This is a genomic window from Opitutaceae bacterium (genome assembly GCA_041395105.1).
In the GTDB taxonomy this organism is placed as follows: Bacteria; Verrucomicrobiota; Verrucomicrobiia; order Opitutales; family Opitutaceae; genus B12-G4.
Genome location: JAWLBB010000002.1, coordinates 230,687 through 692,059, shown reverse-complemented (window position 1 = coordinate 692,059; position 461,373 = coordinate 230,687). Strand labels below are relative to the sequence as shown.

386 protein-coding genes and 4 tRNA genes (2 of these 390 only partly in view) are annotated in these 461,373 nt (G+C 61.4%); 189 read left to right on the top strand and 201 right to left on the bottom strand.

What is annotated here, in order from left to right:
* From R3F07_09720 to R3F07_09695, 6 genes are all read right to left on the bottom strand, one after another.
* On the bottom strand, nt 1–196 hold the start of the coding sequence (locus tag R3F07_09720; protein ID MEZ5276646.1) for a GNAT family N-acetyltransferase. 1,691 nt of this gene lie to the left of the window's left edge; only the first 196 of its 1,887 coding nucleotides appear in the window; the start codon lies at nt 194–196; its stop codon lies beyond the left edge, outside the window.
* A 207-nt stretch (nt 197–403) separates the two neighbouring features.
* Entirely contained in the window at nt 404–637 is a 234-nt protein-coding gene (locus tag R3F07_09715; GenBank protein ID MEZ5276645.1) for a hypothetical protein, read from the bottom strand.
* A complete protein-coding gene (locus R3F07_09710) occupies nt 634–1,638 on the bottom strand; it encodes a hypothetical protein (GenBank protein ID MEZ5276644.1) in 1,005 nt (334 codons plus the stop codon). Before R3F07_09710 ends, R3F07_09715 begins: the two co-directional genes overlap by 4 nt.
* On the bottom strand, nt 1,635–3,581 hold the full coding sequence (locus R3F07_09705; GenBank protein MEZ5276643.1) for a hypothetical protein: 1,947 nt from the start codon (nt 3,579–3,581) through the stop codon (nt 1,635–1,637). Before R3F07_09705 ends, R3F07_09710 begins: the two co-directional genes overlap by 4 nt.
* Nucleotides 3,582–3,678: 97 nt before the next feature.
* A complete protein-coding gene (locus R3F07_09700) occupies nt 3,679–5,202 on the bottom strand; it encodes a sulfatase-like hydrolase/transferase (protein MEZ5276642.1) in 1,524 nt (507 codons plus the stop codon).
* A gap of 67 nt (nt 5,203–5,269) precedes the next feature.
* Complete coding sequence (locus R3F07_09695) at nt 5,270–5,779, bottom strand: hypothetical protein (GenBank protein ID MEZ5276641.1); 510 nt, start codon at nt 5,777–5,779, stop codon at nt 5,270–5,272.
* Nucleotides 5,780–6,031: 252 nt separating this feature from the next.
* Here R3F07_09695 and R3F07_09690 point away from each other — a divergent pair, with 252 nt between their 5' ends.
* Nucleotides 6,032–6,778, top strand: coding sequence for a TIGR00730 family Rossman fold protein (locus R3F07_09690; GenBank protein MEZ5276640.1), 747 nt, complete (start codon nt 6,032–6,034; stop codon nt 6,776–6,778).
* Nucleotides 6,775–8,169: an MBL fold metallo-hydrolase gene (locus tag R3F07_09685; protein ID MEZ5276639.1), complete on the top strand. Its 1,395-nt coding sequence runs from the start codon at nt 6,775–6,777 to the stop codon at nt 8,167–8,169. The genes R3F07_09690 and R3F07_09685 overlap by 4 nt, the downstream gene beginning before the upstream one ends.
* A gap of 224 nt (nt 8,170–8,393) precedes the next feature.
* On the opposite strand, the gene R3F07_09680 is transcribed toward R3F07_09685, so the two are convergent.
* The 7 genes from R3F07_09680 to R3F07_09650 form a co-directional block, all read right to left on the bottom strand.
* Nucleotides 8,394–10,100, bottom strand: coding sequence for an NAD-binding protein (locus tag R3F07_09680; protein ID MEZ5276638.1), 1,707 nt, complete (start codon nt 10,098–10,100; stop codon nt 8,394–8,396).
* Between the two features lie 9 nt (nt 10,101–10,109).
* The gene (locus R3F07_09675; protein ID MEZ5276637.1) at nt 10,110–10,517 is read right to left on the bottom strand and encodes an MOSC domain-containing protein; all 408 of its coding nucleotides are present in this window, start codon (nt 10,515–10,517) and stop codon (nt 10,110–10,112) included.
* Nucleotides 10,518–10,665: 148 nt separating this feature from the next.
* Nucleotides 10,666–11,661 (bottom strand): hypothetical protein, encoded by a 996-nt coding sequence (locus R3F07_09670; GenBank protein MEZ5276636.1) that lies wholly within the window; start codon nt 11,659–11,661, stop codon nt 10,666–10,668.
* 5 nt (nt 11,662–11,666) lie between these two features.
* On the bottom strand, nt 11,667–11,870 hold the full coding sequence (locus R3F07_09665; GenBank protein MEZ5276635.1) for a DUF5989 family protein: 204 nt from the start codon (nt 11,868–11,870) through the stop codon (nt 11,667–11,669).
* A gap of 16 nt (nt 11,871–11,886) precedes the next feature.
* On the bottom strand, nt 11,887–12,324 hold the full coding sequence (locus R3F07_09660; protein MEZ5276634.1) for a hypothetical protein: 438 nt from the start codon (nt 12,322–12,324) through the stop codon (nt 11,887–11,889).
* A gap of 180 nt (nt 12,325–12,504) precedes the next feature.
* Nucleotides 12,505–14,349 (bottom strand): carbamoyltransferase, encoded by a 1,845-nt coding sequence (locus tag R3F07_09655; protein ID MEZ5276633.1) that lies wholly within the window; start codon nt 14,347–14,349, stop codon nt 12,505–12,507.
* Between the two features lie 165 nt (nt 14,350–14,514).
* A complete protein-coding gene (locus R3F07_09650; protein ID MEZ5276632.1) occupies nt 14,515–16,131 on the bottom strand; it encodes a fumarate hydratase in 1,617 nt (538 codons plus the stop codon).
* A gap of 250 nt (nt 16,132–16,381) precedes the next feature.
* Here R3F07_09650 and R3F07_09645 point away from each other — a divergent pair, with 250 nt between their 5' ends.
* The gene (locus R3F07_09645) at nt 16,382–16,999 is read left to right on the top strand and encodes a hypothetical protein (GenBank protein MEZ5276631.1); all 618 of its coding nucleotides are present in this window, start codon (nt 16,382–16,384) and stop codon (nt 16,997–16,999) included.
* A gap of 45 nt (nt 17,000–17,044) precedes the next feature.
* On the top strand, nt 17,045–18,262 hold the full coding sequence (locus R3F07_09640; GenBank protein ID MEZ5276630.1) for a trypsin-like peptidase domain-containing protein: 1,218 nt from the start codon (nt 17,045–17,047) through the stop codon (nt 18,260–18,262).
* Nucleotides 18,263–18,268: 6 nt separating this feature from the next.
* On the opposite strand, the gene R3F07_09635 is transcribed toward R3F07_09640, so the two are convergent.
* Nucleotides 18,269–18,505, bottom strand: coding sequence for a hypothetical protein (locus tag R3F07_09635; GenBank protein ID MEZ5276629.1), 237 nt, complete (start codon nt 18,503–18,505; stop codon nt 18,269–18,271).
* Between the two features lie 256 nt (nt 18,506–18,761).
* Here R3F07_09635 and R3F07_09630 point away from each other — a divergent pair, with 256 nt between their 5' ends.
* From R3F07_09630 to R3F07_09590, 9 genes are all read left to right on the top strand, one after another.
* Nucleotides 18,762–19,634 carry an HDOD domain-containing protein gene (locus tag R3F07_09630; protein MEZ5276628.1) on the top strand — a complete coding sequence of 291 codons (873 nt, stop codon included), beginning with the start codon at nt 18,762–18,764 and terminating at the stop codon, nt 19,632–19,634.
* 88 nt (nt 19,635–19,722) lie between these two features.
* Nucleotides 19,723–23,046 (top strand): ABC transporter substrate-binding protein, encoded by a 3,324-nt coding sequence (locus R3F07_09625; protein MEZ5276627.1) that lies wholly within the window; start codon nt 19,723–19,725, stop codon nt 23,044–23,046.
* Nucleotides 23,043–24,200: an ABC transporter permease gene (locus R3F07_09620; GenBank protein ID MEZ5276626.1), complete on the top strand. Its 1,158-nt coding sequence runs from the start codon at nt 23,043–23,045 to the stop codon at nt 24,198–24,200. Before R3F07_09625 ends, R3F07_09620 begins: the two co-directional genes overlap by 4 nt.
* 70 nt (nt 24,201–24,270) lie before the next feature.
* The gene (locus R3F07_09615; protein MEZ5276625.1) at nt 24,271–25,110 is read left to right on the top strand and encodes an HDOD domain-containing protein; all 840 of its coding nucleotides are present in this window, start codon (nt 24,271–24,273) and stop codon (nt 25,108–25,110) included.
* A gap of 193 nt (nt 25,111–25,303) precedes the next feature.
* Nucleotides 25,304–26,311, top strand: coding sequence for an AraD1 family protein (gene araD1 / locus R3F07_09610; protein MEZ5276624.1), 1,008 nt, complete (start codon nt 25,304–25,306; stop codon nt 26,309–26,311).
* A gap of 450 nt (nt 26,312–26,761) precedes the next feature.
* Nucleotides 26,762–29,134 (top strand): ATP cone domain-containing protein, encoded by a 2,373-nt coding sequence (locus R3F07_09605; protein MEZ5276623.1) that lies wholly within the window; start codon nt 26,762–26,764, stop codon nt 29,132–29,134.
* 243 nt (nt 29,135–29,377) lie between these two features.
* Complete coding sequence (locus R3F07_09600; GenBank protein MEZ5276622.1) at nt 29,378–29,905, top strand: thioredoxin family protein; 528 nt, start codon at nt 29,378–29,380, stop codon at nt 29,903–29,905.
* A gap of 57 nt (nt 29,906–29,962) precedes the next feature.
* Nucleotides 29,963–30,331, top strand: a complete 369-nt coding sequence (locus R3F07_09595; GenBank protein MEZ5276621.1) for a VOC family protein — start codon at nt 29,963–29,965, stop codon at nt 30,329–30,331.
* Between the two features lie 76 nt (nt 30,332–30,407).
* Nucleotides 30,408–31,991 carry an NAD(P)/FAD-dependent oxidoreductase gene (locus R3F07_09590; protein ID MEZ5276620.1) on the top strand — a complete coding sequence of 528 codons (1,584 nt, stop codon included), beginning with the start codon at nt 30,408–30,410 and terminating at the stop codon, nt 31,989–31,991.
* A 60-nt stretch (nt 31,992–32,051) separates the two neighbouring features.
* Here the strand turns inward: R3F07_09590 and R3F07_09585 are convergent, their stop codons facing one another.
* A complete protein-coding gene (locus R3F07_09585; protein MEZ5276619.1) occupies nt 32,052–32,600 on the bottom strand; it encodes a YceI family protein in 549 nt (182 codons plus the stop codon).
* Nucleotides 32,601–32,762: 162 nt separating this feature from the next.
* Here R3F07_09585 and aroB point away from each other — a divergent pair, with 162 nt between their 5' ends.
* The 12 genes from aroB to R3F07_09525 all read left to right on the top strand — a co-directional run bounded on the left by aroB (nt 32,763) and on the right by R3F07_09525 (nt 42,294).
* The gene (aroB, locus tag R3F07_09580) at nt 32,763–33,833 is read left to right on the top strand and encodes a 3-dehydroquinate synthase (protein ID MEZ5276618.1); all 1,071 of its coding nucleotides are present in this window, start codon (nt 32,763–32,765) and stop codon (nt 33,831–33,833) included.
* A gap of 1 nt (nt 33,834) precedes the next feature.
* Nucleotides 33,835–34,461 carry a hypothetical protein gene (locus R3F07_09575; protein MEZ5276617.1) on the top strand — a complete coding sequence of 209 codons (627 nt, stop codon included), beginning with the start codon at nt 33,835–33,837 and terminating at the stop codon, nt 34,459–34,461.
* Nucleotides 34,462–34,466: 5 nt separating this feature from the next.
* Nucleotides 34,467–35,288: an acyl-ACP--UDP-N-acetylglucosamine O-acyltransferase gene (gene lpxA, locus R3F07_09570; GenBank protein MEZ5276616.1), complete on the top strand. Its 822-nt coding sequence runs from the start codon at nt 34,467–34,469 to the stop codon at nt 35,286–35,288.
* Complete coding sequence (gene pdxA / locus R3F07_09565) at nt 35,285–36,277, top strand: 4-hydroxythreonine-4-phosphate dehydrogenase PdxA (GenBank protein ID MEZ5276615.1); 993 nt, start codon at nt 35,285–35,287, stop codon at nt 36,275–36,277. Before lpxA (R3F07_09570) ends, pdxA begins: the two co-directional genes overlap by 4 nt.
* A gap of 19 nt (nt 36,278–36,296) precedes the next feature.
* Nucleotides 36,297–36,671: a metallopeptidase family protein gene (locus R3F07_09560; GenBank protein MEZ5276614.1), complete on the top strand. Its 375-nt coding sequence runs from the start codon at nt 36,297–36,299 to the stop codon at nt 36,669–36,671.
* Nucleotides 36,672–36,913: 242 nt separating this feature from the next.
* The gene (locus R3F07_09555; protein MEZ5276613.1) at nt 36,914–37,285 is read left to right on the top strand and encodes an iron-sulfur cluster assembly accessory protein; all 372 of its coding nucleotides are present in this window, start codon (nt 36,914–36,916) and stop codon (nt 37,283–37,285) included.
* A 237-nt stretch (nt 37,286–37,522) separates the two neighbouring features.
* A complete protein-coding gene (infC, locus tag R3F07_09550) occupies nt 37,523–38,200 on the top strand; it encodes a translation initiation factor IF-3 (GenBank protein ID MEZ5276612.1) in 678 nt (225 codons plus the stop codon).
* Nucleotides 38,201–38,259: 59 nt separating this feature from the next.
* Nucleotides 38,260–39,282 (top strand): N-acetylmuramoyl-L-alanine amidase, encoded by a 1,023-nt coding sequence (locus R3F07_09545; protein MEZ5276611.1) that lies wholly within the window; start codon nt 38,260–38,262, stop codon nt 39,280–39,282.
* A 43-nt stretch (nt 39,283–39,325) separates the two neighbouring features.
* The gene (gene crcB, locus R3F07_09540; GenBank protein ID MEZ5276610.1) at nt 39,326–39,697 is read left to right on the top strand and encodes a fluoride efflux transporter CrcB; all 372 of its coding nucleotides are present in this window, start codon (nt 39,326–39,328) and stop codon (nt 39,695–39,697) included.
* Between the two features lie 17 nt (nt 39,698–39,714).
* Complete coding sequence (locus tag R3F07_09535) at nt 39,715–40,053, top strand: DUF190 domain-containing protein (GenBank protein MEZ5276609.1); 339 nt, start codon at nt 39,715–39,717, stop codon at nt 40,051–40,053.
* Between the two features lie 142 nt (nt 40,054–40,195).
* Entirely contained in the window at nt 40,196–40,552 is a 357-nt protein-coding gene (locus R3F07_09530; protein ID MEZ5276608.1) for a DUF190 domain-containing protein, read from the top strand.
* Nucleotides 40,553–40,740: 188 nt separating this feature from the next.
* A complete protein-coding gene (locus R3F07_09525; GenBank protein ID MEZ5276607.1) occupies nt 40,741–42,294 on the top strand; it encodes a TIGR03790 family protein in 1,554 nt (517 codons plus the stop codon).
* Between the two features lie 84 nt (nt 42,295–42,378).
* On the opposite strand, the gene R3F07_09520 is transcribed toward R3F07_09525, so the two are convergent.
* The 8 genes from R3F07_09520 to trxB form a co-directional block, all read right to left on the bottom strand.
* Complete coding sequence (locus tag R3F07_09520; protein ID MEZ5276606.1) at nt 42,379–43,041, bottom strand: DUF1573 domain-containing protein; 663 nt, start codon at nt 43,039–43,041, stop codon at nt 42,379–42,381.
* Between the two features lie 67 nt (nt 43,042–43,108).
* The gene (locus tag R3F07_09515) at nt 43,109–43,750 is read right to left on the bottom strand and encodes an ATP-dependent Clp protease proteolytic subunit (GenBank protein ID MEZ5276605.1); all 642 of its coding nucleotides are present in this window, start codon (nt 43,748–43,750) and stop codon (nt 43,109–43,111) included.
* Between the two features lie 239 nt (nt 43,751–43,989).
* Complete coding sequence (locus tag R3F07_09510) at nt 43,990–44,556, bottom strand: iron-sulfur cluster assembly protein (GenBank protein ID MEZ5276604.1); 567 nt, start codon at nt 44,554–44,556, stop codon at nt 43,990–43,992.
* A gap of 16 nt (nt 44,557–44,572) precedes the next feature.
* Nucleotides 44,573–45,949, bottom strand: a complete 1,377-nt coding sequence (gene sufD, locus R3F07_09505; GenBank protein MEZ5276603.1) for a Fe-S cluster assembly protein SufD — start codon at nt 45,947–45,949, stop codon at nt 44,573–44,575.
* Between the two features lie 50 nt (nt 45,950–45,999).
* The gene (sufB, locus tag R3F07_09500; protein MEZ5276602.1) at nt 46,000–47,415 is read right to left on the bottom strand and encodes a Fe-S cluster assembly protein SufB; all 1,416 of its coding nucleotides are present in this window, start codon (nt 47,413–47,415) and stop codon (nt 46,000–46,002) included.
* 35 nt (nt 47,416–47,450) lie between these two features.
* Entirely contained in the window at nt 47,451–48,209 is a 759-nt protein-coding gene (gene sufC, locus R3F07_09495) for a Fe-S cluster assembly ATPase SufC (protein MEZ5276601.1), read from the bottom strand.
* Nucleotides 48,210–48,243: 34 nt separating this feature from the next.
* Nucleotides 48,244–48,675 (bottom strand): transcriptional repressor, encoded by a 432-nt coding sequence (locus R3F07_09490; protein ID MEZ5276600.1) that lies wholly within the window; start codon nt 48,673–48,675, stop codon nt 48,244–48,246.
* A gap of 237 nt (nt 48,676–48,912) precedes the next feature.
* A complete protein-coding gene (gene trxB / locus R3F07_09485) occupies nt 48,913–49,857 on the bottom strand; it encodes a thioredoxin-disulfide reductase (GenBank protein MEZ5276599.1) in 945 nt (314 codons plus the stop codon).
* A gap of 132 nt (nt 49,858–49,989) precedes the next feature.
* On the opposite strand from trxB, the gene R3F07_09480 reads away from it, so the two are divergent.
* Nucleotides 49,990–50,787: a TatD family hydrolase gene (locus R3F07_09480; GenBank protein MEZ5276598.1), complete on the top strand. Its 798-nt coding sequence runs from the start codon at nt 49,990–49,992 to the stop codon at nt 50,785–50,787.
* 579 nt (nt 50,788–51,366) lie between these two features.
* Here the strand turns inward: R3F07_09480 and R3F07_09475 are convergent.
* Together R3F07_09475 and carA are read right to left on the bottom strand one after the other, a co-directional pair.
* The gene (locus tag R3F07_09475; protein MEZ5276597.1) at nt 51,367–51,666 is read right to left on the bottom strand and encodes an HPr family phosphocarrier protein; all 300 of its coding nucleotides are present in this window, start codon (nt 51,664–51,666) and stop codon (nt 51,367–51,369) included.
* Nucleotides 51,667–51,887: 221 nt separating this feature from the next.
* Nucleotides 51,888–53,054 (bottom strand): glutamine-hydrolyzing carbamoyl-phosphate synthase small subunit, encoded by a 1,167-nt coding sequence (carA, locus tag R3F07_09470; GenBank protein ID MEZ5276596.1) that lies wholly within the window; start codon nt 53,052–53,054, stop codon nt 51,888–51,890.
* Nucleotides 53,055–53,164: 110 nt separating this feature from the next.
* Here carA and R3F07_09465 point away from each other — a divergent pair, with 110 nt between their 5' ends.
* Complete coding sequence (locus R3F07_09465) at nt 53,165–54,343, top strand: KamA family radical SAM protein (protein ID MEZ5276595.1); 1,179 nt, start codon at nt 53,165–53,167, stop codon at nt 54,341–54,343.
* Between the two features lie 34 nt (nt 54,344–54,377).
* On the opposite strand, the gene R3F07_09460 is transcribed toward R3F07_09465, so the two are convergent.
* Nucleotides 54,378–56,582, bottom strand: a complete 2,205-nt coding sequence (locus R3F07_09460) for a hypothetical protein (protein ID MEZ5276594.1) — start codon at nt 56,580–56,582, stop codon at nt 54,378–54,380.
* Nucleotides 56,583–56,715: 133 nt separating this feature from the next.
* Here R3F07_09460 and R3F07_09455 point away from each other — a divergent pair, with 133 nt between their 5' ends.
* Together R3F07_09455 and R3F07_09450 are read left to right on the top strand one after the other, a co-directional pair.
* Nucleotides 56,716–57,102, top strand: coding sequence for a transcriptional repressor (locus R3F07_09455; protein ID MEZ5276593.1), 387 nt, complete (start codon nt 56,716–56,718; stop codon nt 57,100–57,102).
* Nucleotides 57,103–57,108: 6 nt separating this feature from the next.
* A complete protein-coding gene (locus tag R3F07_09450; GenBank protein MEZ5276592.1) occupies nt 57,109–58,002 on the top strand; it encodes a cation diffusion facilitator family transporter in 894 nt (297 codons plus the stop codon).
* A gap of 27 nt (nt 58,003–58,029) precedes the next feature.
* Here R3F07_09450 and R3F07_09445 read toward each other — a convergent pair whose 3' ends face one another.
* Together R3F07_09445 and R3F07_09440 are read right to left on the bottom strand one after the other, a co-directional pair.
* Nucleotides 58,030–58,644: a gamma carbonic anhydrase family protein gene (locus R3F07_09445; protein MEZ5276591.1), complete on the bottom strand. Its 615-nt coding sequence runs from the start codon at nt 58,642–58,644 to the stop codon at nt 58,030–58,032.
* Nucleotides 58,645–58,777: 133 nt separating this feature from the next.
* Entirely contained in the window at nt 58,778–59,563 is a 786-nt protein-coding gene (locus tag R3F07_09440; GenBank protein ID MEZ5276590.1) for a nitrilase-related carbon-nitrogen hydrolase, read from the bottom strand.
* A gap of 133 nt (nt 59,564–59,696) precedes the next feature.
* On the opposite strand from R3F07_09440, the gene R3F07_09435 reads away from it, so the two are divergent.
* Entirely contained in the window at nt 59,697–61,211 is a 1,515-nt protein-coding gene (locus tag R3F07_09435) for a pyruvate carboxylase subunit B (protein MEZ5276589.1), read from the top strand.
* A 10-nt stretch (nt 61,212–61,221) separates the two neighbouring features.
* Nucleotides 61,222–61,764: a cob(I)yrinic acid a,c-diamide adenosyltransferase gene (locus R3F07_09430; GenBank protein ID MEZ5276588.1), complete on the top strand. Its 543-nt coding sequence runs from the start codon at nt 61,222–61,224 to the stop codon at nt 61,762–61,764.
* Between the two features lie 34 nt (nt 61,765–61,798).
* Here R3F07_09430 and R3F07_09425 read toward each other — a convergent pair whose 3' ends face one another.
* From R3F07_09425 to R3F07_09410, 4 genes are all read right to left on the bottom strand, one after another.
* Nucleotides 61,799–64,948, bottom strand: coding sequence for an efflux RND transporter permease subunit (locus R3F07_09425; protein ID MEZ5276587.1), 3,150 nt, complete (start codon nt 64,946–64,948; stop codon nt 61,799–61,801).
* A 5-nt stretch (nt 64,949–64,953) separates the two neighbouring features.
* Nucleotides 64,954–68,808 carry an efflux RND transporter permease subunit gene (locus R3F07_09420; protein MEZ5276586.1) on the bottom strand — a complete coding sequence of 1,285 codons (3,855 nt, stop codon included), beginning with the start codon at nt 68,806–68,808 and terminating at the stop codon, nt 64,954–64,956.
* Nucleotides 68,808–69,971 carry an efflux RND transporter periplasmic adaptor subunit gene (locus R3F07_09415; protein MEZ5276585.1) on the bottom strand — a complete coding sequence of 388 codons (1,164 nt, stop codon included), beginning with the start codon at nt 69,969–69,971 and terminating at the stop codon, nt 68,808–68,810. The genes R3F07_09420 and R3F07_09415 overlap by 1 nt, the downstream gene beginning before the upstream one ends.
* A gap of 283 nt (nt 69,972–70,254) precedes the next feature.
* Nucleotides 70,255–70,902, bottom strand: coding sequence for a hypothetical protein (locus R3F07_09410; GenBank protein MEZ5276584.1), 648 nt, complete (start codon nt 70,900–70,902; stop codon nt 70,255–70,257).
* A 121-nt stretch (nt 70,903–71,023) separates the two neighbouring features.
* Between R3F07_09410 and R3F07_09405 the strand changes: the two genes are divergently transcribed.
* Together R3F07_09405 and R3F07_09400 are read left to right on the top strand one after the other, a co-directional pair.
* Nucleotides 71,024–71,512, top strand: a complete 489-nt coding sequence (locus R3F07_09405) for an asparaginase domain-containing protein (GenBank protein MEZ5276583.1) — start codon at nt 71,024–71,026, stop codon at nt 71,510–71,512.
* Nucleotides 71,513–71,606: 94 nt separating this feature from the next.
* Nucleotides 71,607–72,581, top strand: a complete 975-nt coding sequence (locus tag R3F07_09400) for a hypothetical protein (GenBank protein MEZ5276582.1) — start codon at nt 71,607–71,609, stop codon at nt 72,579–72,581.
* A gap of 347 nt (nt 72,582–72,928) precedes the next feature.
* Here R3F07_09400 and ilvN read toward each other — a convergent pair whose 3' ends face one another.
* Both ilvN and ilvB read right to left on the bottom strand, forming a co-directional pair.
* The gene (gene ilvN / locus R3F07_09395) at nt 72,929–73,237 is read right to left on the bottom strand and encodes an acetolactate synthase small subunit (GenBank protein MEZ5276581.1); all 309 of its coding nucleotides are present in this window, start codon (nt 73,235–73,237) and stop codon (nt 72,929–72,931) included.
* Nucleotides 73,218–74,909 (bottom strand): acetolactate synthase large subunit, encoded by a 1,692-nt coding sequence (ilvB, locus tag R3F07_09390; protein ID MEZ5276580.1) that lies wholly within the window; start codon nt 74,907–74,909, stop codon nt 73,218–73,220. Before ilvB ends, ilvN begins: the two co-directional genes overlap by 20 nt.
* Nucleotides 74,910–75,320: 411 nt before the next feature.
* Between ilvB and R3F07_09385 the strand changes: the two genes are divergently transcribed.
* The 5 genes from R3F07_09385 to R3F07_09365 are packed head-to-tail and all read left to right on the top strand — an operon-like array spanning nt 75,321 to nt 81,519.
* Nucleotides 75,321–76,304 carry a glycoside hydrolase family 130 protein gene (locus R3F07_09385; protein MEZ5276579.1) on the top strand — a complete coding sequence of 328 codons (984 nt, stop codon included), beginning with the start codon at nt 75,321–75,323 and terminating at the stop codon, nt 76,302–76,304.
* 29 nt (nt 76,305–76,333) lie between these two features.
* Nucleotides 76,334–76,525 carry a hypothetical protein gene (locus R3F07_09380; protein ID MEZ5276578.1) on the top strand — a complete coding sequence of 64 codons (192 nt, stop codon included), beginning with the start codon at nt 76,334–76,336 and terminating at the stop codon, nt 76,523–76,525.
* A gap of 18 nt (nt 76,526–76,543) precedes the next feature.
* Nucleotides 76,544–77,704, top strand: coding sequence for a DNA-binding transcriptional regulator (locus R3F07_09375; GenBank protein ID MEZ5276577.1), 1,161 nt, complete (start codon nt 76,544–76,546; stop codon nt 77,702–77,704).
* A gap of 9 nt (nt 77,705–77,713) precedes the next feature.
* Nucleotides 77,714–79,408 (top strand): metallophosphoesterase, encoded by a 1,695-nt coding sequence (locus R3F07_09370; protein ID MEZ5276576.1) that lies wholly within the window; start codon nt 77,714–77,716, stop codon nt 79,406–79,408.
* Nucleotides 79,405–81,519: a glycosyl hydrolase gene (locus R3F07_09365; protein MEZ5276575.1), complete on the top strand. Its 2,115-nt coding sequence runs from the start codon at nt 79,405–79,407 to the stop codon at nt 81,517–81,519. Before R3F07_09370 ends, R3F07_09365 begins: the two co-directional genes overlap by 4 nt.
* A gap of 28 nt (nt 81,520–81,547) precedes the next feature.
* Here R3F07_09365 and R3F07_09360 read toward each other — a convergent pair whose 3' ends face one another.
* Entirely contained in the window at nt 81,548–82,915 is a 1,368-nt protein-coding gene (locus R3F07_09360; GenBank protein ID MEZ5276574.1) for an acetylxylan esterase, read from the bottom strand.
* 195 nt (nt 82,916–83,110) lie between these two features.
* Between R3F07_09360 and R3F07_09355 the strand changes: the two genes are divergently transcribed.
* The 3 genes from R3F07_09355 (at nt 83,111) to R3F07_09345 (ending at nt 90,259) form a co-directional block, all read left to right on the top strand.
* On the top strand, nt 83,111–84,418 hold the full coding sequence (locus tag R3F07_09355) for a VCBS repeat-containing protein (GenBank protein ID MEZ5276573.1): 1,308 nt from the start codon (nt 83,111–83,113) through the stop codon (nt 84,416–84,418).
* On the top strand, nt 84,415–85,857 hold the full coding sequence (locus R3F07_09350) for a tetratricopeptide repeat protein (protein MEZ5276572.1): 1,443 nt from the start codon (nt 84,415–84,417) through the stop codon (nt 85,855–85,857). Before R3F07_09355 ends, R3F07_09350 begins: the two co-directional genes overlap by 4 nt.
* A gap of 913 nt (nt 85,858–86,770) precedes the next feature.
* Nucleotides 86,771–90,259: a TonB-dependent receptor plug domain-containing protein gene (locus R3F07_09345; protein MEZ5276571.1), complete on the top strand. Its 3,489-nt coding sequence runs from the start codon at nt 86,771–86,773 to the stop codon at nt 90,257–90,259.
* 286 nt (nt 90,260–90,545) lie between these two features.
* Here R3F07_09345 and R3F07_09340 read toward each other — a convergent pair whose 3' ends face one another.
* The gene (locus tag R3F07_09340; protein ID MEZ5276570.1) at nt 90,546–93,059 is read right to left on the bottom strand and encodes a hypothetical protein; all 2,514 of its coding nucleotides are present in this window, start codon (nt 93,057–93,059) and stop codon (nt 90,546–90,548) included.
* Between the two features lie 55 nt (nt 93,060–93,114).
* The gene (locus R3F07_09335) at nt 93,115–96,741 is read right to left on the bottom strand and encodes an FG-GAP-like repeat-containing protein (protein ID MEZ5276569.1); all 3,627 of its coding nucleotides are present in this window, start codon (nt 96,739–96,741) and stop codon (nt 93,115–93,117) included.
* 394 nt (nt 96,742–97,135) lie between these two features.
* Here R3F07_09335 and R3F07_09330 point away from each other — a divergent pair, with 394 nt between their 5' ends.
* Entirely contained in the window at nt 97,136–100,714 is a 3,579-nt protein-coding gene (locus R3F07_09330; GenBank protein ID MEZ5276568.1) for an FG-GAP-like repeat-containing protein, read from the top strand.
* A gap of 103 nt (nt 100,715–100,817) precedes the next feature.
* Here R3F07_09330 and meaB read toward each other — a convergent pair whose 3' ends face one another.
* From meaB to R3F07_09315, 3 genes are all read right to left on the bottom strand, one after another.
* The gene (meaB, locus tag R3F07_09325) at nt 100,818–101,918 is read right to left on the bottom strand and encodes a methylmalonyl Co-A mutase-associated GTPase MeaB (GenBank protein ID MEZ5276567.1); all 1,101 of its coding nucleotides are present in this window, start codon (nt 101,916–101,918) and stop codon (nt 100,818–100,820) included.
* A gap of 175 nt (nt 101,919–102,093) precedes the next feature.
* On the bottom strand, nt 102,094–104,274 hold the full coding sequence (gene scpA / locus R3F07_09320) for a methylmalonyl-CoA mutase (GenBank protein MEZ5276566.1): 2,181 nt from the start codon (nt 104,272–104,274) through the stop codon (nt 102,094–102,096).
* Nucleotides 104,271–106,439 (bottom strand): methylmalonyl-CoA mutase family protein, encoded by a 2,169-nt coding sequence (locus R3F07_09315; GenBank protein ID MEZ5276565.1) that lies wholly within the window; start codon nt 106,437–106,439, stop codon nt 104,271–104,273. The genes scpA and R3F07_09315 overlap by 4 nt, the downstream gene beginning before the upstream one ends.
* A gap of 177 nt (nt 106,440–106,616) precedes the next feature.
* On the opposite strand from R3F07_09315, the gene mce reads away from it, so the two are divergent.
* The 7 genes from mce (at nt 106,617) to R3F07_09280 (ending at nt 112,955) form a co-directional block, all read left to right on the top strand.
* Nucleotides 106,617–107,099, top strand: a complete 483-nt coding sequence (mce, locus tag R3F07_09310; protein MEZ5276564.1) for a methylmalonyl-CoA epimerase — start codon at nt 106,617–106,619, stop codon at nt 107,097–107,099.
* 12 nt (nt 107,100–107,111) lie between these two features.
* On the top strand, nt 107,112–108,665 hold the full coding sequence (locus R3F07_09305; GenBank protein MEZ5276563.1) for an acyl-CoA carboxylase subunit beta: 1,554 nt from the start codon (nt 107,112–107,114) through the stop codon (nt 108,663–108,665).
* 14 nt (nt 108,666–108,679) lie between these two features.
* Entirely contained in the window at nt 108,680–109,033 is a 354-nt protein-coding gene (locus R3F07_09300) for an OadG family protein (GenBank protein MEZ5276562.1), read from the top strand.
* A gap of 15 nt (nt 109,034–109,048) precedes the next feature.
* On the top strand, nt 109,049–109,438 hold the full coding sequence (locus R3F07_09295; GenBank protein ID MEZ5276561.1) for a biotin/lipoyl-containing protein: 390 nt from the start codon (nt 109,049–109,051) through the stop codon (nt 109,436–109,438).
* A 21-nt stretch (nt 109,439–109,459) separates the two neighbouring features.
* Nucleotides 109,460–110,707 carry a sodium ion-translocating decarboxylase subunit beta gene (locus tag R3F07_09290; GenBank protein MEZ5276560.1) on the top strand — a complete coding sequence of 416 codons (1,248 nt, stop codon included), beginning with the start codon at nt 109,460–109,462 and terminating at the stop codon, nt 110,705–110,707.
* Nucleotides 110,708–110,882: 175 nt separating this feature from the next.
* On the top strand, nt 110,883–112,391 hold the full coding sequence (locus R3F07_09285) for a succinate CoA transferase (protein ID MEZ5276559.1): 1,509 nt from the start codon (nt 110,883–110,885) through the stop codon (nt 112,389–112,391).
* Between the two features lie 60 nt (nt 112,392–112,451).
* A complete protein-coding gene (locus tag R3F07_09280; GenBank protein ID MEZ5276558.1) occupies nt 112,452–112,955 on the top strand; it encodes a hypothetical protein in 504 nt (167 codons plus the stop codon).
* Here the strand turns inward: R3F07_09280 and R3F07_09275 are convergent.
* From R3F07_09275 to R3F07_09255, 5 genes are all read right to left on the bottom strand, one after another.
* A complete protein-coding gene (locus R3F07_09275) occupies nt 112,945–113,739 on the bottom strand; it encodes an SDR family oxidoreductase (protein MEZ5276557.1) in 795 nt (264 codons plus the stop codon). The genes R3F07_09280 and R3F07_09275 overlap by 11 nt on opposite strands.
* A 67-nt stretch (nt 113,740–113,806) precedes the next feature.
* Entirely contained in the window at nt 113,807–114,952 is a 1,146-nt protein-coding gene (locus R3F07_09270) for an ArsA family ATPase (protein ID MEZ5276556.1), read from the bottom strand.
* 24 nt (nt 114,953–114,976) lie between these two features.
* The gene (locus R3F07_09265) at nt 114,977–115,234 is read right to left on the bottom strand and encodes a hypothetical protein (GenBank protein ID MEZ5276555.1); all 258 of its coding nucleotides are present in this window, start codon (nt 115,232–115,234) and stop codon (nt 114,977–114,979) included.
* Nucleotides 115,235–115,267: 33 nt separating this feature from the next.
* Complete coding sequence (locus R3F07_09260) at nt 115,268–116,017, bottom strand: beta-ketoacyl-ACP reductase (protein MEZ5276554.1); 750 nt, start codon at nt 116,015–116,017, stop codon at nt 115,268–115,270.
* Between the two features lie 102 nt (nt 116,018–116,119).
* Nucleotides 116,120–116,935, bottom strand: a complete 816-nt coding sequence (locus R3F07_09255; GenBank protein ID MEZ5276553.1) for an SDR family NAD(P)-dependent oxidoreductase — start codon at nt 116,933–116,935, stop codon at nt 116,120–116,122.
* A 192-nt stretch (nt 116,936–117,127) separates the two neighbouring features.
* On the opposite strand from R3F07_09255, the gene R3F07_09250 reads away from it, so the two are divergent.
* From R3F07_09250 to R3F07_09215, 8 genes are all read left to right on the top strand, one after another.
* Nucleotides 117,128–117,718, top strand: coding sequence for a polyhydroxyalkanoate synthesis regulator DNA-binding domain-containing protein (locus R3F07_09250; GenBank protein ID MEZ5276552.1), 591 nt, complete (start codon nt 117,128–117,130; stop codon nt 117,716–117,718).
* A 216-nt stretch (nt 117,719–117,934) separates the two neighbouring features.
* Nucleotides 117,935–118,378 carry a hypothetical protein gene (locus R3F07_09245; protein MEZ5276551.1) on the top strand — a complete coding sequence of 148 codons (444 nt, stop codon included), beginning with the start codon at nt 117,935–117,937 and terminating at the stop codon, nt 118,376–118,378.
* Between the two features lie 42 nt (nt 118,379–118,420).
* Entirely contained in the window at nt 118,421–119,599 is a 1,179-nt protein-coding gene (locus R3F07_09240) for a thiolase family protein (protein MEZ5276550.1), read from the top strand.
* A gap of 64 nt (nt 119,600–119,663) precedes the next feature.
* Nucleotides 119,664–120,215, top strand: a complete 552-nt coding sequence (locus R3F07_09235; GenBank protein MEZ5276549.1) for a hypothetical protein — start codon at nt 119,664–119,666, stop codon at nt 120,213–120,215.
* 27 nt (nt 120,216–120,242) lie between these two features.
* On the top strand, nt 120,243–120,836 hold the full coding sequence (locus R3F07_09230; GenBank protein ID MEZ5276548.1) for an alpha/beta fold hydrolase: 594 nt from the start codon (nt 120,243–120,245) through the stop codon (nt 120,834–120,836).
* Between the two features lie 38 nt (nt 120,837–120,874).
* Nucleotides 120,875–121,102, top strand: a complete 228-nt coding sequence (locus tag R3F07_09225) for a hypothetical protein (GenBank protein MEZ5276547.1) — start codon at nt 120,875–120,877, stop codon at nt 121,100–121,102.
* Nucleotides 121,051–121,338: a hypothetical protein gene (locus tag R3F07_09220; protein ID MEZ5276546.1), complete on the top strand. Its 288-nt coding sequence runs from the start codon at nt 121,051–121,053 to the stop codon at nt 121,336–121,338. The genes R3F07_09225 and R3F07_09220 overlap by 52 nt, the downstream gene beginning before the upstream one ends.
* Before the next feature lie 81 nt (nt 121,339–121,419).
* Entirely contained in the window at nt 121,420–122,586 is a 1,167-nt protein-coding gene (locus R3F07_09215; protein ID MEZ5276545.1) for a hypothetical protein, read from the top strand.
* A gap of 182 nt (nt 122,587–122,768) precedes the next feature.
* Here R3F07_09215 and R3F07_09210 read toward each other — a convergent pair whose 3' ends face one another.
* The 13 genes from R3F07_09210 to R3F07_09150 all read right to left on the bottom strand — a co-directional run bounded on the left by R3F07_09210 (nt 122,769) and on the right by R3F07_09150 (nt 137,110).
* Nucleotides 122,769–123,287, bottom strand: coding sequence for a hypothetical protein (locus R3F07_09210; GenBank protein ID MEZ5276544.1), 519 nt, complete (start codon nt 123,285–123,287; stop codon nt 122,769–122,771).
* 106 nt (nt 123,288–123,393) lie between these two features.
* Nucleotides 123,394–123,891 (bottom strand): biotin/lipoyl-containing protein, encoded by a 498-nt coding sequence (locus R3F07_09205; GenBank protein MEZ5276543.1) that lies wholly within the window; start codon nt 123,889–123,891, stop codon nt 123,394–123,396.
* Between the two features lie 187 nt (nt 123,892–124,078).
* On the bottom strand, nt 124,079–125,587 hold the full coding sequence (locus R3F07_09200; GenBank protein ID MEZ5276542.1) for an acetyl-CoA carboxylase biotin carboxylase subunit: 1,509 nt from the start codon (nt 125,585–125,587) through the stop codon (nt 124,079–124,081).
* Nucleotides 125,588–125,860: 273 nt separating this feature from the next.
* Nucleotides 125,861–127,396 carry an acyl-CoA carboxylase subunit beta gene (locus R3F07_09195; protein ID MEZ5276541.1) on the bottom strand — a complete coding sequence of 512 codons (1,536 nt, stop codon included), beginning with the start codon at nt 127,394–127,396 and terminating at the stop codon, nt 125,861–125,863.
* 317 nt (nt 127,397–127,713) lie between these two features.
* Nucleotides 127,714–129,465 (bottom strand): ABC transporter ATP-binding protein, encoded by a 1,752-nt coding sequence (locus R3F07_09190; protein ID MEZ5276540.1) that lies wholly within the window; start codon nt 129,463–129,465, stop codon nt 127,714–127,716.
* Between the two features lie 240 nt (nt 129,466–129,705).
* Nucleotides 129,706–131,130, bottom strand: a complete 1,425-nt coding sequence (locus R3F07_09185) for an NAD(P)(+) transhydrogenase (Re/Si-specific) subunit beta (GenBank protein ID MEZ5276539.1) — start codon at nt 131,128–131,130, stop codon at nt 129,706–129,708.
* A gap of 3 nt (nt 131,131–131,133) precedes the next feature.
* Nucleotides 131,134–131,427 carry an NAD(P) transhydrogenase subunit alpha gene (locus R3F07_09180; GenBank protein ID MEZ5276538.1) on the bottom strand — a complete coding sequence of 98 codons (294 nt, stop codon included), beginning with the start codon at nt 131,425–131,427 and terminating at the stop codon, nt 131,134–131,136.
* Nucleotides 131,428–131,471: 44 nt separating this feature from the next.
* A complete protein-coding gene (locus R3F07_09175; GenBank protein ID MEZ5276537.1) occupies nt 131,472–132,653 on the bottom strand; it encodes an NAD(P) transhydrogenase subunit alpha in 1,182 nt (393 codons plus the stop codon).
* Between the two features lie 189 nt (nt 132,654–132,842).
* Nucleotides 132,843–133,484, bottom strand: a complete 642-nt coding sequence (locus tag R3F07_09170) for an NAD(P)H-dependent oxidoreductase (protein ID MEZ5276536.1) — start codon at nt 133,482–133,484, stop codon at nt 132,843–132,845.
* Between the two features lie 161 nt (nt 133,485–133,645).
* Nucleotides 133,646–134,569: a sugar phosphate isomerase/epimerase family protein gene (locus tag R3F07_09165; protein ID MEZ5276535.1), complete on the bottom strand. Its 924-nt coding sequence runs from the start codon at nt 134,567–134,569 to the stop codon at nt 133,646–133,648.
* A gap of 15 nt (nt 134,570–134,584) precedes the next feature.
* Nucleotides 134,585–135,154, bottom strand: a complete 570-nt coding sequence (locus R3F07_09160; GenBank protein MEZ5276534.1) for an SIS domain-containing protein — start codon at nt 135,152–135,154, stop codon at nt 134,585–134,587.
* A 1-nt stretch (nt 135,155) separates the two neighbouring features.
* Nucleotides 135,156–136,100: an ROK family protein gene (locus R3F07_09155; protein MEZ5276533.1), complete on the bottom strand. Its 945-nt coding sequence runs from the start codon at nt 136,098–136,100 to the stop codon at nt 135,156–135,158.
* The gene (locus R3F07_09150) at nt 136,097–137,110 is read right to left on the bottom strand and encodes a D-alanine--D-alanine ligase (GenBank protein MEZ5276532.1); all 1,014 of its coding nucleotides are present in this window, start codon (nt 137,108–137,110) and stop codon (nt 136,097–136,099) included. The genes R3F07_09155 and R3F07_09150 overlap by 4 nt, the downstream gene beginning before the upstream one ends.
* A 215-nt stretch (nt 137,111–137,325) precedes the next feature.
* Between R3F07_09150 and chrA the strand changes: the two genes are divergently transcribed.
* Nucleotides 137,326–138,495: a chromate efflux transporter gene (chrA, locus tag R3F07_09145; GenBank protein MEZ5276531.1), complete on the top strand. Its 1,170-nt coding sequence runs from the start codon at nt 137,326–137,328 to the stop codon at nt 138,493–138,495.
* An 85-nt stretch (nt 138,496–138,580) separates the two neighbouring features.
* On the opposite strand, the gene R3F07_09140 is transcribed toward chrA, so the two are convergent.
* The 5 genes from R3F07_09140 to R3F07_09120 all read right to left on the bottom strand — a co-directional run bounded on the left by R3F07_09140 (nt 138,581) and on the right by R3F07_09120 (nt 143,997).
* The gene (locus R3F07_09140) at nt 138,581–139,948 is read right to left on the bottom strand and encodes an NAD-dependent succinate-semialdehyde dehydrogenase (GenBank protein ID MEZ5276530.1); all 1,368 of its coding nucleotides are present in this window, start codon (nt 139,946–139,948) and stop codon (nt 138,581–138,583) included.
* A 34-nt stretch (nt 139,949–139,982) separates the two neighbouring features.
* Nucleotides 139,983–141,626, bottom strand: a complete 1,644-nt coding sequence (locus R3F07_09135) for an FAD-dependent oxidoreductase (GenBank protein ID MEZ5276529.1) — start codon at nt 141,624–141,626, stop codon at nt 139,983–139,985.
* Between the two features lie 39 nt (nt 141,627–141,665).
* Nucleotides 141,666–142,343, bottom strand: a complete 678-nt coding sequence (locus tag R3F07_09130; GenBank protein ID MEZ5276528.1) for a phytanoyl-CoA dioxygenase family protein — start codon at nt 142,341–142,343, stop codon at nt 141,666–141,668.
* 111 nt (nt 142,344–142,454) lie between these two features.
* A complete protein-coding gene (locus tag R3F07_09125; GenBank protein MEZ5276527.1) occupies nt 142,455–143,213 on the bottom strand; it encodes a glucose 1-dehydrogenase in 759 nt (252 codons plus the stop codon).
* 70 nt (nt 143,214–143,283) lie between these two features.
* On the bottom strand, nt 143,284–143,997 hold the full coding sequence (locus tag R3F07_09120) for an outer membrane beta-barrel protein (protein ID MEZ5276526.1): 714 nt from the start codon (nt 143,995–143,997) through the stop codon (nt 143,284–143,286).
* Nucleotides 143,998–144,107: 110 nt separating this feature from the next.
* Here R3F07_09120 and R3F07_09115 point away from each other — a divergent pair, with 110 nt between their 5' ends.
* The 4 genes from R3F07_09115 to R3F07_09100 all read left to right on the top strand — a co-directional run bounded on the left by R3F07_09115 (nt 144,108) and on the right by R3F07_09100 (nt 150,965).
* Nucleotides 144,108–145,916: a sialidase family protein gene (locus R3F07_09115; protein ID MEZ5276525.1), complete on the top strand. Its 1,809-nt coding sequence runs from the start codon at nt 144,108–144,110 to the stop codon at nt 145,914–145,916.
* 159 nt (nt 145,917–146,075) lie between these two features.
* Nucleotides 146,076–146,285, top strand: a complete 210-nt coding sequence (locus tag R3F07_09110; GenBank protein MEZ5276524.1) for a hypothetical protein — start codon at nt 146,076–146,078, stop codon at nt 146,283–146,285.
* A 386-nt stretch (nt 146,286–146,671) separates the two neighbouring features.
* Nucleotides 146,672–147,802, top strand: a complete 1,131-nt coding sequence (locus R3F07_09105) for an efflux RND transporter periplasmic adaptor subunit (GenBank protein MEZ5276523.1) — start codon at nt 146,672–146,674, stop codon at nt 147,800–147,802.
* Nucleotides 147,803–147,842: 40 nt separating this feature from the next.
* Complete coding sequence (locus R3F07_09100; GenBank protein ID MEZ5276522.1) at nt 147,843–150,965, top strand: efflux RND transporter permease subunit; 3,123 nt, start codon at nt 147,843–147,845, stop codon at nt 150,963–150,965.
* 494 nt (nt 150,966–151,459) lie between these two features.
* On the opposite strand, the gene R3F07_09095 is transcribed toward R3F07_09100, so the two are convergent.
* Entirely contained in the window at nt 151,460–153,421 is a 1,962-nt protein-coding gene (locus tag R3F07_09095; protein MEZ5276521.1) for a heparinase II/III family protein, read from the bottom strand.
* Between the two features lie 12 nt (nt 153,422–153,433).
* Nucleotides 153,434–154,204, bottom strand: coding sequence for a phytanoyl-CoA dioxygenase family protein (locus R3F07_09090; GenBank protein MEZ5276520.1), 771 nt, complete (start codon nt 154,202–154,204; stop codon nt 153,434–153,436).
* Between the two features lie 270 nt (nt 154,205–154,474).
* Between R3F07_09090 and R3F07_09085 the strand changes: the two genes are divergently transcribed.
* Genes R3F07_09085 through R3F07_09075 form a run of 3 tightly spaced genes read left to right on the top strand, consistent with a single transcriptional unit; the run spans nt 154,475 to nt 157,661 of the window.
* Nucleotides 154,475–156,427 (top strand): heparinase II/III family protein, encoded by a 1,953-nt coding sequence (locus tag R3F07_09085; protein MEZ5276519.1) that lies wholly within the window; start codon nt 154,475–154,477, stop codon nt 156,425–156,427.
* A gap of 56 nt (nt 156,428–156,483) precedes the next feature.
* Complete coding sequence (locus R3F07_09080; GenBank protein MEZ5276518.1) at nt 156,484–157,227, top strand: phytanoyl-CoA dioxygenase family protein; 744 nt, start codon at nt 156,484–156,486, stop codon at nt 157,225–157,227.
* On the top strand, nt 157,224–157,661 hold the full coding sequence (locus R3F07_09075; GenBank protein MEZ5276517.1) for a DUF2141 domain-containing protein: 438 nt from the start codon (nt 157,224–157,226) through the stop codon (nt 157,659–157,661). The genes R3F07_09080 and R3F07_09075 overlap by 4 nt, the downstream gene beginning before the upstream one ends.
* Nucleotides 157,662–157,676: 15 nt before the next feature.
* On the opposite strand, the gene R3F07_09070 is transcribed toward R3F07_09075, so the two are convergent.
* The 8 genes from R3F07_09070 to R3F07_09035 form a co-directional block, all read right to left on the bottom strand.
* On the bottom strand, nt 157,677–159,875 hold the full coding sequence (locus R3F07_09070) for a heparinase II/III family protein (protein MEZ5276516.1): 2,199 nt from the start codon (nt 159,873–159,875) through the stop codon (nt 157,677–157,679).
* Complete coding sequence (locus R3F07_09065; GenBank protein MEZ5276515.1) at nt 159,872–161,272, bottom strand: hypothetical protein; 1,401 nt, start codon at nt 161,270–161,272, stop codon at nt 159,872–159,874. Before R3F07_09065 ends, R3F07_09070 begins: the two co-directional genes overlap by 4 nt.
* Entirely contained in the window at nt 161,269–162,663 is a 1,395-nt protein-coding gene (locus R3F07_09060) for an extracellular solute-binding protein (GenBank protein ID MEZ5276514.1), read from the bottom strand. Before R3F07_09060 ends, R3F07_09065 begins: the two co-directional genes overlap by 4 nt.
* On the bottom strand, nt 162,660–163,568 hold the full coding sequence (locus R3F07_09055; GenBank protein MEZ5276513.1) for a carbohydrate ABC transporter permease: 909 nt from the start codon (nt 163,566–163,568) through the stop codon (nt 162,660–162,662). The genes R3F07_09060 and R3F07_09055 overlap by 4 nt, the downstream gene beginning before the upstream one ends.
* Entirely contained in the window at nt 163,565–164,458 is an 894-nt protein-coding gene (locus tag R3F07_09050) for a sugar ABC transporter permease (GenBank protein ID MEZ5276512.1), read from the bottom strand. Before R3F07_09050 ends, R3F07_09055 begins: the two co-directional genes overlap by 4 nt.
* Nucleotides 164,455–166,359: a hypothetical protein gene (locus R3F07_09045; protein MEZ5276511.1), complete on the bottom strand. Its 1,905-nt coding sequence runs from the start codon at nt 166,357–166,359 to the stop codon at nt 164,455–164,457. The genes R3F07_09050 and R3F07_09045 overlap by 4 nt, the downstream gene beginning before the upstream one ends.
* Complete coding sequence (locus tag R3F07_09040) at nt 166,356–167,369, bottom strand: Gfo/Idh/MocA family oxidoreductase (GenBank protein MEZ5276510.1); 1,014 nt, start codon at nt 167,367–167,369, stop codon at nt 166,356–166,358. Before R3F07_09040 ends, R3F07_09045 begins: the two co-directional genes overlap by 4 nt.
* Before the next feature lie 107 nt (nt 167,370–167,476).
* Nucleotides 167,477–168,376, bottom strand: coding sequence for a sugar phosphate isomerase/epimerase family protein (locus tag R3F07_09035; GenBank protein ID MEZ5276509.1), 900 nt, complete (start codon nt 168,374–168,376; stop codon nt 167,477–167,479).
* 329 nt (nt 168,377–168,705) lie between these two features.
* Here R3F07_09035 and R3F07_09030 point away from each other — a divergent pair, with 329 nt between their 5' ends.
* Complete coding sequence (locus R3F07_09030; protein ID MEZ5276508.1) at nt 168,706–169,380, top strand: UDP-N-acetylglucosamine diphosphorylase; 675 nt, start codon at nt 168,706–168,708, stop codon at nt 169,378–169,380.
* 64 nt (nt 169,381–169,444) lie between these two features.
* Nucleotides 169,445–170,410, top strand: coding sequence for a tryptophan--tRNA ligase (gene trpS / locus R3F07_09025; GenBank protein MEZ5276507.1), 966 nt, complete (start codon nt 169,445–169,447; stop codon nt 170,408–170,410).
* 404 nt (nt 170,411–170,814) lie between these two features.
* Here the strand turns inward: trpS and R3F07_09020 are convergent, their stop codons facing one another.
* From R3F07_09020 to R3F07_08980, 9 genes are all read right to left on the bottom strand, one after another.
* Nucleotides 170,815–172,182: an IS66 family transposase gene (locus R3F07_09020; GenBank protein ID MEZ5276506.1), complete on the bottom strand. Its 1,368-nt coding sequence runs from the start codon at nt 172,180–172,182 to the stop codon at nt 170,815–170,817.
* A 42-nt stretch (nt 172,183–172,224) separates the two neighbouring features.
* Nucleotides 172,225–172,569 carry an IS66 family insertion sequence element accessory protein TnpB gene (gene tnpB / locus R3F07_09015; GenBank protein ID MEZ5276505.1) on the bottom strand — a complete coding sequence of 115 codons (345 nt, stop codon included), beginning with the start codon at nt 172,567–172,569 and terminating at the stop codon, nt 172,225–172,227.
* 4 nt (nt 172,570–172,573) lie between these two features.
* Nucleotides 172,574–172,927 (bottom strand): hypothetical protein, encoded by a 354-nt coding sequence (locus R3F07_09010; protein ID MEZ5276504.1) that lies wholly within the window; start codon nt 172,925–172,927, stop codon nt 172,574–172,576.
* 191 nt (nt 172,928–173,118) lie between these two features.
* On the bottom strand, nt 173,119–173,577 hold the full coding sequence (locus tag R3F07_09005; GenBank protein MEZ5276503.1) for a hypothetical protein: 459 nt from the start codon (nt 173,575–173,577) through the stop codon (nt 173,119–173,121).
* Nucleotides 173,574–179,618 carry an RHS repeat-associated core domain-containing protein gene (locus R3F07_09000; GenBank protein ID MEZ5276502.1) on the bottom strand — a complete coding sequence of 2,015 codons (6,045 nt, stop codon included), beginning with the start codon at nt 179,616–179,618 and terminating at the stop codon, nt 173,574–173,576. The genes R3F07_09005 and R3F07_09000 overlap by 4 nt, the downstream gene beginning before the upstream one ends.
* Nucleotides 179,615–180,208 (bottom strand): hypothetical protein, encoded by a 594-nt coding sequence (locus tag R3F07_08995; GenBank protein MEZ5276501.1) that lies wholly within the window; start codon nt 180,206–180,208, stop codon nt 179,615–179,617. Before R3F07_08995 ends, R3F07_09000 begins: the two co-directional genes overlap by 4 nt.
* A gap of 415 nt (nt 180,209–180,623) precedes the next feature.
* The gene (gene cmk, locus R3F07_08990; protein ID MEZ5276500.1) at nt 180,624–181,328 is read right to left on the bottom strand and encodes a (d)CMP kinase; all 705 of its coding nucleotides are present in this window, start codon (nt 181,326–181,328) and stop codon (nt 180,624–180,626) included.
* A gap of 9 nt (nt 181,329–181,337) precedes the next feature.
* Nucleotides 181,338–182,702, bottom strand: coding sequence for a 3-phosphoshikimate 1-carboxyvinyltransferase (gene aroA, locus R3F07_08985; protein MEZ5276499.1), 1,365 nt, complete (start codon nt 182,700–182,702; stop codon nt 181,338–181,340).
* Entirely contained in the window at nt 182,683–183,534 is an 852-nt protein-coding gene (locus tag R3F07_08980; protein MEZ5276498.1) for a prephenate dehydrogenase/arogenate dehydrogenase family protein, read from the bottom strand. Before R3F07_08980 ends, aroA begins: the two co-directional genes overlap by 20 nt.
* Nucleotides 183,535–183,655: 121 nt before the next feature.
* Here R3F07_08980 and R3F07_08975 point away from each other — a divergent pair, with 121 nt between their 5' ends.
* A complete protein-coding gene (locus tag R3F07_08975; GenBank protein ID MEZ5276497.1) occupies nt 183,656–184,114 on the top strand; it encodes a hypothetical protein in 459 nt (152 codons plus the stop codon).
* A 185-nt stretch (nt 184,115–184,299) separates the two neighbouring features.
* On the opposite strand, the gene R3F07_08970 is transcribed toward R3F07_08975, so the two are convergent.
* On the bottom strand, nt 184,300–184,704 hold the full coding sequence (locus tag R3F07_08970; GenBank protein ID MEZ5276496.1) for an EVE domain-containing protein: 405 nt from the start codon (nt 184,702–184,704) through the stop codon (nt 184,300–184,302).
* A gap of 352 nt (nt 184,705–185,056) precedes the next feature.
* Between R3F07_08970 and R3F07_08965 the strand changes: the two genes are divergently transcribed.
* Nucleotides 185,057–186,082 carry a TRAM domain-containing protein gene (locus R3F07_08965; protein ID MEZ5276495.1) on the top strand — a complete coding sequence of 342 codons (1,026 nt, stop codon included), beginning with the start codon at nt 185,057–185,059 and terminating at the stop codon, nt 186,080–186,082.
* A 14-nt stretch (nt 186,083–186,096) separates the two neighbouring features.
* On the opposite strand, the gene thrS is transcribed toward R3F07_08965, so the two are convergent.
* Together thrS and cysS are read right to left on the bottom strand one after the other, a co-directional pair.
* Nucleotides 186,097–187,932 (bottom strand): threonine--tRNA ligase, encoded by a 1,836-nt coding sequence (gene thrS / locus R3F07_08960; GenBank protein MEZ5276494.1) that lies wholly within the window; start codon nt 187,930–187,932, stop codon nt 186,097–186,099.
* A 21-nt stretch (nt 187,933–187,953) separates the two neighbouring features.
* Nucleotides 187,954–189,384, bottom strand: a complete 1,431-nt coding sequence (gene cysS, locus R3F07_08955; GenBank protein MEZ5276493.1) for a cysteine--tRNA ligase — start codon at nt 189,382–189,384, stop codon at nt 187,954–187,956.
* Nucleotides 189,385–189,593: 209 nt separating this feature from the next.
* On the opposite strand from cysS, the gene hemB reads away from it, so the two are divergent.
* Nucleotides 189,594–190,607, top strand: a complete 1,014-nt coding sequence (hemB, locus tag R3F07_08950; protein ID MEZ5276492.1) for a porphobilinogen synthase — start codon at nt 189,594–189,596, stop codon at nt 190,605–190,607.
* Between the two features lie 12 nt (nt 190,608–190,619).
* On the opposite strand, the gene R3F07_08945 is transcribed toward hemB, so the two are convergent.
* Nucleotides 190,620–191,411, bottom strand: coding sequence for a hypothetical protein (locus R3F07_08945; GenBank protein ID MEZ5276491.1), 792 nt, complete (start codon nt 191,409–191,411; stop codon nt 190,620–190,622).
* 189 nt (nt 191,412–191,600) lie between these two features.
* On the opposite strand from R3F07_08945, the gene R3F07_08940 reads away from it, so the two are divergent.
* Complete coding sequence (locus R3F07_08940) at nt 191,601–192,653, top strand: quinone-dependent dihydroorotate dehydrogenase (GenBank protein MEZ5276490.1); 1,053 nt, start codon at nt 191,601–191,603, stop codon at nt 192,651–192,653.
* Nucleotides 192,654–192,841: 188 nt separating this feature from the next.
* Here R3F07_08940 and dapF read toward each other — a convergent pair whose 3' ends face one another.
* From dapF to R3F07_08905, 7 genes are all read right to left on the bottom strand, one after another.
* Complete coding sequence (gene dapF / locus R3F07_08935) at nt 192,842–193,654, bottom strand: diaminopimelate epimerase (GenBank protein ID MEZ5276489.1); 813 nt, start codon at nt 193,652–193,654, stop codon at nt 192,842–192,844.
* Between the two features lie 61 nt (nt 193,655–193,715).
* A complete protein-coding gene (epsC, locus tag R3F07_08930) occupies nt 193,716–194,642 on the bottom strand; it encodes a serine O-acetyltransferase EpsC (GenBank protein ID MEZ5276488.1) in 927 nt (308 codons plus the stop codon).
* Between the two features lie 165 nt (nt 194,643–194,807).
* Nucleotides 194,808–196,712, bottom strand: a complete 1,905-nt coding sequence (locus R3F07_08925) for a family 20 glycosylhydrolase (protein MEZ5276487.1) — start codon at nt 196,710–196,712, stop codon at nt 194,808–194,810.
* Nucleotides 196,713–196,823: 111 nt separating this feature from the next.
* Entirely contained in the window at nt 196,824–197,813 is a 990-nt protein-coding gene (locus tag R3F07_08920) for an aldo/keto reductase (protein ID MEZ5276486.1), read from the bottom strand.
* A 373-nt stretch (nt 197,814–198,186) separates the two neighbouring features.
* On the bottom strand, nt 198,187–199,188 hold the full coding sequence (locus R3F07_08915) for a hypothetical protein (GenBank protein MEZ5276485.1): 1,002 nt from the start codon (nt 199,186–199,188) through the stop codon (nt 198,187–198,189).
* A 117-nt stretch (nt 199,189–199,305) separates the two neighbouring features.
* On the bottom strand, nt 199,306–200,607 hold the full coding sequence (locus tag R3F07_08910; protein MEZ5276484.1) for an Hsp70 family protein: 1,302 nt from the start codon (nt 200,605–200,607) through the stop codon (nt 199,306–199,308).
* A gap of 284 nt (nt 200,608–200,891) precedes the next feature.
* Nucleotides 200,892–200,976, bottom strand: a tRNA-Leu gene (locus R3F07_08905).
* A 232-nt stretch (nt 200,977–201,208) separates the two neighbouring features.
* On the opposite strand from R3F07_08905, the gene R3F07_08900 reads away from it, so the two are divergent.
* Complete coding sequence (locus tag R3F07_08900; protein MEZ5276483.1) at nt 201,209–203,095, top strand: hypothetical protein; 1,887 nt, start codon at nt 201,209–201,211, stop codon at nt 203,093–203,095.
* 145 nt (nt 203,096–203,240) lie between these two features.
* On the opposite strand, the gene tsaE is transcribed toward R3F07_08900, so the two are convergent.
* Genes tsaE through rpoN form a run of 4 tightly spaced genes read right to left on the bottom strand, consistent with a single transcriptional unit; the run spans nt 203,241 to nt 206,956 of the window.
* A complete protein-coding gene (gene tsaE, locus R3F07_08895) occupies nt 203,241–203,675 on the bottom strand; it encodes a tRNA (adenosine(37)-N6)-threonylcarbamoyltransferase complex ATPase subunit type 1 TsaE (GenBank protein MEZ5276482.1) in 435 nt (144 codons plus the stop codon).
* Entirely contained in the window at nt 203,659–204,624 is a 966-nt protein-coding gene (locus tag R3F07_08890) for a thiamine-phosphate kinase (protein ID MEZ5276481.1), read from the bottom strand. Before R3F07_08890 ends, tsaE begins: the two co-directional genes overlap by 17 nt.
* Nucleotides 204,625–204,639: 15 nt before the next feature.
* Nucleotides 204,640–205,464 carry a CPBP family intramembrane glutamic endopeptidase gene (locus R3F07_08885; GenBank protein ID MEZ5276480.1) on the bottom strand — a complete coding sequence of 275 codons (825 nt, stop codon included), beginning with the start codon at nt 205,462–205,464 and terminating at the stop codon, nt 204,640–204,642.
* Nucleotides 205,465–205,504: 40 nt separating this feature from the next.
* Complete coding sequence (rpoN, locus tag R3F07_08880) at nt 205,505–206,956, bottom strand: RNA polymerase factor sigma-54 (protein MEZ5276479.1); 1,452 nt, start codon at nt 206,954–206,956, stop codon at nt 205,505–205,507.
* Between the two features lie 223 nt (nt 206,957–207,179).
* Between rpoN and erpA the strand changes: the two genes are divergently transcribed.
* Nucleotides 207,180–207,497 (top strand): iron-sulfur cluster insertion protein ErpA, encoded by a 318-nt coding sequence (erpA, locus tag R3F07_08875; GenBank protein ID MEZ5276478.1) that lies wholly within the window; start codon nt 207,180–207,182, stop codon nt 207,495–207,497.
* Here the strand turns inward: erpA and R3F07_08870 are convergent.
* The 7 genes from R3F07_08870 to R3F07_08840 form a co-directional block, all read right to left on the bottom strand.
* Nucleotides 207,490–208,692: an acyltransferase family protein gene (locus R3F07_08870; GenBank protein MEZ5276477.1), complete on the bottom strand. Its 1,203-nt coding sequence runs from the start codon at nt 208,690–208,692 to the stop codon at nt 207,490–207,492. The two genes, erpA and R3F07_08870, sit on opposite strands and share 8 nt — an antisense overlap.
* A complete protein-coding gene (locus R3F07_08865; GenBank protein MEZ5276476.1) occupies nt 208,685–209,209 on the bottom strand; it encodes an ankyrin repeat domain-containing protein in 525 nt (174 codons plus the stop codon). The genes R3F07_08870 and R3F07_08865 overlap by 8 nt, the downstream gene beginning before the upstream one ends.
* A gap of 36 nt (nt 209,210–209,245) precedes the next feature.
* A complete protein-coding gene (locus R3F07_08860) occupies nt 209,246–209,737 on the bottom strand; it encodes a hypothetical protein (protein MEZ5276475.1) in 492 nt (163 codons plus the stop codon).
* Nucleotides 209,738–209,903: 166 nt separating this feature from the next.
* Complete coding sequence (mgrA, locus tag R3F07_08855; GenBank protein MEZ5276474.1) at nt 209,904–210,899, bottom strand: L-glyceraldehyde 3-phosphate reductase; 996 nt, start codon at nt 210,897–210,899, stop codon at nt 209,904–209,906.
* Nucleotides 210,900–210,984: 85 nt separating this feature from the next.
* Complete coding sequence (locus tag R3F07_08850) at nt 210,985–211,920, bottom strand: alpha-L-fucosidase (protein MEZ5276473.1); 936 nt, start codon at nt 211,918–211,920, stop codon at nt 210,985–210,987.
* 15 nt (nt 211,921–211,935) lie between these two features.
* On the bottom strand, nt 211,936–212,634 hold the full coding sequence (ubiE, locus tag R3F07_08845; protein MEZ5276472.1) for a bifunctional demethylmenaquinone methyltransferase/2-methoxy-6-polyprenyl-1,4-benzoquinol methylase UbiE: 699 nt from the start codon (nt 212,632–212,634) through the stop codon (nt 211,936–211,938).
* Complete coding sequence (locus tag R3F07_08840; GenBank protein MEZ5276471.1) at nt 212,627–214,450, bottom strand: AAA family ATPase; 1,824 nt, start codon at nt 214,448–214,450, stop codon at nt 212,627–212,629. Before R3F07_08840 ends, ubiE begins: the two co-directional genes overlap by 8 nt.
* A 102-nt stretch (nt 214,451–214,552) precedes the next feature.
* Here R3F07_08840 and R3F07_08835 point away from each other — a divergent pair, with 102 nt between their 5' ends.
* From R3F07_08835 to cimA, 8 genes are all read left to right on the top strand, one after another.
* Nucleotides 214,553–214,894, top strand: coding sequence for an HU family DNA-binding protein (locus tag R3F07_08835; protein MEZ5276470.1), 342 nt, complete (start codon nt 214,553–214,555; stop codon nt 214,892–214,894).
* A 33-nt stretch (nt 214,895–214,927) separates the two neighbouring features.
* Nucleotides 214,928–216,247: a histidine--tRNA ligase gene (gene hisS, locus R3F07_08830; protein ID MEZ5276469.1), complete on the top strand. Its 1,320-nt coding sequence runs from the start codon at nt 214,928–214,930 to the stop codon at nt 216,245–216,247.
* Between the two features lie 248 nt (nt 216,248–216,495).
* On the top strand, nt 216,496–218,088 hold the full coding sequence (gene serA, locus R3F07_08825) for a phosphoglycerate dehydrogenase (GenBank protein MEZ5276468.1): 1,593 nt from the start codon (nt 216,496–216,498) through the stop codon (nt 218,086–218,088).
* Between the two features lie 31 nt (nt 218,089–218,119).
* On the top strand, nt 218,120–218,749 hold the full coding sequence (gene plsY, locus R3F07_08820) for a glycerol-3-phosphate 1-O-acyltransferase PlsY (protein MEZ5276467.1): 630 nt from the start codon (nt 218,120–218,122) through the stop codon (nt 218,747–218,749).
* Nucleotides 218,746–220,089, top strand: a complete 1,344-nt coding sequence (locus R3F07_08815; GenBank protein ID MEZ5276466.1) for a homoserine dehydrogenase — start codon at nt 218,746–218,748, stop codon at nt 220,087–220,089. Before plsY ends, R3F07_08815 begins: the two co-directional genes overlap by 4 nt.
* Nucleotides 220,090–220,377: 288 nt before the next feature.
* The gene (locus R3F07_08810; GenBank protein ID MEZ5276465.1) at nt 220,378–221,595 is read left to right on the top strand and encodes an aspartate kinase; all 1,218 of its coding nucleotides are present in this window, start codon (nt 220,378–220,380) and stop codon (nt 221,593–221,595) included.
* A gap of 23 nt (nt 221,596–221,618) precedes the next feature.
* Complete coding sequence (gene thrC / locus R3F07_08805; GenBank protein MEZ5276464.1) at nt 221,619–222,986, top strand: threonine synthase; 1,368 nt, start codon at nt 221,619–221,621, stop codon at nt 222,984–222,986.
* Nucleotides 222,987–223,102: 116 nt separating this feature from the next.
* Complete coding sequence (gene cimA / locus R3F07_08800) at nt 223,103–224,695, top strand: citramalate synthase (protein ID MEZ5276463.1); 1,593 nt, start codon at nt 223,103–223,105, stop codon at nt 224,693–224,695.
* A 33-nt stretch (nt 224,696–224,728) separates the two neighbouring features.
* Here cimA and R3F07_08795 read toward each other — a convergent pair whose 3' ends face one another.
* From R3F07_08795 to R3F07_08765, 7 genes are all read right to left on the bottom strand, one after another.
* Nucleotides 224,729–225,172: a response regulator gene (locus R3F07_08795; protein MEZ5276462.1), complete on the bottom strand. Its 444-nt coding sequence runs from the start codon at nt 225,170–225,172 to the stop codon at nt 224,729–224,731.
* Between the two features lie 35 nt (nt 225,173–225,207).
* Nucleotides 225,208–225,894, bottom strand: a complete 687-nt coding sequence (locus R3F07_08790; GenBank protein MEZ5276461.1) for a response regulator transcription factor — start codon at nt 225,892–225,894, stop codon at nt 225,208–225,210.
* A gap of 246 nt (nt 225,895–226,140) precedes the next feature.
* Nucleotides 226,141–226,827, bottom strand: coding sequence for a response regulator transcription factor (locus R3F07_08785; GenBank protein MEZ5276460.1), 687 nt, complete (start codon nt 226,825–226,827; stop codon nt 226,141–226,143).
* Between the two features lie 391 nt (nt 226,828–227,218).
* Nucleotides 227,219–227,854, bottom strand: a complete 636-nt coding sequence (locus tag R3F07_08780; GenBank protein ID MEZ5276459.1) for a polysaccharide biosynthesis/export family protein — start codon at nt 227,852–227,854, stop codon at nt 227,219–227,221.
* 40 nt (nt 227,855–227,894) lie between these two features.
* The gene (locus tag R3F07_08775) at nt 227,895–229,067 is read right to left on the bottom strand and encodes an outer membrane beta-barrel protein (protein ID MEZ5276458.1); all 1,173 of its coding nucleotides are present in this window, start codon (nt 229,065–229,067) and stop codon (nt 227,895–227,897) included.
* Between the two features lie 196 nt (nt 229,068–229,263).
* Complete coding sequence (locus tag R3F07_08770; GenBank protein MEZ5276457.1) at nt 229,264–229,476, bottom strand: hypothetical protein; 213 nt, start codon at nt 229,474–229,476, stop codon at nt 229,264–229,266.
* Nucleotides 229,473–229,820 (bottom strand): hypothetical protein, encoded by a 348-nt coding sequence (locus R3F07_08765; GenBank protein ID MEZ5276456.1) that lies wholly within the window; start codon nt 229,818–229,820, stop codon nt 229,473–229,475. The genes R3F07_08770 and R3F07_08765 overlap by 4 nt, the downstream gene beginning before the upstream one ends.
* Nucleotides 229,821–230,019: 199 nt before the next feature.
* On the opposite strand from R3F07_08765, the gene R3F07_08760 reads away from it, so the two are divergent.
* The 3 genes from R3F07_08760 (at nt 230,020) to R3F07_08750 (ending at nt 232,409) form a co-directional block, all read left to right on the top strand.
* The gene (locus tag R3F07_08760) at nt 230,020–230,400 is read left to right on the top strand and encodes a S4 domain-containing protein (GenBank protein ID MEZ5276455.1); all 381 of its coding nucleotides are present in this window, start codon (nt 230,020–230,022) and stop codon (nt 230,398–230,400) included.
* 425 nt (nt 230,401–230,825) lie between these two features.
* Nucleotides 230,826–231,032 (top strand): hypothetical protein, encoded by a 207-nt coding sequence (locus R3F07_08755; GenBank protein ID MEZ5276454.1) that lies wholly within the window; start codon nt 230,826–230,828, stop codon nt 231,030–231,032.
* A 306-nt stretch (nt 231,033–231,338) separates the two neighbouring features.
* Nucleotides 231,339–232,409, top strand: a complete 1,071-nt coding sequence (locus R3F07_08750; GenBank protein ID MEZ5276453.1) for a hypothetical protein — start codon at nt 231,339–231,341, stop codon at nt 232,407–232,409.
* A gap of 22 nt (nt 232,410–232,431) precedes the next feature.
* Here R3F07_08750 and R3F07_08745 read toward each other — a convergent pair whose 3' ends face one another.
* The 3 genes from R3F07_08745 to R3F07_08735 form a co-directional block, all read right to left on the bottom strand.
* The gene (locus tag R3F07_08745) at nt 232,432–233,298 is read right to left on the bottom strand and encodes an HDOD domain-containing protein (protein ID MEZ5276452.1); all 867 of its coding nucleotides are present in this window, start codon (nt 233,296–233,298) and stop codon (nt 232,432–232,434) included.
* Between the two features lie 125 nt (nt 233,299–233,423).
* The gene (locus tag R3F07_08740) at nt 233,424–234,164 is read right to left on the bottom strand and encodes a hypothetical protein (protein MEZ5276451.1); all 741 of its coding nucleotides are present in this window, start codon (nt 234,162–234,164) and stop codon (nt 233,424–233,426) included.
* Nucleotides 234,165–234,290: 126 nt separating this feature from the next.
* Nucleotides 234,291–234,482, bottom strand: a complete 192-nt coding sequence (locus tag R3F07_08735; protein MEZ5276450.1) for a hypothetical protein — start codon at nt 234,480–234,482, stop codon at nt 234,291–234,293.
* Between the two features lie 163 nt (nt 234,483–234,645).
* Here R3F07_08735 and R3F07_08730 point away from each other — a divergent pair, with 163 nt between their 5' ends.
* Entirely contained in the window at nt 234,646–236,148 is a 1,503-nt protein-coding gene (locus R3F07_08730; GenBank protein ID MEZ5276449.1) for a hypothetical protein, read from the top strand.
* 84 nt (nt 236,149–236,232) lie between these two features.
* Here the strand turns inward: R3F07_08730 and R3F07_08725 are convergent, their stop codons facing one another.
* Both R3F07_08725 and mgtE read right to left on the bottom strand, forming a co-directional pair.
* On the bottom strand, nt 236,233–237,228 hold the full coding sequence (locus tag R3F07_08725; protein ID MEZ5276448.1) for a tetratricopeptide repeat protein: 996 nt from the start codon (nt 237,226–237,228) through the stop codon (nt 236,233–236,235).
* Nucleotides 237,229–237,909: 681 nt separating this feature from the next.
* Entirely contained in the window at nt 237,910–239,343 is a 1,434-nt protein-coding gene (gene mgtE, locus R3F07_08720; GenBank protein ID MEZ5276447.1) for a magnesium transporter, read from the bottom strand.
* 56 nt (nt 239,344–239,399) lie between these two features.
* Here mgtE and R3F07_08715 point away from each other — a divergent pair, with 56 nt between their 5' ends.
* Complete coding sequence (locus tag R3F07_08715; GenBank protein MEZ5276446.1) at nt 239,400–240,140, top strand: 4'-phosphopantetheinyl transferase superfamily protein; 741 nt, start codon at nt 239,400–239,402, stop codon at nt 240,138–240,140.
* Nucleotides 240,141–240,293: 153 nt separating this feature from the next.
* Here the strand turns inward: R3F07_08715 and R3F07_08710 are convergent.
* A tRNA-Tyr gene (locus R3F07_08710) sits at nt 240,294–240,379 on the bottom strand.
* Nucleotides 240,380–240,449: 70 nt separating this feature from the next.
* Nucleotides 240,450–241,172, bottom strand: a complete 723-nt coding sequence (gene radC, locus R3F07_08705) for a DNA repair protein RadC (protein ID MEZ5276445.1) — start codon at nt 241,170–241,172, stop codon at nt 240,450–240,452.
* A gap of 80 nt (nt 241,173–241,252) precedes the next feature.
* On the opposite strand from radC, the gene R3F07_08700 reads away from it, so the two are divergent.
* Nucleotides 241,253–242,005, top strand: a complete 753-nt coding sequence (locus tag R3F07_08700) for a ThuA domain-containing protein (protein MEZ5276444.1) — start codon at nt 241,253–241,255, stop codon at nt 242,003–242,005.
* Between the two features lie 172 nt (nt 242,006–242,177).
* On the opposite strand, the gene R3F07_08695 is transcribed toward R3F07_08700, so the two are convergent.
* The 3 genes from R3F07_08695 to rnc are packed head-to-tail and all read right to left on the bottom strand — an operon-like array spanning nt 242,178 to nt 247,304.
* On the bottom strand, nt 242,178–243,176 hold the full coding sequence (locus R3F07_08695; protein MEZ5276443.1) for a peptidylprolyl isomerase: 999 nt from the start codon (nt 243,174–243,176) through the stop codon (nt 242,178–242,180).
* A gap of 4 nt (nt 243,177–243,180) precedes the next feature.
* Nucleotides 243,181–246,594, bottom strand: coding sequence for a transcription-repair coupling factor (gene mfd / locus R3F07_08690; protein MEZ5276442.1), 3,414 nt, complete (start codon nt 246,592–246,594; stop codon nt 243,181–243,183).
* Complete coding sequence (rnc, locus tag R3F07_08685; GenBank protein MEZ5276441.1) at nt 246,591–247,304, bottom strand: ribonuclease III; 714 nt, start codon at nt 247,302–247,304, stop codon at nt 246,591–246,593. Before rnc ends, mfd begins: the two co-directional genes overlap by 4 nt.
* 372 nt (nt 247,305–247,676) lie before the next feature.
* On the opposite strand from rnc, the gene trpA reads away from it, so the two are divergent.
* Entirely contained in the window at nt 247,677–248,483 is an 807-nt protein-coding gene (gene trpA / locus R3F07_08680) for a tryptophan synthase subunit alpha (protein ID MEZ5276440.1), read from the top strand.
* Between the two features lie 7 nt (nt 248,484–248,490).
* Here trpA and R3F07_08675 read toward each other — a convergent pair whose 3' ends face one another.
* Complete coding sequence (locus R3F07_08675; protein MEZ5276439.1) at nt 248,491–249,312, bottom strand: UDP-2,3-diacylglucosamine diphosphatase; 822 nt, start codon at nt 249,310–249,312, stop codon at nt 248,491–248,493.
* Nucleotides 249,313–249,433: 121 nt separating this feature from the next.
* Between R3F07_08675 and miaA the strand changes: the two genes are divergently transcribed.
* Nucleotides 249,434–250,414 carry a tRNA (adenosine(37)-N6)-dimethylallyltransferase MiaA gene (miaA, locus tag R3F07_08670; GenBank protein ID MEZ5276438.1) on the top strand — a complete coding sequence of 327 codons (981 nt, stop codon included), beginning with the start codon at nt 249,434–249,436 and terminating at the stop codon, nt 250,412–250,414.
* On the opposite strand, the gene R3F07_08665 is transcribed toward miaA, so the two are convergent.
* The 6 genes from R3F07_08665 to argS form a co-directional block, all read right to left on the bottom strand.
* Nucleotides 250,336–251,895 (bottom strand): TolC family protein, encoded by a 1,560-nt coding sequence (locus R3F07_08665; protein ID MEZ5276437.1) that lies wholly within the window; start codon nt 251,893–251,895, stop codon nt 250,336–250,338. The genes miaA and R3F07_08665 overlap by 79 nt on opposite strands.
* 125 nt (nt 251,896–252,020) lie before the next feature.
* Nucleotides 252,021–252,269 carry a zinc ribbon domain-containing protein gene (locus tag R3F07_08660; GenBank protein ID MEZ5276436.1) on the bottom strand — a complete coding sequence of 83 codons (249 nt, stop codon included), beginning with the start codon at nt 252,267–252,269 and terminating at the stop codon, nt 252,021–252,023.
* A gap of 25 nt (nt 252,270–252,294) precedes the next feature.
* Nucleotides 252,295–253,956 (bottom strand): peptidyl-prolyl cis-trans isomerase, encoded by a 1,662-nt coding sequence (locus R3F07_08655; GenBank protein MEZ5276435.1) that lies wholly within the window; start codon nt 253,954–253,956, stop codon nt 252,295–252,297.
* Nucleotides 253,957–254,020: 64 nt separating this feature from the next.
* Nucleotides 254,021–255,499 (bottom strand): YihY/virulence factor BrkB family protein, encoded by a 1,479-nt coding sequence (locus R3F07_08650; protein MEZ5276434.1) that lies wholly within the window; start codon nt 255,497–255,499, stop codon nt 254,021–254,023.
* 75 nt (nt 255,500–255,574) lie between these two features.
* The gene (locus R3F07_08645) at nt 255,575–256,339 is read right to left on the bottom strand and encodes a GYF domain-containing protein (GenBank protein ID MEZ5276433.1); all 765 of its coding nucleotides are present in this window, start codon (nt 256,337–256,339) and stop codon (nt 255,575–255,577) included.
* Between the two features lie 147 nt (nt 256,340–256,486).
* Nucleotides 256,487–258,241: an arginine--tRNA ligase gene (gene argS, locus R3F07_08640; GenBank protein ID MEZ5276432.1), complete on the bottom strand. Its 1,755-nt coding sequence runs from the start codon at nt 258,239–258,241 to the stop codon at nt 256,487–256,489.
* Between the two features lie 166 nt (nt 258,242–258,407).
* On the opposite strand from argS, the gene R3F07_08635 reads away from it, so the two are divergent.
* Nucleotides 258,408–259,751, top strand: a complete 1,344-nt coding sequence (locus R3F07_08635) for a thymidine phosphorylase (protein MEZ5276431.1) — start codon at nt 258,408–258,410, stop codon at nt 259,749–259,751.
* A gap of 81 nt (nt 259,752–259,832) precedes the next feature.
* On the opposite strand, the gene efp is transcribed toward R3F07_08635, so the two are convergent.
* On the bottom strand, nt 259,833–260,396 hold the full coding sequence (gene efp / locus R3F07_08630) for an elongation factor P (protein ID MEZ5276430.1): 564 nt from the start codon (nt 260,394–260,396) through the stop codon (nt 259,833–259,835).
* Nucleotides 260,397–260,475: 79 nt separating this feature from the next.
* Nucleotides 260,476–260,703 carry a hypothetical protein gene (locus R3F07_08625; protein MEZ5276429.1) on the bottom strand — a complete coding sequence of 76 codons (228 nt, stop codon included), beginning with the start codon at nt 260,701–260,703 and terminating at the stop codon, nt 260,476–260,478.
* Nucleotides 260,704–261,007: 304 nt separating this feature from the next.
* Here R3F07_08625 and R3F07_08620 point away from each other — a divergent pair, with 304 nt between their 5' ends.
* Nucleotides 261,008–262,336 carry a bifunctional UDP-3-O-[3-hydroxymyristoyl] N-acetylglucosamine deacetylase/3-hydroxyacyl-ACP dehydratase gene (locus R3F07_08620; protein MEZ5276428.1) on the top strand — a complete coding sequence of 443 codons (1,329 nt, stop codon included), beginning with the start codon at nt 261,008–261,010 and terminating at the stop codon, nt 262,334–262,336.
* A gap of 19 nt (nt 262,337–262,355) precedes the next feature.
* Nucleotides 262,356–263,144, top strand: a complete 789-nt coding sequence (gene lpxA / locus R3F07_08615) for an acyl-ACP--UDP-N-acetylglucosamine O-acyltransferase (GenBank protein MEZ5276427.1) — start codon at nt 262,356–262,358, stop codon at nt 263,142–263,144.
* A 44-nt stretch (nt 263,145–263,188) separates the two neighbouring features.
* Here the strand turns inward: lpxA (R3F07_08615) and hisI are convergent, their stop codons facing one another.
* From hisI to R3F07_08600, 3 genes are read right to left on the bottom strand one after another with little or no spacing between them, the layout of a single operon-like run.
* Entirely contained in the window at nt 263,189–263,629 is a 441-nt protein-coding gene (gene hisI, locus R3F07_08610) for a phosphoribosyl-AMP cyclohydrolase (protein ID MEZ5276426.1), read from the bottom strand.
* Complete coding sequence (locus tag R3F07_08605; GenBank protein ID MEZ5276425.1) at nt 263,626–264,357, bottom strand: HAD-IA family hydrolase; 732 nt, start codon at nt 264,355–264,357, stop codon at nt 263,626–263,628. Before R3F07_08605 ends, hisI begins: the two co-directional genes overlap by 4 nt.
* The gene (locus R3F07_08600; protein ID MEZ5276424.1) at nt 264,354–264,665 is read right to left on the bottom strand and encodes a gamma-butyrobetaine hydroxylase-like domain-containing protein; all 312 of its coding nucleotides are present in this window, start codon (nt 264,663–264,665) and stop codon (nt 264,354–264,356) included. Before R3F07_08600 ends, R3F07_08605 begins: the two co-directional genes overlap by 4 nt.
* Before the next feature lie 250 nt (nt 264,666–264,915).
* On the opposite strand from R3F07_08600, the gene R3F07_08595 reads away from it, so the two are divergent.
* The 20 genes from R3F07_08595 (at nt 264,916) to R3F07_08500 (ending at nt 291,507) form a co-directional block, all read left to right on the top strand.
* The gene (locus R3F07_08595) at nt 264,916–265,368 is read left to right on the top strand and encodes a mraZ (GenBank protein ID MEZ5276423.1); all 453 of its coding nucleotides are present in this window, start codon (nt 264,916–264,918) and stop codon (nt 265,366–265,368) included.
* Nucleotides 265,365–265,751: a hypothetical protein gene (locus R3F07_08590; GenBank protein ID MEZ5276422.1), complete on the top strand. Its 387-nt coding sequence runs from the start codon at nt 265,365–265,367 to the stop codon at nt 265,749–265,751. Before R3F07_08595 ends, R3F07_08590 begins: the two co-directional genes overlap by 4 nt.
* Nucleotides 265,732–266,694, top strand: coding sequence for a 16S rRNA (cytosine(1402)-N(4))-methyltransferase RsmH (rsmH, locus tag R3F07_08585; protein ID MEZ5276421.1), 963 nt, complete (start codon nt 265,732–265,734; stop codon nt 266,692–266,694). The genes R3F07_08590 and rsmH overlap by 20 nt, the downstream gene beginning before the upstream one ends.
* On the top strand, nt 266,691–267,074 hold the full coding sequence (locus R3F07_08580; GenBank protein MEZ5276420.1) for a hypothetical protein: 384 nt from the start codon (nt 266,691–266,693) through the stop codon (nt 267,072–267,074). The genes rsmH and R3F07_08580 overlap by 4 nt, the downstream gene beginning before the upstream one ends.
* Before the next feature lie 5 nt (nt 267,075–267,079).
* Complete coding sequence (locus R3F07_08575; GenBank protein MEZ5276419.1) at nt 267,080–268,852, top strand: penicillin-binding protein 2; 1,773 nt, start codon at nt 267,080–267,082, stop codon at nt 268,850–268,852.
* 121 nt (nt 268,853–268,973) lie between these two features.
* Nucleotides 268,974–270,467: a UDP-N-acetylmuramoyl-L-alanyl-D-glutamate--2,6-diaminopimelate ligase gene (locus R3F07_08570; GenBank protein ID MEZ5276418.1), complete on the top strand. Its 1,494-nt coding sequence runs from the start codon at nt 268,974–268,976 to the stop codon at nt 270,465–270,467.
* A complete protein-coding gene (locus R3F07_08565; protein MEZ5276417.1) occupies nt 270,467–271,882 on the top strand; it encodes a Mur ligase family protein in 1,416 nt (471 codons plus the stop codon). Before R3F07_08570 ends, R3F07_08565 begins: the two co-directional genes overlap by 1 nt.
* The gene (gene mraY, locus R3F07_08560; protein MEZ5276416.1) at nt 271,876–272,976 is read left to right on the top strand and encodes a phospho-N-acetylmuramoyl-pentapeptide-transferase; all 1,101 of its coding nucleotides are present in this window, start codon (nt 271,876–271,878) and stop codon (nt 272,974–272,976) included. The genes R3F07_08565 and mraY overlap by 7 nt, the downstream gene beginning before the upstream one ends.
* Complete coding sequence (murD, locus tag R3F07_08555) at nt 272,973–274,271, top strand: UDP-N-acetylmuramoyl-L-alanine--D-glutamate ligase (protein MEZ5276415.1); 1,299 nt, start codon at nt 272,973–272,975, stop codon at nt 274,269–274,271. Before mraY ends, murD begins: the two co-directional genes overlap by 4 nt.
* A 30-nt stretch (nt 274,272–274,301) precedes the next feature.
* On the top strand, nt 274,302–275,465 hold the full coding sequence (locus R3F07_08550; GenBank protein MEZ5276414.1) for a LysM peptidoglycan-binding domain-containing protein: 1,164 nt from the start codon (nt 274,302–274,304) through the stop codon (nt 275,463–275,465).
* Nucleotides 275,466–275,479: 14 nt separating this feature from the next.
* On the top strand, nt 275,480–276,643 hold the full coding sequence (gene ftsW, locus R3F07_08545; GenBank protein MEZ5276413.1) for a putative lipid II flippase FtsW: 1,164 nt from the start codon (nt 275,480–275,482) through the stop codon (nt 276,641–276,643).
* Entirely contained in the window at nt 276,640–277,773 is a 1,134-nt protein-coding gene (locus R3F07_08540; protein MEZ5276412.1) for a UDP-N-acetylglucosamine--N-acetylmuramyl-(pentapeptide) pyrophosphoryl-undecaprenol N-acetylglucosamine transferase, read from the top strand. The genes ftsW and R3F07_08540 overlap by 4 nt, the downstream gene beginning before the upstream one ends.
* Nucleotides 277,770–280,166, top strand: coding sequence for a UDP-N-acetylmuramate dehydrogenase (murB, locus tag R3F07_08535; GenBank protein ID MEZ5276411.1), 2,397 nt, complete (start codon nt 277,770–277,772; stop codon nt 280,164–280,166). The genes R3F07_08540 and murB overlap by 4 nt, the downstream gene beginning before the upstream one ends.
* Nucleotides 280,163–281,095, top strand: a complete 933-nt coding sequence (locus R3F07_08530) for an FtsQ-type POTRA domain-containing protein (GenBank protein MEZ5276410.1) — start codon at nt 280,163–280,165, stop codon at nt 281,093–281,095. Before murB ends, R3F07_08530 begins: the two co-directional genes overlap by 4 nt.
* Before the next feature lie 2 nt (nt 281,096–281,097).
* On the top strand, nt 281,098–282,315 hold the full coding sequence (gene ftsA, locus R3F07_08525) for a cell division protein FtsA (GenBank protein MEZ5276409.1): 1,218 nt from the start codon (nt 281,098–281,100) through the stop codon (nt 282,313–282,315).
* Nucleotides 282,316–282,329: 14 nt separating this feature from the next.
* Entirely contained in the window at nt 282,330–283,610 is a 1,281-nt protein-coding gene (ftsZ, locus tag R3F07_08520) for a cell division protein FtsZ (GenBank protein MEZ5276408.1), read from the top strand.
* A gap of 310 nt (nt 283,611–283,920) precedes the next feature.
* On the top strand, nt 283,921–288,108 hold the full coding sequence (locus R3F07_08515; GenBank protein MEZ5276407.1) for a S8 family serine peptidase: 4,188 nt from the start codon (nt 283,921–283,923) through the stop codon (nt 288,106–288,108).
* Between the two features lie 125 nt (nt 288,109–288,233).
* Nucleotides 288,234–289,235, top strand: coding sequence for a GTPase ObgE (gene obgE / locus R3F07_08510; protein MEZ5276406.1), 1,002 nt, complete (start codon nt 288,234–288,236; stop codon nt 289,233–289,235).
* 70 nt (nt 289,236–289,305) lie between these two features.
* Nucleotides 289,306–289,794, top strand: coding sequence for a hypothetical protein (locus tag R3F07_08505; GenBank protein MEZ5276405.1), 489 nt, complete (start codon nt 289,306–289,308; stop codon nt 289,792–289,794).
* Nucleotides 289,795–289,797: 3 nt separating this feature from the next.
* Entirely contained in the window at nt 289,798–291,507 is a 1,710-nt protein-coding gene (locus R3F07_08500) for a GspE/PulE family protein (GenBank protein MEZ5276404.1), read from the top strand.
* A 458-nt stretch (nt 291,508–291,965) separates the two neighbouring features.
* Here R3F07_08500 and mnmA read toward each other — a convergent pair whose 3' ends face one another.
* Nucleotides 291,966–293,039: a tRNA 2-thiouridine(34) synthase MnmA gene (mnmA, locus tag R3F07_08495; GenBank protein MEZ5276403.1), complete on the bottom strand. Its 1,074-nt coding sequence runs from the start codon at nt 293,037–293,039 to the stop codon at nt 291,966–291,968.
* Between the two features lie 183 nt (nt 293,040–293,222).
* Between mnmA and R3F07_08490 the strand changes: the two genes are divergently transcribed.
* From R3F07_08490 to tpiA, 5 genes are all read left to right on the top strand, one after another.
* Entirely contained in the window at nt 293,223–295,664 is a 2,442-nt protein-coding gene (locus R3F07_08490; GenBank protein MEZ5276402.1) for a glycoside hydrolase family 1, read from the top strand.
* Between the two features lie 86 nt (nt 295,665–295,750).
* Nucleotides 295,751–296,032, top strand: coding sequence for a hypothetical protein (locus R3F07_08485; GenBank protein ID MEZ5276401.1), 282 nt, complete (start codon nt 295,751–295,753; stop codon nt 296,030–296,032).
* Between the two features lie 341 nt (nt 296,033–296,373).
* Nucleotides 296,374–297,417, top strand: coding sequence for a type I glyceraldehyde-3-phosphate dehydrogenase (gene gap / locus R3F07_08480; protein ID MEZ5276400.1), 1,044 nt, complete (start codon nt 296,374–296,376; stop codon nt 297,415–297,417).
* Between the two features lie 85 nt (nt 297,418–297,502).
* Complete coding sequence (locus R3F07_08475; GenBank protein MEZ5276399.1) at nt 297,503–298,705, top strand: phosphoglycerate kinase; 1,203 nt, start codon at nt 297,503–297,505, stop codon at nt 298,703–298,705.
* Nucleotides 298,706–298,728: 23 nt separating this feature from the next.
* Nucleotides 298,729–299,502: a triose-phosphate isomerase gene (gene tpiA / locus R3F07_08470; GenBank protein ID MEZ5276398.1), complete on the top strand. Its 774-nt coding sequence runs from the start codon at nt 298,729–298,731 to the stop codon at nt 299,500–299,502.
* A gap of 26 nt (nt 299,503–299,528) precedes the next feature.
* Here tpiA and R3F07_08465 read toward each other — a convergent pair whose 3' ends face one another.
* Nucleotides 299,529–300,434, bottom strand: coding sequence for a polyprenyl synthetase family protein (locus tag R3F07_08465; protein ID MEZ5276397.1), 906 nt, complete (start codon nt 300,432–300,434; stop codon nt 299,529–299,531).
* Between the two features lie 72 nt (nt 300,435–300,506).
* On the opposite strand from R3F07_08465, the gene R3F07_08460 reads away from it, so the two are divergent.
* From R3F07_08460 to R3F07_08450, 3 genes are read left to right on the top strand one after another with little or no spacing between them, the layout of a single operon-like run.
* A complete protein-coding gene (locus R3F07_08460) occupies nt 300,507–301,118 on the top strand; it encodes a DUF4013 domain-containing protein (protein MEZ5276396.1) in 612 nt (203 codons plus the stop codon).
* Between the two features lie 42 nt (nt 301,119–301,160).
* The gene (locus R3F07_08455; protein ID MEZ5276395.1) at nt 301,161–301,475 is read left to right on the top strand and encodes a zinc ribbon domain-containing protein; all 315 of its coding nucleotides are present in this window, start codon (nt 301,161–301,163) and stop codon (nt 301,473–301,475) included.
* A 9-nt stretch (nt 301,476–301,484) separates the two neighbouring features.
* Nucleotides 301,485–302,162: a hypothetical protein gene (locus tag R3F07_08450; protein MEZ5276394.1), complete on the top strand. Its 678-nt coding sequence runs from the start codon at nt 301,485–301,487 to the stop codon at nt 302,160–302,162.
* A 70-nt stretch (nt 302,163–302,232) separates the two neighbouring features.
* On the opposite strand, the gene R3F07_08445 is transcribed toward R3F07_08450, so the two are convergent.
* Together R3F07_08445 and R3F07_08440 are read right to left on the bottom strand one after the other, a co-directional pair.
* Nucleotides 302,233–303,432: an AAA family ATPase gene (locus R3F07_08445; GenBank protein MEZ5276393.1), complete on the bottom strand. Its 1,200-nt coding sequence runs from the start codon at nt 303,430–303,432 to the stop codon at nt 302,233–302,235.
* A gap of 22 nt (nt 303,433–303,454) precedes the next feature.
* Nucleotides 303,455–304,483 (bottom strand): phosphate acetyltransferase, encoded by a 1,029-nt coding sequence (locus tag R3F07_08440; GenBank protein MEZ5276392.1) that lies wholly within the window; start codon nt 304,481–304,483, stop codon nt 303,455–303,457.
* A 124-nt stretch (nt 304,484–304,607) separates the two neighbouring features.
* Between R3F07_08440 and murJ the strand changes: the two genes are divergently transcribed.
* The 3 genes from murJ (at nt 304,608) to R3F07_08425 (ending at nt 308,752) form a co-directional block, all read left to right on the top strand.
* A complete protein-coding gene (gene murJ, locus R3F07_08435) occupies nt 304,608–306,209 on the top strand; it encodes a murein biosynthesis integral membrane protein MurJ (GenBank protein MEZ5276391.1) in 1,602 nt (533 codons plus the stop codon).
* Nucleotides 306,210–306,227: 18 nt separating this feature from the next.
* Nucleotides 306,228–307,205 (top strand): bile acid:sodium symporter family protein, encoded by a 978-nt coding sequence (locus R3F07_08430; GenBank protein MEZ5276390.1) that lies wholly within the window; start codon nt 306,228–306,230, stop codon nt 307,203–307,205.
* 92 nt (nt 307,206–307,297) lie between these two features.
* A complete protein-coding gene (locus tag R3F07_08425) occupies nt 307,298–308,752 on the top strand; it encodes an FAD-linked oxidase C-terminal domain-containing protein (GenBank protein MEZ5276389.1) in 1,455 nt (484 codons plus the stop codon).
* A gap of 7 nt (nt 308,753–308,759) precedes the next feature.
* Here R3F07_08425 and rmuC read toward each other — a convergent pair whose 3' ends face one another.
* The 3 genes from rmuC to R3F07_08410 all read right to left on the bottom strand — a co-directional run bounded on the left by rmuC (nt 308,760) and on the right by R3F07_08410 (nt 313,726).
* Entirely contained in the window at nt 308,760–310,226 is a 1,467-nt protein-coding gene (gene rmuC / locus R3F07_08420; protein ID MEZ5276388.1) for a DNA recombination protein RmuC, read from the bottom strand.
* Nucleotides 310,227–310,242: 16 nt separating this feature from the next.
* Nucleotides 310,243–311,520, bottom strand: coding sequence for a response regulator (locus R3F07_08415; GenBank protein ID MEZ5276387.1), 1,278 nt, complete (start codon nt 311,518–311,520; stop codon nt 310,243–310,245).
* 211 nt (nt 311,521–311,731) lie between these two features.
* Nucleotides 311,732–313,726 (bottom strand): ATP-binding protein, encoded by a 1,995-nt coding sequence (locus R3F07_08410; GenBank protein ID MEZ5276386.1) that lies wholly within the window; start codon nt 313,724–313,726, stop codon nt 311,732–311,734.
* 265 nt (nt 313,727–313,991) lie between these two features.
* On the opposite strand from R3F07_08410, the gene R3F07_08405 reads away from it, so the two are divergent.
* Genes R3F07_08405 through R3F07_08395 form a run of 3 tightly spaced genes read left to right on the top strand, consistent with a single transcriptional unit; the run spans nt 313,992 to nt 319,233 of the window.
* The gene (locus R3F07_08405; protein ID MEZ5276385.1) at nt 313,992–315,683 is read left to right on the top strand and encodes a methyltransferase domain-containing protein; all 1,692 of its coding nucleotides are present in this window, start codon (nt 313,992–313,994) and stop codon (nt 315,681–315,683) included.
* Complete coding sequence (locus tag R3F07_08400) at nt 315,680–317,791, top strand: ATP-binding protein (GenBank protein MEZ5276384.1); 2,112 nt, start codon at nt 315,680–315,682, stop codon at nt 317,789–317,791. The genes R3F07_08405 and R3F07_08400 overlap by 4 nt, the downstream gene beginning before the upstream one ends.
* Nucleotides 317,788–319,233 (top strand): hypothetical protein, encoded by a 1,446-nt coding sequence (locus R3F07_08395; GenBank protein ID MEZ5276383.1) that lies wholly within the window; start codon nt 317,788–317,790, stop codon nt 319,231–319,233. The genes R3F07_08400 and R3F07_08395 overlap by 4 nt, the downstream gene beginning before the upstream one ends.
* A gap of 155 nt (nt 319,234–319,388) precedes the next feature.
* Here the strand turns inward: R3F07_08395 and R3F07_08390 are convergent, their stop codons facing one another.
* The 5 genes from R3F07_08390 to R3F07_08370 form a co-directional block, all read right to left on the bottom strand.
* Nucleotides 319,389–320,378 (bottom strand): ABC transporter ATP-binding protein, encoded by a 990-nt coding sequence (locus R3F07_08390; GenBank protein ID MEZ5276382.1) that lies wholly within the window; start codon nt 320,376–320,378, stop codon nt 319,389–319,391.
* Nucleotides 320,379–320,483: 105 nt separating this feature from the next.
* Nucleotides 320,484–321,380, bottom strand: a complete 897-nt coding sequence (locus R3F07_08385; protein MEZ5276381.1) for a S1 RNA-binding domain-containing protein — start codon at nt 321,378–321,380, stop codon at nt 320,484–320,486.
* Nucleotides 321,347–322,699 (bottom strand): hypothetical protein, encoded by a 1,353-nt coding sequence (locus R3F07_08380; GenBank protein MEZ5276380.1) that lies wholly within the window; start codon nt 322,697–322,699, stop codon nt 321,347–321,349. The genes R3F07_08385 and R3F07_08380 overlap by 34 nt, the downstream gene beginning before the upstream one ends.
* Before the next feature lie 315 nt (nt 322,700–323,014).
* Nucleotides 323,015–323,281, bottom strand: a complete 267-nt coding sequence (gene rpsO / locus R3F07_08375; protein ID MEZ5276379.1) for a 30S ribosomal protein S15 — start codon at nt 323,279–323,281, stop codon at nt 323,015–323,017.
* Nucleotides 323,282–323,522: 241 nt separating this feature from the next.
* A complete protein-coding gene (locus R3F07_08370) occupies nt 323,523–323,915 on the bottom strand; it encodes a DUF721 domain-containing protein (GenBank protein MEZ5276378.1) in 393 nt (130 codons plus the stop codon).
* Between the two features lie 147 nt (nt 323,916–324,062).
* Here R3F07_08370 and R3F07_08365 point away from each other — a divergent pair, with 147 nt between their 5' ends.
* The 4 genes from R3F07_08365 (at nt 324,063) to R3F07_08350 (ending at nt 332,055) form a co-directional block, all read left to right on the top strand.
* A complete protein-coding gene (locus R3F07_08365) occupies nt 324,063–327,722 on the top strand; it encodes a translocation/assembly module TamB domain-containing protein (GenBank protein ID MEZ5276377.1) in 3,660 nt (1,219 codons plus the stop codon).
* Entirely contained in the window at nt 327,719–329,866 is a 2,148-nt protein-coding gene (locus R3F07_08360) for a BamA/TamA family outer membrane protein (GenBank protein ID MEZ5276376.1), read from the top strand. Before R3F07_08365 ends, R3F07_08360 begins: the two co-directional genes overlap by 4 nt.
* A gap of 81 nt (nt 329,867–329,947) precedes the next feature.
* Nucleotides 329,948–330,403 carry a cupin domain-containing protein gene (locus tag R3F07_08355; GenBank protein MEZ5276375.1) on the top strand — a complete coding sequence of 152 codons (456 nt, stop codon included), beginning with the start codon at nt 329,948–329,950 and terminating at the stop codon, nt 330,401–330,403.
* Nucleotides 330,400–332,055 (top strand): peptide ABC transporter substrate-binding protein, encoded by a 1,656-nt coding sequence (locus R3F07_08350; protein MEZ5276374.1) that lies wholly within the window; start codon nt 330,400–330,402, stop codon nt 332,053–332,055. Before R3F07_08355 ends, R3F07_08350 begins: the two co-directional genes overlap by 4 nt.
* 292 nt (nt 332,056–332,347) lie before the next feature.
* Here R3F07_08350 and R3F07_08345 read toward each other — a convergent pair whose 3' ends face one another.
* Complete coding sequence (locus tag R3F07_08345) at nt 332,348–333,157, bottom strand: AraC family transcriptional regulator (GenBank protein ID MEZ5276373.1); 810 nt, start codon at nt 333,155–333,157, stop codon at nt 332,348–332,350.
* Between the two features lie 143 nt (nt 333,158–333,300).
* Here R3F07_08345 and R3F07_08340 point away from each other — a divergent pair, with 143 nt between their 5' ends.
* The 4 genes from R3F07_08340 to R3F07_08325 all read left to right on the top strand — a co-directional run bounded on the left by R3F07_08340 (nt 333,301) and on the right by R3F07_08325 (nt 337,592).
* Nucleotides 333,301–334,449, top strand: coding sequence for a Gfo/Idh/MocA family oxidoreductase (locus R3F07_08340; GenBank protein ID MEZ5276372.1), 1,149 nt, complete (start codon nt 333,301–333,303; stop codon nt 334,447–334,449).
* A 253-nt stretch (nt 334,450–334,702) separates the two neighbouring features.
* The gene (locus R3F07_08335) at nt 334,703–335,377 is read left to right on the top strand and encodes a zinc metallopeptidase (GenBank protein MEZ5276371.1); all 675 of its coding nucleotides are present in this window, start codon (nt 334,703–334,705) and stop codon (nt 335,375–335,377) included.
* A 275-nt stretch (nt 335,378–335,652) separates the two neighbouring features.
* The gene (locus tag R3F07_08330) at nt 335,653–336,894 is read left to right on the top strand and encodes a Gfo/Idh/MocA family oxidoreductase (protein ID MEZ5276370.1); all 1,242 of its coding nucleotides are present in this window, start codon (nt 335,653–335,655) and stop codon (nt 336,892–336,894) included.
* A gap of 140 nt (nt 336,895–337,034) precedes the next feature.
* A complete protein-coding gene (locus tag R3F07_08325) occupies nt 337,035–337,592 on the top strand; it encodes a murein L,D-transpeptidase catalytic domain family protein (GenBank protein MEZ5276369.1) in 558 nt (185 codons plus the stop codon).
* A gap of 315 nt (nt 337,593–337,907) precedes the next feature.
* Here R3F07_08325 and R3F07_08320 read toward each other — a convergent pair whose 3' ends face one another.
* From R3F07_08320 to mscL, 6 genes are all read right to left on the bottom strand, one after another.
* Entirely contained in the window at nt 337,908–338,861 is a 954-nt protein-coding gene (locus R3F07_08320) for a permease (GenBank protein ID MEZ5276368.1), read from the bottom strand.
* Nucleotides 338,852–339,025: a hypothetical protein gene (locus R3F07_08315; GenBank protein ID MEZ5276367.1), complete on the bottom strand. Its 174-nt coding sequence runs from the start codon at nt 339,023–339,025 to the stop codon at nt 338,852–338,854. Before R3F07_08315 ends, R3F07_08320 begins: the two co-directional genes overlap by 10 nt.
* A gap of 43 nt (nt 339,026–339,068) precedes the next feature.
* Nucleotides 339,069–339,443 carry a metalloregulator ArsR/SmtB family transcription factor gene (locus R3F07_08310; GenBank protein MEZ5276366.1) on the bottom strand — a complete coding sequence of 125 codons (375 nt, stop codon included), beginning with the start codon at nt 339,441–339,443 and terminating at the stop codon, nt 339,069–339,071.
* A gap of 325 nt (nt 339,444–339,768) precedes the next feature.
* Nucleotides 339,769–339,856, bottom strand: a tRNA-Ser gene (locus tag R3F07_08305).
* A gap of 488 nt (nt 339,857–340,344) precedes the next feature.
* Nucleotides 340,345–341,877 carry an ankyrin repeat domain-containing protein gene (locus tag R3F07_08300; GenBank protein MEZ5276365.1) on the bottom strand — a complete coding sequence of 511 codons (1,533 nt, stop codon included), beginning with the start codon at nt 341,875–341,877 and terminating at the stop codon, nt 340,345–340,347.
* Between the two features lie 228 nt (nt 341,878–342,105).
* Entirely contained in the window at nt 342,106–342,552 is a 447-nt protein-coding gene (mscL, locus tag R3F07_08295) for a large conductance mechanosensitive channel protein MscL (protein MEZ5276364.1), read from the bottom strand.
* Between the two features lie 425 nt (nt 342,553–342,977).
* Here mscL and R3F07_08290 point away from each other — a divergent pair, with 425 nt between their 5' ends.
* Both R3F07_08290 and R3F07_08285 read left to right on the top strand, forming a co-directional pair.
* Nucleotides 342,978–344,072 carry a TIGR02597 family protein gene (locus R3F07_08290; protein MEZ5276363.1) on the top strand — a complete coding sequence of 365 codons (1,095 nt, stop codon included), beginning with the start codon at nt 342,978–342,980 and terminating at the stop codon, nt 344,070–344,072.
* A 16-nt stretch (nt 344,073–344,088) separates the two neighbouring features.
* The gene (locus tag R3F07_08285) at nt 344,089–345,789 is read left to right on the top strand and encodes a fibronectin type III domain-containing protein (protein ID MEZ5276362.1); all 1,701 of its coding nucleotides are present in this window, start codon (nt 344,089–344,091) and stop codon (nt 345,787–345,789) included.
* 51 nt (nt 345,790–345,840) lie between these two features.
* On the opposite strand, the gene R3F07_08280 is transcribed toward R3F07_08285, so the two are convergent.
* Both R3F07_08280 and R3F07_08275 read right to left on the bottom strand, forming a co-directional pair.
* Nucleotides 345,841–346,089 carry a hypothetical protein gene (locus R3F07_08280; protein ID MEZ5276361.1) on the bottom strand — a complete coding sequence of 83 codons (249 nt, stop codon included), beginning with the start codon at nt 346,087–346,089 and terminating at the stop codon, nt 345,841–345,843.
* A gap of 30 nt (nt 346,090–346,119) precedes the next feature.
* A complete protein-coding gene (locus R3F07_08275) occupies nt 346,120–346,935 on the bottom strand; it encodes a prohibitin family protein (protein ID MEZ5276360.1) in 816 nt (271 codons plus the stop codon).
* Nucleotides 346,936–347,074: 139 nt separating this feature from the next.
* Here R3F07_08275 and R3F07_08270 point away from each other — a divergent pair, with 139 nt between their 5' ends.
* The 10 genes from R3F07_08270 to R3F07_08225 all read left to right on the top strand — a co-directional run bounded on the left by R3F07_08270 (nt 347,075) and on the right by R3F07_08225 (nt 357,440).
* Nucleotides 347,075–347,551 (top strand): NYN domain-containing protein, encoded by a 477-nt coding sequence (locus R3F07_08270; GenBank protein ID MEZ5276359.1) that lies wholly within the window; start codon nt 347,075–347,077, stop codon nt 347,549–347,551.
* On the top strand, nt 347,548–348,786 hold the full coding sequence (locus tag R3F07_08265; protein ID MEZ5276358.1) for a DUF2851 family protein: 1,239 nt from the start codon (nt 347,548–347,550) through the stop codon (nt 348,784–348,786). Before R3F07_08270 ends, R3F07_08265 begins: the two co-directional genes overlap by 4 nt.
* Nucleotides 348,787–348,924: 138 nt before the next feature.
* Nucleotides 348,925–350,184, top strand: a complete 1,260-nt coding sequence (gene nusA / locus R3F07_08260) for a transcription termination factor NusA (protein MEZ5276357.1) — start codon at nt 348,925–348,927, stop codon at nt 350,182–350,184.
* A gap of 61 nt (nt 350,185–350,245) precedes the next feature.
* Entirely contained in the window at nt 350,246–352,618 is a 2,373-nt protein-coding gene (gene infB, locus R3F07_08255) for a translation initiation factor IF-2 (GenBank protein MEZ5276356.1), read from the top strand.
* Nucleotides 352,619–352,697: 79 nt separating this feature from the next.
* A complete protein-coding gene (rbfA, locus tag R3F07_08250; protein MEZ5276355.1) occupies nt 352,698–353,039 on the top strand; it encodes a 30S ribosome-binding factor RbfA in 342 nt (113 codons plus the stop codon).
* Nucleotides 353,036–354,058, top strand: a complete 1,023-nt coding sequence (locus tag R3F07_08245; protein ID MEZ5276354.1) for a bifunctional oligoribonuclease/PAP phosphatase NrnA — start codon at nt 353,036–353,038, stop codon at nt 354,056–354,058. Before rbfA ends, R3F07_08245 begins: the two co-directional genes overlap by 4 nt.
* Nucleotides 354,055–354,777 carry a tRNA pseudouridine(55) synthase TruB gene (truB, locus tag R3F07_08240; protein MEZ5276353.1) on the top strand — a complete coding sequence of 241 codons (723 nt, stop codon included), beginning with the start codon at nt 354,055–354,057 and terminating at the stop codon, nt 354,775–354,777. Before R3F07_08245 ends, truB begins: the two co-directional genes overlap by 4 nt.
* Nucleotides 354,778–354,799: 22 nt before the next feature.
* Nucleotides 354,800–355,768: a riboflavin biosynthesis protein RibF gene (gene ribF / locus R3F07_08235; protein MEZ5276352.1), complete on the top strand. Its 969-nt coding sequence runs from the start codon at nt 354,800–354,802 to the stop codon at nt 355,766–355,768.
* A 7-nt stretch (nt 355,769–355,775) separates the two neighbouring features.
* On the top strand, nt 355,776–356,546 hold the full coding sequence (locus R3F07_08230) for a TlyA family RNA methyltransferase (GenBank protein MEZ5276351.1): 771 nt from the start codon (nt 355,776–355,778) through the stop codon (nt 356,544–356,546).
* 42 nt (nt 356,547–356,588) lie between these two features.
* Entirely contained in the window at nt 356,589–357,440 is an 852-nt protein-coding gene (locus R3F07_08225; GenBank protein ID MEZ5276350.1) for an NAD(+)/NADH kinase, read from the top strand.
* Between the two features lie 13 nt (nt 357,441–357,453).
* Here R3F07_08225 and R3F07_08220 read toward each other — a convergent pair whose 3' ends face one another.
* Genes R3F07_08220 through R3F07_08210 form a run of 3 tightly spaced genes read right to left on the bottom strand, consistent with a single transcriptional unit; the run spans nt 357,454 to nt 361,340 of the window.
* On the bottom strand, nt 357,454–358,512 hold the full coding sequence (locus R3F07_08220; GenBank protein ID MEZ5276349.1) for a hypothetical protein: 1,059 nt from the start codon (nt 358,510–358,512) through the stop codon (nt 357,454–357,456).
* 7 nt (nt 358,513–358,519) lie between these two features.
* A complete protein-coding gene (locus tag R3F07_08215) occupies nt 358,520–359,467 on the bottom strand; it encodes a thiamine pyrophosphate-dependent enzyme (protein MEZ5276348.1) in 948 nt (315 codons plus the stop codon).
* A gap of 25 nt (nt 359,468–359,492) precedes the next feature.
* The gene (locus tag R3F07_08210) at nt 359,493–361,340 is read right to left on the bottom strand and encodes a 2-oxoacid:acceptor oxidoreductase subunit alpha (GenBank protein MEZ5276347.1); all 1,848 of its coding nucleotides are present in this window, start codon (nt 361,338–361,340) and stop codon (nt 359,493–359,495) included.
* Between the two features lie 186 nt (nt 361,341–361,526).
* Between R3F07_08210 and R3F07_08205 the strand changes: the two genes are divergently transcribed.
* Both R3F07_08205 and R3F07_08200 read left to right on the top strand, forming a co-directional pair.
* Entirely contained in the window at nt 361,527–364,037 is a 2,511-nt protein-coding gene (locus R3F07_08205; protein MEZ5276346.1) for a PAS domain S-box protein, read from the top strand.
* Nucleotides 364,038–364,246: 209 nt separating this feature from the next.
* Nucleotides 364,247–364,441, top strand: a complete 195-nt coding sequence (locus R3F07_08200) for a hypothetical protein (protein ID MEZ5276345.1) — start codon at nt 364,247–364,249, stop codon at nt 364,439–364,441.
* 41 nt (nt 364,442–364,482) lie between these two features.
* Here the strand turns inward: R3F07_08200 and R3F07_08195 are convergent, their stop codons facing one another.
* The 8 genes from R3F07_08195 to R3F07_08160 all read right to left on the bottom strand — a co-directional run bounded on the left by R3F07_08195 (nt 364,483) and on the right by R3F07_08160 (nt 375,564).
* The gene (locus tag R3F07_08195) at nt 364,483–365,619 is read right to left on the bottom strand and encodes a VanZ family protein (GenBank protein MEZ5276344.1); all 1,137 of its coding nucleotides are present in this window, start codon (nt 365,617–365,619) and stop codon (nt 364,483–364,485) included.
* A gap of 372 nt (nt 365,620–365,991) precedes the next feature.
* A complete protein-coding gene (locus R3F07_08190; protein MEZ5276343.1) occupies nt 365,992–367,539 on the bottom strand; it encodes a mechanosensitive ion channel family protein in 1,548 nt (515 codons plus the stop codon).
* Between the two features lie 7 nt (nt 367,540–367,546).
* Nucleotides 367,547–368,347, bottom strand: a complete 801-nt coding sequence (locus tag R3F07_08185) for a M48 family metalloprotease (GenBank protein ID MEZ5276342.1) — start codon at nt 368,345–368,347, stop codon at nt 367,547–367,549.
* Between the two features lie 95 nt (nt 368,348–368,442).
* Nucleotides 368,443–368,946 carry a hypothetical protein gene (locus R3F07_08180; GenBank protein ID MEZ5276341.1) on the bottom strand — a complete coding sequence of 168 codons (504 nt, stop codon included), beginning with the start codon at nt 368,944–368,946 and terminating at the stop codon, nt 368,443–368,445.
* A complete protein-coding gene (locus R3F07_08175) occupies nt 368,943–371,021 on the bottom strand; it encodes an adenylate/guanylate cyclase domain-containing protein (GenBank protein ID MEZ5276340.1) in 2,079 nt (692 codons plus the stop codon). The genes R3F07_08180 and R3F07_08175 overlap by 4 nt, the downstream gene beginning before the upstream one ends.
* Nucleotides 371,022–371,336: 315 nt before the next feature.
* Nucleotides 371,337–372,497, bottom strand: coding sequence for a radical SAM protein (locus R3F07_08170; protein MEZ5276339.1), 1,161 nt, complete (start codon nt 372,495–372,497; stop codon nt 371,337–371,339).
* Nucleotides 372,498–372,806: 309 nt separating this feature from the next.
* Nucleotides 372,807–372,882, bottom strand: a tRNA-Phe gene (locus tag R3F07_08165).
* 183 nt (nt 372,883–373,065) lie between these two features.
* Nucleotides 373,066–375,564, bottom strand: coding sequence for an SNF2-related protein (locus R3F07_08160; GenBank protein ID MEZ5276338.1), 2,499 nt, complete (start codon nt 375,562–375,564; stop codon nt 373,066–373,068).
* A 138-nt stretch (nt 375,565–375,702) separates the two neighbouring features.
* On the opposite strand from R3F07_08160, the gene R3F07_08155 reads away from it, so the two are divergent.
* Genes R3F07_08155 through R3F07_08135 form a run of 5 tightly spaced genes read left to right on the top strand, consistent with a single transcriptional unit; the run spans nt 375,703 to nt 380,462 of the window.
* Nucleotides 375,703–376,227 (top strand): hypothetical protein, encoded by a 525-nt coding sequence (locus R3F07_08155; protein MEZ5276337.1) that lies wholly within the window; start codon nt 375,703–375,705, stop codon nt 376,225–376,227.
* Nucleotides 376,215–376,940, top strand: coding sequence for an NRDE family protein (locus R3F07_08150; protein ID MEZ5276336.1), 726 nt, complete (start codon nt 376,215–376,217; stop codon nt 376,938–376,940). The genes R3F07_08155 and R3F07_08150 overlap by 13 nt, the downstream gene beginning before the upstream one ends.
* Nucleotides 376,941–376,961: 21 nt before the next feature.
* Entirely contained in the window at nt 376,962–378,878 is a 1,917-nt protein-coding gene (locus tag R3F07_08145) for a VTT domain-containing protein (protein MEZ5276335.1), read from the top strand.
* 16 nt (nt 378,879–378,894) lie between these two features.
* The gene (locus tag R3F07_08140) at nt 378,895–379,647 is read left to right on the top strand and encodes a GNAT family N-acyltransferase (protein MEZ5276334.1); all 753 of its coding nucleotides are present in this window, start codon (nt 378,895–378,897) and stop codon (nt 379,645–379,647) included.
* Nucleotides 379,644–380,462 (top strand): lysophospholipid acyltransferase family protein, encoded by an 819-nt coding sequence (locus tag R3F07_08135; protein ID MEZ5276333.1) that lies wholly within the window; start codon nt 379,644–379,646, stop codon nt 380,460–380,462. Before R3F07_08140 ends, R3F07_08135 begins: the two co-directional genes overlap by 4 nt.
* 106 nt (nt 380,463–380,568) lie before the next feature.
* Here the strand turns inward: R3F07_08135 and R3F07_08130 are convergent, their stop codons facing one another.
* Both R3F07_08130 and R3F07_08125 read right to left on the bottom strand, forming a co-directional pair.
* Nucleotides 380,569–381,294, bottom strand: coding sequence for a hypothetical protein (locus tag R3F07_08130; protein MEZ5276332.1), 726 nt, complete (start codon nt 381,292–381,294; stop codon nt 380,569–380,571).
* A gap of 103 nt (nt 381,295–381,397) precedes the next feature.
* Nucleotides 381,398–382,018 carry a hypothetical protein gene (locus tag R3F07_08125; protein ID MEZ5276331.1) on the bottom strand — a complete coding sequence of 207 codons (621 nt, stop codon included), beginning with the start codon at nt 382,016–382,018 and terminating at the stop codon, nt 381,398–381,400.
* A gap of 213 nt (nt 382,019–382,231) precedes the next feature.
* Here R3F07_08125 and R3F07_08120 point away from each other — a divergent pair, with 213 nt between their 5' ends.
* From R3F07_08120 to R3F07_08105, 4 genes are read left to right on the top strand one after another with little or no spacing between them, the layout of a single operon-like run.
* Nucleotides 382,232–383,092 (top strand): MotA/TolQ/ExbB proton channel family protein, encoded by an 861-nt coding sequence (locus R3F07_08120; GenBank protein MEZ5276330.1) that lies wholly within the window; start codon nt 382,232–382,234, stop codon nt 383,090–383,092.
* A gap of 28 nt (nt 383,093–383,120) precedes the next feature.
* Nucleotides 383,121–384,626, top strand: coding sequence for a hypothetical protein (locus R3F07_08115; GenBank protein MEZ5276329.1), 1,506 nt, complete (start codon nt 383,121–383,123; stop codon nt 384,624–384,626).
* 15 nt (nt 384,627–384,641) lie between these two features.
* Nucleotides 384,642–385,709 carry a hypothetical protein gene (locus R3F07_08110; protein MEZ5276328.1) on the top strand — a complete coding sequence of 356 codons (1,068 nt, stop codon included), beginning with the start codon at nt 384,642–384,644 and terminating at the stop codon, nt 385,707–385,709.
* Between the two features lies 1 nt (nt 385,710).
* Nucleotides 385,711–386,700: a hypothetical protein gene (locus tag R3F07_08105; protein ID MEZ5276327.1), complete on the top strand. Its 990-nt coding sequence runs from the start codon at nt 385,711–385,713 to the stop codon at nt 386,698–386,700.
* A 315-nt stretch (nt 386,701–387,015) separates the two neighbouring features.
* Here R3F07_08105 and R3F07_08100 read toward each other — a convergent pair whose 3' ends face one another.
* Genes R3F07_08100 through R3F07_08090 form a run of 3 tightly spaced genes read right to left on the bottom strand, consistent with a single transcriptional unit; the run spans nt 387,016 to nt 390,578 of the window.
* Nucleotides 387,016–388,101, bottom strand: coding sequence for a hypothetical protein (locus R3F07_08100; GenBank protein ID MEZ5276326.1), 1,086 nt, complete (start codon nt 388,099–388,101; stop codon nt 387,016–387,018).
* 28 nt (nt 388,102–388,129) lie between these two features.
* Nucleotides 388,130–388,843 (bottom strand): hypothetical protein, encoded by a 714-nt coding sequence (locus tag R3F07_08095; protein ID MEZ5276325.1) that lies wholly within the window; start codon nt 388,841–388,843, stop codon nt 388,130–388,132.
* A gap of 16 nt (nt 388,844–388,859) precedes the next feature.
* On the bottom strand, nt 388,860–390,578 hold the full coding sequence (locus R3F07_08090; GenBank protein ID MEZ5276324.1) for a hypothetical protein: 1,719 nt from the start codon (nt 390,576–390,578) through the stop codon (nt 388,860–388,862).
* A gap of 243 nt (nt 390,579–390,821) precedes the next feature.
* On the opposite strand from R3F07_08090, the gene R3F07_08085 reads away from it, so the two are divergent.
* Nucleotides 390,822–391,631: a M48 family metallopeptidase gene (locus R3F07_08085; protein MEZ5276323.1), complete on the top strand. Its 810-nt coding sequence runs from the start codon at nt 390,822–390,824 to the stop codon at nt 391,629–391,631.
* A gap of 166 nt (nt 391,632–391,797) precedes the next feature.
* Nucleotides 391,798–392,496 carry a phosphopantothenoylcysteine decarboxylase gene (locus tag R3F07_08080; GenBank protein ID MEZ5276322.1) on the top strand — a complete coding sequence of 233 codons (699 nt, stop codon included), beginning with the start codon at nt 391,798–391,800 and terminating at the stop codon, nt 392,494–392,496.
* A gap of 3 nt (nt 392,497–392,499) precedes the next feature.
* Here R3F07_08080 and R3F07_08075 read toward each other — a convergent pair whose 3' ends face one another.
* From R3F07_08075 to R3F07_08055, 5 genes are all read right to left on the bottom strand, one after another.
* A complete protein-coding gene (locus R3F07_08075; GenBank protein MEZ5276321.1) occupies nt 392,500–393,603 on the bottom strand; it encodes a DUF4340 domain-containing protein in 1,104 nt (367 codons plus the stop codon).
* A 4-nt stretch (nt 393,604–393,607) separates the two neighbouring features.
* Nucleotides 393,608–395,494: a GldG family protein gene (locus R3F07_08070; protein ID MEZ5276320.1), complete on the bottom strand. Its 1,887-nt coding sequence runs from the start codon at nt 395,492–395,494 to the stop codon at nt 393,608–393,610.
* A 33-nt stretch (nt 395,495–395,527) separates the two neighbouring features.
* A complete protein-coding gene (locus R3F07_08065) occupies nt 395,528–396,250 on the bottom strand; it encodes a heme exporter protein CcmB (protein MEZ5276319.1) in 723 nt (240 codons plus the stop codon).
* 33 nt (nt 396,251–396,283) lie between these two features.
* Nucleotides 396,284–396,994 (bottom strand): ABC transporter ATP-binding protein, encoded by a 711-nt coding sequence (locus R3F07_08060; GenBank protein MEZ5276318.1) that lies wholly within the window; start codon nt 396,992–396,994, stop codon nt 396,284–396,286.
* A gap of 460 nt (nt 396,995–397,454) precedes the next feature.
* Entirely contained in the window at nt 397,455–398,480 is a 1,026-nt protein-coding gene (locus tag R3F07_08055) for a haloacid dehalogenase-like hydrolase (protein MEZ5276317.1), read from the bottom strand.
* A 139-nt stretch (nt 398,481–398,619) separates the two neighbouring features.
* Here R3F07_08055 and prfA point away from each other — a divergent pair, with 139 nt between their 5' ends.
* Together prfA and prmC are read left to right on the top strand one after the other, a co-directional pair.
* Nucleotides 398,620–399,720 carry a peptide chain release factor 1 gene (prfA, locus tag R3F07_08050; GenBank protein ID MEZ5276316.1) on the top strand — a complete coding sequence of 367 codons (1,101 nt, stop codon included), beginning with the start codon at nt 398,620–398,622 and terminating at the stop codon, nt 399,718–399,720.
* Nucleotides 399,720–400,571, top strand: coding sequence for a peptide chain release factor N(5)-glutamine methyltransferase (gene prmC / locus R3F07_08045; GenBank protein MEZ5276315.1), 852 nt, complete (start codon nt 399,720–399,722; stop codon nt 400,569–400,571). The genes prfA and prmC overlap by 1 nt, the downstream gene beginning before the upstream one ends.
* Nucleotides 400,572–400,614: 43 nt before the next feature.
* Here the strand turns inward: prmC and R3F07_08040 are convergent, their stop codons facing one another.
* The 7 genes from R3F07_08040 to uppS form a co-directional block, all read right to left on the bottom strand.
* Nucleotides 400,615–402,918 carry a carboxy terminal-processing peptidase gene (locus tag R3F07_08040; GenBank protein ID MEZ5276314.1) on the bottom strand — a complete coding sequence of 768 codons (2,304 nt, stop codon included), beginning with the start codon at nt 402,916–402,918 and terminating at the stop codon, nt 400,615–400,617.
* 41 nt (nt 402,919–402,959) lie between these two features.
* Entirely contained in the window at nt 402,960–403,829 is an 870-nt protein-coding gene (locus tag R3F07_08035; protein ID MEZ5276313.1) for a rhomboid family intramembrane serine protease, read from the bottom strand.
* A 197-nt stretch (nt 403,830–404,026) separates the two neighbouring features.
* Nucleotides 404,027–406,078 carry a (E)-4-hydroxy-3-methylbut-2-enyl-diphosphate synthase gene (ispG, locus tag R3F07_08030; protein MEZ5276312.1) on the bottom strand — a complete coding sequence of 684 codons (2,052 nt, stop codon included), beginning with the start codon at nt 406,076–406,078 and terminating at the stop codon, nt 404,027–404,029.
* Between the two features lie 2 nt (nt 406,079–406,080).
* The gene (rseP, locus tag R3F07_08025; protein ID MEZ5276311.1) at nt 406,081–407,556 is read right to left on the bottom strand and encodes an RIP metalloprotease RseP; all 1,476 of its coding nucleotides are present in this window, start codon (nt 407,554–407,556) and stop codon (nt 406,081–406,083) included.
* Nucleotides 407,549–408,739 carry a 1-deoxy-D-xylulose-5-phosphate reductoisomerase gene (locus R3F07_08020; protein MEZ5276310.1) on the bottom strand — a complete coding sequence of 397 codons (1,191 nt, stop codon included), beginning with the start codon at nt 408,737–408,739 and terminating at the stop codon, nt 407,549–407,551. Before R3F07_08020 ends, rseP begins: the two co-directional genes overlap by 8 nt.
* A gap of 4 nt (nt 408,740–408,743) precedes the next feature.
* The gene (locus R3F07_08015; GenBank protein MEZ5276309.1) at nt 408,744–409,583 is read right to left on the bottom strand and encodes a phosphatidate cytidylyltransferase; all 840 of its coding nucleotides are present in this window, start codon (nt 409,581–409,583) and stop codon (nt 408,744–408,746) included.
* A 10-nt stretch (nt 409,584–409,593) separates the two neighbouring features.
* A complete protein-coding gene (uppS, locus tag R3F07_08010; protein MEZ5276308.1) occupies nt 409,594–410,352 on the bottom strand; it encodes a polyprenyl diphosphate synthase in 759 nt (252 codons plus the stop codon).
* 95 nt (nt 410,353–410,447) lie between these two features.
* Here uppS and R3F07_08005 point away from each other — a divergent pair, with 95 nt between their 5' ends.
* A complete protein-coding gene (locus R3F07_08005) occupies nt 410,448–410,741 on the top strand; it encodes a 4a-hydroxytetrahydrobiopterin dehydratase (GenBank protein MEZ5276307.1) in 294 nt (97 codons plus the stop codon).
* A gap of 100 nt (nt 410,742–410,841) precedes the next feature.
* Entirely contained in the window at nt 410,842–411,795 is a 954-nt protein-coding gene (locus R3F07_08000; protein ID MEZ5276306.1) for a hypothetical protein, read from the top strand.
* A 29-nt stretch (nt 411,796–411,824) separates the two neighbouring features.
* On the opposite strand, the gene R3F07_07995 is transcribed toward R3F07_08000, so the two are convergent.
* The gene (locus tag R3F07_07995; GenBank protein MEZ5276305.1) at nt 411,825–412,118 is read right to left on the bottom strand and encodes an HPr family phosphocarrier protein; all 294 of its coding nucleotides are present in this window, start codon (nt 412,116–412,118) and stop codon (nt 411,825–411,827) included.
* A 202-nt stretch (nt 412,119–412,320) separates the two neighbouring features.
* Here R3F07_07995 and R3F07_07990 point away from each other — a divergent pair, with 202 nt between their 5' ends.
* Nucleotides 412,321–413,061 carry a DUF1638 domain-containing protein gene (locus R3F07_07990; protein MEZ5276304.1) on the top strand — a complete coding sequence of 247 codons (741 nt, stop codon included), beginning with the start codon at nt 412,321–412,323 and terminating at the stop codon, nt 413,059–413,061.
* Here R3F07_07990 and R3F07_07985 read toward each other — a convergent pair.
* The 3 genes from R3F07_07985 to pyrR form a co-directional block, all read right to left on the bottom strand.
* The gene (locus tag R3F07_07985) at nt 413,042–414,358 is read right to left on the bottom strand and encodes a dihydroorotase (GenBank protein ID MEZ5276303.1); all 1,317 of its coding nucleotides are present in this window, start codon (nt 414,356–414,358) and stop codon (nt 413,042–413,044) included. The genes R3F07_07990 and R3F07_07985 overlap by 20 nt on opposite strands.
* A 174-nt stretch (nt 414,359–414,532) precedes the next feature.
* Nucleotides 414,533–415,486 carry an aspartate carbamoyltransferase catalytic subunit gene (locus R3F07_07980; GenBank protein MEZ5276302.1) on the bottom strand — a complete coding sequence of 318 codons (954 nt, stop codon included), beginning with the start codon at nt 415,484–415,486 and terminating at the stop codon, nt 414,533–414,535.
* 25 nt (nt 415,487–415,511) lie between these two features.
* Entirely contained in the window at nt 415,512–416,087 is a 576-nt protein-coding gene (gene pyrR, locus R3F07_07975; protein MEZ5276301.1) for a bifunctional pyr operon transcriptional regulator/uracil phosphoribosyltransferase PyrR, read from the bottom strand.
* A gap of 248 nt (nt 416,088–416,335) precedes the next feature.
* Between pyrR and R3F07_07970 the strand changes: the two genes are divergently transcribed.
* Genes R3F07_07970 through R3F07_07960 form a run of 3 tightly spaced genes read left to right on the top strand, consistent with a single transcriptional unit; the run spans nt 416,336 to nt 419,410 of the window.
* Complete coding sequence (locus R3F07_07970) at nt 416,336–417,643, top strand: sugar ABC transporter substrate-binding protein (protein MEZ5276300.1); 1,308 nt, start codon at nt 416,336–416,338, stop codon at nt 417,641–417,643.
* Nucleotides 417,640–418,536: a sugar ABC transporter permease gene (locus R3F07_07965; GenBank protein ID MEZ5276299.1), complete on the top strand. Its 897-nt coding sequence runs from the start codon at nt 417,640–417,642 to the stop codon at nt 418,534–418,536. Before R3F07_07970 ends, R3F07_07965 begins: the two co-directional genes overlap by 4 nt.
* 7 nt (nt 418,537–418,543) lie before the next feature.
* Nucleotides 418,544–419,410 (top strand): carbohydrate ABC transporter permease, encoded by an 867-nt coding sequence (locus R3F07_07960; protein ID MEZ5276298.1) that lies wholly within the window; start codon nt 418,544–418,546, stop codon nt 419,408–419,410.
* A gap of 64 nt (nt 419,411–419,474) precedes the next feature.
* On the opposite strand, the gene R3F07_07955 is transcribed toward R3F07_07960, so the two are convergent.
* From R3F07_07955 to R3F07_07945, 3 genes are all read right to left on the bottom strand, one after another.
* Nucleotides 419,475–421,820, bottom strand: coding sequence for a helicase C-terminal domain-containing protein (locus R3F07_07955; protein ID MEZ5276297.1), 2,346 nt, complete (start codon nt 421,818–421,820; stop codon nt 419,475–419,477).
* Between the two features lie 78 nt (nt 421,821–421,898).
* Nucleotides 421,899–422,519: a hypothetical protein gene (locus R3F07_07950; protein MEZ5276296.1), complete on the bottom strand. Its 621-nt coding sequence runs from the start codon at nt 422,517–422,519 to the stop codon at nt 421,899–421,901.
* Nucleotides 422,503–423,231, bottom strand: a complete 729-nt coding sequence (locus R3F07_07945) for a DUF502 domain-containing protein (GenBank protein MEZ5276295.1) — start codon at nt 423,229–423,231, stop codon at nt 422,503–422,505. Before R3F07_07945 ends, R3F07_07950 begins: the two co-directional genes overlap by 17 nt.
* Nucleotides 423,232–423,399: 168 nt before the next feature.
* On the opposite strand from R3F07_07945, the gene R3F07_07940 reads away from it, so the two are divergent.
* The 7 genes from R3F07_07940 (at nt 423,400) to R3F07_07910 (ending at nt 433,858) form a co-directional block, all read left to right on the top strand.
* Nucleotides 423,400–425,919, top strand: a complete 2,520-nt coding sequence (locus R3F07_07940; GenBank protein MEZ5276294.1) for a DEAD/DEAH box helicase — start codon at nt 423,400–423,402, stop codon at nt 425,917–425,919.
* 120 nt (nt 425,920–426,039) lie between these two features.
* Entirely contained in the window at nt 426,040–427,014 is a 975-nt protein-coding gene (locus R3F07_07935) for a phosphate ABC transporter substrate-binding protein (GenBank protein MEZ5276293.1), read from the top strand.
* A 34-nt stretch (nt 427,015–427,048) separates the two neighbouring features.
* Nucleotides 427,049–429,352 carry an ABC transporter permease subunit gene (locus R3F07_07930; protein MEZ5276292.1) on the top strand — a complete coding sequence of 768 codons (2,304 nt, stop codon included), beginning with the start codon at nt 427,049–427,051 and terminating at the stop codon, nt 429,350–429,352.
* 9 nt (nt 429,353–429,361) lie between these two features.
* Nucleotides 429,362–431,041, top strand: a complete 1,680-nt coding sequence (gene pstA, locus R3F07_07925) for a phosphate ABC transporter permease PstA (protein MEZ5276291.1) — start codon at nt 429,362–429,364, stop codon at nt 431,039–431,041.
* Nucleotides 431,042–431,268: 227 nt separating this feature from the next.
* Nucleotides 431,269–432,114 (top strand): phosphate ABC transporter ATP-binding protein PstB, encoded by an 846-nt coding sequence (gene pstB, locus R3F07_07920; GenBank protein ID MEZ5276290.1) that lies wholly within the window; start codon nt 431,269–431,271, stop codon nt 432,112–432,114.
* 82 nt (nt 432,115–432,196) lie between these two features.
* Entirely contained in the window at nt 432,197–432,889 is a 693-nt protein-coding gene (phoU, locus tag R3F07_07915; GenBank protein ID MEZ5276289.1) for a phosphate signaling complex protein PhoU, read from the top strand.
* A 72-nt stretch (nt 432,890–432,961) separates the two neighbouring features.
* Entirely contained in the window at nt 432,962–433,858 is an 897-nt protein-coding gene (locus tag R3F07_07910) for an amidohydrolase family protein (GenBank protein ID MEZ5276288.1), read from the top strand.
* 77 nt (nt 433,859–433,935) lie between these two features.
* Here the strand turns inward: R3F07_07910 and R3F07_07905 are convergent, their stop codons facing one another.
* From R3F07_07905 to R3F07_07885, 5 genes are all read right to left on the bottom strand, one after another.
* The gene (locus R3F07_07905; protein MEZ5276287.1) at nt 433,936–435,333 is read right to left on the bottom strand and encodes a tetratricopeptide repeat protein; all 1,398 of its coding nucleotides are present in this window, start codon (nt 435,331–435,333) and stop codon (nt 433,936–433,938) included.
* Nucleotides 435,334–435,526: 193 nt separating this feature from the next.
* Nucleotides 435,527–435,931 (bottom strand): biopolymer transporter ExbD, encoded by a 405-nt coding sequence (locus R3F07_07900; GenBank protein MEZ5276286.1) that lies wholly within the window; start codon nt 435,929–435,931, stop codon nt 435,527–435,529.
* A gap of 33 nt (nt 435,932–435,964) precedes the next feature.
* Complete coding sequence (locus tag R3F07_07895) at nt 435,965–436,363, bottom strand: biopolymer transporter ExbD (protein ID MEZ5276285.1); 399 nt, start codon at nt 436,361–436,363, stop codon at nt 435,965–435,967.
* A gap of 191 nt (nt 436,364–436,554) precedes the next feature.
* Nucleotides 436,555–437,949 carry a MotA/TolQ/ExbB proton channel family protein gene (locus R3F07_07890; GenBank protein ID MEZ5276284.1) on the bottom strand — a complete coding sequence of 465 codons (1,395 nt, stop codon included), beginning with the start codon at nt 437,947–437,949 and terminating at the stop codon, nt 436,555–436,557.
* Nucleotides 437,950–437,975: 26 nt separating this feature from the next.
* Entirely contained in the window at nt 437,976–438,749 is a 774-nt protein-coding gene (locus R3F07_07885) for a DUF3450 family protein (protein ID MEZ5276283.1), read from the bottom strand.
* Between the two features lie 554 nt (nt 438,750–439,303).
* On the opposite strand from R3F07_07885, the gene R3F07_07880 reads away from it, so the two are divergent.
* From R3F07_07880 to R3F07_07870, 3 genes are read left to right on the top strand one after another with little or no spacing between them, the layout of a single operon-like run.
* Nucleotides 439,304–440,065, top strand: coding sequence for an ABC transporter ATP-binding protein (locus R3F07_07880; protein ID MEZ5276282.1), 762 nt, complete (start codon nt 439,304–439,306; stop codon nt 440,063–440,065).
* Nucleotides 440,062–440,862 (top strand): ABC transporter permease, encoded by an 801-nt coding sequence (locus tag R3F07_07875; protein ID MEZ5276281.1) that lies wholly within the window; start codon nt 440,062–440,064, stop codon nt 440,860–440,862. Before R3F07_07880 ends, R3F07_07875 begins: the two co-directional genes overlap by 4 nt.
* Complete coding sequence (locus R3F07_07870; GenBank protein MEZ5276280.1) at nt 440,849–441,937, top strand: ABC transporter substrate-binding protein; 1,089 nt, start codon at nt 440,849–440,851, stop codon at nt 441,935–441,937. The genes R3F07_07875 and R3F07_07870 overlap by 14 nt, the downstream gene beginning before the upstream one ends.
* Here the strand turns inward: R3F07_07870 and R3F07_07865 are convergent.
* The 4 genes from R3F07_07865 to lipA form a co-directional block, all read right to left on the bottom strand.
* Nucleotides 441,896–442,357, bottom strand: coding sequence for a RidA family protein (locus tag R3F07_07865; GenBank protein MEZ5276279.1), 462 nt, complete (start codon nt 442,355–442,357; stop codon nt 441,896–441,898). The two genes, R3F07_07870 and R3F07_07865, sit on opposite strands and share 42 nt — an antisense overlap.
* 69 nt (nt 442,358–442,426) lie before the next feature.
* The gene (locus R3F07_07860; protein MEZ5276278.1) at nt 442,427–443,242 is read right to left on the bottom strand and encodes an AMP nucleosidase; all 816 of its coding nucleotides are present in this window, start codon (nt 443,240–443,242) and stop codon (nt 442,427–442,429) included.
* On the bottom strand, nt 443,191–444,597 hold the full coding sequence (locus tag R3F07_07855; GenBank protein ID MEZ5276277.1) for an alkaline phosphatase D family protein: 1,407 nt from the start codon (nt 444,595–444,597) through the stop codon (nt 443,191–443,193). The genes R3F07_07860 and R3F07_07855 overlap by 52 nt, the downstream gene beginning before the upstream one ends.
* A gap of 14 nt (nt 444,598–444,611) precedes the next feature.
* The gene (gene lipA / locus R3F07_07850) at nt 444,612–445,502 is read right to left on the bottom strand and encodes a lipoyl synthase (GenBank protein MEZ5276276.1); all 891 of its coding nucleotides are present in this window, start codon (nt 445,500–445,502) and stop codon (nt 444,612–444,614) included.
* A 95-nt stretch (nt 445,503–445,597) separates the two neighbouring features.
* On the opposite strand from lipA, the gene lysS reads away from it, so the two are divergent.
* The 10 genes from lysS to R3F07_07800 all read left to right on the top strand — a co-directional run bounded on the left by lysS (nt 445,598) and on the right by R3F07_07800 (nt 456,643).
* The gene (gene lysS / locus R3F07_07845; protein MEZ5276275.1) at nt 445,598–447,061 is read left to right on the top strand and encodes a lysine--tRNA ligase; all 1,464 of its coding nucleotides are present in this window, start codon (nt 445,598–445,600) and stop codon (nt 447,059–447,061) included.
* A 23-nt stretch (nt 447,062–447,084) separates the two neighbouring features.
* Nucleotides 447,085–448,314, top strand: coding sequence for an FtsX-like permease family protein (locus tag R3F07_07840; protein MEZ5276274.1), 1,230 nt, complete (start codon nt 447,085–447,087; stop codon nt 448,312–448,314).
* A complete protein-coding gene (locus R3F07_07835) occupies nt 448,311–449,009 on the top strand; it encodes an ABC transporter ATP-binding protein (GenBank protein MEZ5276273.1) in 699 nt (232 codons plus the stop codon). Before R3F07_07840 ends, R3F07_07835 begins: the two co-directional genes overlap by 4 nt.
* Complete coding sequence (locus tag R3F07_07830) at nt 449,006–449,938, top strand: Gfo/Idh/MocA family oxidoreductase (GenBank protein MEZ5276272.1); 933 nt, start codon at nt 449,006–449,008, stop codon at nt 449,936–449,938. Before R3F07_07835 ends, R3F07_07830 begins: the two co-directional genes overlap by 4 nt.
* A gap of 15 nt (nt 449,939–449,953) precedes the next feature.
* Nucleotides 449,954–450,949 carry an FAD:protein FMN transferase gene (locus R3F07_07825; protein MEZ5276271.1) on the top strand — a complete coding sequence of 332 codons (996 nt, stop codon included), beginning with the start codon at nt 449,954–449,956 and terminating at the stop codon, nt 450,947–450,949.
* Nucleotides 450,950–451,404: 455 nt separating this feature from the next.
* Nucleotides 451,405–452,589, top strand: coding sequence for a DUF3570 domain-containing protein (locus R3F07_07820; protein ID MEZ5276270.1), 1,185 nt, complete (start codon nt 451,405–451,407; stop codon nt 452,587–452,589).
* Between the two features lie 22 nt (nt 452,590–452,611).
* Nucleotides 452,612–453,133 carry a TlpA disulfide reductase family protein gene (locus R3F07_07815; GenBank protein ID MEZ5276269.1) on the top strand — a complete coding sequence of 174 codons (522 nt, stop codon included), beginning with the start codon at nt 452,612–452,614 and terminating at the stop codon, nt 453,131–453,133.
* Nucleotides 453,130–453,354 carry a DUF4266 domain-containing protein gene (locus R3F07_07810; GenBank protein MEZ5276268.1) on the top strand — a complete coding sequence of 75 codons (225 nt, stop codon included), beginning with the start codon at nt 453,130–453,132 and terminating at the stop codon, nt 453,352–453,354. Before R3F07_07815 ends, R3F07_07810 begins: the two co-directional genes overlap by 4 nt.
* Nucleotides 453,355–453,383: 29 nt before the next feature.
* Entirely contained in the window at nt 453,384–455,393 is a 2,010-nt protein-coding gene (locus R3F07_07805) for an immunoglobulin domain-containing protein (GenBank protein MEZ5276267.1), read from the top strand.
* Nucleotides 455,394–455,479: 86 nt separating this feature from the next.
* Entirely contained in the window at nt 455,480–456,643 is a 1,164-nt protein-coding gene (locus R3F07_07800; protein ID MEZ5276266.1) for a lipid-A-disaccharide synthase, read from the top strand.
* On the opposite strand, the gene hemA is transcribed toward R3F07_07800, so the two are convergent.
* The 3 genes from hemA to R3F07_07785 form a co-directional block, all read right to left on the bottom strand.
* Entirely contained in the window at nt 456,621–457,700 is a 1,080-nt protein-coding gene (gene hemA, locus R3F07_07795; protein ID MEZ5276265.1) for a glutamyl-tRNA reductase, read from the bottom strand. The two genes, R3F07_07800 and hemA, sit on opposite strands and share 23 nt — an antisense overlap.
* Complete coding sequence (gene ccsA / locus R3F07_07790) at nt 457,697–458,512, bottom strand: cytochrome c biogenesis protein CcsA (protein MEZ5276264.1); 816 nt, start codon at nt 458,510–458,512, stop codon at nt 457,697–457,699. The genes hemA and ccsA overlap by 4 nt, the downstream gene beginning before the upstream one ends.
* A gap of 435 nt (nt 458,513–458,947) precedes the next feature.
* Nucleotides 458,948–460,216 (bottom strand): tagaturonate epimerase family protein, encoded by a 1,269-nt coding sequence (locus R3F07_07785; GenBank protein MEZ5276263.1) that lies wholly within the window; start codon nt 460,214–460,216, stop codon nt 458,948–458,950.
* 23 nt (nt 460,217–460,239) lie between these two features.
* Here R3F07_07785 and R3F07_07780 point away from each other — a divergent pair, with 23 nt between their 5' ends.
* On the top strand, nt 460,240–461,301 hold the full coding sequence (locus R3F07_07780; GenBank protein MEZ5276262.1) for a LacI family DNA-binding transcriptional regulator: 1,062 nt from the start codon (nt 460,240–460,242) through the stop codon (nt 461,299–461,301).
* Between the two features lie 46 nt (nt 461,302–461,347).
* On the top strand, nt 461,348–461,373 hold the 5' portion of the coding sequence (locus tag R3F07_07775) for an SDR family oxidoreductase (protein MEZ5276261.1). 757 nt of this gene lie beyond the right edge of the window; the window shows 26 of its 783 coding nt (coding positions 1–26); it begins with the start codon at nt 461,348–461,350; its stop codon lies off the right edge, out of view.

The following is a 461,373-nucleotide window of genomic DNA, read 5'->3' as shown; positions in this document are numbered from 1 at the left end:
CGTCGGCCAGCTCGCCGGCGTAGTCGGTCAGGGCCCGGACGAGATCGAGGGGTGCGGCGCAGCCGGTGCCGATGAAGACCCGTTGTCCGGCCTTGATATGGGTGACCGCCTCGCCGGCGGTCATTATCTTGGTGGCATACCGCTTGCGCCAGTCCTTGTCGGCCTTTGTTTTCTTTGTGGCTGTCCGCTTCTTCATCTCTCGAATCCGTCCTGGATTGAATGAGGCACGAGAATCAATGCCTCGCCGACGGTCGGTTCTTCCTTCCGGAAGAAGGGGGAATCCGGGTCCCAATGGCGGCAGGTTTTGACCATGGCGGTCAGCATGATCTCGTATCCGGCCGAAATCGAGAGGTTTTGGAGTCGGATCCGGGCTATTCGGCAGGTATTAGAAAAGAGGGACGGCTCAATAATTGAAGAGGTCCTCCAGCGTGAAGGCCTGGCCCGAAGCCGCATTCAGGGCATCAAGGACCTTCAGTTGGACCCGGCGGCTCAAGCGTCGCCCCTTGCAGGCCCGAGCGACCATCTTGTGGGTGATCGCCTCTGTGGATGCCGCCACGACCTGATGATGGGTCAATTGGCGTTTCGCCAGGATCGTGGCGATGGGTTGCGGGCCAAGGTCCCGTTCGATTGTCTTCACGGGTCGAGATTGATGAACCCGCTGTCGTTGACCAGCGCGCCCTCGAGACCTCCGTCGTTCCAGGTCTTTCCGAAGTCATCAGAGTAGAAGGTGCCTTCCTCGAAGGTGGAGGACCACAGGCGATTGGGCCTGGTCGGATCAAATGTCAGGGAGAACACGTTTGGAGTGGGCAAACCAGCCGTCCGGTCGATCCAGGTGGATCCTCCGTCGGTGGAAACCCAGGTGCCAACGCCCCAACCGGCTACTGCGAGATGGAGAGAGTCCGTCGGATCGACGGCGGCCCCATAGAGGTTGGCCTCGGCGAGGGACGAAGCGGTGGAGGCCCAGGTCGCTCCGTCATCGTGGGAGATCCAGGCGCCATGCCCTTCGGTCACTGCCAGCCAGACCTTGGGATCGGCCACTCCCCGGCGGAGCCGAAGGATGTGGGTGGGCGGCACATCCGTGATTCGGGTCCAGGTTTCGGCGCGATCGTTCGAGACATAGAGGCCGCCCGCCGTTCCGGCGAGCAGCCTCTCAGGTTGAATGGCATCGAGGACGAGGGTTTTCGAAAAGGTCTCGGTCAGGCCATTGTCCGCCGGGTTCCAGGTGTCGCCGCCGTCGTCGGATTTCCAGAGGCCCCAACCGGTCGAGGCGTAGACCCGATTGCCATCGATCGGATCGATGACGATGGCGGTGACATCGCTGACCTTCCAACCGGTCACGAGACGCCAGGAAACGCCCCCATCGCGGGACCGGATGATACCGTTGCCGCAGGCCAGGAAAATGATTTGCGGGTTCGAAGGGTCGACTGTCGCGCTGCTGACTGCCTGAATCTTGGGGCCGAAGGCGACCCATTCTCCATCGTCGGTCCGGAGAAACACACCGGAGTCGGTCGGGATGGACGAGTTCTTCTGAGCCTTGGTCATGGCGGCGGCTGCGAAGAGATGGGGACTCGGGGCGGTCCGCCCGGCCTGGGTGACAAGGGTGAGGGCGGTGAGGACAAGGAAGCAGAGTGTTTTCATCGGGTGGCAGGGCTGACAGTGGATTCCACGGCTCCGGTGACGAAGTCCAGTTTGAGCGTTTCCGGGCCGTGACGGATGAGGATTTTCCGGCTTTCCCGTTCGGACTGGGCGAAGGGCCCGTCGAAGAGCTTCCAACTGGAAAAGTCGACGGGAATGCCGTTGAGGACGGGCGCCATGCCATAACGGGCTTCGATCCGGTCGCCGTCGAGAGAGATGAAGTCCGCCGCAAGGGAGCCCTCGATGGAGAAGGAGACCGGGAGGTCGCGAACTGCGTCCTTGAAGGACTCGAAGCTGTCGAAGCTCGAGGCCGAAGCCACCTGGACAATATACCCATTCTTCGGGCTTTCGCTGACCAGGCATTGGTGGCCTTCACCCCATTCGTCGAATCCGGAGCTGATCCAGGCACCGGCACCTCCGGCGAGCAGGCCGGTCCAGGCGGCGGGTTTCCATTCTCCGGACGCAAAGGGACGGTAAGCGATGAAGCAAGGTCCGCCACGGGCGAAGATCCATCCGGATTCATCCTCATCAACCTCGGTCAGGTCGCGTGAGAAAAAGGTGGTGATGAAGGGGAAATCGGTTCCGATCGGAATGTCGTAAAGGGCGATGAGCGCCGATTTGTGCTGGAAGACCTGTTCGTAGGGTGACCCGCCCTTGAGCTTGTCCGGAGAGTTGTAGTCGACCTTGGAGCGGGCGATCAGATCGGTCACCGTGTCCCAGTCGGCTCCGAAGTACATGGTGCCTTCGAGCGGTGAATGGTAGGGATGGAGGGCGAAGAACGTATTGGAGACTCCAAGGTGTTCCTTCTCGGACCAGAGAAGACTCCAGGTCTGCTGCTGGATGGGTTGGAGCAGGCCGCCCTGGCTCGATCCAAGCAGATAATCGCTCGTCACATAACTGTATTTGTAGACCGGGACCGTCTTGTTCAGGCCGACGGTAAAGGCGTCGGGACCGGCGTGACGCATCCGCCAGCGGGTGCGCTTGAGTTCCCGGTGCTCATAGGGAACGGAACGATCGTGGGCGATCCGGTAGAGGATGCCGGGCGGCTCATAGCCGATGAGCGCCATGAGCAGAATGCCGCCACCTCGCTGGTATTCACCCTGGTTGAAGAGCAGCCAGCCGATCTGGCTGGCTGGAGCGAGCGACGGCTGCATGACATGCTTCGGGTAGACCCGGCTGTGGGCTCCGCCATAGAGTCCGTCGAGGTCTTCGACCGCGTAATCCAGGATGACATAGTCGAGCATCATGGCGGCGCGCTGACGCAGGTCGGCGTCGCGGGCATAGGCGGCAAGCAGGCCCATCGGTGCCACGTAGGTGTCGATGTAATTGGGTGAATCGTATTCGCCTTGCCCATACGAGGTGGTGATGTCCATCCAGTTGAGGATGTATTCCTTGGCCTCATCGCGGTTTTCCGCCGATGATTTCCCGTTGTACCATTCCTCGCCGGGAAGATCGGGCCAGGTCTCCGCCGCGAGAAACAGGCTCGAGTAGTACATCAGCCAATGATTCTCGGTATCGCCGCGGTAGGGGAAGTAGGTCTTCCAGGCCTGGCGGATTCCGGCCCAGTCCTCCTCATTCAGGTTGGCCGCGCCCGCCTTCATGGTCAGGACCATCGGGTACATCCAGAACATGGCGCCACTGGGAGACTCGTTCAGCCGCTTGAGACGTTGGCGGGCCCATTCGACCTTCTGCCCGGCAGCCAGACAGGCGGCGATCTGGTGAAGGCTGCCCTTGTCCAGGTCCCCGGCATCGGTCAACTCGAGGAAATCGTCGATGACGCGGGCCTGTCGCTCATGGAGGGCCAGCTGGCGTTCCCGCGAATTGAGGGTGAGCGCAGTGGGCTCGGGCGGTTGGGAGAGGTCGATCTGGCTGGAGGCGTAGACCGGGCCGGCGGCAAGAAGAGCCGTGCAGGTCAGAAACCGGAGGGATGTCACGGATAAGAACATGGTGATCGGGGTCGGAGTTGAAGGAACTCAACGGAGGGCATCCGATCCGGACGCCTTTGGCAACCCGACGGATTTCGAATACGTCCGCGCTCCGGGTTCAAGCGTGCCAGATCCGGGGCATCCAGAGAGGTTCTTTCCCCATCTCGGCGAAAAGGAGCTTGCGGGTCAGCTCGGCCTTGAGTTCGCGGGATTCGGGTTCGTCCCAGAGGTTGTGGATCTCGCCGGGGTCGTTTTGCAGGTCGAAGAGTTCGCCGTAATCCCGATTGTAGTAGACGGTGAGTTTATGGCGGGCGTCGATGTAGGTTTTGACGTGGATGGTCGTGGGCTGGTGGCGGTTTTCCACGATGGCGTGGTCACGGACCGATTCGGTCTGTCCCAGCCAGACCGGAGATTGGTCGAGCCCCACCATGGTCCGGGGTTTTTCAATTCCGGCCAGGGCGAGAAAGGAGGTCGGCAGATCGACGAGGCTCTGGAGGGCATCCGATTCACGGCCTGCGGGCACATGACCGGGCCAGGAAACAAGGAAGGGAACCCGGACGAGATCCTCATAATGAAAGGCGCCCTTGGCATTGAGTCCGTGGTGGCCGAAGAAGTGGCCATGGTCTGAGGTGAAGACGATCAGAGTGTTGTCGGCCTGTCCGTTGGCTTCGAGTGCCTCGAGTATCCGCCCGACCCCTTTGTCCATCAGGCTGATCATCCCGTAGTAGGTGGCGATGTCCTTAGCGAGGGAATCGCGATCCTGAAGGTGGGAGCCGAATCCATGCATGGCCCTGCCTTCCGGTTCCTCCCAGGCCGAGAAATCGGGCGAAGGCTCCTGGGTCATCTGGAAGTGCGGTGGGTTCTTCGCGTGTTCCCCCGGGGTGACCCGGGGGACAGTCACCCTGGAGGGGTCATACATCCGGTCCCAGGGTTCGGGAGCGATATAGGGCGGATGCGGGTCGAAGTAACTGGCCCAGAGCAGAAACGGTTGGTCGCCGCCCGCGTATCCCTTGAGCCGCTCGATCGTCCGCTCGGTGATCCAGGTATTGTAGTGGAGTTCCTCCGGTATGTTCCAGTGGTGGCGTTGTGCGGGGGTGGTTCCGGTAGGAGGCTGATAGTATTTCCTCCAGTCTGTGCAGCCTTTGGATTCCATCCAGAGGGCGTAATGTTGGCCGACATGGGCTTCGTCGGCGTGATTGCGGGCCAGCTCAACATGATCAAAACCGTAGAACGGGCCGTGGAATCCCCGCCAGAAATCGAGGTCCTGGAGGACGGGATAGGCCTCGAGCGAAGGGTAGTCCTCGGTGGATCTGAGCGGTTGAAAGTGGGCCTTGCCGATCAGGGCGGTTTCGTAGCCGGCGTCGGACAGGATCCGGCCGACGGTGACAGCGGTTTCGGGCAGTTTGGTCCCGAGCGACCAGGCCCCGTGCTGACTGGGATATTGGCCGGTGATGATGGACGAACGGGTGGGGGTGCAGGTCGGGTTCGGGCAGTAGGCCCGCTTGAAGAGTGTACCGCGGGCGGCGAGTCGGTCGAGGTGGGGTGTCTGGATCTCGGGGTTGCGGCACCCGAGGGTATTCCAGTGCTGCTGATCGCTGGTGATGAACAGGATGTTGGGACGGCCGGTCTGGTCGGACTTCATGTGTCCCGATAACCTTGATTACGGGACGGGTAAGGTGAACCAAAATCGCGATCCGGACCGCCACGGGTCAGAGTCGTATTCCGGGAACGGTAGCCGGCTGGGGACCGGGAACCGCGCCGGCCGGGCGCCACGGTCGACCGCTCGCGGGGTCGGGCACGACGTGACGGGCAGGGAAGAGCCAGAACCACGACCAGGATTCTCCAGCGTCAGGCTCCGTCGCCCGGATGGCCGGGGGCACCCAGACCCCCGCCATGCCCTGAATGCGGTCCCGCTCGTAGTTGAGCCGGATGGCGGCCAGATGGAGACGGAGGGCGTGCGCGACTGACGGATCGATCGAGAATCTGCCGATGACGGTGCCGTCGAAGTCCCGAAACTGAACCTGAAGACGGTCCAGGTCGACATCGCCGGCTCTCAGATGAGCGGCCGATTCCGGCGACAGTCTACCGGTATGCATAAGGCGCTGCCTGAGCTCCGCCGCGCCCCGCTGGATGGCCCGGATCGAGCCCTGGCGACCCGAGTGGTAAGGCGCCGCCCGTTCGTCCACTGACCTGCCAGGCTCTGGGATGGATGCAGCCATATGGTAAACATATGTTCACTTGATGGATCTGGCAAGTGCGATCTCTGCTTTCTCTCAATCGATTGTGGGAATCAGGTGTCTCGTCTTCAGCTCGGGTGATCTCTTGACGATGACTGGAGAGTGGTTTCGGACAGGCGCCCCGGCTGATCCGGTTTTTCGATCGCCGGACGCATGATCGTTCCGCAACCTTCCGCAGTTGACACTCGCGGGAACCGCCATCCCCGGCGGATGTCCCCCATATCCCCTCCATCCATGAAGAAACGAAAAGTGAATGCCGCGAGCGCGACTCCGGCTCTCCTGGCGCGAATTGGTGATGTCGAGAAGAGTTTCCTTTCAGGCAAGCGCGATCGGGCGGCCGACCTGGACAGCGCGGTCCGTGTCTTCCTCGAATACCTCCACGGCGTCGAGACCTTGAATTTCGTCACCCCTTGCGTGACCGTCTTCGGATCGGCCCGGTTTAGGCCGACATCGCCCCAGTACAAGATGGCCCGACAGGTGGGTCGTCGCCTGGCTGAGACGGGTTTCACCGTGATGACCGGAGGCGGACCCGGTATCATGGAAGCGGCCAATCGGGGTGCGCGGGATGGACGCGGACCGAGTGTCGGCTGCAATATCAAGCTTCCGCATGAACAGAGTCCGAATCCCTATCTCGACGAGTTCATCGAGTTCGATCACTTCTTCGTCCGCAAGGTCATGTTGGTCAAATACTCGGTCGCCTTTGTGGTGCTGCCCGGAGGGTTTGGCACCCTGGACGAGATCTTTGAGACGCTCACCCTGATGCAGACAGGGAAGATCCAGCATTTTCCGGTCGTCCTGATGGGCCGGCGATTCTGGGCGCCCATGATGGATTTCATCGACAAATCCCTCATTCGCAACGGGACGATCAGTCCGGAGGACCGCGATCTCTTCATCGTGACGGATTCGGCTGATCGCGCCGTCCGTCACATCAAGGAGTTCGTTCTTCCGACCAATCACCGCGAAAAGAACGGGATAAAATGAGGATATCCATCCATGGAGCGGCCGGCGACGTGACCGGATCCGCTTACCTGGTCCGCTCCGACCAAGCATCGGTCCTTGTCGACTTCGGCATGTTTCAGGGCGGGCGCGAAGATGACCGGCTCAACCGACTTCCGGCGCGCATCCTCAATCGACCGCTCGATGCGGTGGTCCTGACTCACGGGCACCTCGATCATGTCGGTCGCCTGCCCCTCCTGGCCCGCCATGGCTTCAAGGGGCACATCTTTGCGACCGAAGCGACGATCGAGATGGCCGGACTCATCCTGCGGGATTCGGCCCGGATCCAGTCCGGCGATCTCGAGCGGACGAACCGGAAGCGGAAACGGGCGGGTCTCGAGCCGCTTGATCCTCTCTACACGGCCGAGGATGCCGAGGCGACGCTTCGCTTGATGCGGCCCTTGCCCTATGACAAGGAAACTCAGGTGGCACCCGGTGTCCTGGTGACCGGTCAGGAAGCCGGGCACATGCTGGGATCCGTGAGTCTCCGGCTGAGGGTCGCGGAGCGCAAAGGGACCAGGGTCGTTGTCTTTTCCGGCGATATCGGACCGAAGGGTGCTGCGCTGCTCAAGGATGCGGAGCCGTTCCGGCAGGCGGACCTGGTCTTTCTGGAGTCGACCTACGGGGATCGGGAGCACAAGGCGCTCGATGCCACTCTGGAGGAGGCGCGGACGATCATCGTTCAGGCCGTGGCCGGTGGGGGGAAGATCCTGGTGCCGGCCTTTGCGGTCGGCCGGGTTCAGCAGCTGCTTTACTACCTCGCCATCCTCTTCAAATCGGGTGAGATCAAACCCTTCCCGGTGATTGTGGACAGCCCGATGGCGACGGAGGCGACGCGGATCTATCGAGACCACGCGGAGCTTTTCGATGAAGAAACCATGGCCTTGCGCGATGAAGGCGTTCTTCGGGAATTCTTTGACCGGCATGTGCAATTCACGGTATCCGCCGATGAATCACGCGCCGTCAACAAGATGAAGGGCCCCCTCCTGATCCTGGCCGGGTCGGGGATGTGCACGGCCGGCCGGATTCTTCACCATCTGAAACAGAATCTGTGGCGACCGGAAACCTCCGTCGTCATCGTGGGTTACCAGGCCCGACGAACCCTCGGAAGGCAGCTGGTCGACGGCTCGAGCAAGGTTCGGATTTTCGGTGAAGACATCGCGGTCAAAGCTTCCGTTCACACCCTCAACGGTTTCAGTGCGCATGCGGGACAGACCGAGCTGGTCGAGTGGTTTGGGGCCCTGGCGGGATCAAATCCGAAACTGGTCCTGACCCACGGAGAAGAAGACCCGAGGCACGCTCTCGCCGCGAAGATCAAGGAGCGTTACGGGATCGATGCGGTCCTGCCGAAGCTGAACGACTCGATCGCGATTTAGGGAAAGGAGTCGCCTGAATCCGGAAACTGAGAACTGAACGTTGACCCCTTTGGGGTCCGTGACAAACCAAACAAAACGTAGCATCCTACGTTTTGTTTTCAGCAGGAAAACAAACCCGTCCATGCTACGGTTTGTTTTGGCGCCCGATCAACTGTTGTCCCCGGGACTGTTTCATCGGGTTGCGCATCCGCTCCGGCGGCCGGATTGATCGGCCCGGTTGCCTGCTATTTCTCAAACGCCTCGAGGAACCGGCTGCGTTGGGCGTTGGTGCCGAGCATCACGAGGCGGGCGTCCTTTTCCAGTCGGGTGGCCGGGTGGGGATTGGTCAGGGTCTGGGAATCCGTTTCGATCGCGATGACGATCAATCCGGTCTGGGCGCCGATCTGACTGTCCGCCAGGCTCGAACCGACGAGACGGGGTGGGACATCGACTGAAAAGAAATCGGCGCCTTCCCCGACCATGATCGGTTCACGATTGAGAAGCAGGGCCATGATGAACTCCCGACCGAGAGAGGCATAGCTCTGCACGAAGTCCGCCCCGGCGCGGTAGATCGCCTCGACGTTGCGCTCCTTCGTCACCCGGGTGACGATGTTCAGGTCGGGTTGCAGGCGCCGGCAGTAGACGGTGAGGTGGATGTTGACCGCATCGCTGTTGGTGGTGAGGGCGACCGCCCCGACGTCGTGGATACCGGCTTTCTCGAGGATCTGAAGATCGGCGGCGTCCCCAAAGACGACATGATCGAACTGACCTTCAAGTTGACGACGGAGACGTTCGTCCTTTTCGACCAGGTGCACGCGGATCCCGAGTTTCTTGAGGGCGTGGGCGGTTGATATTCCCACTTTGCCCATCCCGATCACCATGACGGGTTTCTGAGGTCGATTGGGTGCCGATCCCAGCAATTGGTTGAGGCGCTCGACCTGGTCGTGGGTCCCGACAGCGACCGGCACCATGGTGTTCTCCAGCTTCAGATCAGGACCGACGGGCATCAGCTGGCCCTGTTGCCAGACCGCCACCACATTGATCCCGGTTTCCTGCCGGAGGCGGGTTTCTTTGAGGGTCTTTCCGGCCAGCGGAGTGTGGTGGACAAGGAACTCAACGATCTTGAGATCCTTGAATGAGCCGACGACATGCGCGGTGCCGATTCCGACACTGAGCCGTGAGGCGAGCTGCTCACCGAGTCGCCTCTTCAGCGGCAGCGTTTCATTGGCACCGCTGAGTTCAAAGATGTCGATGGAGGCCTCCTCCTCGGCCAGGGCGAGGATGGGAGCCTGCTGGCTGACGCTGCGGACGGTCAGCGTGATGTTGGTGTTGGTCGTGTCCTCGGCATTGGCAAAGACGAGGCGGGCGGAGTCAACCCGCAGGTTCTCGTAGGTGTCCCGGTGGTCGATCTCTCCGGTAACCACCCGGAAGTCGGGAGAGTTCAGGCGGGCGGCTACGGTAGGGTCGGGCTCGAGGACGACGAAGGGAATCCGGTTGAAGGTGAGTCTTCGGGTCAGCCCGGGCGTGATCGAATCGCGCTGGCAGATGATGACATGGTCCCTGAAGTCCGCGGGTACCTTTCGTGGAGCCTGGGCGTGGAGTTGGGCCTCGAGCCACGGGGCATAGAAGTAGCGGATGAAGGCAAACGGCAGCATGATGAGAAGCAGGATGATGCCGGAAAGCAGGACAAGGAGGCTGAACAACCGACCGAGATCACTGTGAAAGGTGATATCGCCGAAACCGAGGGTGCTCATCACGGTCAGGGTCCAGTAGAGCCCGGTCAACCACGAGTGCTCCTGCCCCTCCGCGTAGTGCATGATGAAGTGAAACAGGACGGAGAAAACGAAGATGACCCCCAGCATGAAGAAGAGGTAGGTCCGCAGGGCCCTGAGGTTGCGCTGGGCATCCTTGTCCGCGAGGAAGTAGGAAAACTGGGAGACGAAGAATTTCATGCCGGTGGCTCAGGCTCGGGGATCGCCATCGCGCAGCGAAACAGGATCTCCCACGCTGATCCGCCCTGCTTCGAGCACCCGGCAACAGACACCGCCCCTCCAATCGGGGGTGAGGGCTTCCCGCAGGCCCGCATGGGCCTCGGTCATCCGTTCGCAGGGATCGGTTTCGCCGGTGATCTCGAGTCGGGCGTCTCCGATCTGAAGAATCGTTCCCACCGAATCGGCACCGAAGGAGAGTCCCTCCACCAGGAGATTGGCCCGCCGGGTCGTCCAGGGGAGACCGGTGCCGAGCTCGGCGCAGGCGGCCTGCCAGGCTTCCTGGCTGAGGACGGTGACCTGACGACGACCGGGTCGGCCGCGGAAATCGCTGCTGACGCCTTCCTGAAGAGTGACCCGGGCCGATTCTGTTTCAGCCATGGGGGCGCGTGAGGCCGTTCGAATTGCAATGCCTTTCAGTTGAGCCATGAGAGGAGGAAAACTGAGTCCGGGACGGAGTCGACGGGAAAAGGTCGAGCGGGAGGGGAGCGTCGGGTTGTCGCGCCCTGCGATGTTGGAATCGGTTGGTTCAGTCGGTCTGTTCGATGAGGAATCCGGCCAGCAGTCCGGCAAACCGGTCGGTTCCGGGCTCGCTGAAGTGGCAGACATCGCCGAAATCGAGTGGATTGCTTCCGAATATAGCCGACGCGTCGAGCAGAGGAACGTCAAGATCGGCCGCGACTTCCCGTGTGATTGCGTTGTGCCGTCTGACACCCTCCAGGACAGTGTCCTTCGGCCCCCATTCTTCAATAGCCCGGGGGTCGTGTCGTTCGGGATTGTTGTAGGAAACCTCTCCGGCGAGAAACCGGTCGAGGGTGTAGTCGGTCGGAACACAGGTCGCGAAGGTGACGAGCAGGGGAATGCTGCCGTGTTCGATAGCGGTGCGGACGAGGATCTCCAGATTGGCCCGGAAGGTTTCGGCGGACCGGAACGCGCTTTCCCCTTCCCGGCGCGCCGGCTTGCGGTAGAGCCGGGAGTTGTAGAGATCACGGGCGAGGATGCTGTTCTCGAGGATCCAGTTTCGCCGGTACCAGGCATCGAGGTGGCTGTAATCGCTCCGGAAATCATCCGGGGCCACATTGTTGGCCCAGGTGTCGTTGATCGCGTGGTAGATCAGGATGAAGTCGAACGGGTATCTCTTCGTCAGGAATGCCGCCTTGATGACACTGCTGCGTGTCGTATGTCCGCGGTAGGCGGCTCCGACGACTTCGAAGGTCCGGGTTGATTGCTCCTGGAGGGATGTCTTCAGCCGTTCGGTGAAACGCCGGTTGAAAATCGCGGATCCTCCGAGAGTCAGCACGCGGATGGTTCCGACGGGTCTGACTGGCTCGGGAACATCACCGGTCAATCCGATCGAATTGAGCGTGGTGTCATCGATTTGGGTATCGGGATAGCCGACCCATCCCATCAGATAGAACTCGCGGGGCAGATGGCGGGCGTGCGGCAGATAAATGAACTCGATGAAGGTGATCGAAAGGGCGATCAGAACGAAAAGGAAAGACGCGAAGGGCAGGTGCTTGCGCATCGGGGTCAGAACAACGGGTAGATGAACGGGGCGATGCTGCTTCCGGCGACGAGGATGAGCAGGCCGACGAGGAGCAGAAGAAGAATGAGCGGCGCCATCCAGTATTTGCGATTGTGTCGGAGGAAGCCCGCGAGTTCCCGCAGCAATCCGCGGCGCCGGGGCGGTCCGTCCGCCTCGAAGTCACTTTCACGTCTTTCCGGTTGGGACATTTCTTGGAGAATTCGATCAGAACTGGCGGTGGTATCGGCGCAAGTCTGCGACTTTTTCCGCCGGCTGCCAGTAGGTTTTCCGGCCGGGGTCCGCCCGATGGATCAGGGGGCGCCGGCCGGCAAGGCGCAGCAGGAGTCCCGTCGGGGTGAAGACGAGGTAAAAGACCAGAATCAGGGCCAGGCTGACGATGACCCAGTCGAGTGCGGCGATCAAAGCGTGCCAACCCACATGGAGGGGACGGGCAAGGTTGGGGAAGGCCGCACAGGCCAATCCAATGATCAGGCCGAAGGTCAGGATGACGGCCGGCAGGTGCCAGAGCCAGTTCCCGGTGCTCAGGCGGAGGATGCCGAACCAGGCCAGCGCAGCCAGAGGGGCGAACGCGATGGTGCGCAGGCCGAAACGGTGGATTTCCGGTGGCGACGGGTGACGATCGAGTTTGTCGAAGATGTCCATGGGTCAGTCGAGGAGAGGCTTAATCAAGCCGAGCTGACGAGGATCGAGCCTGTTCCAGACTGGGTTTTCTGTAGTCGCCCAGTCTCTTGGGGCGCATCGGCGTGGATGACACAGCAAGAGACTGCAGTGGCTACACCTTCAGGAGGCTTCCGGGTCTCGTGATTCATGCGCGTAATGATTTCAGTCGAGGGCGAAGGCCTCCTTGTGACTGACGTGGTCCTGCACGAGGTTTTCGGGTTGATCGGTCTTCCGGAGGATGTGATCGCCGATCACGAGCAGGTCCATCCCGGTGGCGAGAAAGCAGCGGATGGCGTCGGCCGGCGTGCAGACAGGGGGTTCGCCCCGGACATTGAAGCTCGTATTCACCAGGATGGGACAACCGGTCCGGGCTTCGAATCGAGTCAGGAGTTGTTGAAAGCGCGGGTTGGCCTGACCGTCGACGGTCTGGATGCGGGCGGAGCCATCAACGTGGGTCACGGCGGGAATGGTTGATCGGCGGGTGGCGAGGCGTTCGAGAAAGCCGCCTTCGGCCGGAGGCGCTCCGGCATGAATGACCCGGTGCCGGGCGGAGACGCCGGCGACAAGAAGCATGTAGGGCGAAGGCGGATCGAGGTCGAACCAGGCGGCGGCCTTGTCGGCGAGGACGGCCGGGGCGAACGGACGGAAGGATTCGCGGAACTTGATCTGGAGATTCATCTTCCTTTGCATCTGCGGGTTTCGAGGGTCGCCGAGGATGCTGCGGGCCCCGAGAGCCCGGGGGCCGAACTCCATGCGGCCCTGGAACCATCCGACGACCTGGCCGGCCTCTAGGGCGTCGACGGTCTGTTCAAGCACCTTGCTTTCATCCATTCGGGTGCCCCGTGCGCCCAGGTTGTCGATGGCGGACTGGATCTCGGCTCCATTGAAAGATGGGCCGAGCAATGACCCTCGCATGGTGTCGCCGGCTGGCTGCGTCCGTTCGTTCCGGAGCACGCGGAAGTGAATGAGGAGCGCCGCGCCGAGGGCGCCGCCGGCGTCACCGGCGGCGGGTTGGATCCAGATGTCGTCGAAGCGACCCGAGCGGAGAAGCTTGCCATTGGCCACGCAGTTGAGGGCGACCCCGCCGGCCAGGCAGAGATTCCTCTGGCCGGTCAGGTTACGGGCGGTCCGGGCCATGCGCAGGACGACGTCCTCGATGACGACCTGGACGGAGGCGGCCAGGTCGGCTTCCCGCTGGGTGATCGGAGATTCCGGTTGCCGGGGCGGGCCGTCGAACAGCCGGTCGAAGCGACGGTTGGTCATGGTCAGTCCCTGGCAGTAATTGAAGTATTGAAGATCCAGGGCGAAGGATCCGTCTTCACGCAGGTCGATCAGGTGGTCCCGGATCGTCTTCTCGTATCGAGGTTCTCCATACGGAGCGAGGCCCATCAGTTTGTATTCGCCGGAATTGACCCGGAAACCGCATTGGTAGGTGAAGGCACTGTAGAGCAATCCGGGCGAAGCGGGGAAGGGCAGGGTCTGGAGGAGCTCAATATCGTTGCCCCGGCCGATTCCAATGGTGGCGGTGTCCCATTCGCCCACGCCGTCGAGGGTGAGGATGGCCGCCTCGCCGAAGGGGCTGGGAAAGAAGGCGCTGGCCGCATGGGATTCATGATGACCGCAGAACAGGAGCCCGCGCTTTCCGGAAGCGCCGAGCGCTTTGCGGATCTCGCGCGGCAGGTGCAGCTTGGTCTTCAACCATTCCGGCATGGCGGCCCGGAATGATCGGAAGCCGACCGGGGCAAAGGCAAGGTAGGTCTCGAGCAATCGATCGAACTTGCGGAGGGGTTTTTCGTAGAAGGCGACGTAGTCGATTTCCCCGATGGTCAGGCCGGCTTCACGGAGGCAGTAGGCGACTGCGTGTCTGGGGAAACCGGGGTCATGTTTTTTCCGGGTGAACCTTTCCTCCTGGGCGGCGGCCACGATCCGGCCGTCGGCGATGAGGGCGGCGGCACTGTCGTGGTAATAGCCGGAAAGGCCCAGAATGGTGCGGGAGGTGGTGGGCATGGTGCCGGCCGCAGTAAGACGAAAGAAACCACGGCTGAGAAGGCAGAAATGGGTGGGGCGGCGAAGGGGGCGAAGCTCGGACGGCTCGAAGACCGGAACCGGTATCGATATTGCTATCGATTTCGATCCCGATTCCGATCCCGGTATCGCTATCGATTCCGATGACTAGAGCATCTGGAAGAAATCGTTGCCCTTGTCGTCGACGAGAATGAAAGCCGGGAAGTTTTCGACCTCGATCCTCCAGACCGCCTCCATGCCCAGTTCCGGGTATTCGAGGACCTCGACCTTGCGGATATTATCCTGGGCGAGGATGGCGGCGGGACCGCCGATGGAGCCCAGGTAAAAGCCTCCGTGCGTCTTGCAGGCTTCGGTGACCTGGGGACTGCGGTTTCCCTTGGCCAGCATGATCATGGAGCCGCCGTTTTCCTGGAAGAGATTGACGTAGGAATCCATCCGCCCGGCCGTAGTGGGGCCGAAGGATCCCGAAGGTTTCCCGGTTGGCGTCTTGGCCGGACCGGCGTAATAGACCGGGTGGTTCTTCAGGTAGTCCGGCATGCCCTCACCACGGTCAAGGCGTTCCTTGATCTTGGCGTGGGCGATGTCCCGTGCCACGACCATGGGTCCGGTCAGGGAGAGGCGGGTCTTGACCGGGTATTTGGAGAGCGTCACCAGGATCTCCGACATGGGTTGGTTGAGGTCGATCGCGACCGCGTCGCCTGCGCTGGCCGTGCGGTAACGCTCGGGAATGAAGCGCCCGGGATCGTGCTCGAGTTTCTCCACCCAGAGGCCGTCGCGGTTGATTCTGGCCTTGATATTGCGGTCGGCCGAGCAGGAAACCCCGATGCCGACCGGGCAGGACGCTCCGTGGCGGGGGAGTCGGATGATGCGGACATCGAGGGCGAAATGCATTCCGCCGAACTGGGCGCCGATGCCGGTTTCACGGGCCCGGGTGAGGATGCGTTTTTCAAGTTCGATGTCCCGGAAGGCCCGACCATGCTCGTTTCCGGTGGTGGGCAGGGTATCGAGGTACTTGGCCGAGGCCAGTTTGACCGTCTTGAGGCAGGTCTCGGCCGAGGTGCCGCCGATAACGAAGACCAGGTGGTAGGGTGGGCAGCCGGCAGTGCCGAGTGACTTCATCTTCTCGATCATGAACTTCTCGAGGCTGGCCGGGTTGAGCAGTGCCTTCGTTTCCTGGTAAAGGAATGTCTTGTTGGCGGAGCCACCCCCCTTGGCCACGAAGAGAAACTCGTAGCTTTCGCCTTCCGTCGCGTAGATGTCGATCTGGGCCGGCAGGTTGGTCCGCGTATTGACCTCCTCATACATGGTGAGGGGGGCGGTCTGGGAGTAGCGGAGATTCTCCCGGGTGTAGGTTTCGTAGACGCCCTTGGAAATGAATTCCTCGTCATTGGCGCCGGTCCAGACCTGTTGACCCTTCTTGGCCACGATGGTGGCGGTTCCCGTGTCCTGACAGAAAGGGAGAACGCCTTCTGATGCGATCCGGGCGTTGCGGAGCAGGGTGAGGGCGACGAAACGGTCGTTTTCGCGGGCCTCGGGATCGTCGAGGATGGCGGCGACCTGCTGAAGATGGGTCGAGCGGAGGAGAAAGGAGACATCGCGGAAAGCCTCGCGGGTCAACCGGGTCAGAGCCTCGGGTTCCACCTTGAGCACTTCCCGGCCATCAAAGGTGCCGACGCTGACATGGTCAGAGGTGATCAACCGGTACTCGGTTTCATCGGGGCCGATGGGGAGCGGTTTCTGATAAACAAAGGGAGGATTGGCCATGATAATGCGTGCTTCTTGAAGCCAGGTTGATGCGTCGATAGACTGATGGGAGGGAGTGGCGCTCGCCCCCGGGCAGGAGTGAGGGGTGCCGGCTCACGGATCTTGATCGTCTCAAGAGAAGCGGATGCCCGGGGAGCCTGCAAGGATTTGGATGGATCGAAACCCGATTTGCTGCGTCCCCGGTGCCCGGTTGACCCGGGTTGATCTTTTCCGGCTTCCGATCGGGCTGAAAATCGGCAATCCTGAAGACATGAAACGCTTGGGATGGATTCTCTTTGTTGCCGGTCTGGTTGGAGTTTCACCGCTTCAGGCGGAACGATTCTCGGATTCGCTCAGCGCAGAACTCATGAGATCGGCTGGTCTGGATCGTCTGACCGTCGAGGAGCGGAAGGAATTGGATCGCCTGGTGGACCTGTACCAACAGGATCGTCTGGATCAGGCGGCTGCCGACCGGGATCGTGAGATTGAAGCCGCCCGGTTGGTGGCGGCGGAAGCGGCGACCCGGGAGCTGGAGATCCAGGTGGCGGCGGCCCGCGAGGAGGCATCACGGCAGACGGCGGTTGAAATGGCCGCCCAGATCGACCAGGTGAAGGAGGAGGCCAAAGTCGAAGCGGTCAGGGAAGTGGAGGCGCGTCAGGCTGCGGAGAAGCGATTTGTCGCCACGATCGACGGTCGCTTCCGCGGATGGTCGGGGCGTACCCGGTTCGCCCTCGACAATGGTCAGGTCTGGATACAGAAAGGCGATGCGGTCTACACGGCATCGCCGGATGACGAGGCAGTGGTGGTCATTGAGAAAGTCAGCTACGATCAGTACCGTCTGATATACACGGAATCGGGTGCCCACGTCCCGGTCACGCGGATCAAATGAACCTCAACCCAATTCCAGGGGCCTGTCCGGGCCGTTGACAGTGTCATGTTCCTGTTGAAGGGCAGAGACCCGCCTAACTGGGTTCTGGTCAGTCTGCTTGCCTGGCTTCTGGGTGGATGCGCGGCGGCGCCGATCGACCTGGCGGATCGGCATTTTGAGCCGGAGCCCGCACTGAACCTGCCGCTCAAGGGTCGAGCCGAGGTCCTGCTTCCGCTGGGAGTCGCGGATCGTCGGATCGTCGTCGGCGAGAAATACCCCGTGGTCACCCTGGAGGATGGGGCGGCACTGACCCGGGCGGCAATCGGGGTGTTTTCGAAAGTCTTCTCGCAGGTGGCCGTCCGGGGAGACGTCGAGGATCCGCAGTTTGTCCTCAAGATCAAGGGCCGGGCCGAGGTTCAACGGGTCTGGGCCGTCTATCGGGCCGAAGTGGAGGTGCGCCTGGAGACGGGCGCGGATTTGGTCGTCGGCACCTGGATTGGAGAGGGATCGGACCGTTCGGGGGTGGTCAATGATCAGACCGCCCTGGAGAACGCCTACCGGGAGGCCTTTCTCGATGCTGCTTCGGCTCTGGTCAATGATCGGCGCTTTGTCGGACTGGTCTGGGATGGTGTCCCTGAAGGACTGGAGCGAGCGACCTCGAGCGTGCCGGCCCGCCGCCGACCGGAGTTTGAAGCCATCATGCGCTCGGTGGTCACGGTCCGGGTGATCACGACGCGAGCGGCGGGGGAAGGGGAGCCGCCCGTGGTCGACGAGTTGTCCCACGGCTCGGGGTTTTTCGTGAACGGCAGCGGGTTGGTTCTGACGAACCATCATGTCATCGGGAATTCGGGGAGCATAACGGTTGTCTGCGATGCCAGGAATTACCCGGCGGAAATCATTGCCTCGGATGAATGGGCGGATCTGGCCCTCCTGCAGATTTCAGAGAAGGAGTCGCCCTTCCTGAAGGTGGCGCCCGAGCGGGATGCCGCAGCGGTGGGCGACGAGGTCCTGGTCGTGGGTTCGCCGGTCAAGAGTGAACTGGACTACTCCGTTTCCCGAGGGATCGTCAGTTCCTACCGCATGATGGACGGGTATTCCTTCCTGCAGACCGATGCCGCCATCAACCAGGGCAGCAGCGGCGGTCCCGTCGTCAGCCTGAAGACCGGCGAAGTCGTCGGCGTGGTGGCGATGCGCTATTACGGCGAAGGCCTGGGCTTTGCCCTGACCAGCGACGTGGTCACCGATTTCCTCCGGCGCAACGGCGTCTCGCTCGAAAAGCACTGACCCGGGTCACATGCTTTCGTAGGCGTGGATTTCGTGGGCGTGATCGGCCCAGCAGGGCAGGGAGTGTTTCCGGCAAGAGATGACGTCGGCGACTTCCTCGCGGACTCGATCCATCTCAGTGTCTTTCATGATCCGGTTCAGACCGGCCAATACGATGTCCTCCGGGCGGACGTGGAACTGATGGGCCAGACGGATCACCGGTTCGTAGGCTTCGGGTTCGAGGTGTATCTTAATAGTACGCATGGCAACCTCCTCACTTCGGCACGCGGACCCCAAGGGATGTTCAGCCTGTGCCTGTAATTTGGAAGGTATCAGAATGGCCGCAGTATCGCAAGCCGGCAATTAGCGGTCCGGTTCTTTCTGACCCCTCAATTCGCTCAAGCCGGTGGTCGATCAGGCCGTAATTCATGTCTTTGATGTTCCGCTTTTTCCAGAGACCGTGTCCATTGAGTCGGGCGCCGCTGGCGCCTGTGATGAGCCGGCGCCGCTTTCCTGAGTCGTGACGATTGAGATCGAACAGATTCTGAAGGATCTCAGGGCCCTTCCGGTTGCCCCTCAGGTCCTTCCCCGTCTGCAGACCCTGCTGGGCAACCTGAACACCGACACGGGTGATCTGGTGGATCTGATCAAGCTTGATTCGGGCCTGGCCTCCAAAGTCCTCAGATTGAGCAACAGCGCCTTCTTTTCCCGCGGCAGGGAAGTCACTGCGATTGATGAGGCCATTGGATTGATCGGTTACCAGGAAACCTTCCGGGTGGTGGCGCATTCGTCGTACTCAACCTTCATGAACCGGCCGCTTCTGGTCTATGGTCTGAAGCCCGGCGCACTCTGGGATGACGCGGTGGTCTGTGCGTTTGCCATGGAGGAGCTCAGCCGTCGGATCGGCGAAGATGTCAATGACGGGTATTCGATCGGCTTGCTGCACGGGATCGGAATGGTGGCCGTCAACGATTTCCTGGAAAGGAACCGCAAAGAGGGAGAGCCGCTTCCCGATTTTTCCCGGACGACGAATCCATCAAGGCGGGAAATTGCCTTGATCGGAATGGATCACGGCGAAATCGGGGCGGCGCTGCTGCGCCGGTGGGGCTTCCCCGAGTCGATCACAGAACCGATCAGCCACCGCTTTTCGCCGATGTTGTGTCTGGACCGGCAGAAGACGGCCTACGCCCTGAATCTTGCCTGCGAGCTCACCCTTGCCATCCGGGCGGTGGCGGAAGCGCCTCCGGCTGGAGATGAGCAGGCGGCGGTCCATCAGGAATGGAACCCCCATCCCGAGCAGCTGGAGTTTGTCGAGCTGGACCGGGAGGCGATAGCCGAGACGATGGAAACAGTATCGGCCAAGTGGGCGGATGCGCGAGCCTTTCTGAATTGACCGGGTCTGAGCCGGACCTGATTTCGAGGTTGCGCTTCGGGTCGTTGGATGGACCCTTCCCGGAAGTCCCCATTCTCCGTTACCCCGCATGCGGTCTCTTTACCAAACCCTGATCCGTCTGGTCGTTGGTCTGTCTGCCGCAACCGGTCTGCTCTGGGCCCTCATCCTCCTCTGGGCATGGATCTTCCGTCCGCCGCTGATGCTCGACCTTCCGGCATTTGAACCGGAAGCGGTGGCTGAGGCTGAGGAACTTCGGGCGGTGGCCATTGACCTCGAGAACCCACCGGTCGTCTGGCAGGATGTCGACTATTCCAGGGGTGAGTCGGCGGACTGGTTTCCGAAAGGGGAGGCTCCGATCCTCGCCGACCTGGTGTCCGAGGGCAGGCTCCCGCCGGTCGCGGAGCGGGTCGGTCCCGAGCCGGTTGTCCTGAAGGGGGTCGAGGGCATCGGGCGTTATGGGGGCACCTGGTTGATGAACATCGGGGCCAACTTCGACACCCTGAGGATCGAAGACATCTATTCCGGAGCGGGTCTGGTCCGTTGGTCGCCCTTTGGCGAGCCCATCGTCCCCCACGTGGCCCGGGCGTTCGAGGTGTCGGAGGACAAACGTGTCTTCACCTTTCATCTGCGTCGCGGGATGCGGTGGTCGGACGGTGAGCCGTTTGATGCGAGGGACATCCTCTATTACTGGAATCATGAGGCGCTGGATCCGGAAGCCGGAGTGCATGGTGAGCCGCCGAATTTCATGGTCACCCGGGGCGTGGTCGGGACGGCCGAGATGCCGGATCTCTACACGGTTCGTTTCCGCTTTGCCCACCCCAACGGCATTTTCCTCGACCGGCTGGCCACCTACGACGGGCAGCGTTTCACCATGGCGCCCGAACACTACCGCCGGCAGTATCACCCGGTTGTCGGAGATCCGGAGCTGATCAGGCGGACCATGCAGGCGCTGCAGCTGGCGACGCCCCGCAGCGTCTACACCCGCATCCGCAACAACAACAACCCGGAGCATCCCCGGCTCTGGCCATGGGTCTACCGCTCCTACAAGGCGAATCCACCCTATGGATACGTGAGGAATCCCTATTATTTCGCGGTTGATCCGCAGGGCAACCAGCTGCCCTATTTCGATCGGCTGGTCTGGGACCTGAAGACCCCCGACATGATCCCGATGGCGGCGGCCAGCGGGGAGTCGACCGTGCAGTTCGAATACCTCGGCTTCGACAATTACACGCTGTTCATGGATCAGCGCATTGCGAACGATTACCAGGTCTACCACTGGTATACGGTCAATGCCTCCGGATTGCTGATCAACGTCAATGTGAACCGGCGGGTGGTGCCGGGCGGTCCCGAGTCCGCGAACAAGCGCGCCCTGCTCAACGACAGGACTTTTCGCCAGGCCCTGTCCCTGGCGATCAACCGGGAGGCGATCATCGAGAGCACCCAGAGCGGGGTCGGGGTGCCTTCGCAGGCGGCCCCGGGTCCGGAATCCCCCTATTATTTTCCGGAATTGAGCCGTGCGTTCGTCCAATATGATCCGGCGCGGGCCGACCTGATGCTCGACTCGATCGGGTTGACCCGGAGGGATGCCGAAGGTTTCCGCACCTTTGCGGACGGGAGTCGCATGCAGTTCTACATCTCCATGTCACGCGGGTTCAAGGCGGAGACCGTCCAGCTGATTGTCGAAGACTGGGCGCAGGTCGGGGTCCGGGCCGTGGTGAAGGAACGGGCCAGGCAACTCTTCTACGAGGAACTCGAGGGGATGCAGCACGACTTCGCGATCTGGGGTAGCAATGACGAGTTCAACCCAGTCGTCCTGCCGCGTCTGTTCGTGCCTTCGGCCTGGGATTCGGACTATGCCCGGGCCTGGGCGAAGTGGTACATGCGCGGCGGCCTCTACGGAAGTGCGCGGGCGGCGGAATTGAAAACACCGCCCCCTCCGGAGACGCATCCCCTCTACCAGTCGATGCTCATCTACGAGGAGACCAAGGAGGCGACTTCACTGGAGGCGCGCCTGGAGGCATTTCGCGGTGCCCTGGAAATCGCGGCGGAGAACCTCTGGACGATCAGCATCGCCACCCCGACGCCGAGTTTCTTCCTCGTCAAGAACGGTGTCCGGAACATCCCGAAGGTGGCGGTGGCCGGGTGGAACTACCTCTCACCTTCCCATACGGGGGTGGAAACCTATTTTCTGGAAAATCCCGTGGACTCGCCCGGCGCGATCGCCGGCATGAAGAAGGAAATTCTCGAGGTGACCCCCTGGCCGAACGCCCTGAAGGCGGAAGGTGAACCGGTCGGGACGGCGGGCCGCCTGCTCGCTTCGTTCCTCCGCCTCCTCATCTACGGTTCCCTTCTGCTGGGGCTGCTGCTGGTCGCCCTGCGGCACCCGTTCATCGCGCGCCGCCTGATGCTGATGGTGCCGACCCTGACCATCATTTCGGTCCTTTCCTTCCTCATCATTCAGATGCCGCCGGGCGACTACCTTTCCTCAAAGATCATCCGATTGCAGGAGGCGGGCGGGGAGGTCGCCGAGTCGGAGATCGAGGAATTGCGCGAGCTGTTTTTCCTCAATGAATCCGGACTTGAGCGCTTCACCCGGTGGATCGGCCTTCATTGGTTCACCACCTTTGATTCGAAGGACCGGGGTTTGCTCCAGGGCTACCTCGGACGGTCGATGGACACCCTGGAATCCGTCAACGTGGTGATGGGCGACCGACTCTCCCTGACGGTGGTCCTGTCGGTCTTCACCATTCTTCTGACCTGGCTGCTGGCCATCCCGATCGGCATCTTCTCGGCGGTTCGTCAGTATTCAAAAGCCGACTACGTATTCACCATGGTCGGCTTCGTCGGCATGAGCATCCCGAGCTTCCTTCTGGCCATCGTCATCATGTACCTGAGCGCGAAATTACTCGGAGTGAACGTGACCGGGCTCTTTTCCGCTTCCTACGCGGCCCAGCCGGAATGGACGGCCGGCAAGGTCTGGGACCTGATGAAACACATCTGGGTGCCGGTGGTCATCCTCGCGGTGGGAGGCACGGCGGGCATGATCCGCATCATGCGGGGAAACCTGCTGGATGAATTGCGCAAGCCCTATGTGAGAACCGCCATGGCCAAGGGGGTCCGGCCGATCAGGCTCTTGCTCAAGTACCCGGTGCGCCTGGCGCTCAATCCCTTCATCTCCGGAATCGGAGGGCTCTTTCCGGAGCTGATCTCGGGAGGGGCCATTGTCTCCCTCGTCCTGAGTCTGCCGACGATCGGCCCTCTGCTGCTCGACGCCCTCATGATGGAGGACCTCTACATGGCGGGTTCGATGATCATGATCCTGAGCTTTCTCGGGGTGATGGGGACCCTGGTCAGCGACCTGCTGCTGCTGGTGCTCGACCCCCGGATCCGGATGTCTGGAGGTGAGAAGTGACCGAGGAGGGGATTGCCGACCGTCTCGATCGGAGCACGGGTCTGGACGTATCGGTCCTGACCCAATGGCAATTGATCCGGCTGCGCTTCTCCCGTCACCGGCTGGCGGTCGGTGCACTCCATCTTCTCCTGGTGCTTTATCTGATGGCGCTGTTCGCCGGTTTCTGGGCGCCCTACGATCAGAGCTGGCGCGAGATGCGCTATGCCAATTGCTACCCGCAATTGCCGATGTTCGATTTCGAGTCCGGCCTGCATTTCGACACGGTCAGCATCCAGCGGGATCCCGTCACCCTGAAGACCTATTACCTGACCGATCCCCACCGGCCGGTCCCCCTCGGTTTCTTTGTCGCGGGCACTCCCTACCGGCTCTTCGGGCTGATCGAGATGGATACGCATTTCGTCGGAGTCGATCTCGAGAGATTTCGCGAGTGGTACCCGGAGGAAAGCGGGACACCGCCGCCCTTTCTGTTGCTGGGTTCGGACAAGTACGGGCACGATATCCTAAGCCGGATCATCTACGGTTCGCGGATCAGCCTTTCGATCGGACTGGTGGCCATTGCCATCACTTTCGTCCTGGGAGTGACCATCGGGGGCATCTCCGGCTACGTCGGCGGAGGCATCGACACCTTCATCCAGCGGGCGATCGAGGTTCTGGCCTCCTTTCCCCAATTGCCCCTCTGGCTGGCTTTCGGCGCCTTCATGCCGAAGGACTGGTCGGCCCTGAAGACCTATTTTGCCATCACGATCGTACTCAGTCTTCTGGGTTGGACGGGGCTGGCCCGGGTGGTCCGCGGGAAGATTCTCTCCCTGCGGGAGGAGGACTACGCGGTGGCGGCCCGCCTGATCGGCGCCGGTCACGGGCGGGTTCTGCTCCGGCACCTTCTGCCCGGATTCACCAGTCACATCATTGTCAGCCTGACCTTGAGTGTTCCCGGGATGATCCTGGCGGAGACCGCGCTCAGCTTTCTTGGGTTGGGACTGCGACCCCCCATCGTCAGCTGGGGGGTGATGCTGCAGGACTGCATGAACCTGGAAGTGGTCGCCAACTACCCCTGGCTGCTCATGCCGGTGCTATTCATCGTGGTCACTGTCCTGGCCTTCAATTTCCTCGGTGACGGTCTTCGAGACGCGGCAGACCCCTATTCGGTGACTTGACGGCTGTGTTGACGCGGAGGGCGATTTAGGGATTGTCGTCCGGGCGAGGGATGGGTGATCTGTTTGCTCCATGGGTTACGAAGTCTCGGAATTGCTCAAGGGGATGCGCTCCCTTCCGGTGGCGCCCCAGATCGTGCCTCGTCTGCAAGCCCTGCTTTCCAACCTCGACTCCGACAACAATGAATTGGCGGCGACCATCCGGCTCGATGCGGGACTTGCGGCGCGGGTTCTCAAGGCGAGCAACAGTGCGTTTCACGCGCGGGGCTCGGCTGTCGCCAGCATCGAAGACGCCCTCCAGACCCTGGGGTATCAGGAAACCTTTCGCATCGTGGCCCAATCCTCATTCGGCCCGTTTTTCAATCGTCCCTTGGAGATCTACCATCTGGAGTCCGGTCTGCTCTGGGACGTCTCCCTGATAACGGCTTCCGCCCTCGAGCAGCTCTGCCGGTCGAGCACGACGGATCCGAATACGGGATATGTGGTCGGTTTGTTGCACGCGGTCGGCCGCGTGCCGATCAATGATTTTGTCCTCCAGATGGATTTCCGGCCGATGCCCGACCTGTCGAACCCGGCCAACAGCGTACGCCTGGAGATCGCCCTTTTGGGTCATAATTTCGGTGAAGTGGGTTCCGCCCTGCTGCGTTCCTGGGGTTTCCCGGCGGTCATTACCGAGGTGATCGCTCATCAATGCACTCCGGCGCTGGCGGGGGATCATGCGGATCTCACAAGCCGGCTTCACCTGGCCTCTTCCTGGGTGGAAGAATTGTATGCGCGGTCCGCTGGAGTCTCGATCCCCAGACAGGCGGTGGATGCGGCCGGGCTCCATGATTTGGGGCTCAAGGAAGACCAGGTGCGGGAGATTAAGAATACCGCTTACCAGTCCTGGCAGGCCGCGCGGAAAGGGATCTGAAGAACAGGGTCCGAGGGATCGGCGTTTCCGGACAGCCGGTGGCAGGGACAAGCCGGGAACGACCCCTCCGGTTGTGGCGGGTCCGCCGGTCGTCTCCGGGTCGGTAGGCTTTTTTGCGGTATTGCCCCACGGGGACGGATGCGCGACAGTCTGGGAGTCCAAACTTGACGCGACCCCCAACCTTGGAAATGCCATGAGAACAGTCCAGATCAGTCATCCCGAGCGCGGCCGTCATCTGGCCGTCGTGAACGGCCACGAGCTCAAGTTGCTTGTTGGAGTGGATTCGCTCTATCAGTTGGCGATGAAGGCAGCGCGGGAGGGTCTTGAAATCGGCTCCCTGGCCAGCCAACTCCCGGTCGGAGAGGTCGTCGATTACGACCCGGTTTACCAGGGCCAGTCGTCCTGGACCCTCCTGCCCGCTTTCGATCATCCGGGGGACCCCGCCCATTGTCTTGTCACGGGGACCGGATTGACCCATGTGGCCTCGGTCCGCAACCGCGACGCGATGCACGGAGGGAAGCCCGCGGACGCGCCGCTGACCGATAGCATGAAGGTTTTTCAGTGGGGGGTTGAAGGGGGGAGGCCCGGTCCGGGCGAATTGGGCGTTCAGCCTGAGTGGTTTTTCAAGGGTGATGCGTCCATCCTGCGGGCTCACGGTGATGCCCTGACCCGACCCGGCTACGGCGAGGATGGGGGCGAGGAACCGGAGATCGCCGGACTCTACATCGTCGATGAAACGGGACTTCCGTGGTGTGTCGGCTATGCCGGCGGCAACGAGTTTTCCGACCATGCGATGGAGAAGCGCAATTACCTTTATCTGGCTCCCTCCAAGCTTCGGGAATGTGCGCTCGGGCCGGAAGCGGTCATTGGTGAAGCACTACCGGACTCGATCGGCGGCCGGGTGGCGATTGTGCGGGGCGGGGAGGAAGTCTGGTCCGCCACGATTGCCACGGGTGAGGCCAATATGTGCCATTCCATCGCCAACCTCGCGCACCACCACTTCAAATATCCGCGGCATCGGCGACCCGGAGACGCCCATATTCACTTCTTCGGAGCGGATGCTTTCAGTTTTGGCGCCGGAATCGGATTGGTCGACGGAGACGAAATGGTTGTCTCCTGGGTTGGCTTCGGGAGAGCCCTGATCAATCCCTATCGCAGCGAGCAACCACTTGTCCGTCCGATCGAAGTGCAGAGCCTGTGAATGGATGGGAAGTGGCCCGCGCAGATCCGTCGCCGGCGTCGCCGGGTGGGTGAGGACGCCGGCTGCCGGCCCCGTCCGAAGCGCCGGCCTCCGGGCCCGGGATGCCCCGGCAGGCTCAAGGGTGGCTCGGAAACAGGGGTGAGGATCTTCCGGAGTTTTTTCTGCCACCGAACTGCTTCACTGGCAGCACCTCATCGCACTTTCCTCACATTCTTCTTTCTTCCGAATTGACCACAAGGGGTAGTGGTGCAGGATTCTATCTTCCACCATATCTTGTTGTGAGATCTGAATTCTGATGTGCGTCAATTGGCGGACTTGAAGCAGATTTTGGCGGATTCTTGACTCTTGTCCGTTCTGGATCGGTTTGGAATCCACCTCCCGCTTTCCAGTTCGTTTTCGCGGCGCCGAGCGCGTGCTCTCTGCTTCCCCTTTCCAATCCTGATTCCTCCCATGTCCGAGTCCCTCTCATCCAATCGTGTCGTCATCAAGCGCGACGGCGCCACGACACCATTTGACGTCCAGCGCATCGTCCGGTCCATTGCCCTGGCCCTTTTCGCCGCCCGGCAGGGAGATATCGAAAACGTCAGCCGCAACGATGCGTCGAGGGGCTACGGTCTCGGGGAGGATGATTTCTCCAAAGCCAAGTCGATCGGCCAGTCGGTGGAGTGGGCGAGTGAGCTGTTCTTTCAAAAAGGTGTCACCCCGACGGCTGACGAGATCCAGGATCTGACCGAGAAGCTTCTCGCCGCCGAGGGGGAGTTCGGGGCGGCCAAGGCGTATATCCTTTATCGGGCCAAGAAGAACGAGGCCCGGCTGAATCATTACCCGACGACCGGCATGCAGGATTATATCTTTGTGTCGCGTTACGCCCGATACAACGAGAAGGCCCGGCGCCGGGAGACCTGGGATGAGGCGGTCGACCGGGTTGAGAACATGCACCTCCGACGCTTTGGCGACATGGACGACGGTTCGCTTGAGCACCTCATCCGCGAGGCCTTCACGGCCGTCCGTCGCCGTGAGGTTCTCCCGTCGATGCGGGCCCTGCAGTTTGCCGGCCCGGCAATCGAAGCGCATGAGGCGCGCATCTTCAATTGCTCCTTCACGCACATCAATCGTCTGCGGGCCTTTCCGGAGACACTTTACCTCCTGCTCTGCGGCTGCGGGGTCGGCTTCTCGGTTCAGAAGATCCATGTCGACCAGTTGCCTCCGCTGGCTGCGCGGGGTTTGGATGACGAACTGGATATTGTCCACCACACGATTGAGGACACGATCGAGGGTTGGTCCAATGCGCTGGAAGCGTTGCTCCGCGCCTATGTGGAAGGACACGCGATCGAGTTCAACTACTCCCAGCTCCGCTCCCGCGGACAACCTCTGCGGACCTCCGGCGGAAAAGCGCCCGGGCATTTTCCGCTCAAGCGCGCCCTTACGGCGGTGGAGGCGATTCTGCGCGGGGCTTCAGGTCGCCGACTCGAGCCGATCGAGGCCTACGACATCGTCATGCACATGGCCTCGGCCGTGCTGGCCGGCGGCGTGCGCCGTTCAGCCACCATCGCGCTTTTCTCGGCTGATGACGAAAAGATGATGCAGGCGAAGACGGGGGATTGGTTCCGCACCAATCCGCAACGCTCCGCTTCCAACAACTCGGCTGTCCTGTTGCGGGGCCGCACCTCACGCGAGCTCTTCACCAAGCTTTTCGAGAGCCAGAAGGAATTCGGCGAACCCGGCTTCTTCTTTTCCGACAACGAGGAATACGGGGCCAATCCCTGTGTCGAGATTGGCCTGCATCCCGTTTTCCAGGTGGTCAGCCGGGCGGAAATCGAATCGCTCAAATCGCTCGGGGTCGACCATGATGATTCCGGCAGGCCCCTGCGGATCGGATCCCGGCTGCACGGATTCCAGATGTGCAATCTGACCACGATCAATGGCGCCCTGATCAAGACCCCGGAAGACTTTCATCGTGCGGCCCGCAATGCCGCCATCGTCGGCACCCTCCAGGCGGCTTACACCGATATTCCCTACCTTGGTCCGGTCACGCGCCTGATCAACGAGCGGGAAGCTCTTCTTGGGGTTTCCATCTGCGGGATCATGGACAACCCCAAGGTGCTCCTTGATCCGGAGGTGCTGCAGAAGGGCGCCAACGTGGTCCGCTCGGCCAATGAGGAACTTGCGGCCAAATTGGGCATCGCTCCGGCGGCCCGGACCACCTGCGTGAAGCCCGAGGGGACGACTTCACTCCTGCTCGGCACCGGCTCTGGAATTCACTTCCGGCATGCCCGTCGCTACTTCCGTCGGATCCAGGCCAACCGTCTTGATCCCGTCTACCGATTCTTCAAGGAGCACAATCCGCACCTCTGCGAGCCGTCGGCTTACGGCAAGACCGACGACGTCATCACTTTTCCGGTCGAGGCACCGCCGACGGCGGTCGAGCGCGACAATATCGGGGCGGTCAGGTTTCTCGAAATGGTCCGTCTCGTCCAGGAAAACTGGGTCATTCCCGGAACGAGCCACGCCCTCTACTCGCCGGGTCTCTACCACAACGTTTCGAATACGGTCACGGTGAAGAACGATGAGTGGGATCAGGTCGTCGATTTCATCTGGGAAAACCGGTCTCGGTTCACCGGAATCGCCCTGCTCCAGGCGATGGGCGACAAGGCTTACGTCCAGGCGCCGATGGAGGCTGTTACCACCTCGGCCGACATCCAGCGCTGGAACCAGCTCGAACCGCAGATTGTCCCGTGGGCCTCGATGCATGAGGCCACGGACGAAACCAAGGTCAAGGAAACGGTCGCCTGTGCCGGCGGCCAATGTGAGTTGAATGTGTAGCTGGTCTTGAGGAAAGTGCCCTCCGGTGACCGCCCTTGAGGACAATATCCAACGCTGCGCATCGTTGTTCGCCGCCATCGAGTCCGCCCATACGGGGAAGATTGTTGACCTCCGGCATTTCCTCCGGACGAATCTCAGAGCGGTCGAAGAGGATTGTGTGAGTGAAGCGCCACCGCCCGTGGGATCGGTCGACGTCCGACTGCGACCCGCAAAATGACCCGACCCGACTGGACACCTGATCCGATGAAAACGCGTTCGCTCTCCCACCTCCTGCCATTGGTGCTGCTTGCGGCCTTCATTTGTCCGGGTCGGGCGTGGTCCGCCGGTCAGTCCGGTGAAACGACCGAGCCGATCTACGACGAATCCCGGGATGGATCCGAGCAGATCGCCGGGGCACTGGAGATTGCGGCGAGGGATCACAAGCGTGTCCTCCTGCAGTTTGGTGCGAACTGGTGCGTCTGGTGCCACCGCCTTTACGATCTCTATTTGAGTGACCCCGAGATCAGTGCGACGCTCAAGGCCGGTTTTGTGTTGGTCCTGATCGATGTGAACGGCGGAAACAACGGGGAAGTCGATCAGAAGTACGGCAATCCGACCCGGTTGGGTCTGCCCGTGATTGTCGTCCTCAAATCCGACGGCAGGCTGATTGCCACCAAGAACACCGCGGAGCTGGAGAAGGGGCAGGGGCACGATCCGGCCAAGGTCCTGGCCTTCCTGCAGTCGTGGTCGCCGAAAGCGCGAGATACCTGTGCCGTTGAGCCGGGCACCTGAGTCCACGCGGCTGAATTTGTTCGCCGGGGTCAACCATTGAACCTAGGGTCGGGTATCATGAAGATCACCGAAATCGCTTTCTCCACCTACCCAGTGCTCGATGTTTCCAAGGCCCGCACCTTCTACGAAGGCGTTCTCGGTCTGACCTGCTCCGTGGAGGTTGATTTGGGTGGCGAGGGTCGATGGGTTGATTACGATATCGGTGGCGGCACCCTGGCCATCGGCTGTGCTCCGGGCTGGAAGCCGTCGGCGGACGGTTGCTCAGTCGCTCTTGAGGTTTCCGATTTTGATGAAGCTGTCGCCGCCATCAGGGCGGCAGACACGCCGATCCGGATGGGGCCGTTCGAGACCCCGGTCTGCCACATGATCATGGTCTCCGATCCCGATGGCAACACGGTGATCCTGCACAAGAGGAAATCAGCCTAGAATTGAACGTCCCGGCGAGGATGGGTCGAGGTTGCGCCGGATACCGCGGGCAATTCCGGTCCCGTTCGTTGACTCGATGAGGTCAGGAATCAAACCACGCTATGATGCCGTCATCATCGGTGCCGGTCACAATGGACTGGTGGCCGCCGCCTACCTAGGGCGGGCCGGTCTGTCCGTCCTCGTGCTTGAGCGCAACCCGTGCATCGGAGGGGCCACCCAGTCGTCCCGTCCGTTCTGCGGCGTCGATGCCAACCTCTCCGTCTATTCCTATCTGGTGAGTCTCTTTCCCCGCAAGATCGTCGACGACCTGGGTCTGGATCTTCGGCTGAAGTCACGGAATATCGCCTCCTACACGCCGTTGCTCGATGGCGGGGAACTCACAGAATTGCTGGTCAGCAACACCTCGACCACGAGAACCCGCGAATCCTTTCTGAGTCTGCCGGGCGGTGCCGCGGATTATGACGGTTACCTGAAGTTGCAGGAATTGCAGTCGTCGCTGGCCAAAGTGCTCTGGCCGACCCTGCTCGAACCCCTCCGGCTCAAGACCGACCTCGTGGCGGGCCTCAATCGGAAGGAACGTTTGGCCTGGGATGCCTGTATTGAGCATCCGATCGGGAGGGTGATTGAGAAACACATCTCGAACGATCTGGTCAGGGGCGTTCTCTTTACCGATGCCAAAATCGGCGTCTCCACCCACCCGCACGATCCTTCCCTGATTCAGAACCTGACCTATCTCTACCATATCATCGGAAGGGGAACCGGGGAATGGTGTGTTCCGGTCGGGGGCTTGGGTGCCCTGACCCGATCGCTCGAAGCGGTCGCCCGCGAACACGGTGTCGAGATTGCGTCCTCGGCAAGGGTGGACCGGGTCCATGTCGATGACCGGAATCCGGTTGTCGCATTCGAGACCGGGAAGGGGAGTCGTTTGGTCGAGGCGAGGTATGTCTTGTGCAATGCGGCGCCGACGGTCCTGGACCGACTGCTCGGGAAAGCACCGGCACCCCTGCGCGCGATCGATGAAGGTTCGGTGGTCAAGATCAACATGCTGCTGAAGCGGCTGCCTCGACTGCGGTCGCGCACCGTCAGCGCGGTGGATGCTTTTGGCGGGACCTTCCATATCGACGAAGGCTACGACCGGATGACGGAGAATTACCGCAAGGCCGCCGCCGGCCGGCTGGCTGAAAGGCCCGCAGGTGAAATGTATTGTCACAGCATCACCGACAACTCGATCCTTTCGGATTGGCTGAACGAGCACGGGTATCACGCATTGACCCTGTTCGGCCTGGATATGCCCTACTCCGTTTTCGAAAAGGACAATGCCAGGCTCCGCTCGGAAGTGCTGGATAGGTATCTGTCCGGCATCAATCAATACATGGATGAACCGATCCAGGATTGCATGGCGGAGGACGCTGATGGCGATCCCTGTATCGAGATCAAGAGTCCGCTGGATCTGGAGCGGGAAATCCATCTGCCAAGAGGGAATATTTTCCACAACGCGTTGACCTGGCCGTTTGCCGAGGATGCGGATGAGGCGGGAACCTGGGGCGTGGAAACCGGATTCGGGAAGGTGTTCCTGTGTGGATCAGGGGCCCGAAGGGGCGGTGCCGTCAGCGGGATTCCCGGTCACAATGCGGCCATGAAGGTCCTCGGCCCGATCTGAAGAGCCTGCGGGGGACGACTCTCCTCCCGGGTTCCCTCCGCTCGGCCGCCCGTCGCCGGTTCACTCCAGACGCCCGACGAGAGTGAAGGTGATTGCGACGTCCTCGGAAACGGTCATGACCAGAGCACGACGAAACTGGCTCAGCCGGAAACTGCGGGTGTTGACCTCGGTTTCACCGGTCAGGGTGATGACGGGTCCGACTGAGCTGAGGGTGACCGGAATATCGATGCTGCGGGTGACGCCGTGAAAGGTGAGGGAACCGTGGGCGACCCGGGTTGAGCCACGCCCCTCGAGGGCGTCCATCTTGAAGATCACGTTCGGGTATTTGTCCACTTCCAGCCATTTGTACATCTCGGCATCGCGTTCCTCGTGCTCGGTGGTCAGCTGGCGGGCGGCGAAGCGCAGGGTGGCGGATCGGGGAAAATCCTGACCGGAGTCGAGGTCGATCTCGGCCTGAAACGAAATGACGTGACCCTCCACATGGTGCCCGGTTGCGGCGACAGCGAATCGAATGTAACTGCGGTCTTCGTCGATGATCAGTTCGCGTCCGGGCAGGACCCGAGCGACGGTCAGGGCGAGGAAGAGAGCGAGCAGCGTCCGGGTCTTCATGGGGGTGACGGGAAATCGGCGGCGGGAAGGTGATCCCTTGACGGGAAGCATGGGACAAATCCCGGCGATGTCGATCCATGACGATCGATCGTCTCACCCCGGCATTGACCGCCGCGCCGCGGGCGGCTGAAATGGGGTGTGCAGACAGCTGAATCCTTGCAGGTGGAACTTGGCGATCGGAGTTATTCGATCGAGATTGTCCCGGATGCCGGACCATCCCTGCGGCGCATGGTGGACTTGATCCGTGGCGAACAGCGCCGGTTGGCTCTGGTGACCGATGTGAATGTCGCAGTGAGCCAGGCCGCGCTGTTGGATTCACTCGGGGCCGACCTGCCCCGGATTGCGGTGCCCTCGGGGGAGAACTCAAAGTCGCTGGAGATTTACGGGAAGGTGCTGGATTTCCTGGCCGAGAACCGGCTGGACCGTGGAGGCAGGGTGATTGCCGTCGGTGGCGGAGTGGTGGGGGATCTGGCGGGCTTTGCCGCCGCCACTTTTCTCCGCGGGATCGAGTTCATCCAGGTACCGACGACCTTGCTGGCCATGGTGGACAGTTCGGTCGGGGGGAAGACGGGGATCAACCTGGGTGCCGGCAAGAACCTGGTGGGCGCCTTTCATCAACCGCTCCATGTCTTTATCGGAATGAACACCCTGGGCACCCTGCCCGCCCGTGAGTTTTCCGCCGGGATGGCCGAGGTGATCAAGTACGGGATGCTTGGGGACGAGGCGCTGCTGGAGGAACTGGAAGGAGGCGCCGCGCTTGCGGCGGTTTCTCCGACACTCGGGGACATCATCCGGCGTTGCTGTGCGGCCAAGGCCCGGATCGTCAAGGAGGATGAACGGGAATTGGCGGCGAGCGGGGGAAGGGCGTTGCTCAACCTCGGTCACACCTTCGGTCACGCCATTGAGCGCACCGCGGGTTACGGCAGCTACCTGCACGGGGAGGCCATCGCCGTGGGTCTGGTGGCGGCGACTCTCCTTTCGGTCAAACTCGGGCTGATCCCCGCCGACCAGGTGGCCCGGGTGGAGGCGGTTCTGGAGAAACACCACCTGCCCATCCGGCTGCGGAAACCTCTCGGCTCCGGCGAACTGATACACGCCATGCAGCGGGACAAGAAGGTGAGGTCGGGTCTGCCCCGTTTTGTGGTGCTCGAGGCGATGGGAGCGGCAGTGACCCGCGATGGGGTTGGCGTTGACCTTGTCGCGGAAACATGGAGACAATTGGGAGCGATCTGAAATGTCTGCCATCGACGAAGAGATAGTCCGCGAGTATTTCGAACAGAATGGATTCCTGGTCCGGCAGGTCCGCAAGTACCAGGTGCAGTCCCGGAAGAAGACGAGCGACGAGGAGATCGACCTGATCGTCTACAATCCGACCTACGTGAAAAGCGGCCGGAAGCCTGATTTCTTCCTGTTCCCCAGCGAGCTGCCCTATATCCATCGCGGCATGGTTGCGGTCAAAGGCTGGCATACGGGCCGTTTCAACCCGGCGACCATTCGGAGCAGCCCGGAGATATTCCGATTCCTCGAGGAACAGGTTCAGAAGGAGGCCAATCGATTGTTCGCGGTCGAGACGCTCGATGCCGATCCCGACGACGAGATGCTGAAGATCCTGGTCACCCCCGGCCTGCCGACCCAGGAGCCTTACCGCGGGCAGAGCGTGGCCCTGCTCCAGGACCGTGGGGTGGACGGGATCATTTCCTTCCGTTCGATGTTGCTGGACTTGCTGGATCGCATCGAGATCAATCGCAGCTATGGCAAATCCGACACCCTCCAGGTGATGCGAATTCTGAAAAACTATGACCTGCTGAAGGACACCCAGTTGGATCTCTTTTCAACGAAGGAAGACGCGCGCCGCCGTTGACTTTGATGGAAAACGGGGGCGAAAACGCAGAATCGAAGATACATCCGTCGGCGGTGGTTGCGGCCGGCGTGCGGATCGGTGCCGGCGCGGTGATCGGTCCGGGTGCGGTGGTTGAGGCAGACGTGACGATCGGCGCGGGGTGCCGGCTCTCCGCCCATGCCATTCTGCGTTCGGGGACCATCCTTGGTGATCGGGTGGAGGTGGACAGCTTTTCGGTGATCGGCGGGCTGCCCCAGGATCTCCATTTCGATCGAACCCTGTCTTCCGGGGTCCGGATCGGTGGCGGCACGGTCATCCGTGAGTCAGTCACCATCAGCCGGGCGACCCGGGCGGGTGGTTACACGGAGATCGGCAGCGAGTGTCTTTTCATGGCCGGGTCGCACGCCGGTCACGACTGCCGGATCGGCGACAAGGCCATCCTGGCAAACGGCGTTCTTCTTGGCGGTCACGTCTCCGTAGGTGCCCATACCTTCATCGGCGGTGCGGCGGCGGTTCATCAATTCTGCCGGATCGGGGAATCCGTCATGCTGGCCGGGCATGCCTCGATCACAATGGATCTGCCCTCGTTTCTCATTGTGGTGGATCGCAATGACGTGGTCGGTCTCAATCTGGTCGGGCTGCGGCGGCGGGGGGTCTCGAGGGAGGCAATCATCGAGCTGAAGGAAGCCCTTCGCCATGTCTATGCCGAAGGGAAACCGGCGGACCGGGCGGGCCAGGCCATGGCAGAGAACCGGTTCAGGACGGAAGAGGCCGGACGTTTTCTCTCCTTCTTTGGGGAAGGAAAGCGTGGCTTTGCCCGGCCTCGTCGGGAACGGGTGGGCGAATGAAGGCGGCTGGAGAAGCCGGGCCGGAGGAGCAGCCGACGATGGAGGCATGGCCTGTTATCGGAGTAACTTCGGGGGATCCGGCCGGTATCGGGCCGGAGGTGGTGGAGAGCTGGCTGGCGTCGTCGCCTGACTTTCCGGGGCGGTTGAGGCTGTTTGGTCCGACTGAGTGGACGCGACGGGTTGAGGAGATGCACGGTCATCCCGGGCATGGAATCGGACCGGTTGATTACCATCCGATTTCCGGACACCCGGATCCCCAGGGCGCCTCAATTGCCTGGGAGGCGCTTCGGGCGGCAGCCGAGGCCTGCCGAAGGGGAACGATTGACGCGGTGGTGACCGGGCCGATTTCGAAGGCTGCCCTTGCGCAGGTGGGGTTCAAGCATCCCGGGCAGACCGAATTCTTCGCCTCGTCCTGGGGAGGGGAGCCGGTGATGGCCTTCACGGGCGGTCGCCTGCGGGTGGCTCTCGCAACCTGGCATCTTCCTTTGAGTGAGGTGCCGAAGGCGCTGAACCCGGAGAAGCTGGAGCGGACCGTCCGGGCAGTTCATGATCTGGCGAGAGCGGATGGGGTCGACCGGCCCAGACTGGTGGTCTGTGGACTGAATCCGCACGCCGGTGAAGGCGGTCTGCTCGGGGGTGAGGAAAGGGATTGGATCAATCCATTGCTGGAGAGGATCGCAGCTGACGGGCTGCTGGTTGGCCCGGCCCAGCCCGGGGATACGGTGTTTGCCCGGATGCTGGCCGGGGAGTATGATGCGATCGTGGCGCTCTATCATGACCAGGGGCTGGCCCCGCTCAAGGCGGTCGATTTTGATAGCTCGGTCAACGTGACCCTCGGGCTTCCGTATGTCCGGACCAGCCCGGATCATGGCACTGCGTTCGGGATCGCAGGCAAAGGTCTCGCCCGCTTCGAGAGTATGGCCAATGCCGTCCGGGTGGCGAAACGCCTGGTCGGCTATCGGCGGCAGTCCCGGGCTCCCGGGTGCTGAGCGAAGGCTTGTGACAGTCATGAATCCGAAACTCCGGCAACGGATCGAGGGTCTGGCCCGGCGGGAGACGGCGGCGGTCCTGCGGCGCCTTCCCGGCGCTTTGCGCGGTCCGGCTTCGGCCCTGCCCGTCAGCTATGAGTCGCGCCCGTCGAGCGCGTTGGCGGAGGAGTTGGGTGGCGACGATCTGCTCGGACTCTTTGTCGGGATGCCCTACGGAATGTCCGAGGTGAGCGATCCGCTTCCCGCCCAGATACTGCTTTTTCTCGAGAATATCTGGGATTACGCAGGCGAAGATGAGTCTGTCTACTGCGAGGAGGTGGCCCTGACCTTTCTCCATGAACTGGGCCACTACCTCGGCCTGGATGAAGAAGATGTGGAAGAACGCGGACTCTAGTGTGGTGGATGGGGGATTGGGAATAGGGATCCGCGGGCTCCGGAATGTCGATTCGCCCTTGGAGAGGCGCGGCCCCTCCTGGCCTGCCGACGCCGAGGCAAGCAAGTCACGTCCCCGCCTCCATTTCACTCGCAACGGGGACCGGGCAGGGCTTCCGGACACGCGCCCAACCGACTCCGGGAATCCTGCTAATCGGGATCCGGGCTTGAAATGACCGCGTTCAGGCCGATAGTCCGGAAACAATGTCTGCGCTGATCGAGTTGCCGGAAGGTGTCCGGCTTGGTGATTCCCGTCTGATCCGGTTGACGGACGCCGCTGTCCACAAAGTGGCGGCTCTGCGGGCGCGTGAGGAAAACGGAGAGTACCTAAGGGTCGGCATCAGTGGTGGAGGTTGTAACGGATTGTCCTACAAAATGCGGTTTGTCGACAGTCCCCGCCAAGGCGATATCGCGGTTGGTTTTGAAGGAGTCACGGTCCTGGTTGACTCCAAGAGTGCCCTTTACCTCAAGGGAACGGTTCTCGACTATTCCGATGCCCTGGTGGCCGGCGGATTCAAGTTTTCCAACCCGAATGCAAAAGCCAGTTGTTCGTGTGGGGAGAGTTTCAGCCTTTGACCAGGTTTGGGGGCGTTTCGAATTGCAGCCACGCCGCTTTGCCGCCGTGTTGGCCGCGGTTGGGCACCTCGACACAGCGAGGTGGCTGCACAAATGCGGAAGATCGGAATTGTGGTTTTTCTTGGCGCCGTCCCCTCTTGACTCCTTTTTTTGCTCCGCGAAAAGGATTGAAACGCCTTCGGCTTCGATGCAGAACGGTGGTCGGACCTTATCAAACGAAATCCCAAAATAGACTGAATGGCTAGATCACCCTCGGGCCGAGGCTCGTATTTTCGCAACAGAAACCGCGATCCGTTTTTCAATATCCGGCGCAATCAGCGGATTCGGGCATCCGAGGTCCGGGTCATCGGACCGGATGGAGGCCAGCTCGGCCTGATGTCGTCGGCCGAGGCCTACCAACTGGCGCAGCGTGCGGGTCTCGACCTGGTCGAGGTGGCCGCGCAGGCCCGGCCGCCGGTCTGCCGGATCATGGACTTCGGCAAGTATGTCTACGAGCAGCAGAAGAAGTCGAAGGAAAGCAAGTCGACCGGCTCGAAGGTCAAGGAGGTCAAGTTCCGGGTCCGGATCGAGCAGCACGACTTTCTGACCAAGCTCCGCCATGCCGAGGAGTTCCTCGACAAGGGCAACAAGGTCAAATTGACCCTCTTCTTCCGTGGGCGGGAAATGGCGCATCAGGATCTTGGATACGACACGATCCGCCGTGCGATCAAGGACCTGGCCCATATCGGATCGGCGGACAACGAGCCGCGTCTGATGGGGCGGAACATCATTGTGATGATGTCCCCCCTGCCGGTGAACAAGCGGAAGCTGATCTATAATGTCTCGGACAAGGGCGAGAGACTGCCGCCACCCCCTCCGGACGTCGATGACGAGGACTCCTCGGATGAGGATTCCTCTGCCGACGGGAATTCCTGAGCTCGCGGGCCGGTCGAGACCCGATCTGGTGATCTCCGATGGTCCGGGTGGATGGGAGGATGGGTTTCGTACGATGCCTTCAATGGGGGCTCGGATTGATTCTGACTGGACTGGGCGGCTGCACCACCGCGAGGCAGGCGATGCCCCTGCCTCCGGCTGCGCCGCCGCCGGCTCAGGTCGGGAACGAGGCAGGGCAGCGGATCCGCAGCGACGCCGTGGCCGCCCGAATGGGCCTGACCGAGAGCTGGGTTATTGCGGAGTCCCGGCTGGCGATGAACGGACCGGCGGGTTCCCTGGAGGCGGAGGTCGGACGCCGTGAATGCATCATCAATGGGCTCAGGGTTTTTCTGGGCGAGCCGCCACTTGCGGAAGGCGGCCATCTGACCTTCGCCCGCAGTGATGTCGAGCGTCAGCTTCTGCCGATCCTCGGAGGAGGCGGAATCGAAGTTCCGGGACCGATCCGCACGATAGCGGTGGACGCCGGGCACGGCGGGACGGACAGTGGAACGAAGAATGCCGCGCTCGGCCTGCAGGAAAAAGACCTGACTCTCGATGTCGCCCGCCGGTTGGAAGCGGCCCTGCGTCACCGGGGTTTTGCCGTGATCATGACACGGACCGATGACTCCTATGTGCCCCTGAAGGAGAGGCCGCAACGGGCGAACGGGGCGGATCTCTTCCTCAGTATCCATTTCAACGCGACCGGCAACGCCGCCGTGTCGGGAACCGAAACCTACGTTCTCTCGAAGGCGGGCCAGGCCTCCACCGGGAGCGAATTGCCCTACGACGGTGACGAGCCGGCCCAGCCGGGCAATCGCTGGGATGGGGCGAACGCCGCCTTCGGGTTTGAAGTACAGCGCCGGTTGGTTCGGGCGTTCGGGACGGTTGATCGCGGGCTCAAGCAGGCTCGATTCGTTGTGCTCCGCGACCTGTCCTGCCCGGGAATACTGGTCGAGTCGGCCTTTCTCACCCATCCTGGGGAAGCCTCCCGGGTTTCCTCCCCGGAATTCCGGGCGGAGCTGGCCCAGATGCTGGCTGAGTCGGTCGTCGCCCAGGCCGCGCGATTGAACCCGGAGCGTTCATGATTGTTTTTGATCCCGGTCCGATCGGCTGTTCTTCTGGTTGGCCATGAGACTCGCGTTGTGGATCGGATTGGGAAGCGGCCTGGGGGGGATGCTGCGCTATCTGATCTCCGGATGGATTGCCTCCCGCGTGGGGCAGACCTTCCCTTGGGGCACCATCACAGTCAACGTGGTCGGCTCGTTCCTGATTGGACTCCTGGCGGCCCTTTCGGATTCACAACGGTGGATCGGGAGCCCGGAGATGCGCCAGTTCCTCATGCTGGGGTTTTTGGGAGGATTCACCACCTTTTCGTCGTTCAGCCTGCAGACTCTCCGGCTTGTTCAGGATGGCGAGTGGTGGCCGGCGGCGGGGAATGTCGTCGGGACGACGGCGCTCTGCTTGCTCTTCGTCCTGATCGGCTATAAGGTGGGGCAGTAGAGAGAGACAGGTGGACTATGGAACTCAGGGACCGGGCCAAACGATTGCGCATCCTGATCGGCGAGAGCGACCAGCTCCACGGGCGGCCTTTTTATGAAGCGATCGTCCTGAAAGCCCGCGAACTGGGACTGGCCGGTGCGACGGTCACCCGGGGAATGATGGGATTCGGAGCGAGCAGCCACCTTCACACGGCCAAGATTCTCAGGCTGTCCAGCGATCAGCCGGTGGTGATTGAGATCAACGACACGGAGGAGCGGATGGAACGCATCCTCCCCTTCATTGAAGAAAACCTGAGTGGTGGGCTCGCCACGATCGAAGATGTGCAGGTGATCCATTATCACGGTCGGGTGCCCTGAGTCGTCCTATCACCTCACTCAATAGTCGGCGTTCTCTCGCCTTATATCCGTGATGGAGGTCGTAGATTCGGTTGCTTTCCAGAAGTTTATGTATAAGTTTATCTATATCTGGGAAACCTCAAACATAACAAACGCTAATATTATGGAGTTACCCGAACAGGCGAAGCGTCTCCGGATTGTGGTCGGCGAACATGATCATCATGGACCGATCCCGCTTTATGAGTGGATCGTAGTCAAGGCGCGGGAGTTTGGCTTGGCCGGTGCCACCGTGACCAAAGGGGTCATGGGCTACGGAGGTAGCGGTCGGCTTCACCGCAACGAGATCTACCGGGTGTCAACGGACGATCCGGTGGTGATTGAGATCACGGATACGGAGGAGAAGATCCGGCGGATGTTGCCCCTGATCGAAGAGTCGGTTCAGGGAGGATTGGCCACGATTGAGGATGTATTGATCGTCCACCACAGCTCCCCGACACCGGAACTCGAGACGGCGCACTGAATCCTGGAAGTCTTTCGTCAAACGCGGCAGAGCGGCGCCGCGTGGCGGTGCGCAGGCGTGGAGCTCGCTGCGCGTGAGCAGCGGCTGAGGGTCAATACGGGATTGCCGGGAACCTTGCCGGCGGGTTAGGTTTCGCCATTCGCACCTGGCCCAAAGACAAGAAGCGATCGCCTTGGCGCTATCCCGGAGTGGTCCATTCGATTTCCCTTGCCATTCTCCTCGCCGGGCTCACATCGGCGGGATGGGCGGCGGATGCTCCCGATGCGGAGAATGTCGTGGTTCTCGCGAACAGTCTGGATGGGGAATCGATCGCTTTGGCCCGTTATTATGCGGAAAAGAGGGGTATCCCTGAGGCGAATCTGATTGCGGTGCCCCTGCCGGCAGAATCGACGATCAGCTGGACACAATTCGTCGCAGAGCTCTTCAATCCACTGCGGGAGCGACTGATGGAGGAAGGCTGGATCGGTGCCGATGATCCCGGTGGTTTCGACCAGGCCGGCCGGGGCCTGATTGAACTGAAGGGGCACCGGATCGCCTATCTGGTGACCTGTCGCGGTGTCCCGCTCCGGATTGACAACGATCCGGAACTGCTCAAGGCGGAGGGGGCGGATCTGCCGCCCCGCTACCTGACCAACCGGGCCGCGGTCGATTCCGAGTTGTCGCTCCTCACCCGGTCATCTCCGCCGACCACCGGGGTGATCACCAATCCGCTCTACCGGCAGAAAGAGCCAACAGCCTCGCGAATGGCATCCGTCATCCGGGTGGCGCGGCTGGATGGTCCGGACCCGGCCTCAGTCCGGCGGATGATCGACAGTGCACTTGCCGGCGAGGCACATGGATTGATCGGCCGGACCTACATCGACATGGGGGGACCCCACAGGCAAGGGGATCTCTGGATGGCTTCGATCGCGGACCGGATCGACGCACTGGGATTCGACCTCGACCGGGAAACCACGAAAGAGGTGATGGGGCTGACCGACCGGATGGATGCGGCCTGTCTCTATTTCGGATGGCACAACAGCAGGGTGACCGGTCCCTTTCTCAATCGGGGGTTTTCCTTCGCTCCGGGTGCGGTGGCGGTCCATATCTACAGCTTTTCCGCAGGCAGCTTGAGGCATGGGTGGGTTTCATCGCTGGTCCGCTCAGGGGTGGCCGTTACGGTCGGCAATGTCTATGAACCTTACCTGCAGTTGACCCACAACCTGGGGCTCTTTTTCGAAAAACTTGAATCGGGCGGAACCGCCGGGGAAGCGGCGTGGTATGCTCTCCCGGGGCAGAGCTGGCAGGCCATTCTGGTGGGCGATCCGCTCTACCGACCATTTCTCCGGCGTTTTGACGACCAGTGGGCAAAGAGGGATGCCGCCACAGTGGGGGCCCAGTATCTTGTGTTGCGGCAGGCGAATCTTCTGGAGAAGGACGGAAACAGACGGGAGGCGGATCGTTTGCTCGATGGGGCCGCATCGGAAAGGGGAACGCTCGGTCTGGCCCTGGCCTACCGGCGGGTCCTGGAAAGGGAGGATTCCCCGGATGACTCCCGAATTGAGGATCTGGTCGTCTCAGCCTCAGGTGAGCTTCGCCCGGATGAGTGGGGACTGGGACTCGAGATCCTGGATTGGCTGAATCGCAACGGTCGGCGACTTGAGGCCATCACGGTCGGGGAGAACCTCCGCCGGGCGACGGTGGATCAGGACGGTTGGCAACAGGTGCTTGACGAGCGATTGGGGCCCGTCGGCGTAGAATGAGGGATCCTCCTTGAGAAAGTGGATTCCCGGAAAAGCGGGATCAGGCCCTTCGGTCCACCGATCCCGCTCTTCTCCCGCTCGCGGTCAGCGAATTCCGGCGTAGACGCGGATGACCCGCGGGTTGTTCGGCGGGTAATTCGTCTTGATCAGGAAATGGGTATTCCCGGCCGTCTCGGTGGAGAGGGGGGTGATGGCCAATTGGAAGACGGCGGGGTCGTCCGTGGGTCGCAACTCGGTGGCAAAGGACTCGGAGGGAGATTCCACGGAAACCGGGGCGATCAGGGTGGGATCGGAAACCCTCACCTCGATTGTCTTGGCCTCGATCGGGGAGTCGCCTTTTCGCCAGAAGACGAAGAAGGGATTGACCTCGATCAGGGATGGAATCGAGACCTCAAGCACCAGATCGACGCGCTCCGCTCCCTGCTCGTCGGTCATCACGGCGATCGTCTTTCGCTGGGGCCCGGTCCTGGTTCCGAAGGTGAAGACGGCCTTGATTTCGCCGCTCTCGCCCGGCGCGTACTCGTGCTTGGTCAATGCGGGAACGGTGCAGCCGCAACTCGACCGGACCGAGTCGATGGTCACGGTCTTGTCACCTGTGTTGGTGAAAGCGAAGACTCCCTCGAACGATTCCTGCTCGGGAGCAGCTTCAACCGAAATCCGGGTCGTGGCCCATTCAAGGGCGGACGCGCTGAGCGATCCGAGTGCTGAAACGGCCAGCGTTAATATCCAGAGGCGTAAGGGTCCCATTGCGCTATCAGGAAATCATGGACGGCCCAATTGGCAATCCGGGAGAACGGATCTTCCGGATTGACGCCTAAAGCTTCTCAACAATCCTGTCTGCCAGTCCGTAGTCGATCGCTTCCTGCGCGGTCAGGTAGAAATCGCGGTCGGTATCCTTGATGATCTTCTCGAGGGACTGCCCGGACGCTTCGGACAGGATGCGGTTGAGTTCCTGACGCAGCCGCTCCATCTCGAGTGCCTGGATGTTGATGTCGACCGCCGGGGCAACCATGCGGCCGCTGATCAGGGGCTGATGGATGAGAACCCGGGAGTGGGGGAAAACAAGACGACTGCCCTTGGGAGACGCGCAGAGAAGGATCGAGCCCATACTGGCGGCCATTCCGGTGACGACGGCGGTGACCGGGGAACTGATCAGCTTGATGGTATCGTAGATGGCCATGCCGTCGGTGATGGAACCACCCGGCGTATCAATGTAGAACGTGATCGGTTTGCCGGGATCGACGGCTTCCAGGTAGAGGAACTTTTCGACAAGATCCTGGGCGGACTCGGTGTTGACTTCGCCCCAGATGAAGACTTTCCGCTGTTCGAGAAACTTCCTCTGGACCATTGCGGAAACGCTGAAAGCGCCGGGCGTCTTCGCCGGGGAATCGTCGTCTTCGTCAAATCTGGGAGCGGTTGCCGTCATGGCGGGTGACTTGAGATTGGTGAAATGCACGGTTTAGACGTTGGAGAAAGTGAGGCTGAGCGCAAGTCAGCAGGAGAATGAATTCGGCACTGTCATACATTTGCAGGTGGATTTTTCCAGATGTGACAACCTTCCAAGGCGTTCGACGGGAAGTCATGGAGCAACGCCGCTTTGTCGGCGTTCCGGAAGCAGGGTAACACTTCGACCCAGCGAAGTGGCTACACCGGACCGGCAATAACTTGCGAAAGCGCGACAGGCATCAGACAGCCCTAGACCAGGCCGAGTATCATGCGACCTTCTTCGCTGATCATGCCCTGGTTCCAGGCGGGTTCCCAGACCAGGTCGACGGCGGCGCCGTCGACGCCGGGTGCCTGCATCAGCTTGCTCTGGGCGTCAGCCGCGATGGCCGGACCCATCCCGCAGCCGGGAGCGGTCAGGGTCATCTTGACCTGGACAAAATAGCCATCGTCGGTCGGCTTCACGTCCAGCGAATAGACCAGACCCAGGTCCACGATGTTGACCGGGATTTCCGGATCATAGACGTTGCGCAGCTGGGCCCAGAGAGTCTCCTCATCGGGAGGTCCGTGGGGCGAGCCTTCGGGAGAGGGGACCTTCGCCGGATCGGCCCCGGAGTCGGTGGGAGCCTCCAGGCCGAGGGCGTCGGCGTACCGGCCGTCGATCCGGGCGAGCCCGAAATCGCACATCACGGTGTAGCTGCCGCCGAGGGTTTGCGTCAGGAAGACCCGGGCTCCCTCCTCCAGGTGGATCGGATTGCCGCTGGGAATCTGGACGGCGGGACAATCCCGCGAAAGAATTCGTTCGGTCGCGCTGGACATGGTCGGATTTCCGGTCTCAGCCGGCGGTCTGGACCGCCATGTCTTCCCGGAATTTCTTCTGGATGAGTTCGCGGATATTGGCGGCGAGCTCCTCGTTTTCAATCTTGGCAATGACCTCCTCGAAGAAGCCGAAGACAAGAAGCTCCCGGGCCAGAGCGGGACGGATCCCCCGGGTCAGCATGTAGAAGAGCTCGCTCTCGTCGAGCTGTCCGGTTGTTGAACCATGGGTACAACGGACATCGTTGGCCTGGATCTCGAGGCCCGGGAGGGAGTTCGCCTCGGCGGTCGGGCTGATCAGGAGATTGCGGTTCGACTGGTAGGCGTCGGTCTTCTGGGCGTCTTCCGCGACCTTGATCAATCCTGAGAAAATGGTCCGGGAGTGATCGATGAGGGCGTTCTTGTAGAGAAGATTCGAGGTGGTGTGCGGGGCGAGATGCGACTGCAGGGTCCGCTGGTCGACCTGTTGCTCGCGGTCGGTCACGCTGAGGGAGAACATCTGAACGTCACTGCCTTCGCCCTTGATCAGGCTCTGGTTTTCCGATCGATAGTGCGAACCGCCGATATTGACGGCAAGGGACCGGACGGAGGCTGACCGCCCGGTGATCATGCTGTTGATCTGGAAACCGAGGGTCTGGCGGCTCCAGTTCTGAAGAACAAGGTAGTCGATCCGGGCGCCTTCGCCGGCGAAGAGGTGATTGAAGCCGCAGGCGAAGTGGCTGTCGTCGGCGCCGACCGAGTCGAAGGCGTCGACCAGGGTGACGCGGGAATTCTCCTCGGCAATGACCAGGGTGTGCGGGAAGACGGCGGATCCCTCGCGGACCGACCAGTGACGGGCGATCAGCGGGAGTTCGATCGTGACCCCCTTGGGCACGTAAAGGAGGCAGCCGGAGCTGACAAAGGCGGAATGGAGGGCGGCGAACTTCTCGGATCCGAGGTGCGGATCCTGGGTCATGAAGTAGTCCTTGATGATCTCCGGGTGTCGGTGGAGGGCGACCTCGAGCGGTTCCCAGATGACTCCCCTGGCCGCCAGGTCGGACGGAACGGGTTCGTGGTCGACCAGGTGGTTGTCGGCAAAGACCATTCGTCCGGCACGTTTCTCGACCAGGATGGAACTCCGGATGATCCTGTCCCGCAGTTCCTCAGCCGGTGCCGGCGTGAAGTCGTAGGTGTCGAGATTGAGCCCGAGAAGATCGGCAAATCGCCACTGCTCGGACTTGCGGGTCGGCATGGGCAGGTTCTGGAATTCGATCATCGCCCGATTCTTGGCGGCGATCCACCAGTCGGGGCGATCGGATTGGGACTCGAGGTGACGGTTGAAGGCACCCAGGACCGGGTCTTCTCCCTCGGTGCGGGAGGGCCGGGAAGGAGTCGGAAGTGTTTCGGCGGAAGGCATGTCGGATTGGGAATGCATTGATGTGGGCGTTTGGGGAGGCCGGAGTGGACTCAGCCGACGGAACCTTCCATCTCCAGGTCGATCAGGCGCTTGAGCTCGACGCTGTATTCCATCGGGAACTGACGGGTCAGGTCGTTGACGAATCCATTGACACTGAGCGACATCGCTTCGGCCTCGGTCAGTCCACGCTGCTGCATGTAGAAGATCTGCTCTTCGCTGACTTTGGAGACAGAGGCTTCATGCTGGACGGAATTCCGGTTTCCGCGGACGGTGATCGCGGGATAGGTGTCGGTCCGGGAATTGTTGTTGATGAGAAGGGCGTCGCACTCGGTGTTGTTCCTGCATCCGGTCAGGTGCTTGGGGATATGGACCATGCCGCGGTAGGTCGAACGCCCTTCGCCGACCGAGATCGACTTGGAAATGATATTGCTGGTGGTGTCGTCCGCCAGGTGGATCATCTTGGCCCCGGTATCCTGGTGCTGTCCGTCATTGGCCAGGGCGATGGAGAGGACCTCCCCGCGCGCGCGCCGGCCCTTCAGGACCACCCCCGGGTATTTCATGGTCAGGCGCGAGCCGATGTTGCAGTCGATCCACTTGACGGTGGCATCCTCCTCCGCGATGGCCCGCTTGGTCACCAGGTTGAAGACGTTGGATGACCAGTTCTGAACGGTGATGTATTCGATCTTGGCGCCTTTCAGGGCGACCAGTTCAACCACCGCGCTGTGGAGGGTGGCGGTATTGAATTTCGGGGCGGTGCACCCCTCCATATAGGTGACCTCCGCACCCTCGTCGGCGATGATCAGGGTGCGTTCGAATTGGCCGAAGTTCTCTGCGTTGATGCGGAAGTAGGCCTGGAGAGGGTGGCTGACCTTGACTCCGGGAGGCACGTAGATGAAGGAACCTCCGGAGAAGACGGCGGAATTCAGGGCGGAGTACTTGTTGTCGCCGGTCGGAATGACCTTGCCGAACCATTTGCGGAAGATTTCCGGGTGTTCCATCAGGGCCTCGGTGCTGCCCATGAAGATGACCCCCTGCTTGCCGACGGCTTCCTTGATGTTGGAGTAGGCGGCTTCGCTGTCGAATTGGGCTTCAACCCCGGCGAGGAATTTGCGCTCGTTCTCCGGGATGCCGAGCCGCTCGAAGGTTTCCTTGATGTCCGCGGGAACCTCGTCCCAGGTCCGTTTCGGCTTCTGGCCGGACGCGAGGTAGTAGCGGATCTTGTCGAAATCGATGGTTTCGAGATCCTTGGTCGCCCAGTTGGTCGGGAGGGGTTTGCTCTCGAAGACCTTGAGCGCCTTGAGGCGGAACTGACGGATCCAGTCGTCCTCCCCTTTGACGTCGGCGATGTAGTTGACGACCTTTTCGTTCAGGCCGACGCCGGCATCGAAGGCGTAATTCTCCGGATAGACGAAATTGCCCTTGTCCCGATCGATGTTGATGGCGGGCGTGGGTGTCGCGGTGGTCATGGGTGCTCCTGGTTTGAGTGTTTTCCGGTTGGGGATCAGACCGTGGCCGGGGTCAGTTCCTTGACCCAATCGTAACCCTTTTCCTCGAGTTCGAGGGCGAGTTCCTTGCCTCCGCTCTTGACGATCTGTCCGTCCCAGAGGACGTGCACATGGTCGGGAACAATGTAGTCGAGAAGGCGCTGGTAGTGGGTGATGAGAAGAACGCCAAGGTTGGCGCTGCGCAGCGAATTGACGCCCTCGGAGACGACCCGCAGCGCATCGATATCCAGGCCGGAATCTGTTTCGTCGAGGACGGCGTAGGAGGGCTCCAGCATGGCCATCTGGAGAATCTCGCAGCGCTTCTTTTCACCTCCGGAAAACCCCTCATTGACGGCACGGGCAGTGAACTTCCGGTCGATCTTGAGCAGATCCATCTTTTCGTAGAGTCTCTTGTAGTAGGCGGTCGCCTGCAGTTCATCTCCCTCTCCGAGGCGCGACTGGACGGCGGCCCGGATGAAGTTGGCGATGGTCACCCCGGGTATTTCGCTCGGGTATTGGAAGGCCATGAAGAGCCCCTTGCGGGCCCGCTCGTCCGGTTCGAGTCCGAGAATGGATTCTCCGTCGAGCAGAACCTCTCCCGAGATCACTTCGTAATCAGGATGGCCGGCCAGGGTCTTGGCCAGAGTGCTCTTGCCGGTGCCGTTCGGGCCCATGATGGCATGGACTTCGCCCTTTGGAACGGTCAGGGAGAAATTCTTGAGGATCGGCTTGTCGCCGATTTTGACGGTCAGGTCTTTGATTTCGAGTGTGTTCATTTCTGGTGAAGTCTGGTCAGGGATGGGGACGGTTTCAGCTGGAAGTCTGCAGGGTCCGCCCGCGGAAATTGATCTCGATCTGGGCCGCTTCGAAGCCTTCCGGCAGCTTCCGGCGAAGGCCTTCCACGGTCTCCTTGTCGATCTCCACGTCGACGATCTGCCCGGTCCGGGTGTCGTGAAAGTGGGCGTGCTCCTTCAGATTGGGGCAGTAACGGGTCGGTTCACGCTCGAAGTTGACCTGCTTGACCAGGTTGCACTGAACGAGGGTTTCAAGCGTATTGTAGACGGTCGCGAGCGAAATGCCGGCCATCTCGGCCCGCACCCTCGCATAAACTTCGTCGGCGGTGGGATGATCCCGTTTCGCGAGGAGGGCACCGTAGACAACCTCCCTCTGACGGGTGAAGCGCATTCCTTCCTCCGCGAGTTTGCGGGTCAGAACATCGTGGGGGCTCGTGGCGGGTGTCATACCCCATTACTTAAATGGAATAATTCCGGATATCAACTGAAACTTAGACTTATTCCATTTAATTTCCGGGCGATCTCAGCGTTTCCATTGTCTCGGAGGGGGGATCACTCGAGCCGCCACACCGCCTGCCCCGGCACCTTCCGATGTCGCGGGGAGAGTCTGGCAATTCGACGTTCGCGGCGGCTCCGCCCTACGGACAAGGGGACAGTCAGGGACGGGGCTCTTCAAGCCGCGATGTCAGTCGGTCTGTTCGGCCAGCCAGCGTTCAGCTTCAATAGCGGCCTGGCAGCCCATGCCTGCGGCGGTGATGGCCTGACGGTAGACGTGATCGGCGCAATCGCCCGCCGTGTAGATCCCTGGCACACGGGTCCGCACCTGACTTCCGGGGGCGGGGAGGAAATAGCCGTTCTCGTCGAGGTCGATCTGTGAGGCAAACGGGCCGGTATTGGGCCGGTGCCCGATGGCCACGAAGACTCCCTTGCAGTCGAGGGTGCTTTCGACCCCGGTCTTGACGTTACGGACCCTGACCCCGGAGACGGCTTTTTCCGCGACGCCGATGACCTCGGTCACGACGGTATCCCAACAGGTTTCGATCTTGGGGTGGTTCTTGACCCTGTCGGCCATGATCGGGGAGGCCCGCAATTCATCGCGGCGATGGATCAGGGTGACCTTGGAGCAGAATCGGGTCAGGAAGAGGGCTTCCTCGGCAGCGGAATCGCCTCCGCCGACCACGACCACGTCCATATTGCGGTAAAAGGCGCCGTCGCAGGTGGCGCAGGTGGTGACGCCGCCACCGCCGAAGAGTTCCTTCTCCCCGGGGACCCCGATCATCCGCGGAGAGGCACCGGTGGCTATGATAACGGCCCGTGCCTTGTAGTCCCGTTCGGCGGTCTTGAGGACACGGACCGGCTGGGAGAAATCGACGGAGGTGATGTACGCCTGCTCAAACCGGGTTCCGAAGCGGGTCGCCTGTTTGCGAAGGTTGTCCATCAGGACGAAGCCGTCGATTCCTTCGGGAAACCCCGGAAAGTTCTCCACTTCGGAAGTGGTGGTCAACTGCCCGCCCGGTTGGTTGCCTTCGAGGACAAGCGGATTGAGATTGGCCCGGGCGGCATAGATGGCAGCGGTCAGACCGGCGCATCCGGTTCCGACGATGATGATATTTTCAACTTCCTGGCTCATAAGCGTTCAAAATCCAACTCGTGCAGGGGAACCGCAACAGGATACCGGTAAGGGTCGATCAACAAGCCAAAACATGTAACAGTTTTGAAGGTTGTTTGTGTGGTCCGGGTGCGCTTGATTGGGGCTCAATTGATGAAACTGATCGATTCCCACACCCATCTGGTGAGTTTTCTTCGACGGGGCACGGTGAGAGCGGCGATCGCCGGTGCCGCTGCGGCCGGAGTGGAACGGATGATCACAATCGGCACCGAAGCCGGGGATTGGGAGGATAACCGAGCCCTGGCGGCCGCGCATCCCGGTGTGGTGGACTACACCGTCGGGCTGCACCCGACTTCGGTTGACGAAGGCTGGGAGACCTGTCTGCCGAGTCTGGAGGCGGCCCTGGGATGGGACCCGGCTCCTGTCGGATTGGGAGAGATGGGTCTTGATCGCTTTCATCTGCCGAAAGAATCCCGCGAAGCGGAGAAGGTATTTGAGCGCCAACGCAGGGCCTTCGCCGCGCAGCTCGAACTGGCGACCCGGTCGGATCTGCCGGTCATCATCCATTCCCGAGGCGCGGTGCCCGAGTGTGTCGAGATGATCGACGCTTCCGGGCTGTCCTGGGCCCGGGTGGTCTTCCATTGCTTTACGGATGGTCCGGAATTCCTCATGCCAATCCTGTCCCGGGGAGGTAGGGCGTCCTTTACCGGGATCGTCACCTATAAGAGCGCGGAAAACGTCCGGGAGGCCCTCAAGGTCCAGCCGCTCGATCGATTGATGGTGGAAACGGATGCGCCGTATCTGGCGCCGGTTCCCAAGCGGGGCCAACCGAACGAGCCGGCCTTTGTCCGCTACACGGCGGAGGCCTGTGGGGAGATCCTGGGGCTGGGTTCTGAAGAGATCGCCTCCCTTACCCACGCCAATACGATGGCGTTCTTCCGGTTAGGTTGAAGACCGAAAGGCAGAGAGTGGCTCTCACAGAGACACAGAGGCAGGGAGGTTGAAGAATGGAATCACCCGAACCACCAATGGGGATCTTAGATGATTGGCTCTGTGCCTCTGTGCCTCCGTGAGAGATAAAATCCGACTGAGAGTGGCTCTCACAGAGGCACGGGGGCACGGAGGTTGAAGAATGGAATCACCCGAACCACCAATGGGGATCCAGATGATTGGCTCTGTGCCTCTGTGCCTCCGTGAGAGATAAAATCCGACTGAGAGTGGGTCTCACAGAGGCACGGGGGCACAGAGACTGAAGAATGGAATCATCCGAACCACCAATGGGGATCCAGATGATTGGCTCTGTGCCTCTGTGCCTCCGTGAGAGATAAAATCCGACTGAGAGTGGGTCTCACAGAGGCACGGGGGCACGGAGACTGAAGAATGGAATCATCCGAACCACCAATAGGGATCCAGATGATTGGCTCTGTGCCTCCGTGCCTCCGTGAGAGAAAGAAGACCAAACAAGAGGTGCTTCTAGAGAGGGGAGGTTCCTGGCACGAACCGTCCTGCCCATCACTTATCCGCGGCGATTCAGCCTTCGTCGAATTTGCGTTCGAAGAGCTCCTCGAGGTCCTTGAGCAGGTCTCCGGCGTCTTCGCCCGTGGCGGTCACCCTGATCTTGGAGCCGCGGCCGGCGGCCAGCATCATCAGGCCCATGATGCTCTTCCCATTGACCTGCTCCTCGTCCTTTTCGAAATAGACCTCCGATTTGAACCGGTTGGTGATCCGGACAATCATGGCGGCGGGACGGGCGTGGATGCCCATCTTGTTCTGGACGGTGAGGGTCTTTTCCGCCGCGTTGGATGGCGGGTTGGTCTCACTGGTTTCCATGTATTCGTCGGAGAGCGGTCATTGCCCCGGAAAGCGAGTTCGAAGATTCCGGAGGGAGCTTCTTTTTTCGGTTTAGCGGGGGCCTTGCAATCCAAAAAGCGGTTGCCGCAGGCAGGAGGGAGCCGGACGCCTCACAATCGGACGGGAAACCATGGGTTTCCGGCACCTTGGGTCAACCGGGCCACGGCAGGTCCTGGTCCGGCCAATCGCGCGACAGACTCTCAGATTTTTCCGTCCGCCCGTGATTCCACCAGGTTGTAGAAATCGGTGAAGAGCGGGTCGGCATCGTTCGGCCCCGGGGCGGCCTCCGGGTGGTATTGGACGGAAAAGACCGGCAACTCCCGATGGCGGAGCCCTTCAACGGTGCCGTCATTGAGGTTGATCTCAGTGACGACTCCGCCTCCGGCCTCGACGCCGGCCGGATCGGTGGCGAAGCCATGATTCTGGCTGGTGATGGAGACCCGTCCAGTCTCGAGATTCTTGACCGGCTGATTGCCACCCCGATGCCCGAACTTGAGCTTGAAGGTGGCCGCGCCGAGTGCGTGGGTGATCATCTGGTGGCCGAGACAGATCCCGAAAGTCGGCAGGTCACGCATCAGTCGTTTGACCGTTCCGTGGACATAATCAAGGGCGGCAGGGTCTCCGGGTCCATTGGAGAGGAAGAGGCAGTCGGGCTTCATTTCGAACACCGCTTCGGCCGGGGTGTTGGCCGGGAGAACCGTCACGTCGAACCCGTGCCGCACCAATTTCCGGAAAATGGAGTATTTGGCACCCAGGTCGAAAGCGGCGACCCGGAACCGTCGGCTTACCTTGATTTCCGGGTAAAGCGAGGTGCCGACCGGCTCGTAGGGCACATTGCCGGGTTCGCCGGCGTCCCAGGTATAGGCTTCCTGGGCGGTCACTTCCTTCACGTAATCGCTCCCGACCAATCCCTCCCATTCGCGGGCTCTGCGGATGGCTTCTTCATCTCCGATGCCCTCGGTGCTCAGACAGGCTTTCATGGCACCGGAGACCCGGAGTTTCTTGGTGATCGTCCGGGTGTCGACTCTCTCGATGCCGGGAATCCCGTTGCGCTCAAGGTAGTCGCCAAGGGAACTGCGGCCCCGCCAGTTGCTCATGGTCGGACTGAGTTCGCGGACGACAAAGCCGAAGACCTTGGGTCCGGAAGACTCCTCGTCCGCATCATTGACCCCGTAATTGCCGATCTGGGGGGCGGTCATGGTCACAATCTGGCCGTAGTAGGAGGGGTCCGTCAGGATTTCCTGATAACCGGTCATGCTGGTATTGAAGACCGCCTCTCCCGTCACGGTGGCGCAACCGCCCCAGGCGGGACCACGGAAAATGCTGCCGTCTTCGAGAGCAAGAACACCGGAGTTGGATTGGTTCATCGGGCCTGCAGGTAAAATGATCGAAAGCGCCGTGCCAAACGAATTCGCGAGGTTTTCCGGAAGATGAAACCACCCGCCGGTTTGACAGGCGGGAATGGACACGGATAGTCGTGTCTTTACCAAACGACATGGATTATCAGGAGAACCGCGGTGAATGGTTTGACGGGCAGGGCCTTTGGGAGCACGTGCCGAAGGAAACCTGGAATGATTGGGGATGGCAGCTGAAGAATCGGCTGACCCGGGTCGAACAGCTCGAGGCCGTCATGACGCTGACTCCGGAAGAGAGGGAAGGTTGCCTCTTTGCCAACCGAAAGCTGGCCCTCGCGATCACTCCTTATTTCTTCAATCTGATCGACCGCGAGGACCCGGACTGTCCGGTCCGGCGTCAGGTCATCCCACGGGTCAACGAGATGACCACCGCGCCGGAGGAACTGCTCGATCCGGTCGGGGAGGATGGCCACTCACCGGTCCCGGGGATTGTCCACCGCTATCCGGACCGGGTGCTTTTTCTGGTGACCGACCGATGCGCCGCCTACTGCCGCTACTGCACCCGGAGCCGGCTGGTCAGCAACGCGCAGGACTACAATTTCCATCCGGAATACGAGCAGGGCCTGCGCTATATCGAGAGCCATCCCGAGGTCCGCGACGTTCTTCTGAGCGGAGGAGACCCCTTGCTGCTGGCCGATCGGAAGCTGGACCACCTGCTCGGACGCCTCCGGGCCATTCCGCATGTCGAGTTCATCCGGATCGGCTCGCGCATTCCGGTCTTTCTTCCGCAGCGCATCACGCCGGAGCTTTGCGAGATCTTCCGCAAACACGGTCCGGTCTGGATGAGCATCCACGTCAACCATCCGAAGGAATGCACCCGTGCCCTGATGGAAGCCTGCGAGCGCCTCTCCTTCGCGGGGGTGCCCCTCGGAAACCAGTCGGTGCTGCTCAAAGGGATCAATGACAGTCTGTCGACGATGAAGGCACTCGTTCATCGCCTGTTGCGCATGCGGGTTCGTCCCTACTATATCTACCAGTGCGACCTCATTACGGGAAGTGCCCACCTTCGGGCCGATGTCCGAAAGGGTCTCGAGATCATCCGCGGCCTGCGTGGGCACACCACCGGCTACGCGGTGCCGCAATTCGTCATCGATGCTCCTGGCGGGGGCGGCAAAGTGCCGATCAATCCCGATTACGTGGAATCGATCAGTGATGAGGAGATCGTCTTCCGCAACTATGAGGGCCACCTTTACCGCTACCCGGTGACAGCCGGAGTGGCGGTTCCGGAGTTGCGGGAGTAGCGCTTCCGGGGTGCCTCCCCGGAGGTTTGAACTGTTATTCCCGGGATTTCCTCGCGTCCTCGATCGGATCGTCGGGGTGAAGGTCGTGCCAATTCTTGGCGAGAATGATGTCGCCCTTGAGGGCCGCGACAAGGGGCTTGAGCGGACCGAGGGGATCGGTGTCTTCCGGATTCTCCAGGGCCAGGCCGATGAAGCACAGGGCCGAATTGGCCGAGGCCCGGGCGATCATTTCAAGAGCGGGGCCATCGCCGACCACGATATCGACTTCGGCGTCGAAACGGGTCTCTTTGATCATGCGGGTCAATCCGGCGGTGGCGTCTTCCTTGCCGGCCAGACCCGCGATAATCCGGCGGACCCGGATCCGGCAATTGCGCCAGCGACCGGGGGCACCTTCGCGAAGCAGATGAGCCAGCGTCAGCATGAATCCTCCGTTGATCCGGGCGCGCCACCAGATGTCGATGACCGGCTCGAGTTCATCGAAGGGCAGTTCCGCTTCCGCGAAAATGAGCAGGCTTCGCTGGAGCTCCAATATCCGACGCACGGCCCGGATGAACTGATCCTGGTTGAGGGCGTCCTCGCTCCACCCCATCAGGACAGTGTTGGGCTCGAGCGCGCCGACGCCGGCCACCTGGAGCAGGGTGGAGACGCCGTGCTCGAAATCCTCCGCCATGATCGTCTTGCCGACGGCCGATAGCCGGTTGTCGCGGATGAACTCCTCGAGGCTCTTCTGGAGGGGAGCCTGTCTTGGAACCAGGGTCTGCCAGTCGCCGGTGATGATCTGGGAGAGGAAAAGCAGTCCGCGACGTGCCTCGAGGCGATTGGCCAGTTCGACCATGGGGAGTCGCGATTTGGGGTTGCCGACAAGGACGAGGAGGATCGGGCGCCAGTTGCGGACATGCTGGCGGGAAGCAGCCAGTTTCAGAAGGCCGAGCCGGGTGACGGCGAACCAGAGGCCGCTGCGTTCGTCGCCCCAGGCCGTCTTGTACTGCTTGCGCTTGAGAAAACTGTAGAGGCCGAAAATCAGGAGGACCGCAACGACCGTGGCCACGGCGTTGAGCAGAAACATGGCGAAAAGACACCCGGCCGCCCCCAGCAGGCTGAAGAGCCAGTGGGCCCGAAAGGTCGGTCGATAGCTGGGATTGGCCACCAGGGCGCTTAAGCCCGAAACCAGGTTGACCGTTCCGTAGGTGGTCAGGAAGAACATCGAAATGATCGGGGCGATCAGGTCGAGTTGGCCGGCGAGAATGCAGAGTCCCGCCACCACGGTGGTCAGAATCAGGGCCAGTTTGGGCTCCTTGCGTGGCCCGGACCCACGACCGATCCACAACGGGACCACCCGGTCGCGGGCGAGGGCCTGGAGGGTCCGAGGGGCGGCCAGGAGGCTGGCGAGGGCGGAAGAAAGGGTGGCGGCCCAGAGCCCCACGAAAATGAGCGACGGCACCAGGGCGATGCGCTGCATGACCAGTTTGTCGTTGATCAGTTCCGACCGGCTGGCGTTGAGCGAGAGCCAACCCATCTGGATGGCGTAGATGATGAACGTGATGATGACGGCGAGAATCGTCCCCCGGGGAATGCTTCGGGAGGGATCCTTGAGGTCGCCGGACATGCTCAGGCCCGACATCACTCCGGTGACAGCGGGGAAGAAAATGGCAAAGACGAGCCAGAAATTCTGTCCGGATTCGTAGGCCGGCTGCAGGTTGTTTCGCCAGTCGGTCTGTGGAGACCATCCGATGAAGAAGGACAGAAGGGAAACGACCAGAGCGGCGAGAATGAGGTACTGGGTCTTGACCGCCAGGTCCGCTCCGATCCAGGCGACCACGAAAATGACTCCGAGGACCCCGAGGCTGACCAGCCGGGTATTGATCTCGGGGAGGAGAAACTGAAGCGACTCGGTGAATCCGATCAGATAAAAGGCGACCGAGACGGCCTGGGCCATGAAGAGCGGCAGCCCGATGCTTCCCCCGATCTCCAATCCGAGGCTGCGGGAGATCAGGAAATAGGCGCCGCCGCCACCGACCCGAAGGTTGGTGGCGATGGAGGAGAGCGACAGGCTGGTTAGCAGGGTGATCGAATTGGCGATCAGGAGGATGATGAGGGCGCCCTTCAACCCGGCCTGCCCGACCACCCAGCCGGTTCGCAGGAACAGGATCACTCCGAGAATGGTCAGGAGGTTGGGTACGAAGACGCCGCCAAAGGTCCCGAACTTGCCGTCGCCAGCCTGCTTGTCGTGTGCGCTCATCAGAGAGGTGGAGCCGCGGATATTGGGATGGCCGGAAATCGGAAACGAGCGAATTCTTCAGAGGGGATGACCGCGCATCCAGTCTTGATCGCTTCCTGGGGATGGAACACGCTCGGCATGAATCCGCTCAACCATGCGTCGACGAAGGACCAGGCAGATGGAAGTGATTGAGTCGGTCCTTCGGGGCGCCGGCCGGCCCCTGGCCATCCCCGAACTCCATGCCGCCGCCGTGGTCGAACTGCCGCGCCTGGGGATTGCCACGGTCTACCGTGCAGTCCGTGAACTGGCCGCCGCCGGGAGTATCGTGAGTGTCACCTACGCGGGACAGCCCTCACGGTTCGAATGGGCGGTATCCCGCCATCATTCCCACTTCATCTGTCATGACTGTGCCCGGGTTTTTGACATCGATGCGCCGGCCGAGGTCCCCCTTCCGGATAAGCGTCCCGCCGGCTTTCTCTTTCAGGGTGACGAGGTCATCTATTACGGGCTCTGCCGCGAGTGCCGGAAGCACCAAGGATAACAGCCGATGGAAGGCTTTCAAAAAGGTGTCCGCTTCTCGGTCCTCTCGATCGGGGTCAACCTGGTCCTGGCCGTGACCAAGATCGTCTCGGGAGTCATCGGCACATCCTACGCTCTTGTGGCCGACGGGATTGAGTCCTCAGCCGATATCGTCAGCTCATTCATCGTCTGGCGCGGGTTGCGCATCTCGGTCCTGCCGGCGGACGACAAGCACCCCTATGGCCATGGGAAGGCGGAATCGCTGGCCGGATTCTTCGTCGCCCTGGCCCTGCTCGGTGCGGTCATCCTGATTGCGGTGCAAAGTATCCGGGAGATCATTACGCCGCACCATGCCCCGGCGCCTTTCACCCTCTTGGTCCTGCTGGCGGTGGTCGGCATCAAGGAGGTGATGTTCCGCCTGGTCAGCCGGGCCGGTCAGTCGGTTGACAGCCTGGCCCTGCGGGGTGATGCCTGGCATCATCGGTCCGACGCCCTGACCTCACTGGCGGCCTTTGTCGGCATCTCGATTGCCCTGATCGGGGGTCCCGGTTATGAAAGTGCCGATGACTGGGCGGCCCTGGCGGCCTGCCTGGTCATTGCCTGGAACGGGTTCAATCTGCTCCGGCCGGCTCTTGATGAGATGATGGATGCGGCGGTCCCGGAATCGACCGAAAGGGAGATCCGCCGGATCGCCCTCGAGGTCGACGATGTCCGGTCGATCGACAAGTGCCGGGGGCGAAAAAGCGGACTTGGGCTCCTCATGGACATTCATGTCATGGTCGACGGCGGGCTCTCCGTCCGTCGGGGCCACGAGATCGCTCACCAGGTGACCGACCGCCTGCGCGAATCCCATCTCCCCATCCACGATGTCGTCGTCCACGTGGAACCGGCGAGGGAGGAAGATTTGGAATCTCGGGTTTGAAATCGGAAGTGAGGATCCGGCTCCACTTCAACAGGCCTCGTTTTCACTTTGCTTCTTCCGGTGGGCCGCCGAAACGACGACATACTTTTCGGCCCATTTGCGGAGGCCGGCCTGTTGGGCGACACTGAGGGTCTTGACCACCTTGGCGGGGGCACCAAGGGCCATGGAGCCGGGGGGAACATGCGTACCTTGGGTGACGAGGGCATTGGCGCCGATGATGGAATGATGTCCGATGACCGCGCCGTCGAGAATGGTGGCTCCCATCCCGATCAGACATTCGTCCTCGATCACACAGGCGTGAATGATGGCCGCGTGGCCGATGGTGACATGCCGGCCGATGATGACCGGAAAGTCATCGGCCAGGTGGACAATGGTTCCGTCCTGGACATTGGAACCTTCGCCGATCTCGATATAGTTGATATCGCCGCGGGCGACCGCACTCGGCCAGATGCTGGACCGCGGGCCCATCCGGACGTCTCCGATCACCGTGGCCCCGGGTGCGACATAGGCCGTGGGGTCGATGCTCGGATCTTTGCCAAGAAAGGTGTCGAGGCGTTCCTCAGGTGTCATGTCCGGAAGATAGGCTACAATCGGCGGGCAGGCGAGTTTGGAATGCAGGGCAGGGCCCGGGCACGATGTCATCTCAGGGGAGTCGATGAGCTGAAGCCGCGGCACCGGCGTCGGGCCGGCCGGACCAGACCCTTGCCGCCGGCTCGCATGGGAACGCCCCGGGAGACTGGGCGGCCACACACGGTGATCGGCTTCCTGGCTTCGATCAGGAGGAGTAGCAATCCGGTTGCCGGTCGCGGAGCAGGGGAACGCGTCGGCGAAACCGGGCGACAGCGGCCGGATCGATATCGGCGATGACCAATTGTTCGGCCCCGGGATCTCCCCGGCCGATGACGGTGCCGTGGGGATCGACGATCAGGCTTGAGCCGAGGAATGATTCACCCTGAAGGGCGGAAGCGGCCACATAGATGCCGTTGTCCATGGCCCGCGACCGAACGGCCAGTTCCCATTCGTCAACCGGGCCGAGCCATGCGGTGGGCAGAAGCATGAGCTGGGCACCGGCCAGGGCGAGGCTTCGGGCGCCTTCGGGAAAGCGGACGTCGTAGCAGATATTGGCGCCGAGGTGGAGGTCGCCCAGGAGATGAACGGGAAATCCATCACCGCCCCGAGCCCATGACTTTTCGGTGTCCCATAGGTGGACTTTGCGGTAGTGCAGGAGAGCTCGTCCTTCAGCGTCGACCAGGAATAGCGTGTTGAAACAGGCGTCACCGGACCCGGATCTCTCCGGCAGACCGACGGCCAGGGCAATCCGGTGGTGGGTGGCCATCCGCGTGATTTCGCCCGAAACCGGACCGGGAATCCGCTCGGCCAATGGGGCCACCACCTCCGGGGAGGCATAGCCGGTGGTCATCAGCTCAGGAAACACCACCAAGGCAGCTCCGGCCGCCGATGCCTCTCCCGCGAGCCGGTCGATCTGCCGGAGGTTGGCGGGAACATCGCCCGGAAAACAGCCGGTCTGGGTGCAGGCGACGCGCATGTATGGTATCTTCACCCCGGTTGGGGGTGACGTCGAGCGCCCTTTTGGATCGAACTCGTCCATCAGCTCGCCCGAACGTTGCTTATTAGCATTTCTAGGGTTGTTGTTCTATCCAGAATTAGCCAAGCTTCCGCCGTTCTCCATTCCAATGACTCAAAATCCCGTAATCTTCAACAATACGGTATTGCGTGACGGGCATCAGTCCCTCGCCGCAACCCGTATGCGAACGGAGCAGATGCTTCCGGTCCTGGCCGCCCTTGATGCCATCGGATTCGGAGCTCTTGAGACCTGGGGGGGCGCGACGATCGACGCGGGCCTGAGATTTCTGGGCGAGTTCCCGTTTGACCGTCTCGACGCCCTCAAGCGGGGTGCGCCCAAGACCCCTCATATGATGCTCCTGAGAGGGCAGAATATCGTTCAGTACGCCAATTTCCCCGACGATGTGGTGGAGGCGTTTGTCCTGATGTCGGCCAAGCACGGGATGGACATCTTCCGGATATTCGACGCCCTCAACGACACCCGCAACATGCGGACCGCGGTGACCGCCGCCAAGAAGGCCGGCAAACACGCGCAGGGAACCATCTGCTACACCTCGAGTCCGGTCCACACGGTGGAGAAATTCCTCGAGATGGGGCGGGAGATCGAGGCGATGGGATGCGATTCGGTCTGCGTCAAGGACATGGCGGGATTGATCCCCCCTTATGTGGCCGGCCAGATCATCGGCGGCCTCAAGCGGGAACTCGGCATCCCGGTCGTCCTCCACACCCATGAGACGGCCGGGCTGGGTGCGGCCACCTACCTGGCCGGGATCGAAGCGGGGGTCGATTCGATCGACACGTCGATCGTCCCCTTCGCCAACGGAACCGGCCAGCCCGACACCATGCGGATGCTTTCCCTGCTCGAGGACCATCCGCGCTGCCCGTCCTACGACCGGGACGCGCTCAAGCGGCTGCAGGATCATTTCCAGGTGGTTTACGATGCCTTGTCCGACTTCACCAGTTTTCGTAATGAACGAGTGGATACGGACGCCCTGATCTACCAGGTGCCCGGCGGGATGCTCAGCAATTTCCGCAATCAGCTCAAGGAACAGAAGATGGAGGACCGCTTCGACGAGGTCTTCGCGGAGATTCCCGTCGTGCGCCAGGCGCTGGGCTGGATCCCGCTGGTCACTCCGACTTCCCAGATCGTCGGGGTCCAGGCCATGCTCAACGTCAAGTTCGGGCGCTGGAAGAATTTCTCTCCCCAGGCCATGCAGATCGCCCTCGGCTATTACGGGCAGACGCCGGCCCCGGTCGACCCGGAGGTCCGGGAGCTGGCGGCGAAGAACACCGGGCAGGAACCGATCGAGTGCCGTCCGGCCGATCTGCTCTCGCCGAACATGGAGAACCTGCGCAAGGAACTGGCGAACAAGGGATACCCGACGGATGACGAGCATTGCGTCATCCATGCCATGTTTCCGCAGGAGCTCGACAAGTACCTTCAGGCGAAGAAGGCGGCCGCGTCGGCACCCCCGCCGCCGGCGCCTGCGCCCGCCGAGCCGGTAGCGGTGGCCCCGCCGGCCCGTCCCGCGGTGAAGGCCGTTACCGGGCCGCAGCCGGGACGCCACTTTGCGGTGACGGTCAATGGCCGGCGCCAGGAGGTCCTGGTCGAGGACATCGGCTGACTCCTGAGTCATGTCCATCGCCACCCGGACCGGAGATCTCGGCACGACCGCGCTCATGTACGGGCGGCGGGTTCCCAAGAGCCACCCGCGGGTCGAGGCCTACGGGACGGTGGATGAGCTGAACGCCGCTCTCGGTTTCGTCCGGGCCACCGCCGATGACCCCTGGGTCCGGGAACTGATCGAGGCGACCCAGCATGAGCTGATCGGCCTGATGGGCGAACTGGCGGTGGCGGACGAGGATCGTCAGCGGTATGAGGATTCCAAATACGAGAGGACGCGTCCGGGTCATCTTGATCGGCTGGATGCGCTGGTCGTCCGGCTGGAGGGTGAGAATATCCGCTTTGAGGGTTGGGCCACTCCTGGCGCCAGCCTGCACGCGGCCGCCCTTGATCTGGCCCGGACCACCTGCCGGCGGTCCGAACGGCGGATCTGGGGGCTCGAGGAATCCGGCAGCCCGGTCAATCCGCTCGCCCTGAAGTACCTCAACCGACTGTCCGATGTCCTCTGGCTGCTGGCCCGGCGGGATGAGAGCCGGGGCAAAGGCGCTTCGTAGGAGCGCCTTTGCCATGGGCGATCTCGGGTTGTCCTCAGCGCCCGGCGGCTTCCGGGGTCCCTTCGGGTTGCTTCTGCCGGGCTGACGAGATCATCCTGAAGAAGAGGTTCCGCAGGTCGTCGAGGCAACTGTAGAAGAGGGGGACGATGACGAGGGTGAGGAAGGTGGCGCAGAGCAGGCCGCCGATCATGGTCCGGCCGAGGGGCGAATAGGGCATGCCAATCATTTTGGAGTTGCCCAGCGCCATCGGAATCAGGCCGCAGACCGTGGTGAAGGTGGTCATGAGGATCGGGCGGAAGCGGTGGCGCCCCGCTTCCATGAGCGCCTGGGTGCGTTCCATGCCTTCGTGGCGGTGCCGGTTGGTCAGGTCGACCAGTACGATGGCGTTGTTGACCACCACGCCGATCAGGATGACCGTGCCGATCATCGACATGATGTCGAGCGGCGTGCCGGTAAGGAAGAGAGTCCAGTAGACGCCGAGGAAGGAGAAGGGGATGGCGATGATGACGGCCAGAGGCAGAATGAACGATTCGAAGAGCACGCCCATCAGCAGAAAGACGAAGCAGATCGACATGATCATCGCGAATTTCTGGGACTTGTCGGAATCCTCCATGCGAACATAGCGGGATCCCTTGTCCCATCGATAGCCGCGGGGCATCTCGAACCCCTGCATGGCCTGGTCGACTTTGGCGAAGAGGCTCTTGGCGTCGGATTTGGACGCCTTGGCCACCACATTGAGGGCGGTCTCCCGGTTTTCCCTCCGGATGCCGCCGAGCGACGGTTGGACAAAGAGCGAAGCCAGCGACTCGAGAGGGACGGGGGTCCCGTCCCGGGAGGTGAAGGTCAGGTTCTTCAGGTCGTCCATATTCTGGTTCCTGGCGTCCTTGAGTTGGACCTGAATATCCACCTCGCGGCCGGTGGGGGTGTAGTATTTGCTGATCTCGAAACCCCGCAGGGTGTAGGCGATGGTTCCGGAGATGGCCCGGGTGTCGACGCCGAGACGGCCGGCCTGGTCGCGGTCGAGGCGGACCTGGAGTTCCGTCGTGCCGGTGTCCATATCGGTCTCGACGGAGTTGAGACCTTCGATGGTGTTCAGGCGACGCTCCACCTCCCGGGCGAGGTGCTCTAGTGTCTCCGTATCCTCGCCGTAGAGGGTGATGGAGACGGAGGCGTCGTCACTGCGGTCCCTCCAGTTGGTCCTCAGGGTGTAACCGGGCGGGACGTCGGCGTGTTCCTTGATGTGTTCTTCAACTTCCTCCTTGGTCATGACGGGCTCCCGCAGGCCGAGCTTCTCGAGCAGCGAGGTCCAGGCATAAGCGTACCATTCGGTATTGGAATCCTCTTTCAGGACGACCTGCATCCGGCCGAAATTGGATCTGAATCGCGTCTCCACACTCTTGATATGATAGAGGTCGGAGTATTCCAGGATGGAGTTTTCGACCCGGGTGAAGAAAGCGTCCGCCCGCTCAAGGGTCTGTCCGGAAGGCATGTCGAAGAAGAGCCAGACATTATTGTTGTCGCCGCCGCCGTTGTTGTCGGTCTTCTTCAGGTTCTTGGCCGGAATGACAATGGTGGCCATGGTCAGGAGGACGAGGAGGGTGGCCTCGACCCGATGGTGGAGGGCCCACTGGAGGACCCTCAGGTAGCGCTTCCGGAGCCAGCCCAGGAGGACGGGTTCGGTATGGTGTTTGCCGCTGGAGAGGCGGAGGGCGGCCAGGGGAACAAAGACCAGGGCGATGAAGAGCGAGGCCAGCAGGGCGACGATAACAGGGGTCCCGATCCGGAGCATCCAGAACGAGAATTCCTCCTCATCGCTCATCAGGATGAGGGGCAGAAAGACGACCACGGTGGTCAGGGTGGCGGTGGTCACGGCCAGTCCGACTTCGCCGGCTCCGCGGATCGAGGCCTGCCGGCCCGGCAATCCCGCCTGTCGGTAGCGGTAGATATTCTCGACGATGACGATCGAGTTGTCGATGACCAGGCCGATGCAAAGCAGCAGACCCATCATGGTGGCCATGTTGAGGGACCAGCCGATGAAGTACATGACAACCACGGTGGTGAGGATCGAGAGTGGAATGGCCAGGGTCAGAATCACCGTCATGCGGATGGCCCGCATGAAGAGAAAGAGGACGATCGAAGCGAAGAGACCGCCCCAGAGCCCCGAGGAGGTCAGGTTGTGAATCGACTCCTTGACGTGGGTGCCCTGGTCCCAGAAAACCTCGAACTCGACTCCTTTCAATTGGGGAAGTTCGGTGATGGTATCGAGGACCTGGCGAACGCCGTCTGAAATCTGGGCGATATTGCCGTTGGCGGCCCGGACGATCTCGATGCCCAGGGCCGGGGTCTGGTCGATCCGGTAAACCCATTCCCGTTCGGGTCGCTTCAGGTTGACGTCTGCAATATCGCCTAGGGTCAGGTTGTGTTCGGCGTCGATCACATAGCCCCGGATGGCTTCGATCGTCTCAAAGCGCGCGAGTGACCGGACATAGATCTTTTTGCCGGACTCGTAGACATACCCTCCGGGCAGGTTGAAATTTTCCCGCCTCAGGCGATTGGTCAGTTCGTAAACATCGATCCCGTGACTCTGGACCCGCTCCTGGTCCAGTTCGATCATAACGTCGTTGCCCTCAAGTCCGAAGATCTCCACATTGCCGACGCCCTCGATGCGCTGGAGCGCGGGTCTCAGGAACTGGTCCGCCGGGTAGTAGGGGTCGCCGAAGGCTTCATCGAACTTGGCGACGAGGAACATGATGGGGATGTCGTTCTCGTCCCAGCGGCGTACCCAGACCCGTTCGACATCATCGGGCAATTCAGGCATGACCCGGTCCATCCGGTCGCGGAGGTCGGCATAGGCGGTGGCCAGGTCGGTCTGGGGCTGGAAACTGATCCGGGCAAACATGACGCCGGGGTAGCACCGGGTGCTGATCTTCCTGACGTTGCTGATCGTGCCGATGATTTCCTCAACCGGCTGGGCGATCTTCTCCTCAATGTCCTTCGGGGTGGCGTTCGGATAGGGAATATAAACCCCGAGGGAGTTCTCTTCGTAGCCTTCGGGGAAGAGCGCGATCGGGATCCGCTGGTAGGCGATCAACCCCACGACCAGGAGGGCCAGAAGGATCATGATCACGGTGACCGGCCGGTCCACCGAGAAGCGGGGAAGCGGGTAGGACGGTTCAGGTTTCATGGTTGTCAGGTGGCCGGGGCGATTGTCTTGCGGCGGTCGACGATGAGGTAGACCGTGGGAATGACGACGAGGGTCAGGATGGTCGAGCTGAGCAGGCCCGCGATGACCGTGATGGCCATCGGGGTGCGGATTTCGGCTCCTTCCCCGAGGCCCATGGCCATCGGGATGAGGCCGAGGACGGTGGTGGCGGTCGTCATGAGGATCGGCCGAAGACGGACGGTGCCGGCCTGGATGATGGCCTCGGTCTTCTCCATCCCGGTCTTGCGCAGGTGATTGATGTAGTCGACCAGGACGATGGCGTTGTTGACCACGATGCCGGCGAGCATGATCAGCCCGATGAATACGGTGATGGAGAGGGAGAGGCCGAGCAGCCAGAGGGCGATCCCGCTGCCGATCAGGGCGAGCGGGACCGTGAACATGATGACCAGGGGGTGGACCAGCGATTCAAACTGGCTCGCCATCACGATATAAACAAGGAAGAGGGCCAGGCACATCGCCAGGATGAGGCTGTTGGTCGAGGTCTGCATTTCGGCGTTCTGACCGCTGATCAGGTAGCCGAAGCCTTCGGGGAACTCCATCGATCCAAGAATGAGGGCGATCCCCGAGGAAACCGAAGCGAGGTCAACCCCGCTGACGTTGGCGGTGAGCAGGGCGGCCCGCTCCTGGTCGATCCGCCGGATCTCGCTCGGCCCTTCGTTGATCCGGATGTCGGCGACTGAGGAAAGCGGGATGGGAATCGGTTCGCCCGGATTGATGATCAGTCGCTCGATTTCATCGACGCCGAGGCGATCCTTTTCGTTGAGCCGGACGAGGATATCAATTTGCCGTTCTTCCCTGCGGAACTCCGTGGCCACCTGACCCTGGACCTTGTTGCGGACGAGTTCGGCGACCTGGCGAAGTTCGAGCCCATACTCGGCCAGGCGATCGCGTTTGTACGATATCTGGAGCTCGGGATTGCCCCGCTGGAACGACGATTTGACGTCGACGAGACCCGCAACGTTCGCGAGTTCGATCTCCGCCTGGCGGCTGACCGTGCGGAGTTGCTCGAGATCCCATCCCCTGATCTCGACTTCGATCGGGCTCTTGAAGCTGAAGAGAGCGGGGTAGGACACTTCGATATTGGTCTCTGGAAGGTCGCGAAGGTTGTTCCGGATGCGGCTGATCAATGCATCTTCCTCCCGGGCACCGAGACCGTCCTTCATCCGGACCATGACGGCACCGGTATGTTCGCCTTCCTCGGACGAACTGGTGGCGGTGTTTTCCGAACCGACCTCGGTGGCGATCCGTTCGACCTCCTTATGGCGCAGGACTTCGTCCTCCACCTGCATGGCGACTTCGGCGGTCCGTTCCAGGGGCGTTCCGACGGGCAGGGTGATGTCGAGGTTGAATTCCCCCTGATGGACCTGTGGGATCAACTCCCGGCCGAGACGGGGCAGGATGCCGCCGATGACCGCGATGAAAAGCAGCACGCAGATCCCCAGGACCGCCGTGGGATTCTTCAGCGACCACCCGAGAACACGAGGGTAGAGGTCCTGAAGGAAATTGAACCCTTTTTCAAACCCGGTGAGGACGGGCGCGAGCAGGGGCGCGCCGACGCAATTGGCGGTCGTCCAGATGGCGATGGCGGTCAGGATGAGGCTGACCAGGACGAGGTGCAGCAACGACCCGATGGTCCGGAGGATGAGTCCAAAATAGAACGTGAGGAGCACGAGCGGCAGCACGAGCAGGGCGGCAAATGTGCGGGCGACCCTCCTGAAAAGAGAGGGTCCGGCGGTCACCCACCCGGAGAACCGGCGGATGTGGTCAAGCAGCCGGCGGGCTGCTTCATTCCGGATGATTCCCGGCCAGACCTGGTCGTATTCCGCCCAGGCCAACCCGGGAATGACCACCGGGAAGCGCGCCAGAAGTGCGGGGAAGCGGGGGCTTCGGCGGCGGACGATCGCCTCGAACAGACCGGCGAGCACCGCGGCCAGAGGAAACAGGACCAGCCCGATTGCACGTATCACCAGAATGACGACGGCTGAAACCAGGAGGAGCAGGCGGACACCCCAGACCGGGGGGATGAACAGGGCGGACCGGAAGCGCGCCCAAGCGTCCATTCCCTCGGTATTGGCGGAAAACCTGAAGAAGCGGGAGGCGACCGGACTGGCGGATCCGACCTGGGCGGCGTCGGTGATTCTGCGCGAAGCCAGCATCGGGATGAAGAAGAGGGCCACGGCCAGCGAAGCCAGAAGCGAGAAGACGACCGTCAGGGCCATGTCGCCGAAAACCTGTCCGGCCACGCCTTCAACAAAGACGATGGGAAAGAACACGGCAACCGTGGTCAGGGTCGAGGCGATGACGGCGCTGCCGACCTCAGTCACGCCACGGACGGTGGCGTTGCCGACGGAGTCTCCTTCCTCCCGGCACCGGAAGATGCTCTCGAGAACGACGATGGAGTTGTCGACGAGGATGCCCACCCCGAGGGCAAGACCGCCGAGCGAGATGATGTTGAGCGACACATCAAAGATGTACATCGGGGCAAAGGTGGCCACGATGGAGACGGGTATGGTGATGCCGACGATCAGGGTGTGGACAAAGTTGCGCAGGAAGACAAAGAGCACGATGACTGCCATGAGGCCGCCGAGAATGGCGTTGCTCTTCACCTCCCGAATCGAATTGCGGATGAAAATCGACTGATCGGAGAGCACCTCGATGCCGGATTTTTCGGGAAGGCGGTACTCGATGAAATCGGTCATGCGGAGCCGGTTCATCGTCTCCATGGCGGCCTGGCGCTTTTTGGCCTCGAGATTGCCCTTGCCGTCACCGGGCTTGCCCTTGCCGTCGCCCTTGGCTGCCTTGTCCTCTTCTTTCTTGGGAGGTTCGGGCTTTTTCTCCGCCTCGGCTTTCATTTTCTCCACAAAGGCCCGTTGCTCCGGCCTGCCCTTGAGGCGGTCTTTGACCTGCTGCGCCACCGCGACCACGTTGGCGTCGGCTTCCTTGTAGATCTCGATCTCGATGCTTTCCTGTCCCTTGACCCGGGTTATGATTTCACGGTCCTTGTGGGAGCGGTAGACCTCCCCGATGTCCTTGATGCGGACGTCCACGCCGCCCTGGCGCGCGACGATCAGGTCGGCGATCTCGTCGATCGATTGAAACTCATTGAGAGTACGGATCAGGTATTCGGTCTGTCCCTCGCGCAGGTTGCCTCCGGGGATGTTGACATTGTTCTGGGCCAACCGGTTGTTCACCTGATTGATATCGAGGCCCATCAGGGATATCTTCTCCTCATCGAGCGAGACGTGATACTGCTCCTCGAGACCGCCCTTCACCTTGACGGCGGCGACCCCGGGCAGGGACTCCAGTTCCCGCTTGATCTCGTTCTCGGCGAGATAGCGCAATTCGTAGAGAGACTGTGGGCCGTAGAGCCCCATCCGCATGATCGGGTCGAGCGAGGGATCGTAATGCAGGAGAAGGGGACGGCGGGCCTCGTCGGGCAGGCGGACCCGGTCGACCTTCTCGCGGATCTCCTGGGAGATGCCCTTCATGTCGGTATCCCAGGCGAACTCGAGGATCACATCGGACTGACCGGCTTTGGAAATGGAGCTGATGCTGACCAGGTTGGGGATGATGCCGAGTTCCTGTTCCAGCCGGCGCGAGATCAGGTTTTCCACTTCCTCCGGTGCGGTGCCCGGGTATTCCGTCCTGACCGTCAGCGCCGGGTAACTGATGTCGGGCATCAGCGTGAGGGCCAGCCTCTTGTAGGAGACCATGCCGAAGACACAAACGGCCATCACCACCATGAGGATGGCAACCGGTCTCTCGGTCGTGATCGAGAAACGGGATTGAAATGGAACGCCGCTCTTCTTGTCCGGATTCATCAGGCGTCACCCGGCTCTTGCTGGGGTGATTCGATCCCGGTCACGGCTGAAGTCTTTGGCATGACCACGCGGACCGGGGTCCCGTCCTTCAGGCCATTCTGGCCAAGGACGATGATCTGGGTGCCTTTCTCGATCCCGGCCACGGCTTCGACCGAAGTGGTATTGTCGTAACCGCCCTCGAGCTTCTGTTTTTGGGCGATGCCTTCCTTGACGGAGAAAACGAAACGTTCACCGCCCTCGTAAACGACGGCTTCTTTGGGCACCAGGACCGCGTCGAGGTGGGTGTCTGTGATGATCTTGACGGCGACAAAAAGGCCGGGCGGGGCCTGGTCGGCGAGGGCCTTCACTCCGATGGTCACCTTGAAGGTTCCACTTCGGGGATCAACGACCGGGCTTATCCGCTTGATCCAGCCTTCAAATTTCACATCGGGCAGGAAGTCCGACGAAAGCTCGGCTGTCTGGCCGACCTGGACCGAAGTGAGGTGGCGTCCGGGAACGTAGACCCGGGCGATCATCTCGTCGAGCCGCATCATGCCGAAGAGCATCGTCGCCGGGGCCACCCGCGCCCCGATCTGGACGGCCCGTTCGGTGATCACGCCGGCGACCGGTGCGCGGATGATCGTCTGGTCGAGACGCAATTGGGCGGACTCGAGGCGGAGCCGGGCCTGGGCCAGGTCGAAACGGGCGGATTCAAAATCCTGTTCATTGATCATCCCGCGCTCCGAGAGATCCTGGGTCCGCTTGAAGGTGGACTCGAGACGCTCGAGAGTGACCTCCGCTTCCTTGGCCGCCACCCGGAGTTCGTCGTCGTCGAGCCGCAGAAGAACATCACCAGCGTCCACCCGGTCGCCTTCCTCGACCAGGAGCTCCCGGATGAGGCCGGAGATCTGCGGATAAATCTCGACCGCGCCCTCGGTTTCAAGGGTTGAGTTGTAGAGGAGATAGGAAGAGATGTCTCCGATCCGGGCTTCGGCGACTTCAACCGGGACCGCCTCCTTTTTCTCGTCGGTCTTTTCTCCGTTCCCGGGACCGTCACCCTCCTTGCCCTCGGCGGGCTTCCCTTCGGTCTTGGCGGTGGCATCTGTTGCACTGTCGGCCTTGCGGCAGCCGGTCGCGCCAACGAGAAGCAGGACCAGGAGAAAAGTGATGATGCGTGCGGTCATGGAGTGGAATGTGTGTGGTCGGGAAGACAGGCGGACCTCAATCGTGAGGCAGGTGCTCCCGGACGGAGCGTCATTGGCGGAAAGCAGACTCAATCAAGCGTGGACGGGCGACTCAAGGAAAGACCGACAAGGTCAGGTTGTGAAGAGGATGCGTGAACGGGTAAAGGTGGAATCTGGCATGCCACAGGATGATCCGCAAACGGTCGGCAGTGGTTTGACTTTCAGGAATACTCCCGGCCGCAGTCAAAAGTTGCGGGAATCGTTCAGTCAGATGCCGTTTCGTCTATCCGGCCGGGCCCGGATTTGCATCGGCCGCAAGATTGAGGGCATGCCGAATGCAGATTACGGCGGCCCGCCTCAGAACCGGTGCAGGGAGTCCGCCTTCGGTCTCATAGTGAGGAAGGTGGACAAACCCGGCGGTAAAGGAGGCCCCCATCCGTGCGCGGGCCTGCATCAGGGTGTAGAAGACCTTGTTGCAGAGAAACCCTCCGGCATCCTTCGACTCCACCGCGGGCAGACCGTCCTCCCGCAGGGAGGCGACCAATCGCGGGTAGTCAAATCCGGTGAACCAGGCGGGCACACCGGCTTCGTCGAGGAGATCGGAGTCGGCCAGGTTTCCTTTGGCGTCGGGCAGGGACCGGTCGGCGAGGTTGACCGCGAGACGTTCGGGCCGGATCCGGTCGCCCCCGCACATGCCGAAGCAGACCACGGCGCCGATGGAGGCGTCGAGCCGGTCAAGGAGGATCCGGGGCCCACGGTCCCATTCCACGGGCAGGCATTCCCGGAGGACAGTCCAGCCGGCCGGCAACTCCGGTGTCAGGTCCCGGATTGTCTCCCAGGATGTATTGTAGCGTTCCTCACCCCAGAGACCGAATCCGGTCAGTAGAAGAGTCTGACGCGTCATCTCAGGAGGGCGTTTGTCGGTTGGCATCGGTGGGTGGTGGCGCCGGGGCTTTCATGGACCCGACAGTTCCCTGTTTTCCGGATTCTTCCATTCCTAAATCGCCGAATTTGCTTTCGGATGACTCCGCAGCCCCCAATCCTCTCCCAGCATGCATATCTCCGTCCTCACCACCGGTGGAACCATCGACAAGATCTATTTCGACGCCCTGAGTGAGTTTCAGGTGGGCGACCCGCAGATCGCCGAGGTGCTCAAGCACATCCATGCGGGATTCACCTACGACGTCCGCGTGGTGCTCAGGAAAGACAGTCTGGAGTTCAGCGAAGGGGACCGGAAGACCATCCGGATGGCCGCCGAGGAAGCGGCCTCCGAACATATTCTCGTCACCCACGGTACCGACACGATGTGTGAAACGGGCCGGGTTCTCCAGGGGATTGACGGGAAGACGATCGTTCTGACCGGCGCGCTGACTCCGGCCCGGTTTCGGGAGACCGACGCGGTCTTCAATATCGGGTTTGCGCTGGCCTGTGTGCAGATCCTGCCCCCCGGGGTCTATATCGCCATGAATGGCCGGATTTTCGACCCGGCGACCACCCGGAAGAACCGGGAAAAGAACCTCTTTGAGGCGATCACCGATTGAGAGGGCGCGTCAGGGAAATCCCGATCCACTTATCGTGTCGGTTCTTCGCTTGCCTGTCCGGTGCAAGTTGCTAGACATGAGAATCTTCTCGACCATGAAATGTCTCCCCTTGTTTCCGGTCGGATCGCTTGTTCTGGGTCTGCTCTTGTCGCAGGCCCATGCCCAGGACGACCGGACCGCTCAAACGGTCAGCCGTCCTCCGGCGACCGCCTTGGAAGAAGGCGGTGCGCCCGTCGCCGCGGAGACCGCCGAACCGGTCGAATCCGAGGAGACACTTTTTGCGCAGGCCGACCTCAACCTGGACGGGTGGCTCTCGGGAATCGAAGTGGGACCTTACCGGGGTTACGATGCCGACCGGGATGGCGAGATCACCGAACTGGAATTCATGGCGGGACGAGCCCGCGACCGCCTGCGGATCGAGGAGGGGCACCTGACCCAGGCCGATATTGAGCTCTTTGCCGGGTACGATTCGACCTTCTCCGGGTATCTTTCCGGGACCGACATCAGCCGGGCCGGCGCGGGTGCCTACGATCTCGATTTTGACGGACGGGTGACCCGTGATGAGTTTTTCGCCGGCCGGGAGCGGGACCGGCGGGAGGCCGCCGAACGCGAGGCGCGCCTGGCGGAAGAACGCAGGCGGGAGAATGATCGCCGACGTGCGGCGGGAGAAGCGATCGAGGCTCCGACCTGGGGGAAGCCACTGGTGCCGCGCAAGGGATTCATGATTGGCTGGGTCACTTCGGCGGACGGTGAGCCGTTGCCGGAATTCACGATTGAAGTGCTGGCCTACGATGTCGGCACCGAATCGCTGGTGGTCAAGCTGGAGGGCGAACCCCAGATGGTCGGTCGCTTCAAAGCCAAGGACGGCTACTATGAAGTGAGATTGCCCGACGGAAGTTTCGGCTTTGTCGCCAGTGTCATCCTCGACGGGCCGCAGGGACCGATGAAATACCCGCTCCGGGCGGAGGGGCCGGTCGAGAGCCAGCTCGATTACGTGGAAATCAACCGCTCAAGCGAAGGGGTGGTCAAGAACCTGGTCTGGGACCACTCGCTCGACGACCTGCCCTGAGAGGTGCGGGAGCCGCGCGCTGAAACAAAACGTAGTGGACTAGAATGGCGCCTAGTTAGCGAAAGAGTCGGATCGGCCAACGAGGTGTTGACTGCTCTTCGACGGCGGGTCCGGAGGCCCTCGCCCTACCAACCGAAATCAGAGCATCCGTGGTAGGGCTGGACGTCCCCGGCCAGCCGCAACGGTTGTTCGAGACAAAACAACGACAAGCACCCTTAACTAAGCGCCATTCTAGTGGACTACGGTTTGTTTTTTGGGTCAAAACACTACGTAGTAGGCTACGTTTTGTCTGCACGCGGCCTGCCCCCCCATGACCCCGTTTCGTCCGGGTTGCAGGGACCATCCGTTTACGGTCGGATCCGGAAAAAGTCCTCGAGGCGCACGAAGACGTCGTGGCCGGCCTCGTGCTCGCGGACGCTGAGGACATCGACCAGCTTTTCGATCTGCCGCATGATCTGATCGAGGCGTTCGTCTTCCTGGAGGCGCAACCAGATACGGCTGGTTGCGCGGTCGGGATCGGGCAGGCAGAGAATGCCGTCGACATTGTAGGCCCGGCGGGCGAAGAGCCCGCAGACATGGGACATGACGCCGGGATGGTTCTTGACCGTGATCTCGAGGATCCGGGCCGGAGTGATCTCAGTTGTGGGCGAGGGCATGGCTTTCGTTCTCAATGGTGTCCTTGTTGGCGCCGCCTGGAGGAACCATCGGGAAGACGCGGTTCTCAATATTCATCGGCACGTGGATCAGGCAGGGACCCGGAGTCAGGAATTCCTCCGCAATCCGGTCCCACGGATCGGGGGTTGTGGCCAGATCGAGGGCCCGGACTCCGAAGGCCCGGGCGAGGGCGGGAAAGTCGACTCTGTTCTGGAAAAGGGAGGCCTGGAAGCGGCGTCCGTAGAAGAGGTGTTGCTGCTGGTGGACAAGCCCGAGTCCCTGGTTGTTGAAAAGGACGATTTTGACCGGGAGATTCCACTCGGCCGCGGTGGCGAGTTCCTGGTTGTTCATGAGAAAGCTGCCGTCTCCGCTGAAGCAGATGACGGGGCGCCCGGGCTCGGCCAGGGCGGCCCCGATGGCCGCAGGCAACCCGAAGCCCATCGTTCCGAGCCCGCCCGAGGTCAGCCAGCGGCGCGGCTGGCGGAAGGGATAGGCCTGCGCCACCCACATCTGGTGCTGACCCACATCGGTCGTGACAACCGTTTCATCATCGGTCAGGGCCGCGACGGAGCGGATCAAGGCATAGGGCGACCCGGGGTCGAGATCGTCGAATTGCCAGGCCGGGGGACTCGATGCCTTCATCCCGGCGATCGACTGTCGCCAGTCCGGACGGGTCGTGACCGGAAGGAGGTCGGCAATCGCTTCGAGGACAAGGCCGACATCGCCCTCGATCGCCACTTCGGCTCGGCGGAGTTTGTGGATCTCGCTCGGGTCGATGTCGATGTGGATGACCTTGGCTCGGGGGCAAAAGGTGGCCAGGCGACCAGTCGCCCGGTCATCGAAGCGGGCTCCAGCCGCGATCAGGAGATCGCATTCCTCGAGGGCGAGGTGGGTGAAGCGGGCCGCATGCATGCCGAGCATGCCGAGCGAAAGCGGGTGATCGTGGGGGAAGGCACCGAGAGCCATCAGGGTCTGGGTCACCGGCAGGTCTGCCTTTTCGGCCAGGCGTCGGGCCGCGCCGGCCGCGTTCGAATGGATGATGCCGCCGCCCAGGTAGAGAATGGGGGTTCGGGATTCGGCGATCAGCCGGGCGGCCTCAATGATCGCATCGGTTGTCGGCGCCCCGGGCGATACCCTCTGCCCGGGTTCGGGCCACGCGGACACTTCGATCGACTCGAGCTGAACATCCTTGGGCACGTCGATCAGGACCGGACCCGGACGGCCTGAGGCAGCCAGTCGAAACGCTTCGGGAATGACCTCTAGCAATTCCCGGGCGGAGCGAACGAGGTAGTTGTGCTTGGTGGCCGGGAGGCTCATCCCATAGGTGTCGATTTCCTGGAAGGCGTCCGTGCCGATCAGAGACGTGGGCACCTGGCCGGTGATGCAGACGATTGGAATGGAATCGAGTTTGGCATCCGCCAGGGCGGTCATGATATTGGTCGCACCCGGCCCGGAGGTGGCGAAACAGACGGCGGTCTCGCCGCTGGCCCGCGCCATGCCCTGGGCGATAAAGCCGGCCCCCTGTTCATGGCGGGCGAGCACATGGCGGATCTGCCCGCTCCGTCCGAGGGCGTCGTAGAGAGGCAGATTCGCTCCCCCGGGAAGGCCCGCGATGGTGTGAATCCCTTGTCTCTCGAGAAGGGTGATGACGATTTCTGCTCCGGTCGTTTTCATAAAAAGAAAAAACCCCCGTCGGTCTGGCCGACGGGGGTTTGGAAAATTGGTTCGTGGAATAACCTCTTTACACCCGCGGCGGCTCCCTGAGCCCGACGACGACGACGACGGCTACGACCACCACGAGAAGGTCGGATAGCGTGCGGGCGCGGGTGTGATTGAAAGTCATCGGGAGAATCGGCGGTGGGTTTCTGACCGGGTTTAAATCGGCAGGGCAGGGTGGAAGTCAAGCGGGAAAGTTCTGAAGGGTCTCGGGATTCTTTCTCGCTCCACCGGAGATTCTTCGATCTGTCCTCCTCTGTGGCAAAATAGCTTAATTCCAAAACGAAGAGTCACCTCGACCCGGGTCGGGAAGTCCGTCATGATCGCACGGTGGTCGTCCAGCAAATCCCTCCCCAATCAAGGTTGTCCATGAAACTCAAAATCGAAGGCCCCGCCATCCGCAATATGCCTTGGGAGGACCGCCCTTCCGGCAACGAAGACCTGCTCTGGCGTTACAGCGCCAATCCTGTCGTCGGCCGCCGTCCCCTCCCGCGCGTGACCGGCATCTACAACAGTGCGGTCGTCACATTTGAGGGTGCCTTCGCCGGCGTTTTCCGGACGGAGGGGATGGACCGGATGCCGCATCTGCACGCCGGGCGCAGCCCGGACGGGTTGAAATGGACCTTCGAGCCCAAGCCGATTGATTTCCAATGTGCCGACCCCGAGGTGAAGCGTCACGAGTATGGGTATGATCCGCGGGTCACCCTGATCGAGGATTGGTACTATGTGACCTGGTGCAACGGCTACCACGGGCCGACCATCGGCATGGCCCGGACCCGGGACTTCGTGACCTTCGAGCAATTGGAGAATGCCTTCCTTCCCTACAATCGGAACGGGGTTCTCTTCCCACGGAAGATCGGGGGAAAATACCTCATGATGAGCCGGCCCAGCGATACCGGTCACACCCCGTTCGGTGATATCTTCGTCAGCGAGAGTCCCGACATGGTCTACTGGGGTCGGCACCGGCACATGATGAGCCGGGGTCCCCGCTGGTGGGATTCGACCAAGATCGGGGCGGGCCCGTCGCCGGTTGAAACGAGCGAAGGCTGGCTCCTCTTTTACCATGGAGTCACCGGCACCTGCAACGGATTCAGCTATTCGATCGGCGCAGCCCTGCTCGACCTGGAGCAACCCTGGAAGGTGCGGGCCCGTCTCAACCAGGCGCTGCTCACCCCTGAGGCCGCCTATGAACTGCAGGGTTTCGTGGCCAGTGTGTGTTTCCCGGTCGGTTGTCTCTGTGACGCCCCGAGCGGACGGATCGCCATCTACTACGGGGCCGCGGACACCTTCACCGCTCTCTGCTTCGGGAAGGCGGACGAATTGGTTGACTTCATTCTGGCCCATCCGGTCTGAGCCCGATCGGCAGATTCGGCCTGAATTCCATGTGTGACACTCGAGATCCGGTTGGAGCGGCCACAGCCGCCCCGGCCCACGGCGGCGACGGGCCGGCGCTGTTCCCCAGTCCGATCATGGGGATCCCAATTGCCTTCATCCTCGTCAGGCGATACCCGTTGGCCCATGGTCGCATGGTGGAAATACGCGGGCAGCCTGAGGGCATCCGCGGAAAGGTCTGAGGGGGGAAGGGAGATGCCATGATTCGCCCCCGGATTCTCTGTGTTTTCATGACCCGGTTCGAGGAATGCGGCCCGATGCTGGACGGCGTATCCAAGTATTCCCGATCGCATGTGCATTGGGATATCTTCCTCGATGACCAGGGTCGGGCCGAATCGGACATGGACTGGCTCAAGGATCAGCCTTGGGACGGCGTGATCAGCCGGCACACCACTTCGAAGCTGGCTGGAGCCTGCCGGGACCTCGGCCTTCCTCTGGTGGATCTCAACGATATCCCCCGGTTCCCGGGCGTGCCGAAGATCCGGCCCGACAATCGGACCATCGGCCACCTGGGAGGAGAGCATTTTCTCGAACGGGGCTACCAGCGAATGGGATTCTGCGGATTTGGCAACGAAGGGTGGTCCTGCGAGCGGCGGGACGGTTTTGTCGAGGCCGTCCGGCTCGGCGGACTGGAGCCGCTTGACTTTGAGACCGATTGGCCGGGGCAGACGACACCGGCCTGGGATCACGGAGAGAATCTTCGCCTGGTTGAATGGTTGCGGGGGATTCGTCACCCACTGGCAGTCATGGCCTGCAACGATCTGCGCGCCCAGCAGGTCGTGAACGCGGTGCAGGCAGCGGATCTGCTCATTCCAGAGGAGGTGGCCGTTCTCGGGGCCAACAACGAGACCCACCGGTGCGAATTGCCTTATCCGCCCCTTTCCAGCGTGGCCACCCACCCCTTCCACTCGGGTTATCGGGCGGCGGAAGTGATGGCTGCGATTCTTTCAGGTGCGGATCTGACTGATCTCGACGAGCGGATCGAGCCGGTCGGCATCGTGACGAGGCAATCGACGGACGTGCTGGCCATCGACGACCGCAATGTGGCCAAGGCGCTCAGCTACATCCGCGAGCGCGCCTGCCTCGGCCTGAGCGTCGACGAGGTGGTGGCGCATGCGGCGGCTTCGCGGAGCCAGCTCGAGAAGCGCTTCCGGCGTTATATCGGGCGTTCCCCCCAGGCGGAAATCCGCCGGGTCCAGGTGGCGCGGATGAAGCAGCTTCTGTTCGAGACGGATTTCCCGCTGAAGCGGATTGCCGACCTGACCGGCTTCGAGCACATCGAGTACATGTCGGTTGTCTTCAAGCGCCTGGTCGGCGTATCGCCGGGCGCCTACCGAATCCGGATGAAATCGGGAGATTGAATGACGATCATGATGCGTCCGACTATCCTTTTTTCGACTCTGGTTGCGGTTTGGGGCTCGGCGTTCGCCGCCGTTCCGGTCACCGGTCAACCGCCCGATGATGACGAGGGAACGTTCCGCTTCGCCATCCTCGCTGATCGAAACGGCGGAATGCGGCCGGGCGTTTTCGAAGATGCCGTCGATAAGGTGAACTGCCTGCAACCGGACTTTGTTCTGTCGGTCGGTGATCTCATCGACGGCTATACCCAGGAGCCGGGGGTCTGGAACGAGCAATGGGAGGAATTCGAAGCCATCGTGAACCGGCTCGGGATGCCTTTCTATTTTGTTCCGGGAAATCACGATATCAGCAATGGAGAGCTTCTTTCTGCCTGGAAGGAGAGGCGCGGCGATCCCTACTACTGTTTTGTCCACGAGAACGTCCTTTTTCTCATCCTCCATACCGAGGATCTTTCCGGCGGCGGAATCGGGCCCGAACAGATCCGGTTTGCCGTTGAGGCCCTGGCCGCCCATCCCGATGTGCGGTGGACACTTCTCTTCTTCCACCGTCCTCTCTGGCTCTATGAGGATCAAGCTGGCTACGGACCGATCGAAGAGGCATTGGCTGGGCGTTCCTACACCGTTTTCACCGGTCACCACCACAATTACCTCAAGGCGGAGCGCCATGGGATGACGCATTATGTTCTCGCGACGACCGGAGGAGGCAGCGCCTTGAGGGGACCGGAGTTCGGGGAATTCGACCATGTCACCTGGGTCACGATGAAACCGGATGGTCCGGTCGTGACCCTTCTGGCGCTCGATGGAATTCTTTCGGATGGAATTGTGGACGAAACAACCCGTGGACCGGTCGATTCGCTGCGGGAGGGCCTTTGGATGCGGGTCGACCCGGTCCTTCATGAAGACGAAGCTTTCGATCGTCTTCCTCTGGTCATCCATCTGAGCAATCCGCAGGCTTATCCCCTGGAGGTTTCGGGACATCTGGCCGCCCCTTCGGGCCTGCGCTTTGAGCCCGAAGATGTGGCAATCCAGGTTCCGCCCGCCGGTTGGCTCGATTTCAAAGTGGATCTTCTGGCGGTGCCGGCCATCCCGATTCATGATCTGAACGAAGCGGGTTTGGAACTGGAGCTGACGGGAGCCTACGCCATCGGTGAACGCCGTTTGACGCTTCCCGCACGCAAGAGGGTCCTTCTCGATTGGGTCGGTTCGGTCGAGATGATCACCGGTGCGATCCGAATCGACGGCGATCTCTCCGACTGGAAGGGTCAGGACTTTACCGAGGTCAGTCATCCCTCTTTCATTTATGAGGATTGGGATTGGCATGGACCCGAGGACGGTCGATTTCGCTTTGCGGTCGCTCGGGACGCAGATCGACTCTTGATCGCGGTGCAGACTTTCGATGATCGCGTCCTTGTTTCGGCCCGACGCGGTGTCCTTCAGGATCGGCTCTATCTGGATATCGAGACCGCCTCGGGTCGGATCAGGATCGAGGGTGTGGCCGGAACGGAGGAGGCCGATATCGCGGTTCGTGCGACAGCCGGGGGTCTGGTCGGGGAATTCGCTTTTCCTTTGCCGGTGGGCGAGGAGATGATCCGCCTCAATGTCGGTTGGATGGATCACGATCGACCGGAAAACACCAAACCGTCCGTTCTCTGGTGGAGGGATCTTTCGGTGCCGGGATTCGGATCATTGAGAGTCGATCAGAAATGAACGGACCCCTGCGCTTTTGCCTCCATTGGGCACTCCTTTGGGTGTGCCTGTCGCAGGCCAAGGCCCTTGATGCGCCGGTCTCACCGGATGCGATACCCGAAGTGGGCGCGCTCCTCGATTTCCTCGAGTCCGTCCGGGGGAAATACGTTCTTTCCGGCCAGCAGGAAACGGTCGACTGGTTCGGGACGGGCAACAATCCGGAGTTCCCCTACATTCTGGACAAGACCGGCCAGGTCCCGGCCGTTCGCGGGTTCGACTTCATGTTCATGAGCGACGATCGCAACACCACCCAGCGGGTGGGCGAACGTGCCATCGAGTGGTCGGAGGCCGGCGGGATCGTCACCATCTGCTTTCACTGGTTTGCCGGCCGTCCCCGGGAGGCATTTTATACGAACAGCACGGATTTCAATCTGATCGAGGCGCTCAAGGCGGGTACTCGCGACAATGAGGAATTCATCCGGGAGATGGACGAAGTCGCCGAGGAACTGAAGAAGCTCAGGGACGCGGGAGTGCCGGTCCTCTGGCGTCCCTTTCACGAGTGCAACGGCGGCTGGTTCTGGTGGGGGGCCAAAGGGCCCGAGGCATTCAAGCAGGCCTGGGTCTTCATGTTTGATCGGTTCGTAGAGGTGCACGGGTTGACCAATCTGGTCTGGTGCTACAACCCGACCGCCCAGAGCGGAGCGCTCGAGGCATGGTATCCGGGCGATGATTACGTCGATATCATCAGTCTGGATACCTACCCGCCGACCGGGACCCACGCGCCCTTCGCCGCGGAGTATCAGCGGTTTCGTGACTTTCGGGATGGCCGCAAGATCGTGGGCATGTCGGAGAACGGCTCGATTCCGGATCCCGACGAGATGTTCCGGACGGGTGCGTACTGGGCCTGGTTCTGCACCTGGAACGGCGATTTCACGACGGACGGTATTGTCAATCCCGTGGATTTTCTTTCCCGAGTCTACCATCACCCGCGGGTCCTGACGCGTGATGAGTTGCAAACGATCCGCCCGCGCCTGGACCTGCCGCCGTCCATCGTGATGCCGCCGGTTGCGGCGGCGGTCTCCCCCGGGGATGCGGTCAGCTTTGGAGTGGTCGCTTCCGGATCGCCGCCGCTGGCCTACCAATGGTTTCGGGACGGAGTCGAAATGTTCGGTCAATCCGCGCCGAACCTGTCATTGGGTCCGGCCTCGGTCGAGGACGCAGTCACCTATCGGGTCAGGGTATCGAACGCGAACGGCAGCATGATGAGTGATGCGGTTGCCCTGAGCGTGGGTGGCGAGCCCCTTCCGGAATCAAGACTGGTCAATCTCTCGACCCGCGCCTTTGCCGGCACCCGGGGTGACGCGATGATCGCCGGCCTGGTGGTCGGGGGCGCCGGGGCCAAGCAATTGCTCATCCGGGCGGTGGGACCGGGATTGCCTTTCAGTGTAGCCGGAGTGGTCGAGGATCCCGTGCTTCGCCTGACCACCCCCGGGGGAACCCTGCTGGCCTCAAACGATGACTGGTCGAGCGATCCCGACGAAACGGTCCGGTTGCAGGAGGCCTTTGCCGAATCGGGCGCTTTTCCGCTGGAACTTGGAAGCCGGGATGCGGCGGTCCTCACCCAGGTGCCGCCGGGCCCCTACACGATCATCGTCCGGGGCGTGGCCGAAACCGTGGGAAAAGTCCTGATCGAGGTTTACGACATGGAGACCGGCTCGGGCGCCCGGTTGGTCAACCTGTCGACCCGTGCCCGGGTCGGATCAGGCGAAGGTGTGGTCATCCTGGGCTATGTGGTCCAGGGCGGGACGGCGACTGATGTTCTCATCCGTGCGGTGGGACCGACTCTGGGGGAGCCGCCCTTTGCACTGGCCGGCACCCTGGCGGATCCCCTTCTGAGACTCAGGAGGCTGGATGGGACAATTCTGGCCTCCAATGCGCCGTGGGATGACGATCCTGTCGCGGCTGATCGTGTCAACGAAGCCGGTGCCCAGGTGAGTGCGTTTCCCCTGCTCCCGGGAAAGGAGGACGCGGCGCTCGTCTTCCCGAACGCCTCCGGTGTCCTGACCGCAGTTGCCAACAGTCCCGGTGACGGTACGGGCATCACATTGGTCGAGGTCTACGAAGTGCCTTGAAACGCCAACGCCGTTTACGGACTCTGATTCACGAACCGGTTTCGGCCAATCCGAGGTGGCGGCGAATCCAGGCCTCACTGACCGCCGCCTGTTCCGGGGTGTATTCGTGACCGAGTTCGAGGGTCAGTCCGAGTTCCTTTTGCGCGGTGATCTGGTTGTAGGCGGCGTAACAGGTGGTCGGCGGGCAGGTCACATCGTTGTATCCCCAGGAGTAGTACCCGGGAACCTTTATCCGGCGGGCGAAGTTGACCGTGTCGTAGTAGGCGGTGGTGGCGATTTTCTCCGGTGTGGCCTGGTCGGACGGCACGCCGGGAGTCCACTGGCGGAACATGAAGGGGAACCCGTCGGCCCGGCCATGGAGGGCCCCGGTCACATCGCAATAGGCCGGATGGATGGAGGACAGGCCGGTCACCCGCGGGTCGAGCGCGGCCGTGACGATGGCGAGTTGACCGCCCTGGCTGCCGCCCGCCACCACGAGATGCTCACCGTCCCAGTTGTCCCTGCCGGTCAGGAAATCATTGGCTCGGAGGCAGCTCAGGAAGACCCGCCGGTAGTAATAGCGGTCGCGGTTGTCCAGGTTCGCGGTGGCATAGCCGTTGAGGGCTCCGCTTCCAAGCGCATCGTAGACTTCCTGGGGCAGATTGACCGGAAGCCCATGGATGCCAATGGTCAGGGTAAGGGCTCCGGCCGCGGCGGTGGCGGTATCGCCGCCATAGGGCCGGACTCCGGCCCCGGGAACCCGGAGGACGGCCGGGTAGAGACCGGGTTTCTTCGGCTCGCAATAGATGCCGAAGACGTAGGCCGGCGGCCCCCAGCCTGGGTCGATCGTCCGGATGCGGACATGGAAGACGTTGACGTTGTCGGTGCACGCCTCCGGCAGCAGGGTCAGGCGCGGCTCGATCGGCGCCTTCGCGAGGGCGGCCTTCCCCGCTTCCCAGAAGGCGTCGAAATCTTCCGGCTCGGTCTGGGTCGGCTCGATCAGTTCGGGAGAGAACGCGGCCGTGGCCAGGCCTTTGTAGGTCCGGCCGGCCACTTCAGTCGACACTTCGCAGCGAAGGAATCCGGGCTCTCCCATCGTGCCCGCTTCGACGGTGAGTCCTTCAATCGGGAGATCGACGGTTTCCTCAAGGGTTGGGGCCATGATCTCGGGTCCGATCTTGTAGTGAACGACAACGTTGTCGATCGGGGTCCCGTCGGCCACCACTGAGATTGAGAACCGGACCGGTTCGCCGACCCGGTAGGTCCAATCGCGATGGTCGGGAACCACCCGGACATCCACCGTGGCGATGCGAACGGTGGCCTGGGGCGGAAGCGGGGAAATCGGCGCGGCGCCGTCGTTACCGGCGAGAACGGATCCGGTGATGAGGAGAAACGGAAGAAGGGTGTTGGGTTTCATGGACATGAGGTTTTGGGTCAGCTCGTCCATCTATGATGAAACCTGAGAACTTCATCCAGCTTTCATGCATGAACATTGACGATCTGTCAGCGCTCCCTGGGCTTCTTGAGGGCAGGGCAGGGCGAGAGCCCTTACTGGATTCCATCCGTATTCGATTGAAGCAGAAGCGCATCTCTGTCAGTTCAAAGGACTCTCATGCGAAGTCCCAAACTGGTCATCCAATCCGCAGTCCTTCTCCCGGGCCTGTTCGGGTTCCTCCTCTTTTCCACATCCGGATGCCGGAAAGCGCCTCCAACTCCCGAAGTCACGGTTTCCGCCCGGGTGAAGGCGGCGGAAAGGCTGGACTATCTGACCCGGGAGGCGGTCGGTCAGCCGATTGGGGAACCACCCTGGATCGCCCATGTCAACGCGGTCGATCTCGACCAGGACGGGCGGATGGATATCCTCGCCTGTGAGGCCCGCGAGAACACGGTTGTCTGGCTTCGTCAGACTGAGACCGGCGGCTTTGTGGAGAGCGTTGTCGGTACGGATATGAGTGCTCCGGTCCATGTCGAGGCTTCCGATCTCGATAAGGATGGAGACCTTGATCTCATCGTATCGAGCATGGGTTTTGTTTTTCCCAACAACGACCGGATCGGAACCCTCTTCGTTCTCGAGAACGACGGCTCGGAACAGTTCACGCCGCACAAGCTGCTGGAGAACGTGGCACGGGTGACCGATGCGCGGGCCGCGGATTTCAACGGCGATGGGCAGCTTGACCTGGTGGTCGGTCAGTTCGGTTACGACCAGGGGGAGATCCGCTGGATGGAACGGATCGGCCCATGGGAGTTCGTCAGCCATGGCCTGCTCGATCTCTCGGGAACGATCAACGTCTGCCCGGCCGATTTCAACGCTGACGGCCGGCCCGATATCGTGGCGCTGGTATCCCAACAGTGGGAGGAGATCTACTATTTTGAAAACCTGGGGGGAGGTCAGTTCGGTCGCAAGGTCATCTTCGGATCGACCAACCAGGACTATGGGAGCAGCGGGATCAGCCTCTCGGATCTCGACCGGGACGGGGATATGGATGTGGTCTACAGCAACGGTGACGGATTCGGCCCGGCTGCCCTGCCCGGACCGCGGCCCTGGCATGGGGTCCAGTGGCTGGAAAATGAAGGAAGAGGGCAATTCCGCTATCACCGGATTGGGTATCTTCCGGGCGCCTACAGTCCGGTGGGGACCGATCTGGACGGCGACGGCGATGTGGACGTGGTCGCGACCAGCGCCTATTCCGACTGGAACAAGAAGGATCCCAAGGTTGTTTCACTGATGTGGTTCCGCAACGACGGCCGGATGGCCTTCGAGCCCCAGATCCTCGCCTATGCGCCCAAGGATCTGATCTCGGCGGTGGCCGCGGACTTTGATGGATCCGGCCGACCGTCCCTTGTGACGGGCGGCTTTCCGGTTTATGCGCCCTTTGAGCGGATGGGACGAATCACCCTCTGGCATCCGTCGGAACCATGAGTATGGCGAAGCGTTTTGGATGGGTGGCGGGGTTCGGGGCAGTCCTTCTGCTGGTGTTGTCCGGCTGGTGGTGGTGGCGCGGCATTGCTGAGGAGAACGGGGTGATTGCGGCGAGCATCCCCGAGCAGCCGGATCTGGCGGCGTGGCCATCGCTGTTTGTGAAACGCCTCAGCACGAGTGAGGAGCGGGCGCGCAGCGGGCCGGACCGGCTTCGGGGACTGGCCGAGCTGAGTCGGCTCTATCATGCCAACGGGTTCTATGAGGAAGCGGTCGCCTGCTATACGGGATTGCTCCGGGTCGATCCCGGCAATGCGGTCTGGCCGCATCGGCTGGCCTTCCTCCTTGCGGAATCCGGACGGCTGGAGGAGGCGCTCGCACTCTGGCGGATGACGGTGGCGATCGCCCCGGATTTCCCGCCGGCCCGGATTCGGCTGGGTGATGCCTTGCTGAAGATGAACCGATGGGCCGAAGCGGCCGAGGTCTATCAGGCAGCCCTGGATCGGGACGAGACTCAGGCCCACGCGCAGCTCGGTCTGGCCCGGGTGGATTTTGAGCATGGGGATTGGGAGGCAGCGAGGATACGGCTGGAAGAGGCTGGACGTTTGAGCGGGCAGCGGATTGGCCGCGACCTTTTGCCCACGGTTCTTGAGGCCTTGGGGGACGAGGATGAGGCGGCGGCGATCCGTGGTGAAGCCAAGGCGTTCGGAGCCTACAGTGATATCCGTGATCCGTGGCTGGAGGAACTCTTTGAGGACTGTTACGACACGTATCGTCTGGCCGTGGCGGCCGGCGATGCCGGGCATGCCGGCGATAATCCAATGGCCATCCACCGGTTGGAGCGCGCGTTGCGGCTCGATCCCGAGAATTACCAGCTCCAGTATCAGCTGGGCATGCTTTATGTGGCGATGGGAGACCTCAACCGGGCCCGGGGACTCTTTGAGAGCTGCACGGTCATCGCGCCGGAATTCCCCGACGGATGGGCGCAGCTGGAAGTTCTGCAGCGCAAGGCGGGGCAGAATGCCGCAGCGGACCTGACGTTGACCCGCGGATTGCAGCATTGCCCGGATTCTCCGGGTCTGCATCTGGCGAACGGTCGGCGCCTGGTCGAACTCGGTCGCAAGGATGAGGCCATCGGCGAGTTGCAGGAGTCGATCCGACTCCGACCCCAGGAAGCCAACGCCTATTTCGACCTGGCCCGAATCCATTTTGAACGTGAGGAGGTTGAAGCGGGGATGGAGCTGATCCGGGCGGCGCTGGTGGCCGAGCCGGATTTCCCGGTGGGCCTGGTCCTGATGGTCAACTACAGCATCAATAACGGGGACGAGGCGGCGGCGCGGGATTGGCTGGCGAGGGCTCGCCACCAATCGAGGATCACTCCGGAGGAACTGGAGGGCATGCGGTCGGCCTACGCGACCCGATTCGGCCGTCAGCCCTGGTAGGAAGATCCGAGGAGATCGAGAAGACCCTGAGATCATGCGGACTCTTCGTTTCTGGTGGCGGCTTTGCTTCCAGTGGGCGTTGGTGTCGGGTGCCGGAATCGACCCGGAGAACCCGGTTCCCCTCCGCTGCGACGAAGTTCCTTGCGTCTTGGTCGGGAATCCAGGCCTGATCGAAAGGAGCTTTCCGGATCGGTCGATCGTGACGATGGATGGCCCCGGTCCGGGGAACTTCCGGGTCGGACGCTTTGAGGTCGGGGCGGGCCGGGGGCGCTGCGGGTCCGGATCGATGAAGCGGTGGTCAAGGATCTTAATTGGCCCGCCATCACCAGTTTCCGGAATCGCCTTTCCGGCCCACGAGATTTGAGATCGATGTCAAACCCGGGGAATCAATTTCGTAGAATGAAATGTCAGCGTTCGGGAACGAATCGCTCAATGAGAATTGACACGGGTGTCAGAATTCGGGCGGCGGCCGGAGCAGGAAAGTGATCTCCCGACCTCCTGGCGCTCAACCCTGGGGCATCCCACGCCGGTTCATCCGCGATCCTTCCCCGTAAGGCATACTGATCGATGATGTTCCGGGCGGTTCAAATGCGGGTTGTCCCGAGGTAACCGGAGGGTGGGGGGGCTGGAGCGGGACGGGGTGAGTCATCCCGGGGGCCCTATCCGACCATCGTCTCCGGACGTCACCCGACATGCTGCGGTCATTCTGAGGAGAGATCCCTTTCCCTGAAGCGGGACGAGGGTGCCGCGCCGTCTGTTTCTGCAGTCCGGGTGTGATCAAATCAGCCGCAAAGAACCTTAAGGAGTGAACAATCCTTCTCATGGTAAGGGGAACGGATTGTGCCTATTCTCGACGCGTTCCGGTCTTGGGTACCCCCCGCCGGAAGCCCCTGAACTGTTAGACTGAACTCCTATGAAAAAATCCCTATTGCAGAAGAGTATTCCAGCGATGACTTTCCTCGCTGTTTTTGCCCTTGCGCTTCCAGCAAGGATGGCCGCCCAGGCGGTGGCGACTCCACCACCGGCTGCCGCGACCGAAGACGATGAAGAAATTGTCGAGTTGTCGCCCTTTGTCATCGATGCCGACGAAGACGCCGACAGCTATGCGGCCACGGCCTCGCTTGCCGGAACCCGCCTTCGAACCGATCTGAAGGACGTGGGATCCGCCATCCAGGTGGTGACCCAGAAATTCCTCACGGACACCAATTCGAAGAATTCCGCCGACCTCCTCGTGTATACAACCAACACGGAAGTGGCCGGGCAGGGTGGTAATTTCTCCGGCCTGGGTGACGGCGCGGTCCTGGCAGACGGCGGATATGTCGAGCCGGTTCCGAACACACGCATCCGCGGATTGGCTGCGGCGGACAATGTCCGTGACTTCTTCCTCACCGATATTCCCTGGGATGCCTACAATGTCGGACGCGTTGATCTGCAGCGCGGTCCGAACTCGATTCTTTTCGGTATCGGTTCACCGGCCGGCATCATCAACAGCAGCATCAATACGGCCAGCTTCAAGGATCTGAACAAGGTCGAGCTCCAGATCGGCAGTTTTGGATCCTACCGGGGTTCGTTTGACGTGGACAAGGTCTTCCTCGAGGACGAACTGGCGGTTCGCGTGGCGGGATTGTGGGATGCGACCCAGTACAAGCAGGACCCGGCCTATAAGGACGATCACCGGCTCTACGGTGCCGTGCGCTGGGAGCCGAAGGCCCTGGCCAAGAACGGCATGAAGACCTCCTTGCGCGCCAATTATGAGAACGGATCGATTGAGGGGATCAGCCCTCGCCTGACTCCGCCGCAGGATGCGATCAGCCCCTGGTTCCAGGGAATGGGCAAGGCGACCTATCCTTGGCAGGACGCCAATCAGCTGACCGATCGGGCCAACGCCCGCTACTCCCCGTATGTCGGCGCGGCCGGACAGCGTATCTGGGACGGCCAGGTCGTGGCTTTTGAAGCCGACAGTACGTCGCAGAGCCTGATGTTTGCGGCCAGTGCCTACAATTGGCCGACTCAGCCAACGACCGAGTTCGACAATACAACCAACGGCTCCTACAAGGGGATTCAGACCTACAATCAGATCGGGACGAATCTCCGGAAGCCGGGCTGGACGATCAGTCCCTACAAGTCCAAATCGATCACGGATCCCGAGATCTTCGATTTCTACAACAACCTGATCGATGGTGAGAACAGGGGCAATTGGAACGATTTTGACGCCTACAACATCAATCTCAGTCAGACGTTCATGGACAACAAGATCGGCATTGAGCTGGCTTACGATCATCAGGATTCCGACTGGGGCTACAAGAACTTCCTCGCCTGGGATGCGGCGGCCATCACCGTCGACATCATGGAGACGCTGATCGACGGTTCTCCCAATCCGAATGTCGGTCGACCGATGGTGATCGCGGGCGGTGGTTCGGCCGGAAGCGGCAAGACCAACCGCGTGCGGGATTCCTACCGCGGGACGGCCTTTGCCGAGGTGAACTTCCAGGATATCATGAATTCGGATACGGGCATGGCCAAACTCCTGGGTCGACACATCTTCACGGCGAGTCTTGCCCAGCAGGCCAACGAGACGGTCTCCACCAACTGGAACAACTGGTTTGTTGGAACGGGGTATGGACCGACCGCCAATTCTTCTGTCGGCCAGGCCTCCCGGGATGCCGTCACGGTCTCCTATCTGGGCGACAGAATCCCATCGAATGCCGCCAGCGCGAGCGGTCTCCATCTGCCGCGGATCACCGCGATTCAGGAGCCGGTCAGCGCGAATATCATGCAGTGGAATACGGATGCTGCGGATTTCATCAGCTACAGTGTACCGATTGTAAATCCCAACGACCCGAGCTACAACGACGACACCCGTCCCTACACCCAGGCCCGCAAGTACAAGGATGAGATCGATTCCACCACCCTGGTCTGGCAGGGTTGGTTCTTTGACGGATCGATCGTCCCGATGGTGGGCTGGCGCAAGGACAAGGCCAAGAGTTACGATGCCGGCTCGCCGAACAAGGTGGGTGGACTGGTGACGAATTTCGCCGACCCGAGCTTCCAGATTCCGAGTGAACCGAACAATACGGTGGAGGGTGACACGACGACCTGGAGCGTGGTGGGCCGTTTGCCCCGCGCGATGGTCGCCGATCTGCCCTACGGGCTCGACTTCAGTGTCTTCTACAGCGAGTCGTCGAACTTCCAGCCGGATGCGTCCCGCAAGGACATTGTCGGTCAGCCGGTTCCCTCGCCCAGTGGTGAGACTCAGGACTACGGTTTCACGGTTTCCGCCCTGCAGAACAGGGTTTCCCTCAAGGTCAACTGGTACAAGACCTCGGTGACCAATGCCACCCTTTCGGGTGAGCTGGGGAATTCCTACCTGATCGGTGCGGGTGAGGCCTGGAGCAACGTTCATGCGCAGCGCATCAACCGTGATATCAACGGACAAGGCTACGATTCGTGGGAGAACTTCGGCACCACGACGGATGGCAAGATCCTGCGCTGGGAGCCGGCCAACGCCGACCGGGTCGACCCGAGCCGGGGCTTTAATGGCGATCCCAACTCCCCGGACTATAATCCCTACACTCAGGCGGCAATCGACGCTCAGTACGCGGTGATGGTGGCTTCGGTAAAAGACTTCCTTGCCAAGGCCCCGTCTGCCGATTTCAAGCAGGCCTGGGGCATGACGGACTGGGATACAGGCGGTGGCAGCTGGAGCATGAATACGGTCGCCGTGACCGGTGACACCGTGTCCGAGGGCGTGGAATTCGAACTCACCGCCCAGCCGGTCAATGGCCTTCAGATCTCCATCAATGCCTCCAAGACCGATGCCAAGCGGGTGAAGATCGGCAAGGCCTATTCGGACTGGATCGAGCAGCGCTATCAGGACTACCAGGGTCCGATGGGCGACATGCGAATGTGGGGTGGTGGCAACTGGGCCCTCGACGTGGGTTCGGGCGGCACGCTCCTCGACAAGTTCAACAATGAGACCTATCCGGCCTACAAGCTGGCTCTGGCTCTGAACGACAGCAGTGTTCCGGAACTGCGGCCGTGGCGTTTCAACCTGGTCACCAACTACGGCTTCCAGGAAGGGCCTCTCAAGGGTGCCAATATCGGTCTCGGCTACCGCTGGGTGGATAAGAATGTCACCGGCTTCCCGCTCAATTCGACGGACGACGGGTATGATGTGAACAATCCCTATTACGGAAGTCCGGAAGACGCGTTCGATCTCTGGGCCGGTTATGGGTTCAACATCTTCTCCGACAAGGTGAAGATGAGGGTTCAGTTCAATGTCCGCAATGTGACCGGGGACGACAGTCTCGTTCCGGTGACGGTCCAGCCCGATGGGAGTCCGGCCGCCTACCGGATTGCCGAACCGCGGACCTTTACGCTGAACACCACGTTCGAGTTCTAGGGGAGATTCAGGAAACAGCCCGGGAGTGGTTACCCCGGGCGACAATCAATCCCTAAAGTTCAAGCCCGACGGCCGAAAGGTCGTCGGGCTTTCTTTGTGAGTGACGTGTGGATACGAATGAAGGGATGCTTGTCTGGCGGCGCTCCATCCGTAGAGGCTCTACGCCTCGATCAACAGCAGGATCGAGGCGTAAAGCCTCTCCTACAGGTTGCGAGAAACAGGTTTCTCTGGGTCCTCCTGCTGGTAGAGCCTACCCTGCATGGCGACTCGGTTGCCGGCCCCCCTGCTACAACCTCTCCCGCAGGTCCGGCGGGACCATGGACCGAGCCTTCGCGCCCAGATCCGGGTCGGGGATTTCCAGGTTGAACATCCTGCAGAGCAGAAGAAAGCGGAAGAGTGAACTCGGAGTGAGTGAGCGCAGATTGGCCTCGGTTGTCCGCTTCAGGCAGGCCTCGACCTGCTCCCGTGCCAGTTCCCGCTGCTTTCCCTGGGTCAGGACGATGGCCAGGCTTACCCGTCGGTCCCACGGCATGGAACGGGCGGCCCCGCCTTCGGTGTAGGGAACGGCCAGGTCCATGACGGATGAAAACGCGGCGGTGTCGCCCTTTGCCATGGCGATTTGGCCAAGGGCGGCGATGGCCCCGAGGCTGGCCGGGAAATTGCCGAGCTCAGTGCGGTAAGCGGTGGCCCGTTCGATCTCCCCCATCTCGATGAAATACTCGGCGAGCCGGCTGAGCGCATCGGCCGGATCCTGCTCCTCGACCACCTCGAAAACGGTGACGGCCTGGCCTTCCCATCCCGGAATGCGTGGCATCGGATACACCACGGGGCGTATGGTGGGTGGCAGTTCCCATCGATTGAGAAGGGCGACAAAGGTGCCGCTGGGCACCCCTGACCCGATCCGCGCATAATCGGTCAGGCCCGAATCCCAGGACGGGATGATGACGTGGGTCACGCCACGCTTCTCCAGGAGTGCCTGTGATTCCATGTTGGAGGTCGAACTGGCGATGCGAATCGCTGCGGCCACCCCGTCGTTGTTTTCCGGATGGAGGGTTCCCAAGCCTCTGAGGCTTCCGTAGTAGGCAAGTGACGCAGTGAGCTGGGGCGCCGCCAGCACGGTGACGCCCTCCGGTCCGGCTCGTCGTGCCAACCAGTGGGCGAGATTGCGTTCGACCACGAATTCCGCCTCGGTCTGATTCAATTCCTTGGGATTTGCGTAGCCTGTGCGGACATGAAGGAGAAGCAGACCCGGGGCGAACAGCAGCGCCGCGAGAAACGACATTGAGATCGACCATTTTCCCGTCGGAATCCTGTCCCGACCTCGTGCGGGCGTGACGACCACGATCAGGACGACGAGAAGCATGGCGTCCACTGCATTCCACACTCGCAGCTGGAGGCTGGCCAGGGCGATCAACAGGACCAACGGCCCCATGAGCAGCACCAGGACGAGGCGCCGATTGTCCGAGGATCGATCCCGCGGGATTATCCAGAGAGCGGGAATGAGGATGAGGAGAGGAACCAGGGTCGCCCGCAGCATCGCAGAGAAGCCGTTGCGATGAAGCCAGCTTTGAAAGCTGTCGGCAACTGGACTGCCCGGAAGCGACGTCATCCGCCAGGAAGAAAGACCGCCCACAAACGGTTCGATTCCCGGCCGATAAGCCAGCAGAAGGAGGGTTCCGGCAAGGATTGCCGCAGCTGCCGTGGTCAACCCGATACCGCGCGGCTCCCGGGGCCATTGTCCAGCCCGACCCCAGTCGTCCGCCCGCTTGAGAAGCTCTCCCAGTGCGAGCCAACCCAGGGCGTGGATCCAATGGACTCCGTCCGTCGGCAGCCAGCTCAACTCTCCCGGATAGCGTTCGAGCAGATAGGCCGCGCAGGTGGCGATGGCCCCGCCCACGGCCCAGGCTCTCCACGGGATGACGAGAGCTTCATCGAAGGGTGAACCCTCGGCGCGTCGATGCCGGCGCCAGGCGGCCAGGATGCCTCCGATTCCGAGGCCGGCCAATACGAGTGACTGTCCGGGAAGATCGATCCAGAGGCCGAGTCCCCCGAAGATCCCTGCGGCGAAGAAAGACTTCCGGGTTATCCGATTTCGGGACGCAATCCGGCCTGCGTTCGGACCGTCGATGGATTCGGGCTTCGGAGCCTGAAGGGTGTGGAGGCCGGAGGTGATGGGAAGTACACTCCAGAGCAGGCAGGCGAGGGCGATTCCGAGATCGGCCGGAATTCCCGGCTGGAAGGATCCGGCCAGGGGGAAGAACCCAACCAGGGCGACGGCCGCGACGGCCGCAGGGAGGGGTCCGTAGCGCGATGCGATCAGCACCGACAGGCTGACGAGGAGGAGCAGGTGAAGAACCGGGTCGGCATAGAGAGCCGCTCGTTCGACTGATTCTCCGAAAGTGCTGCCGGAAAGAAGATGATCCAGCCAGGCCAGCCCCGCGAGCCACCAGCGGTAGGCCGACTGGGTGCGCACGGCGCGGCCGTCGGGTGCATTGTCGAGGTCGAGGTGACGCAGACGCCAATTGCCCTGATGGACCATCTCCTGCGTTTCAATGATCCAACGGGAACTCTCAATGACCCGCTCTGGAGGGACCATCCTGCGCAGACCGTCGGCGTACCCGGTGGGAGTGGACGGATCGGCCACGAGCACTTCCCGGGAGATATCGCTGATCACCTCGATGTGCCGGATCCGGACAACCGTTGTCCAGATCAGCCATCCGGCTGCGAGGGCCGGAACCAGTATCCAGAAATGGGAGATCCATCGGGGAAGGTTGGTTCTCGAATCAATAACAGGCGGCACGGGGACGACCCTAGACGTCATCGGGAGACTGGCAACATCCGGATGTCACCGCTGTTCAGAAGTCGTAGACCACCCGTGCTTTCCCGGGCTCGAACGAAGGTCGGGTTTCTTCCCCATCGGGCCAGCGGATTCGGATTTCTCGCGGCGGGTTACCCTCGGCGAAACCGAAAAAGACCCCCGCAGTCGACTGACTGACCAGACCCGATCCGGCATGGATTTCGCCGCACTGGAGAGTGCCGTCGGCGAGAATCACCGTGATGCGGGCCCCGATGCCGGTCGGATTTCCCGGAGGCCCCTTCAGTCTGACTTGGAATGCGTGGTGCCCGGGAGTTCCTCGGTTCCGGAAGGCCAGGGTTGTCCCGTTGTTTCGGGTGACGAGGAAATCGGGCCATCCGTTGTCGTCGAAATCCGCAACGACAAGGGCCTTGGCATCGCCGGGTACGATCAGCCGGCTCTTGACCGGGGCGACTGGGCTGAAAGTCCCGTTTCCATCTCCTTTGAGAAGCTGGCTGATACCACCATCAAACCGACCGATCGAAAGATCGGGTGCGTAGGAGTTCTGAAGCGCGTAGATATCGGCATGACCGTCGCCGTCGACGTCGCCGGCCGCGATGCCCTGAAGGGGGGCGATCTGAGCGATGCGCGGGAGTGGGCTGAAGAGGTGGGTTCCGTCGGCCTGACTGAGGAATACACCACTGCGGGCCTCGGTGGCGGCGAAGCGCTCCGCCGTTGCCAGATCGTCTGCGCCGAAGATCTCATCGAGGGTGGCGGCGGCGAAGGTGTCGTTGCGCGGAAATCTTTTGAGAATCGGCCGGATTCGTCGTCCGAGTTCGGCCCGGGTCCTCCTGGGATAGAGCTTGTCCACTTCGAAATAGCCCTCGACGATCTCGTCGGTTCCGTTTCCGGAAAAATCGCCGAAGTAGAGAAGGGAAGGGTGGTCTGGCGTCGGTTGATGAAGCGTATTCAATCCGAGATTACCGGCCACATAATCGGTCCTCCCGTCGCCGTTGAAGTCGGCCGCGGTCAGGGAGGTCCACCAGCCCGACCCGGAGGCGGAAAACCCGGATTCGGTTGAGACGTCTGCGAAGCCCGCCCCGTCACGGTTTTTCCAGAAGGAGACGCCGCCCCATTCCACTGCGATGAGCAGGTCGATCCATCCGTCATCATCGACATCGCTCCAGAGGGCGGCAGTGACCATCCCGATCTGGCGCAGGCCGGGGGCGAGGGTGTCGGTTGCATCTTCGAATCGTCCACCTCGGTTCAGCAGAAGCGCGCTCCGCGGGGCGAGGGGGTAGAGTCCCGGCAGCACCCGTGCGCCGATGAAGAGATCGAGCTTTCCGTCCCGGTTGAAGTCGGCGGACACCACCGTGCCGACGCTCATGGTCAGCCTCGGGAGGGCATCCTTGGGGGCGGGAGCGAGGCCCTGCCCGGTATTCAGGAAAAGCCTGGGTTGGTAGGCGGGGGCCCCGGCGGGCAAATTGGCGCCGCCTCGGGTTATCAGAAGATCATTCCGCCCGTCTCCGTTGGCGTCGAAAACCAGGATGGGGCCGTCATTCAGCGGAGAGGTCTCCACGAATCCGGGCGGATTGACCGGGGTGAACCGGCCGGCGGTCCCGGTCACCAGGATACGGGCGGGATCGGTCGGGGTTCCTCCCAGGACGAGGTCATCCATGCCGTCTCCGGTCAGGTCGCCGACGGCCAATGCCGGTCCCCGGCGGTGGAGCCGAACGGGCAGCAGGGGTTGGGGCATGGTGCCATCGACGGCAGCCTCCCGCGACTGCAGGGAGAATCCGATGGCTTCGCCGACCTCCGTGAATTGCCTGACTTCCACGGCAGGGTCATCCGTCGTCGAATGGACGGGTTCATCCGGTTCGGTGATGGTCAGGCGTTGGTCGGCGGCGAGATCACTGAATTCCTGCCGATGACCACTTGGCCAATCAATGATCAGTTGATCGATGGTTTCCTCATCGCCCAGACCGAAATGGACAATGGGTTCGCTGCTGGAAAGATAACCGCGGGCCGAGGTGAGCTGGCGCACCTGTGTTCCCGAACGGGTTTTGATCCTGACGCGGGCGCCGAGCCCGAATCGGTTGGAGCGGGTGCCGCGCAGCTCGATGATCACGCGATGGCCCGAGGGGGATTCATTACGCAGAACGGTGGCGCCCTCCTGGTAGTTGGTATGGACGAGATCGAGGTCGCCATCCCCGTCGAGATCTCCGAAAGCCGCTCCGAAACTCACGCCTGACTTGCCCAGACCCCAACGGGTCCCGGTCTCCTCAAAGACAAGGTTTCCGTGATTGCGAAAGACCAGGTTTCGCTCCGCCAGGATCGGGCTTTCCCGCATCAGGCGGATTCGCTCCGTCGGACTTTCCGCAGTCATCATGCTCATGAGCAGATCCGCGTTATGCTGCTCCCGGTTCATGCCGTTGGTCACGTGGATATCGATCCAGCCGTCGTTGTCGAGGTCCTCCCAGCGGATGGACCAGGTCCAGTCCGTGGCCCCGAGACCGGCCAGGGTGGCGGCCTCGAGACAACGCCCGGTCCCGGTATTCAGGTAAAGGGCGTTCCGAAGAAACTGGGGGGCGGTCGCGGAGCCGTCGTCGGGGGTGGAGAGGGCACTGCGGACCCGCGAATCGGCCATCCCGCGCTGGTCGGCTTCGTGGGTGCTCGCCGACATGTCCGCCACCATCAGGTCCATCCAGCCATCATTATTGATATCCCCGAGGTCCGACCCCATCGAAGAATAGGGCGTATGGGGGACGACCCGGTCGATGACATCGGTGAAGGTGCCGTCCCGGTTGTTCCGGTAGAGACGGTCGGGAGGGGCGAAATCGTTGGCGACATAGAGGTCGGGCCAACCGTCGTCGTCATAGTCCCACCAGATGGCGGAGTGTCCCTGGCTCCGGCCCGAAATGCCGGCCGGCAAGCCGACTTCCTCAAAGGACCCGTCTCCCCGATTGTGAAAGAGGCGATCGGGCTGGCCCTCGGGCTCTTTCGTCACGTCGAGCAGATTGGTCTGCAGGTAGAGGTCGAGCCATCCGTCCCGGTCGTAATCGGCGAAGGCGGCCATCCCGCTGGCGTCGGCCACCGCGAGACCCCGTTGGGCGGCTTCCTCGGTGAAGGAGCCGTCGCCCTGATTCATGTAGAGGCGGTTGGGTGCGCCGAACCGGCAGAGGTAAAGGTCGAGTCGACCGTCGTTGTCGATGTCGACAAACACCGCACCCTGCTTCCAGACGGCCGCGTCCTTATCCTGGTCGGCTACACCGGCGGCCTCGGTCACGTCCTCGAACTTCCATTTGCCGAGATTGCGGAAAAGACGACAGCTCTCCGTCTTGCTGACGATGAAGAGGTCGGGCCGTCCATCGTGGTCGTAGTCGCCGATGGCCACCCCGGTGCCCATCGCTCCGACCGAAAACTCCTGGTAGAGCTCCCACCACATCCTTGGGTCGGCGTAGTTGTTTTCCGTGACAACTCCGGTTTCGGCCGCAGAGAGTTCGGAAAACAGGGTTGGGGCCTCTGATGCGGGTTGAAGGGAAAGGGGGGCTTTGACGAGTCCGTTGGGGTCCCCCGCCCGGAGGGTGGAGGGGACGGTCGAGGTGACGACGGTGAGCGCGATGGCGATCACCTGTCCGAAGGTCCTTGCGGAGCGGGCAGCCGGGGAGTCGCGGGCGGTGACGGACATGGCGACAGACTATTGGCGGATCGGGGGTCCGGGTCAAAGCACAACAAGCAGAGTGAGGGGGGAGGTTGCATAGATGCAGATGTCGCATCGGTGCGTCGGCACGTTTGCGGGCGTGCAGCCCCGGCAGAGCGCGACTGCTACATCAAACTGCTCCGATCCAGTGTAGCCCCGGCACCTGTGGTGAGCCTGTCGAACCCAGTCTCTTGCCGGGTTTACCGTGGCGAGTCGAAACGCCCCAAGAGACCCGGCTTCGCCGACACTACGCCGCGACAAGCCGGGGCGGCTGCACCCGGCGGCCGAACGTCCTACAGAGTCGGAATAACTCTGTCGCTTCGCAGATTACGGTTGGATCTCTCCGTGAAATTGCTGAGAATAGCGGATTCCACCTACCCTCATGAAGACCGTATCCCAACGTTCAGCTCTGGCCTTCTGTGCCGGAATCCTCATTGCCCAGCATACTCTGTTCGCCGGAGCCAGCGCGAATCTGGAATCCACGCCCTTTGCAGCCCGAAGCGGTCCGGGGGAGGGCATGGGCTTTTCCCTGATCCCGCCTGAGGTATCCGGCCTCCGGAATGAAAATCCCTATGATGATCCGCGGATGTGGGGTGCGCTCTACACTGAGTTCTCCGCCGGGGCGATCGGAACCGGCGTGGCCGTAGCCGATGTGGACAGGGACGGTTGGGTGGATCTCTATATTGTCAACAAGTGTCGCCCGAATCAGCTCTTCCGACAGGTGGCACCATTCAGGTTCGAGGATGTGACGGCGGAGGCGGGCGTGGCCGGACCGGTCGACGACGCCTGGAAGACCGGGGCGACCTTTGCCGATGTCAACAACGACGGATTTCCCGACCTCTACGTCTGCCGTTTCAATGCGCCCAATCTTCTTTTCCTCAACGACGGGAATGGAGTCTTCACCGAGGCCGCCGCGGAGGCGGGGCTCGATCTGGTATCGGGCAGCGTGGTCGGCGCCTTCGAGGATTACGACCGGGACGGGTGGCTCGATGTCTTTGTCGCGGCCAACGTCCTTAACGCCACGGCTTCCCCGGACGGGGAGGTCTCGCATCTCTACAGAAACCGTGGCGACGGCACTTTTGAGGACGTCTCCGTTCCCGCGGGTATCTCCCGAGACCCCGCCCACACCCATTCGGCGAACTGGTTCGACGCTAACGGCGACGGCTGGGCCGACCTCTACATCGCCAATGATTTCTCCGCACCCGATTTCCTGTATCGGAATAACGGGGATGGAACATTCACCGAGGTGACGGCATCGGCGCTCGCCCACATCCCATGGTTTTCCATGGGCTCGGATGCAGCCGACATCAACAATGACGGGCTCTTCGATTTCATCGTGGCCGACATGGCCGGCACCACCCATTTCAAGTCAAAGGTCACCATGGGCGACATGGGCGGGCTGGTCGATTACATGGACATGCTGGTCACCCCGCAGTATATGAAGAACGCGGTCTTCGTTAACTCCGGAACCGACCGGTTCTGGGAAGTGGCCAAAATGACCGGGATGAGCAGCACCGACTGGACCTGGTCCCTGAGGTTTGAGGACCTGGACAACGACGGCTGGGTCGATCTCCACGTGACCAACGGGATGGTTCGCAGCTTCACCAATTCCGACCTTCTCAACGTGATGAAGACTCTGGGCAGTCAGGAAGAGCGGGCCGCGGTCATGAAGGCCAGTCCGCCGTTGAACGAGACCAACCTGACCTTCCGCAATCTCGGCGACCTGCGATTCCAGAAGGTGCAGAAGGAATGGGGGCTCGATCATACCGGGGTCAGCTATGGTTCGGCCCTGGCGGACTTCGACCGGGACGGCGATCTCGACCTGGTCTACACCAACGTGGATGCTCCGGTCAGCCTTTACCGGAATGACGGAGCGAAAGGACACTCGATCACCATCCGGCTCAAGGGAACATCCGACAATCGATTCGGAATGGGCGCGCAGGCTGTCATCCATACGGCCAACGGCGTACAGACGCGCCGCCTCACGGTGGCCCGCGGCGCGCTCTCCTCCTCGGAGCCCATCATGCATTTCGGCCTCGGTGACGAAGGGGTGGTGACGCAGCTCGAGATCCACTGGCCGAATGGGCAGATCCAGACATTCCACGACCTTCCGGCCGGTCATCAATACGTGATCACGGAGCCGAACGATCGTCCAGTTGAGCCGGCGCCTGCGGTGGAGAGCCGTCCGGTGACTGGCGGACTCTTTGCCGACCAGGCCAAGGCGATCGGTATCGACTTTGTGAACACGGAACGCGTCTTCAACGATATGGTCCGGCAGTCACTTCTGCCCCATCGGATGAACACGCTGGGCGGAGGCATGGCCTGGGGTGATGCCGACGGCGACGGGTCGGCCGATCTGTTCCTGGCAGGGGCGGCGGGTGTGGCGGGCGCACTCTTCCTCAACGACGGGAACGGACACTTTGCCCGATCGCCTCATGCCCAACCCTGGGACGCATCGACCGAACTGGAGGAAATGGCGGCTGTCTGGGTCGATCTCAACGTGGATGGCGCTCTCGATCTGGTCGTCAGTTCCGGAAGCGTTGAAGCGGAGCCGGGAAGTGATCTCTACCGTAGCCGGGTCTATCTCAATGACGGTCAGGGGCGGTTTTCGGAAGTTCCGGCGGGCGGTCTGAAGATGCCCTCTTTCAGTGCCGGGGTTGTCACGGCGGCCGACTACGACCTGGATGGCGATCTCGATCTGTTCATTGGCGGACGGGTTGTTCCGGGTGAATACCCGACGGCGCCTGTCTCCGTCCTTCTGGAAAACCGGGACGGAAACCTGGTTGACGTGACTTCGGCCATCTGTCCGCAGTTGGAGCGGATTGGCATGGTCACAGCCGCGCTCTGGACGGATGTGGACCGGGATGGCCGCCCGGATCTGCTTCTTGCCGGTGAGTGGATGTCGCTCCGACTCTTCCTGAACCAGGAGCCCTTTCTGGAAGCGACTGCCGAAGCGGGCCTCGATCAGGTCACAGGTTGGTGGAATTCCCTCGCGGCTGCCGACCTCAATCGGGATGGGGCCATCGACTATATCGCCGGAAACGTCGGACTGAACACCAAGTACCACGCTTCGGCTGAGCACCCGGCGCAGATCTACTACGTCGATTTCGAAGGCACCGGCCGCCCACAAATCATCGAAGGGAAATTTGAAGGGGAGAATCTCTATCCCGTCCGTGGGCGCAGCTGCAGCTCGCTCGCGATGCCGAGTCTGAAGGAGAAGTTTCCGACCTTCAATGAGTTCGCCAGCGCCCTGCTGCCTGAAATCTACACTCCGGAAAAGCTTGATGGTTCGCTTCACCTGAGCGCGAACGAACTGGCCTCAGGCGTTTTCCTCAACGACGGTTCGGGCCATTTTGCCTTTAGGCCCCTTCCGCGGATGGCCCAGACCGCACCGGTCTTTGGCGTGGTGGCGGCGGACTTCACCGGGGATGGGCAGACCGATTTGTTTCTGGCCCAGAACTTCAATGGGCCGCAGGTCGAGACCGGTCGCTATGACGGAGGGCTCAGCCTGATTCTGGTCGGCGACGGGACCGGCGGATTCGTCCCGATGACGCCGGCGCAAAGTGGAATAGCCATAAGCGGCGAGGGCAGGGCGGCCACCCTTGGCGATTGGAATCTTGACGGGTGGCCTGATCTGATGGTCACCCGGACCAATGAACCGGTACTCGCCCTGACTCACCGGGGGTCGGTGGCGGCTGGTTCTTTTTCCGTCGCCCTGAAGGGTTCGACGGGCAACCCGTCCGCAGTGGGGGCGCGAATCACCGCGCACTTCGAGGATGGTTCGGTGGAGTCCGCTGAGATCAACTCGGGATCCGGCTATCTGTCTCAATCCGAACCGGTCGTTTTCTTTGGCTATGCGCTGGCCAATCCACCGGTCTCGATAGACGTGAACTGGCCTGATGGTTCGGAAAGCACCCATCCGTTTGTTCGAGGGGTCCCGCGGATGGTTTTGTCGCGTTAAGCAGGATCCGGTTTGGTGCCACCTGAAATGGAGCACCCGGCTAAGCACGTTGGAGCGGGTGCGACGTGCAACTCACGCGCCAGTTTTCGGGGCGTGATGCAGCCTACCGGGGCCAGGCGGCGTCAAGCAGTCTCTCGACCGCGGTCGCGACGGGAAGGGTGCCGGCGGCCACTTCCTTCTCCAGGGACTCCCGGATGGCGGCAACGGAAGGGTGATGGAGGAAGCGCGACTGCAGTTCGTCCGTGACCAGCGTCCGCATCCATTCGAGGAGCTGGTGCCGTCTTCGCTTTTCAAATACACCGGACCGGAGTCCCCGTTCCCGGAATTCCCCGATCATCGTCCAGACCTCGGCGATGCCTTCGCCGGTCAACGATGAACAGGTCGTCGCCCGGGTCGTCCAGCCGTCGGTGGCCGGATGGAGGTAGTGGAGGGCGTTGGCGTACTCGCGCCGGGTGTTGGCCGCCTTCTGCTTGTTGTCGCCGTCCGCCTTGTTGATGACGATGGCATCGGCCAGTTCGATGACCCCTTTCTTGATGCCCTGCAGTTCGTCGCCCGCTCCGGTCAGGGCGAGGAGGAGGAAGAAGTCCACCATGGAGCGGACGGTGACTTCGCTCTGGCCGACCCCGACCGTTTCGATCAGGATGACGTCGAAGCCGGCGGCCTCACAGAGAAGGAGGGTTTCCCGGCTCTTGCGAGTGACTCCGCCGAGATGACCGCTGGACGGCGATGGTCGGATGAAGCAATCCGGTTCGCGCGAAAGAAATTCCATGCGCGTCTTGTCTCCGAGAATGCTCCCGCGGGTGAGGGAACTGCTGGGATCGATCGCCAGGACGGCCACCCGATGGCCGGAGCGGCAGAGATGAAGACCGAATGCCTCGATGAAGGTACTCTTGCCGACACCGGGGACTCCGGTGATGCCGATGCGGACAGCCCGGCCGGTACGGGGCATGATGGCGGTGAGAACCTCCTGGGCCTGATGGAAATGACCCGGGGCATCGCTCTCGACCAGGGTGATCGCACGGGCGAGGATGGTGCGGTCGCCCGACTCGATCCCGCGGATATAGTCGGCAGTGGCGAGCTTGCGGCGCCTGGTTCTCACTCCACTGGCCGATCCGGAGGGTCCGGAAGGGGGCACGATGCGGACCGCGAACTCCGGACCAGCGTCCGGCGGGGACCAGTCGGGACGGGTCGGATCAGGCTTCATGGTCAATTCGGAGGAACTTCAGTATCGTATTCGTCATCGTGGAGCGCGGCGGACCTGAACCCGGGCAAGCGCGGCATCGCCGCTGTGTCGGCCTTCATGCAGGTCGCATGGACACTTCGACACAGCGAAGTGGCTACATCAACCGGATTTCAGAACAATCTCCCGAAGAATCGTCCTAATCTTCCAGGCGCTTCTCCAGTTCCTCAAGGATCTTGCGGGCCGCGGTCGGGATGACGGTGCCCGGGCCGAAGATAGCGGCGGCACCGTTTTCGAGGAGGAAGTCATAATCCTGGGAGGGGATGACTCCGCCGACGATGACCATGATATCCTCGCGGCCGAGCTTCTTCAGTTCGGCGATCAATTGGGGAAGGAGGGTCTTGTGACCGGCGGCGAGGGAACTCATCCCGATGACATGGGCGTCGTTTTCAACCGCCTGCCGGGCGGTCTCTTCCGGTGTCTGGAAGAGGGGTCCGATATCGACATCGAATCCGAGATCGGCGTAGGCGGTCGCGACCACCTTGGCGCCCCGGTCGTGGCCATCCTGGCCCATCTTGGCGATGAGAATGCGGGGACGCCGGCCTTCACGGGCGGCGAACGCATCGGTCATTTGCTGTATGTCCTTGATCTGGCCCTCCTCTCCGAATTCTCGGCTATAGACGCCGGTGATGGATCGAATAGTGGCTTTGTGCCGTCCGTAGACTTTTTCCAGTGCGTCGGAGATCTCTCCGAGTGAAGCACGATTCCTGGCTGCTTCGATCGCCAGGGCGAGCAGATTCCCTTTCCCGGTGCGGGCGGCGTCGGTCAGGGCGTCGAGGTTCCGGCGGACGGCCGCATTGTCGCGTTCGTTGCGCAATCTGGCCAGGCGCTTGACCTGGGATTCCCGGACGGCGGAGTTGTCGACCTCGAGGATTTCGATGGGATCCTCCTGTTCGAGACGGAATTTATTGACGCCGACGATGGTTTCCCGGCCGCTGTCGATTCGGGCCTGCCGGCGGGCGGCGGCTTCTTCGATGCGCATCTTGGGCAGACCGGTCTCAATGGCCTTGGCCATCCCGCCAAGCTTCTCGACTTCCCGAATATGGGCCCACCCTTTCTCGATGAGGGCCCGGGTCAGGGCTTCGACATAATAGCTTCCGCCCCACGGATCAATCACCTTGCAGATGCCGGTCTCGTTCTGGAGGTAGAGCTGGGTGTTGCGGGCGATCCGGGCGGAAAAGTCAGTCGGCAGGGCGATTGCTTCATCGAGGGCGTTGGTATGGAGGGATTGGGTGTGTCCGAGAGCCGCGGCCATCGCCTCGATGCAGGTCCGGGCCACATTGTTGTAGGGATCCTGTTCGGTCAGGCTCCAGCCCGAAGTCTGGGAGTGGGTGCGCAGGGCGAGCGACTTGGCGTTCTTCGGATTGAACTGCTTGATGAGCTTGGCCCAGAGCACGCGGGCGGCCCGCATCTTGGCCACTTCCATGAAGTAATTCTTGCCCTGGGCCCAGAAGAAGGAGAGGCGGGGTGCGAAGGCGTCGATGTCAATCCCGGCGGCAAGTCCGGCTCGGGCGTATTCGAGTCCGTCGGCCAGGGTGTAGGCCATCTCGAGGTCGGCGGTGGCTCCCGCCTCCTGCATATGGTAACCGGAAATGGAGATGGAATTGAACTTCGGCATCTCCTTCGAAGTGAAGGCGAAAATGTCCGCAATGATCCGCATCGAAGGGAGGGGCGGATAGATGTAGGTGTTGCGGACCATGTATTCCTTCAGGATATCGTTCTGGATGGTGCCGGCCAGCTGGTCCAGGGAGGCGCCCTGCTCGAGAGCGGCCACGATATAGAAGGCGAGGATGGGAAGAACCGCCCCGTTCATCGTCATGGACACGGAGACCCGATCGAGCGGGATCCGGTCGAAGAGGATCTCCATGTCGAGAATGGAGTCGATGGCCACACCGGCCTTGCCCACGTCTCCCACGACCCGGGGGTGATCGGAATCATAACCGCGGTGGGTGGCCAGGTCGAAGGCCACGGAAAGCCCCTTCTGGCCGGCCGCGAGGTTGCGGCGGTAGAAGGCATTCGACTCCTCGGCGGTGGAGAATCCGGCATATTGGCGGACCGTCCACGGCCGGGTCACATACATGGTGGCGTAGGGGCCGCGCAGATACGGAGGAATGCCCGCGGTGTAACCGATGTGCTCGGCCTCGCTGATGTCGTCGGCCGTATAGAGGTTCTTCACCTCGATCTGCTCCATCGTCTGCCAGACGGCGTCCTCCGGTGAACGACCGACTTCGGACTCGAACTTGGCGCGCCATTCATCGTAGGTCGGCTGCTGGACCGCGCCCCGGTAGTCGATCCGGGTGAAATCGGGCAGGGGTTTCATGCCAGCACCCCCAGTTTGATCAGAAGTTGTTCGAGCATGGCCTGGTTGTTCACTTTCACGTTGATATAGTCGTCCACTCCGATCGTGGCCCAGCGTTCGCCGTTTTCCCCGGGGCTGCCGGCGACCAGGACGGTGGCCCGGTCGATCGCCCGCTTGATGGAGGGCACGAGAACCGGCACGGTTTCCGCATAAGTGTCGTCGACCGAAGTGATGACGACGATGCGGGCTCCGGACTCGACCGCGGCCCGGGTTGCCTCCTCGGGCGTGGTGAAGTCGCGATCGGCGATGACCTCGAATCCGCCGCTCTGGAAGAAACCGGTCGTCCAGTCGGCCCGGGCGCGATAGGTCCGGGAGGGGCCGATATTGGCCTGGAAAACCTTCGGGGCATGTCCGTGCTTTTCCCGGTGAGTGGCGCAGACGTCGCGGAGTCGCTCATAGCCCTGGGCGAGCCGGTGCATGCGGACTCTTGGGGCGGAAGGATGGTCCTCGTCGCCCGCCCGGATGGTCCGGGAAATCTCGCCCGCAGTCGCTCCGTTGAGGACGGCGTCGATCGCGGCATTGAGCGCGTGGCTTGGTTTGCTCTCCAGCAGGATGTTCAACCGGGAGAGAACCGAGGTGTGGTTGTTGGCGCTGCCCGAGGTCCGGTAGTTTTCCACCTCGCGGCTGCGGCGACGGTGAATGGCGGCGTAGTCGGGAAGCTTCAGATCGAGGGGCCGGGCCTGGGCATCGGGATAGAGGTTGGTTCCGACCAGGACGTCGCGACGGCGGGCGACGGCCTCGGCCCGGGCGGCCGCCGTCCTGGCGATGGCTTTCTGGGGAATGCCCTCGCGAAGGGCCCGGGCCATGCCGCCGACGCGCTCGATCTCCTGGAATTCGGACCAGGCTTTCCGGGCCACCTGATCGGTCAGCCATTCCACATACCAGGAACCACCGGCCGGATCGGTCACCTTGGAGAGGTCGCATTCCTCCGCGAGGATGACCTGGATATTGCGGGCCAGGCGGCGGGAGAAGTGATCGGGAACACGGAACGTTTCGTCGAAGGCGCCCACATGCATCCCATCCGTCCCGCCGATCACGGCGGAGAAGGCCTCCGTCGTCGTCCGCAACAGATTCACGAAGGGATCGTGAAGGGTCTTGTTGTGGATCGAGGTGCGGCAGTGGATATGGAGGCGGGCGTCCTGGGGGGAGCCCCCGAAGGACTCGATCACCTGTGACCAGAGAAGGCGGACTGCCCTCAACTTGGCCACCTCCATGAAGAATTGGGAGCCGACCGAGAGGCTGAATCGCATCCGGGCCCCGATCGACTCGATGGTGAGACCCCGTTTGAGCATCTCGCGGATGTATTCCGCCCCGGTGGCAATGACGCAGGCCAGTTCCTGAACCGCACTGCCACCTCCATCGTGGTAGGGGTGCCCCTGGACCGTGATGGTCTGGAGGCCCCGGGCACGTTCTTCCGCGAAACGGGTCACTGCCACCATATCACGATAGGCCAGATTGAGGGAAACGGGCAGATTGCCTCTCCAGGCCAGGGTGCCGAGCGGATCGATTTCAATGCATCCGCGGATGGCGGCGTAATCGATGCCCCGTCTCCTTGCATAGGCGAGGAAAAGGGCAGTCATCGGCAGGGCGAAGGCTCCGGTGCGCAGGTAGATGGAGATCATCGGCAGGTTGATGCCGGAAAAGGCCGTTTCCATGTCGGCCAGGGTGGCGAGGGAGACCCCGCAGCCGCCCACTTCTCCGATGTGCGCATCGTCGGGGTCTCGTCCGTTCTGGGTGGCCAGATCAACGAGGACGTTCAGTTCCGACTGTCCCCGCTCCAGCTCGCCGAGGGCGGTCTGATTGAACTCCTCGGGTGTGCTGCAGGGAAGTTCCTGGGATATCTCCCATGGGTGATCCAGGTAGCCACGGGCGCGGTAGCCCCGGGAATAACCGCTGAATCCGGGCATTTCTCCGAGATGGGGCAGGTCCCGGGTATCCTCCGGGTTGAAGATCGGGCGCAGCTCAATGCCCTCGTAGGTCCGGCTGTGAAGAACCTTTTCGAAAGGAGCGCCTTTGAGGAGGGACTCCGCCGCCCGGCGCCATTCCTCGTAGGAATTCGGGGGAAAGTCCGCGCGCAACTCGGGGCTCTCGGCGACGGTCGTGTCTGGATCTGGATCGAATTTCATGGTCTTGTTGCGTCCGGAGTTTACCATAGCGGAGCTACGCATGAAGTAATCATCATAGGACAAGATGTGCGCAGACGAAGAGGCCTCCGATCGCATATAACATGCCCGCCATGACCACTGATTCGTCGCATTCCTGCAGCCAAAGCAACTTTCCCCGGTTGTCGATGGCCAATTCGGATGGAAATGCCTTTGACGGTCGGGCAATTAGCAACGCTAATAGCTGACTCTGGACTGAATTTCTGCATGATAACGAAAATCGACCATCTTGGAATCGCTGTCCGCTCAATCGAGGCGACATCGAAGTATTATGAATCCGCGCTTGGATTGACCTGCGAGCGGATTGAGGAAGTGCCGTCGCAAAAGGTGAAAACGGCGTTCTTTTCGGTTGGGGAGACTCATATCGAGCTGCTCGAACCCACCTCGGAGGACAGCCCGGTGGCGAAGTTTCTGGAGAAGAGCGGCGAAGGGATCCATCACGTGGCCTTTGCGGTGGAAGATGTGCCGGGCCAGTTGCGTCAGGCGGCCGGGGCCGGCGTCCGCCTGATTCACGAGGTGCCAATTGAAGGTGCCGGCGGAAAGCTGGTTGCGTTTCTTCATCCGAAATCCACTTTTGGAGTGCTGACCGAGTTTTGTGCGCCGGTCTCCGGCGCGCACGCCTGAAGGGTTCACGTTATGCCGATTTCGGAGAAATTGCTGAAGGAGTTCCGCGACCGTCGCCAGAAAGCGTTGGCTTCGGGGGGGGAGAAGAAGCTCAAAGCCCGTCATGAGAAGGGGCAGATGGGTGCGCGGGAAAGACTGCTGTCGTTTTTCCAGGAAGGGACCTTCCTGGAGAGCGGGCTGCTGGCGGGGCATGATTGCCACAATTTCGGAATGGGGGACAAGGATTTGCCCTCCGATGGCGTCGTAACCGGGGTTGGCTATATCCACGGAAATCCCGTGGCGGCCTACAGCCAGGATTTCATGGTCGGCGGTGGTGCTCTCGGGAAAATCCATTCCAAGAAGATCTGTGCACTGATGGAGTATGCCATGGAGGCGGGCATGCCCCTGGTTGGGATCCATGATTCGGGCGGGGCCCGGATTCAGGAGGGGGGCTTTTCGCTTTCCGGTTACGGCCAGGTCTTTTTCCGCAATGTCCAGCTGTCGGGGGTGATCCCGCAGATTTCCATCATTGCGGGTCCTTGTGCCGGAGGCGCGGCCTATTCGCCCGCCCTGACCGATTTCATCATCATGACGCGCTCCAACGCGAGCATGTTCATCTGCGGTCCGGAGGTGATCCGGGCGTCGACCGGACAGATCACGACGATGGACGAGATCGGCAGCGCGGCGGCTCATGCCACCATCAGCGGAAACGTTCACTTTGTGGCGGAGGATGACCGGCATGCCCTCGCGCTGGCGGCCAAGCTGCTCTCGTTTCTGCCCGCCAACAATCTGGGGGATCCCCCGCACCGCCTGCCTTCGCAAATCGACATGAGTCCGGATCCCGGACTCAACGAGCTGGTCCCGGAGGATCCGAAGGCGCCGATGGATGTGATCGAGATCATCGCGCGTCTGGTCGACGACGCCGATTTCTTCGAAGTGCACCGCGATTTTGCCCGCAATATCGTCGTCGGATTCGCCCGGATCCAGGGAATCGTGATTGGAATCATTGCCAACCAGCCCAAGGTAAAGGCCGGGACGATCGACATCGACGCCTCGGACAAGGCGTCCCGCTTCATCCGTTTCTGCAATGCCTTCAATATTCCGCTGCTCACCCTGGTGGACGTGCCCGGCTTTCTCCCGGGCGTGGCCCAGGAACGGGGCGGAATCATCCGGCATGGAGCCAAGATGCTCTTCGCCTACGCGGCGGCCACTGTGCCCAAGATCACCGTGATCATGCGCAAGGCCTACGGCGGCGCCTATCTCGCCATGTGCAGCAGCGATATGGGCGCGGATCAGGTTTTCGCCTGGCCGACGGCCGAAATCGCGGTGATGGGCGCGGAGGGGGCGGTCCGGATTCTCTACAAGCGCGAACTCGATGCGGCCGAAGATCGTGAAACCCTCGAAAAGTCCCTGGCGGATGAATACCGCGACAAATTCGCCTCGCCTTACGAGGCGGCCCGTTCGGTTATGATCAATGATGTCATCGAACCCTCCCGGACCCGTGGGGTGGTCGCCTTTGCCCTTCGCAACACCCTGTCCAAGAGAATCACCCGTCCTCCAAAAAAACACGGAAACATCCCGCTATGAACTTCGCTTCCCCTATGATCCTTGCATCCATCGAGACCAGTTTCTGGGAGGACGTGAACTTCCAGTTGGTCGGTTTCATGATCGTCATGATCACCCTGGCGGGTCTCTGGATCGCCCTCGAGCTCATCGGCATGTTCTTCAAATCGGCGGCGAGCCGCCAGGCTCAGGCCGCGGTTCCCGCGACTGCCTCGGTGGAGGAAGAAACGGATCCGGAATTGTATGCCGTCGTTGCTGCGGCCATCGATACGGTTGTCAGCCAACCTCATCAGATCGTCTCGATCAGTCCTCACAGCAGTTCCGGCGGAGGCCAATCGGCCTGGTCAACCGAGGGCCGCAAGGACATCTATCGCTCCCATACCATTCGCTAATCTTCTGAAAAAGCTATGATCCGAAAACTGCGTATTACCGTGGCCGGCAAGGCCTACGACGTCATGGTCGAAGCCCTCGATGATGAGGGTCATCCGGCTTCCTCCGGATCCGGAGCGGGAGCCCGAATTGCCAGTGCGCCCGTCTCGGCGCCGGTATCGACGCCGCCCGCCCGCCCGGCCGTCTCCGCGGCGGCCGGAGCGGTTGTCAGCCCGCTGGCCGGAAAGGTTGTCTCGATCTCGGTAAAGGCTGGCGACGTAGTCAAGGAGGGCGACACGGTTGTCGTCCTCGAAGCAATGAAGATGAACACCTTGGTCACCGCGCTGGGCGCGGGCAGGGTCTCCGAGATCCTGGTCAAGCCGGGAGATGCCGTTGAGGAGGGGCAGGCGTTGGTCAACATCAGTTGAAGATCAATCCCACTACATGTCATGATTGAAGGCCTGCTCAGTTTCTTCAGGGATTCCGGCTTCGGCCTGGTGACCTGGCAAATGCTCGTCATGTGGGTCGTCGTCGGCGTCCTGCTCTATCTGGCCATTGCCAAAGGATTCGAGCCACTCCTCCTGGTGCCGATCGCCTTTGGGGCACTCCTGGCAAACCTGCCGACCCGCGGGCTCATCAGTGTGGAAACCAATGAACAGGGGGTGACGGAAACCTCCTGGTTCAATGTGGAGTCGCAGGTGCTTCATCAGGAATCCGTCATCGTCGACGGAGGTGACGCAGTCGCTCAACACACCAAGGTCAAGCGGATCGAGGGAGGTTTGTTCGACTTCATTTCCCAGGGAATCAAGGTCGAGATTTTCCCACCCCTCATTTTCATGGGGGTCGGTGCATTGACCGACTTCGGTCCCCTGATCGCCAATCCGAGAACGCTTCTGCTGGGCGGGGCCGCGCAGTTCGGCGTTCTCTTCACCTTCATCGGGTCGATCCTCTTCGGTTTCACCGCAAATCAGGCGGCGAGCATCGGGATCATCGGGGGCGCTGACGGCCCGACCGCGATTTTCCTCAGCAACAAGCTTGCACCCGAGCTCCTCGGAGCGATCGCCGTGGCGGCCTACAGTTACATGGCGCTGGTCCCGATGATCCAGCCCCCGATCATGCGATTGCTGACCACGAAGAAGGAACGGAAGATACGCATGAAGAAGCTGCGACCGGTAGGGAAGATGGAGAAACTCGTCTTTGCCCTTCTGGTCACGATTGTCTGCATCCTCCTGGTGCCGGATGCCTCGCCCCTGATCGCCATGCTCATGCTGGGCAATTTCCTGCGCGAGTGCGGAGTCACCCAGCGCCTCCTTTCGGCCGCACAGAACGAGATCATCAACGTGGTGACGATCTTCCTGGGGACGAGTGTCGGTTTGACCATGCAGGGCAGCCGTTTCCTTCAATTTGAGACGATCAAGATCATCCTGCTCGGCGTCATTGCCTTTTCCGTTTCGACCGCGGCCGGAGTGATCGCCGCCAAGATCATGAATCTGTTCAGCCGGAAGAATCCCATCAATCCGCTGATCGGTTCGGCAGGGGTTTCCGCGGTGCCGATGGCGGCGCGGGTGTCTCAGATCGAAGGCCAGCGCGCGGATCCCAACAACTTCCTGCTCATGCACGCCATGGGGCCGAATGTGGCAGGGGTTATCGGCACAGCGGTCATTGCCGGTTATTTCATATCGACGTTGGGGTCCTGACCGGACCCCGCCGTGATGCAGCTGTCCAGGTCGATCAACCGGAGGTCGATTAGGGTGCGCGGGCCGGCTGATTGCAGGCGGGCCGCACCGGAGTTCCCTCTTTCAGCTTTTTCCGATCGGTGCGCCGGGGGTCTGCCTATTGAGGCCGCAACGGCGTCGCTTTCCCATATTTCCCATGAAAGGTAAGATTTCCAGAATAACGGCTGACGAAGCGGCGGCCTATATCAACGACGGCGACACCGTCGGGTTCAGCGGGTTTACCCCCGCCGGTTCGGCCAAGATCGTCCCCGCGGCAATTGCCAGGCGGGCCACCGCCGAGCACGAGGCGGGGCGACGGTTTCAGATCGGTGTCATGACCGGGGCCTCGACCGGTCCGTCACTTGATGGTGTTCTCGCCAAGGCCGACGCCATTTCGTGGCGGACACCTTACCAATCCGACAAGGACTTGCGGCGCGGCATCAACGAGGGGCGGGTGCGGTTCTTCGACATGCATCTCTCGGCGTTGCCCCAGCAGGTTCGTTACGGGTTCCTCGGACCGGTCGACTGCGCCGTGGTCGAGGCCGCCGAAGTGACGGAGTCCGGGGAAATCATTCTGACCTCGTCCGTCGGGGCGACCCCGACTTTCTGTCGCGAGGCCAAGAAGATCATCGTCGAACTCAATGCGAAGTACCCGGCTGAGCTGCGGGGGTTGCACGACATCTACGAGCCGCTCGATCCCCCTCACCGGCGGGAGATCCCCATCTACTCTCCGTCGGATCGAATCGGGGAACCCTTCATCAAGGTTGATCCGGCCAAGATCGTCGGAATCGTTGAGACGAATGTCCTCGATGAGAGTTCCGTCTTCACTCCGCTCAACGAGACAACCGCCCAGATCGGTCGCAATGTCGCTGATTTTCTGGCCAGCGAGCTCACGTCGGGTCGCATGCCCAGGGAGTTTCTCCCGATTCAATCGGGTGTGGGCAATGTGGCCAACGCGGTTCTGGGCGCCCTGGGGGAGCATCCGGACAGTCCCCCGTTCCAGATGTACACCGAGGTGGTGCAGGACGCAGTCATCGCCCTGATGCGCAAGGGCCGGGTCCGTTTCGCCAGCACGACCGCCCTGACGTTGCGGACGGAACTGATCGACACGATCTACAACCACCTGCCCTTCTTCAAGAAGCGGCTGCTCCTGCGTCCCCAGGAAATCACCAACAACCCCGAGATTGTCCGGCGCCTCGGTATCATCTCCATCAATACAGCGCTTGAGGTTGACCTCTTCGGCAACGTCAATTCCACCCATGTCATGGGGCGGAGCCTGATGAACGGGATCGGCGGTTCGGGCGACTATACCCGCAATGCCTTTGTCTCCATCTTCATCTGTCCGTCGACGGCGAAGAACAACCTGATCAGCACGATCGTTCCGATGGTCTCGCATATGGACCACAGCGAGCACTCGGTCCAGGTGATCATCACGGAAAACGGGGTGGCCGATCTCCGTGGAAAATCGCCGGCCGAACGGGCCTGGTTGATCGCCGACCGCTGTGCCGATCGGGATTATCGAAACGAATTGCTGGGGTATTTTTACCATATTCGGGATGGACACACTCCGCAGACCCTGGCCGCCGCCTATGCCATGCATCAGCAGTTCATGCAGTCCGGCTCGATGAAGGGCGTGGTCTGGGACGACTATTTCGGGGTGGCCTGAGCGGAGCTTTTTGAATAAGCGGTTTGAATAATCGATCGATCGGTCGATTAGAGAATCTCCATGTCTTCGAATGGCCTCATTTCACGCGGGACTGCGGGACGGTATTACCCGCACCCCGGCTCGGTTTCGGCTCCGGAAGCCACCCCATTCTTTGCGGTGGGGCAATCGACTTGCGCCGCGGATGACGGCGGACGGGGAGATCTGGAGGCGATTGCCTCCTTGAGGGGAATCAACGGCCACGACCTGGGATTGGCCGTTGCCTCCGAGGTCATGGCATGGCGCCTGGCGCCCGGTGGTTTCGGAGAGGTCTGGGTCGATGCCGAAGGCGAATTGACCGGCTACTACAACGGTCGACCATTCAGTCCTTATCGTGATCGAAATGCCCTCTCCGCGGTTTGGGACCGGATTGCGCGGCTGAACCTCACCGATGTCTACCTCCGGTTTCTATCCCGATTGATCGAGGATCGGCAGGACGAAGGGATGGTGGATCCGTGGGCCATGCACTGCTGTGATCCGGACCTGGCCTGTCGGGCAGCTCTCCTGGCGGTGCGGATCACATCGTGAGACCGCCGTTCACGGCGATGACCTGACCCGTGATGTAGGAGGCGCCCGGACTGGCGAGGAAGAGGACGGCATCGGCGACCTCACCGGGTCGGCCGGGCCGGGACATCGGGGTGGAATGAATGATGAGGTCGTGAATCGGATCCGTATCGTCCGGCGCCGTTCCGCTGTCGATATAGCCCGGGGAAACCGCGTTGACCGTGATTCCGTGCCTGGCGAGTTGAAGGGCCAGATTGATCGTCATGGAGGCAAGTGGACCTCGTGCCGAGTGCAGATGCGGAAGTCCGTACTCCTTGCGCTGCGTCGGTTCACATCCCAGATGGATGATTCGACCCCAGGATCTCTCCTTCATTGTCGGCACAACTTCCATCGTCAGGCGCAACTGGCCGGCAAAATGACCGCCGGTGAGTTCGTCCCATGTCTGCTGGAGGAGACTGGGCTGCTTGCGGTCGGTTCCGGATTCCTCTTGATTGATGAGGACGTCGACCGGGCCGAATTCCTCACTGATTGTGGCCAGACACAAGTGGATTTCGTCTGGATGATCGAGACTGCAGGCCCGGTGCTGACGCGCAGAGTCCCTGGCGTGAGGATCCCGGCAGAAGGCTTCGGCCTCCGTGTCCGGCCCCCCGGTCAGAAGGGTGACCCGGGCACCGGACCGAAGGGCAGCCAATGTGATGGCACGCGCGATCTGGCGGAAGGGGCCGTAGATGAGGACGTGTTTGCCGTCCAGTCCATCAGGTGAGCCAACCCTGGGTTGGCGGTCGTCGACATTTTCTTTTGTGGCCATGGCTTCGGGTTCTCCGAAAAGGCGGCCTGGGCACTTGAACCCGGCGGGCGGTCGGACGGGCCGCCGCTCAACCGGTCGGAATGCTCCGGTCGAATTCGATGTGAAGTCTACCGCTCTCCACCTTCGCATGCAAGATCTGTGTTCTCAATAGTTCCCGTGGGAGAGGGATATGCCGTTTGAAACTGCCGATTCTGACGATCAGGTGTTCGCCTTCACGGTGAAGGGTCAGGTCGCTCTTTCTGGTGAACGGGATGGAGACCGATAGAACGGGTCTTCCACCATCGGTTTCCAATTGGAAGGAGGGACGTGACGGCCCGGGCTCGCCCGGATCTCCCGTGCCGTAGAGGTCGGTCGCCATTCGCGCCAGGGAAGCCTGGCCGATCACCTCGTCGTGATAGAAAGGCACCCGGCTCACCGGGACCGGGGCGAAGAGATCCTCCATTTCGGCCAGGAGGGTCTTCTGCGAGCGGTTCCGTGCCGCCATGGCGGTGGATCGGGGAAAAACGCGGTTGGCCACGACCCGGTCGGTGACCAGACCGTAGAGACTGAAATACATGAACGCGCGTTGGGTTTCCCTGAGAACAACGCGTTCAGGGGTCGTCACAAGCCGGACGCTGGTCCGGGTGGAGTCCTGGAGGAGGGCATCGACACCGGCCAGGCCACGATAGAGTTCCATCAACCCTCGGCCCGACGCGTCGGCGGAGCCGGGCTTCGGATCGCCACCGGGCGTCATGCCGAAACGTTTGCGGACATACCATTCAAGGGTCTTGGGCATGCTGATGAATCGCAGGGAATCTCCGGTCGGAGGGCAATCGATGACGATGAGGTCGTAGCGGCTGTCCCGGGCGTGCTGATTGAGGTAGAGGAGGGTGATGAGGTCCTCCATCCCCGGCATGAGCACAAGGTCTTCAGCCAGAGCGTCATGGATGCCAGTCGAAGCAAGCAGCAGCGAGAAGACGTTTCCGGCATCATGCCAGCGATCCTCGACCTCCTGTTGGACGTCGATTTCCTGGATCTCCAGGTTGTCTGCGACCGGCGTGGGCCGACCCTTGCCCTGATCAAAGAGAGACCGATCGAGTCCGAACGCATCGGAGAGGCTGTGGGCCAGATCGAGGGAAAGGACGAGGACGCGCGACCCCCTCCGGGCTGAAGCCAACCCGGTGGCGGCGGCGACGGTGGTCTTGCCGACACCACCTTTGCCGGAGAATAGCAGGATGCGTGGAATGGGATAAGGCCGCTAGCTGATATCGATCGACTCTGCCCGTGGTGGCGAACTGAGAAAGGCGGCTTCCATGGCGGCACGCCGGAATTGTTCCATCGTGCCCAGCGTACTGGCCTGAACGGTGTTGAGGTGATTTTGGATCAGATCGCGGCAGGTCCCGGCCAGGCTCACCCAGCGGGAGGCCACCAACTCCGCCCGCAACTGGAGTTCATCCAGGCTGGCGGGCGGGCTGAGCATATAGGTCAGGGCGAGGGTGTCGTCTTTCTTGGTCATGAGGTGTTCATCTGGTGGTTGATCGGCGGTGAGTCACATGTACATGCCGCCGTTGACGGAGATTACCTGCCCGGTGATGTAGCTTGAGCGGTTACCGGAGAGGAAGGTGACGGCGTGGGCGATTTCTTCAGGTTCGCCCATGCGCCCCATGGGGATCATCTGCCTGACCTGCTCCCGGACCGCATCGGGCATGCCCTTGGTCATGTCGGTCTCGGTGTAGCCCGGGGAGACGGCGTTGACCGTGACACCTTTTCGTGCGACCTCGCGGGCCAGGGTCATGGTGAAGGCGATGAGTCCGCCCTTGGTCACCGTATAATTGGCCTGCCCGAAATTGCCGGTCTGCCCGCCCATCGAGGCGATGTTGATGATCCGACCCCAGCCCTGCTCAATCATGCCCGGGAGGAGGGCGTTGGTCACGTTGAACGGGCCGTTCAGATTGACGCCGAGAACCTCGTCCCACATGGCGCGGGTCATCCGGATGAAGGACTTGTCCCGATTGATTCCCGCGTTGTTGACGAGGATGCTGATCGGGCCGAAGGCGGCCGTCACCCGGGTGACCATCTCCTTGACGGCATCCTCGTCCGCGATGTTGACCTTGTAGGCTTCGGCTTTGACCTTGAGCTTGGTTGTGAGGTGGTCCACGAGGGACTTGGCCTGCTCGTCCGACGTGTTGTAGTTGAATCCGATGTTGGCGCCCGCTTCGGCGAGGGCCACGCAGATGGCGCGGCCGATGCCTCGGGTGCCCCCGGTGACAAATGCGGTCTTACCGCTCAGTTCTTTCATGGGTAGTATCTCCTGGTGGTTGATGGCTCGTTCAGATCGTCGTTTGCAGAATGACCGGGGCGCCCCGAGGCGCCCCGGCGGGTTTTGGGAAAGGGAAGGGGTTCAGACCGCCGGACGCCAACCGGCGTCGGCCCAGAGCTGACCGGATACGGCCGAATTGCCAATCATGAAGCAGATGGCGTCGGCGATCTCCTCAGGTTTGATCAGGCGGCCGAGCTGGGTCTGGGGGAGGACTTTGGTCCGTATGTATTCCTCGCCGAGCGCCCGGACCATCGGGGTGTCGGTAAAGCCCGGGTGGAGAACGCCGCAGCGGACACCGTGGTAGATGGCTTCCATGGTCAGGGTGGCGGCCGCGCCTTCCAGCCCGGCCTTGGCCGACGAGTAGGAGATCTGCCCCTTGTTGCCACTTGAGGCGATCGAACCGATCAGGATGATGGTTCCCTGCATCTCCTCATCCGGCGTCCAGCGTTTGAGTCCGGCGGCGGACCGGTCTTCGGCGATGCCTGCCACGGTCTCCAGCGCCCAGTAGATCGGGGCTATGAAGTTGACCTCGGTCACTTTGCGGAACAACTCGATCGGGTAGATGGCCGCCTTGTGGGTTTCCTTGTGGACCCGGACGGCGAGGTCGTCGCGGGTGATGGCGGCGGCGGGGACGCAGATGGTTGGGTGTTTGTAATGCGTGCGGAGATCGGCAAAGACCTGTTTGCGGAAGGCCTCATCGGTGGTGTCGCCGACGTAGGCCTTGGCCGCTTTCTTTCCGTTCTTCCTGTTGAGTGCATCGGCCACCTCAAGGGCGGCCGGGCTGGCATCGACCACACCGATGGCGAGGGCGCCCCGGTTGATCAATTCCTGGGAAAGGGCACGGCCGATGCCTCCGGCCGCTCCTGTGATGACAGCAACTTGGTCTTTGATATTCATGATGGATTTCCGGGATGGAACCTCCCGGATCGGGATTGGGATTTCGAGAAGAACGACTTATGAAAGCGCCATTCTCTGATAACCTTGACTGATTTTGTATGCAAGTGCAAAATCACGCAATTCGGTGGCCGTGTCCATCCCACCCCATCATCTCCGGTTGACACTTTCACCGTCGGATCATGCAATTGCGAAATGGGTGATTCCAAAACGAAAGACAAAAGCGGCGAGGGGCCGGTCGAGATCCGCAAGTACCCCAACCGCCGTTACTACAACACACGGGAGAGCCGGCACATCACCCTTCAGGAGATCTGCGACCTGGTCCGCGACGGCCACGATATCCGGGTGACCGACAGCAAGTCCGGAGAGGATATCACCGGGGCGGTGCTCACCCAGATTCTCCTGGAACTGGAATCGCCCAAACTGGCCTTTTTTCCTGTCAGTCTGCTCCAGCATCTCATTCGCATCAACACGGGGTTTCTCGATCATTTCACCGAATCCTATTTCCGCCAGGCCTTCGCCTCATTCGGTCTTGGAGGCAAGGGATGGCCCGGCGGATTCGGAGTGGGTGCCAAACCGCCCGCCATGCCGGGGACGGCGGCCTGGGCGGATCTCTTCGGTGGCTTTTTCCCGGGTGCCAGGCCCGAATCCGAGCCGGCGCCGGTGCCGGATGAACTCCGGGTGGACGATCCTGCGGGCGATTCGGTTGCGGATTTGCGAGATGAAATCGAGGCACTTCACCGGAAGCTGGAAAAACTCGAAAAACGGGGAAATCGCGCCAAATAATTGTGCAAATGCAAAATTGGGGATTGACCTTCGTGGGTTTCCGCCGTTGATTCTGCTTATTGGCAGGTGAATGCGACTGTCCAAAGCCCCGGATATGACGAAGGAGTCGCCCGATTGATCGAGCGAATGCGCGCCCTCCGGAGGCCGCGGTGGCCGTTTTCACCGGCAACTGTTCGTCAATCATGGGGCGTTGCCCCGAATCAACCGGAGAAAGCTATGACCACCAAGACCAAGACAGCGACCGATCTGTTCGACGAAGCTTACAAGAGCTTCGACCAGGCCCTGAAGGCAGGGATCCAGGTTCAGGAAGACACCGTAAAGATGTGGAAGGACCTGTTGAGCAAGACCTCTTCGCCGACCGAGTTCCAGGCGAAGGTTACCGAGATGGTTGAGGGCGTTTTCCCCGCTGCGAAGAAGCGGATGGATGAGGCGCTCAAGGCGATTGAGGAGAACTACAAGACAAGCACGGATCTCCTTCAGCAGGCGATGAAGGTCTGGCAGCCCGGTTCCATTGCCGAGACCCAGAACCGGATCCAGGGACTCTGGGAATCCTCCCTGTCTGCGGCCCGCTCCAATGTGCAGAACATGGTGAAGACGAATCAGCAGATTCTGGATACCTGGATGCATCTGGCCCCGAACGGCAAGCCCGCGGCCAAATAGGCATCCCCGTGCCCTTCATCTGAACCCCTGACGACGAACATCATGATAAAGGATACCTATCTCGCCGGGTGCGTCCGCACACCGGTGGGAAGCTTTGGTGGGGCCCTCGAGTCGGTTTCGGCCGTCGACCTGGGCGTCGCCTCTGTCCAGGCAACCCTCAAACGGACTGGAGTGGACCCGGGCCAGGTCGAGTCGGTTCTCTACGGCAATGTAGTGGGTGCCTCTCTCGGTCCCAATCCGGCCCGTCAGGTCGGAATCAAGGCCGGCTTCGACCCGTCGGTCGGCGCCGTCACCGTCAACAAGCTCTGCGGCTCGGGCATGATGTCGATCATCATGGCCTCCCAGGCGATCCAGTGCGGCGATGCCGGAGTCCTCATGGCCGGCGGGACCGAAAGCATGTCCCGTGCGCCTTATCTCCTGGAGAAGGCTCGGACCGGCTACCGGCTGGGCAATGGTGAGATCTACGACTCGCTCCTGCGTGACGCCCTCATCGATGCCTACGACGGCTGCCATATGGGCGTCTGTGCGGAGAACCTGGCCGACAGATACAAGTTCTCCCGTGAGGAGCAGGACGACTACGCGATCGAGAGCTACAGGCGGGCTTTGGCCGCGGCTGCCAGCGGCGAAGTCAAGGACGAGATGGTTCCGGTCGAAGTCCAATCCCGCAAGGGCACGGTCACGGTCGAACAGGACGAGGAGCCGGCCCGCTTCAACGAGGCCAAGTTCCGGACCCTGCGGGGTGCTTTCCGCAAGGAAGGCACGGTCACGGCCGGCAATGCCTCAAGTATCAACGACGGGGCGGGCTCGACCCTGGTCCTCTCGAAGGACAAGCTGGATCAGCTCGGCGTAAAGGCCGATGCGAGGATCCTCGGCTACTCGGTCCATTCCCTTGAGCCGGCCTGGTTCACTCTGGGTCCGATCGGGGCGGTCCAGAAGCTGATGAAGCAGCTCAACCTGACCGTCGACCAGGTGGACGTCTTCGAGGTCAACGAGGCGTTTTCGGTTGTTCCGCTCGCCGCGATGCGCGATGTGGGCATCCCGCACGACAAACTCAACCTCTTTGGCGGCGCCGTCGCGATCGGGCATCCGATCGGGGCCAGCGGTGTCCGGGTGCTGGCCACCCTGATCAACGTCATGCGCAAGCGTGGCGGCAAGATCGGGATCGCCTCCCTCTGCATCGGTGGCGGTGAAGGCATCGCCATGGCCATCGAACTCTGCTGAACCCTATAGGCGGCGGCCTCCGCCGCCGCCTCCCCTTTCTTATTCCTTCAAACCGAACGACAGCATGGACGACAATGTGAATCAGGTGTTTCAACAGGCTTCGGTCTTTCAGAAGATGTGGACGGATGCCTTCACTGACATGGCCCAGGTCTGGACCCGCTACAGCCCCTCCCAGCCCCCTCCGGATGCGTTGAGGGACATGCGTTCGGGCATGCTCAAGGTCATGACCCAAACCTGGGAGGATTTTGTCCGTTCGCCCCAGTTTCTTGAATACATGAAGCACGGGATGGACGGCGCCATGGATTTCAAGAAGATATCCTCGGACTTCATGACCCGGGCCCATCACGGCGCGGAGGTCCCGGCCCGGGAGGATATCGATGGGATCCTCCTTGCCATCCGGCACATGGAGCGCCGTCTCCTCGACCGGGTCGAGGAGGTCGACACCACGATCGCTGCGATCGACAGCCGACTTGCAAGAATCGAGGCCAACGGCAAGGCCGCCCCTCCACCGGCCGCGCCGCCCGCTGCGGAAAAGAAACCGGTCGCAGCGAAGAAACCCGCACCGGCCAAGCCGGCCCGCAAGGCGGTGCCCCGGAAGCGGAGCCCCGGATCCTGAGAGCGTGTCCCTTGAACTTCCATTGCCATGACTGAAACAAAATCACCCGAAGAAACCGCCTCGGAATGGCAGGATTCCGTGATCGAGGAGGGTTTCGCCAATCTGCGGCGCCTGGCCGCCATGCCCTTTGTCTTTGAGAAGGCCCGCAAGGTCCGCAAAGGCGTGACGCCCTGCGAGGTCGTCTACGAGGAGGACAAAGCCAAGCTCTTCCATTACATCGGAAGCGATAAGCCGAAGTACAAGACACCGCTGCTCTTTGTCTTCGCGCTGGTCAATCGGCCGTACATTTTCGATTTGAAGGAAGGCCGCAGCGTCATCGCCCAGTTCGTCAATGCCGGCTTCGATGTCTATCTGCTCGACTGGGGTGTGCCCAATCAGGCCGAGCGCTACCTGACGCCGGACGACTATATCAACGGGTATCTGCTCAACGCGGTCGATTACCTGCGGGAACGCTGCGATTGCGCCAAGACCAGCCTGCTCGGCTATTGCATGGGCGGAACGATCGCGACCATGTTCACCGCCATGCACCAGGGGCTGGTCAAGAACCTGCTCACCCTTGCTGCCGGGATCGATTTCTCAACCCGCGAAGGGTTGATCAATCTCTGGACGGATCCGGAGTAGCTTCGATGTCGACAAGTTCGTGGATTCGGTCGGCAAGCATGCCGGCCGAGTTCCTGCAGAACGCGTTTCTCATGCTCAAACCCGTCCAGAACCTCATCGAGAAGCCGATCGGGTTCTGGGAGAATTCCCACAAGGAGGGCTTCCTTGAGGATTTCCTGACCATGGAGACCTGGCTCAACGACAATGTGCCGGTTCCCGGTGAGATACCCCGGCAATGGGCCAGAAATGCCTTTTCCAGCAGAACCTGCTTGTCCAGAACCGGATGACGGTCGGCAAGCACATCGTGGATTTGCGGAAGATCACCTGTCCGCTGATGAACCTGATGGCGGAGAAGGATGACCTGGTGCCGCCGGCGCAGAGCAGCCCGCTCAACGACCTCGTCTCGTCCAGGGACAAGGAGATGATTGTGGTCCCGGCCGGGCATATCGGCCTCTCCATTGGTGGCTATGCCCAGAAAAAGGTTTGGCCGAAAGTTTGTGAATGGCTGGGCGAAAGAAGTTGAACCCCGCCGTTTCGGCCATTGATTGAAGGAAAGCGCGCCCCCGGACCGCGGTCGGCCCGGGGGTCAGCGCGTTTTCTGATCATGGCCACCACGCGCAAACGACGGGATGTTGACTCACGGCTGCCCGACCTGACGACGGCGGCGTTCGAGAAATGGGCGGGCCAGCCGGTCATCAGCCGGAAGAAGCCGTCCTATCCGATCATCCCGGCTCTGCGGGAATACCTTTCCTCCTCCAATCGGGAGATCGATCTGCCGCTGACCTACAACCGGCTCCTCCGTTTTCATGAGGCCGCGCCGCTCTACGATGAGGAGTACCGGGACACCTTCTGGGTCACCGTCGTGTATGAACCCGCCCAGCGCAAGCGGCTCAACGAGCATCTGCTTCAGGTCTACGGCCTGCTCAAGTCGGTCGGCGCCGATGTCGACCAGGATCACCTCTTCGTCGACCGGATCGATTTCTGCGAGTTCGGCAATTCCCAGCCCTTTCGGATCCGCATAGTCAACGAACAGAATGGCAACCAGGACTTCTTCTACATCAAGAAGGCCGATGCCTCCCGGGTCTACGGACTGGAACTGGAATACCTGCTCAGTCCGAACCGGGTGCACTTCCTGACCTGCGGGGACACCCTGATCGAGGAACATGTCGTCGGGATTCCCGGCGATGTCTTCATCCGCGACTGGCTGCACAGCGGACGGCTGAAGAAGATCCGCATCGCCAAGGAGTTTGTGAAATTCAACGAGCGATGCTTTGTCCGGCTGCTCGGCGATATGCGTTCCTACAATTTCGTGGTCGAGATGACCCCGGACATCGAGGAGATCCAGGTCCGCTTCCGGGCCATGGATTTTGACCAGGAGTGTTATATCGGGAGAAAGAATTTCTACCTGACCCAGTACTTCGTGGAGAACCGGGACCTGACCCTCTTCTGTATCCGCGAGCTGACTCATGAATCCTATCTCCAGTACCAGCTGGAGGAACGCGCCCAGATTTACCGTCGGATGCGGATCGCCCGGATCCGGCTCAACCGCTTTCTCGACGTGATGGAACAGGACACCATTTCGACCCCGGAGTCCGTCGTGCAATTGCGGAGGGAACTGGCCGAGCATTACGAGCGACCCACCTTCGAGAGATGCGCCAGCATGGGCGCGATCGTCCGTGAAAGCCTCGAAGCTCTTCGCGAAACAGTCGAGCCGCTCGACCTCGGCGGCAAGGAGAAGAAACCGACGCGACCCGACTACACCCCGATCTGACGGAAGAGGACGGTCCTGTGAAGCATCCGTCCGTAGGTTCGCGCCTCGGTCCGCCCTTTCGAAGGGATGCCCGCTCCGCTCTCCGTCTTGTCGGATTTCAAATGAGGATGAACTGACGAAGATCATTCGGAAGGGGACGGGCTTTGTGCCCCCTTTCCGATTTTTCCCTGATGCGTCCGGCCCTACGAGGTGCCGGGTTTGGGCAATCTGGGTGGGATCGCGTATTTTTCCCGCAGGCTCTCGAGGACCGCCTTGGCTTCATGAGAGTTCGCGACGTCCGGCTTGGCGTGAAAGCAACGAATTTCAAAGAAGAACTGGGGAATGAACCTGTCTTGGGTCGTTTGTGAGCCGGTGAGGCCGTCGACTCCACCGCTCCAGCCCGAGCTGACTTGAGGTCGTGCCACCCCGCTGAAGGTCGTCCCCTCCAGAATATGGGCACTTTCGTTGATCTCTTCGGTGACAATGAACCAATCGTAGCCGGCTTCCTCGGCAAGATCCGCGCAGGTTAGGAAAGCCAGTTCACGAACCGTGCTGCCCGCCAGGTATTGATTCCCGGTGAAGCGGACCTGCCAGGTATCTTTACCTACGTGCAGAGCGGAATATCCTCCTTCGGGATCGAGCGGGTGATACGGGACCTTGTCTGGAATGGCGCTGCAGCCGGCCAGGGCGCTGATGAGAAGCACAAAAAGGTTTCTCTTCATCGATAATCGGTTGGTCTGGACGAAGGAATGATTGAATGGATAAATCCGAGGTTCGCCGCCTTGGCCTGCAGGCTGTCCCAGGATGGTCAAGGAGGCACTGTTCATGTCAGTGCAGAGTCAGCATGACGGCGTTCTTGTCGACTTTGTCGCCCTTTTTCACCCGGAGAGCGTGGATGGTCCCGTCCTTGGGCGCTTTGAACTCGTTGTGCATCTTCATCGACTCGAGGACGACGAGGGTCTGGCCTTTGGTCACGGTGTCGCCGGCCGCCACGGACGTTTCGACGATCACCCCGGGCATGGGCGCCTTGATCACGACCTCACCGGCTTGTCCGCCGAGGGCGCTCTTCACCCCGGCCAGGCGGTGGGTGCGCTCGTCCTCGACCACGACTTCATAGATCTCGCCGCCGATCTGCACCCGGTAGCAGTCTTCATTGGCCTGGAGGCGGACGGCATGGGAGCGCCCGTTGATGAGGAGGCTGTGCAGGGTGCCGTCGGTCGAGGCCTGCATGTCGATCGGGACGGCCCGATCATCGATCTTCACGGTATCCTGACCATCGATACTGATGGTATAGGCATTCTCGCCGATGGTGGCTATGTATTTCATGGCGTCGAGGAGGGTTTTGTTGCCCACGAATCTTCACGAATCAACACGAATAAAATCGCCTGAGACGGGCGGAAACTCGGTCTTGGAAGATGCGTTTGAGCATAGGAGAAATCACTTGCCGATGGGTGAAGATTCGGGAAGTTACGTGAAGTTTCGTGAAGATTCGTGGGCAAGACTCTCATCCCCGTCAAAGCCTCCTCGCCATCTGGGCGTGGCGAGCCCGGTCTTTCCAGGTGGATGAGGGGCGTTTGTTTTCCTGGACAATGGCCCGCCGCGTCCGTTGGTGGGCGAGGAGGGCGGCGGCCAGGGCGGCGACCTCCATCAGCTCCGGCGTCTGCTTCTCCTTGGTCAGGAACTCGGTTTCGAGGAACTTGGTGTGGATCCTGCCCTCCTTGAACTCCGGCGTATTCATCATCTGGATGAAGAAAGGAATGGCGGTGGGGATGCCGGTAATGTGGAACTCCTCGAGGGCGCGCCTTGTCCGGATGATGGCTTCCTCCCGGCTCTCATCCCAGACGACCAGCTTGGCCAGAAGGGAGTCGTAGTAGGGGGAGACTTCGGACCCGAAGGCGATCCCGGTGTCCACCCGGATGCCCGGCCCGGTCGGGGTTTCCAGGCCGACGATCTTCCCGGTGCAGGGAATGAAGCCGTTCAGGGGGTCCTCGGCCACGATCCGGCACTCGATGCAATGGCCCTTCAGGCGGACGTCTGATTGCCGGTGTCGGAGTTTTTCGCCGGCGGCGATCCGGAGCATTTCCTTGACGATGTCGATCCCGGTGACTCGCTCGGTCACGGTGTGCTCGACCTGAAGACGTGTGTTCATCTCGAGGAAGAAGAATTCCCGGGTATCGTTGTCGAGGACGAACTCCACCGTTCCGGCACTGGTGTAGTTGACGGCCTGGGCGGCACGGACGGCTGCCATGCCCATCTTCTGCCGCAGAGCCTCATCCATGATCGGGGAGGGGGATTCCTCGATCAGTTTCTGGTGCCGGCGTTGGATCGAACAGTCGCGTTCGCCCAGATGAATGATGTTGCCGTGCTGGTCGCCGAGGAGCTGGATCTCGATATGGCGGGCGTTGCGGATGAGGCGCTCGACGTAGACCCGGTCGTCGCCGAAGGCGGCGGACGCCTCCCGCCGGGCCACCCGGATGGCCTCGCCCAATTCGCCGGTCGACTCGACCACGCGCATGCCCTTGCCTCCGCCTCCGGCGGCCGCCTTGACCAGGAGGGGGTAGCCGATGCTTTCACCCGCTTCCAGCAACTCCTCATCCGACATCCGTCCGGCCTTGCCCACCCCGGGGACCAGTGGCATGCCGGTCGCCTCGACGGTGGCACGAGCGGTCAGTTTGTCCCCCATGAGATCAATGGCTTCAGGAGAGGGGCCGATCCAGATGATCCCGGCCTTGATCATGGCGCGGGCGGCCTCGGCGTTTTCGGCCAGGAAACCGTAACCGGGGTGGATCGAATCGCAGCCCGCCCGCTTGGCGACCTCGATGAGTCTGTCGATCCTCAGGTAGCTTTCAACGGCGGGCGGTGGGCCGATCAGATAGGCTTCGTCCGCCATCCGGACGTGCGGGGCCATCCGGTCCGCTTCGGAATAGACAGCGACGGGCACGCAGCCGACTTCACGGCAGGCGCGGATGATGCGGACGGCGATCTCCCCGCGGTTGGCGATAAGGACTTTTTTCAGTGGCACGGTGGATTCCTCGTCAATCGTTGTGGCGACAGGGTCTGGAGGGGAACTCTGCTGATCCGAACCCCTGGTTAAGATCTTCTGCGCGATCGGATCTGATGTAGTCGCCCCAGTCTCGTGGGGCGTATCGACGGGCGGCAGGGCAAGAGACTGCCGTGGCTACACATGCAAGTGGTTGTAGCAACGCCGCTGTGTCGGCGTTCCATTGGGTCGCGCGTGCACTTCGACACAGCGAAGTGGCTACACCGGGCGGCAGATCAGGTTCTCCGGTTCGCATCAGAGCGGGATATTGCCGTGCTTCTTCGGCGGGTTTTCGTCGCGCTTGTTCTGAAGCATCTCCAAGGCGTTGATCAGTCGTGGTCGGCTCTGGCTGGGCTCGATGACGTCGTCGACGAATCCGTAGCTGGCGGCCACATAGGGGTTGGCGTGGGCCTCCCGGTATTCGTTGACCAGGCGGGTGCGCAGGGCGTCCGGGTTGTCGTCGGCTGCCAGCTCCTTGCGTTTGAGCACGTTGATGGCGCCTTCGGGGCCCATCACGGCAATCTCGGCCGACGGCCAGGCCAGATTGATGTCGCCGCGGATATGCTTGCTGCTCATCACGTCGTAGGCGCCGCCGTAGGCTTTCCGGGTGATCACGGTGACCTTGGGGACGGTGGCCTCGGCGAAGGCATAGAGTAGTTTGGCCCCGTGCTTGATGATCCCGTTGTGTTCCTGGCCGACCCCCGGGAGGAAGCCGGGAACATCGACGAAGGTGATGATCGGGATATTAAAGCAATCGCAAAAACGAACAAAGCGGGCCGCCTTGACCGAGGCATTGATGTCGAGAACGCCGGCCAGGACCTGGGGTTGGTTGGCCACGATCCCGACGCTGCGGCCGTTCAACCGCGAGAAGCCGATCAGGATGTTCTGGGCGTAGTGCTCGTGCACTTCGATGAACTCCCCCCGATCCACGATATGCTGGATGATTTCGTGCATGTCATAGGGCTTGTTCGGATTGTCCGGGATGAACGTATCAAGGATCTCCTCGGTCCGGAGCGGGTCGTCGTCACATTCGCGCTTCGGGGGTTCCTCCAGGTTGTTGGAGGGGATGAACCCGAGGAGGGTTCGGACGAGGAAAAGGGCGTGTTCCTCACTGTCGGCCGCAAAGTGGGCGACCCCGCTGGTCTCATTGTGCGTGACGGCGCCGCCCAGTTCCTCGGCGGTGACTTCCTCGTGGGTGACGGACCTGACCACTTCGGGGCCAGTCACGAACATATAACTGGTCTTCTTCGTCATCACGATGAAGTCCGTGATGGCCGGCGAGTAGACGGCCCCGCCGGCGCAGGGGCCGAGAATGCAGGAAATCTGGGGGATGACCCCGCTGCTCAACACGTTGCGGAGGAAAATGTCGGCGTAACCGGCGAGGCTGACCACTCCCTCCTGGATGCGGGCCCCGCCGGAATCGTTCAGGCCGATGATGGGTGCTCCGTTCTTGATCGCGAGGTCCTGGAGTTTGACCACCTTGCTCGCATGTCCGAGCCCGAGACTCCCCCCGAAAACGGTGAAATCCTGGGAGTAGACATAGACGAGACGCTGGTCAATCGTTCCGTAGCCGGTCACGACCCCGTCGCCCATCAACTGGGAATCTCCCCGGCGGACGAAGGCGTCGAGTTCGCGGAACGAGCCCTCGTCGAGGAGCAGATCGATGCGTTCGTGAGCGGTCAGTTTACCCTTGGCTTTCTGGGCCTCGATCCGGTCCGGGCCACCGCCGAGACGGGCTTCGGCTTTGAGGGTTCGAAGGTGCTTGATCTGGGGATTCCGTGGGTCACTCATCTTGATGAACGGGGACGGGTTGCGCTCGCCTCGGTCCGGTTGGGCCGGACGGCCGTCCCTGATCAAGCAGTCTAGTTCGGAGCCCGGTCCCCTGACAATGCAAATCATGCTGCAATTGCACAAATGGGTCGTCGCGATGGGTGAGGCGGTGGTTCCCAGGCGTCTGTCCAGATGTAACGAATTGCCAGGGGCCTGGACGAGAAAACCTTTAGCCAGGCCGCTGTGTGGCGTGTCCGTCGGTCGGACTAAACGTCGCACAGCGACGTTGCTCTACACCGGAGAAGGAATGATTTGCGAAAATGCAACCGACACACCACTCAGCTGAATTCCGGAATCAGGTCGGTCTGGGCGCGCCAGAGGTCTGCGTAGTGACCACCTCTTTCGATCAGGTCCCGGTGAGAGCCGGATTCGAGGATGCGGCCCTGTTCGAGAACGACGATCTGGTCGGCGCGGCGGACGGTGGAGAGGCGATGGGCGATCACCAGGGTGGTTCGTCGCTGGACGAGGTTGTCTATCGCGGTCTGGATTCGGGCCTCGGTCAGGGTGTCGACGCTGGAGGTGGCCTCGTCGAGGATGACGAGGGGAGGATTCTTCAGGATGACCCGGGCAATGGTCAGACGTTGTTTTTCGCCCATGGAGAGGCGGATGCCGCGTTCGCCGATCATGGTGTTGATCCCGTCCGGAAGATTCTGGACGAAATCCCAGGAGCAGGCGGCATCGAGCGCGGCGATCATATCGTCCATGGTCGCGTCCTCGCGGGCCAGGCGCAGGTTGTCGGCCACGGAGCCGTCGAAGAGGAAGGGATCCTGGGCGACGAACCCGATATTCTGTCGGAGGGAATCCAGGTCGATTTGTCGGACGTCCGTCCCGTTGATCGTGACCGAACCGGCGGTCACGTCATAGTAGCGCAGGAGGAGATTGGCGATGGTCGATTTTCCGGCGCCGGTATGCCCGACGATGGCGGTGACTTTGCCTGGTGGCATCTCGAGGGTGAAATCCTCGAGCACCTCGGATCGGTCCGGATAGCAGAACGACACTCCCGTGTAATGCACCCGGATGAGGCCATCGGGGAAGGGAAGCGGGTCCGGTGCGTTCTCAATCCCGATCGGATGGTCGAGAATCTCAAAAACCCGTTCGGCCGAGGCCTTGCCCGCGGCGAAGAGGTGGTTGATCGAATTGAGGGTGCTGATCGGCTGGTAGAGCAGGGCGCAGTAGGCGAAGAAAGCCACGAAATCGCCGAAAGTGAAGGTGCCCGGGGCATTGCCTCCCTGGATCAGGAGGTAGCCGCCGAATCCGACCACGGCGACACTGCCCAGGCTGGTGATGAAATTGGTCCCTGGGCCGTGGAGGGACCAGCGGTACATGGCGTGGAGGGTCCGGTTCTTCAGTTCGACCGCGATCCCGATGAAGCGGTTGGTTTCCCGGTCCTTCAGGGCGAAGGAACTGATCAACCGGTTGCCCTGGATATCCTCGACCAGGAGGGAATTGAGTTCGCCCGCACTCTGCCGCACCTTTCTCCAGTTCCGTCGGGTGGCCCGAAAATGGAGGATGGAGAGCCAGAAGACGACGGGCAGGGGGAGGATGACGAAAAGCGCCAGGAGGGGCTGTTGGGTGAAAAGGATGGCCGAAATGCCGATCACGGTCAGCAGGGCGACCGTGCCCTGCTCGGATCCGTCGAGGATGACCCGCTCCACGTTCTGGACGTCCTCGATCACCCGCGAGGCGATCTCGCCCGACTTGCGTTTGTCGTAGTAGCCGATCGGCAGGTCGAGAAGCTTGCGGTGGAGGTCGCGCCGGAGGTCGATCAGGACGTTCTGCTCCAGTGTATTGTTGATTCGGATACGAAGGCAGTTCAGCAGGTCCCGTCCGAAATAGCAGATGGTGATGGCCCCGATGCCCCAGCCGAGCAGGTCGGTTCGTCCGGGGGCGATGATCCGGTCGAAGATCTGCTTGATGATCTGGGGGATGGCGATGAGGAAGAGCGTGCTTCCCAGGGCAAGCAGGAGAGTCAGCCCGAAAAGACCGCGGTATTTGAAGAGATAGCCGGAGACGCGCCAGATGGTAGCCATGAAGAATCAGGATTCTGGAAAGGAAGCCGGCGGAAGTAAACCCACGAACAGTGGAAGTGCGAACTCAGCGGCGAGGATCTGAGGGCCTGTCCTCCGGTAGGAGAGGGTTTGTCCCTCGATTCGACGTGGGATGAAGACATGCCGCCATTCGTCACGAGAACCGGTTGATTCCCGATCGCCTCCTCCACGGGGGTGGCATCGAGGCATAAAGCCTCTCCTGCAGTCCCTCGGTTCTCCGGCCTACGCGTTCTTGAACTCGGAGACCAGACCCTGGATGGAGGATTTGGCGTCGCCGTAAAGCATGCGGGTCTGCGGGAGGAGGAAGAGCTGGTTTTCCAGGCCGGAGAATCCGGTGCCCTTGCCGCGCTTCAGGCAGATGACGGTCTTGGCCTCGTGAGCATTGATGATCGGCATGCCGTAGATGGGGGATGCCTTGTCGTTGGTGGCGGCCGGATTGACCACATCGTTGGCGCCGATGACGATGGCGACGTCGACCGACGGCATGGTCGGGTTGATGTTGTCCATCTCGACCAGCTGCTCGTAGGGCACGTCGGCCTCGGCGAGGAGGACGTTCATGTGGCCAGGCATGCGTCCCGCCACCGGATGGATGGCGAAGCGGACCTCGGTCCCGTTCGACTCAAGGAGATCCCCGAGTTCCTTGACCACGTGCTGGGCCTGGGCCACGGCCATCCCGTAGCCGGGAACGATGACCACGCTCTGGGCCGCTTCGAGAACATAGTAGGTATCGGCCGCGGAGATGGGCTTGAGTTCTCCTTCCATGGCGGTCCCGCCGGATCCGGCATCCGAGGCGCCGAAGCCCGAAAAGAGGACGTTGCCGATGGTGCGGTTCATCGCCTTGCACATGATGATGCTCAGGATGACGCCGCTGGCGCCGACCAGACACCCGGCCACGATGAGCACGTTGTTGGCGATGACGAAGCCGGCCGCGGCTGCGGCCAGACCGGAGAGGCTGTTCAAGATTGCAATGACGACCGGCATGTCGCCGCCGCCGATCGGCATGACGGCGAGGAGTCCGAGCAGCAGCGAAAGCACCACCAGACCGACGAATTCCGGATAAACGTTGTGTCCTTCGCCCCGGATCACAAACAGGAATCCGACAGCGACGATGAGGACGGCGACGGACAGGTTGAGCAGTTTCTGCCCGCCGAAGACCTTGGCTCGTCCGCTGACCCGGCCGGACAGCTTGAGGTAGGCGTAGACCGAACCGGTGAAGGTGATCCCGCCGATCAGGACGGCCAGGACAATGACGGTCGAAGTGAAAAAGACAGTGGCGGTGGGGTTGCGGAAGAGGTAAGCGGCCCAACCCTCGGAGACGATCTTCTGGTATTCGGCCCAGCCGACCAGAAGGCTGGCGAGTCCGCCGAATCCGTTGAAAAGCGCGACCATCTCAGGCATGGCGGTCATCTTGACCAGCTTGGCGGCGGGTGCCCCGATGACGGTGCCGACGATGAGGCCGATGGCGATCCACTTGAAGTCGAGGACCTGGCGGTCAAGGAGGGTGACGACAACCGCGATGAGCATGCCGATGGCGGAAATCAGGTTGCCGCGCCGGGCCGTCTGGGCATTCCCCAGCATCTTCAACCCGAAGATGAAGAGGATGGAAGCGACGATATAGCTGAGATTGATCAGGATGAGGGAATGCATGGCTTACTTCTTCCCCCCTTCCTTCTTCTTGAACATGGCCAGCATCCGGTCGGTGACGAGGTAGCCGCCGACCACATTGATAGTGGCGAGGACAACCGCGAGGGTTCCGATGACGATGTTCACCGTGTTGTGCTCGGCCGAGCCGACCGCGATGAGCGCTCCGACGATGGTGATGCCGGAGATGGCATTGGACCCGGACATCAGCGGCGTATGCAGTTGGGAGGGCACCTTCGAGATGAGCTCGAAGCCGAGGAAGGCCGCGAGGACGAAGATGAAGACCAGTAGGATGAGTTCCATGGGTTTGAGAAAAAGAGGGGGGAGGTCGGGGCGTGGAGTGGGGATCAGTTCAGGTTCTGGAATCGCTCATGGACGACTTTGCCGCCGTGGGTGATCAGGCAGCCTTTCATGATTTCGTCTTCCAGGTTGAGGTTGAAGGTCTTGGCTTCGGCATCCCAGAAATGCTCAATGAATGCGGCCAGGTTGCTGGAGAAGACCTGGCTGGCATGAGTGGACACTGCGCCCTCAAGACAACCGTCTCCGATGATGATCACCCCATTCTCGGTGATGACTTCCTCGTTCAGCTTCGATCCCTCGACGTTGCCGCCACCCTCCACCGCGAGGTCCACGATGACCGAGCCGGCCTGCATGCCCGCGACCATTTCGCGTGTCACGACGATGGGGGCCCTGCGTCCGAAAAGCTTGGCCGTGGTCACCACGATATCCGAAGTGGCGCAGACCTTGGCCATGCCGTCGCGCTGCATCTGGAGTTGCTCTGGGGTCAGTTCCTTGGCGTAGCCCTGGGCGGTCTGGCCGGTCTCGCCGAGGTCGATCTTGACGAATTTGGCTCCTAGAGAACGGACCTGTTCCTCGACCACCGGACGGGTGTCGAACGCCTCGACGCGCGCACCGAGTCGCTTGGCCGTGGCGATGGCCTGGAGTCCGGCCACGCCGACGCCGATAATGAAGACCCGGCAGGGATTGATTGTCCCGGCCGGTGTCATCATCATGGGAAGGATCTTCTGGATCCGGGCGGCGGCCTGGACGACGGCCGAGTAGCCGGCGAGATTGGCCTGGGAGCTGAGCACGTCCATCTTCTGGGCGAGGGTGGTCCGGGGGATCATTTCCAGGCTGATCGCACTGATCCCGGCCTTGGCCAGCGCCTTGACCAGGTCCGGTTCATTGAACGGGTCGAGGTGGCTCATCAGGATGGTGCCCGGTTTCATGGCGGCAATGGCCTCCGGGTTTGGCTTGCGTACGCCGAGAACAAGACCGGCCTGTCCAAGGGCGGCAGCATGGTCGGATATCAGCTTCACTCCCGATTTCGCATAGGCCTCGTCGAGATAACCGCTCATGGTGCCGAGACCTCGCTCGGCCGAGACCTCGAGGCCGAGTTTGACCAGTATGTTTCCGGTGGAAGGGGTCAGCGCGGTTCGCTTCTCTCCCGGTGATCGTTCCTTGGCTGCGTAGCAATGCATGCGGATATGGGTGAAGGGGATGGACAGGTTGGCGATCAGTGTGCCCAAGGAGGGATCCCCCTCAACCGAAAAAGCGCCCGACCACGCGGTTTCGAACGGCCAAGGCGACTCTCTGGTGGCACGTGCGCGCATGCCTTGGGATTGACTGCGCGGATCGTGACTGAGCCGGAATCCGGCCCTGGGGCCGGCCTACCGGTGGGTCGAGGCGTAAAGGCTCTCCTGAAGATTCTGCCGGGATCAGATATGCTTCACGACCATGTCGCCCGGGAAGCGCACCTTCGGGGTGGTCGCATACTTGTCCGACGCCGAGCGGTAGCCGGCGGCGCAACCGCAGACAGTCGCATAATCGGTGCCGGTCAATCCCAGGATCTCGTCGTACTTGGCCGGGTCGATACCCTCCATCGGACAGGTGTCGATGGCGAGAACGGCAGCCGAAGTCATGAACTGACCGAGGGCGATATAGACCTGACGGGCGGCCCAGGCATCAAGCGTGCCCGCTTCGCGCAGTCTTTCGACAAAACCGACGACAACGTTCTTGTAGCCATCAAGGGACTCGACCGGAATACCGCGGGTTGCGGCGGCATCCTCGATATAGCGCTGGATATGAACGTCATCCAGATTCTTCCGGATGGTGAAAACGACATAGTGGGAGGCGTCGACGGGCTGCGTCTGACCCCAGGAAGCGGCCGAGAGCTGCGTCCGGACTTCCGGATCGTCAATGACGAGGAACTGCCAGGGCTGCACCCCGAACGACGACGGCGCGAGGACAAGGGCCCGCTCGAGCACTTCCCAGGCGTCCCCAGGAATTTTACGGGTGGCATCGAATTGCTTGGTGGCGTAACGCCAATTGAGGGCGGAGAGGAGGTTGGATGGTGTCATCAGTCGAGCGGTTGGAAAGAGCCGAAAGTGCACACACCTCGGGGAATGTCGAATCGGGAAGGAAGATCGCAGGTTCGATCGCAATCTGACCGAAAGCCTGAGATTACGGACGGACCGCAGAGGCCGTCCTCAGAGGCCGTCCGAGGAAGAATAACCCGCTCTCAGGCCCCTGCCGTCCAGGCGTCGCGGGTGCGGATCAGAAGTCGCTTGGTGGCCAGGATGCCTTCGTCCGGAGAGAGCACGCTGCCTTCATACTCGATCCCGATATGCCCCCGGTAGCCGGACCGCAGCACGATCGGAATCATCCGGAAGTAATCGGTCCCGGTTTCGTTGCCGTCTTCGTCGAAATCATGACTCTTGGCGCTGACTCCCCTGGCGTAGGGCATGAGGCGCTGGACGCTGGAGTAGCGGTCGTGTTCCTGGAAATTGCCGAAATCGGGAAGGACCCCGCAATTGGGCAGGGCGACTTTCCTGATGACCGCTTCCAGCCACTCCGCGTTGGAGGAGAGCCCGCCGTGGTTCTCGACGATGACATTCAGGTCGGACGCCTGAGCCAGAGCCGAAAGACGCTGCAGACCGTCGGCCGCAAGCTCGAGCTGTTCGGAGTAGGTGCCTTCGGAATGGGCATTGACCCGGATCGAGTGGCAGCCGAGTTCCGCAGCGGCGTCGAGCCATTTTTCGTGGTTTCGGACTGCCTGGAGACGGGCACCCTTGTCCGGATCCCCGAGGTGCCCTTCACCGTCGCACATGATGAGCAGACTCTTGACGCCCTGGTCTTCACAACGCTGACGCAACTCGTTCACGAAATCGCCGAGGGTTCCGTCCTTCGGGAAGAAGGTATTGACGTATTCGACGGCATCGATCCCGAACTTTTGCCGGGTGTAGACCGGGAATTCGACGGCGGGGACGATCCCATCGTTGTGCATCTGCCGGACCGACCATTGAGCGAGGGAGATCCTGAAGGGAGGCTCCTTGGAGGGGGAGGCCTTCAGGGTCGGAATAACGGCGGTCCCGGCGGCGATGCGACCGAGGGTGCGCAGCAGGAACTGGCGGCGGGAGAGGGATGAGATGGGTCGGGCGGACATGTTTGGAAAGTGCGCTTACTGATCAACCTTCTCCATATAGGAATAGCAGAGGAGATGGCAAATCAACATGTGGGCGTCTTCGACCCGACCGTAATGCGTATCGTCGATCCGGATGACGGATCGGGCCCTTTCGGCAACGATCCCGCCCTTTCCTCCGACCAGTCCGATGGTGGTGAGTCCGTGGGCATTGGCCCAGTCGACGGCCTTGACCAGGTTGGGGGAGTTGCCGCTCACCGTCATGACCATGAGCAGATCGCCGGCCTCGGCGAGATTCTCCAGCTGGCGGACGAAAACATCCTCGTAGGCATAGTCGTTGCCGATTGCCGTGATCCAGGGGACGTTGTCGTTCAGGCTCTGGCAGCGGAAACGGCGGCCGATCGCATCCGAGGCCCCTTTGCCAAGGTCGGTCACGAAGTGGGAAGCGTTGGCGGCACTGCCGCCGTTGCCACAGACAAAGATCCGTCGGTCTGCGGCCAGCGCGCGATCGAAGTGGCTGCGGAGGTTGGCCATCGCGTCGGCCTGGACCGTGGCCATCGTCCGGCAATGCTTGTCGAGGTAGTCGGTTGTCCAGCTCTTGATATTCATTTCAGTGGGTCTGCGCCGCGGCATCGGCCGCGAGAAGAATGGCACCCGTCGGGACGACTTCTTCGCCGAGGGTGGCGGTTCGGATATCGGGTGCGGGAAGCATGGCTTCCATGATATTGGATGCGAGGGCGATCTTGAGCGGGGCGACAAAGACGTCGCCCAGATGGGAAAGCCCGCCTCCGATCACGATGATTTCTGGGGAGACCAGGTGGACGACGTGGGAGAGGGCGAAGCCAAACGCCTCAACCGTTTCGTCAAGGGCCTGACGCGCATGCACGTCGCCGCCAGCGAGGGCCTCGGGCAGGACGCGGGATTCTCCGGAGGTCATGTCACAGAGCATTCGGGCCAGGGTGGAATCGGCGTGTTCGGCCGCGAGTGCGCGCAGGCGTTGGTCGAGCGCCCAGCCCGAGCAGACCGATTCCACGATCGGTCCGCCGGGGGAAAGGCGGAGATGGCCGATCTCGGCTTCACCGGGAGGACGACCGTGGGTGATTCTTCCATTATGGACCAGGCCACCTCCGACCCCACTGCCGAGATTGGTGTAGAAAACGGGGTTGTGGCCAGAACCGGCGCCGAGGCGCGCTTCAGCGAGTGCCGCCGTATTGGAGTCGTTTTCAACCGCGGTGGGCAGGTCGAGGGTGCCCTCGAGCCAGGACCGGAGCGAGAACCCGTCCCATCCCTCGACTTGATGCGATCGGGCAATGGTTCCTGTTCGAATATCGACCGGCCCGCCGAAGCCTGCGCCCACTCCCGAAACAGCGTGATTTGCAATCAACTGCCGGCAGAGATCGAGGATGATGGCGCGGATCTCGCCTCCTCCAGCGCCCTTGGGCACGTTGGCGCGGGCAGTTTCGATGAGGGTGCCCATTGCGGTCCCGACAGACACCTGGAGCTTGGTGCCGCCGATTTCGATCCCGAGGAATCTCTGATCCGAGGATGACATCATTTGACGGAAGGTGCCCTTTCAACTGCGAGATGAACGATTCTTTCGCAAAGCGACTCGAAATCGATACCGGCTGCCCGGGCGGCCTGCGGGAGAAGGCTGGTCGCCGTCATCCCGGGGAGCGTATTGACCTCGAGGCACCAGAAGGCCCCGGCTTCGTCGAGCCGGAAATCCACCCGGCTGTAAGCGCCCAGCTTGAGAGCTCGGTGGGCCTTCAGGGCGAGGCTCTGGATTTCCGTTTCCTGGTCGGGTGTCAGGTTGGCCGGGAAAATCTCCTCCGCCCCGCCGGGCTGATACTTGCTTTGGTAGTCGAAGTGTTCGCTGCGCCGGGGGATGATCTCGCCGGGCGGAAGCGCGATTCCCTCAAGAATTCCGACTGTCAGTTCGCGACCGGGTATGAAGCGTTCGATCATGACTTCGGGATCAAACCGTTTCGCTTCATCGATGGCTGCGGCAAGATCCTCGGCTCTCCGCACGATGGACAGTCCGATGGAGGATCCCTGGCGGTTGGCTTTGACCACGGTCGGCAGGCCGATCTGCGCAACGATGGCCGCATGGTCGGCCGGGGCGATCAGCCAGTCGGGCGTGGGCACGCCGGCAGCTCGGAAGAGTTGTTTGGAGACATCCTTGTCCATGGCCATGGCGCTGGCCGCGTGGCCGCTGCCGGTGTAGGGCACACCGGCCAGATCGAGGACCGCTTGGATCGTGCCGTCCTCGCCGGTCCCGCCGTGGAGAGCGAGGAAGACCACGTCGGCCTGACCCAGCAGGCCCTCCTTCGAGAGGGCGGGGGCGGATCCCTTGAGCACGGCAAGAGCCTCGGTTTCCGGGGGGATCTGCCCAACGGATCCGGTCAGGAGCCGTTCCTCTTCCGTCGGCAGGAGGGCGCCGCGGGCGGTATCGACTGCCACGACCTCGTGTCCGTTCTTCCGGAGGGCCCTTGCCACCTGGAGGCCGGAGGCAATCGAGACATCACGCTCTGCGCTGGTACCGCCAAATAGGACGACGACTTTCATGGGAGGACCCGAGACAACACCGCCCGGGCCACCGCAGGCAAGAACGTAAAGCGCGGGTGAGTGGACTCGGTTTCTCCGGTTTCGACAATTTGCCCGGGAAGACCGACCTGGAGTCTGAAGAACGTTCCGTCAGGGTCCTCGGGGATCAGGAGAAACCCGGGCGACCTCCGGCACTTTGCGTTTGCGCCGCTTGGACGATGCCCAGACAAAGACCTGTGAATCGAAACTGGCGGGAAGTGCTCCTGGTCTGTCTTCGCCTTGGTTGCGCATCGTTCGGCGGTCCAGTGGCTCATCTGGGTTATTTTCATGAGGAATTCGTCAGGCGCCGCAAGTGGCTGGATGAATCGACCTTCGCCGATCTGGTGGCCCTCTGCCAGTTCCTTCCGGGTCCGGCCAGCAGTCAGGTGGTTTATTCCATCGGGTTGCGACAGGCCGGATGGTTGGGAGGTGCGGCCGCCTGGATCGGGTTCACACTGCCCTCAGCCGCCCTCATGCTGGCCTTTGCCTACGGGTTGGGTTTTTCGGATGGATGGGAACTGGGCGGGTGGATCGGCGGACTGAAAATCGCGGCGGTGGCGGTCGTGGCCAACGCGCTCTGGACGATGGCGGCGAAGCTCTGCCCGGACGCGAAGCGGGCGGTCATCGCCATACTCGCGGCCAGCGTCATGATCCTCTTCCCAATGGCCTGGATGCAGGTGGCCGTGATTGTGGCCGGAGCCCTGGCCGGCCGGGTGTTCCTGGTGCCGGATGCGTCGGCGGCCACACCGGCCGGGCAGGGGACGAACACGGGTTGGCCCTGGCTTCTTGCCTTTGCGTCCCTGCTGGTCGGCCTTCCGATCCTCGTCTGGGCCACGGGTGCGCCGCTCGCCTTCCTGATCGAATCCTTTTATCGCTCGGGATCGCTGGTTTTCGGCGGGGGGCATGTCGTCCTTCCGCTGCTGGAGGAGGCCACGGTGGGACGTGGATGGCTGGATCGGGACACCTTTCTCGCGGGCTATGGTTTCGTCCAGGCAATGCCGGGACCGCTCTTCACCTTCGCCGCCTACCTGGGATCCGTCATCAATGTGGGGCCGGGTGGGGTTGGGGGCGGCCTGCTCGCCCTGGTCGCGATCTATCTGCCCTCCTGGTTGCTGCTCCCGGGAGCCATGCCTTATTGGAACAGACTGCGGGCCCTGCCTTCTGCTCGTAGTTCAATGATGGGTACGAATGCGGCCGTGGTCGGACTTCTCGGGGCGGCCTTTTACAGCCCGGTCCTGATCTCCGGCGTGGCCGGCGGTCCGCAGGTGGTTTTCGCATTGCTGGCCTTCGGTGCCCTGCGTTTTCTCAAGCTTCCGCCCTGGCTGCTCGTCATTCTCTGTGCGGTGGCCGGCGGCATCGTTCTGTAGGCTTCCCGTCGGCTGCGGACTTCGTTGAGGGGACCGAGGCGCCCGGACCGGCGCGGCGGACCAGCGAACCCTCGGCGGAACCATTTCAAGAGACGGATATCGTCTGCATATTGGTGAAGGCGCGGATACCGGGACGGCCAAGCTCACGACCGAATCCGGAGTCCTTGACGCCGCCGAAGGGCAGCGCCGGGTGCGACTTCACAAAATCATTGATGAAGACGGCTCCGGTCTCAATCCGACGGGCCAGGGCGACCGCTTTGTCGCGGTCTTCCGAAAAGATGCCACCTCCCAATCCGAATCGGGAATCGTTGGCGATCCGGACCCCGTCCTCCGCGTCCCCGGCCTCGATGATCGAGGCGACGGGGCCAAACAGTTCCTCCTCGTAGGCAACCATCCCCGGGCGGACGTCGCCGAGAACGGTCGCCGGGTAGTACCATCCGGGACCGGTCGGGACGGTGCCCCCGAGGAGGAGGCGTGCCCCCTGCTTCCGGGATGTGATGACCTGGGCATGAAGTTCATCCCGCAGGTCCTGCCGGGCGAGGGGACCGAGAGAAAAGGACTCGTCAAGCGGATCTCCCATCCGAACGCCTTCCGTCGCCTCGATGTACCTCTTCCGGAATTCGGGGAGGATGGGGGCCTCGACGATCAGGCGTTTGACGGCAATGCAGGACTGGCCGTTGTTGTTCAGGCGACCCTGCACGGTGAGGGCGACGGCCCTGTCGAGGTCGGCGTCCTTGAGAATCAGATACGGATCGGATCCGCCCAGTTCCAGCACGCATGTCTTCAGCGCGCGGCCGGCAACTTCACCGATCCGGCGGCCCACCTCGGTGCTTCCGGTCAGGGTGACGCCCCGGATGCGTGGGTCCCGGATCAAGGGGCCGACCCGACTGGAACCGATTCGGAGGGTCTGGAAGACACCGTCGGGAAACCCGGCCGCGGAGAAGATCCGTTCAATTTCGAGGGCGCACCCGGTCACATTGGAGGCGTGCTTCAGCACCATGACGTTGCCCGCCATGAGGGCGGGGGCGGCCGCCCGGAAGACCTGCCAGAACGGGTAGTTCCAGGGCATGACCGCAAGCACCAGCCCGATCGGTTGGTAGGCCACGATAGCCCTGCCGCCGCCTGCACCGACCGGAACCTCATCCGCGAGAAAGGCCTCACCGTGCGTGGCGTAGTAGTCGAGGACGGACGAGCATTTCTCGACCTCGGCCCTGGCCTGGAGAATGGGTTTCCCCATTTCCGTGGTGATCAGCCGGGCATGGGCGGCGAGATCTTCGTGCAGCAGTCCGGCCACTCTGCGGAGGCAGTCGGCCCGTTCCGGGAATGACCTTTGTCGCCATTCACGAAAGGCCGACTGGCTCTTGCCTAGCGCCTCTTCCAAATCGTGGTCCGTGGTTTCTTCGTACACGGCGATGGTCATTCCGGTCGCCGGATTGATGCTGGTCAGCGCCATGATGATCCGAGTCTGCGGGAAGGTGTCGAGTGTATCAAGAGGGGACGATGGGGTGCCGCGCGTGGGCGTGTGGGTCGCCTTCCTCAAGGTTGAGTGATTGCGGCCAGCTCAACTCGACGCCGCGCTTCTTGAGACGGCATTGGAAGGCCCGGCGCCGGGCCGGATCGCGGTAGACTGTGCGGGGCGTTGTCTGCAGGTCGAGGCAGTGAGCGGCCAGGTTCCCGGCCGCTTCGCCGATGGTCCATTCCACGGGATGGAGGCGGTAGCAGCCGTTGGTGATGTGGGTGGTGCCGATATTCTTCGCGCCGGGCAGAAGATTCTCCATGCGAACCGGTATGAGTGCGCCGAGCGGGACCTGGAAGGGCAGGCTGCCGACGTCGAGGTAGTTGTCCCCGCCGGTTGTCGGGTGAAGGTCGATCCGGTAATAACCGATCCCGACAGAGTCGTCAAAGGGTTCGGCCAGGAGCTCGCCCGGGCGATCGGTTTCGGCGACGTGGGATTGGCGGACCGTAAACTCCGCCCGGATGCGGCGGCTTTCCCGGATATAGGGCATTTTCGCGAGTCCGTCGGCGCTGCCGGTTATATCTCCTCGCATGCGCAGACCCGGCCACCCGAAACCTCCATCCGGGCGGGGCGCTTCGGTTTGGAGCCAGTGAAAGAAAGACAGGCTTTGGCGACGGGCGGCGCTGATGTGGCTTTCACGATCGGCAGAGTCACCGGTCAGGAGGTGTCCGCCGACATAGTCGATCATCGGCCAGTTGACCAGACAGAGATCGCTGGGATAGGCGCCGTCGACAAAGAGGCGCCGGTCGATGATGCGGCGGAAACTCCACAAGCCGCTGAAGGGTCCCGGGGGCTCTCCGGTCGGGTCGAAATGATAGTCGAAAGGCTCCATCGTGCGGGGATGGAGGCCTTTCCAACCCAGCCAGGGTCCCGGCCAGGGCGGGTGAAGCGGTGGCACGAAATCCCGCCAATAGGCATAGTCCGCAGGCTCTGCGCCGACATGGTTGCCTTGAGGGTCATGGTCGACGACGAAGCAGACGGAGAACGCCTGGACATTGTCGGGTTCCGGCTCGCTCCCGGCGTCGGCTTCCCCGGTCTCGGTCTTGGCTTCCGCTCCGGTCACGAACTCGGTTCCCGAGAGCGGCAGCAGATCGCCGTTTTCCGTGGCGTCGATGACATAGCGGGCGCGGACACGCCTTTCGGAGTTGTCATCCAAGCGGCGGAAGGTCACGGCAGCGATGACATCCTCGCCGTCCGTATCGACGGCGATGGGAATCGTATTCCGATGGATGGTCAGTCTGCCGGCCGCCACGGCTGGAGCGAGCATCCCCTCGAGGACGGAAAGAGCGACGCGCGGTTCGTGGCAGAGGGGGGAGACCCAGCCATTGCCCGGGTTGAGAAACGGAGTGTCCCGGAACTCAGGCTTGAGCGCAGGGTTTGATCGGTATCGGACGCGGATCTGATGGCGCAAGGATCGGTAAGTCGCGGTGGAACCGAAGTGCTCGATCCAGCCGTGTTCATCCGGTGGAACGGCTTGGGAAGTAAACTGCCCGCCGATCCAGTCGCATTCCTCGGTCATGATGACCGAGTGACCGGCCGAAGCTGCTGCGAGGGCGGCGGCACACCCTCCGACCCCGCCTCCCACGACCAGAATGTCGGTCTGTTCACTTTCCATTTCAGCCTGTCCGGGAAAAAGCCTCCCGCCGGGTGACACTCACCATTTGGCGTTGAAGGCGACGCGCGGCCGGGAAGTGATATTCGAACTGCCGGCGTGGGCACAGAGGTGCTGGTAGAAGAGAATGTCTCCCTGCCTGGGTTGAAGCTCGACAGGGTTCGCCAGCGCCAGACGGTGGAGATCCAGATTGAGGGCCCACATGGTGGCGTAACGTTCCCGGTCGCTCAGGGCGAGGGCTTCAATCTTCTTGTGGGATCCGGGCCAGACAATGGTGCCGCCGCCATGGGGCGCGACTTCATTGAGGAAAAGCATGGAGGCGACGCGGAAGGGGCGAGGAAAGGTCCTGTGGCCTTCTTCCTTGATCGCGTGATCGATGTGCGGCTGGGGCCACGTCCACTCGGGAGGGTCAACCGGAGGAAAGCCCACGATCGATGTGACCGCTCTCGGGGCGGGAAAGGCGGAGAGGTCCTCCCCGGCCAGTTGGGCAACCGCTTCAAGCAGGGTCGGGGTGTAGCAGGCCAGCAGATCGGGATGGGTCTGACGCCTGAACTGTGCGCCCACAGGCCAGCCTGTTCTCTCGCCCGGATCGAGCCCGAGGCTGGACCAGAGAGTTGACTCGGCTTTCCGGACGATGGGGGAGGGAATCAGACCGGAGATGAGAATGAATCCGTCGCGTTCATAGGCCGCCAACTGAGAAAGGCTGAGCGGGGCTGTCATGGGAAATGATCATCCCTGTGTTTGGCCGCCTGAGCAAGCTGGTATTGGCACGGGGAATCCCCATGGTTGTTGCGCCTGCCGGTTCATTTGGGCCCGGTGGCACCATGCGGGTCACCGCAGGTTCATGACTCCACCGTCGATGTCGATGGCGGAACCGGTGATGAAGGCGGCTTCATCGCTGCAGACGAACGCGGCGAGGGCGGCGACCTCGGCGGGCTCACCCATCCGGCCGACCGGCTGGTAGGCGGACAGGCGCGTGAACATTTCGTCCCGGTTATCCGGATAGTGCTGCTTGAGGTAGGCGTCGACGAAAGGGGTGTGAATCCGGGCCGGGCAGAGACAATTGCAGCGGATGCCCGCGCTCACGTAGTCCTTGGCCGCGGAGAGCGTCATGGCGAGAACCGCCCCTTTGCTCATGGAGTAGGCAAATCGGTCCTGGATTCCAAGTCGGCTGGCGATGGACGCCATATTGAGGATGACCCCTTTGCCCCGTGCCCGCATGGAGGGCAGGATGGCGTGCAAGCAGTGGTAGACCCCCTTGACATTGACCGAGAAGATCCGGTCGAAGTCCTCTGGCGTGGTCGATTCGGCGGTGCCGATATGCGCGATCCCGGCATTGTTGACCAGGATGTCGATCGTGCCCGCCTGGCGGGTTGCATTCTGAACGGACTCAAGCCTGGAAACGTCGCAAGCGACGGCCTCGGCCACACCGCCGGCTTGGCAGATGGATTGAACGACCGACTCGGCGCCTTGTGGATTCAACTCCCAGATCAGCACCTTCGCCCCTTCGCCGGCCAGTCGCTCGGCGATGGCCGCGCCGATGCCCGACCCGCCGCCCGTAACGACTGCGGTCCTGCCCTCGAAGCGCATGGGTCTGGGGTTCAAGTGAGAGGAAGGGGAGAGGCGCGGGCTTTCAGGTGCTGCGCATTTCCACAGGAGACTAGAATTTGCCGCCGATGGTCAGGCTGAAGACATCCTGACGGGGGGAGGAGGACAATCCGGATACGTTGATCCAATTCGATTCGTAGGAGAGTCGCACCACGGTGCGGTCGTTGACATCCCAGCGGAGGCCGGCGCCTGCGTAGTAGGTGAAGAACCAATCCGAATAGACCGGGTAGGCCCAGTAACACCACCATTGCCAGTAGCCGGGAACACAGATCAACTCGGCGTCGCCGCCGGGAACGTCGGTCTCCATATACGTGAAGCCGAGACCGGCGGAAACGTAAGGTGTAACCGGGCCGGTCAGAAGGTTGTATTCCCCGCCGATCAGGATGGCCCATTGCTTCAGCCTCTGGGTGAGTCGCGACTCCTCACCGGTATCGGGATCATAACCAGTCCCGGTGAAGCTGGTATTGGCGAAGTTCATCTCCCCGCCAATGTACAGGTTGTCGTTCAGGTTGTAGCCGCCGCCGACGAGGAAATTCCAATCGTCGTCGAAATCCAGGGTGACCGGATCCTGCTTGAGTATGTTGGTCCCGCCGCCGACGAAGGATCCTCCAAGGTAGAACTCGCTGGTGCCCCAGCGGTTGGCACTCGCTTTGGTCGCCTGTGAGCCCTGGGCCTGGCCCAGGGTGGCGGCACCGAGCAACACGAGAACCGCGGTCAATACACGATGACGAGGGTTGGAGCGAAATCCAGCTGAAGAATCAGGCATAGGGAGGGTGTTGATAGGCGGAAACCGGCGGCCGTCAACAGGGATTGATCCGGGTGAATTGAATCGGCGTTGACCCGGTTACCGCCTTCGATAGGGCTTGGTTACGCCCAATGAGCACTGGATTCGCCAAGAACAGCCCCTTCCATCCGGTTCCGGACCCGCGTCATGTCAGTCGCGGTCTGACCCTCCCGACCGAGGGGTACAGTGACCAGCCCTATCTGATCCGAACCGATGACGGCGCCTGGCTCTGCGTCTTCACGACGGGATCCGGGACCGAAGGTCAACTCGGCCAGCACGTGGTCACCTGCCGGAGCATGGATCGGGGAAAGACCTGGGAGCCCTGCGTGGACGTGGAACCGGCCGACGGTCCGGAAGCATCCTATGCGGTCCTCTTCAAGGCCGCATCCGGACGGGTCTATTGCTTTTACAACCACAACACGGACAATCTTCGCGAATTGATCGCAGACGATCCCCCTTATCCCGGAGGCGTCTGCCGGAGAGTTGATTCGCAGGGCTATTTTGTCTTCAAATTCAGCGACGATCATGGCCGGAGTTGGTCGGTCCGGCGTTTCCCGATTCCGGTCCGGGAAACAGAGATTGATCGAAAGAATGCCTATGGCGGCCGGATCCGCTTTTTCTGGAATGTCGGGAAGCCGTTTCTGCATGACGGGAATGTCTATGTGTCCATCCACAAGGTTGGGGGATTCGGTGAGGGTTTCTTCACCAGTTCCGAGGGATGGTTGCTTTGTAGCCCAAATCTGAATACGGAAAGCGATCCGGAGAAGTTTCTCTGGGAGACGCTTCCCGAGGGCGAGGTCGGCCTGCGGACGCCTCCGGGAGGCGGACCGATCGCCGAGGAACAGAGCTACTCGGTCATGAGCGACGGTTCCTTCTTCTGTGTCTACCGCTCGGTCGACGGGCATCCCGTCTGCGCAACCAGTCGGGATCGGGGGCGAACCTGGTCGGAGCCGGCCTACATGGCCTACCCGGACGGTCGCCTGATGAGACATCCCCGGGCGGCCAATTTCGCCTGGAAGTGTGCGAACGGGAAATACCTGTATTGGTTCCACAACCATGGTGGGCGTTGGTATGATGATCGCAATCCGGTCTGGCTTTGCGGCGGGGTCGAACGGCAGACGTCGGACGGGTTGGTCATCGACTGGAGTCAGCCGGAGATTGTGCTCTATGATGACGATCCCTATGTGCGGATGAGCTACCCGGACCTGCTGGAGGAGGACGGGCGCTTTTATCTCTCGGAAACGCAGAAGCATCTTCCGCGAATTCATGAGGTCAGCCGCGAATTGGTGGAAGGGCTCTGGGGGCAGTTCGAGGCGCCGGCGGACTGTGCCCGGGGGCGGGTTCTTGATCTCTCCCTGGACGGCGGTCGTGAGCACGAGGTGGCATTGCCGGAACTGCCGGATTTCCTCGGCCGGGATGTCAGCCGTCCCGATCACGGAACCGGCGATTTTCGCAGGGGGGTCAGCATTGGTTTTCAGATCCGTCGGCCGGCGGCCGACGGAACCCTCGTTCTCCTCGATTCGCGGGCGCCGGATTGGCGGGGAATCATACTGAGGGTCGATCCGAAGGGGGGATTCGGCATGCTGCTTTCGGATGGTCGCACCCATGCGTCCTGGAAGACCGAGGATGGTGTTCTCGGCCAGGATGTGGTTCACAACGTGACCATCATTCTCGATGGAGGTCCCAAGATCATCAGCATCCTTGTTGATGGTCAGTTGCTCGACGGCGGTCGTGAGCGCCAGTTCGGGTGGAGCCGTTTCAGTCCCCATTTCCGCGGGGTCAACGGGATGCCGATGGCCCGGGTGGGACCGGCCATCCAGCGTTTGTGGATCTACGACCGGGCCATCCGCACCTCGGAGGCGATCGGACGGCATCGCTGGCTGGCGGCGAACGCGCAGTGAGGGATATGCACAGCAGGTAATCCTTCGGCGGGCCCAGGGGCGGCGCAGGGGGCGGGAGTCTGTTGTCCTCCGCAGGTTTGAGCCCGACCGATCAGAATATGCGCAGGGCAGGACAAGGGGCGCGAAGCGTCCTTCGTCGGATTCGACTATTCTGGGGTCATGACTGCGAAGCTCTTCAAACTGGGGGGACTCAGTCGGGCGCACCGTCTTTTTCTGGAGATCGCCTGGGCGGTCATCCTGATCAAATGCGTGGTGGTGGCCTGGGCGATTCCTCATTGGAACGTGCCGATCAACGCGCTCTGGGTGATCCTGCCGACCCTGACCCTGGCGGCGGTAGCGACGGCCCTGACGCTGCGGTCCCGCGAGTGACGGCGGAAAAAGCCCGGGGGCAGGTTGGAATGGTCCGAAGTCGGGCGGATTCCACGGGCCAGGACTGGCGGCTCTTGCTCGTTCGTTTGTCCAAGTGTAGCCGCGGCAGTCGCTTGCCGCACATGGACACCGATTCGCGGCAAGAGACTGCCGCGGCTACAGCTGCTGGTCCCTTCTGAACGCCCGTTCCGTTCTACAGGACGACTGAAATACTTCAGTCCGACGTTTGACCTTGGGCCGCGCCTGATTCACTGGTGATCTGGTGGAGCCGTTTTCGGTTCTCACGTTCCAGCGGGTCTGGAGGGTTTCCCTCCGAAAGCCGGACTCGGAAGGGGAGGGTGCCGCAGGAAATCCAATCGTCAGAAACAGCCGTTAGGTTTTCAGTCATGTTCAAGAGATTTGCCATTGCCGGCTTCGGACTTCTCGTCGTTGTCGGGATTCTTGGGGGAATCAAGGGATTGCAGATTGCCGCCCTGATTGCTGCGGGCGAAAATGCGACCCAGCCACCGGAGTCGGTTTCCACCGCCGTTGCGGAGGAGTCGCTCTGGCAGCCGCGCTTGCGGGCCGTCGGATCCGTGGTGGCCGTTCAGGGAGTGACGACCAGTTCGGAGGTTGGCGGTATTGTTACGGAACTCCATTTTGAATCCGGCGCGGAAGTGGAGGCGGGCGATGTCCTCGTCCGGCTTGACGGCTCGATTGAGGAAGCCCAACTGGCCGCGGCCGAGGCCCAGTTGGAACTGGCCAACCTGAGTCTGAAGCGTGCCCGGGAACTCCGGGAAACGCGCTCGAATTCCCAGGCGGATCTGGATGCCGCCCTCGCCACGCAGAAAGGGGCGGAGGCCCAGGTTCGGAACATCAGTGCCGCCCTCGCCAAAAAGACGATTCGGGCGCCGTTTTCCGGACGTCTCGGCATTCGTCAGGTGAATCTCGGCCAGTTTCTGGGAAGCGGGTCGCCGATCGTCTCGATTCAAACGCCCCGGCCCATCTACGTGGATTTCTGGATGCCCCAACAGAACCTGGCACGATTGTCGGTGGGGCAGGTCGTCGAGGTGACCGCGGACACGGCGCCGGATTCGGTCGAAACGGGCGAAATCACCACGATCAGCCCGGAGGTGGACGCGACCACCCGGAACGTCCGTTGTCGGGCCACTTTTCCGAACACTCACGAGCTCCTGCGCCCCGGCATGTTTGTCGAGGCGGAGATCGTCTTGCCGGATGAAGAATGGGTGCTCAGCGTTCCGGCGACCTCCGTGGTCTATGCGCCCTACGGCAATTCGATATTTGTGGTCGAGGCGCAGACAGATCCGGAGACCGGCGGCAAGTCCCTGACGGCCAATCAGCGCTTCGTTCGCCTGGGCGAACGGCGGGGCGATTTTGTCGCGGTTGTTTCAGGTCTGAAGCCGGGTGATGAAGTGGTGACCAGCGGAGCCTTCAAGCTGAGAAACGGGGCCAGGGTCGCCGTCAACAACGAGCTCGCCCCGAAGGCCGAGCTGACCCCGAGGCCGCAGGACTCCTGACCGGAGCTTTCCCCCTGCAACTTCCGACCGGAATCAGCCGATGAAGTTTACCGATCTCTTCGTACGCCGTCCCGTCCTTGCGGTGGTCATCAATCTGGTGATCATTGTGGCGGGTCTTCAGGCCATCCGTTCCCTCAACGTCCGCCAGTATCCGCGCAGCGAGAACGCCTCGATCACGGTGACGACGATTTATGTGGGAGCCAACGCCGATCTGGTCCGGGGCTTTATCACCACGCCGCTGGAGCGGGCCATCGCGGCGGCGGACGGGATTGATTTCATCCAGTCGCAGAGCTCCCTCAGCGTCTCGACCATCACGGCCCGCCTGAAGCTCAATTACGACTCGAACAAGGCATTGTCGGAGATCAGCTCTAAGGTGGATCAGGTCCGGGGTGACCTGCCGCCGGAAGCGGAGGTCCCGATCATCAATATCGAGTCTGCCGACAGCCAGTTTGCCTCCGCATACCTGAGCTTCGCGTCCGACGTCCTCGAGCAGAATGAAATCACGGATTACCTGGTCCGGGCCATTCAACCCCGTCTGTCGGCGGTCGAGGGCGTCCAGCGGGCGGATATTCTGGGCGCCCGGACCTTCGCCATGCGCGTCTGGCTCAAACCCGAGCGGATGGCGGCCTACAATGTCAGCCCGGTTCAGGTGCGCCAGGCCATCGCCCAGAACAATTATCTTTCGGCCATCGGTCAGACCAAGGGTTCGCTTATCCAGGTCAATCTTACGGCCAATACCGACCTGCGTTCGGTGGAGGAGTTCAAGAAACTGGTCGTCCGGGAAAACGCCGGGGCCATCGTCCGGCTTGAAGATATCGCCGATGTGGTTCTCGGGGCCGAGAGTTACGATGCCGAAGTGAGGTTCTCCGGTCAGAAGGCGGTCTTCATCGGGATCTGGTCGCTTCCCAATGCGAATTCCCTCGACGTGATCAAGCGGATCACAGCCGAGATGGAGGAGATCAGGAAGGACCTGCCTCCGGGGATCGTGGGCACCGTGGCCTACGATGCGACGGCCTATATCCAGGATGCGATCGATGAAGTCATCAAGACCCTCGCCGAAACCCTGTTGATTGTCGTCATTGTCATCTATCTCTTCCTTGGTTCCCTGCGCTCGGTCCTCGTGCCGCTGGTCGCCATCCCGGTGTCCCTGATCGGAGCGGTCTTCCTCATGCAGATGTTCGGGTTCACCCTGAATCTGCTGACCCTGCTGGCGGTGGTGCTTTCGGTCGGATTGGTGGTGGACGATGCCATCGTGGTGGTGGAGAACGTCGAACGCCACCTGCGGGAGGGGCAGAAACCGTTTGACGCCGCCATCCTGGGGGCCCGGGAGTTGCTCGGGCCGATCATCGCGATGACGGTCACCCTGGCGGCGGTGTATGCACCGATTGGATTGCAGGGAGGGCTGACCGGATCGCTCTTTCGGGAGTTCGCCCTGACACTGGCCGGTGCGGTCATGATTTCGGGTGTGGTTGCCCTGACCGTTTCGCCGGTCATGTCCTCCAAGCTGCTTCGAGCGGAACGCGAGCATCAGGGTTTTACCGGGATGATCAACCGGCATTTCGAGAGGCTGAAACAGTTCTACGGCCAGCTCGTCGGAGGAACGTTGAGGATGCGACCGGTCATCTATACTGTCTGGCTTGTCCTGAGCGCCCTCGCGGTTCTTCTTTTCATGCAGTCGCCCAAGGAACTGGCGCCCACCGAGGACCAGGGAGTCGTTTTCGGCATTGTGAACACTCCATCGAATTCGACTCTTGACCAGATGGTTCCCTTCACGGAGGCCGCCCAGAGTGCGTTCGAATCGCTGCGGGAATACGACTCTTCCTTTCAGATAACCTTCCCCTCCGGCGGCTTCGGCGGGTTGGTGGTTGCGCCGTGGGGCAAGCGGGACCGGACGGTCTTTGAGATCCTCCCGGAGTTGCAGGGAAAGCTCGCGGCCATCCCTGGAATCCAGATGTTTCCGGTTCTTCCGCCCGCTCTGCCGGGAGGGGGGCAGTTTCCGGTCGAGTTCATCCTCGCTTCGACCGCGGAGACAGATGAAATCCTGGAGTTCGCCCGTCAGCTCCAGATGAAGGCGATGCAGAGCGGTCTGTTTGCCTTTCCCCCGCTCATCGACGTAAAGATCGATCAACCCCAGACCGAGGTTCGGATCGATCGCGACCGGGTGGCGGAGCTCGGGCTCAACCTCCAGCAGGTCGGAGGAGACCTCTCGGCCGCGGTCGGGGGCAACTTCGTCAACCGCTTCAATATCGACGGACGCAGCTACAAGGTGATCCCCCAGATCAAGCGGATCGAACGGCTCAATCCGGACCAGATTTCCGACATCTACGTGACCGGTCCGGAGGGGAAACTCATACCGCTGAGCACCATTGCGACCCTTGACGACAGTGTTCAGCCGCGATCCCTCAACCGCTTCCAGCAGCTCAATGCCGTCACGATCAGCGGCGTGGCCATCGCCCCGCTCGACCAGGCCCTGGTTTTTCTGGAGGATGCTGCGGCCGAGATTCTTCCGCGCGGTTACGTGATCGACTATACCGGCGAGTCGCGGCAGCTGCGGGTCGAGGGCAACACCTTCCTGCCGGCCTTCGGCCTGGCCATCATCCTGATCTTCCTTGTGCTGGCAGCCCAGTTCAACAGCTTCCGTGATCCGTTTGTCATTCTGGTGGGCTCGGTCCCCCTGGCCATGTTCGGCGCGCTGGTTTTCACCTTCCTCAAGATGCCCAACCCGAACCTGGCCTTCTGGACGGACGGTTGGACGACCACCCTGAATATCTACTCCCAGGTCGGGCTCGTCACCCTGATCGGCCTGGTCTCCAAGAACGGGATCCTCATGGTGGAATTTGCCAACCAGCTGCAGCTTCGGGGCAAATCCAAACTGGAGGCGATCCAGGAGGCCTCCATGACCCGCCTGCGGCCGATCCTGATGACCAGTGCGGCCACCATCTTCGGCCACTTTCCCCTGGTTCTGGTCACCGGGGCCGGTGCGGAGGCCCGCAACAGCATCGGTCTGGTCATCGTGGCCGGCATGTCCATCGGAACGTTTTTCACCCTCTTTGTGGTGCCGTCGCTCTATGTTCTCTTCGCCAAGGAGCATGCCAAGGACCGGACGGCGACCGAAGGGTCGTCGATCGGAGCGGCGGATCCGGCGGCCGGATCCGTTTTGTAGTGACAGATAAGATACAATCAAACAAAACGTGCTACGTTTGGTTTCGGGACAAAAAACAAACCCGTTTATGCTAGAATGGCGCTTAGTTGGCGAAAGAGTCGGATCAGCCAACGAGGTGTTGACTGCTCTTCGACGGCGGGTCCGGAGGCCCTCGCCCTACCAACCGAAATCAGAGCATCCGTGGTAGGGCTGGACGTCCCCGGCCAGACGCAACGGTTGTCCGAGACAAAACAACGACAAGCACCCTTGACTAGGCGCAATTCGTCCATGCTACGGTTTGTTTGGTTGCGGGCTGTGCATCGAAGGACGCCCCGTTCCTGGCCGGGGCAGTTCGACCGATCGGTGGGCGCTGGTCGCGAATGCGCGGGCACTTGAAAGGAGATCAGACATTTCTCCGGCTCAGCCTGAACAGCACGCCGATTCGTGCAAGTCCGGGATGATTTGACGGCCGGGGGACGGTCGGGCTGGTCGGAGGAGGGGAACCCCTCCCGTTGTCATCCCGGGTCCGGGAACTGGACGACGCATCCAGTGTCCAGATTTGCAACCCGGAGCTGTCCCGAAGCCCATCCTGCCCGGACGACGCCGTCTCCGGTTGGGATCGAAGCCGAATCCCGCCCTTCGGGCATCCAGGCGGACGGCGTCGCATCGGGTCCGAAGATTGCAAAGAGACTGAGCAGCCTCACCGTCTGGTCGGTTGATTCCGTTTCGATGAAACTCTCGTTCTTCTGGACCTGAAGCTCGCCCAATCGGTTGCGGTCGTAGGGCGCTTTGTAGGCGTGTTCACCCCGGCGGATCCGGATTTCCCGCCGATTGAGGTTGATGACCCTTCCCGCCAGTCGGGCGATTTCGCCCTTTACCAGAAAGGCCCCGTCCGGATCCGGACTGCAGCGATCGACCGTATGCCATCGCAAGACGACCTTCTCCGGCCGCTTCAGTTCGACAAGATCGAGAACGGCCACGATACCCGGAAAGAGATGGACAACCGTGCGGGTGACCGAGCGGACATCCTCGTAGGCTGCGGTGGAATCAATCGTCCACGAGGCACCTGTCTTGCGATTGAAGCTGGCGTCGAGGATGCGCCCCTGGGCATCGGGCGTCATCCGCAATTCACGGTCTCCGATCATCGGGATGTTGTGACCAAAACCGGAGAAATTGTAGAACCGGTGTCTTTCATCCCAGAGCTCGGCACTGGGGTAGAGGCAGGATCCCAGATCGACGATGAGGGGCTCACCGTGGCCGTCGATCACGACCTGGCCGACATCGTTATGGGCATGATTGTGCTCGCGTCCGGCTTTGCCGGCGACGACACAGGCGGTCGTGTGGGGGTTCCAATCGGTGCGGCTGCTGATACACTGGCCATAGGCGTGGTAGGCTCGTCCGAGAGGGAACTCGGGGCCCGGAGGTTCCGGCTCAAGGGTGTCATCGAAGAGGAGAAAGCCGCGACAGTCGTGACGGAGAACCTGCTCGGCCTGATAGTGGGTGGCAAAGAACCACTGGAGGACGCGGTCGCGGGTCGCCGCAGCCACCGCCGCGAATGACTGTGCGGCCACCGGCATCCGGAGGTGGGCATCGCCAAAGGGCAGGTAGTGCCCGGGCGGGTTGGTGAAACGCATGACCCAGTGGCAGGCTTGCGGGAAGGGGGCCTGGCCAAGGCGATTGTCCCGATCCCCGGTCTGGTAACGGCGGGCCAGGTAGTAGTTGACGAGGAGTTGGATGGCTCCGGCATAGCCGACGCTTTCGTTGAATTCGCCCTCCGGTCCATAGGCCTCCAGGCATTTCGCCATGATGGGTTCCGCGATGGCGACCAGGCGTTGCGAATCCGGGTGGTCATCGCCGAGAGCCATGCCGGCGATGCCGAGTCCGCCGACGATGCAGGTCGTCCAGTTGTGGGTTTCGTTGAGCCAGAACGGATTTCCCGGCAGGCGGGCCAGATAGGGTTGGATGCCTCTGCGATCGATGCCTTCGATGATGAAACGGCGCTCGGAATCGGTCAGGGATGGATGGAGCCAGTCGTAGGCCAGGGCGAGATCGTGGCACAGCATGCCGGTTCGCAGATCGACCGGCGGGGAGCCCTGATGCAAATGAGCCTGGTCGCACCACATCGGCCAGTCTTCCGGGTCAAAAAGAGAGGCGATCTGCCGGAGGGACAGATCGCGAAAGCGGACGTCGCCGGTCACGAGGTGAACGAGGGCTCCCCGCAGGACACGCTGACCGGCGGCAAAGCAGGCGGTCCAATCCGCATTCCCATGCCGGGCGTGGATGAGCTCGCGCTCCGGGAATTCGGACCAGGGAGTGATGGGGGGGCGGTTGAGATCGGCCTCGGCCCGACTGAGGATGCCCTGCCAGAGGTCGCGCCCGGTGCCCTCCCGGGTCGCCTCGCGCACTTCATCGACCGAGCGCAGGGAACCGGTTTTCTCTGCGGTGAGGGCGATGTGGGGGCGTTTGATCCGGGGCACGGGGAACAGGGATCAGATCTTGCCCGCTTTTTCGAGTTCTTCCGCCAGCTTTTTCTGGTAGGCCGCACTCGCCTCCGCGTCGACCTTTGCCCGATCGGAGAAATAGACGAGACCCATGGCCTTTCGAGTCCGGGAGGCCGAGGTATTGGCGTCGGCCCAGTGGACGGTCCTGGCGTCGTGGACAAGGAGATCACCTGGCCGGGCGCGGGTGACCACTTCGCTGGCCCGATCATCGGCGTTGGGAAAATCGCTGATGCCCTGGGAGAAGCCGAGAGTTTGTGTGCGGGAGTGCGGACGCATGCCGCGAAGATGGGAGCCTCTGGCGTAGCGGACACAGCCGTTCTCTTCGTCGACCTCTTCAAGTGCCAGCCACATGGTCAGTCCTTCGCAGGGATCGATCATCCAGTAATAGCCGTCCTGATGGGGTGGAGTGGCCAGCCCGATCCGTGGCGGCTTGTTGAAATACTGCATGTTGCGTGACGCCGTTTTTCGCCCGAGCAGGAGTTCGGCCAGCCGGGTGAAGTCACTGTCATCCATCATCCGCCCGAACCAGCCGTCGTGTTGATTGATGCGGATCAGCTGCTTGAGGGTGGTGGACTGACTCTTGTCCTCGTAGAAGACATCGGTCTTGGGCAGGCCCGGCACGACTTCACGGACGAAGCGGTCCAGGTTGGCGAGAAGCTCGCGGACTTCATCGGCATTGAGAAAACCGGGCAGGTGGATGTAGCCGTCGCGATCGTAGTCCTTTTTGATTTGAGCGGCGGCGTTGTTGGGGATCAGCATCGTAGTTGGGGTGGCAGGGAGGTTTGAGACCCGCGTCGGTCTCGGTCTTCAGGGCGGTTTTCATCTTGATCGGGGTGGAACCGGGATTCGAGGAAAAAGCGACGGCGCGGACAGGACGAGTCGGCAATCTATCCCGCAGCTTTTTGCCGGAGTCTTTTTGGCCTTGCCGATTCCAGCCCGAGAGTAACTGATTGGTTACCAGGTGCGGACCATCGATGGGCAACCGATTCTGCCCCGTCTGCTTCCTTTCCGCCGCCATTGACCTTGAACATGATGCAGTCTCCCTACCCTGAGATCGGGCTCATCCGCAGGAACTTCGAGCACCCGGCGCTGGCGTCGGTTCGGTCGGCGCTGGAGAACAGAGTCCTTGGGGAGGACTACCGGTTGATCGAAGAGGCAGAGACCAACGATCAGACGCAGGCCATCACCTATCTGGCCGGTCTGATTGAGGAGATGGTTCTGTATCATGCGGCTTCCGGGCGTTCGGAGCCTGCGGATCTCGCTTTGGCGGCGGTCGAGAAGGTGATGGAGTTCCCACGGTGGGATTATTTCCTCGAGGCGGGCAGGATTCCGATGGCGATCCAGCGTGCATCGCGGGCGGTGACGGCGGTCAGCTATGCGATCGAGTTCCTGGGCGACCGGGTGAGCAGGGCGACCCGCGATCGCTGGCTCGATGCCATGATCACGCGGGGAATCGAGCCGAATTTCGTTTGTCTGGAGGGGTTGCGGCATCCCGAGCAGGTCGTCGGTTGGGGATTTGACCCGGGGTGCAAGCATCTCGAGCGCTACCCCGAACAAATCCATCAGGATTTCAGCCGGTGGCCCTGGATTCTCTACCCGACCAATCTGCGAGCGGCGTCGATGAACGGCATGTTGACCGGCGCAGTCTGTGTCCTGCGCTCCCGCGGACGATCGGCTGACACGGACCGCTGGATCGAAATGGCGGAGCATCACTTCGAGACCTTCGGCGATCTCTTCTGCGCGGATGGGTCGAATGATGAGGGTGTTTCCTATTCTGGATATACGGCCCTTCAGGTCCTCGAGGTGGCTGTTCACCTCCAGGCCATTGACGGAAGGGATCGGTCCGGTGTCGTCAACTGGCCCGGCTACATCCGGTTCCTGGTCGGGATGCATTGCCCGGTCGCCGGAAACCTGTCGCACGTGGTGAACTTTGGCGACTGCCTGACACCGGCCAGCAGCGAAGTGGTCCTGTGGATCGCCGCCCTTTATCAGAGTCCAATCGCCCAATGGGTTGCACTCAATTTGTCCCAGGCACTCGACGCGCATGCTCTGCTCCGCCATGATCCCGACCTTGAGGCGGAGGCGCCGGATGAGGGCCCCAGTCTTTGGAAATCCGACCTCGACTGGATCGTGGGTCGGACCGGCCACTCGTCCGACGATCTCGTGGTGGCCCTGCGAAGCGGCGGGCCGTTCAACCATGAACACGCCGACCGCAACTCGGTTATTGTGAAATTCGGCGGTGAGGTTCTCGTCGTCGATCCACATCGGCCGCCCTATATGCGCACGGATCCGGCCTGGGTGATGCGGACGACTCTCGGCCACAGCGCGGTGTTGATCGACGGAAGAGGACATCAGTATCACGACGGGAGCATGGGGACGAACCCTTCGGACGCGGTGGCGCGAATAACGAATTGGAACCGCGAGGGATCGATCATGACCTGGTCGAGCGATGCCACCCAGGCCTATCACCTGGTCAACGCCGACGTGGTGTCGGCGATCCGTTCCGTGCTGGTCATCACGGAACTGCCCCTTGTTCTGATTGCCGACCGGGTGGCGAAGAAGTCGGTCGCTTCGAAAATCCAGGCCCGTTTCTTTGTCGACAACAAGGATGGAAATGGACGAATCGAGGCGGCGGATGGTCGATTCAAGGTGAACCGGCCCGGGGCCTTCCTTCTCGGGATGTCGGCCTGCGATCCGGCTCCAGTCATCAGATCGGCCAGAGTGGAGTCCGGCCCCGAGATGACCGACGCCTATCCCTATGTGGAGTTCGAGTCGGTTGAATCGATGACTCCGTTCCTGCTCACCGTGCTGGTCCCGGTGAAGACCGGATCCGACGCCCCCGTCATGGCAATCGATCCGGTCGGTGATCGACCCGGGCAGATCACCGTCGAGGGTGCGGGACGGAAGTTCACTGTGATCGTGGATCCAGCAGGGAACGGGCCGGTCTTCCGGGTGTCGTCAGAGGGACCTGGTAACGATTGAAAGGATCGCACCGCGGGTTTTTTAGCTTGAATCCACCAGCAGCAGGACACTTGACCATGAGTACGCCATCGATGAGCGAATTGAGGAAATCCTATCAGGAAAACGGGTGGGTTATGGTGGAGGGAGTGTTCTCTGCGGAGGAAATCGAATCCGTCTGCCGGGAAGCCATGGAAATCAGCGCCAAGGAGCTGAAGGATTCCGAGGCGGGCTATGGTGCCGACATCGCTGAAGACGGAACGCTGGCTCCACGCAAGATCGACCATCCGTTCAGAAAGAGCGCGATCTTCAGGCAGGCCGCACTGAATCGGAAGCTGGGCGGGATCCTCGAGCACCTTCTCGAACGCAAGCCCCTGCTGGCCCGCGACCAGATCTTCATGAAGCCCCCCAGGTTTGGCTCCGCGAAACCCTATCATCAGGACAACGCCTATTTCCTCTGTGAGCCGGCCGATGATGTCATCACGGCCTGGATCGCAATGGACGACGTTGACGAAGAGAACGGATGCCTGCGATATATCGACGGGTCCCACAAGCTCGGCCTCGTCCCCCACGAACCGATTCCAGGTGAACCCCACAACAAGGCGCCTCGAGCCGACCTGGTTGATCTGAGCCGGGAAAAACTGGGTTGTGTCCGAAAGGGAGGCGTGCTCATTCATCACGGCTATACACTTCATACGTCGCATCGAAACCATTCGGAACGGTGGCGCCGCGCCTATGCCACCCATTGGGTAACGGACCGCGCTGTCAGTTCGATCGGAATTCTCGATGACGCCATTTTCCTAAGTGAACTCTATCCGAAATGATCCGTAAACTGGGGCTGAATCTCTTTTGGTTGGTCGCGTTCTCGACCCAGGTCCTCGCGTCCGGAATGACCGGGCCTGATATCGTGGTGGTGGTGGAGGGGGCGAAGACCACGACGGGCCACATCATGGTGGCGATCTACGGGTCCGAGGATTCATGGCTGAAGGAGCCGTTGCTGGCCCGCAAGGCGAGGCCTGGGCCGGACGGGCGGACCGAGATCGTCTTCAAGCGCGAAGAGCTACCCGAAGAGTTCGCGATCAGCCTGTACCACGATGTCAACGACAATGGCGCGATGGAGACCGGCTTCATGCGGATACCAAAGGAACCCTATGGGTTCTCCAACAATCCCGGATTCCGGATGGGTCCGCCCCTCTATGCGCCGTCGATCGTCAAGCGGGATGAAGTCGAGCGCGAGGTCGTCATTCACCTGAGATAGGCGGAGTCGAAGTACTCAGAGCCAGTCCAGTTGCCAGTTGAAGACCGTTTGCGCGGCGTATCGTCTGACGGTGATTTCGCGTCCGCGCCGCCCGTCATGAGGGTAGGCCGGGACGAAGTCCTCCGGCCGATTGGAAAGGACGGTGCCGGTCGAACGGCGGAAGACGATCCGAGCTAGTGAGCCCAGAGTGAATTCCGGTTTGTCCCGTTTGCGGATGATCCGGACCGGGCACCAGCTATGGAAGTGCCAGCCAATCCGGCGGGCACGCCGCAGCTTCACTTCGTCTCTCCCGACGATGGTCATCCGGTCATCGATGTGCAGGGTCCGGATATGGCGGATCACGCCGAGATGGCGCAGGTAGGTCGGCGTCAGATCCATCCGGATGGTGATCTTGTCTTTCCCTGTGACGACCTCGGGATTTTCCGGGATGAACTCCGGGGGAAGGAAATCGGGCGCCCAGACCCCTCCGTCCCCGGCCTGTCCCCGACCGTCGATGGTGATGGCATTGTGCATCGCGGTATCCCTCCGATAGACCGGCCCCGGTCCGCTGGCGACGAAGTGTTCGTCGCTCCAGAGCAGAAAGGCACCCTGGCAGGGGTCGCTGTGGCCGTAACCACCCCATTCACCTCCGGATCGCCGTTGCCGGCCGAGGAGGGGACCGGAGCGCAGGGTCAGCAATCGACCGGATCGGCGCAGAAAGACCTGCCCGGTGTCACGGAAAACGTGGAGGCCGTCGGCGAGCTTTGCTGCCTTCTGCTTCGGCTCATGCCAAAGATATTCATAAACCCGCCGGCGTGGAGGGATGTGACGGTGATCAATCCCGGCGTGGGGGTTGTCTATGAGTTGATTCCCGAGTGCCTGAGCGGCGGTCGAACCGGTCCGCGCGGCGATCAGGAAATGACACCAGCTGTCGCCCGATACCCGGAACTGCGGGTCGCCAAAGGTTATCCCGTGGAGGTTGTCGGCAGAAGTGGTCGCAGCCCGGAAGCGTGAGGCCCGGGCAAAGTGCGGGTTGACCGACCAGAGGTTTTCTCCCGTGCAGTGACGGATCACTTCCAGCCACCGGAGGATGAAACCGTACTCGTAGATCCAGAGATTGATTCCGTGCGGGTAGGCGCCGTCGGGTGGAAGCATGTCGAGAACACGGTCGAAGGCGCCCCGCAACTCCGCAGCCCAGGCGGCTGCCTCGGGATCGGTTTCCCACATGAGAAAAGCATAGGTGAGCAGCCCGAGGCCGCATCCGAGGTAGTGGGCCTGCCCGTAATCCCGTCTTTCGGGTCCTAGGTGATGACGGCAGATTTCGGCCATCTTGCGCAGGGCCCGCCGGGCGGCCCGTTGCTCGGTCTCCGGAAGGTTGTTGTGGAGCCAGTCGAAGGCCAGGCAGGCAATGAAGAGCGATTCCCCGCTCTGGGTGTCGATTCCCATCGGCGGATAATCGGGCCGACTGGCCATTCGGAGGTGCTGCCGCAGGGTCTTGCGGGCGGTCTTCAACGTGTTCTCTGCCGGGTCGACCAAGGCCATCAAAGCGTGGATGAGAAGGTGGTCTTCCGGCGATAGCCTCTCCGGACCGGGAAGCGCCTTGGATTCCGGGGTGACTTCGAACGGACGGTCGGCGTCTGCCAGCAGGTCGACCAGATGCTGGAAATGAAATCCGTGCCCGAGCCTCCGCCGGCGGATTGAGTCGAGGTCGTCCCGACCCAAAAGGAGCCTTGGATGTTGCCCGATCAGTTCTGGTCGGAGCGCGACGGGATGGTGGGAGGCCCGCGAGGTCCCGCCCGGAAACCAACGGATGGCTTCGGGGAGGATCCGATCATCGTCAACCACGAGAATGGTCGCATCGCCCAGGGCTGCTTCGAGGGTGAAGATCGCTCGAAGCACGCCGGTCGCTTCCTCATCGCCGAGAAAGAAGAAACTGCCGGGGACGAGGATGCCGCCGGATTTCAGTCGGATTCCGGGAAGATTCGGGATTCCGCGCCACCCCGGCCACGGCCCGACCCTCCGGCCCGGTGGCCCGGGGTTGAAGCGGAAGTGGGGAAAAGTGAACGGCGTGGACGGGTCGGTCCGGCATGCGTATCGGAAAAATGGATTCAAGTAACAGGAGGGAATCCCGAAGGTCACCTCGATCCGCATGACGGTGTCCGGAGGTGACCGGAAGGTGAGCCCGAACCGGCCGGGGGCGAGACGGTGAAAGGCGGAGGAATCGCGGGGACTCATGACGGGTGGCTTGCCGGCGGCAGGCGGCTCAATTCGACATTGTCGAACCAGACCGAGCCCCGGCCTTTGAACTGCAGCAGCAGGTGAACCCGGTCCGGAGCGGGCTGAATCGGAGGGGTTTTGATCTCAAGTCTCACCCATCCCTCGGGGGCTTGGCCGAGGTGCGGACTCTCAAAGATCTCGTAGTCATCAGGTGAATGGACCGATCCCCGCCCCGTCCGGTGCAATCGGATGGCGATCCAGGCGGTACCCGCGAGGGCATCCGTTCGGACCATTGCGGTCAGCCTGAGACAGCCGCCCCGGGTGAAGGCCGGTTCGCCGAAGGCCGGACCGAGCGTGGTCGCCTCCCATCGGCTGAGCGCCGCCGCCCCGTGATCGATCCTCAGGGAATAAGGGTCCCCGTAGCCGAGTGTCGTCTCGCGGGCCAAGCAGATCCCATCAGGGCGCCCTTCAACGACTGTGGACTGCCAGGGCCACAGATCGGGATTGGACAGCGCAGCCCCGCGAAAGGACTCCTGAAAGGTATGAAGACCTCCATGATAGACCGGTGTGTCCCTGTTGGCTCCAACCCGCCTGGTCCGGCTCTCGCGCAACCACCGGGCGGCGGTTCGCCGGGATAGGGCGGCTATTTGAAAAGAGACCGAACGTTCGAACGGCCCCTCAAGATCAACGGGCTCGGCTCCCCGGCAGAACCTGAGTCCGAAATGGGCGTCCCACATATAGGCACACAGTCCCGCCTCCACCGCGCCGCCGTCGAGCAGCGTGAGGCAGGGGTTCTCGTCTTCGACCCCCCAGGCAAATCTATCACCCGGTTTCAGTCGGAGGTTGTCCTTGTCTCCGCCTTCGAGATGATTGTGGGGAATGCGCCGTGATCGGCCGGTTTTGGGCTTGAGCAGGCAGGAGTCGAAGCGCTTTGCGGCGGTCCCGTCCGGTGAAAAGGCCCCCGCAGGCCAGAAGGTGCAGAAGGTCACTTCGCCGTGGTGAGGATTCGGCGTGACCCGCCAGGTCCGGCCGGCGGGAACAGTCAGACGGGCGGCCACCCGGACCTCAATTGCGTCATCCGCGCGCCGCAGGTGAAAGGAGACTCGGAAATCGCTCTCCATGTCGCCCGACCGGGTCGATGAGCGGATCCGCAGTTGAAGGCGGGTTCCGCTCTGCCCAAGGACCTGAATCTCCCCGCGATAACGGGCGCTTCGCTCAGGATCCCCATGTTCGGCGTATTGCCTCCAATAAAGAGGCATGCCTGCTCTCTCATCGAGGATGCTCTTCCCGGTCGGCTTGAGTTTCAGGTCGCGGAGCTCGAGGCGGCGGATCGTGGCGATCACCTGCCCGCGGAGACGAATCCTACCCCCGGTCCGGGTTCGTCGTTCGAAGGTCAGTTGGGCGGACGGGCTCATGGCGGAATCAGGTTGGATGACGCGGCGTCCGCCTCCACGAGCGCCGCCTCAATAGCGTCCCGGAATCCCGGAAGCAGTGAGCGCGAACGCAACTGCCGGTCCAGCTCACGTCGTACCTCGAGGTTGATCCCGGGCACGGCAGCTTCGAGATCGGCCGGACCGATCGCACCGGACCAGAGTTGGTCGAGGAGAGGCTGGAAGCGGGTGAGGATCGCATTGGTGGTCCACGAGGAAAAGCGGACGAAGTAACGGGGATCGCCAGCGGCGTAACGCAAACTCAGATCCCAGACCTCGCGGAAACCGGTCCCTTCCGCCCGGGGGTGTCGGGCGACCCATTCGTCGGCGAATTCGGTTCCGTCGAGAATCGGGTTGGGCTGATAGGCCGGGGCTTCGGCGACGAGCCAGATGAGCGACCTCCAGGCGGCTTCCGGGAACCTGGTGGCACTGCTGATCGAAAGGCCCCCGCTGTCGGACTTGAAGTAGCGGGGTTCGAGGTCTCCGAATCGGGGAAGGGGCGCCAGTCCCCAATCGATGGTCAACGTATCGACAATTCCAGGATGAGGGACTCCTTCGACCAGCATGGCGACACGGCCGGATTGGAGCATCTGGGCGGCCTGCATGCCGAGGGCCTGGACCCGTCGGATGTCCGGCATGACCCCGTCCCGGATCAGGGCAAGGTAGTCCTCATGAACCTGGCGGGCCTGGGGTGAGATTTCGAGGAAGAGAGTGTTTCGGTGGATCGGCGCGTGGTTCATCTGCTCCAGCATCTCGATGAAGTGGGCGGGGATGAAGATCCCGTAGCGATCGATTCGGCCGTCGGCCTCCGGCTCTGCGGTCAGGCGGATCGCGGCGGCACGCATCTCGTCCCAGGTCCAGTCGGTTCGGGGCGGTTCGAGACCGGCCTCCGCGAAGGCGGCCCGGTTGTAGTAGACACCGCAGGTGTGGGTGTAGTTGGGGATGGAGTAGAGGCCTCCGTCAACCGAGCGGGCGGCATCGATGACTCCAGCCGGGAAGGCGGAGAGAACAGGGTCACCCGCGATGAAGGGGCTCAGGTCGAGGAGACGGCCCTCGGCGGCCAGCCGGTCCCGGACGGCGCTGTTGGTATAAAAGATATCCGGAGCCTGCCGGGCCGCCATCATAGCGTAGAGTTTCTCCTCGCCGCTGAAGGGGTTGAGTTTCACTTCGATTCCGGAGGATTCGAGAAAGACGGGGAGATCCTCCCGGAGTTCCGCGATCTCCTGGGCATTGGCCGGGCAATTGAAAGTGACGACGGGCCGACCGGCTGTTTCCGACCGTCGGCAGCCCGGCAGAACTCCGACGATTGCGACGGCTATGAGGAACCGGGCGAGTGGGGTGAGCCATCGGTTTTCGGGCAGGTTGAATGATCTCATGTTTTTCCGCCCCCCATTGTGATGCCTTGGACAAATTGGCGCTGGGCGAGGGCAAAGATGATGATGTTGGGGAGGAGAACGAGCAGCGATGCGGCCATGAGAGTGTTCCACTCGACAACGCCCGAACCCAGGATCTGTGTCTTCATCAGATTGAGGCCGAGGGTCAGGGTGGCTTTCTCCGGGCTGTTCAGATAGACCAGTGGTCCGAAGAAGTCGTTCCAGGTTCCGATGAAACTGAAGATGAGGACGGTGGCCAGGGCCGGACGGGCCTGCGGCAGAATGATGCTCCACCAGATCCGCAAGCGGCCGGCCCCGTCAATGAAGGCGGCCTCTTCCGAGTCAACCGGAATGGTGAGGAAGAACTGGCGAAGGAGAAAGATATAGAACGGAGATCCGAAGAGACTGGGCACGATGAGGGGCAGATAAGTGTCGATCCAGCCAAGATGGGCGAAAACAATGTAGAGCGGGATCATCGTGACCTGGCCGGGGAGCATCATGGTGGCGAGGCAGACAGCGAAGAGAAGGTCGCGGCCGGGAAACCGGAACCGGGCAAAGCCGTAGGCGACCAGGGCCGACGAGACCAACGTCGCCCCCATGACCGGAGCGGTGATCATGACGGTGTTGAGGAGAAACCGGGGAAATGGCAGGATGCTGACCGCCCGTCGGTAGTTCTCCCAATGGACCGGATCCGGCAACCACTTGAACGGTTGGCTGAACACCCCGTTCAGACTGTGCAATGAGGTGCTGACCATCCAGATGATGGGGATACTGAAGAGTCCCCCAAGCAGGATGAGGACAAGATAGGTGACGATGATCCGCACGACGACCGCGGCGCCGCGGCCGGGAGAGGTTCCGGGCTCGAGCCGGGTCGGCTGAAGGACGGACTGGAGCACACCCCTCTTCATCGTCCGGAATAATGGACCCGGTCGCGGGAGAGGCGCCAAGCCAGGGCTGTGAGGGTGATCACGATGACGAAGAGGCCCCAGGACATGGCCGACGCGTACCCCATGTCGAACTCCTGAAACGCCTTCTTGTAGATATAGAGGACGACGAAAAGGGTGGAGTTGTTGGGACCGCCTTCACTGCCCGGTTGAACTCCGCCTGTCATGACAAAGGCCTGGGTGAAGACCTGAAGGGCGCCGATCAGGCCCATGATCAGATTGAAGAGAATCGCCGGAGAGATCATCGGCAGGGTCACCGCGAAAAACCGACGGCGACGGCCGGCACCATCCAGTGCCGCCGCCTCAAGCATCTCGGAAGGAACCCCCTGGAGGGCGGCAAGGAAAATGATCATCTGTCCCCCGACCGTCCAGAGTGACATGAGGATCAGGGCGGGTTTGGCCCAGGCATCGCTCTGCATCCAGTAGGGTCCGTCGATCCCGATGACGCGCAGGCCCGAATTGAGCAGGCCGAATTCGGGATTGAAGATCCAGGTCCAGAGGACCGCCACCGCCACCATGTTGGTGACCGAGGGCAGGAAGAACAGCGTCCTGAAAAAACCGATACCGCGGACCGGTGCGTTCAGGATGAGGGCAAGGGCGATGGAAAGGATGAGGCCGAGTGGAACACTCAAGCCGGCATAGAATCCGGTGTTGAACAGACTGCGGTAGAAAAGAGGATCCTCGACAAGCATCCTCCGGTAGTTTTCCAATCCGATCCACTCCGGCGGCGAGAGGAGGTTGGAGGCGGTGAAACTGAGATAGAGTGAATAGGCCATCGGTCCCGCCGTCAGGAGAACGAATCCGAGCAGCCAGGGCAGGATGAATGCGTAGCCTTTGAGCGCTTCTCTATTCATCTTTCCGCGACCGGGGGCGGCGTCCAGGCGTCCCAGGCCTCCGCACCATAAAGGGTTCCTTCCGGGATGAGGGCATGTCCGTCGTTCAGCGAGGTCGCTTCGAAATGCCGGATCCGATTGTCACGGCCATTCACGGTCTGGTCGAGAATGTGTTCCGAGCGTGGATCGTGGACCAGTCGAAGATGATCCCTGCCGGAATGAACGTCGACGCGTCGTTCTCCGGATGGGGCCACGGATTCCGTTATCCGAACCGAGGCGGCGTATTCTTCAAACCGGCTGAATGCCTCGAAATTGCCGACCTGCCAGAACTCGCAGTAGAATCCGTTGCACCAACGCAGGAGTTCCCTTTCAGTTCTTTCCATGGACGTGCCCTCGTGATTGACGATGGAGACAAGCAGGCATCCGTTCACCCGGTGGATCCGGATCGGGCACGGGCCGGCCGAAGGCGCCGGGCTCAGCGGGATGATCAGGCCGCAGGTCTGAAAATCCTGAAAGGTTATCCGGGATCCCGTCTCGAGCTGGACGGGAAGACCGGCGATCGGTTTCCCATCTGCCAGGAATCGGTCGAATGGAAGGTCGGGGCTGATCATCAGATCGACCCGGAAGCCGGTGAACGGACCCCGGGGCAAGGCCTTCGGGTTGTAGAGGACAAGGGCCTTGTTCCGGTGCTGAAGGGTCGCGGTACGGCCTTCTTCGTAGAGGTAGGTCGCGTCCGTCTTTCCCCCGGTCACGTGGACGGGGTTGGGCTGGCCCGGAAGGGAATCGTTGAAGACACCGCGGCAGACGATGGAGCGGAAGTCGGTGGCTGCCAGGATGGTCTTGTTGCGACGGATCCGAACGACGAAGGCGTCCGCATGGCCCGCATTGACGTAGGGGCGAGTCGCTGTCCCGAGGGCGAATTCGAGGTCCTGGTAGCTGGTCAGACCGCTCCATCCCCCCGGGTAGACAGTGTCGTCAAAGCCCGCCGTGGCGTGGTTCTCGTGATAGCTTTCGCCGTAGGTGTTGAGACGGACGAGGGATGGGAACGGCTTGTGAAAGGCGAGGGTGCGTGCCTTCTCCGGGAGGTGAAAAGGCAGGATGGCGACGAGTCCGTTCTGGACAAGGGCCGAGGCGTGATTGATCGTCCGGGTCATCGTCGGGTCGAGGGGCAGCTCCCTGTCGAGGGCGACGGCCAGGGTGCAATGGAGCCCCGAATACCCTCCGAACGAATCCTCAAGATAGGCCCGCGAGTGCGGACCGGAGAATTGACCGCTGGGGGCGTGGAAATGAAGCGCGACATCCATCCACAGTCGCTCTTCCAGAAACCGGGCAATGGACCGGGGTTCTTCCCGTTGGGAAAATTCCGCAATCAGGGCAAGGAACCAGAGATCGAGAGCGGTATAGGTCGGGCTGTTGTATTCAGAAAATGCGGACTGTCGGTGAAAGGCATGACGCCGGTCGCCGAGGGTCCGGCGCAGGCGATGGAGCCGCTGGGTTCCAAGGGCGACCGCGAGATCGTCTCCGGTCCGCTCACCGCCGAGGATGAGCGCGGACCAGGCGGCGAGCGGGTGATTGACGTTGCCGTCGTGCCAGTCGTTCCCGGCCGCGGCCGGCAGGGAAAGGGCGACCTGCCTCTCGAGATGAGCTGCGGTTTCCGGGGTCAGCCGGTCGGAGAGAATATGGAGGACGGCGAGCAGGGTGGCCGGCGTATGGGTGGAATCGGCGAGGGGGGCGGCGCCGAGAATCGATTGACCGAGGTTGCTTTCAGTCTGGTCGTCGGAGAGGAGAAGCGCGATGGCGAACCAGAGGTTGTCGCGGGGCCCGACACTTTCCCTCTTTTCAGGGTCCCAGTATTCCCATCCGTAACGGCGGGTCGAGGAAAGGAGGGAGCGCCGAATCGGGCTGTTGGCGAAATCGATCATTCCGGATGCCTCATGACATCGACGAACGGAGGCCGGGTCAGATCAATCGGGGTGCGTCGATTCATGGATTCGAAGGCGGCCAGAACCAGGGCGGTCGCCCGCAGGCCGTCTCTCGCGGTGCAGGACGGGGTGGTCCCATGGATGAGAGCGTCGAGGAAGGCCGCATCGATGGCCTCGATTCCGACCTCCCCGGGATCGTGATGGGAGGCATTGCCTTCCGGACCACGCATTTCCAGCGCGGTCAGGCGATGATGCAGGTTCAGGCTGCGGCGGCCGTCACTCATCTGGATGCCGAACTTCGAGGTGAGGGGAGGCTGGCCGGATTCCCCGATGGCAACGGCGGCGATCGCTCCTTCCGGGAAGGTCAGGGTGATGACTGCGTGGTCGGGGTTGAAGGCCTTTGTGTGCATGAGCCGCCCCCCCTCGGCGTAGAGGCGGACCGGTGGTCCGCGATGAAGGTGAGACACGAGGTCGAGGATATGGACTCCCTCGGAAAGGACGTTTCCTCCGCCCCGGGTTGGGTCATTCGCCCAATGACCCTCCGGCCATTCGTCGTCGACCACGTGGGCCAGGGTCATGAGCGGTTTCGGCATGAAGGAGCGCGCCAGGATGACCGCGGGATAATGGCGGAACTTGAAGCCCGTGGTGGCCCTGACCCCGGCCGTTTCGACCGCCTCCACGATGGCAGTGGCATCCTCAATGGTCAGGGCGAGTGGCTTCTCGATAAAGACGTCTTTCCCGGCCTCGGCGGCCCGGATGGCTAGGGAACGATGGCTGTCGTGATGGGTGCAGATCCACACCGCGTCGACCTCGGGGTCCCTGAAGATGTCTTCCGGGTCTGTCGTTGCGGATGTTCCGGTTGCTTCTGCGAGTTGCCTGACCGCGTCGGCAGAGACGTCGGCGACCCATTTGAGAGTGGATCGACTGGTCTGGGCGAGGAACTGCGCGTGCTGCGTGCCGATATGTCCGCAGCCGATGACGGCAGCACGAATGGGCTTGGTGGAACTCACAATCCGTTTAGGGGGTATCGATGGTTGAGGATGTCCGCTATGGGTCCCGAGTCGAGTCGGATCCCGGTCGATCGAACCGATTCGACTCGCGGGCCGGGAACCAGGCTTCAGCCGACCCCGAACGCCTTCATTTTCGATCTCAGGAACTGCGCGGATTCCGCCAGGTGCTCCATCCCGACCGAGGGGTCGTCGCCGTCCTCGATACTGATCCAGCCGTGGAAGTCGATTTCACGCAGGATCCCGAAGACGGCGTCGTAGTCGATGGCCCCCCGGCCGATGACGCCATGCTTGAGGATGGCGGCGTAGCCAAGGCCGGACGCGGCGTCGATCTTGCGCAGGTCCTCGAGGGTGCCACCTTCCAAGTGCCGGTCGCTTGCATGCATGGTCTTGAGGCGATGCTTGACCGCCTGGAGCATCGCGATGGGATCGTCACCGGCGATGAGCGCGTTGGAGGGATCGTAGTTTACACCGAAGAACGGGTGTTCGGGGATGGCGTCGAGTAGCTCGAGAAAGACGTCCATTTTCTGGGCGAATTCCGGGAACTGCCAATAGCCATCCTTGTAGTGGTTTTCGAGGATGAGGCAGACCCCCTGCTCCTCGGCGAATGGGAGAAGCTCGCCGATGCAGTCGGCCACCATCCGGATGCCGTCGCTGCGGGAAACCTCCGGGTTCCTCTGCCCGCTGAGGACCCGGCAAAAGCCGGCACCGATCCGGGCGGATCCCCGGATCGCCTCCTTCTGCTTCCCGATCTCCGCCTGCCGCCTGGTGGGGTCCGTCGAGATGAAGTCCGGCGAATAGCACATCATGGGTGCGGAAAGCCCTCGGGCTGCCACCCGGGTCCGCAGAGCCTCCTGCCCTGCGGTATCGGCGGGAATCGTCGGCCAGTAGAATTCCAGGCCGTCAATGTCGAGCTGATCGGCGGCGAGGTCGATCCAGTCTTCATTGGTCATCGTTTTCTCGACGACGAGGGCATTGAGGAAGCACTTGGGAAAGGCAGCCAATGGCATGATGGGTGAGTATGGCAGAGGCGAAGGGTAGAGGAAAGAGGTAAGATCAGACTTGATTGCCCCCGAGTCAGTTGCCGATCACGAGGAATCAGGAAGTGTAGTGGCGGCAGTCTCTTGCCGCAGATCCACATCGGACCGCCCCAGGAGATCCGGCTTCTCCATGCTCAGCGGGATACGCCGCGACACGCTGGGGCGGTTGCACCTGGGCAAATGTCCGAACGGGAGAAGCCAAGCCTGAGCCGAAGGATCGGCAAGACTTGGTGTCAATCGAAGAGGGCCCCTTTCCCGCGGCATTGACGTGGACAAGGGGAGGTGAGATCAACGGGTCCGTGAAAGCTGCCGATTTCTTCGATTTACCGGACTCCCTGCCTTTTGCAGATTTCTTCAGTCCGGAGGCGACTCCCTGGGCCTGGGTGACCGGGATCAAGGCCGCGTTGAGTCAGCTTGAACGCAGCCTGCCGCCGGATCTGCCGCCGGGTGTGCACATCACAGGGGCGGTTCACATCGACCCATCCGTGCGGCTTCCCAACCATTGCACCATTGTCGGCCCGGCCTGGATCGGTTCCGATACGGAGATCCGTCCGGGTGCCTATATCCGCGGCCATGTCATCGTGGGGCGGGGGTGTGTTCTGGGCAATGCCTGCGAGTTCAAGAACGCCCTGCTTCTCGACGGGGTCAAGGTGCCTCATTTCAGTTATGTCGGAGACAGCGTGCTCGGGAATCGCAGCCACCTCGGGGCGGGCGTGATCTGCTCGAATATCCGGCTGGATGAACAACCCATCGCCCTTCACCTTCCCTCCGGGACGGTGGAGACCGGTCTGCGCAAGCTGGGGGCGATGCTCGGTGACGGGGCGGAGATCGGCTGCAACGCGGTCCTGCAGCCGGGCACGCTGATCGGCCGGCGGTCTCTGGTCTTTCCGTTGACTCCGTTCAGCGGCTTTCTCGATCATGGGCAGATGGCGGGCAGTCGCGCGGATATCCGACGCGTTCCGAGGCGGGGCTGAACTGGAAGCCCTGGTTTTTTGATCGCCAGAAAAGCAGGTCTCCGTTCCTTTCGTTCTTTTCGTCATGCGGATACTCTCAGGAATCCAGTCGTCCGGCGTCCTTCACGTCGGCAATTACTTCGGGATGATGAAACCGGCCGTCGAGCTGCAGGACACCGGCGACGCCTACTACTTCATTGCCGATTACCATTCGATGACCTCGGTCTTCGATCCGGAGCTGCGGCGACATTATACCCGGGAAGCGGCCCTGGACTTCCTGGCGTGCGGGCTTGATCCGCAGAAATCGGTCTTCTTCCGTCAATCCGATGTTCCGGAAGTCACGGAACTGACCTGGCTGCTCTCGACGCTGACCCCGATGGGTTTGCTCGAGCGGTGTCACAGCTACAAGGACAAGGTCGCCAAAGGGGTGAGCCCCAACCACGGGCTCTTCGCCTATCCGGTGCTGATGGCGGCGGATATCCTGATCTACGATTCAAACGTGGTTCCGGTCGGGCGTGACCAGAAGCAGCATGTCGAAGTGACCCGGGATATCGGGATCAAGTTCAATCAGACCTACGGCGAGGTCTTCGTCATTCCCGAACCCAGGATCCGCGAGGAGACCGCGGTGGTTCCCGGGGTTGATGGTCAGAAGATGAGCAAGAGCTACGGGAATACGATCGACATCTTTGCCGGGGAGAAGCCGACCCGGAAGCGGATCATGAGCATGGTCATGGACAGCCGGACCCCCGATGAACCCAAGCCGGACGCGGAGCAGAATACGGCCATCCAATTGCTCAAGCTAGTCGCGGAGCAGGGCGTCTACCTCGAGACTCTGGAACGCCTGCGGGCGGGGGGGCTCGGTTACGGCGACCTGAAGAAGCAGCTTTTCGGGTGCCTCTGGGAGCATTTCGCAGACGCCCGTCAGCGCCGGACTGAACTCCAGGCCGACCCCGGCTACGTGGAATCCGTCCTCCAGGCCGGAGCCGAGAAGGCCCGCAGTGTGGCCGACGTCGTCCTCAAGCGGGCACGCCGGGCCTGCGGCCTGGATTGAGGTTACGAAGGTGTCGACACCGCGCATGCCGCGGGCGGTGCCGGTGGAAGGACCGATTGGAAGGGAGGTACGAAGGAGTATGAACCGGAGAGCGCTCAATGAAAAGCGACCCGTCCGAGCCAGGGTCACAAACTTCAGTCTCTCGTCCATCGGTTCTGCTTCTTTCCAGGGCATAACGCCCTATTCGTAAGCGTCCGACCTTCTGCCTCACGCCGAAGCATTGATGGTGACGGATAATGGGTCTTACTGGTCACCAATGATGCACATCAATGGTGACGGATTGTAATGCAGATAGGACGAATCAAGCCGGTTGCCAGTTGGCCGGCAGCAGCGAGGTGAAGTCATCCTGGTTGGTCATCGAGGGGATGCGCCGCAGGACATCGGCGAGGTAAGCCTGGGGATCTTTACCATGGCGTTGACACGAGACAACCAGCGAGTAGATCACCGCGGAGCGCTCCCGGCATCGGGATGTCCGATGAACAGCCAGTTTTTTTGCCAATGGCCGAGGGGCGGATGGCCTGCTCGATCAGGTTGTTGTCCAGCCGGGTTCGCCCGTAACGAAGATGGGCAGTCAGAGGCTTCCACTGATTGAGCAGGTAACCGCAGGCCTTGCCCAGAAGCTGGTTGGGCAAACAGCGTTGCTGCAAGGCCAGAGCGAGTTGGTGGAGCCACTTGAGGGTCCGGGCGAAGTGTTTCTCCCTGAGCCGGGAACGTTCGATGGCGTCGATCCCTTGCTCATCCCACTGGCACTCCAGCTGGTAGAGTCGGCCGATGAGCCGCAGGGCGACTCTGGTGGCCTTGGGGTTCTCGGATTGAGCCTCGAAGAAGCCGCGCCTGGCATGGGCCCAGCAGCCAACCCAGACGACCTGATCATGGGCGCCGGCATAGGACTCATAGGCCGCATAGCCGTCGGATTGCATCAGCCCCTCAAAGTCTTCACCCAGCAGCCGGTTGACCTCGCCATACTGGCGCGAAGGTGCCCAGACGAAGTAGACATCGGATTCGGGCCGTCCCATCACCCAAAAGTAACCCTGGAATGTTTTCCCACGTTTGAGGTCGGGGTCCCGACAACGCACCGGTGTTTCATCAATCTGCACGTATCCCCCGGCGAGCAACTGCTGGCGGATCAAATGGTAGAGAGGCATAAGCCACATTGCGACCGCCTCAATCCAGTCGGACATGCTCTGTCGGGAGATCGGAGCCGACCATCGCTCAAACATGCGTTGCTGGCGATAAAGAGGCAGATGGTCCACGTATTTACTCACTGCCACATGGGCGATCAGGCCGGCCGAGGCGAACCCGCCCTCGATGGCCCGCTTGGGCGCCGGGGCCACTACCGGGGGACGCGAACGATCCATGCGATGCCGATACTTGGGCCGGATAATCTCCCGCTTGAACAACTGCGGGGGCACGATGTCCACCTCGAAGGTGCGTTCCTCGCCGATCTGCTCAAAGGCAGCCGGATCGGCCTCCACCTCTTCGGGCTCAATGACCACGGTTTCCTTCACCGGCAGGTGGGCGAACTTATCAGCCGGGGTGGGAACTTTTTCGCGCGGCGTTCGTCGCTCGTAACTGACCTTCTGGATCGCCTCTACCTCGCCGGTGAGTTTTTGAAGCTCTCCAAGCTTGAGCTGAAGCTGTGCGGGATCGAGCTTCTCGCTCTTGCCACCGCCAAACATCTGGCGCTTGAGCCACTCAATCTGCGCCTGAAGTTCCAAGAGCCGTTGCTTGAGCTGCAGGTTTTCGGCATAGAGTTCTTCGGCGGGAGGCATTCCAAGTATCCATATATAGGATACTTGCAATAACAAGCCTTTTTATCGTTCATACCACGCTTTTTGCATGCCTTTTTTAAGGTCGATTCCGGCGATGAGCATGGTCAAGGCTTCCGGACTCATCGCAAGCTTGCCTCCCGTGCGATCCCTGGGCCAACTGAACCGTCCAGCCTCCAACCTCTTGGCCAGAACCCAGACACCGGTTCCATCCCAGTAGAGCAGCTTGAGCCGGTCGCGCTTCTTGTTGGTGAAGGCAAAGACCGCTCCGCTCTTGGGATCCTCCCGGAGTTTTTCACTGGCCACCGCCCAGAGCCCGTTGAACTGCTTGCGCATATCCACCGCTTCCAACGCCAGGAAGATCCGAAGCCCCGCCGGGAACGCCAGCATCGCTTCAGCTCTCCAGCAGGCGGATCAACCGTGCCAGCGATTCGACCTCGTCTCCCCGAACCACCATCCCGCAGACCAGCGTCACCTCCAGGCGAATGGCCGGGGCCGTCGGCAGCCTCGCTTCAAGAAAGCGCGGCCCGGGTTGCGCTTTTCGGCCAGCCCGCCGGTGGCGCCCAAGCTGGGCCACGAAAGTATGATACTTCACTCCTTCATGACGGGCGAACTGGACCTGGGTCATCCCACTGGACTCATAGCGCTCGATCAACTCGCTCCACGCACTGGAATGCAGGATCTGGCGGCCGCGGGTATCACGCTTGGGTTCCCCGTCAGTTATCTCGGTCAAAATCGTCTCAGACATCCAGCCAGACTATCCCAATCCGCCGCACTTGACTACGAGGTCTCAGAGCGGACACTTACCCCTATTCGGAGTGTTACCGATGTCTTTGGACTATCTGTTACCGCTCGCTCCGGTTCATACCCTGCTCCCGAAATCAAGGAAACTTGCTGACCCCATTTGATTTCCGACCCCATTGGATTTCCCTTTTGCCCCTATTTGCACGGCGCATTCAATATCTCTGGATCCTGATTCAAGAACGCTAGAATTAGCATCTCATTTTCTGTCGCTAGAGGAGGTGAGATAATATACATAAACCGAGGACAATCGAGCGAACACCTGTCAAGAATCATTAGGAAGTGGATGCTTGCCTCCCAATCGGGTTTTGGAGGAATTTGCATAATTCGCAATAGGACGAAATGGGGAGTCGCAAGCATCCTAACCTCCGCAGGATCAAAGTAAATCGACGGATGGTCGCCAACGTAAAGTGAGAATCCGGAGTCTGCATACGAGATTTCGTATATGTCAGATTCGTCATTTTTTATATGCTCATTCAATGTCAACCCTTCGGGCAAGGTAAACATGTACTTTCCGGCATAGATTATTCTGTCTTCATCGGCTTTAGTACATGCTATTGTGATAAAAATGAAAGCCACGGTAAGGATTGTCTTCATGGGTGGTTTCTTTCAATTATCGAAGTTATATCCCTCTCCCAAACACTACCGGAGACGGATTTCATCAGATTGCCATCACTCTTGTAATACAATTGGGGATACAGATGCATGGCCTCTTCGGTATATAGATCTGGAAGACCAAGCCAGTGCCCGGCCTCGTGCGCAGCAGCCCACGCACTTGTGGAATCTTGGAAGTTGGTACTCTCCGCTCCGAATCTTCCATAGCCATCGAGTCGTGCCCAGACCCAAACATTGAGGGCCGGTCCGGATTTGCCCGTCATATTGATTACCTCAGTCGATACGTCGTAGCGCCCGAAGATGCCTGTCCAAGTCGACTCAATTCCGTTTATCCATCGGTCAATCGTATTTTCCATGCGATAACGACCACCAAATTGGTTCTTGAACCTCACTCGAAGTGTAATATCGACGAGATAATCTCCGTCGTCGGAATTTCCACCTGCGACGACAGAGACATCGCGGCCATTGTCACGATGTGAAAGCCTGGGAGTGGCCGGGAGGTTCCCGGGAACACTGCCACCTCGGTTTCCCATTTCCGGAGAGGTGTTATGGGTTTGAAGGATGAAGTTCGTCCCGATTTGGAACGAGCCTGAGACAGACAACAGAGATCCATTTGCATCGATGAAGCCATTTCCCCAGACGTTGGCTGCGCCCACGATCTTCCCGGTGACATTGTCGACGAAAACCGTGTGAACGTGATTGTTCAGAAATCCCAGATGATCGCTCATCAGCTGCCCGGCCCCCTGCTGATAGCTAAAATAGTATTCAAAACCGGGCTCCATCATGGTGTCACGGTTTTGCGAAAAGGTATCCCAGAGGAAGATGTCCTGTTCTCTGGCCAGACGGTCCTGTTCGTCAGGATCGATCATCCCGAGCAGATCCCACCGGTTGACCGGATCGTTCCAGGTGTGGGCGTAGAGGTTTTCGCCTCCGGCCTCCCCGATGGGGTCGCGGTGGATGAAGCGTCCGTGCTTGGGCTGGTAGAGCCTCATCCCGAAATCCACCAGTCCCGACTCTATATCGGTAAAATTCCCGGCAAATCCGATGAAGTCCATGGACTGGACCCCGGCATTCAAAACATAACCGACGGTATTGCCGAAGGCGTCAAACTGGTAGGCACGGTAGATGTTGCCGCTGCTGTCGAGCATGCCGGTCACGTTGCCGCGCGCATCCATCATGGGAAAAGACAGGCCGTTGGAGACATTGCGCACCATGAGCAACCCGCCGACCCCGCCGGCCCCGTGCAGGGTGCCGGTCTTATCCGGGCCCCAGGTGTAGCTGCCCATGCGCGCATCGTTGCGGTAGATGGCGATCGCATTGAAGCCGTCGTAGACGTACTCGTAGGTGCCCGGATAGGCGCCGCCGGAGGCCACCTTGCGCACCCGGCGCCCCAGGTAGTCGTAGGTGAAACTCAGGGTGATCCCGGACTTGGACATGCCGATGACCCGGTCTTCCAGGTCGTAGGTGTAGCTCCAGGTGCCGTCGTCGGTCAGGTTGCCGTCGTCATCGTGATTGAAATTGTATTGGTGCTCGTCTTCCTCATACCAGTTGTACTGGTTGAGACTGTTGGCCGAGTAGGTGCGGTCCTGCTGGTCATCGACGTGGTCCTCGAAGGTGCGGTTGGAGACATCGTCCCAGTTCCAGTCGCGTTCCCAGGAGCTGACCCACGATCCGGTCGGCTGGCCGGAACCGTCCAGCAGCCGAGTCTTGGTCAGGTCGATTTCCCCCCGGCCGGTGTAGCTCCAGCTCATCTGGAAGCCGTGGGTCCAGCCGGCATCCCACTTGGTCGTGATCGGCCCGGTCACGTTTTCGGCCAAGCGGCGGCCCTCCAGGTCGTAGCCGTAGAGGTAACTTGCCCGCAGAGAGCCGTTCCAGGTCGTTTCCACCGCGTCCTCCAGCCTGCGGAACGACTGCCAGTATGTCGAGCGTTCATAGTAGCCGCTGCTGACCGAATCCACCAGGTCGGTTCCCGGCAGGTAGCTGTAGGTGAAGGTTCGCGGGCCTCCGGAATAATGGGCGGCGATGGTGCTGAGCCGCCCGGTCGAGGCGTGGTAGGCGTAGACGTCCTTCAGATCACGGTCGGTGTCGGTGGAGGGACCGACCTCGAGGGAAGTGCGGCGATGGGCGCCGGAAGACTCGTAAGCATGGTTGATCTGCAGGTTGCCCAGGAAACCGTTCGGAAGGACCTCTTTGGTCAACCGCAGGGCGGCATTGTAGGTGAAGCTGCGCGTGCCCAGCGCATCAAGGACGGTGGCAGTCTGTCCGGCCCGGTTGTAGGTGTATTCGACGTCCGGGGTGATGGTTCCGGAGTAATCGACCTTCTTCAATTCCCCCGTCAGGGTCGGGGTCGTGTCAAAGTAGGTGTGGGTGGCGGTTCCGCCCCGGGCCAGGGTCCTGACGCTGAGCTGGCCCCGCGGGTTGTAGGTGTAGGTCACCGACTCGGCCGCGGCATCGGTCTTGGCCGACATCAGGCCGGTCCAGGAGTCGTAGGCCCAGGTGGTAGGGTCGCCCTTGGCACTGTTGGAAAAGTCCGACGGCAAGACCGCCTCGCCGTCTTCATCATCCTGATCGAGTTCCCACATGGTTGCACCGGAGCGATAAGTGCGCAGCTCGGTCTTCTGCCCGTAGGTATCGAAGACCGTCTTGGTCGGATGGGTCTTGGTGCCCCACTGGTAGACGGTGGTTGGATCATTGGCGGTGCGAATGACATAGGCGGTCCTGGTGATCTTGCCATAGGCGTCCTGCCGGCGCTTCACCCGGTTCATGTTGTCGTAGATCAGGGCTTCCTGGGTATAGTAGTCATTGGTGCCGAAGCCGTAGTAGGTGCGGACACTGCTGACCAGATCGGTGCCGGAATGGTAAATGTAGCCGGTCTTGGGAACGTCGTAACCTCCCGTTGCGCTCGCCTGGAAGTCCTCAAAGCTCAATCGCCACCAGGCATCGTAGAGGTAGTCCGTGAAGACCCCGGACGGGGTTTCGTCCTCGATGAGAAGGCCGTTCTGGTGGGTCCTGCGGCCGGGATTGCCGACACCTGAAACGGCGGTCTCAATCTCGACCAGGGCATTGGCTTGATCGACCAGCTTCCTGGTCGTGGTGGTGGTCCCGGCCGCATCGGTCACCCGTTCTTCCGAGGCGAGGGTCGCGCTCAATCCGCTGACCCGGCGGCTGCGGGTAGACTCGAGGGTGCGGGTGGCGCTGTTGGCCGTGGCATAGAGATAGACCCGCTCACGCAGGAACCGCGAGGTGCTCTCAGTGAAAGAGTCGTACTCGTAGTCGCGGATGCGGTCCATCGACGCGGTGGCGATGCCGCCGCCGGTCACGTCGGCCGCGACCCGGGACAGCCGGCCCATCACGTTGTAGGTGTAGTGCTCGGGTGGGAGAAGGGCGGTGCCGGCGCCGGTGCTGCCGCTGACCGTCTCCTTCAGGGTCAACTGCCCCGTGGTGGGGCTGTAGGTGTGCTTGATGCGATGGTTGGTCCCCCCGGCGTTGAAGGTGGGGTGCGCTATTTCGGTCACCCGTCCCAGCCAGTCCGAGGTGGTCTTTGACCAGCCCGCTCCATCTGAGCCTCCGCTTGCGAGTTGGTGCCGGACAGTCTGCGAACCGCTCGGATAGGTGCCCCCGGTATTGATCGTGTAGTCGTAATAGGCGGGAGGCGAGGCCGTGCCGGTAACCGACTTGGTCTGACCGTCGCGGTAGCGGACTGTTTCGATGGTGGACCCGTCGGGTTGCGTTGCAGTGACATCGCGACCGCCGTTGAAGTAGGCGTAGTCGGTGTCCTTTCCGCCGTTCTGGCCGGGCACCGTTGATTTCGTCAGCCGTCCAGCCTGGTCGAACTGCCACCGGCTGATGATCTGCGCCGAGGAACCGCGTTCTTCGGCGACCTTGCGGTTGTCGGCATCGTATTCGAGTGTGGTGGTAAGCGCCGGGATGGCACCCTTGGCGGTGACTGTTATGCCGGTTAAGCGGCCCAGGACGTCATAGGTGTAGGAGCGCTGAATCCCGTCAGAGTCCGTATCGGCGGTCTTCAGGCCGTCGACCCAGGTGGAATTGTAGTCCAGAAAGGACCACGAACGTCGGATATTGTTGATCCAGCTGGGGGTGCCTTCCGGCGTGCACATGATGAAGGCGCCATCGCCGATCGGCGCAAAGGTGGCGCTGCCGATGAAAAGATACTGGTTACGAAGGAGTGGGCGCCCGTCGATGCCGGTCACCTCCTCATCCATGGTGGACTGGTGGGGAATCATGTAGAGCGGCTCCATGGTGATGCCGCTGTAGCTGGAATAACAGGTGGCGCCGGAGTCGCCGCCGTTGGTGGCCGCGCCATGGAAGACGAGACGACGGCGCGCTCCGCCCGCCGAATCCGGCTCAAAGGCCTTGGTCGCGGGGTCGACATATCCGTTCTGATAGACATACGAATCGATGGTCCCGTCGGGTCGGCGAACGCAGTAGGTCAGGTCCCGGAAGAAGGAATCGCTCGCGTTCTTGTCGTAGGTCTTGGTGACGGTTTGAAGGGATTGGGTCGAATCGGAGAAATCCAGCCTGGTCTCGATCCGGACCGGCTGGCCGTTGATTATCGCACTCGAATAGGCGATGGTGGTCTTGGCGACCTGCACGCTGTTGATCGATGTGCTGATCTGGGTCGGGAGCCGTCTTTCGCCGTTCCAGTCAGAGTGGTCGTAGGTGTAAGTGGTCACCCGACCCGAACTCAGGGAAAAGGTCGGCGTGGTGGGGTCGTCCTCGAAAGGCCGGAACTCATAGCGCAGACGGCCGCGCCGTGTCAGATCGTCGAAGTAGTCGAATCCGATCCAGGAACCGTCCGGACGGGAGATCGACTTGATCTTGGTGTAGCGTCCGTTCTCGGAGGTGGTTTCATAATAGGCGTAGGTCGTGGTCAGGTCGCTTACGCCGAAGTCCGCCTTGCTGCTCATCAGTTCGCGGCCCCACGCTTTGTTGACGTAGGTATCCTGGGTGCGGGTGGCGGCGGCAGTGTCGAGGTCGGACAGACTGCTCTTGACGAGTGTCTCCTCGACCAGATTGCCGCTGGAAAACCTGCGCACATCGTGGCGGATGCCGCTCACCCCGTTCGTGGTTGGAGTTCCCCAGTCCGTCATCTGCCAATCGGACGCGGTCGCCTTCTTGAGTTCGGTCCGCGACGTCTGGCTGCCGCGCGTCCGATCAATCCGCATGATCGAGTAGTTTGACTGCGAGGTGATGTCGTAGGTGACGAAGGCACTGCCCGAGGGCGTGTAGTAGCCGTTGACCGGTCCCGTCGCCGAGGAATAGAAAGCGAGCCGGTAACCGCCGCTGATCGTCGTCACCGTGACCAAGCCAAACGGGGCGCGTACCTGGGAGAGCGCGCCGGTATTCGGGACGCGGTCCACTTCGGGCGACGGGGACTCGTAGATCAGTGATGAAATCTGAAAGGTGGTGGCATCCAGATTGTCCTGTCGGATGGCCATGTAGCCGGCGGATTTGCCGTTGCGCAGCTGGCCCATGCCCACGCGCCAGACGACCTTGCCGCTGGAAAGGGGCAGGGCCACGCCGGCCGGCGTAAAGTTGCTGCCAGGCACGACTTCGACCCGGATGGAAAAGCTGTCGCTGGGCATCCCGATCAGGGGATCAAGGTTGATGACGGTCGACGAGGCGTCGTAGAAATTGCGCTCGAGACCGTTTATGAAGACGGTGTAGCCCTCACTTGGGTTGAAATGCGCCCGGTAGCCTTCCACCCAGTCACCCGTCACTGTGACGGTGTATTCCTTTCCGGGCACAAGCGAAGCCGTCCCGGGATCGAAAGCGTAGGTGCCGTCGGCCCAGACCGCTTTGCCGGCGTTCCCATTGGACAGATCAAGATCGATCCATGGATTGTAGCCAGGAGGAGGATAGGCCGCATCGAATTCGCCGGTCAGGTAGACGGGAACGAGGGTTTCGCAACTGATGCAGTCATCGGCCACAAGGGGCGTGGCCATGGAGGCGAGGACCAGAAGGCAGGCTCCGGTCGAAAGGAGGAAACGCGCCGGGTTCACGGTTGCACCTCCTTTGCCCGGGACTCCTCAGCACGCCGTTCTGCGATGACACGATCCCGTTCCTCCAGGGCCTGGGCCAGATACAGGGATTCAATCTGGCCCTGCGGGTCCAGGTCGTAGGCCAGGCGGAATAGCCTGGCTGCTTCGGGCAGGTCTCCGTTGGTCTGCTTGAGCAGTTGACCGGTCCGCTTGAGCAATTGGGCGGTCGCTGCGTTCGGCAGTTGCTCCGTCCCGGCAGAAAGAGACGAAAGGCAGGCCTCCAGAGCCATCGCCCCGAAATGCCGGGCGGCTTCGTCATGGTCGGTGTTCTGCAATTGAAAGGCCAGTCGGCTGAATCGATCCGCGATGACGATCACGTCGGAGGGGGTCGGCCGATCGGCCGGCAGGTCTTCGAGCAAGATCTGCTCGGCCGTCGCCAGATCGGAAGAGAGAGCGGCCTGGAACGCACGGTCCATTCGGTTGGCGTCGATGCTCCGGACGGCGTCCGGTGGGGTGGTCTGAGCTTCTGTCACGGTAGTGCCAGGCACGATCGCGATGATTGAGGCCTTCAGGATGGCCAGAAGAAGCCATTGCGGGATCGGATGTTTCAATGCGGGGCCTGGTTGATTGTTGATCGATGGCAGGGGAAATGGGTCCGGGGTATGGGCCGGACTATCATTCGGGATGGATGGGATGCGGGGACTGGCCCAATGGTGCGATACCCCGAAGGCGCAGCGAGAAGCCCGGGGAAATAAACGGGGCTGAGGGGCGAGCCGTTGCGGCTGCCTGCTGCGATGGACTCAGTCCGATCGCTCGGTTGATACTCTGGCCGAAATGAAGTGAAGTTGTCGTGGCCTTATTCCTTCTCCCGGCTGATTCCTTTAGCGGAACTGAATAGGGGGGGGCAAGAGATAAGCAGAACTTATGTAAGAGAATGAAGTTCGGGCTCTGACATGAATCAGCTCACCTTATGATGATAACTACAGGACGCCGCGGACCTGAGCAGGTTTGCGCTTTCTCTGCCGTCTAGACCTCTTTCGGCTCTTGGGTGGACGGTTTCGGTTCTGGCGCGAGCGTCGCGATTAACCTAGCCATCCTTTCGACCACCTCTTCAAGCGAGAGGTAGGTTGAGTCGATCAGGATAGCGCCGGGTGGGTAGACCAGTGGGGCGGCCTTTCGTTGGGAATCCATCCGATCGCGTTGGTGAATGCTGTCGGCCTGACCCTGCTCGGCCCTTCGTCGGACCCGGGCTTCGGGATCGGCCTGGAGGAAGAAGCGGAAGGTGGCCTCGGGGAAAATGACCGAGCCGATGTCTCGCCCCTCCATGATCAGCCCACGGAAACCGGCTCGCTGGGCAACGGCCGCCTGGCCCCTCTGGTACTCCAGAAGGAAGGCGCGGACCGAGGGAAGCGCGGAAAAGGCGGAGACGGCGGCGTTGACTTCCGGATTACGGATTTCCTCTCCCGGGACGGAGCCGTCGATGACCATGACGGCGGTGTTTCCATCGACCCGTGTATCCAGGTGGATGGCGCTGAGGGCCGCTTCAACGGCCTTGGCCTCATCCGGCATGACGCCGGCCTGCAGTAGACGGTGGGTGATCGCCCGGTAAAAGGAACCGGTATCGACGTGGAGAAGCTGGAATCGCCGGCCGATGGCTTGTGAGGTGGATGATTTCCCGGAGGCGGCGCCGCCGTCCACCGCGATGATCAGGAAGGTATCGTCCGAAGGCATGTCAGTGGATCAACTCCGGTTTCGGATCGCCTCGAGAGCGTCGAAGAATCCGGGAAATGTCTTGGCGCAGGTGGCCGGGTTGACGATCCGCAGCCAGGGTCGGCCATCACCGTGCAGGTCGTGACAACCGAGAATGGCGAACGCCATGGCAACGCGGTGGTCGTGGTAGGTTTCGATGTCCGCCTCACGGAGAGGGGCCGGCTGGATGGTCAGGCTATCGTCGGTCTCGATCACCTCCTGACCGAGTTTACGCAACTCATTCGCTACCGCGGCGACCCGGTCGGTCTCCTGTTGGCGGGTGTGGGCAATCCCGCTGATCCGGGTCGGCCCATCGAGAAGCGGAGCGAGCGCAGCCAGGGTGAGGAAGGTATCGGAGATTTCGAAGAAATCGTGTGCGCCGGCTTTGAGCCTACGATCCGATGCGGGTCGGGTCATGCGGATCCCGCCGCCGGTAGCTTCCATTTGACAACCCAGAGATTCGAGGATCCCGGCGAAGGCCGTGTCGCCCTGAAGGCCGTCGAGCCTGAGATCTTCGATTTTCAGGGCACCGCCGGCCACCGCGGGCAGGGCGAGGAAGTAACTGGCGGTGGAGGCATCCGATTCGACCCGGTAGGTATCCCCGGGTCCGGAGTAACCGGAGCCGGAGCGGACGATGAAGCCGTCGGGTTGCTCGAGGATGCGGTCGGCGTCCAGCCCGAACTGACCCATCATGGCGAGGGTCATTTTGATGTAGGGCTTCCTCGTTCGCGTATTGGATAAGTGGATATGAAGATCCTCCGTGGCAAAGGGAGCGATCATCAGGAGAGCGGAAAGGATCTGGCTGCTGGCCCCGGCGTCGACCGAGATCCGGCCACCGCGCAGACCCGCGGGATGAAGCACGAGAGGAAATCCGTCTGTGGGCGAAGCCTCAATCTGGGCACCTCCCTGCCGGAGCGCTTCGACCAGTCCCCGGATCGGTCGCCTGCGCATCTGTTCGACCCCGTCCATCCGGAAAGTTCCATCGGGGGCGAGGCAGCAGAGGGCGGTCAGGAAGCGGGCGGCGGTGCCCGCGTTGCCGACGGCTAGGGTGGCATCGCGGTGTGGGATGTGCCCCCCGAGCCCCTCCACCTCGATCATCCCGGTCGCAGGGTCGGTCGTCAGGTCGAAGCCGAGGGCGCGCAGCGCGGCCTCCATGATGGTGGAATCGTCGCTGACCAGGGCATTGGCGATGCGGGTTCTTCCCGAGCTGAGGGCGGCGAGGAGCAGTGCACGGTTGGTGATGCTCTTCGAGCCCGGGACCCGGACCCGACCGGAAACCGGCCGGGTGAAGGGCCGGATCGGGAGAATGGCCGGAAGGGAACCGGCCTTCGGGGAATCAGGATCGGAACTGGTCACGGTAGGATTTCCCGCGCTCCAGGTAGGCCCTGAGTTGGAGGGTGTCCCGGTTGGCGAGCGCGGTCTGGAAGGCCTGGATTTCGTCCTGATAGGCACTGAGCGCCCGCAGGATTTCGTCCCGATTCTCGAGAAGGATCTGGACCCAGAGCGAAGGGTTTCCGGAAGCCACCCGGGTGGTATCGCGGAGGCCGCCGCCGGCGTAGAGATGCCAGTTGGGCGTGCGCCGGGCGAGAAGATTGCAGAGGGCGGAAGCAGCCAGATGAGGCAGGTGACTGACGTGCGCGACCACTTCGTCGTGGAGGTCGGGATGCATGGTGACGACCTCCGCTCCGAGTTGATTCCAGAAGGCGGCGATGCGTTCGGTTGCCTCGACCGGGGTGTCGTCCAGGGGAGTGACGAAACAGGCCCGCTCCCGGAAAAGCTCGGGATCGGCGTGATCCATCCCGCTCTTTTCGGACCCGGCCATGGGATGAGAGCCGACAAATCGGGCGCCTTGGGAAAGAGCGGCCGAGGCAAACCGGCAGATCTCTCCCTTGACACTTCCCACGTCGGTGACGATGGCGGTCGCGGAAAGGGTGTCGCTGACCTCACGGATGAGGGGCACGATCCGTTCGACCGGAGTGCACACGACGATGATATCGGAGTCGGTGGTGGCCTCCCCGGGGGTCGCGCAGACCTGGTCGCACCAGTCCACCTGTTGCAGGGCGAGGCGGGTTTCCGGCCTCCGTGCCCACACCTTGATCCTCCCGGCGGCGCGGTAACGCCGGGCTGCCCGGGCGACGGAGGCGCCAAGGAGGCCGGGGGCAAGGACGGTCAGGGTGGGCGGGTTCATCAGGAGATCGAGGAAATCGGATCAGACGGTCCTGTCGAGCCTTTCGCGGATGGAGCGGCAATGACTTCAGAAGTTGACGGCGAAGGCACCTCTGATTGATTGTCCGGAAGATTCTCCACTCATGAAAAGATTCCTTCTCCTCGCCTCTCTGATGACAACTGCAGTGATTGCGGCTGATACGGCTGCCTCTCTGGAAATCGACCGCAAGCAGATGCAGGCGCAGACGATCGAAATCGTCGGCACCGGCATGAATCTGGATCCGGCGGTGGCGGACACATTCTGGGCAGTCTTCAAGGAATACGAAGCGGAGCGGATCAAGATCGGTGATCGCCGGGTCGAGCTTCTTCAGCAGTTCGCGGCGCAGGTCGACTCGATGACGGACGATCAGGCCAGTTCGATGGCGATGCGCTCGTTCGCTCTGGAGCGGGAGGCGCTGGAGCTGAAGGAAAAGTACTTCAAGATCCTGGAGAAGGAGATTTCCTCGAGGGTGGCGGCCCGGTTTGTCCAGGTCATGAATCAGATTGATTCCGTGGTGAATGCCAGCCTGTCGCGGGAAATGCCCCTGATCGGTGGGTTCTAGAGGCTGTCGGGTACGCGCTTCTTCTTTGAGAGCTGAGCAACTTGCTGATAAGAAACAAATATTCGAAGTAAATCCCCAGAATTCGCGGTTGGGATGGCGGGTCCGGAGGCCCTCGCCCTACCTTTTCCGAGCCTCCGTGGCAGGGCTGGATGTTTCCGGCCAGCCGTTGAATGAGGTGAATCGCCCTAGGAACCCATCTCGACGATCTTCTTGAAGGCCGCCTCGGGAAGCGGCTGGACCGACAGGCGACTGTTCTTGAGCAGGACGATGTCGGCGAGTGACGTCTCCATCTTGATCTGATCGAGGCAGACGGGATTCTTCAGGGCCTTGACCGGCTTCAAGCGGACGGCGGACCAGTCCCCTTCGGTGGCCGTGGGGTCGGGGAATGCGGTTGCTTCCACTCGGGCGATGCCGACGACTTCGCGTGGGCCGACGCTGTGGTAGAAGAGAGCCCGGTCGCCCTTTTTCATGGCCCGGAGGTTGTTCCGGGCCTGGTAATTGCGAACCCCATCCCAGTCGGTCCCTCCATCGCGGACAAAGTCGTCCCACGAGTAGGTCTCCGGTTCCTGTTTGACGAGCCAGTGATTCATGATTTCCTCAGCGACAGTACCTTATGGCGAAAAACGCTGACGAGCAAAAAACGGCCCGGAGGACGGTGATAACGCTCTACGTTCTGATCGGGGTTTTGACCATTCTGCCGTTCATCCTCCTCGCGCTGGCTTCGAAGAAGTAGCAGGAATGATGGCGAAACCGGTCGCTTCTCCGGGATGGAGGGGGACGGGGCGCTTGCCTTTGGGTGACCTTGCGGATCCGACTCCCGCCGACCTGATCGGTAAAAAGGCGGAGAGGGTGTGAAGGCGGAGTCAAAAATGCCGAAGAAGAAGGGGTGTAGTACCGGTGGAATTTGCATACCGGTGCCCCAATCCATCTTTCGACACCATCGTGAAAACCACGCTGATCACTCTGCGTATCCTCTTTGTCTCCGTTTGCGCCCTTGCGGGCTGGCTTATCTGTCTGTCCATCAAGGAGTGGGATCCCTATCAGGGACTGGCGGTCCTCATTGGCATATTGATCGGTCTGTTCGTCGTTCTGATTGACGTTCTCCTGAAGGGATTTTCTCTCCGCGGGCTTTCTGTCCTGACCTTCGGGCTGTTTGTCGGCTCGATCATCGCCTACATGATTTCGGTCTCGCCTCTCCTGGACGAGGGAGATCCCCAGGTGCTTTATCTTGTGCGCCTCGGACTCTTCATCATCTGCTCCTACCTCGGGGCGGTCATCGCACTTCGGGGAAAGGATGAGTTCAGTCTGATCATCCCCTACGTGCGTTTCGTCCCGCACGATGTCGACGTGCCCCTGGTCGTTCTGGACACGAGCGCCTTGATTGACGGGCGGATCGTCCGGGTCTGTGAGGCGCAGTTCATCACCGCGGCTCTGGTCATCCCTCAATTTGTTCTGGAAGACCTGCACTATATCGCGGATTCCCGCGATCCGACCAAACAGGCCAAGGGGCGGCGCGGTCTGGAATCGCTCAATGCCCTTCGGAAGATTCCCAATATTGACCTTCGAATCCCCGATAGCGAATTGGGAAAGAAGCAGTCGGCGGATGAAAAGCTCATCTTCATTGCCCAATCAATGAAGGCGAAGCTTCTGACGACCGACTTCAATCTGGCCAAGCTGGCCCAGTTTCACGGCGTGGTCTGGCTCAACCTGAACGGATTGTCCAAGGCTCTGCATCCCGAGGTGGTCACCGGCGAGCGCCTGACTGTGGATCTTCTGAAGCCCGGACGTGAAGAGGGACAGGCCGTGGGTTATCTTTCGGACGGATCGATGGTCGTGGTCCAGGATGCGCACACCTATATCGGCCACAAGGTCGAGGCCGAAATCAACAGCGTCGTGCCGACTTCCGGGGGCAAGATTGTCTTCTGCCGGATGGTCGGGACGGCCGAGAAGGACGCGGTCGCGAGCTGAGACGGGGCCGCGCCTCAGCCTTCGGCCTTATTTTCCTTGATCAGGAGTTTCCGGGAACGGATCTCATCCTGAAGCCGGCTGAGAAAGTCCCCAACCGGCTGACTCCCTTCGTTGCCGGTGAAGCGTGACCGGATGGAGAGGGTTTCGGATTCGACCTCCTTCTCCCCGATGATCGCGGTGTAGGGAACCTTGTCCAATTCGGCCCTCCGGATCTTGGCTCCGAGTTTGTCCGAATGGTCGTCGACGCCCACGCGAATGCCGGCATCACGATACCGTTGGTAGATGGCTTGAGTCGCCTCTTCAAAGCGGTCGCTGATTGGCAGGAGCCGCAGCTGCTGCGGTGCCAACCAGGTCGGGAAATCTCCGCCGAAGTGTTCGATGAGGACGCCGCAGAAGCGCTCCATCGAGCCGAAGGGAGCGCGATGGATCATGACGGGGCGGTGGTTCTGGTTGTCGGACCCTATGTAATTGAGATCGAAGCGTTCCGGCAGGTTGTAGTCGACCTGAACGGTGCCCAGCTGCCATTCGCGGCCGATGACATCGCGGACCACGAAGTCGATCTTCGGGCCGTAGAAGGCGGCTTCGCCGGGTTCTTCCGCAAAGGGGACATCGAGCGACCGGGCGGCTGCCCGGCAGGCTTCCTCGGCCTTGTCCCAATTGGAGGGATCCCCGGTGTATTTGGACGAGTCGGGATCCCGCAGGCCGACGCGCACCCGGTAATCCTTCATCCCGAGGGTGGTCAGGACGGTCTTGACCAGGGAGAGGCAGCCGATGAGTTCCGCCGGTACCTGGTCCTCGGTGCAGAAGAGGTGGGCGTCGTCCTGGGTGAATCCCCGAACCCGGGTCATCCCGTTGAGTTCTCCGGATTGTTCCCAGCGATAGACGGTCCCGAACTCGGCCAGCCGCACGGGCAGGTCGCGGTAGGAATGGGGCTGGCTGTCGAAGATTTTGATGTGGTGGGGGCAATTCATCGGCTTGAGCAGGTAGCCCTCGATGGCGCCCTCCTCCAGGCGGTTGGCCAGTTCCGCGCAGCTGCAACCTTCGGTGACCAGTGTCTCCATCGTCTCGCGTTCCACGATGGGGGGATACTGGGAGTCGCTGTAGTAGGGGAAGTGCCCGGATGTGCGGTAGAGCTCCAGCTTGCCGATATGGGGCGTGAAGACCTGGGCGTAACCCTGCTTCCTCAATTCCTCAGCGATGAAATTCTGCAATTCCTGCCGGATGATCGAACCGTTCGGCGTCCAGAGAACAAGGCCCTGCCCGACGGTTTCATCGATATGGAAGAGCTTGAGGTCCCGGCCGATCTTTCGGTGGTCCCGGGCCTTGGCCTGTTCCAATTGATCCAGGTAGGCGGCCAGTTCGGCCTTGCTGGGAAAAGCCGTTCCGTAAATGCGCTGGAGCTGCTTGTTCTTTTCGTCTCCGCGGTGGTAGGCCCCGGCGACGCTGAGCAGTTTGAAGGCCTTGATCTTCTTGGTGTAATTGACGTGGGTACCGGCGCAGAGGTCGCGGAACTCGCCGTTCTGGTAGAACGAGATGAGCTCGCCCTCGGGGATGTCGGCGAGCCGCCCCAGCTTGTAGGTCTCCTGACCGATCTCCTTGATGAGGGCGACGGCTTCGTCCCGACTGACTTCCCTTCGGAAGAACTTCTGGTTCTCGTCGATCACCCTGGCCATCTCGGCCTCAATCGATTCGAGGTCTTCCTGGGTGAACTTGTGCTCCAGGTCGAAATCGTAGTAGAATCCGGTGTCGGTCGGCGGTCCGATGTCCAGTTTGGTTTCGGGAAACAGCCGGAGAACGGCGGTAGCCAGCACGTGCGAACACGAATGACGGATTTCTTCCAGTGGTGTCATGCTCATGGGAAACGATTACGGCTAGATTTTCTCGAGGTCGAAGCCATCCTTGCGGTCGAGGCTTTTCCAGCCGGCTTCGGCCAGCTCGGCCCTGAGACGATCGGCTGTGGCAAAGTCGCGGGCCTGCTTGGCCGCCCACCGTTCATTGGCGAGGCGGACCACGGAGTCCGGTGCCTCGATGCGTTCGGCCGCACGAGGAGGCAGTCCGAGCGCGAAAAGGAATTTGTGCAGGCACTCCTGAGCGCTGGCGGCCTCGTCGGCGACGGTGACGGCCTCAAGAGCGGGAAGACTCTTGAAAAAGGCTCCGAGTGCGGCCGGAACATTGAGATCATCGCAGAGGGCCTGCCAGGCGGGGGTGAGTCCTCCGAAATCCCCGTCCAGAGCGGGTGAGGCTTCCGTGGCCCTGTTGGCCTCGTTGATTGGCCGGCCGGACACCTGTGCCAGTTGGGCGGCTGCCCGGTCGATGCGCCGGATCGCGCTGGTCGCCGCATCCATCGAAGCCCAGGTGAAGTTGAGCGGTTGCCGGTAGTGGCCGCTTATCAGGACATAGCGCAGGGCGCGGGCCGAATAGCCACGGGCGATGGCATCCTCGGGTGTGTGCAGGTTGCCCAGACTCTTGCTCATCTTCTGACCCTCCACCATGAGATGGGCATTGTGCATCCAATGCCGGGCAAAGGGCTTTCCATTGCTGGCCTCGCTCTGGGCTATCTCGTTTTCGTGGTGCGGGAACATCAGGTCGACCCCGCCTGCATGCAGATCGAAGGTGTCTCCGAGGTAGACCCGGCTCATTGCACTGCACTCGATGTGCCATCCGGGCCGGCCGGGTCCCCAGGGGCTGTCCCAGAACACGGTGCCGTCGGTCGGTTTGTGAGATTTCCAGAGCACGAAATCGCTGATCGAGTCGCGATCGTATTCGTCGGCATCCATCCGGCCACTCCCGGCCGGGGCATGATCGTGGGTGATTTCCCGTTCTTTCAGACGGGAAAGGGCACCGTACCCCTCAAATGACGATACCCTGAAATAGACGGAGCCTTCTTCGGTGGCATAGGCATGTCCGCCGTCAACCAGACGGGCGATCATCTCGATCTGGACATCGATATGTTCGGTGGCCCGGGGTTCCGCATGGGGAGGAAGGAGCCCGAGAAGCTCGCAATCGCGGTGAAACAGGTCGGTCCAGCGATCCGTGACCTGTCTCAAGGAGGATCCTTCGCGGTTGGCGGCGGCGATCGTCTTGTCGTCAACATCCGTCAGGTTGCGGACGTGAAGGGTCTTCAGGCCCGAAACCTCAAGCGTCCGGCGAAGGACGTCCTGAACGATGAAGGCCCGGAAATTGCCGATGTGGGCCGGGCCATAAACCGTCGGGCCGCAGCAGTAGAATCGATAGGTCTGACCGTCCTCGGGCTTGAGGAGGCGGACTTGGCGACTGAGTGAATCGTAAAGCTGCACGGACATGACGGGTTCTTGATGATGAAAGTGAATGGTTCAACGCAGGACGGATCGGGACGCAAGCCCGCAGGTCGAATGCGCAGAGGTGCAAGGGGTCCTGGAGCCCCTCAACAACAGGTTCGCGGCGAGGGCCACCACGCGGTTCGCGTTGGCCGGAGCAAAAAGTCATCTGGACGCCGTCTCGTCATCGTGTTTCCATCGGGATTTCACCAACAATGAATGCCAAGTTCAAGCTCGATCTCCCCGTTCGACCCCGACGTCTGCGACAATCAGCGACTCTTCGTCGCATGGTCACGGAAACCGTTCTGAGGGTTGACGACCTGATCGCCCCGCTCTTTGTCCGAGAGGGCGGTGGAACCCCTGAACCTGTCGGTTCCATGCCAGGGGTCGAGCGGCATGGCCTGGAGACCCTGGTCGAAACCTGTCGCCTGTTCGAAGATCTGGGCATTCCGGCGGTCGCGCTCTTCCCCTGCCTGGCCAGTGAACTGAAAGATGACGACGGTTCGCATGCCCTGGACGAGGATGGTCTCGTCCTGAGGGCGGTCCGAGCCGTCCGGGCTGCCTGTCCGGACCTTCTCGTCATAACCGACATCGCCTTGGATCCCTACACCACGCACGGTCATGACGGCCTCCTGACCGGGGATGGCCGAGACGTGGCGAATGACCCGACCGTGGATGTGCTTGCCCGGATGGCGGTGCTCCACGCCTCCTGCGGCGTTTCGCTGGTGGCGCCATCCGACATGATGGACGGGAGAGTGGGCGCCATCCGGTCGGCTCTCGATGAGGCCGGGCATGTTGATACCGGCATCCTGGCCTATTCCGCAAAGTTCGCTTCGGGCTATTACGGACCGTTTCGGGATGCGGTGGGAAGTGCCCGTCCCGCGATGAGTCCCTATCTCGACAAAGGAACCTATCAGCTCAACCCGGCCAACCGCCGCGAGGCGCTCACCGAAATCGATCTGGATGTGGGGGAGGGAGCGGACATCCTGATGGTCAAACCGGCGGGACCCTACCTCGACATCATTCGGGAAGTCCGGGATCGGACGAATCTGCCGGTGGCGGCCTACCAGGTCTCAGGCGAATATGCCCAGATCCACGCGGCCTCGCGCCTCGGCTGGCTCGATTATGAGCGTTGTCGCGACGAATCCCTGCTTGCGATCAAGCGGGCAGGAGCCGACCTGATCCTGACTTATTTCGCCCGGGAAGTTGCGGAGAAGCTGGGAAGGTAAGCCGGCGCGCGATCAGCGGCGGCGCTTTCCGGCCTTCCGTCCGATGTCCTCGTCTTCGTCGTCGAGGTCCTCGTCGTCTTCGTCCAGGTCTTCGTCGTCTTCGTCCTCGCTGTCGTCGTCGTCCTCCTCGTCCTCTTCCTCCTCATCCCAGCGGAGGGACTCATCGCCCTTGAGCTTCTCGGCCTCCTCATCGTCCTCGTGCTCGTCGATATCGGGGAAATCGTCCTCGTCCTCGCCTCCGGCCTTGTCGTCTTCGTCGTCGTCGACTTCCCAGCCGGCCGGGACATAATCGAGAATGGCGATCACTTCATCGTAAAGGTGAACGGAGGTTCCTTCGATCAGGCTGTTGTTCTGGGCCTCGCGCAGCTCGTCCTCGACTTCGTCGACCGTCAGGCTCTGTTCAAACTCGAAGGTATCGTTGAGCATCTTCACCCGGGTTTTCATGATATGGTCGATGAAGTCGGCATAGGGGCCCGTCTCCTCATCCATGACATCCGGGAGCGCAAAGAGTTTGTCGTCGGATTCCAGCAGAGAGTCCTTTACCCGGGTCAGACGGATCCGGCCTTTGCCGAGATCCTTGTCGATACCGAATGAAATGAAGGCCATGTCGAAGATATCGGCGTCGAATCCGTAGTCGCGCAGCGGTTCCAGGAGTTCGAGGATATGGGATACCTGTCGTGGATCGATGATGCTGAGGCCATCAACATCCCAGTGGATGTCGTCGCTGATTTCTTCGACCCACCAATTGAGGTCTTCTCCGAGGCGAACGATGCACCAGTCAAGCAGAGGAGCGGATTTGGCCATATAGTTTGTGGAAATTTCGTGAGAGCAAAAAACCCTCGTTTGGACAGAGTCAACCCGCGAAATCGCTTTTTGTTGAACGGTTGGGGAGTTGGTGCCCGGTCGGTCTGGTCCTTTGGGGCACGGTTCGCATGAATTTCAGTTGCTTGTCCGGGTGGGCCGGGAGGATAAAGGGTCTCCTGCCGAGCATCCATGGGATCCTTATACGAGAAGCTGTTTCGTCCGATTCTCTTCTGTCTTGAAGCGGAAAGAGCACATGAGCTGTCGGTAAATGGCCTTCGATTGGTCGGGGCCATCCCGGGACTTGTCCCTGTTTTTCGGTCCCGGGCCCGACGTCAGAGTTGGGGCGGTCGGATCAAGGTGTTCGGCGTGACCTTTCCCAATCGGGTCGGTTTGGCGGCCGGCTACGACAAGAATGCGGTGTGCTGGCGAGGGCTTTCCGCCCTGGGCTTCGGGCATGTCGAGGTTGGAACCCTCACCTTCCGACCGCAACCGGGGAATCCCCGGCCACGGCTTTTCCGCTACCCGGCGCAAGAAGCCATCATCAATCGGATGGGATTCAATAATGAGGGTGCTGAACGTGCGGCGGCACGGCTGGCCAAGGCACCTCCGCCTGGCCGCCGCCCGATGCCGATCGGTGTGAATATCGGCAAGTCGAAGGTAGCCTCGCTCGACGAGGCGGTCGAGGATTACCTGGGTTCCTTCCGGCTCCTGGCCCGACACGCCGACTATCTGGTGGTCAACGTGAGCAGTCCGAACACCCCGGACCTGCGCAAGCTTCAGGATGCCGAACGCCTGAGGATGCTGCTGGGGGCCCTCACCCGCGCCAATGATGCCGGCACGGCGGGTCATGGCCGGAGCCGTTGTCCACTTCTGGTCAAGATCGCTCCGGACCTCACCTGGCGAGAGATTGACGATGTGCTCGGGATCATCGACGAACTGGGTCTCGATGGTATTATTGCGACCAATACGACCCTGGCCCGGCCGGGCCCGTTTGCCGGGGTCGATCAGGCCGGGGGATTGAGCGGGGCTCCACTGACCAGGGCCGCCACGGGGATCATCCGCTATATTTCCCGCTCGACCGAGGGAAGGCTGCCGATCATTGGAGTGGGCGGGATCATGGACGGCCGGACCGCGGCTGAGAAAATCGATGCCGGCGCTACGCTTGTCCAGGTCTACTCGGGGATGATCTATCGGGGACCTTCGATGCCGATCGAACTGGCCCGGGCGGTATCGTCGAAATAGAGTCACGATTGAATTGGGCGCAGCCCGTAGATTCGAGTGCAGGCACGTCGCTGTGCGACGTGTTCAAAGCATCCGGAATCAACGATCGACTCGGCTACGGGAACGGCGACACAGCGCCGTTGCTGCAATGCTTCAGGATTCGGGTGTCGCTGCGCCGCTCCGCCCGACTCTTGGTGATTCAGTCGGCTTCAAACCTCCACTGATCCGGTGAAAACGGCGACGGCCGGACCGGTCAGGGTCACTTGGCGGATGCCGCCGTCATCCTTCTCGAAGTCGACCTGCAGGACGTCCCCTCCGGCCACCTGGACCCGGACCGGGCGCTCCACTCCATGGACGAAGTGGGCCATAATTCCGACGGCGGTGACCCCGGTGCCGCAGGCGAGGGTCTCATCCTCGACCCCGCGCTCATAAGTGCGGATCCGGACGAGGCCGTCGGCCTGGACCTGGGCGACGTTCACGTTGGTGCCTTTCGGCGCGAAATCGGCGTGGTAGCGGATCTCCGGTCCAAGCGCACGGATATCGACCTGGGCGACGTCGTCGACGAAACGGACGGCGTGGGGCACGCCGGTATTCACACTATGGATGACGGCTGATCCTTCCTTCAGTTCGATCGCCCGGCCCCGGACGAGGGAACTCGGCGGGGTCAGCTCAATGCGGTAGAGACCATCCACCCTCTCGGCACCGACCACGCCGGCATCTGTGGCGAAGCGGATGCGGCCGCCTTTTCCGAGATTTCGCGCGAAGGCAAAGGCACTGAAGCAGCGGGCGCCATTGCCGCACATTTCCGCGCCCGATCCGTCGGCGTTGTAGTAGATCATCGTCGCGTCCACCCCGTCGGCCGCGGCGGGCTCCAGCAGGAGCAGGCCGTCCGCCCCCACGCCGAAACGCCGATCACAGAGAAAGCGGATCTGCCCGATGGACAGCTGGAGTCTCCGCTCGAGGTTGTCGATGACCACGAAGTCGTTTCCGGCGCCGTGCATCTTGGTAAAGTTGATCTTCATGGTTGATTCCTGATCCGGTTGCGAATCAATGGAGCGTCCCGACGGTCGCGGCAAGTCGTAATCAGATGATCCATTCACCGCCTCCGGGCGGTTCGTTCGACTTGCGGGGATCCTTCCTGTCGCGGACGATCGACATCATCTCACCCTGGTAGTAGACGATGCTCTCCGGAGGGACGGATTTCATAAGCCAGACATTGGAGCCGATGGTCGAGTGGTGCCCGATGGTCGTGCGACCGCCCAGAATGGTGGCTCCCGGATAAAGGGTCACATGGTCTTCGATATTGGGATGGCGCTTGACGCCTTTGACCGGGTTCCCGTGTTCGTCGAGTTCGAAGGACTTGGCCCCGAGAGTGACGCCCTGGTAGATCTTGACGTGATGGCCGATCTCGGCGGTCTCACCGATGACCACGCCCGTGCAATGATCGATGAAGAAATGGGATCCGATCTGCGCACCGGGATGGATGTCTGCCCCGGTGCGTTCATGGGCGTATTCGGTCAGCATTCTCGGAATGAGCGGCACCTGCAGCCGGTAGAGCTCATGAGCAATCCGCTGGATCGAGATGACGAGCACGCAGGGGTAGGCGAGGATGATCTCCTCCAGACTGCGGGCGGCCGGATCACCGAGGTAGGCCGCCTCGACATCGGTCTGGATGATCCGCCGGATTTCCGGAAAGGCGCTGAAAAGTGCGATGCACTTCTCTTCAGCGGTGGCGGCGGGGTTGGCATGACCCCCAAAGCGCATGGCTTTGGCAATGTTCTTGCAGAGGCGATCGTGAACGGCCGCCAGCCGTTTCTCCGTTACGGCGGGAACCTCCTGTTTCGTCAGGGTGGCCTGCTCGAAGAACCCCGGAAAGAGCAGGTGCATCATATCCGAGGCCAGGCGGTGGACGGATTCTTCCGAGGGGAGATCCACCCCGTCGAGGTGGTTGATTCCGCCGAATTTCTCGTAGGATTCGAGCAGCGCGGTCTTGATTTCTTCCATGGTCATGATGGCGGGCTGGCGACAAGGTGGGGAGCGAAAGATGCGAGTGTAGCGGTGCCGCTCAGTCGGCGTCGAATCTCTTTCTTGGGTGGGAATGGTGCCGAGTGTCGGCTTTGCCGGAGCGCCTGCCATCGGACGGACCAGGTAGGGACGGGCCGCCGGACCGTCCGCTCAGAGGTTGCGTGAATAAACCGCCAGGATATTCTCCAGCCGCTCCGCGCTTTGCTCGAGGCCGCCCGGCCGGTTCGACTTGATCCAGGTCCTGCGGTGACGGCGGATCAGGGCCGTCAATTCCCTGCGGAGTGTCTTCCGGCGTTTGGCCGGTACCTCCGCGATGGACCCCGTCGGTGTTTCCAGGCGATAACGACCCTGACGGCAGGCGTGGAGAGCCAGGTCGATGATGAGACGGATCTCTCCGAGGGCGCGTTTGCCGTCGCGCGAGGTGGGTTTGGCTTCGTCGAGGAGGTCGCGGGCGCCGGTGATGGCCTTCCTGGCCGCTTCCAGCTCCCCGGACCTGAGTGCCTTGAGGGTGCTGTGTTCGGATAGAGGGGTGTCCACCGCCTGGAGGAGCTGGAAGAATACGGTGCAGTTGTGCGGGCTGATCCCGGTCAGGGAGGGCGCCAGGCCCAGTTCGAGGAGGGCGCGGCCCGTCCTTCCGGTGCGGTCGCCATAGACGGTTTGATTGACCACCCGGGCCAGGTCGACCCCGCGGTTGGCGTTGGCCGACCAGCTCAAGGCCGCTCCGTATGCAAAGTATGGATACGAAAGTCCGAGTGGCTGCCAGTGGCCGTGGTCACCCCAGTCGGTGATCAGGTAACCCCTGGCCCCGTGTTCCGCCCCGTTGCGGGCGGCGCTTTCCAGGTTCTTGACCGCATTTTCCCGACGGCCGGTCAGGGTGGTCCAGGACGATGTGCCCGGGCAGACGTAGAACTGCAGTCCGGAGGCCTTGAAGGCGGCGCATTCCCGGTCAAAGGGATGATTCTGCTCATAACCCCAGACCAGGGCGGTGACATCTTTCGGGATTTCCGGGATGAGCTCGGGATGATTCACTATGATATCGCCCCAGAACTGGATGGTGCGGCCCTGCCGGGCGGCGGTTTCCCGCAATCCGAGGATGTAGTCGAGGTAGACCCGTCCCTCTCCGATTTTCCGGCACCGTGATTCCGAGCGTCCATATCCCAGGTCGATCGTTTCGTCGCACCCAACGTTGACGATCGGGCTGGAAAAATGGGGCAGGAGTTCGCGGAGGAGTTCGTCGATCAGTTGCAGTGAACCCGGGTCGATGGGGCAGAGGCTGACCCGGGAAACGGTCCTCGGGTGACCCCAGGCAATGATATCCGTCGGTTCCGGGCACTCGGAAAGGTGGGCATAGGCCTCATGTTTGAGCCAGCGCTCAAAGTGTCCAAAGGCGTTCTGGTTGGGAACGAGCTCGATGCCCCGGTCGCGGCAATAGGCGTCGATCTGAAGGATTTCGTCCGGAGTGAATGGGCTGGCCTTTTCCCAGACCGTCCGGTGATTGGCGTAGGCGAAGGTGTGCTCGGTGTAGAGCTGGAACTCATTGAGTTTCCATCCGGCCATCCGGTCAATCAGGAGCAGAAGGGTCTCCATCGTCGGCACCTTGTCCCGACTGACATCGAGCATGATCCCGCGCCTCTCGAAATCCGGCCAGTCGGTCAGGGTGAGGCACGGCAAGTTGGCGGGCGCACCCAGGCCGTCGATCAGCTGGGCGAAGGTTGTTGTGGCGTGGGAAAGCCCGGCTTCGTCGTTCCCGATCAGGGAGATGGCGGTTTTTGTGATCCGGATCCGGTAGCCCTGCGGCCGGGCCACTGTGGCATCGACACGCAACTCGACCACCGGCTTTTGGCCCTGGCCGGGATGGGCGGCCAATTCCCGAAAAACGCCGATCGACGTAAGGGCTTCCTGCACCCTGCGGGCACTCCGGAGGATCCCGGGCCGACTGATGTCCCGGGCCACGATCCGTCCGTCGGGGAAGCGATGGGCGCCCGCGGTCATCCGGATCGTCCGGGGAACCGGGAAGAGGGTGTCGGTCAGGGATTTCGAAACTTCAGTCTTCATTGGCATCAGGGTGATTTGGATCCAGATTTCACGGTCATGCGGAGAAGGGTTCGGTCGGCTGAAGTCTGATCATCCATCCCGGATGGAGAGTGAGGACGTAGACTGGCCGACTTATTTCCCGCCATACCACACGCCGCGCCGCCAGTTGTGACGATGGAGTTTCCTCAGAAGTTCGGGAGGCAGATCTGCGAGGTCGCTGACGCCACAATTGGCCTCGGCCTGGGCGATGGTCCGGATACCGGGAATGACCACGCTGACAGCGGGGTGAGCGAGGACGAACTTGAGGGCGGCCTGTGGCATGGTGAATCCGGATCGGTCCAGGTCGGCTTTGATTGCTTCGGTGCGTTTGACCACCCGGGTCAGCCTGTCACCGGCGAAATAGCTGCTCCTGAAGTCGTCTTCGGCGAATCTGGTTTCCGGTGTGAATTTTCCGGTTAAGGCACCTTCATCGAACGCGACCCGGACAATGACGCCGACCCCGCAGGCCCCGGCCACATCAAGAAGCTCTGCCGCGGGCTCCTGTTCGAATAGATTGTAGATGATCTGAACGGAGTCGACCCAGCCGTCGCGCATCAGGTCGATCACGCTGTTCTGATCGTGCTCCGGGGTGGAGACCCCGATCAGTCCGATGGATCCCTCGGCCTGCATCTTTCGAAGGGTCTTGAAGGGGGTCGGATTGCGGTTCCACGCGCGGGTCCAGGTATGGAGTTGAAGCAGGTCGATCGTTTCGGTTCCGAGTTGGGTGAGGCGCTCCTTGAGATTGGCTCGGAGGTAGGCTTCGGAATAACGTTCGTCCGCGACACAATAGGGTGAGGGTGGCCAGATGCCGGCGCTGGGCGGCGTCTTTGTCGCGACGTAGATCTTCTCTTCCCTGCCGGCCTCGCGCCGTTCCTTCAGGACCCGGCCGATGAGACGTTCACTGCGGCCGTTGCCGTAGCCGGCTGCGGTGTCTATGAAGGTGCAGCCCAGATCGAGGGCCCGGTTGAGCGCGGCCAGCGATTCGTCGTCGCGCTGGTCGCCCCAGCTGCCGCCGATCGCCCAGGCTCCGTAGCCGATTTCCGAGCAGTTGATGTCGTGTTTTCCGAAGGGACGGGTTTTCATGTGAGGGGGGATGACCGCAATGGGGCACCGAGGAGGTCTTGAGTCATTTCGATGACAGAGTCCGGATCCTTGCCTGTTTCGATCCGATGCGCAAACCGGAACGGCACTATCGGGTGAAGGGTGCTGTTCCGCTCGATCGAGGGGACAAAGGTCGGGAATCGAGGTCGAAGGAGAATCCACCCGATCACGGATCACCCACCTTCGCGATCGGGCTGAGGGTGAAGAAACCGCAGGGTCTACTGCGGGTTTGCCCCAGGAAAAGCCAATGGTCGTCTATCGGAGTCACGTCGGGTACGGGGGAGGTGATTGGGTGACTTCGCCAATCGGGCGAATTTCCAGCAGACTTCGGTTTGCCTGATTGGTTGGGCCTCACTCACTTCGTTCTGGTATCCGGGTTGATGAGGCGGGTACGGCGGGCGAAGGCTTCGGCCACGTTTCCGGTCAGGGTGCGGGCGATCTCGTCCGCGGTGAAGCCGCGTTCGTGGAGGAGGGGAATGAAGTCGGTGAAGAGGGTCTGGTAACCCCGGTAGGTTCCTCCTCCGGGTTTCTCGGGGTCGAACCAACCGGCGTCGTGGGAGAGTAGGGCCCGGTCGAGAAGACCTTTGTCCTTGAGCAGGGCAAGGGCTGCGGCGTGTCGTTCGAGCGAGTTCCGGTTGATTCCGTCGAGTGAAATCCAGGCCCCGGTCCGGGCCGCTTCGAGGATGGCTTCATCGGTGGCTGACTGGGCGTGGACCCAGATGAAGGCATCGGGTCGCACGCCGTATTCCTCGAGGACGGCGAGGATCTCTAGGCCCGGGCCCGCGCCGGTATGAACGGCGATGGTCAGTCCGGTCTCGCGGTGGGTGAGGGCGGCGGCCTCGATCAGTTTCCGGTCGACCGGGGAGAGGTCGGGTTCGCGGTCGACTGCGGTTTTGATGAATCCGGGTTTGATCCCGGTGCCGTCGATGCCGTCGCGGGCTTCTTCCGTCCACCGGGCAGCCAATTCGGCGGCGGTCTCGGTGAACGCGTAGTCGGGAAGAAACGTGTCATTGGCCGCGCCGTAAAGGCCGGTATTGGTGACGAGGTGGAGTCCGGAGGCTTCGCTCAGGCGCTTGAGCAGAAGAGGGTCGCGGGCCAGGTAGGCGGGGGTGCATTCGAAGAGGGCCTTCACGCCCCAGGCGGCGGCGGCTTCGAGATGGGGCAGGGCCACGCGGAAGACCTCGTTGGGATCGTAGCGGTCGGTGTTGACCCGGTCTGCGCCGATGAAGTCGACGAGGATGTGCTCGTGTTCGAGGGCAAGACCGAGTTGGGAAGCCGGCACAGGTCCCCGCACCGTTTCAATCGTCCACTGGGTGGCGGCGGGCGCGGCGACCGAAAGCGAGAAGATTGAAGCCATGAGTGGGAGGTTCAGACCTGCATTCATGCAAGCAGCATGAGTCGGGAGACCGGGTTTTCGAGAGAAATTGAGGCTGGCAGCCCCCAGGCGGCTTGGGTGCCTGAAGCGGTGGCGGGGCTATCTCTCAAAGAGGGGTGCGCTCAGGGCGAGGCCCCGGCTGACGGAGGCGAAAGTGTCGCCGGTTCGGATACGGTCCTCGCCGAAACGATCGGTGAAGATGCTGCGGATATTCCTGACGAGGGAACTGCCTCCGGTCAGGAAGACGCAATCGATCGTGTCGGGATCGAGTCCGGCGCGGGCGAGGGTGGTGTCGAGAGCCGAGGTGATTGCAGTCGTGACGGAGGCGGTCATCTCCCTGAATTCTCGGAAGTCGAAAGATTCGCTGATCGAGATGACGGCATCGGGGAAGGTGAGGTGGGTGCGGTCCTCGGTGGTCAGGCGTATCTTGGACCGCTCGATCTGCTGGAAGAGGGAGAAGCCGAGATTGCGCCGGATGAGGGAGAGCAGGCGCGTGAAGCCTTCCGGTTGATCAGACCGGCGGACAAAGTGCTCCAGCTTTTCGATCAGCCTGATGTCCTTGTTGAGAAAGGGAACCCGATCCCATTGGCAGATCTGGTGGTGGGGCCAGGTCGGGACGGGCAGGATCTTCTCCCGGCCGAATTCGCTGTAGGTGGCGTTGCGTCCGAAGAGGGGAGTGAGCTTGTACCACATGACCTCGGCATCGAGCCGATTGCCGGCGGATGGGACGCCGCCGGTGGCCAGGACGTCGACCTCCCGGTCATTGAGAAAGCGCTTCGCCGGATCGAGCCGCATGAGGGTGAAATCGGAGGTGCCGCCGCCGAAGTCGCCGACGAGGACAGTTTGCGGTTGGGTCAGGGAGGTCTCGTAGGTGCGGGCGGCGGCGATCGGCTCGTATTGGAAATGGATGGTTTCAAATCCGGCCAGTCGGGCTGCCGATCGGAGACGGTTTTCGGCCAGGTGATCGCGCTTCGGGTCTTCATGAAAGACGGCGGGCCGTCCTAGGATGACGTCTTTGCCATCGATCCCGGTGGCACGGTCTGCCCTAAGTTTGAGGTTCCTCAGGTGATGGGCGACGAGTTCCTCGATAGTGTAGGTTTCATTGTTGATAATCGTCTCGGTGAAGGTTTCGTCGGGAAGGATGGTCTTGATGGCCTGGAGCAGACGGCCGTCCATGTTGTCGGCGATGTAGTGGTCGATCGCTTCCTGTCCGAAGAACAGTTCGCGAGTGTTCGCTCCGAACGCCCGGGCATGCGGGAAATACATGAGGGTCGGTTCCTGATGGCGAAGGAGGGGATGATCCATGACGGATCGCTGTTCGCGATCCCAGACGGAAACTGAGGAATTGCTGGTGCCGAAATCGATGCCGTAGACAAAGGGGTGGTGGGAGGAGGTATGCATGGTGAGAGGGGCGATCGGGCGGAAGAAAGTGGGAAATTTGAGGAACAATCACTCGCAGCTGCGGCACTTGTGATGAGCTGGTCGAACCAGTCTCTTGCCGTGCGTTCACGTTTACTCGTCCCAAGAGTTCCGCCTTCGCAGAAGCCCCGGCGTGACACGCCGGGGCGAGTTAGGCCAGAGGATTCCGCAAGGATCACCACTATGGCAGCCCCCTTAGGGGAAAGCGAACTGAACCCTGATTGTGAGGCAGCCCTCGTTGCTTGAACCACTCTCCTTTTTGGAGGTGGTGCTCAGGAGGGGACTCGAACCCCTACACCTTTCGGCATACGCCCCTCAAGCGTACGTGTCTACCAATTCCACCACCTGAGCCTGGACCTTTCCGATATGGAAAAGGTGGACGAAAAAGGACTTCATGGGTGTTGTAAAGCGGCAAAAAAACCGATTTTCCCGAATCCGTGAAATCGCTTGCCTCGCAATGTGTTCTGAAGAGACTGCCGAACACGAACAAGACCGCCGGATGACCGGCCCTCCCGACATTATCAAACCACATCAGCCGCTGGCCTTACCAGTTTTTCGGTAAGTCCCTGCCGTTTCTACAGTAATGGAAAAGAACCCTGGAAACCCCGAAAAAGGGTCGGAGTTCAACAAGATCGACCTTTCCGCCCTTCAGGACTTCAGCTTCGGGACCGAATGGTCTCCAGCCACGGACCCGAGTGAGGTCGGCTCGACAGAACGTCGGGAACGGCGTCGCGAGAGCGGCCCTGGAGCAGGACGAGATCGTCGGCCGCCGCGTCAATTTCCCCCACGGGATGACCAGGCGGGCCGATCGGCCGGTCCCCGGGAGCGCGGAGACCGTTTTCAGCGTGGCGGACCGGGTCGGGAAGGGGGGCCGCGTCCGGATCGTCGGGGTCCTCCGCGGGATTCCGGAGGCCACGAATCACGTCGGCCGATCCGTGACTACGCGCCCTATGAAAGCCGAACCCTCGAAGTGGCGTTTTACCCGGAAGAGCACGGTTTCAATGCGTTGGTCAAGGCCATGCGCAATTCGTGCCGGACCTATGAGCTTTTTGAGATCGCCCGTTTGATCCTGGAGAAAGTGGAGCGCAGCGTGGTGGTCTATCGACGGCATCCCCTTGAGGACGGCAGTCGTCCGGATCTGGCCGTATCCGTTCCCGATGGTCTTCCCTTCGAGAGCGAGGATGAGGCGATCCAGCACGTACTGGCCCACCACATGGACAAGTTTTTCGAGATTGCGGAGGTCGAGACGGACCCGCCCAAAGGGAACTTCCAGATCGTGCACCGTTGTCCGGTGACGCGGGAGTTGCTGGGACCCCCGAATTACCATCGTTACGCCGCCATTGTGGAGCAGCACCATGCGGCGCGGGCCTCGCACATTCCTTTGGAGCGATACAAGGGCTCGCTGATCTCTTCGCGTGAACCCGAGGACATTCAGGCGTGGCTGGATAAAATGAAGAAGGCGATTCGCTACACCTCGAAGCCGGATCTGGCGGAGGAATCGGGGACCTTTGATTCTCCGGAAGAGGCGCGCGCCTATCTGCTGCGGGTGGCCCGCGCCAAGATGGTCAAGACCGCTGAGGCGACCCGGATCGATGCCAGGGAGGTTCAGAAATACCCGGAAACCGAGGCGGCCCGCGCCATGGAGGGCGCGTTGGAGCGGCAGCGGCGATTCCCGCTCGATACGGCCAACGCATTGCGCGGCCGGTTGCGGCGCGAGAACTTCCATATTTTCAAGCGCGGATCGAAAGGCATCACCCTGGCATGTGCGGTTCGTCGCAAGTATCGGGTTCCCGGTCAGGTGTTTGCCGACTCGGTCGAGAAACTGATCGGGTATATCGAAGCCAACCCTCTGACACCGATCGGAGCACTTCCTGAGAAATTCCTGGGAATCGCGATTCATGCGGGACCGGATGGTTCCCATGAGGATCTGGAGAGTCTGCCCGAGGACAAGAAGGATGCCCTCAAGAAGATGGCGATGGATCTTCGTTGGTTGGTAACGGAAGGTTATGTGGCCGAGTTTTCCGATGGACGCCTTCTGGCGGCACCGGCGGAGGGGCGACAACCCCAGGCACCGGCCGCCAATGTGAAGACGAAATCGAAGACCGCAAAGCCGGAGAAGAAAGCAGAAGGTCCTGACAAAGCAGAGGTGCGGCCGGCTGCGGCGGGAGCGGCTGCCGGTGTCGTGGTGACCGGGGAGGCGGAGCCAGCGGCAGGAGACTCCGCCCCGGTTGCGGAAGATCCCGAGGCGGAGGCTGGATCAGCCGCAGGGGAGAAGGCCGATGTGCCGGTCACGGAAGCCGGCATTGAGCCGGTGTCCGAGGTTATCGAAGTGGCGGAAGTGGAGCCGGAGATTTCCAAACCGGCGGTGATTGAAGCGCCGATTTCCACACCTGAAGAGGCAAAGCCCGAAGAGTCGACGGAAGCGGTTGACGAGGCGAAGCCGGAGGATCCAGAGGCGAGGAAGGGGTAGAGAAAACAAGCCTCAGGACCCGCGAGGCTGGAGGTCAGTCAGGTGTGGTCACCGGGCCATGCCGCGGTGATTCCATCGAGGGGATGGTTGCCTCGCAACGTCGGCACGGCGGTGTTGCGGTACACGATGGAGGCCGAATCGTCGCCTACTCCATCAACCGGAGGGTGTGGTGGCCGCTTGGAAGAAGCGCGAGCTGGAGGTTGAAAGCGGATGGGGGAATCCAGTCACCTGTGTTTTCCGGCCATTCGACGGCGAGACACCAGGGGCTTCTGAGGAAGTCCTCGATCATCAGGGCATCGATCGCGGAGGGGGTTTCCAGGCGGTAGGCATCGACGTGGACGAGCGTGCGGTCCCCCTGGTGGATATTGACCAGGGTGAAGGTCGGGCTCGTGATGGGCCCGGGGATTTTCCACTCCGCCGCCAGTCCGCGGACGAAGGTGGTCTTGCCGGCACCGAGATCTCCGCTCAGGGCAAGGACCCGATCGGATGGAAGGGCCGCGGCGAATTCGCGGGCGAGAAGGTGGGTTTCTTCAGCCGAGGTGGTTTCAAGGCCGGCGCGAAGCCTATCGAAAATGCTCATAGCCCTCTCCAAGTAAGAATCCTTCCGGCGGATGGATCACCTCAATGGTCGGTCGGTTGGCCGACAGTGGGACGATCCGCCCGATGCGGGTCAGCCGGGTCTTGAAGCGTTTCCGCCAGGCGGCCGCCAGTCTTTCGGGGGCGGCCCGGGCGGAGATGGTGAAGAGAAGCTCGAAATCCTCTCCATCATGAAAGGCGTGGTGGAGAGCCGGAAACCCGCTGGATTGGGCCATCCGTCTCGCGGCGGGGGCGATGGGAACGTCCGAAGCTTCGATCAGGGCAGCGGCGCCGTCCGGAATGAGATCGAGGAGGTCCTTGGCCATGCCGTCGGAAAGATCGATCATCGAGTGAACCGAGCGGCGGCCGGCCAACCACCGACCTTCGTCGAGACGAGGTTGGAAACGGAACTGCCGACCGAGCCGACTTCCACCGAGGGAACCGGTCACATAAAGGGCGTCGCCGATTTGTCCGCCGGCTCGGGTCAGGACCCGGCCGGATGTGCTTTCCCCGAGGAGGGTGAGAAAGAACCCGGGAGCGCCGTCGGTCTGGGCGCAATCGCCGCCGACGATGGCGACTCCGAAGCGACGGGCCTCGCGTCCGAGGGCACGGATGAAGGCACGAAGCCACCGCCGTGAGCTGTCTCCGGTCAGAGCCATCGAGAGGATGGCGGCTTCGGGGCGTCCGCCCATGGCGGCGATGTCGCTGAGGTTGCGGCGTATCAGTTTTGCGGCGACATCGGCCGGCCGATCAGCCTGGGTGAAATGCCGTCCCAGAATGACGGGATCGGTTGTGACAAGACGCTGCCGGCCGGTCGGCGGGAGGACGGCGACGTCGTCGCCCGGTCCGTGGGGACAGGGCGGACAGGCCGAGCCGAAATCGGCGATGACCTCCCGGATGAAGGCGGATTCCCCGAGTCCGCGAAGCTGATCGTTGATCGATGAAGTGAGCACTTCCGGGGCACCGCTTCAGGACGCGGGTGAGGCGAGGATGGCGAGAACGGAATTCAGGTTGAAGAGGGCATGCATGAGGATGGCGGGTTTCAGGCTGCCGGTCTTGAGGGTGACAAGACTGAGAAAGCACCCGAGGGTGAAGAGCGGGAGGAAGCTGAACCAGTTGAGGTGAAGGAGGGCGAAGAGAACCGAACTGACAATCATGGCCAGAGAGGTGGGAAAGCGGCTCTTGAGGAAGCGGAAGATGCCTCCGCGAAAGAGGAGTTCCTCATTGATTGGGGCGACCACCACGGCGAGGAAGGCGAGAGCGATCAGGTAGCCCGGTTCGTCCGCCTCCTGGAAGATGCCGACCAGCGGTTGGGGGGCGGTCGAGAGCCCGAGGGCCTCCAGCAGGGCCGACCAGGGGAGGAAGACCAGGAGGATGACCGGGATGGCGAAAAGCAGGCTTCGGATGGCTGCGACTGACGAGTTGAACCAGGAGAGGCCGCGTCCCGGCCAGATACCGGGGTGATAAATCCCAAAGAGAATCCAGACCACGATGCTGCCGAGATGAAAGGTGTAGCCCGAAACAACCGCCTGTCGAAGGGCGGTGGCGGGCTCCTCGAGGCCTGAAGCATCGCTCCAGTAGACCGCGGCCTGGGAACCAAAAAAGACGAAGAGAACGACGAGAAAGAAGAGAAGGAGGAAGTCCGCGACCGGGATGTCCCAATGCGCCAATTGATTGTTTCCGCGCCAGGGCAGTTGCTGGCGGTTCCGACTCAGGGTCCAGATCCAGAGTGCGACCCCGGCCGTCAACAGGACGGACATGGTGACAAGCACGGGAAGGGGCGTTTCGGTCATTTCGGCAGAATTGCGGAAGGCAGCAGGGAAATCCCCGCACCTATTCGTACTCGCTGCGCAGATTACTCGGGAGGATGCCGAGTTCCTCGCGGTACTTGGCGACGGTGCGCCGGGCGATCTTGATTTCGCGCTCGGCCAGTCTGCCCACGATGTCCTGGTCGCTGAGCGGACTGGAAGGATCCTCGGTCTGAACGAGGGCGGCGATCATGTCCTTGACGCTCGTATTGGAAACAGACTGACCCTCGCTCGAGGCATAGCCCGGGGTGAAGAAGTACTTGATCTCAAAAACCCCGTGCGGGGTTTCGATGAACTTGTTGGCGATGGCCCGGCTGACGGTGGTCTCATGGACGCCGACAGCCTCGGCGACCTGGGTCATGGTGAGCGGGCGCAGCTTGGAGACGCCTTCTTCGAAGAAGTCCAACTGAACCCGGAGGATTTCGCGGGTGATTTTCTCGATCGTCTGCTGGCGTTGTTCGATCGAGCTGATGAGGAATTTCCCCGAGCGGAGTTTCTCCTGAAGATAATCCCTCTCCTGGCGCGAGAGTTTCCCCTTGGCGATAAGGTCCTTGTAGGACTGACTGAGCCGAAGCCGGGGAATATAGTCGTTGTTGAGGTCGATCGTCCATTCGCCGTCGTCCTTGCGCACGATGACATCGGGGATGACAACCCGGTTGCTGTCGTCGGCGAAGCGGCGGCCGGGGGCGGGGTCGAGCAGGGCGATTTCCTTGAGGGCTTTCTGGACTTCCTCGAGGGACAGACCGATCCGGCGGGCGATGTCGGGGATGCGGCGCCGGGTCAGGAGATCAAAATGGTCCTTGGTGATCCGGCTGGCCACAGAGGTGGCCTTGCCTTTGACCTTGAGTTGCAGGAGAAGGCATTCCCTGAGGTTGGCGCAACCGATGCCGGTTGGTTCAAAGGTGAGGAGGACGCGGTGGGCTTCCTGGACGGAGGCGAGAGGCAATCCGGACATCAGGGCGATGTCGGCCAGCGTCGAGGTGAGGAAGCCGTTGTTGTCGAGGCTGCCGACCAGGTACTCCATGGCCTTTTTCTGCTCGTCGCTCAGGTCGATCATCTCGGCCTGCTGCATGAGGTGTTCCTGGAGGGAAGTCTCGGCGACGAGGGAATCGAAGAAATGCTGGCGGCGGTCGGCGTCCTCGCGGGTGAAACGGGTTCCACCCATGTCCGCCATATGATCGCGCCATTCGTCATTCAGCTTGCTCAGGATCTGGAAGCTTTCGTCGAACTCCAGTTCCTGGCGCTCGCCATCCGAATCATTGGCGGAAGTCCCTTCGTCTCTCTTTTCCTCGATGCTGATCATCTCGAGGGGGAGTTCCTCGAGCGTCGGATTGCTCTGGAGTTCTTCCTGGATGGCCGTCCGCAGATCGAGGGCGGCGACTTGCAGGATCTTCAGGGACTGCCGCAGTTGCGGGGCAAGAACCAGACTCTGGGTCTGCTTCTGGCGAAGCTCCTGTTGGAATCCCTGGGCGCACATGACAGAAGAGCGGGAGTCGCGACCGTCAGCGAATGGGCGGACGAAGCGGGGCGTTCAGGGTTGGTCTGGGGACGGCGAATCCGACGAACATGAAAGAAGATGCTACGCCTCGGCCGTCGCCTTGCAAGTGAAGACTGATCATCTAGCATGGTTTATGCTGCACGGCACCTGGGGATGGCTGACGTTCTGTTGACAGACGGAGGGCCGGGGCTAGTTTGCGGTTATGATTTCCCTCACACCGAACGCCGCGAAACGCGTGCGCGAGCTCCAATCTGAAGTCGATCAGCCGGAGAAGCGGCTGCGGGTTTTCGTCGAATCAGGAGGGTGTTCGGGTTTTCAGTACGGGATGTCGTTCGACCTGCCGAAGGAGGACGATGCCGTAATTGCGAGTGAAGGCGTGGAGATCCTGTTGGATCCGGCCAGTGGAACCTACCTGGAGGGTTCGGTGGTCGATTTTGACGACGGTCTGCACGGCAAGGGGTTCGAAATCAGGAACCCGAATGCCGAAAGCACCTGCGGCTGCGGGAAGTCGTTCAACTGAGATGCTTGCTTTCCGTTCGGGCCGTTCCTGATCGGATCGCACGGATCCCCGCGTAGATTTGGTTGAGCAGATAGGCGGCGCCAAAGCAGGTGGGCACCATGACGCAGGAGGCGAAGCCGAACTTTGTCAGCGGTCCGAGCTGGACCGGCTGGAGAAACCAGGCGAGAAGAACGATGACCGGGGTGTGGATGACGTAGACGGTGAAACTCTGTCCGTGAAGGAATTGCCCGAACGGACCTGACCGGTTCACCAGGCGCTGGAAACCTGCGATCAGCCCGAGGCAAAGACCGACTGCAAAGGCAGAGTCCCAGAGCGCGTAAGCGGCGGATTGCCAATGGCCGTTTCCGAGAGCCAGGGTCAGTTGGGGACCGAGTTGGAGCGAAAATAGGCGGCCGCTGATGGCTAGGGGAAAAAGGAGGACTGTCGCGGCTGCCGCCAGACAGAGGCCGGCCAGGCCGGCATGGGGGGACAATTTCCATGAAGTGTCCGTTCGGGCTGCGGCGATGCCGATCAGGAAGAAGGCCAGATACTGCGGGAAATAGCTGAGAGTGGGAAAACCGAGAACTGCCTTTCCGATGGGGATCCACATCCTGATCAGGAAGCTGGACGACGCGAGGGCAAGGATCACTGCGCCAGTGGTCAGGAAGATTCCGCCAGTCGATTGCAGGCGACCGAAGGTCGGCGGGTCTTTCACAGGCAGCGTCCGCCAACCGGCGTAACCGAGGTCGAAGACGATCAGCATCAGGACGAACCACATCGGGCCGAGTCCGATCAGTTCCGGGTAGCTGCTCCAATCCAGGGGCGGCGCGGACCTCCCCGCCGCGGCAGGCATCAGATGGAGCCCCAGAGATGAGAGCGGGTTGAGAATGAAGAAGAACACGAGCAGAGGGATGCCGAGACGCCACAGGCGCTCCTTCACGAACCGGATGGATCCTTTCCGATTGCAGGAGCTCGGAGTGAAATAGCCGGAAAGCAGAAACAGGGCGCCCATGAACCAGGCTTGATTCGTCAGGACGAAAACGAGCAGGATCCGAAAGGCGGAAGTGCCAAAGGGCTGAGGTTCGACGTAATAGAAGGGAGCAACCCCGCCGTAGATCAGGGCGATGTGATGGAGGACGACGAGGATGACGAGCGCGGAGCGCAGGTTGTCCGCGAAAATCAGGCGGGATTGGTGACCCCCGGCAGGCTCAGCCATCCGAGTTCCGGCGCAATAGGTCTGCGATGATTGGCCGACTCGCCCTGATCTCTTCCAGATCGATCGGGAGTCGCAGGGCCCCGGCGATCGCCATGTAGCGCCCCGCCACCTCGTCGTTCCATTCGCCCTCTACCGATCCGAGTGGGGTGCGGCCGTAGACGTTGACGAGTTCCCGGTCGGCTCCATGATCGAGCAGGTACTCAACGACCTTTCGATGACAGAAAAAGGCCGCGGTGTGCAGGGCGGTTGAGAGTTCGCCATTCTGGAAGTTGATATCCGCTCCATTTTCCACCAAGAGCCGGACCACTTCAGTCTGGCCGACGAGAGCTGCAACGATGAGCGGGCTGCTCCCGCCCTTCGGCTCGGCTGCATCCAGGTCGGTTCCGAACCGGATGTGTTGCTTGACTGCTGCGGTATTGCCGGTGGCGCAGGCTGTCCAGATGTCCACCGACGGCTCCCGGGGGCCGCAACCTGTCATGGTGAGGGCGATGATGCAGGGAATCAGGGTGTGTTTCATGGTGAGGGTTGTTGATGGCCCGAGATACGGGCCCGGTTACGGCGCGGTTTTCAGAGGAAGCCTCATCGAGGCGGATTCGATGTTCTCGCGGAAGTCGGGTGACATGATCGGACGATCGATTGCCCAGAATTCCTTACAGATGGGGTAGTTGGACACCTGAAAAGCGTAGACGGTCCGATAGCGCTCCCAGGCATCAGCCCCGAGGAAACCAGCCTGGTAGCGGATATAAAGTTCCTCGTAGCGTTGATTGAGCGACCGCATGAAGAGAACCAGCCACAAACGCTCGGATTCCGAAAGAGCTTCGAGCGACCCTGTCGGATCGTACATCCTTGCACCGAGTTCGAGCAGCTCGGGATGCTGCAGGTTCAGGTCGTTGAAGGTATAGAAAACCCGCTGGGATTCGATCCGGGCGTTCATTCTCATCGTGGCGGTATTTCTCCGCAGTTCGAATGCGACATAGACCAGCGAAAGGATCAGGGCGACCGCACTGATGATTTCTGCGATCTGAGTGGTTTTCTTCAGGTTCATCAGAAAACCCGGGATGGAGATCGGGCAGGTTCTTGATAATAGGTCTGGTCGAATGGGTCCAGACCGAATCGGCCGAACCGCGCCCGCAGGTCCGGGGCGTGTCTCGGAGAGAGGTGGGACCGGCGTCATTTCTCAATGATGACGCGATGTAGGAGAAAGCGTCAGCTCAACCCAGAATGGCATCGATCCGGTCGATGTCATCTTTGCTCAAGGGTTCCGCTTCGAGTGCCTGTATATTGGATTCCAGTTGGGAGACCTTGCTTGCGCCGATGAGGGCGCTGGTCATGCGGGGATCGCGCAGGACCCAGGTGATGGCGAGCTGTGCGAGTGACTGGTTGCGCGATCGCGCGACCTCGTTGAGCTCCTGCAGGGTCTTTCGAACCTCGGGAGTGATGTCGTCCGCCTTGAGGAAGCCGTGGGCTTTGGCGGCCCGGGAATCGCCCGGGATGTCCTTCAGATAGCGATCGGTCAGCAGCCCCTGGGCGAGCGGACAGAAGGCGATGCACCCCATGCCTTCCTGCTCCAGCGTATCCAGGAGGCCTTCCTCGACATGCCGGTCGAACATATTGTAGCTGGGCTGGTGTATGAGCGCGGGCGTGCCCAGGGTGCGGAGGATTTTCGCGGCCTGGGCGGTCTGTTCGGGTGAGTAACTGGAGACGCCGACATAGAGTGCCTTGCCGGAACGCACGATGTGATCGAGGGCCCCCATGGTTTCCTCCATCGGGGTGTGCGGGTCGGGTCGGTGACTGTAGAAGATATCGACGTAATCAAGCCCCATCCGCTTGAGGGACTGGTCGAGTGAAGCGATCAGGTATTTGCGGGAACCCCATTCGCCGTAAGGCCCCGGCCACATCTCGTAGCCGGCCTTGGAGGAGATGATGAGTTCATCCCGGTAAGCGGCGAGGTCGTCCCGGAGGATCCGACCGAAATTGGTCTCGGCCGACCCGGGAGGCGGTCCGTAGTTGTTGGCGAGATCAAAGTGAGTGACGCCGAGATCGAAGGCGCGGCGGATGAGGCTGCGTTGGTTTTCCAGGGGATCGACACCGCCGAAATTATGCCAGAGGCCGAGGGAGATACGGGGAAGCATCAGGCCGGACCGACCGGTGCGGGCGTAAAGGGCTGGGTTGGCGTAGCGGGATTCGGAGGGTTGGTAGGAATTCATGGAGGGAAGTATGCAGGTGTTGTTTCCGGCAGGCGATCAAAGTCTGTGGAAAATCGGCCGAAAAACGGATGGATGAGGCGACGGATCAACGGCCGGGGGAAACGAAGGGTTCCGATAATGGCAAGAGCGTGGATCGATCCGGTTGCGGGCGATCTGCCGGATCCGGTTCAGGTGTTCCGGACAGGCGCCTTGAGCGTGGATCCGATCGCGGTTGGGTGTCCGGACATGCGGGTTGCCATGGCAGGCCAAGTCGCCCCGGGCGAGATCGTCGCAGATGAAGAGGACGATATTCGGCCGTGATGTGGTGCTCGGGTGTCCCGAAATCTCCACAGTCGACCACTTCGTGGATGCCGAACTCGTCGTCATTCGATGCCGCCTCCGCCTGCCCGATCCTTTGTTCGTCCGGCATTTCGCCGAGGCGGTTGTTGATCATCAGGTGCGGCTGCAGTTGTCGCATGCGAGCGACGAGCCCCGGGCTGTCCCATTCGACCGCATTGCGGGGCCAGGTGCCGTCGAACCAGAACTGATCGATCTTTCCGTAGCCGGTCAGCAGTTCCTCGACCTGGGTGTGGACGTATCGGCGAAGGGCGGCCCATCCCGCGGGATCGGTTTGTGGTCCGGCGAAGAGGGCGGGGATGCGCAGGTCGTTCCACGAATAGTAGAGGCCGATCCGTAGTCCGGCGGTGCGGAATGCTTCGACGAACTCGCGCACGAAGTCGCGGCGGGGAGCCTGTCGGGCGCAGGAATAGTCGGTGGTCGCGGTGTCCCAAAGGCAGTAGCCGTCGTGGTGACGGGTGGTGAGAACCGCGTAGCGAAAGCCGCCGGCGACGGCTTCACGCGCCCAGGCGGCGGCGTCAAAGCGTTCCGGGTTCCAGGTGCAGGCGCGTCTGGCATAGTCGCGCTGGTCGATCATTTCGCGAATCAGAACCTGCTCCCCGCGGGCATACTGCGCATAGGGTCCCCAGTGTAGAAAGAGGCCATAGCGCGCGTCCGGAAACCATTTGTGGGCGGGATGAATCACGGTGATGCCAGGCGGTCATGCCCTCGCCACGTGGAGGGCGACGATGCCGAAGGTCATGATCCGGTGGTCGACTTCGGAGAATCCGGCTTCGCGGATCTCTCCGGCCATCCGATGCCGGTCGGGAAAGGTTCCGATGCTGTCACCGAGGTAATCGTAGGCGGAGGCATCACCGGTCAGCCACCCGGCGAGGGTGGGAAGGATGTGAATGAGGTAGAAACGGTAGAAGGGCCTGAACCAGGCCTGGGGTTGGGTGAATTCGAGCAGGTGGAGGGTTCCGGTGCCGGGTCTGAGGACGCGGCGGATTTCCCGGAGGGCGCGTCCTCGATCTGCCATGTTTCTCAAACCGAAGGAAAGGGTCAGTGCATCGACGGAATCATCGTCCAGTGGCAGGTTGAGCCCATCTCCAATCCCGAATTCGACCGAGGCGACGGTGGAAGTCACGGGCTTCTTCCGATTGGCCATGTCGAGCATCGGCTGGCAGAAATCAAGTCCAAGAACCCTGGCCTCGCGCGGCAGCGCCCGGGCGAGGGCAAAGGCGACGTCGCCACTGCCGGTGGCCAGATCCACGACGATGAGGGGCGAGCACCTGGTGACACCGCGGACCAGTCGACGGCGCCACCAGCGGTCGATTCCGAGACTGAGGACGCGGTTGGCCAGGTCATAGCGCGGCGCTATGCGGCCGAACATCGAGTTGACGGCGATCGGGTCAGGCATGGCGGTTGTGCTGCCGGAGGTGGTCAAAGCTGAACCGCAATAACAAGAGGGATTCGGCAGGATCAAGAGTCGCCTCCACGCCGCTGTCTGTCCCGGCGCGGACAGCCGAAGGCGGACGTCGGCGTGTTGACCACGATTGGGCACCGCGACACAGCGCGGTGGCTACATCAACATCGGCGATCGGGTCAGGCACTGGTTCATCCTCAGGAGTCGGTTTCGAGTCCCTTGAAACTGTCGGAGACCCAGCCAGGACAGTTCCCTGGGATTCTCGGCGACCTTGCAGGAGATGGTGAAGTCGTCTTGCCGGTGTTTCTGGAAGCGAGGCTGAAGACCGTAGTGGAAATCGCGGAATTTCCGATCGCAAGGCGCGAATGCTGGTCGTGTCGGTGGCGAGACTCTCGGCGACCATGAGCCTCGATCGCATCCGCGCCGGAGCTTCAGCTCGAAGTATGCAGAAAGCATCTTCAGCGAAGCGATCGGCGAAGACCCGGACCTCCCCGGCCAGAAGCTCGCGTTGGGCCACTTCGTTTTCCTTGAGCATGGCTTTGAGGTGGTCGCCGGGGTGCTCGATGGTATCCCGGCTCACCTCGAATTCCCGGATTGAGGTTGAAGGCAGCTCGAATTTGAAATCGCGAAAAACCTGCTCCAGGACGGTCATGAGACCGCGGGCTCCGGTTTTCTGCTGATGAGCCATTCCCGCGATGGCTTTGACCGCATCCGGCTTCAGGGAAAAGGTGACCCCGTAGCCGGCGAATTCGGTCTGGTACTGTTTGAGCACGCTGCCCTCCGATTGGAGCAGGATATCCTCGAGGTCATCGGCGCCGAGGTGGTGGCAGGCCACCCGGACGGGGAGGCGTCCGATGAATTCGGGTTCAAAACCGTAATCGATAAAGTCGGTGGTCTCGACTCTTGAGAGCGGCTCCTCGTCGAGGACCGGATCGGTCTTCTTCGATGCGGCGAAACCGACCTGGGAATTCTTCAGGCGTTTGCTTACCTGTTCGCCGAGTTTGTCGAATGCTCCGCTCACGATGAAGAGGATATGGCGGGTGTTCAGGGTGCGCGGGCGCGATTTGCCGCCGCGCTGCATTTCAAGGACGGCCTGCATCTGGCCGAGAATGTCGGTCTGACTGTGGAGGTTGACATCGGTTTCCTCGAGGAGCTTGAGCAGGTTGATCTGGACGCCGCGTCCGGAGACATCGCGTCCGCCGGCGGAGATCTGACCGGCGATCTTGTCGATTTCATCGATGTAGACGATTCCGTATTGGGCCAGTTCCACGTCGCCATTGGCTGCCTTGACCAGATCCCGGACGAGATCGTCCACGTCACCGCCCACGTAGCCGGTTTCGGAGAACTTGGTCGCGTCGGCCTTGACGAAGGGGACGCCGATCAACCTGGCAATGCAGCGCAGGAGGTAGGTTTTGCCCACGCCGGTCGGTCCGAGGAGGAGGATGTTCTGTTTTGCGTGCTCCATCTCCCGCAGCTCGGGCTGCTCGAGGCAAAGGCGGACGTGATTGAAGTGGTCGCAGATGGCGACAGAAATGACCTTTTTCGCCTCGTCCTGGCGGATGACGAAGCGGTTGAGATAGTCGCGGATTTCACGGGGTTTGAGGTTGAAACTCCGGATCTTTTCAAGGATTTCGCCGCGGTTGTCCCCGGGCTGTTCCTCGGGCGTCGGTGGTGGTTTCGGTGGCGTGGATCCGGGTCTTTCCGGGGGAGACTGGGAGAAAAGGGAGTTGAAGTTGCCTTTCTTGAAAAGATCCTCGACCTGCTTCTGGAACTCCTCCATGGGATTCCGGGTGTCGTCTTTATCGCTCATAGGGTTTCAGTCTCAACGCGATTGGGGTTGACGCAACCTCAAGTGCGAAAATAAGTTAAGTTGATATTCGTGAGTTTCGTGCCATATTGAACCCATTCGTTTATGCCCAGTAATTTGACCAAGCGGGAGATCGTATTGGAGATCTACGGCAAGACTGGATTTCCCCAGAAGGAAGTGCAGCAGACGGTACAGATGGCGTTGGATATTATTCTCAACGCACTCTCGGCAGGTCGGAACGTGGAATTGAGGAACTTCGGTGTTCTTGAAGTACAGGTCCGCAAGTCGCGGATCGGTCGCAATCCCAACCGTCCGGAGACTGATGTGATCATCCCGACCCGGGCTGTCGTCAAGTTCAAGGCCGGAAAGATCCTCAAGGCCCGTCTGAAGCGCCTCGATCTCGACGACCTTTCGAAAAAGACGCCTGATTTGTCCGAGGAGGATTGATTTCGGAACCGGGGGACGACTAGGTTCTCCCGAATGTCCGGATTGCAGACACTTCCAGGTTTTCGGGAAATCTATCCCGAAGACTGCGCGCGCCTCCATTTTGTCTTCCGCATCTGGCGGCAGGTTGCGGTCTCGTTCGGATTCCAAGCCTATGAGGCGCCTGTCCTCGAGCCCCTGGATCTGTTCCGGGCCAAGTCGGGAGCGGAGATCGAACAGCAGCTCTTCTCCTTTGTCGACAAGGGGGGGCGCGAGGTCGCCCTTCGGCCGGAGATGACGCCGGCACTGGCCCGGATGGTCGGTCAGAAGGCGCAGAGCCTGCGTCGGCCGGTCAAGTGGTTCAATATCGGCGAACACTTCCGGTATGAGCGGCAGCAGAAGGGAAGACTTCGGTCGTTCTTCCAGTTCAACGCCGATATCTTCGGTGAGGCGGGACCCGGTGCGGAGATCGAATTGATCGCTCTGCTCATCCGTTCCCTGACTGTTTTTGGTCTTTCTGAGGAGGATTTCCGGATCCGGTTGAGTGATCGTGATCTCTGGTGGCACTACCTGTCGGCTCAGGGCCTCGGGGAGACGGAGATCGGGACCTTGCTCGGAATCATCGACAAGATGGAGCGCGAGGATCGCGCGGCGACCGCGACCAAGATCCGCAACGCCTTGGGCCTGCGCTCAGACGGACTCCTGGAGCGAATCGAAGCCCTGGCCGCGGTCCGGACGCTGGATGCACTCACAGAGGTCCTGGGGAAGGGGGCGGCTGACGAGAACACGGAAGTGGGCAAGCGCCTTGCGGACTGGCGGATGCTGCTCGAAGGCCTCGAGGCGATGGGTCTGTCGGCATTTGTCACGATCGATCTGAGTGTGGTCCGGGGATTGGCCTACTACACCGGGTTTGTGTTTGAAGCCTTTGACCAGAAGGGACGTTTCCGGGCCATCGCGGGCGGGGGACGCTACAATCACCTCGCGAAGAAGCTGGGCGGGCCGGATCTGCCCGCCGCGGGTTTTGCCATCGGCGATGTCGTCCTTCTGGATCTGCTGGCCGATCGGGGATTGAGCCCCTCCCTGGTTGCCGGACCGGAAATCTACGTGGTCACGGGAGGCGACGCGGAGCGGCGATGCGCGCTCGGGGATATTCAAAACCTTCGGGCGGCTGGAATCTCCGTGGAATACGCCCTTCGGACGATCGGATTCGGCAAGCAGTTCCGGCTGGCGGGGCAATCGGGCGCCCGATTCTGCTTCATTTATGGTGAGGACGAGGTGGCGCGGGGGGTGGTCAAGGTCCGGAATCTCGGTGATGGAACCGAGCAGGACCTCCCGCGTGAGCATCTGGTCGAGGCGTTTCGGGGACTGAGCGGCTGAAGTGATTTGCCCTGCAACGACAAGCCCTTCCACGGCGTATTGCGGGCAGGTCCGGTTCTTCCGACGAAGGAAGGGGGTATCCTGACAGAGCCCGACCTGCTTGTCGGGTAGGAAAGCCCTTCAGGGCGTCACCCACCGGCACGGCCGACGGTCATCGGGTCGGGATCTTGATTTCGCGATTCGGAATACTCCTGTCAGATTCTGTCATTGCCTTTCCCCGAGGGCCATTATTGTTCTGGCACCTTGGCATGATGAAAATCCTGGTCGCGGACAAGATATCACCTTCCGGCATCGACTGCCTTCGACACCAGCCCGGAGTCGAAGTGGTGGAGGCCTATCAATCGTCCCACGAGGTGTTGCTGGGACTCGTTGCCGACGTGGACGGAATCATTGTCCGAAGTGATACCCAGATTGACCGGAGCGTCATCGACGCCGCGCCGCGCCTGCGGGCCGTTGGTCGGGCCGGGGTCGGCGTGGACAATATCGATGTGGAGGCGGCGACCGAGCGGGGCGTTGTCGTAATGAACACCCCGAGCGGAAACACGGTCGCCACGGCGGAACTGACCTTCACCCACATGCTCTGCGGTGCCCGTCCCCTGCCGCAGGCGGTCGCGAGCATGCGGGAAGGGAAGTGGGCGCGAAAGGGGTTTACCGGGACGGAACTTTACCGGAAGACCCTCGGGGTCATCGGGTTTGGCCGCATCGGCAGCGAAGTGGCCCGTCGGGCGCAGGCTTTCGGCATGCGCGTGGTGGCCCACGATCCTTTTCTGGCCCCGAGTCGGGCCAAGGCGATGCAGATTGACTGTCTCTCGTTGGACGCTCTCCTGGCGGTGGCGGACTATATCACAGTCCACATGCCATTGACCGATGGCACAAGGCATCTGATCGATGAGGGCGCTTTTGCCAAGATGAAGGACGGGGTGAGGATCTTTAATTGCGCCCGTGGTGGCATCATCAAGGAGTCTGCCCTACTCGAAGCGGTCAAATCGGGCAAGGTGGCGGCCGCGGGGCTCGATGTTTACGAGGACGAACCCCTGCCCGCCGACAGCGAGATGCGTCACCATCCGCAGATCCTGCTCACGCCGCATCTGGGTGCATCGACCACGGAGGCCCAGGAAAGTGTCGGGGTCGAGATCGCGGAGGCGATGACGGAGGCCCTCGGGGGCGGGGTCATCCGCAATGCGGTCAATATGCCGTCGATTGATGCGGACACCCTTCGGGTTCTGCGGCCCTATCTCGATCTCGGTGCGAGCCTGGGAACCTTTGTCCAGCAGATCGCGCCCAAGCAGATTGACAAGCTTGCGGTCAGTTATTGGGGGAAGGTGGTCGATATGGACGCCAATTCGGTGACGCGGAGTATCTTGAAGGGTTTTCTGCGGAAGATCAGCGGTGACGGCGTGAATTTCGTGAATGCGCCAATCCTGATGGAGCGCCTCGGGATCGAGGTGGATGTGACAAAGTCCAACCTGGAAAGTGATTATACGGAGCTTGTCCAAGTGGACGCCCACGCCTCCGACGGAAGTGTCTGCTCGGTGGCGGGCACTCTGATCGGCAAGGCGAATATCCCGCGGGCGGTCAGCATCAATGGACGTGAGGTGGAAACAAATCTCGGCGGGATTCACCTCGTCCTCGAGAACAGCGACGAACCCGGCATCATCGGACAGGTCGGCACCGAGATCGGCCGAGACCGGACGAACATCGCCGCGATGTCGCTCAGCCGGAATGAACTCGGTGGAGTGGCCATGACGGTGGTCAGTCTGGACTCGGAACTGAGTGCGGAAGCCATGAAAGCGATCCAGGCGACGCCGGGTGTGCATCGCGCGCTCCTCGTGCACGCCTGACGATCGCGCATCCCTGACGGAACGATCTGCGATGCCCACCCTGGAACACTTACTCGCCCTGTTGGCCGGCTACCTTATCGGATCGCTGCCTTTCGGCTTTTGGGTGGCGCGGGCCCATGGTGTGGACATCCTGAAAGTCGGCAGCGGCAACCCGGGCGCGACCAATGTCAAGCGGGCGGTCGGTCCGGTTGCGGGAAACATCGTATTCATCCTTGATTTCCTCAAGGGAGTGGCGGCTGTCTCGTGGGTCCGTTTGTTGCCCGGTGCCGGCGGTGACGCCCTCGTGGTGCTCTCGATCATAGGATTGGTCGGGGCCATCCTCGGGCACTCCTTTTCGCTCTTTCTGCGTTTTCGCGGGGGCAAGGGAGTGGCGACAACGGTCGGGGGCATGGTGACCCTGATGCCGGTTTCGACCCTGGTCGCCATTCTGGTCTGGCTGGTCCTGTTCTTCCTGACCCGTTATGTTTCGCTGGCATCGATCGGCCTTTCGGTGGCGCTGCCGGTCTCGCGGTTTTTCGTGGCCGGGGTCGATCTGCTCTTCGGATTCGCCGTCGTGCTTTCCGTATTCATTATTTTCAGACACCGGAGCAACATCGGGAGATTGCTTGCGGGGACGGAGCACCGGTTCGTGCGGCGCGGCCCGGCAGACGAAGGATCATGACGACACGATACGACATGAATCAGCCGATCCGGATCGGACTCTGTGGTTTCGGCGTGGTCGGGCAGGGAGTCTGGAAGCATTTGCATGCCCGGCGTCGGGAACTGGACCAGCGGTTGGGCGCGTCCATGCAGATCGTGCGCATCGCGGTCCGGAACCCGAAGAAGGACCGGGGCATTCCTCTGCCCGAGGAAATGGTGACAAGGGATCCGATGTCCATAGCGACCGACCCTGAGATTCCCATTGTCTGCGAGTTGATGGGCGGAACCGGGATTGCCCGTGAGATCACGGAGGCCGCGTTGCGGGCCGGCAAGATCGTGGTCACAGCGAACAAGGCGCTGTTGAGCGAGCATGGTCCCCAGGTTTTTCGGGCAGCCCGAGAGGGCGGAGGACACATCCTCTTTGAGGCCAGCGTCGGCGGAGGGATCCCGATCATCAAGGCGCTCCGGGAGGGCCTGGTCGCGAACCGCTTCCGACTGATCTACGGAATCCTCAACGGGACCTGCAATTACATCCTGACCCGGATGGAGAGAGAGGGCCTGGCCTATTCCGAAGTTCTGGCCGACGCCAAACGCCTCGGCTATGCCGAGGCGGAGGAATCCCTCGACGTCGACGGCTGGGACACGGCGCACAAAGCCTCCATCCTGGCCTTCCTGGCCCATGGAACCTGGGTCCGGCTTGAGGACATGATGGTCGACGGGATCCGGCGGATCACTCCCGCCGACTTTGCCTTTGCCCGGAGTTTCAAGATGTCGATCAAGCTTCTGGCCGTGATCACCCGCAATTTCGAAACCGCGGATCTGTCGATCTCTGTCCGCCCGACCCTGGTCCCGGAACGCCTGGTCATGTCCAGCGTGAACGAAGTCTACAACGGCATCTGCGTGGCGGGCGACGTGGTTGGAACGACCCTCTACATCGGCCGCGGGGCCGGGCAGGACGCCACCGCCAGTGCGGTGATCGGTGATCTGGCCGACGCAGCCATGGTCCTGATGGGAGGAAAGTCATCTTTGCTGCCGGACGAGGCGCCTTCTCTTCTCGACGGTCGGGAGGCGCCCCTGACGATCACGCCGGCGGCACATCTTTGGGGTCGCTATTATCTGAGGTTGACGGTGAAGGACGCCCCAGGCGTCCTGGCCCAGGTGGCCGCCTCGATGGCCGCGCACGAGGTGAGCATCGGCAGTGTACTGCAGAAGGAGAGCGGCGTGCCCGATTGTGCCGCTCTCATCCTGACCACTCACCGGACCAATGAGGAGGCGATCGGCCGGACCATTGCGGATCTTGGTCGGATGCCGGTGGTGATGGAGGATCCGGTTCTTCTGCGGATTGCGGACTTCGAAGACTGATTCATGGGCACCTTGGGTAATTGGAGATGATCATCGCGGCAATGATTTGGGCGTCGGGCAAGGCGGTCGGGCCAGCGGGCATACCCGGTGGGTATGTCCCGGCCCGGGCGACGCGGCGCAACGCCCAAAGCCTTGCGGGCTTTCGGGTCGTACCGAAATCCCAAGCCCACTGCGTTGTTCGGACCGAGGAAAGCCCTCTGGGGATAACCTTCAACACGACCGCCTTGCGGTTCCTGATTTACTGCACAACGGTGATCGGCTCGGATTTTTCAAAGTGTCCTTAAGCACATGGCACGAATCGTACAAAAATACGGCGGGACCTCGGTCGGCGATGTCGACCGGATCAAGCGGGTGGCGCAGCGGGTCAAGGCGACCCGCGCGGATGGTCATGAGGTGGTCGTGGTGGTTTCCGCGCGATCCGGGGTGACCAATGAGTTGATCGATCGCGCCCTCGCGATCAATCCTCTTCCGAATGAGCGCGAGATGGACATGCTCCTGGCAGTGGGCGAGCAGGAGACGATCGCCCTGACCGCGATGGCCCTGCATGCCATCGACGTGCCGGCCGTTTCCCGGACGGGGTCCCAGGCCGGGATTCTGACCGATCCGGCCCATACCCGTGCGCGTATCACGAAAATTGATACAACACAGGTCGAGGAAAACCTGGTCCGGGGCGAGGTGGTCATCGTGGCCGGTTTCCAGGGTTCGGACGGTCGGGGACAGATCACGACGCTCGGGCGCGGGGGATCGGACCTGACGGCGGTGGCCCTGGCTGCGGCGCTCAAGGCGGATCTTTGCCAGATATTCACCGACGTGGACGGAGTCTACACGGCCGACCCTCGGGTGGTCGGGGATGCGCGGAAGATTGCGGAGATCAGCTACGACGAGATGCTGGAACTGGCCAGCCTCGGCTCGAAGGTGATGCAGGCACGTTCGGTGGAATTCGCCAAGAAATTCGGCGTGGTATTTGAAGTGCGGTCGAGCTTTAACGACAACCCGGGAACTATTGTGAAAGAGGAAGTGGAATCGATGGAAGACGTCGTGGTGCGCGGCGTCGCGGTGGACAAGGATCAGGCCAAGGTGGTCGTGAGCAACCTTGCGGACAAACCGGGCTCGGCGGCCCGGGTCTTTCAGGCTCTGGCCGATGCCGGAGTCAGCGTGGACATGATCGTGCAGAACGTGGGTCGCCACGGCGTGGCCAACCTGACCTTCACCGTTCCGCGCAAGGACTCCCGTCGTGCGGAGGAGGCGGTCAGGGCGCTGCTGGCAAAAGAAGGCGGCGGTGAAGTCGAGATCTTCGACCGGATTGCCAAGGTGTCGGTTGTCGGGGTCGGCATGCGCAGTCATTCAGGAGTGGCTGCCACGCTTTTCGCGGCCCTGGCCAAGGCCGGTGTCAATATCCAGTTGATCAGCACTTCGGAAATCAAGATTTCGGTGGTGATCGACCTGGATGCGGCCGATGACGCCGCCCGCCGGGTGCACGACGCTTTCCGATTGTCCGAACTCTGAGGTCGACGGACGTCCGCTGCGCCATGCGATACATCAGCACCCGGGGCCGGACTCCGCCGCTATCGTTCAGCGAGGCCGTGGCGACGGGTCTCGCGCCCGATGGAGGACTGCTCGTCCCGGAGTCCCTTCCGGCCATCGGAAACCGGCTGGAAACCTGGGCCGGGTTGGACTATCCGTCACTCTGTTTCGAGTTCTTCCGGCTTTTTGCCACGGACGTTCCCGAGGTTGAGCTGCGGTCGATGATCGATCAGGCCTACGCTGACTTTGACCGGCCGGAAGTGGCGCCGTTGCACCGTCTGGACAAAGCCCGTCACGTGCTGGAGCTGTTCCACGGGCCGACCCTGGCCTTCAAGGATTTCGCCCTGCAGTTGCTTGGACGACTTTACGGCCGGCAGAGGTCTTTGTCGGGCCGCCCGATCCATGTTCTCGGGGCGACTTCCGGGGACACCGGCGCGGCGGCCATCCACGGCCTTCTCCATCTGGATGGAGTCCGTCAATTCGTACTTTACCCGCGCGGGCGGGTTTCCGCTCTCCAGGAGAGACAGATGGCCTGCACCGGGTCAGCTGACGTTTTTCCCCTGGCGATTGAAGGCAGCTTTGATGACTGCCAGCGGATCGTGAAGGAGATTTTCGGGCAGACCGAATTCAAGAACGGGCATGGTCTGTCCGCGGTCAATTCGATCAACCTGGCCCGGGTTCTCGCCCAGTGCGTTTATTACCTGTACGCCTGGTTGCGACTCGACGCGGTTGAGCGTGAATCGGTGCGGTTCGTCGTGCCGACCGGCAATTTCGGCAATGTTCTGGCCGGCTGGCTTTGTCACCTGATGGGTGTGCCGGGCCTTCGCTTCCAGGTCGCGACGAATCGGAATGACATCCTCTACCGGTTTTTCTCCACCGGGATATACCAGGTTGACCGGGTGGAACCCAGTTTTGCGCCGTCCATGGACATCCAGATCGCCTCGAATTTCGAGCGTTACCTCCATTATCTGGCCGAAGGAGATGCCTCGCGGGTGCGCGAGGCGATGACGCAACTGGCCCGGGACGGACGCCTGGACTGGGCGCGCGAAGATTGCGGTCGGTTTCAGGCCACCCGAACCTCGGACGAAGCCATCCTTGAGCGTATCCGGGAGGTTTACCGGACGACCGGTTACCTGGTTGATCCGCACACCGCGTGCGGCTTCACGCCCGCGCAGAGCGGTGCAGGGAAGACGGAGGTGTTTCTGGCCACGGCCAGCCCGGCCAAGTTTCCCGATGTGATGAAGCAGGCGATTGGAAGCGTACCCACTCATCCTGCTCTCGAGGCGCTCAAGGATAAACCGGTCGTCGTTCATGGTCTGCCGGCATCAACGCAGGCGGTTCGGGCGTTTATTGAGGCGCATCTGCCCGCCTGAAAGGTCTCTCCCCGGGTCTGGTGGCCGGCTCAACAGCCCGGATTGGATCGGGATGGCCGGGGCATCTTTGCTCTGGCCGTCGATCGGGCAGCCTGCTAGCAACTCAACTTTGTCCGATGAAAAAACCCGTCAAAATCTACGATACCACCCTGCGCGATGGAACCCAGGGGGAGGGCATCTCGTTCTCTGTGACCGACAAAGTCCTGATCACGGAACGACTTGATGAGTTCGGCATCGATTATATTGAAGGAGGGTGGCCGGGATCGAATCCTCGGGACATGGCCTACTTCGAGGAGGTGCGCAAGCTGAAGCTCAAGCACAGCAGGATTGCTGCATTTGGTTCGACCCGCAGGGCGGGGATCGCTGCGGCCGAGGACAAGCAGATCCAGGTACTCCTGGAAGCGGAGACCCCGGTGGTGACTATTTTCGGCAAAACCTGGCTGCTGCATGTGACCGATGTCCTTCGAACCACGGCGGCGGAGAATCTCGCCATGATCGAGGATTCGGTTCGCCACCTGGTGGAGAACGGTCGGGAGGTGATCTACGACGCCGAGCATTTTTACGATGGCTACTCGAGCGATCCGGCCTATGCCCTGGCGACGCTGGAGGCGGCGGTGAGGGGCGGTGCCTCCTACCTGGTCCTCTGTGACACCAATGGGGGAAAACTGGTGGGCGAGTTCGAGGCGGCGACGAAGGTGGTGGTCGATCGATTCAAGGGAACGCCTGTGGGTGTTCACGGACACAATGATTCCGGGCTCGGCGTTGCGGTCTCGCTGGCCGGGATCGAAGCGGGAGCGTCCATGGTGCAGGGTACCATGAACGGGTTTGGTGAACGGATCGGCAATGCCAACCTGACTTCAATCCTTCCGAATCTGATCGTGAAGATGGGATATGCACCGATGTGTGCTCCCAATCTGTCCCACCTGCGCAAGCTTTCCCTCTACATCGATGAGTTGGCCAATTTGCGGCCGGACCCGAAGGCACCCTTTGTCGGTGACTCGGCGTTTGCGCACAAGGGCGGAGCCCATGCCGATGCCACGAAGAAGGTGCGTCACAGCTACGAGCATATGCGACCGGAACTGGTGGGGAACCGCCAGCGGGTTCTCATTTCCGACATGGCGGGGCGCAGCAGCGTTTTCCTCAAGGCCAGGGAACTCGGTGTCGAACTGGACCGGGATTCCAAAACGACCCGGCAACTGGTGGAAGACGTGAAGGATCTCGAGTTTGAAGGCTATGAGTTTGAGGCGGCGGACGGTTCGCTGCATCTGCTGCTGGCCAAGGGAGAGGGGCTCTGGAGCGAGCACTTCCAGTTCGAGAGTTACCGGGTGATCGTCGAGAAACGTGGTGATGGATCGGAGATGAGTGCGGAAGCGACGGTTCGCATCCGAATCAACGGGGAGAGCACCTATACGGTGGCGGAGTGCACGGGACCGATTGGCGCGCTCGACAAAGCTCTCCGTCTGGCCCTGGAAAAGGCCTACCCGAAGATCAATGAAATGCAGCTCAGGGATTACAAGGTCCGGATTCTGGACAGCAATCGCGGCTCCAACGCGCGGACCCGGGTCCTGATCGAGTCTGCCGACGAAACCGGACTCTGGGGGACGGTCGGGGTCAGTGACAATATCATCGAAGCCAGCTGGAAAGCGATCCGCGATTCGGTCGAATACAAACTCTTCCGGGATTCCCGCAACGCACCGAGCAAGGAATAGGCGCGGAGTCGGACCGCCGGGCGGAACCGGCGGTCAGGACTCGAGCAGACCCTCGATCTTGTTCTTGAGTGCGGCGAAGTTGAAGGGCTTGCGCAGGAAAGCGGTATGGGCGTTCAGACGTCCTTCAAGAATGACGATGTCGTCGGTGTAGCCGGAGACGAAGAGAATGCGGGAGTCGGCGTAGCGGTTCCGGATCTCGGATGCGAGCTCGAGGCCTCCCATCTTGGGCATGACGAGATCGGTGATGAGGAGGGCAAACCCGTCGGGAGCTTCCCTTTCGGCGACTTTCAGAAGTTCCCTGCCGTTTTCGGCCGACTGAACGACGTAGCCTAGATTGTTCAGGAAGAGGGTGATCAGATCCCGAATCATCGGTTCGTCCTCGGCCAGAAGGACGAGTTTGGAGTTATCCCGGCCGGTGGTGGCGGTGGATCCGTCGGAAACGGTCGTGGGAGTCGGAAAGTCTTCGGTTAGATTCATGACCTAAGGTAAAAACGGCTGGAAGGAGCATTCATTCAGTTGAGAATGGGCTGTTTTGAAGGATCGCTGTCGTATTCCACCCACCGGACGGCGAATCGGATGAGATCGTAGGATGTGTTCAGTTTCAGCTTGTCCTTGATCCTCGAGCGGTGGGCCTCGACCGTTTTCACGCTGACATGCATGCGTTCGGCGATGATCCGGTTGTTGCAGTTCTCTCCGATGTATTGGATGACCTGGAGCTCGCGATTGCTGAGCTGGTCGATGCCGGAGCCGGACTCACGGGAACTGCCGCGGGCAATCTGGTTCAACATCTGTTTGCCGATGCGTTCGCTGACGTGAATTTCGCCGGCGGAGACTTTCCGCAGGGCGGATAGAAAAACCTCGGGCTCTTCATTCTTCATCACGTAACCCATGGCCCCGGATCGGAGGGAGCGTTCGGCGTAGAAAAGCTCTTCGTGGAGAGAATAGCAGAGGATCTTCAGGGTCGAGTTTTCGGTTCTGAGGAGCCTGAGCAGATCCAGCCCGTGGATGCCATTGAGTGAGATATCGAGGACACAGACGGCGGGGTCGGTATCCCGGATCTGCTCGATGGCGGTTCGCGCCTCGCGGGCCGTTCCACAGACCACGAAACCATCTTGCTGATCGATGAAGGCCCTCAGGCCCTCGAGCAGGACCGGATGGTCATCGACTAGAAATACTCGGATGGGCGCAGTCTGGGTCACGGATGGAAGGGAAGGAGGGTTTACGGAATGGATAACCCCCTTAGCCTACACGGAGTTGCGCGTTTTCACAATCGGGCCTTGGCCGGACCGAATCAGCAAGGTTCTCCCCCATCTCGGGTAGGGGAACCCATTAGGTAGTACCGTGTGCTTCCCTGATCGGACAGCCCTGCAGCGGAGACAGGACCACACTACACCACCCGAAAGAGAATCAGGGGCCTTCGGCGTGCCTGGAACGACGGGCGGAGATCAGGCCGTGCGGTTGTTTTCCTGCTCGACCCACTGAACCGAGAACTGAACGAGCTCGGTCGCATTGCGGAGGTTGAGCTTCTCCTTGATATGTGCCCTGTGCGATTCGATCGTCTTTACACTGAGGTTCAGATTCGAGGCGATTTCGCGGGTTGAGAGACCTTTCCCGATCAATTGAATCACTTCGAGCTCACGATCGCTCAGACGCTCGATCGGTGATTCGCTTCCGGCAGTCTTGCCGTTGACCAGCTGTTGGAGGACCTGATCGGCCACGCGATGGCTGACGTAGATGTCCCCATCGATGATTCGGCGGATGGCCAGAAGGATCTTGTCCGCGGACTCCTGCTTCATCACGTAGGCACGGGCGCCGGCGCGCAGCGCACGTTGGGCATAGACGCTCTCGTCGTGCATCGAGAAAACGAGAATGGGCAGATTGGGCAACACCGCCTTGATATTCTTGATCAGCTCAAGGCCATTGTTGCCGCGGAGCGAAATATCGACGATGACGAGGTCCGGCTGCTTGGTCTCAATGAGGTGAAGTGCTTTGGAGGCATCTTCGGCTTCGCCAATGACTTCGAGGTCGGTCTCATTGTTGATGATCTGGCCGAGACCCTGGCGGACGAGGGGGTGGTCATCGACGAGGAAGACGGTCGTCTTGAGCTTCTTCTCGGGTGTTAGTGTGGACATCGCTTGTGCTGGCTTGATCTGAGAGGGGAATCCTGCCGCCGGCCTTGGGTCGGGCCGGACGACTGGGGTTCCCGGGCAATTTCACTGGTAGTTCACTTTCAGAGATCGGTTCGAGCAGCCGAAGCTGAAATCTGATCCGGAGGAAATCCTCCACACCATCGGACGGTGCCGAATGGCAGGTGCTTCATCGTGGGTGGTGAATTCCGTCATTTTTCGTCGGAGGGACTCCTCGAACTGGCTCGGACAACAGTCGACTCGCAAAGTCGTCCGCTCCCTGATGTATTCCCTTAAGGGTTTGGATGAAACTCCCTAAAAATGCCGGGGTCAACGGCAAAGCAAAGGCCCACCGCCTGGTTTCCGGACCACCCTCGGAGAAGGCGGCGGATCCGGGTCAGAACATCCGCTCAGGGACCCAGATGACGTCGCCCGGATAGATCGGGACGCGGGTCGGCTCCCCATCCCGTTTTCCCCGACCGGTAATCATGCTCTCGACATTGACCGTAAAAATGATCTCGCGGCCATCTTCCCCAACCCGGGTGATGCGGACACTGTCCGCGCGGGCGATGGAGGAGAATCCGCCCACCTTCGAGATGACGTCAACGATGTCCAGACTGGTCACTTCGGTCGGAAAGGGCAGTTTTCCGGGGCTTCCGACAGCGCCAAGAATGGAAATCTCCTTGGGTGCATACTCGATCACGCGGATGGAGACGATCGGGTTCTTGAGGATCTGGTTCTCGGTGTAGGCCTCTTCGATCAGGGCTTCCGCCTTGCGGATGGTCAGTCCGGCCATCTTGACCTCGCCGATGAGGGGAATGCGCACGCTGCCTTCTCCATTGATTCGCGAGGCCACGCTCAGATCCGGTTCGTCGAAGATGGTGATCTGGATCTGGTCGAGCTTTCCCAGGCGGTAATTCCCGTCATTGACGGCATCGGAGGTGGAATTTTCGGCGGCGTTGGCGGACGACAGCATGAATCCGAGGCCGACGGCCATGAAGAGGCTGCCGATGAAGCGTTTTGAAGAAATCATGGAATCAGAATGCCGGGAGGTTTCAGAAATCGGGATCGGCTCAGAACTCGTAAGACACCCTGAGAGTCACGCGGTTCCGGGTATAAGTCCCCAACTCCCGGTTCGAGTTGCTGTCCTGATAGTCGTAGTCGATGCCTCCGGTGAGGCGGGAGTTGTAGGAGTAGGCCAGCCCGGCCCGGAAATTGAGCACATCATCACTGCGGTCACTCTCGTAGTCGTACCAGCTGTAGCCGAGACGCCCGTTGAGGGCCCAGCGCTGACCGAGGTCCTGACGGACGGTGACAGCGACATTGGTGTCGTAGTAGCCGGTGTTGTAGCCCGATATATTCAGGTCTCGACCGATGCGCAGGCCCAGGGTTGTCTTCTCACGGGGCGCCCAGTTGACGTTTGCGCTGACAAGAAACCGGTCTGTGGCCAGATCGGTGTTCCGGCGGTCCTGGGAAGTCTGGTAACCGATGGAGAACGAGCCATCAACCTTGCCTCCGAGAGGCCGGGACAGGCCGACGAAGACGGCGTTGCTGGCGTAATCACGACCGGTGTTGATGCCATTGTCGTCTTCGCTCTTGTTCCAGCTACGCCGGTAGTCGAGAAAGAGGGTGTAGATGCTGCGCCATTGGTAACCTATTCCGAGTGTGACGTCGTAGTAGGTGGACTGGCTGTAGTTGACCGGTGGGTCATTGAGGACATCCTCGGGGCGTTCCACCCGGTAACCCGCGCCGAAGCGAAGGCTGGTCCGCGCTCCGATCAGGTAGCTGGCGTTGAGATTGAAGTTGAACCGCTGGGTCTGAACGTAGCGGAGCAGGCTGGTGTTGGACCCCGTGTCCTGGTAGTACCTGAAATCGAGTTTTCCGGTGAGATTCGATCCCTGGGCGGTGGGGGCGTCGATGGAGAAGCCGAGATCAAAGTCGTTGAAGTCGGCCACGGTATAGTCCTGGTAGCGGGAAAAGTTCAGTCCGAACCAGGCGCTCGTATTTGAGCGACCGACATCGCGCTGGTAGCGGAGCGTCGGTCGCAGGGAGAAAAGCGTGTCGCTGACGGTGGTGGCATTGCCGCCGAGATTGCTGTCATAGATGATCCGGCCTTCGAGGTCCAGAGTCAGGGCGCCCTGGTAGATTTCGACAAACCCGTAACCCGACCGAACCAGGCCGAGCAGAAGGAGGACCGGGAGGAGCAGGCGTCTGACGGATCGGTGAACTGGAGAGATGTGTTCCATGGCGGGTTCAGCTTGGGTTTGACAGGCCCCTGAGTGTGCTGGAGGCGGACAGACCGGTGGTTTGGATCGCGATTGCCGCAGTTCTGTTAACTGTGGCACGAAGGGGCTGAGTGCAAGACTCGACTGAACGGGGCGTTCCGGGCGAACGACCGGCCCGGCAACCCGGGGAAACTCCCTGTGGCGAGGAGGACACCGTTCAGAGATGGCTGAGGCGGATCAGGGAGTTGGTCAGAACGCTGTTCAGGGTCCAGCCATTCGCCAGACGCCGGAGGGTCTCGAGATAGAGATCGAGAATCGCATCATGGGTCTTTCGATCGCCCGGCCGTGCCGCGATCCGGCGCAGGCAGGCATTCTGGAATTCCTGGAGGGCGCGGGTTTCGGTGTCCGGATCAAGGGTGGCCGTGCTCATGCGGGTTCGTGGGGTGGGGACTCCTGGTAGTGTCGCAAGAGGTGCATATGCCCTTCGATGGCCGCATCGCGGGTGGCGTAATCCCGGGTCTCGAGCTCAGGCATGACGGGTTTGCCGTTCTCGTTCAGCTTGAAGACCACCGATGTGTAGAGGTCAAAGCCAACCGGCACGCAGCGTTCGCCGGACATCTCGGTGTGTCGTTCGCCGATGGTGGCGACACAGAAATGACCGACATGGGCATGCATGCAGAATGAGCACTCTTCGGCGAAAATGAAATGTCCCGGCGATTCCTGCCATTCGATCCTGGGGAGTTCAGTCTGGGGAAGTTGGGTCTGTATACTCATGACTGCGGACGTACTGGTTTCGAACGGGGTGGAATGCGACAGCGTGATGGCCTATAAAATCGGCAGGTTCTCCCGGGCCTTAATGGCGGGATGCAATTCATCGGTCGCCGGTTCAGTTTCCCCTTTTGCAGCGCGGCGCGAACCCGTTCCCGCCGTTCGGAACTGGATTTTCTTCCGGATTTCGTCATCGTGACCATGAATGACCTCCGACGAAGGCATGCGGCTGGATAAATGGCTCTGGTGTGTCCGGGTCTACAAGACGCGCCGTGAGGCGATTGAAGCGTGTCGGTCCGGCCGGGTCTCGATCAACGGCGCGGTGGCCAAACCGGCCCGGTCCGTCCGGGTGGGTGACCGGGTGAACGCGCGGACGATGAGCTTTGATCGGACACTAGCCGTCATCGGCCTGACGGAGAAGCGTGTCGGTGCCGGCCTGGTGGCGGGTTTTCTGGATGACCTGACGCCAAAGGAGGAGTATGAGCGGGGTCGCAAGACTGCGGTTGAGCGGGTTCTGGGGCGAACGCGCGGCAGCGGTCGCCCGACCAAGCGGGAGCGCCGCGAGATGGATCGGTTGCTCGGTTGACCCGGATCCGGAAGCCTGCGGTCAGAGCGTGGAGCGCGTCTGGCGGAGGTAGTTCGTGGTCAGGTGGATGAGAACCTGGAGGATCATGAAGCCGCATCGTCCGAGTTTCATCCAGATCGAGATGGATGCACGATCGGGACTTAGATGGAGCGGGCGGAGTGGAATGGCGCGAATCGAACTCATGGCAGAGGTCTCTGCCGGATGTATCGGTCCCTCTGGAACGGATCGTACAGGTCGAAATGCTTTTCGCGGCGAATTGCAGGAGCTGTAGGGTTTTTCCCCCATGTCTTGGGGGATTCTGCCGGGGTGGGCCGGATGCATCCTTCAGCCTGATTTTGAAAAGGGTGTAAAGATTCGTCATTGATTTTCGGGCCGACGGGTGTCAATCTTCCTTTATGCAGCCGTGGGCTCCAGGCGAAACAGAGGTGGAAATCATCCCACCATCCTTCCGGAATCGGTCCGGCAGGCGCCAGGCGGTCCGTTGGAGCCGCACGGACCTTCGTCAGACGATCAACCTGACCACGGTGGCCTCTTCGCCAGCGACCGAGCGGATTCGGTCGAGCTACGACGCAACCGGCCGTATCGTCCGTCAGGCCTTGGCGGGTGCAGCCCATTTCATCGCCTACGCTTGAGGGGCGGGTCCGGCCGGGGGGAACTGGGCGTGTCAGGCAGTCAGGCTTTCAGAAGACTTCAAACCCGCAGGATCTTTCCCCAAACGCATGGCCTTTCCCCGTATGCCCGTTCCTCATGCTTCCGTCGGATCCCGTTCCTCGATCGGACCTTTTGTCCTATTGTTCGTCGGGAGCCTCTTGATCTGGTCTCTTGGAGCGGAAACCGTCTTCGGCGCGCCGTCTCTTGACGCAGAGAAAGCGAAGGCGGACAGACTCGTCCAGTCAATACCGGTCAACGAGGTCCTGGGACCGCTTGCTCCCATCGCATTGTCGCCTTTTTTTGCCCTTTCCTGCCTGTCGGGGGCGTCTCTGTTGTCCGACGCCGGGTTGATGCCGATCGACAATGCGTTGCTCCATGGAAACGGGGTGCTCAGCAACGGGTTCGTCTTCACGGGACTCCTGGGCTTGACTGCGCTGACGGCTCTGCCGAAGTTGACCAAGGTGACCAAGCCGCTGGCCCAGGCCTTGGACCAGGTGGAGGGGTATTCGGGGATCGTCGCCGCGTTGGTTGTCCAGGCCGCGGCGAGCTTCGGGTCGAGCGGTGCCGAGGAGGTCGTCTATCAGGCGGGCATCTTCCAGTTTTCCCTGAGCACCCTGCTCATGGTGGTCTCCGCGGTGAACATTTTTGTCATCAACACGGTCAAATTCTTCTTCGAAGTCATGGTCTTCATCTCGCCGATCCCGGCGGTTGACGCGGCTTTTGAGGCGGCGAACAAGGCGTTTGCGGCAGCTCTGCTGGCGGTCTACGCCTACAGCCCGACCTTGGCGACCCTGTTGAATTTCGCAATTTTCGGCATCTGCCTCCTGATGTTCGGCTGGGTTTTCCGGCGGACGGTCTATTACAAGGCGATCCTGGGCGATCCCATCCTGGGCTTCTTTTGGGAATCGATCTTCCGGGGCAGGCGGCTTTCGCCAATGTCGACCAAGGCACCGACTTCGGTTCTTGAGGGAGTACCCGCACCGGAACTGATCATGAAGGTATTTCCGGTTTCACCGCTGGGTGCCATCAAGCGGAAGGCGCGGTGTTACCTGGTGGCGGGCGGCGGTATCGTTCAGGTTGCACGGCCGCGGTTCCTGCGGTCCACAATCATCGTGCCGATCGAGTCCGGGGATGGGGCTCTGGAAAAGGGATTCCTTTCGAACACCCTGCGATGGGGGGGGCAGGCCAATCCGATCAAGGTCGTCTTCAGTCGGCGTTACAACGGGATCCTTGAAACCATCGCGTCGATCCTCTCTGCGACGGGAGAGGGTCTGGATTCGAGCCGGGATCGCCCGAGGGACCAGATCCGGGCGCTTCGATCGGTGGATCGCAAGGACTTCAAAGCGGAGCTGGCCTGAGCGATTTCAGGCGCCCCGAAACTCAGAGCTCCTGGAGGAGCACGTCGATCATGGCCAATTTCGAGGCCACCTTTTCGAGCAGTTTTTCGTAGACCTCCGAGGTGCCCCCGAAAAGGGCGAGAACGAGGGAGTCGGGTTCCGGGGCGTCAATCTTCCGGTATCCGGACCGGATGAAGCCGGCCCCGATATCCTTGGCCAGATTGAGCATGCAGGCAGACTTGCCATAGGTCTGGCATTCGAGAGGCCGCAATTGGAAGCGGATTGGTTCGCGGACGTTTTCCGGGAATTTCCATCTTTCGAGGACATGCGCACCGATATCCGCGTGGGTCAGGCCCATCGTGGTGATTTCGTCGGCAGCGATCCTTTCCGGCGCGGCCTCCAGATCGAAGCGGGTATCCGATTGCATCGTTTGCAGATGCTTGTTGGCGAAGACCATGCCGATGGAGTGCAGCAATCCGATGGTGTATCCGGTATTCGATGCAGCTTCGTGGGTGTCTGAGAGGACCTCCAACGTCACCGCAGTCGCGACCGCCTTTTCCCAGAGTTCGCCCGCGCTCAGGCCGTAGGCGGCGAGTGGTCCGCTCATCATCTTGGCGAAAGCGACCAGGGTAATGATGCGGAAGACCTCGTCATAGCCCAGATAGGTCACCGCATCCTCAATGTTGTCGATACTGGACCTCGGGGCAAAGAAAGCCGAATTGCTCGTGCGGATGACCCTGGTGGCGAGGGTCTGGTCGAGTTTGATCAGGGTGAAGATGTCGTCCGGGTTCGTATTGCAATCGCGGATAAGGCTCTGAAGCTTCGGGAGAATCTGCGGTGCGGCCGACATATCGCCGAGTTGCGCATCGATGAAGTCCAGAGAAAGGGGAGTCGCGGCAGTCGTTGGCATGATCAACACGTTCTAACGGACGATCGCCGCATTTCCTTAGGTGAGTCTCTGCGGAAGGAACCGCCGGGTGGTAGAAAACCAATCGGCCGTTCGGCCGGGCCGGGACACCTGTTCTCCGTTGCCGCCTAATTACTGCGATTCATCTCGACCACGATGGCATCGGGTTCGATCCGGATTGAGCGGACTTCCCCGAGCTCGTCCCCCAGGCCGTTATCGTTTAGGAACTTGCGGGCCTGAGCCGGATCTTGGAATCGCGAGATTAGTCCTTCGGGAAGAGCTTCGCCGCCAGCGGTCGCCGAGTCGAGATAGAGTGGGAGCGGGTAACCGGCCGGCGGTTCGCTCAGGCTGATTGTGCCGACAAAATAACGTCCGCCGAGCAGGGGCACGCCCTTGAGCGGAAACGATGCATTCAGGATGAGACGTTCTCCCGCGATGGAGAAGTTGATGTAGGCGTCAGAAGGGAGCTTCTTGTTTGCCCGGTAGGCGAGGGCATTGAGATCCGCCGGACTGAGCCTGATGGTCGGCGGTGGCAGGTCCCCGGACGAACGCGGTGTCCCGGTCGTGACTGTCGCCTCGGAGGAGGTTGCGGACATCCCTGTTCCGGAACCGTCTTCCGCCACGGCCAGTGCCTTTTGTTCCTTCGAGAGCTCCTCGAGCCTTGGTTTCAGCAGCTCGTACTGTGCGTCCGCATCAGACTTGGTGAACTCCGGCGGTGGTGGCGGCACATCTGTGGTGTACTTGACCCCCTGGCGGTAAGCGTAGAACAGGGTGCCTCCAATAATCAGGGCCACGATGACGACGACGACGAGGAGGGCGACGGCCAATTGAGTGAGGCAACCGCCCCGGCGGGATGGGTTCAGGGTCATGACGGTGATGCTTGGCGAAGACGGATCGGGTTTCAAGTCGGCGATTGGGGTCAACCTGAGATCCCTCATGCAGTCTTGATCGCCGGCGCGCCGGAATCAAACGCCAATCGGACTCCAGGCTGGGGCTCAGATTCGTTCACCGTTGGAGCCCCGCTGAAACGGCTCAAACCGACGTTTCTCGCCGGGATCCGGGCTCTTGAGGATCTTCCTGCCGGGTTGGAAGGGAAGTCGGCCCGAGCGTAACCGGGCATGGGGTTCCCGCGGCGTACCCGGATCGATGATGGACGGGATCGCCTCATGGCCGACTGGGTCCGGCATCAGATTGGCTCGAATGGAGTCATTCCGAAGGGATCGATTAGAAATTGCCACCGGGCTGCTTCTCGCCATGGTGGTCGGATCATCTTGATCACGTTCCGAAACCTTCCCGACATTCCGGTCAGTTCCTGACCTTGCCGCCCGTTTTCCCCGGGAAAGCCGTCCCATGTCACGCGTATCCATCATTCCGATTCACAGAATCGCGGCAACCGGCAGATCCGGTGGTTGGCGCGGACTTGTGGTCGGCGGGGTCGCTCTGCTGATGATCGCGACTGCGGGACGGGCGGAAGACGCCGCCGTCTCCGATTCGATCAACAACTGGGATTATCAGATCGGGGACGTGGCCGAAGCCGATATATTCGTACCGGCGGGCCTCCGCTCGATCGACCGCAGCCTGGGACTCGGCCTGAGCGCCGAATCCCGTCCCGAACAGCTCTGGGTTTACCGGCGCGAACTCGAAACGACCGCCCGCGTCGTCGCTTCACTCCAGGCCGATTTTGTCGAGGCCCAGAGGAGGTTCCGGGCGGTTCTGATCGAGACCTTCGGTCAGATTCCTGTCAGCCGTCGCGATGTGAACTCGGTGCGCTTCCGTTCGTTGCAGGCAACCTTCCAGAATGCGAATGACGGGTTCCCGGTCAGTTATCAGCTCGCGGTGGCCTGGGCCTACGAATTGGACGATTCCCATTTCTTCCTTCCGGTCAGCCTGTCGGTCTATGAGTGCTTTATTGGTCGGGCGGTCCTGCCCGAGGAGGAAATCCTCCCTGATTATGCCGATGAGGTGTTGGTTCTTCCGGTGAATCAGAGTGTTCCGGAGGGGCCGGTCGAGGAGACGATGGAAGGTGCGGTCGCCATTTCGGGAATCAGTGTGGATGCGATCCCGGTCGTTCAGGACCGGGTTTATCGCGCGCTGGCGGGCGAGTCGCTCATCCTGGCCGACTACGTATCACGGCGGGTGGTGCCCAATGCGATTGTCGATGAAGACCTGACCCGGCGGTTGCGGAGTCGCAAGGCGGTCATCGATTCACTTTCCCAGCAACTGACGCCGGGCGCGCTGGTGGTGGGTCGCGGGGAGACCATCACCCAGTCCCACCTGGACCGCCTGGCGGCGTTGCAGAAGGTGATGCTTCCTCCGGAGATTGACCTGCGCGGAAAGCCGAAGCTTTCGTTCCGGTTCCTTCAACCCTCCACCTGGTTGCACGGTGAATGGTCGGTGGCGGATCGGTGGAACCTGGGTCTCGGCTTTTTCCTGATCCTGGCGGCGTCGGCCTGGGTGATCATTCTCCAGCGGCGGCCCCGGTCGCGTCTGCCGGCGGTCATTCCGGACGGGAGAAACGGCGGATTTGGAACTGAGGAGGAACGGGCGGAGGAATCCGTCATCGTCCGGGCTCTGCGGGACCGGACTGTTCAGGCCCTTTATTCCCAGCACAAGGACTTCCTCGAGCATGAGCGAAGCGCCACCGAGTTGCTGCGGGAATTCGAGGAGCGCGTCGCCAGCCTCGAGCCTCGAACCCAGGCGAAGATCCGCAGCTACGAAGCAAAGATCGAGGAGTTGGAGCGGCAGCTGGCGGACAAGGAGGAAGAGAACCGCGAGTTGATCCGGATACAGATCCAGAATACCCGCAAGGAAATGGCTCGCGCCATGTCTGGTTCCGATTGGGAAGCCAACTGAGTCGGCTCAGAGGCTGTCTCAAGAGCGGGAAAACGTGCCCGAATCAATCTCTGCGACTCGCTTCTGCGCTTTCAAGACAGCCTCTCAGACCACTGGCCGCCGCGGTGCGCTGGTGTGCCCAAGGGCCTTTTCGTAGCATTCGAGAGCCTCGTTGTAACGTTCGAGCCGGTTGAGGAGATTGGCCTTGCCGAGATTGGCGGCAACCATCGAGGGATCGAGTTTAAGGACCTGGTCAAATGCCTCGAGGGCTTCGTCCTCACGTTGAAGTTGTTCCAGGGTTCGGGCGCGTTTCAGATGAACGTCGATCCGTTCCGGAGCGAGGACGCGAGCCTGATCGAAACAGACGAGGGCACGGTCAAACCGGCCGATATCGAGCAGCTGGGACCCTTTCTCCAGCAGTTTGGTGACCTCGTATTCGTCGGCTTCAAAACCACCGGAATCCTCAACCGGGACCTCGGGTGCTCTGCCCCTGGTTCCGTAGGCGTCTCCGCTGCCGTTTTCCATGGCCGCAATCTGTTGCCGCAGGCTCTGGACCGCCTCGGAGAATTGCTGGCGCGAGGCCTGGACGGAGGCTGGCATCCGCGAGGGTTCCGGCAGACCCTGTCCACCCCATCCAAGTGCCGGCGGGAGGGACGCGGGTTGGTGAGCGAGGGCCGATTGGGAAACTCGATTGATCCATCTCGCCTGGAGGACGACGACCGCGATGATCGCACCGATTCCCGTCAGGCCGGTCACTCCGGAAACAATCAGGGTGATCGTGATCATGAGCATGATCATGGAACGGTCCTGCTGTCTTCCCTGCTCAAGGAGACGCTCGATCGCAGCCATGCGTGCGTCGAGCTGACGGGTTGCGGAATCGGCGACAGAAACGGGCGGCGTCCCAGCCGCCGCGGGTATCGGGATCGACTTCGCTTCCGGGATGGTCCGGGGTGGGGGCGTCGCATCAGGGATAACGACGGTCACTTCCGATGACGACCCCGGCATGGCCTGGGTGGAGGCGACGGTGGTGGCTTCCCCTTCGGTTCGGGTGCCTTGTTTGAGAAGAAGCCCACCCGACTTCGGATCGTTTTGAACGATCACGGGGTAGGTCTCCTCCGTTCGTGGAGTTTCCCCAGTGGAAAGTGCCCACCCAGCTGCCGTGACGAAACTTAAGTTGCCGATCAGCAGAGCGGCGAACCGGAGACCGCGTATCGAATATCCCGTCATCGCCCGTCAATGGGAATCCAGCGACCTCGGCATGACAAGCCTTAAGGGCCCTCGGGTGGGCTGTCTCCACCCTGAACGCAGGCTAGGGGAAACGCTGCAGTGCCTTTGCCGGCTCAGGCGTAGGTATCCAGGTGGGCTCCCACATTACGTCCCTTCCCGTTCCGGGCCGGCATTCGATCAAGAGGTCCCGGCATCCTCTCTTTCAAATCGTCGCCGTCAGCCGGAATCGGGTTGGGCAACGGTTGCAGTCCTGCCCATGGTTCCATCTGATTCCTCAGGTGCGCGTGACTGCGAACCAACCGATCGAGGGATGTCTTCAACCAGCGTGCCAGGCGCTTGAAAAACGCTGATTTACTATCCTCGTCCATGAGTCTTGATCGTGGTGATCGTCACCGCCCGGGGCGACTTGAGGCGATTCGGGGGACGTCGGCGGGCCGAAGCGAATCCAGTTTCGGACATCACCTGACGGACCTGAGTCCTTCTCTGGAATCGGCTGAGTAATCGGGACCTTTGTCCCGGTGAAAAGCGCCATGGAGGTCCCGGGATGGATCCGGGTCAATTGAGAAGGAAGTTGGCTCCGAGAGCCAGGAAGATGAAGAAGCCGGCGACGTCGGTGACGGTGGTCAGGAAGATCGAGGAACTCTGCGCGGGATCGAGTCCGAATCGCTTGAGCGACAGCGGAATGAGGGCACCGAAGGCACCCGCCAGCACCATGTTCAGGACCATCGCGATGAAAACGACGACGGCAATCCCCACGTCGTGCATGAAGAAATAGGCGACCAGGGCAGCCACTGCGCCGGATGCGATACCGTTGAGGATGCCTAGAATCGACTCCTTCACACAGATCCAGGTCCGATCGGAGGACTGAACGTCGCCGACCGCGATGCTGCGGATGGCCACGGCCAGAGTCTGCGCTCCGGAGTTGCCGCCCATGCTGGCGATGATCGGCATAAAGACCGCCAGTATGGAGAGTTCCTCGATTTGATGACGGAAGAGGTAGACGACGCCCGATGCGAGGAAGGCGGTCAGGAGGTTGACCTGGAGCCATGGGCCCCGTTTACGCAGACTGTAGAGCAGCTTCGAGTGGACGCTCTCGTCGCCTCCGGCACCGACCAGCTTCTGGAGGTCTTCCGTCGCCTCTTCCTGCATGACGTCGATGACGTCGTCGTGGGTCACGATCCCGAGGATATGGCCGGATGAGTCGACCACCGGCACGGCAAGCAGATTATACTCGGCAACGAGGTGAGCCACGTGTTCCCGGTCGGTTTCGGGACTGACCTGCCCATTGAGGTCGGATTTCATGATCTCCCGGATCCGGTTGCCCGGACGGGCGAGGATCAGGTCTCGCATGGAGACGACGCCAACAAGTCGTTTGTCGTGGTCGACGACGTAGATGTAGTAGGTCGTTTCGAGTTCTTCGTTCTGTTTGCGGATCCGGGCGATGGCCTCGTCCACCTGCATCTCAGGTTCGACGAAGGCGAACTCGGTCGTCATGATGCCGCCTGCGGAATCTTCCGGATAGGCCAGCAGCTGGGTGACCGTTTCCGACTGCTCGGGCTGGAGATCTCCAAGAATGCGGTCGCGATCGGCTTCGCCGAGTTCGGCGATGATGTCCGTCGCATCGTCGGGATCGAAGTGGCCAAGTATCTGTGCAGCGCGCTCCGGTCGCATTTCGCCGATCAGTTCAGCCGAGTCCTCCGGGCGGAACTCGGAGACGACCTCGGCCGCCAGTTCCGGCGGGATCATCCGCAGGACGTGGCGCTGTTGATCGATCTCGAACCGCTCAATGAGGTGGGCGATGTCGACGGGCGGAGTGAGGATGAGTCGGTCCCGGTCGATGGATGCGACATCTTCCCAGTTCATCAACTGGAGTTCTTCGGTCGAATAGGACTCGATGGGCTTGGGAGGTGGCGGCATTTCCATGGCGGCGAAGGTGGGGGATCCGTTGAGGTGAAGAATCGTTGGGAGAAACCCCGTTGGCAAGAGCATCGCATGAACGACTCCTACTTGGCACCGGACCGTAAACCCTTCAGCCTGTTTCCCGGATGCAATGGGAAACCTCATCAACGATTTCGACTCCAGCGGATGATCACATCCATGTCTGGCAGGCCGAATTCAATCAATGGCGCAGTCGTCTTGGCGGCCTCGAATCGATGCTTGATGGCGATGAAATCCGCCGGGCCGATCGTTTCCTGCGACTGGAAGACCGGGAGCGGTATGTCTTTGCCCATGGTCTCTTGAGGCGGATCCTCGGATCGTGCGCCGGGTCCGGGCCGCCGTTGCTGACCTTCGGGACTGGCCCCCACGGGAAGCCTTATTTGATCAGGGAGGGTTCCCGGGGGGATCACTGGTCGTACAATCTCAGCCATTCGGGTGACCGGATCCTGGTTGCGGCGATCCGGGAAAGGCCGGTCGGTGTGGATGTGGAACGGATTTCGCGAAGCGTGGAGATCGAATCATTGAGCCGTCGTTTCTTCTCTGCGGAAGAGGCTGATCATATTCTCAGACAGCCTGAAACGGCACGGAAAGCGGCCTTTATCGACACCTGGGTTTGCAAGGAGGCCTTCGTCAAGGCGGTCGGGGAAGGCTTGTCGATGCCTCTGGATTCGTTTTCGATCGAGTTTGACCGGAATGGGACCAGGATTGTCCGAAGCCGGGGCAAGGAGAACCCCCACCTCGATCGGCCCTGGACCCTGATCCGGTTTTCAGTTGCCGAGGACTATTCAGGTGCGGTTGCAGTTGGTGGTGAACCGCCGCAAGTCTCAGGTTTTCTTCTCGTTCCCTGATCCGGCGTTAACCATCCGGGTCGATAAGTGATGGTGGGAGAGGAGGCTCGTGCCTCGCTCCGTCGAACCCCCTGTGGTGGTCCAAATCCACCGATTGACGTCTTGTAGCCCGAGCGGTCTCAGATTCGGACTGTCATCTGGTTCTTCGAAAAGTGGTGGTGGGAGGTGGATTCGAACCACCGTAGGAATAATCCAGCAGATTTACAGTCTGCCCTCGTTGGCCACTTGAGTATCCCACCGGCCGTTTGGAGAACGTCCTAGATCAAGGTCGATCGAACAAAGTTCAAGGCTTTTCTTTGAGCCTTTCGATCAGAGCAGGCCGGATTCCCGGAAGCTGTAGTAGCCCAGGCCGGCCGGATCAATTTCCTTTCGACCGATTACGATATGATCGAGCAGGTCGATGTCCACGGCTTTGGCTGCATCCCGGAGCTGCCGGGTCACCTGGATATCGGCGCTGCTTGGTGCAGGATCGCCGCTGGGGTGGTTGTGGACGCAGATGACGGCGGAGGCTCCGGCCCGGATGGCCTCGCGGAAGACCTCCCGGGGATGAACAAGGCTGCTGGTGGCGGTTCCGGAGGTGGCTTCGTGCTGGCGCATCAACCGGTTTTTCCGGTTGAGACAGAGGACCCAGAATTTCTCGACGTTCAGTCCGGCGGTGGTCGGAAGGAAGTGGGCAAAGACGATCTCGGGACGATTGAAGATCGGGTTTGTTCCGGTGCCGCGGGCGAGAACCCGGCGGGCGATTTCCATCACCGTGACCAGTTGGAGGGCCTTGACCGGCCCGATGCCGGGGACACGCTTGAAGTCGTCGGCCGACCAGGCGAGCAGGTCGGAGAGGGACCCGGCATCCGCGACCAACCGGCCCGACAGGCTCAGGACGTCGTTTCCGGGGGTCCCGCTGCGCAGGAGCATGGCGATCAGTTCGGTATCGCTGAGGGCCCCGGCGCCTTGGGATTCCATCCGCTCTTGGGGGCGTTGATTCGAGGCCATCTCCCGCAATTGCACCGGACGGTATTCGGGGGAGGCGGGCATGAGAGGCAGTCTGTCGTTAGGACGGGATTTTGGAAGAATTTTGTTCCTCCGGTCGACGGGAAACGACAGGATGTCCGGTCATGAGCAAGCTGCGTGTTGTTGTCTGGGGTGAAAACGTGCACGAGACCACCCATGAGGCGGTCCGGAAAATCTATCCGAAGGGGATGCACACGGTGATCGCAAGAGGACTGCGGGAATCGGGTGATGATCTCACTGTATCCACGGCTACACTACAGGAGCCCGAGCACGGGCTGACCGAGGCGCGCCTCTCGAAGACCGATGTCCTGATCTGGTGGGGGCATGCGGCTCATGAGAAGGTCGACGACGCCGTTGCAGCCCGGGTTCAGAAGAGGGTCCTGGAGGGCATGGGACTGGTTGTCCTGCACAGCGGTCATTATTCCAAGGTCTTCAAGCGACTTATGGGGACGACCTGTTCCCTCTGCTGGCGTGAAGCGGGCGAAAAAGAACGGGTCTGGGTCTGCAACCCCGGCCATCCGATTGCGGCGGGGATCGATGGTTACTTTGAATTGGCGAACGAGGAGATGTACGGGGAACCGTTTGGAATTCCCCCACCGGATGAGCAGGTCTTCATTTCCTGGTTTGAGGGCGGCGAGGTCTTCCGGAGCGGCAATTGCTGGTTCCGGGGCAACGGGAGGATCTTCTACTTCCGGCCCGGCCATGAAACCTATCCGACCTATTACGATGCCAATGTCCGGCGGGTCATCGCCAATGCCGTCCGCTGGGCCCGCCCGCAAGGGGTCTGGAAGGACGGCTGTCCGAACATCAAGAACCCGCCCGAGCCGCTCGAGTTGAAGGGCGGGAGCGTGCACTGAAGGGGGACGCTGCGCCGTTTCGGCATGGCAGGTCGGGCTGGCCCCATCGATTCAGCGTCCGATCGATCCTGCGGAAGTTCGCTGCTGGTGGTCCTCGCAGCGCGTGCCCTGCAGACCGGCCCTGCCGACTGCTTCCCATCGGGGCAAAGTCCCTCCTTCCGGAGTTCTGCCTCTAGTTGAAGTACCGAACGTAGCCGTCGCGACGGAGGCGCTCCAGGTAGCGTTCCTGAGCATCGCGCGACATCTGGCTGATCAGGATGCGCTCGATCTGGTCACGGACCTCGGAGATGGGTTGGACACCGGCATCGCGCTTGTCCTCCACAAAGAGGATGAAAATGTCCTTTTCGGTCCGGATCGGTTGGCTGAAGGCTCCCTTTTCGAGCGAGAAGGCGACGTCGGCCAACTCCGGTTTCAGGTCTTCACGGTTGATCCACCCCCAATCACCGCCCTGGTTGCGCCGCGTGTCCTGACTGTACTGGGTGGCGAGATCTTCGAATTTCGCTCCCTTGCCCAATTGATCGATAATGGTGTCGGCGGATTGTTCGAGGACTGCGGAGTCCTCATCGGCCAACTGGGTCAGGCGGATCAGCCGCAGGTGGACGCTGTCTCCCTGGTAGAAGCGTTCCTGGTTTTCCTTGTAGTAATTCTCGATCTTGACCGGGCTGACGATGCTCTGGGACTTGCGGAGCTGGCTGCGCATATAGCCGACGATGATCTCTTCACGGACGATGTCGCGGTATTCACGGGGGGTTTTCCCGATGGAGTTCAGGTATTCAAGGAACTTGCTCCGGTCCGAGTCAAACTGGGTGATGAGTCGTTCCTGGACCTCGTTCTCTACGAAGCTCTCGGGGATCCGGCGTTTCTCATCGCTGTAGAAGTCCTTAACAATGAGGGTCTGGTCGGTGAGGTTCTGGATGATATCGTCTTCAACCTGTTCGAGGTTCTTCCGGAATTCCGCCTCGGTGCGACTCTGGGAACGAATCTGGGGAAGGAGCGGCTCGATTTCCCGGCGGATATCCCCAACGGTGATGATCCGGTCCTCGACAATTGCCGCGATACCGTTGGCAAAGCGGGCGCCGACCGGGTCGCCGGTGGTCTGAGCGGGGGCTAGGGTGGGAAGGAGGCAGAACACCAAGAAAGCGATCGGGCGCGGAAACTGCTTGATGATCATTGGTTTACTTCGGTGGGAGATTTCTCAGGAAGACTTTGACTTCATTCAAACGTACGAGGGGATCAGATGCGGTCAAGCGGGGAAAGCGGCTGCCCAACATGACGAAGTCATCCGGGTTGCGGCTCGCCCGCCGGCATTTGAGGCGATTCCCTTCGGTTTCGACCGAAACGATCCCCTTCTGTTCCGCGAGGCACCGGATCTCAGTCAGGGCGAGAAGAGCCTCCAGTTCGATGGGTCGTTTTCCGAAACGATCCTCGAGTTCCTCGCCGATCTCCCGGAGTTGACGAACCGATTCGGCCATGGCGAGGCGCCGGTAGACATCGATCCGCAGGCGGGTCTCGGTGATGTAGGCCGGAGGAATCCGGGCCTCAGTCGGCGCGCAACTCCCGTCGTTGATCTCCTGTTGTTTGAGCACGGTGAATCCATCCGAATAGCGGCTCGATGTTTCCGAGCGGCCTTCTCCCTGATAGACAAAGTCGAGTTTGACTGATGCCCGGATGGTGGCGGCGATCGGTTCGCCCTTCAGACGGGCGATCGACTGGCGCAGCAACTGGCAGTAGAGATCGAAGCCAACCCCCATGATATACCCGCTCTGCTGCTGCCCGAGTAGGTTTCCGGCTCCGCGGAGTTCGAGATCGCGCATGGCGATCCGGAAACCGGCTCCGAGCTGGTTGTGTTGACGGAGGGCGTGCAGGCGTTTGCGGGCGAGATCGAGCAGGCGGGAATGTCGATGAAGCAGCAGATAAGCGTAGGCCTGATGCTTGAATCGACCGACCCTGCCCCGGAGTTGGTAGAGCTGGGAGAGGCCGAAGCGATCGGCTCCTTCGATGATGATGGTATTGCAGTTCGGGATATCGAGGCCGGATTCGATGATGGTGGTGCAGACGAGGACCTGGAAGCGGCCGTCAATGAACTCGACCATGATCCTTTCCAGGTCCTTTTCATCCATCTGCCCGTGACCGACGGCAAAACTCGCTTCCGGGACCAGCTGCCGCAGGCGGGACGCGACTTCGTCGATCGTCTGGACCCGGTTGTGGAGGTAGAAGACCTGTCCGCCGCGTCTGATTTCCTTGCGGATGACTTCGGCCACGAGCTTTTCCTCGTAGCTCTTGACGATGGTGATGATGGGGCGGCGTTCGGCCGGCGGGGTTTCGATCACGCTCAGGTTGCGGGCGCCGACCAGAGCCTGGTAGAGGGTTCGCGGGATCGGGGTCGCGCTCATCGAGAGAACCTCGACGTTGGCCCGCCAGGTTTTGAAGACCTCCTTGTGGCGCACCCCGAAGCGTTGTTCCTCGTCGATGATGACCAGCCCAAGATCCCTGAAGACCACATCCTTCTGGATGAGCCGATGGGTGCCGATGAGGATGTCCACCCGGCCGCCGGCCAGCGAATCCAGGATCTTGATCTGGTCCCTGCGCGTCCGGAACCGACTGACCATCTCGACCACGACGGGGAATCCGCTCATACGTTCCCGAAAGGTGTTGAAGTGCTGTTGGGCCAACACGGTGGTCGGCACAAGCAGAGCCACCTGCTTCCCGCCCATGACCGCCTTGAAGGCGGCCCGCAAGGCTACCTCTGTCTTGCCGAAACCGACATCGCCGCAGATCAGACGGTCCATCGGCAATTGGTTTTCCATGTCGGCCTTGGCCTCTTCGATCGCCTTGAGCTGGTCGGGGGTCTCCCGGTAGGGAAAGGTGGCTTCAAACTCCTTCTGCCAGGCGGTGTCTTCGGGGAAGGCGAATCCCGGATGGAGGGAACGTCGCGCCTGGATCTCCAGCAATTGCGCGGCGTAGTCGAGGGTGGCCCGCTCGGCCGTCTGTCTCGTCTTTTCCCATTTGCCGCTGCCGATTCGACCGAGTTGCGGTCGAATCTTGGAAAGCCCGACGTAGCGCGAGACGAGGTGGGATTCGTGCAGGGAGACGTGCAGGGTGACACCGGCATCAAACTCGAGGGAAAGCACCTCGCGGATCTGACCGCCCGTCTCGATACTCTTGAGACCGCGATAGACGGCGATGCCGTGCAGGAGGTGGACGACGAATTCCCCTTCGACCAGATCGGCAAAATCGAGAAGCTGGTCGACCTGCGATTGGTTGACCTGGGCCCGCTGGCGGAGTCGGGGGCGCCGCTTGCGTTTGACCCCGAAGAGCTCGGTTTCGGTGACAATGACCGCGGCCGGGACGCGCTCGAGCCCTTCCCAGTGCAGGCGACCCAGTCCCTTGCGGAAGCGGATTCGAAACCCTTCGTTCAACTGACCCTCGATGAAGTGGGGACGAATCCTTCCGGCCAGACCCTCTTCTTCAAGCAGCTCGCGGACCCGATCGAATTCGCCCTGACGAGGGAGAACGAAAACCACCCGATCCCCGGCGTCCTGCCACTCCGCCACCTGGGCGAGAAAACGCCCGCGAGCCGCCTGTTCATCGATCAGCCGTTCGTCTGCGATTCGGGACGTATCCGGATACGTGCGGTAGAATTCGAGGGACTCGGCTTCATAGGTGAGGGACCGGTCTTCGTCGGAATCGTCCCCGTTCAGATCGAGATCGGAGATCGTGATCCAGGCATCCGGGTGGTTTTCCCGGGCGGCGATCAGCCGTTGCCAGGATTCCCAAACGGTGGAGCCGGGTTCGCGCGCGTGATCCGAAACAGTCCCGGCAAGCGCCTCCGGGTCGATCAGAAGCCATCCCATCGACGATCCAAGGAATCCTCGGATCCCTTCCGCCGCGGCGGGCAATTCCATTGTCGGGGAAGGTGTGACGGTGATGAAGTCGACGGCTTCGCCGCTGCGCTGGGTCACGGGGTCGAACGCCTGGACGGATTCGACCTCGTCCCCGAAGAAGTCAATTCGCCAGGGGCGATCCGCCGCCACCGGATAGAGGTCGATGATTCCCCCTCTCACCGCCATCTGGCCGGGCGCTTCGCAGACGGATTCCGTGTCGTAGTCGAAACGGTTGAGGGTCTCGATGAACTCCCGGAAAGGGAGGGGCGCCCCTTTGCGGATTTCCAGCTTGAGAGAGCGGACGGCCTCGGGTTCCGGGACAGCCTGATCGAGCGCGCGCGGCGTGGTCAGAACCACGAGGTGACCGCCCTTGGCCGGATCGAAATCGAGGAGGGCGCGGAGAGTGGCGAATCGATCGCCCGACGGTTCGAAATTCCCTGGGCCGTCGGTGGCGTCTTCGGGCAATTCGGGCAGCAACCGGCAGTCGATTGACGCATCGGTTCGCCCAGCCGCACGGTGAAACAGGCGGAGATCCTCGGCCAGGGACTCAATCTGGTGGCCATCGTTTCCGAGGATGAACCAGGGTTGTGACGGGGATCGACTGATCCAGTCCTCGATGACGGCGGCGCGTGCCGGCGGGCTCACCCCGATCAGACGGGTGGTCTTGAGATTCGGCGAGTCCGGCAGTATCGGCGGTTGCTTCACGGGAGTTGCCCGGATTGCAGGTGCTTGAGGGCCGCCCGGGCGGCCCGCTCCTCCGCCGACTTTTTGGACGTGCCGCTGCCGCGACCGATGCATACCCCGTTCAGGCTGACCTTGACCTCGAATTCCCGGCGATGGGGATCACCCGCTTCTCCGATGACCTCGTAGACCAGCGCGTGGTTGCCGTATTCGGGCTGGACCTTTTCCTGGAGCCGGCCCTTGGGATTGTGCTGATCCTGCAGGGGGGCCAGACGTCCCTCGAGAGGTCCATACCAGGCGAGAACGACAGAGGCGGCTGTCTCGAGGCCGGCGTCCTGATGGATGGCGCCGACAAGTGCTTCCAATCCATCCTCGAGTGCGGAACTGCGCCGATGGCCTTCCATGGCGTGCTCGGCCTCGCTCATGAGCAGGAGGTCCGGCAGTCCGATCTCCCTGGCGAGAACTGCGAGGAACGCCCCGCGGGTCAGGGCGGATCGGTTGCGGGTCAGGGTCCCTTCATCCATTTCAGGGAAGGCGGCGAAAATTTCCCGGGTCACCACATACTGAATAACGGCGTCTCCGAGGAATTCGAGACGCTGATAATCGCGCGATTGGACTGTCGGACGGGCGTTCAGTGAAGGGTGGGTCAGGCTTTCGATCAGCAGGTCGCGATTTTCAAATCGATGACCGATCCTCACTTCAAAAGCCTCCAGTTTCTCGATCGGGTGTTCCATGGTAGGGCGGCAGGTTGGGGCGGGACGGCCGTGGTCGAAACGCATTTGACCGGACGATCATCGGCGCGTGGGGCCCCACCGACCAGAGAGTTGCCGGTGGCAGAGGGCGTCAACGTCAAAGGTCGATCGCGAGAAGGATCCGTCCGGAGAGATGTCTGAGCCGAACCCATGCAGTCGATCTGGTCGATCTGAGACAATCTGTTGAGTGCATCGAACTTGCGTCACTCGCTCAGAATACCTTCGGGTATTCCTCGGTATTACTCAGCCCGCTGCATCTCAGCATCTTGCCTCATCTCTCAACCTCCGGCTGCATGGTTCCGGCTGAGAATATGTTCGCGCGGTTCGACCGGTTTCCGGTAGACCGGAATGGATATGGACCGGATTCGGAATGCCTTTGAAAACGCCCGGGCGGCGAAGCGTGCCTGCTTCATCGCCTATCTCTGCGCGGGAGATCCCGACTATGCGACCTCGATCGAAGCCTGCCGACGATTGATCGACGCCGGCATCGACCTGCTCGAGCTGGGGGTTCCCTTCTCGGATCCGTTGGCGGACGGGGTGACCAATCAGCTGGCCGCCCAGCGGGCTTTGGAGAGCGGGATGACCCCTGACCGGGTGCTTGAGCTGGTGCGGGCCATCCGGACCTTCAGCGAAGTCCCCATCATCTGCTACACCTATTTCAATCTGGTCTTTGCCAATGGCCTGGATTCGAGTATCCGGCGGATGCGCGAGGCCGGAGTGGATGGTATCCTTACTCTCGACCTTCCGCCTGAGGAAGCCGGGGATTACCTGAAGGCCTGTCGGACGGTCGACCTCAAGACGATCTTCATCGTGGCGCCGACCACGCCCGAGGCGCGCCTTGAGCGGATTGCGGCGGCCGCCAGCGGTTTCATCTACACGGTTTCACGGGCCGGCGTCACCGGGGTGAGGAAGGACCTTGCCGACAATATCGGCCCGATGGTGACGGGCATCCGCCGGCACACCGATCTGCCCGTTGTGGTCGGCTTTGGCATTTCCAGTCCGGACCAGGTGCAGGCCATCGCCCGCCTTTCGGACGGGGTCGTGGTGGGAAGTGCCCTCGTCTCCTGCTTTCAGGACCCGGTCCAAAGTCCGGAGGCCTCCCTTGATCTGCTCGAGCGGACTGCCCGGGATCTGCTGACCGGTCTCGATCCCCGGGATTAGGGCCCTCTCAGAGTCGAATCGCGTCGGCGATGGGCAGGGGCGGCTCCGGTGGTTCCTCCTCCTGTTCGATCATGGGTTGGCGCTCCAGAAAGCGGCCGAATTCGATCAGTTCGAATTCGCCCTCGTGGGTTTCGCCGATTGCCGTAAGCGACTCCACCCAGTCACCGGAATTCAGGTAGTGGATACCATCGATCATCTTGTCGTCCGGAGTGTGGATGTGCCCGACTATGACCCCCCGGCAGTCCCGGGAACGGGCGAGAGCGGCGATTTTCTCCTCGAAACGGGAGATGAAGGAAACCGCGCTTTTGACCTTGGCCTTGATCGCCTTGCTCAGGGAAAAGTAATCCTTGCCCCGCCAGGTCCGGTAATGGTTGTAGATCCGGTTGATGGACATGAGGAACTGGTAGCCGAGGTCGCCGAGGTGCGCGAGGAAGACCACGTTCTTGATGACTGAATCGAAGACATCGCCGTGGAGCACGAGATAGCGGCCGTTGGTGCTCTCCAGGACATAATCCTCCGCCAGCTGGAAGGTCCCGACCGAGAGGGGAAGGAAGCGGGCCAGGACATCGTCATGGTTGCCCCGCAGGTAGATGATCTCCGTGTCCCGCCTCTCCATCTTCTTCAGGATCAGACGGACAAAACGGGTGTGATCGTTCGTCCATTGACTGCCCTTCTTGAGCTGCCAGCAATCGATGATATCGCCATTCAGGATAAGCCTGTCGGAGCGGGTGCGTTTCAGAAAATGGATCACCTCCCGGACCTTGCAGTTGGGCGTGCCGAGGTGAACGTCGGACAGGATGATGGTGCGGTAGCGGTCCTTTTTCTTCATGTTGCGGGCTGGGTCAATCGCTCGGGATGATCGCCGTTTCCAGCTTTCGGATAAGGATCGGGGGGGCCGGGCGCGAGTAATTACTTGTCGCCGGGATCGATTTTCCAGAATTGTGACATGAATGGATATCGATCAGGCCCGGGACGACGCCCCGGTCATTCATGTGCTCACCGGAGCCACGGCGGTCGGCAAAACGGAGTTGTCCCTGGCCTGGGCGGAAGCTCACCAGGCCGAGATCGTCTCCTGCGATCCGCTTCTCTTCTACCGGGGAATGGATATCGGGACGGCGAAGCCGACTCTCCGGGAGCGATCCCGGGTTCCTCATCACCTGATCGATATTGCCGAGGTCGATCAGCCGTTGGATATCCGGTCCTTCGTTGAGCGGGCCGAGGCGGTGGTTGAAGATATTCTCGGTCGGGGGAAACCGGTCCTGGTCTGCGGGGCGACCGGCTTCTACCTGCAGGCTTTTTATCGGCCGGTCGTCGATGCGGTCGAGGTTCCGGACGAAATCCGCGCCGAGGTTGGTCGGCGCTTGCAGCGGGATGGGCTTCCATCCCTCGTCCGTGAGTTGCAGGCTCTCAATCCCGCGGGTCTGGGCGGCCTGGACCTGAAGAACCCGCGGAGGGTGACACGCGCCCTGGAGCGATGCCTGGTTTCGGGGCGGGACCTGCTCAGCCTGCGTTCGGCGATGAAGGCTCGGAGCAATTCACTCATCCGGGCCCGGAAGCGGACCGTTCGCCTGGTCCGCGATCGCGATGCGCTTGACCGGCGGATCCGGAAGCGGATCTCCGCGATGCTCGAGGCGGGGCTGGTCGGCGAAGTGGAGGGGCTCCTGAAGCGCGGACTGGCGAAGAACCCGAGCGGGGTCCGTGCGGTCGGTTATCGTGAAACGATTGCCTGGCTGGCGCATCCCGGACCGCTCGACGACCTGGCCGAGGCAATTGCCGGAAGCACCCGCCGGCTCGTTCGCAAGCAACTTTCCTGGTACCGGACCCAGCTGGCCCCGCACCGGGTGGTCGAGCTTCAGGAGGCGGGGGAGTTTGATGTCTCCTCGCTCTTCGAACCGGACTCGGCCGGCGGTGGCAGCATGGCGATCCCGTAGGTGGAGAGGGAGATACCCTGGACGCGCTGGAGTTCCGACCAGGCGTTCTTCAGCTCAACAAAGGCCATGAACTCGCTGACCCGGGCCTGATCGGCGCGTTGCTGGGCATCGAGAACGAGACGGCTTGTGCTCAGACCGGCTTCGAATTTCGCCTTTTCCAATTCGTATTCCTCCCGGCTGAGTCGGCTGCGCAATTGGGCGATATTGACCCGCTCCACCCCGGTCTCAGCGGCACGGACCGCCTTGCGGATATCCATCATCATCGTTCTCTCCAGATCCTGGATACGCAATTCCTCCCGTTGAAGGATGAGCTCGGTCTGCCGAAGCCGGGCCCGGCCTTCCCGTCGGCCCCAGGGCACGTTGAGAGTCAGGTCAATCTGCCAATGGTAGCCGTCCCCGGTCGGAACGCCCTCGTAGGCATTGCGGTAGGAGTCGTCGAGTCCGGTGAAGCCGACCGCTCCGCCGAGGTCCAGGTTGGGTTTGCTGCCACTGCGGGCGAGAATGACATCGTACTTGAGCTGCTCCGAAAATGAGACGGCCGAGTGGTATTCAGGCTGGAACTTCAGGGCGGTGCCGTAGGCCGCCGCCACGGACGGGATCTCCCCGGTGGAGAGATCAACCTCCAGTTCTTCGATCGGGGTGTCAAAGGGGAGATCGCCGATCAGGGTGCGCAGAAGGTCCTCGGCGTCATTGACGCCCTGCTCACTGTCAAGAACGAGGGCGTTCTGGTCGGCCAATCCAACCTCGGCCTGGGTCACATCCAGATTGGTGGCCATTCCGCTGGAGCGCCGGAAGCGGTTTTCTTCGAGGAACTTTTCGGCTACGTCGCGGGCGCTCTGGCGCACCCGGAGGGTGGCCCGTTGGAAAGCCAGATTATAGAACGCGGCCTCGGTCTGCTGCACAATGTCGAGGACCCGCGACTGAAGGACAAAATCGGCCCGGTCAACCCCGACCAGGCTTCGGTTGCGGGCGGCCCGGTTGACATCAGTTCCGAATCCGTTGAGGAGCGGTTGACGGAGGGTAAGCGAGACATCGGCGTCGTAGGCCGGGTTCAGGGTCGAGAATTCGGAATTGGTGAGGACCCGACCCATATTGGTGCTGACCGAGACGGTGGCGCCGGTGTCCACCTTCTTGCTGACGCCGATGCGGGCATCGATGCTTTCATTGCGGGGACCGTCGGAGCCGTCGAGATCGCTTCTTGAGGAACTCTGCTGGACGGTGCGGGTATTGGCCATGGCATTAAGGGCGGGATCGAACTCGCCTCGGGCGATCTGGGTCTGCTCCCTGGCCAGTTCCGGATCGATGCGTTCGGCCTGCAGGGCAAGGTTGTGCTGGAGGGCCTTTTCGATGCAGTCCTCGATCCGCAGTCTGGGCGGAACCGGAGTGTTCTCCTGGGCGGGCAGGACCGGGGAGATGAGATGCAGCAGCAAGGTGCCCTGAATGACACGGGCGAGAGGGGAATTGAGTTTTCCAGAAACCATGATCTATCGGTGGATTGGTGTGCCGTTCCGGCGCCACATTCAATACCCTGTGCAACAGGAAAAGTTACGCAAATCCCGAAATCGGCGAACGGGCATTTGATGCCTCGGTCGGTGGGTCGGGCCGTCTACAGGCGCTCAAGACTCCCGTCCGATGTCTTTCGGAAGACCTTGAATCCGGCCGTCCTGGCCTCTGCGGGGCCGACGGGACGGGTCAGCTGGGGAGATGAAACGGCTTGAGGACCTGCCGGAATGACCAGTTGACCGCAGGTCGGGCATTCAGTCAGGGGAGGGTCACCGGTGGATCCAACGATCTCGAATCCCTGGCCGCAGATGCGGCAGGGGGGCTTGAGAGGGCGATAACGTTGGAGGGGCATGCCCCGCGCGATCAGCGGTTTGGGATCAGGGCTCGGTGGCGAGCCCCGAGCGGATCAGCTCGTCCCGGATCATGTCCGAGTAGACAAGGCTCCGGCTGACATTGGCGTTGAGCCCGGCGATCTGTTCACGCATTTGCTCGGTGTCTTCTTCAACTGCACCGTCGGCCGGCAGGGACTTCGAGATGACATGCAGGATAGAGCCCTTGTCGCGGGCCACCACCATGTCGGAAACCCCGCCGGTCGGGATCGGGTCGAGTCGGGAGAGGAGGTTGTAGTCGATGCCCTCGGGCGGGTTTCGCAGGGTGAACCCATCCCACTCCCTGGTTTCCAGACCGGCCGCTTCGGCCGCTTCGGCGAAGGACTGGCCGGAGGCCAGAGCGGCGCGCAACCCCGCGGTGAGTTCCTGCCCCTTTTCGACGAAGAGTTCACGTTTGCGCTCGGCCAGGTAGTCGGCGGTCACGGCCGCGCGCACAGACTCGAATTCGGGCGTATAAGGGGCCAATCGATCCCGGTAGAAAATGAGGATGACATCATTGCCGGTGGTCAGGGGATCCGAAAACCAGTGGTCCGGGGTCAATTTGAACGCTTCTGACGCGATCTGGGGTGTCCAGGAGAGACCGGCCGGGGTTTCACTGCGGGCAAAAGGCGGGGCGGACTGCAGCGGCAGATCGGCATCGCGGATCATCCGGTTCAGCTGCTCCGAGCCGGGTTTGATCCCATTCTCGAAGAGCGCATAGGCGAAATCCGACGCGATCCGCACAGCGGAATTGCGGGCCGCATTCAGTTTCATCTCGGACTCCACCTGATCCCTCACATCGGCGAGCTGCACTTCCGCCGGCGCCTCGGCCGCTTCCCCGGTCGCCGGATCGGCTGGGGGCGGGGGTGGCTGGAAACGGGTCTTGTTGGCCTCAAAGTAGGAGACGACGTCGGCATCCTTCAGTTCGATCGAGTCGATGAGCCGGGACGAAGCAAAGGTCAGGTAGTCGACCTCCGCGCGCTCGGGGATTTCGTATCGGAAGGTGTTCTCCTGAAAAAAGGTTTCGAGCTCCTCGTCGGTCGGCTCGATGACCGGCTGAAAATCCGAGAGCGCGAGGGTTGCCTCGGCGATTGACCAGACGGACTGCAACCGCTCCTGCTGACTCTTGATTTCCGCTTCGAGGACGTAACCCGGACCGCCGACCAGCTCATTGACCAGATTGGCGCGGAAATCATCCCTCAGGACATACGCGATGATCGATTCGGACATCTGGGGATTTCTTTTGATCCCGTCCAGGAAATTGGCATACCGCGTCGGATCGTATTCTCCGTTGCTGCCGGCGAAGGCGGGCAGGTTCTGTATATAATCCGCCAGTTGAGCCTCGGTCGGCATGGGAAGGTGGAGACTCGAGGCGATGGAGAGGGCAGCGGCCCGCTGGAACGCGTAGTCCTGCAGCTGGTTGTCACCGAGGGAAGGACGCCCCGTCTGGAGGTAGGCGCTGATCTGGGCAACCTCGGAGAAGTCGCGCTGATCCTGTTCAGTGGTGAAGGGGAGGCCGAAGATTTCCCGACGGGCACCGGAACGCTCGGCGTTCCCGATTCCGGGCGATGCTCCGATCGTGAAGACGAAGGAGACAATGACAACGGCGAGGAGTACCAGGAAAAGAACCTGATAGTGTTTCTGGAAGCGCGTCTGCAGCCAGGAGATCATAGCATTGAGGGATAAAAAGGCGGGAGCGTAGACCCCGGATGACCCGTGTCAACGGGCAATCCTGTCAGGGTTGGCCCGCGGATTCCCGTCGACCGGCCTCCTTGATGAGGTCGGCCATGGTGGCGGCGCCATAGCTCTGGATCATGGCGTCTCTTCCGCGTTGCCAGTAAGCGAGCACGGCTGGATCCAGGTCCTGCGGTTCGGTCCCGGCGGGTCTTTCCCCGAGATCGGCAAACCCGGTCCGGAAATCCGCCACCCGGATACTTTCCAGAGGACGGGCGGGCTGGAAGCTGTGATCCAGGGAGGAATCATCCTTGGCGGGTGGGATGGCGATGACGAGTCCGAGGTCCTGGAGTTTGCTCAGGCTTTCATTGAGAAGCTGATTGGGGATCCGGGTCAGGGCGGCCAGATCGGATGCGGTGTAGGGCGACTGACAGTCGTGGAAACGCCGACAGACCAGCCCGAGGACAAGGAAAGAAACCAATTCCCGGGTGCGGAAACTGAGCGCGTTCCAGGCGGCCCGACTGCTCTGGAAGCTGGCGTTCTGAATCGCATAGGTGATCTGGCCGCCGCTCAGGACGATCAGCCAGAAGGTGAACATCCCGACCATGAAGACGACCAGGATGCCGACCGATCCATAGAGGCTCTGGGTCAGGACCACCCGGCGAAAGTAAAGGAAGGCGAGGTGATTGTTGAGATTGAGAAGGATAACCACGACGAACGCCCCGATGATGGCGGGCAGCCAGTTGACCCGGGTGCTCGGGATGAAGCGGTAGAATGCGGTCAGGAGGATGATGAGGACCGTGAACGAAACCAGCCAGCCCGAGCTGGAGATGAAAGACTGGATGGCGCCTCCCATCGGCAGGTTTCCGAGTCCTGAAAGGAAAGTCGAAGCCGAGAGGAGGGTCAGGCTGGCGAAGGCGAGAACGGCGCCGAGGGTCACCACCGTCCAGTAGAGAACGATGCGCAGGAGCCAGTTGCGGCCGCGGCGAACGCCCCATATGGTATTGAAGGCATCCTCGATCGAAGAAAAGAGCTGGATGACGATGAGGATCAGAATGAGGCCACCGACCAACCCGACCGTGGCCGACTTGCTGCCCTCGATGAAATTCTCGAGCATCGTCGTGAGATGCGGATTGGTCGGGGCCAGGCCGCCTTCGCCTTCGAGGGCCGAGGCGTCCGAATAGGACTCGAAGTCTCCCACCTGCGGGGCGATGAAGAGGATCCCCTTGTTGATCAGCCGGACGACCTCGTCGGTATTGCCCCGGTCGAGAGCGAATCCTGAGAAGAGCACCGCAATGCCGATCAGGGGTCCGATTCCGAGCAAGGAACTGTAACTCAGGGCGGCGGCCCGGCTTACCAGTTTGTGCTCCACCAGTCCGACCCAGACAAGGGAGACGATGCGCAGGACGGAGAACAGCCGACCGCGAATGGACCGGTCCTCCAGAGCGGCGGCGGTCCAGATCTCACTCTTGAAAAGGGTTCGGACCCTTGACGGGATGCCGGTCAACGGCTGGTAGAGTCGGTCAAGGGCACTCGGCATGAGGCGAATTCATGCAGATACCAGACCGCGGAGCAATCTCCGGAATGTCCCTTCGAGACGGCTGGGGGAAGGCGGTCAACCGCCGCTCAGCATCATGGTGTAGGCGAACCAGCCAGCCCCGGCCAGTCCCAGCAGTCCGGTCAGGAAGACCATCCCCAGATTCAGGAAGACGGTGCAGAAGTAGAGACCGACGGAGGTCGCGATTGAAGCGTAGACCATGTTCAGGTCGCCCTGTGACCAGAAGAGAAAAGCGAAGAATCCGCCGCCGATGGCCGCGCGGAGTTTGACCCACGGGTAGACTCCGGGACTGCCGAGAAAGAGAATTCCGCCTAGAAGAAGATCGATCAGACCGGCAATAGTGAACGGGTTGGTCATGATCGACCAGACGTCCAGTTCGGTGACTGCGTCGAGATTGGTGACCAGAAGTCCGAAGGAACTGATGATCATGATGAGGGAACCGAACCGAAGTCCCCAGATGGCCGCGTTGGCCATTGCTCCGGTCGGATCCCGTTTCCCGGCGGTTTCGCTGGTGCGTCCTTCGGCGGCGGCCAGCATGTCGTCGACCACGATGGGTCGGTCATCCTCCCGTTTGACGTTCAGGGTTGAAACCGTGTCCTTGGGTTTGACCTTCAGTCGGCGTCGTTCCGGAAAGAGAAAGGCCACAAGATCCTCATTGGTGGAGATCTGCACCCATTTTTCCGACGTAGCCTCGTAGTAGAAAGTATCCCGATCGACCTGCTCTGCTTCGACGAGGGACGACAGTTGATCCAGGGTGAAAGGACCGCGGGAGTCCTCGTCGCCCTCTTTGCGGATATAATACTCCTCCATTTGGGTGATCATGTTCTGAATGGCGCTAAAACCGGGACCTGGTGTGCTTCAAGGGGAATGTATCGGTCGTTCTCAGTGAAAACGTTAGGGAGGATCTGAGAAAACCGGCAAGTCCGCGACCGGGCACGGATTCCCCCGGATCTTCACCCGACGTCCTGTTTACATCCGTTTCATCGTCCGAATGGCCAGAAGATGAAGACCGGTCTCGAGGATAAGCAGGACCCGGCGGCAGAGGAGCAGACGACGCTGGCGGATGTCTTCCTCGTCAACGAGGACGCGGTTGGCGTTGTAGAAGCTGCTGAACAGACCGGCCAGTTCATAGAGGTAGGTGCAGAGGTAATGGGGACGCAGGGAAGCCGCGGTCTGTTGGATGATCGAGACAAAGGCAATGATCTTGCCGGCCAGAGCGAGTTCCTCCGGGGTGTCGAAGACCGAGGCCCGGGCCGGATCCTCGACCAGTCCGTCCCCCGATCGGCGGAAGATGCTGTGGATCCGGGCGGCCGCATACTGCAGGTAGGGGGCGGTGTTTCCTTCGAGGCTGAGGAGTTTGTCCCAGGAGAAAACATAGTCTCCGGTCCGATTCTGGCTGAGATCGGCGTAGATCACGGCACCGATCCCGACGGCTTCGGCGATTTCCAGGCTCTCCGCTTCTGGCAGGTCGGGGCTTTTGGATCGCACGGTTTGAAGTGCCCGGTCCCGGGACTCGTTGAGCAGGGTCTTCAGCCGGATCGGATCGCCGCTGCGGGTCTTGATCGCCTTGCCGTCCTCACCAAGAATCGTCCCGAAAGTGACATGGTGGAATTCCGGCATGCTGCGTCCGGTGGCGGCGAACCACTTGCGGGTGGTGAGTTCCAGTTGCTCGAAATGGTCACCCTGCCGGCTGTCGGTCACGATGATGATCATGTCCGCTCGAAAATGCTCCAACCGGTAGAGCATGGTGGCAAGGTCGGTCGAGGCGTAGTTGCTGGCCCCGTCGGATTTTCGCACGATGAACGGCTGGGTCTTGAACCGGGGATGATCCGGGTGGAAGACGACCAGGGCGCCATCGCTCTCCTCCGCGATGGCCCGGGCGGTCAGCTCGTGATAGACTTGGTCGACCTTGTCCCGGTAGAAGCTTTCTCCAAGAACGACATCGTAGTGAATGCCGAGACGATCGTAGGTGGCCTGGAGTGCCTCCAGGGTCAGGGTGTTGATCCGTTCCCAGAGAGCGAGGCTTTCCGGGTCACCGGCCTGAAGCTTGACCAGTTCTCCCCGGGCTTCCTCGAGTGCGTCGGCATCCTCGCGGGTGGCGAGGTCACCCTGCTTGTAGAGCCGCTCGAGCTCCTCGAGGGGGTCGTCCCGGAGGGCAACCGGGTCCAGAAAGCGTTTGTAGGCGTAGAAGATCTTTCCGTAGGGCGTGCCCCAGTCGCCCAGATGATTGTCGCGGACGACGTCCGCCCCGCAGAAGGCCAGCAGCCGGCAGATGGCTTCACCGATGACGAGCGAGCGGATGTGGCCGACGTGCATCTGCTTCGCGGTGTTGGGTGAACCGAAGTCGACCACCACCCGTTTGCCGTGGTAGAAAGCACCGGCTCCGCTCCTCAGGTCATCTTCGGTCGAAAACGTCTGCAGCCACTTAAGAAGAAAGGCGGGTTTCAACCGGAAATTGATGAAGCCGGGGCCGGCCAGATCGATCGAGACCGCATCGTTCAGTTCGGCGTCCTCGGTCAGTTTCCCGATGATCCGGCTGGCGATTTCCCGGGGGTTCTGACGAACGCTCTTGGCGTAGGGCAGGACACCATTGGCCTGAAAGTCCCCGAAACGAGGATCGGCCGGGCGGATGTCGGGCTGGAGTTCGGACTCGCCGAGGACGGCCGTGGCGGCCAGGCGCACTTTGCCGTCGAGAATTTTGGGCAGGTCGAACCATGGACTCATCCCTTCACTCAGGCGGGCGGCCTCGGCGGATTCAAGAACAGAGTTGGCGCCCGCAGGTCCCGGAAAGTTGGTCCGGAGCGAATTATGCCCTCGACATATCTTTCCCAATAGGTTTATACTAAGAGTTTTAGGTAATCAGACAGCACTTCGTTAGTATCTACGTTTTATGACAAGAAGAACCCTCTCCGGCCGTCGTTTTGTGAAGCCCTCCTACACCTATCTCATCGAGAAAAAGCGTGACGGTGGTGAGTTTTCGCAGGACGAAATCCGCTATATCATCGATTCGACAGAGGAAGGTGAAATCCCTCAACATCAACTGGCTGCGTTGGCCATGGCGATCTACTTCCAGGGTATGTCCGCCCAGGAGACGGCTATCCTGACCGAGGAGTTGATGCTTTCCGGTGAAGTCATTGATCTGTCACATATCGCCAAGCCGAAGATCGACAAATATTCGACCGGCGGGGTGGGCGACAAGACCTCGCTTGTTCTCGTTCCGCTGGCGGTGGCCAGTGGGATTGTGATCCCGATGATGTGCGGTCAGGAACAGGATTATGTGATTGGAACGCTCGACAAGCTCGGGGCCATCCCGGGATTCCAGAGCGATCTTTCAATCAAGACCTTCGTCCATCAGCTGGAGAACATCCAGGGGGCGATTGTCCGCCAGAGCGAGGATCTTGCCCCGGCCGATGCCAAACTTTTTGAACTGCGCCGGCAGACCGGGACCATCCCGAGTCTCCCGCTCATCACCGGAAGTGTTCTCAGCAAGAAGCTCGCCGAGGGGTCCGAAGGCCTGGTTATCGACGTGAAGTGGGGTAATGGTTCCTTTATCAAGGATTTGGAACAGGCCAAGCAACTCGCCCGGTCGATGACACGGGTTGGCCGCTCGATGAAGCGCCGCTGTGTCGCGCTCGTGACCGACATGAACCAGCCACTGGGCGATTCTGTCGGGACGGCACTGGAAGTCAAAGAAGCCATTCAACTTCTGAAGGGGGAGGGGCCGGAAGACCTCAAGGAGCTCGTGCTCAAGCTGGGGATGGAAATCGTCCGTCTGGCCGGAGTGGCCGGCTCGACCCTCTCGGCCAAACAGACCGTGCAGCGGCATCTTGAGGACGGCAGTGCCCTGGAGACCCTGAAGAAGATCGTGGCTGCCCAGGGCGGGGACACCTCCTATATAGACAATCCCGACAAGTTTCCGGCCGCCAAGCATATCCGCAAACTGCCGGCTCCCAAGCGCGGCTACGTTCACACCATCAATGCCGCCATGATCGCCCGGGGGGTTCACATGCTCGGAGCGGGTGCCTCAAAGCCCAAGGGCAAGATCGATTACGCAGTCGGTGTCTCCGAGATCAAGAAGGTCGGCACCCAGGTCAAGCAGGGTGAGCCTCTCATGATGATTCACTACAATGACGAGTCCAAGCTGGAGGCGGCCCTGGAGTCGTTCAAGGCTGCCTACCGTCTGGCGCCGAAGCGTCCGACTCCTCCGCCCCTGGTGGTCGAGCGGGTCGCCTGATCGTCGCCGCCGTTTTGCGCGGAAAGGCCCTCGGAACCGTTGCGGTCCGGGGGCTTTCATTTCCGGGGGGGAATCGGCCTTTCAGGACGTGGACCGACCCATGTAGGAACCGTCCGAGGTGCTGATCTTCAGCATCTCGCCCGCCTTGATGAAAAGAGGAACCTGGACGACGAGCCCGGTCTCCATGGTGGCGGGTTTCTGGACATTGCTGGCCGTGTCGCCCTTGAGCCCTTCAGCCGACTCCGCCACCTTCAGGATGACGGTGGAAGGAAGGGTCAGATCGACCGGGATTCCATCGACAAAGAGCACTTCAACCGAACCGTTGGGTGCCAGGTAGTTCTTGTTCTGGCCGACCAGTTCCTCCGAGAGTTCGATCGTTTCGAAGGTCTCCGGATTCATGAAGCTGAAACTGTCGCGGTCGTGGTAGCTGAACTCGAAACTCTGTCGATCGGTGGTCAGGACTTCGATCGACTCGGTGGAGGCGAATCGGACGTCCGAACTCCGGCCGGTGCGCAGATTGCGCAGCTTGGCCTGCACAAAGGCCCGCAGATTCCCGGGCGTGCGGTGCTGGGTTTCCAGGACGAGATGGCTCTCGTTCTGGTAGGAGATGACATTACCTTTTCGGATACTGCTGGCTTGAATCATAACGGTCGTGGGCTTGGTCCGTAAAGGACGGCACTTAGGCCATTGCCCGGAGCGATGTCAATACCTCGAAACGGGTGGATCAACCGATCGGGGCCAGGACCGCTTCCATCCGTGGCAGGAGGCGGCTGAATTCCCGTTCGGCCGCTGTCACCATGCCATGGTGGCGGACAATCTCCTCGAATCTTCCCGCCGGCGCGGCCAGGGACTCGGCCGGGCGTTCACCGGCTTGATGGCCGAAAGCCTGCAGGCGGGGGGCCGGAGGCGGGAACAGAAGCGTCATGGGGTGGGTGGCGGCCGGCTGGATCATGAATCTCCCGCCATCATGACACGATCCGGGCCGTGAAGGAAAGCCGACTTTAGGAAAGGGAGTCGGTTTGAGCGTTTTTTGACATTTTCATCGGGGCGGACCGGGCGCGCATCTCTGGGCTTGTCATTTGACGGTGGCCTCCGACACTGGCTTCGCCTCCGCTCTTCCCTCCGTCCTGCGTCGATCCGCTCGTGCAAACCGATTCCGCCTCACGGCGCTCACCTTCGATTTGACTGGCTCCGGATCACTTGGTTTCAGGGGTGTGAAGACCTGTCGGCGGTGGCTCAGTCCCTAAACCAATACCATGAAGCAACGAACCCTTTTGCGCGAAGTCAGCCTGACCGGCACGGCGCTGCATACCGGAGACAACGTCACCTTGACTCTGAAACCCGCCCCGGTGGACCACGGGGTGGTCTTCCGTCGGGTCGATCTGCACGGATCGCCGGAGATCAAGCCACATATAAGTCAGGTCACCGATCTGGTTCGCAGCACCACCATCACCTCGGGGCACGCCCAGATCCATACAGTGGAGCATGTCCTGAGCGCCCTGCACGGCTACGCGATCGACAATGTCGTGGTCGAGATGAACGCCAGCGAACCTCCGATCATGGACGGGTCCGCCCGGCCCTTCGTCAACCTCATCATCGAAGGCGAACCGGTGGAACAGGATCGCGACCGGGAATATTATGACCTGGAGGAGCCCGTCTCGGTCACCCGCGGGAATTCATCTCTCATCGCCCTGCCTTCGGATCAGCTGAAGATCACCTGCACCTCGGCCGACGATCGGGGCATCCACACCCAGCACCTTTCGATCACCATCGATCCGGAAATCTACGCGACCCAGATCGCGGCGGCCCGGACCTTCACGATCTATGAGGATATCGAGGAGCTGATCAAGATGGGGAAGATCAAGGGGGGCAGTCTCGACTGTGCCGTGGTCCTGAAGGGTGACAAGATCATCTCGAAGGAACCGCTTCGCTTTCCCGATGAGTTCGTCCGTCACAAGATTCTGGATATCGTCGGCGACATCCTCCTGCTGGGCCGGCCGCTCCACGCCCATATCGTCGCCGTTCGACCCGGCCACGCCATCAACGCCGACCTGACCAAGGCGCTCGCGGAGAAGCTGGAGAGCGGTCGCAAACGCAAGAAGCCGAAGGCCCGGCGCGGCACCGTCCTGCCGACGGAGACCTCCCTTGATATCAAGCGGGTCCTCGACACCCTGCCGCATCGCTATCCGTTCCTGATGGTCGACAAGGTGGTCGAGTTCGTCGGGGACGAAGAACTGACGGCGGTGAAAAACGTTACCTATAACGAGCCCTATTTTCTGGGGCACTTTCCGGGCGAGCCGGTCATGCCCGGCGTCCTCCAGATCGAGGCGATGGCCCAGGCGGCCGGGATCATCATGCTGCGGCGCACGAGCAATGAGGGCAAGACCGCCTTTTTCATGAGCTGCGACAAGGTCAAGTTCCGCAAGGCGGTCAGGCCGGGCGATCAACTCGTCATCCGGGCCCGTCTGACCAAGAGCCGCGGCAACAAGATAGGAGTGGCCGAGGCCACCTGCACCGTGGATGGTGAAGTGGTTTCCAGCGGCGAGCTGATGTTCGCCCTGATCGATGCCGAGCCATCCGATTGACGTTCGACCCTGCCTTGAAATGAGTCTGATCCATCCGACTGCGATTATTTCGGACGGTGCGGTCCTGGCTGAGGAGGTCCGGATCGGGGCCTTTGCCTTTATCGGTCCGGAAGTCACCATCGGCCGCGGCACGACCGTCCATCACCATGCCTGCGTCGAGGGACGAACGAGTCTCGGCCCGCATTGCGAGGTCTTTCCCTACGCCTGCCTCGGTCAGCGCACCCAGGATCTCAAGTATCGGGGCGGGCAGCCCGGTCTCCGGATCGGCACCCACAACGTATTCAGAGAATTCGTCACCGTCCATACGGCCACCGCCGCCGAGAGCGAAACGATCATCGGCGATCACAACCACCTTCTCGCCTACACCCATGTGGCCCATGATTGTGTGCTGGGAAGCCACATCATCGCGAGCAACAACACCACCTTGGCCGGTCATGTCGTGATCGAGGATCACGTCGTCTTCGGCGGGATGACCGGGGTGCACCAATTCTGCCGGGTGGGCACCTACTGCATGACGGGGGGAATGTCCAAGATCACCCAGGATGTCCCTCCCTACCTCATGGTTGACGGCAATCCCTCGGCCGTCCGGGCCTACAACAAAGTGGGGCTGGAGCGGGCCGGGTTTGCGGAGGAACGGATGAACCGGGTCAAGTTCGCCTTTCGGGCCCTCTATCGGGAAGGTCTCAACCGGGCCCAGGCCCTGGAAAAGATCGCCGGCCACCCCGAGGCGGCATCGGAAGAATTGACGGCCTTTCTCGACTTCGCCCGGCTCAGTTCGCGGGGCTTTGTGCCGGGGCACCGCGACTGACGGATTGGCGATCGGAGAATGAGGATCGGGACCGGCGGGGGTGTCTACTTTTTCCCGTAGATCTCGGCCGGATCAAAAAGACGGTCACCGCCGATCATGACGAGCGAACCGTCGGGCCGGACCTGCCGGTAGAAGCAGGAACGGAATCCATTGTGACAGGCCGCTCCGGTGCCCGGATCCACCCGCAGCAGGATGACGTCCTGATCGCAGTCGATCCGCATTTCCACCACGGAGAGCCGGTTGCCGGACTCCTCGCCTTTCATCCAGAGCTTGCCGCGGGAACGACTGTAGTAGGTGGCCTTGCCGGTCGTCATCGTCCGTTCGAGCGCTTCCCGGTTCATGAAGGCGAACATGAGGACGTCGCCGGAAACGGCATCCGCCGTGATGCAGGGGATGAGCCCGTCGGCATCAAACTTGGGCTGGAATTGCAGGCCGGTCTCGATGGCGGACCGGTCGGCGCGGGGATGAATGAGGGTTGTATTCATAAATTGGATCCGATGATGGGGCCGGGCAGGAGGGGGAAGAGGTCGGCCAGGCTTCCGATGGCGGGCAGATCGACCGGTCCGCCGTCGTTGCGCACGAGCAGTCCCGCCCAGCCGGCCGCGCGGGCACCGGCCAGGTCGTGGTGCCGGCTGTCGCCGACATGAAGGCAGGATTCGGCCGGTTGGCCGATCCGGGCCTCGGCCGCCCGGAAGATGCCAGTATCAGGCTTTTCAATACCAATGTCGGAGGAGATGACGACGGTATCGATCAGTTCGGCCAGTCCGGTTTCCTCGAGCACGCTGCGCAGGCGCCGGTCCCAGTTGGAAAGGACGCCGATCCGGTAGCCGCGGTCCCGCAGGGCTCGCAGGATGGCGTGGGAACCGTCAAAGACCCGCCAGCGGGCGCCGTGGCTGAAGGCGTCCCACATCGCGGCGAATACTTCCGGAAAAACCGACTCGGGCAGGGGGGCGTCCCGCACGGTGTGCCGAACAACCTGTCTCCAGAAATCCTTTTCCCGTTCCTCCGGATCGAGGACGGCAGGGTTTTTCGAGACGGTCGAGAAGGCGGCGTGAAAGGCGTTCTCGAGGGCGATGGGATCACGGGCGAGGTCGAATGAACCGAGGACTTCGGCGTAGACTTCCCCGACGGAGGGGTGGGGGGCCAGAAGAGTGCCTCCCGCATCGAAGGTGATGGCCCGGATGGCGGTGAAATCGTCCGGGGCGGAGGTCACAAGGTCGCCTTTCCCTCGCCGAGTTCGCGGAGGTAATCGTAAGTGTAGAGGCCGGTCTGGTGTCCATCGCTGAAATGGAAGCGGATCGCGTAATTGCCGATCGGCGTCCATCCGAGAAGGTCGACGTCCGGGCGTCCCGATCCGGCCTCTCCGCCATAACGCCGGCCGAAGATATCCCGCTCCCCCTGGACCTCCGCGCTGGGAGAGGCGGCCCGAAGTTCGGGGATGGGGATGAAGGTCTCGGTCCCGTCCACCCAGCGGATGGCGAGTTCTGATCCGATGATCTGGATTTCGGCTGGTGCAATCACGAGGTGCGAGTTCAACAACTGGGCCGGACCCACTCAAGCCCCGGTTTCCCGGGAATCCCGATTCGGCCGGTGGAGCCCGGCATAGGATCGGGAAACTGGGGTGATCACCCCAGTTCGATCCGCTGAAGCCGGTGTCTGTGAATAACTTGGGGATAATAAAACTGCGTTTTTGCGAAGGAGTTGCCTTGACTTAGTGGGGTGTGGTGGGGAGAAATGGGGCGTTGTGGTTTAGTATTCCCCCGATTTGCAGATGAATGGCCAAGCGAGACCGTATTATGTTGGGCGTTTCCGACATAACCTGGATTCGAAGAATCGTCTGACGATTCCTTCGAAGTGGAGGTTCGCGGGCGATGAAAACGAGGTCTACCTCGCCCTGCCGGATCCGGCCGGCTACATCACTGTTCTTCCGCCCGCCGAGGTCGACAAGCTCTACGAAAGGGTTTCCCAGAAACTCCTCAGCGACGGTGCCGCCCAGGCCTTTCTCAGCAAGTTCTTTTCCCAGGCCCACACTTTCGGATGTGACAAGCAGGGACGGGTCGGGCTTGCACCCGACCTGCTGGCCCATGCCGGGGTGGAAAAAGAGGCGGTTCTGGTCGGGACAATGACCAAGTTCTCCATCTGGAGTCCGGAGCGCTGGCAACCGGTCGATCCGCAGGCAAGCGGCGAGGATCTCGGTGGGCTCATGCGGGAGATCGGCTTATGAACGGAGCGAAGAATCGATTGCGGCAGTTCGAGGATGTCCTGAAGGCCTTTCTGGATGTCTCGCGATCGGGCAGGACCCGGAGACCCCGCTTTCCAGCGATTGAGGCGGGCGGCCGCCGCTCGCTGGTTGCCGCCGGTCTGGTTCGCGGCTCGACTTCCGGTGCCTCCGGTCCGTTGTTCTCCCGCAGTTCGCTCTTTGGGGCGGGCGGCAGCATCTCCAGGGGGCGCATCCGGCATTTCAGCGAACAGGATTTCGAAGCGGTCCCGATGCCGGGCTTTGTGCCGATCGGCGACACCCGTCGGCTTGCCTCTTCCCGCCGACGTTCGGTGGTGCCTTCGCGCTCGGGATGGAGGAGTCTATTTCATGTGTTGCTGCACCGTTGAGTCGATGGATCTTCCGGATTCCAAGGGCCACCTTCCCGTCCTTCTGGAGGAGGTTCTCGGCCTGCTGTCGCCCAAGGCGGGCGGATGCTACCTCGATTGCACCTTTGGCGGAGGCGGGCACAGTCGCGCCATACTCGAAGTCGATCCCTCGATTCGGGTGCTGGGTCTTGATCGCGATCCTGCGGCGGCAGGGCGTGCCGCGGTTCTGAGGAGCGGCTTCGGGGATAGGATGGAGTTCCTTCGCCTCGACTTTGGCGACCTTTCCTCGCTCCCGACCGGGTTGTTTGACGGAATCCTCTTCGATCTCGGTGTGTCGTCGTTCCAGCTCGACGAAACGGAGAGGGGATTCTCCTTTCGCCGAGAGGCTCCGCTCGACCTGCGGATGGATCCTGAATCCGGATTGCCGGCATCCATCTGGTTGGAAACGGCCGCGGAGTCCGCCATCGTCCAAGCAATCCGGGGCTACGGCGAGGAGAGGAGCTGGCGTCCGATTGTCCGGGCCATCCTCCGTGCCCGGGGCACCGGTCGACTGACCACCACGACAGGTCTGGCCGCGTTGATCGAGGAATCCGTTCCCGGTTACCGGCGTCACGAGAAACGTCTGCATCCCGCCACCCGTTCCTTTCAGGGCATACGGATCGCCGTCAATGATGAACTGGGTGCGCTTGAGCGGGCTCTTCCGGCCGCCTTTGACCGACTCAAACCGGGCGGGGTACTCTGTGTCATCAGCTTCCATTCTCTCGAGGACCGGATCGTCAAACGCTATTTCCGGACCAAGGCCGGGATGGCGGTCGACGCGTCAGATGGAACCCCCGATCAGCTCCGATCCCGTGAAGCCGCTCTCCTGACCCGCAGGCCGGTCTCTCCCGGTGAAGCCGAGATCGCTCTCAATCCGCGATCCCGTTCCTCCCGCCTTCGAGCCCTCCGCAAATTCGAATCATGACGACCCGACGCCCAATCGTCTCCATCCTGAATCGCGTTCTACTCTGTTCCTTTCTCCTGCTGGTCTACGCGGGGGGCATCGGCTTCGGCACCGTCTGGCTCCGGCACCAGATTGCGGTCTCGGCCAATGAGAATAAAGTGATCGAGCGCCGAATCGTGGAAATCGAGCGCGTCCTGTCGCAGGTCAATTCGGAATTGGCGGTCGCGCTCAGCCCCGACTACCTGATCGCCCGCAACCGGGAACTCAATCTCCGGCTGGCCCGACCGGTGGAGACCCAGATCGTCCGCATCCGTGACGATGTCGAGTTGCGTCTCGTCATCAAGAGTAACGAGGAGCTCTTCAGTTCCGTTGACCGACCGGTCGTCCAGTTCTCCCGTTGACCGGTATGTCGAAGCGTCTCGTATCCCGATTCCGGCTCTGCCTGGTGGCCGCGGTCATTCTCTGTTCATTCGGGGGAATCGGGGCGCGATTGGTCAACCTGCAGTACATGCAGCACGAGGAACTGGCCCGCACGGTGGAAAGCGCCCGCAAGCGGGTCGTGGTCACCAAGGCCCGGCGAGGCAATATCCTCGACACCAACGGGAATCTGCTCGCCACGAGCCGCTCCTTCATCGAAGTGGGCCTCGACCCTCAGTTGATTCGCGAGGCGGACCAGCAGAAATTCCCCGCTCTGGCCGGTATTCTCGACATCCCGATCGCCGACGTGGAAGCGGCGGCCAGACGGGGCGTAACCGCAGTCCGGTCGGACGAATCCGTAAGTCCGGGAGCCATACGCTGGGTCAAGTTGCACGAAGGCGTCGACGACGCGACCTATGACGCGGTTCGCGCCCTCGGAATTCGCGCGGTCTACGGGAACCGCGACTACCGTCGTACCTACCCTGCAGGCGAGACGGCCGCTCATCTCATTGGTTTTGTCAACCGGGAGGGGACTCCGGCCCTCGGAGTGGAATACGCTCTCGATTTCTACCTCCGTGGTCAGGATGGCTGGTATGAGTCGGAACGTGATGGGCGCCGCAACGAGGTGGCCCGATTCCGCACGCGGGACATACCGGAGGCCGACGGCCTCAATGCGGTCCTCTCGGTGGACATGGTGGTTCAGCACATCGTGGAGACCGAATTGAAGCGGATCGTCGACGAGTTCAGTCCGGTCGGCGCGACCATCATCGTGAGCGACCCGACGACCGGATTCCTCCTGGCGTTGGCCAACTACCCGACATTCGACCTCAATCACTACGGCGAGGCGGACGCTTCGGCCCAGCGCAACCGGGCGATCGCCGACATTTTCGAACCGGGTTCGACCTTCAAGATCGTGCCGGCGAGCGGGGCGCTCGAAGAGCACATGGTTCAGACGAACACGCCGGTCGATTGCAGTCAGAACTTTATCGTCGATCACGGTCGCCGCCTTCCCCTTCCCCAGGATTCCCACCCCAATGGCATTCTCACCGTCGCCGATGTGGTCAGCAAGTCGAGCAACCGTGGTGCGGCGCAATTGGGCATCGTGCTGGGCCGTGACCGACTTTACCGTTATGCCCGGGCCTTCGGGTTTGGAGAGGAGACCGGAATCATCCTGCCGGGAGAAGAGAACGGCATTTTGCACCAGGTTCGCAATTGGGACGGTCTGACCATCACCCGGCTTCCCATGGGGCACGCCATCGGAGCGACTCCTCTCCAGATCCATGCCGCCATGAGCGCGATCGCCAATCACGGGATTCTCATGCGGCCCCAGATCGTCCGGCAGATCGCCAACAGTTCCGGGGACATCCTGGTCTCGTTTGCGCCCTCCGTCCGGAGGCGGGTGGTCTCCGAATCGACTGCCCGCACCATGGCCGGTCTCCTTGAACGAGTGGTCTCGCCGGAAGGTACGGCACGCGCCGCGGCCATTCCCGGGTTTGAAGTGGCCGGAAAAACCGGCACGACCCAGAAGATCATCGACGGACGCTATTCCCGAACCCATCACGTGGGTTCCTTCAGCGGTTTCTTTCCCGCCTCCCGTCCCAGGGTGGCCGTCACTGTCATCATCGACGATGCCCGTCTCAATGGTACCGCCTATGGTTCCACCGTGGCGGCGCCGAGTTTCAGAACCATTGCCGAACAGCTGATTCCCTACCTTGGGATCAACCCGCCCGAACCCCTGGGGCGCCTCGCCCTCGTCCGCTAGTCAAAGCGCACTTACCGTGATAGGTTACCTCAATCCTTCTCAAGTTATTTTACAGAAACCGGAAACGCGTGCCATTACCGGTTTCGCGAAACGGGCCCGAAGCCGGTCGGACCGGCGTGTTATGTCTCAGAATCTGAACGAATTGTTCTCAGGCATCGATTGCCTGGAGATCAAAGGAACTCTCGACCGGGTTGTCACCAGCCTGGTGATCGACAGCCGCCGGGCCACTCCCGGCTGTGTCTTTTTCGCCCTTCCGGGGATGCGCTCGGACGGAAGCTTCTTCATCGATGAGGCGATCGATCGTGGAGCCGTCGCAGTCATCTCCAGCCAATCGCGTCAGTTCACGCCTTCCGGGGTGACTTCCATTCGGGTCAGCCGGCCCCGCGCGGTCCTCGCCGAGGTGTCCCGGCGTTTCTACCGCGCGCCCGATGAGGACCTCAGGGTGATCGGAGTGACCGGGACCAACGGCAAGACCACCGTCACCCACCTGGTCAAGCATCTGCTGACCCGACCCGGAGAGCGGGTGGGCCTGATCGGCACGATCAGCTACGACCTGGGCGAACGGACGGTTCCGGCGTTTCGAACGACACCCGAGTCGGTCGATGTTTTCGGGATGCTCTCCCAGATGCGCAATGCCGGTTGCCGGTTCGCCGCGATGGAGATCAGTTCCCATGGCATCAACCAGGACCGGGTTCGGGGTCTTCGTCTGAGGACGGCCGCCTTTCTCAACCTGACCCGCGACCACCTCGATTACCACGGTTCGCTCGAGGACTATTTCCAGGTCAAGGCCCGCCTCTTCACCGGCGAGGTCGGTTCGCTGCCCGAGGTGGCTGTGGTCAACATCGACGATGCAGCCGGACGCCGACTGCTTGGGATGATACCCCAGGGGGTCCGGACGATCACCTTCGGGCAGGCAACCGATGCCGAGATCCGCGGCAGCCAGGTTGAACTGGGTTTCATGACCACCCGGTTCACGCTCCATTGGCCGGACGGCGAGGCCCGGATAGAATCGCCTCTGCTTGGAGATTACAACCTGAGCAACCTTCTCGCCTCCCTTGCCATCTGTCAGGCCAATGGGCGTGAGATTGTCTCGGTTCTTCCCCGCCTGGAGTCCTTCGGGGGCATTCCGGGGCGGATGGAACGGATTGCGAACCCGTTCGGCTTCAACGTCCTGGTCGACTATGCCCACACCGACGACGCCCTGCGCAATGCCGTCCAGATGTTGCGCCAGATCACCCCGGGCCGCCTTTATGTGGTCTTCGGGTGCGGGGGCAACCGGGACCGGACCAAACGTCCGGCCATGACAACGGCGGTTCAGGAAACCGCCGACCACGCCTGGGCGACGGCGGACAATCCGCGAAAGGAAGCGGTTGCGGCCATCTTCGACGACATGCGAGCGGGCATCATCCATCCCGATCGTATTCAGTTCGTGGATGACCGGAGGCACGCCATCAGCCTGGCCCTGGACCATGCTACCGAGGGGGACTGCATCCTGATCGCGGGCAAGGGGCATGAGTCTTTTCAGGAGTTCGGTGATACCATCGTGCCGTTTGATGACCGGCAGGTGGCCCGCGAATTGATCGAGATCAAGAAACTGAAACCGCCCCAGACCTGATGCCTGTCCATGATCCCAGATTGCTGGCCGAGTGGAGCGGCGGCGCCTGGCGGGGAAATCCGCCCGGCCGGATCACCGGCTTCGGCATCGACAGCCGGACCTTGCGGCCCGGTCAGCTCTTTGTCGCCATCGAAACGGCGGCCAGGGATGGCCATGCCTTCGTTTCGGCGGCCTCCCGGGCATTCGCCTCGGGCGCTCTGGTCGCGCGCTTCGATCCCAATGCCGGACTGGCTCAGCTGCTGGTGCCCGACCCGGCCCGCGCGCTGCAGGACATCGCCCGCGAATACCGGAAAGCTTTTCCCGGTCCCGTCATCGGCGTTACCGGAAGCTGCGGAAAGACCTCGACCAAGGACCTCCTGACCGAGGCCCTCGGCGGTCGGAGCGAGGTCGGAGCCACCGAAGGGAATCTCAACAATCTTCTCGGTCTTCCCCTGACGATCCTCAATTGCGATCCGCAGGTCCACCGTTTTGCGGTGGTTGAAGCCGGCATCAGCGAGCCCGGGGAGATGACCCGCCTCGCTTCCATTCTTTCTCCGGATCTCGGAATCATCACTTCGATCGGCCCCGCCCACCTCGAGGCCCTCGGATCGGTCGAATCCGTGGCCCAGGAGAAAGTGCAACTGCTTCGGCAGATTCGTCCGGGCGGCCGGGCCTTCTTCCCGTTTGAATGCCTCCAGTGGGCTGCCTTTCGCCGACTTTCCATCCCGTTCACCGTGATCGGAACCGCGTCAGTCCGCGGGTCGAAAACCGACCAGGGCAACGGCTTGTCGGTTGCCTACGAGGCCACGGCGGAAGGCGCGGGCCTCCGAGTCCGGGTCGACTTTCCCGGGGTGAGACCGGTCACATTCCTCCTCGCCTCAACCAGTCAGGGCATGGTTTCCAACGCGGTCCTCGCCTTCGCGGCAGCCGTTCAGCTCGGTCAGGACCCCGAGGTGGTCGCCGGCCGGCTCGAAGGCTGGCGTCCCGCCGCGCTGCGCGGTGAGGTCATCGAAAAGGATGGGCGTCTCGTCTACCTCGATTGCTACAATGCCAATCCTGCTTCGATGCGGGATGCCGTCCGGGCTTTCATCGGGAGGGTCGGACCGTCGGTACCGCGCCTCTTTCTGGTCGGGACGATGGAGGAACTGGGGGAGAGTGCCGGGGACTGGCACCGGACCGTCGGCCGGGAGTGGCCCATGGGTGTTCAGGACCGCTTTGTGCTCGTCGGAGACCAGGGAGACGACCTGTGCCGGGGCCTGCTCGAATCCGGGCGAGATCCCCTGACGATCACGGTCAACCCGTCGCCCGGCGAATTGGCTTCGGTGGTCGAGAACTGGACCGGCGCGGTCTTTATCAAGGGAAGTCGGCGCCACCGGCTCGAGGAACAGATCGGTTCGGCCTGGCGACGGGCGGTGGAAGCTGAGGCGGCATGCTGAGTTACCTCGCCGAGTTTGAGAACTCCTTCGGACCGCTTCGACTGCTCCGGTTCATCACCCTGCGTACCCTGATGGCGTCGGGCACGGCCCTGCTCATCGGCTTTGTCATCGGTCCGTGGCTGATCCGGCGGCTTCAGCGCATCAGTTTTGTCCAGACCCTGCGCGATGCGAGTCAGGTGGGCGGTCTGGCGGATATTCATTCCAAGAAGAAGAACACCCCGACCATGGGAGGTCTCCTCATTTACGGGGCGGTCACGGGATCTACCCTCCTCTGGGCGCGTCCGAACATCTGGGTGCTGGTCGCGCTCTTTGTCTATACCGGGATGACGGCCCTCGGTTTCCGCGACGATTTTCTCAAGGTCAGCAAACGCGACACCCGGGGGGTTTCCTCGCGCCAGAAGCTCTTCTGGCAGTGTTTGATCACCGCCTGTGCCCTGGTCGCGCTTCTTCTGCATCCGGATAGTGGGCAGAAGATACGGGAACTCTGGGTCCCCTTTCTCAAGATCCCTTTGATTGCGAGCATGCCCATTGTCCTGCTGGCCGGGTTCTTCCTCTTCATTCTCGTCGGCTCAAGCAACGCCATCAATCTGACCGACGGGATCGATGGCCTCGCCATCGGGTGCACCGTCACGGTCGCGCTGACCTACGCCATCATGGCCTATGCGGCCGGCAATACGGTCATCTCGGGCTATCTTCTGATCAGTTATGTGCCCGGGGTGGGCGAGCTGACCATCATCTGCGGCTCCCTCGTCGGGGGCGGCCTGGCTTTTCTCTGGTTCAATTCCCATCCGGCCGAGGTCTTCATGGGGGACACCGGTTCCCTTGCCCTCGGCGGCCTCATCGGCACGATTGCCGTCATGGTCCACCAACCGCTGACCCTGGCCATCGTCGGCGGTATCTTTGTGCTCGAGGCGCTCTCCGTCATCATTCAGGTCGGATCCTACAAGACCCGTCGGAAACGGGTCTTTCGGATGGCGCCGATCCATCACCATTTTGAACTCATGGGCTGGCCCGAATCGAAAGTGGTCATCAGATTCTGGATACTTTCTCTCATTTTTGCCCTCGTCGGGTTGGGAACCCTGAAACTGCGATGAACGAAGCCGGATCGATTGCTCAAGAGATGATGGCGCGCCTGGCCCGCCCGGTCGCGGTCTGGGGACACGGGCGCAGCGGACGCGGAGTCTGCCGCCTGCTCGCCGCCCGCGGCCTTGAGGCCGTCGTCTACGATGCGTCCGACCCGCTGGCCGACCATTCGACCTTCGGTCCGCAGGAAGCGGCCGGTCACGACCTCGTTGTGACCAGTCCGGGCTTTTCCCCGGACCATCCCTGGTTTGCCGTCGCCCGGCAGGCCGGATGCGAGTGCCTCGGAGAAATCGATTTTGCAGCCCTCTTCTGGAAGGGACCGATTGTCGCGGTGACCGGAACGAACGGGAAGACGACCCTGACCGAATTCCTGACCTATGCACTCGGCCTGGCCGGTCGTCAGGCCGTCGCAGTGGGAAACATCGGTTCGGCCTTCACCCGGACGGCTGCCTGCGTGACCGATCCGGAGACGACCGCGGTCTGCGAGGTCAGTTCCTTCCAGGCCGAGACACTGCGCATCCTGACCGCCGACTGGACGCTCTGGACGAATTTCGCGGAGGATCACCTCGAGCGACACGGAACCCTTGTCGATTACTTCAGGGCCAAGCAGAACCTGGTCGACCGGACTCCGGCCGGCCATGCCTTCTATGGCCCCGGTGTTCTCGCCTTCAGTGATGAACACGGATTGGGTCTGGACCCGGCCGGTCTCGTGGCGGCCGCTCCCGAAGGCATGGGCGACCTGGCCGCCGGCACCGCTTTTCAGTCCGGGCCGCAGCACGGAAATTTTGTTCTCGCGGCGGCCTGGTGGCGCCGACAGGGCCTGCCGGACAAGGTCCTACGTGAGGCGCTCTGCAGTTTCCGCATCGGACGCCATCGGCTCAGCCAGGTCGGTTCGATCGACGGCATCGATTTCTGGAACGACTCGAAGGCGACGAACTTCCACGCCTGCGAGGCGGCCATCTCCACTTTTGCGGATCCCGTCCTCTGGATCGGCGGGGGCAAATCCAAAGGCGGCGATTTCGAGGGATTTGTCTCGCGGATCGCGCCGCGCATTCGCCATGCTGTCCTCCTCGGGGAAACTGCGCCGCTTCTGCTCGGATTGCTCGCTCAAAAAGGGGTTTCGGCCCGGATCGTCGGTGATCTGGACGAGGCGGTTCGGGATTGCCTGAGCCGAGCGCGACCCGGTGATACCGTCCTCCTCAGTCCGGCCTTCTCGAGTCTTGATATGTTCCAGAGCTACGAGGAGCGCGGTGAACAGTTCTGCGCCCTGGTCCAACAGCAACTTCGGCAGGCGATGTCCTGCTAAACCCAATACGAACCTTCCACACATCTTTCTATGAAAATCCTCAAGATATTCAGCATGGTGCTGGCCCTGCACCTTGTGCTCCTCGTCGTCTTTCTGGTCAGTCCGGGTTGTCAATCCCGACCCACTCCGGTGGAGGATGGACCGGCCGAAGTCCCCTCGACCGGCGCGAACTGGAGCAACCAGGGTGGATCCACGAGTTCGTCGCTTGATCCGTTGCCGGTTGGAAGCGGCTACGCCAACCAGCCCCTCCTGGGCCAGACTCCGGCCGACCGGGCCCGGGCCACGCCGACGCGTCCGGGTGCGGCCGGCACGCAGGGAAGCGATGCCTGGCCTGCCGAGCGGGTGCTTCAGCCGGTCGCCGATACACCGGCTGAACCGACCTACAGCGAACCCGTCCTCATTGCCTACAGCGTGAAGCGGGGAGACAGCCTGTGGTCGATTTCCCGTCAGTTCGGGGTGTCCATCCAGGACATCGTGGCAGTCAATCCCGGCATCAATCCCAATGCCATTCAATATGGAGAGAAGATCATGGTGCCCGACGGAATGTCCCGCAGATCTCCAGGTGATGCGACAGGGCCGGCCGCCGCCGCGCCTTCTCTTCCCGAAGGGTCGAGCACCTACACGGTCAAGTCCGGTGATTACCTGGCGAGAATCGCCAGCCAGAACGGCACCACGGTCGGAGCCATTCGGCAGGCCAATCGGCTGGAAAGCGACCTCATTCAGGTCGGTCAGGTCCTGATCATTCCTGCGGGATCGGCCGCCCGCCCGGGCTCCGGCGGCGGATCCGCCGGTCTACCCGCCGATGCGGTCACCGTGACCGTGCAGCCCGGTGATACCATCGGAGAGATCGCCCGCAATTACGATGTCACCGTCAAGGAACTGATGGCAGCCAATCAGATCACCGATGCGCGCAAACTCCGGGTGGGCCAGAAGCTGGTCATTCCCGGATTCACCTCGGTGGATTCGACCCGCACGAGCGTGACGGTCAATCCTCCGGCCAGCCAGGCTCCGGCAGCATCCAGTCGCACCCCGCCGCCCTCGCAGGCGCCGGAACCGGCTCTGCCGGACGAGAGCGACGCCTCTCCGGTCATTCCGGTTGAGTCGCAGCCTGCTTCGGACCTGGATGAATTGCTTCCCGGTGATGACCTGCCTGCTCCGGTCATTCCGATTGACGAGCCGGTGCCCCAGCCCTGACCCGGTTTTCTCTCATGGCGCAAGTCGAGACACTAAGCACCAGATGGCGGGCGCTCTTCAGCCCGGTTTCACTGATCCTGCTCTGCGTGGTCGCCCTGACCACGTTGGGTGTCATCGTGCTTTTCAGCGCCAGTGTCTCGTTTTTTGAAAACGATCCCTATTTCTTCGTCCGCCGCCAGGTGATCTGGCTCCTGATCGCGTTGGTTTCGGGCTTTCTTGCGACCCGCGTGAACCTCGAATCCCTGAGGCCGATGGTCTGGCTGGTGACCGGCGCGGCGATTCTGAGCCTGGTGGTCGTCCTGATTCCCGGTATCGGGATCGAGGTCAACGGGAGCCGGCGCTGGCTGGACCTGGGACTGATGCGACTGCAGGTTTCGGAGTTTGCCAAGCTGGCGCTCGTCTTTGGTCTGGCTCACTATCTGGCGGCGAATCAGCAGCGAATCCCGAGTTTCTGGCGCGGCTTCGTTCTTCCCGCGGCCGGTATCTCCGTCTTCTGCCTGCTCATCCTCCTTGAGCCCGACTTCGGCACCGCCATGCTCTGCGGGGCCATCGGGTTCACCATGCTTCTCCTGGCGGGTTCCCGGATGATCTTTCTCATCCCCTCGGTCCTGGCGGGAATCACCCTCTTCGCCGTGGCCATCATGCACAACCCGGTGCGGCTGGCGCGGATCACCTCCTTCCTCGATGTGGAGGCCCACCGGGCCGACGGCGCCTACCAGCTCTGGCAGGCCATCCTCGCGTTCGGCGCCGGGGGGCCGACCGGGGTGGGGCTGGGCAACGGCCGGCAGCAGATGGCCTTCCTCCCCGAGGCCCACACCGACTTCATCTTCGCCATCGTGGGCGAGGAACTTGGTCTTGGGGTCACTCTCGGGGTGGTCGCGCTCTTCGCCCTTATTTTCATGCTCGGACTGGCCCACCTGAGGCGGGCGCCCAACCTCTTTCAATTCCTCATCGTCGCGGGCTGCCTTCTCATGCTGACCTTTCAGGCGTTGATCAACCTGGGGGTGGTCACGGGCTGCCTGCCGACCAAGGGCATGTCGCTGCCCTTCATCAGCTACGGCGGATCCAATCTCGTCCTCATGGCGCTGCTCATCGGGATACTGCTCAACACCCGGATCGCCTGGTCGCGGCCGGCCCTGACCGACACGGAGAGATCGATGAAGGAGATCAACGGATGAGCCGCTACCTGATCGCCTGCGGCGGCACCGGCGGGCACCTCGCGCCGGGTATCGCCCTGGCTGAGGAACTGGTGGCGCGCGGGCATGAGTGCTGCCTGCTCATCAGCAACAAGCAGATTGATTCCCGGCTGATCCAGAAGTATCCGGAATTTCATTTCGAGCGGCTTCCCGGGGTCGGGTTGTCCCTCAATCCGATCCGGGTCGTCAATTTCGCGTGGATGCAGCTGAAGGCACTCGGGTTCGCGCTGCGCCTGATCCGCTCGTTCAATCCGGACGTCATCTTCGGTTTCGGCGGCTACACCTGTGTGGCCATCGCGATCAGCGGTGCGATCCGCGGAGTACCGGTGGCGCTGCACGAAGCCAACCGGGTGGTTGGCCGGGCCATCCGGGTGGTCGGCCCACTGGCCCGCCGGATCTACCTGCCGGCCGGGGTCCGGTTGAGCCGGGCAGGGACCGACCGGATCCGCTACCACGGGTTTCCGGTGCGACGGGAAATCCACCGCGTGGGCAAGGCCAGGGCGCGCGAGCGCCTCGGACTGGATCCCAATCAGAAGACCCTGCTCGTTCTGGGGGGCAGCCAGGGGGCGGTCGCCCTCAATGATTGGGTCAACCGTCACCTCGAATTTTTCGCCAAACAGGAGATCCAGATCTACTGCGTGACCGGTCCCGGCAAAGGGGCCGACGGTGTCTTTTCGCTGGAATCCCGGAATGGGTCCACGGTCCGGGCGGTCTTTACCCCCTTTTCGGACAACGTGGCGGACCTGCTCTCGGCCGCCGATCTGGCTGTGGCCCGGGCCGGTGCCGGCACGATCGCCGAACTGATCCGTTGCCGGCTGCCCGCAATCCTCATCCCCTATCCCCATGCCGCCGACGGCCACCAGCTGGTCAACGGTCGTTTTTTCGAGCAACAGGGCGGGGGCCTTCTCCTGGAGGAATCCTATATTGGTGATCTTCAGCGGGAGGTGAAGGAGGTGATTTTCAACGACTGGCTGCTCGCTCAATTCCAGAAGAACCTGGAAAGGATGGACCGGGAGAACACCATTGACCGGATCGTCCGCGATCTCGATGAGCTGGGCCGGGAACACGAAGACAAGCGCCGCCCGAAATCGGCAGCGCCGGAAGCGGCATGACGGTTCCCCTGAAGATCGAGAACGGCCTGCGTATCCACTTTGTGGGGATAGGCGGCATGGGAATGGCCCCCCTTGCCATGTTCCTGGCCGAGAGCGGCTGCCGGGTAAGCGGAGAGGATGCCAATCTCTCGCCCGAGGTGGCGCAGCGACTCAAGGCGAGGGAGATCGTGATTCCTGAAGCAGGGCCGGCTGATCCGGCTGTCTCCGCGCTGGTCTATTCCTCGGCGGTGGGGCCGGATCATCCCAGTTTGCGGTCGGCCCTGGATCTGGGCCTGCCCGTCTTCCGCAGGGGTGAGGCCCTGGCGGCCCTGGCCGCGGATCGGCGGTTGATCGCGGTGGCCGGATCGCACGGCAAGACCTCGAGCTGCGCCATGCTCATCCATGCGCTCCGGACCGCCGGAATGGACCCCGGCTATGTGCTGGGCGGGCTCTTCGCGGACGATTCGATTCCTCCGGCCTGCCGGGGATCGAGCGACTGGCTCGTGGCGGAGATCGATGAAAGCGACGGGACAATCGATCTGTTCTCCCCGGAGATCACCCTCTGTGTGAACCTCGAGCTCGACCATTGCGACCGCTACGCCGATCTTGAGGCGATCAAGATTCCCTTCCGGGCACTGGCCGACCGGACAAAGCGCGCGGTCTTCTTCAACCGGGCCTGCCCAGTTTCCCGGGATCTCTTCGGAGGCCGCCCGCCTTCCTCCACCATCAGTTTCGGGCCGGGCGGAGACTACGACCTGTTGGGCTCGGTCGAGGGAGGCAGTGGCAGGGTCCTCAGTCTGGGTGGCCGTTTCGGTCAGACCACCGCGCGGGTCAGGGCCCGGGGTGAGTTCAACGCGATCAATGCCTGCGGCGCCCTGGCTGTGTCCGGTTTCCTTGGCGTCTCTCCCGAGACGGATCTTCTGGCCGCTTTCCCCGGGGTCCGCCGGCGCCAGCAGATCCTGATCGAGGGGCCACACCTTACGGTGATGGAAGATTACGCTCACCATCCCTCCGAGATCGGCGCACTGATCGAAGCGATCCGCCCGGCTGCCGACCGGAGGCTGGTCATTGTCTTTCAGCCTCATCGCTATTCCCGGACCGCGCGTTTCCGGACCGAGTTCGCCCAGGTCCTGCAACGGGCGGACCGGCTCTATCTGATGGATGTTTACCCGGCGGCGGAAAGGCCGGTCGACGGCGGCAAAATCGAGGACCTTCTGGATGCATTCCGCCGGTTCGGGGATCGGTCCGCTCTCCCCGAAGTGGTCGTGGACGATTTGGCCGGCCGCCGACGCATCGCCGAGGATTGCCGTGATGGAGATTTCCTGCTTTTTGTCGGGGCGGGCTCGATCGACCGGTTTGCCCGCGGCGTGGTGGGCACTGTCTGTAGCCTGGATGATCGCATGGGTCGGCTGACGCGTTTCTTTCGGGCGCTGCGCAGTGATCGGGTGGCCCTGGAAAGCGTGCGGATCAACGAGGCCCTTGATCGCAAGACCACCATCCGCATCGGGGGGCCGGCCGAACTCTTTGCCGAGCCTGCCTCGGTGGAGGAACTCCAGGTTCTGCTGGGGGCGGCCCATGAGGCGGGACTCCCCGTCAACATTCTCGGCCGCGGGTCGAATCTCATTGTTCCGGATGAAGGCGTCGCCGGCCTGGTCGTCCGCCTGCTGCACCCGAACTGGGGCCGGATCCGTCGGCTCGAAGACGGACGTCTGCTGGTCGGAGCCGGCCTTCGCCTGAAGGAACTCTGCGGCCAGGCCTGCCATCAGGGTTGGTCGGGTTTCGAGTTCCTGGAGGGTATCCCGGGTACGCTGGGCGGTGCGCTCCGGATGAATGCCGGAGCCATGGGCAGCTGGATTTATGAGGTGGTCGACGAGGTCCACCTCGTCACGTTGAACGGCGAGATGCGCATTCTCGGACGCGAGGCCCTTTCTGTCCGGTATCGATCCTGCGATGAACTGGCGGAGGCCATCGCGATCGGCGCCATCCTGCACCCGGCCTCGGAGGGAGAGTCCTCGGTCATCCGGTCGCGGATCGAGGCCTATCGCGACCGGCGCCAGGAGGCGCAACCAAAGGAGCCGAGCGCAGGCTGCATATTCAAGAACCCGGACGGTGATTCAGCGGGTCGCCTCATCGACGCGCTCGGGTTGAAGGGGATGCGGGTGGGTAATGCCGAGATCTCCGCCCGGCATGCCAATTTCATCATCAACCGGGGAGGGGCGACCGCCCGCGATGTCATCGATCTGGTGCGCCTGGTCCGGGATCGCGTCTCCCGCGAAACAAACATCGTCCTGGAGCCGGAAGTGCTGCTCTACGGACGGGATTGGAGCGAGGTCCTTGTCGGGGTGAGGCCTCCGGAGGCCGCCGCGTCCGGCGGATCGGCAACTGAAGACACCAGCGGAGTGAAACCACAATGAAAAAGGCGGGCCACAGACAGGCGGGAGCGGAGGGATCCGGTTCCTGGCGGAACATCAAGCAGGAGGTCCGGGGCCTCCCGATGAGCAAGCCGGCGAAGGCCCGCACCCGAAGCCGGATCTGGCGGGCTCTGGCAGGGGGCACCCTGGTCGCTCTGGTCGCGGGCGGGATCGGCCTGGGTATCTGGTACCTGGATCGGGGATCGGAAGCGGTGGGTGTTGTCGCCAAGGCCAATCCGATCGAGGAAATCATCCTGGTCACGGACGGAGTACTTTCGGACGAGTGGATCAATCGGCGCCTGCAGATCCCGGCCGAGGCCGGCTTGATGGACGTTGACATCCAGGCGATCAAGACCCGGCTCGAGTCGGACGGCCAGGTCGCGGCGGCCACCATTTCGCGTCGTTTTCCCTCGACCCTGGTGGTCAGCCTGAACGAACGCACGCCGGTCGCCCGCCTGGTCACCCGCGGCGAGGATGGCGGCTCGGTCGTCTACCTGGTTGCGGTCGACGGGGTTTTGTATAAGGGTTTTGGATATGATGAGGAGCTGATTGCGCGCATTCCCTTCCTCGACGGAATCCGCCTGGTGCGCCGGGGCGGCGGTTTTGCACCGATTTCGCGGCTCGACGACGTGGTTTCACTTTTCACGCTCGCGGAACAGATCGCGCCGCATCTGGTCGGGGAGTGGCGGATTGTCGCCCTCGATCGCCGCCCCTTCATCGTGGTGCGGACCCGGGAAGTGAACGAGATCATCTTTGAGCCGGGTTCCTACCGCAACCAGCTGGCCCGGCTTGACTATATCCTGGATTACTACCGACGATCGGCCGGCGAGAGACCGGCCAGGATCGATCTTTCTTTCAAGAACCAGGCGGCGGTCGAACTGGCCGCCGGCGAAGATTCCCGCAACCCCCAGAACCTTTACTCAGGAAACTGAAAATGGCCGTCATGTCGAAGAGTCGGATAATCGGAGCAATCGAGATTGGAACCGCCAAGGTTGCCGTTCTCGTTGGTGAAATCACCAATGGGCGCAGTCTGAGCATTATCGGGATGGGTCAGTGCTCGTCGCGGGGCGTGGTCAAGGGAGAGATCGTGGATTTCGCAGCAGCCACCGATTGTGCGCATGCGGCCATCCTCGCGGCGGAGAAACGGGCCGGAGTCCGCATCGACGGAGTCTATCTTGCGCAAACCGGCGGCCACCTCGCCGGATTCATGAGCGAGGAGGGCGTCACGGTGAGCGCGGCCGACAACCGGGTCGGGCACGAGGATATCGAGAGAGTGAAGAGCCTGGCCAAGGAGAAACAGTTGCCGCCCGAACGGACCATCATCCACCATATCCGGCGGCCTTTCCGGCTGGACGGGCGGATCGAGCCCAATCCCCTTTATCTTGAGGGGAAACGTCTTGAGGTGGGCTATTGGACGGTGCACGGGCAGGCGTCCAAGGTGAGCGACCATATCCACGTCATCAACGGGTTCTCCCTGCACGTCGATGACATCATCCTCTCAAGCCTCGCTTCCGGCGTCATGGTCACCACCCAGGAGGAACGCAATCACGGGGTGCTGGTTCTCGATATCGGCCGGGGCACGACCGATTATGCCCTTTATCAGGATGGGCATTGTCATGTGGCCGGGGTTGTCCCGGTGGGAGGGGATCACCTGACCAACGACCTGAGCGTGGGGCTCCGATTGACCTCGTCGCAGGCGGAGACGCTCAAGCTGCGTTTCGGTTCGGCGGTCCTGCAGTGCCGGGACCGGACCGAACGGGTCTGGCTCAATGGCAATCTGTCGATCGGAGACCGGCAGGTCTCCCGCCATTCGATCGAGAGGATCCTTTCGCTGCGGGTATCGGAACTCTTCGAAGTGGTGCGCAGATCGCTCGGCTCGAATTTCGTGAGCGAGAACCTCGGTGCCGGTGTCGTCCTGACGGGCGGGACCTCCCGCCTTCCGATGATTGACCGGGCGGCCCAGGAGGTCTTCAAGATCCCGGTTCGCCTCGGTGAGAACCCGGGCATGCACGATGAAGTGAAGCAGCCCGAGTATTCGACAGTGCTCGGTCTTCTCAATTACGGCCTGAATTTCCAGGGCGAGAACGATGCGCCGCCGACCCGGAAAAGGGGTGGCGTTTTCGGCCGGATCCTCAACCTGGTCGGTGCCTGAGAGGGATTTGCCTTATGAAAGACTACGAACCGGATCAGGAGACCTTGTTCGCCGCCAACGAGGATGGGGAACGGGAGCTGGTTATCAAACTCATCGGCGTGGGCGGAGCCGGGTCCAATGCGGTCGACCGGCTGAAGATGAATGACCTGGGCCGGGTCCGCCTGGCGACGGTCAATACCGACAGTCAGGCCCTGGCGGCATCGCCGGTCGACGACAAGATCCTCATCGGCAGCTCCGTCACCCGGGGGCTCGGGGCCGGTGGTGATCCCGAACTCGGGCGCCTCGCCGCGGAGAGCGATCGCGAAACACTCTCCCGTTCTCTCCGGGGTGCCGACTTGGTTTTCATTGTTGCCGGGATGGGCGGCGGGACCGGCAGCGGGGCGGCTCCGGTCGTCGCGGAAGCGGCGTCGGCCGAAGGAGCGCTCGTCATCGGATTTGTCACCATGCCCTTCTCCTTCGAGGGAGGACGGCGCCTGAAGCAGGCGGATGAAGGCCTGGCCGCCCTCCGCCAGGTCTGCGATGCGGTCATTCCTCTGCCCAACGATGTGCTCCTCCAGCAGGTGGATGACGATGCGAGTGTCCTCGACGCCTTTTCGAGGGCGGACGAATGGATCGACCGGTCCATCCGTTCGATCTGGTCGATGCTCTTCCGGACCGGCCTGATCAATATCGATTTTTCAGCGCTCAAGACCGCGTTTGTCGAGCGGGGGGGCAAGACTCTTTTCGGCCTGGGTTACGGGAAAGGTGAAGGTGCGGCCGACCAGGCCATCGAGAACCTCCTGCTCTGCCCGCTTCTGCATACTCCCGAATTCTCGAGAAAAGCAGATCGTCTCCTCGTCAATATCATCGGAGGGCCGGATCTCGCCCTGACTGATGTCAATGTGATCATGTCGGCAGTGAGCGAGAAGTTCGGCCGCAATGCCCATGTCGTCATGGGCGCGGTCATCGATGGAAGCTGGCAGCAGAAGGTGGAAATCTGTGTGATCGGCACTTCAGATATGTCGTCCGGACTGCGGACGGCCCGCGCTACCGTCGCGTCGAAAGCAGCTGCGCGCCGCAGTTCGGGAGTCAAGCCTTCGGATCTGTCGGCACGGCGGACGGCGGAGATCGCCAATTCGGTTGGGCCGGCGATCGAGGCGACTGCCGTGGCCGCCGTCTCGGTTGCCCAGGATGAGTTTGCCTTTGGAGAGGGCGAGAATCGGGGCCGGTTCGGTGCCACCGAGCGCAATCTATTCGACGGTGATGATCTCGACCTGCCGACCTTCTTCCGCAAGGGGATCCGGATAAGTGTCTAGAAGCAGGTGAGGTGGAGGGTCTTTCCTGCTCGGGAAATCCTCCCGTGCGCTGATCTCCCGGAGACGGCACCCGGGCCCTCTGCCGCGATTGATTGGCGCTGGCAGCTTTTGGAAGGCGTGCCGGGACGAACGTCTGCGAATCGGTCATCGGGGTGAGGTCTTCCCCGGCCGCTTCCGCCCTGGCACCGGCTTCGTCATTGCCTCTCCCGACCGTTTGCGTGTCTGATTTGACCCGAAAGAGCATTCGAGACACGGTTTTTGTGTCATCTGGTGCCCCGATCGGTCGAATGGGGCGTAGAATTGGGAAGTTATGCGTTTCAAGGGCCGAGGATACCGCACCGCAGGGATAGCTGCCGCGATCGTCGTGGCGGCGGTTCTCATGTGGCCTTCAGCGGCTGATGACTCCCGGAAAGTGGATCCTGCATCCGGTGCCCCGGAGGGATTTGCGGTCGCCGATGTCCAGAGGACCGGAACCGCACCGTCCGGTGGCGCCGCCCTCGACCCCGGGCCGGATCCGGCTCCGGCCGGAAATACTCTGGTTGCGGATTCGCCGGCAACCGCGTCTGCCGGCTCCGGGGAGACCTGGCAGCGGGCATGGATCGAGGAGTCATCCGGGTCCGACACCTGGATCCGCCATGTGGATGAGATGGCGACCGATCCCGGGACGGGTGAGCCGGTGGTTGTCCGGAGTGTCGCCATGCTGGCGGATCAATTGGCGCTTGCCCTTCCGGCGGGATCCGATCCTGACACGGTGCGGGCGGCCATTGAATCACTCGGATACTCGGTGACCCGGTCGCAATCGTTTTCCCCGGTCTGGCAGATCGGGCTCGGGCGTCACGATGTGCAGGCCGTGCCGGAGGGCCTGGCCGGGATCGCGCGTACCCTCCCAGCGGTCACGGTCGAGCCCGACTACCTCTATTATCCTCAACGGGTCCCCGATGATTTTGATCCTGTCGTTCTCTGGGGTTTGGAACGGATCGAGGCTCCGGCCGCATGGAGCGTCTCGACAGGATCCGCCGAGGCGGTGGTTGCGGTCATCGATTCCGGGGCGGAGCTGGATCACCCTGACCTGGCTGGGAATATCTGGGTCAACCCGGGCGAAACAGCAGGCAACGGGATCGACGACGACGGCAATGGCCTCATCGATGACATCCACGGTTGGGATTTCATGCAGGATGACAATCAGCCCGACGACAACGGTCGTCACGGGACCCATGTGGCGGGCACGATCGGGGCGGTCGGCAACAACGGAACCGGATTGGTCGGAGTCAACTGGAACACGCGTCTGATCATTGTCCGGGCGGGGGACGAGACCTTTTCCAATTCCCGGTTGGGTCAGGCCATCGACTATGTGACCGATCTGCGGAAGGCGGGGGTTCCGGTTGCCGCGACGAACAACTCCTACGGGGGCGCCGGTGACAGCAGCATCATCCGATCGGCGATTGAACGCTCGAGGCAGGCGGGTATCCTCTATGTGGCGGCGGCGGGCAACGATGGCGTCAATATCGATGTGGCGGGCAACGCGACCTACCCGGCCAGTTACGATCTGGACAACGTCATCACGGTGGCCTCGAGCAACCTGGCAGACGAATTGTCCATATTCTCCAACTACGGAAAGACCGACGTGGATCTGGCCGCGCCGGGAAGCGCCATCCGGTCGAGCATTCCGGGAGGGGGCTACGGCTACCTCAGTGGAACCTCGATGGCCGCACCGCACGTCACCGGGGCGATCGCCCTGCTCAAGGCGGCCGGGCCGGAGCTTGGCTGGGAGGCGCTGCGGGACCGGCTCTTCCAATCCGTCGACGCGGTACCGGCACTGGCCGACCGGGTCTCGACCGGTGGAAGGCTGAACCTTCGCCGGCTTCTCGGGTTGACCGGCCCGCGCGCGATCGCGCGGATTGTCGCCCCGGCGGATCGGCTCGTGGTGCTGGAGGCGGCAGATGAAACCCTGGATCTGGAGGCATCCTCAGGCCCGGCCGAGGAACCGGTGGAGTTTCGCTGGGAGGTTGCCGAAGGGCCGGGCGAGGTGGCCTTTTCCGAGCCGGAGGCGTCGGTCTCGACGGCGCGGTTTTCCTTGCCCGGTCTCTATCGATTGCGCCTGTCTGCGGTTTCGGATTCGGAGGTGACGATGGATGAGATCACGGTGGTGGTCGGCGCGCCGGCGGTTCCGGCCGGGGGGCTGGTCGCGCTCTGGCAGTTTGAGGAAAGCGAAGGCGGGACGGCGCTGGATGGATCCGGCTCCACGCGCAACGGAACCTTGAGCGAGGTGATGCGTGAAGCGGGTCCGTTTGGAAAGGCGGCGCGTTTTAACGGAACGACCAGCAGTATGTCGTTCAGCTCGCCCGTGTCGGATGCGATCACCATGACCGCATGGGTGCGTTCGGATTCGTTGGGCGAGAGCATTTTCCCGCGGATCATCGACACTCCCGACTATATTTTCTATTTCGGACGGCGGACCGGGGATGTCGATGCCGACATCAACTCAATCAAGTTCTATGCTACAAAAACGGTTCAGGACGGAATCTGGCATACGGCCACCAACACCATCGGCGACGGTCAATGGGTACATGTGGCGGTCTCTTATGACGGGTCGAGCGCGGACAATTTCCCGTCGGTATTTCTCAACGGAGAGTGGTTGCCGGTCGGAGTCGACGCCCGCAGCGGTGACCAGGCCCGGGGAGTGGTCGGTGATCAGACACTTACTGCGGGCACCGCCTATCTGGGCGAAAATGATGAAGGTACGCGGGCCTGGGACGGCCTGATGGACGATGTCCGCATCTATTCCCGGGCCCTGAGCCGGGCCGAGGTGGCATGGATCGCCCGGGAGAGCACGGCAAGGCCCCTGCTGGACCAGGCCTTCCTGGTGCCGGAGCAGGTGTCCCCGGCGGTGCCGTTCACGATCCGGCCGATTGCCGAGGCACCGGTGCCCGGGGCGTCCTACCGATGGGATTTGCCGGAGGATACCCCCTTGATCGCCATGGATGAGGGCTTTGGTCCGTCCGCACGGTTCAACGCACTGGCGGGCGGAGATACCCGGGTGCGGCTCACGATTTCGCGAGACGGGGTGTCCGTGATCAAGTCGTGGACCGTGCCGGTGGTTTCGGGCACGCGACCGGAGACCGGATTGTTTGAAGGTGCTTTTCGATCCGGCGGCGGATCGGGCGAGATCTGGGTTGAGGTCAACCCGACCGGCCGGGCGCGCTTTCTTGGAGTGAACGAAGACGGCGGGGTGATCGCCGCGGATGATGTCCCGATCGGACCTTGGGGGGAGTTTTCCTTCGTCCTGGCCGACGGCGGAGCCGTCCGCGGGCAGTTCGGTCCGGATGACTTTGCCGGAGGGACCCTCGATGGGATGACCTTTTTCGGCGGAGAGCGGGTCTCGGTGGCGGGCGATGGTGGCGCTGTTTTTTTGAGTGGCCCGCTCGTCAATTCGGAAGACGGCCGGTTGCAGATCTGGCTGGGTCCGGATGGCTCGATCTACCTGGTTCGCAGCGATAGCGGCGGATTCGACGCCGCCTCGGGTTCGGTCAACGAGCAAGGAGGGTTCCTGCTGCAAGCTTCATCCGGCGCCGTAATCACCGGGCTGTTCGACCGTGAATCGATGACCGGGCGGGGTCGGATCGACGATGAGGCGTCGAGTGAGCCATTCTATTTTGCCGGTCAAAGCGGATTTGGCGGTGAGCGCCTCGCCAATATCTCGACCCGGGGAACGGTGGGGAAGGGTGACGCGATCATGATTGCGGGTTTCGTGGTCGAGGGCGGACCCTCCTCCCTGACCCTCCTGCGCGGGGTCGGACCGGGGCTTGAGGCGTTCGACCTGCAGAAGCGGGCGGGTGCAACCTCCTTGATTCTCAAGCGCGGAGATGTGGGGTTGTTCTCGAACCAGGGATGGAAGTCGAATCCGGAGGCTGCCCGGATTGAGGAGGTCTCGGCGATGAGCGGGGCGTTTCCGCTCCCGTCCGATTTCGGCGACTCCGCCATTCTGGCCGACCTGGAGGCGGGTGTTTACACGGTGGCTCTGAGCGATCCCTCTTCGGCCAACGGACTCGCCCTGCTGGAAATCTACGATGTGGGAGGCGAAGCGGAGATCCGTCTTGTCAATCTGTCCACCCGGGGCCGGGCCGCAGAGGGCGACGAGGCCCTGATCGCGGGCTTTGTGCTCGATGAGGATCTGCCCCGGCGGCTTCTGATACGGGCAATCGGGCCAGGTCTGGAATCCTTCGATGTGGCTGGATCGCTGGGGGATCCACGCATCGATCTTTTCATGGGAGAAAACAGGATCGCCTCGAACGAGGATTGGGAAGTTGGCGGCAGCGCAGAACTGATCGCCGAGCTCAGTGACCGGGTGGGCGCCTTTTCACTCGCGCCCGGCAGTCGCGATGCAGCCCTGACCCGCTACCTCGGCCCGGGCCGTTACACGGTCCGGGTGCAGCCTGCGGATGGAGTGCCCGGCATTGTGCTGGTGGAGATCTATGTCGTGCCCGACCCGGTCCGCTGACCGGTGGGCATCGCCGGAAGCGTGTCCTGCACCGGGCGCGAGCTCCGTGAACCCGATTGACCGACCTGCGGGAAAGCATTGCGTCGGGCAGCCGGGAGGCTTTGCTGGCCTCAGCGAGTCATTCCATGTTTATCGACGAGACAGTAATTTCGGCCCATGCGGGCGATGGTGGGAGGGGCTGCGTTGCCTTCCGGCGGGAGAAGTACATCCCATTTGGCGGACCCAGCGGCGGCGATGGCGGCAATGGCGGCAACGTCATTGTCGAAGGGGACCACGACGTCAACAATCTGAACGATTATCGATTCCGTCCGAAGTGGAAGGCGGAGCGCGGTGAGCACGGTCTTGGTTCCGACATGCACGGACACACCGGCAAGGACTGCATCCTGAGAGTCCCGCTGGGCACGGTGGTCATCCGGGAATCCGACGGCGAGGTCGTCGCGGAGATTCTGGAGGACGGTCAGCGTGTCGTCCTGCTCAAGGGAGGAAACGGAGGGTGGGGCAACGCCCGCTTCACGACGTCGACGACCCGGGCTCCGAAGCGGGCCAATCCCGGGCAGCCGGGCGAGGCGGGCGATTTCCGCCTGATCCTCAAGACTCTGGCTGACATCGGACTGGTTGGGTTTCCCAATGCCGGCAAGTCGAGCCTGACCAACCTGATCACCCGGGCCCGGCCCAAATGCGCAGCCTATCCTTTCACCACGCTTCATCCGCAGGTGGGGGTGATCGAGGACCCGATCACCTTCAGGCGGCTCCTGATGGCGGATGTACCCGGTCTGATTGCCGGTGCGAGTCAGAACAAGGGACTCGGGCACCGCTTTCTCCGCCATATCGAGCGCTGCCGTCTTCTGCTCATCATGATCGATATGGCCGGAACCGACGGCCGGGAGCCGGTCGACGATTACGCCCAATTGCTGGAAGAACTCGCCTTGTATGATCCCAAATTGCTGGAAAAGCCGCGTCTCGTCGTTGCGAACAAGATGGACGAAGAGGCTTCGGCCGGGAACCTGAAGGAATTCCTTCGGCTCAACTCGGTGGAGGTTATGCCGATATCCTGCTTGACCGAAGAAGGAATACCCAAACTCAAACAGCAATTATACTCAAGGGTGACGCCGCACGACGCCGCTTGATCCTGGACACGGATCGGCTCGTCTTGTCGAACGAGCCATCTGTGTCATGTCAGAATTCCGATCGATAATCATGCGAGCCAACCGGCTCCTTGGCGCGAACCTGGTGGAAAACAACCTGGTCCGGATCGAGGATCTGGAAAAGGCGAATGAACGGCTCTTCCAGATCATTGAGACCGGGACCGACCGGGATGCCAGCCTGCTGCACATCCTCATTCGGGAACTCAATGTCCTGACCGAGGAAAACATCCTCTCCTTCCTCGTTGACGAACGCGGGGTCGGCATCATCGACCTTGAGGATGTCGAGATGGCCGATGACCTTCGGCTGGAGATCAAGCCGGACATCTGCTGGGCCACCTGGACCGTCCCGTTCGACCGGGAGGAGGATTTTCACTATGTGGCCACCTGCTACTACATGAGCGACGCGGTTCGCCAGTTCTGGGAAAAGGAACTGGGCGGATCGATTGTCTGGTTCGCCACCACCATGAAGTCGCTCACCCAGATGCTTGAACGGGTCGAGAACGAACGCCTTTCCAACGCACCGGCGATTGCCGCCTCCTGAGCCATGGCCCTCGGACGAATCCAGACCTCCATCCTCGATAACCTGCGGGCGCTCGGCAAGCTGAGCGACGATCAGGCTCATGCCATCATCAACTCGCCCAATGAGCTGACCGGAGAAGCTCTCGACCAGGTTCTGGGCGATGAGCATAAGGTCTCCAGCGAGCAGCTGCTCGTGGCCAAGGCCCGGGCCTACGGGATGGCTCCGATCAATGCCATGCGGGTCCGGCTCAACCCGGCATCCTTCGACAAGATCTCCCAGGAGTTCTGCCTGAAGAACGCCGTTCTTCCCGTCAGCCTGATGGGCGATTACATCGTCGTCGCCTTCGCCAATCCCTTCGAACTGGCCATTTCCAACAAGATCCAGGAGATCTTCGGGAAACGCGTCGTGCCGTTGCTGGCCCGCGAAAAAGACATCCGCGAAAAGCTCAATGCCGATATCAACAAGGGCGACGGGCAGTTCGAGGATGTTGTCGGCCAGTTGGGTCTGGAGGATGAGAGCACCGTCGAAATCGAAGAGGAGGACCTCGAAAACGAAGAGTCCGCTCCGATCATTCAATTGGGAAATCGAATCATCGAGGAGGCTCATGCCGCCGGCGCCAGTGACATCCACGTCGAACCCGGCGAAAAGGATCTCGTCGTCCGCTACCGGGTGGACGGAGTCTGCCTGGAGAAACTGCGCCTGCCCGCCAAGGTCGCCCCTGCTCTGGTGGCCCGCTTCAAGATCATGTGCAACCTGGATATTTCGGAGCGCCGTCTGCCCCAGGACGGACGCATCGTCTTCCGGCAGTACACGAAGAAGAACATGGACATCGATCTGCGCGTATCGACCGCCCCGCTCAATCACGGAGAGGGTGTCGTCATGCGTATCCTGGACAAGAGCAAGTCCACGCTGCCCCTGCCCGCCCTCGGCTTTTCCGAGGAGAACCTCACGCGCTACCGAAAACTCATCACCCAGCCCTACGGGATGATCCTGCATTGCGGTCCGACCGGTTCGGGAAAGTCGATGACCCTCTATTCCGCCCTCAACGAGATCAACTCGCCGGAGGCCGTCATCCGCACGGTCGAGGATCCGATCGAGTACACGCTCAAGGGGATCAACCAGATGCAGATGAACCGCCAGATCGGCCTGACCTTCGCGGCGGCCCTGCGCGCCTTCCTGCGTCAGGACCCCGACATCATCCTGGTCGGCGAGATTCGCGACAAGGAAACCGCCAATATCGCGGTCGAGGCGGCCCTGACCGGTCACTTGCTCCTGAGCACCCTGCACACCAACGATGCGCCCAGCACGGTGGCCCGTCTGACCGACATGGGAATCGAGCCGTTCATGATCTCGTCCTCCCTGCTCTGTGTCTGCGCCCAACGCCTCATGCGCCGGGTCTGCAAGATCTGCCGGGTCGCCTATCAGCCCGAAGGCCGGGAAAAGGAACTGCTCGAGAAGGCACTCGGTTGGAGCGGCACCATCTACAAGGCCAAACACGACGGTTGCTCGCGCTGCAACGGTGCCGGCTACAAGGGCCGTGTCGGTATCCACGAGTTGATGACGGTGAACGACGACATCATCGAGGCGATCAATCGGGAGGCCGACACCAATGTCCTCAAGAAGCTGGCCGTGACCGCCGGGATGAAGACCCTTCATCATGACAGCCTGCTCAAGGTGAAGGAAGGCATCTCGACCCTTGAGGAGGCCCTCTGCACCGTCCCGCCGGACCTCTAGTGCGACGGAGCCTCTCCGGCAGACGAACCTTCGCCAAAGGATTGGTCGTCCGGGCGGAAACTGCCTGATTTGCGGCGGCGCCGGAAGGCAGAGCGTGTCTGCGGCACCAAACCAACCGTAGCAAACTACGGTTTGTTTCAGTGCGAATGCCCCTACGGTCCATACTAGAATTGCGCCTAGTTAGCGAAAGAGTCGGATCAGCCAACGAGGTGTTGACTGCTCTTCGACGGCGGGTCCGGAGGCCCTCGCCCTACCAACCGAAATCGGAGCATGCATGGTGGGGCTGGACGTCCCCGGCCAGCCGCAACGGTTGTCCGAGACAAAACAACGATCAATACCCTTAACTGAGCGCTATTCCAGAATGCTACGGTTGGTTTCGGGTCGGAAAACCCTACGGTCTATGCTACAGTTTGTTTTCCATGCCGGCCGATGGACGGTGCGGCGGGCAAGACAGTCGCTCAGCCGAAGACCCCGCCGCCCAGCAGTCGTTCGCCGTCGTGGAGGGCGAGGATCTGGCCGGCGGCCAGGGCCCGTTGGGGTTGGTCGAAGACGATCCGGGCGCCACCCGATCCGTCCGGGATGAACTCGATGCCCACCCTGGGGTCGCGGTAACGGACCCGGGCCTGGAGGCGGCGGGGCTGGACGATAGGCTCGACCAGCCAGCTCAGTCCGTGCACGCCGGTCTCGCTGCGGTAGAGACCCGGGGCGGAGGGATCCTCGAAGGCCACGAGCAGGGCGCCCGTCTCCTGTTCCTTGCCGACCACCACATAGTTGCGGTGGTCGGTGTTGGAGGGGACGCCGATGCCGCGCCGCTGGCCGATGGTGAAGAGATGCAGGCCGTGATGCCGGCCGATTTCCCGGCGGTCCTCGGCGCGGAGGATCGGACCCGGCCGGTCCGGGACATGGTGACGGAGAAAATCCTGCATCCGGATATTGCCGATGAAGCAGATGCCCTGACTGTCCTTCTTGCCGGCGATCGGCAGGCCGGCTTTTCCAGCGAGGCGTCGGACTTCGGGTTTCGTGAGGTCCGCGAGGGGAAAGCGGGCCCGCTCAAGCTGATCCGGGCGCATCAGGGCGAGAAAGTAGGACTGGTCCTTGTTCTTGTCCGCTCCCTCAAACAGGGCGGGACGGCCTTGCTCCATCGGGACGCGCCGGGCGTAATGACCGGTGGCGACCGCGTCAAAACCCTGCCGCCGGGCGTAGTCGAGAAAGACCCCGAACTTGATCTCCCGGTTGCAGAGAACGTCGGGGTTGGGGGTGAGGCCGCGCTGGTAGCCGTCGAGGAGGGTGTCGACGATTTTCGAGCGGTAGGCGTCCATCAGGTTGACCACCTCGAATTCGATTCCGAGGCATTCGGCCGCCGCGCGGGCATCGAGGATGTCCTGCTGCCAGGGGCAGTCGCCGATGATATTGTCCTCGTTGAGCCAGTTCTTCATGTAGGCACCCGCCACCGGGACACCCGCCTCCTTCAGGAGGAGGGCGGCCACGGCGCTGTCGACTCCGCCCGACATGGCCACCAGAACCCGTTCCATCCTTCCATCTATCTGCACACCGGCGCTTGCAGGCAAGGTCCGACGGGAAATAATCCTGCACGATCCAGGGTTGGCGGCACAGTGATTGCTTTTGCCGTTCACACCGCCTCAAATCAGGTCGATCACAGAACCTGGGTCAGGGGATCGACTTCCTCTTCCCGTTTTCCATCCCTCTTTTCCACCTTGCTTGAGCATCTGCAGATTGAAGAAGCGGTCCTGACCGCGCCCGATTCCGGAGTGGTGTCGCTCTCCCGGGATTGGCCCCGCCGTTCCTGTCCCCGCTTGTCGCTCGACGGATCTGAGAATGGATTTGCCACCCTTGATCCCGTCCCTGCGGTCGAGTTTCTCCGAACAAGCGGGTATTTCATGGATGACGAAGGTCGTCTGGGATTCGGCCTGTCGGAATCCTTCGTGGAGTCGATCGGCTCGACGCGGGAGACCTTGTATCTGGCCGGAAGTTTCAATGGCTGGCCGGAGGCGGTCGGTCGTCCGGAGTGGGAGCTGAAACGACTGGAGATCGGAGGCGAGGTCTGGCGGGTCTGTTTCTGTGATCCTGCCCTGCTCGAAGGCGATGAGGTCCGCCAGTTCAAGTTTGTCTCGAAGGATCACCGCTGGCTGCCGGTGACCCCCGACGCGCTCGGATCGATTCTCGATGGCACGGGCAACCGGAATCTGCGCGTCAATCTCCATCGTTCGGGGCACCACCGCTTTGCCTTCCGACTCAGGACGCCTCTCGATCTGAGTGAGCATCACGAAATCCATTTGCATCACGAAAAGGGGGTGCATCGGCATACCCTGAAGCCGGGAGCGTTCTTTCATCACCTTCGGAGCGATCTGCCGATGGGGGTCAGCCATGAGCGGGATTCCGTGGGGGAGCGGACCGTTTTCCGGCTCTTCGCCCCACGGGCGAAATGGGTGAAGATCGGCTTGTTTGAGGATTTTGACGCTCCAGAGCATATCGTCTGGTATCCGTTGGAACCGCTGGGTGACGGCGCCTGGGAGACCCAATTCCCGGGAAATCTGGACGGGTGGTTCTACTGGTTCCGACTCGATGGCCCGCACAACGAGTACGGCCATTTTGATCCCGAGCGTAATATCCTGGATCCATATGCGCGGGCCACGGTGGGTCGGGAGGGACCGGGCATCGTCCTGGATCTGTCCCGCTTCGGGAAGTCGGATCCGGGCTTCAGGACACCGCAATGGCAGGACCTCGTGGTCGTCGAAGCCCACGTGCGTGACCTGGTGGCCAAGGCCCCCATCCTGATCGGCGCAGAGGAGCGTTGCGGCTACAGCGGGCTCTCGAAGTGGCTCGATCATCCTCAGTGCTACTTGAAACGGTTGGGCGCCAATGCTGTGGAACTGCAGCCGATCCAGGAGTTCGACACGGTGAACCGCGACGAGTATCATTGGGGCTATATGCCGGTGGGCTATTTTGCGCCCGAATCAAGTTACGCCCAGGATCCTCTGATCGGATCCCAGGTCGCCGAGTTCAGGGACCTCGTCGCCACATTTCACCGCAACGGTTTCTCCGTCCTGATCGATGTGGTCTACAACCATGTGGGCGAGCCCAACCACCTGCTCTTCATCGACAAGCTCTACTACTTTGAACTGGCCCCGGATGCTTCGTTGATGAACTGGAGCGGCTGCGGAAACGATCTGCGCTGCTCGGCCGCAATGACCCGGCGGTTGATCACGGACAGTCTCCGTCAGTTCGTCCAGTTGTATGGAGTGGATGGTTTTCGCTTCGATCTCGCCGAATTGATCGGACGGCCGGTGCTCGAGGAAATCGAAAGGAGCCTGAAGGCCGTCAAGCCGGATGTGATCCTGATCGCCGAGCCCTGGAGTTTTCGCGGGCATATTGCCGGTGAGCTTCGCGATACCGGTTACGCTTCATGGAACGACGGCTTCCGGAATTTCCTCAGGGATTATCTCCGGGGAGGCGGACAGGCGGAAACGGCCGCCTACTACCTGAAGGGCTCACCCTGGCATTTCGCCAAATGGCCCGCCCAGACCGTCAATTACGTCGAGTCTCATGACGACCGCACCTGGATTGATCTGATCACCGAGAATCATGACGGCAACGGGACCTGCCCGACCCTCGTCGATATCCAGCGCACCCACCTGATGGTCGCATTCCTGATGGCCTCGCTGGGCATCCCGATGCTTCATGCCGGTCAGGATTTCCTGGTCTCGAAGCAGGGTGAGCACAACACCTACCAGAATGGGGCCATCAACGCGCTGGATTTCCGTCGCATCTTTCGATTCCCGGGGACACACCGCTATTTCTCGGAGTGGATCCGACTGCGGCTCTCGCCCCTGGGACGTTTGATCCGGCTGTATTCGGCGCCGGATGATGGCTATTTCTCCATCCACCAGGCCGGGCAGGGGAGCGGTCTGGCCATGGTTTACAATGCCGACGGCAGCCTGGGAACACAGAATCTCCTGTTTGCCATCAATCCCGAGGGGGTTGACGTCCGCATTCCCCTGGGATTCTGGGGCAATCGTGCATGGCTCCAGGTGGCTGACCAGGAACGTTGCCGGCTCGATGGCATCGACATCCCGTTTCCTCTCGACGAGGGCGTCTACCTGCCACCGCGGGGTTGTGGACTCTGGGTTCTCGATTAGGGTGGTACAGGGGAAAACACCGCACCGAACGCAATGACGACTGTCACCGTGACTGGCCCCGACCTTGCGGCAAGCTGGAGTCCACCATGGATTTGATGACAAAGGTCGACAGGACGTTGGGCCGCCTCTGCCTGCGGTTCTGCGCCATTGTTGCCTTTTCCGTTGCCGCGGGGGCCACCGTGTTCGCCGCGGTTGTCCTGCTCAACGGACATATCGTTGGCGCTGTGATACTGGCCGGGGCCGCCCTCTTCTTCTGGCTCGGACGTGTCGTCTGGCGGGATCCGGCAACCCTGGGCGAGGTCCTGAATCGGGATTTCGAGCGCCCGGGAAAGTCGGGAAAAGATTCCCGTGTGCGGGATGTATTGTGAGGAAGGTCGTGCTTCACGGATACTGATGGAATGTGGCCGGACAAACCCGCTGCCTTGAAACCCGCGACACCACGGCCTCTCCTTTAGGGTATCCAGGGTGCGGTCGGGGTGATCCCGGCCGTTCGAAGAGGGGGCCAAATGCCCGGGCGAAGTGAATTCGCGCGGACAGTCAGCGGTCCGGCTGGGCATATCCTGCTATTCTCTGCGAGGATTTTGAGGGGGGGGACTTCCTCTCTTGCCAAAGGGTGGGGGATTGCTTTGCATCGGAACTTCCGGCCTCGGACGTCGCCTGACGGCGCGTTCCGGTGCCCTTCCTAAGCAATCAAACTTGAAAAAGCATCATGGCAGTTAAAGTTGGAATCAATGGTTTCGGACGTATCGGTCGGCTCGTATTTCGCGCCATCGTCGATCAGGGGCTGCTTGGCAAGGAAATCGACGTCGTCGCGGTCAACGATCTTGTCCCGGCCGACAACCTCGCTTATCTCGTGAAGTACGATTCGACCCAGGGTCGTTTCGTCGGCACCGTCACGTCGGAAAAGTCGAGCCCGAGTGCCGCCGAGGACGATGTCCTCGTGGTCAATGGTCACAAGATCAAGTGTCTGGCGGTCCGCGAGGGCCCATCCGCTCTTCCCTGGAAGGAACTGGGTGTGGACATCGTGGTCGAGTCGACCGGTCTCTTTGTTGAGGACAAGAAGGCCCAGGGGCATATCGACGCCGGCGCCAAGAAGGTCATCATCTCCGCTCCCGGCAAGGGCGACGTCAAGACGGTCGTTCTCGGCGTGAATTGTGATACGCTGACGGCGGCGGACAACATCATCTCGAACGCCTCCTGCACGACAAACTGTCTCGCTCCCATGGCCAAGGTCATCCTCGAGAACTTCGGAATCGAAGAAGGTTTGATGACCACGGTCCACAGCTACACCTCGACCCAGAAGACGGTTGACGGTCCTTCCCGCAAGGACTGGAAAGGTGGCCGGACGGCCGCGATCAATATCATCCCTTCAACGACCGGCGCCGCCAAGGCGGTCGGGCTTGTCCTTCCCGCAGTCAAGGGAAAGCTCTCCGGCATGGCTTTCCGGGTTCCGACCCCGACTGTTTCGGTGGTCGACCTGACGGTCCGGACGGTCAAGGAGACAACCTACGAAGAAATCTGCCGGAAGATGAAGGAGGCCTCGGAGGGTGCCCTCAAAGGGATCCTCGAGTATACCGAAGATGAGGTCGCTTCGTCAGACTTCATCCATTGCCCGGCCTCCTCGATCTTCGATGCGGGATCCGGCATGGGCCTGACCAGCCGCTTTTTCAAGCTGGTCAGCTGGTATGATAACGAGTGGGGCTACAGCAATCGTTGCGTCGACCTGATTCGCAAAGTCGCCGGAATGCTCTGAGCCTGGTCGAGCGACCCGGTTATTCGGATTAATTCAATGTTCGAGGACGGCGGGTCATCGATGATCCGCTGTCCTCACCTCATCCATGGCTGCAATCAAGACGATCAAGGATATCGACCTCGCGGGCAAACGCGTGGTGGTGCGGGTTGATTTCAATGTGCCGATCGATAACGGCCGGATCACGGACGACACCCGGATCCGTGGTGCCCTGCCAACCCTGCGCCATCTCCTGGAGCAGGGCAGCTCGATCGTGCTTCTCAGTCACCTGGGCAGGCCGAAGGGCAAGGTGAACCTGAAGTACACCCTGCAACCGGTGGCCGCCGAGTTGGCCCGTCTGCTCGAGCGGCCGGTCACTTTTGTGGAATCCTGCAGGGGACCTGAAGCGGAGGCGGCCGTCGCGCTTCTGAAACCGGGTGGGGTTGCCCTGATGGAGAATGTCCGTTTCGAACCGGGCGAGGAGAAGAACGACGCCGAACTGGCCCGGGCCTTTGCCCGGCTCGGCGATTGTTACGTGAACGACGCATTCGGCAGTGCCCACCGCGCCCATGCGTCGACCGCGGGAATCGCGGACTATCTGAAGCCGGCCGTGGCCGGCCTGCTCATGGAGCGGGAACTCGAGTTTCTCGGTGAGAAGACCGCCCATCCGGAGCGGCCCTTTGTCGTGATCCTCGGTGGCGCCAAGGTCAGTGACAAGATCAGCGTGATCAACCGACTGCTGGAAAAGGCCGACGCCATCCTGATCGGCGGAGCCATGGCCTATACCTTTGCGCTCGCCCAGGGCAGGAAGGTCGGTGCCAGCCTGAACGAGCCGGACAAGGTTGATGTGGCCAATGCCGCCCTGGCCAAGGCGGCGGAGCGGGGGGTCAAATTCCTTCTTCCCATCGACACGCTGATCACGGACAAGCTGGACTTTGCCGCCGGTCTGGTCGGTGAGACCCGCATAGTCTCAGCCGCGGCTGACATTCCGGACGGTTGGCAGGGCGTCGACATCGGTCCGGAGTCGGCCGCGCTCTTTTCGGCCGAAGCGGCTGCCGCCGGCACCATTCTCTGGAACGGCCCCATGGGTGTCTTTGAAATCGATGCCTGCAGCAAGGGCACCTTCGCCGTGGCGGAAGCCGTCGCCGGAAACAGCCGGGCGATATCCATTATTGGCGGCGGGGATTCCGTGACCGCCATCAACAAGTCCGGTCTGGCAGACCGGGTCACCTTTATCAGCACAGGCGGAGGGGCCAGCCTCGAGTTCCTTGAAGGCAAGGAACTCCCGGGTGTCGCCGCTCTCGACAGTTAACCCATTTTGGCAAGGATCACCGTATGACTTCGAATCGCAAATTTCTCATCGCCGGTAACTGGAAAATGAACAAGACCTCGGACGAGGCAGTGGATCTCGTCCGTGAAATCGTCCAGAATCTGGGGCAGCAGATGGACGTCGAAGTCGTCGTCTGCCCGCCATTCACCGCGCTGTCCAGCGTGGCGCCTCTTCTTGAGGGGTCCACCGTCAAACTCGGGGCCCAGAACATGCACCCGGCGGCCAGTGGGGCCTATACCGGAGAGATCTCGGCGGAGATGATCCGTTCCCACTTTGCCTCCTACGTCATCCTCGGACACAGCGAACGGCGCAGCATTTTTGGCGAGACCGACGCCTTCATCAATGAGAAGGTGCATGCGGCGATCAAGAACCAGCTCAAGCCGATCCTCTGCGTGGGGGAGACGCTGGACGAGCGTGAGCAGAACCAGACGCTCTCGGTGATCAAGACCCAGCTTGAAGGCGGCCTGAAAGGCTTGGAAACCGAGGCTACCTCCGGGATGGTCATTGCCTACGAACCGGTCTGGGCCATCGGCACTGGAAAGGTGGCGTCGCCGGAACAGGCGCAGGAAGTGCATGCCTTTATCCGCTCCTGGATGGAGAGCCGGTTCAGCAAGGCTGTTTCCCAGAAGACCCGCGTTCTCTACGGGGGATCAATGAAGCCTTCGAATGCCGCCGAGCTGCTCGGACAGGCCGACATTGACGGTGGTCTGATCGGAGGCGCCGCTCTCGAGGCGAACTCCTTTGTTCAGTTGGTCAAGGCGGCGGCCGCGGCCGGCTGATTCACTCAATCAGCGGGCGGGCCGGCTCAGTGGATCCGGTTCTCCATCATGCGGACCAGGTCTTCCAGGAACGCGGATGGTCCGCCGAGTTCCCGGCACTGTTCGAGCGCTGAGGCTGTCTCGGACCGGGCCGCTTTGCGCGCCTCTTCGAGACCGTGGAGCGATACGTAGGTCGACTTCCCGGCCGTCTGGTCACTCCCGGCTTCCTTTCCCAGGGTTTCCGAGGTGCCGGTCGCATCGAGAACATCGTCGATGATCTGAAAGGCGAGCCCGAGGTGGCGCCCCAGGGCAGAGGCGGTCTCCCGGCTCCCGGCGGGAGCCTGGGCGACGATCGCGCCCATCGCGGCCGCCGCGCTCATCAGGGCGGCGGTCTTGTTCAGGTGAATGGAATCGAGCTGCTCCGCATTGATCTCGGTTTTCTCGGCAAGAAGATCGTCCATCTGTCCGCCGATCAGTCGCTCGCTGCCGGCGGCCGTGCCAAGGCAGTCGATCAGCTGAACCGCCACTTCGGGCGTCGTGCGGTAGGCGCGGGCCAACAAGGCGAAAGCGTGGGTCAGGAGGGCATCTCCCGCCAGGATGGCGGTGGCCTCATCGAATTGCCGGTGGCACGAAGGGCGGCCGCGCCGGAGATCGCCGTCGTCCATCGCCGGCAGGTCGTCGTGGATCAGAGAATAGGTGTGCAGGCACTCAAGGGCAACGGCTGCAGGCAGGGGATCGAGCCGGCCGGCGAGGGCCTGGTGAACCCCGAGGAGAAGTACCGGCCGGAGTCGCTTGCCTCCGGCCTCCATCGAGTAGCGCATGGCTTCGTGCAGACGACCCGGTGGGGTGGTGGTGGCGGGCAGATACCGGTCAATGCCGACCTCAACCTGTCTTCCGAACTCGGAGAATTTTGCTTTGAAGTCGCTGTCGACCGCCGTAGGCTGTTCACTCATGAGGGCGATTTGATTAATTGAAGGATCAAGAACCCGGAAGGATCAAGCGACCCCATAGCCATTTCTCTCTCAATGCCCACACTGGATCAAGTTTCGAAGCGCGTGTTTTCGGATTCGAGCTGTCTCGTGAAGTGCCTGATCGGAGGCCTTCTGTGTATGGTGCCGGTCGCGAATCTCTGGGCTCTGGGCGTCTTCTACCGGATGGCTGACCAGGGAAGACGCGGTGAACCGGTCAGTCTGCCGCAATGGGAAGACTGGGGGCGGCTCTTCATGGACGGCCTCCAATTCCTTCTCATTGCCCTGGTTTTCGGATTCTGTCCGATTTTTGTCGGCTGGCTGCTTTCGCTTCCACTGATCCCCTTTCTGGGGCCATTGGCCCGTCTTTTGCTCATTCCCGGGCTGATCCTGGCCGCGCCCCTGACCCTGGCGGGCGTTTACGCCTACCAGCGGAAGGAGGATTTTCGCGAGGCCTTCAATCTCGGTCCGCTTCTTCGGCTCTTGCAACTCTCCGCTCCGGGCCTGGCCGTCCCGACGCTGGCTTTCCTTGGGGCGTTGGCCATCGGGTGGGTCTCGCTCGCCCTGATGCCGTTTGCTTTTTTCATTGCGGGCGCGATCGTCTCGTATTTCTACGGTGCTGTTTACCGCGCCGTCGAGATCGAGGCTCGGCGGGTGCGCCGTGAATAGAACGGCGATCTCTGCGGTAGTCCGCACCGTTATCCATCAACCATGCCCACATACGAATACGCCTGTCGCTTGTGCGACCACCAGTTTGAGGTCTTTCAGTCGATCAAAGCGGACCCGCTTTCCCAGTGTCCTTCCTGTGGGGAGGAGGGTCTGCGCCGTCTGATCGGTCTGGGTGCCGGAATCATCTTCAAAGGGAGCGGTTTCTATGAGACCGACTACAAAAGAGAAAGCTCGAAGGCTCCGGTGGGCGAATCAGGAGCCGGTTCCACCTCGGGCGAAACGACCACCCCGGCGAAATCCGAGCCGAGTAAGCCTTCGACCGAGTCCTCAAGTTCTGCCGGCAAATCCGATACATAGTGTCGGATTATGGTACGCAAACGGAAAGGACCGGAAACATTCTCTTCATTCATCGCCGGGGCATTTGGAATCCTCCTCGGGGGGGCTTTTGGTGTCCTGATTGCGGCGGTTTACCTCGTTTTCAAACCGGTCGAGGAGGTCAAACGACTCCCGGAGGAAGACGAGATGAAGCCGGTTGTCTACTATATCGAAGGACGCCGCAGCGGAATGGACGGAGCGGCTTGGGTCGGGAAACGCAACCAGCTGGTTTCCGAGAGCCCCGTCGAACTCACCCTCAACGAGCAGGAACTCAATCAATGGTCATCGGCTTCCTTCGGCAAGCGCCGGATGGAGCTCATGGTTGAATACGGTGACGCCAAGATTGAGCCGGGCATCCCTCTCTTCCGTATCGCGGACGATCGGGTCCAGATTGGTATGCCAGTCGAGATCAAGGGGATAGGCGAAAACCGCCGGATCATCCTTCAGGCCGCCGGGCAGTTTGCGCCGGATGGAGAATCCTCGATGAAATTCGCGCCCGAGACGGTCTATATCGGCTCTTGCCGGATACCGAATTTCCAGGGGTTTTCCTCAGTCGTGTTTGGAGGGTTCGTTTCCCTGATGGGGTCTCCGGACGATGTGAAAACGGCTTGGCCAACCCTTTCGGAAGCGAGGGTTGAAGGCGATTTGATCCACCTGCAGAGGTTGTAGGGGAAGCCCGGTTGGATTCTCTTCCGGTTTGAAGGGGCAGCGGTGAACCGCTGTCGGGACGTGACCGTGTTCAAAGGCGCTCCACCAGCCGGGTCAGATCGACGTTTTCGGTGATCATTCGTTTGATGACGGGAATCTTGTCGCTGTCCTGCGGCTGGGTCTTGACGGTCATTCGATTGATCCTTGAGGCGATGGTGTAGCTGTCGCCGTCAGCGGCGATGACTGGGATCGAGGTCTGCCCGAGCAGTTCCATCAGGCGGGGGTTGGGCATGATATCGCGGGTGAGCACGATGCCCGAGGCGACGCGATGGCCGGCCAGACCCGAGCAGGCGATGGCGGCCAGGATGATATCGTCGCGATCCCCCGGGGTGATCAGAAGAACACCCGGCCTGAGGGAATCGATGATACTCTCCGCAGTCATGGCTCCCACGATGACCCGAAGGATGCGCTGGTCCTGGCCGCAATTCTTCGCGTTGATCCAGCGGCCGTCGATCGCCTTGGCGATCTCGGAGAGATTGGGAGCGGTCAGCACCTGCTGATTGGGCAGGACACCAAGCAGGTCGATGCCGAGCCGCTTCAGGCCCCGGCCGGTGACCTCGGAGATCATCTCCAGCTTCTCCGGGTGGACTTTGTTCAGCACGGCCCCGATGACTTCGACTCCTTCATGGTCAAAGAGTGCCTTGTTCAGCGCGATCTCATCGACTGGCCGGCCGATCCCCCCCTGGGCCACGATGAGGACCTTGGCGTCAAGCAGGCGGGCAACCCTGGCATTGGACAGGTCGAAGACCGCACCGACGCCGGCGTGACCGGTTCCTTCAATCAGGGTGAAATCCTTTTCCCAGGAAACCCGGTCGAAAGCACGGCAGATCCGATCGACGAGTCCCGGTCGGACGCCTTCGGGGTCTTCGAGGAAGCGCCGGGTAAAGGTCGCGTCGACCGCGATCGGGCTCATGCTTTCGATGGGAACCCGGACATTGTAGGTCCGTTCAAGGAGGTAGGAATCCTCATCGACAATATGACCGTCCACATGGACGAAGCGCTGGCCTACGGGTTTGATGAAGCCGATCCGCGGGAAGCGGGTACCCATCGCCTCGAACAGGCCGAGACAGGTTGTCGTCTTGCCGTCGTTCATCCGGGTCGCCGCCACGTAGAGGCGCTTGGTCTCCACGTTGGTGGAGCGCGTAAGCAGCCCGGGTGACTCTCGGAATTCCTGTTTCGGCGTATCCTTTCCGGCTGGGGAGGGTCCGGGAGTGATTCCAGTAGACGCCATGGAAGTCATTTCCGGCCCAGACTCAATTTCCATAGAGCAGAACGCGGTCGATCGCTTGGCAACCAACGATGGCGGCGGCTCCCAGGATGTCGTGGGCGCTGGCACCCCGGCTGATCTCTGCGGCCGGTTTGGAAAGCCCGGTGAGAATCTGCCCGTAGGAGTTGGCGCCGGTCATGATCTGCACCAGTTTCGAAGCAGTGTTTCCGCTGTTCAGATCGGGAAAAATCAGGACGTTGGCCTGGCCGCCGACCGGCCCTTCGACCCCCTTGTTCAGGGCAGTGGCCGCGTCGAGGGCGGCGTCCACCTGGATCTCGCCCTCGATGGCGATCTCAAAACCGAGCACGCCGGCCTTGGCCCGGGCGAGGCGGGTGGCCTCGCGGATCCGTTCGACCGAGGGGTGGTTGGAGCTGCCCCGGGTGGAGAAACTGAGCATGGCCACCCGGGGGAGGGCATTGGTCAGGTGGTGGGCGAGGGTCGCGGTTGTCACGGCGATATCCGCCAGTTGTGTGGCGGTCGGCTCAGGCAGGACACCGCAGTCCCCGAGGAAGAGCACGCCGCCGATTCCGACACCCTTGCCCTCGAAATCGAGCACCAGAAGGGATGAGGCTGATTGGACCCCCGGCTGGCGGGGAATAATCTGAAAAAGCGGCCGCAGAGCGCTCGAGGCAGATCGCGTCGCCCCGGAAATCAGGGCCTCGACCCGATTCTCGGCCAGCATCATCGTCGCGTAGAAATTTGGATCGGCCATGATCTGCCGCGCCTCGTCCAGCTGGACGCCCTTGGCGCTGCGAAGGCTGAGGTACCTGGCGGTAAAGGCCTCAAAATCATCACTCCGGGTCGGCTCAAGCAGGCGAATTCCCGAGAGGTTGATGCTCAGGCGCGCGGCCGTCTGCTTGATGGCTGACCGGTCACCCAATAGGATGGGAACCCCCATCTGCCGGGATACAATCTGTCGGGCGGCCTGCATGATACGCGGGTCGCTTCCTTCCGGAAAAACGAAGCGTTTGGGATGTCGCTGGAGTTTTTCGACCAGTGATTCGATCAGGGGCATCGGCGGGCAGATTGAGTTCCCGCCCACCGGCCGTCAACGTCAGGTTACCGGGATTCGGGGGTCCGGCCTTGGGGGTCCGGGCCTTTGGGGGATTTCTTCGTGCTTGCTTCCCCGGGGTCCCGTGATGACAACTTTTTCAATGTCCAGCAGTCTCGAGCGAATCGGGCTCGTTTCGGTTTCCACCATCCTGTCCCGCGTTCTCGGCCTGATGCGAGATATGCTGACGACTGCGGTGTTTGGCGCCGGGATCCTGAATTCGGCCTTCATCACGGCGTTCACCCTGCCCAACCTTTTCCGGCGTCTGCTCGGCGAGGGCGCGCTGACCGCCGCCTTCATTCCGGTCTTCAGCGAGGCGTTGGAGGAGAAGGGAAGGCCGGGTGCGTTCGAACTGCTCAGCCAGGTGGTGACACGCCTCTTCGTGCTGACCGGCGGCCTGGCCGCCCTGGCCATGACGGCGGCCTGGGTGGTGAGTCGGTCGAGTGAGCTCTCGCAGCGCTGGTCGGTGGCGGCGGAGCTGACTGCGATCCTGTTTCCTTATCTTGTATTCATCTGCCTTGCGGCGGCCTTTGCCGCGGCTCTCAATGCACTGAATCGGTTCGTCATCCCGGCCCTGACTGCGGTTTGGCTTAATCTGTCGATTATCGTCCTTCTCGGGGGCATCGGGCTTGCCGTGACCGATGAACCTTCTGAACGCATCTACTGGCTCTGTGCCGGGGTGCTCTTCGGAGGATTCCTCCAATGTGTGATTCCCGGCTATTGCCTCTGGCGCCTGGGATGGCGCCCTTCCTGGCGGTTTACCAAGTCGGCAAGGGTGCAGGAGATCATCCGACTGATGGGGCCGGGATTGATCGGGGCATCGATCTTTCAGGTCAATATCCTGATTTCCCGTGGATTGGCTTTTTCCCTCAACGACTCCGCGGCGACGCTCCTTTATCTGGCCAATCGGCAGATGGAGGTGCCGCTGGGCATCTTCACCGTCGCCATCGCCACGGTTGTCTTTCCGGAGATCTCGCGTTTCGCCGCCCGGGGTGACCATCAAGCGATGCAGGCGGCCTTTCGGCGGGGAATGATCCTGACCCTGGCTCTGGCCATTCCCGCCTGCCTGGGCATCATCGTCCTGCGGGAACCGGTGATCCGCCTGCTGTTCGAGCGCGGCGCCTTTCTCTCTTCGGATACCGCGGCGATGATGCCCATCATCGTCGTATTCGGGCTCGGTCTGCCGTTCTATTCCTACGTCATCCTGCTGACCCGTGCCTTCAACGCGTTCAAGGACATGGCGACACCGGTGCGGATGGCGGGGGTCGGTTTCGTCCTCAACCTGATCCTAAGTCTGCTCCTGATGCACCGCTTCAGTACCCTCGGCCTCGCCCTGGCCAGCAATTGCGCCATCGTGGTCCAGACGGTCCTTCTGCAGATCATGATGAGTCGCCATCGCCCCGGTTTCGGTTTCCGCCCACTGATCCGTATCGTCCTGCGGCAGGTCCTTGCCGGCGCGGTCATGGCTGCGGTCCTCTGGTCGTGCCTGCTCGGGCTGGAAAAAAACCTGGGCACGATGGCGGCCGATCTTCTGTCGCTTCTGCTGCTCATCCCGGCCGGTGCCGCAGTCTATGGCGGAGTCCTCTGGATGATTGGACGCGACGAACGCAAGGTGTTCGCGGTGTTTCTCAAGAGGCTGAAGTCGGGCCGCCGACGTCAACCGGACGTCGCCGATGGAATGGATTCCTGACCCGCCTCGGATTGTATCATGATTTCCTCGAATTGGATTCGCCGCAATTGGTTTCTCCTCGGCCTGGTCCTTGCCGTGTTGCTCGCCTGGGTCTTCCCGAACGGCGGTTCCGGAGGCGGCGGGCTGCCGATCGGGGGGTTGGTCAATGGCGGAGTCATCCTGATCTTCCTCCTGCAGGGATTGACACTTGCCTCCGAGCAGGTCTGGCAGGGCCTGGTGCGCTGGCGGCTGCACCTGCTTATCCAGATCTTCATCTTCGGGATCACCCCCCTTGTCGCGATCGGCTTGACCGTGGCCGCCGGCCGTCTTCTCCCGCCCGATCTTGCCATCGGATTCGTTTTCCTGGGAGCCCTGCCCACCACCATCTCGTCCGCCCTGGTTTTCACCACCCTGGCCGGCGGGAATGTGACCCTCGCCCTTGTCAATACGACCCTTTCAAACCTGGGGGGAATCCTCCTGACCCCGCTTTGGGTGTCCGCTTTCGCTCAGGTGCAGGGAACTCATTTCTCCCTCGGTCCGGTCATTCTGAAGATCGCCCTGCTCATCCTGCTTCCCCTGTGCCTCGGGCAGATCCTTCGGCGGCGGCTTCACCAGTGGGCGGACCGGCGCAGGAAGCAGTTCGGGACGGTGAGCAGCCTGATCGTGCTCTTCATCGTCTACACTTCCTTCTGCGAGTCCGTTGTATCCGGATTTTGGGGTCAAACCGGCGCCGGGGTCACGCTTGGCGCGACCGGGCTGGTTGTCCTGTATTTCGCGTGCGTCATGATCCTGGTGCTGGGTGCGGTGCGTTTTTTCGGGGTGCCGATTCCGGATTCCCCCGCGGTTGTCTTCTGTGGTTCCCACAAAACCCTCGCGGCGGGCGTCCCCATGGCCAAGCTCATCTTCGCCGCTCATCCGGGACTCGGCCTGATTCTCCTGCCCATCATGCTTTACCACCCTCTGCAATTGATCGTGGGGGGGGTGCTGATCGGACGCTTTCAGCGGATGCGGGGATGAGGAACCGGGAAGCCGGTGGTTTCCGGAGGTGGAAACGAATCCGATTGAGGAATTGATTTCCCAAGGGGACGGATTTTGCTCCAATGGAGTTCATGAGCCCACGCAATGCCAGCGGGTCGACCGCCAAGGAAAGGTCCCGACGCCTTCGGCGGGCGGTCGGTCCGGCCGCGCGTTTTGACGACGAAGCCTGTTTCGCCGCGTCCTTCGACGGGAGCAAGCTGTCCTTTGTCCCGGAAGCGGTCATCGTGCCAAGGGACCGGGATGACGTCGGACGGGTGCTTCGACTGGCCAACCGGATGAAAGTGCCGGTCACGGTGCGGGGTGGGGGCTCGAGCCTGACCGGTTCGGCCTCGCCGCTTCGCGGGGGCTGGGTCATCGACCTGTCCGGCTGGAGAACGACCCGGCTGGATGCCGAGCAGGGCCTCATCGACGTGGATCCGGGCGTGCGGATCGCGGATATCCAGACCGAAGTCGAGGCCGCCGGCTGGTTCTATCCGCCCGATCCCTCATCCAAGGCTTATGCGACCATCGGTGGCACCATCGCCTGCAACGCGGGGGGCATGCGTGGCGCCAAGTACGGCGTGACCCGTGATTTCGTTCTCTCCCTGCGCGGCTTTCTCCCGACCGGCGACTATGTCGAGTGGGGCGGCCACTACCGGAAGTTCGCTTGTGGTTACAATCTGAGGGATCTCTGGATCGGCAGTGAAGGAACCCTCGGGGTGGTCACCGGGGCGATCCTCAGACTCCTGCCCAAGCCGGACCGGCGCTGGACCGTTCTGGTCGCCTTTCCGGATGAAGGCGCGGCCCTCGGGGCGGTCCGCCGTCTGCTCGCCACCCGGATCTTTCCGTCGATCGTGGAGTTCCTCGACCGGCGCAGCGTGCTCTGTGCCGAGCGGGCCACCGACTCGGTCTTTTTCAAGGACCATCCCGGCCGGCCGGTCCTCCTCGTCGAACTGGACGGATCCGCCCGGGACCTTGTCGCGGGCCGCAAGGTCGTCAACAACTGGATACGGGAGTTCGGCCTCGCATCAAGGGAGGCGCGAACGGAACGGGCGGCCGAGGCGCTCTGGCAGGTGCGGCGGAAATGTTCCGGAGCGATGTTTGAACTGGGAAACACCAAATTGAACGAAGACGTGGTGGTGCCCCTGGCCCGGCAGGTGGAGTTTTATGCGTTCCTCGAGGAACTGCAGACCGATTCGGGCCTCGAGGCACCGACCTTCGGCCACGCGGCCGATGGCAATTTCCACGTCAACATCATGTATGATCGCGACGATTACCGCCAGAGCCGGGAGGCCCGCAAGGCGGTCCGTCGGCTGATGGAAAAGGTGGTGGAACTCGGCGGGACGATCACGGGGGAGCACGGTATCGGACTGGCCAAGACTCCGTTTCTGAAGTTGGCCAGGAATCGGGCCGAGATCGCGGCGATGAAGGCGGTCAAGGACGCCCTGGATCCCAACGGGATCCTCAACCCGGGCAAGATCTTCGAGCCCTTCGAGATCTGGAAGCACCGGCCGATCCAGGTGAAGTTGCCCTGGGATCACCGATAGTCCGTCGTCAGTCGTCCGATTCCGGGTCGACCGGGTCGCGGTCGTCCGGCATCAGTTCATCGTCGGACGGATTGTCGTTCAATTCGTCGGATTGGATGATGCGGGGCACCTGGTCGATCGCCGAGATGACCGGGATGGCCTCGTTAGATCCGCTGCCCAGTTCCTGGAAGCGGCGGGCGGAGACGAGGACCCGGGACTCGAGGGTGCGGACCGCCTTGTTGTAGGAACTGACCGATCGGTCCAGCGACTTGCGAAGATCGTCAAAGTGGGCGGCCAGAACGCGAATCCGGTCGTAGAGTTCGCGGCCCAGGTTGCTGATTTCCTGGGCATTGCGGGCAAGCTGTTCCTGCCTCCAGCCGTAGGCGACGGCACGCAGCAGGGCGATCAGGGTGGTCGGGGTGGCGAGAATGACCTTCTGGTCGACACCCGATTCGATGAGGCTCGGATCAACGCTCAGGGCGGCGCTGAAGAAGGATTCGCCGGGAAGAAAGAGGACGACGAATTCGGGGGCAGGCTGGAACTGGTCCCAGTAGGACTTGGCCCCGAGTTTGCCGATATGCACTTTGACCTGGCGGGCGTGGTCGATGAGAAATCCGGACCTCACGGCTTCATCGGCTGATTCGGTGGCATTGAGGTAAGCCTGGAGGGGGGCTTTGGAATCGACCACAATCTGTTTGCCGCCGGGCAGGCGGACGATGAGATCCGGGCGCAACCGGCCACTCTCCGTGTCGACCGAGTCCTGCTGGGTGAAGTCGCAGTATTCGACCATTCCAGCCATCTCCACCACGCGCTTGAGCTGGATCTCACCCCAGCGGCCTCCGATGGCGGGAGCGCGCAGGGCCCGAACCAGGTTGCCCGTCTGGGCTTCGAGCTGGCCCTGGGTGGTCAGGAGACTCCTGATCTGCTCGCTGAGTCCGGCATAGGCCCCGGCCCGGATTTTTTCGAGGTCCTGAATGCGGGTGTCGACCTTGTTGAGGGATTCCTTGAGAGGCTGAATGACCTGGCTGATCGCCTTTTCCCGGGCCTCGAGGCTGCCGGCGGCACCTTCCTGCAGCTTGCTGAAGGAGGTCTGGGCCAGATCGAGGAAGGTCTTGTTGTTCTCGCGCAGCGCATCGGCAGAGAGGGCTTTGAACCTCTCAATGAGCTTTTCCTGGGCATCCTGAACGGCCGCGAGTTTCTCGGTGGCGTTCTTGCGTTCGCTGTCGAGAGTCGTTTGCAGCCGGGCGATCTCCTGCTCGAGATGACCCGATCGTTCCCGCAGGCGGGTATTCTCGGAGATCAGGGCGGCGCGTTCCCGGTCGGCATCTTCCAGCCGGGATTCGAGGTTCCTGGCTTTCTCGTCAGTCGTCGCCTGTTGACCGTCCCGGACGGAAAGCGCTTTCTGATGGGCCAGGCGGGTGGCGAGCCAGACGGTGAGACCCGAGATGAAGACCCCCGCGAGGAATGCCAATAGGAGTGGAACCGGATCCGCCATGGCGAGGGTCCGTGGGTCAGGACTCCGGATTCGAGGCGGGGAAGAAGAGCTTGAAGCAGGTGCCTTCACCCGGGCGGCTCTGAAGCCAGACCATTCCCCGGGCGTTTTTCATCAATCGGGCCACGATGGACAGGCCCAGGCCGGTGCCGCCCTGACTGCCCTTGGTGGTGAAGTAGGGTTCGAAGATACGGGCAAAGCGGTCGCTCGGTATGCCGTCGCCCTGATCGGTCAGGGTGATGCAGAGAACCGGGGCCTGATTCAGGAAATGCTCCGGATTGAGCAGATGGGTATCCGGACCATCGGGCAGACTTGCGAGGTCGATCGGTTCGTCATGGCGGGTGGCGGACACCTCGACCGTCTGGGACTTCGGTGTGCTCTGAAAGGCATTGACCGACAGGTTGATCAGGACCTGGAGCAACTCGGTGCAGTTGACCGGTGTCTGCAGGTCGGATTCGAGCGATTTGACGACCAGTTTGCTCGAGTGGATCGCCGGGTGCGACTTGAGGAGTGAGATGAGATCCGAAAGGATCTGATTGACGGAGAGTGTCGTGCCTTCCTCGGAGGTGCGTTTGAGAAGCTTGAGGTAGCGGCTGGTGATGGCGCCGCAGGTGGAGACCTGCTTGGAGATGATATTGAGTTTTCCGCGGGCTTCCTCGAGGGCGGAGCCCGACACCACGGTGGAGCGGGAAAGCTGCATTTCGAGCATCTCGACGAAACCGGAAATGATCGTCAGGGGGTTGTTGATGTCGTGCAGGACGCCGGCGTAGATCTCGTTCGCGGTTCGGGCCATCTCTTCGCGCAGGTTGGCGTCCTGGAGTTCACTGGTCAGGGAATTGAAACGGTCGAAAGTCGCGGAGATATTGTCACTGATGTCGCGCAGACGGGCCGCCCTCTTGACGGATTCCCGGATGGTGGCGATATCAAAGGGTTTGTTGAGGTAATCACAGGCTCCGAGGCGGATCGCCTGCCGGGCGGTCTCGAGGGTTTCGTAGGCGGTCAGCATGATGACCTCGATGGACGGGGCGATCGCCTTGATCTGCCGGAGGACCTCGATCCCCGATTGCCCGGCCATCCGGATGTCGAGAATGGCGGCGTGGACGGGATGGGTCCTCACATACTCGATCGCCTTCTCCCCGGACTCGACGGTGTGGACATGGTAGTCGTTCTTGAACACCATCCGCAGGGACTGTCGGGGTCCTTCCTCGTCGTCGATGACGAGCAGGGTCTTCTTGAGTATCTCGGTATCCTCGGCGCCCGGCTTCTGAAGGGCGGAATCGAGTTCGGTAAGTGGCATGCGAAAGACTGCGGGTTGAGGTTGTTCGTCCTCAGAATCGTGGAAGACTTCGACTGGAAGGCTGAATGGAAGGGCCGTGTGAAGGGTTCCTTTACTATGGGATTAGGGGGTCTGACTTATAGTCTTCGGCGGGTGGCGGCAAGTGTGAATGTGCGGCCCGCCTCCGGGGATCGGATTCCTGCCGGTCGGACTGCCGTGGAAGATCCGTGAATCAGGAGTCGGCGTGGGGGAGGATGACCGCGACGTCGGCCTGATTTTCCCGGGAGCGGGGTTTGACGAGGAGCTCGCCATGGTGTTCGTCAACAATGCGATGGGCCACGGTCAGGCCGAGGCCGACCCCGGTGTTTCGGGTGGTGAAGAACGGCTCGATCGCGCGCTCGGCTGTCTCGCTGGTGAAGCCGACGCCGTTGTCGGAGAATTCGAGGGCAATCTTGCCCTCTACCCCGTTGCGCAGCCGGACCGTGACGGCGGGATCGTCGGTGTTGGCCTGGATGGCATTGACGAGGATCTCGCCGATCGCGTGCCGCAGGCTGTGGCGATCGCAGCGGACGACCGGGCTTTCGACTTCCGAGGTGACCTCAAGGGTGGGCCGGCCTCCGAATTGTCCGCGAATGCTTTGGAAGCTCTCATTGATCAGGCTCGGCAGATCAGTCACTTCGTCGAGTGTCAGGCTCGGCTGGGCGAGGAAGAGCATCTGGTCGGTGAAGCGCTGAATCCGTCCGGTTTCGGTTTCGAGAGCCGTCTTCAGCGACCGGCGGAAATCCTCGTTCGCGTATTCCTGATCGAGAAGCTGCTGGTGAGTGGTCAGGGGGACGAGGGAATTCCTGATTTCGTGGGCGAATCGCTTGGCGATGAGAGAGATGAGCTTGGTCTTGGAAGACTCGATATCGAAGCGCTTGGCCGATTCGATCTGGGTGAAGTCCTCCACCACGACCATGACCGACTGGGGCAGGCGATTGTCTCCGTTGCGAAAGGGGATGATCGAAGCGCGGAAGATGCTCTTGCTCTCGGGCCGGTCGGTGAAGAAAAAAGGCGACGGTTTGGCGCCCTTTTCGACGACATCGTAAATCGGAGTCGCCAGAGTCGGCTGAAGATCGGCGAATTCGAGGGTTTTTTGGGATTCCCGGTCTCCACGGACAAAGTGCATCATGGCGCGATTGGCATGGAGGATGTTCAGGTCCGGTCCCACCACCATGCTTCCACTGCTCATGGAAGCGAGGACATCGGAGAAGAGCTTGTGACTGGCTGAGAGCTGATGATGAAGCCAGCTGTTCTTGATCGCCAATCCGAGCTCTTCCATCAGGAGGAAGAGCAACTGCAGTTCCTCATCGGAGAAATCATTTCCCGTCACCCGATCGCCGAGAACGGCGACGCCGAGGGTGCGCTCACGGTCGGAGATCGGGATGGCGATGTGGCAGTCGAGGATCTCGAATTCGCGCTGGATCTTCGGGTTGAGACCGCCGAAGAACTGACCGTGCTCCGGGCCGGCCCGCAGGATATGGTTGCCCTTGGTCAGGCGCTCACCGATCCCCGCATTGCGCGAGAGTTCAAAGCAGTCGCGGATGTCGAGTGGAATGCCGACGGCGGAAATGCAGGGAAGTCGGTTGGCTTTCGGTCCCGCGGTCATCGAACTGGTCGGCGGCGGTTCCAGAAAGATGGCAATCCGGTTGACCCGGATGATCTCACGCAGCTTGAGCACGAAATGCTGGGTGAACAGTTTGTAGTCGAGTGAGTAGCCGAGGACCCTGGAAAAATCGCGGAGGACTTCCAGCGCTGCGCGGGAAAACCCGGTTTCGACGGGTCTGGCCACGATCTGGGAAGGCGTCGGTGCCGGGCGGGAGGTTTCGGCCAGTCGGGCGAGGCGGTCGAGAATCGAGGTGAAGTGAGTGGCGACGAGGGGATCGCAAAAGACGAAATCGACGCCCTTGCCCAGGGCGGACTCTTCCCACGCCTGGGGGCAGCGGGCAATGACCACTGCCAGCGGGATGCCGGGGCTCATGCGTTTGATCTGGGCGATCTCGTCGAGCGCGTTCCGGTCCGACTCCGAGACACAGAAGATGCTCAGGTCGAAGATATTCGCCTCAATGATCGTGCGGGCCTCGTCGACGGTTGATCGCGTCGAGGTCTTGTAACGATCCGCGGGGAGGAGCGCCCTTATCCGGTTTTCTGCCTCGCGGTCTTCAGCAATGAGGAGGACACTGATCACTAATGGTTCGAACGAATGGAAATAGGCTGGCCGGGCATCTGGCAAATGTCACGGCCAAGCTGTTGGAATTCGGATCTTGCAAGGGAATGAGTGGGGGGAGGGGACGGTAGCTCGACGACGGGTTTCCAAGAGACGGAACCCGCCACTATTCATAACGGTTTCACACCGGGTGTCTTTATCAAAAAGAAAATTGCCAAATGCTTGAATTTCAAATCTATGGCCGTTCGGTGGATTCAATATCCCGCGACTGCAATCGAGCCGGCTAATGAGCGGTATTCAAGTAAGTGATATCATAAGCGAACAGGTCTTCTACCCGAACAAGGACGGGAAGAAGATCGTTGCCTACGTGGATGCCCGTTCCGGCGATGAGGACGCTCCGTTTGTCGTCATCATGCCGAAGTACGGCGAGTCGAAGAAAAACAATCTTCCGCTGGCTTATTACCTGGCGGCCAATCGCTTCCGTGTGATCCGTTTCGATTTCACGAGCCATTTCGGCGAGTCCGATGGCGCGATGCTCGATTTCACCCTGGGCGAAGGAGTGGAGAATGTCACCGCCACCCTGGACTTTCTGGAACGCACCTACGGCTGCGAGGAGGTGACCCTTCTGGCCAACAGTCTTTCATCCCTGATGGCGGTTCGGGCCGCCCGGGAGGACCGGCGGGTCCGGCATCTCGTGGGAGTGGTCGGAGTGGTTGATTTGACCTATACCCTGTTCCGGGTCTATCAGGAAGACCTGGTGGCCGCGCATATCGGCGGGAAGCGGTTCGGAGTCCTCGATATCCTCGGGCACGAGGTCAATATGGACCGGTTCTTCGATGAAGCGGTCGAGGGGCAGTACCATCGACTGGACGACATGGCCCGGGACATTTCCCTGATCGATGCCCCGATTTCATGGTTCCCTGCCTCCCATGATTCCTGGGTGCGGATGGAGGACGTCCAGGCGATTGCGCGCTGCAACGATCAGATGCGACTCTATCCGATTGAAGGGGCCATGCACGAGGTCCGGGAAAACCAGGAGACAGCCGAGCGAAGCCTGCGCATGGTGGTCGGTGTCTGTCAGGCCCAGTTTTGTGCGGAGGGTGGCCGGGCCGCAGAGGTGCGGATTCCCGACAAGCGCGCCCTCTTCGCCCAGAATCGCATTGAGCGTGATCGATTGAAGAAGATTCAGATCTTCAACGGCTCGGAGACGGATTTCTGGGGCGAGTATCTCGGCAAATACCGGGTGATGGAGAAGATCGACGAATTCCAGCACTATCTCGACCTGGTGGGTGACCTGATCGGAAAAATCGAGGATGAGGATATTCTGCTCGATGCCGGGTGCGGGAACGGTCTGTTCGGCGTCTGGGTTCTGCGTGAGTTGATTCAGCGCAGGGTCTTTCCGTCCGGAAAGCGGCCGATTTATCTGGGCATCGAGTTGACTGCCGCCGGATTGAGTGAGGCGATCGACAAGCACCGGACCGCCCATCAGCTGCTCACGCCACCCGGATCTGTGAGCGCCACCCGGATCGACCGGATCTATGCGCGGGGAGACCTCGAGGAGTTCGGGGACGGTCGCAAGACCTGGGGTCGGATTCTCCAGTTTGCCGATAATTGCTTCGACAAGATTGTCTGCAGTCTCGTTCTGTCCTACCTGGAAGATCCGGAGCGCCTGCTTCAACACTTTTACCGTGTGCTTCAGCCGGGAGGCCGTATTGTCGTGTCGAGCATGAAACCCTTCTGCGATCTCTCGGCCATCTATCGGGATTTCATCGAGCAGAAAGCCTCTCGTCCGGAGCTCGAGTCGGCGCGTGAACTCCTGCGCGCCGCGGGAGCGATCAAGGTCAAGGAGGAGCAGGGTTACTATGTGTTCTTCAGTTCGGAGCAATTGACCGCCATGCTCGAACGGGCGGGCTTCAACCGGGTGCAGTGCTTTACCTCCCTGGGGAATCAGGCCAACGTGGTCGCAGGTATCAAGTGATCGTCTACTGCATTGTCACCGCATTTCTGAACGTGCTCTCGAGCGTCGTTCTTGGGCTCGCAGTCCTGCTTCGGGATCCGCGGCGACGGCAGAACCAGCTCTTTTCGTGGTTCACGGCCAGTTTTGCCCTCTGGTCGTTGTTCTACCTGCTCTGGCAGTTCTCCGCCAGCGCGGAGGAAGCCCTGCTGTATTCCCGTCTCCTGCTCGGGTGTTCGACCTTCATCCCGATCTCCTATTACCACTTTGTCACCCGGTTGGCGGGGCGGGTCAACCGGTATGAGATCCAGATCGGTTACGTCATCGCGGTGGTCATAGCCGCCTTTACGCCGACGCCCTACCTGGTCTCTCACGTGGAACCGGAGCTGATGTTCCCCTATTGGCCGAAAGGCGGGCCGGTTTTTGTCCCCTACAGCTTACTCTTCAGTTACTATACGGTTCGTGCCTGGATGGTTCTGCTCTCGGCCTTTCGCCGCTCCAGCCATGCCAGACGCAACCAGCTCTTTTATGTCTGCTTCTGCACGATCGTCGGTTGGATCGGAGGATTGACCAATTTCCTGCTCTGGTTCGATGTCCCCATCCCCCCGGTCGGCAATGGTCTCGCCCTCGTCTACATTGTCGGGGTGGGGTATGCGATGATCCGCTTCCGGCTGGTTGAGATCAACCTCCTGGTGGTGCGGCTGATCAGCTATGGTCTGGTCGTTGTGGCGTTGACACCGGTCATGCCGCTGGCCCTCTGGACGGCCCATTGGCTGACCGGCTGGAGCGTCCTTCCGAAGCCGGCCTATTTTGTGGTTTCGCTACTGACCACCGGCTGTATCTTCGTGGCCTCCTACCTTCTCAAGATCCGGGTGGACCGGCTTCTTGAGGGCACGCTTCTGCGGGAGGAGTTCCGCGGCCGCAGCCGGTTGCGCCACCTGGCCCAGCAGATCGCCTCGATCAGCGACGAGGAGAAGATGTTCGAGGAGGTGGTGGAGTCCGTGCGAACCACCCTTGATACCGGCGGCGCCGCCATTGCGGTCCGCGGCGAACTTGAGGCGGAGATCACACCGGTGGTCTCGAGCGGCTTTCCGGCCGGATTCCGTGAACTTTTCCGGCTCGATCCCGATGATCCGATTGTCCGGCTGGTGCAACGCTCCCGCAAGGCGGTCCTGCTCGAGGAGATCGAGATGGAGTCGGACTCACTTTATTCCCATCGCGCCCGGGCCCTGCGGATGGAGCACGGCGTCGCCGCGATCGTCCCGATTCATGCCGACACAATTTTCTTCGGAGTGCTCATCCTTCGGCCCCGGGCCCGGCATCGTCTCTTTTCCGGAGCCGATCTCTCCCTGCTCGAAGCCATCTGTCTCCAGATTGGACTCAACGTCCGTTCCCGCCAGCTGGAGAGGCGGGCCAGCCAGGCCGAGAAATTGATTTCGCTCGGCACTCTCGCGGCCGGCCTGGCTCACGAGTTGCGCAACCCGCTGGTCTCCATCCAGACCTTTGCCGGCCTGCTCAAGGAGAACGGTGATGACAGGGAGTTTCAGCGCGAGTTCAGTGAGATCATGCAGCGCGATGTCGCGCGAATTGTCGGGATCGTCGAGAACATCTCTTCGTTCGCCACCCGGGATTCGGTCGAGTTTACCTACCTGCAGGTCGGCGAGGTGATCAAGGCGGCCTATGACATCACGAAGTCGGATTTCCGCGGAGCCGGCGTATCATTTGATTTTGAATACGTGACCATGCCGCCCGTCCACGGCAATTACAACCAGTTGCTCCAGGTGTTCATCAACCTCTTCCAAAACGGCGTTCAGGCGATCAACAACCGGGAAAACGGCAGGATCGAGGTGCGGCTGGAACACCGGACCCGTCAGGTTATCAATCCCTCCGTTGAGGTGACCATCCGGGACAATGGCGATGGAATCGACCTCGAGGTTCTGCCCCGGATTTTCGAGCCCTTTGTGACCACGAAATCAACGGGTGTCCGGAAGGGCCGGGGAGGCATGGGTCTGGGACTTGCGATCGTCAAGCGGATCGTGGACGGACACCATGGAGTGATCCGTGCGGCCAGCACTCTGGGGCAGGGAACGGAGTTCACCATATCGCTGCCGACCGATTCGACCGAGCGATGATCCAGCCATCAACCAAGAAACTGGAGCAGGCCCTCGCCGATGTGGACGGCATCACCCGGCGTCTGGCCGTCGTTCTGCGCGGCATTTCGGATTTCGGATCTTTTTTCGAAGCCCTCGAAGATTTCTTCGGCTGGGTCTCTTCGGAATCGGGCCGGACCATCCACTTCTCCCTGCCGGTTGGTTCGCCCGATCAGTCCGATCAGTCCTTCGCCACCCCGGAACTGACCTCGCCGGTGGAATCAACATCGGGGACGGGTGGCTTTATCCGGATCGCTCCACCCTCCTCCTCGCGGCCGTTCGGGCCCCAGGATCTGCACCTTCTCGGGGCGTTGACCGACTTTACCGCGGCGCTTCTCGAGGTCGCCGAAACGTTGCAGGCGGATCGACGGACGCTGATGCTTCTGCGTTTCGTCTACGACCAACTGCCCATCGGCATCCTCTGTTTCGATCAGGATGGTTCCCTGCTGCTGCGCAACGCGCAGGTCCCGAGGATTGACGGAACCGGCGGGTGGGGGAATCGGGAGGAAACCGTCAGTTCGCTGGAGGCGCACAGCGTCCGCAAATCCACGATTGACCCGGACCATCTCCAATACGTGCTGCCCTCCGGGTCCGGGCAGAATCTGGTCGATTTGCGGACGGTCGAACGGCCGGCGGGAGCCGGTTTTACCGTCGTGATCTTCGGTCCGATGACGGCCGACCGTGGCGCGCTGCGCGAGCACCTGGACCGCGAGGTCTATCGGTGCCGGTGGCTGGGGTTGCCCTTGACCCTGGTGGTCCTGCGGGCCGGCTCCGATCTGACCCCGCTGCTCGCCCGTCTGCCCGAATTGCGTGCGCAACTCGGCGAAGAGGCGATCTGCGATGTCCTCGACGCTTCCACCCTGGGGCTGATCGCTCCGCGCCAGGTGCCGAGGGAAGCCCTGAGCGCGACCCGTCGTGTCGCCGGTCTTGGCGGGTTGGCCCCGCTGACGCTGGGCTGGTCCCGCCTGGAAGGCGAAAGGGAGGAGCCGCAGGCGTTGATCGAGAGGGCGCTGGAGAGTCTGCGGCCGGCCGGCGACCTGCTGGGCCGCCGCCTGCTCGTCTTCGATCGTTATGCGGCGATCACCGACATGATAGAGATGGTGGTCAGGAACGAATTCCACATCGACAAGACGGCCGATGCGTCGGTCGCCGGACGGCTGCTCGAGAGCCTGCCTTACGACGGCTTGATTGCGGAGTGCGATCCGGAGGAAGGGGACATGGGTATTCAATTATTGGATACAGCAAGGCGGCTGCACCCCGGGATGACCACGATCGCGACGACGACCCGGATCGATCTGCGTGCCGGGGTGGACCCGGTCCCGAGATGGGCGCGGGTCCTGAACAAGCCGTTCACCCTTTCGGGCATGCGCGCTTCGCTCGGCGGGCTGCTCGACGAGCAACCCGACCGCCCTGGTGCGGTGTGAGGCGCTTTCCCGATCGTTCGTCGCCAGGCAGCGGAGGCCCGGTTTCCGCGCGGGGCGCAGGGATTCCCGGCCGGAGCTGGGGTTGACGCGCTCACCACGGGTGCGCGACGGCAATTCATGACCCTTCCGATGGCCTCTTTGTGTTGACCGGGCGTTCAGGTCTGGCTGCTGAAGAGCTGGTGGATGATTTCCTCGAGAGGCACTTCCTCAATGGTGATGTCTGCGACCGGGGCGGTCGCGAGGATGAACTGTGAGGCCTCGACGATGCGGTCGCCGGGCACCTCGACGGTGATTGAACCGTCTTCATCGGCCAGTCGCTTGCCCGGGGCCACCCAGTCGGCCGGCCAGCTGTCAAGGGGCCGGAATCGGATCACTTTGTGGCGGGCGCCTTCGATGTCGAGCCGGTCAAGCCGGCCGTCATAGATGAGCCGGCCATGATGGATGACGATGACCCGTTTGCAGAGAGCCTCGATGTCGGCCATATAGTGGCTGGTCAGCAGGATGGTCACGCGGTGGCGTTGGTTGTAGTCCCGGAGAAAATGGCGCACGGAGCGCTGGCTGACCACGTCGAGGCCGATGGTCGGTTCGTCAAGGAAGAGGATCTGGGGGCCGTGGAGCAGGGCGGCGACCAGTTCCATCTTCATCCTTTCGCCGAGGGACAATTCGCGAACCATGACGTTCAGCTTGGCGCCCACCCCCAGGAGTTCGACGAGTTCGTCGAGACGCTTCCGGTGGGTTTCGGCCGGGATGCCATAGATATGGCGCAGAAGGTGGAAGGACTCAATGGCGGGAAGATCCCACCAGAGCTGATTCTTCTGACCGAGGACGAGGGCGAACATCCGGCGGTATTCATTCCTGCGCTCTCGTGGGTTGAACCCGGCCACCCGGGCGGAACCGCTCGTGGGATGGATGAGTCCTGAGAGCATCTTCAGGACGGTTGTCTTGCCCGCTCCATTGGGCCCGAGAAAGCCGACGAACTCTCCCTCGTTGATGGAGAAACTGATCCGGTCGGCGGCGGCCGTTTCTTCGTAAGTCCGGTGGACCAGGCCGATCAGCCCGCCGACGAAACCGGGGCGCTTGCGATAGGTGCGGAAAACGCGGGTCAGGTTGTCGACCAGGATGATGGGTTCGGCTCGGGTGGTCATGGCGGGGAGGCACCTCCAGTATCGCGCAGGATTTCGGGCAAAGAAAAGCGCCGAATCCAGTGGATTCGGCGCTTGAATTGGGCAGGAAGGTGACCGGGGGAGAGATCAGGCGTCGCTGCGGGTCGCGGTTTCGGCCTCTTCGGCCGAACCGTCGTCATCGGCAACGTCCGCCACTTCGGCTCCGCCTTGTCCGTTCTTCTGTGCTTCGAGCTCCTCGAGAGCGGCCCGTCGGCTCAGGCGAACGCGTCCCCGCTCGTCGATGCCGATGCACTTGACGACCATTTCGTCGCCCATCTTGCAGACATCCTCGGTCCGGCGGACCCGGAAATCAGCCAACTCCGAGATATGGACCAGACCTTCCTGGCCGGGAAGCACCTCGACGAAGCAACCGAACTCTTTGATTCCCTTGACGATACCGCGGTAGATCTTTCCTTCCTCGATCTTGCCGCAGACCATCATGACCTCCTCCACCGCTCGGGCCATTGCCTCGCGGTTGTTGGTGTAGACGAAGACCTTCCCGCTGTTGTCCTCGGCAATATTGATCTCGGCACCCGTGATCTCGGTGATCCGGCGGATATTCTTGCCGCCCGGGCCGATGAGGGCACCGATCTTGTCGGGATCAATCTGGAGGGTCTCGATCCGCGGAGCGTATTCACTGAGCTCAGGACGCGGTTCGGCGAGGGCTTCCTTCATCTTTTCGAGAATCTCGAGCCGGGCGGTCCGCGAGGCGGCCACCGCCTTGCGCACCAGATCGAAGGGAAGTCCCTTGATCTTGAGGTCGAGCTGGAATCCGGTGATGCCCTCCGCGGTTCCGGCGATCTTGAAATCCATGTCGCCGTAGTGATCCTCTTCGCCGAGGATATCGGTCAGGAGGACCTGCTTGGAGAGCTTGCCGGACGCGTCCCGCTCGCTGACCAGGCCGATTGAAATGCCGGCCACCGGGGCGATGATGGGCACACCGGCGTCCATCAGCGACAAGCAACCGCCACAGATCGAGGCCATCGAGGTCGATCCGTTCGACGACATGATCTCGGAGATGATCCGGATGCAGTAGGGGAAGGTCTCTTCGGTCGGGACGACCGGCAAGAGAGACCGTTCCGCGAGGGCTCCGTGTCCGATTTCACGACGACCCGGACCCATGATCCGCCCGGTCTCGCCGACCGAATAATGGGGAAGTTGTAGTGAAGGGTGAATGACTTGGATTTGGGTCCGCCGGTCAAGGCATCGAGACTCTGTGACTCACCGGTTGAAGCGAGGGTCGTGATGACGAGGGCCTGAGTCTCGCCGCGGTTGAAGAGGGCGGAACCGTGCACCCGTGGCAGGACTCCCGTCTCGCAGGAAATCTCGCGCAGCTTGTCGGTGGGCCGGCCGCCCGAGCGGTAGCCTTCACTGAGGATGGCATCGCGGTAGGCGGCCTCCTGCAGTTCCTCGAGAGCCATCTTCAGATGGGTGGCCTTGTAGCCGTCTTCACCGAGCTTTTCGTCGAGAGCCGCCTTGGCCTTGTCGCCGGCAGCAGACAGGGCATCCTGACGGGCCTGCTTGGTCGGGTGCTTGGCGGATGCGGCGATATCGGCACCGGCTGCGGCGCGGACGGTTTCCATGACCGGCTCGTCGCAGGTGATCAGGGGGAATTCCTTCTTCGGTTTGCCGACCTCACTGACCATTTTGTTGATGGTCGCGATGATCGGTTGAATGGATTGGTGGGCGAACTCGAGGGCGTTGAGGAAGTCCTCTTCCGGAAGCTGGTCGGCGCTGCCTTCGATCATCAGCATCTCCTCGGCAGTGCCGACGTAGACGAGATCGAGGTCGGACGAGAACTGATCGTCAATGGTCGGGTTGGCGACAAACTTCCCGTCGATACGGCCGACCCGGACGCAGCCGATCGGGCCATTCCAGGGGATTTCGGAGATGGCAAGGGAAGCCGAAGCGCCATTGACCATCGAGATGTCCGAGTCGTTGACGAGGTCGGCTGTCAGCAAAAGGCCGCAGATCTGGACTTCGTTCAGGAAGCCCTTGGGAAAAAGCGGCCGGCAGGGACGGTCACAGAGGCGGGAAGTCAGGATCTCCTTCTCGGAGGGGCGGCCTTCGCGTTTGAAGTAGCCGCCGGGGAAACGGCCCGCAGCGGAGAACCGCTCGCGGTAGTCAACCTGCAGCGGGAACCAATCCTGGCCCTCCCGGGTGGTGGCGGCGACCGATGAGGCGACGAAAAGTGACGTCTCACCGACGGTCACGGTAACAGCACCGCTGGCAAGTCCTGCCAGAGTACCGGTGGAGAAGGTCATATCGAGACCTTCTACTTTGAAGTTGTGCTTCTGTTTCATGGATCAATCTATCTGTGTTTGGAAACCTGATTGAACCACGAGCTTGAGAGATTTCCGTCTGCCGCCCCAGCCGGGCGTTGGAATGGCAGACGGAAATGTCTCAGGTCGTTCGTTCAATCGAGGTGATTGGGGAAAGGTGGCAACCGATGGGTCGGCCCTCACTTTCCGGGATCTTGGTGCATCGCGCCGATCGGGATGGAGGCTGGAGAACGACCATTGGTCGACCCAGAGCTCATCCAAATCGCTTGATTCACCGGGCTGCCGGAGGAGGATGGGCCCGGTTTCGCCGCGGCGAAACACGTCCACCACACCCGCTTATTTGCGGAGGTTGAGTCGCTTGAGCAACTCGGTGTATTTGGGGAGGTCGTGACGCTTCAGGTAATCGAGAAGCTTTCGACGACGACTTGCCATGGCGAGAAGACCCCGACGTGAATGGAAATCCTTGCGATGGACCCGCAGATGGTCAGTCAGGTGACTGATCCGCGCGGTCAGCAGGGCAATCTGGACGTCGCAGGAGCCGGTGTCTTTTTCGTGGGTCTGATACCCGGTGATGATATTCTGTTTATTCGAGACTTCTGTCATGGTTTTTCATTTGGTTCACGGTCGGGAACCACGCTGAATGCGGGTTCCGTGGAGACAGCCCGAGCCGTTTCCACCGCTTTCATCCGGTTTCCCGGGTGGACCGAGGAGTCCGACCACAACCGATGGCCTGACTCTGACGTAAGGGGTCAACATCAACGACAGGCCGGGAACCCGCAAGCGAAAAAATGGCTGGAAATCAGTCCGGAAACCGATTGCCGGCCGGCCGTCAGGCGCCGGCCGTTCACCCCGATCGCAGGGTGACTTCGCGAATCCCGCCGCAACCGGCAAGCGCACGGATCCTCTCAATCAGGAGTTTCTTGTTGAACTGCAGTTCCTGGCGGACGATGGGGTCGCTGACGGCGATGACGAGACAGCGATCCCGTTCGATCCGGGCGGGATGGGCGAACTGCTGATTGGATTCGCCCACGATCCCGGCCCAGGCATCGCGGATCGTTTCTTCCGGGGAGGAGGTGCCGACCCGATGCTTGATCAGAAGTTTCTCCACCAACTCGTCAATCGGCCGGGTCGGTCGAATCCGTGACCGGCCCTGATCCTCAGGAAAACCTCTCAGGTTGGCGATGAGGTTTTCGATCTGCCGGCCGAAGGGTTTCCTGTCCTGTCGGGAGTCACTCAAGATGCGTTCATCCAATCAGTCGCTCTCTTCTGTTTCAAGACCGGCCTCGCGAATCCCATGGTGGCCTTTACAGCTATCTGTGGAAACATCACTTTCGATTCGATTGTCTGAAGATTCCTCTTCAGACAGCCTTCCCGCCGGTTCTTGATGCGCCGTTTCATTTTCAGATTGATCGTCGGTTCCTTGCTAGGGGTCAGCCTGATCCTGCTGGCCTACCCGGTCTGGTTGCCGTGGGCATTGGTGCAAGCCGGGCCGCGTTTCGGACTGGCGGTCGGTTCATTCGACCGGCTCGGCTACCGGTACCTCCTGCTGGAGGATGTGCGATTGGAACAGCCTGGGGTCAGGCTGATTGCCGGGAAGGTTTCGCTGCCGATCTGGCCGGTCTGGCTTCTCGCTTCCCCGGAGCCCGGGGGCAGAGCGGCCCTGGTCCGGATTGAGCAATGGCATCTGGAGATCTCGGCTTCAACCGCGGCCGAACCGGCCGCCGCCAGTTCGGTGGCCGATATCCACCGCCAGATCCGTGCCGTCCTTCCCGATCTGCAGCGATTCCTCCCGACCATCCTCGCAGAATCCGGCACCCTGGTGGCCGGTGGCCAAACGGTTTTTCTGGAGCGCGTCGAATGGCGGTTTCCGGGTCTGGAAGCGGTTGTGGTCGATCCGGGCGGGTTGTGGCGATCGCGGGCCAGGATCACCGCTCCCGTTGCTGATCCCTGGACCGTCGATCTGACGGTCGAGCCTTGGGACGCTTCCGTGACCGCCCTGATCACCGGCGCGTCGGAGCAGTTGGAGGTCAGCCTGGGACTTCAGTGGCAGAAAAGCGCTTTCTCGGGGAGGGTGGTCTTTGCCGCCGGAGGCATGCTCCCCGATTCCGCCCTTATCCAATCCGACCTGCTCGAAGTTGATCCACAGATGCTCGGAATTGACGACTATGGGCCGATTCGCGGGAAATTGGACCTCTCCTGGTCGGGAAATCGCTTCTCCGCATCCGCGGATCTGTCGTCGACCCCGGAAAGCCAGGCGGATCCGGATCTTCCTCCGCTGAAAGTGGCGCTCGAAGCGGACGGAGACCTGGAGAGTGTCCATCTGGAGACGGTCGAATTGGATCTGCCCTGGGCGACTGCTCGTCTCTCGTCTCCGATCGATCTGAGATTCGGCCCTGGCTTCCTCGATCAGACTGCCGATCTCAGTTTTGGTATCGACCTGGCCGCCAGCCCCTTCCCGGCAAGTGGTCGGGCCGCGGGTCAGGCCAGGTTGACGACCAGAGCGGGCCGGATGCCCACCCTCACCGCCACCCTGTCGGCTGAAGATCTGGCCATGGATGGTTTTTCCGGCGTTCGGGCCGAGGCGGAGATCGCCCTCGATTATCCGAGGCTGTCGCTCCCACGGCTGTCGCTGGCGCTCGACCCCGATTCCGAGCTGACCTTCTCCGGTGAGGTCGATCTGGCGAAGAAAACTCTTGACGGTGAAGTGCTTGCGAGGACTCAAGGAGAGCTTCTCAAGTCTTTCCTGGGGGACGACATCGACGTCAGCGATCTGGTGGTGGCGGGATCACTGAATGGCCCGTGGGAGGCTCCGGACTATTCGCTCAGCGGGCGGGCCGGCCTGGTCCGGGTTCCCGGCATGCTCCCCTCGTCGATTGATGGCCGGTTTCGGGGCTGCGGGCTTGATCTTGACCATGCCGGGCTCACGATTCGGACCGATCAGGCCGAGCTGGAGATCACGGGAGGTCTGTCGGCGGGGTCGGCTATGCGCGCCCGGCTCACCGGGCTCCGATTGTCAGTGAACGGAGCAACCGTGCTGGAATCAGCCCGCGGTGCACTCATCGAGACAGACCTGAAGTCTTGGGTCGGAGGCACCATCCGGCTGGAAGGGGAGGACCGCTTTCTTGATCTGCGCGGCGATCTCGACTGGCCGTTTTCAGGTCAGTGGGTGATCGACGCAGAGAACCTCAACAGCCGGTTGGCCGATGGTCTGCTGGACCGGGAATTCGACTGGCTGGATGTCGAAGCCTTTCATTTCGAGGGCTCCTGGATGGATGGTCCGGTCGTATTCGCCGCGTCTTCATCGGGCGGGCTCGTCTCCGATCAGGGCCCCATCGCCTACCGTTTCAAGGTGTCCGGCGACGAATCATGGCTGTCGATCGAAGATCTGGTGGTCGCGTCGGACGGAGCGGATGTCCTCGAGGTCCGCGGACGTCTGCCGGGTCTGCTGACTCCGGGCGGCGAGCGGTTGGTCTCGGTGGACTGGGATCGTTCGGTTGACCTGGCGGCCCAGACTGCGCCCAACCCGGACTTCTGGGACCGGATCGCCAGGATGGTCGGCATTGATCTGACCGAGCCCAAGCTCAATCTCCTGCTCGAAGGGCCGGCCGCGGCTCCGATCGGCCGCCTGGAACTCAATACCGCCAGAGTGAGTCTGTTGAAGGACGGACAGGCGACGACCTGGCCGCCCATCACCGGAATCCGCTTGATCGCCCAATTGACTCCGGATCGCGTGATTCTTGAGACGAGTCGTCTGCAGGTCGAGGGCGAGGCGCTTTCAGTCGAGGGAGAACTCCCCCTCAGGCGTGGTGATTGGCTCAAGATAGCTCTTGAACAGGAGTGGCCGGATCTCTCCCAGGCGACACTGCGTTTTCGGGCCGACGATGCCAGGATTCGCGCCTTTGCCCGCTTCTTGCCCAGGGTTCTGGCCCCGACGGGTCAGCTGGATCTCGACTTGACGATGAAACCCGGCCGTCAGTTCAGCGGTTATCTGGAACTCGACGATGCCGCCCTCCGTCCGCTCCGGCCTTTCGGGACGATGCAGGAGATCCATGCCCGGGTGGATTTCTCGGGTCGTAGTATCATCTGCAACGAAATCGCGGCGATCATTGGCGGACAGAAGGTCATTCTGACCGGTCGTTTTGATTGGGATGGAGCCGGCGAGGTCGACTACGATCTCGCCCTCAAAGGGACCAAGGTGCCGCTGGTCCGCGAACCCGGCCTGGTGGTCCGGTCCGACCTTGATCTGCGTCTTCGCGGAGCCGGGATGGGAGCGGCAACCCTTACCGGCACCCTCGGATTGTCGGACAGCCTTTACGTGGCCGATCTGAACTCGTTCCTCTCCGGCAGCGTCGACAGTCCGTCGAGACGCCCTCCCTACTTCAGTGTCGAGGCTGAACCCTTCGCTCAGTGGAAGCTTGACCTGAAAGTGGCAGGACCGAAGTTCCTCCGCGTAGAGACCCCGGTTTTCAAAGGGCTTCTTTCGGCGGATTTCGCGCTGACCGGAACTCTGCGGGAGCCGAAGGCCCTCGGCGAGCTTCAAGTCGACAGTGGAACGGTTGAGTTCCCCTTTGCCACCCTCAAAATGACCTCAGGATCTCTCAGCATCCTGGAGGACAATCCGTTCGACATCCTGCTCGATCTTGAGGCGGGATCGAGGATCTTCGGTTTCGACATCGGAATGCGGGTGGAGGGATATGCTTCGGCTCCGCGCCTTTTCTTTGAGTCTGAACCCAATCTCGGATCGGATGCGGTTCTGCTCATGCTGACCACGGGCGAGGTGCCCAGTCGGAGCGGTTATTATTCCATGCAGCAGCGCATGACCAAGCTGGCCGTCTATCTCGGTCGCAACCTGCTGGTCGAATTCGGGATCGGTGGGGGAAGCGAAGGACGCTTCCTCATCGAATCAGGGTCTGACATCTCCCTGAAGGGCCGGGAGACCTACAATGTCGAGGTCCTGCTCAATGATGACTGGTCATTGGTAGGTGGATACGATGAGTTCGACGCCTACAACGGCGGAGTCAAGTGGAGGGTCTACTCGAAATGAGCCGGGCTTCCTGCAAGCCTGCCCCGTGCCGGCGGCGATTCCTTCGGATCGGAGGCGCCATCGTCCTGTTTCTCACCATCTTGGCCCCGGTGGGCGGAAGCGAGCCGCCTTCGCCCACGGAGGAACCGGCCGCTCTCTCCATCAGCGGTTACGGGCTGATCGGCAACCTGAGGATCAAGCGGACCATTCTCGCTCTCAACGAGGAGGGTGTGGCACACCCGGTTTTTACGGCCAGTTATCTCGAGGATGCCGCCCTCATCATCCTGTCCCGGGTCGGGCAGGATGGATTTCTCAAGGCGACCGTCACGGCGGAAATCGAAAGGACCGACGGCTCGGTCCTCAAGCATGGGTTCAGTGATGAGGCGTTTGAGCCTCTTCCCCGGCCACTGAGGGCGCGAAGCGCGCTCTTTCGCATCGAACGGGGCAATCGCTATTACTTCGATCAGATTTCCTTCGACGGCCTCACCCGGATCCCGGAAAGCGAAGCCATTGGTTTCTTTCGCCTGACCGGTCTTCTATACAGCTCGACCAAGGACCGGCTTTATACCCCGGCCATCCTCCAGCGTGGTTTGTTCAGCCTGGCGGAAACACTTCGACGACTGGGCTACCGTGAGGCGGCGGCCACCGCTTCCGAATTGAAGATCGACCATGAGACGGGCGGGGTATCGGCGGTGATTTCGGTCCGCGAGGGCGCACGGACCCTCATCGGATCGTTGGAGTGGTCGATTTCCAGTCCGGAGAATCCGCCGCCGCAACCCCCGGTTGTCGCCATGGAAGCGGAGCAACCCTATTCCGACCTCTGGCTGCAGGATGAGGCTTTGGCTCTCCGGCAGCAGTTCTACGGACTGGGTTTTGCGGACACGAAACTGGACTGGCGGATCGAGTCGCTCACCCAGGAAGAGGGCGACCGGGAGGTCCAGGTAGTCGGCGAAGTCTTCACCGGGCCGGTCATTCGTCTCAACAATGTTCGGTTCGTCGGATTGGAGCGTACGCATCTGGGGACGGTCGAGCGCCGTACCGGGCTCCTTGACGGGGCGGTCCTCAATCCCCTGGAATTGGAAGACGCCCGTGTGCGACTCCGTCGGCTTGGCGCATTCAAGAGCGTGCACTACCGGCAGGTCCCGGTCGATGAGGTCACCCGTGACGTGGTTTTTGAAATGGAGGAGGGCAAGACGATGGACGTTAGCCTGCTTTTTGGATACGGGAGTTATGAGCAGTTCCGCGGAGGCATCGAGATGGGCAATTTCAACCTTTTCGGACGGGCGCATCGCAGCCGGCTCAAACTGGTGCAATCGATGAAATCGAGCAACGCCGACTACACCTACACCGTTCCCGAGTTATTCGGGGAGAACCTGGACGGGACCTTTCGGGCCTACGGACTGCGTCGGGAAGAAATCTCCTTCAGCCGTCTCGAGACCGGTGTCTCGGCCGGGGTTCGCCGCTTCGTGGAGGCGATCCGGACCGACTTTGCGCTCAGCTACAATTTTGAGTACCTCGGGACAGAGGACAGTCTGCTCCCGCCCGAGGAGACTCCGGATGATGTTCTCGCCGCAACCATCCGGCTCGACCTTACCCATGACCGTCGAGATAATCCGCTCGCGCCCACCACCGGTTATCGGATTTACGCCGAGACCGAGACCTCCAGCCGGAAAATCGGTGCGAATATCGATTACCAGCGTTTCACCTTCACTGCTTCCTGGCATCAACCGATCCGGGACGGACTGCGCATTCACGTCGGGTTCAGACACGGGTTCGCTTTCACCTATCGCGACGACGATGACCTTCCGGCCAATAAACGATTCTTTCCGGGAGGTGAGAATTCCGTGCGTGGCTACATCGAAGGGGAAGCGGCTCCCCGCGATGCCACCGGGGTCGTGATCGGTGCCGAGAGCTCCTTCGTTGTCAATATCGAGCTGGAGCAGGCCCTCAACTCCCAGGTTTCCCTGATCGGCTTTTCAGACTCCACCTTCAATGCCGCCTCGATCTCCGATTATCCGGCGACGGAGAGCCTCTACTCGATCGGTCTTGGCTTGCGTTACAACACGGTCATCGGACCGGTCCGTCTGGAATACGGCTACAATCTAAACCCCCGGCCACTCGACCCGGGCGGCACCCTTCATTTCTCAATCGGATTCCCGTTCTGAACGGTCCGGGCGAAGGCGTCGGGTTTCTCTTTTCAGAAGCTTCAGGCTTGCCGTGCGTCCCGGCGGGTTTAGTCATCCGGTATGATTATCGCCGATCTCGCCAAAATCGAAGGACGTTGTTTTCCCGCGCGCCGTTGGACGCGTGGCATGATCGGGCAGGGGGGGCAGCCAATCGAGGCCAAAGGCTTCGCCATGGGCTATGTCGTGCTCGAACCCAACGGGGGACAGGTGCCTTGGCACAATCAGGATCAGGAGGAGGTCTATTTTGTCGTTCAGGGAAAGGGTGAGATCTGTGTGGATACGGAGAGGCAGCAGATCGAGGCCGGCCAAGCCGTTTACCTGACTCCGACCAAGTTTCACCAGCTCACCAACACCGGCAGCGAGCCCCTTCACATGATCTACATTTACTGTCCGGGGGGCGATGTGGCCCATTGGCGACAGGAGCTGGATGGCACCCTTCCTCCTGCCGGGGTCGGTGAGACCCCGCCGCTCCCTGCGGGCGCGCAGCCGCAATGCACGAAGAAGCCCGGTGGATGAGTTCCCGAACCCGCCGCTGCAGTTTCCGGTTTCTGGCCTGCACGGCGGTCGTCTTGGACCTTATGCTGGCCGGGACCGGATGTGGCCGGCGTGAAACAGCGGTTGAGGTCGGGGTGCGCACGGGAACCCTGATCATCGGAAACGGGGCCGAGCCGGAGGACCTGGATCCCCACGTCACGACGGGCATTCCGGAGTTCAGGATCGAAGTCGCACTCTTCGAGCCTCTGGTGACCGCGGATCCCGAGACCCTGGAGCTGATTCCGGCAGCCGCCCGGGATTGGGAAGTCTCCGCGGACGGTCTGGTCTACACATTTCACTTGAGAGAAGACGGACGTTGGTCGAACGGCGATCCGTTGACAGCAGCCGATTGGGTGTTCTCGTTGAGGCGCGCCCTTACGCCGGGCCTCGGAAACACCTACCTGAATCTGCTGCGGGTGATTCGGGGTGCGGAAGACTATCGGACCGGGCGGACGGAGGATTTCAGCCTTGTCGGTGTCGCCGCTCCGGATCGGTACACCCTCCGGATCGAAATGGGCTATCCGGTGCCCTATTTTCTGAGCATGCTCCGGCACAATGCTTTTTTCCCGGTTCATCCTCCCAGCGTTCTTGCAAGTGGGGGAATGGCGGAGCGGGGTAGCGGATGGACCCGGCCGGGAAGTCTCGTGGGCAATGGTCCCTTTGTCCTTGAGAAGTGGCGACCGAATGACGTGGTACGGGTGGTAGCGAATCCCAACTATTGGGGACGGGAAACGGTAGCCCTCAACGCGATCGAATTTCTTCCCGTCGACAGCGTGGAAAGTGAGGAACGCAGTTTTCGGGCGGGGCAGCTCCATGTGACGAACGGCCTGCCTTTGACCAAGATTCCGGTTTATCGGGAGAGTGGCGACGCTTCCTACCGCAGTGATCCCTACCTTGGAATCTACTATTACCTTTTCAATGTGGAGAAACCGCCGTTTGACGACGCGAGGGTGCGGCGGGCCTTGAGTCTTGCCGTGAATCGATCGCTGCTGGTCGAAAAAGTGGTCGGGGGTGGGGAAGAGCCGGCCTATTCCTTTTTCTCACCTCTTTCCATCCACTATGAACCGGCGACGGTCATTCACGAAGACGTGGCGGAAGCGAAACGGCTCCTTGCGGAGGCCGGCTATCCCGGGGGCGAGGGCTTCCCCACCTTTGAGCTGCTCTACAACACCTCGGAATCACACCGACTGGTTGCGGAAACGATCCAGCAGATGTGGCGGGTCAACCTGAATGTGGACGTCCGTCTCTTCAATCAGGAGTGGAAGGTCTACCTGGATACAAGAGATACCGGGGATTTTTCGGTGGCGCGGGCCGGGTGGGTTCCTCAGTATGACGATGTTTCGGTCTTCGCCCAGTTGCTTCTGCCGGACAATCCCAACAACAGCAGCCGGTGGAAGAATGAGGCCTATGCGCAGCTCGTGCATCGGGCGGACCGGGAATTGGATCCGGTCATCCGGGAGTCCCTCTACCAGCAGGCCGAGGCGATCCTGCTTGAGGACATGGCCGTCATGCCGCTCTACTTTTACCGTCGCAATTACCTGATCCGGCCGGAAGTCCGGGGATGGGGACGCAATGCCGTCGATCATCACCTTTATTCCAGGGTTTCATTGCAGCCGATCGGCGAGGACAAGTAGGGCGGCCTTGTCTCGGTCCTCTGGCATCCATTCGGGATTCCGGATCCTCCACGACGACATGAACACGTGCCATGGCAAGCCGTCCGGCGGCCCTGTCTCCGGCTCAGGAGAGTCTGCGGATCGGACAGGAGGACCGCCTTCCAACCGATTCCGGAAGGAGGGTCGTGCTCCCCGGACGTGCGTTGCCCCTCGGGACAGACCTGCGCGACCGAATTCGAATCCGATCGGCCTCACCGCTGGTCCTGGACCCGGTTGTTAGCGCTCCAGGCAGGAAAGGAATACGGGATTCTCGTCAGCGACCGCCCGTTTTCCAATGGGTTTCGCGTCGAAAGGCGCTCGGCGTCATTCCGGTCTGTTTGCGATACCACCGTGAGAAGTAAGCGGGATCCGTGAAGCCGGCGCGGTGGGCCGCCTCGGCCACACTGCGGTCGGTCTGGAGGGATTGATTGGCTCTTTCGAGACGGATGGCGTCGCGAGTCTTCCGGAGGCCCCGGCCCGTTTCCGCCTTGAGTCTTCGGTTGAGGTAGTCGGGTGCGAATCCGGCTTCCCGGGCGATCTGGCGCAAGGGAAGGCTGTCGGCCTCGGGCCGTCTCAGGAGGTTTTCGGTGCGTTCGGACACGCTCGGGTTCCCGGTCGATTCGGGGCGCGGCCGTCGACTCAGTTCGAAGAGTCTGGCAACCACGCTGATGACGGTGGCATAGTCGGAAAGTCCGAGACGGCCTTTGGGCGGAATCCGACTCAGGTGGGCATGCAGTTCGTTGATGATCCGCGGCCCGAGCCTGCGGTGGCGTGCACGGATCAGTCGGCGATCCGTCCGTTCGTAGTCGAGGACCAGGGAGAGTGGCTGCGAGGAACCTTCAGTGGTGAATCCATGGTTGATCCCGCCGGGGATGAGAAAAAGATCACCTGACCTGACTGGATGGCTGCGGGAGGCAATTCGCTGGCGACCGGAACCCGACAGGTAGAGGATGATCTGAGGCGTCTCGTGGTGGTGCAGTCCAACCTCGGCCTGACGGTGCCGATTGAGCTGGAGCTTGCGGATCGAGAGATTGAGCGCTTGGATCTCCACCTTCTGGACGAGAATCGGACTCCATGCCGGCATTCTTTCAGTTTGGCGGTCGGGGGGGATCGGTGCGAGCTCTAAGTCGTTTTTGTCCAATTTTATGTCGTTTTTGTCCTAACACATTGATTCCGCCGCGTGTATGATGGGCGGCGCTTTCCTCAACCTTTTCCCCTCAATCCATTATGAAGACTCGGAAAATCGGCATCATCATGAACGGCGTCACCGGACGCATGGGCACCAACCAGCACCTCCTCCGGTCGATCAAGGCGATCATCGACCAGGGCGGTGTCAAGTCGTCCGATGGCAGCGTCATCCTGCCCGACCCTATCCTCGTCGGGCGGAGCGCGGATCGACTCGGCGCCCTGGCGAAGCGGGCGGGGGTCGAGAAGTTTTCCACCGACCTGGATTCGGTTCTCAGCGACAAGAACTACGAGGTGTATTTCGACTCGACCCTGACCGGTCAGCGGCCCGTCGGTGTTCGCAAGGCAATTGCCGCGGGCAAGCACCTTTACTGCGAAAAGCCGACCGCCACCAGTTCGGCGGACGCGCTCGCCCTCTTTCACGAGGCGACCGCGGCCGGTCTGAAGAACGGAGTGGTCCAGGACAAACTCTGGCTGCCGGGCCTGCTCAAGCTCAAGCTGCTTATCGATTCCGGCTTTTTCGGTGAAATCCTCTCGGTGCGGGGGGAATTCGGCTACTGGGTCTTTGAGGGTGATCTCCAGCCCTGTCAGCGTCCCTCCTGGAACTACCGCAAGGAGGACGACGGGGGCATCATCGTTGATATGCTCTGCCACTGGCGGTATGTCATCGACAACCTGTTCGGCGAGGTCAGTTCGCTTTCCTGCCTCGGGGCCACCCACGTGAAAAAGCGTTGGGACGAGCAGGGCAAGCCTTACGTCTGCACGGCCGACGATTCGGCCTATGCCACCTTCGAATTGAAGAACGGGGTTGTCTGCAACTTCAACAGTTCCTGGGCGGTGCGGGTACGGCGCGATGATCTCCTGACCCTCCAGGTCGACGGCACCAAGGGTTCGGCCGTGGCCGGTCTGCGTGATTGTGTCATCCAACACGGCACGATGACGCCCAAGTGTATCTGGAATCCGGATATAGACAGTCCGATCGACTTCTACGAAAACTGGGAGCGGGTGCCGACCAACGCGATTTACGACAACGCCTTCAAGGTCCAGTGGGAGCTCTTCCTCCGCCACGTGGTTCTGGATGAGCCGTTCCGCTGGAGTCTGCTCGAAGGCGCCAAGGGTGTGCAACTCGCGGAGCTGGGGCTGGATTCCTGGGCCAAACGCGCCTGGGTCGACGTTCCGGAGTTGTCGTAATGGCCGATGGGATGGCACAGGCATGTGTCATCCCGTCTCAGTTCTGGAATGGCAAAGCGGGCCAATCAGAGAGGGAACAGACCGGATCTGCAGGGAAGTCAGATGCCCCGATCCGCTGTCGATTCCGGGAGGACAGCCTCCGTGACAGTCGGGAAAGAGCGGTCTGGACGCTGATCAAATCTGCTTGGGAATCGACCGTCCTCGCTGGAACCTGGCGGGAATTCTGCTAGTCTCAGGCAACAGACGTATCACCATGAGCTACTTTCTCCTTTTCATTATCCCGACCATCATCTTCGGACTCTATGCCCAGATGCGGGTGTCGAGTGCCTACAACAAGAATGTGCGCATCCCCTCGAGGGGCCGGATCACCGGCCGCGAGGCGGCTGAAGCGGTCATGGCCAAAGCGGGTATCCGTGACGTGGAGATTATCCCCATCCGGGGTCACCTGACCGATCACTATGACCCGTTGAACAAGCGACTCGCCCTGAGCGAGGAGAACTATCGTGGCACCAGTCTCGCCGCTCTCGGAGTGGCCGCCCACGAGGCGGGGCATGCCATTCAGCACAAGGTCGGCTACAAGGCTTTGAAGGCCAGGATGACCCTCGTCCCGATCACGCAGATCAGCTCACAGATTCTTCCAATCGTCATGATCGGCGGTCTGTTCTTTGGCGGCATCGGGGGGATCATGCTTGATGTCGGAATCATGTGCTACTTCGTCCTGACCATTTTCCAGCTCATCACCCTCCCGGTCGAGTTCGACGCCAGCCGTCGGGCCAAGGCGGAACTGGTCGGCCTGGGCATCCTCAGCCGCGACGAGATGCCGGGGGTTTCCCAAACCCTCAACGCCGCCGCCCTCACTTATGTCGCCGCCTTTGTCTCGTCCCTGATGAACCTTCTTTACCTGATCCTCCTGCGCGGCAGGAATTGACGGCTCCGGTTCCGGTCGAGGAATTTCGGTCGGGGCCGATGGGTCGGGCATTTCCCGGGATCGGCACCGGGTGGCCGGCTCGCGGGACAATCGGGCGATGCCGGCTTCAGAAAGGTGATTGCCATTCTGCGGATTGGCTGAGGTAATGGATTCACTTTCATGCCTTACTTGTTTCCGGGAAGAGCGTCGCTGAGTGAGTTCGCCTTTTGCAGGCTCAACGCGTATCTCAATCGCGGATTCCGGACGGGAAAGACCAATACCTCGACGGTGGTTCCATGAGCTTGAACTCAGCGATTGTCGGGGTGTCGGGATACGGAAGGGTTCACTACAACCTCATGCGGGACGAGGTCTTGGCCGGTCGGCTCAAACCGGTCGGGGCGACAATCATCAATCGGGTGGATGAAGCCGAGATTGTTGCGGAACTTTCCGCCATGGGATGCCGGATCTTCGACGACTACCAATCCATGCTTCAGGCGCTGAACGGGCAGGTGGATATCTGCTTTCTTCCGACGCCGATTCATTTTCATGCACCCATGACCATCCAAGCCCTCGAGGCGGGGTGGAATGTTCTTGTGGAGAAGCCGCTCGCTCCGACCATCCAGGAAGTCCGGGACATCCAGGCGACAGAGCGATCAACAGGTCGGTTCGCCGCTGTGGGATTTCAGGAAGTCTACAGTCCTCATGCCCATCAGTTGAAGGCGATTCTGCTCTCGGGCGAACTGGGCCGGGTTCGCTCCATGAAGGGCAGGGGCCTCTGGCCGCGCTCGTTCTCCTATTACGGACGGAATAATTGGGCGGGGCACCTGCGGGTCGGTGGGCGCTGGGTCCTTGATTCGCCTCTGCACAATGCACTCTCTCATTACCTGCATCTTCTCTTCTTCCTCGCCGGGAAGAGTCTTCCGGAGACGGCGAAGCCGATCCGGGTTGAGGGAGAACTCTATCGTGCCCAGGCCATTCAGAGTTTTGACACGGGATGCATTCGAGCCCTTACGGATTCGGGAATCTCGATTCTCTTTCATGCGACCCACAGTAGTCGCGAAAAGATCGATCCGGAGATTGTGATCGAGGCGGAACGCGGTCGGGTCGAGTGGTCGGTCCACGGAGAGTGCCGGATTTACCGCGATGGGGAGGAGGAACCGTTTCAGGTTACACCCTCGACCGGGAATCAGAGGCATGCGATGGGCACCGCGGTCACCAACCGGCTGACCGATCCCTCCGCCTTTGTCTGTACCACGGAAAGCGCGGCCTCTCACGCGCTGGCAATCAACGGCCTTCACGAATCGTCCGTGATTCACCGGATTCCCCGCGAACTGCTGGAGACAATCGACGAGGGCGACGACCAGCGCACAATTATCGAGGGGCTGGGTCCGGTTTTGGACCAGGCCTTCCGCAGGGGGCAACTGTTCAGTGAAGCCGGCATCGAATGGGCAAGACCGGGAAGGGAAGTTGATTTGGCCGACTACCGGTTTTTTCCCGCCGCCGGCGGTCTGGCGGAAAGGTCGATGGAGAAGATTTAGCGCACCTTGAACGACACGATCGCGAAACGATTCCGGTTTGAAATCTGCGCGGGTCACAGACCGGTCGGGTCGGCGGCGAGGCAATGACGAAGCTGAGGGTTATCCTGTGGTCCGTCGGGGGTCCGGTCATCGTCCTCGCGATGACAGCTTCGATCCTTTTCTGGATGGCAGCCCGTCCGGGCGCGGAGGCCTATGCGGCGGCCCAGGCACGATTGGGGAAGCTGCGGGCTGACGAACGATCCTCGATTCGCGGACTCGCGGTGGTCGATTATTCCCGTCCCGGATGGCATCGACGCCTGGCTCTCTACGATGCCGCTGGTGATCTGGTCGGCACCTACCTTGTGGCCCATGCACGCAACAGCGGCGACTACGTTACAGCGGTTTCCTTCTCCAACGAGTTGGACTCCAATCAGTCGAGCCTTGGCCTATACCGGATTCTCGACCTCTACGATGGCGACCATGGAATCGCTCTTCGGTTGGAAGGGCTCGATCCTGGCCTGAACGACCAGGCCTTTGCCCGTGACATTGTCATCCACGGCGCGGACTACGTGTCGCTGGGCTCACTCTTGGAGAACATACTCTCGGGCAACGGCGCGGGTGTGGGCCGCAGTCTGGGCTGTCCGGCGGTCTCCCGAGATGCCATGCCGATCGTGGCCGAAGTCCTCGCTCAGGGCGGCTACCTCTATATCCATCATTGAAATCCACCGTCCGGTTCGCGCCGGCCGAAGACAAACTTTCCGACACGATTCCTGACCGGGAGACAACAGGAAGAACTGCTGAGAAAAACCCGGGACTGCCTGATGAGTGATCGGACACGCCTGAACCTTCCCGGATTGCTCCGTTCGCGCATTGGAGGCTCTCTGTTATCTCTGTTTCCTCCTGTGAACATCCCAAGGCCCTGATCGTCCGGTCAACCTCTCCACAAATCGCGCCCATGGTTACCCTGGAGTTTTCCCCTTCGCCAGGCGCCCGATGCGGTTGCTCGGAACCCCCGGCTTGCCAACTTCCATCAATCAGAGAAAACCGGTCAGGCTGTTCAGCAGGTAGCCGGTGGCGATGATCGCGAGGGTGGTGATCCCAAAGTAGAGGGCGATCAGGGGTAGACGCATCGTGCGGCGCAGCATGACCGCTTCCGGCAGGCTCAGGGCGGCCATCGCCATCATGAAGGCGAGGGCTGTACCGAGCGGTATTCCCTTCTCGAAGAGGACCACCGCGACCGGGACAATGGCGGCACAACTTCCATACATGGGCACGCCGATTGCCGTGGCGATCGGAACCGAGAAGATGCCCGTCGCGTTGATCAGGCGGTGGATGGTCTCCTGGGGAACGAAGTTGTGGATGACCGCGCCGATTCCGACTCCGACAAACACCCAGAGCCAGATCTGCCGGATCACGCTGATCGCCTCGTCCCGTCCGTAGCGGAGACGGCTGGAGATTGTGAATACCTGTGTGTCCTCAACGTTGTCATCGGATCCCGCGAAATCCCGCTCCAGATGGCCCTCGAGTTTCATCCGACCGAGAATCGTGCCGGCTGCCGTGCCGATCATCAGGCCGCTTGTCACATAGGCGGCGGTGATTGGAATGCCGAATTCGCCGGCCATCAGGATGACCAGGTACTCATTGATGATCGGGGAGGTGATCAGGAAGGAGAAGGTGACTCCGAGCGGGACTCCCGCCTTGAGCAGCCCGATGAAGATGGGAATCGATGAGCAGGAACAGAAGGGGGTGATCGCCCCGAAGAGCGAGGCGATTAGGTTGCCCCAGATCCCGCCAGCGCTCATCCATTTCTTCAGTCGATCCTGCGGCAGCCAGGTGCGGAGGACTCCGATGATGAAGATCATCACTGCAAGAAGCAGAAAGATCTTCAGGGAATCGTAGATGAAGAAATTGACCGCACCCCCGAGGCGCGTTTCCGGATCGAGGCCGATCCACTCATAACTGACGAGGTCGGCGAGTCTCAGCAGCATTTGCCGCCCTTGCCCTTGGAAACCCCGGAGCCTCCGCAGCAGGTCTGATTGGATTTCTCCTCGGCCTTCTGCTTGAGCGAACTGTCGAGCTTGTCGACCAGGCGCTTCAAGAAGCCGGGCTTTTCCGCGGGTGCGGACCGGGTGGTGGTGTTTTCGTTTTTCATGGATTTGGAGGCTTGCCGGGTGGTGTTTGAGAGAAAGGGGGAGTCAGCCACAGCAGATGGATTCCAGTCTGGAACTTGCCTCATTCGATCGCCGCAGAGCGGCCACGACCTGACCGCGTTTCCGGAGATCCTGCTCGAAACAGAGTTTCTCGTTGGCGAAATCCTGCAGGCACTTCAGGTTCTCCATCAGGATGGGATGGGCGGGATTGGCCAGGCGATAGATCATCCACTGGGCCTGGCGCTCCCCCTCGACCATCCCGTGGGCCTTCATGTACTTCAGTTGCTTGGAGATTTTAACCTGGTCGGCCTCAAGGATGTCGACGAGATGGCAGACGCAGAGCGGACCCTCCTTGAGTAGATTGAGGATACGCAACCGCTGAAGATCGCATAGGCACTTGTAGATCCTGACGATTTCCATGCCTTGAATATGCATTCGATAGCATATGCAGGCAAGAGTATAACGTCGGTGCGATCAACCGCGCACGGAAACCGGAGCGGTTCATGACAAACGGGCTCGGCACTCGGTATTCCCTCCCTGGCGCTGCTTCGCATCGGCCGAATCGCAAGACGATTCGCCGCCATAATCCGGCCTTGCCCGAGCATGGCGGAAGGGGAGGGATTGATTCGCTTCGCTCAGGCCTGCGGCCCGAACCTTTGGTTCGCCCCTATCCCGTCCCTGACGCTGCTTCGCATCGACTGAATCGTGGCACGATTCGCCGCCATACTCCGGCGTTGCCCGAGTATGGCGGAAGGGGAGGGATTCGAACCCCCGGAACCTTTCGGTTCAGCGGTTTTCAAGACCGCCGCGATCGACCACTCTGCCACCCTTCCTGGATTGTGCCTGTCCTCGCTGCACGACCGCGCGAGACTTTGAGGCCTAGGGTGAGGCTCCTGGCTAGGTGGGCAATGCCAAAATCAATGCTCCCGGGATTACCATTTCAGCTCGAGCCGGAACCTAGGATTGACCTGGTTCCTCGGCCAAGTGCTCTTCCGGGAGCTGTTCAAAACCCGATTATTCGGAGAGATCGCGAATCGTCGAATATCGAACCGTGGCATCTTTGCTTCCATGCTGTACCAACAAACTGTAGTATAGACGAATGGTGCCTAGTTAGCGAAAGAATCGGATCAGCCAACGAGGTGTTGACTGCTCTTCGACGGCGGGTCCGGAGGCCCTCGCCCTACCATCTGAAATCAGAGCATCCATGGTAGGGCTAGGCGTCCCCGGCCAGCCGCAACGGTTGTCCGAGACAAAACAACGATAAGCACCCTTAACTAAGCGCCATTCTAGTATAGACGGGTTTGTTTTGTCTAGAGACTGTCTATTGAGAGAGAAGCTGCTCGATATCCTTGAATCCATACTGGATCGCAATGGTCATGGCGGACCTTCCGTCGGGCAGAAATACATCCTCCTTGGCCCCGGCATCAAGCAGGAGCGAGACAATCGAAGCGTTCGCTCTCTCGGTTGCGATGATCAGAGAGGTGTAGCCTCCGGGTGCGGTGTAGTCCGGGTCAGCCCCTCCATCGAGGAGAACCTTGACGACTTTGTCGTAGGCCCGGGCGGTTGCCACCGTTAGGGCATTGTGACCGCCAGTCGTTTCCAGGTTCGGATCGGCTCCGTTCTTCAGGAGGAGCTCGACCATCTCGGCAAACCCTTCCGATCCGGCGATGAGGACAGGGGTGACCCCCTCATGGTCATAAAGATCAGGGTTCGCTCCGGCCTCCAGGAGGGCCTTTGCTGCGCGGAGGCTGTTGTAAAACGCGGCGATCGCCAGAGCGGACCTGCCGTTTCTCCGCAGATTGACATCGACACCGGCCTCGACCAGCGCGCTCACACATTCGGGAGAATCGATTTGTGCGGCGACAGTCAGCGGGGTCCATTCACCAAAGGGCTCAGCGGGATCCAGACCGGCTTCGGCCAATACTCTGACGACGTCCGCGTTTCCTTGTTGGGTAGCCAGGAGGAGAATCGATGGCGTTCCAGGCTTCGGGTTTTTCAGTGCACCTGTCCCGAGCAGGTACAGGGTCGTTTCCGCATGACCCTCGATGGCTGCATGATAGAGCGCGGTATAGCCGGTATCGGATGTTGCTTCTCGGTTGGCACCTTGTTCAATGAGCCTGCGAACGACATCGGTCTGGCCGAATTGAGCCGCCCTGATCAGTGGGGTGGTGCCGAATTCTCTGCTTTCCAATTTCGCACCGGCTTTGAGAAGCATGGGTATCAATGCCGCGTGACCGGCGCCCGAGGCTGTCCACAGAGCCGAAGCTCCCGTGGGCCCTTTGAGGTTTGGATCGGCTCCGGTAACCAAGAGCATTTCGACGATGTCCGTGAATCCGCCCGCACAAGCGCCGGTGAGGGCTGTGGTGCCCGAACCAGAGACCGCATCTATGGTGACACCGGTTTTGAGGAGAACCCGGACGATTTCTGAATATCCGTGATCTGCCGCAAGGATCAGCGGCGTCGTACCCCCTCCAAACGCGATATTGGGGTTGGCCCCGGCCTGAAGGAGCAACTTAACAGCTTCAAGGTGTCCATTCTGAGTCGCGAAGACCAGCGGTGTCTGCCCGTCCCGATATGAAGCATCGACCAAAGCTCCATTATTCAACAGGGACTTGATAATCTCCACCCGACCGGCTTCAGCGGCGAGGTGGAGGAGGGAAGCCCCTCCGCCGACCGTAACCCTGATGTCGGCTCCCTGAGAGAGCAGGGATTTGACCCTTTCCGTATCGCCGCGGCCCACCGCACTGGCCAGATCATCGACCACCTGCGCATCGGCTGGACCGGCGGAAATCAACCCGGCCGATAGGACGATCCAGATGGTGAGTTGGGCACGTGGACCCAAGATCTTCATCATGACCGGTTCAGAATGACGTCGATTTGGACCGCGGCAAGCCTTGTAGGCACCGGAGCACCGGAATAGGACACGGTTCCTGTCTCATATTCCTGAACACCTACCTGTTTCATGATGTGAAATTGGAACAAAGACACCTTCATTTCGTCGCGACCGTTGGTCTTCCAAATGAAAAAGCCGGCTCGGGTGAGCGGGTGCTCTCCCGGCCGGCTTGAAAGTCAATATTGGGGGTTACCTGGACTTCAGGATGTCCCTGATCTCGCCGAGCAGAACCTCTTCCTTGGTGGGTGCCGGAGGGGCGGCGGGTGCGGCTGGGGCCGGCTTGGCCTTGAGCTTGTTCATCATGCGGACCATCATGAAAATGCAGAAGGCCAGGATGGTGAAGTCGATGACGACATTGATGAATTGTCCGTAGGCAATGACGGCGGCGCCGGCTTCCTTGGCCTGAACCAGGGAGGTGATGGCAGTTCCATCGGCTGCCGTTTTTCCCGGATCCAGGTTGATGAAGAGGTCAGCAAAATTCACGCCACCCATCATTTTTCCGATCGGGGGCATGATGATGTCGTTGACCACCGAAGCGACAATCTTGCCGAACGCCCCACCGATGATGACGCCGACGGCCATATCCATCACGTTTCCACGCAATGCGAATGCCTTGAACTCCTGTAACATGCTCATAGTTTTTCTGGTATTTTGGTTTCCTGCTGACCCGTTTCTTCCCAGCCTGGTCCGTTCCCTGCGTCAGTGATCCGGACGCTGGGTGGGGATTGTCGGAGGGATGATCTCCCAGGTCGAAAATCGTGGGCTTGCGATGAATGCGCCGTCACTCATGCAAGACCCGAGTCTGGTCCGGTCCCGGCGGTTGAACTGTCTGTGGTCTGGGGGGGGGGCGGGTATAGACATCCAATTGACAGCTTGAGCCTGTCTGGCGAAGGGACGGTCGCAACCAAAAAACAGCGGCTGGAGCGATTGTGTCAACGGCTTCCACCTGGTCTGTACTCTCGGGGTTTGGCCGCATCCCCAGCGGCTGAGCTGAAGCATTGACTTCCGCGCTCTTTTTCGAGAACATGATTGGGGCTGGGTGTCGACAAAACTGTGAGAGTATGAATAAAACTGTAGATTTCTTTCATATCCGGACCCATCGAGTGTTCGGCATGGCGCTTCTGGTGATGGTCGGATATGCGACGATGGGAATGCAGACTGCCGGAGGCGCAACGGCTGTGTCTCGGATTTTCGGAGCGGTCCCCTTGGTCGCTCAGGGTGAGTCCGACACGGCGCTTTCGATTCCGATGAAGGTCCCGGCAGTCTTCCGGGGAGCGGTGGGTTCGGTGGGCAGTGCAATCACGTTGGCCGGTGCTCCCAATCTCGGAGAGGATCAGTTTGTCTACAGTGAGGGAATCCAGCCGCGGACATTTTATCTGTTCTTCGAATCCGGCAGCCTGGCGGGTCGGCACTTCAGAATCACGGGGAATACGAGCTCGACCATTTCGGTGGACGATCCCAACGGGGAACTGGTCGGTGCGGCCGCCGACGATATTGTGGCCGTCCATCCCTATTGGACCCTCGCCACGTTGTTGTCCAGCGATCAGGGTCTGCCGGTGGCGGCCAAGGCCGGTGAACGGCCGGTCGAGGTCATCATCCCGGCCGCAGACTCGGACGGCACGAATCTCTCGGCCGAGGCCGTCTATTATGAACGGGACGGAGCCTGGCGCCGTGTCGGCCAGCCCTTCGCTTCAACCTATGATGATACCATTCTGGAGCCAGACCGGTCGATCATCGTGCGTTTGAATGGAGCCGATGATGCTCCCCTCGTCATGACGGGCGAGGTCGTGATGTCCGAGCTGGCGATCCCCATTCGCTCCCGGGCGGAAGGGGCGCAGGACAACCTGATCGGTTTGAATCGGCCGCTGGACCAGAGTCTCGATGATCTCGGTCTGGGCGGAAGTAATGCTTTTGAGACGACGACGGATGCCGATGCGATCCGGGATCGCCTGATTCTCTATTCGGCCGCACCGGGCCAGAACAAGGTGCCGACGGATGCCTTTTATTTCTTCAACGGGGCTTGGAGGCGTGAAGGCGGTGATCCGGCGACAGACGTGGGCGACACGATCATTCCGGCCGGACAGGGCTTTGTGATTCGAACCGCCGGACAGGGTTCTGACACGGTCAGCGTCTGGACCCATACCTTCAATCCGTGATCAGGATCTGCGAAAAATGAATCGTTCCAAACATTTTCTGACGGGCCTTGCACTTGGTGTTTCGCTTGCCTTGAGCATCACCGCCACGGCGGCCATCTCCCTGTCTCTTGATGCCGAAAAGCTTGAAAGCGGTACCGGCGGGGCCATGCCCACTTCGGGTCTTCTCCTCCTGGTGGTCAGCACCGAGGATGATACCTTTTCGCTGCCGACGGCGGACGAGTTCGTGGCGGGCTCGAGCGACGATGTCATCCTCGCAACCTGGGACCTGTCGGACGGGGGCGGGGTTCCCGGGGTATTTTCGGGTCTGGCATCCAATCTGGCTTACGAGGTCGGATTCGATGCCGGCGATCCACTGATGCTCTACTGGTTTCCTGCTTCGACCAAGTCTTCGACGGGTCCCGGGGCCGGGGCCAGTTATGGTCTCTTTCGGGATGGTGATGGAATCATGACGGGTTCGGTCTGGGAACTGCCTGCCGACGGCACCCTGCTTTATTCCCTGAAATTCTTTACCGAGAATGCCACCGAGGTGGCTGACGGCGGTCATCTGCCGGCATATGCCGGCTCGGCGGCACTGCCTCTGGGTGTTGCCCTTTCACCGGTGACGCCGCCGACCGGCTTGAGCGTCGAGAACGAACCGGATGCCGGAGTGAGGGTGATCTGGACGGATACGGCCAATAACGAGGCCGGGTATCTGGTGGAACGTTCGGTTGCCGGGTCCGGAATCTGGGTGATGGTGGGATCCGTTGGTGCAAATGGGACCAGTTTCGTCGATGGATCCGTTGCCGAGAAAACGAATTACCAATACCGGATACGGGCCGTGAATACTTTGGCGCAGTCGACGGAGGTGGTTTCTTCTTCACTGCTCTCGTCGTTTGGCCGGGTCGCGAACATCTCAACCCGCGGCAACGTTCAGTCCGGTGCGTCCATCCTGATCGGAGGCTTCGTTGTCGAGGGCTCCCAGTCCAAGCGGGTCCTGATCCGTGCTGTGGGTCCCAAACTGGGCGAGGTGGCCGGTCTGGCCGGAGTCCTTGAGGATGCGACGTTGGAGTTGTATCGGACGGACGATGCCCCCGGCACGCTACCTTTTGAGTCGAACGACGATTGGGAGGAAAACGCCAATTCGGCGGAAATTGTCACGGTCACTGCCGATCTGGGTGCCTTTGCCTTCAATCCCGGAGGCAAGGACGCCGCCCTCCTTGTCACCCTTCCACCCGGTGGCTACACAGCTAAAGTAAAAGGAGTGGGCGGAAAGACCGGGTTGGGTCTGGTGGAGATCTATGATGCCGATGAGGCGGCGGCTCCGGCCGATGTGGTCAATATCTCAACACGGGGCCGGATCGGCACAGCGGCCGAAATCCTGATCGCCGGCTTCGTGATTGACGGCGACAGGAGCAAGACGGTCCTGGTCCGGGGAATCGGGCCGAGGCTTGCCGATTTCGGGGTCACGGGGACGGTCACTGATCCGTTTCTCAGGATACAGCGCAACCTGGGCGCCGCCGGAATCGAGGAGATGGCGACCAACGACAATTGGAGTGATGCGCCCAATGCGGGCGATATCCCGGGTGCCTCCGAAGTGGTGGGAGGCTTTCAGCTGGCGCCGGGCAGCAAGGACTCCGCAATTCTGATCACGCTTCCGCCGGGGATTTACACGGCAAAACTGAGCGGGGTCGGAGGTGCGGTCGGCAACGGGTTGATCGAAGTCTACCGGGTTCCGTAGGGAACGGCTCCGGGCGATTCCACCCGGCGACCGTCTGCCTCGATCGGTCGGCTATTTCTTTGACTTCCTGGTGCCGATGACCAACCAGATGCCGAGGGCAAGGAGCAGGACGAGCCACCAGAGATAGCGCAATTGACGGGCGGCCAGTTCGACAAAAGCGAGAACCGGCGGAAAGATAACGACGAGAACAATCGCAACCACCAGGAGCAGGCCGATCCCGGCGTATTTACCGGTTCGCTTTCCCCTGCCGGGATCTTTGGGTTCGTCGCTGACGACCTCCCATTTCGGTTCTTTTTCCATTTTGCCTGGGGCCCCCTGATGCCTTGCGCCTCAGGGCTCCTCACGTTGGAGGGTTCCAATCGGCAGGAGGATATTGGATCCGCCGTCGCCACCTCCACCGACAACCAGGGGGGTTCGGCCGTCCCACTTTTCGACGATCTGCAGATTGATCAGAGCGGGGTTGTCCCTGAGGGCGTCGCCGCGAATCCGGATGGCTTCGGCTTCGCCCTTGGCCTTGATGATGGCGGTTTCCGCTTCGATCTGGGCTTTTTGCTGGGTGAAGCGGGCCTTGGCCGCCTCCTGTTCCTGGACCATCTTGGCTTCGATGGCGGATTCCAACTCCCGGGAAAGGGCGATATCGATAATGGTGACATCCACGATATTGATCAGATTCGAGACCTTTGACTTGGTGCCTTCAAGGGTCTTGATCTTGACCTCTTCGCGGGCCTGGACAATGCGTTCGGCGCTGCGGGTGGCGGCCACTTCCTTCAGAGCCTCGGCGACTCGCGGAGCAATCAGGCTGTCGAAGGGATCCCCGGCGTATTCCTGATAGATGGCCACTACCGATTCCTGAGGGATTCGGAAGAGAATGTTGAGCTTCACATTGACCTGCTGGAGATCGGACGAGTAGCACTCAGTCTGGAAGGGGACGGTCCGCTGACGGACGGAAACCGGAATGATCGAAGAGACAAAAGGAGTCTTGAGGCCGAATCCCTCCGGCTTGAAATCCGGGGACACGTTGCCGAGGGTCACCTGGACACCGCGGTAACCGGGATCGACCACGTAGGTTGCCTGGGATCCTCCGATGACGAGGACGAAAATGATGATACCGAGACCGACGAGTTGGCTGATGGCGCGTTGTGACATGGTTTTCTGGTTCGAGTAGGGTCAAGGATTCCTCGAGGTGGCGGATGGGTCAAGGGTGTTCGGCCGTTTCCGGCAGGCGGCTGATGTTCCCGCCATCGGGGGATTGCCTTTCGAGGCAGTGGGATCTTTGGTCGTTTCCGTGAAATCCGGACGCCACCTGATCATCGACGGGCACAATATCCTCCATGCGTGGACGGATTCCCGCCTTTTGAGGGGGCGCTCGATGGAGAGTGCGCGGGCGAGGGTCATCGCGGCGGGCCTTTTGATCCATGATACAGAGGATATCCGCGTGACCGTCGTCTTTGACGGTGACGGCGACGGGGTCAGCACGGAGGATGCGGCGCGGTCGTCGGACTGTGCGGTGATCTTCTCGCCGGCTTCGATGACAGCGGATGATATCATCGAGCAGTTGGTGGGTGGCACTCCCGGCCCGGCCGGTCAGATCACGGTGGCGACCGGTGATCGGCAGGAGCGCTCCACCGTCGAAGCGCTCGGTGCCCATACGATTTCCCCGGACAACTTCAAAGCCTGGGTCGAGCGCTGCGAGCTCCGGCAGGCGGGCCGGGTCAGCCGGGATTCGGGCAACAAACCGTTCGGAAACGTGATTCCCTTATGAAGCCACACGCAGACAGGGCTTCGGCCCCGCCTCGGGATCGGGTTGAGGAGTTTCAGGGACTCTACGGTCCCTACCAGGTTTCGGAACGCCTTATCCAGCGGATCTGGCTGCGCGGTGAATTGGACCTCGCCCGCCTGCACACGGTCTCCGGCAAGACTATCCGGGTGATTCGGCCGGGGGAGTGGAACCTGTTGGGAGGCCCGGATTTCCTCGGGGCGGACCTTGAGATCGATGGCCGACGAATGACCGGCGATGTGGAGATCCATTTCCGTGAGGCCGACTGGTTTACTCACGGTCACCAGCACGACCCTGCCTATGAAAAGGTGATTCTGCACCTCGTTTTGTTTCCCGGGGGATCCGGGCGGCACCCGGCTCTGACCCGGAGAGGTCGGGAAATCGAGATGGCGGTTCTGGTAGACCTTCTCTGGCATGACCTTGAGGAATACGCTGCGAATGATGCGGTCGCGCGAATTTCAGGCCTGTCGGACGATCGCGCTCTGGAGCTTCTGCTTGAGCTGGAGCCAGAAGAGCGTCGGGCGCGGCTACGGCAACTGGCCCGGGAGCGATGGAATCTGAAGGTGCATTTTGCCGGAATCCGGATCAAGCGGCTCGGGTGGTCCCGGGCCTGTCACGCATCGGCGATGGAGATTCTGGGCTACAGCCGGAACCGGTCGGCCATGCTGATGACGGCGGATCGCTACCCGGTCGAGACCTGGGGGGAGCGGGAAGCGGATCCTGATGAGATCCTGGGGCGTTCCGATATTCCCTGGCAATTCCAGGGGGTCCGGCCGGCCAACCAGCCACGGATCCGGCTGAATCAATACGCGGTCATGGCGTCGGGTGCGGGCAGTTGGATCGAGCGTCTGGATGAATGGCCAGGATCCCTGGCAGCGTTGATGCCCGGCTCTGTCGACGGATCGGTGGGCGAATTGAGACGGACTCTGGACCTGTTCCACCTGCGCCGGCGGCTCAAGACCGTCGTGATGAACCGGGCCGTTTCCGGGCCGAGGGCGGATTCGATGGCGGTCGATGGGTTTTTACCCCTGTTGGCGACCCGCGGGAATTCGGATCTCTTCGCTCTCTGGTTCGCCTGGCCGGCCGGGGACGTGCCCGAACGCTGGCGCTCGACGCTCAAGCAGGCGGGAGTCGCTGGAAAGGACCGGAGCACCCCGTTCACCCAAGGGTGGTTTCAGGGATTGATCGGCCTGCTTTTGGGGCTGCCGATAGAGGGCTGAAGGGCCGAGCCGGGGCCGGCAGTCTCTGCCGGGATGCTTGACATCGTGCTCTGCTGAAAAAATAAATGTCCTTTTCCTCCACAGCACTTACTTTTACGGTGGGTCTTTGGCCCACCTTTTTTTTCCCTTTTTACAATCATGAGCAGCGAAATTCTATCCGTCCTTGAGTACATGGAAAAGGAGAAGGGGATCGGTCGTGAAGACATGATCTCCGCCATCATCACGGCTATCAAGAATGCGGCTGACCGTGGCGTGAACGCAGGCCAGGAGCTCAAGATAGAAATTGATCCCAAGACCGGTGGCCTGGCCGCCTGGTCGATTCTCAAGGTGGTCGACTCGGTAAGTGATCCGAAACTGGAGATCCACGTCGAAAAAGCCCAGGCGATCCAGCCCGGTGCCCAGATCGGCGATGTCATTGAGCGGGAGATGGACCCGGCCTTCCTGGGCCGCATTGCAGCCCAGACGGCCCGTCAGGCCATCATGCAGCGGATCCGTCAGTTCGAAAAAGAACGGATTTACGACGACTACAAGGATCTGGTCGGGGATGTGGTCAGCGGAATTGTGCGGCGACGGGAGCGGGGCGATCTTTACATCGATCTTGGCAAGGCGGAAGCCGTCCTGCCCCACCGCGAACAGGTGCCGGGAGAGGATTACTCTCCGGGTGAGCGTATCCGCTGCCTTCTTCTGGCGATCGAGTCGACCAATCGCGGTCCCGAGCTTGTCCTCAGTCGCGCGAGCAATCGTTTTGTCCGCCGGCTGTTCGAACTGGAGGTCACGGAAATCGCGGATGGGACGGTGAAGATCGAAGCGTTTGCCCGTGAGCCGGGATACCGCACGAAAGTTGCGGTCTCGAGCACGGACCCCAAGGTCGACCCGGTCGGTGCCTGTGTCGGGGCGCGGGGCGCACGGGTCAAGAGCATCGTTCGAGAGCTCGGTGGGGAGAAGATCGATATCAATCGTTACTTTGCCGATCCCAAGGAAATGATCATCGAGGCGCTCAAGCCGGCCGTCCTCCGGAACATACGGATGGATGAAGTCGGCCGCCGTATCGCGATCGAGGTTTCCGAAGAGGATCTCGCGGTGGCCATCGGCCGGAAAGGGCAGAATGCCCGGTTGACCTCCCGTCTGATCGGCTGGAAGGTCGATATTGGCAAGGTTCAGACCGAAAAGATGGGCATGGAGGGCAAGGTCAGGAGTGCCGTCGAAGGTCTCAACCAGATCCCGGGCATAGACGACGAGACAGCCCAACGTCTGGTCGCGATGGGCTTGATCAGTCCAGACGCCTTTATCGGGGTGGAGGCGGATGATCTCGTTGAGGCCGGCTTCACCGACGAACAGGCCGCCTCTGTTCTCAAGAAAGTCAACGCATTCAATCAATCTCAGAAGATCACATCCTGAAGTCACCGAGAGCGCTTAGTCGTCACGACCTGCGACATTCGCCCGATTCACTTCCCACTCAATGAGCATCCGCATCCATCAGCTTTCCAAAAAGATCGGCGTCGAGAACAAGGAACTCCTCGCTCTCCTGCAGGAGCGCGGGTTCAACGTGACCAGTGCTTCCAGCACAGTCGACAATATCTCCGCCGATGCCTTGGTCGATGAATTCGCGGCCAAGGCAAGAGCTGAAGCGTCGGCCGCTGAGGCCGCCGCGGCCGAGTCGTTGCCGGCTGAGGAGACAAAGGAACCGGCCAAACCAGCGGGCCCAAGGCTGCCACCCGGCGTCTTTGTCAAGTCGGCGGAACAGGTCGCCCAGGAGAAGGAGGCCGCCCTTGAGGCCAGTCGCCCGAAACCGGCTCCGGCAGTGACGCCGCGCCCGCTCGCCGCACCCCCGCCGTCCATTCCGCCGCCGGTGCGCCACCCGCATCCGGTGACCCCGGCTTCGGGGTTGAACACGCCGGTGACTCCTCCTCCGCCCCGGGTAGTCCATCCGCCGGTTCACGCGCCGTCTCCCGGTGTCCCGCCGCTGGTGGTCCCACAGCCACAGAATCCGGCGCCGGTTTCAGTCGGACCCGCTGACACTGCCGCGGCGGACAGCCGTGGATCGGGAGAGATCAGGACGATTCAGGTCAAACCGCCGATCGTGGTGCGCGACTTCGCCCTCGCGCTCGGCCTGAAGCCCTTCAAGCTGATTTCCGAGCTGATGGAGATGGGGATCTTTGCCTCGATGAACCAAAGCATCGAGGAGCCGGTCGCGGTTGAGTTGGCCGAGAAGCATGGGGTCATTCTCGACGTCCGTCACCGTGGGGATGCGGTCGCTGCAGCCGCGGCCGAAAAGAAGAAGCCGGCGAAGAAAGTGGAGGATGAGAGCCTTTTGCTTGAGCCGAGACCTCCGGTCGCCTGCATCCTCGGTCACGTGGATCATGGGAAGACGTCCCTTCTCGACCGGATTCGCCAGGCCAACGTGGTCGCGGGCGAATTCGGAGGGATCACCCAGCATATCGGGGCATATCAGGCCGAGATCCAAGGCAAGAAGATCACCTTCATCGACACTCCGGGTCATGCCGCCTTCAACGAAATGCGGGCTCGCGGTGCCAACGTGACCGATGTGGCCATCCTGGTGGTGGCCGCCGATGACGGTTTCATGCCGCAGACGGACGAAGCGCTCAAGCACATCCGCAATGCCGGAGTCACTCCGATTGTCGCGATCAACAAGATCGACACCAAAGGTGCCAATATCGATCGGGTGAAAACTCAGCTCCAGGAACGAAACCTCATGCCGGAAGACTGGGGTGGCGAGACCATCACGGTTCCGGTTTCGGCCATTCGTGGTGACGGAGTGGATACCCTGCTCGAAATGATTCTCCTGCAGGCGGAGCTTCTCGAGCTCAAGGCGAATCCGAAAAAGCCGGCCAGCGGCGTGGTCATTGAGGCGCAGATGGAAGTCGGGCGCGGACCGACGGCCACTGTCATCGTCCAGGCCGGAACACTCAAGCCGGGCGACGCCCTGGTCTGTGGTCATCACTACACCAAGGTCAAGGCGATGTTCAACGAGCATGGCAAAGCGGTGCGCGAGGCCGGACCGTCCACCCCGGTCCGGGTCATCGGCTGGTCCGGCACGCCGGAGTGCGGTCAGATATTTGAGACAGTGAAGAACGAGCGGGAGGCGAAGAAGCTGGCGGAGGAGCGTGAGTACGAGTACCGCAAGCAGCAGGCCGTATCCGAACCGGATGACGTTCCGCAGTCGGTCGAGAACCTCTTCCTGGCGATGGCCGCCGCGCGCAAGAAGATCCTGCGGATCGTGCTCAAGGCCGATGTCTTTGGTTCGGTCGAGGCGGTCGAATCCGTTCTGCGTGGAATCAAGAGCGACAAGGTCTCCCTTGAGATCATCCAGGGTGAGGTTGGCCTGATCAGCAAGAACGACGTCCTGATCGCCGGGGCCTCGGAGGCCATCATTGTCGGGTTCAATGCCGGACTTGAGAACGGGGTCAAGGCCCTGGCCAAGCATCACGGTGTGGAGATCCACTCATTCCAGATCATCTACGAGCTTGTCGATCGCGTTCGCGACATGATGGCCGACCTGCTCGAACCGGAAACCAAGGAAACCAAGATCGGTGCCGCCGAGGTTCGTCAGGTCTTCCAGATCTCGAATGGTCGTGTCGCCGGTTGTCTGGTGGTTGAGGGCCGCGTGGTCGTCAATGCACTTTCAAGGGTTCGGCGCAAGGGCAAGGTCGAGGTCGAAACCCGTATCGAGACCATTCGACGCGTGAAGGACGAGGTTAAGGAGGTCCGGGCGGGAACAGAGTGTGGTATTCACCTCAAGGATTACAGCGACTACGAAGCGGGCGATGTCATTGAATGCTTCGAGGTCGAGACCTTCCGGGCAAGCCTCTGAGACGGATTGACGTTCCTTCGACCGGCGCCCGGAAGCGGTGGTCGAAGGGTGCGCCGAAATGGGATGGAAGGAGACGGCAATGGGTAATCGCAACGTACGGGTTAACGAGCTGATCAAGCGGGAGATCAGCGATTTTCTGCATACCCGGATGAAGGACCGGACCACCTTGATCACGATCACGGGTGTTGATGTCTCGAGTGATCACCACCATGCCAGGGTCTATTTCTCGGTGATCGGGGATACCGACGCGCAACTTGAAGCGGAACGATTGCTTCGTACCGAGACCCCGGCCATCCGTTTCGAGCTCGGCAAGCGGATCACCCTGAAGTACCTCCCGAAGCTGGAGTTTCACTTTGATCCCTCTCTGGAGCGCGGTGACCGCCTCCTGAAGATCCTCGACGAACTCGAGATACCTGAATGATGAACGAGCGCCACCTTTTCTATCCCGACCTTTTCGAGCCATTCGCCCGATTGTTGGACCTGCTGAAACGCGGTCCGGTCGTCGTATTCGGGCACGCCCGGCCGGATGGTGACTGCATCGGCTCCCAGGTGGCTCTCTGTCGGGTGCTGAGAACGCAGGGGGTTGACGCTGTCTGCGTCAATCCCGATCCGGTGCCGCGGCGTCTCGAGTTCCTGGTCGGAGACACCCCGTTTCTGCAGGTGGATGCCTTCACGCCCTCCGGACACCGGGCTGTATTCGTCGACTGCGCCGACCACAAGCGCTCAGGCGCCCTGGTCAAGCAGCTCTTTCCCATGCCGCTCGGGAATATCGATCATCACGTGTCCAATACGCGCTATGCGGAACTGAGCCTGATTGACGATCACTCGGCCGCGACCGGCGAAATCCTGACCGGCCTGTTTCTGGACGCCGGCCTGCCCATCGACCCCCTCTCCGCGCTGGGACTCTACGTCGGCATCGCCACCGACACCGGCCAATTCTGCTATCCCTCGACCTCCCGCCGGGTTTTTGAGCTGAGCGGTCGGCTTCTCGAACTGGGCGCACGCCCGGCGGATGCCACCGCTGAACTCTACGAAAAGGAGTCATTTGCGAAGTTGGAACTCCTTGGCCACTTTCTGGAGTCCTTCCGACTTGAGTGCGACGGCCGGGTCTGTGTCGGCGTTCTCGACGAAGAGGCGTTTCGCCGTTCCGGAGCGACCGACGAAGACACGGAAGGCCTGGTCGACTACGCGCGCTCAATCGAGGGAGTCGATGTGGGTGTGCTCATTGAGGACCGGCCAAAGGGAATCAAGGGGAGTCTCCGGAGCAAGGATCCGATCGTCCGAGTCGACCGGGTGGCCAAGCAGTTCTCGGGTGGCGGGCATGCCTGTGCCGCTGGGTTGAATACGACGGGCCCTTTCGAGGTTTTCTATCCGCGCCTGATTTCTGCGATCGGCGAACTCCTGATGGATGTCGATGCCGGACGAAAGGCGACCCCATGAACGACAAATCCGGATACGAAGGGGTCCTCCTGGTGGACAAGCCGACCGGGGTCACTTCCCACGATGTGGTCGCACGGGCGAGGCGGATCTTCAGGATGAAGAAGATCGGTCATGCCGGCACTCTCGATCCGATGGCGACCGGCCTTCTCATTCTCCTGATCGGGCGGGCCACCCGTCTGTCCCAATATCTGATGAGCCTGGACAAGGTCTATGAGGGGTCGATCACCCTCGGTGTGACCACGAACAGCCATGACGCCGACGGGGAGGTCCTGTCGACCCGACCGGTTCCGGATCTCGACGAGGAGACGATGAGGGCACATCTCCAGTCATTTGTGGGTGATCAGTACCAGACGCCGCCGATGTTCTCGGCGATCAAGAAGGATGGGGTCCCTCTCTACAAGCTGGCCCGCAAGGGCAAGGAGATCGAGCGGGAGCCGCGTTTTGTCCGGGTCTCAGCCTTCGAACTCCTTCGGATGGAGACACCGGTCCTGGAGGTCAGGGTCAAATGCAGCAAGGGCACCTATGTGCGGACGCTGGCCCATGACCTGGGTGAGAAGATCGGTTGTGGCGCTCATCTTTCCGCCCTCCGCCGGACCGCTTCCGACCGGTTCCGGATCGAGCAGGCCCACACCATCGCCGAACTCGACGTGATGACTCCGGAAGCCCTGGCCGATGTGCTGATCCCGATCCATGTGGCGGCACCGACCATGGTTCTGTGAACCGGAAATCTTCCACCCACCGATGAGTCCACTGATCAGGACGGGTCGCATCTTCCAGTCCCTTGAATCGGTCGAGTTGGAACCCCGACCGATTCACCTCGCCATCGGGATGTTCGACGGACTCCACCTGGGACATCAATCCGTCATCGAGGCGGCCCTGCATTCGGCGCGGCGAGTCAACGGTCTGGCCGGCGTATTGAGTTTCTGGCCACATCCGAGCCGGCTTTTTCATCCGGAGAATCCGACGCCGCAGCTGATGAATCCGGAGGACAAGGGGAGCTTCCTGCTTGAGGCAGGGCTCGATTTCGTAGTCATTCATCCATTTACGAGAGCCTTCGCCGAGTTGGAGGCGGGCGAATTCCTGCCCTTCGTCCGTTCCCGCCTTTCCGGCCTGCATTCCGTCTATGTGGGGGAGAACTGGCGGTTCGGGCGCGGTCGCAGCGGCGATGTAGCCGAATTGGTCCGGTTGGCGAGGAAGGAAGGGCTGACCGTTTTCAGTGCGCCGCGAATCAACCACAATGGGGAGCCGATCAGCAGCACCCGGATCCGCGGCCACCTTCTTAAGGGCGAGATTGCCGAGGCCAATGAGTTGTTGGGATATGGATACACGAGCTTCGGAAGGGTTTCCGAGGGTCGACGGTTGGGTCGGCGGCTCGGATTTCCGACCCTCAATCTTGTCTGGCGGGCGGAGCTGAATCCGACCTTCGGGGTTTATGTGGTTCGGGTCCATTCGGCGGACAGGTCGGTGGTCCGCGACGGCATCGCCAATTTCGGGCTGCGTCCAACCTTGGGATTGGATCAAGTGGAGCCCACCCTGGAGGTGCATGTGCTTGAGGATTGTCCGTGGGGACCGGGGGACGATCTTCGGGTTGAGTGGCTGGATTTTGTCCGACCGGAGAGGAAGTTTCCCGACCTGGAGGCGTTGCGGATCCAGATCAGCCGGGATATTGAGGTGGTCAGGTCGGCCCCGGCCCGAGGCGGCAGGTCTTGAGCAGGAAATGGCGACCGAGAGAAAGCGCCTGGATCAGATCGTGGTCGATCGGGGCTGGTCTGAGTCTCGATCGCAGGCCAAGGCCATGATCATGGCGGGTCGGGTCTGGCAGGGGACCGAGCGGATGACCAAGGCCGGAGCGATGATTCCGGTCGATGCGGAACTGCGGTTTGAGGGAGGGCCGCGCTTCGTCGGTCGGGGGGCGGAAAAACTGGAGGCCTTTCTCGATCGCTTCGGGATCAAGGTTGCCGGATTGTGCTCTCTCGACGTCGGGGCTTCAACGGGAGGTTTTACCGATTGCCTGCTCCAGCGGGGGGTGGTTGAGGCAACCTGCATCGATGTCGGACGGGCACAGCTTCACCCCAGGATTCTGAATGATCCACGGGTGACGAACCTTGAACGTGTCAATGCCCGCCACCTGAAACCGGGTGATCTTCCCCGCGACGCGTATTCGGTCATTGTGATCGATGTCTCCTTCATTTCACTCCGATCAATTCTCCCGCCGGTCTGGGCCTTCCTCGAGCCGGGCGGCATCCTGGTCGCGTTGGTCAAACCGCAGTTCGAAGCGGGACGCGACGCGGTCAGCCGGGGGCGCGGAGTGATCCGTGATGTCAGGCTCCGTCGAAAGATCTTCGGTTCGATTCGGGAGATGGCCCTGGCGGATCTGCCCGCAGCGGTTCTGGTCGGTGAGATGGAGTCTCCGCTGGAAGGTGCCGATGGGAATCGGGAAGGCTTGCTCGGCCTGCGAAAAGCGGCAGCCACCCAGGGAGTGGAATAATCTTTTGCTTCGGCCGTGGCTCTGTTGGAATCGTGTTTCGTGATGAAGCCGATCAAGAATCTGGCGATGGTGGCCAATCGGGAAAAGCCCGGGGCCCTCGAGTTGGCTCATGAGCTTGAGTTGATTGCCTCCGCTTGCGGGACCACCACCCGGTTCACGGCAGAGTTTCCCATCCCCGAGGGCTTTCTGGATTCGGTGGATGCCTGCTGCGTGATCGGTGGAGACGGAACCCTGCTCAGCGTGGTCCAGGAATCGGCACGCAAACAGGTTCCTCTGATCGGAGTCAATCGCGGCAGTCTCGGCTTCCTCACCACGCTGTCGGCTGCAGAGGCCCGAACGGGTTTCCGCAGCATCCTTGGTGGCGCCTACCGGGTGGTCCAACGTGCCCTTCTCGAGGGGTCAACCGGACCCGATTTGACGGCCGTGGCCTTGAACGACGTCTTGATCAAGGATGTCATCAACTCGCGGATTGTCCATCTTGAGGTTCAGGCCGACGGTGAACTGGTAACCGATTACTACTGCGACGGGTTGATCTTTTCGACCCCAACGGGATCAACCGCCTACAACCTGTCGGCAGGCGGGCCTCTCATCCATCCGGGGTCGTCGGTCATCGCGATGACCCCGATTTGCCCGCATACTCTGAGCAACCGGACGATCATTTTCCGCGATAATGTGGTCCTTCAGGTGACCAACTGCCTCCCGGAGTCCGAGTTGCTGGTGGCCTTGGATGGACAGCGCAATCTGATCACGAGCCGATCCTATCCGGTGCAGATCCGGCTTTCTGAACTGACCGTCCCGCTTGCGCTGACGCTCGACCACTCCTATTTCGCGGTTTTGCGCTCGAAGCTGAAGTGGAGCGGCGGGTATATGGAACGGGGACGTCGCCGTTCCTGAGGATCCATCTCGGTCAACCGCGCAGTCCGGAGATGGTGTGGAGGGCGGTTTCGCGCAGGGCGAAGAGTTGGTCGCTCAGCCGGCGACGGTCTTCGGGGCTCAGCCATTGGTTTGGGGGGAGGGCGGCGAGTTGCTCGAAGGCGGCATGGATGCCCGCCACGGCGCGCTTGATCAGGGCGGCGAGAAGGGTTTGATCGCCGTCCTCAAGATGGGTGGTTGATTCTCTGGCGGTCTCGAGAATGGCGGCGATCTGGGCGAGGCGGGAGATCAATCCCCGGGAGCCGGCATCACCCTGGGTGTCGGCCGGGAAGTGCAATCCAATGGTGCGCAGAAGAGCGGAAGCCTCGGTTGCCAGGCGGTTGAGGGCGGGTTGGGGGGGCAGTCGATCCTGTTTGGGCGGGATGGGTCGGGTGCGGGACGAGGCGGGATCGGATGGTTTCCAACCGAGGGCGCGCGAAAGGGGCCCAGCCCATTCGGGATCGAGGTCGCTCTGATCGAAGAGGTGAATGAGACGATCAACTTCCTCCTCCGCTTCCTGGACGAGTTCCTCCCATTCTCCTTCACTGAGGTTGGGCGGGGCGAGGCCGAGTATTCCGGCCATGGCGAACCAACCGTGGTCACCTTCCGGACCTCCCTTCTTGATCATGTTCCAACGCTCCTTCTTCTGCTCCAGTTCCTCGATCTCGGTCATTTGCCATTCCTGGCCGGAAATCCGGCAGCGCACGTTCGGCTTCATCAGAGCCTGCCGACGGCCGTTGGGCAGGAACCACTCGAGAAAGAGGCAGTTCATTTCGGTGCTGAACGGTCCCGGGAGCAGAAGTCGCCTCGATGCGGTCATGTCGCCGGCCCGTCCGGTCTGCCGTCCGCTGGGCGGGTCGGCGCGCCCGGAGACCGGAGATGGGTCGGCTTCAAACTCGAGCAGACAACCGGCCAGATCGCTCAGGCAATTGCCCTCAAGGTCGAGCAGGAGCGGAGAGGAGAACCCGTGGAAATGAATCTCCCCGGTGACCCGGCCACGGATCCGGTTGTCGACGAAACCGCGGTGGATGAGAGACGAGGTTTCGCATGGCATGGCCAGTTCACTTCATTCGGGCAAAGGCGGCTTCGAGCAGCTCGAGATCACTGGCGTTCTTTGCCCGCTCTCTCGAATGTTTGACGAGGTTGGCCTCCAACTCGTTCTTGGTCGGCCTCTCTTTTTCGTAGAAGACGCCAAAGACTCCGGGCCACTCCATGCTGGCCAGCTTGAACGCGGCGATCTCGTCGGTGACATCGTGACGGGCCTCGTCCTCGGGAGAGCCGTCGTGCAGTTTCTCCTCGATCAGATTGAAGACGCCGCCCTTGCGGGGAATGCCGGCGTCAAAAGCGCCCGGATAGAATTCGACGCATTCGGAGAGGATTTCGATGACGGAGAACCCGCGGTGTTTGATGGCCCGCTCATACATTTCGACCATGTGCTTGACCTGAGTGGCATGGGAACGGGCGACGAAGGTGGCGCCGCTGTTCAGGAGTTTCTTCATCGGGTTGATCGGCCGGTCAAAGGCGCCGGTGGGGTCGGTCTTCGACTTGAAACCGATCGGTGACGTCGGGGAAGTCTGCTTCTTGGTCAGTCCATAGACGAAATTGTCCATGATGACGTAGGTCAGGTTGACATTCTTGCGGGCGCCGTGATCGAGGTGATTTCCGCCGATCGAAAATCCGTCACCGTCGCCACCGAAGACGAAGACGTGAAGATCGTCACGCCCGAGGCTGACTCCGCTCGCAAAAGGAATGGATCGGCCATGAAGGAAATGCCCTCCGTGGGTATTGACGAAATAGGGGAACCGCGACGAGCAGCCGATGCCGGCCAGGGTGACGATGCGCTCGTGGGGTAGCTGCAGTTGCTCGAGGGTGCGGTAGAAGGAGGAAAGGACAGCGAAATCGCCGCAGCCCGGGCACCAGGTGGGGTGATCAGCCTTGAGAGTCTTGCGGTTGACCGGTTCGCGCGGGCCTTCCAGTTCCTGAGGGATGGGTGAGGTTAGGGATGCCATGTCGCTGGGTTTTTGGGGAGGGTTGTCAATTTGTCGGGTAGGCGCTGACCGAGGCGGAGGCTTCGCCCTTGAGGCGGCTGATGCCTTCGCGGATCTCGCGGACCTTGAAAGGAAGGCCGTCGGTCTTGGTGATGCTCCGGATGGCACTGTTGGCATACCGGGCGCGGAGAATGGTCGCCATTTGACCGAATCCGTAGAGACCTTCGTCATTCATTTCGACGACGAAGATCTGACGGAAGCGGCTGAAGATCCGCTCGAGGCCATTGGGCAGGGGGTGGATGTGACGAAGATGCAGGTGGCCGATCACGTTGCCGTCCGCCCGGGAGCGTTTGACGGCTTCACGTATGGGACCGAAAGTGGAGCCCCAACCGATGATCAGGGTGTCTCCTTCCTGATCGCCGAAGACCTCCGGGCGGGGAAGACGCCGGCCGAGATGCTTGAGCTTTTCCCGGCGCTTCACCGTCATCCGCATATGAAGGGCGGGATTGGCGGTGGGATGCCCGGCTTCATCGTGCTCAAGGCCGGTCACGGTCGGATAAATCCCCCCCTTCATGGCGGTGCCGGGCGGGGCGTGGCGCGTCGGTTCCTTCAGGGAATAGGGGATATAGCCTTCTTCCCTCGGGGTCAGATCCGGGGTGGGATCGACATAGAGCTCAGCCAGGTCCGGCTTGGAGAAAGCCTCAATCCGGGTCGCCAGGGACTGGTCGGAAAGAATGATGACGGGGACGCTGTATTCCCGGGCATAGCGGGCCGCTTCGACAGCAACATAGAAGCAATCCTCGACATTCATGGGGGCGAGAACGATCCGCGGAGAGTCTCCGTGACTGCCGTAGATGGCCTGAAGCAGGTCGCTCTGCTCCACATTGGTCGGCAGGCCGGTGCTGGGTCCTCCACGCTGGACATTGACCACGACGAGCGGGATCTCGGCCATGACGCCCCAACTGAGCGCCTCCATTTTCAATGAGAGACCCGGCCCCGAACTGCCGGTGACGGCAAGGTGTCCGGCATAGGAGAATCCCAGGGCGGTGGAGACGGCTCCGAGCTCGTCCTCAGCCTGGACAAAAGTACCTCCGTATTTCGGCAATTCCGAACGGAGGAGTTCCATGATGGTGGTCCATGGCGTGATCGGGTATCCGGAACCGAAACGGACGCCCCCGGTGATGAGGCCGTGGGCGAGTGCCGTGTTGCCGTCCATCGTCACCTGATCGGAATCATCGACGTTGGCATTGGGTTCGAACTGGAAGAAACGAAGGAGAACGTTGTCGACCTGGTAGGCATAACCGGCGTCGAAGGCGACGAGGGCATTTCTCAGGATATCCTCATTCTTGGAACCGAATCGTTCCTCCAGCAGTCCGCGAAGTTTGCGGACATCGAGACTGAAGATTCGTGCCAGGAGGCCCAGCACGTAGATGTTCTTGCCCTTGTCCTTGGCCGCGCCGCCGACCGCCTCGATCGTCTGGCCGGTGATGGGGACACCCACGTAGACGAACCTCTTGTCCGTCAGATCCGGTTTCACATGATCGATATCGTAGAGCAGGACGCCGCCTTCCCGGAGGAATGAAAGATGGTTCTCGTAGCTGTGCTGGTAGAAGGCGACGAGGAAATCGGCGGAGTCTCCAGCCGAGAGGACCTCTCCGGAGCCGATTCGAACCTGAAAGATGGACGGTCCGCCCGAGATGGTCGACGGGATCGTCATGTAGGTCATGACCTCCTGGGCACTGCGTCCGGCCAGTCGGGCAAGGAACCCGCCGATGGTCTGGATGCCGTCCTGGGAGTTTCCGGCCAGGCGGATGGTCGCGTCCTCGATGGAAGCCTGGGGCTGGCCACTTGGGGACGGCGTGCCGGAAGTCGATGGAGGGGTGGGTGAAACCATGGCGTGATCGGGCAAATCAGATGGGTTGCGGTGCGGGTGTGTCCTAGACTCGACTCACGTTAGGTCAAAATCGCAAATGATCGATCGGAAAAAACGTTGGTTTGTGCGACCGAACAGCCTAGGGTGAAGGGAATCTGTGGTTCGGGCACGAGTCGTCCGACCCGATCCTGAAGATCCCTTTCCACCATGGCCCCCCTCATACCCAGCGACGATCACGGCAGGGACCGGGACGATCGCCCGTCGGACAGTTCCTGGATCGAGGCCGACATCCGTCTGATGGCCGCCCTGCGTGCGGCCGTCAACCAGCATGCCGATCTCGCGATCACGGATCGCGAGGGCGTCATCCTGCACGTGAATGAGCGTTTCTGCGCCATCTCGGGTTATTCCCGGGATGAACTGGTCGGCCGGGACCACCGTATCGTCAGTTCCGGGTTCCATCCCAAGTCCTTCTTTCGCGACATGTGGGATACGATCCTGGATGGGAGGATCTGGAAAGGTGAAGTCTGCAATCGGGCCAAGGATGGAGGACTTTATTGGCTGGATACGGTGATCGTGCCGCAACTTGGTCCTTCGGGCCAGGTGGAGCGGTTTGTCGCCATCCGGACGGACATCTCACGGCTGAAGTCAGCCGAGTCGTATCTAAGGGCGCTCAATGAGGATTTGGACGACCGGGTTCGCGAGCGAACCGCGGAACTCGAACGGGCCCGGGCACAAGTTGATGGTCTGAATACCCAGCTGGAGGCAAGAGTGGCCGATCGGACCCGCCAGCTCCAGTCGGCCAGCGATCAGTTCAGACTGCTCTTTGAGCATGCTCCGCTGGGTGTGAGCTGGGTCGAGTTTGGAGAGACCGACGTCTATCATCTCAATGACCGGTTCTGTGAGATCATCGGCCTGCCGAAAGACAAGGCCCAGGACTTCAGAAATATCCAGAAGGTCACTCATCCGGAGGACCGGCAGCGCCAGATTGAATTCCAGGAGAAGATCAATCGGGGCGAGATTGATCGTTACTCGCTCGAGAAGCGCTACATTCACGCCGATGGCGAGGTGGTCTGGGCGAATCTTACGGTCGCTGTCCTGCGGGGGCCGGACGGCCGCGTGGCCCAGCAGTTTGCCATCATCAACAACATCACCAAGCGGAAACAGGCGGAGGAGAAGCTGGCGGCCAGTGAACGGCGCTTCCGAGCCTACGTCGAGAATGCCAGTGAGATCCTCTATGCCCTGACGCTGGAGGGACGTTTTCAGTACGTCTCTCCAGCCTGGCAGGTCAAGCTGGGCCATTCCATCGACGAGGTGATCGGCCATTTCTACGAGGAGTTTGTTCATCCGGAGGATCTGGAGATCTGCCGGAAAGGCCTGTCCCGGACTCTGGCCGAAGGTCGGTCTCCGCAGAGTGTGGAGTACCGTATTCTCCACAAGGACGGGACGTATCGGTGGCACGCTTCGAGCGGCTCGGTTGTGAGGGACGAGCAGGGGAATGTTCTCTACTTCATCGGTGTGGGCCGCGATGTCACCGCGCGAAAGCAGTCGCAGGAGGAATTGAGGGCGGCTCTCGAACGCCGGGCCGAGCTCGAGCGGATCATCGAGAAATCCCCGTCCGTGGTCATTCTCTGGCAGGCCGGGGAGGGTTGGCCCGTGGAGTTCGTATCCAAGAACATCCGCCATTTCGGTTATGAGGTGGATGAGCTTCTGTCAGGACGTGTCTCCTACACCTCGATCATGCATCCCGAGGACCGGGAGCGGGTCGCGCGCGAGGTGCATCAGTTCGCTCGTCGGGGAATCCGGGACTACGGCCAGCATTACCGGCTGGTCACCCGCTCGGGCGAGATCCGCTGGGTCGATGACCGGACAATCCTGAGAGTGGACGAGTCGGGGCGGGTCACCCATCACCAGGGGATCATCACCGATGTGACCGAACGCAAGGAAGCCGAGTTTCGGGAGTTGGAGCGTCGGGAGAACGATTTGCGGATGGCGGCCGAGATCCAGCACCATATGTTGCCGGCCACCGTGCCCCATGCCGACGAGATCGAGGTGGAGTCGCTCTACGTTCCTTCCAGTCTCCTCGGAGGCGACTATTTTGATCTCTTCCCGATCGGCGACCGCAAGGTTGGAGTGGTGGTGGCTGATGTATCGGGAAAAGGTGCCTCCGCCGCGCTCGTGATGGCGGCGTTTCGCACTGCCCTGCGCATGAAGGCGGTCGACGGAGACCGTCCCTCGGTCGTTCTGACCGAGGTCAATCGGAGTATCAAGGACGACATGCCTGCGAATATGTTTATTTCGGTCGTTTACGGGATCATGGATCTTGATTCGAGCGAAGTCACCCTGGTGGTGGCCGGGCATGAACCCGTCATCATCTGGCGCGGTGCCGAGGGCCGGGCCGAGCTGGTTGCCTCGTCGACCCTGGCAGTCGGCCTCGATGTGGACGGGCTCTTCGGCGAACTGCTGAAGGAGACACCGATCAAGCTGGCCGCTTCCGACACCCTGATCCTCTACACCGATGGAATCACCGAGGCTCTCAACCCGGAGGACGAGGAGTTTGGCCGGGCCCGGTTTCTCGAGACAATCGGCGGGTTCTCCGGGGGATCACTGAGTGACCTGATGAGGTCGGTCCAGGACCGGATTGAACTTCACTGCAGCGGCCGGCTCTCGAGTGACGACCGGACATTGCTCCTCCTGCGAAGGCGGGTGCCGGTCGCCTGACCGGTCCCCGGGGGGCGGTTGGGCTGTTCGATGGGTAATTCACCCCAAGGGAAAAGCGGACGGGGCTGACCTGCCTTTTCTTGAAGGGAATCGCTCGGCTTGTCCGGAGGGATCGATCAGGCCGTTCCGGAACGATCGACGATTGCCACTTCCGGCCTCCCGGTGTTTACTAAAAACATATCAAAGCGGAAACCTATTGTAATCTGATTATGAATACTGAAATCCCAAACAACGATCCTGTCGCGAAGGTGTGGTCCCTCTATTGGAAAATGAAGACAGACCTTCAGCAACTCACAGTGGAGCATGTCGAGGGTGGTGAGGCTGATTCCTGGAGGGAAATCTACGAGAAGGCCCTGCAGTTGACCTCCATATCGGAGACGATGTGCAAGGCCGTGCAGCCGTGAGCCCGGACGGCGGCTCAGGGAGGAGGAGCCGAAGCTGACGATCAAAGGCGGCCTCGACGGGCGAGGCCGCATGCGAGGATGGCGCCCGCCAGGGTGCCAACGGTGTTCAGGACCAGGTCGAGCAGGCTCGAACTGCGGGTCGGCATCCACGTCTGAAGGAACTCGATACCGAAACTGAGGGCAAAGCCGGCTCCCGTGGTCATCGCCATCACGGTGAAGGTGCCGGGCCTGATCGTTCGTGATCCGATAAGTCGGGCAACGATCCAGCCCAAGGGGATGAAACCGAAGAAATTGAGAATCCCGTCTTTGGAGGTGATTTCCGCGGTAAAGGGAGCAACCGTTCCGGGACCGAGGAATTCCCGGGTCAGGAATGCGGTTGCGAGAGGGAATTCCAGATTGATGGCGTTGCCCGATTGATCGGGCACCTGCCGACGGTCAACCGCGGTGGCCGTTTCCGAATCGAACTGGTAGAACAGCCAGGGAGTCGCAGGTTGGCCGGCGGGAGCGGAGCCATTCGGAGGCGCCGGATTGGTTAGGCTGCCTGGCTGATCCGGACCGAGACTCTTCCGGTAGAGCGCAAAGTGATGGAGTGTGCCGTTCCATGGGTGTTTTCCGTCCGGAGCGTTTCCCAGGGTAAGGCGACCCCGGACTGGTACCGTCTGGATGAAATCCGGCCGGTGATCGATCCGTTCACCGTTGACGGAGAAGGTGGATCCCGCCGAGTCCGATGTGATCCGAAGATGAAGTCGGCCTGACGGGAATTTCGCGGTGTCGGCGGAGATTCGGGGCAAGCGGCGTTTGTGATCGTAGTCGTCACCGTTCAGGAGGACGAGATGGTGCTGCCATTGACCGAGATACCATTGGGAAGCATTGTCGCCATTGTGGAGGACGGCGATGGCCGCAAATCCGTCCGGTGGTTTCCCCGCCATGTCAACCTCCAGATCGAGAGTGAGGCCGTGCCGGTTCACCTCAAGGACATCGGCTTCGGTGACAAAAGGCCGGGTGAAGGCGAGACCGTGGGCGCCGAAGGAAAGCCCGGGCGGATGGGCTTGCAGGGATGCGGTGTTGTGGAAGGTATACCCCCACGGTCGGACACCCGCAAAGAGCATGATGGCCAGGACAATGCCCAGAATGACCAGGCGTCGACCGGTATGCACGCTCTTGCGAATCTTCAGCATCTGGGAATCCTACGACCGGATCCGTACCGAAACCAAGTGAGTTGTCGGGTTTTTCCGCCCGCCAGCTCGATTCCGGCATGGAGATTCCAGCCGGTTTCCGCGTTTGTTCGTCGTCGACATTCTCTCCCGTTTCGCGTGGGTGGTCGCTGGCCCGGTCAATGGTGACACGCGCGCCCGGAAACCGGGATTCTCCCCGACGGGATGGCCGTGTGCCGGGGCACGCTGTGCGGCGGCCCGACCCTTGGATGGACTCAGGGTGGCGAGCCTGTCGAACCAGTGAATCGCCCTCCACTAGATTTCAGAAGGCGGGTCGAGCTCCTGCGCGACCGCCCATGCCCCGGGTAGCCGTTCACTCTTATCCGTGACACCACACTAGCGGTGATGACGTAGGGGGGAGTTCCCGGTCGAATCTCCCAGCTGGAAGAAACCCCGCAGACGGTTCATCATGGTTGCGCGGACCTGGGCCCGATGCTCCGGGGTGTCTCCGCCTGCGGATTGTTTCTCATTGGTCAGCTGTCGTTGAGTCAGGAGCTCGGTGAGTCGGGTCAGGGTCTCCGGATTCTTGCGGACATAGGAGGCAAACGCCTCTTTCCGGATCTCCACCGCCTCAACTTCAGTGATGGCAACTACGGTGGCATTCCGGGGCTCCCCGGTGAGAAGAGCCATCTCGCCGACGCAGTCGCCGGCTCCCAACTCTGTCAGTACCACGGTTTGACCGTTGCGCGTCAGGTTCACTCTGACCCGCCCCTGAACAATCAGGAGCATGGATTCGCCGACTTCGCCCTGTTCGATCAGGTGTTCGCCGGAGGCGAACAGGACCAGCGGGCTGTTGCGAACGATCTCAGCGATATCCTCGGGCGCGAGGAAGCCGAAAATGGAATGCCCCCTGAGGGCAGCCGAGGCGGCGGCACGAGCCTTGTCTTCCGTCCCGGGAGGTTTGGGGCGGTGGAGTGTGACGATGGGGAAGGGGATTTCCATGCCGGCGCGCTGGACTGCATACCAGCAGTGTGCGCGAACGTCGCTCATGATCCGATTGAAGGGGCCGTGGTCATCGATCCAGACCTTGACCTCGTAGTCGATGGACGAATCGGCGAAGTTCTTGACAAAGACGCAGGGCGCAGGGTCCGCGCAGACCCCTTTCACGCTTGTCGCCGCCTCACGCAACACGTCCTGCGCCCTTTGTGGCGGCACGTTGTAGTGCAATCCGATCTGAACGCTGATGGCATGCCGTGTCGTCGGCCGGGCGAAATTGGTGATCGTATTCTTGGTGATATGGCTGTTCGGCACGTCGATCAGCACTTCGTTGTTGGTGATCAATCGTGTGGATCGCCAGGTCACTTCGACGACACGCGCGTGCTGTCCGTCGACCAGCAGCCAGTCTCCGGAGGTGAACGGTTTCTCCAGGTAGATGGAAAGACCGCCGAAGATATTGCCCAGCAGGTCCTGCATGGCCAAACCGAGGATGATCGCGATGACCCCGGAACCCGCCACCAGCCCCGGGACCTTCAGACCGTAGACGAATTGCAGAACCGCCAGGGTGGCCGCCACGAAGACAAGGATCCCGGTGGTGTCGGCCAACAGACGCGGTGCGTCCGCCGATTGTCCATCGGGTTGGGTCGTTCGCCAGAGAAAATGATTGATCACCCGGATGGCCGGCATAGTCGCAAGCAGGATGAGGGCGGCCGTGAGGTGCGGAAGAAACGCCGTGTTCCAGTCCGGATCCACCGCCACGAACCGTGCAGCCAGTTGGACTCCGGTGAGCATCCCCGCGACGCCCGCAAAGGCATGATAGGTCCAGCCGAAGCGCAGGCCGGGGGTCTTGCGCAGCAATTGGGCGGCTCCGATCAGGACGAGATAGACCGGCAGGGCAAGACCTGCGGCGACCAAAGCGGCTTTCAGCAGGATGACATCTCCGTTCATGGGGCGGTCAGGATGCGGACGATGCGGCGGGGGGAACCGGCGGCGCCGGGTCCTTGGGCAGCTTGCGCAGACGATCCGCGGCCGGGGGGTGGGTCGAGAACACCGGTCGAGTCTTGTTCTTCTCGAGTTCTCTCAGGGTCTCGATGACCGCACGCAGCCCACCCGGAGCGTAACCGGTGACTTGAGCCAGGGCGCGTCCCTCCTTGTCCGCATCGTATTCGCTTTGTGAATCGTAGCCCTTGTCCAGGAGGTTCTCCGTGATCGCGGAGACGGCTTCATCATACTGCAGGTAATTTCTGTTGTTGTCCGCCACAAGCGCCGTGATTCCGGAAAGAAACTCCCCGCGCGCAATGATCTTGAGTGCGTGACGACGGTCGATGTGGGCGATCTCGTGGGCGAGCACGCCGGCGAGTTCGTCGTCCGACCGGATGATCTCGAACAGCCCGCGGGTGATGAATACCCGTCCCCCCGGTGCGGAGAAGGCGTTGATTGATTCCGAATCGAGAATACCGAAGCGCCAGGTCAGATCCTGCCGAAACGCATAGCGCGATAGCGAACGACCAACAAGATTGAGGTGCCTGGTGGCGGTTTCGTCGCGCCAGACACCGCCGAAACGACCGACGATTTCGAGGGACACGGCGTCGCCTATGGCGATCTCCTCCTCGAGGGACAGACCGGTTGCTCCCTTGGCAACCTTCTCCGCATCGCCCGCCGTCCTGGTGACGTCCTCAACCACCTTTCCCAGGTCGCCGAGTTTGCCCAGGCCGGGAAAGCCGGCATCAAGATCGATGGGGACCGCGACGAACACGGAAAAACCCGAGAGAATCAACAGAACCAGGGAGGTGGGTCTGAGGCGAGACGCCAAAGGCACCCGCGGCCGGTGGGACAACCAACCATTCGGGTTCATCTCCGGTACTCTCCCTTTGCGTTCTCCTGCAGGTAGGCGATGACTTCGTCTTCCGGCAGTCCTGCTGAGGTGGTATCGACCCATTCGACATCCGCCTTGTCCTTCGCTTCGCTGTGCCGGGAAGCATAGCCGTCGGCCGCCTCTGTCAGCGGTCTCGCTGCCGCTGCCGTGTCGGTCGAATCCGCCGTCACCCGGGTCAGTCCCGTTGCTGGAGCGAGCGTTGGTTTCTCACCGGCCACGTTGCCCTCGAAGACCCAACCGGATACTTCGTCTGCCTGGATGCCAAGCCAGGCGCCCCGGACTTCCCGGACCTTGAGCGGAACTGCAAAGCCGACTTTTCCCACCGGGGAGGCGAGGGGTTTTGGCTCGGCCAGAACCGGAGTGTCGATTCGTTTCGACCAGGCCGTGTCGCCCACCTTGAAGGCTGCGAACAGAGTGATCAAGGCGAGGCCGATGACGCCGGCGATGGCGAACCTTGGGGTGCTGTCACCTGACTTCATTTTGTTTGGAGTTGCAGAACGGGTTCCCAATCCGAAGCCGGAGGATCTGCGGCGAACCGCCTTGCCTCCGTCAGATAGCGTGTGGTCATAAAATCGTCCGGTTGCAAGACCGCAGCCGCGGTCAAAGCCTGAACCGCCTCGGAAAACCGCCGCTCACAGAAGGCGTTGTAGCCATTTCGGTAAGTGGTAACGAATTCCTGGAGGGCGGCATTGATCTGCGGGTGTTCTCCGAGTGGCTCAAAAACTTCGACCGCCTGCTCCTTGCCCTTGACCCGCAATCGGGCAACCGGACGAAGTGCGACTTCGGAAGCGACCCTGGTCGCGGTCTCGGGTCCGATCAGGATGTCCGTGTGGAACTCCTTGTTTGCCCCTTCAAGGCGAGAGGCGAGGTTGACCGCATCTCCCAGCGCCGTGTAGTTTTTCTTCCGTTCGGATCCGACATTGCCCACGACCACCTCGCCGGTGTTGATGCCGAAACGCACACCGATGCGGACGCCGAAATCCTCATCCAGTCGGTCGTTGAGTCTGGACAGGCGCCGGCGGCATTCCAGTGCCGCCCGGCAGGCGGCCAAGGCGTGATTTTCGAGTAGTTCGGGGGTGCCGAACACGCCCATGATGGCATCGCCGATGTATTTGTCGAGGTAACCGCCCTGGTCGAGAATCGGCGCGCTGAGTTCTTCCAGGCAGGTATTGGTCAGGCCGACGAGTGCTTCGGCGGAAAGTCTTTCGGAGAGCGGGGTGAAACCGACGATGTCGGAAAACAAGACGGAGACTTCCCGTCGTTCGCCGCCGAGTTTCAAAGCTTCGGGGTTCTCGATCAATCGCTTGACGACCTGAGGGGAAACATAGGCGCCGAACCAGCCTTGAATTTCCCGCTTGCGGGCCTGCTCCGAGCGAAAACTCTCCACGGCAACCGCGGTAAAGGCCAGCACGGCTCCCACCACCGGAGTCGCGGGCGGCAACCAGAAGCCGAGATCGAAGAGAGCCGCACTTGCTGTCAGCGAGGCGAGGGCGGCGCCACCGGCGATCAATCCCGGTCGGCGCAATCCCATTCGGTGTCTTCCGCTCAATCCGATGGCCATGACGACGAGGACGAGGGGGGTGAGCCCGGTTCCGATCGGGTTGATGAAGTCGTGGAATCTGAGATTTGCGGCGGCCGTCCAATGGACGATGACTCCCGGTTCGGGTGCGCCCACCGGTGTGGCGACGGCGTCAAAGGCTCCGGCGGCGTTGGCTCCGACGAAGACGATCCGACCGCGTACCTGGTCGAAGACCTCTCCCTGCGGCCGTTCCTCGTTTTCCAGCGCATGGATCAGGCGCCCGGGATCCAGATCGGGCACCTCGGTGGTTGCCCGATCCAGCATCCACCATCCCTCCGCAACGAAGGGTGCCGCCGGGACGGCGGGAACCCCCCTTTCCTTCAGTCTTTCCAGATTTCCGCGCCAGCGCAGGAGCGGGAGACCCGGTATCGGGATCGACGAATCCCGATCGAAAGGAATGGATTCCGCCAGGGATCTGTCGAGGGGGTAGCTGCGGATGATGCCGTCCGAATCGGGCCGGGAATTGACCAGACCCCAGCGCTGCCGGGATTCAAAGAGTCCGGGGTGGACTTTGCGGAGTTCCTCGGGCCAGACCACCGGCAATTGGAGAACGTTGCGATCGAGGTCGGATTTCGCCGCGAGGGTTACGTTGGTCAGGCCGGCGGCCACGGCACCGAGAACCGCATCCTGTGCGGCGTCCGAGTTTTCCAGAAACAGGAGATCGACGACGATTTCACGGGCACCCGACCGATCCAGAGCGATGAGGAGGGCGGCGAAGGCAGCTCGCGGCCATGGCCAGCGCAAGTTGAAGGGGTCTCGGCCAAGTGCCTGGAGCGATTGCTCGTCGATCAGGACGAATGCCGTATCCTCCGGGACGGGTACGCGGGATTCAAACTGGCGCTGCAGACGGTCGAACCAGAACCGGTCCAAGGGGGCGAATACCCCAAGGAAGGTGAGAAATGTGACGACGATGATGACGCCGAGAGGAAGCGCGATCGTGCGGAGGGCCAACCGGAGTGCCGTGGGACTCGACATGGCAGCAGCAGAATCAGGGACTCGGATGAATCATCGCTCTTCCAATGGGTAGGGTAGGGAGGCCCGCGTCCGGACCTCGGGAAAGACGCATCGTGGCGGCTACAGTCCCAGACCGGATTTTGAATGGCAAGTACTGCGTTGAACGAGGGCGACGGGACTTCGCCGCAGGTGGAGGGTCAGGTTCCCCATAAGGGAGTTCGGGTGGGTGGAGTGCGATGGGAATGCATTCAGCAGAAAGGCTATCGACGAGGGGACGTCGGCATCACGGACCTGGATCGTTCCGTTCGTGTAGTGGGGAGGGTTTATCCGGTGGATCTACAGATACTGATCGGTCTTGTTTGTGAATCGGACTCTGATGCCGATCTGCCTGGCGGCCTTATCGGCCGCCTGAATGCAGGTCTTTGCCTTGATCGGATCGTTTTGAATCATCTGATCGGAATAGATAAATTCGAATCCATCCCGTTCCAGTTTCCATTCTGGTTTGTCGCCGAAGCTGAAGAGCTGTGAGATATCAGCCGCATCTACCCCCATTTTCCCGCACAGCTTCACGAAATCCACCAACTCGTCGATGTTGGCCATCATCAGTGTCATATTCGCGTAGATCCGAAGGTGGCTATTCGGGCTCGCCCGCCGGGCCCGAACGAGGTTTTCCACCCCGTTGATTGCCCTGCTGAGGTCGTCGCCACGAATCTTGCGGTAGGTTTCAGGTGTAGCCGCATCGACCGAGACACTAATCTCGGCCAGACCGGACTCGACGATCTTTGATGCGGTCTCCGGAGTTATCTGGCTACCATTGGAATTGGTTCGACAGTAAAGGTCATCACGGCCTTTGATTCTCTCGGCCAAGGCCCAAAAACCCGGGGAGAGTGTGGGTTCGCCCAATCCATCCGCCACCATTTTCGTGGCGCCATCAATCTGACGATCCAGAGCTTCAATCCACTTCAGTGGCATGTCGTGTGGATTGGTGATCATATCCATGCCCTGCGGACACATCACACATCGGTAGTTGCATCTTGTGGTCAGTGCGAGCACGACATCGACCGGGTTGTTCCTAACGACTGTCGCACCACGCGAATACTCGAGTAAAGTGAGGATCGCGTTCCTCCGGGGAGTCTCCGTTCCGAAGGCCTCATCGTCTCTCTCCGATGATCTACCGGACACAATTCTTCGAAACAGTTTCCGGGGATTAAGGAGCGAGAGTTGATTGCGCAACCGGTATTGCTTGCGCTCGTCGATCCCGTCGAGGAGGTAGTGCTCGAGTCCTGACGAAAAGCGACGCTCATCCAGCGCCAGACGGACGTCTGGATACTTGCTCAGATACCATTCTTCGTCAAAGTCTCGGGCGAAGGACTCCGTGAGGTGCAATTGCTCCTTCCTGACGCGAATCGCAGGATGTTCTCGCTGGAATGGGCATTCTGTCGACTCGCATACCGGGTGGACTTCGTTTTTCAGGATGGCCTCCCGGACCTCTTGCATGGCCGGACCGTTCCAGATTTCTTCGAAGGGTTGCTCCCCCAGATTCCCGACGGTCTTGCTGCCGTTGCAGCACGGACGGACCTCGCCATTCATCGTGACGATGACTAAATGCCACGGGAAGAGGCACTTCCGGACTGACATGGTCTGGTTCTACTGGACCCGACGACCAGGGGCAATTGAAAAGGTTCAGTTGACTGATGTTGAGTGGAATCTCGGTCCAGATTCTCAATGAGTTCTGTTTCCTGGCGCAGACCCCAATAGACCCACTGTCCCCATCTTTTGGTGTAGACCCGATCTTAAGAGACTACCTGGTGGCCAGACCCGGAATCGAACCGGGGACACAAGGATTTTCAGTCCTCTGCTCTACCAGCTGAGCTATCTGGCCTCAGGTAAAGGGGACAACAGATAGGGGCTGCCTGCGGGTCGTCAATGGGAAATTCGGCGAAAAGACCTGCGAGCCGGATCTGTTGCCATGGCCGAGTCTGCAGGAGAGACAGTGCACCTGGATTCGACGGACGATCGAGCAGTCCAGTCTCCGGTGAATGAGGACCGGGGAGCCTTGTGGCGCTCACTCCGTCTCGAGGAGTGAGCGGAGGTCGCTTAAGTCGAGCCTAGCCGTGCTGGCGTCGCTGGCATCAAAGACCTGCTCGAGCATGCGGCGTTTGCCCTCCTGCAACTCAAGGACCCGCTCCTCGACCGTGCCGGCGGCGATCAATCGGTAGCTGGTGACCACCCTGGTCTGACCGATCCGGTGGGCGCGATCCGTCGCCTGGGCTTCGACGGCTGGATTCCACCATGGGTCGAAGTGCACGACGGTGTCGGCGCCGGTCAGATTGAGCCCGGTTCCGCCCGCCCGGAGGGAGATGAGAAAGAGGGGGAGACTGGAGTCCTCATTGAAGCGATCGACTTCGGCCTGGCGGTTGCGGGTCTTGCCGTCGAGGTAGGCGTAGGGGATGGCGTCCGCGTCGAGTTCCTCCCGGAGGAGATCGAGGATGGAAACGAACTGCGAGAAGAGGAGAATCCGGTGTCCGGCATCCATGGCCTCGTCGAGGAGTTCGCGGAAGGCGGCCAGCTTGGCGGACTCGGCGGCGGGGCGGCCGCGCTCGATCAGTCGGGGGTCGCAGCAGATCTGGCGCAGGCGCAGGAGCAGCTTGAAGACGTGGGTGCGGACGGCACCCTCGGAGGCACCGGACGATTCGAGGGCCTCGAGTTCCCGTTGACCCTCGTGACTGAACCGCTGGTAGAGGTCGCGTTGGGCGGGCTCGAGGTCGCAGTAGACGGTTTGCTCGATCTTCTCCGGGAGTTCCGGGGCCACATCGTTCTTGGCTCGGCGGAGGATATACGGTCCGGCGAATCCGGCGAGTTGGGCGTCGTACCAGCGTTTGTCCTCTCCCCGACTCTGGGGGGGAGGTGATGGAGCGGCGCCGGGCAGGACGAATTCGAGAAGGGTGCGGAGGTCGTCCAGGGAGTTCTCGACCGGGGTTCCGGTCAGAACGAACCGGCTGGCCGACCGGAGGCCAAAGAGGGCCTGGGCATTGAGGCTGCGGCGATTCTTGGCGTGCTGGGCCTCGTCGGCGACAATCGTGGTCCAGGAAACTGCGGAAAAGAGATCGCGGTCCCTGACCAGGGTGCCATAGGAGGTGACGATGAGATCGGGTCGGAGGGCGTCCCGGGGAGTGACGAGGCGCTGGGATCCGTGGTGGACGAAAACCGTGAGCTCGGGAAAGAAGCGGGAGGCTTCCCGGCGCCAGTTCTCCAAGAGGGAAGCGGGACAGACGATCAGGGCTCCGGCGGACAGATCGCTCTGCTTCTGCGGGGTGAGGATCGAAGCGAGGAAGGCGAGGGCTTCGACCGTCTTTCCTAGTCCCATGTCGTCAGCGAGGATGCCGCCCAGCCCGCTCCGGTGCAGATGGTGCAGCCAGGCGGTGCCGATTGCCTGGTAGGGTCGCAGCAGATTCGCTGCGTGCCGGGGGACGGGTGCCGGGCTCAACTTGGAGAGCAGACGAAGCGGGGCGCTTCGTGCCTTCCAGGCCTCGGGTGGGGAGAAGTTGGGATTGATGGTTTCGAGGAGTTCCTCGACTTGGGCGAGCCGGGCCGGGCTGACCCGGTGGGTGCTCGATGGCATGAAGGGACGTGAGCGGTCGCCGCTGAGCGCCTGCTGGACATCCCGGATCTGCTTGATGCGCTCGGGATCCACCAGAAAGACAGAACCCTCGTTTTCGAGGTAGTGCCGTCCGGCGGTGAGGGCTGCCTGAACGGATTTGCTCGAACCGGCGCCGGCATCCACCTCGAGGTGCAGGCGGAAGCCCTCTGCGTCTTCACTCGCCCGACAGCTCAATTCGGCTCTCCGGAGATGCGAGGTGTTTTTTCTGAAATTCTCGGTGAAATCGGCGCTGTAGTGGGTTTCGAGAACGGTCCAGTATTGCCCGAGAAAGTTGAGGGTCTTGTGGCGGTCGCGCAGCCACCAGCGCCTGTTGGATGTTTCGAGGCGGAAGCCGGAGCGTTCGAGGAGTTCGCGCAGTTCTCCGTAACCGAAGAATCCGCGATCGGGCAGACGAACCGAGAGGTAATGCTCGGATCCATCGATTGAGGGCGGATCTCCTGAAGAGGGGAGAGCCGGTCGGGCCGGGCGAGGCACGGGCGCAGTGTCGTCCGCGCTCCGCGAGGCAGGAGGGCCATTGCCCGGACCCGATCGGTCGGGAGGGGGGAGGTGATCGCTTACCGCCGCCAGCGCCCCGTCCTGCCAGAGGATGGGCTCGAGGGGTTTGTTGACCCAGAAGAAGGTCTGCTGATCACGGAGAAGCCCCAGGAGTTGGAAGAGTTGGTGGCGGGTCAGCTGGATGAAGGTGGCCGGGGTCCCGCCGCACCATCCGGCGATGGCGAAGAGCGCGCTGCGTTCGGCATCTCCGAGGCCCGCGAAGACGGATTCATCGGCCGATTCCGGACGAATGACGAGGCCGGGACCTCGAACCAGCTCCACCTTAACCGGAATGGCATCGCGCGGGGCCACCCGGGCGAGATGAGGTGGGAGCAGAAGCTTGAGATGCAGGGCGGCGGGTTCGTTCACTGGGAGTCGGTATCGCGGGAGAATGGATCGGACGCAAGTGTCGGAGTGTTGGTGACCCTGTCCAGGTGCGGTCTCCGGGGCGGTCTTTGCGGTTGCCGGGAATAGTAACCGGGTGTTAGGTATTCCGGTATTACTTGCATGAAGATCAAAGTGGACGAAATCATCTCTATCCTTGGCCGGGGAGTGGACCTTCTTGGCCGGATTGACGATGCTGTCTACTGCGAACCCGTCGAACTGGCCTTCAGGGGAACGCTGGGAGGGCACTTTCGGCACGATCTCGACCATTACCTGGCGTTCCTCGAGGGACTGGCTGCCGGGCGGATTGATTATGAGTCCCGAAGACGTGACCATCGGATCGAGACCGATCGTGCGGCCGCAATCGCCCTTTCACGGGAGATCTGTGACCGCCTGGCCCGGCTCGCGGTCGAAGAGGAGGACGGATCGGTCTTCGTCCGGCAGGAGGGATCGGGACTCGGCAACGACGCACGCTGGATGCCGTCATCCAGGCTGAGGGAACTGGATTTTCTCCTCGGCCACACGGTTCACCATCAGGCCCTGACCGCAATCATCTGCCGTCTGGTCGGGGTGGAGGTGGATGGGGATTACGGGGTGGCTCCCTCCACGCTACGGCATCGCGAGCGCCTGCGTCCATGTGCACGGTAAGCTGGGAGTATTCAGAAAGTGGATACGTTGTCTTCTTCAACCGAGACGAAATGAGAACGAGGCGGCCGGCGACCGGGCCGGAGGAGAGGATTCGAGGAGGGGTGCGTTTCCTGGCGCCGACCGACGGGGAACAGGGCGGTACCTGGATTTCGGTCAATGAGTTCGGTCTGACTCTGGGGCTGCTCAATCATTACCCGACCGGGTGCCGGGTCGCCCCCGGGGATCGGCCGTCGCGTGGTCATCTGGTCCACAACCTGTCCGACAGCGGGGGCTGCGGCGACGTGGCGAAGGAAATGAGCCGGATGGACATGAGGCCTTATCCGCCTTTTCGACTGTTCGGCATCGATCGGGTCGGGTCCCTGCTTCTGAACTGGGACGGAGTCCGTCTTCGGTCGACGGAAACCGAGGGCTTGTTTCCTCCGGTGACGTCTTCATCCTGGCAGACCGCTGCGGTTGAGCGTTACCGGATTGGGTTGTTCGAGTCTTCCGTCAGGTCCTCCGGCGGCGGAATCAATCGACTGGAAAGGTATCACCATGAGCATTCGAGCGACCGGCCGGCCGAGTCCGTTCTGATGTGCCGTCCAGATGCCTGCACCCACAGCGTGGTCCGGATTGATCTGGGACAGACGAGGGTGTCGATGCGTTATGAGCCTCAGCCCTGGATTGAACAGCCGATGGCCATGGTGAACGCGTCGCTCGCCCTGAGGAGCTGAGTCTCATCCGGATTGAAACCCGTGCGCGCAAAACGGATCCCCGGCCTTCGACGCCGCTGGCTGCTATTCACCCTGCTCGCAGGTGTGTCGGTCCTTCTTTATGTCGGCCTGAGCCCGGGAGGAAAACTCCGCGACGGTGTTGTCCGGTTTGTGGACGATGTTCAGTCGGGTCTGGCCGTGGCGAGGTCGGCGGCCGATTCGGGGGAATCCGGTGGGCGGCTCTCCGGCGGCCGAACCAGTCCGATGGAGGGCCATGAACTCTGGGCAACGGGCGCGGCACTGGCCATCGGCACCCTTATCAGTGAAGACCTGACCTGCATCGCGGCAGGCCTGCTGGTGGCGCAAAAGGTTCTGCCATTCTGGGCGGCGACGCTGGCTTGTCTCGTCGGTATCGTGGTCGGCGACATCCTCCTGCTCCTGGCGGGAAGGGGACTGCGCCGGATGGCCTGGGAATCGTCCTGGGTCCGGGTCTTTGTCAGACCCGAAGCAATTCAGCACGGTGAGCACTGGATCGAGCGGAAAGGTCCCGTCGTGGCGCTGATCAGCCGGTTCACGCCGGGCACCCGGCTCGCGACCTACCTGGCGGCGGGACTGCTTGGCGTATCCATTTTCCGGTTTTCAGTCTATTTCCTGATCGCGGCGGGATTGTGGACTCCGATTCTGGTCGGGTTGTCCACCTTGTTCGGATCGGCCATGATGGAGTTCTGGACGGGCTACGAGAGATATGCGCTGGTCGCGCTCCTGATGATCGCGCTGGGTCTCTTCGGACTCTTCAAGGTGGGACTGCCGCTTCTGACCCGCCGGGGGAGACGACTGCTCTGGTCCCGTTACCAACGCGCAATCCGGTGGGAATTCTGGCCTCCTTGGGTTTTCTATCCACCGGTGGTGGCCTACATCCTCTGGCTGGGGATCCGTTTCCGGCATCCGACACTTTTCACCGCGGTCAATCCGGGAATGCCACAGAGTGGCTTCCTTGGTGAATCCAAATCCGAGATCCTTGCGGGTTTGCGTGAAGCGGGGGAATCAGTGGCCCGTTGGCGCCTGTTGCCTGCATCGGAAAACGTCGAGTGCCGGATGAAGGAACTGGTGGACTTCATGAACGCGAACCGCCTGGGTTTTCCGATCGTATTGAAACCCGATGTCGGGCAACGGGGTGAGGGCGTGGTCATCGCGAAATCGCCGGAAGAGGCTCGCTCGGCCCTTGAGTCCGCCCCGCAGGCGCTCATCGCCCAAGCCTACATCGAAGGGCCGGAATTCGGGGTCTTTTATGTCCGTCGGCCGAGTGAACCGCGGGGGTCGATCATTTCCATTACGGAGAAGCGGCGACTCTGGCTGACCGGCGACGGGGTTCGGACGGTCGAGGAGTTGATACTCGATGACGAGCGCGCCGTCTGCATGGCCCGCTTTCACCTTCGCAAACACGCTGCCCGGCTGGACGAGGTCCCTGGCCCGGGGGAGGCCTTCCCGTTGGTCGAAGTCGGCGCCCATTGTCGTGGTTCTCTCTTTCTTGACGGGAAACGTATCCAGACAGCTGAGTTGGAGGCGGCGGTCGACCGGATTGCGCATTGCAGTCCGGAGTTCTATTTCGGTCGCTTCGACTTCCGCGCACCTTCGGAAGATGATTTCTGCCGGGGAATGCGCCTGAAGGTGCTTGAGCTGAACGGGGTCACTTCTGAAGCGACCCATATCTATGATCCGGCGAATTCCCTTTGGATGGCTTACCGGACGCTATTCACCCAATGGCGGCTGGCTTTTGAGATTGCGGCGGAGAATCGAGCGCGCGGCCACCCGGCAACATCGGTTCTGGGATTGGGACGATTGGTCCTGGCGGCCTGGAAAGAGAAGGGCCGGACGGCGGATCGGAGGCGGCGTTTTCCGGCGGGGTCGATGGATTCCCCAGTCGACAATCCGGGGGAATCCCGTGCAGAGTCGCACTAGAGTAAACCCGTCTGCCATGGCATTCATGCTGCATACCCGGCCGGGCTTCGTGCCTCCGGAACCCCAAGGTCGCTACCGTGCCTATCTGGCCGGGGATGAGGCTGCCCTTGAACGGACGCAGAGGCTTCGCTTTGAGGTGTTCAACCTGGAATTGAGGGAGGGATTGGCGGAATCGGCGAGCATTGGTCTGGACCGGGATCGCTTTGATCCGGTCTGCGACCATCTGATCGTGGAGTCGACCGACACGGACAGGGTGATCGGAACCTACCGTTTGCAGACGGGTTTGACCGCCCGGGCCAACCACGGATTTTACAGCGAACAGGAATTCGATTTTACACCTTTTGAGACGCACCGGAGTGAGATATTGGAGTTGGGGCGGGCCTGTGTGGATCGTGACCACCGCAACCTGGCCGTGCTGGGGCTGCTTTGGCGGGGAATAGCCCGCTATGCGGTCCTCAATGACTGTCGCTACCTGATTGGATGCAGTTCGTTGTCATCCCGGGATCCGGCCGAGGGCAGGGCACTCTATGAAAGTCTTCCCGACGACATGCTGGCTGCTGAGGAGTTCCGAACGGTACCCCAACCGGGTTGGGCCTGTGAGGGAGGCGTATCCGATGGGCCGGCACCGAAAATCCCGCGCCTGATGCATACCTATCTTCTGCTGGGAGCGAAGGTTTGCGGCCCCCCGGCCCTCGATCCGCAATTTGGAACGATTGATTTTCTCACCTTGATGGATGTGCGGCAGATCCCCGCCCGATATTTCCGATGAGTCGGTTCGCTCCACTCAAGTTCCTCAAGCGGTTGGCAGGTATGCTTCTGATCTTCCTTGGAACCACCCTGTCTCATTTTCTTGTCCCGGGCAACCGGCGTTCACTTTGGGACCGCGCAAACTGGCTGCAACGCTGGAGTCGGCGGACCCTGGCCCTCCTGGACATCGAGGTGGTGGTCAGGGGCACGGAACCGGTGCCGGGGTTGATCACCTCAAATCACCTGAGTTACCTTGATGTGCTGGTCCTATCTTCCATCCGGCCCCAGGTGTTTCTCGCCAAGAACGAGGTGGCGGGTTGGCCGCTCTTCGGGGCCTTTGCCCGCTGGGCGGGAACCGTCTTCATTGATCGGCGCAGGCGGTCGGAGGTTTCATCCAAAGGGGTTGCATTTCAGGAAGTGGTTGAGGCGGGATTGCCGGTGACGGTGTTTCTCGAGGGAACGACCACCGATGGATCAACGGTCCTTCCCTTCCGAACCGCATTGCTCGAGCCGGCCATTCGAACGGGCTGGGCGATCACGCCCTGTGCCATCCACTATGAAGCGTTCGGCGCTGAAGCAAGTGACACTCTCTGTTACCACGGAGAGATGACCCTGGTGCCGCACCTGCTGACGCTGATGGGGCGGGTTGACTACTCGCGGGCGGAAGTGTGTTTCGGGGAGCCGGTGATGCGGGAAGAGGATCGGAAGAAGCTGGCCGCGGATCTTCACCAGAAAGTCGTCCGAATGAAACGGGAGATCGAAGGGAAGACGGTCGGCGGGCGCCGGAGGGCAGACCATCAACACGACGGACCGAAGGATGCCAGCCTGATGTCGTAGCCGGGCTTGATTCTCGCCCGGGCCGGGCTCGGGTACCGGCACCTGTCCGGATCACCGGATCGGGCTACTCGGGCAAACCATGGGTGCCGGAGTCCGAACGCACCGGTCAGAGTCCCTTCTTGACGAAGGTGACGACTTCGTCGGTGTCCTTGAGCTTGACGGTCTGCTGTGTCTCGGAGTTCTCCCCGATAAAGTCGACTGCCGCCGAAACCATGACGGGGAGATACTGGCGGAGGTCGTCGCGCTCATCTTCGTTGGTGACATAGACACTCCAAACCTGCTCGCCCTGGTTGTCTCCATCTTCCTCGGGGTTGTTTTCCCGGGCGGTGATGCGCATGTATTTTTCGTAGATCGTCTGGACGATGACCGACTCCTGCTGGCCGGCGTATTGGCGGGTGGAAGGTTCACGGACGGCCACCGTGACCATTCTGATGTTGCCATCCTTGTCCTTGACCGGCGTCTGCACGTAACGGACGGCACCGGGGACGTCGATGTAGATTGGGGTGGAGACTTTCGAGACTTTGGTCCGGGGTTCCTCCATGCCGTATTCGAACTCGACGATCATATCTGCATCCTCGGCTGATTCGGCCTCGTAAAGGCCCTTCCCGGAGAGTGCGGTTTTGACGTATTCGGCGGCTTCCTGCGACCGGAGGTCGCTCTTGCCGCCGTCGGGATTCTTGTTGACGACCTTGTAGGAAACACCCGGTGCGGCGCTTGGATTGCTGATGGCGTCGACCTTGAAGTTGTAGGTGGTGGCGCAACCGGAGAAGAGGGCGACGATGGCCAGGCCAAGAACCCCGCCAATTGGTGTTGCAACTGACCGCAATGTCATCGGATTCATTCGGTTGCGTGGGCTCGGAAGTGTCTCTCCAGTCCAATTCATTTCCGGTTTTCTGGCATGGATGAGAGCAACGGCATGAGCCGATTATTCCTGGTCAGTAGGCGGAGTCATTGGCGGACTCACCGGCTTCCTCGATGGCGGCTTCTTCGCCGCTGAGCTCGGCCAGCTCGCGTTCGAGATACTCGATCTCTGCACTGGCGGAGAGAATCTTCTCGTTGGCGTCATCGAGGGCTTTCTTCTTGGAGAGAGCCTCGGCCCGTTTCGCCCGGAGTTCCTTCAGGCGCTCCTCCTGTTCGCGGGCGCGCTCCTGGATCTGGGTCAGCTCGTAGTCGGAAATCTGGAAGCCCTGGGCGATGGCAAGCTCTTCGTCCATGGCCGCCTTGCGCTTGGCTTCTTCAGCCCGGCGTCGGGCCAGTTCCTGCTGGTAGGCGCGCTCCTGGGCGAGGCGGTCCTGCTCCGATTTCTCCTTCATCTCCTGGCTCAGGCCGATCAGGCCGCCGATGACTGCTCCGGCGGCACCGCCGACGAGAAGGCCCTGGGTGGTGTTTCCGCCGGTGGCCGAGGCGGCTATGCCTCCGACGGCTGCGCCGGCGGCCGCACCGGTGCCGGCACCGCTCACGGACTTGGAGGTGGTCGACGAACATCCGGTCCCGAGCAGGAGGCCGGCTGCGAAGGTGGAGAGGGTGAGGATGCGGGTTAAGGGATGTCTAATCACGTGGAATCCTTCTTTTTTGAATTTTGGCAAGGAACCATTGCCACATTTCAGGGTATGCTTAATGTGTGCCAGTAATGAAGACCTTTGGGGTGCCCCATTGGTCAGTATTGCTCTTCTAAGTTTCAGATCCAGCTAATTGATAGATACGATCAAGTGGTCAACTGGTTTCATTTTTAAGGCACTATAATCGATAGCGACACCAAAACAATAGCGATGGGACTAAAGACTAGGGGAATTTTCTCGCAGAACTTCATCGTTCAGAATGCCGGCCTGGTCTTCGCGATCGTTTCGGTAGCCATGCTCTATTCTCTTTATATTCGACCGCATGCGGTGATTGATGAGGCGCTGAGCCAGCGGATTCAGGCGACGACCACCGGAGGTGAGACCTATGCGCCAAAGCGATCGATCTTCATCATTCTGAAGGACTACGAACAGCAGGTCTGTATCACGCTGATGGTCTGGGCGGGGATTATTCTGGGCTACAAACTCTTTCTGGTGGGCCGCGAACAGCAGATGCTCAAGGTGGATTTCGTGCCGATCGAGGAGGGCGAACGGATCATTCCGGAAGACGCCCTCGACTACTACAAGGACGTGAACGGGTCGTTGGACCGTCAAAAAGGGTGGCGGGAACGACTGCTGCCCCAGGTGGTTCTGATCGGTTTGCACCGGTTCAATTCGACTCGATCGATTCAGGACGTGGTCAGTGCCATACGGGAACGGGCGGAACTGGCGGCGGAAGAAATGGAGTCGGATCTGTCCCTGGTGCGCTACATCGCCTGGGCGATCCCTTCGGTGGGTTTCATCGGGACGGTCCGGGGTATCGGTGAGGCGCTTGCCCAGGCCGACAAGGCGATCGAGGGCGATATCAGCGGAGTCACCTCAGCCCTGGGCCTGGCCTTCAATTCCACCCTGATCGCGCTCCTTCTGAGCATTGTCCTGATGTTCATGATGCACATGCTTCAGTCGCGTCAGGAGGGTTTCATCCTCGATGTTGACACCTATTGCCGGGACAAGCTTGTCGGTCTGATGAAGATCCCCTCACGGGATGAGAGCCGACTCTCCCTGCCCCAATGATCGGGCGGAAAGGTCTGGAATCAATGACATGAGAACGGTCGGACTGGAGTTCAACGATGCCGGAGTCCTCGCGGCGGTCCATGACGGGCAGGAAGTCCGGAATCTCGACCTGAATGCGTCCCCTGTTCGGCAAGGGTGGCCGGCTTTCGTGCTGCGGGAGGCCGAAGGACTGGTCTTCGGCCAGCCGGCAGAGGACCGGTGCATGGAATTGCCGCGGCAGGTCAGCAGTGTGTTTCTGGAAGAGCTTTCCCATGGGTCATCCGGCCTGGGCGGTGTTCGGCAGTCGCCGTCATTTTCCGAGTTGGCCTATTATTTCCTCAGGGATCTCTGGGGGCGGGTCCTCGGACAATCCGGCGATGTTGACCGGGTGACACTGGCGGTTCCTCCCGCCTATCTTGAGACCGCCTATGGACGGGATGAGAAGATCGGACTGATTCTCGGGATGGCGGGTGATCTCGGGATTCCCCTTGTCAGCCTGACGGACATTGCGCTTGCCTCACTCTCCCGGTCGCTCAATCCGCTGCCACCGGTCTCCCTTCCGATCATTCATATCGAGCTGCTGCTTCACTCGACCCAGTTCACCCTGCTCCGGCGGGAAGATGGATTGCGACGGGTTTCGGCGCGCCGTGTACAACAGCTCGGATTGGTGCAGATGATGCGGGTTCTGACCGACACGATGGCCGATCGGCTCTTGCGCCAGACGGCGTTCGATGTATCCGAAGACCGAAGGATTGAACAGGGATTCTATCGTAAGCTGATGGAGGTCCTGGCGTCCGATGATCGATCCCGTGAGGCGGTTCTGGAAATTCACGGCCGAAATCGAAACCGCCAGTTGAAAATCACCCGTGAGACCCTGCGGGCGGACATCAGCCCCTTCGTCGAGGCCCTGGTCCGGTCGTTGGAGAAGGTCGTGAGCGAGGAGGGGACGACCCCGGATCGATGTTTTCTGGTCCTTACGGACAAGGCGGGCCGGATTCGCGGACTGGAAGCAAGGCTGCGGGCCCTCGGTTACCGGAACCTGATCGTCCAGACGGTCGGAGAAGCGGCTCGGGGTGCAGCCTGGCTGGCCCGTGATCGGGACAGACCCGAAGATCTGAGTCTGGTCGCAGTGGACGAATCGCTCGTTCTTTTCGAGGGAGAGCGGGAATGGCAGAAACGCTCCGTCCGGCCGGTCCTGGTGAAGGCGGAAGGCGCAGCGGGATCCCCGGAGCCGGCGCCCACTCATCTGGTCATGGGCGGGGTGGCCCACCCAATCGACAAGAAAGAGACAACAATCGGCCCCGATCATGGAGATGGGTCAATTGACCTGCCTCTCGCAGTCGCGCAGTCAGCGATCGGAGTCGAGCGATTCCGTCTCATCCGTCAGGAAGACGGACTTTTCTTCGAGCTTGAGGACGAGTCGGAATCGGGCGGCGTTTCGGGAATGCGGGAACGGGTGGAATGCGGCGATCGGATTCTCTTCTCCGACGAAGAACGGGATGGGTCGCTGCTTTTCGTTCGTCTCGCAGGTGGTGCCGGACCCCGACCGAATTGAGGAGGTTTTGATCCGATGTCGCGACTGAAACGGCGAACGGTTGAAGTCTTCAGCATGTCGTTTCTTGACTGCATTTCCTGCGGCTTTGGCGCGGTGCTTCTTCTCTTTGTCATCACCAGCGGAAAGAAGGCGGATGTGAGCGAGAAGGAGATCGGCGATCTTCAGACCATCGCCCAGCGGATGGCGGTGGAAGTGACGATCGAGGAGGACGCGGTCAAGAAGCTGGAGGATACAACGGCGGACAACACGAGTCGTGTGAAGTCGCTGGAGGACGCCCGGACCGAACTCGAGAAGAAGATGGCCAATCGGGAGGAGATCCTTGCCCTTCTCATGTTGGAGCAATCGACCCTGGAGGACGAATTGAAGAAGCGGATGGAGGAAAAGGAGAACATCCCGACGGTGGAGGAGCCACCGCCGATTCCCGTCCCGAACATCGAACGGCGCCAGTATCTGACAGGATTCAAGCTCAACGGGGACCGGGTTTTGTTTCTGGTTGAGGCCTCCGGTGGCATGCTCGATGACACGGTGGACGGGGCGATCGCCCGTCAGGGCGATCCGGAGTATGAAAAGCGCAAGGCACCGAAATGGCAGCGGGTCATCCGTTCCATCCTCTGGATGATCAATTCGCTTCCGGCGGCCACCAAATACCAGATACTCTACTTCAACGAGGAGACCCTGCCTATCCTTCCGGATCGGGATGGAGAATGGCTCGCCCCGGCGGATCGGGAGTCCTCGGGCGAGGTTGTCCAGCGACTCGATCTTCTCGTCCCGAAGGGCGGAGCCAATCTCGAGCGTGCCTTTACTGTGTCTCGAGATTTCAAATACGCAGCGGATTCTATCGTGCTCTTTGTCGACGGACTACCCACTCTGAGCGACACCTATCCGGGCCGGGGGTCGGTTGCGGATCGTGATCGGGAGCGGATGTTCCGGGCGGCCATGCGGCGCCTGCCTCCGCGGATTCCGGTCAACACCATCCTCTACCCGATGACGGGCGACCCGGCGGCGGCCATGCTCTTCTGGGAATTGTCCAACGAAACCCGCGGCGCCCTGGTCAGCCCGGCCCGGTCCTGGCCCGACACCTGAAATGGCAAAGAAACGACGCGCTGCGGAGGTTTTCAGCCTATCGTTCCTTGACTGCATCTGCTGCGGGTTTGGAGCGATCATCCTGCTCTTTGTCATCTCAATGGGAGCACAGAATCCAGTGCTTCAGGGTATGAAGGACAGCCTTGAGCAGACCATCGCGCAACGGATGGCACTGCTGGCCCAGCTGCGGGCGACCAGGGAGATGCTCTCCAAGCGGATGATTTCCGACCAGGAACGTCTGGAATTCCTTGCTCCCCAGATCGACGAGATGAAATCCATGCTGGCAAAGCTGGAGGCCCAGTTTCAGCAGTACCAGGCGGGCAAGGAGAATCTCCTGGTCGATATCGAGTCGATCCTCGCCGAGATCGCCGCCATGCAGAAGGAAGTGGACCTTCCTCAGGAGACCGATCTCCCGATCGGCGTTCCGGTCGAGAACAACTACCTCGCCTTTGTCATCGACACTTCCGGTAGTATGCGTGACCCCAACACCGGCGACATGTGGCCCATTGTGGTCAACAAGATTGAAGACGTTCTCCAATCCTACCCGTTGGTCAATGGAATCCAGGTATTCGACGCCGATGGTCGCAATGTGGTCGGCGGCGGCAACGAGTGGATTCCCGACAGCCCGGAGATTCGGGAACGTGTCAAATGGGCGGTGCGGCGCTACGGCGTTTTCAGCAACAGCAATCCGGTCCCCGGGATCATCAAGGCTATCCGGACACTGAACCGGCCGGACGATCCCGAGATGAATATGGGCGTTTATGTCTTCGGTGACGAATTCACCGGGACGGCGGACGCGGTGCTGAAGCGTATTGATGACCTCAATCCAAGGGATGAAGAAGGGAAACGTTCGGTCACAATCAACGCGATCGGGTTTCCCAACGTCATCCGCTACTCGTTTTCAATGGGCCAGACCGGTCTGAAGTTCGCCAACCTCATGCGTGAGCTGACCTATGAACACGGCGGAGCCTTCATCGCGGTAAACGATTGAGCGAAAACCAACGTCAAGGGAATGGGGTTCCGGTCCCTTCCTAGTGTGGTGTCAGATAAATCCTGTGTCATAAAGCCATAGCGATTTTGGCCGCTCCATCAAGGCGGGTTGAGGCCTGCGGGCCGGTAGGCCCTCCTGCCTCAGACCAACGCGGATGGGTGCCAAAAGCGCATGGCCCTGCGGGCGAGACGGCAAATGGCCTTGGCTGGCGTTGCCCGAGTGCGCACAGGCCTTACGGGCATGCACCCACTCGGCCGCCTTGCCCAAGGCCTTTTGGCGCCTCGCTTTACGTTACATTATTTATCGGACACCACACTAGAGTCCGAAAAGTCCTTTCAGCAGATCAAGGAGACTGCCGCCTCCGCTCTGCTGCTGTTGCTGCTGCTGTTGTTGGGATGGCGAACCCGAACCACCGGAACTGGAGCTCGAACTGGAACTCGAGCTGCTGGGACTGCCTGAACTGCTTGAACTCTGCTGCCCCTGTTGACCCTGTTGGCCCTGTTGACCCTGTTGACCCTGCTGGCCCTGGGATCCCTGTTGACCCTGGGATCCCTGCTGACCCTGGGATCCCTGTTGGCCCTGTTGACCCTGGGACCCCTGCTGACCGCCCTGCGAATCGCCCATCACACTCTGACCCTGGCTGAGGTCGCCGAGGGCCCCGAGGTCCCGGACGTCCGGAATGCCATTCCCGTTGAGATCCTCGAGACCGTCCGGAATCCCGTTTCTGTTCTGGTCTTCGAGGGCATCCGGCATGCCGTTGCCGTTCTGGTCGCCCATGGGAGCGGTGCTGGCAGAATCGCCCTCCGCGCCGTCCGGGGTGCCATTGCCGTTGCCGTCCTCGAGTCCGTCCGCGATTCCATTGCGGTTGAGGTCTTCAAGCGCGTCGGGGATCCCATTGTTGTTGCTGTCCGCCCAAGGGCCGGACTGGGTCTCCCCTTTCATCGTGCCACCCTTCATCGTGCCACCGGGGCCCTCTTCGCCCACGCCCGTGCCGTCGCCGAGACCGCCTTTGCCGGCACGACCCCAAACCGCGTCGTCGAGGGAAAACCGAACAACGTCGACCTGACTGGTGCTGAGGGAAGGGCGCTTGCTGATGAGCTCGTTGCGGACCGTCTCCATCATGCGGAGGTGTTCCTGAGCCTCGTCCAGAGTCGCGATCGGTCCGAAGAAATAGTTGAGATTCTCGTGCCGGTAGCGCACGTAGTAGCCCTCGTCGTTGAGGACCATCCCGGTCATATCGATGCCGGGATAGGCGGATTTCCACTCTTCGATCGGGAGGTAACGGCTTTCCTCGATGGCTTCGACGGGAAAGACCTTCGTTGTTGCATGGAGTGACGCCGGCAGAATGCAAAGGGCCGCCAGGACCCCGGTACGGATAAGGTGGAAGGTGTGACGCGACATGATGGATTGGGATTGGATTTGACCGCTCTCAGATGTCCGAGGGCATGGCGTCACCCTGTTCGACGCCGGTATTCTGCCGTGGCCCCTGCTTTCCGGAAGCGCCTCCGGCTCCCGTGTCCTCGGTCGCGGGTTTCTTGGATTCCTCCTGACCGATGAGCGATTCGTCGGCTGGCATTTCGACTGTTTCGATCTTCAGACTGTCGTCACCGAGGGTTACGTTGTTCTTGGGTGGTGGTTGCCCGCCCTTCTGGGAGCTGGAACTCGAAGAAGAGGAGGACTGGCTCTGTTGACCTCCCTGTTGCCCGCCCTGTTGCCCCTGCTGGCCTTGCTGTCCCTGTTGCCCCTGCTGTCCCTGTTGTTGTTCGGGCATTTCGCCCTCCTCGATCATCTCCTCGGATCCACCGCCACCCTGGCCCTGTTCGGATCCCTCCGGACCTGAACCTCCGCTTCCGCTTCCCTGCTGCTGGCCTTGGGAGCCCTGCTGATCCTGCTGTTGCTGTTGCGGACTCCCGGCGGCTTGTGGATCGCTTTCTCCGCTGCCCATTTCAAAATCGGAGATGATCCCGCTTTCGGGTCGGCTTTCTTCCTCTGCCTTGGAACCGTCGAAGAGATCCGGATTGGGTCCGGGAACCTCGCGTACCTTGCTCCCGGAGGTGGATTGGGCCTGGAGAGTCAAACCCGAGCCGGCGAAAACGGCGAGTGTGGCGGAGATGACCTTAAGGCTGAAACGGAAGGATTTCATGATGTATCCCTTTTGTCTATTTTGTCAGGCGCTTGTCACAGACCACGACGACGGTCGGGGGAGGGGACCCATTTCTCACCTGGAGAAGCAGAATGACGTCCTCGTAGCCCTTGCGGCGCCCCACGATTTCGTAATCCCCGGGCAGGATCTTGACGGACTCTTGCTTGAATTTCCCGAGAAGCTTGTAGTTGGATATGGTGACCCAGGTCTTGGTGTCGGACTGGAAATTGATTTCGACCGGCTTGCTCTGGGCGCTGAGGAGGTTCTTCAGAGTGACCTGATCGGCTGTGAGTTGAATATAGTCCGGCTTGATCGAAATCGCCTCGTTGAAGCTGCGGATGGATGCCTGGTACTCCGCCCGGGCGGCCTGGTCGGCAGCGAGTTCAAGGAGCTTTTCGTAGCGAAGAATAACGCGAAGCATCCGGCTGGTGCGGACGAGTCCCTCCTCCGCTTCGGCAAGCTTGGGCTCGATCTCCAGAGTCTTCAGGTAGGCCCGGCGCGCGGCCATCCAGTCACGATTGTTCTCCGCATCGTAGGCGGAGGCCAGCGCGCGTTGCACATTGAGTTCATGACTCGTTTCCTTTGCCGTTTCCAGCAGTGCCTTGACCTCGTCGCGTCGTGGGTAGACTTCGATGGCTCTTCCATAGGCGGCGATGGCCGCCTCCCAATCATCATTGGACTCGGCGGTTTCGGCTTCGGCCATGGCCAGGTTGAAGTCCCTATCCTTGATTTCCTTCTTCAATCGGGCCACGCCCTGCTGGGCCTGGGCGGAAAGCGCGTCGGTTTCCTGGGCTTTTTCGTAGAGGGAGAGTGATTCCTCGAAGGCACCGGATTCTTCGGCTGCGGCTGCACGGACAAGGAGGTCTTCGAGTACTTCGATCGTCTCGGCCCGTGCAAGGCCACGTATGGCTTCCTCATTGTCGGGTTTGGTCTCAAGCACGGCGCGGAAGGCATTGAGTGCCGCTTGCCGATCGCCATTGGCCAGGGCCTGGCGGCCGTCCAGGAGGCTTCCTTGAACCCCGTCGTCAATGGCAGCCTCTATCTCATCCATGGCCTCGGCAGCTTCTTCAAGCTTGGTGGCGGCGGCTTGGAAACTGCCTTGTTCAAGGAATTGACGGCCCTCACTGGCGGAGGAAAATGCCCGGTTGTAGGCGTCAGGGGCGAGGTTGCGGCCGATTTCCAGTTGCTCGATCCGAACGAGGAAATTGTCATAACCCTCCCGTGCCTGGCGGCGGAGTTCAATCTGTTCGGAGAAATCCTTGATCTTGTCGTTGACGGACTCGAACTGAACGAGTGCCGGCTGGAATTCCGAACGGCCGAGGAGTCGCTCCCCTTCGAGGAAATCCTTTTCCAGCATGATCATGGCCTGGAGGATGCGCGGGTGCTCGGCCGGCATCTTTCGGAACTCGGCGAGGGAGCGGGCAGCCGTATCACGGGAGAGTTCCGCGCGGGACCGGCTGACGAATGACGTTCGAAGATCGTCACCGGTGACGTTGCCGATGGACAGGGGATCATAGCTGCCGGGTTGGGCCGGTGCCCCGGACCGGGAGGTGAACTTGAAAACCGCCCAGGAAAGACCGACCGCGACAATCACAAGCGCACAGGCGCCGATGACAAGGGCGAGGGTTCGACGGTTGCCTTTCTCGGGCTTGGATTCCGGCCCCGGTCTCTGATCGGGATTCCAATGAATGATCTGATGGCGGGTGCCGGATGGTTGACTCGGGTCTTCGGGCATGGGCAATGGGAGGATGTCCTGGACGGATCATCGCGTCCAACCGGAGGGCGCGACATTCGTTGTCTCTGACTGGGAGGTCACGATCAGTGTTCCATTGTCGCAGGATGTCCGGGCTTGGCGAGAATTCAAAGCAAAGTGTCGAAAAACGGGGCGGTATTCCGGAATTTGTCCGGATTGGAGCGCGAAGGGCAGGGAATTGACCTCTGGTGAAACCATTTTGCGTGAGTGACGTATTAAACACTGATGACCGAATATTACGGATGGCGGGTTCTGCTGGTTTCAATGTTGATGATCTTTGCGGGGTGCCACACGGTTCCCGTCACGGGTCGCAAAACGATCGATCTCGTCGACGACAAATCGGTCGTGGAGATGAGCAAGGAAGCCTTCGCTGAGACCAAGAAGAAATACCGGGTGTCGACGAATCCCACCTACAACGAGATGCTCGAGCGGGTCGGCAGCCGGATCGCCAAGGTCGTCTTCTGGGATGCGACCGACGCGGACTGGGAATTCGTCGTCTTTGATGCGCCCAACGAGGTCAATGCCTTTGCCATGGCGGGAGGGAAAGTCGGGGTCTTTTCGGGGATATTCGATCTCGTCGACAACGAGGCTCAATTGGCCTCGGTGGTGGCCCATGAAATCGCCCATGTCACAGCCAAGCACATCCATGAAAAGCTATCCCAGGAGCTGATGATTGAGGGAGGCGGCTACATCGTCGGAGTGACGGCCGCCAGCGGTGGTCTGCCCACCAGTTCGGTCCTTCAGGTCTATGGGTTGGGGACGGGTGTGGCCGCGCTTGGTTGGGACCGCGACAAGGAGAGCGAGGCGGACCAGATTGGAATGGTTTACATGGCGAAGGCGGGATATGATCCGGCGGAGGCGATCAAGCTGATGGAGAAGATGGAAGCCGGGGAAACAGGGTCTCCCGGGGTTCCGGCCTACCTGTCGACTCACCCGGCCTATCCGGAGCGAATTCTCAAGATGACTGCCATGCTCCCTCGGGCCGAGGAGGTCTACAATGATCGGACAGTGATCAGCCCGACGGTGGTAAAGTGAAGCGTTTTGCCGGTCGTTTCGTCGACTGTGGTCTGAGTGGGTTTCCAATCTCGTCTTCGAAACATTGCGAAGGCGATTTCATGTCGGGCTCATTTGTCTGGGATCTGAATTCCCCCAAGGCCCACTTTTCATTTGGCGAACATGGTCAGTCCGGTTTTGCTGAGGCATGGCATCCGCCTTCGCTGTCCGATCAGGCAGGAAATCCGCGTCCGGTGGCATTCGCTGCCTCGTCACGGCGGGTCCGACCCGTGAGTATCTGGATCCGGTCCGATTCCTGAGCAATGCCTCCAGTGGCAAAATGGGTTTCGCACTTGCGGAAAAGGCGGCCATTTTGGGTTGGGAGGTGGAGCTGGTCTCGGGACCGGTTTCGCTGAGGCCGCCCCGGAATGTCCGCATACATCGGGTCGTTTCGGCGGTCGAGATGCTGGCCGCAGTCGAGCCGCTCTTTCGATGGTGTGACATTCTCTTCATGGTGGCGGCGGTGGCGGACTATCGGCCGGCGGAATGCGCCTCGGAAAAGATGAAGAAATCGAAGGATCGGCTGTCGGTGAAGATGGTTCGAAACCCCGATATTCTCAAGCATCTGGCTGCCTTGAGGACGCATCAGACCGTGGTGGGGTTCGCGGCCGAATCCCAGCATCTCGAAGACTATGCGGCGGAGAAACTGGTCCGTAAGGGGATGGATTGGATCGTCGCGAATGATATCAGCCGACCGGGCCTCGGGATGGAGGTCGACGACAATGAAATCGTCCTGATGTCATCGTCCGGGGTTCGCATGCCGTTCGGTCCGGCGCCGAAGGAGGAAGTCGCGGCCTTTATCCTGGAGCAGGTTCGCGGGGCGGTCGGGAGACCGGCTCGAAAATGATGTTCAATTGCCCCCGGCCGGTTCTTCCGCACTCTCCGGTTCGGGTGCCGGCTCCGGGGGTGGTTCCGGAACGGGCTCGATCAGGATATCGGCCGAGGCAGGCAGGCTGGTGAAGGTGTAGTCGGAAATCCGAAAACTCCGCCTGGCCATCAGCTGGTTGATGGGTGTGTCCTCCCGGTTGGACTCGACGAAGACATAGACGGGGCCGGGTTTGGGTGCCGGTGGCGGGGTGGCCGCGGAATTCTCTTCCGGGCCTTCTTCGGCCGGTGCGACGGGTGGGGCGGGACGACGCCCGATCCGTATCGAGTAGCGGGTGCCGTCGAAGAGTTCGATGATGACGGATCGCGAATGGTCAAGGGCGGCGATGGATTCCTCCGACCCGGGTTCGTCGGTATCCGTAAACCGGAGGCCGGTAAAGCGGTTGAGGAGGTTGTTCAGCTCCCGGGATCTGACGTTTCCGGTGGCCTGAGCCGATGCCAGCTTCCAATCGGCCTCGGCGGTGTCCCGCTTCACCACCAGGTGGGCGGCGTCGTCTTCGAACGAAATGTCGACTCCCGAGACATCCTCCGCCTTGAAATCGAGGAGGCGGGCAAGGGCCCAGTTCTTCGCCGTGGCGTCGATCTGGATGGTGAGATCGGTCAGATAGGCCTTTTCTTCGGTATCAAACCCGATGAAGCGGCCGCCGCCTTCAGATGTTTTTCCGATGGCGAGGCGGACGGCGGGCAGGGCACCGCCGGTTGCGATCTCGATGCCGGCATTCCCGAGATCGAGTCTTTCGATCCGGTCCGGGTTGCGGCTGACGAGACGCACGACGGAGGCCGACTGCAGGCTGGAGGCAAGGGAGGAGAGTTTGCTGAAGTCGACCGGGAATCCGTAATAGTCAGCAACCTGCCAGGTGCCGTTGGTTTCGTCGGTGCTCAAGGTGACCGTTCTGTCGCCTTCCCGGATGGTGATCTCCCGGGCGGCCGCGAGCGTTTCACGGCTGACGAGAGGCTGGCCGGTGCGGGGATCGAGTCCGGGAGGCGGAGCCGGCCGCTTGATCAGCCAGGTCGCGACCGAGAGAACGGCCAGGATGAGAAAGGTGATGGAGAGTCTCTTTATAGTCATCGCGTCAGCTCTTCTGTCTGCGGTTACGGCGCGTGAAAAAGGCGATTCCGACGATCCCGACACCGACCGGAACAACCAGGAGATTGGCCAGAAGAAGAACCGTTCCCAGGCGCTCGATATTTTCCCGCAGGGCCTTGCGGATCTTGCGGCGCTCGGCCCGGACAGAGGCCTCCTGGGCCCGGTAGTCCTCGATCGATTTCTGGATCTCCGGAGTGGCCACCAACTGGCGGCCTTCGGTCTGCTGGGTGGCGAGTTGGCTGAGTTGGTTCTGGACCTCGCGGAGCCGGGTTTCGACTTCATCAAGCTGCTCCTGGTAGCGTTCCTGGGCGTCGGCCTCCATCCGTTGCACAACGATGAAGGGGCGAAGCACGGTGCCCTTGCCCCGGATGGCGATGAGGTCGTCACTGCCACCAAGGAATTCCAAAGCGCTTGAGGCGAAACTCAGGTTGTCGTTGAGGGGATCGAGGGCGGTCATGCCGAGAAAGTTCATCCGGCGCACGCTGTAGCTGTCGAGCAGCCAGTCACTGTCCATGACGAGAATGACCGTGCCCGGCCGGACGGACTCGGTGAGCCCGGGGGCAGGCGAGGGTGTGTCCTCATCGGAAGTGGCCCCGGTTTCGTCGGTGGCGTCGGCGGGTCGACCGTCCGGAAAGGCGGTCCGGAATGTGCCTTCGATCATCCCGGCGAGTACCTCGGCTTTTCCGTCGGGTTTGATCTGGCGGGCCAGTTCCTCCGGAGGTGTGAAATTGAGCATCATTGACGCGACATTGCCGGCCGAAGCAGTGGTCCGGATCATCGGGGTGAGCTTGAGATTTTCGGATTCGCCGATGCTGAAGGAGCCCGGCTCAATCATGAGCATGGTCTTGAGGGTGCTGGTCGGCAGGACGTCGGGGTTGAACTGCTCGGCCGGGAGGGTCAACCAGACGGGGAACCGGACATTGCCCTGATTGGTGATCACCGTGCTGGCGAGGCTGGCATCGGCCACGACCTGCTGGGAGTCGTAGGACACTCCCCAGGCGGCGAGGAGGTTGGGCAGATCGCTGGTCACGTTCGGAGCCGGTTGCCCGTACATCTGGTTCTGGCCGCCCTGATCCTTGAAATAGCGGGAGGAGGGATCAAGGGCGAGAAAGAGAGGCCTGCCGGATAGGACGTGCTGGTCGATGGCGTAGACGAGTTGCGGGTTGAGTCCCTGCGGGTGGATGACCGCAAGCACATCGAGATTGTCGGGCAGCTCTGTATCCGAAGCTTGGATCTCGACGATCTCAAAGGTGCGCTCCCACTCGCTGATGACGACCTGGTCAGGAGTGGGTCGCGGCTGACCCGGCATCGGCATGGACATGGGCGACTTCAGCGGCAGGCTGGTCAGGAGTCCCAGCCGCGGTTTGTCGAATTGCTGGACCGAGTAGAGAAGCTGGGAAATGTCGTATTCGAGAAAGGACTCCCGGTTGGTGGTGAAAAAAGCGATGGTCTGCTGGTTGTCGGCCTGGGCGGCCGAGAGTCCGAAATAGAGGGCGCCTCCGTTCTGGAGGTTCTGGCCCTGGATGCCGGCCCGGGCCGCCGATTCTTCCTCTTCGGAATCGGGTTCCGGATCAATCACTTCGAGTTGGATCAGGCCATTGGAGGCGGCTTCGTATTGGCGGAGCAGTTCCTCCACCCGGGTGGCGTAGTTCTTGAAGCTGATCGGCAGGCCTTCGAGGCTGCGGCTGAAGTAGAACTGAAGGGCAACCGGTTCCTCGATCTTCGAGATCAGATTTCGGGTACCGGCGGAAAGGGTGTAGATCTTCTGGGCCGTCAGGTCGATCTTGGCCGGGTAGGAAGAGGCAAGGTAGTTGACGAGGACAAGGTTCGCGACCAGGAGCAGGGCGACTGTGGTTTTTTCTCCGATTTTCATCGTGGGCGTCTTTCCGGGAGGGGAGGTTCGGGCTCAGCGCTCAAGCACGAGAATGTTCAGAGCCAGAGTAAAGAGGGTCATCGACGCGAAATAGACGATACTGCGCAGATCGATGATGCCCTTCGTGAAATTGTCGAAATGGGTGACGAAGCTGAAGTTCGAGACCATGTCGACGAACCAGACGGGAAAGATGCTGTTGAGGACATCGGAGAAGACGCTCCAGCCGAGAAAGAGGATGCCCAGACAGATGAGGACACTGAGCACAAAGCTGATCACCTGATTGCGGGTGAGGGCGGACGTCAGGGAGCAGATGCCCAGATAAGTCCCGGCCATGAGAATACTCCCGAGGTAGCTGGAGACGATGACGCCCCAATCCGGATCGCCGAGATAGCCGACGGTCAGAGCCATGGGGAAGGTCAGGACGATTCCCAGGCTGATAAAAAGCCAGGCGGCAAGGAATTTGCCGATGACGGCTTCCGGGACAGTGACCGGCAGAGTGAAAAGCAGTTCGATGCTCCCGGATCTGCGTTCCTCGGCCCAGAGGCGCATGCCGGCGGCGGGAATCAGGAAAAGGAAAAGCCAGGGGTGAAAAACAAAGAAACTGTCGAGGTTGGCGACATTCGCCTTGAAGAACCGACCGACAAAAAAGGCCAGTCCGACCGAGGCGAGGAGGAAGACAATCAGATAGACGTAGGCGACCGGGGAGCGGAAATACCCCTCGAATTCGCGGCGGAATACGGGTTTGATCTGAGTCATGGATCGAAAAGGGATCGGAATGGGACGCACCCCTCAGCGCGTCAGTTTGCGGAAGACCTCGTCGAGGCGGTTTCCGTGCTCTTCCTTGATCGCCTCCGGGGTATTGTCGATGATGACCCGGCCGTTGGCGATGATGATGATGCGGTTGCAGAGGGCATCGACCTCTTCAAGGATATGGGTGGAGAGGATGATGACCTTGTTCTCGGCCATTGCTCCGATAATCTTGCGGACCTCGTGCTTCTGGTTGGGGTCAAGACCGTCGGTCGGTTCGTCGAGGATGAGGATCGGAGGGTCGTGGATGACGGCCTGGGCGAAGCCGACACGCTGCTTGTAGCCCTTGCTCAAGGTTTCGATCGGCTGATTGCGGACCGTGCTCAAGTGACAGAGGCCGACGACTTCCTCGATGCGTTTCCCGCGTTTTTCGCGATCATTCAGGCCGCGGCATTCGCCCACGAAATCGAGGAACTCGAGAACTGTCATTTCGCCGTAGGCGGGTGAACTCTCCGCCAGGTAACCGATCCGTCTCTTGACTTCGACCGGTTCGGTGCGGACGTCGAAACCGGCGACAAGAGCGGTTCCCGAGGTGGGTTTGATAAACCCGGTCACCATCTTCATGGTGGTCGATTTGCCGGCTCCGTTCGGCCCGAGAAACCCGAGGATGGTGCCCTTGGAGACCTCGAAGGAGATGTTGTCGACGGCCCGGATCGGTCCGAATTCCTTGGTCAGATTCTTGACTGTAACCATTATGGAGTGATTCAGCTGAAGGGATTCTTTGGACCAGGGACCCCGATGGAGGTTCCCGGGAATTCTGCGGGGAGGGTCCGTGGAATGAAGGCTGTTGGCTATAGCGAACGGATGAGCGTTCGATCAAGGAAAATTCAGCGGATTCGGGGTGTTCAGGCCGTCCGGGCCGTCGCCTCGAGGGTGGCCGGTCCTCGCCGGCAGAGGCATGGCGCAGCGACGGCGAGGATCTTGCAGAGGGACCGGCGGACTGTCATGGCCCGGCTGGAGTCCACCGGCGGGTGAGGCTGTTGCCGACCTGCCAGATCAGCGCCAGGAGTCACCTTTCCGCGGCGCAGCGGGCCTGCACCTCTTGAAGCGATTGCCGGGACCGTTTGTCCAGAAGCGGGCACGAGTCGCGCCCCACCTTCGAGTCAATCGATTCGCTGGCAGGGCAAGAGGCGAAAAAGAGTGCAGGACAGCCCTACAGGAAGGTGTCCTGCTGGACGGATTCCTCCCTGTCGTCAGCGCCTTCCGCATCCGACGGGCTCGAGCTGAGGTGTTTGGGAGGTTTGGCCACGCGGAGGGCGAAGTTGGCCTCCCGGTCGGCCACGATACGGTCGCAGATGGCCTGGATATGCATCTTCAGCCACATCGAGGTATTGCTGTCCGGCAGGTAGCGGGCGGGGCCATAGGCGTGGATCCGATTGACCTGGAGGAGCCGGTCATTCTGTTCGAACTCTTCCATCGAACCCGGGCGGTAGACCGCGTAGGTGCGCCCGCCGTTTTTCTTGACGACCGAGAAGGAGGGAACGTCGCTGGGGCCGTCCGCAATATAGATCATGTTCTGGAAAGGAACCCTGCGGTCTTCGTGCTTGATGTCGGCATTGACGTCGATGGACGGGTTCTTGTTTGTTCCCTTGTTGATCTCGAAGAGTGCCCGGGTCTTGGTCGTGTTATCGACCATCATGCCGATCTGGCTGATCTCCAGGTTCGGATCGATGGCCAGCTCCTTCTGTTGGAGGAAACCGGGCGGGATCGGATTCTCGATGAATTCGCAGCCCCAGATCCCATTGACAAACGGGGCGATGGCGCTGCCACGAATCATCTCGGCGAGTCCCGTGCTCACGATATAGTGTTCCAGCCGGATATCCTGCTTCACGTATTCGGGTCGGGACCGGACGAATTCGCGGAGATCCTGCAGGAATCCGGGAAGACCCTCGTAGAACTCGATGTCGCGACCGCATTCCCGGAGAATCCGGTTGTTCAGACCCTTCATCGGACCGTTTCGAACGCAGGAAAGCAGGTGGTTCAGGTAGACGGTCTCACCGGAGACGTGGTAGCCGCGTTCGCGATAGAGTTCGCTCAGGCTGTTGACCTCGAGCCAGAAGTTCCCCTCGTCGATGCCGAACCGCTTGAAGAGAGGGCCCTGCATGTATCCCGGGATCAAAGTCTTGTCAAAGTCCCAGACGCAGGCGATGATGTTTTGAGTGAAGAGTACGGTGGCCATAGCGACAGACGGGTGCCGGGGGCATTTTGCCGCTCCGGACCGTTAGGGTTTCACCGCATCAGAGCAAAGCCGTGGGTTTCGGCTGAAGCAATGCGCAATTTGCACCCCGTCTCTTCATCGACTTAATTGAGTGTCTTTTATGCCCTCTGTTCCAGATATCACGCCATTTGTCCGCCGACTCGAAGAACTTGATGCCGCGATGGCGGAACCTTCGTTCTTTTCCGACGCGCGGCGGGCCGCGGCGCTGTCCCGCGAACACCAGAAACTCCAGGATCTGGTCGATGGGCATGCCCGCTGGCGGAAGACAGAGGCGGAGATCCGGGAACTCGAGGAGCTCGTCAGCGGAGCGGCCCAGGATACCGAGTTGCGGGAAATGGCCGAGGCGGAACTTCCGGGTTTGCGGGTCCGGCTCGAAGAATTGGAGAAGTCGATCCTCGTGGGGATGATTCCTCCGGAGGAGACCGATTCCCGCAATACGATTGTCGAGATCCGCGCCGGGGCGGGCGGCGACGAAGCTTCGCTTTTTGCCGGAGAACTGCTCCGGATGTACACCCGGTTTGCCGAGACCCAGAAGTGGACCGTGAATCACCTGAATGCCTCGCTGACCGACCGGGGCGGTTACAAGGAGGTCATTTTCGAGGTCCAGGGGGTCGATGTTTACCGGCTTCTTAAGTTTGAGAGCGGCGTTCACCGGGTACAGCGGGTTCCCGAAACGGAAGCGAATGGGCGGATCCACACTTCCACCGTGACCGTGGCGGTCTTGCCGGAAGCGGAGGAGGTGGATGTGGAACTGGATATGTCGGAGTTGGAGATTACGGTGGCCCGCGCGAGCGGACCGGGTGGGCAGGGTGTGAATACGACGGACTCTGCTGTTCAGGTGCTCCACAAGCCAACCGGGATGATCGTGACCTGCGCGGAAGAGAGATCACAGATCAAGAATCGCCATCGCGCCTTGACCGTCCTGCGGTCCCGACTGCTCCAACTCAAGCAGGATGAGGAGCGGGCCAAGTATGCGGAGAACCGGCGGAGCCAGATCGGGAGCGGCGACCGGAGTGAGCGGATCCGGACCTACAATTTCCCGCAGAGCCGGCTGACGGACCATCGCATCGGGCTTACCCTGCACAGTCTTCCGCAGGTGATGGAAGGAGCGCTCGACGAAGTGGTTGAGGCGCTCCAGGAGGCTGATCGTGCGGCCAAGATCGAGGCACTCAATGCCCGACCGTCCTATCTGCGCGGGTGATGTTGACCATTCTCGAGATTGTCCGGAAGACCTCCGAGTTTTTTGAGCGCAAGGGGATGGAGCAGCCCCGCCTGAATGCGGAGCTCATTGTCGGTCATTGCCTGGGCCTCGATCGGATGCAGCTTTATCTGCAGTTCGAACGCCCCCTGACCGAGCCTGAGTTGGTTCCGATCCGCGAAAAAGTCCGGCGGAGGGGATTGAGGGAGCCGCTTCAGTATGTTCTGGGGACCGCTCCGTTCCATGACCTGATGCTGAAGGTGGACTCACGGGTGCTCGTGCCGCGACCTGAGACTGAACAGATGGCGGAGCGGATCCGCGAGCGCCTGGAGGTTGCGCCGAGGCGGATCGTGGATTTGGGAACCGGAAGCGGTGCTCTGGCGCTTTGCCTCGCCCGGGCTTTTCCTGAAGCAGAGGTGCTGGGAGTCGATGCGAGTCCGGATGCCCTCGAGGTGGCCCGCTCGAATGCGGAGGCCGCTTCCCTGGAGGGACGAGTGAGTTTCCTTCGTTCCGATTGGTATGCGTCGGTGCCCGTCGGGCAGCGTTTTGACCTGATTGTCTCGAATCCGCCCTACCTGACGGAAGATGAATGGGCTTCAGCCGCACCGGAAGTGCGCAATCACGAGCCGAAGATGGCGCTGATCAGTGAGGATGACGGTTGCGGCGACCTCGAGCGGATCATGGAGGGATCACGTGTCCGGCTCGAGCCGGCTGGGCACCTCGTCCTCGAGACCGGAATCCACCAGCATGCCCGCCTCATGGCGAAAGCCGAATCCCTGGGCTACATCGGGATCGAATCCCTCAAGGATTGGAGTGACCGTGACCGTTTTCTCTGGATGCGGGCTGGCGGTTAGTCCCCGCCGGTTGGACGGGCCGGAGTTCCACCGTTGCGAAGGCTCAGCGGAGGGCGGCGGAAGGGATCGTCTCGCGCTGGGCGGTCAGCGTTTCCACCTGCACCCAATCCTCGGGATTTCGGGAGCTGCCGAGGGCGTCGACGAGGATGCGCAGACTCTCGCGCAGATGGATGTCAAACGCGGGAGGAGACTTGTCTTCGTCGGCCGTCGAGCCATCACCCGATTCATCATCGGTCTGCAGGTCCGGTGAGACAACCGCCGCCACCTCGGTCGATTCGGAGTCCTTGTCCTTGATTACGGAATCCAGGAGGACTTCGGTGGAGGGATAATTCAGATCGGCCAGTTTTGTCTGCTCGGCGTCCATCTCCTCGCGAAAGGCTTCGTCGATGACCTTCTGGGTTCGCCGGGTTTCGAGGTTGAGCGAGATCGCCTTCTCGTCCTGTTTCGCGCGGAACCAGTTGATCCGGCGGTTGAGAAATTGGAATTCCTCCAGCGAATTCTGACGTTCGGTCGAGTGTTCCTTCAGACTGGTCAACAGATCGGGTCGCAGGGAGAAACCGCTGAACCGGGCTGGACGGATCGTGTCCCAGGCCATGGCATTGGGCAGATCGGACTCGCCAATCGGCAGGTAGTCATCGATTGACGGGAGAGCCACGTCGGGGATCACGCCTTTGTTCTGGGTGGAGAAACCGTTGGGCAGATAAAACTTCTGCACGGTAAGCTTGGCCGCGCCGGTCTTCTGGGCATCCGAGAAGTACTGCCGGGGAATGAAGGACTTCATTTCGAGAACGGCTTGAACGGTGCCTTTCCCGTGGGTGGAACTGTCGCCGATGATGAGGGCTCGACCGTAGTTCTGGAGGGCGCCGGCCACAATCTCCGAGGCCGAGGCGCTGAACCGGGAAGTCAGGACCAGAAGGGGGCCGTTGTAAGCGATCTTGGGATCGAGGTCGGGCTTGACGTAAATCTGGCCGTTGGAGTCACGGACCTGGACAACCGGACCCTGTCGGATGAAGAGACCGGTCATGTCGACGGCCTCGGAGAGCAGTCCACCGCCGTTCTGGCGCAGATCCAGGATGATGCCTTCCACGCCGGCAACCTCGAGTTTGCCCAGGAGTTCCTCGACATCCTGGGTGGCGGATCGACGATCCTCCTCCTTCAGATCCTCCTCTTCGACCGGTCCGTAAAACGATGGAACATCAATCACTCCGACGGAGACGGGGCCGGAGGGCCCGGGTACCTCGATGATTTCCGCACTGGCCCGACTCGCATTCAGTTGAACGACATCGCGTTGCAGGGCGACCGTCTTGCGAACGGACGAGTCCGTCGCATCACCTGGCAGGACGGTCAGGCGTACCTCCGTGCCCTTGTCTCCCCGGATGAGGTTGACCACCTTTCGGAGGTTCATCCCGATGACGTCGGTCGATTCGCCGGAACCCTGGGCGACCTCGACGATCTTGTCATTGGGCTTGAGTTGCTTGCTCAGGAAAGCGGGGCCGCCCGGGATGAGTTCCTTGATGACGCAATAGCCGTCTTCGTTGGCCAGAAGTGCTCCGATCCCGACGAGGGAGAGCCGCATCGAGATGCTGAAATCCTCGAGTGTATCGGCCGAAAAGAAGGTCGAATGCGGGTCGTACATCCGGGCGAGCGTCGAGAGAAAGAGCTCCTGGATTTCGGATTCTCCGATTTCGTCGAGATTCTTGGCGAGGCGTTCGTAGCGTTTGCGGACGGTATCCCGTGATTCCTCGATTGTCTTTTCGTTGAGAAGATCCTCCAGCAGTTCGAACTTGATGCGACGGCGCCAGAGGTCGTCCGATTGTTCGGAGGTTAAAGGCCATTCCGCTTCGCTGCGATCGAAGATGTATTCCTCCGCGGTGTCGAAATCGAAGGCGATTGCATCGGCCGCGGCCCCTTCCGGGCGGACGACGCGATGGGAACCGTCCTCCGGAAACGCGAATGGTCCGTCCAGTTGGCTGAGGATCCAGTCAATCCTTTCGACGGCCCTGGCGTGGTAGGTGGCGTAGATGCGGAAGGGGGCCTCGAGGCTGCCGTTTTCTCGGAGTTCGTTTCCGATGCTCCGCGCATAGGTTTTGAGGAAATAGTCCCGGTCGGAATCGAGGAAAAAGAGGTGGTGGGTGTCCAGCTGGGCCATGTAGTCGGTCAGCAGGGTCTGGAATGCCTTTTGCTCCATCTGCTCGTTCTTGTAGTGAACGGTTTCAAGAAGCTGCACGACCAGACGGGTTTCGTCGCTCATCACCTTGGTCTCGGTGAAATTGCGGACCGGCGCCTCTTCCGCGTGGGCGTAGCTCAGGACAATGAGAACCAGAATGATGGAGAGACGCAGAATCATGATGAAAGAGCAGGTGAGGGGACCGTCCGGGGAGGAAGCCTTCAGCGGCGATTCAGGATATCCCGGGCTTCGTCAAGGACTTTCTTCTCGTAATCCGTCAAGGTGCCGAAGCCCGAGTGATTGATCTTGTCGAGAATCCGGTCGACCTCGGCCCGGACGTCGTCGGGCTTGGACAGATTGACCTGGTACTTGGTCTTGATTGGGGTTGTTTTCTTCGTCCGAAACCATTTGGGAAGCTCGACCCGGGGATGGGTGGAGCCACGGACCTCGGTTCGTTGGTGGACATAACGGAAATAGAGCCAGCCGGTGAGCATTCCACCCAGGTGGGCGGAATGGGCCACTCCCCCGCCGCCCTGCAGCTCGAGAAAGAGAAGCCCGAAGACGGCAACAGCCAGGAAGAAAAGGATCAGGTGCTTGGGCTTTACCGTGATGGGAACGATGAAAAACAGGAGAAAAGTGATCGGCTTGTTCGGGAAAAAGCAGGCAAATACCGTCAGAAGCCCGAAGACGGCAGCGGAGGCACCGAGGAGGATGCCGTCGGTATGGGTAAAACTGATGGACAGCCAGGAAAGCCCGCCGACGAGAATGGAGGCCAGGTAAAGCCCGACAAATCGGGACGGGCCGAGCAGTGGAAGCAGTTCCCGGCCGAGGAAGAAGGCGAAAAGCAGGTTGAACAGGATGTGGACAATGTTGCCGTGGAGGAATCCATAGGTGAGCACGGTCCAGAAAAACCCGTCCTCGATGTTCCGGGGAGAGAGCGCCAGATACCGCGTCATGACCGGGCTCTTGAACCAGACCTCGAAGACATTCTGGGCCACAAAAACCGCCACGGAGATGCCGATGATCCACCCAAGGATCGACGCTTCCCGTCGACCGAAGTCGTTCCGCATGTATGGGCGGTCGTAGATCATGGATTTTTCAGAGTAGACGGAATCGCTCGGAATGACAAGCCGGCAGGTCAAACCGCGGCCTCCCTGTGACCTTGGGCGGCGTCGGCGGTTCCCGCAGATTCACAATTCCCTCAGTCGGCGGGGAAGGTCGCAGGTGGCCGCCGGCAGGTCTTCAACGGCATTTCGCCCAAGTGGGTGAAGGGCAAATTCGCATCGCCTCAGTCGATGGCTGCCGGCTCCGGCTCTGGGTCGATCCATCTGCCATGCTCCTTGATCAGGCTGATCAGCCGCTGATCCGCTTCGGCCGAGGGAATATGGTATTGGACACACTCCTTGCCCACGTAGAGATTGATCTTGCCGGGGGCGCCTCCCACATATCCGAAATCGGCATCGGCCATCTCACCGGGTCCATTGACGATGCAGCCCATGATGGCGATTTTGACGCCCTTGAGATGGCTGGTTTTCTCGCGTATCCGCTGGGTCGTGGTCTGGAGGTCAAAAAGGGTGCGACCGCAACTGGGACAGGCCACGAATTCCGTCTTTGAGATGCGGGCGCCGGCACCCTGCAGCAGATTGTAGGCGACTTTGGCCGATCGGGTGAAATCCGTCTCGTCCTCGAAACTGACGAGGTCACCGATGCCGTCGCAGAGGAGGGAACCGGTCAGGATGCTGCCTTCGACAAGCCGACTGAGGAAGGTTTCCTCGTGATGGATGCAGGTTCCGGCGGTGGCGCGGATCCAGATGGGAAGGTCAAGCTCGGTCTGCCTCATCATTTCAGCCAACAGACGATAGCGACCGGTCTGGTGGCGGGACGAAGCGCCCCGGGTCGCCTGAACGGGGGTGATGAACAGGCACTGCGAGGCATGCCGCCGAAGGACAGGAGCCAGCGATCCCACCACGGAAGCTTCGAGTTCGAGCGCAATCCGGCACCCGGCCCGTTCAGTCTCCCGGAGAAAATCCGTCAACTCCGGTTCGTCGGCCGAATCCAATCGACGCAGGAGAACGGCACCCCGACCCGGCGGATTCCCGATCGCCGCGAGCAACTGTCTCCAATCGGTGTCCGATCCGCAACCGAGGACGGGAAAGAGCCGGTGGGCGTGGGCTGTCGAGAGGAGGGCATTCAACGCGCCGAGATCGGATCCGGGAGTGACTTCGATGAAGACGCCTTCCGGTGGCGTGTCGCGCAGCCGGGCCAGGACTGGACCGATCTGTCGTGCCCAGGCTGCAGGGTCGGCCAGGGCGTCGGTGATCGGCACAATTACCCGTGGGGGGTGATCGACTCCGATGGGCAGATCATAGCCCGGATCCACGGTGGTGACGGGTCGGCGGTTGTACTGGTAGGGGTTGACCGAGTCGGTGGTCAGGCCATCCGGGGCCGCCGGTCCCTGCCAGAGGATCATTGCTTTGTCGGCGATGGCCCGGGCCACCGGGATCTCGTGGACAGAATCTTCGGTCAGGGAGACCCGGATGGTGTCGCCGAGGCCGTCGAGCAGGAGGCTGCCGATTCCGATCGCGCTCTTGATCCGGCCGTCCTCGCCGTCGCCCGCTTCGGTCACCCCAAGGTGAAGCGGGTAATGCATCCCCTCGAGGGCCATCCGTTCGACCAGCAGGCGGTAGGCCTGGATCATGATCTTGGGATTGCTCGCCTTCATGGAGAGCACGATCTGGTGGTAGTCGTGACTCTCGGCAATGCGGAGAAACTCGAGGGCGGACTCGACCATGCCGAGGGGGGTATCCCCGTAACGGTTCATGATACGGTCGGAGAGGGAGCCGTGATTTGTCCCGATCCGCATCGAGCGACCGAGGGTTTTCGACCGCTTGACCAGGGGGGTGAAGGCATCGTGCAGCCGGCCCAGTTCCTCGTTGTACTGGCTGTCTGAATACTCGCGGACGGCGAACTTCTTGCGGTCGGCGTAATTGCCGGGATTGATTCTCACTTTGTCCACGTGCTCGACCGCCTCAAGCGCGGCGGATGGCAGAAAGTGAATGTCGGCGACAAGCGGAGTGTAGATCCGGTGTTTCTGGAGGTCGCGCCGGATGTCCCGGAGGCAGCGGGCGGCCGTCACGTTGGGTGCGGTGATCCGGATGATCTCGCAACCGGCTTCGGCCAGGGCCACGCATTGTCTGACGGTGGCAGCCACATCCTGGGTGTCACTCGTGGTCATGGACTGGATACGGATGGGGTGGCTTCCGCCGATCCCGATGTCCCCGACCATCACCTCGGTGGTTTTGCGGCGGACCGTCTGGTAACGCGACTCGCAGTAGCCCATGGTCAGTTTTCCGTGTTCCCGGGCGTCGGGGACGCCGCCGGCTCAAATACCGGCTCCACCGTGTTCGTCCGGTATTCCTGCTCCTCCCGGCTGTCCCGGAACCACCGGCCGACGTCCTTGAAGCTGACGTAGATGAGCAGGGAAAAGAGGAGAATCATGAAGGTGCTCTGGGCGGCAGCCACGAATCCGGGCGGCAGGGCCCGGCCACGGAGTCTGCCGATGGTGGCAAAGAGCATGTGCCCTCCGTCCAGAACGGGAATGGGCAGGAGGTTGAAGAAGGCCAGGTTGACGTTGATGATGATGGTGATCCAGATGACGAGGCGGACGTCCACTTGGGCGGTTTCGTAGAGGATGCGCGCAATGCCCGGAGGCCCGCTCATGTGGCCGATGCCCAGGTCCGAACGGGGGTTGATCAGACCGGAGAGTATGCGGTACATGATGACGAAATTGTCCGATATCTGTTTCCACGGGGTCGGGTGAACGTAGGTGACCGGGAGGTCGAATTGGGCACCGATCGAGATGGCTTTCGAGCCGTCTTTTCCTATCTGGATCTCGGCCGGACGGATGGGAATGACGATGGTTTCCTCCCCTCGGGCGATGGTGAACGGGATGGCGAGATCCCGTCCGGCCTCCAGTTCGGACTTGAGCCGATAGCGCGAGTAGACCGGCTGGCCGTTGATCGCCTGGATGACGTCTCCGGGCTTGAGACCGGCGGCAGCGGCCGGCGAACCCTTGAGGGTGCCGCCGATGATGAGGGGCTCCGCCGGGGTGATCCCGATCCGTCGGACACTGTCTTCGCCGGAGACGCGCGGGTAGACATCGATCGACAGAGTCTCCTGGTCGCGTTCGATTGTCAGGTTGGTCTTGGGCTGTCCGTAGGCATCGCGGCCCGTTCCGGAAACAAGCGTCTGAAGGAGTGAACTCCAGTCGTCGACGGCCTTTCCATCGATCGCCGTGATCCGGTCACCCTCGCGGAGTCCGGCAAACCGCGCCGGGCTGGTCACTTCCGATCCGTCGGGGAGGGCGAGGGTATCAAAAACATAGCCGATCCGGGTGGTGGTCTGCAAGGCGGTGGTGGGAAGCCCGAACTGCCAGATGACCACGGAAAGGCAGATAGCGAAGAGAATGTTGAAGACGGCACCCATGACCGAAACGATCATCTTCGATGCATAACTGATGGGCTCCGGAGGCAGGGGATCCTCGGAGGCATCGCCTTCGATTCCACGCATGTCCGCCAATTGGGGAAGGGCGACGTACCCTCCAAACGGGATCCAGGAAATCCGATACTCGATGCCATCCCGCTTCCAGGCGACGATTTTGGGGCCGAAGCCTATGGAAAAGCGCTCGATCTTGAGTCCACGGCGGCGGGCGGCCAGAAAATGGCCGAGTTCATGAACGAAGATGGAACCTCCGAAGAAAAGCACGATCAGGGCGATCGACCAGACATTGGAGAAAATGGAGGTGGCGAGATCAGTCATTCAGGGGCCGGCGGGAGGTTGATCGTGCCGCCCGGTGGCTCGCGAGGGAGCGGGCGATTCGGTCGGCTTCGAGGACATCGTCAAGGCACTTGGGTTCCGGATTGGGCATCTTCTCCAACGTTCTACTGATTATCGACGGGATTTCAAGGAACCCGATCCGCTCTTCAAGGAAGGCGGCGACGGCCACTTCGTTGGCGGCATTGAAAGCGGCCGGCATGACCCCGGCGGCTTCGAGCGCCTCACGGGCCAGGGTCAGGCAGGGAAAGCGGGTGTGATCGGGGGGTTCGAAATCCAGGCGCATGGCTGCGGTGAAGTCGATACCCGGCAGGGTGGGGCTGGCCCGCTCAGGGTAGAGCAGGGAATGCTGAATGGCAAAGGTCATCGAGGGCGGGGCCAACTGGGCGAGGACGGATCCATCGATGAACTCCACCATCGAATGCACGATGCTCTGTCGATGAATCACCACATCGATTGCCGCTGACGGCAGGCCGAAAAGCCAACGGGCTTCGATCACTTCGAGTCCTTTGTTGGCCATGGTGGCGGAGTCCACCGTGACCTTGGCTCCCATCGACCAATTGGGATGCTTGAGCGCTTCCTCGGGGGTCACCCGGTGCAGGCTCTCAAGCGATCGGTCGCGAAAACTGCCGCCGGAAGCGGTCAGGAGAATCCGGCGGAGATCCCCCGGAGCGGAGGCCTGAAGGCATTGGAAGATAGCGTTGTGTTCGCTGTCGAGCGGGAGGATGGTCACTCCGGCGGCGGTGGCGGCACGGGTCACGAAGTCGCCGGCCAGGACGAGGGTCTCCTTATTGGCCAGGGCGATGGTCTTGCCGGCCCGGATGGCGGCCAGGGTGGGCCTTAGGCCGGCAGTCCCGACCACGGCGATGACGACCAGATCGGCCTCGGGGAGGGCGGCCAGTTCCTCGATTCCGTCGATGCCCCCATAGAGGCGTGTTGAGGGTGGATAGCGATTCTGGGAAGACGCCTCCGAAGCGGCCTCGGCGGCAAAAAAACCGACATCCCGGACCCGGTACTTCCGCGCTATGGCGGCGAGAGCATCGGTATTGCGGCGGGCGGCGATTCCGACCAGTTCCAGTTTGTCCGGATGGGCGTCGATTACCTGCAGGGTGCTCGCGCCAATCGATCCGGTGGCCCCGAGCAGGAGGATCCGTTTCCTTGGGCTCATCGGATCAGATAACCGCCCGCAGGAGGAGGTAGGCGACCGGCGAACTCAGGATCAGGCTGTCGACCAGGTCGAAGGCCCCTCCAATGCCCGGAATGAACTTCCCCGAATCCTTGACCTCCGCCCGCCGCTTGATGATCGACTCGATCAGGTCGGATATGATGCCGGCCGAGGCAACCGGCACGGCGACGAGGGCACCGATGAGTGGTGTGAGCGAATCGGGGAAAAAGTCGGGGAAGATGAGAATGAGAGCCGAGCCCACCCCGGCGGCGATCGCGACGCCGCCGACCGCCCCTTCCCAGGTCTTCTTGGGGCTGGCGTGCGGCGCCAGTTTGTGCCGGCCGAAAACCATGCCGGAAAGGAGGGCCCCGACATCGCAGAATTTGGTCACCGCCACCAGCCAGAGCACGAGCATCAGACCCTCGGCCGGGTCGGCCGGGAGAGCCGTCACCCGCACGAGGAAGTGCAGCATGAAGGGAATGAAGACGAGGCCGAAGACGGTGAAGACGAGCGTCTCGAGGCGATTGCTGCCATCGCGTTCCCGCATGATCCGGACGCAGGCGACGACGATGCAAACGGCGATGATGCCGGCCTCGAGACCACGCTTCTCGCCGTGCGGATAGAAGGAGTGGGTGTAGTGGGGCGCGACAATCATGATCAACCCCAGGGCAAGACCGAGAAAATGGAAGGGCCGTTCCCCCATCTTCTCGAACATGCAATAGAGTTCGTGCTGGGCGGCGACCGCGACGACCGCGAGCATCCAGACAACACCATCGAGCCGGAAGGTGGTGAGGACGAAGATCGCGAGCGCCCAGAGGCCGATGGTGCTGAGAATCCGTTTGGTCACGTCGAGAATATCAGGGCTTGAGCACGGCGGGTTGTCGCCGCACCTGCTCGCCGGTCAGACCGTAACGGCGTTCCCGCTTCCGGTAATTGTCGATCGCCTCGAGAAAATGATCCCTGGAGAAATCGGGCCAGTAAACGGGAGAAAAGAACATTTCGGCATACGCGCACTGCAGCAGGAGAAAATTGCTCAAGCGGGTTTCGCCCGAAGTCCGGATAAGCAGGTCGGGGTCCGGGATGTCGGCCGTGTCGAGGTAGCGGGAGAAACGCGACCAGTCGCAGGTATCCGGGTCCTCTTCACCGCGGGCGACGGCTTTCGAGAATTCAACCGCCGCGCGGACCACTTCGCTTCGTGATCCATAGTTCAGGGCGACGATGAGATTCCAGTCCTCGAACTGGGCCGTCGCCGCCATCGCCTTCTTCAGGGTGGCGAGCGTCTTGGGCGGCAGATCCTCGATCTCGCCGATCGTCCGGAGCCGGACCCGTTTGCGGACCAGATCGGGGAGCTCATGGTTGATGGACCGGACCAGGAGTTTCATCAGGCCGTCGATTTCCGATTGAGGTCGTTTCCAGTTCTCGACGGAAAAGGCAAAGACCGTCAGGTAGCGGATACCCAGCTCGCGGCAGGTTTCCATGGCTTCGCGTATCGCGTTTCCGCCCTGGCGATGACCCTCCAGACGCGGCAAGCCGCGCTCCTTCGCCCAGCGACCATTGCCATCCATGATGATGGCGACATGCCGCGGTGTCTGGCCCTTTGAATTATCCTGCCCCATGCAATCCGCTGGTTTTAGGTGTCGCCCGCCTGCCGGTCAAATCCTAACGGGTTGCCGCAGTTGACAGGCTATCGAAGTCGTTGCTAGAGTGGGTTATGACTCGACCGTTGACCAGGAACAAGATCGATGCGGCCCTGGCCGAGCTTCCCGGGTGGTCGTTCGAGGACGACGTCCTCGTCAAGACCTTCAAGCTGGAACACTTTGCGGCGGCTCTTTCCTTCATCGTGCGCATGGGGGTTGAGTGCGAGAAGATGAATCATCATCCGCATCTGACCAATGTCTGGAATCGGGTCACTGTGCGGCTGACGACTCATGACGCCGGCGACAAAGTGACGGCAAAGGACGTCAGGCTGGCAAAAGCGATCCAGCATTTCTCTTGGGTCGGGTAGGAAGGGGACTCTGCTCCCGAGTTACCGGACTTTTGCCGGAGAGTTGAAACCGGAACGGCCGGCCGCTCGTCATCGATAGTGCAATGGCTGACGTGTTCTCATGAGATCCCGATGGTTTACCCTCCTTTTTGCAGGCACGACGGTGGTGGCCTGTGCGGCGGCGGTCTATTTTCTGAAACAGAACGAAATTCTGAGGGCCGAACTTGCCCGGTTGGCTGAAACGGCCCAATCGGTTGATCAGGCTGGGGTGGGAGCCGTCGAGACCCCCGAATCGATCGTCCCGGAGGTTGCGCCCGCGCCGGCCACGGCAGAGCCGGAACCTTCGGTGGGGCCACAGCGGTGGGGCGGACCCGCGCGTCGCGGAAGGATGGAGCAGTTTCTTTCCGATCCCGCGATGCAAGCCTCGATGCGGGCCCGCGCGGCCGACCGGATCGAACGGGACTTCGCCGGCCTCTTTCGTGCCCTCGGTCTGGATGAGGATACCGTCGATATTTTTACGGAATTGCTGGCGGAGCGGGAGACCATGCGGTTTCAGCTCAACATGCGCCGCAGGTTGGCGGGGGATGATCCGGTCGCGCAGGAGGAGGTTGACCTCTGGTGGGAGGAGGGGCAGGCCGGCCTGGAGAAGAGTCTGGGCGAGGTTCTCGGTTCGGAGAATTTCGACAAATTCACCTATTACGAGGAAACCCTGCCACAGCGGCGCCAAGTCGAGGAATTGCAGCGTCGACTTTCCTATTCGGGAACTCCGCTCGGGGAAAGCCAGGCGGAAGCGCTGGTCGGTGTGATGGCATCGACGCAGGCGCAGTTCAACTTTACAACAGACCTGGCCGCCTTGCCACCGCCGGAACGGGCGGCGGTCAGTCAGGACCAGGTCAGTCAGTATATGGCCGAGCGTCGGGTTCTCAATGAGACCATACTGTCGAAGGCGGCCGCTGTGCTGCAGCCGGATCAACTTGAGGCCCTCGCCGGCCAGCAGATCCGGGAGATGGAGCAGGTCGAACGTCAGGCAGAAATCGGGGTTCGCATGCGGGGCGGATTCGGTCGTGGACCGTAGGGCGAAAAGGGTTTGCCCGACAGGGCGGGCTATGGCTGGTTCGGGGCAGACTTGTTTGCGGTGTCCAGGTCGTCGGTTTCCAGGATCGAAGTGATGCTGGAGAACGCCGCGTCCTCATCCTCCCCGGAGACCTCAAGATCGACCATGGTGCCGATGGTGGCGCAGAGAAGCAGGAGGCCGAGGATGCTCCGGGCATTGGCCATCCGGCCGTTGACCTTGAGCAGAATTGAAGAACGAAAGGCCCCGGCGTGTTTGACGAGAAGCGCCGCGGGCCTGAGGTGAAGGCCCTCCTTCCAGCGGATTCGGATTCTCGAATGCCTCATGCAGGTTCATCAGACCCCGGGATTCCGGTCCGGGTTCCGATGGATATCGCCCGAAAAGCGATGTGGGGGACCAAGTGCGACGCGAGAGGACTTCCTAAAGCCGATCGGCAAGCGCTCCTCCCGACCCGCAGAACGCTGGTCGTCAGAAATGCAGTGACAGTTTCCGCAGCGATGTGCTTGATACGGTCACCTCATTTCCGCCATGCATCTGAAGCTGATTTCCTGCAATGTCTTCCAGCGCGAGGCCTCCTGGTGCATCGCCCATTCGCCGCATACCATCGACAGCGACTTCACCGAACTCGGCGAACACGCCCGGAGCGACGGTTTGCGCCGGATCATTCAGGACCGGATCGATGCCACGGAGGCGTCCGGCAAGTCCTACGATGCCATCCTCCTTCTTTTCGGCCTTTGCGGCAATGCCACCGTCGGCATCCAGGCCCGCCGGACCCAGGTCATCATGCCCCGGGCCCACGATTGCTGCACCATTCTGCTGGGATCGCGGGAGAAATTCGTCGAGCACTTCGGCGACGCGCCGAGCACACCGTTCTCATCGATCGGCTACCTCGAGCGGGGCAACTATTTCCTCCGGACCAGCGATGAAGGCATGCCCGGAGTCCAAACCGGTGATCCCTACCAGGCCCTGGTCGAGAAATACGGCGAGGAGGATGCGCGGTTCATCTGGGCGGAGATGCACCCGGATCACGGAAACGACAAAGCTGTTTTCATCGATCTGCCCGAAACGAGTCATCTCGGCTATGCCGCGAAGTTCGAAGCCAAGGTCGCCGCGGCCGGCAAGACAGCCGTCCATTTGTCCGGCAGCATCCGACTCATCGCCAATCTGCTCAATGGCGAATGGGATCCCAGGGAATACCTGATCGTTCCCCCGGCCGGGGCGGTCGAGGGCGTTTACGACTGGGATGAAATCATCCGGGTGAAGAAGTGAGGGTGTCCGCCAGACGGCCCTCCTCGAAGACGATCCTTCCGCCGACCAGGGTGGTGCGGGCGCGTCCGCGCAGTTCCCGGCCGAGCCAGGGGGAGTTGGCCGATTTGCTGTGCAGGCTCTCCGGGGTGACTGTCCAGGCTTCCTCGGGGTCGATGATCGCAACGTCGGCCGGCGCGCCTTCGGCCAGGGTGCCTGCATCCAGGTTGAGGATACGGGCGGGCTTGGAGGTGAGCATGGCCATGGTCTCGAGCACGGAGAATCCGGACTCCCGGTTGAGAATCTGCAGAGTCACCGCGAGAGCCGTCTCCAATCCGACAATACCGAAGGGGGCGTTGTCGAATTCCATGTCCTTCTCGTAATCGGTGTGGGGTGCGTGGTCGGTGCCGACGCAGTCGAGGGTGCCGTCGCGAAGCCCCTCGATCAGGGCTTTCCGGTCGTCTTCCGTCCGGAGCGGCGGATTCATCTTGAAGTTCGTATTGTATTCCGCGAGGGCATCGTCGGTCAGGGCCAGATGGTGCGGAGTGGCCTCGGCGGTGATCCGGATCTTGCGCTGCTTGGCCCGCCGGATGATGTCCACCGAGGTGGCGGAACTGATGTGCTGCAGGTGGATGTGGGCGCCGGTATGGGTGGAAAGGATGACGTTGCGCGAGACGATGATGTCCTCGGCTGCGGCGGGCCATCCCTTCAGTCCGAGCCGGGTTGACATGACGCCCTCGTTCATGACCGATCCGCGCGTCAGGCTGGAGTCTTCGCAATGATCCATAACCGGGAGATCGAACATGGCGGCATACTCGACCGCCCGTCGCATCAATTCGTTGTTCTGGACACATTTCCCATCGTCGGTGATCGCGACGACCCCCGCCTTCTTCAGGGACCCGATCGGAGCCAGGCCCCGGCCTTCCATTCCGACCGTGATGCAGCCGGTGGGGAAGACCCGGACGATCGCCTCTCTCTTGATCGCATCCTGGATAAACTGGATGGTTCCGGCATTGTCGGCCGGAGGGGAGGTGTTGGGCATGCAGACGATGGTGGTGAAGCCGCCGGCGGCGGCGGCCTGGGACCCGGTCAGGATGGTTTCCTTGTGGGTCTGGCCGGGCTCGCGCAGATGAACATGGATATCGACCAGGCCCGGACAGACCCAAAGACCTCTGGCATCGATGACCCGGGCCCGGTTGCGCTCGTCGACTGCCAGATGGTTGACGATGCGTCCGTCCCGGATGAAGAGGTCGCCGGTTTCGTCGCGACCCGCAGCCGGGTCGATGAGGCGTCCGTTCTGGATCCAGATGAGGTCAGGCATGATGAGGGAGGGGGATGGAGGAGGGAGAAGGGGGACGAGGTCCGTTGTCTGGGGATTGAACTCTATGGCAGAAAGGAAACGAGGGGGACGGGGAGGATCCGATTGCAGGGTCGAGTGCGCTCGAACGGGAATCTGGGCGGGTTTGCTGGAGGGATTGCCTCGGCACGCGCATGGTCAGCTGCGGGGAGCGGATTTGACGACGGCCTCGGGCGAGCCTCCGGCACAGAGGTAGAGGACGGCCATGCGGACGGCGATGCCGTTGGTCACCTGCTCAAGGATGACCGAGCGGCCGGAGTCGGCCAGTTCGGAATCAATTTCCACCCCGCGGTTGATCGGTCCCGGGTGCATGATGATGGCATCGGGCTTGAGCCAGCCGGCCCGGGTCTTGTTCAGGCCGAACATGCTGGTGTATTCCCCGATCGAGGGGAAGTGGGTCGAGGATTGCCGCTCGTGCTGTATTCGTAGAAGCATGACGGCATCGGCATCGGCAAGGGCCGGGCGGAGGTCGTGGGAGACCTTCACCCCCATCGCGGTGAACCAGTCGGGCACAAGGGTGGAGGGGCCGACCAGGGTCACGTTGGCCCCGAGCTTGGTCATGGCCCAGATGTTGGAGCGGGCCACCCGGCTGAAAAGGATGTCGCCGAGGATGGTGATATTCCTGCCTTTGAGGCTGCCGAAGCGCTCGACCAGGGTGAAGCAGTCGAGGAGGGCCTGGGTCGGATGTTCATGGGCTCCGTCTCCGGCGTTGACCACGGGGATGCGCAGCAGACGGGAAAGGTATTGCGGGGAACCGGCCGCGGTGTGGCGGATGACGATCATGTCGGCCTTGAGCGCCTGGATGTTCTGGGCCGTGTCCCGGAGGGTCTCGCCCTTGGTCGTGCTGCTCGCCGCCATGTCGAGAGAGATGACGTCGGCGCTCAGACGGGTGGCGGCGACCTCGAAGGCGATCCGGGTGCGCGTGCTGGGCTCGAGGAAGAGATTGACGATGGTCTTACCGCGAAGAGCCGGGAGTTTCTTGACGCTGCGTCCCATGGTGCGCTTGAGGGCGGCGGTCACTTGAAAGATCTGCTCGATCTCTTCGGGTTGAAGCGCCTCGATCGTGACGAGGTCTTTTCGATTCCAGGGCATGGTGATGGGCGGGAAAAGAGTGGGGTCAGGCGGAGGCGAGAATGTGGATCGAATCCTTGCGGGGATCATCCGGGTCGAGGGTGACGATCACCTTCTCCGCAGGCTCGGTCGGTTCGACGAATCCGGTCACGTCGGCGGCAAAGGGCAGGCGTCGATTTCCCCGGTCGACCAGGACGGCCAGTTGAACCCGCGAGGGCCGGCCGAGGGAGAAGAGTTCCTCGATGGCGGCCCGGATGGTGCGGCCTCCGAAGATGACATCGTCGACCAGCAGGACGGTGGCGCCATCGACGTCGCCGGGAAGGTGCGTGGGCTCGGTTTCATTGGGAATCGGATTGAGTCCGATATCGTCGCGTTGGAAAGCCACGCTGAGGACGCCGGTGGGAATCGGACGACCGAGTTTCTGCCCGAGGAGGGCGGCGAGGCGCTCGGCCACAAGAATTCCGCCATTGGCAATTCCGACGACGATCAGCGATGCGGTTTCCCGGTGCTGTGTGGCCAGTTTTCCGGCCATGGATTCGAGTGTGTTGGCGATCTGGGAGGAATCAATGATCTTGCGGGCGGACACGGCAATGATGCTTGGTCGGACGGGTTCCCGGCTCAAGCCAATTCAGGGTGTTCCCGTCAATGGCGACCGGCGGGGCCGAGCCGGGGTTTGACGGGCCGAGCCGCGCCCCGGCTTGCGGCCGCGGAAGGGCTGAAGTCTGTCTGCTGGCACCATTTCAGTTTTTCCTCCCGGATTTCGCACGTTGATCCCGTTTGCCCCTTGAGGGATCTTGCCTGAAGGATTGCCTCCGAGGCAGAATTCACCGCGAATGATGTGGACTGCTCCGCGGTGTCCTTGATTCGCAGATGTACTCCTCGCTCCGCACGATCCTGTTGGGGTTCACGGCCGTATTTCTGGCGGCGACCGGTTTCTGGTGGGCGGGTCGGACGCACGAACCACCGCCGGCGCCTGGTCGGAAACTGGTGACCTGGCTTCATTTTGTTTCGCCAATTCGCGATATTCACGAACGGCAGGTGGCGGAGTTTCAAAGGCTGCATCCGGACATCGAAGTTCGCACGATCCTGGTTCCCGGGAACGAGTATCATATGAAGTTCAAGACCCTGGCCGCCGCCGGGCAGGCGCCGGATCTGTTTTACTCCGGCGACGTCTGGATGAGTTATCTGTTGCCTTTCATGGCCGACCTTACCCCTTTGGTGGAGCGTGATTCGGTGGAGATCGGGCTTGATGATTTCTACCCGGAAATCCGCGCGGCCATGCGGCAGGAGGGCCGCTACTACGTCATGCCGGAACACACCAACGTTGCTCTGCTTTATTACAATCGCCGGTTGTTCCGCGAGGCGGGGCTGGCTGAACCGACGGCTGATTGGACCTGGGATGACCTGGTGCGCAATGGGGTGGCGCTCACCCGACCGGCCACGACAGGAGACTCCGGGGTGTGGGGGTGCGGACGGCTGGAAGGATGGTGGGGGGAGTGGCTGACCTACGTGCGGCAGGCGGGTGGAGAGGTGCTCACGCCGGACGGACGGCACTGCGCCCTGGATTCGCCGGCAGCCATCGAGGGGTTGCGCTTTTTTCAGGACAAAGCCTTGAGATACCACTACAGCGCGCCGGCGGGTTTCGAGCCGCTCAACGGTTTCGTGAACGGGCGTCTGGCCATGTTGATGGTCGGGCACGTCAATTTCTGGCCCAACTACAACCAGATCCCGGATCTGGACTGGGATATTCAGTTGCTACCGGCGGGGCCGGCCTCGCGGGTCGGTGGTGAGCTGGCGATTGCCGGCTACGGCATCAACCGCGAATCCCGGCACCTTGAGGAGGCTTGGGCGCTGCTGAAATTCCTGACCCGGCCGGAGGTGGGCATGGAGATTGCCCGCCGGGGCAGCATCTCCCCGCGGCGTTCAGTGGCCGCGGGCCAGATCCGCGATCGCGCCCCGGGCACCCGTCCTCAGAATGTCGAGGCGGCCTACGCGCAGATGAAGTATTCACTCCCCATCCCGCGCCACCCTCACTTCATTGAGTTCATGCTCCAGATCGTGCAGCCTGAAATCGACCGGATGGTCCAGGGCGAACTGACGCCTGAGGAAGCGGCCCATCGTGCCACCGAGCAGGTAAACGCCTTTCTGGAGACTTTCTTCCCCACGGATACCCCATGAATACCCGCCGATCGCAGTTGTTGTGGTTCTGGCTTTTCACCGGCCCCGCCCTGGCGGGATTTGTGCTTTTCAGCCTGTGGCCGATGCTTTATTCACTCTGGCTGAGCTTCTGCTCCTACGACGTGGTCGCGCCACCGCGTTTCATCGGTTTTCGGAATTACGTCTACCTTGTCATGGCGGACCCGTCCTTCTGGCCATCGGTGAAGGTTACGCTGCTCTTCACCGTCGTGCAGGTGCCGCTGATTGTCGCCTCGGCACTCGGCGTGGCGCTCCTGCTCAACGAGCCGGTGCGCGGTCGTGGACTGTGGCGGGCCATCTATTTTCTTCCGTCAATCCTGCCGCAGGCGGCCAGCGTCGCGGTATTCGTCTACATCTTCCAGGCCGACGGCGGGTTGCTCAACCGACTGCTGGCGATGGCAGGAATCGTCGGTCCCGCCTGGACGACCTCGCAATGGTGGGCACTTCCGGTAGTGGTGCTCATCAGCCTGTGGGGGTTCGGTTATCCCATGGTGATTTTCCTGGGTGGATTGCAGACAGTGCCTCGCGAACTCTACGAAGCGGCTCATATCGACGGAGCCGGCGCATGGACTCGGTTCCGCCATGTCACGCTGCCGCTCATCTCGCCCATCCTCTTTTTCAACCTCATCATGGGGATCATCGGTGCGCTCAAGGTTTTCGATCTGGCCTACGCATTTGGTGCGGCCCAGGGCCTTGTTCCCGGGGGGCCGGCACGGGCCACGCTGTTTTTCGGACTCAATCTCTACCAACAGGCCTTCACCTACTTCCACATGGGACTCGCAAGCGCAATGGCCTGGCTGCTCTTCGCGAGCATCGTACTGATCACCTGGCTCAATTTCCACCTCGGCCGTCGCTGGGTGCATTACGGAGACTGAAAGGGCTATGATGGAACACCGCCACCCCCGTCGCACCGGTCTGTTGCTGACCGCAACGCTTGCCTTTGGCGGGCTGGCCATGGTTCTGCCTTTGGGATGGATGCTGGTCACCAGTCTGAAATCCTTTCCCGAGATCCTGCGCAATCCGCCCCCATTGCTGCCGGCCCTGCCGCAGTGGGGCAATTACCTGATGGTTTGGCAGGGCTTTGCCTACTCCCGTTTCTTCCTCAACTCCGCCTTCGTCGCGGTCATGGTGATTGCCGGGACAGTGATCACCTGTTGCCCGGCCGCCTACGCGTTTGCCTACTACGAAGTGCGGCACCGCAATCTGCTCTTCGGCCTTCTGCTGTCCACCCTGATGTTGCCGGCCCAAGTGACGATCATCCCCCTCTTCAATGCCTATGCGGCGTTGGGATGGGTCAATACATTCATGCCGCTGGTATTGCCTGCCTGGCTCGGCGGAAATGTCTTCGGCATTTTCCTTCTGCGGCAGTTCTTTCGCACGATTCCGCGGAGTCTGATCGAGGCGGCGCGGCTGGATGGAGCCTCGGAGTGGACCATCCTCTGGACACTTGTAGTTCCGATGAGTCTCCCGGCGGTGCTCACCGTTGTGCTCTTCACTTTCCTCTGGAGTTGGAACGATCTCTTCAACCCGCTCGTTTATCTGCACAGCGAATCCGCCTACACATTGCCCGTCGGCCTGCTCTATTTCATTGCCCGCGCGGAACAGCTGACCGGGGGCAGTGCCGGGCAGGTCCCGTGGCAACTTGTCATGGCCCTCGCCGCCATCATGGTCCTGCCGGTCATCATCCTCTTTGTCGTGGCCCAGCGCCGCTTTGTCGAAGGCGTCGCTTCGACCGGTGTCAAGGGCTGACCACCGGGCGACAGGGCAGTGGGTGTCTGTCTGGAATGGCCCGGCGCCCTTCCAGACGGTCTCCCTATTCCCTCAGCCAATTGACGAAAGCATCGTCGTCAGTGAGCCAGGTGCCGTTGCGGTATTCGGGATCAAGCAGGTCATGGTAGCTTGCTTCGGAGAAGCGGCGGCAGTGAAGAACGATTCGGGCCCGTTGTCCGGGGGCGCGGACGAGGCGTCCGATCGCCTGATTGACTTTCTGCATGCCGGGGATCTGGAAGACGCGGCGAAAGCCGACTTCCCGGGGTTCGTGTCGGTGAAGACCGAGGCGGGCTTCCTGGATGGCATTGACTTCCGGCAGGGCGGGACCGGCCACCAGGGCCGATCCGACCCGTCCGCCGAGCAGGTCGATGCCCTCGGCGTAGCCGCTTCCGAGAACGAGCAGGAGAACGTCGGAGAAAGCGAGGGCTTCCTCGATGAATGTGTTCTGCTCGGCCAGCGTCTGGCGGGCCCGCTGCATGCTGACCCTCAGGAGGGGCTGGGACCGGGCGAGGTCGCGTTCGGCCGCCCGGGCGTAAGCGTAGGAGGGGAAAAAGGCGGCCACCGGCCCGGGGAGGTGCTCGTGCAGGGCTGCGATGGTGGCGGATGTGGTTGGAAGATGGTGTTCCCGTTGGCGGTAGCGGGTATCGACCCGGAGATCCACGGCCACTCGATAGGCACCGGTGCGCCACGGCGTCTGTGCGACAAGGTGAAAGGGCTGCTCGTGGGTGGAATTCTTCAGTCCACAGCGTTCGGCAAAGTCATCGATCGGACTGAGCGTGGCCGAGAGAAAGAGAACCTGCCTGAAGGGATCGAGGGTTTCCCGGATGGCCTCGGCGGCGTCGAGGCAGGTGGATTCGAGGCTGCCATTGGCGGGACTCCACCACAGTCGGGGAAGCGGAATGCTTTCGGACGGGTGAACCAGCTCGAGACTTTGGAACAAGGTCTCGCAGGCCCGGGGGCCCAGGGTCGCGAAGTCGGGTGGCGTGCGTTCAATCTCCCGGCCGACGGCTCCGAGCAGATCGCGGATTTCGGCCTCCTGGAACGGGTCGAGGGATTCGACCGCCTTGAGGAGAGACAGGAAGAGGGTCCACTCGCGCCAGGAGTGACGGAGACCTTTGGAGGCGCCGATATCCTCCAGGGCGGAGAGTGTCTCCTGGGCTCCGGAGGCATCGACCGCGACAGAGTGACTGTCGGCCACCCGACCGGGCAGATTGTGGGCCTCGTCGACAATGAGGAGGGTTTCGGAGGGATTGTAGCCGGGTATGGCGTCGAACATGCCCCGGTTGGCGGGAGCGAACAGGTAATTGTAATCGCCGACCCAGATCTCATTCAGCGGAAGCGCGGCCCGGGTGATTTCGTAGGGACAGACGCGGGCATCACGGCCGATGTCCCGGACAGCCTCGAGGGAGCGGGGAAAGTCAATGGCGGTCAGACGGGTGGCCAACCCGCTGTCCGGCCATCTCTCCTCCTGTCCGTCGAGATAGGGGCAGCAATCGCTGAAACAATGGTAGACATCGTTGATGCAGTGCTCGGCCTTGCTCCGCATCTGCCAGCGCCGTGCGCCGGGCGGGTCGCCGAGCATCTGATCGAGTTGACGGGTGACCTGGAGCTGGCCGGTGGACTTGCCTGTCAGGTAGATGACACGGGTAACGTGGCCGGCCTGGAGTTCATGGAGGGCGTATTCGAGGATGCTGCCGGTCTTGCCGTAGCCGGTGGGCGCCTCAAAGCAGACGAGGCGAGAGGCGCGTCCTGCTTCGCGGAGTTCCTGCTGGATGGATTCCTGACCCGGACGCGGATGGGCAAAGGCGGGGGCAAAGTGAAGAGCAGCGAGACGTTCGAGGCCGTCGCGGCGACTTTCGACAAAATGGAGGAGGGCGTCGATGCGGGATTCGAAATCTTTCTCATCTTCGGTCGTGAGCTCGACGGTCTGGGTGATGCCGGAGTCGATGTCGATGAAGACCAGCTCCGCTTCAATCTCCCGGGTGGCGAACTCCGGGGAGCCCCGGGCAAGGGTGCGGTAGGCGACCAGTTGCCGGAAATAGGATTGGTGGCGGGCCCTCAGTTCACTGCCCGGTGCGGGAAGGGGGGTGCGGACTGTCTTGATCTCCCGCAGGCGGGTGCGGTCGGGGCGATCGATGACCTGGTCGATCCGTCCATTGAAACCAATGGTCCAGTTGCCTCTGAGCAGGTCTCCGGTGATCGGGACTTCGAACCGGGCATCGGGAGCGGAACGAAGGGTCTGTTCCTGCATCTCGATGTGCCAGGCCTGACCAAGGCGCGCCCTCCAGAGGCCGGCTCGACCGGCTTCAGAGCGGGTGGGGCCGAAGTTGAGATCAGCCCACTCGCCGACGGCGAGGGTGACCTTTCGGGCATGGAGATCAATTTGCACGGGACCGGTTCAGGCTGTCGCGATTGCGCAACACGGAAGGGAGGAGGACATGACAATCAGGAGAATGAAAGACCTCTTCTAGAGAGGATCGATCCGGATTTCGGTGTGGTATTGCAGGTAGTGCTCGAGGCTTCGACGGATTGACCCGACCCTGGAGGGGTCAAGGTCGACTTCGCCTGTCCGATGGTTGAGAAGCCGGGTTGCGGCGCTGCGATCACTATGGCTCAGGAGCCGGTGCCATTCCTCACGGACCGGATAGCCTTCGGTTCGGGCGAAGAGAAAGAGACATTTGACGGCCACGATATCCGCTCGGTCCCCACGCTCCCAGGCGTCGAGAGCCCGGTTGAGGAGGTCGGCTACGACTTTGCGGGTGTCCTCATGCACGGGGTTTACCGTGAGGAGACGGGCGTATCGGCAGGCTTCGCTCAGTCCTTCATAGCGATGTCCGAGTCCGGGGCGACGCTGGAGAATCCGGACCTCCCGGCTGAAGCGGAGGGTGCCGGCGTCCTTGAGCTCCACGGTGACGCTGATCCGGTCGAAGAGATCTAGGGGACTGTTTGTCGCGCTCTTCCGCGAGCGCCGGTGGAGGAAGGTTACAATGCCGTCGGTGGGCGATAGGACGGTGATCCGGTCAAAGCTCTCTCCGGTGATTTCCCGCAGCAGGACGGTTCCCTCGATCGATTCAATCGCCCCGGGCATGATCGGCGGCCGGTTCGTCCGACGGTGGGGGAGGGGCCTGGTGCGGGGTGGTGATCGGAGTCTCGACGGAGCGGCCGAGCTCCGGGTTCCAGACCGGGACAAGGGCGCCGCCGGAGATGATGACCTTCATGCCTTCGGAGACGGACATGGACAATTCTGTGACCTGTTCGGAGGGAAACATGACGAGGAAACCGCTTGTCGGGTTTGGAGTGGTCGGGACGAATACATTCAGGATCTCGGCCTGGGTTCTGACCTGGATCTCGCCCTTGGTCCGACTGGTGAGGAAACCGAGGGCATAGACACCTTTCCGGGGGAACTCGACCAGCACCACCTTTTGAAAGACGGCGCGATTCTGGCTGCTGAATGTCTCGATGATCTGTTTGACCGAGGCGTAAAGCGCATTGACGAAAGGGACGGTCCGGACGATGCGTTCGGCAATGCGGATGGCGTAGCGACCGATAAAGTAGCGCGAAAGGTATCCCAGGGTGGTGATGAGGACCAGGACCATGACGGTCGCCAGGATATTCCAGAGAATGACCAGATTGGCGCGGTCGAGGAGGGTGTCGGGCAGGAAGAAGAAGAAATAGGTCCGGAAGCGTCCGCCGATTTTTTCGACCAGCCATGAAAAAACCAGGAGTGTGATGCCAAGAGGCGCCAGAAGGACGACTCCGGCGAAGAAGGCGGTCCGGATGGACTTGAGGAACGTGTTCATGATGAGGTCTTCGGGGAGCGGGCCTGCGGATTGGATAAAGAATGAGGCAGGATCCGATGCGAATCAAAACGCATGCGATGTTTTTTGGCCGTTGAAATCCAGATCGGGAGTTTTCTTCAAAAAGGGTTGCGGGGGGCATGCAGGGGTCTACGATTCTTCGTTTTGTCGATGCAGATTCACGGTCCCAAGAGAGTCTACACACAGGATTCGCTCGAGTTTTGGTTCGGAAAACTCGTGAATCCCTGGGATTCCCATTTCCCGGATGATCACCTCCGTCGAGGGCGCCTGCTCTATCGGGAGGGAGGCATCCGGGAGATCGAGTTGAGTGGCCGTGACGCGGTCATTCACGTCAAGATCGAGGGCAAGGAAGAGTACACGGTGGTGGAGTGGGGCGACCGGGGCCTGGTTGTCCGTTCTTCGTCCTCGGACCGGATTCTGGCGGATTCCATCGCGGTGGCCGGACTTCATGAGATCGAGGAACTGGTGGCAGACGAGATCTCAGTGGTTCCGTCGGATCAGACGGACGAATCTTTGCCGGCGGCGACTCGGACGAACGGGTCCATTCACGCCAAGGATCCCGGACCCCCGAGGACGATGGTGCTTGTCTTGAGAGTGACCCGGCATGGCCTGGTCTGCGAACCCTTCTGGGAGGATCTGGGAGGCAAACGCGAACCGGCCCTGGCTCCCACCACGGTCAACGGCAATGGCAACAGGAACGGCAATGGCAACGGGTCGGGACCGAGTCAGGCTGAGCGTGGCAGGGTGATCTCTCTGACCGCACAGGCGAGGAAGGCTCATTTCCATTTCGATGTCGAACGGCAGGCCTTTGTTCTCAGTGATCTCAGTGATATCCCTCATTTTGTCGGCCAGGTCCTGCCTGTCTGGAAGAAAGGATTCAAGGTCGAGCAGGATGCCAGTGTGGACCGCCTGAAGGGCGGGATCCGCCGGGTTGAGGTTGAGGCCCGGGCTGGCCGCCGGGCGGATGCGGGACTCGACCTGGAATGGATTTTCCGGGTGGGCGAACAGCTTCTTTCCCGAAAGCAGATCCGGACGCTTACCCGGTTGACGGGAGGCGCGATGATCGTCCCGGAAATCGGCATCGTTTCGGTTGAGCCGGAGCGGCTCGACCGGGTTCGGGAGTGGAACGCTTCGTTGCGGAAGTTGGATTTCGAAACGCCACCGCCCTATCTGCTGTTTTCACTCTTCGGCGATCCGGAGTTAAAGGTGACCGTCACTCCAGAGTTGGAGGCCTGGCGCACAACCCTTGCGCAGGGACCTGGACCGGTGGCGGGTCTTCCGGATTTTCTCCGGCCCTACCAGAAGCGGGGAGTCGAATGGCTGGCCCATCTCTGCGATCACGACTGCCACGGATTGCTGGCGGACGAAATGGGTTTGGGCAAGACGGTCCAGCTGATCAGCCTGATCGCAAGCCGGCCGGTTGCGGAGACGCGCCATCTTGTCGTCTGTCCGGCCAGTGTGGTTCCGGTCTGGCAGGAGGAGATCCGTCGGTTTTTTCCCGCGCTGGAGGTTCGGGTTCTCAGTGCACAGAACGACTTTGCAGTCGACCCCCGACCGGGGATCTGGATCGCGAGTTATGCACAGCTGCGCAATCATCGTCCGATCCTCGATCAGGTGACGTTCGGTTATGCCATCCTGGATGAAGGCCAGTTCATCAAGAATCCTGACGCCAAGGTCACCCATGCCTGTTTTGAGATTCAGGCGCGCCATCGGGTGGTTCTGACCGGGACACCATTGGAGAATCGTCAGCTCGACCTCTGGTCGCTCTTCCGCTTTCTCCTTCCCGGACTCCTCGGAACCCGACGCCAGTTTGAGTCAATCATGGGTCGTGATCGGGACTCGACTGTCCGACGGTTGCGGGATCAGCTTGCCCCTTTCATGATGCGCCGGACCAAGGCGCAGGTCGCTCGGGAGCTGCCGCCGAAGGTGGAATCCACCCTGGTCTGCCCCCTGACCGACCTGCAGACGCGGGAATATGCCCGGGTCTGTTCGGAGGGTCTGTCCCGCCTTGGTGACGACATTGACAAGGCGCTTCAGGAGAAGTCATTCGGATTCCTCAGCCTGTTGACCCGCCTCCGGCAGATCTGCTGCGACCCGGGCCTTGTGCCCTGGCTCGATGTTGATCCAACGGAAAGCGGCAAGTTGAACCTTCTGGTGGAGAAACTGGATGAAGCGTTGGGCAACGGGCACAAAGTCGTCATCTTCAGTCAGTTCGTCATGCTGCTCAACCGGGTGCGTGAGGTCTTGGAGCGGACATTTCCCGACCTCGTCCGCTTCGAGCTGACCGGTTCGACCGTGGATCGGCAGAAGCCGGTTCAGGATTTCCAGGAATCCGAGGAAGCGGCGGTCATCCTGGTCAGCCTGAAGGCAGCGGGAACCGGAATCACCCTGCATGCGGCCGACTACGTGTTTCTTCTGGATCCCTGGTGGAACCCGGCGGTGGAGGAGCAGGCGGTGGATCGAGTGCACCGGCTGGGTCAGACCCGGACGGTCTTTGTCTACCGGATGGTGACGGCGGGGACGATAGAGGAGCGGATTCAGGCCCTGAAGGGGGAGAAACAGCAGCTGTTCAATCAGATCGTTGGTTCTGCGGGTGGAGCTTCGGCAGTGAGGGAGCATTTCAAGACCCTGAACGGGCTGATCGAGCTCGACAGATCCGAAGGCGCTTAGGGATTTGACGGTTTGCCAGCGGGACTTCTTCCTGTAACCTGATTGTAACGTTGATTGCGGTCCGGCGTCTTGCGGTCGGCGCGAAGGTTGCCGCAGACTTCGTCCCTTAACCCAAACGTTATGACCACAAAATCACTTCCTTTGCGGCTCGTCCTGTTCCTCCTGGCTTGCCTGATCATCAACCCGGTCGTCCGTTCCGCGGATGATTCGAGCAGCGAGCTACCGGTCTACGCACCGGTCGCCGGCGTCTCCGGGAACCTCAATTCGGTGGGTTCGGACACCCTCAACAACCTCCTGACACTGTGGGCGGAGGCGTTTCAGGAGATCTACCCCAACGTCAATATCCAGATCGAGGGCAAAGGCTCTTCGACCGCACCTCCGGCCCTGATTGAAGGGACGGCCCAACTGGGTCCAATGAGCCGCGAGATGAAGGCGAGCGAAGTCGATGAATTCGAGCGCAAGTTCGGCTACAAGCCCACCGTGGTTCGGGTGGCGATCGATGCGTTGGCGGTCTTCGTTCACAAAGACAATCCGATCGAGAGTCTCTCGTTGGTCGATCTGGACGGCATCTTCTCGAGCACGCACCGGCTGGGCTCGCCGGACATTGTGACCTGGGGCCAGCTCAAGCTCGATGGCGGCTGGACCAACCGCCCGATATCGGTTTACGGCCGCAACAGCGCCTCGGGTACTTACGGATTCTTCAAGGAAGTGGCCCTCGGAAAAGGGGATTATCGGCCGACCGTCAAGGAGCAGCCGGGTTCCTCCGCGGTTGTCCAGGGAATAGCGAGTGACCTCTACGGGATCGGTTACTCTGGCATCGGCTACCGGACCTCCGGCGTGAAGACAGTCAAGGTCGGGGCGGACGGAGGCAAACCGGTCGAGCCGGACATGGAACACTGCCTGAGTGGTGATTATCCGTTGGCCCGTTTTCTGTTGATCTATGTGAACAAGGCCCCGAACGAGGCACTCGACAAGCTGACCTACGAGTTTGCGCGTTTCATCAATTCACGCCAGGGACAGGAAATCGTCTCCAAGATCGGCTACTTCCCCTTGCCGGCCGAAGTGGCGGAGGCCAGCATGGACGGTTTGAAATAGTGACGGGCCGCTTCGACCCCAGTTCTCGAATCCCATGAATCCGGATACGGTCGATCCAGGTCGTCGGCAGGGTGAAATCCCGGCGCGTTTCCGCGTCTCCCGGGGTACTTTGCGACTGGATCGATTCATGACCCTCTTCATCCGTCTTGGAGGCATCGCGGTGGTGATGGGCGTTTTCGGGATCTTCGTCTTCATCCTCGTTCAGATCATCCCGCTCTTCGACGGGGCCAAGGTGACCGAAGTGGGGCGGGTGGACGTACCGGAGATGGACGTGGTGGCCATTGGCCTGGACGAGTGGTCGGAGCTTCCGCTTCTGGTGGGGAGGGACGGCCGGCTGCTTTTTCTCGATCTGGTGGGAAACCGGGGGATTTTCCCCCCGGCAGATCCCATCCCCGATCTGGCGGGGGGGTTCACGGCGGTTCGTTATGATCAGCGGTCGCAGACCTTCCTTTTCGGGCTCTCCGACGGGAGGATTCTGCTGGTCGGGCTGAATTACCGCCCGGTTTTCTCAGCTGAGGGGATACGGACCATTGAACCGGATCTGACGGTGATTTACCGGGGATTGCCGGGTCGGGAAGGCTATCCGATCGCCGATCTGGCCTTTGGGCAGGCGGAGGGGGCTCGTCTCATGGCGGTGTTGCAGGAGGTGGATGGACGGACGGAACTCCACGCAGTGGCACTGAAGCAGAAGCGATCGTTGATGGGGGTGGGCAAGCTGGTCGTCGACGCCCGTTTCGATCTGACCGAGAAATTGACGGGTTTGCCGGTTGGCTTTGAAGTGCCCGTTCAGTCGGATGCCATTCTGGTGGCCACCCGTGATGGGACGGTGGACTATTTTTTCCGCGAGGCAGACACCTTTGAGCTTCGCCAGGTTTTCCGCCCGTTTGACGACCTGGAGGATCCGTCGATTGTGGAGATGCACTTTCTTCTCGGCGACGTTTCCCTCGTTCTCACCAATGGGCTCGGTTTCAACCGGGTCTTCAGCCTGTTCCAGCCGGAGGGATCGACGGTCCGGCAATTCGGTCTGACCAAGGACTTCGTGCCCCTGACTGGAAAGCCGGACGTATTTGCAGCCAGCCTTCGCAACAAGGCGTTTTTGATCGGATCGGGGAATCGGGTTTCCTTGCGCTACACGACGACCAATTCGGTCAGGTGGGAAGGCGAGATGCCCTTTTCAATCAGGAAGGTCATCCTCGGTGGGAAGTACGACCGGATCCTGATGCTCGGAGACGACCGGCAACTGCACGTTTACGAACTGATCGATCATCATCCGGAGGCCGGCTGGCGTGCGTTTTTCGGCAAGATCTGGTACGAAGGATCGCCTGCGCCGGCCTATGTCTGGCAGTCGACCGGGGGATCGGATGAGTTCGAACCCAAGCTCTCGTTGATTCCCCTGATCGTCGGATCGCTGAAGGGAACGCTCTACGCTCTTCTCTTCGCCGTTCCGATCTCCATCCTGGCTGCGATCTATACCTCCCAGTTTCTCAAGCCGGGACTGAAGAACGTGGTCAAGCCGACCATGGAGATCATGGCGTCGCTGCCATCGGTTGTGCTGGGGTTTCTGGCCGCTCTCTGGCTCGCTCCTCTTATCGAGAAACAGGTTCCGGCCCTGATATTGATGGGCGTGGCCGTACCCGGCGTTGCTGCAGGATTCGGTTGGCTCTGGTCCCGGCTCCCTTACCGGGTACGCAACCTGATCGTGCCCGGTTGGGAGTTTCTCGTTTTCGCCCCAATCCTCCTGCTTGTCCTGGTGGCCTGTTGGCATCTCGGCCCGATGCTGGAAAGAGTGGCTTTCGTTTTCACCGATCCGGTCACGGGAGAACGAGTCGCGGATTTTCGATTGTGGTGGCCCCAGGTTACCGGCGCCCCTTATGAGCAGCGCAATTCCCTGGTGGTGGGCTTCATGATGGGCTTTGCCGTCATCCCGATCATTTTCACCATTTCCGAGGATGCCTTGTCCAATGTCCCCAAGTCGATCATCTCGGGTTCGCTTGCCCTCGGCGCCAGTCGCTGGCAGACAGCCCGCAATGTCGTCCTGCCGACCGCGGCGGCCGGCATTTTCTCAGCCCTGATGATCGGATTGGGGCGGGCGGTCGGAGAAACCATGATTGTCGTCATGGCGACCGGCAATACACCGATCATGGAAATGGGAATCTTCAGCGGCATGCGAACCCTCTCGGCCAATATCGCGGTCGAATTGCCGGAGGCGCCACAGGCGGGAACCCTTTACCGGACTCTGTTTCTCGGCGCGTTGGTCCTTTTTCTGATGACTTTTGTCCTCAACACCTTTGCGGAAGTGCTTCGACAGCGCCTTCGGGATCGTTACAAGGTCGTCTGATTTCCGGCCATGACGGATCCAGTTCAGACCAGAACAGCAGTCGTGCGGACTCCGGGCGAAGCATTTGTCTGGTTGTGCTCCATGGGGTTGGCATTGGGACTCATCATGATCATGGGGTTGCTCGGCCTGATCGTGGTTCGCGGTCTCGCGGTGTTCTGGATCAAACCGGTGGCGTCCATCGTGCTCAGGTCCAACGGCGGCGAGGGCACGGGCACCGAAGAGAGGATTGCCGGACAGATCGTGCAGCGCCAGATCAAGGCCGACGCCGGTCACCGGAATGATGCGGAGGAGACCCGGGAAGAGGAATGGCAGCTTTTCGTGGCGAACAAGGATGTGTTTGGCATTTCCTACCGGTTCATTGATGCCGCAGATGTTCAGTCCACCGACTATCCGGATGACCTCATCATGGTCGAGCGGATTGCGTCCGGGCGGATAATCGGACGTCCGGTTCGGCTGGAATTGGGCGACGGCACCACGGTGGACGCAGGCACAGCCGGATTCAATCGTGCGCTTTCGGCCAATCTCAAAGAGACCAACGAACGGCGCGACGAGATTGAGCGGATCGAAAAAGACAAGATCGGAAGCATAAACCGGCGACTGGAAGATCTTCGACTCAAGGAGCGCAGGCTATCGGAAAACCAGGGCGCCTATGCGGGCCGATCGGCGGAGATTGCCTCCCAGCGCAAAGACCTCGAGCAGAAGTATGCCGTGCTGGCGGAGGAAGCTCGGGCTTTGCGTGACCTTCAGGAAAAGGATCATTTCGTCTACCGGCTGGAATCCGGTCAGGAGCGGCGAATCCCAACCGGTCAATTGGTCGACTTCACCTATCCCAATAAGCTCGGCTTTTTCGGACGATTGGGCGAATTCTTCATCGGGTTGGGGCGCTTCCTGAGTGAGGATCCTCGAGAGGCCAACACGGAGGGCGGCATCTTTCCTGCAATCTTCGGGACCTTCGCCATGACGCTTATCATGAGTGTGGCGGTGATGCCTTTCGGAGTGATTGCGGCGATCTATCTTCGTGAATACGCGCGCCAGGGGCCGATGGTCCGGGCGGTCCGAATTTCGGTCAACAACCTGGCGGGAGTTCCCTCGATCGTCTTTGGTGTCTTTGGTCTGGGATTCTTCGTGTATCTGGTGGGAGGAACGATCGATAGTGTCTTTTTCGCGGACCGCCTGCCGACCCCGACATACGGGACCGGGGGAATCATGTGGGCCTCACTCACGCTTGCCCTCCTGACCCTGCCGGTCGTCATCGTGGCGACGGAGGAAGCGCTTTCGGCGGTTTCACGTGGGACCCGGGAGGCTTCGTTGGCCTGCGGAGCCTCCAAGTGGCAGACGATCCAGCGGATCGTCCTGCCGGCTTCGGCGCCGGGAATCCTGACCGGGTTGATTCTGGCGATGGCCCGGGGAGCGGGTGAGGTCGCTCCCCTCATGTTGGTTGGCGTGGTGAAACTGGCCCCGACTCTGCCCATCAATCTGGTGCCTCCCTTCGTTCACCTCGATCGCAAGTTCATGCATCTCGGTTTTCATATCTTTGATCTGGGATTTCAGTCGCCCGATGCCGAAGCAGCCAAGCCCATGGTCTTTGCCACCACTTTGCTGCTCATTCTGCTTGTCGTCGTCCTGAACCTGGGTGCCATCCTCATCCGCAATCATCTCCGGCGGAAATACGCGGCCGGCACATTCTAGTGGGGTCTTTCCATGAATTCTGACACAGGAACTCGGAAATCGGGATTCTCCCCGGCGAGATGGCCGTGGGCCGGGGCAGGCTGTGCGGCAGCCCGGGCTTGTTTCGGCGTAATCATGCAAAGCCGGGAGGACCGCCCGTGCCTCGCCCAACAGTTCACTTTGAATCGTAACACTGCAACAGCCCATCAGGAGTTGCCAATCTCCGAATCTTCCATCCGATGAATCTCATGGAATCCCCTCTCACCAGTCAAACAGACGAGAACCCCAGTCGGCGGGTGCTTGTTGAGGATGTATCGGCTGGGGAGGCAAGTGGCAGCGATCCTGCCTACATCAAGATCCGCGACTACGACTTCTACTACGGAACCGCCCAGGTTCTTTTCGGGCTGAACATGGACATTCCCGAAAAGGAAGTGACCGCCTTGATTGGTCCTTCGGGGTGCGGCAAGTCCACCCTGTTGCGCAATCTTAATCGAATGAACGACCTGATCGACGGCGTGCATCACAAAGGCGACATCCTGATCGATGGACGGAGTGTCTATGATCCGCTGCTCGAAGTAATCGCGTTGCGCAAGCGGGTCGGGATGGTTTTTCAGAAGTCCAATCCCTTTCCGAAGTCGATCTACGAGAACGTAGTCTACAGTCTGCGGGTGACCGGACGCAACCGGAAGACGGAACTGGACGAGGTGGTGGAAAGAAGTCTGAAGGCGGCTGCACTCTGGGACGAGGTCAAGGACCGCTTGAACGAGAGCGCGTTCAGCCTGTCCGGCGGTCAGATGCAGCGGCTCTGCATTGCGCGGGCGATTGCGAATCAGCCGGAGATCATCCTCATGGACGAACCCTGTTCGGCCCTGGATCCGATTGCGACCGGCAAGATCGAGGAATTGATCCACGAACTCCGCCGCGAATACACGATTGTGATCGTGACGCACAACATGCAGCAGGCGGCCCGGGTTTCGGATCGTACCGCCTTTTTCTACCTCGGCCGATTGGTCGAGTTCGATGCGACCCGCACCATCTTCATGAATCCGTCCAATCCGCAAACAGAGGCCTATGTGTCCGGACGATTCGGGTGAAGCCGCTCTTCGCGGCGGTCCACGGTGCATCAGGCTGGCCTTGATCGAAGGCAACTGATTGCATGGATCATCCAATATTCCCATGAAGCGTTTTTTCGACATTGAGCTGGAGACTTTCCGATCCCATCTGATCCTGATGGGAGAGAAGGCGATCGAGCAGGTGCGGCAGGCGATCAAGGCAGTGGAGACCCACGACGTCCAATTGGCCGCACGGGTGGAAGCCGGAGACGACGAAATCGACCGACTTGAAGTCGAAATCGACGCCGAGGCCATCCGCTATCTGAGCCTGCGGTCGCCCGTGGCGAAGGAACTCCGTTTGATCGTGGCGGGCATGAAGGCGGGTGATGACCTTGAACGGGTGGGGGATGAGGCCACCAATATCGCGAGACGGGTCAAGATCCTCGCGGCGGAGCCGCCGCTCAAACCCTATATCGACATCCCGCGGATGGCGTTTCTGGCCACGGGAATGATTCGGGATGCCCTGGACTCTTTTCTTGAGGGAGACGAGGAGAAGTCTGTCGCCATCTGCCGGCGTGACGCCGAAGTCGATCAGATCAACAAGCAACTCTATCGGGAGTTGACCAGTTACATCAGTGAGAACCCCAAGACCACCACGCGCGCGATTGAGCTGATGTTCATCTCCAAGGGATTGGAGCGGATCGCCGATCACGCGACCAATCTGGCCGAGGAAAATCTCTTCCTTTTGCGGGGGCGGGATGCGCGTCATACCGAGGAAGTCGGTCGCTCAAAATCGAATCCCTCTACGGGTCAGTAGCGCGCGCCCGGCCGGCCGGCTCACTTCCCGACTTGACCCCGGCCCGGGGATTCGGGCTCAATCGGGTCCATCGTGGGTCTCATCGTCGACTGCCATGTTCATCTTTATCCGGTTGAGATCGCCGGCGATCCGGCCGGATGGTCCTCGGCCCACGCCGAGAGTCATTGGTCGCGACTGGTTCTTCCGAGTGATGGCAAGCAAACGCTCCAGGGGTGGGCGGACGTGGATGGGTTGCTTCGGGAGATGGATCGATCCGGTATCGATCGGGGGATTCTTCAGGGATGGTATTGGCAGAACCAGGAAACCTGTGAGATCCTGAACAGGTTCTATGCGGACTGTCTGCGAAGGTATCCCGACCGACTCTCGGCCTTTGCCACTGTCCAGCCTGCTTCCGGGAAGCGCGCACTGGACGCCATCCGGAGGAGTCGGGATCAGGGCTTTCTGGGATTGGGGGAACTCTGTCCTCCGGTCCAGGGCGGATTCTTGCGCGATGCCGACTGGAGGGCGGCCATGGAACTGGCCGCCTCCGAAGGGCTCGTCGTGCTTTTCCACGTCGATGAGCAGGTCGGTCGACCCCATCCGGGGAGAGTATCGACCCCGCTGAGTGATTTCCAGTGGGTGCTCGAGGAGCTGCCGGATCTCCGGGTCATTCTGGCCCATCTTGGAGGCGGCATGGTCTTTCATCGGATGAATCGGGCGATGCGACCGGTGATGGATCGCCTCTGGTTTGACACGGCGGCTGCTCCTCTGATCTATGACCCGTCGGTCTACGCTGCAGCGGTGGCCTGCGGGGTGGGAGACCGGCTGCTCTTCGGCAGTGATTATCCCCTGATCACATTTCCCCGCCGGAGCCGCGAGCCAGACCTTGTGCTTGCGCTGGAGGAGATCCGGGGAACCCGACTCACGGAGGAGGAGAAACGGCGTATCCTGGGCGGCAACGCGGCGGCTCTCTTCGGGTTCCCAGGCTGATGGATCGAGTCCGGATACAACAAGGCCGCGATCAAATGATCGCGGCCTTGTCCCAAATCAGCCAGAACGATCGATGATCAGAGTGCGTCGCGGGCGTTGCGGACCTGCTGGAGGTAGCGCGCCTTGTTGTCGCTCGGATCGATCGCCATGACGCGTTCGAGGAGAGGCACGGCTTCGGCATAATCACCGAGGCCGACGAGCATCTGGGCATGCGCAAGAAGAGCGCGGGATTCATACTCGCGGATCTTGGAGGCACGCTCGTAGATCAGTTCCGCCTTGGCCACGAGGTCTTCCTTCAGGTCGGGATCGTCGGTCTGGGTCTGCGCGTAGTAGCGCGCAAGGAGAATGAGGGCTTCCCCGTCGTTGGGCTCGCGCTCCACGATCTGCTCGAGGACCTTGATCGCGTCTTCACGGCGGTCCTGGGCAATATCGTTGCGGGCCTGCAGCTTGAGCAGAATGAGGTCATCCTCGTTCGAGATGTTGGAGTAATTGCTGCGGATGCGATTGATCATCTGCTGAGCCTCGGCAAGCGCGCCGCGATTGGTCAGCACTTCGGCAGCCCTGAGGGGCCGGCCGATGGCCTGATTCGGGTCGAGGTCAAGGGCTCCGAGGTAGGACTCGAGGGCCAGTTCCTTCATGTCCTCGTTCATGTAGATGTCACCGAGGAGATTGAGGCTGTCCGCATTGGCTTTGCCCATCCGCTTGACGATCTCGTAATTGGCGGCGGCCTTGGTGGCGTCCCCTTTGCCCAGGAAGGCGTTGGCCTGAACAAGCCAGAGGCTGGAGTCCTCGGGCTTGGCAGCCAGAAGGTAATCGAGAATGGCGATTGCTTCGTCGAATTTCTGCTGTTCGAGGAGGGAGCGGGCGAGGCCGAGCTTCCAGTCATTGGTCTCTGGAGCGAAGACCAGCGCATTGCGGTAGGCGGCTTCGGCGGAGAGACTGTCTCCGGCATTGAGGAAGCAGAGGCCGAGCAGACCGTAAGTGATCCCGTCGGGGTTGCCCAGGTTGAGGGTCTTGCTCAGAGGTCCGATGGCATCGGGGAACTGGCCCTTTTGCACGAGGATGATTCCGAGGTTCTTGTGAGCCCGGAGGAAGTTCGGTTCCTTCTTGAGGGAGGAGCGGTAGTAGCGGATGGCCTCATCAAGGTTGCCGGTCTCAAAATACAGGTTGGCCAGCGTGAAATCCAGCGCAGCGCTTCCGGTGGGGGTGACCGCCGGGAGGAGGGTCTGAATGGCCAGATTCTTGTCACCGGTTTTGAGGATCTCGATCAGGTTCTTCAGAACGACCTGCTCTTCGGTGGAGATCTTGGGCTCGACCTGACCAAGGACACCGTAGGTGCCGAGGAATGCGGCGACGTTATCGGGATTGCTCCAGTAGGCCTCGCTCGGGTAGCGGAGCTGGCCGAAAGCCGCCGTGCCCATGGAGAGGGCGAGGAAGGTGGCCAGGAGCCGGTTCGATTTAATGAGTCTGATCATGACGCGATTTCTGACTTGGGTTAGTGGCTGAGTTTAAAATTGACTGGAGGGAGCACCTGGGCTTCCACGGCGCGGTCTTCCTTGAAAGCGGGCGCTGCCGCCGCGTTCAGGGCGGTGGCGTTGCGACTGCATGGGATGGATTGGGGCCGCAGCGGACACATGGGACTGGAATAGAGCAAACGGTGGGTCGCAGCTAGAGGCGATCAGCGGAGAGGCTTACCTTGGACGCGTTGGCGAGTTTGGCCTCGTCAATGGTGCGGACCACCAGTTGACCGGGGGCGCCCTCATCGACTTGAAGAATGACGGGCATGGCCTCCTTCTGAGTCAATCGCTTGACGATCGGGCGAACCCCGCCGATGCCGATATCCTTGCCGCCGTAGACAATGCGTCCGTTGGAGGTGATCGCGATCAGGATGCTGTTCTTCTCTAGATTCTGGATCGAAGCCGCGCGAGGCTTGGTCACCTCCACACCGGGTTCCTCGACGAAGACCGTCGTGACGATGAAGAAGATGAGAAGAATGAAAACCATGTCGATGAGCGGAGAGATATTGATATCTGTCTGCTCTTCGGTCGCGGTCAGTGATGCTCGTTTATTCATGGGCGGGACGCCTGTCGTTCTGAGGAAGAAAGGCTATTCGCTGGAGAGGCTGATGTTTTGGGCTCCGGCCACCTTGGACTCATCAATCACGCGGACGATGAGACCGGCCACAGCGCCTTCGGCGACGTTGATGATGACGGGCAATTGCTCGCGGGAGATGCCCTGCCGGACGATGCCGCGAACGCCGCCGATCCCGATATCGTTGTCTTTGAAGAGAACCTGGCCGGAGGCGGTCAATTTGAAGGTGATCGTATCTTTATCGAGCTGATTGGGAGTCACGGGAGAGGGCTTGTTGACCGCCATCCCTCGTTCCTCGACAAAGACAGTCGTGACGATGAAGAAAATGAGGAGAATGAAGACCATGTCGATCAACGGGGAAATGTTGATGTCCGTGACCTCGCCTTCCTCTGAAAAATTACGACGCGTTCTCATGTTCTGGTCTCGAATGGATCACCCGCGCAGCAGTCAGGCCGCGACGATCGGGCAGGCGCTACCTGGAAAAGCGGGGAAAGAACCGGAACACTCCTGGGCGCAGCCCGGAAAGGGGATGTCCCTTTCCGGACGGTGGAGCCGTGTTGAAGAGTGCACCGGAGATTCCTGGTTGTTTGAGCGGTTCGTTCGGATCAGGAGCGCCGGTTGGCGAGTCCGTTGACGAATGCGACTGAAGTCTGCTCCATTTCGCTCAGGGTTCCCTTTGCCTTGCGGGAAAGGAGAGCCTGGGCGAGCAGGGCCGGAATGGCAACGTAGAGGCCGTATTCGGTGGTGATGAGCGCCTCGGAAATACCCGAAGAGAGCGACTTGGCATCGCCGGTTCCGAAGACGGTGATCAGTTTGAAGGTCTGGATCATACCCGTGACCGTTCCGAGAAGACCAAGGAGGGGGGCGGCACCTGCTGTCAGGGCGATGAAGGCGAGGAGGCGTTCCAGCTTCGGCTGGGTCGCCAGCAGGCGCTCGTAGAGAATCTCCTCGAGCAATTCCTTCTCCTCGTCGGCGTGGTTGACGCCGGCGACGAGAAGTTCGCCGAAGGGACCCGAGACGCTGGAAGCCTTGGCCAGGGCTTGGTCCTTTTCGCCTCGATTGAGGTGGTTGAGGATGGTCTGGAGATCGCCGGATTTCGGCCGTTTGACGGAATTGATCTCGAACCATTTGAAGATGGCCACGAGAATGGCGAGGAAGGCCAGGCCAAGAATGAACCAGATGACCATGCCACCCTTCCTGGTGTGTTCCCAGAGGGTTTCGGAGGTCAGCTCAATCTTGATGGCATTGCCAAGGGACGGATCGACCGGCAGGGCACCGGCTTTCGTCGTGGCGAGAGCGGTGATGCCGCCGGCGTATTGCGCACCGATATTGAAGATGACGGGCAGATCGCTTTCGCTGTTGGCCTGCAGTTCGGCGAGGCCGGTGCTGGCTCCGTCTTTGCTGGAAAAGACGCCGATCGGGCCGACGAGAGCGTAGGTGCCTTCGGCGAGGAGCCCTCCCTCAACGATGCCGTTGCCGGTGAAGGTATTGCCGCCGATGATGTCCTGAACCCGATTGAGCGAGGATTGGACCAGGGCGATTTGAGCATTGAACTTCTCCGCTTCAGTGAGGTTGGCGTCGTCGACCGCGGTCTGGGCCTCGTGGGCGATCTCGTCATACTTCTGGATTTCCGAAACATGGATGCGGGTCCGGAAGGCACGGATGTATTCTGTCAGCAGACTGCGGACATAGTCGTTCTGCTCGCCGCGGGCTTGGACCTCGTTTTCAAGGGCATTGAGGTCGACCTTGCGATTGTCCCGGACGTTCTCGACGCGGTTGACTTCCCGCCGTTTGGCTAACACTTCGTTTTCAAGACGATTGAGGTCCTTGGAGATCGGGATCTTTTCGTCCGCGATCCTCGTCCGCAGTGCGGCGAGTTCCGCTTCGACCTTCTGGAGATCTCCGACTGCGGAGCTGGCTGCGGCGCTGTAGGTCTGGGCCGAGGCGATGGTGCCGGCGATGAGGGCGGCGGTGATGGTGAGTAAGTTGCGAATCTTCATGACTTTGGGTCTCAAGTAGGCCGGCTTCAGTTGATTTCCACGGGCAGCGGCACGAACTCGGCCAGCTTTTCACCCTCATAGATCTTCACGGCATCCCGAATCTTCGGGGCGAGGTCGTTGCGGATCTCCTCGACCCATCCTTCAGCGGACGGCCTGACGATTCCGGCATACCTGGCGTTCTCATCGACGAAGAAACCTTGGCCGAGGCCGATATACATCGTCTTGACCTGGGCCATTTCGCCGCTTTCGAGGGCCTTGAGCTCGGTGACAATCGTAATCTGCCGGTCGAACTTTTCGACTTCCTGGAGGATGCCGACGATGTTCTGGACACGCTCGCCGAGCGCTGCGCGGGTGGAGCGGGCTCTCTCGGCGGAAGGCATGCGCTTGAGCAGCTGTTCGATACGCATGTTGAGCGCTTCCGGGAACCACTTTACCAGCTCGCGGATCTGGGCTTCCATATCAGGCATGGCGCCTTCGACCGCCCGCGAAGCTTCCTTCAGCTTCTCGTTTTCAGCGGAGAGATCCTCGCGCTTCTGGTCAGCGACCGTGGTATTCTCCTCAGCGGCGACGATCCGCGCGTCAAGAAGTTCCATCTCCTTGGAGAGGACCTCGAGCGTATCGGCCATCAGTTCTTTGTCGACGCGCCAATTGGTCGATTCCTCGGAGATCAGCTTGCGCAGTTCAACCCACTGGGAAAGGGCGCTCCGCGTCTCGCTGAGATTGGGACCCTCTGCACGTGAAAACGGCGAGGCGAGGAGCAGTGGGAGGACTGCCAACTTGATTAAGGTATGTTTTGTCATCGGTCGGTTATTTTCTTCAAGTGGAGGGATTCCGGAATTCGGTTGGAGAAAGTAGGGGTCGGGAATGGGGTTGGAGTGCGGAGGCGGGAAAAGTATCGGTCGGTTGGAATGGGCTCAATTGGTGTGACTGAACTGAAAGCAGTTGTTGACCTAGGGGAAAGGTTGGATTCTCGGGGGTGGATGGCCGTGGGACAAGCCTGAATTCACCGGATTCGAATCGGATTTCCGAAGCGATGGGACGAAACCGATATCATCCGGCGTATCGGGGGCGGTCATGCTCGCGGATTCGTTTGAGAAACCCGAACTGAATGACTGGCCGAAGGCGTGAGACTGACGGTTGCTTGGATTCAGAGCAAAAGAGGAGGGCGGGAATCCTGGCACACTGCAAGAACATTTAGCGGACCAAGTGAAGGCTCCCTTCGACGGGTTTTAAGGGGTCGTGCGAGACCGCAAATCAGGCTGGGCGGTGAGCCATAAAATCCGTTTCCGGTGAAGCTTTTCCTGTTTTCTCTCGATTTGCGGGTAGAACCGGGGATTCTTGGGTTTTTCCGCCGATGTCTGAGTCCCACGTTCAGTTTTTCGATCTTGGCAAGCGCTACGGAAGTGGCCCGGCCATTCTCGATGGAATCAGTCTATCGGTGGCCTCCGGCGAGTTCGTATCCCTGATCGGGCCAAGTGGCTGCGGCAAATCGACCCTTCTGAAACTGATCGCCGGACTCAGTCCGGTGACTGAAGGCCGTCTCCTGGTAAAGGGAAAGGCGCCGGCTCGGGCGCGGGAGAAGACTGCATTCATCTTTCAGGAGTCGACCCTGCTGCCGTGGCTGACGGTTATCCGCAACATTGAGACTCTGCTGCGCATCAAGAAAGTCGGGCGGAAGGAGGCGCGGCGGATCGCGGAGGAAATGATGGAACGGGTGAGATTGGGTCATGTCCGTGATCACCACCCCCGCCAGCTCTCGGGCGGCATGAAGATGCGGGTGTCGATTGCCCGTGCGCTCTCGGTCAATCCGGAGCTGCTTCTCCTGGATGAACCGTTCGGGGCGCTCGACGAGATGACGCGGGATCACCTGAACGAAGAATTGCTCGATCTGCGCAGCGAACACAACTGGACCGCCCTCTTCGTCACCCACTCGGTCAGGGAGGCTGTTTTCCTCTCAAGCCGGATCGTGGTCCTTTCCGCCAATCCCGGGCGTGTCCACCGGGTGATCGATGTGCCCCTGGCCTATCCGCGAACCGGAGAGACCCGCGACTCCGCCGAATACCAGACGCTCGTCACCGAGGTGACCCATGTACTGCGTTCCGTTGAATCCCGATGAATCGAACCGACCCATCCACTGTCCTGCGGACGCTCCTGCCGGTTGTCTCCGGTCTGCTCATCCTGGTTGTCTGGTATGCCGTCCGGATTCTCGGGAATATCGAGCCCTATGTCCTCCCGACACCGGGGGAGATCCTGCAGGCTGCCTGGGCTGAGCGGGTGCGTCTGCTCGGGGCGGCGGGCACCACCATGCAGGGCGCCTTGCTCGGCTTTCTCGGAGCTGCGATCATCGGGTTCGGAGTGGCGCTCATCCTCGCGTCTTCCAAGTCTGTCCGATTCGCGCTCTATCCGCATGTCCTCGTGGTCCAGATGTTTCCGGTCATCGTGCTGGCGCCGATTTTCGTCCTCTGGGTCGGTCCCGGACTGCCCAGTGTGGCGCGGATTGCCTTTCTCATCGGATTCTTTCCGGTGGTGGCGAATGCGACCCAGGGGTTGATTTCGACAGATGCCAATTTGGTCGATCTCTTCCGAATGGCCAATGCGGGTCGATTGCAGGAAATGTTTCTTCTGCGAGTCCCCTACGCGTTGCCGCACTATCTGACCGGTCTGCGGATCGCGGCCAGCCTTGCCATGATCGGTGCGATTGCGGGAGAGTTTTTCGCCGGCAATTCGGCAGGCGGGACCGGCGGACTGGGTTTCATGGTCATCATCTATTTCGCTCAATTGAAGACGGCGGCTCTCTTTGCCACGGGTTTCATGGCCTGTCTCTGCGGGTTTGTTTTTGTCTCGGCGGTGGTCGGACTCAACTGGCTGCTCCTGAGGAAGTGGCATGATTCCTTTGATCATGCGGACCGCTGAGCGCACCTTCTCTAGAACGGCTGGCGCGTCGGCAATCCGGATTGACCGCCCCGCGATCTCCCTGCTCCTCGGCTTGATCCTGATCCTCTCGGGATGTCGACCGGACCGGGCCGGACTGGACGGGATCAAGACGGACGGTCTGATACCGGTTGTTCTGCAGACCGACTGGTTTCCCCAGGCCGAGCACGGTGGGTTCTACCAGGCCCTTGTGCGCGGGTATTATATAGAGGAGGGGCTGGCAGTTGAAATCCTTCCGGGCGGGCCCGGGGCCATGATCAAGCACAAGGTTTCGCAGGGAATGGCTCAATTCGGCATGAACCGCAGTGACGACATCATCGTGGCGGTCGACCGGGGCCTTCCCCTGGTCATGGCGTTTGCGGTGATGCAGCGGGATCCGCAGATTCTCATGATGCACCCCGGGCACGCGGCTGAGGATTTCCGAGACCTTGACGGGCGGACCCTGGTTGCATCGCCGGGGTTGAATTGGATCGCCTTTCTGGAACGACGTTTCCAGATCCGCCTCAATGTGCAGCCGCATACCTACGGACTGACCCATTTTCTCAATGATCCGACCCTGATCCAGCAGGGCTTTGTCACCAATGAGCCCTACTATCTACGGCAGCATGGACTTGACCCGGAGATCCTGATGCTTGCGGATTCCGGGTTTGAGCCCTACCATGTGATTTTCACCAATCGTGTCTTCGCCTCCGAGCATCCGGACACCGTCGCGGCCTTTGCCCGCGCCTCCATCCGGGGCTGGAGGGATTATCTTGAGGGTGATCCGACCGAGGCCTTTGCCATGATCACGGCACTCAATCCGCGGATGACGTCGGATTTCCTCAGTTTCTCACGCCATACCCTGATTGCCCGCCACCTCGTCACGGGAGATTCCTCCGGTGAAGACGGAATCGGTCGGCTGGACCCCGCACGGATTCAACGGGAGATCGATCAGCTTCGGGAACTGGGCATGGTGGGCGAGGGACTGCGCATCGATTCCGTGATGCTGACGACGGACCCGGCCGGTCTGACGGGGTCAGGTCCGGACCTCGACCACGACCTGGATCTCGACCGTTGAGTCCTTCGGAAGGCCGGCCACGGCGACAGCGGCCCGGGCATGTCTGCCGTTCTCACCGAATACCGCGACAAAAAGATCGGATGCCCCATTGATGACCGCCGGGCTGTCCGCGAAACCGCTGACGGCGTTGACGAATCCGGTCACATAGACGAGGCGCACCACCTGGTCGAGGCTGCCGACGGCGGCCTTGATATTGGCCAGCGCATTCAGGGCACAGACCCGGGCGGCTGCGTAACCGGAATCGACCGTCTGGGTGTCCCCAACCTGGCCGGTATGGGAGAGTCCTCCCCCGGAGGCGCAGAGTACGCCTGAAAGGTGGAGAAGGTTGCCCACCCGGACGGCAGGCAGGTAGTTGCCGGCCGCAGCCGGGACTTGGGGAAGGCTCAAACCCAGTTTTCCAAGATTTTCTTCTGCGTTCATGGGGTGCATTCTCGAACCTCCGGTCAGGCCTGCAACGGAAAACGCGAGGCGGAGCGGGAGAGAGCGAAGTCAGAAATGGAGATGGCGCACGGTCTGTCGCTTTTCGATCAGCTGGCGGAGGGCTTCTATCCCGATTCGGAGGTGTTCGGAAACGTAGGTTTCGTTGACCTTCCGGTCGCTGGCCGCCGTCTTGATGCCTTCAGGGACCATCGGCTGATCGGAAACAAGGAGGAGGGCGCCGGTCGGGATATGGTTGAAGAACCCTACGGTGAAGATGGTGGCGGTTTCCATGTCGATGCACATCGGACGGATCCGGTGCAGGTAGTTCTTGAATTCGGAGTCGTGTTCCCAGACCCGGCGGTTGGTCGAGTAGACGGTGCCGGTCCAGTAATCCCTCTGGTGTTCGCGAATGGTGGTGGAGATGGCCTTCTGGAGGGCAAATGCGGGCAAGGCGGGCACCTCCGGGGGAAAGTAGTCGTTGGAGGTGCCCTCGCCCCGGATCGCGGCGATGGGCAGGATGAGTTCGCCCAGACCGATCTCGTCCTTGGTCGAGCCGCATTTGCCGAGGAAGAGGCAGGCGGCCGGCCTGATGGCCGACAGCAGGTCCATGATGGTCGCGGCATTGGCGCTGCCCATGCTGAAATTGATGATGGAGATGCCATCGGCAGTGGCGTTGGGCATGGGGCTGTCAGAACCCTCGACCGGCACCCGGTGCCAGTTGGAAAAGAGCTTCACATACTGGTGGAAATTCGTGAGGAGGATATAGCGCCCCATCCGTTCGGCCGGAACTCCGGTGTAGCGGGGAAGCCAATTCTGGACGATGGCGTCCTTGGTTACGGATTCGCCGAAAACGTCAGGTCCGTTGCGGTCAGGGTGTGGGTCCATCGAAGCAGGTTGGTCTTGTCGAAACAACGAATGGTGAGACGGCGTTGATCGCGCGGGCCGCTCACGTCAAGGCGGCAAAAGTTCTGATCGGGAACGACGGTTCCTTCAACCCGATTGGGATCATTCACGGTATGCGCGAGGTGGGTCTGGCTGATCCCGGAGGTCAGCGGCGAGGTGGTCAGATCGTAGAGGGGGTAAAGACCGGGCAGGAGATGTTTCTGCAGAATGGTGGTGTGGATGTCCCCGGTCAGGAAGAGGACTCCGGTGATTTTTTCGTCTCGGATGAAATCAAGAATCTCCCGGCGTTCCCGGCGGAATTCATTGGCCGATTCCCCGCCGCTCGAGTTGGTTTCAAGGAATTGATTGCCGGTCGCGACAATCTTGAAGGTGATCTGGGGCGATTGCTGAAACTGCAGGAGGCTTTGCTTGAGCCAGTCGAGTTGTTGTGCTCCGTACTGGGTCTTCTGCGGATTCAGATCCTGTTCGAGACGGCTGTCGTCACGGTGGGTCCGGTTGTCGAGCAGGATGAAGCCCACGTCGCCGTAGTCGAACTTGTGATAAATGCCGGGATCCCCCGGTTGGCCGGCGGTGGGGTTGCCCCAGTAGGCGTCGAAGACCGCCCGGGATGTCGCCTTGTGCTGATAGCTGCGGTTGGAGTTGTCCGGGCCGTAATCGTGATCGTCCCAGATGGCCCGGTGGCTCATGGCACGGAGGAGAGGCTGGAGGTCATCGATCCGGCGGTCATGCTGGTAGCGGTACCAGATGCCGCTTTCCGAACTCAAGTCGACCTCGCGGAGATAGACATTGTCGCCGAGCCAGATCATGAAGTCGGCTCCGGTCTGCGCCATGTGGAGAAAGATGCCGGTGCCCTTCCCGTAGGGTGTCCCGGGGCGGTCATAGACGGGTTCATTGACGTAGGCGCAGGATCCGGCGAGGAAGGAAAAGTCGGGGGCGTCCGTTCGCCACTCCCAGAGAGTCCGGGTGCGGAACTGAAGGATCCCGGGAGCAGGCGTGACATCCTCACCGTCGATCGCGATTGTGTAGCGGTAGGTTGTCCCGGGCTCGAGCAGACCGGGTCGAAACTTGAGGATCGATCCTCCGGCCGGGTGTGGCGGAGGAGCAGGCATCTCGAGCAGCGTCTTTTTGTCCGGTCGCTCCTCGGGCCAGCAGGCGAGGGAGACGGTCTCGGCGTCTTCGACCTCGAGCCAGATCAGGGCTTCGCGGTGTTCCACATAGCCAAGCATCGGGCCGGAGATGAGATGACCGGCCTGTCCGGGGGCCGTCCCCAGGATCCCGAGGAGAATGACCAAACCCGGCAGAGGTGAAATGCGGGGCGAAATGGTTCGTGAAGCCATTGGGGACGCCCGAATCAGGCAGTGGCCGGTTCGGGCCGGCGGTCGATCCCCACGAAGCGCTCCGACTGCTCGTCGGCATGATAGGAGGAGCGAACAAGAGGTCCGGACTCCACGACCTGGAATCCGGTCTTCAGACCGAATTCCTTCCATTCCGCGAATTCCTCAGGGGTGACCCATCGGTCGATGGGAAGGTGCCCGGCGGTCGGCTGCAGGTATTGCCCGATGGTCAGGATGACCACGCCATCATCGACGAGATCCTGCATGGTTCGGGCGACTTCGTCCTTTGTCTCGCCAACCCCGAGCATGATTCCGGATTTGGTCGCAAACCCCCGGGAGGCGGCATGGCGGAGGATGAGTCGCGATCGATCGTAGCGGGCCTGCACCCGGACCGTCTTCTGGAGCCGTTCCACCGTCTCAACGTTGTGATTGAGGATGTCCGGTCGGGCATCGAGAATGGTGTCGAGGTCGGCCGTCCGGCCCTGCATGTCGGGAATGAGAACCTCGATGCCGCAATGGGGACTGAGATAGCGGATGGCTCGGATCGTCCGGGCCCAGATGGAAGCGCCTCCGTCCTTGAGCTCGTCGCGTGCGACCGAGGTGATCACGCAGTGGCGGAGGTTCATCCGGGCAACCGCTTCGGCCACCCGGGCGGGTTCACCGAAATCGACCTCGCCGGGCCGGCCTGTCTCGATCGCGCAGAAGCGGCAGGAACGGGTGCAGATATTGCCGAGTATCATGACGGTGGCCGTGCCGCGCGACCAGCATTCCCCCATGTTCGGGCATTGGGCGCTCTGGCAGACGGTATGCAACTGGTTGTCGTCGACGAGGCCTCGCACCTTGGCATATTCGGGTCCGGAGGGAAGTTTGGCTCGGAGCCAGGCGGGTTTTCGCTTGTCCATCTGCATGAAGAGTCGCAGGAGAACGCGGAAATTCAAGTCGCAACCACCGCCACTTCGTCCTTCCCACTCCGGCTCACTGCGTCTAGCGTTGCCGGTTTTCCATGACAGAGAGTCTTTCAGATATTTCCCACGACCAGTATGCCGTCCGTCTGCGCAAGCTGCAGGATCTGCGCGCAGCCGGGACGGATCCCTACCGGACATCGTTTGAGCCGTCCCACTTTGCGGCGGCGGCAGTGGCTGCGTTCCGCGAGGGGGCGGAGACCCAGGCCAGCGTCCGGTGTGCCGGACGGCTCATGATCATGCGCGACATGGGCAAGAGCAGCTTTGCCAAGATCATGGACCAGACCGGACTGATCCAGCTCTATGTCCGCAAGGACGTCGTCGGAGAAGAGGCCTATGCCGCCTTCAAGCGGCTGGACATCGGCGATATCGTCGGGGCCGAGGGGGAGCTCTTCACCACCAAGACAGGGGAGGTCACCATCCGGGTCAACCGCTATGCGCTGGTCAGCAAATCCCTGCGGCCCCTCCCGGAGAAGTGGCACGGGCTGAGTGACCAGGAACAGATCTACCGCCAGCGGTATCTCGACCTGATCGTGAATGAAGACTCGCGGAGACGGTTTCTGCAACGCAGTCGCATCGTATCCGGGATCCGTCGGTTTCTCGAGGAGCGCGAGTTTCTCGAGGTCGAGACCCCGGTCCTTCAGAACGTGGCCGGAGGAGCCGCCGCCCGCCCGTTCACCACCACTTTCAATGCACTGGATTGCGACTTCGTCCTGCGCATCTCGCTCGAACTCTATCTGAAGCGGATGCTGGTGGCGGGCTTTGACCGGGTTTTTGAAATCGGCCGCAATTTCCGGAACGAAGGCCTGTCGCGCCGGCACAATCCGGAGTTCACCATGCTGGAGGTTTATCAGGCCTACAGTGACCACCGGGGGATGATGGACCTGGTCCGCGACCTCGTCCGGACCCTGGCCCGTGATGTCCTCGGCACCCTCGATCTTGCCCGGCCGGACGGCACGGTCATTCATCTGGGCGGTGACTGGCGGGAGGTGACCTATCGCGAACTGGTCTGCGAGGCCACCGGTGCGACGGATTGGTTTGATCTCCCGAAGGAGGAAAAGACCCGTCGGGTCGAGGCAATGGGACTGAAGGTCGACCCGGCCTGGGAGGACTTTGAGGTGAGCAACGAGGTCTTCAGCAAGCGGATTGAACCCGGACTCATCCAGCCGACCTTCGTCACCCAATTGCCGAAGGAACTCTGTCCGCTGGCCAAGCTCAATCTTGAGAATCCCGGCATGCTGGATGTCTTCGAGCTCTGCATCGGAGGGATGGAGATTGCCCCGGCCTATTCGGAACAGAACGACCCCTTCATCCAGCGCGAGATGTTCGAGGTCCAGGCCGGCGAGGATATCCAGAATGTGGATCAGGATTTTCTGACCGCCCTTGAATACGGGATGCCCCCGGCCGGCGGGATGGGCATCGGCATCGACCGGCTGGTCATGCTCCTGACCGGTGCGGAGTCGATCCGCGATGTCATCCTCTTTCCGCAGATGCGGCCCGAGTGAATCCCTCCTGAAGAAACGGCACCGTGCCCTGGTACCTCTACATCGCGCTCAAGCAACTCTTCCCCTCGGGCCGGAGGTTTCCCTTCTTCACTTTTGTCTCGGTCACGGGAGTCGTTCTCGGGGTGGCCCTGCTCGTCATCGTCCTCAGTGTCATGAACGGATTCGGGCGGGAGATCCGGACCAAGATCGTCGAGACCCAGGGCGATGTGCTCGTGCAGTCGGGACAAATTGAATACCGGCCGGAAAGGCTGATGGCCGAAGTGGAGGCCTTTCCCGAGGTCGTCGCGGTCGCTCCCTTTGCTTCGGGACCGATCATGGTTGAGTTTCAGAATCAGCCGCGGTTCCCCATTTTCCAGGGGATCGATCCGGAACGGGAACCGCGGGTGGTGCCGCTTTCCAAGTTCCTGCGCAGCGGCAGCCTCGACGATCTGGATGACGATTCCGTTCTGCTCAGTTCCGAACTGGCCATGGGACTGCGGGTCGGGGTCGGGGCGGAGGTCGAGCTCTATTCCCCGCTTCTGATGGAGCGGCTGAAACGCGACGAGATCCTGCTCCCTCGGGCGGTCCGGGTGGTCGGAATCTACGAGACGGGGTGGAATCAGATCGACGGCAACACTATCATCGGGTCGCTCCACCTCATGCAGGATCTTTACGGTCTCGACGAGGGCATTCACGGGCTCAAGGTCAAACTGGCCGAAGGGATCGACGTGGATGAGGCGGTTCCGGCGATCAACAAGCGACTCGACTGGGGCTACCGGGCGGTCTCCTGGATCGACACCAACCGCGATTTCCTCTTCGTCATCCAACTGGAAAAGAACATCCTGTTCTTTCTCCTGCTTTTCGTCGTGCTCGTATCGGCATTCGCCATCACCAGTTCGCTTCTCATCACCGTGGTGCGGAAGACCCGGGAGATCGGACTCTACGGAGCCCTTGGCGGCCGGCGCTGGCAGGTGGCGGCCTGTTTCTGCCTGCAGGGACTGGTCATCGGACTGGCCGGGACCCTGATCGGCTTCGGGGTGGGCTTTCTCGCCCTCCATTTCCGCAACGACGTCATTCACGGTTTCGCGCGGCTGACGCAGAGCGAAGCCGCCCTGCAGCGCTTCTATCAGTTTTCCAACCTGCCAGCATATTCGGATCGTAGTGACATGGTCATCATTGCGATCGCCTCGATTGTCATCTCCACCCTGGCCGGGATCATCCCGGCCTGGCGGGCCGCGCGTTTGCGGCCGGCCGAAGCCCTCCGCGCCGAATGATGAGCGACGACTGCATTCTGAGTTGCACGGGTTTGAAGAAAGCCTTCCCCAGCGGCGAGCGGACGATCGAGGTGCTCGACGGGGTCGATTTCATGCTTGCCCGGGGGGAGAGCGTGAGCATCCGCGGTGAGTCGGGCAGCGGGAAGACGACCCTGCTCAACCTTCTCGCAGGCCTCGAAGCGCCCGATGCCGGAACTCTTTTCTGGGACGGTCGACCGGCTCTCGCACTCGGGGCCAATGCCATGGCCCGGATCCGGGGGGCATTCATCGGGCTGGTCTTCCAGGCGTTTTATCTGATCCCGGAGCTCAACGCCCTGGAGAACGTCCTGATCAGCCGGCGATTGATCGGCCGGCTTGATGCCGGCGCCCGCGACCGGGCCCGGCTCCTTCTGGACCGGGTGGGATTGACACCGCGCCTGACCCACCTGCCGGCCCATCTCTCGGGCGGGGAGCGGCAGCGGGTCGCCCTGGCCCGCGCCCTGCTCAATCAGCCCAAGGTGATCTTCGCCGACGAGCCGACCGGGAATCTCGACGAGGCGACCGGCAACCGGGTGATCGATGTGCTGCTGCGGCTCTGCCGCGAGGAAGGGGTCAGCCTGGTTCTGGTGACCCATAACCGTGAGCATGCCGCCCTGACCGATCGCCGGCTGACGCTCCACGCGGGACGGCTTCAGAAGACGGAGGATTCTCCATGAGTTCGGATTATCGATTGAAGTGCGGGGTTGCCGGAGTCGGCTACCTGGGACGGCACCATGCCCGGATCTATCATGCCCTTGAGCAGGTCGAACTGGTCGGGGTTTTTGAACCGGACGACGGGCGGGCAAACGAGGTTTGCCGGGAGTATGGTTGCCGGCGGTTCGATTCATTGGAAGCGCTCGGGCAGGCCTGCGAGGCGATCAGCGTGGTCGTTCCGACCGATCGCCACTGCGAGGTGGCGCTTCCGCTCCTGGCGGCCTCCTGCCATCTGCTGATCGAAAAACCGCTCTGCTCCTCGGCCGCCGAGGCCGAGGCGATCGTCCAGGCGGCCCGCGAGGCGGGCGTGCTTGTCCAGGTGGGACACATCGAGCACTTCAATCCGGTCATGAGTTACCTCGAAAAGGAGGTCGACCGTCCCCGCTTCATCACGACGGAGCGGCTGGCGCCGTTTCAGCCGCGTGGAACCGAGGTCGGAGTTGTCCTGGATTTGATGATACACGACATCGGGATCGTCCTGCAGCTGGTGCGGTCGCCGGTGGTCCGCGTCGAGAGCGTCGGTGTCTCGGTCCTGTCGCCGACCGAGGATATCGCCAATGCGCGGATCACCTTTGAGAATGGCTGTGTGGCCAATCTGAACGCCAGCCGGGTCAGCCAGAAGAAGCTGCGGGAGATACGGGTTTTCCAGGATTCGGCCTACCTCTCACTGGACTTCATGAACCAGGCCGGTCACCTCGTGAAGAAGAGCGGTCAGATCCTGAACCAGGAGGAGATTCCGATCGAGAAGGGTGAACCGCTCCTGCTCGAGCTGGCTTCTTTCACCGAGAGCGTCCTCGAGGCGCGCGAACCCAAGGTCGGGGCCACCCTCGGACGCAACGCGCTCGAGCTTGCGCTCGCCATCACCGGCCAGATTCGTTCGGCGCGCCGCTGACCCGGCCGGATTCCCATGACGAACAGGGGGCAGACCAACACGGACCGACCGCTCCGGATGGCGACAACGCCGAGGGCGGGGGTCACCCGGATCGATTTCAAGGCGATGGGGACGAACTGCATGATCCAGTTCGTGGCCGGATCGGAGGCACAGGCGCGGTCGTTCGGTCAGGCGGTCGTCGATTGGGTGGGGCGGTTCGAGGCCCGTTATTCCCGGTTTCGCGAAGACAGCCTGATCAGCCGGATCAATGCGGCTGCCGGGCGGGGATGGGTCACGATTGATGAGGAAACGGCGGCCCTGCTCCAGCTTTGCGATCAGCTCTATTTGACCACCGGGGGTGTTTTCGATCCGACCGCGTTGCCGATCATCCGCCTCTGGTACCGGAGCCTGGGTCAGCCCGAGCCCGAGATCCCTTCCGATGAGGCGGTGGCGGCCGCGATGTCCCGCGTCGGGTGGCTGCGGGTGCAGCGGGAAGCCGACCGGATCTTTCTTCCGGAACCGGGAATGGCCATCGACTTCGGCGGTTTCGGCAAGGAGTATGCGGTCGATCAGGTGGCCGGCATCGCCGAGGCCCACGGACTGTCGGATGTACTGGTCGATTTCGGACACGATGTCCGGGTGGCGGGTGCGCCGCCCGGATTGCCCTGCTGGCATATCGGCCTGGAAGATCCTTTCAGGCCGGGTCAGTGCTGGAGCAGCCTTGGCATCACCGGTCGCGGCATTGCGACGAGCGGCGACTACATTCGCGTGTTTGTCCGTGACGGAAAGCGTTACGGCCACATCATCGACCCCCGAACCGGCTACCCGGTCTCAAACGGCGTCCGCAGTGTCACCGTGGTCTCGGACAGTTGCCTGCAGAGCGGCATCCTCTCAACGACCGCGTTCATCCTGGGACCGGTTGAGGGCAAGGCCCATATCGAATCGACGCTGGGGGCTGACGGTTGCCTGATCTCGGAGAAGGAAACGGACGAGACCCGCGGGTTTTTCCAATACGTCGTCCCGACGGGTTGAGTATCCAATAAATGGATACTAATTGAACGCGACGACGGGGTCGGCCCGTTTCCGGAGCGAAACATCCCCGGTCGGTTGAAGGACCCGGAATGCCGCGCGATCAGCGGGTCGGCGGGAAACCTCCGGACATCAGCGGGTTCATGGTCCCTGACTGATTTGTTACCAAGATGCATTTGAGGGCCGGGGATATCGGTCGTTACTACCGTTCATGTCACCAGATCCGGCCGTTGAGGGAGCATACGGTGTGGACCAGATGGACCGGAGCAAAGCCCGATGAAGACACTCACCCACCAGCCATCCGCAACCATACGGATGCCGATCGTCCGTAATCCCCGGTCCGCCTCCCCTAAGGGGGCCGTGGTCGCGGGAGGAGCCCTGGATCGAATAAGGTGTCTGCCTCAGTTCATCCGGCAGGGCTTCGTGTTATCCTCCGAAAGAGCTCGGATTTCCTCCCCATGCGCCTGAAGAACCTTACAGTCTCCGTCGGCAGATTCCGGCAGCACCCGGGAAGGGTGGTATCGCTTGCCCTGCTGCTCAGCCTTCTCCAACCCCGGGTCGTTCGGAGTGAAGATTCGGTCAGCTACAAGTTCCAGAACTATCAGGAAGATGCCGATCGAATCCTGATCCGGTCCCATTACCTGATGGGCGACAAGACGATCGGTGACGCTTTCCGGCTCAAGGTCGAGGGACTGATCGATTCCATTTCCGGTGCGAGCCCGACCGGTCAGCCGGCCCCTGAGGGGAGCGACCAGGTGCCGCTCTCCGAGCTGGAGGATGAGCGGAAGGCGATCATCATCGATGCCTCGAATCAGTTCGGGCCGCAGAACGTCACTCTCCAGTATGCCTACAGCACGGAGAGTGATTACGATTCAAACGGGGTGAGTGTTTCCCTGGCAAGGGACCTCAACCAGAAGAACACGACCCTGCAGTTCGGCTATGCCTACACCGACGATTCCATCCGGGCTCTCTATCTTGAGGACTGGCAGAAGAAGAAGACGCACGATTTCTTTGCCGGCGTCACCCAGCTGATCGACAAGAACACGGTCTTCACCTTCAACCTGAGCTACGGGGACATCAGCGGCTTCATCAACGATCCCTACAAGCTGGTCGAAAAGAACATTGAGCTTCTTCCGGGGTTGAGTCTTCCCCTGACCTTTCCCGAAAACCGCCCGACCCACCGGACCAAGTTCATCTCCTATTTCGGTCTGACCCGTCACCTCGAGAATCTCAATGCCTCGATCGACGGTTCCTATCGCTACTTCCGCGACAATCACGGGATCGGCAGCCATACCTTCCAGGTCGAATGGTTCCAGAAATTCGGCGGTTCGTTCATCCTGCGGCCGATCCTGCGCTGGTATCGTCAGTCGGCTGCGGATTTCTATTACGTGACACTCGATGGCACGGACATCGATCCGCAGGAGATCCCCTCGGGCCTCGCCCCCCACTATTCCGCCGACTACCGGATCTCGGAATTCGATGCCTGGACCTACGGACTCAAGGCGGTCTTCGAGGTCAATGACTGGCTTCGTCTCGACGGAGCGGTCGAACGTTACGAAATGAGCGGACGGGATGGTGTGACCTCCGCTTCCGCCTATCCCAAAGCCACCGTCATCACGGTCGGGGCGTCAGCGCACTTCTAGATCTGGACACGGGACTTTACCAATGATGAATCACAAAAGACTGCGGATCCTCATCCCACTTCTGGTCGGGCTTCTCTCTCCACTCGGTGGCCGAGCGGCCGCCTGGTCGGAAGGGGACCCACTTCCCGACCTGTCCGCCTACGCGCTGACCGGTGACCTGCCGGATCTGGCGGGAAAGGTGGTCCTGGTTGATTTCTGGGCTTCGTGGTGCGCCCCGTGCAAGGCGTCCTTCCCCGCCCTCAGCGAGCTTCAGGTGACCTATGCGGATCGCGGGCTGGTCGTGCTCGCGGTCAATGTGGACACCGATCTCAAGGCCTATGAGCGCTTTGTCGAGCGGATGAAGCCGGAGTTCTCCATTGTGCGGGATTCGGCGCAGAAGCTGGTGGCAGAGGCCGGAGTGGCCACGATGCCGTCGTCATTCCTGGTCGGGCGCGATGGAATCATCCGGGAGGTGCATGCCGGCTACCATGGGGACCAAACCCACGACGAATACGTGGCCGGAATCGAGAAGCTGCTTTCCCAGAAACCGGAGGCTTCGGAATGAAGGCGAAATCCATCTTTGCCATCCTGGCCGCCCTGCTCGGGCTGTCGTTGTTTTCCGGATGCACGACCGTCCACCCCTGGGAGCGCGGCGCTCTGGCGGACTACACGATGCGGCCCGACCGCGACCCTCTTCATGTCAATATGAATGAACACATGTACTTCTCCCGCGAGGCTTCTTCCGGAGGCCGGGGCGTGGGCGGCGGCGGCTGCGGCTGCAACTGACAGAGCCGAACCTGATCGAGCAATCCATCATGAATACACTGACCACAAATCTGTTCTGCCGAATCCGGTCGCCGCGCCTGCAGGCTGCGTCGACGATTCTTCTCCTGCTTCTGCAGCGGACACCGGTGCTGAAGTTTCTTGTCGAAGCCGAGACGGGTGCCGCCTTGGGGGTGCCGCAGATTCTGCGCTCTGCGGTCGTGGTGGCCGCGACCCTGGGCGCGGTCGATACGGTCACCGGGGCGACTACCTTTGTCAGCAATCCTTCAAGCCCGGTCAACGCGACGGTCAATGAACCGTTCGGCCTGGTCTTTTCCATCACCGGTTCGGCCAGTTCGGGTGGGGGAGCCCATTCCTGGACGATTTACGGGCCGTTGCCTCCCGGTCTTTCCATCCCCGGGGCGGTTGCAGGATCGGGCGACACGTTCAAGCTGAACACCGGAACGGGATCCATCACGGGCACGCCGACCCAGACGGGCACCTGGGATGTCACCTTCAAGGCCTGGGAAAAGTCGAACCAGTCCGGAGAGTCCTGGAATGTCAGCAAGCTCGGCCCCCTGCCGGTGGTCCGGATCAGCGTGACGGGCAGTGGCGCACTCGTATTCACAACACAGCCCATCTCGAAATCGGTCGCGGTGGGCGGCACCTTCAACGTCGGGGTGACGACATCCGGAACGCCGGCACCAACCCTGCAGTGGCTCAAGAACGGGACGCCGATCCAGGGCGCCACCAGCGAGATCTATTCAATCGGGTCGGTTTCACTTTCTGATGCCGGGAGCTACACCGTGGTGGCGACGAACACGAGTGGATCCATCACCAGTGACGCGGCGGTCCTCACGGTGACTGCTCCGGCCGCGATCACCTCGCAGCCGTCCTCACAGCAAGTGGCGGTCGGTGGCTCAGCCTCATTTTCGGTGACTGCGACCGGCACGCCCGCTCCGACCTACCCAGGGCGCAAGAACGGGGTTTCGATTTCGGGCAGGACCCAATCGACCCTGACGATTGGTCCGGTGACGGCCAACGATGTCGGCACCTACACGGTCCGGGTGCAGAACTCCACGGCGACTGTGACGAGCAGTGCGGCCGAGCTGACGTTGCTGGTCACCTCCACAGCGCCGGCCATCACGACCCAGCCGGCCGCGCAGCAGGTGGCTGAAGGGGGAAGTGCGAGTTTCTCGGTTGTGGCGACGGGGGATCCGGCGCCGACCTACCAGTGGAAGAAAAACGGCCAGACGATTTCCGGAGCGACGGACGCCACCTACACCATCGCGCAGGTAACGGCGGGCGATGCCGGTTCCTACACGGTTGTGGTGACGAATGACGCGGGATCGGTGACCAGCAATGCGGCTGCATTGACAATCCAGGCCGCCACGGGCCCCGAGATCGTCCATCAGCCCGTCTCTCAGTCGGTGGCTCCGGGCGGCGGGGCGACCTTCCAGGTCGATTCTGGATCGGTGGCTGGGCTGACCTACCAATGGCAGAAGGATGGGGTTGATCTGCCCGCTGCGACTGATCCGATCCTCAACCTGAGCGGAGTCCAGGAGTCGGATGCCGGCGCCTATACGGTGATTGTCTCGGATGGCGTCTCTTCAACGGTGTCCGCAGCGGCGGTGCTTACCGTCGGGACCACGGGTTCCAACCGGATGAGCAATATCTCGACCCGAGCCTACGTTGGAACGGGCAGCAACAAGCTGACTCCCGGCTTCGTCGTCGAAGGCGACATGGCCAAGACCGTCCTGATCCGCGCTGTCGGGCCGACTCTCGGGACCTTCGGGGTTCAGGGTGTGCTCGAAGACCCCATGATCCGCCTCTTCTCCAGTGGCCAGGAATTGGTGGTGAACGACGATTGGGGCTCCGGCGACCAGACCGATGCGATTGCCGCGGCGGCGGAGATGGTGGGTGCTTTTGCAATCGACCCGGCCAGCAAGGATGCGGCTCTTCTGATCACCTTGAACCCCGGAGTTTACACGGTTCAGGTGGCCGGGGTTGGCGGATTGACCGGGGTTTGCCTGGTCGAAGTCTACGACGCATCGCCGAAGTGACCGAACGTCGATCGGGTCTGTTCGAAAACGGACTCGATTGCGTCGCTGAATCCGGTTTCACTGAGGACATGGGATCCACTGCTCCCGTGTCCGCTTCCTTTTTGCCGCCCGTCAATGGGCCGGTTGATCTGCTCATCATTGCCGGAGAGCATTCGGGTGATCAGCAGGCGGCCCGGATGCTTCGTGGCGCCCTGGAGCGGGAGCCGGATCTGAAAGCGGCGGCGCTGGGCGGGGCTGAGCTTCAGTCGGCTGGTGCCCAGTTGCTCTTTGATCTGACGGCATCGTCGGTCGTCGGGCTGGCCGAAGTGCTGCGCAATTACGGTTTCTTCAAGCGTATCTTCGCGGAGACGTTGCGGTGGATTGAGACCCACCGGCCCCGGGTGGTCTGCCTGGTCGATTATCCGGGCTTCAATCTCCGTCTGGCCAAGGCGCTCTTCGAGTCGGGTATCAGCCGAAAGGGTGGGGGGAATGTCTCGGTCATCTACTATATCAGCCCTCAAATCTGGGCCTGGAAAGCCGGGCGTCGATTTACGATGGCACGCCATCTCGATGCCCTGGCGGTGATCTTTCCGTTCGAGGTGGATTGTTATGCCGATACGCGGCTCCCGGTGGATTTCGTCGGCCATCCCTTTCTCGCGGACGATTATTCGTCATGCCTTTTCCATGACCCTTCCGGGCCGATCCTGCTGCTTCCCGGCAGCCGTCGGGCTGCGGTATCGAGGATTGCCCCGGTCCTGCTCGACGCCTATGCGCGTTATCGAGCCGACGGGGGCGAAAGGGATGCGGTCGTGGTCACGCCCGGACCCGGAATCCGTGATCTTGTGCACGATTTGATCGGCCGGAGGCCGGGGCTGGACGACGCCATTCGCCTGGTGCCGAAGGAGACGGTGGTGGGCGGGGCCGCGGTCCTGACCAGTTCAGGCACCATGTCCCTGGCCTGCGCCCTGGCGGGTATTCCGGGGGCCATCGCCTACCGGGCCAACCTTGTCACTTACCTGATTGCGCGGCGGGTCATCCGGGTGCCCTTTCTCGGGATCGCCAATCTCATCCTCGAGTCTCCCGTTTATCCGGAATTCCTGCAGGGGGCGGCCCGGCCGGCGGCTCTGGCCGGCGAGATCCGGTCCGCGCTCGAGGACCCCCTGCGACGGGAGCGGACGCGGGAGGGCGCGGCGGAGCTGCGCCGGCGACTCCATAAACCGGATACGGGTGGAGCCGCCTCCTGGCTGGTCAGGCGCCTGGCGTCGGTTTGACTCCGTTGGACGACCCGACCTTGGGCTGAATGCGGGTCGCGATGGCCCCCCAGGCCCGCTCGGCGCGTTCGGCCAGGATCGGCCGGCAGCGGCCGACCTCGGCCCGCCTCTGGGAGAGATTCTCTTCGGCGATCGCGGCCAGGTCGTCGACGTTGTAGAGGTAGACGTTGTTGAGTTCCCCGCAGGCGGGCTCGATGTCGCGCGGAACGGCGAGGTCGATGAGGAAGAGCGGTCGATGGATTCGCTTTGCCATGGACCGGTCCACCTTGTCCCGGGTCAGGATGGCCATCGGGGCCGAGGTCGAAGAAATCACGATGTCGAAATCCGCCAGGCCCTTGTCGAGAACCTCGAGGGAGACGGCGCGTCCGCCAACCCGCCTGGCCAGGTCTTCGGCGGTTTCCAGCCGACGGCTGGTCACGGTCAGGTCGGCCGCCCCGCGGCTCTGGAGGGCTTTGGCGGTCTTCTCGCCGATCTCTCCGGTTCCGACCACGAGTATCCGGGTCTGGCCGAGACGGCCGAAGATCTTGATCGCGAGATCGACCGAAACGGTGGCGACATTGATCTGACCTTCGCCGATCGCGGTGTGGGTGCGGATCCACTTTGCCGCCTGGAAGCTCTTCTGAACGAGGCGGTTGAGGACGGGGCCGGCGGCACCTTTCCGTGTCGCGATGGAATAGGCATTCTTGACCTGACCGAGAATTTCGGTCTCGCCGATGATCTGGGAGTCGATTCCTGCGGCCACTTCGAAGAGGTGGATGGCGGCCTCCAGATCGCTGGAATTCATCCGCATGGTCTCGAAGGCTCCGGGTTCGATCCGGTTGAACTCGCAGATGTAGCGGCCAATGTTTCCGGTGGCCTCAACGTGGTCGATCCGGGCGTAAATCTCGAGCCGGTTGCAGGTGCTCAGGGCGAACGACTCGTGCACGCCCGGGATGGCGAGAAGGCCATCATAGAATCTTTCGAGTTCCTGGGGATCGATGGCGATTCGTTCCCGCTGGTCGACCGATGCGGTCCGATGACTGACCCCGACCAGGACTAACTGGCTCCGATTGCTCATCGCTCCGCTTTTTCTAGTACGGCGGCTGGATCCGAAGACTGGCCGCTGCGGCTGACTGGTCCGAGGGTGAGGAGAGCAAGGCCGAAGGCTACGATGCAGGCGCAGGCCAATTGACTCGAGCTGAGCAGCCGGAAGCGCCGGACGGCCAGAATGACGAGGTAGATGAGCCAGACGAGTGCGGTCACGGCTGACTTGATCACGGTGACGGACTCGGGTTCGCGCATCCGGAAAACCTCGCCGATCCCGAGCGAGAGGGTCAGCAGGCAGATCCCGAAGATCAACAGGCGGAAACTGATCTGGTCGAGCTCCACGATGGAGGGGAGCAGCCGGGAGAACACGCTGAAATGTTTCTGCTTCAGGCTCTGGTTCTGCAGGATGAACATGACCGAAGTCAGCGCGAGCAACCCGAAAGCGCCGTAGCTGAACATCCCGATCGTGGCGTGCAGTTCGATCCAGGGGTTGTCGCTGAAAAGGGAGGTTCTCTGGAGTGAATCCCATCCGGGCACGATGAGTGAAACGATTGCCAGGAGCGCGACCAACCCCGAGGTGAAGAAGCCGAGGAGGCTCAACCGGAAGGCCGGTCCGACGACGAGGAACAGGGCGGTGGCGGACCAGACGAGGAATTGGACGATCTCAAACTTGTTGCCCAGCGGGCAGCCGCCGTTGCTGATTCCCCGCTGATAGAGACCGATCGTCTGGAGCACGAAGCCGATCGCGAGAATGACCAGGAGCGCGACCCTCGAATGCCGCATCGACCGGGAGATCGATCGGACGGCCAGACCGAAAGCCACCGCATAGGTGGTTGCCGCCATCCAAAGCCACAAGCGATCTGGAAAATCCAGCCAGTCCATTCAGGGCAGATGGGAGTTGTTCAGGATCGTTGGATCGCGATTTGCCCCAGAATGCCAGATCGGGACGGGGCACATAGGATGAATAACCGGCGGAGCTGCTGGCAGAGTTGACTCGTCCCTGTCTGCCGGGACGTCATCAGAACGGGCCAGACCCACTCTGAGTGATGTCCGAATCCGCGAGGAGCCTACTTGCCGGTTTTGGAAGAAGTGCCGGCTTCGGCCTTCTTGCGCTTGTAATAAGCCTTGCGGCGCTTGCGTTTGGCGGTGACTCGGTGTGCTTGTCCCATGGTGGATTTCGAATGTTTGTCGGATTGACGAAAAGGGAAGATCGTCGACCAGACTTCCGCGTCCGTCAAGCGGACAGTTGCAGATCGTCCTTCGGGAGGATCGCCGGCCTCACCCCTGGTTCAGCCCGCTGAGGTGGCGGCCGAGATGATGATCGAGGACCTCGCGGTAGAGGTCGGCCTCACGGTTGAGATTCTCGAGGAGGGCGTCATGGAAGGTCCGGCCGGACGGCAATTTTCCGACGGTGAGGACCGAACCGAAAGTCACGTGGAGCAGCTGTCTCCCGGGGATCGTCTCGAGAAAGCGGTCTTCCCGAGCGCCTCCATCCGTGAAGAGCCGGTCAATCTGCCCGGTGGTGGTGGAGATATGATAACTGTGCTTGTCCGCATCGAATCGGGATCGGCTGTATTCGGCAATCGAGTCGAAGAGGGCGGGATCGGTCCGGCAGACGACGCGCAGGGCTTCAAGATAGCTGGTGCCGGCCGTCTTGACATGAAGCAACGAGCCGCAGACCCGGCCGATGACCGGGTAGATGGAGAACTTGTCCGATCCGCTGTGGATGCTGATCTTGTAGGGGCCGTAGGCGCGGGCAATGGCGACATGGCGTTCGAGATCGGATTCAAATGCCCGGAGGTCCCCGATATAGTCGATTCCCTTCTCGAAGGCTCCGACAAAGCGGGGAGCGAGGCTGACCACCCGGACTTTCCTGCGTCTCAGTTCGAGCGCGAAGAAGAGGTGTTCGAGCGGCGAAGTGGGGGAGTCGGTTTCGTCGACCGAGACCTCGATTTCCTGCCGGTTGCCGGGCACGGTCGACTCGATATGGCGGTTGAGACGTTCACAGTGATGAATGGCCCGTCCGTATTTCACCGCGGCGCGGCTGAGTTCCTCGCTCGAGAAAACCAACGGTTCACCCTGGTCGAACTCAAATGGACGGTTGACGTAGGCCTCCATCCAGTTTTCGGGAAGCACGCCGTCGGCCACCATAGAAGCGATTCGGGCCTCCAGTTCGTCGGCGGGCATTGTGTCCGCCCGGTTCTCCACGTAGGCGGAGGGATCGAGGGTGAAGAGGCAGAATCCCACTGCCGCAGTCACGTCGATGTCCGCCTCCGTCTTCAGGTGGTCCGCATCCGCACCCCAGGTGCCCTTGAAGCCGGCGTGTTCCAGAGCGGTCCGGGCGGCGTCCATGACTTCGATTGGCGTGCGTTGGGTCCGGTCCATTTCGCGGATCGATTGTTGCGCGAAAATCGGCGCAAAGTCGGACTTGGATACAGCGGAAAGATGCCCGGGGGTGGCCAGACCGAGCCGGTCGCCAAAGCCGAAGGATTTGGTCAAACCAAGAGGTGAGGGTTGGGGTGTCATGGGAATTGGGTTGCTTATCACACACGTGTTTGTAAAGGGAAGGTATGTCAATCGGAAAGCCGGATCGGCCGATTTCTTCGACCTCGGCGCTTGCGCGACACCTCGGGCTTTCCCGTTGGACGATTTCGCGGGTGCTCAACGGTCATGCCGGCGTGCGGGAGGAAACGGTGATCCGGGTCCGGGAGGCGATGAAGGATCTGGGATTCGTCCCCAGTGTGATGGCGCGGGGCCTGCGTGGCGGCCGGACCGGTCTGATCGGGATCTCGTTCCAGGGATTCGACATCCCGATTTTCGTCCAGAAAGTCGCGGTTCTCCAGACCGCCTTGAGGCGCGTGGGTCTTCGTTCGCTGATTGAGTTGACTGATCGGGATCCCGGGCTTGAGCGCGATGTGGCGGCCCATTTTGTGTCGGTCGGTGTGGAAGGAATCGTGCTGGTTGGTGGACCGGCGGGGAGCGGGACGGGCGGAGTGGTCGACTTCCTGCGGGATCGGGCCATCCCCACCGTGATCATCGATCCCGGCGTCTCGGTCCCTCTTCCGACGGTCGAGATGGACCGTGGCGAAGGCATGCGCTTGATTCTTCATCATCTCAGACAACTGGGCCACCGCCGGCCGGTCCTGCTCGGGCTCGACCGGACGATCGCCTATGGTCCCAGCCGATGGCGGGGCATTGATTCGGTGGCGGTGGAGGAGGGGCTTGATCCGGCGTCGGCCTTCACGACGATCCTCGAAGAAACGGTTGACGCGATGGACTACGACTACGGCCGGCGCCTCGCGGATCGGGTCCTAGGATTGAGCCCGCGACCGACCGCCCTGGTGGCATTGAACGACCAGGTTGCGATCGGGGCGATGGCCCGCCTGCAGGAATCGGGGATCGAGATTCCGCGAGATTTGTCCATGGTCGGATTCGACAACCTGGAAGTGTCCGCCCATGTATCGCCGTCCCTGACGACAATCGATCAACGGGTGACAGTGCTGATGCAGGCGGGAATCGACCTGCTCAGGAACCAGATGGACTCGGGATTTGGCGCGGCGGTCAAGCCGGTCCGGATCAAACCCAACCTGGTAATCAGGCGGTCCACCGGCCCGGCACCGAGAGGTGCCTGAGGCCGCGCGATCCGCATCCAATCTCTCAGGGAGCTTCTTTCTATCTATGAATAACGAAAACTATCTTAAGAA

Excerpts from the sequence above, each read along its gene's own strand:
- R3F07_09405 (MEZ5276583.1), top strand. The coding sequence starts at position 71,024 with ATGCATATCTCCGTCCTCACCACCGGTGGAACCATCGACAAGATCTAT.
- R3F07_08505 (MEZ5276405.1), top strand. The coding sequence starts at position 289,306 with ATGCGAGCCAACCGGCTCCTTGGCGCGAACCTGGTGGAAAACAACCTG.
- R3F07_08195 (MEZ5276344.1), bottom strand. The coding sequence starts at position 365,619 with ATGCTGAAGATTCGCAAGAGCGTGCATACCGGTCGACGCCTGGTCATT.
- R3F07_09060 (MEZ5276514.1), bottom strand. The coding sequence starts at position 162,663 with ATGAGATCATTCAACCTGCCCGAAAACCGATGGCTCACCCCACTCGCC.
- R3F07_08020 (MEZ5276310.1), bottom strand. The coding sequence starts at position 408,739 with ATGAGCCCAAGGAAACGGATCCTCCTGCTCGGGGCCACCGGATCGATT.
- R3F07_08415 (MEZ5276387.1), bottom strand. The coding sequence starts at position 311,520 with ATGCCACTTACCGAACTCGATTCCGCCCTTCAGAAGCCGGGCGCCGAG.
- R3F07_08970 (MEZ5276496.1), bottom strand. The coding sequence starts at position 184,704 with ATGAATCACTGGCTCGTCAAACAGGAACCGGAGACCTACTCGTGGGAC.
- R3F07_08105 (MEZ5276327.1), top strand. The coding sequence starts at position 385,711 with ATGGCAAAGAAACGACGCGCTGCGGAGGTTTTCAGCCTATCGTTCCTT.
- R3F07_09130 (MEZ5276528.1), bottom strand. The coding sequence starts at position 142,343 with ATGACAGCCCCGCTCAGCCTTTCTCAGTTGGCGGCCTATGAACGCGAC.
- R3F07_08660 (MEZ5276436.1), bottom strand. The coding sequence starts at position 252,269 with ATGCCCCTCCAACGTTATCGCCCTCTCAAGCCCCCCTGCCGCATCTGC.
- R3F07_08140 (MEZ5276334.1), top strand. The coding sequence starts at position 378,895 with ATGGCATTCATGCTGCATACCCGGCCGGGCTTCGTGCCTCCGGAACCC.
- R3F07_07870 (MEZ5276280.1), top strand. The coding sequence starts at position 440,849 with ATGCGGACCGCTGAGCGCACCTTCTCTAGAACGGCTGGCGCGTCGGCA.
- R3F07_07945 (MEZ5276295.1), bottom strand. The coding sequence starts at position 423,231 with ATGAACACGTTCCTCAAGTCCATCCGGACCGCCTTCTTCGCCGGAGTC.
- R3F07_07900 (MEZ5276286.1), bottom strand. The coding sequence starts at position 435,931 with ATGAATAAACGAGCATCACTGACCGCGACCGAAGAGCAGACAGATATC.
- prmC (MEZ5276315.1), top strand. The coding sequence starts at position 399,720 with ATGTTGACCATTCTCGAGATTGTCCGGAAGACCTCCGAGTTTTTTGAG.
- R3F07_07980 (MEZ5276302.1), bottom strand. The coding sequence starts at position 415,486 with ATGCCCTGGAATCGAAAAGACCTCGTCACGATCGAGGCGCTTCAACCC.
- R3F07_09055 (MEZ5276513.1), bottom strand. The coding sequence starts at position 163,568 with ATGAAGAGGGGTGTGCTCCAGTCCGTCCTTCAGCCGACCCGGCTCGAG.
- R3F07_09360 (MEZ5276574.1), bottom strand. The coding sequence starts at position 82,915 with ATGAAACCCAACACCCTTCTTCCGTTTCTCCTCATCACCGGATCCGTT.
- R3F07_07815 (MEZ5276269.1), top strand. The coding sequence starts at position 452,612 with ATGATGAATCACAAAAGACTGCGGATCCTCATCCCACTTCTGGTCGGG.
- R3F07_09245 (MEZ5276551.1), top strand. The coding sequence starts at position 117,935 with ATGACCACCAAGACCAAGACAGCGACCGATCTGTTCGACGAAGCTTAC.
- R3F07_09120 (MEZ5276526.1), bottom strand. The coding sequence starts at position 143,997 with ATGCCTGATTCTTCAGCTGGATTTCGCTCCAACCCTCGTCATCGTGTA.
- R3F07_08650 (MEZ5276434.1), bottom strand. The coding sequence starts at position 255,499 with ATGCCGAGTGCCCTTGACCGACTCTACCAGCCGTTGACCGGCATCCCG.
- miaA (MEZ5276438.1), top strand. The coding sequence starts at position 249,434 with ATGGATATCGATCAGGCCCGGGACGACGCCCCGGTCATTCATGTGCTC.
- murB (MEZ5276411.1), top strand. The coding sequence starts at position 277,770 with ATGACGGTTCCCCTGAAGATCGAGAACGGCCTGCGTATCCACTTTGTG.
- R3F07_08780 (MEZ5276459.1), bottom strand. The coding sequence starts at position 227,854 with ATGATTTCTTCAAAACGCTTCATCGGCAGCCTCTTCATGGCCGTCGGC.
- trxB (MEZ5276599.1), bottom strand. The coding sequence starts at position 49,857 with ATGAGCCAGGAAGTTGAAAATATCATCATCGTCGGAACCGGATGCGCC.
- R3F07_09385 (MEZ5276579.1), top strand. The coding sequence starts at position 75,321 with ATGAAACTCAAAATCGAAGGCCCCGCCATCCGCAATATGCCTTGGGAG.
- R3F07_08080 (MEZ5276322.1), top strand. The coding sequence starts at position 391,798 with ATGGCATCCGCCTTCGCTGTCCGATCAGGCAGGAAATCCGCGTCCGGT.
- R3F07_08795 (MEZ5276462.1), bottom strand. The coding sequence starts at position 225,172 with ATGAATCTAACCGAAGACTTTCCGACTCCCACGACCGTTTCCGACGGA.
- R3F07_09295 (MEZ5276561.1), top strand. The coding sequence starts at position 109,049 with ATGATCCGAAAACTGCGTATTACCGTGGCCGGCAAGGCCTACGACGTC.
- R3F07_09035 (MEZ5276509.1), bottom strand. The coding sequence starts at position 168,376 with ATGCCATTGGCTGCCTTTCCCAAGTGCTTCCTCAATGCCCTCGTCGTC.
- R3F07_09170 (MEZ5276536.1), bottom strand. The coding sequence starts at position 133,484 with ATGACACCATCCAACCTCCTCTCCGCCCTCAATTGGCGTTACGCCACC.
- R3F07_08500 (MEZ5276404.1), top strand. The coding sequence starts at position 289,798 with ATGGCCCTCGGACGAATCCAGACCTCCATCCTCGATAACCTGCGGGCG.
- R3F07_07940 (MEZ5276294.1), top strand. The coding sequence starts at position 423,400 with ATGCAGATTCACGGTCCCAAGAGAGTCTACACACAGGATTCGCTCGAG.
- R3F07_09115 (MEZ5276525.1), top strand. The coding sequence starts at position 144,108 with ATGAGCACTGGATTCGCCAAGAACAGCCCCTTCCATCCGGTTCCGGAC.
- R3F07_08215 (MEZ5276348.1), bottom strand. The coding sequence starts at position 359,467 with ATGGCATCCCTAACCTCACCCATCCCTCAGGAACTGGAAGGCCCGCGC.
- R3F07_08245 (MEZ5276354.1), top strand. The coding sequence starts at position 353,036 with ATGATGAACGAGCGCCACCTTTTCTATCCCGACCTTTTCGAGCCATTC.
- R3F07_08225 (MEZ5276350.1), top strand. The coding sequence starts at position 356,589 with ATGAAGCCGATCAAGAATCTGGCGATGGTGGCCAATCGGGAAAAGCCC.
- R3F07_08070 (MEZ5276320.1), bottom strand. The coding sequence starts at position 395,494 with ATGAAAATCGGAGAAAAAACCACAGTCGCCCTGCTCCTGGTCGCGAAC.
- R3F07_08345 (MEZ5276373.1), bottom strand. The coding sequence starts at position 333,157 with ATGCCGGCATGGAGTCCGATTCTCGTCCAGAAGGTGGAGATCCAAGCG.
- R3F07_08335 (MEZ5276371.1), top strand. The coding sequence starts at position 334,703 with ATGAGCTACTTTCTCCTTTTCATTATCCCGACCATCATCTTCGGACTC.
- R3F07_08425 (MEZ5276389.1), top strand. The coding sequence starts at position 307,298 with ATGAGCCCACGCAATGCCAGCGGGTCGACCGCCAAGGAAAGGTCCCGA.
- hemB (MEZ5276492.1), top strand. The coding sequence starts at position 189,594 with ATGAATGCCAAGTTCAAGCTCGATCTCCCCGTTCGACCCCGACGTCTG.
- R3F07_08740 (MEZ5276451.1), bottom strand. The coding sequence starts at position 234,164 with ATGACCCTGAACCCATCCCGCCGGGGCGGTTGCCTCACTCAATTGGCC.
- hisI (MEZ5276426.1), bottom strand. The coding sequence starts at position 263,629 with ATGAATACAACCCTCATTCATCCCCGCGCCGACCGGTCCGCCATCGAG.
- mnmA (MEZ5276403.1), bottom strand. The coding sequence starts at position 293,039 with ATGGAACGGGTTCTGGTGGCCATGTCGGGCGGAGTCGACAGCGCCGTG.
- R3F07_09160 (MEZ5276534.1), bottom strand. The coding sequence starts at position 135,154 with ATGAATATCAAGAGCTGGACAACCGACTACCTCGACAAGCATTGCCGG.
- R3F07_08350 (MEZ5276374.1), top strand. The coding sequence starts at position 330,400 with ATGAGTTCCCGAACCCGCCGCTGCAGTTTCCGGTTTCTGGCCTGCACG.
- serA (MEZ5276468.1), top strand. The coding sequence starts at position 216,496 with ATGATGAAAATCCTGGTCGCGGACAAGATATCACCTTCCGGCATCGAC.
- R3F07_08540 (MEZ5276412.1), top strand. The coding sequence starts at position 276,640 with ATGAGCCGCTACCTGATCGCCTGCGGCGGCACCGGCGGGCACCTCGCG.
- lysS (MEZ5276275.1), top strand. The coding sequence starts at position 445,598 with ATGACAGAGAGTCTTTCAGATATTTCCCACGACCAGTATGCCGTCCGT.
- R3F07_09345 (MEZ5276571.1), top strand. The coding sequence starts at position 86,771 with ATGAAAAAATCCCTATTGCAGAAGAGTATTCCAGCGATGACTTTCCTC.
- R3F07_08465 (MEZ5276397.1), bottom strand. The coding sequence starts at position 300,434 with ATGAGTGAACAGCCTACGGCGGTCGACAGCGACTTCAAAGCAAAATTC.
- R3F07_08150 (MEZ5276336.1), top strand. The coding sequence starts at position 376,215 with ATGTGCACGGTAAGCTGGGAGTATTCAGAAAGTGGATACGTTGTCTTC.
- R3F07_08915 (MEZ5276485.1), bottom strand. The coding sequence starts at position 199,188 with ATGGCTTCAATCTTCTCGCTTTCGGTCGCCGCGCCCGCCGCCACCCAG.
- R3F07_08090 (MEZ5276324.1), bottom strand. The coding sequence starts at position 390,578 with ATGCCCGAAGACCCGAGTCAACCATCCGGCACCCGCCATCAGATCATT.
- R3F07_09645 (MEZ5276631.1), top strand. The coding sequence starts at position 16,382 with ATGAAACGCTTGGGATGGATTCTCTTTGTTGCCGGTCTGGTTGGAGTT.
- R3F07_08675 (MEZ5276439.1), bottom strand. The coding sequence starts at position 249,312 with ATGAAGAAAAAGGACCGCTACCGCACCATCATCCTGTCCGACGTTCAC.
- R3F07_09415 (MEZ5276585.1), bottom strand. The coding sequence starts at position 69,971 with ATGACCGCACGCATCATCACTTTTCTCCTGGTCCTGCTTCTCGTTGGC.
- R3F07_09300 (MEZ5276562.1), top strand. The coding sequence starts at position 108,680 with ATGATCCTTGCATCCATCGAGACCAGTTTCTGGGAGGACGTGAACTTC.
- R3F07_08770 (MEZ5276457.1), bottom strand. The coding sequence starts at position 229,476 with ATGAGCACGGCCACCCTTGATCCGGACACCGAAACCCGCGCCCTCCAG.
- R3F07_09265 (MEZ5276555.1), bottom strand. The coding sequence starts at position 115,234 with ATGACCAAGAAAGACGACACCCTCGCCCTGACCTATATGCTCAGCCCG.
- R3F07_08405 (MEZ5276385.1), top strand. The coding sequence starts at position 313,992 with ATGAGCGGTATTCAAGTAAGTGATATCATAAGCGAACAGGTCTTCTAC.
- R3F07_07950 (MEZ5276296.1), bottom strand. The coding sequence starts at position 422,519 with ATGCCCGGGGCGATTGAATCGATCGAGGGAACCGTCCTGCTGCGGGAA.
- R3F07_07860 (MEZ5276278.1), bottom strand. The coding sequence starts at position 443,242 with ATGGACCCACACCCTGACCGCAACGGACCTGACGTTTTCGGCGAATCC.
- ftsW (MEZ5276413.1), top strand. The coding sequence starts at position 275,480 with ATGGCGCAAGTCGAGACACTAAGCACCAGATGGCGGGCGCTCTTCAGC.
- mscL (MEZ5276364.1), bottom strand. The coding sequence starts at position 342,552 with ATGAGCATGTTACAGGAGTTCAAGGCATTCGCATTGCGTGGAAACGTG.
- R3F07_09075 (MEZ5276517.1), top strand. The coding sequence starts at position 157,224 with ATGATCCGTAAACTGGGGCTGAATCTCTTTTGGTTGGTCGCGTTCTCG.
- R3F07_09640 (MEZ5276630.1), top strand. The coding sequence starts at position 17,045 with ATGTTCCTGTTGAAGGGCAGAGACCCGCCTAACTGGGTTCTGGTCAGT.
- R3F07_09250 (MEZ5276552.1), top strand. The coding sequence starts at position 117,128 with ATGGGTGATTCCAAAACGAAAGACAAAAGCGGCGAGGGGCCGGTCGAG.
- R3F07_08110 (MEZ5276328.1), top strand. The coding sequence starts at position 384,642 with ATGTCGCGACTGAAACGGCGAACGGTTGAAGTCTTCAGCATGTCGTTT.
- R3F07_08200 (MEZ5276345.1), top strand. The coding sequence starts at position 364,247 with ATGAATACTGAAATCCCAAACAACGATCCTGTCGCGAAGGTGTGGTCC.
- R3F07_08900 (MEZ5276483.1), top strand. The coding sequence starts at position 201,209 with ATGGAAAAGAACCCTGGAAACCCCGAAAAAGGGTCGGAGTTCAACAAG.
- R3F07_08340 (MEZ5276372.1), top strand. The coding sequence starts at position 333,301 with ATGAAGACTCGGAAAATCGGCATCATCATGAACGGCGTCACCGGACGC.
- sufD (MEZ5276603.1), bottom strand. The coding sequence starts at position 45,949 with ATGCCTTCCGCCGAAACACTTCCGACTCCTTCCCGGCCCTCCCGCACC.
- R3F07_07805 (MEZ5276267.1), top strand. The coding sequence starts at position 453,384 with ATGAATACACTGACCACAAATCTGTTCTGCCGAATCCGGTCGCCGCGC.
- R3F07_08865 (MEZ5276476.1), bottom strand. The coding sequence starts at position 209,209 with ATGAAACACACCCTGATTCCCTGCATCATCGCCCTCACCATGACAGGT.
- R3F07_07830 (MEZ5276272.1), top strand. The coding sequence starts at position 449,006 with ATGAGTTCGGATTATCGATTGAAGTGCGGGGTTGCCGGAGTCGGCTAC.
- tsaE (MEZ5276482.1), bottom strand. The coding sequence starts at position 203,675 with ATGAGCATTTTCGATAGGCTTCGCGCCGGCCTTGAAACCACCTCGGCT.
- ubiE (MEZ5276472.1), bottom strand. The coding sequence starts at position 212,634 with ATGCCTGACCCGATCGCCGTCAACTCGATGTTCGGCCGCATAGCGCCG.
- R3F07_09350 (MEZ5276572.1), top strand. The coding sequence starts at position 84,415 with ATGAGTATGGCGAAGCGTTTTGGATGGGTGGCGGGGTTCGGGGCAGTC.
- R3F07_09380 (MEZ5276578.1), top strand. The coding sequence starts at position 76,334 with ATGTGTGACACTCGAGATCCGGTTGGAGCGGCCACAGCCGCCCCGGCC.
- R3F07_09150 (MEZ5276532.1), bottom strand. The coding sequence starts at position 137,110 with ATGAAAGTCGTCGTCCTATTTGGCGGTACCAGCGCAGAGCGTGATGTC.
- R3F07_08155 (MEZ5276337.1), top strand. The coding sequence starts at position 375,703 with ATGAAGATCAAAGTGGACGAAATCATCTCTATCCTTGGCCGGGGAGTG.
- R3F07_09615 (MEZ5276625.1), top strand. The coding sequence starts at position 24,271 with ATGGGTTACGAAGTCTCGGAATTGCTCAAGGGGATGCGCTCCCTTCCG.
- R3F07_09480 (MEZ5276598.1), top strand. The coding sequence starts at position 49,990 with ATGAAACTGATCGATTCCCACACCCATCTGGTGAGTTTTCTTCGACGG.
- R3F07_09710 (MEZ5276644.1), bottom strand. The coding sequence starts at position 1,638 with ATGAAAACACTCTGCTTCCTTGTCCTCACCGCCCTCACCCTTGTCACC.
- pdxA (MEZ5276615.1), top strand. The coding sequence starts at position 35,285 with ATGAAGGCGGCTGGAGAAGCCGGGCCGGAGGAGCAGCCGACGATGGAG.
- R3F07_08565 (MEZ5276417.1), top strand. The coding sequence starts at position 270,467 with ATGCCTGTCCATGATCCCAGATTGCTGGCCGAGTGGAGCGGCGGCGCC.
- tnpB (MEZ5276505.1), bottom strand. The coding sequence starts at position 172,569 with ATGCTGGCGTTCCCGGCGGGGCTTCGGATCTTCCTGGCGTTGGAAGCG.
- R3F07_08550 (MEZ5276414.1), top strand. The coding sequence starts at position 274,302 with ATGAAAATCCTCAAGATATTCAGCATGGTGCTGGCCCTGCACCTTGTG.
- cimA (MEZ5276463.1), top strand. The coding sequence starts at position 223,103 with ATGAAAAAACCCGTCAAAATCTACGATACCACCCTGCGCGATGGAACC.
- ilvB (MEZ5276580.1), bottom strand. The coding sequence starts at position 74,909 with ATGAAAACGACCGGAGCAGAAATCGTCATCACCCTTCTCGAGAGACAA.
- R3F07_09290 (MEZ5276560.1), top strand. The coding sequence starts at position 109,460 with ATGATTGAAGGCCTGCTCAGTTTCTTCAGGGATTCCGGCTTCGGCCTG.
- R3F07_07935 (MEZ5276293.1), top strand. The coding sequence starts at position 426,040 with ATGACCACAAAATCACTTCCTTTGCGGCTCGTCCTGTTCCTCCTGGCT.
- R3F07_07825 (MEZ5276271.1), top strand. The coding sequence starts at position 449,954 with ATGACGAACAGGGGGCAGACCAACACGGACCGACCGCTCCGGATGGCG.
- R3F07_09595 (MEZ5276621.1), top strand. The coding sequence starts at position 29,963 with ATGAAGATCACCGAAATCGCTTTCTCCACCTACCCAGTGCTCGATGTT.
- R3F07_08870 (MEZ5276477.1), bottom strand. The coding sequence starts at position 208,692 with ATGGCTGAGCCTGCCGGGGGTCACCAATCCCGCCTGATTTTCGCGGAC.
- R3F07_09420 (MEZ5276586.1), bottom strand. The coding sequence starts at position 68,808 with ATGAATCCGGACAAGAAGAGCGGCGTTCCATTTCAATCCCGTTTCTCG.
- R3F07_08170 (MEZ5276339.1), bottom strand. The coding sequence starts at position 372,497 with ATGCAAGAGGTCCGGGAGGCCATCCTGAAAAACGAAGTCCACCCGGTA.
- R3F07_09195 (MEZ5276541.1), bottom strand. The coding sequence starts at position 127,396 with ATGAGTGACCCACGGAATCCCCAGATCAAGCACCTTCGAACCCTCAAA.
- R3F07_08330 (MEZ5276370.1), top strand. The coding sequence starts at position 335,653 with ATGAGCTTGAACTCAGCGATTGTCGGGGTGTCGGGATACGGAAGGGTT.
- R3F07_09510 (MEZ5276604.1), bottom strand. The coding sequence starts at position 44,556 with ATGTCCAGCGCGACCGAACGAATTCTTTCGCGGGATTGTCCCGCCGTC.
- R3F07_09655 (MEZ5276633.1), bottom strand. The coding sequence starts at position 14,349 with ATGCCCACCACCTCCCGCACCATTCTGGGCCTTTCCGGCTATTACCAC.
- R3F07_07905 (MEZ5276287.1), bottom strand. The coding sequence starts at position 435,333 with ATGATCAGACTCATTAAATCGAACCGGCTCCTGGCCACCTTCCTCGCC.
- R3F07_07985 (MEZ5276303.1), bottom strand. The coding sequence starts at position 414,358 with ATGCCTGACCTCATCTGGATCCAGAACGGACGCCTCATCGACCCGGCT.
- R3F07_09330 (MEZ5276568.1), top strand. The coding sequence starts at position 97,136 with ATGAAGACCGTATCCCAACGTTCAGCTCTGGCCTTCTGTGCCGGAATC.
- R3F07_09425 (MEZ5276587.1), bottom strand. The coding sequence starts at position 64,948 with ATGAAACCTGAACCGTCCTACCCGCTTCCCCGCTTCTCGGTGGACCGG.
- ispG (MEZ5276312.1), bottom strand. The coding sequence starts at position 406,078 with ATGGGCTACTGCGAGTCGCGTTACCAGACGGTCCGCCGCAAAACCACC.
- hemA (MEZ5276265.1), bottom strand. The coding sequence starts at position 457,700 with ATGAGCAATCGGAGCCAGTTAGTCCTGGTCGGGGTCAGTCATCGGACC.
- sufB (MEZ5276602.1), bottom strand. The coding sequence starts at position 47,415 with ATGACCACCGCGACACCCACGCCCGCCATCAACATCGATCGGGACAAG.
- R3F07_08450 (MEZ5276394.1), top strand. The coding sequence starts at position 301,485 with ATGGTACGCAAACGGAAAGGACCGGAAACATTCTCTTCATTCATCGCC.
- rseP (MEZ5276311.1), bottom strand. The coding sequence starts at position 407,556 with ATGACTGATCTCGCCACCTCCATTTTCTCCAATGTCTGGTCGATCGCC.
- R3F07_09680 (MEZ5276638.1), bottom strand. The coding sequence starts at position 10,100 with ATGAAATTCTTCGTCTCCCAGTTTTCCTACTTCCTCGCGGACAAGGAT.
- R3F07_09135 (MEZ5276529.1), bottom strand. The coding sequence starts at position 141,626 with ATGGAAAGTGAACAGACCGACATTCTGGTCGTGGGAGGCGGGGTCGGA.
- R3F07_09220 (MEZ5276546.1), top strand. The coding sequence starts at position 121,051 with ATGGGCCAGAAATGCCTTTTCCAGCAGAACCTGCTTGTCCAGAACCGG.
- R3F07_08095 (MEZ5276325.1), bottom strand. The coding sequence starts at position 388,843 with ATGAAATCCTTCCGTTTCAGCCTTAAGGTCATCTCCGCCACACTCGCC.
- ilvN (MEZ5276581.1), bottom strand. The coding sequence starts at position 73,237 with ATGCCCTCGCCCACAACTGAGATCACTCCGGCCCGGATCCTCGAGATC.
- trpA (MEZ5276440.1), top strand. The coding sequence starts at position 247,677 with ATGGACCGGATTCGGAATGCCTTTGAAAACGCCCGGGCGGCGAAGCGT.
- R3F07_09435 (MEZ5276589.1), top strand. The coding sequence starts at position 59,697 with ATGACTCAAAATCCCGTAATCTTCAACAATACGGTATTGCGTGACGGG.
- R3F07_09100 (MEZ5276522.1), top strand. The coding sequence starts at position 147,843 with ATGAAGTTTACCGATCTCTTCGTACGCCGTCCCGTCCTTGCGGTGGTC.
- R3F07_08785 (MEZ5276460.1), bottom strand. The coding sequence starts at position 226,827 with ATGTCCACACTAACACCCGAGAAGAAGCTCAAGACGACCGTCTTCCTC.
- epsC (MEZ5276488.1), bottom strand. The coding sequence starts at position 194,642 with ATGACCATGGAAGAAATCAAGACCGCGCTGCTCGAATCCTACGAGAAA.
- R3F07_08570 (MEZ5276418.1), top strand. The coding sequence starts at position 268,974 with ATGTCTCAGAATCTGAACGAATTGTTCTCAGGCATCGATTGCCTGGAG.
- R3F07_09585 (MEZ5276619.1), bottom strand. The coding sequence starts at position 32,600 with ATGAAGACCCGGACGCTGCTCGCTCTCTTCCTCGCCCTGACCGTCGCT.
- rbfA (MEZ5276355.1), top strand. The coding sequence starts at position 352,698 with ATGGGTAATCGCAACGTACGGGTTAACGAGCTGATCAAGCGGGAGATC.
- R3F07_09670 (MEZ5276636.1), bottom strand. The coding sequence starts at position 11,661 with ATGCGCAAGCACCTGCCCTTCGCGTCTTTCCTTTTCGTTCTGATCGCC.
- R3F07_09430 (MEZ5276588.1), top strand. The coding sequence starts at position 61,222 with ATGTCCATCGCCACCCGGACCGGAGATCTCGGCACGACCGCGCTCATG.
- R3F07_08840 (MEZ5276471.1), bottom strand. The coding sequence starts at position 214,450 with ATGAGCGATAAAGACGACACCCGGAATCCCATGGAGGAGTTCCAGAAG.
- R3F07_08205 (MEZ5276346.1), top strand. The coding sequence starts at position 361,527 with ATGGCCCCCCTCATACCCAGCGACGATCACGGCAGGGACCGGGACGAT.
- R3F07_09490 (MEZ5276600.1), bottom strand. The coding sequence starts at position 48,675 with ATGACACCCGCCACGAGCCCCCACGATGTTCTGACCCGCAAACTCGCG.
- R3F07_09460 (MEZ5276594.1), bottom strand. The coding sequence starts at position 56,582 with ATGAGCGCACACGACAAGCAGGCTGGCGACGGCAAGTTCGGGACCTTT.
- rpsO (MEZ5276379.1), bottom strand. The coding sequence starts at position 323,281 with ATGACAGAAGTCTCGAATAAACAGAATATCATCACCGGGTATCAGACC.
- R3F07_07970 (MEZ5276300.1), top strand. The coding sequence starts at position 416,336 with ATGTACTCCTCGCTCCGCACGATCCTGTTGGGGTTCACGGCCGTATTT.
- R3F07_09520 (MEZ5276606.1), bottom strand. The coding sequence starts at position 43,041 with ATGGGACCCTTACGCCTCTGGATATTAACGCTGGCCGTTTCAGCACTC.
- mraY (MEZ5276416.1), top strand. The coding sequence starts at position 271,876 with ATGCTGAGTTACCTCGCCGAGTTTGAGAACTCCTTCGGACCGCTTCGA.
- R3F07_08925 (MEZ5276487.1), bottom strand. The coding sequence starts at position 196,712 with ATGAAGACTGAAGTTTCGAAATCCCTGACCGACACCCTCTTCCCGGTT.
- R3F07_09305 (MEZ5276563.1), top strand. The coding sequence starts at position 107,112 with ATGCCGATTTCGGAGAAATTGCTGAAGGAGTTCCGCGACCGTCGCCAG.
- R3F07_08440 (MEZ5276392.1), bottom strand. The coding sequence starts at position 304,483 with ATGCCCCTGATCGAATCACTGGTCGAAAAACTCCAGCGACATCCCAAA.
- R3F07_09685 (MEZ5276639.1), top strand. The coding sequence starts at position 6,775 with ATGAGGATATCCATCCATGGAGCGGCCGGCGACGTGACCGGATCCGCT.
- ribF (MEZ5276352.1), top strand. The coding sequence starts at position 354,800 with ATGAGTCCACTGATCAGGACGGGTCGCATCTTCCAGTCCCTTGAATCG.
- R3F07_08625 (MEZ5276429.1), bottom strand. The coding sequence starts at position 260,703 with ATGATCCAGCCGGCCGCCACCCACCCCATGACGCTTCTGTTCCCGCCT.
- R3F07_07810 (MEZ5276268.1), top strand. The coding sequence starts at position 453,130 with ATGAAGGCGAAATCCATCTTTGCCATCCTGGCCGCCCTGCTCGGGCTG.
- R3F07_09180 (MEZ5276538.1), bottom strand. The coding sequence starts at position 131,427 with ATGGAACTCATCCTACTGGTCTTCATCTTCGTCCTCGCGGCCTTCCTC.
- R3F07_08380 (MEZ5276380.1), bottom strand. The coding sequence starts at position 322,699 with ATGAAACAGAAGCACAACTTCAAAGTAGAAGGTCTCGATATGACCTTC.
- R3F07_09215 (MEZ5276545.1), top strand. The coding sequence starts at position 121,420 with ATGGCCACCACGCGCAAACGACGGGATGTTGACTCACGGCTGCCCGAC.
- R3F07_08130 (MEZ5276332.1), bottom strand. The coding sequence starts at position 381,294 with ATGACATTGCGGTCAGTTGCAACACCAATTGGCGGGGTTCTTGGCCTG.
- R3F07_09085 (MEZ5276519.1), top strand. The coding sequence starts at position 154,475 with ATGATGCAGTCTCCCTACCCTGAGATCGGGCTCATCCGCAGGAACTTC.
- R3F07_07965 (MEZ5276299.1), top strand. The coding sequence starts at position 417,640 with ATGAATACCCGCCGATCGCAGTTGTTGTGGTTCTGGCTTTTCACCGGC.
- R3F07_08730 (MEZ5276449.1), top strand. The coding sequence starts at position 234,646 with ATGTCACGCGTATCCATCATTCCGATTCACAGAATCGCGGCAACCGGC.
- R3F07_08175 (MEZ5276340.1), bottom strand. The coding sequence starts at position 371,021 with ATGTCGAGTCCCACGGCACTCCGGTTGGCCCTCCGCACGATCGCGCTT.
- R3F07_08315 (MEZ5276367.1), bottom strand. The coding sequence starts at position 339,025 with ATGAAAAACGAAAACACCACCACCCGGTCCGCACCCGCGGAAAAGCCC.
- R3F07_09285 (MEZ5276559.1), top strand. The coding sequence starts at position 110,883 with ATGAAAGGTAAGATTTCCAGAATAACGGCTGACGAAGCGGCGGCCTAT.
- R3F07_07855 (MEZ5276277.1), bottom strand. The coding sequence starts at position 444,597 with ATGGCTTCACGAACCATTTCGCCCCGCATTTCACCTCTGCCGGGTTTG.
- lipA (MEZ5276276.1), bottom strand. The coding sequence starts at position 445,502 with ATGCAGATGGACAAGCGAAAACCCGCCTGGCTCCGAGCCAAACTTCCC.
- R3F07_09635 (MEZ5276629.1), bottom strand. The coding sequence starts at position 18,505 with ATGCGTACTATTAAGATACACCTCGAACCCGAAGCCTACGAACCGGTG.
- murJ (MEZ5276391.1), top strand. The coding sequence starts at position 304,608 with ATGACAACTTTTTCAATGTCCAGCAGTCTCGAGCGAATCGGGCTCGTT.
- R3F07_09475 (MEZ5276597.1), bottom strand. The coding sequence starts at position 51,666 with ATGGAAACCAGTGAGACCAACCCGCCATCCAACGCGGCGGAAAAGACC.
- thrC (MEZ5276464.1), top strand. The coding sequence starts at position 221,619 with ATGCGATACATCAGCACCCGGGGCCGGACTCCGCCGCTATCGTTCAGC.
- truB (MEZ5276353.1), top strand. The coding sequence starts at position 354,055 with ATGAACGACAAATCCGGATACGAAGGGGTCCTCCTGGTGGACAAGCCG.
- R3F07_08910 (MEZ5276484.1), bottom strand. The coding sequence starts at position 200,607 with ATGCATACCTCCTCCCACCACCCCTTTGTCTACGGCATCGATTTCGGC.
- R3F07_09010 (MEZ5276504.1), bottom strand. The coding sequence starts at position 172,927 with ATGTCTGAGACGATTTTGACCGAGATAACTGACGGGGAACCCAAGCGT.
- R3F07_09335 (MEZ5276569.1), bottom strand. The coding sequence starts at position 96,741 with ATGTCCGTCACCGCCCGCGACTCCCCGGCTGCCCGCTCCGCAAGGACC.
- R3F07_08365 (MEZ5276377.1), top strand. The coding sequence starts at position 324,063 with ATGCGCCGTTTCATTTTCAGATTGATCGTCGGTTCCTTGCTAGGGGTC.
- R3F07_09005 (MEZ5276503.1), bottom strand. The coding sequence starts at position 173,577 with ATGAAGACAATCCTTACCGTGGCTTTCATTTTTATCACAATAGCATGT.
- R3F07_09315 (MEZ5276565.1), bottom strand. The coding sequence starts at position 106,439 with ATGAAATTCGATCCAGATCCAGACACGACCGTCGCCGAGAGCCCCGAG.
- R3F07_08765 (MEZ5276456.1), bottom strand. The coding sequence starts at position 229,820 with ATGAGTATACAGACCCAACTTCCCCAGACTGAACTCCCCAGGATCGAA.
- R3F07_08745 (MEZ5276452.1), bottom strand. The coding sequence starts at position 233,298 with ATGCCAACGACTGCCGCGACTCCCCTTTCTCTGGACTTCATCGATGCG.
- araD1 (MEZ5276624.1), top strand. The coding sequence starts at position 25,304 with ATGAGAACAGTCCAGATCAGTCATCCCGAGCGCGGCCGTCATCTGGCC.
- R3F07_08860 (MEZ5276475.1), bottom strand. The coding sequence starts at position 209,737 with ATGAACCTGAAGAAAACCACTCAGATCGCAGAAATCATCAGTGCGGTC.
- infC (MEZ5276612.1), top strand. The coding sequence starts at position 37,523 with ATGGCTAGATCACCCTCGGGCCGAGGCTCGTATTTTCGCAACAGAAAC.
- R3F07_08885 (MEZ5276480.1), bottom strand. The coding sequence starts at position 205,464 with ATGACCGAAACGCCCCTTCCCGTGCTTGTCACCATGTCCGTCCTGTTG.
- R3F07_09365 (MEZ5276575.1), top strand. The coding sequence starts at position 79,405 with ATGAACGGACCCCTGCGCTTTTGCCTCCATTGGGCACTCCTTTGGGTG.
- R3F07_08665 (MEZ5276437.1), bottom strand. The coding sequence starts at position 251,895 with ATGGTTTCTGGAAAACTCAATTCCCCTCTCGCCCGTGTCATTCAGGGC.
- radC (MEZ5276445.1), bottom strand. The coding sequence starts at position 241,172 with ATGCCCGCCTCCCCCGAATACCGTCCGGTGCAATTGCGGGAGATGGCC.
- R3F07_08635 (MEZ5276431.1), top strand. The coding sequence starts at position 258,408 with ATGACAAGAAGAACCCTCTCCGGCCGTCGTTTTGTGAAGCCCTCCTAC.
- efp (MEZ5276430.1), bottom strand. The coding sequence starts at position 260,396 with ATGATTCAAGCCAGCAGTATCCGAAAAGGTAATGTCATCTCCTACCAG.
- R3F07_09445 (MEZ5276591.1), bottom strand. The coding sequence starts at position 58,644 with ATGACATCGTGCCCGGGCCCTGCCCTGCATTCCAAACTCGCCTGCCCG.
- R3F07_08760 (MEZ5276455.1), top strand. The coding sequence starts at position 230,020 with ATGACCTCCGACGAAGGCATGCGGCTGGATAAATGGCTCTGGTGTGTC.
- R3F07_07875 (MEZ5276281.1), top strand. The coding sequence starts at position 440,062 with ATGAATCGAACCGACCCATCCACTGTCCTGCGGACGCTCCTGCCGGTT.
- R3F07_08355 (MEZ5276375.1), top strand. The coding sequence starts at position 329,948 with ATGATTATCGCCGATCTCGCCAAAATCGAAGGACGTTGTTTTCCCGCG.
- R3F07_07835 (MEZ5276273.1), top strand. The coding sequence starts at position 448,311 with ATGATGAGCGACGACTGCATTCTGAGTTGCACGGGTTTGAAGAAAGCC.
- plsY (MEZ5276467.1), top strand. The coding sequence starts at position 218,120 with ATGCCCACCCTGGAACACTTACTCGCCCTGTTGGCCGGCTACCTTATC.
- R3F07_08000 (MEZ5276306.1), top strand. The coding sequence starts at position 410,842 with ATGAGATCCCGATGGTTTACCCTCCTTTTTGCAGGCACGACGGTGGTG.
- R3F07_07990 (MEZ5276304.1), top strand. The coding sequence starts at position 412,321 with ATGCATCTGAAGCTGATTTCCTGCAATGTCTTCCAGCGCGAGGCCTCC.
- R3F07_08980 (MEZ5276498.1), bottom strand. The coding sequence starts at position 183,534 with ATGAACCCGCCCACCCTGACCGTCCTTGCCCCCGGCCTCCTTGGCGCC.
- R3F07_09410 (MEZ5276584.1), bottom strand. The coding sequence starts at position 70,902 with ATGCCAACCGACAAACGCCCTCCTGAGATGACGCGTCAGACTCTTCTA.
- R3F07_07780 (MEZ5276262.1), top strand. The coding sequence starts at position 460,240 with ATGTCAATCGGAAAGCCGGATCGGCCGATTTCTTCGACCTCGGCGCTT.
- R3F07_08595 (MEZ5276423.1), top strand. The coding sequence starts at position 264,916 with ATGAATGGCCAAGCGAGACCGTATTATGTTGGGCGTTTCCGACATAAC.
- lpxA (MEZ5276427.1), top strand. The coding sequence starts at position 262,356 with ATGAGTCTGATCCATCCGACTGCGATTATTTCGGACGGTGCGGTCCTG.
- R3F07_08735 (MEZ5276450.1), bottom strand. The coding sequence starts at position 234,482 with ATGCCGGACCCAGTCGGCCATGAGGCGATCCCGTCCATCATCGATCCG.
- R3F07_08300 (MEZ5276365.1), bottom strand. The coding sequence starts at position 341,877 with ATGATGAAGATCTTGGGTCCACGTGCCCAACTCACCATCTGGATCGTC.
- R3F07_09600 (MEZ5276622.1), top strand. The coding sequence starts at position 29,378 with ATGAAAACGCGTTCGCTCTCCCACCTCCTGCCATTGGTGCTGCTTGCG.
- uppS (MEZ5276308.1), bottom strand. The coding sequence starts at position 410,352 with ATGGGGCAGGATAATTCAAAGGGCCAGACACCGCGGCATGTCGCCATC.
- R3F07_09695 (MEZ5276641.1), bottom strand. The coding sequence starts at position 5,779 with ATGGCTGCATCCATCCCAGAGCCTGGCAGGTCAGTGGACGAACGGGCG.
- R3F07_08310 (MEZ5276366.1), bottom strand. The coding sequence starts at position 339,443 with ATGGAAATCGTCAGGATCTACAAGTGCCTATGCGATCTTCAGCGGTTG.
- R3F07_09255 (MEZ5276553.1), bottom strand. The coding sequence starts at position 116,935 with ATGAATATCAAAGACCAAGTTGCTGTCATCACAGGAGCGGCCGGAGGC.
- rnc (MEZ5276441.1), bottom strand. The coding sequence starts at position 247,304 with ATGGAACACCCGATCGAGAAACTGGAGGCTTTTGAAGTGAGGATCGGT.
- R3F07_09555 (MEZ5276613.1), top strand. The coding sequence starts at position 36,914 with ATGTCTGCGCTGATCGAGTTGCCGGAAGGTGTCCGGCTTGGTGATTCC.
- R3F07_09665 (MEZ5276635.1), bottom strand. The coding sequence starts at position 11,870 with ATGTCCCAACCGGAAAGACGTGAAAGTGACTTCGAGGCGGACGGACCG.
- R3F07_09050 (MEZ5276512.1), bottom strand. The coding sequence starts at position 164,458 with ATGAATAGAGAAGCGCTCAAAGGCTACGCATTCATCCTGCCCTGGCTG.
- cysS (MEZ5276493.1), bottom strand. The coding sequence starts at position 189,384 with ATGTCCGTGCAGCTTTACGATTCACTCAGTCGCCAAGTCCGCCTCCTC.
- ftsZ (MEZ5276408.1), top strand. The coding sequence starts at position 282,330 with ATGAAAGACTACGAACCGGATCAGGAGACCTTGTTCGCCGCCAACGAG.
- R3F07_08230 (MEZ5276351.1), top strand. The coding sequence starts at position 355,776 with ATGGCGACCGAGAGAAAGCGCCTGGATCAGATCGTGGTCGATCGGGGC.
- gap (MEZ5276400.1), top strand. The coding sequence starts at position 296,374 with ATGGCAGTTAAAGTTGGAATCAATGGTTTCGGACGTATCGGTCGGCTC.
- R3F07_09705 (MEZ5276643.1), bottom strand. The coding sequence starts at position 3,581 with ATGTTCTTATCCGTGACATCCCTCCGGTTTCTGACCTGCACGGCTCTT.
- R3F07_09455 (MEZ5276593.1), top strand. The coding sequence starts at position 56,716 with ATGCGTCGACGAAGGACCAGGCAGATGGAAGTGATTGAGTCGGTCCTT.
- ccsA (MEZ5276264.1), bottom strand. The coding sequence starts at position 458,512 with ATGGCGGCAACCACCTATGCGGTGGCTTTCGGTCTGGCCGTCCGATCG.
- R3F07_09205 (MEZ5276543.1), bottom strand. The coding sequence starts at position 123,891 with ATGAAATACATAGCCACCATCGGCGAGAATGCCTATACCATCAGTATC.
- R3F07_08975 (MEZ5276497.1), top strand. The coding sequence starts at position 183,656 with ATGAAAAGATTCCTTCTCCTCGCCTCTCTGATGACAACTGCAGTGATT.
- R3F07_09275 (MEZ5276557.1), bottom strand. The coding sequence starts at position 113,739 with ATGGCCACAAAAGAAAATGTCGACGACCGCCAACCCAGGGTTGGCTCA.
- R3F07_09210 (MEZ5276544.1), bottom strand. The coding sequence starts at position 123,287 with ATGAAGAGAAACCTTTTTGTGCTTCTCATCAGCGCCCTGGCCGGCTGC.
- R3F07_09355 (MEZ5276573.1), top strand. The coding sequence starts at position 83,111 with ATGCGAAGTCCCAAACTGGTCATCCAATCCGCAGTCCTTCTCCCGGGC.
- rpoN (MEZ5276479.1), bottom strand. The coding sequence starts at position 206,956 with ATGTGCGCCCAGGGATTCCAACAGGAGCTTCGCCAGAAGCAGACCCAG.
- lpxA (MEZ5276616.1), top strand. The coding sequence starts at position 34,467 with ATGGAAAACGGGGGCGAAAACGCAGAATCGAAGATACATCCGTCGGCG.
- R3F07_09400 (MEZ5276582.1), top strand. The coding sequence starts at position 71,607 with ATGAAATGTCTCCCCTTGTTTCCGGTCGGATCGCTTGTTCTGGGTCTG.
- prfA (MEZ5276316.1), top strand. The coding sequence starts at position 398,620 with ATGCCCTCTGTTCCAGATATCACGCCATTTGTCCGCCGACTCGAAGAA.
- R3F07_07895 (MEZ5276285.1), bottom strand. The coding sequence starts at position 436,363 with ATGAGAACGCGTCGTAATTTTTCAGAGGAAGGCGAGGTCACGGACATC.
- R3F07_09625 (MEZ5276627.1), top strand. The coding sequence starts at position 19,723 with ATGCGGTCTCTTTACCAAACCCTGATCCGTCTGGTCGTTGGTCTGTCT.
- R3F07_08810 (MEZ5276465.1), top strand. The coding sequence starts at position 220,378 with ATGGCACGAATCGTACAAAAATACGGCGGGACCTCGGTCGGCGATGTC.
- R3F07_07930 (MEZ5276292.1), top strand. The coding sequence starts at position 427,049 with ATGAATCCGGATACGGTCGATCCAGGTCGTCGGCAGGGTGAAATCCCG.
- R3F07_09575 (MEZ5276617.1), top strand. The coding sequence starts at position 33,835 with ATGTCTGCCATCGACGAAGAGATAGTCCGCGAGTATTTCGAACAGAAT.
- R3F07_07820 (MEZ5276270.1), top strand. The coding sequence starts at position 451,405 with ATGCGCCTGAAGAACCTTACAGTCTCCGTCGGCAGATTCCGGCAGCAC.
- carA (MEZ5276596.1), bottom strand. The coding sequence starts at position 53,054 with ATGAACCAATCCAACTCCGGTGTTCTTGCTCTCGAAGACGGCAGCATT.
- R3F07_09260 (MEZ5276554.1), bottom strand. The coding sequence starts at position 116,017 with ATGAAAGAACTGAGCGGTAAGACCGCATTTGTCACCGGGGGCACCCGA.
- sufC (MEZ5276601.1), bottom strand. The coding sequence starts at position 48,209 with ATGAACACACTCGAAATCAAAGACCTGACCGTCAAAATCGGCGACAAG.
- murD (MEZ5276415.1), top strand. The coding sequence starts at position 272,973 with ATGAACGAAGCCGGATCGATTGCTCAAGAGATGATGGCGCGCCTGGCC.
- R3F07_07885 (MEZ5276283.1), bottom strand. The coding sequence starts at position 438,749 with ATGACAAAACATACCTTAATCAAGTTGGCAGTCCTCCCACTGCTCCTC.
- R3F07_08430 (MEZ5276390.1), top strand. The coding sequence starts at position 306,228 with ATGATTTCCTCGAATTGGATTCGCCGCAATTGGTTTCTCCTCGGCCTG.
- R3F07_09225 (MEZ5276547.1), top strand. The coding sequence starts at position 120,875 with ATGCCGGCCGAGTTCCTGCAGAACGCGTTTCTCATGCTCAAACCCGTC.
- crcB (MEZ5276610.1), top strand. The coding sequence starts at position 39,326 with ATGAGACTCGCGTTGTGGATCGGATTGGGAAGCGGCCTGGGGGGGATG.
- R3F07_08695 (MEZ5276443.1), bottom strand. The coding sequence starts at position 243,176 with ATGATCATCAAGCAGTTTCCGCGCCCGATCGCTTTCTTGGTGTTCTGC.
- R3F07_08075 (MEZ5276321.1), bottom strand. The coding sequence starts at position 393,603 with ATGACTATAAAGAGACTCTCCATCACCTTTCTCATCCTGGCCGTTCTC.
- R3F07_09450 (MEZ5276592.1), top strand. The coding sequence starts at position 57,109 with ATGGAAGGCTTTCAAAAAGGTGTCCGCTTCTCGGTCCTCTCGATCGGG.
- R3F07_09080 (MEZ5276518.1), top strand. The coding sequence starts at position 156,484 with ATGAGTACGCCATCGATGAGCGAATTGAGGAAATCCTATCAGGAAAAC.
- R3F07_09045 (MEZ5276511.1), bottom strand. The coding sequence starts at position 166,359 with ATGATCGATTTCGCCAACAGCCCGATTCGGCGCTCCCTCCTTTCCTCG.
- R3F07_08475 (MEZ5276399.1), top strand. The coding sequence starts at position 297,503 with ATGGCTGCAATCAAGACGATCAAGGATATCGACCTCGCGGGCAAACGC.
- R3F07_07880 (MEZ5276282.1), top strand. The coding sequence starts at position 439,304 with ATGTCTGAGTCCCACGTTCAGTTTTTCGATCTTGGCAAGCGCTACGGA.
- R3F07_07865 (MEZ5276279.1), bottom strand. The coding sequence starts at position 442,357 with ATGAACGCAGAAGAAAATCTTGGAAAACTGGGTTTGAGCCTTCCCCAA.
- R3F07_08280 (MEZ5276361.1), bottom strand. The coding sequence starts at position 346,089 with ATGGAAAAAGAACCGAAATGGGAGGTCGTCAGCGACGAACCCAAAGAT.
- R3F07_07960 (MEZ5276298.1), top strand. The coding sequence starts at position 418,544 with ATGATGGAACACCGCCACCCCCGTCGCACCGGTCTGTTGCTGACCGCA.
- R3F07_09690 (MEZ5276640.1), top strand. The coding sequence starts at position 6,032 with ATGAAGAAACGAAAAGTGAATGCCGCGAGCGCGACTCCGGCTCTCCTG.
- R3F07_09190 (MEZ5276540.1), bottom strand. The coding sequence starts at position 129,465 with ATGGCTACCATCTGGCGCGTCTCCGGCTATCTCTTCAAATACCGCGGT.
- R3F07_09280 (MEZ5276558.1), top strand. The coding sequence starts at position 112,452 with ATGTCTTCGAATGGCCTCATTTCACGCGGGACTGCGGGACGGTATTAC.
- R3F07_08590 (MEZ5276422.1), top strand. The coding sequence starts at position 265,365 with ATGAACGGAGCGAAGAATCGATTGCGGCAGTTCGAGGATGTCCTGAAG.
- erpA (MEZ5276478.1), top strand. The coding sequence starts at position 207,180 with ATGATTTCCCTCACACCGAACGCCGCGAAACGCGTGCGCGAGCTCCAA.
- R3F07_09530 (MEZ5276608.1), top strand. The coding sequence starts at position 40,196 with ATGGAGTTACCCGAACAGGCGAAGCGTCTCCGGATTGTGGTCGGCGAA.
- R3F07_08065 (MEZ5276319.1), bottom strand. The coding sequence starts at position 396,250 with ATGACTCAGATCAAACCCGTATTCCGCCGCGAATTCGAGGGGTATTTC.
- R3F07_09105 (MEZ5276523.1), top strand. The coding sequence starts at position 146,672 with ATGTTCAAGAGATTTGCCATTGCCGGCTTCGGACTTCTCGTCGTTGTC.
- R3F07_09700 (MEZ5276642.1), bottom strand. The coding sequence starts at position 5,202 with ATGAAGTCCGACCAGACCGGCCGTCCCAACATCCTGTTCATCACCAGC.
- R3F07_09070 (MEZ5276516.1), bottom strand. The coding sequence starts at position 159,875 with ATGAGTCCCCGCGATTCCTCCGCCTTTCACCGTCTCGCCCCCGGCCGG.
- R3F07_08940 (MEZ5276490.1), top strand. The coding sequence starts at position 191,601 with ATGGGATCCTTATACGAGAAGCTGTTTCGTCCGATTCTCTTCTGTCTT.
- R3F07_08920 (MEZ5276486.1), bottom strand. The coding sequence starts at position 197,813 with ATGAAAACCCGTCCCTTCGGAAAACACGACATCAACTGCTCGGAAATC.
- R3F07_08135 (MEZ5276333.1), top strand. The coding sequence starts at position 379,644 with ATGAGTCGGTTCGCTCCACTCAAGTTCCTCAAGCGGTTGGCAGGTATG.
- R3F07_08035 (MEZ5276313.1), bottom strand. The coding sequence starts at position 403,829 with ATGATCTACGACCGCCCATACATGCGGAACGACTTCGGTCGACGGGAA.
- R3F07_08530 (MEZ5276410.1), top strand. The coding sequence starts at position 280,163 with ATGAAAAAGGCGGGCCACAGACAGGCGGGAGCGGAGGGATCCGGTTCC.
- R3F07_08390 (MEZ5276382.1), bottom strand. The coding sequence starts at position 320,378 with ATGACCACCCGAGCCGAACCCATCATCCTGGTCGACAACCTGACCCGC.
- R3F07_08190 (MEZ5276343.1), bottom strand. The coding sequence starts at position 367,539 with ATGAACGGAGATGTCATCCTGCTGAAAGCCGCTTTGGTCGCCGCAGGT.
- R3F07_08385 (MEZ5276381.1), bottom strand. The coding sequence starts at position 321,380 with ATGGCCTCGATCTGTGGCGGTTGCTTGTCGCTGATGGACGCCGGTGTG.
- R3F07_08285 (MEZ5276362.1), top strand. The coding sequence starts at position 344,089 with ATGAATCGTTCCAAACATTTTCTGACGGGCCTTGCACTTGGTGTTTCG.
- mgtE (MEZ5276447.1), bottom strand. The coding sequence starts at position 239,343 with ATGCTCTTGCCAACGGGGTTTCTCCCAACGATTCTTCACCTCAACGGA.
- R3F07_08515 (MEZ5276407.1), top strand. The coding sequence starts at position 283,921 with ATGCGTTTCAAGGGCCGAGGATACCGCACCGCAGGGATAGCTGCCGCG.
- R3F07_09110 (MEZ5276524.1), top strand. The coding sequence starts at position 146,076 with ATGACTGCGAAGCTCTTCAAACTGGGGGGACTCAGTCGGGCGCACCGT.
- R3F07_08645 (MEZ5276433.1), bottom strand. The coding sequence starts at position 256,339 with ATGATCACCCAAATGGAGGAGTATTATATCCGCAAAGAGGGCGACGAG.
- R3F07_09240 (MEZ5276550.1), top strand. The coding sequence starts at position 118,421 with ATGATAAAGGATACCTATCTCGCCGGGTGCGTCCGCACACCGGTGGGA.
- R3F07_09545 (MEZ5276611.1), top strand. The coding sequence starts at position 38,260 with ATGGGTTTCGTACGATGCCTTCAATGGGGGCTCGGATTGATTCTGACT.
- ftsA (MEZ5276409.1), top strand. The coding sequence starts at position 281,098 with ATGGCCGTCATGTCGAAGAGTCGGATAATCGGAGCAATCGAGATTGGA.
- R3F07_09155 (MEZ5276533.1), bottom strand. The coding sequence starts at position 136,100 with ATGATGTCATCCTCGGATCAGAGATTCCTCGGGATCGAAATCGGCGGC.
- R3F07_08580 (MEZ5276420.1), top strand. The coding sequence starts at position 266,691 with ATGACGACCCGACGCCCAATCGTCTCCATCCTGAATCGCGTTCTACTC.
- R3F07_09370 (MEZ5276576.1), top strand. The coding sequence starts at position 77,714 with ATGATGCGTCCGACTATCCTTTTTTCGACTCTGGTTGCGGTTTGGGGC.
- R3F07_08220 (MEZ5276349.1), bottom strand. The coding sequence starts at position 358,512 with ATGCCATGCGAAACCTCGTCTCTCATCCACCGCGGTTTCGTCGACAAC.
- R3F07_08055 (MEZ5276317.1), bottom strand. The coding sequence starts at position 398,480 with ATGGCCACCGTACTCTTCACTCAAAACATCATCGCCTGCGTCTGGGAC.
- R3F07_08360 (MEZ5276376.1), top strand. The coding sequence starts at position 327,719 with ATGAGCCGGGCTTCCTGCAAGCCTGCCCCGTGCCGGCGGCGATTCCTT.
- R3F07_08455 (MEZ5276395.1), top strand. The coding sequence starts at position 301,161 with ATGCCCACATACGAATACGCCTGTCGCTTGTGCGACCACCAGTTTGAG.
- R3F07_08620 (MEZ5276428.1), top strand. The coding sequence starts at position 261,008 with ATGAAGCAACGAACCCTTTTGCGCGAAGTCAGCCTGACCGGCACGGCG.
- nusA (MEZ5276357.1), top strand. The coding sequence starts at position 348,925 with ATGAGCAGCGAAATTCTATCCGTCCTTGAGTACATGGAAAAGGAGAAG.
- R3F07_08085 (MEZ5276323.1), top strand. The coding sequence starts at position 390,822 with ATGACCGAATATTACGGATGGCGGGTTCTGCTGGTTTCAATGTTGATG.
- thrS (MEZ5276494.1), bottom strand. The coding sequence starts at position 187,932 with ATGACACCACTGGAAGAAATCCGTCATTCGTGTTCGCACGTGCTGGCT.
- R3F07_08040 (MEZ5276314.1), bottom strand. The coding sequence starts at position 402,918 with ATGATTCTGCGTCTCTCCATCATTCTGGTTCTCATTGTCCTGAGCTAC.
- R3F07_08180 (MEZ5276341.1), bottom strand. The coding sequence starts at position 368,946 with ATGAAGTCAGGTGACAGCACCCCAAGGTTCGCCATCGCCGGCGTCATC.
- R3F07_09590 (MEZ5276620.1), top strand. The coding sequence starts at position 30,408 with ATGAGGTCAGGAATCAAACCACGCTATGATGCCGTCATCATCGGTGCC.
- R3F07_09375 (MEZ5276577.1), top strand. The coding sequence starts at position 76,544 with ATGATTCGCCCCCGGATTCTCTGTGTTTTCATGACCCGGTTCGAGGAA.
- hisS (MEZ5276469.1), top strand. The coding sequence starts at position 214,928 with ATGTCCGGATTGCAGACACTTCCAGGTTTTCGGGAAATCTATCCCGAA.
- R3F07_09660 (MEZ5276634.1), bottom strand. The coding sequence starts at position 12,324 with ATGGACATCTTCGACAAACTCGATCGTCACCCGTCGCCACCGGAAATC.
- R3F07_07890 (MEZ5276284.1), bottom strand. The coding sequence starts at position 437,949 with ATGAAGATTCGCAACTTACTCACCATCACCGCCGCCCTCATCGCCGGC.
- R3F07_08265 (MEZ5276358.1), top strand. The coding sequence starts at position 347,548 with ATGAAGCCACACGCAGACAGGGCTTCGGCCCCGCCTCGGGATCGGGTT.
- trpS (MEZ5276507.1), top strand. The coding sequence starts at position 169,445 with ATGCGGATACTCTCAGGAATCCAGTCGTCCGGCGTCCTTCACGTCGGC.
- argS (MEZ5276432.1), bottom strand. The coding sequence starts at position 258,241 with ATGAGTCCATGGTTCGACCTGCCCAAAATTCTCGACGGCAAAGTGCGC.
- R3F07_08320 (MEZ5276368.1), bottom strand. The coding sequence starts at position 338,861 with ATGCTGCTGAGACTCGCCGACCTCGTCAGTTATGAGTGGATCGGCCTC.
- R3F07_09605 (MEZ5276623.1), top strand. The coding sequence starts at position 26,762 with ATGTCCGAGTCCCTCTCATCCAATCGTGTCGTCATCAAGCGCGACGGC.
- scpA (MEZ5276566.1), bottom strand. The coding sequence starts at position 104,274 with ATGAAACCCCTGCCCGATTTCACCCGGATCGACTACCGGGGCGCGGTC.
- R3F07_08945 (MEZ5276491.1), bottom strand. The coding sequence starts at position 191,411 with ATGGCCAAATCCGCTCCTCTGCTTGACTGGTGCATCGTTCGCCTCGGA.
- cmk (MEZ5276500.1), bottom strand. The coding sequence starts at position 181,328 with ATGCCTTCGGACGATACCTTCCTGATCATCGCGGTGGACGGCGGCGCC.
- R3F07_08325 (MEZ5276369.1), top strand. The coding sequence starts at position 337,035 with ATGACAGCTTCGATCCTTTTCTGGATGGCAGCCCGTCCGGGCGCGGAG.
- R3F07_08115 (MEZ5276329.1), top strand. The coding sequence starts at position 383,121 with ATGAGAACGGTCGGACTGGAGTTCAACGATGCCGGAGTCCTCGCGGCG.
- R3F07_08100 (MEZ5276326.1), bottom strand. The coding sequence starts at position 388,101 with ATGTCGCGTCACACCTTCCACCTTATCCGTACCGGGGTCCTGGCGGCC.
- R3F07_08460 (MEZ5276396.1), top strand. The coding sequence starts at position 300,507 with ATGCCCACACTGGATCAAGTTTCGAAGCGCGTGTTTTCGGATTCGAGC.
- R3F07_09165 (MEZ5276535.1), bottom strand. The coding sequence starts at position 134,569 with ATGTCCGCCCGACCCATCTCATCCCTCTCCCGCCGCCAGTTCCTGCTG.
- R3F07_08395 (MEZ5276383.1), top strand. The coding sequence starts at position 317,788 with ATGATCCAGCCATCAACCAAGAAACTGGAGCAGGCCCTCGCCGATGTG.
- R3F07_09065 (MEZ5276515.1), bottom strand. The coding sequence starts at position 161,272 with ATGAGCCCGTCCGCCCAACTGACCTTCGAACGACGAACCCGGACCGGG.
- R3F07_07995 (MEZ5276305.1), bottom strand. The coding sequence starts at position 412,118 with ATGAGGCATTCGAGAATCCGAATCCGCTGGAAGGAGGGCCTTCACCTC.
- pstB (MEZ5276290.1), top strand. The coding sequence starts at position 431,269 with ATGGAATCCCCTCTCACCAGTCAAACAGACGAGAACCCCAGTCGGCGG.
- infB (MEZ5276356.1), top strand. The coding sequence starts at position 350,246 with ATGAGCATCCGCATCCATCAGCTTTCCAAAAAGATCGGCGTCGAGAAC.
- R3F07_08210 (MEZ5276347.1), bottom strand. The coding sequence starts at position 361,340 with ATGGTTTCACCCACCCCTCCATCGACTTCCGGCACGCCGTCCCCAAGT.
- R3F07_09560 (MEZ5276614.1), top strand. The coding sequence starts at position 36,297 with ATGAATCCGAAACTCCGGCAACGGATCGAGGGTCTGGCCCGGCGGGAG.
- R3F07_09535 (MEZ5276609.1), top strand. The coding sequence starts at position 39,715 with ATGGAACTCAGGGACCGGGCCAAACGATTGCGCATCCTGATCGGCGAG.
- mce (MEZ5276564.1), top strand. The coding sequence starts at position 106,617 with ATGGAAATGCCTTTGACGGTCGGGCAATTAGCAACGCTAATAGCTGAC.
- R3F07_09650 (MEZ5276632.1), bottom strand. The coding sequence starts at position 16,131 with ATGGCCAATCCTCCCTTTGTTTATCAGAAACCGCTCCCCATCGGCCCC.
- R3F07_08120 (MEZ5276330.1), top strand. The coding sequence starts at position 382,232 with ATGGGACTAAAGACTAGGGGAATTTTCTCGCAGAACTTCATCGTTCAG.
- pstA (MEZ5276291.1), top strand. The coding sequence starts at position 429,362 with ATGACGGATCCAGTTCAGACCAGAACAGCAGTCGTGCGGACTCCGGGC.
- R3F07_09185 (MEZ5276539.1), bottom strand. The coding sequence starts at position 131,130 with ATGCATTCCCTCATCCTGATCAATCTCAGCTATATCGTCGCTTCCATC.
- obgE (MEZ5276406.1), top strand. The coding sequence starts at position 288,234 with ATGTTTATCGACGAGACAGTAATTTCGGCCCATGCGGGCGATGGTGGG.
- R3F07_09090 (MEZ5276520.1), bottom strand. The coding sequence starts at position 154,204 with ATGCTGATCCCCAACAACGCCGCCGCTCAAATCAAAAAGGACTACGAT.
- rsmH (MEZ5276421.1), top strand. The coding sequence starts at position 265,732 with ATGTGTTGCTGCACCGTTGAGTCGATGGATCTTCCGGATTCCAAGGGC.
- R3F07_09235 (MEZ5276549.1), top strand. The coding sequence starts at position 119,664 with ATGGACGACAATGTGAATCAGGTGTTTCAACAGGCTTCGGTCTTTCAG.
- mgrA (MEZ5276474.1), bottom strand. The coding sequence starts at position 210,899 with ATGAATTCCTACCAACCCTCCGAATCCCGCTACGCCAACCCAGCCCTT.
- R3F07_08715 (MEZ5276446.1), top strand. The coding sequence starts at position 239,400 with ATGCAATGGGAAACCTCATCAACGATTTCGACTCCAGCGGATGATCAC.
- R3F07_09020 (MEZ5276506.1), bottom strand. The coding sequence starts at position 172,182 with ATGCCTCCCGCCGAAGAACTCTATGCCGAAAACCTGCAGCTCAAGCAA.
- R3F07_08700 (MEZ5276444.1), top strand. The coding sequence starts at position 241,253 with ATGAGCAAGCTGCGTGTTGTTGTCTGGGGTGAAAACGTGCACGAGACC.
- R3F07_09140 (MEZ5276530.1), bottom strand. The coding sequence starts at position 139,948 with ATGGCGCTGACCAGCATCAATCCGGCGACCGGAATGACCATCGCCGTG.
- R3F07_08485 (MEZ5276401.1), top strand. The coding sequence starts at position 295,751 with ATGGATTTGATGACAAAGGTCGACAGGACGTTGGGCCGCCTCTGCCTG.
- R3F07_08275 (MEZ5276360.1), bottom strand. The coding sequence starts at position 346,935 with ATGTCACAACGCGCCATCAGCCAACTCGTCGGTCTCGGTATCATCATT.
- R3F07_08575 (MEZ5276419.1), top strand. The coding sequence starts at position 267,080 with ATGTCGAAGCGTCTCGTATCCCGATTCCGGCTCTGCCTGGTGGCCGCG.
- dapF (MEZ5276489.1), bottom strand. The coding sequence starts at position 193,654 with ATGAAGATCAACTTTACCAAGATGCACGGCGCCGGAAACGACTTCGTG.
- R3F07_09125 (MEZ5276527.1), bottom strand. The coding sequence starts at position 143,213 with ATGCGCTTCGAGGGCAGGACCGCAGTCGTTACGGGCGGCGGGTCGGGC.
- R3F07_08835 (MEZ5276470.1), top strand. The coding sequence starts at position 214,553 with ATGCCCAGTAATTTGACCAAGCGGGAGATCGTATTGGAGATCTACGGC.
- R3F07_08060 (MEZ5276318.1), bottom strand. The coding sequence starts at position 396,994 with ATGGTTACAGTCAAGAATCTGACCAAGGAATTCGGACCGATCCGGGCC.
- R3F07_08655 (MEZ5276435.1), bottom strand. The coding sequence starts at position 253,956 with ATGATCTCCTGGCTGCAGACGCGCTTCCAGAAACACTATCAGGTTCTT.
- tpiA (MEZ5276398.1), top strand. The coding sequence starts at position 298,729 with ATGACTTCGAATCGCAAATTTCTCATCGCCGGTAACTGGAAAATGAAC.
- R3F07_08005 (MEZ5276307.1), top strand. The coding sequence starts at position 410,448 with ATGACTCGACCGTTGACCAGGAACAAGATCGATGCGGCCCTGGCCGAG.
- phoU (MEZ5276289.1), top strand. The coding sequence starts at position 432,197 with ATGAAGCGTTTTTTCGACATTGAGCTGGAGACTTTCCGATCCCATCTG.
- rmuC (MEZ5276388.1), bottom strand. The coding sequence starts at position 310,226 with ATGGCGGATCCGGTTCCACTCCTATTGGCATTCCTCGCGGGGGTCTTC.
- R3F07_09675 (MEZ5276637.1), bottom strand. The coding sequence starts at position 10,517 with ATGGCTGAAACAGAATCGGCCCGGGTCACTCTTCAGGAAGGCGTCAGC.
- meaB (MEZ5276567.1), bottom strand. The coding sequence starts at position 101,918 with ATGAAGCCTGATCCGACCCGTCCCGACTGGTCCCCGCCGGACGCTGGT.
- R3F07_08290 (MEZ5276363.1), top strand. The coding sequence starts at position 342,978 with ATGAATAAAACTGTAGATTTCTTTCATATCCGGACCCATCGAGTGTTC.
- R3F07_08775 (MEZ5276458.1), bottom strand. The coding sequence starts at position 229,067 with ATGGAACACATCTCTCCAGTTCACCGATCCGTCAGACGCCTGCTCCTC.
- R3F07_09230 (MEZ5276548.1), top strand. The coding sequence starts at position 120,243 with ATGACTGAAACAAAATCACCCGAAGAAACCGCCTCGGAATGGCAGGAT.
- R3F07_08445 (MEZ5276393.1), bottom strand. The coding sequence starts at position 303,432 with ATGGCGTCTACTGGAATCACTCCCGGACCCTCCCCAGCCGGAAAGGAT.
- R3F07_08815 (MEZ5276466.1), top strand. The coding sequence starts at position 218,746 with ATGACGACACGATACGACATGAATCAGCCGATCCGGATCGGACTCTGT.